General features: G+C 38.0%; 462 protein-coding genes, 6 tRNA genes, 3 rRNA genes, 4 pseudogenes, 1 riboswitch and 4 other annotated features (2 of these 480 running past the window's edge). Of the genes and pseudogenes, 362 read left to right on the forward strand and 113 right to left on the reverse strand.

Annotated elements, in window-relative coordinates; genetic code table 11:
- From dnaB to R6U77_RS05050, 3 genes are all read left to right on the forward strand, one after another.
- Nucleotides 1-718, forward strand: the 3' portion of a protein-coding gene (gene dnaB, locus R6U77_RS05040) for a replicative DNA helicase (protein ID WP_293922518.1). 641 nt of this gene lie to the left of the window's left edge; 718 of the gene's 1,359 nt are visible here — the last part of the coding sequence; the start codon falls outside the window, past its left edge; it ends in the stop codon at nt 716-718.
- A 154-nt stretch (nt 719-872) separates the two neighbouring features.
- On the forward strand, nt 873-2,159 hold the full coding sequence (locus tag R6U77_RS05045) for an adenylosuccinate synthase (protein ID WP_293922519.1): 1,287 nt from the start codon (nt 873-875) through the stop codon (nt 2,157-2,159).
- A 366-nt stretch (nt 2,160-2,525) separates the two neighbouring features.
- Complete coding sequence (locus tag R6U77_RS05050; protein ID WP_319837662.1) at nt 2,526-3,998, forward strand: M23 family metallopeptidase; 1,473 nt, start codon at nt 2,526-2,528, stop codon at nt 3,996-3,998.
- Nucleotides 3,999-4,093: 95 nt separating this feature from the next.
- Here the strand turns inward: R6U77_RS05050 and R6U77_RS05055 are convergent, their stop codons facing one another.
- Together R6U77_RS05055 and R6U77_RS05060 are read right to left on the reverse strand one after the other, a co-directional pair.
- Nucleotides 4,094-4,657: a hypothetical protein gene (locus R6U77_RS05055; protein ID WP_319837663.1), complete on the reverse strand. Its 564-nt coding sequence runs from the start codon at nt 4,655-4,657 to the stop codon at nt 4,094-4,096.
- Between the two features lie 15 nt (nt 4,658-4,672).
- Entirely contained in the window at nt 4,673-5,077 is a 405-nt protein-coding gene (locus R6U77_RS05060; RefSeq protein ID WP_319837664.1) for a hypothetical protein, read from the reverse strand.
- 646 nt (nt 5,078-5,723) lie between these two features.
- On the opposite strand from R6U77_RS05060, the gene yycF reads away from it, so the two are divergent.
- The 11 genes from yycF (at nt 5,724) to R6U77_RS05115 (ending at nt 15,132) form a co-directional block, all read left to right on the forward strand.
- Complete coding sequence (yycF, locus tag R6U77_RS05065) at nt 5,724-6,434, forward strand: response regulator YycF (protein ID WP_293922529.1); 711 nt, start codon at nt 5,724-5,726, stop codon at nt 6,432-6,434.
- A gap of 5 nt (nt 6,435-6,439) precedes the next feature.
- Nucleotides 6,440-8,290 (forward strand): cell wall metabolism sensor histidine kinase WalK, encoded by a 1,851-nt coding sequence (walK, locus tag R6U77_RS05070; RefSeq protein ID WP_319837665.1) that lies wholly within the window; start codon nt 6,440-6,442, stop codon nt 8,288-8,290.
- Entirely contained in the window at nt 8,287-9,618 is a 1,332-nt protein-coding gene (locus R6U77_RS05075) for a YycH family regulatory protein (RefSeq protein ID WP_319837666.1), read from the forward strand. The genes walK and R6U77_RS05075 overlap by 4 nt, the downstream gene beginning before the upstream one ends.
- Complete coding sequence (locus R6U77_RS05080) at nt 9,605-10,417, forward strand: two-component system regulatory protein YycI (RefSeq protein WP_293922537.1); 813 nt, start codon at nt 9,605-9,607, stop codon at nt 10,415-10,417. Before R6U77_RS05075 ends, R6U77_RS05080 begins: the two co-directional genes overlap by 14 nt.
- 12 nt (nt 10,418-10,429) lie before the next feature.
- Nucleotides 10,430-11,218 carry an MBL fold metallo-hydrolase gene (locus R6U77_RS05085; RefSeq protein WP_319837667.1) on the forward strand — a complete coding sequence of 263 codons (789 nt, stop codon included), beginning with the start codon at nt 10,430-10,432 and terminating at the stop codon, nt 11,216-11,218.
- 126 nt (nt 11,219-11,344) lie between these two features.
- Nucleotides 11,345-12,619, forward strand: a complete 1,275-nt coding sequence (locus tag R6U77_RS05090) for a S1C family serine protease (protein ID WP_293922543.1) — start codon at nt 11,345-11,347, stop codon at nt 12,617-12,619.
- Between the two features lie 155 nt (nt 12,620-12,774).
- Nucleotides 12,775-12,939 (forward strand): CxxH/CxxC protein, encoded by a 165-nt coding sequence (locus R6U77_RS05095; protein WP_319837668.1) that lies wholly within the window; start codon nt 12,775-12,777, stop codon nt 12,937-12,939.
- Between the two features lie 90 nt (nt 12,940-13,029).
- Nucleotides 13,030-13,509, forward strand: a complete 480-nt coding sequence (rlmH, locus tag R6U77_RS05100; RefSeq protein WP_319837669.1) for a 23S rRNA (pseudouridine(1915)-N(3))-methyltransferase RlmH — start codon at nt 13,030-13,032, stop codon at nt 13,507-13,509.
- A gap of 280 nt (nt 13,510-13,789) precedes the next feature.
- Nucleotides 13,790-14,476, forward strand: coding sequence for an HNH endonuclease (locus tag R6U77_RS05105; RefSeq protein ID WP_319837670.1), 687 nt, complete (start codon nt 13,790-13,792; stop codon nt 14,474-14,476).
- Nucleotides 14,460-14,864, forward strand: a complete 405-nt coding sequence (locus tag R6U77_RS05110) for a hypothetical protein (RefSeq protein ID WP_319837671.1) — start codon at nt 14,460-14,462, stop codon at nt 14,862-14,864. The genes R6U77_RS05105 and R6U77_RS05110 overlap by 17 nt, the downstream gene beginning before the upstream one ends.
- Complete coding sequence (locus R6U77_RS05115; RefSeq protein WP_319837672.1) at nt 14,857-15,132, forward strand: nucleotidyltransferase domain-containing protein; 276 nt, start codon at nt 14,857-14,859, stop codon at nt 15,130-15,132. Before R6U77_RS05110 ends, R6U77_RS05115 begins: the two co-directional genes overlap by 8 nt.
- Before the next feature lie 262 nt (nt 15,133-15,394).
- Here the strand turns inward: R6U77_RS05115 and R6U77_RS05120 are convergent, their stop codons facing one another.
- Complete coding sequence (locus R6U77_RS05120; protein WP_319837673.1) at nt 15,395-16,216, reverse strand: hypothetical protein; 822 nt, start codon at nt 16,214-16,216, stop codon at nt 15,395-15,397.
- 190 nt (nt 16,217-16,406) lie between these two features.
- Here R6U77_RS05120 and R6U77_RS05125 point away from each other — a divergent pair, with 190 nt between their 5' ends.
- From R6U77_RS05125 to R6U77_RS05210, 18 genes are all read left to right on the forward strand, one after another.
- Nucleotides 16,407-17,777, forward strand: coding sequence for a DNA cytosine methyltransferase (locus R6U77_RS05125; RefSeq protein WP_319837674.1), 1,371 nt, complete (start codon nt 16,407-16,409; stop codon nt 17,775-17,777).
- A gap of 121 nt (nt 17,778-17,898) precedes the next feature.
- Nucleotides 17,899-18,135 (forward strand): hypothetical protein, encoded by a 237-nt coding sequence (locus R6U77_RS05130; RefSeq protein WP_319837675.1) that lies wholly within the window; start codon nt 17,899-17,901, stop codon nt 18,133-18,135.
- Between the two features lie 77 nt (nt 18,136-18,212).
- The gene (locus tag R6U77_RS05135) at nt 18,213-18,734 is read left to right on the forward strand and encodes a DUF1643 domain-containing protein (RefSeq protein WP_319837676.1); all 522 of its coding nucleotides are present in this window, start codon (nt 18,213-18,215) and stop codon (nt 18,732-18,734) included.
- Between the two features lie 62 nt (nt 18,735-18,796).
- Nucleotides 18,797-19,252, forward strand: coding sequence for a JAB domain-containing protein (locus R6U77_RS05140; protein WP_319837677.1), 456 nt, complete (start codon nt 18,797-18,799; stop codon nt 19,250-19,252).
- Between the two features lie 83 nt (nt 19,253-19,335).
- A complete protein-coding gene (locus R6U77_RS05145; protein ID WP_319837678.1) occupies nt 19,336-19,638 on the forward strand; it encodes a hypothetical protein in 303 nt (100 codons plus the stop codon).
- On the forward strand, nt 19,635-19,907 hold the full coding sequence (locus R6U77_RS05150) for a hypothetical protein (RefSeq protein ID WP_319837679.1): 273 nt from the start codon (nt 19,635-19,637) through the stop codon (nt 19,905-19,907). Before R6U77_RS05145 ends, R6U77_RS05150 begins: the two co-directional genes overlap by 4 nt.
- An 807-nt stretch (nt 19,908-20,714) precedes the next feature.
- Entirely contained in the window at nt 20,715-21,158 is a 444-nt protein-coding gene (locus tag R6U77_RS05155) for a hypothetical protein (RefSeq protein WP_319837680.1), read from the forward strand.
- Between the two features lie 12 nt (nt 21,159-21,170).
- The gene (locus tag R6U77_RS05160) at nt 21,171-21,536 is read left to right on the forward strand and encodes a hypothetical protein (protein ID WP_319837681.1); all 366 of its coding nucleotides are present in this window, start codon (nt 21,171-21,173) and stop codon (nt 21,534-21,536) included.
- A 54-nt stretch (nt 21,537-21,590) separates the two neighbouring features.
- A complete protein-coding gene (locus R6U77_RS05165) occupies nt 21,591-23,426 on the forward strand; it encodes a DUF927 domain-containing protein (protein ID WP_319837682.1) in 1,836 nt (611 codons plus the stop codon).
- Nucleotides 23,423-24,289, forward strand: a complete 867-nt coding sequence (locus R6U77_RS05170) for a tyrosine-type recombinase/integrase (protein WP_319837683.1) — start codon at nt 23,423-23,425, stop codon at nt 24,287-24,289. The genes R6U77_RS05165 and R6U77_RS05170 overlap by 4 nt, the downstream gene beginning before the upstream one ends.
- Nucleotides 24,290-24,788: 499 nt before the next feature.
- Complete coding sequence (locus R6U77_RS05175) at nt 24,789-26,420, forward strand: recombinase family protein (RefSeq protein WP_319837684.1); 1,632 nt, start codon at nt 24,789-24,791, stop codon at nt 26,418-26,420.
- A gap of 157 nt (nt 26,421-26,577) precedes the next feature.
- Nucleotides 26,578-27,429: a DUF6612 family protein gene (locus R6U77_RS05180; RefSeq protein WP_319837685.1), complete on the forward strand. Its 852-nt coding sequence runs from the start codon at nt 26,578-26,580 to the stop codon at nt 27,427-27,429.
- Nucleotides 27,430-27,642: 213 nt separating this feature from the next.
- On the forward strand, nt 27,643-27,912 hold the full coding sequence (locus R6U77_RS05185) for a Mor transcription activator family protein (RefSeq protein WP_264989986.1): 270 nt from the start codon (nt 27,643-27,645) through the stop codon (nt 27,910-27,912).
- 33 nt (nt 27,913-27,945) lie between these two features.
- Complete coding sequence (locus tag R6U77_RS05190) at nt 27,946-28,869, forward strand: hypothetical protein (protein ID WP_319837686.1); 924 nt, start codon at nt 27,946-27,948, stop codon at nt 28,867-28,869.
- A gap of 389 nt (nt 28,870-29,258) precedes the next feature.
- Entirely contained in the window at nt 29,259-30,695 is a 1,437-nt protein-coding gene (locus R6U77_RS05195; RefSeq protein ID WP_319837687.1) for a deoxyguanosinetriphosphate triphosphohydrolase, read from the forward strand.
- A 21-nt stretch (nt 30,696-30,716) separates the two neighbouring features.
- Nucleotides 30,717-31,406 (forward strand): hypothetical protein, encoded by a 690-nt coding sequence (locus tag R6U77_RS05200; protein WP_319837688.1) that lies wholly within the window; start codon nt 30,717-30,719, stop codon nt 31,404-31,406.
- A 758-nt stretch (nt 31,407-32,164) separates the two neighbouring features.
- Nucleotides 32,165-32,638, forward strand: coding sequence for an RNA polymerase sigma factor (locus tag R6U77_RS05205; RefSeq protein ID WP_319837689.1), 474 nt, complete (start codon nt 32,165-32,167; stop codon nt 32,636-32,638).
- 5 nt (nt 32,639-32,643) lie between these two features.
- Entirely contained in the window at nt 32,644-33,168 is a 525-nt protein-coding gene (locus R6U77_RS05210; protein ID WP_319837690.1) for a hypothetical protein, read from the forward strand.
- Between the two features lie 590 nt (nt 33,169-33,758).
- Here R6U77_RS05210 and R6U77_RS05215 read toward each other — a convergent pair.
- Nucleotides 33,759-34,511, reverse strand: a complete 753-nt coding sequence (locus R6U77_RS05215) for an SDR family oxidoreductase (RefSeq protein WP_319837691.1) — start codon at nt 34,509-34,511, stop codon at nt 33,759-33,761.
- Nucleotides 34,512-34,674: 163 nt separating this feature from the next.
- On the opposite strand from R6U77_RS05215, the gene R6U77_RS05220 reads away from it, so the two are divergent.
- A complete protein-coding gene (locus R6U77_RS05220) occupies nt 34,675-35,214 on the forward strand; it encodes a TetR/AcrR family transcriptional regulator (protein ID WP_319837692.1) in 540 nt (179 codons plus the stop codon).
- A gap of 216 nt (nt 35,215-35,430) precedes the next feature.
- Here R6U77_RS05220 and R6U77_RS19835 read toward each other — a convergent pair whose 3' ends face one another.
- The 3 genes from R6U77_RS19835 to R6U77_RS05230 all read right to left on the reverse strand — a co-directional run bounded on the left by R6U77_RS19835 (nt 35,431) and on the right by R6U77_RS05230 (nt 36,846).
- Nucleotides 35,431-35,544, reverse strand: a complete 114-nt coding sequence (locus tag R6U77_RS19835) for an IS3 family transposase (RefSeq protein WP_406601096.1) — start codon at nt 35,542-35,544, stop codon at nt 35,431-35,433.
- 25 nt (nt 35,545-35,569) lie between these two features.
- Entirely contained in the window at nt 35,570-36,277 is a 708-nt protein-coding gene (locus R6U77_RS05225) for a class I SAM-dependent methyltransferase (protein ID WP_319837693.1), read from the reverse strand.
- A gap of 161 nt (nt 36,278-36,438) precedes the next feature.
- On the reverse strand, nt 36,439-36,846 hold the full coding sequence (locus R6U77_RS05230) for a GNAT family N-acetyltransferase (protein WP_319837694.1): 408 nt from the start codon (nt 36,844-36,846) through the stop codon (nt 36,439-36,441).
- Between the two features lie 208 nt (nt 36,847-37,054).
- Here R6U77_RS05230 and R6U77_RS05235 point away from each other — a divergent pair, with 208 nt between their 5' ends.
- The 4 genes from R6U77_RS05235 (at nt 37,055) to R6U77_RS05250 (ending at nt 39,838) form a co-directional block, all read left to right on the forward strand.
- Nucleotides 37,055-37,831 carry a helix-turn-helix domain-containing protein gene (locus tag R6U77_RS05235; RefSeq protein WP_319837695.1) on the forward strand — a complete coding sequence of 259 codons (777 nt, stop codon included), beginning with the start codon at nt 37,055-37,057 and terminating at the stop codon, nt 37,829-37,831.
- 3 nt (nt 37,832-37,834) lie between these two features.
- Nucleotides 37,835-38,836, forward strand: coding sequence for a C45 family peptidase (locus tag R6U77_RS05240; protein ID WP_319837696.1), 1,002 nt, complete (start codon nt 37,835-37,837; stop codon nt 38,834-38,836).
- A gap of 159 nt (nt 38,837-38,995) precedes the next feature.
- A complete protein-coding gene (locus tag R6U77_RS05245) occupies nt 38,996-39,289 on the forward strand; it encodes a GNAT family N-acetyltransferase (RefSeq protein ID WP_319837697.1) in 294 nt (97 codons plus the stop codon).
- 60 nt (nt 39,290-39,349) lie between these two features.
- Nucleotides 39,350-39,838: an NUDIX hydrolase gene (locus R6U77_RS05250; protein ID WP_319837698.1), complete on the forward strand. Its 489-nt coding sequence runs from the start codon at nt 39,350-39,352 to the stop codon at nt 39,836-39,838.
- A gap of 205 nt (nt 39,839-40,043) precedes the next feature.
- On the opposite strand, the gene R6U77_RS05255 is transcribed toward R6U77_RS05250, so the two are convergent.
- The 3 genes from R6U77_RS05255 to R6U77_RS05265 form a co-directional block, all read right to left on the reverse strand.
- Nucleotides 40,044-41,312: a leucine-rich repeat domain-containing protein gene (locus R6U77_RS05255; RefSeq protein WP_319837699.1), complete on the reverse strand. Its 1,269-nt coding sequence runs from the start codon at nt 41,310-41,312 to the stop codon at nt 40,044-40,046.
- Complete coding sequence (locus tag R6U77_RS05260) at nt 41,309-41,575, reverse strand: hypothetical protein (protein ID WP_319837700.1); 267 nt, start codon at nt 41,573-41,575, stop codon at nt 41,309-41,311. Before R6U77_RS05260 ends, R6U77_RS05255 begins: the two co-directional genes overlap by 4 nt.
- 169 nt (nt 41,576-41,744) lie before the next feature.
- Nucleotides 41,745-42,359, reverse strand: a complete 615-nt coding sequence (locus R6U77_RS05265; RefSeq protein WP_319837701.1) for a trimeric intracellular cation channel family protein — start codon at nt 42,357-42,359, stop codon at nt 41,745-41,747.
- Between the two features lie 388 nt (nt 42,360-42,747).
- On the opposite strand from R6U77_RS05265, the gene R6U77_RS05270 reads away from it, so the two are divergent.
- Together R6U77_RS05270 and R6U77_RS05275 are read left to right on the forward strand one after the other, a co-directional pair.
- Nucleotides 42,748-43,434, forward strand: a complete 687-nt coding sequence (locus R6U77_RS05270; RefSeq protein WP_319837702.1) for a response regulator transcription factor — start codon at nt 42,748-42,750, stop codon at nt 43,432-43,434.
- Nucleotides 43,421-45,472 (forward strand): HAMP domain-containing sensor histidine kinase, encoded by a 2,052-nt coding sequence (locus R6U77_RS05275; protein WP_319837703.1) that lies wholly within the window; start codon nt 43,421-43,423, stop codon nt 45,470-45,472. Before R6U77_RS05270 ends, R6U77_RS05275 begins: the two co-directional genes overlap by 14 nt.
- 56 nt (nt 45,473-45,528) lie before the next feature.
- On the opposite strand, the gene R6U77_RS05280 is transcribed toward R6U77_RS05275, so the two are convergent.
- Nucleotides 45,529-46,710, reverse strand: a complete 1,182-nt coding sequence (locus R6U77_RS05280; protein ID WP_319837704.1) for a NupC/NupG family nucleoside CNT transporter — start codon at nt 46,708-46,710, stop codon at nt 45,529-45,531.
- Between the two features lie 768 nt (nt 46,711-47,478).
- On the opposite strand from R6U77_RS05280, the gene R6U77_RS05285 reads away from it, so the two are divergent.
- The 6 genes from R6U77_RS05285 to R6U77_RS05310 are packed head-to-tail and all read left to right on the forward strand — an operon-like array spanning nt 47,479 to nt 54,306.
- Nucleotides 47,479-49,290 carry an IucA/IucC family protein gene (locus R6U77_RS05285; RefSeq protein WP_319837705.1) on the forward strand — a complete coding sequence of 604 codons (1,812 nt, stop codon included), beginning with the start codon at nt 47,479-47,481 and terminating at the stop codon, nt 49,288-49,290.
- The gene (locus tag R6U77_RS05290) at nt 49,274-51,031 is read left to right on the forward strand and encodes an IucA/IucC family protein (RefSeq protein ID WP_319837706.1); all 1,758 of its coding nucleotides are present in this window, start codon (nt 49,274-49,276) and stop codon (nt 51,029-51,031) included. The genes R6U77_RS05285 and R6U77_RS05290 overlap by 17 nt, the downstream gene beginning before the upstream one ends.
- On the forward strand, nt 51,018-52,250 hold the full coding sequence (locus R6U77_RS05295) for an AMP-binding protein (RefSeq protein WP_319837707.1): 1,233 nt from the start codon (nt 51,018-51,020) through the stop codon (nt 52,248-52,250). Before R6U77_RS05290 ends, R6U77_RS05295 begins: the two co-directional genes overlap by 14 nt.
- A complete protein-coding gene (gene asbD / locus R6U77_RS05300) occupies nt 52,247-52,504 on the forward strand; it encodes a petrobactin biosynthesis protein AsbD (RefSeq protein WP_293923678.1) in 258 nt (85 codons plus the stop codon). The genes R6U77_RS05295 and asbD overlap by 4 nt, the downstream gene beginning before the upstream one ends.
- A gap of 12 nt (nt 52,505-52,516) precedes the next feature.
- Nucleotides 52,517-53,485, forward strand: coding sequence for a DUF6005 family protein (locus tag R6U77_RS05305; RefSeq protein WP_319837708.1), 969 nt, complete (start codon nt 52,517-52,519; stop codon nt 53,483-53,485).
- Nucleotides 53,482-54,306, forward strand: coding sequence for a sugar phosphate isomerase/epimerase family protein (locus R6U77_RS05310; protein ID WP_319837709.1), 825 nt, complete (start codon nt 53,482-53,484; stop codon nt 54,304-54,306). Before R6U77_RS05305 ends, R6U77_RS05310 begins: the two co-directional genes overlap by 4 nt.
- 294 nt (nt 54,307-54,600) lie before the next feature.
- Here the strand turns inward: R6U77_RS05310 and R6U77_RS19840 are convergent, their stop codons facing one another.
- Nucleotides 54,601-54,738 (reverse strand): ATP-binding protein, encoded by a 138-nt coding sequence (locus R6U77_RS19840; RefSeq protein ID WP_406601077.1) that lies wholly within the window; start codon nt 54,736-54,738, stop codon nt 54,601-54,603.
- 91 nt (nt 54,739-54,829) lie between these two features.
- Between R6U77_RS19840 and R6U77_RS05315 the strand changes: the two genes are divergently transcribed.
- Nucleotides 54,830-56,734 carry an AraC family transcriptional regulator gene (locus tag R6U77_RS05315; RefSeq protein ID WP_319837710.1) on the forward strand — a complete coding sequence of 635 codons (1,905 nt, stop codon included), beginning with the start codon at nt 54,830-54,832 and terminating at the stop codon, nt 56,732-56,734.
- Between the two features lie 66 nt (nt 56,735-56,800).
- On the opposite strand, the gene R6U77_RS05320 is transcribed toward R6U77_RS05315, so the two are convergent.
- Together R6U77_RS05320 and R6U77_RS05325 are read right to left on the reverse strand one after the other, a co-directional pair.
- Nucleotides 56,801-57,838 (reverse strand): saccharopine dehydrogenase family protein, encoded by a 1,038-nt coding sequence (locus R6U77_RS05320; protein WP_319837711.1) that lies wholly within the window; start codon nt 57,836-57,838, stop codon nt 56,801-56,803.
- Between the two features lie 13 nt (nt 57,839-57,851).
- Complete coding sequence (locus tag R6U77_RS05325; RefSeq protein WP_319837712.1) at nt 57,852-58,523, reverse strand: class I SAM-dependent methyltransferase; 672 nt, start codon at nt 58,521-58,523, stop codon at nt 57,852-57,854.
- Nucleotides 58,524-58,680: 157 nt separating this feature from the next.
- Here R6U77_RS05325 and R6U77_RS05330 point away from each other — a divergent pair, with 157 nt between their 5' ends.
- On the forward strand, nt 58,681-59,694 hold the full coding sequence (locus tag R6U77_RS05330) for a helix-turn-helix transcriptional regulator (protein WP_319837713.1): 1,014 nt from the start codon (nt 58,681-58,683) through the stop codon (nt 59,692-59,694).
- A 60-nt stretch (nt 59,695-59,754) separates the two neighbouring features.
- Here R6U77_RS05330 and R6U77_RS05335 read toward each other — a convergent pair whose 3' ends face one another.
- Nucleotides 59,755-60,234, reverse strand: a complete 480-nt coding sequence (locus tag R6U77_RS05335) for a GyrI-like domain-containing protein (RefSeq protein ID WP_319837714.1) — start codon at nt 60,232-60,234, stop codon at nt 59,755-59,757.
- Between the two features lie 96 nt (nt 60,235-60,330).
- Here R6U77_RS05335 and R6U77_RS05340 point away from each other — a divergent pair, with 96 nt between their 5' ends.
- The 11 genes from R6U77_RS05340 to R6U77_RS05390 all read left to right on the forward strand — a co-directional run bounded on the left by R6U77_RS05340 (nt 60,331) and on the right by R6U77_RS05390 (nt 69,692).
- Nucleotides 60,331-61,248, forward strand: coding sequence for a helix-turn-helix transcriptional regulator (locus R6U77_RS05340; RefSeq protein WP_319837715.1), 918 nt, complete (start codon nt 60,331-60,333; stop codon nt 61,246-61,248).
- 135 nt (nt 61,249-61,383) lie between these two features.
- Nucleotides 61,384-62,475, forward strand: a complete 1,092-nt coding sequence (locus R6U77_RS05345) for an ABC transporter ATP-binding protein (RefSeq protein ID WP_319837716.1) — start codon at nt 61,384-61,386, stop codon at nt 62,473-62,475.
- Nucleotides 62,476-62,546: 71 nt separating this feature from the next.
- Complete coding sequence (locus R6U77_RS05350) at nt 62,547-63,392, forward strand: carbohydrate ABC transporter permease (protein ID WP_319838342.1); 846 nt, start codon at nt 62,547-62,549, stop codon at nt 63,390-63,392.
- The gene (locus R6U77_RS05355) at nt 63,389-64,201 is read left to right on the forward strand and encodes a carbohydrate ABC transporter permease (protein ID WP_319837717.1); all 813 of its coding nucleotides are present in this window, start codon (nt 63,389-63,391) and stop codon (nt 64,199-64,201) included. The genes R6U77_RS05350 and R6U77_RS05355 overlap by 4 nt, the downstream gene beginning before the upstream one ends.
- A 17-nt stretch (nt 64,202-64,218) precedes the next feature.
- Nucleotides 64,219-65,553 (forward strand): ABC transporter substrate-binding protein, encoded by a 1,335-nt coding sequence (locus tag R6U77_RS05360; RefSeq protein WP_319837718.1) that lies wholly within the window; start codon nt 64,219-64,221, stop codon nt 65,551-65,553.
- A 14-nt stretch (nt 65,554-65,567) separates the two neighbouring features.
- Entirely contained in the window at nt 65,568-66,287 is a 720-nt protein-coding gene (locus R6U77_RS05365) for a glycerophosphodiester phosphodiesterase (protein WP_319837719.1), read from the forward strand.
- Nucleotides 66,288-66,373: 86 nt separating this feature from the next.
- On the forward strand, nt 66,374-67,102 hold the full coding sequence (locus tag R6U77_RS05370) for a Fic family protein (protein ID WP_319837720.1): 729 nt from the start codon (nt 66,374-66,376) through the stop codon (nt 67,100-67,102).
- Nucleotides 67,103-67,242: 140 nt separating this feature from the next.
- On the forward strand, nt 67,243-67,695 hold the full coding sequence (locus tag R6U77_RS05375; RefSeq protein WP_319837721.1) for a helix-turn-helix domain-containing protein: 453 nt from the start codon (nt 67,243-67,245) through the stop codon (nt 67,693-67,695).
- A 78-nt stretch (nt 67,696-67,773) separates the two neighbouring features.
- A complete protein-coding gene (locus R6U77_RS05380) occupies nt 67,774-68,340 on the forward strand; it encodes a bifunctional transcriptional activator/DNA repair enzyme AdaA (RefSeq protein ID WP_319837722.1) in 567 nt (188 codons plus the stop codon).
- Nucleotides 68,327-69,223 carry a DNA-3-methyladenine glycosylase family protein gene (locus R6U77_RS05385; protein WP_319837723.1) on the forward strand — a complete coding sequence of 299 codons (897 nt, stop codon included), beginning with the start codon at nt 68,327-68,329 and terminating at the stop codon, nt 69,221-69,223. Before R6U77_RS05380 ends, R6U77_RS05385 begins: the two co-directional genes overlap by 14 nt.
- Nucleotides 69,207-69,692: a methylated-DNA--[protein]-cysteine S-methyltransferase gene (locus R6U77_RS05390; protein WP_319837724.1), complete on the forward strand. Its 486-nt coding sequence runs from the start codon at nt 69,207-69,209 to the stop codon at nt 69,690-69,692. The genes R6U77_RS05385 and R6U77_RS05390 overlap by 17 nt, the downstream gene beginning before the upstream one ends.
- Before the next feature lie 149 nt (nt 69,693-69,841).
- On the opposite strand, the gene R6U77_RS05395 is transcribed toward R6U77_RS05390, so the two are convergent.
- Both R6U77_RS05395 and R6U77_RS05400 read right to left on the reverse strand, forming a co-directional pair.
- Entirely contained in the window at nt 69,842-70,819 is a 978-nt protein-coding gene (locus R6U77_RS05395; RefSeq protein WP_319837725.1) for a tRNA dihydrouridine synthase, read from the reverse strand.
- Nucleotides 70,820-70,923: 104 nt separating this feature from the next.
- The gene (locus R6U77_RS05400) at nt 70,924-71,658 is read right to left on the reverse strand and encodes a glucose 1-dehydrogenase (protein WP_319837726.1); all 735 of its coding nucleotides are present in this window, start codon (nt 71,656-71,658) and stop codon (nt 70,924-70,926) included.
- Between the two features lie 177 nt (nt 71,659-71,835).
- Between R6U77_RS05400 and R6U77_RS05405 the strand changes: the two genes are divergently transcribed.
- Nucleotides 71,836-72,420 carry a TetR/AcrR family transcriptional regulator gene (locus R6U77_RS05405; RefSeq protein ID WP_293929877.1) on the forward strand — a complete coding sequence of 195 codons (585 nt, stop codon included), beginning with the start codon at nt 71,836-71,838 and terminating at the stop codon, nt 72,418-72,420.
- Nucleotides 72,421-72,574: 154 nt separating this feature from the next.
- Here R6U77_RS05405 and R6U77_RS05410 read toward each other — a convergent pair whose 3' ends face one another.
- On the reverse strand, nt 72,575-73,051 hold the full coding sequence (locus R6U77_RS05410; protein ID WP_319837727.1) for a DUF4188 domain-containing protein: 477 nt from the start codon (nt 73,049-73,051) through the stop codon (nt 72,575-72,577).
- Between the two features lie 3 nt (nt 73,052-73,054).
- Nucleotides 73,055-73,600, reverse strand: a complete 546-nt coding sequence (locus R6U77_RS05415; RefSeq protein WP_319837728.1) for a PadR family transcriptional regulator — start codon at nt 73,598-73,600, stop codon at nt 73,055-73,057.
- Between the two features lie 193 nt (nt 73,601-73,793).
- Here R6U77_RS05415 and R6U77_RS05420 point away from each other — a divergent pair, with 193 nt between their 5' ends.
- The 9 genes from R6U77_RS05420 to R6U77_RS05460 all read left to right on the forward strand — a co-directional run bounded on the left by R6U77_RS05420 (nt 73,794) and on the right by R6U77_RS05460 (nt 84,163).
- A complete protein-coding gene (locus R6U77_RS05420) occupies nt 73,794-75,656 on the forward strand; it encodes a leucine-rich repeat domain-containing protein (RefSeq protein WP_319837729.1) in 1,863 nt (620 codons plus the stop codon).
- 190 nt (nt 75,657-75,846) lie between these two features.
- Nucleotides 75,847-76,584 (forward strand): class I SAM-dependent methyltransferase, encoded by a 738-nt coding sequence (locus R6U77_RS05425; RefSeq protein WP_319837730.1) that lies wholly within the window; start codon nt 75,847-75,849, stop codon nt 76,582-76,584.
- A gap of 219 nt (nt 76,585-76,803) precedes the next feature.
- Nucleotides 76,804-79,101: an RNA polymerase recycling motor HelD gene (gene helD / locus R6U77_RS05430; RefSeq protein WP_319837731.1), complete on the forward strand. Its 2,298-nt coding sequence runs from the start codon at nt 76,804-76,806 to the stop codon at nt 79,099-79,101.
- Nucleotides 79,102-79,168: 67 nt separating this feature from the next.
- Entirely contained in the window at nt 79,169-79,831 is a 663-nt protein-coding gene (locus R6U77_RS05435; RefSeq protein WP_319837732.1) for a peptidylprolyl isomerase, read from the forward strand.
- 169 nt (nt 79,832-80,000) lie between these two features.
- Nucleotides 80,001-80,897 (forward strand): ferrochelatase, encoded by an 897-nt coding sequence (locus R6U77_RS05440; protein WP_319837733.1) that lies wholly within the window; start codon nt 80,001-80,003, stop codon nt 80,895-80,897.
- A 116-nt stretch (nt 80,898-81,013) separates the two neighbouring features.
- On the forward strand, nt 81,014-81,568 hold the full coding sequence (locus tag R6U77_RS05445) for a sigma-70 family RNA polymerase sigma factor (protein WP_319837734.1): 555 nt from the start codon (nt 81,014-81,016) through the stop codon (nt 81,566-81,568).
- Nucleotides 81,565-82,662 carry a DUF4179 domain-containing protein gene (locus R6U77_RS05450; protein ID WP_319837735.1) on the forward strand — a complete coding sequence of 366 codons (1,098 nt, stop codon included), beginning with the start codon at nt 81,565-81,567 and terminating at the stop codon, nt 82,660-82,662. The genes R6U77_RS05445 and R6U77_RS05450 overlap by 4 nt, the downstream gene beginning before the upstream one ends.
- A 108-nt stretch (nt 82,663-82,770) precedes the next feature.
- Nucleotides 82,771-83,271 carry an RNA polymerase sigma factor gene (locus R6U77_RS05455; RefSeq protein WP_319837736.1) on the forward strand — a complete coding sequence of 167 codons (501 nt, stop codon included), beginning with the start codon at nt 82,771-82,773 and terminating at the stop codon, nt 83,269-83,271.
- On the forward strand, nt 83,264-84,163 hold the full coding sequence (locus R6U77_RS05460) for a hypothetical protein (protein WP_319837737.1): 900 nt from the start codon (nt 83,264-83,266) through the stop codon (nt 84,161-84,163). Before R6U77_RS05455 ends, R6U77_RS05460 begins: the two co-directional genes overlap by 8 nt.
- Nucleotides 84,164-84,221: 58 nt before the next feature.
- Here R6U77_RS05460 and R6U77_RS05465 read toward each other — a convergent pair whose 3' ends face one another.
- Together R6U77_RS05465 and R6U77_RS05470 are read right to left on the reverse strand one after the other, a co-directional pair.
- A complete protein-coding gene (locus tag R6U77_RS05465) occupies nt 84,222-85,490 on the reverse strand; it encodes a DUF4179 domain-containing protein (protein WP_319837738.1) in 1,269 nt (422 codons plus the stop codon).
- On the reverse strand, nt 85,487-85,993 hold the full coding sequence (locus R6U77_RS05470) for a sigma-70 family RNA polymerase sigma factor (protein ID WP_319837739.1): 507 nt from the start codon (nt 85,991-85,993) through the stop codon (nt 85,487-85,489). The genes R6U77_RS05465 and R6U77_RS05470 overlap by 4 nt, the downstream gene beginning before the upstream one ends.
- A 143-nt stretch (nt 85,994-86,136) precedes the next feature.
- On the opposite strand from R6U77_RS05470, the gene R6U77_RS05475 reads away from it, so the two are divergent.
- From R6U77_RS05475 to R6U77_RS05525, 11 genes are all read left to right on the forward strand, one after another.
- On the forward strand, nt 86,137-86,466 hold the full coding sequence (locus R6U77_RS05475) for a hypothetical protein (protein WP_319837740.1): 330 nt from the start codon (nt 86,137-86,139) through the stop codon (nt 86,464-86,466).
- Between the two features lie 29 nt (nt 86,467-86,495).
- Nucleotides 86,496-89,714 (forward strand): S-layer homology domain-containing protein, encoded by a 3,219-nt coding sequence (locus R6U77_RS05480; RefSeq protein WP_319837741.1) that lies wholly within the window; start codon nt 86,496-86,498, stop codon nt 89,712-89,714.
- A 437-nt stretch (nt 89,715-90,151) separates the two neighbouring features.
- Nucleotides 90,152-91,108, forward strand: a complete 957-nt coding sequence (locus R6U77_RS05485; protein ID WP_319837742.1) for a DUF4822 domain-containing protein — start codon at nt 90,152-90,154, stop codon at nt 91,106-91,108.
- A gap of 157 nt (nt 91,109-91,265) precedes the next feature.
- The gene (locus R6U77_RS05490; RefSeq protein ID WP_319837743.1) at nt 91,266-92,726 is read left to right on the forward strand and encodes a sensor histidine kinase; all 1,461 of its coding nucleotides are present in this window, start codon (nt 91,266-91,268) and stop codon (nt 92,724-92,726) included.
- 2 nt (nt 92,727-92,728) lie between these two features.
- Complete coding sequence (locus R6U77_RS05495) at nt 92,729-93,424, forward strand: response regulator transcription factor (RefSeq protein ID WP_319837744.1); 696 nt, start codon at nt 92,729-92,731, stop codon at nt 93,422-93,424.
- A gap of 60 nt (nt 93,425-93,484) precedes the next feature.
- Nucleotides 93,485-94,477, forward strand: a complete 993-nt coding sequence (locus R6U77_RS05500; protein WP_319837745.1) for an MBL fold metallo-hydrolase — start codon at nt 93,485-93,487, stop codon at nt 94,475-94,477.
- A gap of 3 nt (nt 94,478-94,480) precedes the next feature.
- A complete protein-coding gene (locus tag R6U77_RS05505) occupies nt 94,481-95,260 on the forward strand; it encodes an ABC transporter substrate-binding protein (RefSeq protein WP_319837746.1) in 780 nt (259 codons plus the stop codon).
- A gap of 43 nt (nt 95,261-95,303) precedes the next feature.
- The gene (locus R6U77_RS05510) at nt 95,304-96,854 is read left to right on the forward strand and encodes a histidine kinase N-terminal 7TM domain-containing diguanylate cyclase (protein ID WP_319837747.1); all 1,551 of its coding nucleotides are present in this window, start codon (nt 95,304-95,306) and stop codon (nt 96,852-96,854) included.
- Between the two features lie 184 nt (nt 96,855-97,038).
- Nucleotides 97,039-98,520, forward strand: a complete 1,482-nt coding sequence (locus R6U77_RS05515; protein ID WP_293923987.1) for a malate:quinone oxidoreductase — start codon at nt 97,039-97,041, stop codon at nt 98,518-98,520.
- Nucleotides 98,521-98,780: 260 nt separating this feature from the next.
- The gene (locus tag R6U77_RS05520) at nt 98,781-100,100 is read left to right on the forward strand and encodes a Spo0B domain-containing protein (protein WP_319837748.1); all 1,320 of its coding nucleotides are present in this window, start codon (nt 98,781-98,783) and stop codon (nt 100,098-100,100) included.
- A gap of 247 nt (nt 100,101-100,347) precedes the next feature.
- A complete protein-coding gene (locus R6U77_RS05525; RefSeq protein ID WP_319837749.1) occupies nt 100,348-100,560 on the forward strand; it encodes a DUF1540 domain-containing protein in 213 nt (70 codons plus the stop codon).
- A 105-nt stretch (nt 100,561-100,665) separates the two neighbouring features.
- Here the strand turns inward: R6U77_RS05525 and R6U77_RS05530 are convergent, their stop codons facing one another.
- The 3 genes from R6U77_RS05530 to R6U77_RS05540 all read right to left on the reverse strand — a co-directional run bounded on the left by R6U77_RS05530 (nt 100,666) and on the right by R6U77_RS05540 (nt 102,703).
- Nucleotides 100,666-101,145, reverse strand: coding sequence for a hypothetical protein (locus tag R6U77_RS05530; RefSeq protein WP_319837750.1), 480 nt, complete (start codon nt 101,143-101,145; stop codon nt 100,666-100,668).
- 88 nt (nt 101,146-101,233) lie between these two features.
- On the reverse strand, nt 101,234-102,217 hold the full coding sequence (gene guaC, locus R6U77_RS05535; RefSeq protein ID WP_293925891.1) for a GMP reductase: 984 nt from the start codon (nt 102,215-102,217) through the stop codon (nt 101,234-101,236).
- 171 nt (nt 102,218-102,388) lie between these two features.
- Nucleotides 102,389-102,703 (reverse strand): YbjQ family protein, encoded by a 315-nt coding sequence (locus tag R6U77_RS05540; RefSeq protein WP_293923996.1) that lies wholly within the window; start codon nt 102,701-102,703, stop codon nt 102,389-102,391.
- A gap of 127 nt (nt 102,704-102,830) precedes the next feature.
- Between R6U77_RS05540 and R6U77_RS05545 the strand changes: the two genes are divergently transcribed.
- From R6U77_RS05545 to R6U77_RS05575, 7 genes are all read left to right on the forward strand, one after another.
- Nucleotides 102,831-103,268, forward strand: a complete 438-nt coding sequence (locus R6U77_RS05545; protein WP_319837751.1) for an SRPBCC family protein — start codon at nt 102,831-102,833, stop codon at nt 103,266-103,268.
- A gap of 61 nt (nt 103,269-103,329) precedes the next feature.
- The gene (locus R6U77_RS05550; protein ID WP_319837752.1) at nt 103,330-103,932 is read left to right on the forward strand and encodes a class I SAM-dependent methyltransferase; all 603 of its coding nucleotides are present in this window, start codon (nt 103,330-103,332) and stop codon (nt 103,930-103,932) included.
- Nucleotides 103,933-104,163: 231 nt separating this feature from the next.
- Nucleotides 104,164-105,387 carry an ABC transporter substrate-binding protein gene (locus R6U77_RS05555; protein WP_406601078.1) on the forward strand — a complete coding sequence of 408 codons (1,224 nt, stop codon included), beginning with the start codon at nt 104,164-104,166 and terminating at the stop codon, nt 105,385-105,387.
- 138 nt (nt 105,388-105,525) lie between these two features.
- Entirely contained in the window at nt 105,526-106,401 is an 876-nt protein-coding gene (locus R6U77_RS05560) for a branched-chain amino acid ABC transporter permease (protein ID WP_293924005.1), read from the forward strand.
- 10 nt (nt 106,402-106,411) lie between these two features.
- Nucleotides 106,412-107,350: a branched-chain amino acid ABC transporter permease gene (locus tag R6U77_RS05565; RefSeq protein ID WP_319837753.1), complete on the forward strand. Its 939-nt coding sequence runs from the start codon at nt 106,412-106,414 to the stop codon at nt 107,348-107,350.
- The gene (locus R6U77_RS05570; RefSeq protein ID WP_319837754.1) at nt 107,347-108,120 is read left to right on the forward strand and encodes an ABC transporter ATP-binding protein; all 774 of its coding nucleotides are present in this window, start codon (nt 107,347-107,349) and stop codon (nt 108,118-108,120) included. Before R6U77_RS05565 ends, R6U77_RS05570 begins: the two co-directional genes overlap by 4 nt.
- Nucleotides 108,120-108,827 carry an ABC transporter ATP-binding protein gene (locus R6U77_RS05575; protein ID WP_293924011.1) on the forward strand — a complete coding sequence of 236 codons (708 nt, stop codon included), beginning with the start codon at nt 108,120-108,122 and terminating at the stop codon, nt 108,825-108,827. Before R6U77_RS05570 ends, R6U77_RS05575 begins: the two co-directional genes overlap by 1 nt.
- Before the next feature lie 133 nt (nt 108,828-108,960).
- On the opposite strand, the gene R6U77_RS05580 is transcribed toward R6U77_RS05575, so the two are convergent.
- Both R6U77_RS05580 and rluF read right to left on the reverse strand, forming a co-directional pair.
- Entirely contained in the window at nt 108,961-109,680 is a 720-nt protein-coding gene (locus tag R6U77_RS05580) for a DUF6904 family protein (protein WP_319837755.1), read from the reverse strand.
- A 23-nt stretch (nt 109,681-109,703) separates the two neighbouring features.
- Nucleotides 109,704-110,405, reverse strand: coding sequence for a 23S rRNA pseudouridine(2604) synthase RluF (rluF, locus tag R6U77_RS05585; protein WP_293924014.1), 702 nt, complete (start codon nt 110,403-110,405; stop codon nt 109,704-109,706).
- A 251-nt stretch (nt 110,406-110,656) separates the two neighbouring features.
- Here rluF and adh point away from each other — a divergent pair, with 251 nt between their 5' ends.
- From adh to R6U77_RS05600, 3 genes are all read left to right on the forward strand, one after another.
- Nucleotides 110,657-112,177, forward strand: a complete 1,521-nt coding sequence (adh, locus tag R6U77_RS05590; RefSeq protein ID WP_319837756.1) for an aldehyde dehydrogenase — start codon at nt 110,657-110,659, stop codon at nt 112,175-112,177.
- Between the two features lie 15 nt (nt 112,178-112,192).
- The gene (locus tag R6U77_RS05595; RefSeq protein ID WP_293924017.1) at nt 112,193-112,555 is read left to right on the forward strand and encodes a DUF779 domain-containing protein; all 363 of its coding nucleotides are present in this window, start codon (nt 112,193-112,195) and stop codon (nt 112,553-112,555) included.
- 112 nt (nt 112,556-112,667) lie between these two features.
- Nucleotides 112,668-113,144 (forward strand): acyl-CoA thioesterase, encoded by a 477-nt coding sequence (locus R6U77_RS05600; RefSeq protein ID WP_319837757.1) that lies wholly within the window; start codon nt 112,668-112,670, stop codon nt 113,142-113,144.
- 54 nt (nt 113,145-113,198) lie between these two features.
- On the opposite strand, the gene R6U77_RS05605 is transcribed toward R6U77_RS05600, so the two are convergent.
- The gene (locus R6U77_RS05605; RefSeq protein ID WP_319837758.1) at nt 113,199-114,518 is read right to left on the reverse strand and encodes a globin-coupled sensor protein; all 1,320 of its coding nucleotides are present in this window, start codon (nt 114,516-114,518) and stop codon (nt 113,199-113,201) included.
- A 184-nt stretch (nt 114,519-114,702) separates the two neighbouring features.
- Between R6U77_RS05605 and R6U77_RS05610 the strand changes: the two genes are divergently transcribed.
- The 9 genes from R6U77_RS05610 to radA all read left to right on the forward strand — a co-directional run bounded on the left by R6U77_RS05610 (nt 114,703) and on the right by radA (nt 123,133).
- A complete protein-coding gene (locus R6U77_RS05610; RefSeq protein ID WP_319837759.1) occupies nt 114,703-114,915 on the forward strand; it encodes an acyltransferase in 213 nt (70 codons plus the stop codon).
- Between the two features lie 86 nt (nt 114,916-115,001).
- Nucleotides 115,002-115,307, forward strand: coding sequence for a DUF4870 domain-containing protein (locus tag R6U77_RS05615; protein ID WP_293924026.1), 306 nt, complete (start codon nt 115,002-115,004; stop codon nt 115,305-115,307).
- A 200-nt stretch (nt 115,308-115,507) separates the two neighbouring features.
- The gene (locus tag R6U77_RS05620) at nt 115,508-115,975 is read left to right on the forward strand and encodes a CtsR family transcriptional regulator (RefSeq protein WP_293924029.1); all 468 of its coding nucleotides are present in this window, start codon (nt 115,508-115,510) and stop codon (nt 115,973-115,975) included.
- Between the two features lie 14 nt (nt 115,976-115,989).
- Nucleotides 115,990-116,520: a UvrB/UvrC motif-containing protein gene (locus tag R6U77_RS05625; RefSeq protein WP_319837760.1), complete on the forward strand. Its 531-nt coding sequence runs from the start codon at nt 115,990-115,992 to the stop codon at nt 116,518-116,520.
- Nucleotides 116,517-117,611 carry a protein-arginine kinase McsB gene (locus R6U77_RS05630; RefSeq protein WP_319837761.1) on the forward strand — a complete coding sequence of 365 codons (1,095 nt, stop codon included), beginning with the start codon at nt 116,517-116,519 and terminating at the stop codon, nt 117,609-117,611. Before R6U77_RS05625 ends, R6U77_RS05630 begins: the two co-directional genes overlap by 4 nt.
- Nucleotides 117,601-120,045: an ATP-dependent Clp protease ATP-binding subunit gene (locus R6U77_RS05635; protein ID WP_293924034.1), complete on the forward strand. Its 2,445-nt coding sequence runs from the start codon at nt 117,601-117,603 to the stop codon at nt 120,043-120,045. The genes R6U77_RS05630 and R6U77_RS05635 overlap by 11 nt, the downstream gene beginning before the upstream one ends.
- Nucleotides 120,046-120,182: 137 nt before the next feature.
- Complete coding sequence (locus R6U77_RS05640; protein WP_319837762.1) at nt 120,183-121,130, forward strand: methyl-accepting chemotaxis protein; 948 nt, start codon at nt 120,183-120,185, stop codon at nt 121,128-121,130.
- Between the two features lie 17 nt (nt 121,131-121,147).
- Nucleotides 121,148-121,666 (forward strand): hypothetical protein, encoded by a 519-nt coding sequence (locus R6U77_RS05645; protein ID WP_319837763.1) that lies wholly within the window; start codon nt 121,148-121,150, stop codon nt 121,664-121,666.
- A gap of 90 nt (nt 121,667-121,756) precedes the next feature.
- Nucleotides 121,757-123,133 carry a DNA repair protein RadA gene (gene radA / locus R6U77_RS05650; protein WP_319837764.1) on the forward strand — a complete coding sequence of 459 codons (1,377 nt, stop codon included), beginning with the start codon at nt 121,757-121,759 and terminating at the stop codon, nt 123,131-123,133.
- Between the two features lie 51 nt (nt 123,134-123,184).
- On the opposite strand, the gene R6U77_RS05655 is transcribed toward radA, so the two are convergent.
- A complete protein-coding gene (locus R6U77_RS05655; protein ID WP_319837765.1) occupies nt 123,185-123,727 on the reverse strand; it encodes a DUF2812 domain-containing protein in 543 nt (180 codons plus the stop codon).
- Nucleotides 123,724-124,041 (reverse strand): PadR family transcriptional regulator, encoded by a 318-nt coding sequence (locus R6U77_RS05660; protein WP_319837766.1) that lies wholly within the window; start codon nt 124,039-124,041, stop codon nt 123,724-123,726. Before R6U77_RS05660 ends, R6U77_RS05655 begins: the two co-directional genes overlap by 4 nt.
- A 165-nt stretch (nt 124,042-124,206) precedes the next feature.
- Between R6U77_RS05660 and R6U77_RS05665 the strand changes: the two genes are divergently transcribed.
- Entirely contained in the window at nt 124,207-125,277 is a 1,071-nt protein-coding gene (locus R6U77_RS05665) for a PIN/TRAM domain-containing protein (protein ID WP_293924049.1), read from the forward strand.
- An 11-nt stretch (nt 125,278-125,288) separates the two neighbouring features.
- On the forward strand, nt 125,289-125,972 hold the full coding sequence (gene ispD / locus R6U77_RS05670) for a 2-C-methyl-D-erythritol 4-phosphate cytidylyltransferase (RefSeq protein ID WP_319837767.1): 684 nt from the start codon (nt 125,289-125,291) through the stop codon (nt 125,970-125,972).
- 32 nt (nt 125,973-126,004) lie between these two features.
- On the opposite strand, the gene R6U77_RS05675 is transcribed toward ispD, so the two are convergent.
- Nucleotides 126,005-127,057 (reverse strand): NAD(P)/FAD-dependent oxidoreductase, encoded by a 1,053-nt coding sequence (locus R6U77_RS05675; protein ID WP_319837768.1) that lies wholly within the window; start codon nt 127,055-127,057, stop codon nt 126,005-126,007.
- A 288-nt stretch (nt 127,058-127,345) separates the two neighbouring features.
- Here R6U77_RS05675 and epsC point away from each other — a divergent pair, with 288 nt between their 5' ends.
- The 63 genes from epsC (at nt 127,346) to R6U77_RS05995 (ending at nt 176,517) form a co-directional block, all read left to right on the forward strand.
- Nucleotides 127,346-128,287, forward strand: a complete 942-nt coding sequence (gene epsC, locus R6U77_RS05680) for a serine O-acetyltransferase EpsC (RefSeq protein ID WP_293924057.1) — start codon at nt 127,346-127,348, stop codon at nt 128,285-128,287.
- A gap of 108 nt (nt 128,288-128,395) precedes the next feature.
- Nucleotides 128,396-128,872 carry a 2-C-methyl-D-erythritol 2,4-cyclodiphosphate synthase gene (gene ispF, locus R6U77_RS05685; protein ID WP_319837769.1) on the forward strand — a complete coding sequence of 159 codons (477 nt, stop codon included), beginning with the start codon at nt 128,396-128,398 and terminating at the stop codon, nt 128,870-128,872.
- Between the two features lie 180 nt (nt 128,873-129,052).
- The gene (gene gltX / locus R6U77_RS05690) at nt 129,053-130,513 is read left to right on the forward strand and encodes a glutamate--tRNA ligase (protein WP_319837770.1); all 1,461 of its coding nucleotides are present in this window, start codon (nt 129,053-129,055) and stop codon (nt 130,511-130,513) included.
- A 46-nt stretch (nt 130,514-130,559) separates the two neighbouring features.
- Nucleotides 130,560-130,787: a binding site (T-box leader), on the forward strand.
- Between the two features lie 53 nt (nt 130,788-130,840).
- A complete protein-coding gene (cysS, locus tag R6U77_RS05695; protein WP_319837771.1) occupies nt 130,841-132,241 on the forward strand; it encodes a cysteine--tRNA ligase in 1,401 nt (466 codons plus the stop codon).
- Nucleotides 132,242-132,245: 4 nt separating this feature from the next.
- Nucleotides 132,246-132,662: a Mini-ribonuclease 3 gene (locus R6U77_RS05700; protein ID WP_293924065.1), complete on the forward strand. Its 417-nt coding sequence runs from the start codon at nt 132,246-132,248 to the stop codon at nt 132,660-132,662.
- The gene (rlmB, locus tag R6U77_RS05705; RefSeq protein ID WP_319837772.1) at nt 132,663-133,409 is read left to right on the forward strand and encodes a 23S rRNA (guanosine(2251)-2'-O)-methyltransferase RlmB; all 747 of its coding nucleotides are present in this window, start codon (nt 132,663-132,665) and stop codon (nt 133,407-133,409) included.
- 1 nt (nt 133,410) lies between these two features.
- Nucleotides 133,411-133,923 carry an NYN domain-containing protein gene (locus R6U77_RS05710; protein WP_319837773.1) on the forward strand — a complete coding sequence of 171 codons (513 nt, stop codon included), beginning with the start codon at nt 133,411-133,413 and terminating at the stop codon, nt 133,921-133,923.
- A gap of 166 nt (nt 133,924-134,089) precedes the next feature.
- Nucleotides 134,090-134,719 carry an RNA polymerase sporulation sigma factor SigH gene (gene sigH, locus R6U77_RS05715; protein ID WP_293924070.1) on the forward strand — a complete coding sequence of 210 codons (630 nt, stop codon included), beginning with the start codon at nt 134,090-134,092 and terminating at the stop codon, nt 134,717-134,719.
- A 133-nt stretch (nt 134,720-134,852) separates the two neighbouring features.
- Complete coding sequence (gene rpmG, locus R6U77_RS05720) at nt 134,853-135,032, forward strand: 50S ribosomal protein L33 (RefSeq protein ID WP_406601079.1); 180 nt, start codon at nt 134,853-134,855, stop codon at nt 135,030-135,032.
- A 32-nt stretch (nt 135,033-135,064) separates the two neighbouring features.
- Nucleotides 135,065-135,250, forward strand: coding sequence for a preprotein translocase subunit SecE (gene secE / locus R6U77_RS05725; protein WP_293924072.1), 186 nt, complete (start codon nt 135,065-135,067; stop codon nt 135,248-135,250).
- 121 nt (nt 135,251-135,371) lie between these two features.
- Nucleotides 135,372-135,911 (forward strand): transcription termination/antitermination protein NusG, encoded by a 540-nt coding sequence (gene nusG / locus R6U77_RS05730; protein WP_293924075.1) that lies wholly within the window; start codon nt 135,372-135,374, stop codon nt 135,909-135,911.
- 228 nt (nt 135,912-136,139) lie between these two features.
- The gene (gene rplK, locus R6U77_RS05735; RefSeq protein WP_042478596.1) at nt 136,140-136,565 is read left to right on the forward strand and encodes a 50S ribosomal protein L11; all 426 of its coding nucleotides are present in this window, start codon (nt 136,140-136,142) and stop codon (nt 136,563-136,565) included.
- Between the two features lie 117 nt (nt 136,566-136,682).
- On the forward strand, nt 136,683-137,381 hold the full coding sequence (gene rplA / locus R6U77_RS05740; RefSeq protein WP_293924076.1) for a 50S ribosomal protein L1: 699 nt from the start codon (nt 136,683-136,685) through the stop codon (nt 137,379-137,381).
- A gap of 48 nt (nt 137,382-137,429) precedes the next feature.
- Nucleotides 137,430-137,574 (forward strand) — a sequence feature (ribosomal protein L10 leader region).
- Nucleotides 137,575-137,608: 34 nt separating this feature from the next.
- Nucleotides 137,609-138,109, forward strand: coding sequence for a 50S ribosomal protein L10 (gene rplJ / locus R6U77_RS05745; RefSeq protein ID WP_293924078.1), 501 nt, complete (start codon nt 137,609-137,611; stop codon nt 138,107-138,109).
- A gap of 76 nt (nt 138,110-138,185) precedes the next feature.
- A complete protein-coding gene (gene rplL, locus R6U77_RS05750) occupies nt 138,186-138,548 on the forward strand; it encodes a 50S ribosomal protein L7/L12 (protein ID WP_319837774.1) in 363 nt (120 codons plus the stop codon).
- Nucleotides 138,549-138,633: 85 nt separating this feature from the next.
- On the forward strand, nt 138,634-139,236 hold the full coding sequence (locus tag R6U77_RS05755) for a class I SAM-dependent methyltransferase (RefSeq protein WP_319837775.1): 603 nt from the start codon (nt 138,634-138,636) through the stop codon (nt 139,234-139,236).
- A 328-nt stretch (nt 139,237-139,564) separates the two neighbouring features.
- Nucleotides 139,565-143,128, forward strand: a complete 3,564-nt coding sequence (gene rpoB / locus R6U77_RS05760; RefSeq protein ID WP_319837776.1) for a DNA-directed RNA polymerase subunit beta — start codon at nt 139,565-139,567, stop codon at nt 143,126-143,128.
- A gap of 153 nt (nt 143,129-143,281) precedes the next feature.
- Nucleotides 143,282-146,968, forward strand: coding sequence for a DNA-directed RNA polymerase subunit beta' (gene rpoC / locus R6U77_RS05765; protein WP_319837777.1), 3,687 nt, complete (start codon nt 143,282-143,284; stop codon nt 146,966-146,968).
- Nucleotides 146,969-147,143: 175 nt separating this feature from the next.
- Nucleotides 147,144-147,392 carry a ribosomal L7Ae/L30e/S12e/Gadd45 family protein gene (locus R6U77_RS05770; protein WP_042478612.1) on the forward strand — a complete coding sequence of 83 codons (249 nt, stop codon included), beginning with the start codon at nt 147,144-147,146 and terminating at the stop codon, nt 147,390-147,392.
- A gap of 98 nt (nt 147,393-147,490) precedes the next feature.
- Nucleotides 147,491-147,910: a 30S ribosomal protein S12 gene (gene rpsL, locus R6U77_RS05775; RefSeq protein WP_293924094.1), complete on the forward strand. Its 420-nt coding sequence runs from the start codon at nt 147,491-147,493 to the stop codon at nt 147,908-147,910.
- A gap of 38 nt (nt 147,911-147,948) precedes the next feature.
- Complete coding sequence (rpsG, locus tag R6U77_RS05780; RefSeq protein ID WP_066168849.1) at nt 147,949-148,419, forward strand: 30S ribosomal protein S7; 471 nt, start codon at nt 147,949-147,951, stop codon at nt 148,417-148,419.
- A gap of 63 nt (nt 148,420-148,482) precedes the next feature.
- On the forward strand, nt 148,483-150,564 hold the full coding sequence (gene fusA / locus R6U77_RS05785; protein WP_293924099.1) for an elongation factor G: 2,082 nt from the start codon (nt 148,483-148,485) through the stop codon (nt 150,562-150,564).
- A gap of 128 nt (nt 150,565-150,692) precedes the next feature.
- Entirely contained in the window at nt 150,693-151,880 is a 1,188-nt protein-coding gene (tuf, locus tag R6U77_RS05790) for an elongation factor Tu (RefSeq protein WP_293924102.1), read from the forward strand.
- A gap of 85 nt (nt 151,881-151,965) precedes the next feature.
- Nucleotides 151,966-152,643, forward strand: coding sequence for a response regulator transcription factor (locus R6U77_RS05795; protein ID WP_319837778.1), 678 nt, complete (start codon nt 151,966-151,968; stop codon nt 152,641-152,643).
- The gene (locus R6U77_RS05800; RefSeq protein WP_293924107.1) at nt 152,640-153,644 is read left to right on the forward strand and encodes a sensor histidine kinase; all 1,005 of its coding nucleotides are present in this window, start codon (nt 152,640-152,642) and stop codon (nt 153,642-153,644) included. The genes R6U77_RS05795 and R6U77_RS05800 overlap by 4 nt, the downstream gene beginning before the upstream one ends.
- 102 nt (nt 153,645-153,746) lie before the next feature.
- The gene (locus R6U77_RS05805; RefSeq protein WP_319837779.1) at nt 153,747-154,508 is read left to right on the forward strand and encodes an ABC transporter ATP-binding protein; all 762 of its coding nucleotides are present in this window, start codon (nt 153,747-153,749) and stop codon (nt 154,506-154,508) included.
- Nucleotides 154,498-156,492 carry an ABC transporter permease gene (locus R6U77_RS05810; protein ID WP_319837780.1) on the forward strand — a complete coding sequence of 665 codons (1,995 nt, stop codon included), beginning with the start codon at nt 154,498-154,500 and terminating at the stop codon, nt 156,490-156,492. The genes R6U77_RS05805 and R6U77_RS05810 overlap by 11 nt, the downstream gene beginning before the upstream one ends.
- A 427-nt stretch (nt 156,493-156,919) precedes the next feature.
- Nucleotides 156,920-157,228, forward strand: coding sequence for a 30S ribosomal protein S10 (rpsJ, locus tag R6U77_RS05815; RefSeq protein ID WP_042478628.1), 309 nt, complete (start codon nt 156,920-156,922; stop codon nt 157,226-157,228).
- 46 nt (nt 157,229-157,274) lie between these two features.
- Entirely contained in the window at nt 157,275-157,904 is a 630-nt protein-coding gene (gene rplC, locus R6U77_RS05820) for a 50S ribosomal protein L3 (RefSeq protein WP_293924125.1), read from the forward strand.
- 26 nt (nt 157,905-157,930) lie between these two features.
- Nucleotides 157,931-158,554, forward strand: coding sequence for a 50S ribosomal protein L4 (rplD, locus tag R6U77_RS05825; protein WP_293924127.1), 624 nt, complete (start codon nt 157,931-157,933; stop codon nt 158,552-158,554).
- Complete coding sequence (gene rplW / locus R6U77_RS05830) at nt 158,554-158,832, forward strand: 50S ribosomal protein L23 (RefSeq protein WP_042478634.1); 279 nt, start codon at nt 158,554-158,556, stop codon at nt 158,830-158,832. The genes rplD and rplW overlap by 1 nt, the downstream gene beginning before the upstream one ends.
- Before the next feature lie 44 nt (nt 158,833-158,876).
- Complete coding sequence (gene rplB, locus R6U77_RS05835) at nt 158,877-159,707, forward strand: 50S ribosomal protein L2 (protein ID WP_107839051.1); 831 nt, start codon at nt 158,877-158,879, stop codon at nt 159,705-159,707.
- Between the two features lie 60 nt (nt 159,708-159,767).
- Complete coding sequence (gene rpsS / locus R6U77_RS05840) at nt 159,768-160,046, forward strand: 30S ribosomal protein S19 (protein WP_066542807.1); 279 nt, start codon at nt 159,768-159,770, stop codon at nt 160,044-160,046.
- A gap of 22 nt (nt 160,047-160,068) precedes the next feature.
- Nucleotides 160,069-160,413, forward strand: coding sequence for a 50S ribosomal protein L22 (gene rplV / locus R6U77_RS05845; protein ID WP_042478638.1), 345 nt, complete (start codon nt 160,069-160,071; stop codon nt 160,411-160,413).
- Between the two features lie 3 nt (nt 160,414-160,416).
- Entirely contained in the window at nt 160,417-161,073 is a 657-nt protein-coding gene (gene rpsC / locus R6U77_RS05850; RefSeq protein WP_293924141.1) for a 30S ribosomal protein S3, read from the forward strand.
- A 2-nt stretch (nt 161,074-161,075) separates the two neighbouring features.
- The gene (gene rplP / locus R6U77_RS05855) at nt 161,076-161,510 is read left to right on the forward strand and encodes a 50S ribosomal protein L16 (protein WP_042478640.1); all 435 of its coding nucleotides are present in this window, start codon (nt 161,076-161,078) and stop codon (nt 161,508-161,510) included.
- A complete protein-coding gene (gene rpmC, locus R6U77_RS05860; RefSeq protein ID WP_042478642.1) occupies nt 161,500-161,697 on the forward strand; it encodes a 50S ribosomal protein L29 in 198 nt (65 codons plus the stop codon). Before rplP ends, rpmC begins: the two co-directional genes overlap by 11 nt.
- 24 nt (nt 161,698-161,721) lie before the next feature.
- A complete protein-coding gene (rpsQ, locus tag R6U77_RS05865; protein WP_066168887.1) occupies nt 161,722-161,985 on the forward strand; it encodes a 30S ribosomal protein S17 in 264 nt (87 codons plus the stop codon).
- A 44-nt stretch (nt 161,986-162,029) separates the two neighbouring features.
- Nucleotides 162,030-162,398 (forward strand): 50S ribosomal protein L14, encoded by a 369-nt coding sequence (gene rplN, locus R6U77_RS05870; protein ID WP_004233650.1) that lies wholly within the window; start codon nt 162,030-162,032, stop codon nt 162,396-162,398.
- A gap of 38 nt (nt 162,399-162,436) precedes the next feature.
- Entirely contained in the window at nt 162,437-162,745 is a 309-nt protein-coding gene (rplX, locus tag R6U77_RS05875; RefSeq protein ID WP_042478647.1) for a 50S ribosomal protein L24, read from the forward strand.
- 28 nt (nt 162,746-162,773) lie between these two features.
- Nucleotides 162,774-163,313 carry a 50S ribosomal protein L5 gene (gene rplE, locus R6U77_RS05880; RefSeq protein WP_042478649.1) on the forward strand — a complete coding sequence of 180 codons (540 nt, stop codon included), beginning with the start codon at nt 162,774-162,776 and terminating at the stop codon, nt 163,311-163,313.
- 21 nt (nt 163,314-163,334) lie between these two features.
- Nucleotides 163,335-163,520 (forward strand): type Z 30S ribosomal protein S14, encoded by a 186-nt coding sequence (locus R6U77_RS05885; protein ID WP_036183114.1) that lies wholly within the window; start codon nt 163,335-163,337, stop codon nt 163,518-163,520.
- Between the two features lie 31 nt (nt 163,521-163,551).
- A complete protein-coding gene (gene rpsH, locus R6U77_RS05890) occupies nt 163,552-163,950 on the forward strand; it encodes a 30S ribosomal protein S8 (RefSeq protein ID WP_293924216.1) in 399 nt (132 codons plus the stop codon).
- A 30-nt stretch (nt 163,951-163,980) separates the two neighbouring features.
- The gene (gene rplF / locus R6U77_RS05895) at nt 163,981-164,520 is read left to right on the forward strand and encodes a 50S ribosomal protein L6 (RefSeq protein WP_293924219.1); all 540 of its coding nucleotides are present in this window, start codon (nt 163,981-163,983) and stop codon (nt 164,518-164,520) included.
- A 33-nt stretch (nt 164,521-164,553) separates the two neighbouring features.
- The gene (gene rplR, locus R6U77_RS05900) at nt 164,554-164,913 is read left to right on the forward strand and encodes a 50S ribosomal protein L18 (RefSeq protein ID WP_293924221.1); all 360 of its coding nucleotides are present in this window, start codon (nt 164,554-164,556) and stop codon (nt 164,911-164,913) included.
- A gap of 21 nt (nt 164,914-164,934) precedes the next feature.
- Nucleotides 164,935-165,438 (forward strand): 30S ribosomal protein S5, encoded by a 504-nt coding sequence (gene rpsE, locus R6U77_RS05905; protein WP_107839043.1) that lies wholly within the window; start codon nt 164,935-164,937, stop codon nt 165,436-165,438.
- Between the two features lie 10 nt (nt 165,439-165,448).
- Entirely contained in the window at nt 165,449-165,631 is a 183-nt protein-coding gene (gene rpmD / locus R6U77_RS05910) for a 50S ribosomal protein L30 (protein ID WP_193768921.1), read from the forward strand.
- A gap of 34 nt (nt 165,632-165,665) precedes the next feature.
- Nucleotides 165,666-166,106 (forward strand): 50S ribosomal protein L15, encoded by a 441-nt coding sequence (gene rplO / locus R6U77_RS05915; RefSeq protein WP_293924225.1) that lies wholly within the window; start codon nt 165,666-165,668, stop codon nt 166,104-166,106.
- Nucleotides 166,106-167,410: a preprotein translocase subunit SecY gene (gene secY, locus R6U77_RS05920; RefSeq protein WP_293924227.1), complete on the forward strand. Its 1,305-nt coding sequence runs from the start codon at nt 166,106-166,108 to the stop codon at nt 167,408-167,410. Before rplO ends, secY begins: the two co-directional genes overlap by 1 nt.
- 71 nt (nt 167,411-167,481) lie before the next feature.
- A complete protein-coding gene (locus R6U77_RS05925) occupies nt 167,482-168,135 on the forward strand; it encodes an adenylate kinase (protein WP_293924229.1) in 654 nt (217 codons plus the stop codon).
- A gap of 421 nt (nt 168,136-168,556) precedes the next feature.
- Nucleotides 168,557-168,775, forward strand: a complete 219-nt coding sequence (gene infA, locus R6U77_RS05935) for a translation initiation factor IF-1 (RefSeq protein ID WP_042478660.1) — start codon at nt 168,557-168,559, stop codon at nt 168,773-168,775.
- Nucleotides 168,776-168,812: 37 nt separating this feature from the next.
- A complete protein-coding gene (gene rpmJ, locus R6U77_RS05940; protein WP_000868344.1) occupies nt 168,813-168,926 on the forward strand; it encodes a 50S ribosomal protein L36 in 114 nt (37 codons plus the stop codon).
- A gap of 23 nt (nt 168,927-168,949) precedes the next feature.
- Nucleotides 168,950-169,315: a 30S ribosomal protein S13 gene (gene rpsM, locus R6U77_RS05945; RefSeq protein WP_107839038.1), complete on the forward strand. Its 366-nt coding sequence runs from the start codon at nt 168,950-168,952 to the stop codon at nt 169,313-169,315.
- Nucleotides 169,316-169,341: 26 nt separating this feature from the next.
- Nucleotides 169,342-169,731: a 30S ribosomal protein S11 gene (gene rpsK / locus R6U77_RS05950; RefSeq protein ID WP_053482801.1), complete on the forward strand. Its 390-nt coding sequence runs from the start codon at nt 169,342-169,344 to the stop codon at nt 169,729-169,731.
- Nucleotides 169,732-169,876: 145 nt separating this feature from the next.
- Complete coding sequence (locus R6U77_RS05955) at nt 169,877-170,821, forward strand: DNA-directed RNA polymerase subunit alpha (RefSeq protein ID WP_042478667.1); 945 nt, start codon at nt 169,877-169,879, stop codon at nt 170,819-170,821.
- Nucleotides 170,822-170,862: 41 nt separating this feature from the next.
- On the forward strand, nt 170,863-171,243 hold the full coding sequence (rplQ, locus tag R6U77_RS05960; RefSeq protein ID WP_042478668.1) for a 50S ribosomal protein L17: 381 nt from the start codon (nt 170,863-170,865) through the stop codon (nt 171,241-171,243).
- A gap of 459 nt (nt 171,244-171,702) precedes the next feature.
- The gene (locus R6U77_RS05965; RefSeq protein ID WP_319837781.1) at nt 171,703-172,548 is read left to right on the forward strand and encodes an energy-coupling factor ABC transporter ATP-binding protein; all 846 of its coding nucleotides are present in this window, start codon (nt 171,703-171,705) and stop codon (nt 172,546-172,548) included.
- The gene (locus R6U77_RS05970; protein WP_319837782.1) at nt 172,524-173,396 is read left to right on the forward strand and encodes an energy-coupling factor ABC transporter ATP-binding protein; all 873 of its coding nucleotides are present in this window, start codon (nt 172,524-172,526) and stop codon (nt 173,394-173,396) included. The genes R6U77_RS05965 and R6U77_RS05970 overlap by 25 nt, the downstream gene beginning before the upstream one ends.
- Entirely contained in the window at nt 173,393-174,190 is a 798-nt protein-coding gene (locus R6U77_RS05975) for an energy-coupling factor transporter transmembrane component T family protein (protein ID WP_319837783.1), read from the forward strand. The genes R6U77_RS05970 and R6U77_RS05975 overlap by 4 nt, the downstream gene beginning before the upstream one ends.
- 9 nt (nt 174,191-174,199) lie before the next feature.
- The gene (gene truA, locus R6U77_RS05980) at nt 174,200-174,937 is read left to right on the forward strand and encodes a tRNA pseudouridine(38-40) synthase TruA (RefSeq protein WP_319837784.1); all 738 of its coding nucleotides are present in this window, start codon (nt 174,200-174,202) and stop codon (nt 174,935-174,937) included.
- Between the two features lie 242 nt (nt 174,938-175,179).
- The gene (gene rplM / locus R6U77_RS05985) at nt 175,180-175,617 is read left to right on the forward strand and encodes a 50S ribosomal protein L13 (protein WP_319837785.1); all 438 of its coding nucleotides are present in this window, start codon (nt 175,180-175,182) and stop codon (nt 175,615-175,617) included.
- Nucleotides 175,618-175,645: 28 nt separating this feature from the next.
- Nucleotides 175,646-176,038: a 30S ribosomal protein S9 gene (gene rpsI, locus R6U77_RS05990; protein ID WP_319837786.1), complete on the forward strand. Its 393-nt coding sequence runs from the start codon at nt 175,646-175,648 to the stop codon at nt 176,036-176,038.
- A gap of 194 nt (nt 176,039-176,232) precedes the next feature.
- The gene (locus R6U77_RS05995) at nt 176,233-176,517 is read left to right on the forward strand and encodes a hypothetical protein (RefSeq protein ID WP_319837787.1); all 285 of its coding nucleotides are present in this window, start codon (nt 176,233-176,235) and stop codon (nt 176,515-176,517) included.
- 75 nt (nt 176,518-176,592) lie between these two features.
- On the opposite strand, the gene R6U77_RS06000 is transcribed toward R6U77_RS05995, so the two are convergent.
- Nucleotides 176,593-177,297: a dihydropteridine reductase gene (locus R6U77_RS06000; protein WP_319837788.1), complete on the reverse strand. Its 705-nt coding sequence runs from the start codon at nt 177,295-177,297 to the stop codon at nt 176,593-176,595.
- A 144-nt stretch (nt 177,298-177,441) separates the two neighbouring features.
- A riboswitch (TPP riboswitch) is annotated at nt 177,442-177,533 on the forward strand.
- A gap of 83 nt (nt 177,534-177,616) precedes the next feature.
- On the opposite strand from R6U77_RS06000, the gene tenA reads away from it, so the two are divergent.
- The 9 genes from tenA to R6U77_RS06045 all read left to right on the forward strand — a co-directional run bounded on the left by tenA (nt 177,617) and on the right by R6U77_RS06045 (nt 184,762).
- The gene (gene tenA, locus R6U77_RS06005) at nt 177,617-178,303 is read left to right on the forward strand and encodes a thiaminase II (protein WP_319837789.1); all 687 of its coding nucleotides are present in this window, start codon (nt 177,617-177,619) and stop codon (nt 178,301-178,303) included.
- A 15-nt stretch (nt 178,304-178,318) separates the two neighbouring features.
- Nucleotides 178,319-179,302: an ABC transporter substrate-binding protein gene (locus R6U77_RS06010; RefSeq protein WP_319837790.1), complete on the forward strand. Its 984-nt coding sequence runs from the start codon at nt 178,319-178,321 to the stop codon at nt 179,300-179,302.
- A complete protein-coding gene (locus R6U77_RS06015; RefSeq protein WP_293929758.1) occupies nt 179,302-180,060 on the forward strand; it encodes an ABC transporter permease in 759 nt (252 codons plus the stop codon). The genes R6U77_RS06010 and R6U77_RS06015 overlap by 1 nt, the downstream gene beginning before the upstream one ends.
- Nucleotides 180,057-180,785, forward strand: a complete 729-nt coding sequence (locus R6U77_RS06020; RefSeq protein ID WP_319837791.1) for an ABC transporter ATP-binding protein — start codon at nt 180,057-180,059, stop codon at nt 180,783-180,785. Before R6U77_RS06015 ends, R6U77_RS06020 begins: the two co-directional genes overlap by 4 nt.
- A gap of 118 nt (nt 180,786-180,903) precedes the next feature.
- Nucleotides 180,904-181,431, forward strand: a complete 528-nt coding sequence (locus R6U77_RS06025) for a DUF1572 family protein (RefSeq protein ID WP_319837792.1) — start codon at nt 180,904-180,906, stop codon at nt 181,429-181,431.
- 13 nt (nt 181,432-181,444) lie between these two features.
- On the forward strand, nt 181,445-181,981 hold the full coding sequence (locus tag R6U77_RS06030) for a DUF4303 domain-containing protein (protein ID WP_293929751.1): 537 nt from the start codon (nt 181,445-181,447) through the stop codon (nt 181,979-181,981).
- Nucleotides 181,982-182,065: 84 nt separating this feature from the next.
- Nucleotides 182,066-182,824 carry a GTP pyrophosphokinase gene (locus R6U77_RS06035; RefSeq protein ID WP_406601080.1) on the forward strand — a complete coding sequence of 253 codons (759 nt, stop codon included), beginning with the start codon at nt 182,066-182,068 and terminating at the stop codon, nt 182,822-182,824.
- 105 nt (nt 182,825-182,929) lie between these two features.
- The gene (locus R6U77_RS06040) at nt 182,930-183,643 is read left to right on the forward strand and encodes an N-acetylmuramoyl-L-alanine amidase (RefSeq protein ID WP_293929749.1); all 714 of its coding nucleotides are present in this window, start codon (nt 182,930-182,932) and stop codon (nt 183,641-183,643) included.
- Nucleotides 183,644-183,709: 66 nt separating this feature from the next.
- Nucleotides 183,710-184,762, forward strand: coding sequence for an Mrp/NBP35 family ATP-binding protein (locus R6U77_RS06045; protein ID WP_293929748.1), 1,053 nt, complete (start codon nt 183,710-183,712; stop codon nt 184,760-184,762).
- 112 nt (nt 184,763-184,874) lie between these two features.
- Here R6U77_RS06045 and gerD read toward each other — a convergent pair whose 3' ends face one another.
- The gene (gene gerD, locus R6U77_RS06050) at nt 184,875-185,483 is read right to left on the reverse strand and encodes a spore germination lipoprotein GerD (protein ID WP_293929747.1); all 609 of its coding nucleotides are present in this window, start codon (nt 185,481-185,483) and stop codon (nt 184,875-184,877) included.
- 278 nt (nt 185,484-185,761) lie between these two features.
- Between gerD and R6U77_RS06055 the strand changes: the two genes are divergently transcribed.
- The gene (locus R6U77_RS06055; protein WP_293929746.1) at nt 185,762-186,433 is read left to right on the forward strand and encodes a KinB-signaling pathway activation protein; all 672 of its coding nucleotides are present in this window, start codon (nt 185,762-185,764) and stop codon (nt 186,431-186,433) included.
- Between the two features lie 25 nt (nt 186,434-186,458).
- Here the strand turns inward: R6U77_RS06055 and R6U77_RS06060 are convergent, their stop codons facing one another.
- The gene (locus R6U77_RS06060; RefSeq protein WP_319837793.1) at nt 186,459-187,103 is read right to left on the reverse strand and encodes a hypothetical protein; all 645 of its coding nucleotides are present in this window, start codon (nt 187,101-187,103) and stop codon (nt 186,459-186,461) included.
- Between the two features lie 257 nt (nt 187,104-187,360).
- On the opposite strand from R6U77_RS06060, the gene R6U77_RS06065 reads away from it, so the two are divergent.
- The 23 genes from R6U77_RS06065 (at nt 187,361) to glmS (ending at nt 212,817) form a co-directional block, all read left to right on the forward strand.
- Nucleotides 187,361-188,915, forward strand: a 16S ribosomal RNA gene (locus R6U77_RS06065).
- A 465-nt stretch (nt 188,916-189,380) separates the two neighbouring features.
- Nucleotides 189,381-192,308 (forward strand): 23S ribosomal RNA (locus R6U77_RS06070).
- 68 nt (nt 192,309-192,376) lie between these two features.
- Nucleotides 192,377-192,492, forward strand: a 5S ribosomal RNA gene (gene rrf / locus R6U77_RS06075).
- The 16S, 23S and 5S rRNA genes sit together here, the layout of an rRNA operon.
- A 991-nt stretch (nt 192,493-193,483) precedes the next feature.
- Nucleotides 193,484-193,558: transfer RNA gene (locus R6U77_RS06080), tRNA-Asn, on the forward strand.
- 129 nt (nt 193,559-193,687) lie between these two features.
- Nucleotides 193,688-193,762, forward strand: a tRNA-Glu gene (locus tag R6U77_RS06085).
- 32 nt (nt 193,763-193,794) lie between these two features.
- Nucleotides 193,795-193,870: transfer RNA gene (locus R6U77_RS06090), tRNA-Val, on the forward strand.
- Between the two features lie 16 nt (nt 193,871-193,886).
- Nucleotides 193,887-193,970 (forward strand) — tRNA-Tyr (locus R6U77_RS06095).
- A 14-nt stretch (nt 193,971-193,984) separates the two neighbouring features.
- A tRNA-Gln gene (locus R6U77_RS06100) sits at nt 193,985-194,059 on the forward strand.
- Between the two features lie 15 nt (nt 194,060-194,074).
- Nucleotides 194,075-194,147: transfer RNA gene (locus tag R6U77_RS06105), tRNA-Lys, on the forward strand.
- Nucleotides 194,148-194,319: 172 nt separating this feature from the next.
- Nucleotides 194,320-195,297, forward strand: coding sequence for a LacI family DNA-binding transcriptional regulator (locus R6U77_RS06110; protein ID WP_293927144.1), 978 nt, complete (start codon nt 194,320-194,322; stop codon nt 195,295-195,297).
- Nucleotides 195,298-195,385: 88 nt separating this feature from the next.
- A complete protein-coding gene (locus R6U77_RS06115) occupies nt 195,386-196,816 on the forward strand; it encodes an aldehyde dehydrogenase family protein (RefSeq protein WP_319837794.1) in 1,431 nt (476 codons plus the stop codon).
- Entirely contained in the window at nt 196,817-197,989 is a 1,173-nt protein-coding gene (locus tag R6U77_RS06120) for an iron-containing alcohol dehydrogenase (RefSeq protein ID WP_319837795.1), read from the forward strand.
- A 35-nt stretch (nt 197,990-198,024) separates the two neighbouring features.
- Nucleotides 198,025-198,861, forward strand: coding sequence for an AhlS family quorum-quenching N-acyl homoserine lactonase (ahlS, locus tag R6U77_RS06125; RefSeq protein ID WP_319837796.1), 837 nt, complete (start codon nt 198,025-198,027; stop codon nt 198,859-198,861).
- A 92-nt stretch (nt 198,862-198,953) separates the two neighbouring features.
- Nucleotides 198,954-199,553 carry a TetR/AcrR family transcriptional regulator gene (locus tag R6U77_RS06130; RefSeq protein WP_293926967.1) on the forward strand — a complete coding sequence of 200 codons (600 nt, stop codon included), beginning with the start codon at nt 198,954-198,956 and terminating at the stop codon, nt 199,551-199,553.
- Nucleotides 199,554-199,649: 96 nt separating this feature from the next.
- Nucleotides 199,650-203,609, forward strand: coding sequence for an InlB B-repeat-containing protein (locus tag R6U77_RS06135; RefSeq protein WP_319837797.1), 3,960 nt, complete (start codon nt 199,650-199,652; stop codon nt 203,607-203,609).
- A gap of 267 nt (nt 203,610-203,876) precedes the next feature.
- The gene (gene rocF / locus R6U77_RS06140; protein ID WP_319837798.1) at nt 203,877-204,776 is read left to right on the forward strand and encodes an arginase; all 900 of its coding nucleotides are present in this window, start codon (nt 203,877-203,879) and stop codon (nt 204,774-204,776) included.
- A gap of 172 nt (nt 204,777-204,948) precedes the next feature.
- Nucleotides 204,949-205,512 (forward strand): RNA polymerase sigma factor SigW, encoded by a 564-nt coding sequence (sigW, locus tag R6U77_RS06145; RefSeq protein ID WP_293926976.1) that lies wholly within the window; start codon nt 204,949-204,951, stop codon nt 205,510-205,512.
- Nucleotides 205,513-205,525: 13 nt separating this feature from the next.
- Nucleotides 205,526-206,137, forward strand: coding sequence for an anti-sigma factor family protein (locus tag R6U77_RS06150; protein WP_293926978.1), 612 nt, complete (start codon nt 205,526-205,528; stop codon nt 206,135-206,137).
- Between the two features lie 394 nt (nt 206,138-206,531).
- Entirely contained in the window at nt 206,532-207,359 is an 828-nt protein-coding gene (cdaA, locus tag R6U77_RS06155; RefSeq protein WP_293927147.1) for a diadenylate cyclase CdaA, read from the forward strand.
- Nucleotides 207,352-208,362 (forward strand): CdaR family protein, encoded by a 1,011-nt coding sequence (locus R6U77_RS06160; RefSeq protein ID WP_293926981.1) that lies wholly within the window; start codon nt 207,352-207,354, stop codon nt 208,360-208,362. The genes cdaA and R6U77_RS06160 overlap by 8 nt, the downstream gene beginning before the upstream one ends.
- 95 nt (nt 208,363-208,457) lie before the next feature.
- Complete coding sequence (gene glmM / locus R6U77_RS06165; RefSeq protein WP_319837799.1) at nt 208,458-209,810, forward strand: phosphoglucosamine mutase; 1,353 nt, start codon at nt 208,458-208,460, stop codon at nt 209,808-209,810.
- A 107-nt stretch (nt 209,811-209,917) separates the two neighbouring features.
- Nucleotides 209,918-210,442: a type 1 glutamine amidotransferase domain-containing protein gene (locus R6U77_RS06170; protein WP_293926986.1), complete on the forward strand. Its 525-nt coding sequence runs from the start codon at nt 209,918-209,920 to the stop codon at nt 210,440-210,442.
- Nucleotides 210,443-211,014: 572 nt separating this feature from the next.
- Nucleotides 211,015-212,817 carry a glutamine--fructose-6-phosphate transaminase (isomerizing) gene (gene glmS, locus R6U77_RS06175; protein ID WP_293926988.1) on the forward strand — a complete coding sequence of 601 codons (1,803 nt, stop codon included), beginning with the start codon at nt 211,015-211,017 and terminating at the stop codon, nt 212,815-212,817.
- Between the two features lie 186 nt (nt 212,818-213,003).
- On the opposite strand, the gene R6U77_RS06180 is transcribed toward glmS, so the two are convergent.
- Nucleotides 213,004-213,537 (reverse strand): hypothetical protein, encoded by a 534-nt coding sequence (locus R6U77_RS06180; protein WP_319837800.1) that lies wholly within the window; start codon nt 213,535-213,537, stop codon nt 213,004-213,006.
- A gap of 75 nt (nt 213,538-213,612) precedes the next feature.
- Here R6U77_RS06180 and R6U77_RS06185 point away from each other — a divergent pair, with 75 nt between their 5' ends.
- Nucleotides 213,613-214,020, forward strand: a complete 408-nt coding sequence (locus R6U77_RS06185) for a hypothetical protein (RefSeq protein WP_319837801.1) — start codon at nt 213,613-213,615, stop codon at nt 214,018-214,020.
- 865 nt (nt 214,021-214,885) lie between these two features.
- On the opposite strand, the gene R6U77_RS06190 is transcribed toward R6U77_RS06185, so the two are convergent.
- Together R6U77_RS06190 and R6U77_RS06195 are read right to left on the reverse strand one after the other, a co-directional pair.
- The gene (locus R6U77_RS06190) at nt 214,886-215,323 is read right to left on the reverse strand and encodes a DUF3021 domain-containing protein (RefSeq protein WP_319837802.1); all 438 of its coding nucleotides are present in this window, start codon (nt 215,321-215,323) and stop codon (nt 214,886-214,888) included.
- A gap of 4 nt (nt 215,324-215,327) precedes the next feature.
- Nucleotides 215,328-215,768, reverse strand: a complete 441-nt coding sequence (locus R6U77_RS06195) for a LytTR family DNA-binding domain-containing protein (protein WP_319837803.1) — start codon at nt 215,766-215,768, stop codon at nt 215,328-215,330.
- A 189-nt stretch (nt 215,769-215,957) separates the two neighbouring features.
- Here R6U77_RS06195 and R6U77_RS06200 point away from each other — a divergent pair, with 189 nt between their 5' ends.
- A complete protein-coding gene (locus R6U77_RS06200) occupies nt 215,958-216,581 on the forward strand; it encodes a CPBP family intramembrane glutamic endopeptidase (RefSeq protein WP_319837804.1) in 624 nt (207 codons plus the stop codon).
- Between the two features lie 838 nt (nt 216,582-217,419).
- On the opposite strand, the gene R6U77_RS06205 is transcribed toward R6U77_RS06200, so the two are convergent.
- Nucleotides 217,420-218,847: a serine hydrolase domain-containing protein gene (locus tag R6U77_RS06205; protein ID WP_319837805.1), complete on the reverse strand. Its 1,428-nt coding sequence runs from the start codon at nt 218,845-218,847 to the stop codon at nt 217,420-217,422.
- A gap of 649 nt (nt 218,848-219,496) precedes the next feature.
- On the opposite strand from R6U77_RS06205, the gene R6U77_RS06210 reads away from it, so the two are divergent.
- Nucleotides 219,497-221,401: an endonuclease MutS2 gene (locus R6U77_RS06210; protein WP_319837806.1), complete on the forward strand. Its 1,905-nt coding sequence runs from the start codon at nt 219,497-219,499 to the stop codon at nt 221,399-221,401.
- A 657-nt stretch (nt 221,402-222,058) separates the two neighbouring features.
- The gene (locus tag R6U77_RS06215; RefSeq protein ID WP_319837807.1) at nt 222,059-222,868 is read left to right on the forward strand and encodes a nucleotidyltransferase; all 810 of its coding nucleotides are present in this window, start codon (nt 222,059-222,061) and stop codon (nt 222,866-222,868) included.
- A 256-nt stretch (nt 222,869-223,124) separates the two neighbouring features.
- Here the strand turns inward: R6U77_RS06215 and R6U77_RS06220 are convergent, their stop codons facing one another.
- On the reverse strand, nt 223,125-223,979 hold the full coding sequence (locus tag R6U77_RS06220; RefSeq protein ID WP_319837808.1) for a PhzF family phenazine biosynthesis protein: 855 nt from the start codon (nt 223,977-223,979) through the stop codon (nt 223,125-223,127).
- A gap of 422 nt (nt 223,980-224,401) precedes the next feature.
- Between R6U77_RS06220 and R6U77_RS06225 the strand changes: the two genes are divergently transcribed.
- Together R6U77_RS06225 and R6U77_RS06230 are read left to right on the forward strand one after the other, a co-directional pair.
- Nucleotides 224,402-224,752, forward strand: a complete 351-nt coding sequence (locus tag R6U77_RS06225; protein ID WP_319837809.1) for a VOC family protein — start codon at nt 224,402-224,404, stop codon at nt 224,750-224,752.
- A gap of 644 nt (nt 224,753-225,396) precedes the next feature.
- Nucleotides 225,397-225,777 carry a GNAT family N-acetyltransferase gene (locus tag R6U77_RS06230; RefSeq protein ID WP_319837810.1) on the forward strand — a complete coding sequence of 127 codons (381 nt, stop codon included), beginning with the start codon at nt 225,397-225,399 and terminating at the stop codon, nt 225,775-225,777.
- Between the two features lie 211 nt (nt 225,778-225,988).
- Here the strand turns inward: R6U77_RS06230 and R6U77_RS06235 are convergent, their stop codons facing one another.
- Nucleotides 225,989-226,588, reverse strand: a complete 600-nt coding sequence (locus R6U77_RS06235) for a nitroreductase family protein (RefSeq protein WP_319837811.1) — start codon at nt 226,586-226,588, stop codon at nt 225,989-225,991.
- Nucleotides 226,589-226,899: 311 nt separating this feature from the next.
- Here R6U77_RS06235 and R6U77_RS06240 point away from each other — a divergent pair, with 311 nt between their 5' ends.
- The 3 genes from R6U77_RS06240 to R6U77_RS06250 all read left to right on the forward strand — a co-directional run bounded on the left by R6U77_RS06240 (nt 226,900) and on the right by R6U77_RS06250 (nt 228,485).
- Nucleotides 226,900-227,361 (forward strand): GyrI-like domain-containing protein, encoded by a 462-nt coding sequence (locus R6U77_RS06240; protein ID WP_319837812.1) that lies wholly within the window; start codon nt 226,900-226,902, stop codon nt 227,359-227,361.
- Nucleotides 227,362-227,468: 107 nt separating this feature from the next.
- Nucleotides 227,469-227,954, forward strand: a complete 486-nt coding sequence (locus R6U77_RS06245) for a GyrI-like domain-containing protein (protein ID WP_319837813.1) — start codon at nt 227,469-227,471, stop codon at nt 227,952-227,954.
- A gap of 60 nt (nt 227,955-228,014) precedes the next feature.
- The gene (locus R6U77_RS06250; RefSeq protein WP_319837814.1) at nt 228,015-228,485 is read left to right on the forward strand and encodes a peptide-methionine (S)-S-oxide reductase; all 471 of its coding nucleotides are present in this window, start codon (nt 228,015-228,017) and stop codon (nt 228,483-228,485) included.
- 95 nt (nt 228,486-228,580) lie between these two features.
- Here the strand turns inward: R6U77_RS06250 and R6U77_RS06255 are convergent.
- Together R6U77_RS06255 and R6U77_RS06260 are read right to left on the reverse strand one after the other, a co-directional pair.
- A pseudogene (locus R6U77_RS06255) lies at nt 228,581-228,664 on the reverse strand (DUF3267 domain-containing protein); the annotation flags it as partial.
- A 34-nt stretch (nt 228,665-228,698) separates the two neighbouring features.
- Complete coding sequence (locus tag R6U77_RS06260; RefSeq protein WP_319838345.1) at nt 228,699-229,838, reverse strand: hypothetical protein; 1,140 nt, start codon at nt 229,836-229,838, stop codon at nt 228,699-228,701.
- Nucleotides 229,839-230,166: 328 nt separating this feature from the next.
- Here R6U77_RS06260 and R6U77_RS06265 point away from each other — a divergent pair, with 328 nt between their 5' ends.
- Nucleotides 230,167-230,388 carry an acetyltransferase gene (locus R6U77_RS06265; protein ID WP_319837815.1) on the forward strand — a complete coding sequence of 74 codons (222 nt, stop codon included), beginning with the start codon at nt 230,167-230,169 and terminating at the stop codon, nt 230,386-230,388.
- Nucleotides 230,389-230,689: 301 nt separating this feature from the next.
- Nucleotides 230,690-231,259, forward strand: a complete 570-nt coding sequence (locus tag R6U77_RS06270; RefSeq protein WP_319837816.1) for a GNAT family N-acetyltransferase — start codon at nt 230,690-230,692, stop codon at nt 231,257-231,259.
- Nucleotides 231,260-231,360: 101 nt separating this feature from the next.
- On the opposite strand, the gene R6U77_RS06275 is transcribed toward R6U77_RS06270, so the two are convergent.
- Both R6U77_RS06275 and R6U77_RS06280 read right to left on the reverse strand, forming a co-directional pair.
- Nucleotides 231,361-231,843, reverse strand: coding sequence for a hypothetical protein (locus R6U77_RS06275; RefSeq protein WP_319837817.1), 483 nt, complete (start codon nt 231,841-231,843; stop codon nt 231,361-231,363).
- Nucleotides 231,843-232,049 carry a helix-turn-helix transcriptional regulator gene (locus R6U77_RS06280; protein WP_293927150.1) on the reverse strand — a complete coding sequence of 69 codons (207 nt, stop codon included), beginning with the start codon at nt 232,047-232,049 and terminating at the stop codon, nt 231,843-231,845. Before R6U77_RS06280 ends, R6U77_RS06275 begins: the two co-directional genes overlap by 1 nt.
- A 231-nt stretch (nt 232,050-232,280) precedes the next feature.
- Between R6U77_RS06280 and R6U77_RS19845 the strand changes: the two are divergent.
- The 5 genes and pseudogenes from R6U77_RS19845 (at nt 232,281) to R6U77_RS06310 (ending at nt 235,886) form a co-directional block, all read left to right on the forward strand.
- A pseudogene (locus R6U77_RS19845) lies at nt 232,281-233,126 on the forward strand (AraC family transcriptional regulator).
- A 158-nt stretch (nt 233,127-233,284) separates the two neighbouring features.
- Nucleotides 233,285-233,695, forward strand: coding sequence for an SRPBCC family protein (locus R6U77_RS06295; protein ID WP_319837820.1), 411 nt, complete (start codon nt 233,285-233,287; stop codon nt 233,693-233,695).
- 156 nt (nt 233,696-233,851) lie between these two features.
- The gene (locus R6U77_RS06300) at nt 233,852-234,199 is read left to right on the forward strand and encodes a hypothetical protein (RefSeq protein ID WP_293927018.1); all 348 of its coding nucleotides are present in this window, start codon (nt 233,852-233,854) and stop codon (nt 234,197-234,199) included.
- A 78-nt stretch (nt 234,200-234,277) separates the two neighbouring features.
- On the forward strand, nt 234,278-235,264 hold the full coding sequence (locus R6U77_RS06305) for a 3-oxoacyl-ACP synthase III family protein (RefSeq protein ID WP_319837821.1): 987 nt from the start codon (nt 234,278-234,280) through the stop codon (nt 235,262-235,264).
- Between the two features lie 112 nt (nt 235,265-235,376).
- Nucleotides 235,377-235,886, forward strand: coding sequence for a YfiT family bacillithiol transferase (locus R6U77_RS06310; RefSeq protein WP_319837822.1), 510 nt, complete (start codon nt 235,377-235,379; stop codon nt 235,884-235,886).
- A 45-nt stretch (nt 235,887-235,931) separates the two neighbouring features.
- Here R6U77_RS06310 and R6U77_RS06315 read toward each other — a convergent pair whose 3' ends face one another.
- The 3 genes from R6U77_RS06315 to R6U77_RS06325 form a co-directional block, all read right to left on the reverse strand.
- Nucleotides 235,932-238,181, reverse strand: coding sequence for a M28 family peptidase (locus R6U77_RS06315; protein ID WP_319837823.1), 2,250 nt, complete (start codon nt 238,179-238,181; stop codon nt 235,932-235,934).
- A gap of 472 nt (nt 238,182-238,653) precedes the next feature.
- Nucleotides 238,654-241,713 (reverse strand): isoleucine--tRNA ligase, encoded by a 3,060-nt coding sequence (ileS, locus tag R6U77_RS06320; protein ID WP_319837824.1) that lies wholly within the window; start codon nt 241,711-241,713, stop codon nt 238,654-238,656.
- A gap of 55 nt (nt 241,714-241,768) precedes the next feature.
- Nucleotides 241,769-242,005, reverse strand: a binding site (T-box leader).
- A gap of 112 nt (nt 242,006-242,117) precedes the next feature.
- Complete coding sequence (locus R6U77_RS06325) at nt 242,118-242,807, reverse strand: hypothetical protein (protein WP_319837825.1); 690 nt, start codon at nt 242,805-242,807, stop codon at nt 242,118-242,120.
- A 308-nt stretch (nt 242,808-243,115) separates the two neighbouring features.
- On the opposite strand from R6U77_RS06325, the gene R6U77_RS06330 reads away from it, so the two are divergent.
- The 4 genes from R6U77_RS06330 to R6U77_RS06345 all read left to right on the forward strand — a co-directional run bounded on the left by R6U77_RS06330 (nt 243,116) and on the right by R6U77_RS06345 (nt 247,430).
- Nucleotides 243,116-244,303, forward strand: coding sequence for a hypothetical protein (locus tag R6U77_RS06330; protein ID WP_319837826.1), 1,188 nt, complete (start codon nt 243,116-243,118; stop codon nt 244,301-244,303).
- A gap of 17 nt (nt 244,304-244,320) precedes the next feature.
- Nucleotides 244,321-245,547, forward strand: coding sequence for a Zn-dependent hydrolase (locus R6U77_RS06335; RefSeq protein WP_319837827.1), 1,227 nt, complete (start codon nt 244,321-244,323; stop codon nt 245,545-245,547).
- A 70-nt stretch (nt 245,548-245,617) separates the two neighbouring features.
- Nucleotides 245,618-246,793: a M20 family metallopeptidase gene (locus R6U77_RS06340; RefSeq protein WP_319837828.1), complete on the forward strand. Its 1,176-nt coding sequence runs from the start codon at nt 245,618-245,620 to the stop codon at nt 246,791-246,793.
- 289 nt (nt 246,794-247,082) lie between these two features.
- Nucleotides 247,083-247,430 carry a RidA family protein gene (locus tag R6U77_RS06345; RefSeq protein ID WP_319837829.1) on the forward strand — a complete coding sequence of 116 codons (348 nt, stop codon included), beginning with the start codon at nt 247,083-247,085 and terminating at the stop codon, nt 247,428-247,430.
- A gap of 131 nt (nt 247,431-247,561) precedes the next feature.
- Here R6U77_RS06345 and R6U77_RS06350 read toward each other — a convergent pair whose 3' ends face one another.
- Nucleotides 247,562-248,083, reverse strand: coding sequence for an NUDIX hydrolase (locus tag R6U77_RS06350; RefSeq protein WP_319837830.1), 522 nt, complete (start codon nt 248,081-248,083; stop codon nt 247,562-247,564).
- 68 nt (nt 248,084-248,151) lie between these two features.
- Here R6U77_RS06350 and R6U77_RS06355 point away from each other — a divergent pair, with 68 nt between their 5' ends.
- On the forward strand, nt 248,152-248,295 hold the full coding sequence (locus R6U77_RS06355) for an NUDIX hydrolase (RefSeq protein WP_293927056.1): 144 nt from the start codon (nt 248,152-248,154) through the stop codon (nt 248,293-248,295).
- A 139-nt stretch (nt 248,296-248,434) separates the two neighbouring features.
- On the forward strand, nt 248,435-248,755 hold the full coding sequence (locus R6U77_RS06360; protein ID WP_319838346.1) for an NUDIX hydrolase: 321 nt from the start codon (nt 248,435-248,437) through the stop codon (nt 248,753-248,755).
- Between the two features lie 127 nt (nt 248,756-248,882).
- Here R6U77_RS06360 and thrS read toward each other — a convergent pair whose 3' ends face one another.
- Together thrS and R6U77_RS06370 are read right to left on the reverse strand one after the other, a co-directional pair.
- Complete coding sequence (thrS, locus tag R6U77_RS06365; RefSeq protein ID WP_319837831.1) at nt 248,883-250,793, reverse strand: threonine--tRNA ligase; 1,911 nt, start codon at nt 250,791-250,793, stop codon at nt 248,883-248,885.
- A 333-nt stretch (nt 250,794-251,126) separates the two neighbouring features.
- Nucleotides 251,127-251,555 (reverse strand): DUF4279 domain-containing protein, encoded by a 429-nt coding sequence (locus R6U77_RS06370; protein ID WP_319837832.1) that lies wholly within the window; start codon nt 251,553-251,555, stop codon nt 251,127-251,129.
- 83 nt (nt 251,556-251,638) lie between these two features.
- Here R6U77_RS06370 and R6U77_RS06375 point away from each other — a divergent pair, with 83 nt between their 5' ends.
- Together R6U77_RS06375 and R6U77_RS06380 are read left to right on the forward strand one after the other, a co-directional pair.
- Nucleotides 251,639-252,367, forward strand: coding sequence for a DUF2087 domain-containing protein (locus tag R6U77_RS06375; protein WP_319837833.1), 729 nt, complete (start codon nt 251,639-251,641; stop codon nt 252,365-252,367).
- A gap of 316 nt (nt 252,368-252,683) precedes the next feature.
- Nucleotides 252,684-253,571 carry a glycine betaine ABC transporter substrate-binding protein gene (locus R6U77_RS06380; protein WP_319837834.1) on the forward strand — a complete coding sequence of 296 codons (888 nt, stop codon included), beginning with the start codon at nt 252,684-252,686 and terminating at the stop codon, nt 253,569-253,571.
- 110 nt (nt 253,572-253,681) lie between these two features.
- Here the strand turns inward: R6U77_RS06380 and R6U77_RS06385 are convergent, their stop codons facing one another.
- Nucleotides 253,682-254,542 carry an AraC family transcriptional regulator gene (locus R6U77_RS06385; protein ID WP_319837835.1) on the reverse strand — a complete coding sequence of 287 codons (861 nt, stop codon included), beginning with the start codon at nt 254,540-254,542 and terminating at the stop codon, nt 253,682-253,684.
- A 94-nt stretch (nt 254,543-254,636) separates the two neighbouring features.
- Between R6U77_RS06385 and R6U77_RS06390 the strand changes: the two genes are divergently transcribed.
- The 3 genes from R6U77_RS06390 to R6U77_RS06400 are packed head-to-tail and all read left to right on the forward strand — an operon-like array spanning nt 254,637 to nt 256,862.
- The gene (locus R6U77_RS06390) at nt 254,637-255,218 is read left to right on the forward strand and encodes a hypothetical protein (RefSeq protein ID WP_319837836.1); all 582 of its coding nucleotides are present in this window, start codon (nt 254,637-254,639) and stop codon (nt 255,216-255,218) included.
- A gap of 50 nt (nt 255,219-255,268) precedes the next feature.
- A complete protein-coding gene (locus R6U77_RS06395; RefSeq protein WP_319837837.1) occupies nt 255,269-255,973 on the forward strand; it encodes a tubby C-terminal domain-like protein in 705 nt (234 codons plus the stop codon).
- 19 nt (nt 255,974-255,992) lie between these two features.
- The gene (locus R6U77_RS06400) at nt 255,993-256,862 is read left to right on the forward strand and encodes a GNAT family N-acetyltransferase (RefSeq protein ID WP_319837838.1); all 870 of its coding nucleotides are present in this window, start codon (nt 255,993-255,995) and stop codon (nt 256,860-256,862) included.
- A gap of 43 nt (nt 256,863-256,905) precedes the next feature.
- On the opposite strand, the gene R6U77_RS06405 is transcribed toward R6U77_RS06400, so the two are convergent.
- Together R6U77_RS06405 and R6U77_RS06410 are read right to left on the reverse strand one after the other, a co-directional pair.
- A complete protein-coding gene (locus R6U77_RS06405; protein WP_319837839.1) occupies nt 256,906-257,838 on the reverse strand; it encodes a bile acid:sodium symporter family protein in 933 nt (310 codons plus the stop codon).
- A 194-nt stretch (nt 257,839-258,032) separates the two neighbouring features.
- Entirely contained in the window at nt 258,033-258,155 is a 123-nt protein-coding gene (locus R6U77_RS06410) for a hypothetical protein (protein ID WP_319837840.1), read from the reverse strand.
- A 155-nt stretch (nt 258,156-258,310) separates the two neighbouring features.
- Between R6U77_RS06410 and R6U77_RS06415 the strand changes: the two genes are divergently transcribed.
- On the forward strand, nt 258,311-259,168 hold the full coding sequence (locus tag R6U77_RS06415; protein WP_319837841.1) for a helix-turn-helix transcriptional regulator: 858 nt from the start codon (nt 258,311-258,313) through the stop codon (nt 259,166-259,168).
- A 9-nt stretch (nt 259,169-259,177) separates the two neighbouring features.
- Nucleotides 259,178-260,305 (forward strand): DUF418 domain-containing protein, encoded by a 1,128-nt coding sequence (locus R6U77_RS06420; protein ID WP_319837842.1) that lies wholly within the window; start codon nt 259,178-259,180, stop codon nt 260,303-260,305.
- Between the two features lie 226 nt (nt 260,306-260,531).
- Here R6U77_RS06420 and R6U77_RS06425 read toward each other — a convergent pair whose 3' ends face one another.
- Nucleotides 260,532-265,394: a DUF4132 domain-containing protein gene (locus R6U77_RS06425; protein ID WP_319837843.1), complete on the reverse strand. Its 4,863-nt coding sequence runs from the start codon at nt 265,392-265,394 to the stop codon at nt 260,532-260,534.
- A gap of 50 nt (nt 265,395-265,444) precedes the next feature.
- Nucleotides 265,445-265,852 carry a hypothetical protein gene (locus R6U77_RS06430; RefSeq protein WP_319837844.1) on the reverse strand — a complete coding sequence of 136 codons (408 nt, stop codon included), beginning with the start codon at nt 265,850-265,852 and terminating at the stop codon, nt 265,445-265,447.
- Nucleotides 265,853-266,074: 222 nt separating this feature from the next.
- On the opposite strand from R6U77_RS06430, the gene R6U77_RS06435 reads away from it, so the two are divergent.
- Together R6U77_RS06435 and R6U77_RS06440 are read left to right on the forward strand one after the other, a co-directional pair.
- Nucleotides 266,075-266,515 carry an 8-oxo-dGTP diphosphatase gene (locus R6U77_RS06435; RefSeq protein ID WP_319837845.1) on the forward strand — a complete coding sequence of 147 codons (441 nt, stop codon included), beginning with the start codon at nt 266,075-266,077 and terminating at the stop codon, nt 266,513-266,515.
- 114 nt (nt 266,516-266,629) lie between these two features.
- Nucleotides 266,630-267,481, forward strand: a complete 852-nt coding sequence (locus R6U77_RS06440) for an AraC family transcriptional regulator (RefSeq protein WP_319837846.1) — start codon at nt 266,630-266,632, stop codon at nt 267,479-267,481.
- A 49-nt stretch (nt 267,482-267,530) separates the two neighbouring features.
- Here R6U77_RS06440 and nhaC read toward each other — a convergent pair whose 3' ends face one another.
- The gene (gene nhaC / locus R6U77_RS06445) at nt 267,531-268,901 is read right to left on the reverse strand and encodes a Na+/H+ antiporter NhaC (protein WP_319837847.1); all 1,371 of its coding nucleotides are present in this window, start codon (nt 268,899-268,901) and stop codon (nt 267,531-267,533) included.
- Between the two features lie 195 nt (nt 268,902-269,096).
- Between nhaC and R6U77_RS06450 the strand changes: the two genes are divergently transcribed.
- Together R6U77_RS06450 and R6U77_RS06455 are read left to right on the forward strand one after the other, a co-directional pair.
- A complete protein-coding gene (locus R6U77_RS06450) occupies nt 269,097-269,807 on the forward strand; it encodes a DUF5694 domain-containing protein (RefSeq protein WP_319837848.1) in 711 nt (236 codons plus the stop codon).
- Nucleotides 269,808-269,928: 121 nt separating this feature from the next.
- A complete protein-coding gene (locus R6U77_RS06455; protein ID WP_319837849.1) occupies nt 269,929-270,570 on the forward strand; it encodes a DUF1801 domain-containing protein in 642 nt (213 codons plus the stop codon).
- A 21-nt stretch (nt 270,571-270,591) separates the two neighbouring features.
- Here R6U77_RS06455 and R6U77_RS06460 read toward each other — a convergent pair whose 3' ends face one another.
- Entirely contained in the window at nt 270,592-270,906 is a 315-nt protein-coding gene (locus R6U77_RS06460) for a MazG nucleotide pyrophosphohydrolase domain-containing protein (protein WP_293927119.1), read from the reverse strand.
- Nucleotides 270,907-271,186: 280 nt separating this feature from the next.
- On the opposite strand from R6U77_RS06460, the gene R6U77_RS06465 reads away from it, so the two are divergent.
- From R6U77_RS06465 to R6U77_RS06475, 3 genes are read left to right on the forward strand one after another with little or no spacing between them, the layout of a single operon-like run.
- A complete protein-coding gene (locus R6U77_RS06465; protein ID WP_293927122.1) occupies nt 271,187-271,546 on the forward strand; it encodes a response regulator in 360 nt (119 codons plus the stop codon).
- Nucleotides 271,547-271,551: 5 nt separating this feature from the next.
- Nucleotides 271,552-272,184 carry a chemotaxis protein CheC gene (locus R6U77_RS06470; protein WP_293927125.1) on the forward strand — a complete coding sequence of 211 codons (633 nt, stop codon included), beginning with the start codon at nt 271,552-271,554 and terminating at the stop codon, nt 272,182-272,184.
- Complete coding sequence (locus R6U77_RS06475; protein ID WP_319837850.1) at nt 272,177-273,091, forward strand: sensor domain-containing diguanylate cyclase; 915 nt, start codon at nt 272,177-272,179, stop codon at nt 273,089-273,091. Before R6U77_RS06470 ends, R6U77_RS06475 begins: the two co-directional genes overlap by 8 nt.
- 126 nt (nt 273,092-273,217) lie before the next feature.
- Here the strand turns inward: R6U77_RS06475 and R6U77_RS06480 are convergent, their stop codons facing one another.
- The gene (locus R6U77_RS06480) at nt 273,218-273,349 is read right to left on the reverse strand and encodes a hypothetical protein (protein WP_293927132.1); all 132 of its coding nucleotides are present in this window, start codon (nt 273,347-273,349) and stop codon (nt 273,218-273,220) included.
- A 514-nt stretch (nt 273,350-273,863) separates the two neighbouring features.
- Between R6U77_RS06480 and R6U77_RS06485 the strand changes: the two genes are divergently transcribed.
- From R6U77_RS06485 to R6U77_RS06540, 12 genes are all read left to right on the forward strand, one after another.
- Nucleotides 273,864-274,178, forward strand: a complete 315-nt coding sequence (locus tag R6U77_RS06485; RefSeq protein WP_293927133.1) for an RNHCP domain-containing protein — start codon at nt 273,864-273,866, stop codon at nt 274,176-274,178.
- 136 nt (nt 274,179-274,314) lie between these two features.
- A complete protein-coding gene (locus R6U77_RS06490) occupies nt 274,315-274,719 on the forward strand; it encodes a GNAT family N-acetyltransferase (RefSeq protein ID WP_319838347.1) in 405 nt (134 codons plus the stop codon).
- 165 nt (nt 274,720-274,884) lie between these two features.
- Nucleotides 274,885-275,184, forward strand: a complete 300-nt coding sequence (locus R6U77_RS06495) for a cupin domain-containing protein (protein WP_319837851.1) — start codon at nt 274,885-274,887, stop codon at nt 275,182-275,184.
- A 74-nt stretch (nt 275,185-275,258) separates the two neighbouring features.
- Complete coding sequence (locus R6U77_RS06500; RefSeq protein WP_319837852.1) at nt 275,259-275,927, forward strand: response regulator transcription factor; 669 nt, start codon at nt 275,259-275,261, stop codon at nt 275,925-275,927.
- Nucleotides 275,924-277,288 (forward strand): sensor histidine kinase, encoded by a 1,365-nt coding sequence (locus tag R6U77_RS06505; RefSeq protein WP_319837853.1) that lies wholly within the window; start codon nt 275,924-275,926, stop codon nt 277,286-277,288. Before R6U77_RS06500 ends, R6U77_RS06505 begins: the two co-directional genes overlap by 4 nt.
- Nucleotides 277,289-277,378: 90 nt before the next feature.
- Nucleotides 277,379-278,290 (forward strand): ABC transporter ATP-binding protein, encoded by a 912-nt coding sequence (locus R6U77_RS06510; protein WP_319837854.1) that lies wholly within the window; start codon nt 277,379-277,381, stop codon nt 278,288-278,290.
- Nucleotides 278,287-278,997 carry an ABC transporter permease gene (locus R6U77_RS06515; protein ID WP_319837855.1) on the forward strand — a complete coding sequence of 237 codons (711 nt, stop codon included), beginning with the start codon at nt 278,287-278,289 and terminating at the stop codon, nt 278,995-278,997. Before R6U77_RS06510 ends, R6U77_RS06515 begins: the two co-directional genes overlap by 4 nt.
- Nucleotides 278,998-279,726, forward strand: coding sequence for an ABC transporter permease (locus tag R6U77_RS06520; protein ID WP_319837856.1), 729 nt, complete (start codon nt 278,998-279,000; stop codon nt 279,724-279,726).
- A 70-nt stretch (nt 279,727-279,796) separates the two neighbouring features.
- On the forward strand, nt 279,797-280,768 hold the full coding sequence (locus tag R6U77_RS06525) for a quinone oxidoreductase family protein (RefSeq protein ID WP_319837857.1): 972 nt from the start codon (nt 279,797-279,799) through the stop codon (nt 280,766-280,768).
- A 15-nt stretch (nt 280,769-280,783) separates the two neighbouring features.
- Nucleotides 280,784-281,245 carry a hypothetical protein gene (locus tag R6U77_RS06530; RefSeq protein ID WP_319837858.1) on the forward strand — a complete coding sequence of 154 codons (462 nt, stop codon included), beginning with the start codon at nt 280,784-280,786 and terminating at the stop codon, nt 281,243-281,245.
- Nucleotides 281,246-281,264: 19 nt separating this feature from the next.
- Nucleotides 281,265-281,918 (forward strand): HAD hydrolase-like protein, encoded by a 654-nt coding sequence (locus R6U77_RS06535; RefSeq protein WP_319837859.1) that lies wholly within the window; start codon nt 281,265-281,267, stop codon nt 281,916-281,918.
- Between the two features lie 54 nt (nt 281,919-281,972).
- Nucleotides 281,973-283,166 (forward strand): amidohydrolase, encoded by a 1,194-nt coding sequence (locus R6U77_RS06540; protein ID WP_319837860.1) that lies wholly within the window; start codon nt 281,973-281,975, stop codon nt 283,164-283,166.
- A 96-nt stretch (nt 283,167-283,262) separates the two neighbouring features.
- Here the strand turns inward: R6U77_RS06540 and R6U77_RS06545 are convergent, their stop codons facing one another.
- The gene (locus R6U77_RS06545) at nt 283,263-283,805 is read right to left on the reverse strand and encodes an ECF transporter S component (RefSeq protein WP_319837861.1); all 543 of its coding nucleotides are present in this window, start codon (nt 283,803-283,805) and stop codon (nt 283,263-283,265) included.
- A 165-nt stretch (nt 283,806-283,970) separates the two neighbouring features.
- Between R6U77_RS06545 and R6U77_RS06550 the strand changes: the two genes are divergently transcribed.
- The 10 genes from R6U77_RS06550 (at nt 283,971) to R6U77_RS06595 (ending at nt 290,616) form a co-directional block, all read left to right on the forward strand.
- Complete coding sequence (locus tag R6U77_RS06550) at nt 283,971-284,810, forward strand: pyridoxamine kinase (RefSeq protein ID WP_319837862.1); 840 nt, start codon at nt 283,971-283,973, stop codon at nt 284,808-284,810.
- Between the two features lie 15 nt (nt 284,811-284,825).
- Nucleotides 284,826-285,572: a hypothetical protein gene (locus tag R6U77_RS06555; protein ID WP_319837863.1), complete on the forward strand. Its 747-nt coding sequence runs from the start codon at nt 284,826-284,828 to the stop codon at nt 285,570-285,572.
- Nucleotides 285,573-285,582: 10 nt separating this feature from the next.
- Nucleotides 285,583-286,107: a GrpB family protein gene (locus tag R6U77_RS06560; RefSeq protein WP_319837864.1), complete on the forward strand. Its 525-nt coding sequence runs from the start codon at nt 285,583-285,585 to the stop codon at nt 286,105-286,107.
- Nucleotides 286,107-286,799, forward strand: a complete 693-nt coding sequence (locus R6U77_RS06565; RefSeq protein ID WP_319837865.1) for an MBL fold metallo-hydrolase — start codon at nt 286,107-286,109, stop codon at nt 286,797-286,799. Before R6U77_RS06560 ends, R6U77_RS06565 begins: the two co-directional genes overlap by 1 nt.
- 266 nt (nt 286,800-287,065) lie before the next feature.
- A complete protein-coding gene (locus R6U77_RS06570) occupies nt 287,066-287,290 on the forward strand; it encodes a hypothetical protein (protein WP_319837866.1) in 225 nt (74 codons plus the stop codon).
- Nucleotides 287,291-287,383: 93 nt separating this feature from the next.
- Entirely contained in the window at nt 287,384-287,878 is a 495-nt protein-coding gene (locus tag R6U77_RS06575; protein ID WP_319837867.1) for a hypothetical protein, read from the forward strand.
- Nucleotides 287,879-288,403 (forward strand): GNAT family N-acetyltransferase, encoded by a 525-nt coding sequence (locus tag R6U77_RS06580; protein WP_319837868.1) that lies wholly within the window; start codon nt 287,879-287,881, stop codon nt 288,401-288,403.
- A gap of 132 nt (nt 288,404-288,535) precedes the next feature.
- Nucleotides 288,536-289,063 (forward strand): GNAT family N-acetyltransferase, encoded by a 528-nt coding sequence (locus R6U77_RS06585; protein WP_319837869.1) that lies wholly within the window; start codon nt 288,536-288,538, stop codon nt 289,061-289,063.
- A gap of 436 nt (nt 289,064-289,499) precedes the next feature.
- Nucleotides 289,500-290,000, forward strand: a complete 501-nt coding sequence (locus tag R6U77_RS06590; RefSeq protein ID WP_319837870.1) for an RNA polymerase sigma factor — start codon at nt 289,500-289,502, stop codon at nt 289,998-290,000.
- Complete coding sequence (locus R6U77_RS06595) at nt 289,990-290,616, forward strand: anti-sigma factor family protein (RefSeq protein WP_319837871.1); 627 nt, start codon at nt 289,990-289,992, stop codon at nt 290,614-290,616. The genes R6U77_RS06590 and R6U77_RS06595 overlap by 11 nt, the downstream gene beginning before the upstream one ends.
- Before the next feature lie 139 nt (nt 290,617-290,755).
- On the opposite strand, the gene R6U77_RS06600 is transcribed toward R6U77_RS06595, so the two are convergent.
- Nucleotides 290,756-291,979 (reverse strand): DUF6138 family protein, encoded by a 1,224-nt coding sequence (locus R6U77_RS06600; protein WP_319837872.1) that lies wholly within the window; start codon nt 291,977-291,979, stop codon nt 290,756-290,758.
- Between the two features lie 93 nt (nt 291,980-292,072).
- On the opposite strand from R6U77_RS06600, the gene R6U77_RS06605 reads away from it, so the two are divergent.
- Complete coding sequence (locus tag R6U77_RS06605; RefSeq protein WP_319837873.1) at nt 292,073-292,477, forward strand: GNAT family N-acetyltransferase; 405 nt, start codon at nt 292,073-292,075, stop codon at nt 292,475-292,477.
- A gap of 223 nt (nt 292,478-292,700) precedes the next feature.
- Here R6U77_RS06605 and R6U77_RS06610 read toward each other — a convergent pair whose 3' ends face one another.
- Complete coding sequence (locus R6U77_RS06610; RefSeq protein WP_319837874.1) at nt 292,701-293,342, reverse strand: GGDEF domain-containing protein; 642 nt, start codon at nt 293,340-293,342, stop codon at nt 292,701-292,703.
- Between the two features lie 108 nt (nt 293,343-293,450).
- Complete coding sequence (locus R6U77_RS06615) at nt 293,451-294,122, reverse strand: hypothetical protein (RefSeq protein WP_319837875.1); 672 nt, start codon at nt 294,120-294,122, stop codon at nt 293,451-293,453.
- Nucleotides 294,123-294,372: 250 nt separating this feature from the next.
- Between R6U77_RS06615 and R6U77_RS06620 the strand changes: the two genes are divergently transcribed.
- The 4 genes from R6U77_RS06620 to R6U77_RS06635 are packed head-to-tail and all read left to right on the forward strand — an operon-like array spanning nt 294,373 to nt 297,905.
- Nucleotides 294,373-296,109: a methyl-accepting chemotaxis protein gene (locus R6U77_RS06620; protein WP_319837876.1), complete on the forward strand. Its 1,737-nt coding sequence runs from the start codon at nt 294,373-294,375 to the stop codon at nt 296,107-296,109.
- Nucleotides 296,106-296,603: a GNAT family N-acetyltransferase gene (locus tag R6U77_RS06625; RefSeq protein ID WP_319837877.1), complete on the forward strand. Its 498-nt coding sequence runs from the start codon at nt 296,106-296,108 to the stop codon at nt 296,601-296,603. The genes R6U77_RS06620 and R6U77_RS06625 overlap by 4 nt, the downstream gene beginning before the upstream one ends.
- 37 nt (nt 296,604-296,640) lie before the next feature.
- Nucleotides 296,641-297,012, forward strand: coding sequence for an iron chaperone (locus tag R6U77_RS06630; RefSeq protein WP_319837878.1), 372 nt, complete (start codon nt 296,641-296,643; stop codon nt 297,010-297,012).
- Nucleotides 297,013-297,068: 56 nt separating this feature from the next.
- Nucleotides 297,069-297,905: a hypothetical protein gene (locus R6U77_RS06635; RefSeq protein ID WP_319837879.1), complete on the forward strand. Its 837-nt coding sequence runs from the start codon at nt 297,069-297,071 to the stop codon at nt 297,903-297,905.
- Nucleotides 297,906-297,940: 35 nt separating this feature from the next.
- Here the strand turns inward: R6U77_RS06635 and R6U77_RS06640 are convergent, their stop codons facing one another.
- Nucleotides 297,941-298,426 (reverse strand): hypothetical protein, encoded by a 486-nt coding sequence (locus R6U77_RS06640; protein WP_319837880.1) that lies wholly within the window; start codon nt 298,424-298,426, stop codon nt 297,941-297,943.
- Between the two features lie 86 nt (nt 298,427-298,512).
- On the opposite strand from R6U77_RS06640, the gene R6U77_RS06645 reads away from it, so the two are divergent.
- Nucleotides 298,513-298,644 carry a hypothetical protein gene (locus R6U77_RS06645; RefSeq protein ID WP_319837881.1) on the forward strand — a complete coding sequence of 44 codons (132 nt, stop codon included), beginning with the start codon at nt 298,513-298,515 and terminating at the stop codon, nt 298,642-298,644.
- A 48-nt stretch (nt 298,645-298,692) separates the two neighbouring features.
- Here R6U77_RS06645 and R6U77_RS06650 read toward each other — a convergent pair whose 3' ends face one another.
- A complete protein-coding gene (locus R6U77_RS06650) occupies nt 298,693-299,529 on the reverse strand; it encodes a YitT family protein (RefSeq protein ID WP_293921857.1) in 837 nt (278 codons plus the stop codon).
- Nucleotides 299,530-299,719: 190 nt separating this feature from the next.
- On the reverse strand, nt 299,720-300,406 hold the full coding sequence (locus R6U77_RS06655; protein ID WP_319837882.1) for a Dph6-related ATP pyrophosphatase: 687 nt from the start codon (nt 300,404-300,406) through the stop codon (nt 299,720-299,722).
- Between the two features lie 143 nt (nt 300,407-300,549).
- On the opposite strand from R6U77_RS06655, the gene R6U77_RS06660 reads away from it, so the two are divergent.
- Together R6U77_RS06660 and R6U77_RS06665 are read left to right on the forward strand one after the other, a co-directional pair.
- On the forward strand, nt 300,550-300,891 hold the full coding sequence (locus R6U77_RS06660) for a hypothetical protein (protein WP_406601081.1): 342 nt from the start codon (nt 300,550-300,552) through the stop codon (nt 300,889-300,891).
- Entirely contained in the window at nt 300,878-301,513 is a 636-nt protein-coding gene (locus tag R6U77_RS06665; protein ID WP_319838349.1) for an O-methyltransferase, read from the forward strand. Before R6U77_RS06660 ends, R6U77_RS06665 begins: the two co-directional genes overlap by 14 nt.
- 555 nt (nt 301,514-302,068) lie before the next feature.
- Here R6U77_RS06665 and R6U77_RS06670 read toward each other — a convergent pair.
- Together R6U77_RS06670 and R6U77_RS06675 are read right to left on the reverse strand one after the other, a co-directional pair.
- Nucleotides 302,069-303,442: an MATE family efflux transporter gene (locus R6U77_RS06670; protein ID WP_319837883.1), complete on the reverse strand. Its 1,374-nt coding sequence runs from the start codon at nt 303,440-303,442 to the stop codon at nt 302,069-302,071.
- Between the two features lie 19 nt (nt 303,443-303,461).
- Complete coding sequence (locus tag R6U77_RS06675) at nt 303,462-303,941, reverse strand: DUF6530 family protein (protein WP_293921852.1); 480 nt, start codon at nt 303,939-303,941, stop codon at nt 303,462-303,464.
- Nucleotides 303,942-304,124: 183 nt separating this feature from the next.
- Here R6U77_RS06675 and R6U77_RS06680 point away from each other — a divergent pair, with 183 nt between their 5' ends.
- Complete coding sequence (locus tag R6U77_RS06680; protein ID WP_319837884.1) at nt 304,125-305,018, forward strand: tetratricopeptide repeat protein; 894 nt, start codon at nt 304,125-304,127, stop codon at nt 305,016-305,018.
- A gap of 70 nt (nt 305,019-305,088) precedes the next feature.
- On the opposite strand, the gene R6U77_RS06685 is transcribed toward R6U77_RS06680, so the two are convergent.
- Together R6U77_RS06685 and R6U77_RS06690 are read right to left on the reverse strand one after the other, a co-directional pair.
- The gene (locus tag R6U77_RS06685) at nt 305,089-306,834 is read right to left on the reverse strand and encodes a methyl-accepting chemotaxis protein (RefSeq protein WP_319837885.1); all 1,746 of its coding nucleotides are present in this window, start codon (nt 306,832-306,834) and stop codon (nt 305,089-305,091) included.
- A 118-nt stretch (nt 306,835-306,952) separates the two neighbouring features.
- Nucleotides 306,953-307,885 (reverse strand): bile acid:sodium symporter family protein, encoded by a 933-nt coding sequence (locus R6U77_RS06690; protein WP_319837886.1) that lies wholly within the window; start codon nt 307,883-307,885, stop codon nt 306,953-306,955.
- Nucleotides 307,886-308,044: 159 nt separating this feature from the next.
- Between R6U77_RS06690 and R6U77_RS06695 the strand changes: the two genes are divergently transcribed.
- From R6U77_RS06695 to cysC, 8 genes and pseudogenes are all read left to right on the forward strand, one after another.
- A complete protein-coding gene (locus R6U77_RS06695; protein WP_319837887.1) occupies nt 308,045-308,479 on the forward strand; it encodes a GNAT family N-acetyltransferase in 435 nt (144 codons plus the stop codon).
- A 362-nt stretch (nt 308,480-308,841) separates the two neighbouring features.
- Nucleotides 308,842-309,843: a sulfate ABC transporter substrate-binding protein gene (locus R6U77_RS06700; RefSeq protein ID WP_319837888.1), complete on the forward strand. Its 1,002-nt coding sequence runs from the start codon at nt 308,842-308,844 to the stop codon at nt 309,841-309,843.
- 18 nt (nt 309,844-309,861) lie between these two features.
- On the forward strand, nt 309,862-310,692 hold the full coding sequence (gene cysT, locus R6U77_RS06705; RefSeq protein ID WP_293921924.1) for a sulfate ABC transporter permease subunit CysT: 831 nt from the start codon (nt 309,862-309,864) through the stop codon (nt 310,690-310,692).
- Between the two features lie 20 nt (nt 310,693-310,712).
- Nucleotides 310,713-311,501 (forward strand): annotated as a pseudogene (gene cysW, locus R6U77_RS06710) (sulfate ABC transporter permease subunit CysW); the annotation flags it as partial.
- 1 nt (nt 311,502) lies between these two features.
- Nucleotides 311,503-312,576, forward strand: a complete 1,074-nt coding sequence (locus tag R6U77_RS06715) for a sulfate/molybdate ABC transporter ATP-binding protein (protein ID WP_319837890.1) — start codon at nt 311,503-311,505, stop codon at nt 312,574-312,576.
- Between the two features lie 11 nt (nt 312,577-312,587).
- Complete coding sequence (locus R6U77_RS06720) at nt 312,588-313,292, forward strand: phosphoadenylyl-sulfate reductase (RefSeq protein ID WP_293921831.1); 705 nt, start codon at nt 312,588-312,590, stop codon at nt 313,290-313,292.
- A gap of 18 nt (nt 313,293-313,310) precedes the next feature.
- Complete coding sequence (cysD, locus tag R6U77_RS06725) at nt 313,311-314,210, forward strand: sulfate adenylyltransferase subunit CysD (RefSeq protein ID WP_319837891.1); 900 nt, start codon at nt 313,311-313,313, stop codon at nt 314,208-314,210.
- A gap of 1 nt (nt 314,211) precedes the next feature.
- Nucleotides 314,212-316,041 (forward strand): adenylyl-sulfate kinase, encoded by a 1,830-nt coding sequence (cysC, locus tag R6U77_RS06730; protein WP_319837892.1) that lies wholly within the window; start codon nt 314,212-314,214, stop codon nt 316,039-316,041.
- A gap of 97 nt (nt 316,042-316,138) precedes the next feature.
- Here the strand turns inward: cysC and cysQ are convergent, their stop codons facing one another.
- Complete coding sequence (gene cysQ / locus R6U77_RS06735; RefSeq protein WP_319837893.1) at nt 316,139-316,957, reverse strand: 3'(2'),5'-bisphosphate nucleotidase CysQ; 819 nt, start codon at nt 316,955-316,957, stop codon at nt 316,139-316,141.
- Between the two features lie 18 nt (nt 316,958-316,975).
- Entirely contained in the window at nt 316,976-317,857 is an 882-nt protein-coding gene (locus tag R6U77_RS06740; protein ID WP_293921819.1) for a LysR family transcriptional regulator, read from the reverse strand.
- A gap of 154 nt (nt 317,858-318,011) precedes the next feature.
- Here R6U77_RS06740 and cobA point away from each other — a divergent pair, with 154 nt between their 5' ends.
- The 5 genes from cobA to cysI are packed head-to-tail and all read left to right on the forward strand — an operon-like array spanning nt 318,012 to nt 323,243.
- On the forward strand, nt 318,012-318,779 hold the full coding sequence (cobA, locus tag R6U77_RS06745; RefSeq protein ID WP_319837894.1) for a uroporphyrinogen-III C-methyltransferase: 768 nt from the start codon (nt 318,012-318,014) through the stop codon (nt 318,777-318,779).
- 2 nt (nt 318,780-318,781) lie between these two features.
- The gene (locus tag R6U77_RS06750) at nt 318,782-319,546 is read left to right on the forward strand and encodes a sirohydrochlorin chelatase (protein WP_319837895.1); all 765 of its coding nucleotides are present in this window, start codon (nt 318,782-318,784) and stop codon (nt 319,544-319,546) included.
- The gene (locus tag R6U77_RS06755; protein WP_293921813.1) at nt 319,524-319,670 is read left to right on the forward strand and encodes a YezD family protein; all 147 of its coding nucleotides are present in this window, start codon (nt 319,524-319,526) and stop codon (nt 319,668-319,670) included. Before R6U77_RS06750 ends, R6U77_RS06755 begins: the two co-directional genes overlap by 23 nt.
- Nucleotides 319,671-319,698: 28 nt before the next feature.
- Nucleotides 319,699-321,495, forward strand: a complete 1,797-nt coding sequence (locus tag R6U77_RS06760; RefSeq protein ID WP_319837896.1) for an assimilatory sulfite reductase (NADPH) flavoprotein subunit — start codon at nt 319,699-319,701, stop codon at nt 321,493-321,495.
- Between the two features lie 26 nt (nt 321,496-321,521).
- Nucleotides 321,522-323,243, forward strand: a complete 1,722-nt coding sequence (gene cysI, locus R6U77_RS06765; protein WP_293921807.1) for an assimilatory sulfite reductase (NADPH) hemoprotein subunit — start codon at nt 321,522-321,524, stop codon at nt 323,241-323,243.
- A 116-nt stretch (nt 323,244-323,359) separates the two neighbouring features.
- On the opposite strand, the gene R6U77_RS06770 is transcribed toward cysI, so the two are convergent.
- Nucleotides 323,360-323,977: a YIP1 family protein gene (locus tag R6U77_RS06770; protein WP_319837897.1), complete on the reverse strand. Its 618-nt coding sequence runs from the start codon at nt 323,975-323,977 to the stop codon at nt 323,360-323,362.
- 177 nt (nt 323,978-324,154) lie between these two features.
- Between R6U77_RS06770 and R6U77_RS06775 the strand changes: the two genes are divergently transcribed.
- The 3 genes from R6U77_RS06775 (at nt 324,155) to R6U77_RS06785 (ending at nt 328,484) form a co-directional block, all read left to right on the forward strand.
- Nucleotides 324,155-324,973 carry a purine-nucleoside phosphorylase gene (locus R6U77_RS06775; protein ID WP_319837898.1) on the forward strand — a complete coding sequence of 273 codons (819 nt, stop codon included), beginning with the start codon at nt 324,155-324,157 and terminating at the stop codon, nt 324,971-324,973.
- Nucleotides 324,974-325,201: 228 nt separating this feature from the next.
- On the forward strand, nt 325,202-327,151 hold the full coding sequence (locus R6U77_RS06780) for a HAMP domain-containing methyl-accepting chemotaxis protein (RefSeq protein WP_319837899.1): 1,950 nt from the start codon (nt 325,202-325,204) through the stop codon (nt 327,149-327,151).
- A gap of 112 nt (nt 327,152-327,263) precedes the next feature.
- The gene (locus R6U77_RS06785; protein ID WP_319837900.1) at nt 327,264-328,484 is read left to right on the forward strand and encodes an RtcB family protein; all 1,221 of its coding nucleotides are present in this window, start codon (nt 327,264-327,266) and stop codon (nt 328,482-328,484) included.
- 96 nt (nt 328,485-328,580) lie between these two features.
- On the opposite strand, the gene R6U77_RS06790 is transcribed toward R6U77_RS06785, so the two are convergent.
- Nucleotides 328,581-328,949, reverse strand: a complete 369-nt coding sequence (locus tag R6U77_RS06790; RefSeq protein ID WP_319837901.1) for a hypothetical protein — start codon at nt 328,947-328,949, stop codon at nt 328,581-328,583.
- 328 nt (nt 328,950-329,277) lie between these two features.
- On the opposite strand from R6U77_RS06790, the gene R6U77_RS06795 reads away from it, so the two are divergent.
- The 6 genes from R6U77_RS06795 (at nt 329,278) to R6U77_RS06820 (ending at nt 336,195) form a co-directional block, all read left to right on the forward strand.
- Nucleotides 329,278-331,293, forward strand: coding sequence for a sensor histidine kinase (locus tag R6U77_RS06795; RefSeq protein ID WP_319837902.1), 2,016 nt, complete (start codon nt 329,278-329,280; stop codon nt 331,291-331,293).
- Entirely contained in the window at nt 331,294-331,884 is a 591-nt protein-coding gene (locus tag R6U77_RS06800; RefSeq protein WP_319837903.1) for a response regulator transcription factor, read from the forward strand.
- Nucleotides 331,885-332,061: 177 nt separating this feature from the next.
- Nucleotides 332,062-333,036: a LacI family DNA-binding transcriptional regulator gene (locus tag R6U77_RS06805; RefSeq protein WP_319837904.1), complete on the forward strand. Its 975-nt coding sequence runs from the start codon at nt 332,062-332,064 to the stop codon at nt 333,034-333,036.
- Nucleotides 333,037-333,203: 167 nt separating this feature from the next.
- The gene (locus R6U77_RS06810) at nt 333,204-334,931 is read left to right on the forward strand and encodes an amidohydrolase family protein (RefSeq protein WP_319837905.1); all 1,728 of its coding nucleotides are present in this window, start codon (nt 333,204-333,206) and stop codon (nt 334,929-334,931) included.
- A 97-nt stretch (nt 334,932-335,028) separates the two neighbouring features.
- Entirely contained in the window at nt 335,029-335,730 is a 702-nt protein-coding gene (locus R6U77_RS06815; protein ID WP_319837906.1) for a YczE/YyaS/YitT family protein, read from the forward strand.
- Nucleotides 335,731-335,856: 126 nt separating this feature from the next.
- A complete protein-coding gene (locus R6U77_RS06820) occupies nt 335,857-336,195 on the forward strand; it encodes a DUF3139 domain-containing protein (RefSeq protein WP_319837907.1) in 339 nt (112 codons plus the stop codon).
- Between the two features lie 93 nt (nt 336,196-336,288).
- Here the strand turns inward: R6U77_RS06820 and R6U77_RS06825 are convergent, their stop codons facing one another.
- Nucleotides 336,289-337,266, reverse strand: coding sequence for a dimethylarginine dimethylaminohydrolase family protein (locus R6U77_RS06825; RefSeq protein ID WP_319837908.1), 978 nt, complete (start codon nt 337,264-337,266; stop codon nt 336,289-336,291).
- Between the two features lie 131 nt (nt 337,267-337,397).
- Between R6U77_RS06825 and R6U77_RS06830 the strand changes: the two genes are divergently transcribed.
- The 3 genes from R6U77_RS06830 (at nt 337,398) to R6U77_RS06840 (ending at nt 340,089) form a co-directional block, all read left to right on the forward strand.
- Entirely contained in the window at nt 337,398-338,108 is a 711-nt protein-coding gene (locus R6U77_RS06830) for an SDR family NAD(P)-dependent oxidoreductase (protein WP_293921781.1), read from the forward strand.
- Nucleotides 338,075-339,376 carry a class I adenylate-forming enzyme family protein gene (locus R6U77_RS06835; protein ID WP_319837909.1) on the forward strand — a complete coding sequence of 434 codons (1,302 nt, stop codon included), beginning with the start codon at nt 338,075-338,077 and terminating at the stop codon, nt 339,374-339,376. Before R6U77_RS06830 ends, R6U77_RS06835 begins: the two co-directional genes overlap by 34 nt.
- 128 nt (nt 339,377-339,504) lie before the next feature.
- Nucleotides 339,505-340,089 (forward strand): LysE family transporter, encoded by a 585-nt coding sequence (locus tag R6U77_RS06840; RefSeq protein WP_406601097.1) that lies wholly within the window; start codon nt 339,505-339,507, stop codon nt 340,087-340,089.
- Between the two features lie 30 nt (nt 340,090-340,119).
- Here R6U77_RS06840 and R6U77_RS06845 read toward each other — a convergent pair whose 3' ends face one another.
- From R6U77_RS06845 to R6U77_RS06865, 5 genes are all read right to left on the reverse strand, one after another.
- Nucleotides 340,120-340,986 (reverse strand): ABC transporter ATP-binding protein, encoded by an 867-nt coding sequence (locus tag R6U77_RS06845; protein WP_319837911.1) that lies wholly within the window; start codon nt 340,984-340,986, stop codon nt 340,120-340,122.
- Nucleotides 340,986-343,421 (reverse strand): hypothetical protein, encoded by a 2,436-nt coding sequence (locus R6U77_RS06850; protein ID WP_319837912.1) that lies wholly within the window; start codon nt 343,419-343,421, stop codon nt 340,986-340,988. The genes R6U77_RS06845 and R6U77_RS06850 overlap by 1 nt, the downstream gene beginning before the upstream one ends.
- 720 nt (nt 343,422-344,141) lie before the next feature.
- Nucleotides 344,142-345,800 (reverse strand): methyl-accepting chemotaxis protein, encoded by a 1,659-nt coding sequence (locus R6U77_RS06855; protein WP_319837913.1) that lies wholly within the window; start codon nt 345,798-345,800, stop codon nt 344,142-344,144.
- Between the two features lie 286 nt (nt 345,801-346,086).
- On the reverse strand, nt 346,087-346,563 hold the full coding sequence (locus R6U77_RS06860) for a helix-turn-helix domain-containing protein (RefSeq protein ID WP_319837914.1): 477 nt from the start codon (nt 346,561-346,563) through the stop codon (nt 346,087-346,089).
- Between the two features lie 160 nt (nt 346,564-346,723).
- Nucleotides 346,724-348,517, reverse strand: a complete 1,794-nt coding sequence (locus tag R6U77_RS06865) for an alpha/beta fold hydrolase (RefSeq protein ID WP_319837915.1) — start codon at nt 348,515-348,517, stop codon at nt 346,724-346,726.
- Between the two features lie 133 nt (nt 348,518-348,650).
- Here R6U77_RS06865 and R6U77_RS06870 point away from each other — a divergent pair, with 133 nt between their 5' ends.
- Both R6U77_RS06870 and R6U77_RS06875 read left to right on the forward strand, forming a co-directional pair.
- Nucleotides 348,651-349,283 (forward strand): hypothetical protein, encoded by a 633-nt coding sequence (locus R6U77_RS06870; protein ID WP_319837916.1) that lies wholly within the window; start codon nt 348,651-348,653, stop codon nt 349,281-349,283.
- A gap of 144 nt (nt 349,284-349,427) precedes the next feature.
- Nucleotides 349,428-349,757 carry a c-type cytochrome gene (locus R6U77_RS06875; RefSeq protein ID WP_293921763.1) on the forward strand — a complete coding sequence of 110 codons (330 nt, stop codon included), beginning with the start codon at nt 349,428-349,430 and terminating at the stop codon, nt 349,755-349,757.
- Nucleotides 349,758-349,820: 63 nt separating this feature from the next.
- Here R6U77_RS06875 and R6U77_RS06880 read toward each other — a convergent pair whose 3' ends face one another.
- Nucleotides 349,821-350,996, reverse strand: a complete 1,176-nt coding sequence (locus R6U77_RS06880) for a M20 metallopeptidase family protein (RefSeq protein WP_319837917.1) — start codon at nt 350,994-350,996, stop codon at nt 349,821-349,823.
- Between the two features lie 65 nt (nt 350,997-351,061).
- A complete protein-coding gene (locus R6U77_RS06885; protein ID WP_319837918.1) occupies nt 351,062-352,042 on the reverse strand; it encodes a diaminopimelate dehydrogenase in 981 nt (326 codons plus the stop codon).
- 129 nt (nt 352,043-352,171) lie between these two features.
- On the opposite strand from R6U77_RS06885, the pseudogene R6U77_RS06890 reads away from it, so the two are divergent.
- Nucleotides 352,172-352,285, forward strand: a pseudogene (locus R6U77_RS06890) (phosphoribulokinase); the annotation flags it as partial.
- Nucleotides 352,286-352,333: 48 nt separating this feature from the next.
- Here the strand turns inward: R6U77_RS06890 and R6U77_RS06895 are convergent.
- Nucleotides 352,334-354,106 carry a cation:proton antiporter gene (locus R6U77_RS06895; protein ID WP_319837919.1) on the reverse strand — a complete coding sequence of 591 codons (1,773 nt, stop codon included), beginning with the start codon at nt 354,104-354,106 and terminating at the stop codon, nt 352,334-352,336.
- An 82-nt stretch (nt 354,107-354,188) separates the two neighbouring features.
- Nucleotides 354,189-355,235 (reverse strand): DmpA family aminopeptidase, encoded by a 1,047-nt coding sequence (locus R6U77_RS06900; protein ID WP_319837920.1) that lies wholly within the window; start codon nt 355,233-355,235, stop codon nt 354,189-354,191.
- A gap of 271 nt (nt 355,236-355,506) precedes the next feature.
- Here R6U77_RS06900 and R6U77_RS06905 point away from each other — a divergent pair, with 271 nt between their 5' ends.
- Complete coding sequence (locus tag R6U77_RS06905; RefSeq protein ID WP_293921743.1) at nt 355,507-356,532, forward strand: AI-2E family transporter; 1,026 nt, start codon at nt 355,507-355,509, stop codon at nt 356,530-356,532.
- 38 nt (nt 356,533-356,570) lie between these two features.
- Here R6U77_RS06905 and R6U77_RS06910 read toward each other — a convergent pair whose 3' ends face one another.
- A complete protein-coding gene (locus tag R6U77_RS06910) occupies nt 356,571-357,821 on the reverse strand; it encodes a helix-turn-helix domain-containing protein (RefSeq protein WP_293921741.1) in 1,251 nt (416 codons plus the stop codon).
- Between the two features lie 198 nt (nt 357,822-358,019).
- Here R6U77_RS06910 and R6U77_RS06915 point away from each other — a divergent pair, with 198 nt between their 5' ends.
- The 5 genes from R6U77_RS06915 to R6U77_RS06935 all read left to right on the forward strand — a co-directional run bounded on the left by R6U77_RS06915 (nt 358,020) and on the right by R6U77_RS06935 (nt 362,637).
- Complete coding sequence (locus tag R6U77_RS06915; RefSeq protein WP_293921740.1) at nt 358,020-359,315, forward strand: MFS transporter; 1,296 nt, start codon at nt 358,020-358,022, stop codon at nt 359,313-359,315.
- A gap of 89 nt (nt 359,316-359,404) precedes the next feature.
- Complete coding sequence (locus tag R6U77_RS06920; RefSeq protein ID WP_319837921.1) at nt 359,405-360,703, forward strand: YcdB/YcdC domain-containing protein; 1,299 nt, start codon at nt 359,405-359,407, stop codon at nt 360,701-360,703.
- A gap of 12 nt (nt 360,704-360,715) precedes the next feature.
- Nucleotides 360,716-361,285 carry a DNA-3-methyladenine glycosylase I gene (locus R6U77_RS06925; protein ID WP_319837922.1) on the forward strand — a complete coding sequence of 190 codons (570 nt, stop codon included), beginning with the start codon at nt 360,716-360,718 and terminating at the stop codon, nt 361,283-361,285.
- The gene (locus R6U77_RS06930) at nt 361,278-361,652 is read left to right on the forward strand and encodes a YybH family protein (RefSeq protein WP_319837923.1); all 375 of its coding nucleotides are present in this window, start codon (nt 361,278-361,280) and stop codon (nt 361,650-361,652) included. Before R6U77_RS06925 ends, R6U77_RS06930 begins: the two co-directional genes overlap by 8 nt.
- Nucleotides 361,653-361,656: 4 nt before the next feature.
- Nucleotides 361,657-362,637: a S66 family peptidase gene (locus R6U77_RS06935; protein WP_319837924.1), complete on the forward strand. Its 981-nt coding sequence runs from the start codon at nt 361,657-361,659 to the stop codon at nt 362,635-362,637.
- A 59-nt stretch (nt 362,638-362,696) separates the two neighbouring features.
- On the opposite strand, the gene R6U77_RS06940 is transcribed toward R6U77_RS06935, so the two are convergent.
- Both R6U77_RS06940 and R6U77_RS06945 read right to left on the reverse strand, forming a co-directional pair.
- The gene (locus R6U77_RS06940; RefSeq protein ID WP_319837925.1) at nt 362,697-365,276 is read right to left on the reverse strand and encodes a polynucleotide kinase-phosphatase; all 2,580 of its coding nucleotides are present in this window, start codon (nt 365,274-365,276) and stop codon (nt 362,697-362,699) included.
- Nucleotides 365,276-366,559: a methyltransferase domain-containing protein gene (locus R6U77_RS06945; RefSeq protein ID WP_319837926.1), complete on the reverse strand. Its 1,284-nt coding sequence runs from the start codon at nt 366,557-366,559 to the stop codon at nt 365,276-365,278. Before R6U77_RS06945 ends, R6U77_RS06940 begins: the two co-directional genes overlap by 1 nt.
- A 138-nt stretch (nt 366,560-366,697) precedes the next feature.
- On the opposite strand from R6U77_RS06945, the gene R6U77_RS06950 reads away from it, so the two are divergent.
- From R6U77_RS06950 to R6U77_RS07020, 15 genes are all read left to right on the forward strand, one after another.
- Entirely contained in the window at nt 366,698-368,845 is a 2,148-nt protein-coding gene (locus R6U77_RS06950) for an MMPL family transporter (RefSeq protein WP_319837927.1), read from the forward strand.
- A 70-nt stretch (nt 368,846-368,915) separates the two neighbouring features.
- Nucleotides 368,916-370,130 (forward strand): MFS transporter, encoded by a 1,215-nt coding sequence (locus R6U77_RS06955; RefSeq protein ID WP_319837928.1) that lies wholly within the window; start codon nt 368,916-368,918, stop codon nt 370,128-370,130.
- A 187-nt stretch (nt 370,131-370,317) separates the two neighbouring features.
- Nucleotides 370,318-371,022, forward strand: coding sequence for a GntR family transcriptional regulator (locus R6U77_RS06960; RefSeq protein ID WP_293921724.1), 705 nt, complete (start codon nt 370,318-370,320; stop codon nt 371,020-371,022).
- A 144-nt stretch (nt 371,023-371,166) separates the two neighbouring features.
- Nucleotides 371,167-371,589, forward strand: a complete 423-nt coding sequence (gene phnG, locus R6U77_RS06965; protein ID WP_319837929.1) for a phosphonate C-P lyase system protein PhnG — start codon at nt 371,167-371,169, stop codon at nt 371,587-371,589.
- A gap of 12 nt (nt 371,590-371,601) precedes the next feature.
- Nucleotides 371,602-372,174 (forward strand): phosphonate C-P lyase system protein PhnH, encoded by a 573-nt coding sequence (gene phnH, locus R6U77_RS06970; protein WP_293921720.1) that lies wholly within the window; start codon nt 371,602-371,604, stop codon nt 372,172-372,174.
- Nucleotides 372,174-373,262: a carbon-phosphorus lyase complex subunit PhnI gene (locus R6U77_RS06975; protein ID WP_319837930.1), complete on the forward strand. Its 1,089-nt coding sequence runs from the start codon at nt 372,174-372,176 to the stop codon at nt 373,260-373,262. The genes phnH and R6U77_RS06975 overlap by 1 nt, the downstream gene beginning before the upstream one ends.
- The gene (locus R6U77_RS06980) at nt 373,259-374,107 is read left to right on the forward strand and encodes an alpha-D-ribose 1-methylphosphonate 5-phosphate C-P-lyase PhnJ (protein WP_319837931.1); all 849 of its coding nucleotides are present in this window, start codon (nt 373,259-373,261) and stop codon (nt 374,105-374,107) included. Before R6U77_RS06975 ends, R6U77_RS06980 begins: the two co-directional genes overlap by 4 nt.
- Nucleotides 374,104-374,940 carry an ATP-binding cassette domain-containing protein gene (locus R6U77_RS06985; RefSeq protein ID WP_319837932.1) on the forward strand — a complete coding sequence of 279 codons (837 nt, stop codon included), beginning with the start codon at nt 374,104-374,106 and terminating at the stop codon, nt 374,938-374,940. Before R6U77_RS06980 ends, R6U77_RS06985 begins: the two co-directional genes overlap by 4 nt.
- Nucleotides 374,941-374,951: 11 nt before the next feature.
- Nucleotides 374,952-376,124, forward strand: coding sequence for a phosphonate metabolism protein PhnM (gene phnM / locus R6U77_RS06990; RefSeq protein ID WP_319837933.1), 1,173 nt, complete (start codon nt 374,952-374,954; stop codon nt 376,122-376,124).
- A 6-nt stretch (nt 376,125-376,130) separates the two neighbouring features.
- A complete protein-coding gene (phnL, locus tag R6U77_RS06995) occupies nt 376,131-376,832 on the forward strand; it encodes a phosphonate C-P lyase system protein PhnL (protein WP_456319667.1) in 702 nt (233 codons plus the stop codon).
- Nucleotides 376,829-377,650, forward strand: a complete 822-nt coding sequence (locus tag R6U77_RS07000) for a PHP domain-containing protein (protein ID WP_319837935.1) — start codon at nt 376,829-376,831, stop codon at nt 377,648-377,650. The genes phnL and R6U77_RS07000 overlap by 4 nt, the downstream gene beginning before the upstream one ends.
- Nucleotides 377,651-377,760: 110 nt before the next feature.
- On the forward strand, nt 377,761-378,798 hold the full coding sequence (locus R6U77_RS07005) for a PhnD/SsuA/transferrin family substrate-binding protein (protein WP_319837936.1): 1,038 nt from the start codon (nt 377,761-377,763) through the stop codon (nt 378,796-378,798).
- A gap of 112 nt (nt 378,799-378,910) precedes the next feature.
- The gene (gene phnC / locus R6U77_RS07010) at nt 378,911-379,699 is read left to right on the forward strand and encodes a phosphonate ABC transporter ATP-binding protein (RefSeq protein ID WP_319838350.1); all 789 of its coding nucleotides are present in this window, start codon (nt 378,911-378,913) and stop codon (nt 379,697-379,699) included.
- A gap of 18 nt (nt 379,700-379,717) precedes the next feature.
- The gene (locus R6U77_RS07015; protein WP_319837937.1) at nt 379,718-380,506 is read left to right on the forward strand and encodes a PhnE/PtxC family ABC transporter permease; all 789 of its coding nucleotides are present in this window, start codon (nt 379,718-379,720) and stop codon (nt 380,504-380,506) included.
- Entirely contained in the window at nt 380,506-381,348 is an 843-nt protein-coding gene (locus R6U77_RS07020) for a PhnE/PtxC family ABC transporter permease (protein WP_319837938.1), read from the forward strand. Before R6U77_RS07015 ends, R6U77_RS07020 begins: the two co-directional genes overlap by 1 nt.
- 161 nt (nt 381,349-381,509) lie before the next feature.
- On the opposite strand, the gene R6U77_RS07025 is transcribed toward R6U77_RS07020, so the two are convergent.
- From R6U77_RS07025 to R6U77_RS07050, 6 genes are all read right to left on the reverse strand, one after another.
- Nucleotides 381,510-381,764 carry a hypothetical protein gene (locus R6U77_RS07025; RefSeq protein ID WP_293921708.1) on the reverse strand — a complete coding sequence of 85 codons (255 nt, stop codon included), beginning with the start codon at nt 381,762-381,764 and terminating at the stop codon, nt 381,510-381,512.
- A 131-nt stretch (nt 381,765-381,895) separates the two neighbouring features.
- The gene (locus R6U77_RS07030) at nt 381,896-382,057 is read right to left on the reverse strand and encodes a hypothetical protein (protein ID WP_293921706.1); all 162 of its coding nucleotides are present in this window, start codon (nt 382,055-382,057) and stop codon (nt 381,896-381,898) included.
- A gap of 33 nt (nt 382,058-382,090) precedes the next feature.
- Complete coding sequence (locus R6U77_RS07035; protein ID WP_319837939.1) at nt 382,091-382,900, reverse strand: ABC transporter ATP-binding protein; 810 nt, start codon at nt 382,898-382,900, stop codon at nt 382,091-382,093.
- Nucleotides 382,900-383,931, reverse strand: a complete 1,032-nt coding sequence (locus R6U77_RS07040) for a FecCD family ABC transporter permease (protein ID WP_319837940.1) — start codon at nt 383,929-383,931, stop codon at nt 382,900-382,902. Before R6U77_RS07040 ends, R6U77_RS07035 begins: the two co-directional genes overlap by 1 nt.
- Nucleotides 383,928-384,923: a FecCD family ABC transporter permease gene (locus R6U77_RS07045; protein WP_406601098.1), complete on the reverse strand. Its 996-nt coding sequence runs from the start codon at nt 384,921-384,923 to the stop codon at nt 383,928-383,930. Before R6U77_RS07045 ends, R6U77_RS07040 begins: the two co-directional genes overlap by 4 nt.
- Nucleotides 384,924-384,963: 40 nt before the next feature.
- Entirely contained in the window at nt 384,964-386,043 is a 1,080-nt protein-coding gene (locus R6U77_RS07050) for an iron-siderophore ABC transporter substrate-binding protein (RefSeq protein ID WP_319837942.1), read from the reverse strand.
- A 145-nt stretch (nt 386,044-386,188) separates the two neighbouring features.
- Between R6U77_RS07050 and R6U77_RS07055 the strand changes: the two genes are divergently transcribed.
- The 9 genes from R6U77_RS07055 to R6U77_RS07095 all read left to right on the forward strand — a co-directional run bounded on the left by R6U77_RS07055 (nt 386,189) and on the right by R6U77_RS07095 (nt 395,177).
- Nucleotides 386,189-387,013 carry a DUF2268 domain-containing putative Zn-dependent protease gene (locus R6U77_RS07055; RefSeq protein WP_319837943.1) on the forward strand — a complete coding sequence of 275 codons (825 nt, stop codon included), beginning with the start codon at nt 386,189-386,191 and terminating at the stop codon, nt 387,011-387,013.
- Nucleotides 387,010-387,465 carry a GerMN domain-containing protein gene (locus R6U77_RS07060; RefSeq protein ID WP_319837944.1) on the forward strand — a complete coding sequence of 152 codons (456 nt, stop codon included), beginning with the start codon at nt 387,010-387,012 and terminating at the stop codon, nt 387,463-387,465. Before R6U77_RS07055 ends, R6U77_RS07060 begins: the two co-directional genes overlap by 4 nt.
- Nucleotides 387,466-387,514: 49 nt before the next feature.
- Nucleotides 387,515-387,763: a binding site (T-box leader), on the forward strand.
- 110 nt (nt 387,764-387,873) lie between these two features.
- Nucleotides 387,874-389,514, forward strand: a complete 1,641-nt coding sequence (gene metG / locus R6U77_RS07065) for a methionine--tRNA ligase (protein ID WP_319837945.1) — start codon at nt 387,874-387,876, stop codon at nt 389,512-389,514.
- 235 nt (nt 389,515-389,749) lie between these two features.
- Complete coding sequence (gene rsgA / locus R6U77_RS07070) at nt 389,750-390,811, forward strand: ribosome small subunit-dependent GTPase A (protein ID WP_319837946.1); 1,062 nt, start codon at nt 389,750-389,752, stop codon at nt 390,809-390,811.
- 293 nt (nt 390,812-391,104) lie between these two features.
- The gene (locus R6U77_RS07075) at nt 391,105-392,718 is read left to right on the forward strand and encodes a glutathione ABC transporter substrate-binding protein (protein ID WP_319837947.1); all 1,614 of its coding nucleotides are present in this window, start codon (nt 391,105-391,107) and stop codon (nt 392,716-392,718) included.
- Between the two features lie 102 nt (nt 392,719-392,820).
- Nucleotides 392,821-393,321, forward strand: a complete 501-nt coding sequence (locus tag R6U77_RS07080) for a DNA-deoxyinosine glycosylase (RefSeq protein WP_319837948.1) — start codon at nt 392,821-392,823, stop codon at nt 393,319-393,321.
- A gap of 178 nt (nt 393,322-393,499) precedes the next feature.
- On the forward strand, nt 393,500-393,970 hold the full coding sequence (locus R6U77_RS07085; protein WP_319837949.1) for a DinB family protein: 471 nt from the start codon (nt 393,500-393,502) through the stop codon (nt 393,968-393,970).
- Between the two features lie 18 nt (nt 393,971-393,988).
- Complete coding sequence (locus R6U77_RS07090; RefSeq protein ID WP_319837950.1) at nt 393,989-394,501, forward strand: methylated-DNA--[protein]-cysteine S-methyltransferase; 513 nt, start codon at nt 393,989-393,991, stop codon at nt 394,499-394,501.
- A 103-nt stretch (nt 394,502-394,604) separates the two neighbouring features.
- Complete coding sequence (locus R6U77_RS07095; protein WP_319837951.1) at nt 394,605-395,177, forward strand: tetratricopeptide repeat protein; 573 nt, start codon at nt 394,605-394,607, stop codon at nt 395,175-395,177.
- Between the two features lie 123 nt (nt 395,178-395,300).
- Here R6U77_RS07095 and R6U77_RS07100 read toward each other — a convergent pair whose 3' ends face one another.
- The gene (locus R6U77_RS07100; protein WP_319837952.1) at nt 395,301-396,068 is read right to left on the reverse strand and encodes a TSUP family transporter; all 768 of its coding nucleotides are present in this window, start codon (nt 396,066-396,068) and stop codon (nt 395,301-395,303) included.
- A gap of 98 nt (nt 396,069-396,166) precedes the next feature.
- Here R6U77_RS07100 and R6U77_RS07105 point away from each other — a divergent pair, with 98 nt between their 5' ends.
- Nucleotides 396,167-396,853 (forward strand): YjjG family noncanonical pyrimidine nucleotidase, encoded by a 687-nt coding sequence (locus tag R6U77_RS07105; protein ID WP_319837953.1) that lies wholly within the window; start codon nt 396,167-396,169, stop codon nt 396,851-396,853.
- Between the two features lie 355 nt (nt 396,854-397,208).
- On the opposite strand, the gene R6U77_RS07110 is transcribed toward R6U77_RS07105, so the two are convergent.
- The 3 genes from R6U77_RS07110 to R6U77_RS07120 all read right to left on the reverse strand — a co-directional run bounded on the left by R6U77_RS07110 (nt 397,209) and on the right by R6U77_RS07120 (nt 399,822).
- Nucleotides 397,209-397,889: an ABC transporter permease gene (locus R6U77_RS07110; protein WP_293921673.1), complete on the reverse strand. Its 681-nt coding sequence runs from the start codon at nt 397,887-397,889 to the stop codon at nt 397,209-397,211.
- Nucleotides 397,886-398,734 (reverse strand): ABC transporter ATP-binding protein, encoded by an 849-nt coding sequence (locus tag R6U77_RS07115; RefSeq protein ID WP_293921672.1) that lies wholly within the window; start codon nt 398,732-398,734, stop codon nt 397,886-397,888. The genes R6U77_RS07110 and R6U77_RS07115 overlap by 4 nt, the downstream gene beginning before the upstream one ends.
- A 146-nt stretch (nt 398,735-398,880) precedes the next feature.
- Nucleotides 398,881-399,822 carry a LytTR family transcriptional regulator DNA-binding domain-containing protein gene (locus R6U77_RS07120; protein WP_293921671.1) on the reverse strand — a complete coding sequence of 314 codons (942 nt, stop codon included), beginning with the start codon at nt 399,820-399,822 and terminating at the stop codon, nt 398,881-398,883.
- Nucleotides 399,823-399,920: 98 nt separating this feature from the next.
- On the opposite strand from R6U77_RS07120, the gene R6U77_RS07125 reads away from it, so the two are divergent.
- The 21 genes from R6U77_RS07125 (at nt 399,921) to R6U77_RS07225 (ending at nt 421,799) form a co-directional block, all read left to right on the forward strand.
- The gene (locus R6U77_RS07125) at nt 399,921-400,553 is read left to right on the forward strand and encodes a FusB/FusC family EF-G-binding protein (protein ID WP_293921670.1); all 633 of its coding nucleotides are present in this window, start codon (nt 399,921-399,923) and stop codon (nt 400,551-400,553) included.
- A 15-nt stretch (nt 400,554-400,568) separates the two neighbouring features.
- On the forward strand, nt 400,569-401,732 hold the full coding sequence (locus R6U77_RS07130; RefSeq protein ID WP_319837954.1) for an MFS transporter: 1,164 nt from the start codon (nt 400,569-400,571) through the stop codon (nt 401,730-401,732).
- Nucleotides 401,733-401,837: 105 nt separating this feature from the next.
- Nucleotides 401,838-402,152: a PadR family transcriptional regulator gene (locus R6U77_RS07135; RefSeq protein ID WP_293921668.1), complete on the forward strand. Its 315-nt coding sequence runs from the start codon at nt 401,838-401,840 to the stop codon at nt 402,150-402,152.
- A 3-nt stretch (nt 402,153-402,155) separates the two neighbouring features.
- A complete protein-coding gene (locus tag R6U77_RS07140) occupies nt 402,156-403,193 on the forward strand; it encodes a DUF4097 family beta strand repeat-containing protein (protein ID WP_319837955.1) in 1,038 nt (345 codons plus the stop codon).
- An 83-nt stretch (nt 403,194-403,276) separates the two neighbouring features.
- On the forward strand, nt 403,277-403,924 hold the full coding sequence (locus R6U77_RS07145; RefSeq protein ID WP_319837956.1) for a nuclease-related domain-containing protein: 648 nt from the start codon (nt 403,277-403,279) through the stop codon (nt 403,922-403,924).
- Nucleotides 403,925-404,044: 120 nt separating this feature from the next.
- A complete protein-coding gene (locus R6U77_RS07150) occupies nt 404,045-404,881 on the forward strand; it encodes a putative RNA methyltransferase (RefSeq protein WP_319837957.1) in 837 nt (278 codons plus the stop codon).
- Nucleotides 404,882-404,884: 3 nt separating this feature from the next.
- Nucleotides 404,885-405,766, forward strand: coding sequence for an NAD-dependent epimerase/dehydratase family protein (locus R6U77_RS07155; RefSeq protein ID WP_319837958.1), 882 nt, complete (start codon nt 404,885-404,887; stop codon nt 405,764-405,766).
- Nucleotides 405,767-405,827: 61 nt separating this feature from the next.
- The gene (locus R6U77_RS07160) at nt 405,828-406,418 is read left to right on the forward strand and encodes a lysophospholipid acyltransferase family protein (RefSeq protein ID WP_319837959.1); all 591 of its coding nucleotides are present in this window, start codon (nt 405,828-405,830) and stop codon (nt 406,416-406,418) included.
- A 16-nt stretch (nt 406,419-406,434) separates the two neighbouring features.
- Complete coding sequence (locus R6U77_RS07165; protein WP_319837960.1) at nt 406,435-406,896, forward strand: low molecular weight protein-tyrosine-phosphatase; 462 nt, start codon at nt 406,435-406,437, stop codon at nt 406,894-406,896.
- A gap of 123 nt (nt 406,897-407,019) precedes the next feature.
- Nucleotides 407,020-407,877: a KPN_02809 family neutral zinc metallopeptidase gene (gene ypfJ / locus R6U77_RS07170; RefSeq protein ID WP_319837961.1), complete on the forward strand. Its 858-nt coding sequence runs from the start codon at nt 407,020-407,022 to the stop codon at nt 407,875-407,877.
- Between the two features lie 93 nt (nt 407,878-407,970).
- Nucleotides 407,971-408,690 carry a YebC/PmpR family DNA-binding transcriptional regulator gene (locus R6U77_RS07175; protein ID WP_319837962.1) on the forward strand — a complete coding sequence of 240 codons (720 nt, stop codon included), beginning with the start codon at nt 407,971-407,973 and terminating at the stop codon, nt 408,688-408,690.
- A 159-nt stretch (nt 408,691-408,849) separates the two neighbouring features.
- The gene (locus R6U77_RS07180) at nt 408,850-410,604 is read left to right on the forward strand and encodes a methyl-accepting chemotaxis protein (RefSeq protein ID WP_319837963.1); all 1,755 of its coding nucleotides are present in this window, start codon (nt 408,850-408,852) and stop codon (nt 410,602-410,604) included.
- A gap of 362 nt (nt 410,605-410,966) precedes the next feature.
- Nucleotides 410,967-411,089: a hypothetical protein gene (locus tag R6U77_RS07185; protein WP_293921658.1), complete on the forward strand. Its 123-nt coding sequence runs from the start codon at nt 410,967-410,969 to the stop codon at nt 411,087-411,089.
- Nucleotides 411,090-411,196: 107 nt separating this feature from the next.
- The gene (locus tag R6U77_RS07190; RefSeq protein ID WP_319837964.1) at nt 411,197-413,896 is read left to right on the forward strand and encodes a class III lanthionine synthetase LanKC N-terminal domain-containing protein; all 2,700 of its coding nucleotides are present in this window, start codon (nt 411,197-411,199) and stop codon (nt 413,894-413,896) included.
- 45 nt (nt 413,897-413,941) lie between these two features.
- Nucleotides 413,942-415,519, forward strand: a complete 1,578-nt coding sequence (locus tag R6U77_RS07195) for an ABC transporter ATP-binding protein (RefSeq protein WP_319837965.1) — start codon at nt 413,942-413,944, stop codon at nt 415,517-415,519.
- Between the two features lie 170 nt (nt 415,520-415,689).
- Complete coding sequence (locus R6U77_RS07200; protein WP_319837966.1) at nt 415,690-417,450, forward strand: methyl-accepting chemotaxis protein; 1,761 nt, start codon at nt 415,690-415,692, stop codon at nt 417,448-417,450.
- A 147-nt stretch (nt 417,451-417,597) separates the two neighbouring features.
- Entirely contained in the window at nt 417,598-419,298 is a 1,701-nt protein-coding gene (locus R6U77_RS07205; protein WP_319837967.1) for a M3 family oligoendopeptidase, read from the forward strand.
- Nucleotides 419,299-419,419: 121 nt separating this feature from the next.
- Nucleotides 419,420-420,499, forward strand: coding sequence for an AI-2E family transporter (locus R6U77_RS07210; RefSeq protein WP_319837968.1), 1,080 nt, complete (start codon nt 419,420-419,422; stop codon nt 420,497-420,499).
- A gap of 11 nt (nt 420,500-420,510) precedes the next feature.
- Nucleotides 420,511-420,972: a hypothetical protein gene (locus tag R6U77_RS07215; protein ID WP_293921646.1), complete on the forward strand. Its 462-nt coding sequence runs from the start codon at nt 420,511-420,513 to the stop codon at nt 420,970-420,972.
- A 13-nt stretch (nt 420,973-420,985) separates the two neighbouring features.
- Nucleotides 420,986-421,180, forward strand: a complete 195-nt coding sequence (locus R6U77_RS07220) for a hypothetical protein (RefSeq protein ID WP_319837969.1) — start codon at nt 420,986-420,988, stop codon at nt 421,178-421,180.
- A gap of 16 nt (nt 421,181-421,196) precedes the next feature.
- Nucleotides 421,197-421,799 carry an alpha/beta hydrolase gene (locus R6U77_RS07225; protein ID WP_319837970.1) on the forward strand — a complete coding sequence of 201 codons (603 nt, stop codon included), beginning with the start codon at nt 421,197-421,199 and terminating at the stop codon, nt 421,797-421,799.
- 52 nt (nt 421,800-421,851) lie between these two features.
- Here R6U77_RS07225 and R6U77_RS07230 read toward each other — a convergent pair whose 3' ends face one another.
- From R6U77_RS07230 to R6U77_RS07245, 4 genes are all read right to left on the reverse strand, one after another.
- A complete protein-coding gene (locus R6U77_RS07230) occupies nt 421,852-423,951 on the reverse strand; it encodes an MMPL family transporter (protein WP_319837971.1) in 2,100 nt (699 codons plus the stop codon).
- 181 nt (nt 423,952-424,132) lie between these two features.
- Nucleotides 424,133-425,149, reverse strand: coding sequence for an inorganic phosphate transporter (locus tag R6U77_RS07235; protein WP_319837972.1), 1,017 nt, complete (start codon nt 425,147-425,149; stop codon nt 424,133-424,135).
- Nucleotides 425,150-425,167: 18 nt separating this feature from the next.
- Entirely contained in the window at nt 425,168-425,788 is a 621-nt protein-coding gene (locus R6U77_RS07240) for a DUF47 domain-containing protein (RefSeq protein WP_293921640.1), read from the reverse strand.
- Between the two features lie 319 nt (nt 425,789-426,107).
- Complete coding sequence (locus R6U77_RS07245) at nt 426,108-427,268, reverse strand: class I SAM-dependent methyltransferase (protein WP_319837973.1); 1,161 nt, start codon at nt 427,266-427,268, stop codon at nt 426,108-426,110.
- A 209-nt stretch (nt 427,269-427,477) separates the two neighbouring features.
- On the opposite strand from R6U77_RS07245, the gene putP reads away from it, so the two are divergent.
- Both putP and hflX read left to right on the forward strand, forming a co-directional pair.
- Entirely contained in the window at nt 427,478-428,974 is a 1,497-nt protein-coding gene (gene putP / locus R6U77_RS07250; RefSeq protein WP_319837974.1) for a sodium/proline symporter PutP, read from the forward strand.
- A 148-nt stretch (nt 428,975-429,122) separates the two neighbouring features.
- Complete coding sequence (gene hflX, locus R6U77_RS07255) at nt 429,123-430,400, forward strand: GTPase HflX (RefSeq protein WP_319837975.1); 1,278 nt, start codon at nt 429,123-429,125, stop codon at nt 430,398-430,400.
- A gap of 56 nt (nt 430,401-430,456) precedes the next feature.
- On the opposite strand, the gene R6U77_RS07260 is transcribed toward hflX, so the two are convergent.
- Both R6U77_RS07260 and R6U77_RS07265 read right to left on the reverse strand, forming a co-directional pair.
- Nucleotides 430,457-431,791 (reverse strand): MATE family efflux transporter, encoded by a 1,335-nt coding sequence (locus R6U77_RS07260; protein WP_319837976.1) that lies wholly within the window; start codon nt 431,789-431,791, stop codon nt 430,457-430,459.
- Entirely contained in the window at nt 431,778-431,915 is a 138-nt protein-coding gene (locus tag R6U77_RS07265; RefSeq protein WP_319837977.1) for a hypothetical protein, read from the reverse strand. Before R6U77_RS07265 ends, R6U77_RS07260 begins: the two co-directional genes overlap by 14 nt.
- Nucleotides 431,916-431,991: 76 nt before the next feature.
- On the opposite strand from R6U77_RS07265, the gene R6U77_RS07270 reads away from it, so the two are divergent.
- From R6U77_RS07270 to R6U77_RS07280, 3 genes are all read left to right on the forward strand, one after another.
- Nucleotides 431,992-432,825, forward strand: a complete 834-nt coding sequence (locus tag R6U77_RS07270; RefSeq protein ID WP_319837978.1) for a MerR family transcriptional regulator — start codon at nt 431,992-431,994, stop codon at nt 432,823-432,825.
- Nucleotides 432,826-433,020: 195 nt separating this feature from the next.
- Nucleotides 433,021-434,508 (forward strand): peptide MFS transporter, encoded by a 1,488-nt coding sequence (locus tag R6U77_RS07275; RefSeq protein ID WP_319837979.1) that lies wholly within the window; start codon nt 433,021-433,023, stop codon nt 434,506-434,508.
- 163 nt (nt 434,509-434,671) lie between these two features.
- Nucleotides 434,672-435,502 carry a GNAT family N-acetyltransferase gene (locus tag R6U77_RS07280; RefSeq protein ID WP_319837980.1) on the forward strand — a complete coding sequence of 277 codons (831 nt, stop codon included), beginning with the start codon at nt 434,672-434,674 and terminating at the stop codon, nt 435,500-435,502.
- Between the two features lie 92 nt (nt 435,503-435,594).
- Here the strand turns inward: R6U77_RS07280 and R6U77_RS07285 are convergent, their stop codons facing one another.
- The 4 genes from R6U77_RS07285 to R6U77_RS07300 form a co-directional block, all read right to left on the reverse strand.
- On the reverse strand, nt 435,595-436,758 hold the full coding sequence (locus R6U77_RS07285; protein ID WP_319837981.1) for a M20 metallopeptidase family protein: 1,164 nt from the start codon (nt 436,756-436,758) through the stop codon (nt 435,595-435,597).
- A 115-nt stretch (nt 436,759-436,873) separates the two neighbouring features.
- On the reverse strand, nt 436,874-438,277 hold the full coding sequence (locus R6U77_RS07290) for a YfcC family protein (protein ID WP_319837982.1): 1,404 nt from the start codon (nt 438,275-438,277) through the stop codon (nt 436,874-436,876).
- 187 nt (nt 438,278-438,464) lie between these two features.
- A complete protein-coding gene (locus R6U77_RS07295) occupies nt 438,465-439,397 on the reverse strand; it encodes a cation diffusion facilitator family transporter (protein WP_319837983.1) in 933 nt (310 codons plus the stop codon).
- A 12-nt stretch (nt 439,398-439,409) separates the two neighbouring features.
- Entirely contained in the window at nt 439,410-439,724 is a 315-nt protein-coding gene (locus tag R6U77_RS07300) for an ArsR/SmtB family transcription factor (RefSeq protein ID WP_293929360.1), read from the reverse strand.
- 223 nt (nt 439,725-439,947) lie between these two features.
- Here R6U77_RS07300 and R6U77_RS07305 point away from each other — a divergent pair, with 223 nt between their 5' ends.
- The 11 genes from R6U77_RS07305 to R6U77_RS07355 all read left to right on the forward strand — a co-directional run bounded on the left by R6U77_RS07305 (nt 439,948) and on the right by R6U77_RS07355 (nt 450,095).
- Nucleotides 439,948-440,625: a response regulator transcription factor gene (locus R6U77_RS07305; protein ID WP_319837984.1), complete on the forward strand. Its 678-nt coding sequence runs from the start codon at nt 439,948-439,950 to the stop codon at nt 440,623-440,625.
- 366 nt (nt 440,626-440,991) lie between these two features.
- A complete protein-coding gene (locus R6U77_RS07310; RefSeq protein ID WP_319837985.1) occupies nt 440,992-442,050 on the forward strand; it encodes a siderophore ABC transporter substrate-binding protein in 1,059 nt (352 codons plus the stop codon).
- A 19-nt stretch (nt 442,051-442,069) separates the two neighbouring features.
- Nucleotides 442,070-443,086, forward strand: coding sequence for an ABC transporter permease (locus R6U77_RS07315; protein ID WP_319837986.1), 1,017 nt, complete (start codon nt 442,070-442,072; stop codon nt 443,084-443,086).
- The gene (locus tag R6U77_RS07320) at nt 443,083-444,147 is read left to right on the forward strand and encodes an iron chelate uptake ABC transporter family permease subunit (protein ID WP_319837987.1); all 1,065 of its coding nucleotides are present in this window, start codon (nt 443,083-443,085) and stop codon (nt 444,145-444,147) included. Before R6U77_RS07315 ends, R6U77_RS07320 begins: the two co-directional genes overlap by 4 nt.
- Nucleotides 444,144-444,896: an iron ABC transporter ATP-binding protein gene (locus tag R6U77_RS07325; protein ID WP_319837988.1), complete on the forward strand. Its 753-nt coding sequence runs from the start codon at nt 444,144-444,146 to the stop codon at nt 444,894-444,896. The genes R6U77_RS07320 and R6U77_RS07325 overlap by 4 nt, the downstream gene beginning before the upstream one ends.
- A 362-nt stretch (nt 444,897-445,258) precedes the next feature.
- On the forward strand, nt 445,259-446,209 hold the full coding sequence (locus R6U77_RS07330) for an ABC transporter permease (RefSeq protein WP_293929362.1): 951 nt from the start codon (nt 445,259-445,261) through the stop codon (nt 446,207-446,209).
- A complete protein-coding gene (locus tag R6U77_RS07335; RefSeq protein ID WP_319837989.1) occupies nt 446,202-447,155 on the forward strand; it encodes an iron chelate uptake ABC transporter family permease subunit in 954 nt (317 codons plus the stop codon). The genes R6U77_RS07330 and R6U77_RS07335 overlap by 8 nt, the downstream gene beginning before the upstream one ends.
- Nucleotides 447,152-447,913: an iron ABC transporter ATP-binding protein gene (locus R6U77_RS07340; RefSeq protein ID WP_293929366.1), complete on the forward strand. Its 762-nt coding sequence runs from the start codon at nt 447,152-447,154 to the stop codon at nt 447,911-447,913. Before R6U77_RS07335 ends, R6U77_RS07340 begins: the two co-directional genes overlap by 4 nt.
- A gap of 20 nt (nt 447,914-447,933) precedes the next feature.
- Nucleotides 447,934-448,950: a siderophore ABC transporter substrate-binding protein gene (locus tag R6U77_RS07345; protein WP_319837990.1), complete on the forward strand. Its 1,017-nt coding sequence runs from the start codon at nt 447,934-447,936 to the stop codon at nt 448,948-448,950.
- Between the two features lies 1 nt (nt 448,951).
- Nucleotides 448,952-449,266, forward strand: coding sequence for an antibiotic biosynthesis monooxygenase family protein (locus R6U77_RS07350; protein ID WP_319837991.1), 315 nt, complete (start codon nt 448,952-448,954; stop codon nt 449,264-449,266).
- 88 nt (nt 449,267-449,354) lie between these two features.
- A complete protein-coding gene (locus R6U77_RS07355) occupies nt 449,355-450,095 on the forward strand; it encodes an alpha/beta hydrolase (protein ID WP_319837992.1) in 741 nt (246 codons plus the stop codon).
- Between the two features lie 157 nt (nt 450,096-450,252).
- Here R6U77_RS07355 and fumC read toward each other — a convergent pair whose 3' ends face one another.
- The 4 genes from fumC to R6U77_RS07375 are packed head-to-tail and all read right to left on the reverse strand — an operon-like array spanning nt 450,253 to nt 454,482.
- Nucleotides 450,253-451,644, reverse strand: coding sequence for a class II fumarate hydratase (gene fumC, locus R6U77_RS07360; RefSeq protein WP_319837993.1), 1,392 nt, complete (start codon nt 451,642-451,644; stop codon nt 450,253-450,255).
- Nucleotides 451,645-451,696: 52 nt separating this feature from the next.
- A complete protein-coding gene (locus tag R6U77_RS07365; RefSeq protein WP_319837994.1) occupies nt 451,697-452,707 on the reverse strand; it encodes an ABC transporter substrate-binding protein in 1,011 nt (336 codons plus the stop codon).
- On the reverse strand, nt 452,704-453,477 hold the full coding sequence (locus R6U77_RS07370) for an ABC transporter ATP-binding protein (protein WP_319837995.1): 774 nt from the start codon (nt 453,475-453,477) through the stop codon (nt 452,704-452,706). The genes R6U77_RS07365 and R6U77_RS07370 overlap by 4 nt, the downstream gene beginning before the upstream one ends.
- A gap of 3 nt (nt 453,478-453,480) precedes the next feature.
- Nucleotides 453,481-454,482, reverse strand: coding sequence for a FecCD family ABC transporter permease (locus R6U77_RS07375; protein ID WP_293929413.1), 1,002 nt, complete (start codon nt 454,480-454,482; stop codon nt 453,481-453,483).
- 339 nt (nt 454,483-454,821) lie between these two features.
- Here R6U77_RS07375 and R6U77_RS07380 point away from each other — a divergent pair, with 339 nt between their 5' ends.
- From R6U77_RS07380 to zupT, 3 genes are all read left to right on the forward strand, one after another.
- On the forward strand, nt 454,822-455,133 hold the full coding sequence (locus R6U77_RS07380) for an antibiotic biosynthesis monooxygenase family protein (protein ID WP_319837996.1): 312 nt from the start codon (nt 454,822-454,824) through the stop codon (nt 455,131-455,133).
- Nucleotides 455,134-455,742: a phosphatase PAP2 family protein gene (locus R6U77_RS07385; protein ID WP_319837997.1), complete on the forward strand. Its 609-nt coding sequence runs from the start codon at nt 455,134-455,136 to the stop codon at nt 455,740-455,742.
- Between the two features lie 127 nt (nt 455,743-455,869).
- Complete coding sequence (zupT, locus tag R6U77_RS07390) at nt 455,870-456,685, forward strand: zinc transporter ZupT (protein WP_293929384.1); 816 nt, start codon at nt 455,870-455,872, stop codon at nt 456,683-456,685.
- A 50-nt stretch (nt 456,686-456,735) separates the two neighbouring features.
- Here the strand turns inward: zupT and R6U77_RS07395 are convergent, their stop codons facing one another.
- The 4 genes from R6U77_RS07395 to thrC form a co-directional block, all read right to left on the reverse strand.
- On the reverse strand, nt 456,736-458,787 hold the full coding sequence (locus R6U77_RS07395; protein ID WP_319837998.1) for a catalase: 2,052 nt from the start codon (nt 458,785-458,787) through the stop codon (nt 456,736-456,738).
- 147 nt (nt 458,788-458,934) lie between these two features.
- The gene (locus R6U77_RS07400; protein ID WP_319837999.1) at nt 458,935-459,579 is read right to left on the reverse strand and encodes an NAD(P)-dependent oxidoreductase; all 645 of its coding nucleotides are present in this window, start codon (nt 459,577-459,579) and stop codon (nt 458,935-458,937) included.
- A gap of 130 nt (nt 459,580-459,709) precedes the next feature.
- Nucleotides 459,710-460,603 (reverse strand): homoserine kinase, encoded by an 894-nt coding sequence (gene thrB, locus R6U77_RS07405; protein WP_319838000.1) that lies wholly within the window; start codon nt 460,601-460,603, stop codon nt 459,710-459,712.
- A protein-coding gene (gene thrC, locus R6U77_RS07410; RefSeq protein WP_319838001.1) for a threonine synthase crosses the window boundary here: on the reverse strand, nt 460,600-461,373 show its 3' portion. It continues 279 nt past the right edge of the window; the window shows 774 of its 1,053 coding nt (coding positions 280-1,053); its start codon lies beyond the right edge, outside the window — the gene reads right to left on this strand; its stop codon occupies nt 460,600-460,602. Before thrC ends, thrB begins: the two co-directional genes overlap by 4 nt.

Here is a 461,373-nt window from a genome sequence, read left to right on the forward strand (position 1 = left end):
GGGGAAAACAGCCTTTGCTTTAAACGTTGCACAAAGCGTAGCAGTTCAGGCACGTGAAAATGTCGCTATCTTCTCATTAGAGATGGGGGCAGATCAGCTTGTAATGCGTATGCTCTGTGCCGAGGGTAATATTGATGCTCAAGCTTTACGTACAGGTGCATTGTCAGCAGAGGATTGGGGCAAGCTAACGATGGCGATGGGGAGCCTTTCAAGCTCAGGCATTTTTATTGATGATACGCCGGGGGTACGAATTAATGAAATTCGTGCAAAGTGCCGTCGATTAGCGCAGGAGCATGGGCTAGGCATGATTTTAATCGATTATTTACAGCTTATTCAAGGTAGTGGACGTCCTGGAGAAAACCGTCAACAAGAGGTATCGGAAATTTCTCGTTCTTTAAAGGGGCTTGCACGTGAATTAAAGGTGCCAGTTATTGCGTTATCACAGCTATCGCGTGGTGTAGAGCAGCGTCAAGATAAGCGCCCGATGATGAGTGACTTGCGTGAGTCTGGTTCGATTGAGCAAGATGCCGATATCGTTGCATTCTTATATCGTGATGACTACTATGACCGTGAATCTGAAAGCAAAAATATGATTGAAATTATTATTGCAAAGCAACGTAATGGTCCAACAGGAACTGTTACACTTGCCTTTAAAAAGGAATTCAATAAATTCCTTAATGTAGATTGGTCGCAATATGAAGCACCACCAGAATACTAAAAATGGTAAATGATAGCACTAAACACGAACAATCACAGTTTAATATTGTGATAGCGTTCGTGTTTTTGTTTGACATTAACTAGCAAATACTGCTACAATTATTCTGCTTATAATAAGGGACGTAAATAAAACGTCTGTCGGAGGTGCTCGTAGCATGACATCAGTAGTAGTTGTGGGAACACAGTGGGGAGACGAAGGTAAAGGGAAAATTACCGATTTTCTATCGAAGCAGGCGGACATTATCGCACGCTTTGCAGGTGGAGATAACGCGGGACATACAATTAAAATTGCAGGCGAAACATATAAGCTGCATTTGATTCCTTCAGGTATTTTTTATAAGGAAAAAACATCTGTTATCGGCAACGGCTTAGTTGTTAATCCAAAGTCACTAGTAACAGAATTGCAGGGCTTACAGGCACGTGGCATTGACACATCAAATTTGCGTATTTCGAATCGCGCACATGTTATTTTACCGTACCATATCCGCCAAGATATTGTGGAGGAAGAAAGTCGTGGAGACCAAAAAATAGGTACGACAGCTAAAGGAATTGGTCCTTGCTATCAAGATAAAATTGCACGTATCGGCATTCGTATGGCGGATTTATTAGATAAGGAAATTTTTGAGCAAAAGCTACGTGACAATGTAGCGCTAAAAAATCGTTTGTTTGAAAAGTTTTATGAAGTAGATGGCGTAAGCTTTGAAGATATTTTCGAGGAATATTTCGCATACGGTCAACAATTGGCACAATATGTAACAGATACATCAAAAATTTTAAATGATGTGCTTGATGAAGGTGGGAAAGTGCTATTTGAAGGAGCACAGGGCGTTATGCTTGATGTCGATCAAGGCACATATCCATACGTGACATCTTCCAATCCAGTAGCTGGTGGTGTAGCAATTGGTGCTGGTGTAGGTCCTAACTACGTATCACGTGTTGTAGGTGTATGTAAAGCTTATACTTCTCGTGTTGGGGACGGCCCATTCCCAACAGAGCTACATGATGAAATCGGTCAACGAATTCGTGATGTAGGTCGTGAGTATGGTACAACAACAGGCCGCCCACGTCGCGTAGGCTGGTTTGATTCTGTAGTTGTCCGTCACTCTCGTCGCGTTAGTGGAATTACAGACCTAGCATTGAACTCAATTGACGTATTATCTGGCTTAGAAACAGTGAAAATTTGTACGGCCTATGATTACAACGGTGAAATCATTACAGAATACCCTGCAAACCTACATATTATTGAGCAGTGTAAGCCAATTTATGAGGAGCTACCAGGTTGGGCAGAGGATATTACAGCCGTGCGCACATTGGAGGAGCTACCAGAAAACGCTCGTCGCTATATCGAGCGAATTCTTGAATTAACAGGTATCAATTTAATGACATTCTCCGTAGGCCCAGCACGTGAGCAAACAAATATTGTAGCAAATATTTGGGAATAGATGAAATGAAAAAACTATGATTCGCTAGCCTTTTATAGCGAATCATAGTTTTTTTATGTATAGAATAGGAAAATTTTGAGTATAAATGACACTAATAAAGTACTAGTAAATTGTATGATTAAACATGTTCTATGTAGGGGGAAAAGGCAGGTATAGCGGTATTGGCATCTCTCTTAAAGGTGCAATATAATCTTTTTTTCTATATAAAATCAGAATGTAACAAATCTTTTTGAAATAATACAGTTTCATTACAAAATAGCAAAACAGTTCAATTGAACTAAAAAATATGGTACATTGTAAAAGTGTGATTTTACACTGAAAATAGTCCTATATGTCTATAGGACAAATTTTGGAAGGGGCTTTACAATGAGTTCGAAATGGAATATAGCAAAAGATGCTCATCGACAGCTAGATAGCCTATTAAAACAGCCAACAACAAAAATAAAACAAGTAGCAGCTACTGTTTTACTATGTTCTACATTAGTCGTGCCTTTTGCCTTTATTAAAGAAGCTGAGGCCAACGCTACTTTCGGGGAAATTTATCATATATATGCAAACAATAGCTACATAGGTGCTGTTTCAAATCCAGAGGCAGTAGAACAATTACTTGCACAAAAGGAGCAACAGGCGAGTGAAAAATACGCTGGACTAGCAGTAGACGCACATTCAAATGTTGAAATTATTCCAGAGCAAGTTTTTGAAGCAAGTGCAAATGATACTGAAACATTAACAAAGCTAGAGGCTGCCTTAGTTGTTGAAGCTGATGCCCATTCATTAAAGGTGAATGGTGAGACAATAGCTTATGTCGAAAACGAAGAAGCACTAAATGAAGTATTAAAGCAATTAAAGCTACAGTATGTAACCGAAGATGAGCTAGCATCGCTTACTCAACCAGCTACTGCTCAATTACCCGTTTTACAGGATGATGAAACACGCATTGTAGATATTTCATTATCAGCAGAAGTTAATGGTGAGGCAACAAAGGCATTGCCAAATGAAATTTTAAGCGTTGATGAAGCTGTTCAGTTTTTACAAACAGGTATGCTAGAGCAACAAAAATATGCGATTCAATCTGGTGATGTGTTAGGTTCAATTGCACATGCACATGACTTAACAATTGAAGAGTTAATGGAGCTTAATCCAGGAATCGATACATCAACAGTTTTACAAATTGGTCAAGAGTTAAATGTAACAGTAAATAAACCTTTCATTACAGTAAAGGTAGTGGAAGAAAAGTTTAAAGTTGAAGCAATTGACCATGCGAAAATGGTTGAAGAAGATGAAACGATGCTCAAAGGAGAAAAGGTCGTAAAACAAGAAGGGGCAGACGGCAAGAAGGAAGTCACTTACTTAATTACAACTGAAAATGGCAAGCGTACAGAGCGAGCTGTCAAAGAAGAAAATATTATTTCAGAGCCTTCAAGTCGTATTGTTGTTGTCGGTACGAAAGTCATTCCATCACGTGGAACAGGATCATTTGCATGGCCAACGAATGGCGGCTATATTTCAAGCCATATGGGAAGCCGTTGGGGCGAATTCCACCGAGGTATTGATATTGCACGTCCTTCAAACTATACAATTAAAGCAGCAGACAATGGTGTCGTAACATTTACAGGATGGGACGGTACATACGGTAATAAAATTGTCGTTAACCATAACAATGGCTATGAAACAGTTTACGCACATCTTTCACAAATCGATGTAACAGTCGGACAAGTTGTTGCACAAGGCTCAGCACTTGGTATCATGGGTTCAACAGGTAATTCAACAGGGACACATTTACATTTTGAAGTACATGAAAACGGAGCGGTTGTTAATCCATTATCATATTTAAAATAAAAAGAAAAAACGTAATAAGTCGATTTACATCCATATTGCATTGGTGTAAATCGACTCTTTTATTTATTTGAAATGCTCAGAAGGAAGGGCTATTTTTAAAAAGTAGTGGTCCAATCCCAAGTTTGAGTTGTTGCACTATAATTTGTAATAGTAAAGATATATTTACCGGTATTTGGAACAGTTTTTTGACAACCTATAGTAGCTACATTTGATAGGATAGAACTTAAAACTTTTCCCGTGTGATCTTTTATTGTATGTTCTCGACGTTCTGCAGGTCCACTTGATCCTGTGTGTACTGTAGTTCCAGCAGCAGCATACAAATGTCTTTCATGGGTAAAACCATTATAAACAATTACTGTTTCGCGAAGTATTGCATAAGTACTAAAAGAGGGTGTTGAGTTGAAAACCTCAACTAATTTTTCATCAATAATTTTGTACGTATGCTCATTGACATGTATAAGCATATCTTCTTTATTTAGCTCATTTTTGTCAACGAGTACTTCCAAACGGTATGAATCGGGTACAATACTAGTATCTATAACTACTAAGTCATCAGAAATATTGAAGGATTCCGAGGCGTTAGCAACAGACGTATTCGTGAAATTTAGAGAAATTAAAAGTATTGTAAAGGTTACTAAGTAATAGATTCTATTCTTCATGATAAATGCCCCTTTTTAATCGTGTTTAGTTATTTTTCCATTTTTTATAACAACAGAACCAGCCATTGTTCCTAAAATACTAATGGAGTAATCACCATCAGTTGGAGCTGTGTATGTAACTGTTAGTTTATTTTCAATGGATTCTGAGTAAATATTTTCTATGTTATAATTTTCCTTTTCCTTATGATTGTAGTCTTTGATAATTCCTATTGTCATATGATTAAAAGAACTATTAGATTGTAATTGAAATGTTAGTGTTATTTTCTCTGATTTTTTGAGTGGCATGTTTTCAAAAATAATACATTCTCCGTTACCCATTGTTTTATCTGAGAATTGAAATTCGCCGTTTGTGTTAAAGTTTACAGGACCATAAAATATATTGTTAAAATCACTTAATGTAATATAGTCACTCTCATTCAATGAATTATTTGCTTCTGGTGATGCGATGTCTTTATCGGATAGTTTGTTATGAAAATCTTCTGAACAACCTACTAATACGGAAACACTCAATAAATAAATAAAAAATTGCTTTATTTTTTTCTTGATAGTATCACATCCCTTATTTATTCTTATAGTTTTCGTTTATTCGAGGGCAAAAATACTTACAGATTAAGATTTAATTAAACTACATTTCAGTACCGATGAGCAAACTAGAAACTATATTGAAAGGTAATTGCCCTCTTTCCTTGAATTGCATGTTGTGATTAATCTTTCAGTTGTATAGCTATAGTATTATAACAAATATTGTATTTGTAGGTTAATTTTAAGCTAACAGAAAATAATTCCTATGTAAAGCGACAATATCCGCCAATATCCCGCCATTATTTTTGACGGTATCCGTCATTTTCTCACCAAGTCATTTATGACACATAATAGAAGAGTAATTATTTCTCAGGAAATAAAATATGGGTAATATTGAAAATGAAATATCTGTTTAATGCGCGAAAACGCAAAGCATGGTACAGTAAAATGAGGGGGTTTTTTAAAGAGCCTTCTTACTATATGACTTTAAATATTAAAACTGTTATAGATAGATGAATATTTGACAAATGAGAGGAAGATATAGATGGAAAAGACGATTTTAGTTGTGGATGATGAAAAGCCGATTGCAGATATTTTGCAATTTAATTTAATTAAAGAAGGCTATCGTGTAATTTGTGCATATGATGGTGATGAAGCATTGCAAAAGGTTGAAGAAGAGCAGCCTGATTTAATGCTTTTAGATATTATGCTGCCAAAGCGAGATGGCATGGAAGTATGTCGTGAAATACGTAAAAAATATAATTTCCCTATTATTATGTTAACTGCGAAAGGCTCTGAAATTGATAAAGTGCTTGGGCTTGAGATGGGTGCGGATGATTATGTGACGAAGCCATTTAGCACGAGAGAATTAATTGCTCGTGTAAAAGCGAATATGCGTCGTCTCAATGTGGTCGCACAAGTCGAAGAAGTTGTAGAGGAAACGAATGATATCGTTGTTGGTTCCTTGACGATTCAGCCAGATGCTTATTTAGTATTAAAACGTGATGAAGCCATTGAATTGACGCATCGTGAATTTGAATTGCTACATTATTTAGCGAAGCATATCGGACAAGTGATGACACGTGAGCATTTATTACAAACAGTGTGGGGCTACGATTACTTTGGTGATGTTCGAACAGTGGATGTGACGATACGTCGACTGCGTGAAAAAATTGAAGATAATCCAAGCCATCCTACATGGATTGTGACACGACGAGGTGTGGGGTACTATTTACGAAATCCTGAACAGGAGTAATTACTATGCAAAAAGTTGGCTTTTTCAAATCTATTCACGTGAAGCTCGTTCTTATTTATATTTTGCTGATTATTATCGCCCTGCAAATTATCGGGCTATACTTTTCAAGAGAGCTAGAGCAAAATTTAAAAACGAGCTTTCAAGAATCAATTTTCCAACGGATTGATCTTGTGCAGTATAGTATTCGTGAAGAGATTTTACGTGAGCGGAATGATACATCACCACAATTAGAGGAAAGCTTAAGCTCTTTATTAGGTGAATTTTCAAGTGGCGATATTTCATCACGCGATATTAAAGAAATTCGTGTAATTGACCATCGCAGCAGAATTCTTGCAACATCAGAAAGCAACAATCAATCAATTGTTGGCCAGCGCTCAACAGATGAGCTTGTACGCAAAGCGATGGCTGCTGAAGCATTAATTGATACGATTTATTATGATAATAATACGAATAAACGCATGTGGGTGTTGGCTAAGCCAGTATTAGATACAGTAGGACCAGATGGCGAAGTAATCGGTATTATTTATATTGAATCAAATATTGAAAAAGTATTTGAGCAGATGGGTGAAATTAACCGTATTTTCGCTGTTGGAACGGCCATGTCATTAATTATTACAATTATACTTGGAATTTTAATAGCTCGAACGATTACAAGACCAATTTCCGATATGCGTAGACAAGCACAAGCGATGGCAAAGGGCAATTTCTCACGCAAAGTACGTGTTTATGGGACGGACGAAATCGGTCAGCTAGCCATAGCCTTTAACCATTTAACCAATCGTTTGCAGGAGGCGCAGTCTACAACGGAGGCGGAGCGTCGCAAGCTAGCAACGGTGCTTAGTAATATGACGGATGGGGTTATTGCGACAGATCGTAAAGGGAAGGTTATTTTAATTAATGAGCCTGCATTGAACTTGCTACATGTTACTCGTGAGGCAATGATGAATCGACCAATTGCATCAGCGCTTGGCTTAGATCAAAATTATAGCTTTGAGGATTTAATTCATATGAAGGAGCCGCTGAATTTAAATTTCAGCACACAGGAGGCCCCCTATATTTTGCGCGCTAATTTCTCGGTTATTCAAAAGGAAACAGGCTTTGTTAATGGGTTAATTACGGTATTGCATGATATTACTGAACAAGAAAAAATTGATATGGAGCGTCGCGAATTTGTATCGAATGTTTCCCATGAGCTACGTACACCATTAACGACAATGCGCAGCTACTTAGAGGCGCTCGCAGATGGTGCATGGCGTGACGAAAATATTGCACCGTCATTTTTAAATGTGACACAAACAGAAACAGAGCGTATGATTCGCCTAGTTAATGATTTGTTACAGCTCTCCAGAATGGACAGTCAAGACTATGATTTAAATAAGGAGCTTGTAGAGTTTAATAAGTTTTTAAATCGTATTATTGACCGCTTTGAAATGTCGAAATCGCAAAATGTTACGTTTGTGCGTTTATTGCCAAAAACGAGCTATTTTGTAGAAATCGATACAGATAAATTAACACAAGTAATTGATAATATTATTTCGAATGCATTGAAATACTCACCAGATGGTGGCAATATTCGCTTTGGCTTTACAAGTAATGATAATATGCTGACAGTGATGATTTCCGATGATGGAATGGGTATTCCAAAGGAAAATTTAACACGTATTTTTGAACGCTTCTATCGTGTTGATCGCGCACGTGCTCGTTCGATGGGTGGTACAGGCTTAGGGCTTGCCATAGCAAAGGATATGATTGCAGCACATGGAGGGAAAATTTGGGCAGAAAGTGAGGAAGGAAAAGGAACAACAATCTTCTTCACATTGCCATGTGAACTGAATGAAGAGGAGGAGTGGGAATGAAGTATATTGAGCATATAAAATCTATCATCCTATTCCTTCTAGTAGCACTCAGCATGACACTAACTTTTTTAACATGGAACTATAAGCCAAAGTATCAAACGATTGAGGATATACAGGTTGAGCATGTTGCACTTGGAGAACAAAAAGCATTGAATCGAGTTGTGAAGCCCTATCGTCTGCTTTTTAAAGGAGAGGAAAACTTCACAGGCACTATATCAAGTGCAGTGATTGATACATTGATGGATGAGCTTTCCGAGATGGAGGCAAATGACCTAACATTGATCAATCATAATTTATCGGATGATAAGGTTAATGAAATGCTACGTATGCCGAATCGCATGACGCTATTTTTCCAGGCAGATGTCCCAATACCTACATTTGCAGCAATGTTGCCATTCCATAATACTAAAGACATTCCGGAGACGACATTTGATCGCATTGTGATTGATTGGAGTTACTTATCAACAACAAGCCAGCTACAATTTTTATTTATTAACTCGGATAATCGTACATTATATCGTTCCGTTGTGAAGGTAGATAATAAAACAAGCTTTAAGCGCAATTTTATCGATCAAGCAGCGAAATTTGATAATTATATGGAAATCGAACGTCCTGGTACAAAATCGTTGTATGTTTTAATGAATCCAACAGAAGTTGTTCCCTATACGTATTCTGTTGGGACGATTTCCACAGAGCTGTTGAAAAGAATATTATTTACAGATCCTAATATTGTGCAACGCAATATTGAAAGCACACAATCCGAAAGGTATACAGATGGCATGTCATTAATGAGGCTAGATATGCAAAATCAATCCATCCATTACGTTTATCCACCAGCTGAAAGCCTTTCACCGATTGCTCCATCCATTCTTATGAAGGACAGCATGGACTTTTTAAATGAGCATGGTGGTATTACAGAGGATTATCGCTTGGCTGCAATGAATTATCAAAAGCATATTATTGACTATCAGATGTTTTTTGAGGATCTTCCTGTATATAGCGATACGACCTTCACTCGTGTTTCAACAACATGGGGAGATAATCGTATTTTCCGTTATCGCAGACCGTACTATGTATTCGATATGAATCTTCCTGATGATAAGGCTGCAAAAGAGTTAGCATCAGGACCTCGAGTGATTGAGCAAATTCAATCAAACTTAACAACAAATATAAATGATATAAATGATTTAGTCATCGGTTATTATTTGGAGCATGATGCGAATGCAGAATTAATTACGCTAGAGCCCAACTGGTTTATGCTGACGGAAAATGGCTGGGAGCGCCTCACTTCAGAGCAGGTAGGAGGTGTTGAATATGGATTGGAATAAAACAAAATCTATATTCATTTTTGTCTTCTTAGTATTGAATATTTTCCTCTATTCACAGTACGTAAATAGCTATACCGAAAATCAAAACGTAGAGGTTTTAGGGGAAAAAAATATCGAGGCGAAATTGAAAGATGATAATATTACGTACTCTGATTTACCTACTATAGAAAAGGCTCCTTATATATCTGGCAAGGTTAAACTATTTGATTTACCAAATGCATCGCAAGGTATAAATGCAATGTATCGTGTAGAGGATGCTGATACGCTTATCGTGACATTGCAAAAGCCTATAAAGCTACGTAACATGGAAGCAACAGGCTTTCAAGAGTTTATACAGCAGCATGTAAGTGAAGGTGCTTCTTATACATTATGGGAGATTGATGAAGAAGAGCAAGTTGCTATTTATTTTCAACGTGTACAAGACCGCACCTTCTATTACTCATTAAAAGGTCTTGTGAAAGTTTACTTTACAGAGCAGGGTGAAGTTTATCAGTATGAGCAAACGATGCTTGAGCAGTTAGAAGAATTAGAAAAGAAAAAAAATCTATTGCCACCAATTCAAATTATTCAAGTATTGTATGCACGTAATTTAATTAAACCAGATTCGCATGTTATACGCATGGAGCTAGGCTACTCCACGTTGTTCCAATTTACGCAAACGCAAGTATTTGCACCAACATGGGAAGTGCGTGTTCAAACACCTGAAGGCACGATTGAGGAGTATTTCGTCAATGCAGTGGAAGGAAAAGTAGTAGATATGCAGCTTGATGTAAAGGCAGTAGAGGAAGAAGAAGAGTAAGGAGTTTTGGCGATGCGATTTAGTGTTTTAGCTAGTGGAAGTACAGGCAATGCAGTCTATGTCGAAAATGATGAACATGCCTTTTTAATAGACGTAGGTTTAAGCGGAAAAAAGATGGAGCAGCTTTTCGCTAAAATTGATCGAGATATGAAAAAGCTTTCAGGCATTTTAGTGACACATGAGCACAGCGATCATATTAAAGGCTTGGGCGTTGTTGCTCGAAAATATAATGTGCCGATTTATGCAAATGAGAAAACTTGGCTGGCGATGGAAGGGAATATCGGCAATATTCCAACCGATTTACGCTTTCATTTTGAAATGGAGGCAATGAAATCCTTTGGCTCAATAGATATTCAATCCTTTGCGGTGTCTCATGATGCAGCAGACCCGATGTTTTACGTTTTTCATGAAGAAGGACGCAAGCTAGCTGTTATTACAGATACAGGCTATGTGAGCGACCGTATGAAAGGCCATATTCGCGGAGCAGATGCTTTCGTTTTTGAGAGCAATCATGATATTGGTATGCTCCAAATGGGACACTATCCATGGAGTACAAAACGCCGTATTTTAAGTGATGTTGGACATGTATCAAATGAAGACGCTGCCGTTGCAATGAGTGAGGTCATTTTTGATAAGCCTACTCAAATTTATTTATCCCATTTGAGCAAGGATAATAACATGAAAGATTTGGCACGCATGAGTGTTGCACAAACATTGCAATCATGCGGTATTATTACAGGTGAATTCGTGCATCTACATGATACAGATGCGGAGGAGCCAACGCGCTTAGTAACAGTATAAAATAGGCGATATGGAAACCAATTTTCCATATCGCCTATTTTTTATTGCAGATTTAATTAATTTTCATCTAATTTTAATGTTTGATGTGTATGCTAATAATAACAAATGAACGAAAGGACGATTCATATGACAAATTTTGATGAGCATAACACAGAACAACAACAATTAACGCCATTACAAGAGCGTTTACAACGTGAAGAGCTAGAAATGCAAAAAAAGCGAGAGCGCAAAAATAAAGGCGGTAGCAAAGTAGGATACTTTATGAGTGGCCTGTCAGGTATTATTATCGGTGCACTTCTTGTATGGCTATTGCTGCCATCCCTTGTAGGGCAGCTGCCAGGTACAGAACAGTCAGGCTCAGAAACAAACACAAATCATAGTTCAACAATTCAGCAAAGTGTAACAGAGGTGTCCTCAGACACCATATCGGCTGTAGAGCAAGTGTCTGATGCAGTTGTAGGTATTACAAATATCCAAGAGGTATCGAACTTCTGGAATCAATCCGTTTCTTCACAGGAAGCTGGAAGTGGCTCAGGTGTTATTTATAAAATTGACGAAGATAACGCATATATCGTAACGAATCACCATGTAATTGATGGTGCCAAGCAATTAGAAGTCACACTAGCAGATGGCACGAAAGAGGAAGCTCAATTAGTAGGCAGCGACATTTGGACAGATTTAGCAGTCATCGCAATCGACAGCAAAAACGTTAAAACAACAGCCAAATTTGGTGACTCTGATGCATTAAAGCAAGGCGAAACAGTCATCGCAATTGGTAACCCATTAGGCTTAGAATTTTATGGCTCTGTAACAAAAGGTATCGTATCAGGCAAAGATCGATCAGTGCCAGTCGATTTAAACAATGATGGTCAAGAAGATTGGCAAACAGAGGTGCTGCAAACAGATGCAGCTATCAACCCAGGGAATAGCGGTGGTGCTTTAATCAATATTGCTGGTGAATTAGTCGGTATTAACTCCATGAAAATTGCAGAATCACGTGTTGAAGGCTTAGGCTTCTCAATTCCGATTAACTCAGCAATTCCAATTATTGAGGAATTAGAGCAGCATGGCGAAGTAAAAAGACCAACAATGGGCGTATCGCTACTTGATTTAACAGATGTACCAGCCTTCTACCAACAACAAACATTAAAAATCCCACAAGAAATTACAACAGGTGTCGTTGTCACAGATGTGGTGCAGGGCTCAGCAGCAGAAGCGGCAGGTGTGCAGCAATATGATGTGATTGTTGAAATGGATGGCAAAAAAATCGAAAATTCCATCGACCTTCGTAAGCATTTATATAATGAAAAAGAGGTAGGCGATACATTAGCATTAAAAGTATATCGCCAAGGAAAAATTGTCGAATTACAATTAACATTAAACAATAGCGCAACATTATAATTGTGGATAACTAATAACATATTCATTCACAGCAAGTAGGAAAGAAAGAGCGTTCTTTCCTACTTGTTTTTTCTTTGTTACAATAGATTGTGGATAACATTGTGGAGAATGTGTATAAGTTTGTGGAAATTTCAGATTATTGGAGGTTAAGAAAAATGAAAAAATTTAGTTGCGAAATGCATATAGATCACGCATTGGACATGTTTGTAGCAGAGCAAGAAGACTTCCCAATTATGGATAAACTATCGAATGAAGAAAAGTTATCCACAAAGTGTGATTACTGCGAAGAGCAAGCTGCATATATTGTATCAAGTAAATAACTTTACACAATATATTGAATCCTTATGTTGATATGTGGATAACTTCTGTGGATAAGATGTTTGTAAATGAATTGTAAAGGTGGATAAGCTGTGAATATAACAATCATTTCCGTAGGCAAGCTAAAAGAAAAATACTTAAAAATGGGCATCGACGAATACGCCAAACGTCTAGGCAGCTACGCCAAAATCGATTTCATCGAAGTCCCCGACGAAAAAGCCCCCGAGCAGCTATCCGACGCCGAAATGGAGCTCGTCAAAAAAAAGGAAGGCGAACGCATTCTAGCCAAAATTCAAGACAATGCCCATGTCATTGCCCTTGCATTGGATGGCAAAATGAAAACAAGTGAGGAAATGGCCACGGATTTAGATGCATTAATGACATACGGGAAAAGCAAGGTTGCCTTTGTAATTGGCGGCTCACTCGGCTTGCATGCGGATGTGCTGAAACGTGCAGATGAAAAGCTATGCTTTGGCAAAATGACATTACCACATCAGCTGATGAAGCTGGTGTTGGTGGAGCAGATTTATCGGAGTTTTAGGATTATTAAGGGAGAACCGTATCATAAGTAAGTGCGAAAATTGTGAGAATGTTGGTGCATGGGAAAAAATAGAGATATTCCAGAGCCACTAAAATCATATGTGACTGGGGCTTTAATTTTTTAAATAGGAAATTTCCAAATATTTATAATATCGTGGTATGATAGTGAATAGATTATTAGTTCCTTATATAGGGCTGTAACGAGAGTGGTTATGAAGTTTGTGAATAAGAATTATCTAAAAGATACGAGATAAAAAAGTATAAGCATGTACTTAATAGATGTAAATTTGATAATTTCTAGAGGTGTCAAGAATGAGTATTGGGGATAAGGATATTAAGAAATTATGGGGATTAGCTGCTGGAAGATGCTCTTTTCCAAACTGTGGTGTTGATTGTATTCCGTATTTAGATGAAGATAGTCCGACAATCATAGGTGAGATGGCACATATAATTGCTAAGAAACCAGGTGGACCTAGAGGTGTATCTGGTGGGGGTAGTGATAGCTATGAGAATCTAATTCTGTTATGTCCTACACATCATACTATGATTGATAAAGCACCAATGGGAGTATACTCAGTTGAGTTAATTAAAGACTGGAAAAGACAACATGAAGAGAAAGTTAATAAATTCATGTATACTATTAGGTATTCAAGTATAGATGATGTGGCAAGAGCAATAAAAAGAGTATTATTAAAGAATCACAAGGTATGGCAAGAATTTGGTCCTGAGTCAATTAGAGCAAAAGAAAATCCGATTAGCAACATCAGTAAATACTGGGATCTCATAAAACTATCAATAATAGTCCCCAATAACAAAAAAATAATTTCCTTAATTGAGGGGAATGAGGATATTTTTGGAATTGATGAATATGCAGTTTGTATTGATTTTATTGTACATGCTGAGTTGTTTGAAAGGAGTTGTTACACTACTATAGAAAATACCAAAAGATTCCCACAAAAATTTACAGAGGTGATAGATAAGTATGTTTATGAAAAATAATTGGAATGTACCATACAGCTCAATTGTTTGGTTTTTTAATGTACTGAAGTCTCATACAAAGGTTCTCAATGTGGTACGAGAGCAGGACATTTTGTTTACTATTACAGATGATGAAGATAGAACTTATGAGATTCTATTACTTAATGAATATAGGATGGGATCAGCCGCTGTATTGAAGGCAATTGAAGAGTTTGGAAACATAGATTTTATAGTATTTGGTGGTAATTGGAATGCTGCCACCAGTGAAGCATATAAGGTAGCTAGAGAAAATGGTATTGCACTCTTTGATTATTCTGGAATTATGGGTGCACTTAATTTGAAGAATCCTAATGGGTATAAGCAAAATGAGAAGGAAAAAGATTCAGATAAGCCTAAAGAAGGTGCCTGACAAAATAGATATTTTTATATTTGGTTCATACTTAAATTCTGATAATCCTAAAGATGTTGATCTTATAATAATCTACGATTCAAATATTTATACTGGAAGTAGCATTTTTGATAGTTGTTTGAAATTAATTAGTCAGATTAAGGAAAAATGTGGATTGCCAGTTGATGTTACATATTTATCAATTAATGAAGAAATTGAAACTAGATTTTTAAAAATTGTAAACGCAATGCCTATAAACGATGTTTTTAATATTATAAGAGAAGAGTAGTTTATAGTAAGTGTTTTACTAATAAGAAATGCCTCGTCAAATGATAAGGAGTATACACTTAATATATAGGTAACACGTACCATTGCTTATACTCTTTCGTTGGGAGAAATCTTTAGTCAAAGAACTTGAATTAAGTAAAAACCGTACAAAAACTTAGTCAACACTGTTTCATTCCCCCCAATTAACGTCGATCACTTTAACATCATTAAGTAAGTGGGGTTTTAGCAAAAATGGCAAAAAAGAGCTAGTCAATCTAGCTCTTTTATTGTTTTCTAGGAATAGTAATATTAAATTCTCTGCTTAGTTCGTTAAGAATATGATTATGGTTTAATCTAGTTGGTTGAACAGTTACAAAGGAACCAAGTTGGGCTAATTCACTTGTAGTGGTCACTGTAGTCATTGTATCAAGTCGGCGGTGAGGTAAAAAAGCAGTATAAACATTTTTTCCTCTATTTGTTCCCTCAGTCATGGGATTAATTGGTCTGCAAGCAATCATAAATTCTCCAGCGGCTTCTAGGATAGACTGATGATTGATTGGTCTAAGGTTACTTATTAACTCCTCAATTGAATTTGGAGGTGTACTGCTGATATACATACAATTGGCAGTAGCATCTGACTCCTCACCATAGCCTCTTACTATAGAAATGATATCTTCAGGTTCAAAAATATCAAGAAATGGAATTGCTGTATTACCACTTCGTCTTCCAAAACAGATACTAACCCCAACAAATGGTGAGGCATTTGGTTGGGTTATCCAATAGTTTGCCCAGTCAGTAATTGCCTTACTGAGTTGATGGAAAGTTTCCTCTCCAAATTCTTCTAGAAATCGAAGATGCCCATACCAATTTCCAAAATAATCAGCAGAACTTAATTTAATAGAAATTTTTATATTGGCTCCACTTTCTAGTTTAATTAGGACATCCGTTTTATTATTTGAGGAACCTATTCTAGATGCAGATAGAATTTTAGCACCAGGTTTTATCCCTAAATCCTGCATCCAACTAGGTAAGTTAGTTGGAATAGCATGTGAAGAATTAGCACAGTTAGCTATTTCTTGTTCAAATAAATCAGTTTTTGCAGACATAATATCACCCCAAATTAAGACTTAATAGCTCTATTATATACTAAAATTTAGGGTAATCATATTAAAGTGATAGTTTACAATTTATAAACTGGAATTTAATTCATATGGAGAAATTAGTATAGCGTCAATCACTATTAATAATGAAACGTGTTAAAATAGAGAAGCTAAATAAAATTGTGAGAGGTAAAATATGAAGATTAAAAGTGAAGAGGAACTGAAAGTAAATACTGAAAGTCATATAGATGATGTTGAAATAAGAAACAATGATAGTGAAAAAACAGATAAAGCCAAAATAAATAAGAAGGGTAGAGGTAAATTTAAGCCAGCACCTTCTCTTGATAAAGAGCAAGTAAAAGAAATATTATTTGAAAAAATTGCAAAAGAAACCTCACTGATTATTGAAGATAAAAAAGATGAAAAATTGATTGAAAGTATAGACATTAAAGCAGATAAATATAATGTGGTAGGGCTATTTTCAGGTTGTGGAGGGTTAGACTTAGGATTTGAATTGGCAGGTTTAGCTGCTGTAATTGGCGAAGAAGCCGCTATGGAAGCCTTCTCTGATAAAAATCAATATGAAAAGATGAGATTAAAAAGTATATTTCATACAGTGTATACAAATGATTCATTTAAAGAAGCAAATCAAACTTACAAGATTAATTTCCCAAAACATGTAATTCAACATGAAAAGGACATCAGAAAAGTTGCACATTTCCCTTTATGTAATATTATGCTAGGTGGTTTTCCATGCCCAGGATTTTCTGAAGCAGGTCCAAGACTAGTAGATGATGAAAGGAATTTCTTATATATTCATTTTATTAGGGCTCTTTTACAAACGCAACCTGAGTTCTTTGTGGCTGAAAATGTAAAAGGTATGATGACGTTAGGAAAGGGAGAAGTACTTAAACAAATTGTTGAAGACTTTTCTTCAGCAGGTTATGAAGTTACACCGTATCTAGTAAATTCTAGAGATTATGGTGTTCCTCAATTACGAGAGCGAGTATTTTTGATAGGGGTTCATAAGGAGAAAGTGTATGCAAAAACAAAATTCAAGTATTCTACACCCCAACCTACACATGGTGAAGGATTACTTCCCTATAAAACGTTAAAAGATGCAATTGGTGATTTGAGAGATAATCCAGGTCCATATTACACAGGTGCTTACTCTTCAATCTATTTATCTCGTAATAGAAAGAAAAGATGGGATGAACAAAGCTTCACAATTCAAGCGTCTGGTAGACAGGCTCCAATTCATCCAGATGGCGAGCCTATGAGGAAATTAGAAAAAGATAAGTGGGAATTAGTAGGGGAAAATCGACGTTTATCAATAAAAGAAATCGCTAGAATTCAAACTTTCCCTGATTGGTTTCAATTTAGCGATGGAAATAATCAAAAAGTTTCAGAGAATAACCGTTTAGATAAAGTGTATAAACAAATAGGAAATGCTGTACCTGTACTTTTAGCTAAAGCGATTGCACAACCAATAGCAGATTATGCATTCCAACAACTAAATAGAAAAAATCACAAGGGTATTGACTTCGTTCAACCATCTTTATTTTAGCCATAGTGAATATTTAGTAAAAGTTATAAAACTCTAATCTTAATTAGCAGATTAGAGTTTTATTGTTAAATTAAGAATAGTATGAGTGAAGAGTCAAATCAAATTTTTAGGAGGTTAAAAAATGAGAAAGTATGTACAAAAAATGTGGATGATACATGACACGCTATTTTTAAATGAAAATGAGGCACTAAAAGTAGAAGAAAATGAAGTGAGAGAAAAAGTGAAAGCTGTATACGTTGGTCTCGATGAGGGAGTGGATAACGATTTAACTCAAGTAAGCTCAGATTTCTTCGGAAACTGGATTTTTAAAACGGAAAAAGAAGCTCAGGAAGAAGTTGGCGAATTCAACTGTGATTAACAACAAAAGACAAAAATTTTAAGCCTAAGTATTGTTTAAGATACTTAGGCTTTATTCATTTTAAAGGAGTGAAAATAATGAAAATAATCAAAAGCATAATCAAAACAGAAATCACATACGATGACGAAATGAAAAATAAGTACATTGTGAAGAAGGAATGGGACAAAGCCAAAAGGAAAGCCCTCATCTTGATGAAAAATGCAGGTCAGACGGATGAGGTTGTCCAAGACCAAACAACAATGTATGTTTTGAATAATCTTGCCAAATTAGACTATGGGTCAGTGATTATTATGAATTTATTCCCATCTCTTGAAAGCAAAGATACAAATGAATCAGCTACTGAAAATTTGAAATGTATTCAAGAGGAAATGACGAAGGTAGATGATGTCATTATTGCAGTTGGAACAGGTATTGAAACGAGCAAAGAGGCACAAAAGCGATTGAATATGATTGTGGCTATTTTGCTTGATAAGAAAGCAACGATTCTTCAAATCGAATGCCCAAAAGGAAGAATGGGCTTCCATCCGCTTTATCCAGCGGTGAAAAACGGCTGGAAGTTAGCACCGTATGAAGTGCCACCAGTAGAGCAAATAGATTAAGCGTTTCAAATGAAAATATGGACATATATTATCTCCTTGAATACATTTTAGGAGGAAATCACATGCAACCATCAAAACGAGTAGATATTGTATCTGTCAAATTAGTAAAGGAAGCAAGTATGTTGTACAGAAATCGGCGCATTCGTAGCCCACAGGATTGCTATGAGTTGTTTAAGGAATTTTTAGGCGAAGTAGACCGAGAGTATTTTGTTGTCATGTGTTTGGATGTGAAAAATCAGCCAACGAATATTACGATTGCACACATTGGTAGCTTGAATCTCTCCATCGTTCATCCAAGAGAGGTACTGAAAACAGCCATCTTAAGCAATGCGGCTTCCATCATCTGTTGCCATCCACATCCATCAGGTGACCCAACACCGAGTCCAGAGGATGTTGACGTTACCAAACGTTTAATTGAAGCTGGTTTAATTGTTGGTGTGGAAATGCTCGATCATATTGTGTTGGGCGATGATAGCTATGTTTCAATGAAAGAGAGTGGATATTTTGAAAATGAATAAAGTTTTAAGTGACAAATAGGCTCTAACATCTGAAATGGATGTTAGGGCTTTTTATATTCATAAAAATAAGGAGGATATTGAAAATGAAAGCCATTCAACGATTAACAGAGGTATTACAACAAAAGCTAGGGAAGGAGATTCCACTTCAAGAAGTAGGCTACGAAACAATGAGCTTTACTCATGAGGAAATTGATGAGGCACTTGTACCACCCTATATGATTGCCTTTGTAGAAGCACCGATTCTTTGTCATAGTGCTAATTATACAGATACTGAAGGGAATTATTACACCTTGATGTTAGTAGAAACAGGAGATGAAACACCATATGAAGTATGGTTGGTGAATGACAAGCTGATGTCAAACTTCTTAGAAGGGATAGAGCTATGAGTGTATTTAATAAGCGATATGTGGAAGTTAGTATAGATAACAATATCTATTACAGAGAAGTTGGAGTTAATAACGAATTAGGAAAGCCAATTAGCAATGATGTATTTTATGAAATCCTAATGGAGAAAATAGTAAACGAAATCATAGAGAAAGAGTATGTATTTCAAAGTCAACGTATTAAGACTATTATCAATGGCATTCCAAATCACCTCGACCGCCAATTAATGAAGGATTTTTATGATTATGCAATGTATGGTACGAGAGTATAAATGACTGCTAGTGAAGTAGAAAACATAAAACGCATGTGCAGCTATTTTAAATCATCATCATGAAAATATAATATTTCAATGGTGAAGGAGGTGGAAAAATGCTAGGGGAGTTATTGAAAGTAATAATTATTGCAATAGTAACAGCAGTAATTGATTATTTATTAATTGAAAAGCAAAATGAAGTGCTAGGATACTAACAAGTAGAGGGAGTGGTGATTGCCGTTCCCTCTATTTTTTTGAATAGAAATGGTGGGGAAAACACCCTGATTCTGTACTGAAAACAAATGAGTATTTGAAAATCCACCAAGTCCCCCAATGTTTTTTGTGAGAAACAAAAACATCTCTGAATCAATTTTTTTGTAGAAAGTCAGTTTGTTTTCCAATCAAAAACACCGTAAAAAACCTTCTTACTCTTTAATTATTGGGGGATAAGGGGGATTAATTGATTGTGTGCAAAAAATATTCTATTTAAATTTTAAAATTGTTACTTTTCACCTATTGTTATATTTTTCCATATTCATTTTTGTTTTTTTGGAATGAGCGTAGCCTGACACCTAAAATCGCCCCTGCTATAGCAGTAACATTAAAAATGATATAAATTCGCTTATTTGATCATTAATTAATATTTTTCAATCATTTTGCATTATTAATAGTAATTATTACTGTTTAGACAAATGAGAATCTAATTTGTATTATACAATCTATCAAAATAATTGCACTTAGATAATTTGCTTCGTAGCAATGATTTTGAATAGTCATATTCAACAATTGTTTAGATGGATGTGAAAAAGGAAGGGAGTTAGTTCAATGAATCAAGTAGATGTTGAAAAACAAGAGGGACAAGTAAACTTAGCTGGTTTTATTCCCTCAAATTGTAAAGGGCTAAGTAAAGCTACTTCTACAGCAGGTGTACTAACCATTGTAAATTCTAAAAGAAATGGCAAACGTGTCGTTCTCTCCAAAGAATTAATGGCGGAGTTGAATGAACCAGAGGAAGTACAAATTTCATATGGTTCAGATGCAATTGCAATTGGTGCAGACATCCCTAGTAATGACAACTTCTTCACATTGAAAACACAGAAAGCCAAATCTGTTATTTATTCAAGTGAACTTGTAAACGAGATTACTGTGCTTTATGACCTTAAATTTGAGGGCAATGTATCACAAACATTTTACCAAGTGCAGTATCAAGGTGAAGGAACAAGTAGAGTTGCTATTATTTCAATGATTAAAACAAATGAAGAAATGTAGGAGGAATTTACAATGTTACAATACAATCTTGGTCAGCCAACCAATGAATTAAGTATTCCAAACGAAGGGGAATATATTGCTTCAATCCTTAATATTAAAGCAGGAAAAGACCGTGATACAGTTTGGGGAACAACCCCATCCGTTGTAGTATTGTTTGAACTTGAAAATGGTCAAAAGGTGATGCAATCTATGTTGATGTATGTAGGGAAAGGCTCGTTATTAAAAAAATTAGTTGAGCTTACATTAGACACTACAGAAAAAGAAGTAAATTTGCATCAATTGGTGGGGAAATCATGTGTCGTGGAAATTCAACATGTTCATCAACATGAAGCGACCTATGCAAATGTAGTAGATGTTTTCCCATTAAGTGAGCAATAAATATAAGTTGCAAGCAAAGCTATTCATTGCATATTAACTTGAGGAGAATGTTTTATGGAGAAAATGGTACTAAAACCAGCAGATACAAATGAAATCCGATTAGGGCAATTTATTTTAAGAGATAAGGATTTGTATATGATAAAGGACTCTAAAGATGGAAAGGAGGAAGTTTATCTTGCAAATGCTTCAAAAATTAAAAGTGTTACTCGGAATATTGAAACAGGTGTGATAACACTTGAGATTGAATATTACTCATTTGATAGATGGGAGACTTTAAAAATTTCAAAAGGTAAGTTATTGCCCTCAGAATTATCATTTTTACTAGATAAGGGAATGGATATTGCAGGTTATAAAGCAAAACATGTCTTTCAATTTTTAGATTTCCATGAAAAAAGTTTCAAACCAACTTATGTTCATCAAAAGTTAGGGTGGATGAGGTTTCAAGATGAAATTTTATTTCGATTACATGAAGCTATTCAAAATAATAAACGATTCTCTATTTATGAGGGGCAGTATTCTATTCAACCTAAAGGGAGCGAGAAAGAATGGAAAAAAATCATTCAAGCGGAAGTAGTGGGACATGCTTCACTGGAAGCAATAGTAGCTGCGAGTTTTGCGGCTCCAATTACTGCATGGCTTAACATCGAGCAAAAAGGGGATATTGATACTTTACTTTGGAATTGCGTTGGTAATTCATCTGGAGGAAAGACAACAGCAGCAATGTTAGCGGTATCTGCTTTTGGTAATCCTCATATTTCTACAGATGGATTGGTTCAAAGTTTCAATGGTACAGGCAATGCTTTGCAGGCTATTTTAGCAGGAAACTTTGGTGTTCCAATTGCATTCGATGAAGTCTCTATTAGTACATTTGGAAAACAGACATTAACCTCATTTATCTATAAGTTAGCGCAAAATAGGGATAAAGCGCGATTAAACAAGGAATCCAAATTAATCTCTACAGATTCATGGTGTACTGTGGTGTTTTTCACAGGCGAAGTCTCTATTTTAGCGCAAACCAAAAATAACGTAGGTTTAAAAGTTCGTTTATTTGAATTTAAAAATATTCAATGGACAAAGGATGCGGCTCATTCGGAGCGTATTAAGTTAGGTGTATTGAATAATTATGGACATGCAGGGGGAATTTTTGTGGAGCATTTAACGCAGTGTGGAATAGATGAGATTGAAACTAAATGGTCAGAATTTAAATCGGTCATGTTTGAAAAAATGCCTGAAACCAATTATCGCGCACGTATTTCGAATAAATTCGCTAGTATCCTTACTGGTGCTTATTATGCAAATGAAGCGTTGGATTTAGGCTTGTCAATTGATAGGATTGCTGACTTTCTAGTGAAACAAGAGCTAGATTCCATGACTGATCGAGAATTAGCACCTAAATTTTATAAGCTATTTCGTGACTACATTATCCAATTCAGCAAGCATTTTAAAATAAATCAAGAGCATACAAATGAAACGCAAGAGATTTGGGGGAAAATCGAAACAAAAGGTAATAAAACGTATTGCTATATGTTCCCTCATATTTACGACAAATTAGCAAAAGACATGGGATTTGCCGACCCCAATGTCTTGCTTGATGGGCTAAAAGCTAATGGCAATCTTAAACATGATAATCAAAAAAAACAAATTAAAAAAGCTATTTTTACAAAAGAGGAAACCAAGTTACGAGAAAAGGTTTTACCTAATAAACCTTACAGTCCCAGAGGTGATTATAGCGTGTGTATTGTATATGATGGGGACATTTTGGCAGATTATCATAAGGGCTCATTGGATAACTTTAATCCAAACAGTACAAATACACGTACGATAAAACCAAAAAACGAGCTTGAAGCCATGATTGAAAAAAACAAAAGCAAAGGACTTTTTGACGAATGAAAATGGACGAGTGTCTAGCATTCTTCAATCATGAAAATAAGCAATTAAGTGTGGGTACTCTGAAAGAATACAACAAGGATATAACTGCCTTCAAAGCCTTCTTACAGAATAAATACACGGAATATTTTGATATTAGACAGATTAAAGAACAAGATTTGAATGATTATTTGGCTATGCTTACGGCTGTGAAGGGATATAAGCCCTCCAGTCGTAACCGTCAAATGAATACACTGCGCTCCTTTTTTAAGTTTTGTAAGAAGAAAAGCCTTGTTGAAAAAAATCCAGCAGAGTATCTTCAGCGATTAAAAGAACCCCCAAGGCAAGCTGTGTTTCTTACTTCAAAAGAAGTTGGAGAATTGATACCTGCAATCAACCATCCGTTGATTCAATTAGTTGTATTGACCTTATTTTATACAGGGTTAAGGATTACAGAATGTTTAAAGCTTGAACTAACGGATGTGGATTTTCAACAAAACACCATTACGGTTAAGCATGGTAAGGGAGATAAACGTAGAGTCATTCCTCTGCATTCAGAATTAAAAATACATCTTCAAGCGTATATTCAGAACTGGCGAATAAAAGGTAAAACGGAACGGCTATTTTTGACAGAACGCACAAACAGCTTATCAGATGTCTATGTGAACAAGGTTCTTAAAGAAACTGTTGAAAAATTAAAGTGGGATAAGCATGTTACCTGCCATGTTTTAAGACATTCCTTTGCTTCAGCCCTTGTACAAAATAATGTAAATATCGTAGCGGTACAACAATTATTGGGACACGCTAATTTAAAGACAACAAGTTCCTATACACATATTCATCAGCAAACTGTTGATGAGGGCATTGAAACACTTACTATTTTCTAATTGTCCCCCAATTCCCCCGCCAATTTGGGCAAAAGACAAAACAAAAAATACATTCAGATTCATTTTTTGTGGAAAGTCAGGTTGTTTTCCAACCATGCTAAAAAATCTTTTATTTTGAATTGACTGGGGGATATGGGGGATTTAATAAAATTTCAATAATATATCATAGATTTAGATAAATCATTATTAATTTTCACTCAAGAAATTAATCAATAAATATAAAGGAAGGTTACATTTTGCAAGGTGTATTCTATTGGTTTGCTTGAAGAAAAAGCACAATTTGAATAATCGTATTGAAACGGTTTAAGTTTCAATAAAAGTAGGTAGACGCAAATACCAAACTTTCTTGATGTGATTGAGAAACCCTTAAAGTGAAAAGAAATTACTTTCAAAATAAAAGGAGTGGCAATGATGGAAGCTACAAACGAAGTTGTATTAATACTCGCAGAAATGTGTGAAGCCTATATTTTAGATGGAAAAGAAGGGAGTTCAAATGACGATGACTCAAACTAAATATGCCGCGATTTACGCCCGTGTTTCAACAACTGAACAAGCAGATGAGGGATACAGTATTGATGAACAAATTCGGGTGTTACGTGAATATTGTAAGCGAGAAGGCTACATTATTTTTGATGAATATGTAGATAGAGGTATCAGTGGAAAAAGTATTAAAGGTAGACCCGCTATACGACAATTGTTACAGGATGCAGACGAGAAGAAGTTTGACCTTGTTCTTGTATGGAAAATGAATCGCTTGGCACGAAACAGTGTAGACCTCATGAATATGGTTGAGGTGTTTAACCGCAAAAACATCGTCTTTCGTTCATATACAGAGAACTATGAAACAGAAACACCTGCTGGAAAATTACAATTTCAAATGCTGGCTGCCATCGCTGAATATGAACGCAATAACATAGCAGAAAATGTGAAAATGGGTATGTTAGCTCGTGCCAAAGAAGGGAAGTGGAATGGTGGTCATGTGCTTGGTTATGATGTAGTTGAGATCGAAGGGGCGAATAAAAAACGCAAAAATACAGGGCTTGTCATCAATGAACGAGAAGCAAGTATTATACGAAAAATCTTCCATCTTTACACAACAGGGAATGGTTATAAGTCGATTGCCAACCAAATCAATAAAGCTGGCTATCGTACAAAATTAGGTAAAACGTTTTCTTTGAATGCAATTAAAACTATTGTTACGAATCCTATATATGCAGGGTATATACGCTACAATGTTCGTAGGGATTGGAATGAGAAGCGGCGTAATCATATCAACCCAAAGCCTATTATTGTGAAGGGAGAACATCAGTCAATTATTTCAGAAGAAGTTTGGCGCATTGCACAAGAGGTTTACAAAACACGCACCTGTAAGCCCAACCGTGTGCATGATGGTGAGTTTCCTTTAACGGGCATTATGCGTTGCCCTAAATGTAATGCAGGTATGGTAATTGGACGTACGACAAACAAGCTAAAAGATGGTACAAAAAAGGTATTAGAGTATTATGTATGTGGCGCATGGAAGAATAAGGGGACAGTTGCTTGCAATTCTTATGCTGTACGTACTGATTATGCTGACCCTTACGTATTAAATAAAATTGAAGAGTTGATGATAAGTGATAAATTGATTCAGCAGTTAGTTAATAGTATCAATTATAAGCAAGAATCCTTGATTGCTCCGATTCAACGAGAATACAAGCAATATGTTCATGACTTAGCTATCCTAGAAAAAAAGCAATCGAATCTGCTAGATGCTTATATGGAAGAAACGATTTCCAAAAGCGTCTATCAAATGAAGGTTAGAGGTATTGAAGAACAAATTTCCTCATTAAATGAATTACTGACACCATTAAAGGGACAACTAGGTTCAACCGTTTCTAGTAAAGTGACCTTTGAACAGATTAAGAATGTCCTACAAAACTTTCAAAAGGCTTTTCAGCAATCACTTACAAGGGAGCAGAGAAAACGCTTGTTACATTTGCTCATTCATCAAATTACAATTGATGAAGAACGGAAAATCGAGAGCATTCAACTTAAATTAAATAATGAGGTGCTAGAGGCATTACAACTAGGAGTAGGGGAATCATCTTCGGATGAATCTTCTGCTCCTTTTTCTGTTTTAATAGCTATCTAATCGTAAGTATCAAAAGTGGCTTTTTATTAGGATAATTCATTATCAAAGCGAAGTGTTTTTCGTATAGGAAAATGGCATATTTAATCAGATATAAAAAATATCATGTGGGTTAATATGTAACATTTCTTAAGAAATAATCTATTGAGGGGAGAAGCGTATGGGTTGTATTTGGAAAGCTATGAAAATCTGTTTTTGGTTTATGTTGATTATATCAGCTATTGCAATGATATTCGTCTACTTTGAGGAAAAGGGAAATGAAACGTTTAGCCATGTTGAAGAGTTGGATGCCAAGGAGTTGGTAGCGGAAGCTTTTAGTAATTTGAGAGCTTATGAGAGTTATCATATGTATTCTGAATCTAACACAAAGGGGGATATTTCTAAGTTTATTGCTAGCGAATCTGTACAAACAAAAGAAATATTTAATGTAGATTATCATACATTGAATGATTCATATAAAATAACAGGGAATTTGGTTAAAAATGATGAGACAACTACTATTGCGGAAATAAAGGTGGGTTCAGATATTTACCAATCTATAGATGGCGGGAAATTTAATTATGTTAGCTTAGATGAATCTACCATACTGGCAGGTGAAAAAACAGGGGTATTGGCAAGTTCTGAATTTACCAATGAGCCAGAAATAGATGATTTAATTGCTCAAGGTGATATTTCTGTAGGAGCTTATGAATCTAAAAAAGCAGATGAAAAGGACTATTATTTAATAGAAGGAAATATGCCTGAATCGTATGTATTAAATATGGTGAATCAAACCTTTTTTGGAGATGTGGATAAAGAAGCATCATCTTTTAAAATAGAAAATTTAATTGTCTTTGAGGATGAACTTCAAATGACAATTGATAAGGAGCGTAAAAATTTATTATCAACATATATCCATCTGAGATTTAGCTTTGAAGTTGAAGGTCATACAATGGAAATGGATGTGGAAACAATTAAGAGATATTCTAATTTCAATGAAGTAGAAATGATTACTTTACCAAATTTAGAATAGGTGAATCATATATTTTCCTAACGGAATGAATGATATGTTAATTAGGAGTAGGAGAATCTTCTTGCATGATTTCCCTGCTTCTTTTTCGATTTTGATAGCTGCAATTGTAAATTTTAAAATGGATTTTTATTAGGATAATCCATTATTTAAGCGAAGTGTTTTTCACATAGGAAAATGGCATATTTAAAACAATAAAGGCGGAAGGAGATAAAGATGGATTATAGCAAGTTAGATAGTTCCTGTTTTAATGGATCATATAAGGAATTTATTGAATTAATTGGATACAAAAATACTTTGCTAGTGTATAATCATTTTGCTGGTCAATATGTAACATTTCCTAAGAAATTCTTATCAGAACAATATTTATACGAAGCCATTGTCAATGAGTATGATGGGACAAATGCGAAGGCTTTAGCAAAAAAATATGGCTATTCATATAGTTGGGTGATGAAGATATTGAAACGGGAGCATTGTAACAAATAATCTACAAAGGTTTCATTTATAGGAGGAAGATGTATGTGGAAGAAGGTTTTAATGCTAGTTATGGTAATGAGTTTATTCTCAACAGGGGTGCTTGCTGATACTGTAGCTGTTCAGAAAGATAACAAGCAAAGTAGCGCTAAGAATCAAATAGATTATGCCTCAAAAGCCAAGTTAGCAGGTAATGAATATGTTTATAAAAGTAAGTATTACACGCTTCACGCTCCAAAAGATACAAAGAAAGATGATATTAACTTTGCTATCACTAATTTTAATAAGGGGATAGAACTTGCATTTGAAATTTATTCAAGCAAAGTTCCTGATTTAGAAGTAACATTATCAAATCAAAAAGATTTTCCTACCAATATTTATTTAAAGAATAAATCAGATGACCCTTATGAATTTACTTATGTAAATGGAGGTGCTAGTCACAATAAGAAAACAGGAGCATTGGAGACAGAAATTAAGATTTTAGTAGGTTCTCTATATAAAGGACAATGTTGTTCTTATGATGGGAAGTTTAAATATGATACAGCTTATGTTAAAAATTTATATATTGCTTCAGGATTAAATCTTGGAAGTGTTATATTTAATGAAAATATGAATTCTAAACCAAGTTGGTACAGTTCATCTGGTGCAGGTGAATTTGCTACAGGTTTTGTTAATTATAAGTCTCGCTTAGCCTCTAATACCTACAAAGATTATGTTAAGTATTGGAAGAATGAAATGAAAAAGAATAATAAATTGCTAGTATTCAACAATGGAGATTTTGACTTTAACTATAATACGAATGTGGCAACTCTGTTCAATGCGTTTTTAATTGAAACTTACGGTGAAGATACTTACTTTGAATTTGTTTTGTTTGAAAGTGATACAATTTCAAAGAAAGAGGCATTTTTAGCAACCTATGGCGATATTAAAGAAATTGAAAGGAAATGGAAGGTATGGATTAATAAATAACCTTCTATGTATTGATAGAGACAAGTAATATATATTTTTTGAAAAGGTAAGTTTGAGTTTTGGTACTAGGAAGTACCTTGGACATAGCCATGTAATGCAGTATGTAAAAGAGCCATTTAAGATGGTATTGGCAAGGAAAAATATTAATTATTAATTAAGAAGAGCCTTGGATAACATTTGTTATTCAAGGTTTTTTCATAGGAAACAGAGGGTATGATGAAGAAAATGTTTAGAAGCAAGATACCTTTGTGGATTGATACTTTGTAAGATAGCTATGAATTGCTTAATGATCTCAAAGATGATTATACTAGGTAATTAATAAAGGAATCTAACTTATTTTGTCGAATATTGGTAGTAACATGATTAGATTTAAATTAGGAGGTATTTAGATGTTAGAATGGGCAAAATTATTAAATGGGGAAAGACAAAGAAAATCAGAGAGTAAAAGCTACCCACATCGGAATGAGTTTGATAAAGATTATGAACGTATAATTTATTCATCATCTTTAAGAAGATTACAAGATAAGGCACAAGTATTTCCTTTACAAAATAATGATTTTACTAGAACTCGTTTAACACATTCTTTAGAAGTAGCTTCATTAGGTAGATCGTTAGCATGGAACATAGGGGAATGGTTAATTGAAAAAAAGGCATTCGAAGGGTTTGCCGAAGCTAAGCAATTAGCATCATTAGTAGAAGTATCTTGTTTAGTACATGATTTAGGAAATCCACCTTTTGGGCACTATGGTGAAGATATCATTAGGAAATGGTTTAAAGAATGGTTTGCTTCAGATTTGTATAAAGATAAAGTTACAGATACAGATACAGATACAGATACAGATACAGATAAAATTATATTTGATGAACTAAGCACTCAACAAAAAAATGACTTTATTTACTTTGAAGGCAATGCTCAAGCAATTCGAATTTTGAGTAAACTTCAATTTTTAAACGATCAATATGGGGCAAATTTTAGTTATGCAACATTAGCAACTTTAATGAAATATCCATGGGCTTCTGATCATGGAAAAGTTAAAAAGAAAAAGAAATTTGGTTATTTTTATTCTGAAAGAGAATTATTCAAAGAAATTGTGAGTAAGACAGGTACTGAGGAATGTAGACATCCTGCAACATATATTCTTGAAGCAGCAGATGATATTGCATATCTAACTGCAGATATTGAAGATGCTGTGAAAAAAGATGTATTTGACTGGGATAAAATCTATCAGGAAATTAGACATGAATTTGGGGAATTATATCCAAAAGAATTTTATAGATTAGAAGATTTACGTAGAAAAGCATTATTGAATAAAGTACCAAATAAAAATTTAATTAATGTACAAAATTTTAAAGTAACTATTCAAGGAATAATGATAATTGCTGTTGTAAATACTTTCAAAGAAAAATATGATTTAATAATGAATGGAGAATTTGAAGGAGATTTATTATCTAACTCCACAGCGCGTACACTTTCTGATAAACTAAGAGACGTGGCATTTAAATATGTATTTTCAAATAAAGAGGTCCTAACATTGGAATTAGTAGGAGATAGAGTATTAAATGATTTATTGGATTTGTTTGTTAATGCGGTAGTAAATGTTAAAAGTATCAAAAAGACTAAATCAAAACATGAAAAATTAGTCCATCTGATTTCAGAGAATTTTAGGCATATCCAAAGAATTTCTGAGAAAGGGGAGCCTACTGTAGAATTTGAAGATTTACCTTTATACAATAGACTTCAATTAGTAACAGACTTTATTTCAGGTATGACAGATGGCTATGCAGTTAATCTGCATCAAGAATTGTTAGGAGTAAAGCTTCCATAAATTAATTAGGAAGGGATAAAGATGAGTAAATATGAGAAAAGTATTAAGCATCAATTAATTTGCTTTCTTGAAAAAGACTCAAATACTCTGGACTTTATTGACGAATTATCAAGTGTAGGGGATTTGTTGTTTTTTGGTGGATCTGTACGAGATATATGTATATTTCAAGAAAAAGCAGTGATGCCTCGAGATTTTGATATAGCTATCAAATTTGAGCAAAAGGATAGGTTTAATTCTTTAACTGAAAGATATAGTTATAAACAAAATAGGTTTGGAGGATATAAATTTATAGTTTCAAATGTAGAATTTGATATTTGGGATTTAGAAAATACTTGGGCATTTAAACATACTAATTTAACACCAAGTGAAGCAAATTTAGCTAAATCTGTGTTTCTAAATATTGATGGGATAGTCTATAATTTTAATAAAGATATACTATATGATGAGGTCTTTAAATCATCTCTCAAAGATAATAAGTTGGATATTACTTTAGAAGCAAACCCACAGATTGAATTAAATTTGTTGAGGGCGTTAGTGTTTAAAGATAAATACAAATTGGGATTTTCAAATAAATTAAAAAATGTCTTTAAAGACTTTCATTATAAAAATTCAAACCAATTGATAGAGAATTTATATGAGTTGCAATTTTCACATTATAATATGGAGTATTTTTCAAAGGATTGCATAAAGGAAAAACTAGATTATATTTAATTATTATAGAGCATCTACAATGGTATGAATAAATACCTTGTTGATGCTTATTTTTTCGATTTTATCTTAAGAACCTCACTTACCCACATCACGGAGAACCTTATCATAAATAAAATTAAATTTATTGTAAAATGAATAATAGAATTAATAAAAAGTGAGCCGAACCCTGAATAGTGGACCTATTCGGGGTTCAGCTCATTGGTCATCATAGTCACCTTTTTCCATTATAAACAAAAGTACCCTAGAAGATAGCTTTTTTCGAAGTGTCTTATTCACAGGTATCATATTATCGTTTATCGTACTCTTTTATTCCTTCATAACATAATTTATCGCCGATAACATATACTTTGATATTCATGGATAACCTCCTGCTAGAATCTCTTATTTTATAAGAAGATATGAAATTATATAACCATAAGCAATATATTTAGCATAAATTATGGTTAAAAATGGCCTGCTAACTACTACCTATTAAATGTTTGCTCATATGCTTTTCATTGGGGGTACGCTTCTTTGCGTTATGCTTGTGGTTTATTATAACCTTTATAAAAGTTATTTAGTAAGGTGTGGAATATCTATTAAATGTAACATGGAGGGAGGGGATCTATCTAGTATAGATGGGCTTCCTCTCCTTTTTCTATTGGGGTTTATCATTGGATAAACAGTAAATCTATTTTGATAAAATTAATTCTGTGAAAAAATTATCTGTTGCACGAATCAACGAAATTGAATCGTATTTAAAGTGAAGGAGGTTAGGTATGAAAACGTTCGCCGGCTTACGTGTTCATGAGATTGTTCAAACTTATAGCGACACCTTAATACGAATCGCTGTGCAGCAGACAAAAAATATGTCTGAGGCTGAGGATATTGTTCAAGATGTCTATATGACACTTATGAGACAGAAAAAACCATTTGATAACGAAGTACATTTAAAGGCTTGGCTTATCAAAGTGACTTTTAATAAATGCAAGGATTATTTTAAGTCTTCCCGCGTCAAGAAGACGGTACCGATAACAGAAGAGATGTCGTTTACCGCAAAAGAGGAACAGATTGTTCTCCCTGAAATTTTTGAGCTTAATCCGAAAGAGAGGACCATTGTTTATTTGCATTATTACGAAGGCTATACGACTGAAGAAATCGCCAATCTATTAGAGATGAAAGTAAACACAGTAGGCTCAAAGCTGAGAAGGGCTCGAATGAAGTTAAAAAAGATTTTAGAGGAAGGGAGTTAAGCGTGATGAGTGCTTATAAGAAAGTGATGAAGCAGATTCATGCTTCCGAAGAATTTAAGAGCAAAATGCAAAAAGAGATGATGGATTATGAGAAAAAAGAAAAGAGGATCTTTATGAAAAATGTAAGATTAATGGTTGGAAGTTTAGTAGCTTGTGCCGTAATTGCTGTGGTTGGTGTAGTTGTTTTACCAAATATAAATAACAATGCAGCGTTAGATTTAACAGAAAGAATTGTAGTGGATAATTCAGGTCCTGCTGCAAGTGCAGCGGTTAATATCGAAGGAGTTATAACAGAAGTTGGAGAAGATGGGCTGAGCTTTACGTTGGATAATGGAATGGAAGTAGTGGTCACAGATGAAACAGAATTGGGAATAGATGGTCCAACAGCACCACCTAAGGAGGAACAGTTATTTGAACCTACATTTAGAGTGGGCAATCTAATAGGTGGTTTTACGGAAGACACATCGGCAAATCCAGTTACTGCAACAGTAATTTATACGAACTGGAACTTTGAGAATCCTATTCGATAAGAGGCCGTTCAATTATAAATCCTCGAACGCTACTTGTGATGGAATCTTACAATAAGAGCTATTTGGGGTTTGTAGAATTTCTTTACCATTTAGAGGGCAAGAAAAAAATAGTACTAAAAGGTCAAAATACATTTAGTAGGTATAAATAAAAAAATGTCTGCCAAAATTAACGATGAAAACCTCATTTAGATATGTTACGATTAACTATAACATAAGTAGGTAAGGTTTTTAGAAGGTGGGACAGAACTCTAATTCTTTGTGACCTTTAGTCAAAAGGATGATAACAATCTGATGTTGTTGAAAAATGGAAAAGATGATGCTTGATAAAAGATATTGGGAAAATCCCAGAAGAGGGAGGTCTGTGATGTGGACTTCTAGAGGAACAGTACAAGCGAGAGTTTACAGAATCGAGCCGTACCCTAGGGAAGCGTCCACAAAAACAAACCTCTGTATTTTCGCATACCAACATAAATTATATACTTAGCTTTTGTAAGTATTTGGACTGTTGAGACATTGAATCTACTGGAAGCTCTCGTTATAAATATAACTTTGTCTTTGTACCATTCATTATTGGTGCTTCTTGATTGTAATTATGCAAGGCCACCGTTTGAAAAGATAACCTGTCCATTAATCCAACGTCCTGCAGTTGCTAAATATGCTACTGTGTCGGCAATATCTTCTGGTGTACCAAGACGTTCAAGTGGTGTGGCTTTAGAAAGATTATCAATCGTCTGTTCATCTTTTCCATCTAAAAATAATGGTGTTGCAGTTGGACCTGGAGCCACAGCATTAACTGTGATATCTTTACCACGCAATTCACGAGCCAATACCATCGTCATTGATTCAACCGCCGCTTTACTTGCAACATATGCACCATATGTTGGGAATTGCGTACGAGTAACAGAAGTAGAAAAATTGATAATTGCTCCTCCCTTGCGAACACGTCGCGCTGCTTGTTGGGATATTACAAAAGTTCCGCGAATATTTGTGCGGTGCATTTTATCTAAATCGGCCATGTTCAGCTCTGCGATAGGACTTAATAACATGATTCCTGCTGTATTGACTACAACATCAATGCCACCTAATTTTTCTTCCACTACATCGAACGCTTCTTGCATAACTTTTTCATCTGCTACATCTCCACCTATGCTAATTGCTTTTCCATCTTGCTTTATAATCTCCTCTACAGTAGCATCCGCATTCGTCTTATTGCCAGCGTAATGCACAGCAACAGCAAATCCCTTGTCGGCTAACTTTTTAACGATAGCGCGTCCAATACCGACAGACCCTCCTGTAACAAGTGCTACTCGTAAATCATATGTTTCAGTCGATATTTTTGTCATAATAATACTCCTTTGTTATGAAAGAATTAAGTTACATTTTTAAAAAATTGTAACTTATCAATAATGTTATTATACACCAATCAGTTACAAAGTAAAGATTTTGTAACTGATTAGCATGTCCTGTATAATAAAACCTAGAAAAAAATTAGAGGGGAGAGCCACTATGGCAATACTCACAAAAGAGAAAATTTTTACTGTTACAGAAGAAATTATTATGAGAAAGGGTGTACAAAAAACCACCCTTTCTGATATTGCAAAAGAGCTTGGAGTTACGCATGCCGCATTTTATAAACACTACAAAAATAAAGAGGATTTATTGCAGCAACTTGCACTTAGATGGTTAGAAACTACCTCTCATGAATTATTGAAATGGGAAGCCCCAAAAGATGTAAGTACTGATGTTGCACTTCATGATTGGCTCTGGCTTCTAGCTACCACAAAGAAAAAACTTTATCATGATGATAAACGTATGTTTCGCTTATATACGGAGTATTTAGAGCGTACTCAAACGCTCGTGAAAGATCATTTGAACCAATTAGCACAAAAGGTAGAGTCTATTAGTGGATTAGAAAAATCAGGCCATGCGATTATTACAGCCTTTGTATATTTCCATAATCCGTATTTTGCAGATCGTTGGGATCATGAGTTTTATAAAGAAACCTTTGAAGATGTGTGGAATTTAATTGTTAACCAAATATCATAATAAGACTTTAGTAATAATTGAAAATTAAAAGTATAGCTCTCCTTGATTTTAATACGGTGCAATCTTACACATAAGTATGTGCGGTTTTGTCACATTGTTAAATTCTTGACTATATAAGATATTTAAATATTTAAGACGCAACCAATATTTAATGGGGGATGGCAACACTAAACTGGGCATACATTATGTGGGCTATCACTTGAATTCCATTGGCGTTTAATAGCCTAAAGTTCCATGAATTCGGATATTATTGAACCAGTGAATATACTCATCAAGTTCAAGGAAGGTGAAATGGGCTTTATTTTGTAACTGTTTTAATTGCCTTTTAATTAAACATTCTTAAGAAAATCTCCATTTATTTTGTACAGGAATAAATTCTATAGCCCAATTTCTCTTCATATCTGGATAGGATATCAAAATGTTTTTCCATAATCTCGTAAAGCTCAGGCTCCATATCATTTGAATAATGGAGATCAGGCACTGAATGGATGGAAGTGTTTTTTTGTATACGAATATGTTCAAAGCCTGCCTGTTTCAGTAGTGCTACCCAATCTTTTTTCATAGTAAGGGAATCAAATCCATAAAATTGTTTAATTTCATGTTCCTCTTTTTCCTTGAGTCGCTGGTTAATTGTTTGTTCAATTGCAATGAAGCGACCTCTATTTTTTAATAAGCGAAAGATTTCTTTAAGGGCTCTAGGCTTGTTGACAAAAGAAAGAACAGATTCAGAAATAATAAAATCAAAATGATTATCTGGTAGCGGGATTTTTTCTGCTGAGGCTTGGATTATTTTTACTGGTAAGCGATGTTTTTGCATTCTTCTTTCGGCTCTTGCAACCATTGTTGGATGAATATCTATGCCGGTTACTTTTGCGCCATATTTGCGAGCTAAATAGGCAGCAGTTTGGCCAGTACCGCAGCCTATATCTAGAATGTGTGAGTTTCTGCTAATATTCTCCCTCTTGAATATTGCCTTTGTTAGATTAATACCACCAGGATGTGCTCCCTCAATACCGAGCTTAGATAAAGAATCTAGGTACTTAGAATATTGAATTATGACCACCTTCTTTATTTGTTTTCGAATGGTAAGAAGCGGTTAAACGAGTGCAAATATGTCTTCTTATATCATATGAATTGAAAATAATAAGGTTTTCTGAGAGCCTTATAAAAAACCACCTAAAACGTTGAATTATCAGCGTTTTAAGTGGTTTGATTTGGCGAATATTAAATTTTCCCTGACTGCATCGTATAATTTCTTTTTACCATGCCTGTTGCAGTCATCATCCCAAATTTTTTATAGTAGGGAATTAGATTTTCGTCGCAGCATAAATCAATCATATAAATATCATCCAGCTCTTGAAGCATTCTTTGAACTAATTCCTTACCGATACCTTTATTTTTATATGCTGGTAAAACTTCGAGGAGTGGAATATAGGCAGAAATAACTCCATCACTAATTGCCGTAATGAATCCAACAGCTTTATTGGTAGTAGTATCTATTGCAATGACTATTTTATTACTATTATTTAATATGTTTAAATGAGTTTCTGTACTTGGTGGATTGGGCCAGTCTATAAAAAAGCCTTCTAACATCTCGTGAGAAATGCCCTCAAGATTATTTTTATATATCACGATTATCATCCCCTAAATTAAATTGTGAAATTAGGGAGATGAATCAATTGTAAAGTAACATATTTATGCCTCCATATATCAATGCTATAAAGTACTCAATTCGACAAAAATTATATATTTCCTATATAGATAAGTCATTTTATTTTGAAAAGGATTTCTTTACATTCAAGTTACTTTAAGGTTTAACATTAAATTGAGGGGTGATGATATGGCTCAGCTTATGAATATACAGGACTTTTCCGAAAGAACGGGCATTTCTAAAAGTGCACTAAGGTATTATGAGCAGAAAAATTTACTTTTTCCTTGGGGAAGAAGTACAAATGGCTATCGCTTATATTCTGATGACCAAATTGCAACAGTGAAGTTAATTTCAAGCTTACGCTTAGCTGGAATACCTATAAAAGATATTCAAATTTATTTATTGGAAAACGAAGAGACAAGACGACAGGAAATGATGGAAAATTGGATTTACAACGTAAAAAAGACACGAGACCTTTTAATGGTGAGTTTACGCTACCTAGAAAGTGACTCTATAAGTAAGGAAATTTATTTAATAGAAAAAAATGCAGAGCAAATTATTTGGTTTACTGCCGAATCTAAAACGGGGGAATTTAAAGGACATTTTTCGAAAAGAAGAGGTGAATTGCAAAAGTTAAATATTCCATTTAAAAATTGTTACTTGAAATATTTATCTGGTAAAGATTTTATTAAAGCCCAAATTGGCTTTGGCGTTCCGACTGACTTAAAAATAAATGATTTAACAGAATTTGCTTTAATAGAAAACATGCCTAAATGCATCTGTATCGCAATGCCTTTTAATGAGCCACTATCTAAAATCCAAAATAGTTACAATAAACTAATGTCCTATGCACTCGAACATAAGTGGACACCAATAGCGCCCATACTAGAAAGGTACTACGGTGAGAATTTTACCGAGTTGGAGTTGTTAATGCCTGTCACTCAAATTGAAAGAAGAGGAGAATGACAAATGAAAGAATTAACGATAAGAGTAGTCGAGTTACAGGGCAGTTATTTCGAGCAGGGTTTAAAGCAAAGTGAGGAAATTAAATCGACACAGCTTAGTTTGCTTGAGACGTTGAGCTCTAATTCAAATGTGAAGAAGGCGAAGGAGATACTAAAGGCTATTTCGCCGAATCTTTTAGAAGAACTTAGAGGTTTAGCAAATGGATTAAATATGGAACTAGATACAGTAATAAGACTTTATAGCGGTTATGATATATCCTTTCCATCAATGGGATGCACCGCCTTTATAAATGACGACTATTATGTACGGAATTATGATTTTAGCCCAGAGCTGTATGATGCAAGGCTCGTTTTTTCTCAGCCAATCGATGGATATGCAAGTGTTGGGTTTAGCCAGCAAATGATTGGAAGGCTTGATGGTATGAATGAAAAAGGGCTTGTTGTCGGATTGCACTTTGTAAATAATGAGGATAAAGAAGAAGGGTTTATTGCGACGACAATAGTGAGACTGTTGTTGAATCAGTGTGCATGCATAGAAGAGGCAATCGACTTAATTTCTATTATTCCTCATGGGTTTTGCTACAATTATTCGATTACAGACCAAAGTGGAAGAGGCGTGTTGGTGGAAGCTTCTCCTCAGAAGCAATTTGTCAGCTTCGGAAATCCGCTAATCTGTACAAATCATTTTGATTCACAAGCATTACGAGAAAAAAATAGGGAAGAGATACAAGAATCAGTAAAGCGTAAGGCGTATATAAATAGTCTATTAACAAAGAAGCTTTCACCAATAGCTGCATATCATCATTTTAATGATGGAGATTCCCCTTTGTTTTACAAATACTACAAAGAGTATTTCGGAACGCTGCATACAGTTGTTTATTTACCAAAAGATTTAAGCATCATAATTGGTATTGGTGAGAATAGTGAACCAATAATGCTGTCATTAACAGGATATTTGGATGGAACTTGCAGTCTACCTAAAGTTATAAAAGGAACAATTAATTAAATTGGTTAAATTGGATAATAAAGTAATTAATGGTATGGTTAAAGAAGGAGGGGGAAAATGGATTATAAAGTGGAGATTAACATTCCCATAGCCAATAATGAAGTACCAGAATTAAGAGAAATGATTGGCTAGGGAAGACGCGATAAAGATTACCCAGCGTTGTTTGAACGTTGTAATTTTTGGGCTGGTATTAGAAATGGGAATAATGAACTAATTGCCTTTGGTTATGTTTGTGGAATGGGCTTAGAACATGGCTATATGGAAGATATTATGGTTCATCCGGAATACCAAGGAAAAGGAATTGGTGTTAAGTTAGTAAAAGAATTATTGCGAGAATCTGAACGTTTTGGATTAGGAATTGTAACAGTAACATATGAGGAGAAAAATACTAATTTTTATAAAACCTGCGGCTTTACACCAAGCGCAGGTGGGGTATGGCAATTAGATTTGTAATAAAACCAGACTTTTGCAATAGGTTTTACAAGAAATCACTATATAAAGGAATGGGGACAGGTGACAAATCAAACACATGTTAATTGGGGTGGACATAGAATCAAGCTGACGTGGTTACCTAATGAAATTATAGATATTAAAAAAGTTACAAGTGTTCACGGATATTGCTTTTATAAAGGCAATGTCTTATTGGTAAATGTAGAAGGAAGAGAGTTTAATATTCCTGGTGGGCACATTGAAACAGAAGAAAGGCCAGAAGAAACATTTCGAAGAGAGGCATATGAGGAGGGCTATGTAGAGGGGAATATTCAATATCTTGGAGCTATTGAGACTAGTCACGAAGATAATCCTTTGTTTGTGGAGGGTGGAAAGTATCCACTTGTTGGCTATCAACTCTTTTACAGAATGGATATAGAAAAGTGCCATCCATTCCTTCGAGAGAACGAAACTATCACTCGAATATGGGTGGAGCCAGAGGAAGTTCAACATGTTATGAATGACCATGAGCTTTCTTTATTAGTATTAGAAGAAGTGATGAGTGTAAAATAACTTCAGCCTATCATAAATAGACATAGTTTTTTAGAAGAGCGCGGTCCATATTTGAAGATGGTGCTCTTTAACTATGTTATACATTGATAATAGAAATTTAACATTGCAAACAAATTAGACGTTTAGCATTTCTAATGGAACATTGATTTTAAATGAAAAGCTGACTTACAGATTTACGAATACAAAGGTAAGCCAGCTTTTCTGTTTAATATCGCAAATACAACGTCACAGGTTTATTTTGCAAAGTATCCCAAGCAGACCATGCCTGCGTGTAAGCCGCATCCGTATAAATACTCTTAATAATTTGATCAGTATATGCTTTTGTCACAGTTGTTTTACTACCTTTTAGAACAACACTTTGAATGGAATTGCTGTAAACAGAGCTAAAATCAAAGGATATTACACTAGCAGGTATTGTTAAGGTTTTTAGCTTGTTATGAGTAAATGTTTCCGCATCAATAGTTGTTAATTTACTAGGTAATGAGACAGATGTAATTAGATTTTCACTAAATGCGTTTTTGCCGATATGCACAACATTATTTGGCAATACTAGGCGTGGTAATTGGTTAACTGCGAATGCGCTATTACCAATACTTTGTAAGGTTTTAGGTAATGTTAATGTTGTGATTTTATTTCCAAAAAATGCGTAATCATGGATGCTAGTTACCCCATTACCGATAACAACCTTGTTCATGGAATTGGAACTAAAGGCACCTTTACCTAGTGTCGTAACTGAATTAGGTATTGTCACCCCTCGCAGTTGATTATAGAGAAAGGCATTTTTACCAATTGATTTGACTTTGGCAGGGATGATGAGCTGCTTTTTCGCATTGGACATATTGTTATTAGCAAATGCGTAGTCGCTGATTTCTACAAGGCTTGTTGGTAGCTTCACCTCTATATTTTGATTGAAATTTGTACTATCAAAGGCAGAAATACCAATCTTTCGAATCGAATTAGGTAGTGAAAATTGGCTCACAATTTTCTTTGTATAATCATATTGCTCTAAACCAAGTGGTGTTAAATGGGGTGTAAAGGCAAAATGCCCGATTTCAGTGACAGGCAAATTATTAATTTTTGCAGGGATAGTAAATTTCGTTTTTGTTGTTTTTTGATTATAGCTGGTAATTTTAATTTCCTTTTTGCCATTATTATTTATAATTGTATAGTACAAATCTTGATATACTTTATCTTTTTTCATTTGCAAATGGTCAGGTAAAGTATAGCTTTTAATTGGGTTACCGCTAACAATATCACCTAAAATCGATGTGACAGAATTCGGCACTGTAATCGTAGTAAGCTTGTTAGATGAGAATGCGTGACGGCCAATTGATTTTAATTTACTCGGTAACGTGATTTTTGTTAATTGATTGTTTAAAAAAGCACTATGTCCAATGTGCTTAACTGAATTTGGAATCGTCACACTAGTGATTAATTGTGCTAAATAGGCTTCGTTCTCATGTAACGAAATCATTTCATCCCAGTAATCAGCCGCTGGTGTATAAAATGCACCACTAGCAATTTCGGTAACAGGATAACTTTTAATAGTAGCTGGAATGACGATGTTTTTTGATGAGCATTTTTGCCAACGATAATTACTTCTTTTTTCCCGTTTGGCTTCGTCACAATCTCATACAACACATCCCCATACGCTTGTACTCCCGCAGCAGATGCTTTAGCCCCCATAAAAACAAAACATAGTATAACTACAGCGATGGTCATGTATAACTTTTTCATATCCTTCATCCTCCTCAATCGTTTAATGCGCCGTATAGACGGAGGAATTGGAGAAAAGTTTCAAAAATAATTTTAAAATTATTGATAGCTTGCAGTATAAGAACAATCTTCATTAATTTCTCAACTGCAATGTAATAAGTATTACATTCTTATAAGGATAGATAATGTGCTACATCTTTTTATTTCTATCATAATGACAAGGTAGAGGCAGTCTCCAATTGTAGTGAATGGCAGACATACGGATTGCTATGACAATAAGAACAATCAATGTGAGCTCAAGGGGAGAGCTCCAGCCAAACCAAATAGGAATTGCACATAGAATGGTTAGAATAGCATGAATTTCTTCCTTCAATGCAAGTGGTTTTCGACCAGCAATCGTGTCTCGAATCAGCCCGCCACCTACACCAGTAAACAGTGCTGCCAAAATCATTAAGCCTAAATCATTGGAAAAAGCTTCACTGGCTAGCATTGCCCCTTGAAGAGCGAAGGAAGCAAGCCCAATTGAATCAAAAAATAACCCCCAGCGTCGCCAATGATCAATCCACTTTAGTGGAATTAATACGATGATTGTCAATGTGATTAACACCGTAAAAATAGCGGAATGCTCCCAAAGCTCAGTAGCAGGAACACCAATAATTAAATTTCGAATTAATCCGCCCCCAAAGGCTGTAATAAAGCCTAGTGCGTATACTCCGATAAAAGAAAATCTCGCTTCAAGAGCAACAAAAGCCCCGGTAGCAGCATAAGAAATAATGCCAATAAAATGTAGGAAAATCCAAGCCATCTTTTCAAAAGCCTCCTTATTCATCATTTTCACACAAAAAAACTCCACCACAAGAAGTCTTGTAAAAAGACCTTGTAGTGGAGTAATCAATTAGCAATCCTTACTAATGAATCAATCCATCCATTTGAAAAGAACAAATAGCATTTTAACAAAAGACTTTATTAGAATACCATTTAAAAGAGTGTTCATTTCTTTCATTATACTACGCTGCTTAAAAAGAACAAGAGAACCTTTAAATCGGTTTAAAATATTTACTGTGCCTGCAAAACAATAAGAAAACATTAAGAATTACTATGTAAGTTTGTTAAGATTTACTTAGTATTATATCCTTATGCGAATCCTATAAGGGTAATCACGTGGACCTAAATAGCTGGAGGAGTGAATGTAGTTGAACATTTTGATTTGTGATGATGATAAAGAAATCGTTAGGGCGATTAGCATTTATTTAGAAAATGAGGGATATCAAGTATTCAAAGCCTATGATGGTATTGAGGCAATCGATTTAATTCGAAATAACGTTATCCATCTAATTATTATGGATATTATGATGCCAAAAATGGATGGCATTACAGCAACGATGAAAATTCGGCAAGATAATATGATTCCAGTTATTATGCTTTCTGCTAAGTCGGAGGATTATGACAAAATTCTTGGGTTAAATATTGGTGCAGACGATTATATGGCGAAGCCGTTTAATCCATTAGAGCTTGTAGCTCGAGTAAAATCGCAGCTAAGAAGGTATACGACATTCGGTAGTCTTGAGGTGAGCAGTAGTGTGTTTCAAACGGGTGGTCTAACGATTGATGATGAGAAGAAAATTATTACAGTTGATAAAAAAGAGGTACATTTAACACCGGTTCAATATAAAATTCTAAAGCTGCTCACAGCGAATGCTGGTCGAGTTTTCACAATCGAGGAAATTTATGAAAAGGTCTGGAATGAAAGTGCCATTAATCCAGAAAATACGGTTGCGGTTCATATTCGAAAGATTCGCGAAAAAATTGAAATTAATCCGAAAGAGCCGAAGTATTTAAAAGTGGTATGGGGAGTTGGATATAAAGTTGAAAAATATTAGTCATGCGTTAATTACAAAGGTAGTTGTCTTTTTACTTGCCGTGATTTGTGTAATGGGGGCAACAAAAACCATCGTGGATATGGGAACTAATAATATTCACCTTAGCAGTATCAACCAAGAGAATTATTTTGAAAGTCGAACATCTGCCGACGAAAGCCGTCGCCTTATAAATGCTTTAACGCAATTAGTTGGGAAATATAAAAGTGAAAATTACATTTTCAGTGGTAAGACGCTAACAGAAGAAGATATTAGAGAAATCGAGGAAGAGCTATATATTGATTTCCGTCATTCCTACAAATATGATTCAAATTTGAATGAAGCAGAAAATAAGCGCATATACAAAGAGCAATATGCAGCTGACATAGCTAGTAAAAAAGAAGAAAGAATGAGGGAGCAAGTAAGGGAATTTTATCGCTTACTCAGCATGCTAGAAGCATACGGAGATATCGTATTCTATGCGACTGATGGTGAGCATGTATTTTCCAATAGTGAACTCAATAAAGCAGAGCAATTTAAATCATTTGGTGCATACATGCTATTTGAGGATTACCAACAAAAGTTATATCCAAAGGAAATGAAAGAAAGCGACTATCTACATTACTTTACGGGTAGTGTAGAAAATTTGAATCCACAAACAGACGTTATTTATATAGGGTTTAAAGAATCTTATTTACAGCAAAAAATATCGCAATGGGAAAAGGACAAAGAGATTGCTAAAAGCCTTCTGAATGAATTTCTACTATTTTTAGCAGGGTTTATTGTATCGTTTGTTTATTTAATCATTGTTATTGGTAAAACATCATTCAAAGATAAAAATATTCATTTTTATGCTACTGACAAACTATATAATGATGTCAATATTGCGGTAGTTATGTGTTTAGTAGCAATATGGTTAGCAATGATGTTTGAGCTGTTGCAAGGTATATATATGCTTCTTGCACTACCGATTTTAATGATTGCCTTATCGCTAGTTTTGTCACTTGTAAAGCATATTAAAAATAAATCATTAATTCAGCATACGCTTATTTATCAAATACTTAAAACGTTTTTCCTTTGGGGCAAAAATGTATTTGATAGCGGCAGTACAGGTATGAAAATCGTGCTACTTGTTATTGGCTATCCAATTGTAGTTGCAGCAACGTTTTTCATGTTTCCTATTACAATAGGCGTAGCTGCGTGGCTTGCGATGAAAAAAGTGAAGTCGTTTAACCGCATTAAAGAGGGTGTAGAGCAAATTAAAAATGGCAATTTACAGCATCGCATTGAAGTGGATGGGAAAGGTGAATTTAGCCAGCTTGCAGGGAATATTAATAGTATTACAGATGGCTTAAAAAAGTCAGTGGATAGTGAGATCAAGAGTGAGCGTTTAAAAACAGAGCTTATTACGAATGTTTCACACGATATTCGGACACCTTTAACATCCATTATTACGTATGTCGATTTATTAAAAATAGAAAATGACCCTGAGCGCATTGCTGAATATGTAGATGTGTTAGATCAAAAATCAAAAAGGCTTAAGCAGTTAACAGATGATTTATTTGAAGCGGCGAAAGCTTCAAGCGGTAGCATGCCTGTTCAGTTAGAGCGGATTGATATCGTCTCATTACTAACACAAGGAATTGGAGAAATGGCTGAAAAAATTGAAGCATCTGCATTGGATGTTAAGCTAGCCCTCCCAAATGAAAAGGTATATGCCAAGGCTGATGGAAAGCTGTTATGGCGCGCCATCGAAAACCTATTCTCGAATATTTTTAAATATGCACAGCCTGCATCAAGGGTGTATATTGATGTTGAAGATTTAGGGAATGAATTACTTGTAACATTTAAAAATATTTCAGCATATGAACTGAATATTTCAGCTGATGAGCTAATGGAACGCTTTACAAGAGGAGATGAATCTAGATCAAGTCAAGGAAGTGGATTAGGGTTGTCCATTGCTGAAAGTCTTGTTCATCTTCAGCACGGTAAATTCCTAGTGCGAGTAGATGGTGATTTATTTAAAGCGATGATTTATTTACCGAAATTTCCAGCTGAATAGTTTTCACTAAAAAACCATTAAAAACGCCAATTAAAGCGTTTTAATGGTTTTTTTGCTTATAAGATAAGGCTGACAATAATACTTGAAAGAATGCTGACGAGTGTAGCACCGTATAAAAGCTTTAAGCCAAAGCGTGCGACAACATTCCCTTGCTTTTCATTGAGGCTTTTAACAGCTCCAACAATAATACCAATAGAAGAAAAGTTAGCGAAGGAAACGAGGAAGACAGAAAGAATACCTGTTGTTCGTTCGCTAAAGTGAAAATTGCCCCCAGATAAATCTAGCATTGCTACAAACTCATTCGTTAACAGCTTTGTTGCCATAATGGCACCTGCATTAACTGCTTCTGAGAGAGGAATCCCCATAATCAATGCAATTGGAGCAAATAAATAGCCTAATATCGTCTGGAACGAGATATTAAATAATAGCTCAAATACATGGTTGAATCCAGCCATTAATGCTATAAAGCCAATCAGCATAGCCCCTACGATAACAGCGACCTTAAAGCCATCAAGAATATATTCGCCAAGCATTTCAAAAAAGGACTGCTTTTCATTCTCCTGGATTTCTAAAATATCCTCGCTTGGATCAATTGTGTATGGATTAATGATGCTCGCTATAATGAAGCCACCAAATAAATTTAAAACTAAAGCAGTGACAATATATTTTGGTTCTAGCATCGTCATATAAGCTCCAACTATAGACATTGATACTGTGGACATTGCGGAAGCACATAAAGTATATAAGCGTTGATTTGAAAGTAGACCGAGCTGTTTCTTTAATGTGATGAAAACCTCGGATTGTCCAACCATTAATGAAGCAACGGCATTATAAGATTCAAGCTTCCCCATGCCATTTACTTTACTTAGCAGTAATCCAATGCCCTTCATAAGGAATGGCAAGATTTTTAAGTGCTGAAGAATTCCAATTAACGCAGAAATAAATACAATTGGTAGTAATACATTTAAAAAGAATGGGGATTGTCCCTCGTTTGTTAAGCCCCCAAATACAAAGGAAACCCCTTCGTTTGCATACTCAAGCAACGTACCAAAAATAGCGGCTATCCCTCTAATAATGATTAATCCAAACTCTGTATTTAACAGCAACAACGATAAAACAATTTGAATAACAATCATCGTAATAATTGGTTTGAATTTTATTTCTTTTCGATTGGCACTTGCCAACCAAGCCAAAAACAATACAACAAAAATACCTAAAATAGAAATAATGTAGTGCACATGTAACCTCCTGTTTAACTTGACTCAGCAGATACAGAAATCCCCACTGCTATAGGGGGAATAGATGCTGAAAGGCTCCTTTGATTAGAGAGAGGGCCAAACTCCCTGCCGAGAAAGTAGAACTCAGTCTAAGAACGCCACGACTGAGTGACCAATATCTTGTTGTCCTAAGCCTCCAGTGGATGTCGCAGATTTTAAAGAGGTGCATTTTGAGCAAGCTCGAAAAAATTGGACATAATTGATAAACAAACAACTGACTTATTATAAAAACAAAAAAGGAGAATTTCAAATATTAAAACCTCTGCATATACTAGCTATGAAAAACCTCATTATAAATAGGTAACATTTCCTCTCAATTGTTTCCCATTAACAGCGAATATATTCACTACAAAATTGTTTCCTGTTATCTTGATATTTCTAACAACGAATGATTTTCTATTTGAAATTTCAATTTGTAGTTGACCAATTTACCCAATTAATGTAATATGTTATTGATAATGATTATCATTATCAATATATTTATAATTTCAAATAATCTACTAGTACCCTTAATTAAAGTAGGAAGGAGTATGATTGATCAGCAATTTATTTCCTTAATAAAGTTGAAAACATTGTAGATCAGGTCTTTACTTTTAAAATAAGAGGGACTTAGATTTTTCGTTACTTAGGAGTATTTCCTGCTTTCTGGATAGCTCCTTTATTTTTAGTGGAGAATGATAATCATTATCGATTTGTAACAGTAAGCTCTTTGAAAGGGTGGTAAATTACATGCAACAAACTGCTAAACAGATTGCAGAAAACGCAACATTTCAGGCATTTATAAATTGTTATATACGAGAAGTAAATAGTGGACATTTAGTTAGGAGGGAGAAGTGGATAAAAGAGCAGCCATTGACTCCATTGATTACAGAGGCACATATGCTAGAGCTTGAGCTTCCAATGCAAAATAGCCGCTTTGCATTCGGTGTAGAATACAAATCTCTTGTTGGCAGACATAGGTTTGGTATTGCGTTGAAGTATTGTACGCAACAACAAAAATGGTTTGTGGAAGATAGATTAACGATACTAATCATACTTATCCAAGAGCTACACTTAATGGCTAAGGCAAATGGGTGTAGCGGACTTTATTCTCATTTTGACGAACTTATTTTTCGGCTAATGGAAAGCTACCAAACGATGGCAAATTATATTGAAAAGAGCTTGGAGGATAAGAAGGAAGACAGGATGATTGCTACGTTTATTGAAGCAGAGCAATCCCTCGTATTTGGACATTGGCTCCATCCAACACCTAAAAGCAGGCAAGGGATGGCAAATTGGCAACAAACGAATTTTGCTCCAGAGCTACAAGGCTCATTTCAGCTTCACTATTTTCATGTTGACCGTCAAATGGTGAAGGAGTCCTCCATTTTAGAAAAAAGTGCGAGTGAGCTCATTTCCCAGTCCATTACAAAATTACACCCAGACTTTGTGATGTCAAAGAAGGATTATCTTATTCCAATGCATCCGCTCCAAGCACAGTGGCTTTTACAGCAACAATATGTAAAAAAAGCGCTAGCTGAAGGGTTAATAAAATATGAAGGTGCAATGGGATCTTTTTATACAGCTACCTCTTCAATAAGAACGGTATATAGCGCAAATGAAGAAATGATGTATAAGTTTTCAATCCCTGTGAAAATAACGAATTCATTGAGGGTAAACCGAAAACATGAGCTAAAAGCTGGAATTGTAATGGCCCAATTAATGAATAAGATTGATTTCTTACAGAAGTATTCATCTTTTCGAATGATTGATGACCCAGCCTATATAACTGTAGAATTTCCTAACCAGGAGGAATCAGGATTTGAGGTTATTTTTCGTTCAAATGAATTTCCTCAAGGAAAGGATGAAGGAATTTGCATGCTTGCAGCTCTTGTACAAGAGCCTCTACAAAGTGAAAAATCGAAGCTATATCAGCTTATTTTAAAAATTTCTCAATCAGAATGTCGTTCAGTAGAAAGCGTAAGCTTAGATTGGTTTGAAGCTTATTGGAAATGTGCTATTGAGCCAGCGTTAAGGCTATACGATGAGTATGGAATTGCTCTTGAAGCCCATCAACAAAATAGTGTGTTAGACATTTCTTCAGATTATCCAACGACTTATTATTATCGAGATAATCAAGGATATTATTTATCAAAAAAATATAAGAAGCGGCTTCTTGTAATAGAGCCTACTTTATGTGAAACAGAGGAGCTGTTTTACGAGGATACCCTTATTCATGATCGATTTACCTATTATTTGTTTATGAATCAATTGTTCCCTCTTATTGCTCGCTTTGGAGAAGATCAACTTATTAATGAAAAGGTTCTTTTGAAGTGGTCTATGAATCAACTGCAATTGTTGGAAAAGGAATTTGCAGGTCTCGGCAAGGAATTTGTTCGTAATATTCTAAAACAAGAAAAACTCGCATTTAAAGCAAATTTATTAACAAGATTCCATGATGTAGATGAATTAGAGGCCGAGCTTGAACAAGCAGTATATACGAAAATTCCCAATCCATTTATTTTGCATTATGAGGAGGCGGAATATGCAACAACTTTCTAAAAAAACAGAGCTGCGTATAAGGCGACAGCTTGTGGAAGCAATGATTTTTGAAGGGCTGATTGAATATGAAGAAACTCAAATAGATCAATGGACGGCACTTTTTACGCTTATCGGAAAGAATTGCACCTATCGTTGTGAAGGAAGGAGAACGGCATTTGACCGCATCCGCATAAAGGAAGATCGTATTTTTCTAGTAGGAAAAGGTGAAACGTTGTTAGAGGCAACGCTTGAAGATTTAGTAAATGAGCTAGTTGCAGCTCCTCGCGATAAAGCTCGATTACTGAAAGAGCTTCATCTAACAAGGAAGCTGTGCGAATGGAACGAGCAGCATCTTCAAATGCCCATATCAAGAAGAAGTTCAAGCTACGAAGAATTAGAATCTGAAATTATTGAAGGACATCCATACCACCCATGTTTTAAATCACGAACTGGTTTTACAATTGATGATCATAAAAATTATGGACCTGAAGCAAAGCAAAAATTCCCCCTTCAATGGGCTGCGGTGAGAAGAAGCTATATGCGAATCGCTGTACTTGAAGGGGAAGAAAGCTTTTGGCAAAGGGAGCTAGGGCATTTAATGTGGAATACACTACTTGCCAAGCTTGCGCTATCGGATGGAACATATGAGGAATATACGTTTTTACCAATTCATCCTTGGCAATGGCATAACATGAAGGACGAGCTTGCTGAATTAATTGAGCAAAAAGATTTAATTCCTTTAGATGTGGAGGGAGATTACTATCGTGCAACTCAATCGGTACGAGCATTATGGAATTGCTCAAATCCTCAAAAGGCACATTTAAAATGCGCTATGAATATGGTGAATACTTCCTCACTACGAAAATTGCATACACATGCTGTTTGTGCTGCTCCTTATATTTCAGAATGGCTTAAACAGGTGATTCATTCAGATGATTATTTACAAAATGAAGCTTCTCTAATTGTGCTTGGAGAATATGCAGGGGTCATTTTTGAGCCAGATGTAAAAAGGCATAGTGCAAAGCTAGAAGGGCAGCTTGGCTCAATATGGAGAGAAAGCGTGCGCCTATATATGAAGGAAGGAGAGGGAGCTGTACCGTTTAATGCGCTCATGATGTTAGAGAAAGATGGACGTCCATTTATAGCAGACTGGTTACTTCGATATGGAACGGAGGAGTGGCTAGAGCGCTTGATTGAAGTGAGCGTTATTCCTGTTTGGCACTTGCTTGTGGCACACGGTATTGCTGTTGAGGCTCATGCACAAAATGTGATTTTGTTACATGAAAATGGCTGGCCTACTCGTGTTGTGCTAAGGGATTTCCATGACAGCATTGAATATAATGAAGAGTTTATTGTAGACAAAAGCCTTGTTCCAGCCTTTGCAGCGATACATGAACGCTTTCAAGATGCACCTGTCGATCGTTACTATTGGATGTCCTCTGTAGAGGCTTTACGAGAGCTAGCAATGGATACATTATTCGTGTTCCATTTGAGTGAGCTTTCTTATTTATTAGAGGAGCACTATGGCTTTGAAGAAATAAGCTTTTGGCGTCAGGTGAAGAATGGGATAGACAAGCACTTTAAACGATTCCCAGCACTAGGCGCAAGAAATGACCAGCTTCAACATACGTACAAGCATATTCATGTTGAATCTTTGCTAGCAAAGAAGCTTCAAAATCAAGAGGAAGGTAATTTTCGACATATTGTTAGCAATACATTGGCACAAGTGGATACAAGGAGGAACGAGGATGTTTTATGTTAATGATCAATTTTATACGATAGAGGATATTGAGAATCAATATGAAATATATGATAGCTTACCTCAGTTAAAAGAGTGTAATAACCTTAGAATAGCTATTTGTACAGATGATACTTTCCAATATATAACCCTTTGTTTATATATTCGTCAAAAGGGTGGCTCAGTTGTCCCAATCCATGTAGCGACGCCAAAGGAGGGGGCTATACGTTTCGCTTCTTCGGCAGGTAGTCATCTGTTATTATTCCGATCAATCAATTGTTTTATTGAACTATCAAATCACTTTAATAATCAAGAGGGAGTATTAGTTCAAATGAGCTCAGGTACGACAGGAGCTCCTAAATGTATTGAACGAACGTGGAGTTCAGTAGAAGAAGAGATTGAAAGCTATGTGAAGGCATTACCTGTAGATTCCATGACCCATTCGATTGTTGCTTGTCCCGTCACGCATTCTTATGGGCTTATTTGTGGTGTTTTGGCATGTATAAGAAGAGGTGCAATACCAGTTATTATTACGAATAGTAATCCTAAATATGTGTTGAAGAAGCTGAAAGAGCATCCTAAGCATATACTCTATGCAGCACCAGCATTACTTTATACATTAAGCCGGTTATTACCTGTTAATCAACAATTTGATCGTGTGATGACGTCAGGAACTGTCATGCCACAAAATTGGCTGACATCATTAAGAGAGAAATCTAATCAAGTATTACAGCAGTATGGGTGCTCTGAGTCTGGATGTGTTGCGATTCATCCTAATGTGGAAGCTGCGCAAGAAATGGGTTACCCTCTGTCTCATTTGAAGGTGACAGCAGGGGATAAACAAACACCAGGTGAAATCATTATTGAATCGTCTACACAAACAATTTATACAAAGGATCTTGGCTATATAGAAAACAATGTTCTTTCTTTTCTAGCAAGGATGGATGACACAATTAATGTCGCAGGCTTGAATGTCTATCCACAAGAGGTTGAAAACGTCTTAATGGATTACCCAAAGGTGATTGAAGCCGTTGTATATAAGAAGCAAAACAGTCTAGCAGGAGAGCGAGTTTGTGTACAATATGTAGCGATTGAGCCAATTGAGGAAAACGAACTTAGGGAATGGTGTCAGCAATTCCTAGCGCCACATCAAATTCCGATGGAGTTTACATTTGTTCATGAAATCGAAAAGCTACCAAATGGGAAAATAAGTAGGAAACAGCTTGGAGGCATATTAGTATGACAAGACAACAATTAATCGAGGGCATCTATACAATTATGAAAAATTCATTAGAGCTACCGACTCTGAGCTCCTTTCATGAGGATGCTCGATTAAATGAAGATTTGTATATGGATTCAATTATGGTTCTTCAGCTGATTCTTCATATAGAGCTAGACCTTGGGATTTCCATTCCTGATGAGATACTCGTCCCTAAAGATTTCAAAACAGTAGGAACGTTAGTTAGCTTTTTAGAAAAATTACAAAAGGTAGCATAATCGGAGGAAAAAATGATAAAAGTTCATTGTTTTGTAAGCTGTGTCTGTGAAGTGATTAAGAAAACGCAAGGCGTGGACCATAGACCTTACTATTTTGGGGTATGGGACGCAGATTTTGATGTGCTGGAAAATGGAGTGCTAACATATCACTCAGATCGAATTGAGCATCATTTCTTCAAAACCTGGTATGAAATGCTCTATGGAATCAAGCTTTACCAATGGTATGACGAAGAGCAATCAAAAGAGCAAAATGTAAATCGATTACTTGACCTATTAGAGAATAAAACAGCATCTCAGCATGTGATGGTCATGCTAGATTTATCAATGCTTCCAGAGCGAGAAAATAAATTTCATCAACGCCCATTTCCGCATTATGTCATGCTAGAAACGACAGAAAATGATGCGGAGTGGTTTATGTATGACCCTGATTTCCGCTGGGAGGGTGTTTTACCAAAGAATCGAATTATAGCGGCTATTCAAGAGCCGACTGTTAAAGGTGGCTATTACTTTGACGCTGAGAGAGTTATTGCCCCAACTACAGAAACGGTTGAAGCTTATTTTAATACATGTATAAAGCTTCATAGTAATCCAATGACAGAAGCAGTTACTGACATTATTAAAATGCATATTGAGGGGAGGGGAAATATAGTAAAGCTTCCAAATGCATTAAAACAGCTGCCCGTTTTAGCTATTAGAAAATATGCATATGAACATGCATTTGCATTCTTTTGGGAGGCTCTTGGACGTGAGGAGACAGGCTTTGAGGCATGGTGTAATGAAATTGAGCGCCTAGTAAATGGTTATACGACGATTCAGTATCGAGCGATGAAGCTTGCAATGACACAGGATTTAGCAGTGGCAGAAGATATTTTTGCGAAGTTGGAGGAGCAAAATCTCCTTGAATTCAGGATAAAGCAAGGGCTCCAAGAGTGTTTTCACGCATGGTTAACATTACAGAACAAGGAAGAGGTCATCATATGAAACTATCAATCTGTACAATCTCATTTCGACACCATCTCTACTCAATTGATCAATTAGCTCATTTTGCAAAAACTCAAGGCTTTCAAGGAATCGAGCTGTGGGGTGCTCATGCAAAGAATTTAGCAGATGAACCGCATTATGGAGCAGATTGGCTACGTTCTTACGATTTGGAAACGAGCATGCTTAGTGACTACTTGCCATTAGAGGCACCTATTGCTGAGATGATGGCTGAAACAGAAAGGTTATCCTCGCTTGCAACACACTGGGGGACGAAGAAGATTCGTACATTCGTAGGTAAAAAGGGTAGTGCAGACACAAGTAAGGAAGAAAGACACGAGCTTATTTCCAGACTTAGAATACTCTGTGATTACCTTGAATCAAAAGGACAAGATTTACTTGTTGAAACGCATCCTAATACATTGACAGATAATCTACCTTCAACGATGCAGTTACTTGAAGAAACGAATCATCCAAGCCTAAGAGTAAACTTTGATGTTTTGCATATATGGGAGTCAGAGATAAACCCTATTTTCGCTCTGAAGCAACTTCACCCGCATATCTCACATTTTCATTTTAAAAATATCGCTTCACGTGCACAGCTTGATGTTTTTTCTCCAAGCAACGTTTATGCAGCGGCGGGGTCTAGAGAAGGAATGGTTCCATTATTCGAAGGTGCGGTAGATTATGATGAATTTTTAGCAGCGGCACGCTCCATTTCCGAGGTAGATGCATCATTGGAGTGGTTCGGACCGAATGTGAAAAGCGTATTAGTAAAAGATGCTCAGGAGGTTAAAAGGGCGTTGCAATTGGTACGAAATTGAGGTTGGAAGCCGTTTAATTCGATTTAAATAAATATAGAAAGAGTCGCCCTTCTTTTATAGAGCGGCTCTTTCTATGGTTCTAAATTTTTGAAAGTGAAAGGTGTAATAGAAAAAGACTTTAAGAGAGATTCATTAAAGATATCTGGAGTTTAAAGTATTTATTGATATTTGACTGCGAGAAGCAAGTGCCCTATAACAAGTTAAAAAGAACGCTCATTTTTCATGTGTGATATTGTGGAAATTATGCAATAAGAAGTGAGGTTATCTATTAAACAATCTTGGTCAAAGCTCAGGTCAAACTACAGTAAAAGTTATTACAGTACCTAGCTTACTATTAATTTCAATACTGTCACCGTGCATTTCAATGATTTTGTGTACGATAGATAAGCCAAGTCCGCTTTTTTCCACAAGATGGATTTGTTTAAATAACATCTAATCTAAAAGAAGGTTTGGAGTTTTAATTGATAATCATTATCAAGTATAATTAATAATAAAGGGATATTTACATTAGGGGGTGTTATTGTTGGATTTGATAAGTTTTTGGCAGTATGCTGACATTCAAGTTACTGGGATTACTCGTAGTAATTTGCCCCCCTATACTAAAGTTCCTGCTACCTTACTTTCTAATAGCAGTTTCATCTTTATAAGGCGTGGTAGTGCGCAATTATTACTTGATGAACAAATTTTTTCCGTCTATGGTATCCAGTTGCTTCATGCTAGGCCTGACAGTTGGATTGAATGGCATACTGGAAAGGAAGCTGTGGAATATATTATTTTGTCATATGAAGCGCATATCGATGAAAAGGTGAATTCACCTTTTCATTTAGTGTATCGTATTTTTCCCTCTAACCCTGCTATATTGCATAATATTTTGGAAAAGATGCTTGAGCTTGTACAAGAAGAGAGAGCTTTGGCCCAATTTCAGATGAAGGTATTACTTTATCAATGGGTTTCTCAAATACTTGAGCAAAGCCAATCTTCCGCTGAACAGCTCAATATTTCTAGCCCCGTTACATTGGTAACAACAACGATGGAGTATATGCTTGCGCATTATACTGAGCCGCTAACGCTTGATTCATTAGCGACAGCGATGGGGTGTAGTGCTGGTCACCTTTCGAATCGCTTTAAACAAATTTTGGATAGAGGTCCTATAGATTGTTTAATTCATTTACGTATGAACAAGGCTTCGCAGCTTTTGGTTGAAACACAAATGCCTATTCGCTCAATTGCTGTTGCGACTGGCTATCAAGATGTCTATTACTTCAGTAAGGCATTTAAAAAGCATCTGGGTATTTCTCCATCTGCGTTTCGTAAGCAAAAGCATATAAGTGAAGATATTCCATCTAATCCTAAAATATATGACATTGTTGATTCAGAATTAGGGTGCTATATTGAAAATGATAATCGTTATCAATTCAATTTTAGAGAAGGAGAATCGACAATGATGTTGAAAAAGCATTTAGCTGTACCGGCAAGTTTGTTGCTTGCATTTGGGCTGCTATTAGGGGCTTGTAGTAGTGCAGGAAACACGGACACTACAAGTGAAAGTACCAATGATACGAAAGAATCGACAGAAAAAGAGCAAGCGAGTACAGAGGAGTCGAGCACAGGAACGCATATCGTTTCTGCTGCAAATGGCGATATAGAGGTGCCTATCAATGCTGAGCGAATTGTGACAGATTATTATGTTGGGCATTTACTAGCATTGGGCATAAAGCCGATTGGGAGCTACGGGCTATATATGCAAAGCCCTTATTTAGAAGGGAAAGTTGACGGAATAGAAGATATTGGAGAAAGCTTGGAAACCATTGTTTCGTTAAAGCCTGATTTGATTATTACAGGAAACACTAAAAATGTGGAGAGCTATTCTAAAATTGCGCCTACTGTATTAATTACCTTTGGCTCAAATGTTCGAGATGAGGTTCGACAAATTGGTCATGTATTAGGGAAAGAAGATCTTGCTGCTGCTTGGGAAAAACAGTTTGACCAAGAGATTGCTGATGCGCGAACGAAAGCACAAGGGTTAATTCCGGCAGGTGAAACTATTACCGTATTTGCTGGAGGAATTCAGAAAACAATTACGATTTATGGGGCAGGCTACACAGGGAAGGCTATTTATAATGAGCTTGAATTGCCGATGCAAGAAAAAGTAGCAGCGGAAGTTGCCCCTGAGCAGCCCTGGCTCGATATTTCCAACGAGGTATTGCGTGATTATGCAGGTGACTATGTTTTCGTAGCGGTAGATTTGAAAACAGAATCCTATGATTATGCCAGCGATTCTATATGGGGAACGCTACAGGCAGTGAAAGAAAATAAATTGTTTGAAATTGATGGCTATCGCTTTTGGTTCTCAGACCCAATTTCATTGCAAGGACAAGTGCATGACATTGTGGATATGTTGAGCGAACGACAGGCAGAGAATAGCTAGTAGGTGGAAGGAGCCGTCTTAATATAGACGGCTTTCTTTGATATGAGGCAAGTGGGAGGCAACTTTTCAATGGTGAAAAACGGTTGCTACAAATGGCTGGATTTCTTCCCAAGAAAAAAGCTGTTCGATATGATGGACACCAGAGGGGTATTTTGAATCGTACATTTTTTGGGAAACAAAGCATACCATCATGGCTGTTGCATGTGCTTCTTGCTGACCATGGACTTGTATTTCATTTATTTTCCCACCCTGATTTCGTCCAATTACTTTTACAATAAATTTTGGTTTCCCTATATGAATGTGAGAAAACAAGGAAGTTAATATTTGAATAGGGATAAGATGAAGCAGTTTCGTCTTTTTTAAAAAATGGACGCTTTTCGTGATAAACTTCGAGTCAAAGCACAGGTGTGTTTTGACAGTAGGGATAGATAACGTTTGCTGAAGCACATGCTGGTCAGCAAAATTGAAATCATAGGCAGCGTGCCATCCTAACTTCTTACCAAAATAAACTTTGCTCCCTTTCATAAAGCCTTCCACCAATACTCTTTTATTTCCTTCACGGCGATAAAAATTACCTAGTGTTTCTTTTATTGTCCAATCAATGGCAGATTTTCCATGTGAATCTCCTAAACCTAACATGATATAAATTGATAATTCTTCAGTGGACTTTAGTTTTTGCTGCACATGTTTAGCAAGGAGATTGGTTACACCTGGAGCTAAGCCTATGCTTAACGTGGCAGCTGTATTATATTTCTTTGCCATACATGTAAGTTGTTCAATTTTCTGTAAAAATGCATAAGAGGCTGATATATCCATATAATCAATTCCTTGTTGGAAGCAAGCCTCCACAAATTGAGTGTTTTGCTGCTCCACACAAACAATTACTTGCTTAATATGTTTTAAAATTGAAGCATCAAATGGTTTATAAATGTCGAGTGAGATAGCTTGAATAGAGCCATAGCTTTCATTAATTAAATACTGAGCTTTTCGAACATCTCGACCAGCGATGCGTATTTTTCCAGGGTATATACGTTCAAGTTGGCGACAAATGATACTACCAACTTGACCATAACCGCCAACGATGAGTATTTGATCGCGTTCCATAAAAAATTCCTTTCTATTGCTTAATGCAAACATAACTTGTTAGTAAAAATGATTGGAAATAACGGCTAACAGATGTAAAGCCACAGGAAGTTAAGATGGAGATAAGCTCATCTTCTTGTAATAGCTGATAGGTATTATGATAATTTTTTTCAAACTTTGTCGCATGTTCAGTTGATATTTCCTGTTGTTGCATGTAATGTTTCCAAGCGCTTAGTTGCAATTTCATACATTGCTCGGCATCCTTCATCATCATGGAAATAAATAGCACTGCATGAGGCTGTAAGGTATGATAAATTTTATTGATAAACGCTATTTTTTGTTCAAGCCCATCGATAAAATTTAAAACTAATAAGCAGCTTGCTGCATTAAATTGGGCAGTCACCTCATAATCGGCCCAATCAGCTAAAACAAAATCGATGGAGTTGTTTAAATGCCTTGTACGTTCCTTTGCCCTTGCCAGCATCGGTTTAGAGGAATCGAGTGCTAGAAAGTGACAATTTGGTAGGTGTGCTGAGAAGGACACCAATTCTTGTCCTCCGCCAGCGCCAATAATCAGCATTTGTTGAATGGACGGGCTGTGTATAGAAAGCAAATGACTTGTTAAATCATGTAGCAATTCGTATCCTGCAATTTTTCTTGAGATTTGTTGATCGTATGTTTTTACTTGCTTGTCATGCCAATTCAAAAGTAAACAGCTCCTTTATGAAAGTGTGGTAGTCTTTAAGCTGAAAAGATTATGACATCGCCTATCTTTTCTAGCATGTTCATTTATAATAATAAAATTGAAAATAGAAACCTATCCCATAAATGCGGGATTATTAGAATAGGAAGGGGAAGGGTACATGTTTTTACAGCGAATCCATTCAGCTAAAGATTCCTATCATGTTCGAAAAAGGGTTTTAGAGCAAATAAAACGCAGAATTCCTTATGAGGCTTATTGTTTTACAACTGTTGACCCCCAGACGTTATTATCCACAGGGGCAATAACGGATGAACGCATTGAATTATTGCATCCACAATTATTTGAAAATGAATATAAGGAAGCCGATGTAAATCGCTATATGGAATTGTTTGAGCAAAAAATTTATTGCAATACAATTTTTGAAGCAACGAGAGGCGATGCATCACATAGTAAAAGATTTCGAGAAATCTTGTCTCCTCATGGCTTTATTGATGAGCTGCGTGCAGTCATCGTTTATAAAAATCATTGTTATGGCTTTTTGACGTTATATCGAATGGAAGGGCAAGGCGTATTTAGCCAAACAGAAATAAATGACGTGAAACAGTTCCTAACATCTATTGCTCAAATGTTAAAAGAATCTATTTCTTATCAATATCAAACAACAGAGCCATTGGAAGAAGCGGCTATGGAAACAGGGATTATTATTCTAAATCAAACATTAAGTATTATTTCCACTAATCAAGCGGGTTACCACTTTTTAACGTGGTTAAGACAAGAAGAGCAAATAACCGAAAATCATTTGCCAAGACCTATTCGTGCTATTTGTTCGCAGAATAATGGCTCTTTATCTAAAATGATGATGTATGCTTTTAATCATTTTTTTGTGACCTTAACCGTTAGTCCGTTATCTACATCGTCTTCGCAACTAGCTGTATTAATTGAGAGAGTTTCATTGAATGAAATTAAAATAATACTGTTATCCCTTTATCATTTAACAAGCCGAGAATATGACTTAATTAGGTTACTATTAGAGGGCAAATCAACAAAATGTATAGCGAATGAGCTTTCCATATCGACTTACACTGTGCAGGATCATCTAAAATCAATATTTATGAAAGTGGATGTGAATAGCCGAAGGGAACTAATTAGTAAAATTAATGGGATTTGTAGGTAGAGAGAGCAACCTGCAAAAAATAGAGGGAAGGCCACGTTTATGTGCCTTCCCTCTAAATATTTATTTCCTCACAACCGGAATCCACATTTCCCCGAATACTAAGCCATCCTTCTCACCCATTTCAACCGCTGTGTTTGGACCGCCTACATAAGCAACCTCCTGCGCAGCTGGTAAAGCTTGACCGAAGGCGATGCCTGTTAGCAAATTGCTTAATTCTTCAGATGTAGCTGCTTCGCCTTTGACCACTAAATATTCGCCTTTAGGGAATTGAATGATTCTTGTTGCTTCAGGCAATGTTTCATTTGTCATGACGCCAGCATAGTGCATCATTTTGTTATTGACTGCTTCATTGACTGTAAACAGATAATCATTGGTTGCTAAATTCTTTAATGTATCTAGCGTGCCATCCTCTTTGATCCCTTGCCAAAAATCCGCTTTTTCCTTGTTGATGCCAACATAATCGGTATAATCGCTTTTTAGCTCAACCCCTATTCCTAAAACTGTGAAGCCTTCTTTTTCTTCTAAAATATAGTTTCCCATGTGTAAAACCTTCCTTTTCTATAATTTGTGTTTCCTTTGATATACTTATCATAACGTTTAATCGTATCAAAAAATGATACTGTTTAGGAGGACGTCATGAAAAAAGTAGAGCGAATTAATGTCATGATGCGCTATATTAACAATCGCTCCCATTTTACTATTTCTGAAATTATGCGAGAGTTCCATGTTTCGCGCGCGACTGCTATACGCGATATTCAGGAAATTGAGGCGATGGGGATGCCACTTGTTGCAGAGGTTGGGCGAGCTGGCGGTTATTTTGTGATGAACAATTCTATTTTACCCAATGTGCGCTTCACTGATAACGAAATTAAGGCACTTTTTATTGCTTTTATGGCAACAAGAAATCAGCAGCTTCCATATTTAAAAAGTCGCCAATCTTTAGCTGAGAAATTATTAGGCTTACTATCAGAAACACAGCAGGATGACCTTGTACTATTAAATCAGCTGCTGCTTTTTGAAGGGACAAACCCACATAATCCCGATTTACTTGAGCTATCTGATTTGCCACATCCAATGCTAGAGAAGCTAATTCAATTGATTCTTTCAGATAGCTATTTACAGCTCACATTGAATGAGGGGCATTATTCAATTTACCTGTTACATCTTTACCATGAGAAAGGATTATGGTTTATTGAAGGCTTTGATTTAGAAGAAGAACGAAAACGCATTTTTCCTGTTGACCATCTTAAGGATATAGAAGCCCTCATACCGAAAAAGAAAATAAATAAGAAGAAATTGCTTAATCAGCAAGAGGAAATCAACCTTATTCTTGAGTTAGGTCCAAAGGCAATTGCCCAATTCAAAAAATATCATCCATTAAAATTTACATTAGCATTTACAAACGCTTTTCAAACAGAAGCCATTTTGCAAGCCTTTATTGACGTAACCATTGAGGAGGAAGTCGAAGACATTAGCAATTGGCTGCTTTTTTTAGGGAAGGATATGCGAATCAAAGAGATACCACAAATCTTACAGAATAACCTCTTACAATGAAGAGGGCGTCCGAAAAGTCATTTTGGGACGCTCCTTTTTTGTTTACAAAATCCTCATATTCCTTTACACACGCTTTATGTGCCCTTTATATCCATCCTCTATGATAGAGCAGGAATGTCACGAAGGAGGATTTACATGAATGCCATTGAAGTACAGGATTTGAAAAAGGCATACAATGCGGAAGCGACCGTGTTAAAAAATATGGACTTTACGGTGAAGGAAGGCGAATTTTTTGCTATCGTTGGTCCTTCAGGCTGTGGGAAAAGTACGCTGCTACGAATTATTGCTGGTTTAGAGCAGGTAACAGATGGAATGTTAATGATGAATGGGCAGGAAGCGACATATAAAAGGCCGGATGAACGCAATATTTCGATGGTGTTTCAAAATTATGCCCTATTTCCACATATGACGGTTGCACAAAATATTACATTTGGACTGCATGTTAAAAAGATTTCAAAGGAAGAGCAAAAGAAGCGTTGTATGGATGCAGCGCAGCTATTAGGCTTACAGGATTTATTAGAGCGTAAGCCACGCGAGCTATCAGGAGGACAAAGACAGCGTGTGGCACTTGGTCGTGCGATTGCCTCTCAGGCACCGATTTGTTTAATGGATGAGCCATTATCGAATTTAGATGCCAAGCTACGTTCAAAAATGCGCTCAGAGGTGAGACAAATTCAACGCCGATTAGGTATGACGATGATTTATGTTACACATGACCAAATTGAGGCGATGACGATGGCTGACCGTATGATGGTGTTAAATGGCGGGAATATTCAACAAATCGGAAATCCATTACACGTTTATAATCATCCAGAAAATAAATTTGTCGCAACATTTATCGGTTCACCACCAATGAATATGATAGAGGCGACAATTAATCAACAAGTATTGCAAATAACGGATGAATGGCAGCTAGCTACTTTAGCAACAGCAAATAATAAAGTGTATGTTGGCGTTCGACCAGAGCATATTGCACCAGCAGGAAGTGACAAGCCTTCATTTCTTGGCAAAGTGGAGCATGTTGAAATACTTGGTACAGAAACATTAATTATGTTCTCACTAAATGGTGAACAGTGGATTGCTAAATGGGCAGGACAATGGAATTTCCAAGCAGGTGAACAGATTCCATTTAAAGTCGATACAGCGCATTTACATTTGTTTGATTTCGCAACAGAAAAGCGCATTGAAGTGACAGAGCTACTTGCCTCAACGGAGGTTACTGTATGATTGCAGCAAAGGAGCAAGGCGTTGCAAAGAAGGTGAGGGCTAGAAAAGGTATACCAAGCTTTGTTGAAGGCATGTTGTATCTTTTGCCATCTATTTTATTGTTTACTGTGTTTTTGTTTTACCCAATGCTAAAAACAATTTATTTAAGCTTCTTTTTAACAGACGCACAAGGCAATGCAGAGCTATTTGTTGGCTTGGAGCATTATAGCAATTTGCTGCAATCAGAGTCCTTTAGAACGAGCATGAAGGCAACCTTTTTATTCGTTTTATATACAGTACCAGCAGGTATAGTATTGGCGTTATTTCTGGCATTATTAGCGAATCAAAAATTAAAGGGAATCGGCTTTTTCCGCACAATTTTCTCATCAACAATGGGGATGAGTGTTGCTGCCTCCTCTGTGATATGGTTATTTATCTACAACCCAGCAGTAGGTATTGGAAATTTAATTATGAAAACGCTAGGCTTTTCAGAAATGCAATGGCTATTGAATCCTGATACGGCTTTAATGGCGGTAGCAATTTCAACAATTTGGATGAACACAGGCTTTAGCTTCATGATTTTACTTGGAGGCTTGCACAATATTGATACGCACTTATATGAAAGCGGGAAAATTGCAGGGGTTAGTGATTTTTACACATTGCGTAAAATTACGCTACCTTTATTATCACCAACGCTGCTATTTATCGTGACCGTTTCATTAATTAACTCGTTTCAAACATTTGGACAGATCGATATTTTAACAAAGGGTGGACCAATGGAATCTACAAATGTAATTGTTTACTCCATTTATAAGGATGCCTTTGTCAATTTCAATATCGGCTCAGCGAGTGCACAGGCGGTTTTATTATTTGCCTTTATCCTAATTGTCACAATCCTGCAATTTAAATGGGGAGAAAAGAGGGTGCATTATCAATGAGCATTTGGAAAAAGATTGTACTATATGTGCTGCTAATTGCTTCAGCATTCATTATGTTTTTCCCCGTTTTGTATGCCTTCTTTATTAGCTTTATGCAAGGGGGAGAGGTGCTGCAAGGGAAAATCATTCCGAGTAGCTTTGAAATGACCAACTATATCAATGCGGTGCAAAAAGTACCACTCATGCGCTATTTATTGAATAGCCTTGTTGTATCGACGCTAATTATGCTTGGACAAGTGCTGTTCTGTTGCCTAGCAGCTTTCGCCTTTACGTTTATTCAATTTAAAGGCAGAAATTTATTGTTTATGGTGTTCATTTCGACAATGATGATCCCTTGGGAGGCAACGATGGTTCCAAACTTCCAAACGATTCGTGCATTAGGCTGGACAGATACATATTTAGGCTTATCTGTACCATTTTTCGCAATGGCATTCGGCACATTTTTATTGCGTCAGCAGTTTAAAACGATTCCTTTAGAAATGTATGAGGCAACACAAGTAGCGGGTGTTAGTAGATGGCAATTTTTAGTGAAGGTTGTTTTACCTGTTTCTAAAACAAGCCTCGTAACATTAGCAATTTACTGCTTTTTATCTGCATGGAATATGTACTTATGGCCATTGCTTGTGACAAATGACGAAAAAATGCGCACAGTGCAAATTGGCTTAAAGCAAATGCAAACACAGGAAATAGCAACTGAATGGGGCGTCGTGATGGCAGGTGTTGTTATGGTTATTTTGCCAACATTGATTCTTCTATTTTTAGGACAAAAACGATTGCAGGAAGGCCTTATGCGAGGCGCTGTAAAATAAAAGGAGTGTTTATGAAAATGAAAAAGTTATTTTTATTTATGGTATTAACGGTTTTTGCGGTTGTACTAGCAGCATGTGGAGATAAAGAGGAAGCACAGGGTGAGAAAAACGTAGAAGCACCAAAGGTAGATGGCAAAACAGAAGTAGTATTTTGGCATGCAATGAGCGGTGATTTAGAAAAAGTGGTGAATACATTAGTAGATAATTTCAATGCATCACAGGCAGAAATCGTCGTAAAACCAATTTTCCAAGGAACATATGAAGAGGCGATTACGAAATTTAATACAGTTGCAGGCACAAAGGATGCACCAACAGTTATGCAAACATTTGAAGTTGGCACAAAGTATATGATTGATACGGGGAAAATTGAGCCTGTTCAAAAATTTATTGATGCTGAAAACTATGATACAAGCAAATGGGAAAAAAATATTACGAATTACTATGCGGTAGATGGCGTACAATATTCAATGCCATTTAACTCATCTACACCGATTTTAATTTATAATAAAGATGCATTTAAAGCGGCGGGCTTAGATCCAGAAAACCCACCAAAAACATATGAGGAATTAAAAGCAGCAGCAAAAGCATTAACAACAGATGAGCAATACGGCTTCTCAGTGTTAAACTATGGCTGGTTTATTGAAGAGTTAATTGCAGCACAAGGCGGTTTATTTGTAAACAAGGAAAATGGACGTAAAGGCAATGCAACAGAGGCGGTATTTAATAGTCCAGAAGGTCAAAAAGTATTTAATTTAATTAGTGAGATGTATAATGAAGGCACATTCTATAACACAGGACAAAACTGGGATGATATGCGTGCAGCCTTTCAATCAGGTAAAATTGCAATGTATCTGGATTCATCAGCAGGGGTGCGAGGCATGGTTGAGCAATCACCATTCGAAGTAGGCGCAGGCTATTTACCTGTTCCAGAAGGCACTGAATGGGAAGGTGTTATTATCGGTGGTGCTTCATTATGGATGGCAAACGGTATTGCAGAGGAGCAACAAAAAGCAGCTTGGGAGTTTATGAAATACTTAACATCAGCAGAGGTACAAGCACAATGGCATGTAAACACAGGCTATTTTGCGATTAATACGGATGCATATAATGAAGACATTGTAAAAACGGAATGGGAAAAATACCCGCAATTAAAAGTGACTGTAGATCAATTAGCTGCTACAAAACCAACAGCTGCAACACAGGGTGCATTAATTTCTGTATTCCCAGAGGCACGACAAAAAGTAGTAAATGCAATGGAAAGCTTATACCAAGGAGCAAAGCCTGAAGAGGCGTTGAACAAAGCGGTACAGGAAACAAATCAAGCACTTGAATTAGCGAATCGAAAAAAGTAAAAGGGGCGTTCAATATGAGTAAACCCGCAATTTTTGCACATCGAGGTGCAAGCGGTCAATTTCCTGAAAATACGATGTTGGCTTTTGAAGAAGCATTGCGCAGTGGTGTTGATGGCATTGAATTAGATGTTCAATTGACACAGGATGGAGAAGTCGTGATTATTCATGACGAAAAAGTTGATCGCACAACAAATGGCCAAGGCTTTGTAAAGGATTTTACACTAGCTGAGCTAGAGGAATTGGATGCGGGGAGTTGGTTTTCTTCAAAATTTGCAGGACAGCGCTTAATGACACTAGATACAGTGCTCGCTTGGATGCAAGAGGAAGGCAATCATTTACGTTTAAATATTGAGCTAAAAAACGATCAAATTCAGTATGTAGGACTTGAAGAAAAGGTGCTATCTTTAATTGAAGATTACGATTTGCAGGAGCGCATTATTATTTCTTCCTTCAATCCATTTAGCTTACAGCGTGTGCGCATGCAAAATGCAGAGATTGAGATGGGTTACTTAGTTTTAGGTACGCCAGAAAATGCACTTTGGATTGCTAGGGAAATTGGTGCAAATGCTATTCATTGCGAAGCACCATACGCCTTGTCAGCATATGGTGAAGCTGCAAAGAGGGCTGGCTATCCACTGCGCATTTATACAGTAAATGCGGAAGACGAATACAAGCAATTAGTAGAAGCAGGCGTAGAGGTTATTATGACGGACTTCCCAGAGCGTTTTAAATAAATAAGCCGCAGGAGCCTATTTGGTTTCCTGCGGTTTGTTTTTGGTGATATGATGAAATAATAAGTAATGAAGAAGGTGGTGAATGCATGTTTCAACAAATAGATAAAAAGAAGGCTGTTTTAGATGCAAAGCGGCCTTTACCAAAATATACAGTGCAAAGCTTGCGAGAAAAGCTATTTTTAGAATGGACGTATAATTCAAATGCAATTGAGGGCAACACCTTAACAATTAATGAAACAAAAGTAGTGCTTGAAGGTATTACAGTAGGAGGGAGGACATTACGTGAGCATTTAGAGGTTATTAACCATCGAGATGCAATCCGTTATGTAGAAGAAGTTGTACAAAAAGAGGAGCCATTTTCACAATGGCAAATCAAAAATCTACATCATCTTGTATTAAAAGGAATTAATGATGAGTATGCAGGTGTTTATCGTGATCAACAAGTATTTATTTCAGGTGCAACGCATACACCACCAGCGCCGTTTAAAATTCAAGAACAAATGAATGCACTCATAATATGGTATGAAACGGAGGCACAGCAGTTGCATCCTATCACAAGAGGTGCAATGCTACATGTCATTTTTGTAGGGATTCATCCATTTATTGATGGGAATGGTCGCACTTCAAGGCTATTATTAAATTTAGAACTAATGAAAAATGGCTACCCACCAATTGTGATAAAGGTTGAAAATCGTTTGGCATATTATAATGCTCTAGATAAATCTCATGTAATGAAGGATTACCAAGATTTTATTATGCTAGTAGCCTCTGAGGTCGAAGCTTCGTTGGATTTATATTTAAGTGCAATAAACTGATGATAAAACCTGTAAGGACTCGTCCTTGCAGGTTTTTTCGCAAAGCAACTACAGGTTGCACCTTGATGCGCCTAGAACTAGCTTTACTTTTGGTCGTACTTTTTGAATACTGAAAATGTAAGGAAGGGCGATGAGAGAGCATGATTTTTAGTGAACGCTTAAAGCAGGAACGGGAGAAAAAAGGATGGTCACAGGCTGAGCTTGCAGAGAGAATTCATGTGAGTAGACAGTCTGTTTCAAAATGGGAAACAGGCAAAAACTATCCTAGCATCGAAGTGATTATCGAATTAAGTGATTTATTTGGTATTACCATTGATGAATTATTAAGGAGTGACGAGGAATTGAAAGAGAAAGTAATCCAAGATAGCAAACAGCTAGCATATCCAAAGTGGAAAGGCTTTTTTGATAGCATCTTTTTATTAGGAGCGTTTTTATTAGTCGCAAAATTAGCGATTATGGGCTCTAATTATTTCTTTGATACAAATATTTTAATGCTAGAGGGCATCCCGAAATTTATAATGAATTTCCTACCTTTAATTTTAATGGTAGTAGGTGGAGTGGGGAGTGACAACCTAAAAAATAAATATCAATAACGACCATAACCACAAGAATAAGGACGAAAGGATGCATAGTTTTTTGTTAAAATAAATGCTATAAAGGCGGTGGATTGCATGAAGCTTAATCTTACATTTGAAGAGATGTGGGAAAAAATTATCGCTTGTGACTATAAATACGATGGTCTGTTTTTCACAGCAGTTAAAACGACGAAAATTTATTGTCGTCCTTCTTGTAAATCAAGGAAGCCGAAAAAGGTCAATGTAGCATTTTATGATGACAGGAAGGCAGTGGAGGCAGCAGGCTTTCGCCCTTGTAAAAGATGCCAGCCTGAAGTTGAGCATTCGCCACATGATGCGGTTGTAAGGAAAGTTATTGCATTTTTAGTGAACCATTATAAGGAGCCTATAACATTGAGCGATATAGCAGAGCAAATTGGGTTAAGTCCGTATTATTTAGATCGTTTATTTAAACAGGAAACTGAGGAAACACCACGCAGCTATTTGGAGAAAATACGCATTGATAAAGCGGCATATCTTTTGAATAGCACAAAGCTAACAAATTTGGAGATATGTTATGAGGTAGGTTTTCATAGCCCGTCTAATTTCTATAAAGTATTCCGTAACTTAAAAAATTGCTCACCTAGTGAGTACAGAAGAGGGCTTCAATATGCAGTGGAATGACTATCAGGCTTATATCGAAATAGTGCCTCCTAAAGAATTTAGCTTTGATGAATGCTTGATTTATTTAAATCGCTCTGATTTAGAGGTACTACATCGCATAAAAGGTCAGGCGGTATACAAGCTAATACAAGGTGTTTTATGTAAAGTAGAGTGGGTTAATTGCTGTATAAAATCAGAGTTTCTTATGGAAATCCCTCCAGCTACTAAGCGTGAGAAAATCGCAAAGTATATTTGGGAATGGTTTGATTTGGAGCAAAATTTGCAGGAGTTTTATGAAGTGGCTAGGCAGAATCAAATATTACAGCCATTTATTGAAAAATATAAAGGCTTGCGAATTGTTTGCATCCCTGATTTGTTTGAAGCATTTGTTTGGGCGATTAGTGGCCAGCAAATTAATTTAACATTTGCCTACACATTAAAAAAGCGATTAATTGAGCAATTTGGAGAATGTGTTATGTTTGAGGGAGAGTCATTTTGGCAGTTTCCTCAAGTTGAAAAAATTGCGACATTAAATGTAGATGACTTAAAGTCGCTTCAATTTACTACAAGAAAGGCAGAATATATCATTCATATTGCACAGGAAATAATGAATGGTAAGCTTTCGAAGAAGCAGTTACTACAAGAGCAACATATGGAGAAATCTTTAACAGCGATTAGAGGGATTGGTGCATGGACAGCAAATTATGTGATGATGCGCTGCTTACATCAACGCTCCGCCTTTCCAATAACCGATGTCGGCTTGCATAATGCACTAAAGGTTATACTGAATTTGGAGAATAAGCCCACGATCGACGAAATTGAAAGCTATGCAGTGAATTGGCAAGGCTGGCAGGCATACGCAACCTTTTACCTTTGGAGGTCATTATATGGAGAAAAAATATAAATTATACTATAAATCCCCACTTGGCACACTTGAAATCGTAGGAACAGCACAGGCAATCTTTTCAATATTATTTGTGGAAAAGGAAAACATAGTAGAGGATGAAGTGCCACCAGTTTTATCGGAATGCTATAACCAGCTAGATGAATATTTTAAAGGGGAGCGCCAAGAATTCACTGTGCCATATTACTTTGAAGGAACTGATTTTCAAAAAAGAGTGTGGGTCGCTTTAACGGATGTTCCCTATGCACAAACAGTTTCTTATAAAGATATTGCGGTAGCGACTGGCAATGACAAGGCGGTTCGTGCTGTTGGCAGTGCTAATGGAAAAAATAAGCTCAGCATCATTGTGCCATGTCACCGCATTATCGGCTCTAACGGCACATTAACAGGCTATGCTGGTGGTTTATGGAGAAAGGAATGGCTGTTGCAGCATGAGCAGACGATGAAAAAGGGGCCGTCCAGAAAATGAACTTTCTGAACAGCTCCGCTTTTTTACATAGTCAATTTTTGTTTAAAATTATGCTCCTGCGGTGGTCACAATAGAGCTTTTCTGCGACGAGTAATCGCAGGAGCAAATTGTCACCATCCTCGTCGCAAAGGGAGCGCCCCCTTTTGCATTTATTCCTCTACATTGCCACTGTGAAATAGCTTTAACAGCTCACGTGCCTCATCTGTTGAATTAACGTTCATTAGCTCATTTCTTAAGTGGCTTGCACCTTTAAAGCCACGCACATAAATTTTAAAGAAGCGCTGCAATGCTCTAAATGAGCGTGTTTCGAATTCATTTGAATAATGGTCGTATAAATCAAGGTGTAAGCTCAGTAAACTGAGGTATTCTTCCGCATTATGCTCTTGCGGCTCTTTTTCAAAGGCATATGGATTTGTAAAAACACCGCGTCCAATCATTACCCCATCAATGCCATATTGCTCAGCTAGCTTAAGCCCTGTTGTGCGGTCAGGAATATCCCCGTTAATTGTCAGCAATGTGTTAGGAGCTATTTCATCACGCAATTTTTTGATGTCTGCAATGAGCTCCCAGTGTGCGGCAACTTTGCTCATTTCTTTGCGTGTGCGGAGATGGATTGAGAGATTGGCGATATCTTGCTTCAAAATATGGGATAGCCATTCACGCCATTCGTCTATTTCTGTAAAGCCAATCCTCGTTTTGACGCTAACAGGCAACCCACCTGCCTTAGCAGCTTGAATAATTTCAGCGGCTAGCTCAGGGTGCAGAATTAAGCCCGCTCCTTTCCCTCGCTCTGCTACGTTATCAACAGGGCAGCCCATATTAATATCTACCCCTTTAAAGCCACGTTCTTTCATGCCGATACTCATTTGTCGGAAATGCTCAGGATTATCTCCCCAAATATGTGCAACTATCGGTTGCTCGTCCTCTGTAAAAGCTAAGCGGCCGCGTAAGCTCTCGACGCCATCAGGGTGGCAGTAGCTTGCTGAGTTTGTGAACTCTGTAAAAAAGACATCGGGACGTCCTGCTTCAGCAATGACATGACGAAATACAACGTCTGTTACTTCTTCCATCGGTGCTAATATAAAAAATGGCTTTGGTAAATCAAGCCAAAAATTGTCCTGCTTCATAAATAAATAGCCTCTCTTTCAAAACTGTGTCTTGCAAAAAGATAACATATTTATTGGCTAATGAAAATAAAAGAGGGCTGCTGGATTAATCCAGCAGTCATAAATTAACGTGCAGAAATACCACCATCAATGACGAATTCAGAGCCTGTAGAGTAGCTAGATTCATCAGATGCTAAAAATAGCACCATTTTCGATACTTCCTCAGGCTGTGCAACACGCTGTAATGGAATATGCTTTGCAAATTCCTCCACAGCCGCCTTTGTATCCTCTTGTACAACCATTGGTGTGGCAATAACGCCAGGATGTACAGAATTTACACGGATATTGTAGTGAGCACCTTCAATAGCAGCCGCCTTTGTCATGCCACGCACTGCAAATTTTGTATCTGTGTAGCCGATTGCACCAGCCACTAAACCATTTAATGAAGAAATGTTGACGATAGAGCCACCACTCGCTTTTTGCATCGAAGGGATGACCGCCTTCATGCCTAAAAATACAGACACTTGGTTAATTTCTACGATGCGACGGTATTCCTCAGCTGTTGTTTGGAGAATAGATTTTGCCATCGTGATACCGGCGTTATTCACTAACACATTCACTGGACCGAAAGCTTCCTCAGCCTTTGCAATAACTGTAGCCCAATCCTCTTCACTTGCTACATTTTGTTTAACGAAAACGGCATTTTCACCTAACTCTGCAGCTAAAGCTTGCCCGTTTTCTTCATTTAAATCAGTAATAACGACCTTAGCGCCTTCTTCAATGAATAATTTTGCGTGAGCAGCGCCCATACCTTGGGCCGCTCCTGTAATAATTGCTACTTTACCTTCTAAACGAGCCATATTTAAGCTCCTCCTTATGTTAATTATTCTATTTAAAATAAACTACATTTGTAAATTAACAGAACTATCTAGGAAGTGTCAATTTAAAATCCTTATCATCTTGTGATGAAAAGCAACGTTTTAGACAACATGTTATAATTTGTACAAAAGATTGTATGAAATTAGGTGATTTTAGCAATGGCAGCAGAAGATCGACGCATTGTCAGAACGCGCACAAAGCTTAAAGGTGCAATGTTAACTCTATTAAAAGAAAAGAATTTTAAAGATATTTCAATAACAGAAATTGCAAAGGTTGCAGGCTGTAACCGTGTCACATTCTACTCGCATTATGAAGATAGCACAAAGCTATTGGCAGATATTTTTCAAGATTATTTAGATGAGCTTGCACAGTATTATCGCGATAGCTATAAGGGGAAGGAGTCCTTTACACTTGCAGACCCTACGCCAAATATCCCTATCTTCGAATTTGTTTATAACAATCAATTTATTTTTTCGCTTATGCTGATGGGGGAAGTTATTCCAGGCTCACAAAATATTTTTTGTGAAACAATGGGCAGTATTAGCCGTAAAGATTTAAGCTTACAGGATGAGGTATGGTTCGATATAGATGCAGTCAATGCCTATGCCACATACGCATTTTTAGGCTTGTTTATTTATTGGATTAAGCAAGGCTTTCAAAGCTCACCGAAGGAAATGGCGGAAAGGTTAGCATTTTTACATACGACCTCGCTTGGGGAAGTAAAGGTTGTTAGTGATAAATAGAATGACAGTAGTTATAGAATTTGATGCGGTTTTCGATATTCGTTAAAAAGAAGTTGGAGTTAGATAAAAAATTTCGGAAAGACAGCTCAAAAGTGCTTTCCGAAATTCGATATGAAATACGGTAATGAATAGATTGTTAATTCTAAATTGCTACCTAGTGCTTATGAAAGCGTTGTCGAGCAGAGCTTTTTTCAGCGATAACAGGAATATGAGGTAAAACCTTTCCTAAGCCATAAAGTGGCATATTTACATAAATGGATTCGTATGTGCCTTTATTGATTTGATAGGTTTCATGATAAATGCCTACTGTCTCGGTATTGCCTGCTCTTTGATTAAATTGCTTCCATGCAGCTAAGTGCTTTTCGTTTTTCGCATAAGCAAGTAAATCCTCAAGAGAACGCCAATATTGAATCATCGTTGTTGTTTTCAGCCCAAAATAGCTTTCCATCGATAAAAACCCTAATTCCTCTTTGTGTGTGTAAAGCTCCTTAATCATAGCGGGCATCGCTTTAAATACAGGAAACCATTTATGAACAGCAAGACGATTATTCACGCGCATACCAATAATAAAAACGACAATATCCTCTGTATTATCAACTGTATAACGCCCAGTATAAACTTTATCCACCATGTATTACTCCTCCTTTTTAAGTTTTTCCAATGTAAAATTGCACCAATCAATTGCAGCCTGAGTTGTCCTTTTTCCATAATCCAATGTGAACAGCCAATACATAGCATCCTTACTCGTATCTTGTTGAATTGCTTGTTCGATTGCTACATAAGTTTGGTAGCGTCCTGCAAGTGCCTCTTTATAATTTTGTAGCAGCAATTTTTGCTTTTCATAAGATTGATAGTGACCGAAAAATAATTTAAGTAAAACCTCATTACGCTCTGTTGGAAAATGCTCAATTGGCTGCTCTAACCAATTTTTTAATACTTCTATACCTTTTTCCGTTAAATAATATTCATTTTTATCAGGTCGCCCATTGCCTGAGGAAGTACGAATTTCCGCCAATCCTTCCTGTGAAATTAATTTAAGCGTTGGATAAATTTGCCCATAGCTAATTTTCCAAAAATGGTTCAAGCTTCGATCAATGAGCTGCTTAATCGCATAGCCTGATTTGCATTCAGTCGTGAGTATGCCGAGTAGTGCATATGTTGTGTCGTTGTATTTTGTCATATCGCTCCACCTATCTAAAAGATATATATCATTAAGATATATAATAATGGATAGTGATGAAAAATACAAGCTATAATGAAACCCTCTTTCGTTTTTCAACGTAAAGAACAGTAAGTGTAATAGGGTATCTTATCCTATTTTTATCTATGTAAAAATTTGTTTTAATACAAATAAACGAAAAGGGGGGATATTGATGGCGTTTGTGAAATTAAATTGCCCAAATTGCAATGGTAAGCTGAAATATAAGGAGGGGCAAACGATTAAATGCCCTTACTGTGAAACAGAATTGTTGCTGAAAGAAAATAAGGTGTACTATATTAATCAAACAATTAACAATTATTATGGGGAGGCTCGTCCTCAGCAGGCTCCACATGTAAATCCCAATTTCAAGGTGCTGTTATTCATACCAATCATCATCATAGTGGCATTTATGGCATATTTTTTGGCAGTAGATATGAAGGATACAGATAATGTGCAGGTAGCAGCTCGAACAATGCCTGAAAGTGAACCACTTCTCTTTTTCCTAAAAGATGTTTTCAACAAAGGAGAGGCACTGCCTACTGAGGAGGAAATCGCGACGATTCGTTATTTCTTTGCTCGAAAATTGGAGGATCAATGGCATTTTGACTACAGCTTTGATGACCCATTTTCGAATGAGCAGGCGGAAATATTCAGCTATACATTACTGGATAAGCTATTAAATAAAGAGAAGATCGACCAGAAGGATTTTGAAGCTCTTACAGGCTTAACAAAGCTACAGCTAAATGATGAATATGATATTCAACAAAGCGAGCAATTAAGCTTTGGGCATTTGAAAGGTTTAAAAAGCTATTCAGGTGCCTTCAATGAATCATTTTCTAGAATTGCCGAGTTTATAGGGGATAAATCAAAGATTACAGAGCTTTCTATACAAATTCGAAGCAACAATGAGCTTGCATTATTACTCGACTTTCCAAATTTGCAGTCACTTGAAATTACATATATGGATGAATCGGTAACAGATTTCCATGTGCTTAATCAGCTAAAGCTAAAATCCTTTGCCATCCGTTATGTAGACAATTTGACTTGGCTATCCTCATTAACAGATTTGCAAGCCTTAAAAATTGCTTATACAGATACGACAGATTTTAGTGCATTGTATGCATTAAGCCAATTGCGTGAGCTCACTATAGAGCATGCACAAAGCTTAAAAACATTAGATTTTCTACAAAGTATGCCAAATTTACAGATGCTGCACTTGAATTATACGTATGTTACAAGCTTAGAGGCTATTAGAAATAAGCAGTCTTTGACAAAGCTAATTTTAGAAAGCAACTCAGAAATAGATTCGCTTGAAGTTATAGGTAGCCTACCTTCTTTAACGGAATTGAAAATAACAGGCTATTCTAAAGCAGATATGCCAGTAATTGTTACACCAAATCTTCAGAGGGCAGAAGTAAAGGATACGCTTATACCAAAGCTACAGGCACCTGCTTTAAAGGAATTAACCGTTTATCTTAATGATGATTTTGATGTAGCGCAGTTAGTAAAATTCCAAAATCTAGAGCGGCTTTCGACCTTTGAGAGTGAGGAGCTAATTAATATTCGCGCACTTAATCAATTACCTAGCTTGCAAGCACTCGATTTAAATGAGGCGTATTTCTTTAATGAAACGAAGGAATTATTTACTTTGCAGCATGTTAAAGCGCTAAGCTGTACAGAATGCTATTTCCGTTTTACGGATGACAAGCCATTGGAAAATAATACGTTAGAGCATTTAACATTGAATAAATCATCATTTGAGCTAGGTAGCGGTGATTGGTTGAATGATGACAATAAAATGGTGCCATATTTCGCCAATATGACAGCACTGCGTTCTTTTACAATGCAGGAAGGTTCATTGCAATCGCTAAGCTTTATGGAAAAATGGCAGCAAATCGAGGTACTGCATCTGGAAAATAACGCAATTAGCGATATTGAGCCATTGGTGAAGCTAGCTAATTTGAAAAAGCTCTACATTACAGGGAATTCAGTGCAAAATAAATCTGTTTTGGATAAAGGGGTATTGGTTTATTAAGAACTTCCAATACAACAATAAAGGCAGAAATCATCATTGATTTCTGCCTTTTGTTATTTTCTTAAAGAAGACATGCCTCTATCTACATCCTATCAAAAACTGAATTATAAGTCTATTTATTTGTAAGAGGGCATGTGATAATGAATTTGCGCAAATACTTCATAACGTTATGATGAAACGAGAGGCAAGGATGAAGCAAAATATTTATGACAACAATGATTTTTTTGAGCAATATAAAGCATTAAGAGCACAGGAACATAATTATAATAATTTATTGGAAAAGCCTAATTTTTTTACGCTTATGCCAGATGTAAAGGATAAGGTAGTATTAGATATTGGCTGTGGGATGGGGGATTTTGCGGCAATCTGTATGGAGCGAGGCGCAAAGCATGTAACAGGTATTGATATTTCCACTAATATGATTGCTATGGCTAGGAGCCTTTATACTGATGCAAATTTGAATTTTAAACAGGTACCCTTTGAGGATTTTACAGTGCCTGCTGCTTCCATAGATTTGATTAGCAGCTCATTAGCATTTCATTATATTGCTGATTTTTCGCAGCTTATTGAAAAAATTAGTTTGGCATTGCGGATGGATGGCATCTTACTTTTTTCGATTCAGCATCCGATTGTGACAGCGAGCAAGGCGCAAACGGGATGGTGCTTAGATGAGCACAAAAACCTAGTGCATTATGCAGTCGATGATTATCACAGTGAGGGCTTACGCAAATTGGATTGGTTTGTTGAGGGTGTTGAAATGTATCACCATACATTGTCTACGCTTGTAAATACATTGATTGAGCATGGGCTACAAATCGAAAAAATAATTGAGCCTAAGCCAACAGAGGAAGCAATCAAGCAATTGCCTAAAATCCAAAAAGAACTGCGGCGCCCGTCATTTTTAATTGTGAGAGCGAGGAAGGTATAATTAAAACAGCAGCACGAACCTTCATTGTGGTTCGTGCTGCTGTTTTTTGAAAAATAATATAAATGCTAAATATAGTCCATACTAAAAACGCATTGCAAAAACTGCGTCTTTATGATAAATTTATATAGTTATACGCTAATTTTGTAAATAGTATAAAATATCCCTATAATAATTATAGCGTATCGTTTATTGCAAGTCAACCCATAAGGAGTGAATGCTATGAATTTATTATTTCAACAACAACAAAAGCATGTAAATGGTGTGATGAAGACGATTGCATCACAAATGAATCGACTGGAGAAGGAGGCTTCGCAGCGACAAAGTGATGTGATGAATATTCGTAAGCATTTTTGGGATGAAGTGAAAGTGAATACGGACACTTTCGATGATTTTCTTGAAACGATTATTGGATTAAGACAGGAAGCGCAAGCATTGGCAGTCAGTCAAAGCACCCATCAGCATGCTGCAAAAAGGTTGGATGTATTGCAGCGTATGCAGAACATTCCTTATTTTGGGCGAATTGATTTTACAGAGCAAGGACATAGTGCTACAGAACAAATTTATATTGGAATCTCGTCATTGATGGATGAAGGTGGGGAGGATTTCCTTATTTATGATTGGCGAGCACCTATTTCTAGCGTATATTACGATTATCAGCCAGGACCTGCGCAATATAAAACACCAGAAGGCATCATCTATGGTCAGCTGGAGAAGAAATGGCAATATTTAATTCGTGCGGGTGAGCTTCAATCTATGTTTGATACAAGTCTAACGATAGGTGATGAAATTTTACAGCAAGTTTTAGGTAAAGGCACAGATAAATATATGCATAGCATTGTGGCAACAATCCAGCAGGAGCAAAATCGCATTATTCGTCATGACAAAGGTAGATTGCTTGTTGTACACGGTGCGGCTGGTAGTGGGAAAACATCTGCTGCAATGCAGCGTGTTGCCTATTTACTATATAAATACCGCGACAGCTTGAATGCAGAGCAAATTATTTTATTTTCACCGAATGCGATGTTTAATAGCTATGTATCGAATGTACTACCAGAGCTTGGGGAAGAAAATATGCAGCAGGTGACATTTCAAGAATATTTAAATCATCGATTGAGCAAAGAGTTTCAAATTGAAAACCCTTATGACCAACTGGAATATTTATTGACGACAATGGATACAGCTACAAGGGTCGCAGCTATCCAATTTAAAGCATCTGTACGCTTTTTTGAGGTGATTAAATCTTATAAGGAATCGCTGGGGCTGTCGGGTATGCTGTTTCAAGATATTATGTTTAGACAAAAATCTATCGTGACAGCAAAGGAAATCGCTGCACATTTTTATAGCTATGAAACATCATTGAAATTTCATCATCGTCTTGAAAAAACAAAGAATTGGCTGCTAACGCAAGTGAAGGAATTTGAAAAGCGAGAGTGGTCAAGGCCTTGGGTAGAGGATGAAATCGAGCTGTTGAGCAACGAAGAATATCATAAAGCTTATGTTTATTTAGCGAAAAAGAAAGGCTTTAATCGCGATTCAGTAACAGATTATGAAATGGAGCCAAAAATGCTAGCAAGGCTTTTAGTCCATCAAAAATTAAAGCCATTGAAAAAGCGCATTGCTGCATTGCATTTTATTGATATGAAGGGTATTTATCAGCAATTATTTACAGATACAGCACTGATGCAAAAATTGCTAGAGGAGCGCTTGCCACTAATGTGGGAGGCAATTTGTCAGATAACAGTGGACACATTAGAAGAAGATAAACTATTTTATGAGGATGCGACACCATTTTTATTAATGAAAGAGTTGATTCAAGGCTTTCAAACGAACCTGTCCATCAAGCATATTTTTATTGATGAGGCACAGGATTACTCACCGTTTCAATTTGAGTTTATTAAGCGTTTATTCCCTATTGCTAAAATGACGGTGTTAGGGGATTTTAATCAAGCGATTTTTACACATGCGAGTGGTGTAGTCAATTTTGATGTGCTGCAGCATTTATATGGACAAGAGGAAATGGAAGTTATCAATTTGGCGCAAAGTTACCGCTCAACAAAGCCAATTATTGAATTTACACGTCAGCTCATTCCACAAGGTGAGCACATTATTCCTTTTGATCGTGATGGAGAGCAGCCTGTTGTGACACAAGTAGCGAATGAGGAGGAGCTACATCTCGATATCAAGGCGAAGGTTGAAGAGCTGAAAGGCTTAGGCTATCAGAGCATAGCAATTATCTGTCAATCGGCAGCGGAAAGTAAACATGCATATGAAGCATTAACAGCTATTGAAGATATCATCCTGTTAAAAAATAGCTCACCAAAGTATGAGCAAGGTGTTGTCGTTATTCCAGCATATTTAGCGAAGGGCATTGAGTTTGAGGCAGTAATTATTTATAATGCATCAGTGTATCGAGATGAAAGTGTGCGTCGACTTTTTTATACAGCTTGTACGAGAGCGATGCATTGCTTACAGCTATATAGTGTAGGGCAGCCAAGCTCCTTTTTACAGAAGGAGTAGATAGTTCACAATCGGCTCATTCTACGGTAAAGTGAATAGTGCGAAATATAGAAAAGGAGTTGGCAAAATGTTTTTACGTAACAAAAAACTTTATTTGATGTTTGCTTTGTTAACATTGGTTTTTGCGCTTGCAGCATGTGGGACAAAGGATGATAAAGAGGATGGAGCAGCTGAGCCAGAAAGCGAAAAAAATGATATAGCAGATGTGAAGGAAAATCCAATCGTGACAATCACAATGGACAATGATGAGAAAATCGTTATCGAATTAGAGCCTGCTGTAGCGCCAAATACTGTAGCGAATTTTATTTCTTTAGTAGAGCAGGGCTTTTATGATGGACTTATTTTTCACCGAGTAATTCCAGGCTTTATGATTCAAGGCGGTGACCCAGAAGGTACAGGTGTAGGTGGCCCAGATTATGGCATTAAAGGAGAGTTTGCTGCAAACGGCTTTGACAATAACTTAAAGCATGAGCGTGGAGTGATTTCAATGGCTCGTGCACAAGATCCAGATTCTGCAGGCTCGCAATTTTTCATTATGGTAGAGGATGCGCCACATCTTGATGAGCAGTATGCAGCGTTTGGTAAAGTAATTGAAGGTATTGAAGTGGCAGATGCCATTGTTGCAGTTGAGCGAGATGCAGCAGACAAGCCATTGGAAGATCAAAAAATCAAGAAAGTGGAAGTGGATACAAAAGGTGTCGATTATCCAGAGCCAGAAGTAATTAAATAATTAAACGGAGCTGTAGAAAAGGTAGACTTTTTTCTACAGCTTTTTAAATGATAATGGCATTAATTAATGCCATGCTAGTATTTGATATATAAGGATTCCCTCTCTAATTGACAATGATAATCAATATCTATAGAATGGGAGGCGTAAGCCTAAAGAGGGAGTTGTTGAGATGATAGCAGTCATTTATTATGCCTATGGTGCACCAAAATCAATTGATGATGTACAAGCATATTTTAGCCATATTCTAAAGGGGAAGCCAGTACCTGCACAAATGCTTAGTGGTATTGAGGAAGCATTTAAACAGTCAGGATTCCCAGACTTCATTCGTTCTTCCACTGAACGGATTGCCAAAGCGTTACAAACAACATTAAACAGTAGATCAAATGAAGAAATTCGCGTATATAACGTATATAAGCATACAGCTCCATTTGTAGAGGATGTATATAACGAGGCTGTGCAAGCAGGCGCAAAGACAATTGTGACACTTTCGGTTAATCCAATTTTATCTGTGGGCGGTGGTGGAGCTGTACATGCAGAGGTAGCAGAGCTTGCAAGTGGGAGCGATATTCGTCATATAGCGATTGATAACTGGCATTTAGATGAAGGTATTATTAGTGTCTACGCAGAACGTGTTCGCCGCGCTTTTGAATGGCTACCTGCAGAGGCGCAAAAATCTGCTTATATACTGTTTACAGCGCATAGTCAGCCAATTGTACCAGAGCGTAGTGAATTTTATGCAAAGCAATTTGAGGAGCTTGCTGCTGCGATTGCTAAAAAAGCAAATATCGAGAGATTCCAGCCAGTTTATCGTTCAGGTAAATCGGAAGGTTGGCTAGCACCAAATGTAAAGGATGCGATGAGAAGCTTACAAGCTGAAGGTGCGCAAGGCTTTGTTACATGTGAGCTATTAAGTGTTAGCGCCGATGTGGAATCATTTAGTGAAATTAATGAGCAATGCCAGAAGCTAGCGGCAGAGCTAAATGTAAGCTTTGCAACTTCCGAGTTTTTAGGCGATAGCTTTGATACAATCATCGCTTTAACGGCATTGGTTGAAAAACATATTTAAGAAATTTAAGCTTAAAGTCTGAGAGATTTCTCAGGCTTTATTTTTATTTGAGAATAAATTGAATTTCCAACGATGTTATAAGTAAAGGCCTTCATACTTTAAGAAAGGATGATTGTATGAAAATTACAAGTGACAACTTTATTAAGCATTTGAAGAAAAAAAGAGAAGAAGCGCTACAGTATGTAATTGGTGAATATATCGGCATTGTGAAAGCAATTATTTACAATACATTAAAATCTTATAATGATCCCCAGATCATTGAAGAATGTATTAGTGACACATTTTTAGGAGCCTATGAAAATGCAAGGCAATTTGAAGGCAATCAAGAGGATTTTAGAAAGTGGCTTTGTACAATCGCCAAATTTCAAGCAATTAATAAGCAACGAAAGCTAGCTAAATCAGCGTTATTTTATGAAATTAATGAAAACAGTGACACGGTAAAATCAGCAGAAGAGGAGTATCTTCTAAAGGCATCGACAGAGGAATTATTAAACATGATGAGCCAGCTAGAGCAATTGGACCGCGATATTTTTACGATGAAATACTTTTTAAATATGAAAAACGAGGAAATTGCTAAGCATTGTGGTTTGACAAAGGCTGCTATAGATAATCGCTTATATCGAGGGAAAAAGCGTCTACAACAAATTCATTTAGGAGGAAGTGTGACATGAAAAAGCTATATAAGCAATTTAATCATGTAAAGATTGATATGGAATTGGAGCCAATGGAAGTTAGCACACATGAAAAAGAGCGGATTGAAAAAAGGATATTTAAGGTTAAAAAGAAGAAATATTTCACAAAATATATGGCAGCTGCTGCTATATTTTTACTAGCTACAGGCATTACAGTTGGTTACACATTCCCAGCCTTCGCTACTAATATTCCGATTATAGGAAATGTATTTTCTTTATTTGTTGATAATGAAAAATATGTGTTTGATAACTATGGACAGTATTCTACAACTATGGGCATAAGTCAGGAAAGTAACGGCGTTGAAGTAACGATTACGAATGCGGTTTATGATACAGAAAACATTACGATTGCCTACACAATTAAAAGTGACAAAAGCTTGGGAGAGAGACCAGTCATAGAAGAATCAATAGTAGTTGATGAATTTAAGGAAAGATATAAGCACAGTGGTTATGACCGTAATTATATTGTGCAAAAATTAAGTGATACAGAATATGCCGTAGTCTATGTGTATCAGTTAATTGAAGGCACAAAGCCAGAAGAAGTGCATGTGAAATTTCAAGGTGATGAAATTATAGATTTAAATAATGTGAATAATGTAGTAGCGGGAAATTGGTCTTTCGAATTTACATTACAGGCATTAAAGAGTGAATCACAAATATTTCAGAAGGATAGCTTAACAACAGAGGCTGAAGGTGTCAAAGTAGCTGTACTGAAATCCACTAAAACACCGATTGCTACAACATTTTATATGTCAGAGCTAGTCGATGAGGCACTTCTAGCGCAGGAATATGATAAAGTACGTCTTGTATTTGTGGAGTATCGAGTGATGGATGATGTAGGAAATCATTATAACTTTATTCATCATAGAGGGACGGCACATAGCACTGACTTTGGTGAATCCCATATAAATTATCCACGTATTACATTGCCAGCCTTTGATGAAAGAGCAACATCGATTACGATAACGCCGATCATTAGTGTGAATAAAGTAAAAAATGATGCAATAGAGGGTGAAGTAGTGCCAGTAAAAGAGCCATTTGAAATTGCGCCTATTCAAATTCCTGTGAGGTGATATATTCAACAAGTCGATTTTTTCCATGTCGGCTTGTTTTTTATTGTAAAAAATATTGAGTCAAATTCACATATTCGTCGTCTAAGTAGTAAAGAGGGAGGTGGCAGGTTGTTTCAGTTAGAAAAGCATTATGAAATACATAGCGAGCAAATTTATCAGTTTTTATATTTTATAACATTCGATGTACAGCTAGCGGAAGATTTAATGCAGGAGACGTTTATGCGAGCATATGAGGCGAGGCATTCTTATCATGGAGATGCCAATGTTTTAACATGGCTACGCACGATTGCACGCAATATTGCCTACGACTATTTGAAACGTGGGAAAAGACTGCGCTTTTTCACGCTGACAAAGGTGAAGGAAGAAATGGCAATTGAGCTTTCAGCGGAGCAGCTTGTGCATATCGAAGAAGAGAAAAGAGAATTGTATCGAGCGATTGCTGGCTTGAAACTAAATTATCGAATGGCGATTGTATTACGGAAAATCGAAGGCTTATCGATTAAAGAGGCTGCGGAGGCTTTAGGCTGGAATGAAGCGAAGGTTAAAAATAATACAGAGCGAGGCATGCTTGCGCTAAAAAAGGCGATGGGAGGACGTTATGATGGATAAAGAGCTACAGCAATTACAGGCTCCAGTGCGGACGGATGAAGGTCGGCAAAAATCTTTGCGAATCATTCAATCAGGCATTAAGCAGCGCGAGAAATACCGAAAAAAGCAATACTATAGCGTGTTAGCTGCTGCCATTGTGCTCATCAGTATTTTAGCAGCTTCATTTTTCGATGGAGCACCAAATAAATTGGCAACAAATATAGGCACAATTGAAAAAGGTTACGTCGTGCAACATCATAGTACAAATTTATCTCATATGATGAAATGGTATTATTTCCAAAAGAAAAAAATCAGTCAAAAAAATTTAGCAATAATAGAGCCATATATTCAAAGCTTACCTACCTCTACAGAAAAGACTGAAAGCTTGTCGATTTGGCCAGAGAAGCAGCTTTTGTTGAAAATGTCTAATGGGCAAATAAAACAAGTGGCGATATTTCCATATGCAGAGCAACAATTGATGCTTATTGATGCGAAAACAAAGCAGACAATTGTGCTCTCAGTAGAGGAATCGCAAAGTATCACGGGGAAAATTTTAGCGAACAAATCATTAAGTATCTATCTTAAGTTAATTATTGTTATGTTTTTGCTTGTATTATGGCTCAGCCTCATGAAATATTTTAAGCGTCCAACGGGTAGCCCGATGAAAGAAAGAGGTACGCTATTTTATGGAGGCTTAGGGGTTGCTGCATATTTCTTATGGTCAGTGATTAGTGGCTTTAGTTACTATATCTTTGATACGCTTAATGGTTTATTCATTGCTATTGTAGGGGCATTATTGCTACTAGGTAAAATTTGTGTTGATTATTATAATGGCAAAGCGAGCTACCCTGTTGTCATTGTGATTCCATTTTTCTTCGTTATGCTGCTAGTGACATTTATATATTGTATGTAGCTCTAAAGTTCCGATTCGCTCATAACAGGGTGCCTGTACTTTCAGGCACCCTCTTTAATTATTTTAATTCCACATGAATCTCTTCTACGCCATTTAAATATTGCTCAAAGCTCGAAATCACAATAGTAGCGGGGCTTAAGGGCTCACCTTCAAAGGATTGCATAAATTGTTGTGGGCCTAACCAGCTGGAAGAGGAGTAGTAAATATCGCCTTTTGCATCAACTAAATAATAGGAAATTTCTTCATAATCCTCTTGAGCTGTTGCAAAGCTATATTCAATTGCATAGTGATCTCTAATTGTGACCTCCATAGGCAGGGAGCTTGGTGGGCTGACAATTTGCTTTTTATCAAAATCGGCGATAATTGTTGTATCTTTTCTATCGATTGCCTCAATTTTAGTAAATTTTATTATTAAGCTTTTCGGTATGCGGAAATAATTGCTTTCGAGCATAATGCTAAATTGCTCCTCTATGTTACCATGCATTGTGAAACCATTGTGGATTTTCCCCCACTCTTCTCCATTCTCATCATAGAGACGAATATCTTCAAATGATAGGATTTTCTTCGTGTTTGACGGGTCAACTGACATTTTTAGCCGTGATTGAATGGGTGAAATAATAAGCTCATGTATTGTGAAATGTTGTCCATCTACTGTGACTTGCTGATTAATAGGATAGTGCTTTGATTTTTTAATTTCATTTTTTAAGGTAAAGGGTATTTTAAATGTTGAGTCATCTACAACGAACATTAGCTCAAAATCTTTTGAGGAATAGTCCAAACCGCCATATGTAGAGATTTGTATACTATTTTCAACCTCGTACGTATGCTTAGACTGCATCCACCAATCAGCAATGATACTCCCCTGTATTCTCTCATTATCATGTGTTACCTCTGATTGAACTCCTTGCACATCAAATAAATCAGTAGCTGATTGCAATTTATAGGAAATCAGCATGCCATATTCATCTGCAACAACATTTGTAATGGTTAATGTTTTATCATGAACGGTTTGGCTAAGATTAATTTTCTCCAAATAGTCATGTAAAACAATATCCTTCATCCCCTTATCTAATACAATCATTTTGACAAGCGGCTGCATGCTAGGGATTTGTGCGACCGCATGAGCAAATGAAGGAAAGATGCGAATGGAGCCGATAAATAGCAGCATGAAACATGCGGTGATAAGCATTACTTGGCCAAAGCGCTTTTTGCGTTGTTTTTGCTTTTTATAGCGCCTGAAAGCTTGAAGCTGTGCATCTTGCTGCAATGTATCAATGGGCACTTTCTGTAACAAGTTCTCATACTTTTGCTGATTAAATTCTGTCATGATGTTCCCTCCTCATCTAATAGCTGACGAAGTCTTTTCAATGTTTTATGTAAGCGTGATTTCACTGTACCTTCAGGAATATTTTGTACAGCCGCAATATCGCTATTTTTTAAGTCTTGAAAGTATTTCAAATGGATAAGCTCCTGTTGTTCGATAGGTAGCTTAGTAATTGCCTCATTCAATTCAAAAAGCTGTGACATTTGCTGCGGTTGATCCATCGGTATATCGGTTAATAGAACGCGCTTTTGCTGGCGTTGCATCATAAGGCAGGTGTTAATGACAACTCGCACCAGCCATGTCTTGAAATGCTGAGGCTCCCGCACTTTATGAATATTTTTTAAGCATTGAAAGGTCATTTCCTGTAGTGCATCGTTGGCATCATGCGCATTGCGCATATAGCTGTAAGCAATGCGGTACATAGGCTCCTTATATAGCTGAAGAAGCTGTAACTGTGAGGGGATATCGCCACGAATCGCTCGTCTGGCAAGCTCAATTTCGTCCATTTTTAAGCCTCCTTTACTGATTAGATGCACAAGCGGTGTCGTTCGTTCATTCATTTCTCAGAAAGTTTTTTCATTTTTTAACTAAATTTTAACCTTCATAGCTTACAGTGTAAAAAAACAGATTTTTAGAGGAGGATATGGAAATGAAGAAGGCGATTATTGGTAGTGCGTTAGCGGTAGGTTTACTATTTAGTGGGGCTGGGCAATCTTCTGCGAATGTAACCCAGCCAATTGATTTGCGGAATATGGATCTCGAGACAGCTTTAATGGCTGTTCAACAGCAACGAGTGCAGCTATTGGACAATCAACTAAAAGCCCAACTAGAAGCTGCACAGCAAGGCAATGCACAGCAAATAGATATGTTACGTCTACAAAGTATGGCAAATAAGCGCAATGAAGCTTTTGATGTTATGACGAATTTTATTAAGAAAATGCAGGATAGCCGTTCATCGATCATTGGAAATATACGCTAGAGGGTACTCGATAAATTGGAGGGAAAATAATGAACAAAAATAAGCTATTTATCGTAGCGACAGCAGGCTTAGTAGCAGCAAGCACAGTTGCAGGCATTACCACACAGGCTGCACCAGCGTCATTTTCAGATGTAAAGGAGAAGAGCAGTCATTACCCAGCGATTATGGATTTAGCGCAGCGCGGTATAATTCAAGGCTATCCGGATGGTACGTTTAAGCCAAATGAAGTAGTGACATATGCACAGGTAGCAAAAATTGTTGCGGGTGTTGTTGGTATAGAGGGAACAAGTGAGGAGCTTTTACAGCTGATAGGTATTACAGAAAGCCCCAATCAGCCTGTAACACGTTATAGTATGGCAACCATTATTGCACAAGCATTGCAATTACCTACTGCTGAGAAGGCAGTTCCATTTACAGATGTAGCATCACAGTATCAAGCAGCCGTAGCAGCCTTATTTACAAACGGTATTACAGCAGGAACGTCGGCTACTACCTTTAGTGGAGAGCGGTATGTAACGCGCGGTCAGCTTGCTACATTTATTGTTAGAGCAGAGCGCGTAATGCAGGCAGCACCTACGATTATAGGGGCTACTTTGATGGTAAAAGATATTCAAAATAATCAGCTCATCACAGATGAGCAGCAATGGTCAATTGATACAAAGGCAAAGGCAATTTTAAATGCAAAAAATGCTCCAGCTTTAGCAGGTGCGCAGCTTGATGTCATTATTGAGGATGGCAAAATTATAGAGGTGCTAGCCATTGACTTAAATACACCTGGGCAGTCTGAGGCGTATGCTGTATTAGATGGTGGTGGTACATCTGTAGGGAATATTGTTGTCAACGCGGATTTTATTGAATTAAAAAATATGAAAATCGTTGCAGACCTTCGTGTTGTGGGGAAAACATCGAATGTTGCCTTAGATAAGGTCAATGTTGTGGGACAGATATTTTTACAGGAAGCTGAAGTACCTAAAACAGCCTCACTCACAAAAGTGGCAACTAATTTTTATACGGATGGTGTAAGGCTCTATGTGCGTAATGGTCAAGTTTCTTCAATTACAACGCAAGGGCAAGCACAAATTAATTCAGATGTAGTTATCCCATATATTCAGGTACTTGGGCCAGCATTAGAGGTGAATGCACCAAATGTTGGACTTGTAGAGATGCATTCGTGGATGCATCCACAACAAATATTAAGCGGTATGTCAACAATTGATATTTTATCTGCTGCTTCTCCAGATGTTGTGAGCGGTATGTTAGATAATTTAAGAAAAATACAAAAGGAAAATGAGGAGTTTATTAAAAAGTTGGCGGGAACAAATGCCTTTGCGCCAACAGAGCAAGAATTACGTATCCAATTAGAAAGCGTAATAGCCGCTATTGTGCGAGAGGCGGAGCAAAAAAATCATTTAACACAAGAGCAAATCAAGGTTCTTCTTGAACAAAGTGCAGCAAAATCCCTTGATTTTTCCAAAAATCTATCAGAAGAGTTAAATAAAATATACGGTCCACAACTAGGTAGTATGCTACAAAGGCAGCTAGTGCAAGAGCACCAACAACAGCAGCGTTTACAGGAGCTAGAAAGACAAAAGAAAATACAAGAACAACAGCGATTGGTAGAGCAAATACAAGAACAGGCACGCCTATTGCAGCAATCAGCACAACAGCAAATCTCACAAATTAATTTACAAGGCTCATTGCAAATAAATAATGCCCTGCTACCATTTGCTGCAAATACAGGTTTAACACTTGATGAAGGTGTAAATATAAGGAATGTGACAACAAACTTGACAGCAGAGCAACAGCGCCAACGTTTAATTGCTCGCCAAGGGCAAATTAAAGCGATAAATGGACAACAAAGCCCATCCAGCTCTCCTTCAACAAATAGCAGCAGTGGTAGCACAGGAAGTGGAGATAGCACTACACCTCCGCCACCAAAGCTTGAAACAGCTAACCTTGAAACAATGATTCAAAAAGCGCAAGAACGCCGGACAGCTATTGACGCAGCGGCTGCGACTGAACCAATAGCTGCAAACGGCGATGCGATTCCATATACACAAAAATGGATGCCGCAAAGTGTAGTGGCTGCACTGGATACAGCTATTGCAGACGCAGAAAAAATGCTAGCAAATGCAAAAGGCAACCAGCGCATAGCTTCTTTAGCAAATGTAAAATTACAATTGGCTGTAACACAACCAGAGATTACACAAATGGTCGAGAAATTAGAAAATCTAATGCGTATACAGGCAATTGAAGGCTTGAAGGAGAAGAAATGGATTTATGAGGCATTGCATGGTAAGGAGATTAGTGCGGAGCGTATTCCGCCAGCAGATATTCTGGATGGAATATTGCCGCCACCCGGAACTGACATTTTCCCTAACATAGGTGTCGATGTCAGTATCGTGATGCCAGAGGGCATTTCGGAAGAAGAATTTAGAGTGTTGATAACAGTGCTATCATTTCTAGATGAGCATTCAGAAATAGATCCACAAGAGTCCATACTTATTATAAAAGTCTTGCTCAACGAGATGAGTAAAACAGAAGATACTATTCGTATAACAGACACACAAATTCTCGTCCCATTATTCGAGGGATTGTCTTACACAGATCCTACGACACAGCAATCTGTAACGTTAGTGGAGGCGCTCAAGGCTGAAATGGCGATTAAGGTAGCGCAAATAGAAATTACAGGGATGACCTATACAACAACCGGTATGACGCTTACGTATACATCAAGTGATATAAATCCTTACCTGTTATTAGGTCAAACGGTAGACTTGGAATTTGGCAATGGGCAGGAACGCAAAAATGTTGAGATTATTAGTGTAAGCGATAGTGAAATTCATCTTGGTTTTGAAATGAACATGGATGACCGCGCATCTTTGGAATCTATCACATTGGCAGGTTATCAATTTAATGGGCTGCCAATGGACATTGCACCAGCACCAGAGGAAATGTTAATTCCTGTGACAGAAGCAATCTATACAGCAATGGCAGCTGGTTTTCCATATGAAATAACTCTCACACACGAGGGTAACATAGAGTCAGAGAGGTTACTGGATAAGGATTTGACTTTAGTTTTGGATGGTCAGAGCATACTAGGAACGATTTCTAATGCTACGGATACCAAGATTCTTATTAGTTTTGAATTACCAAGTGATTTACCAATGCCGCAATTGTTACAAACTATTACATTATCAGGTTATAAATTTGACATACCATCAGGAGGCCTACTTCTTGTCCGATAGCCATGGATACTTCCTGCTACACTATCATCAACCACATCTGTTGATTAACTAATTTTTACTATAAAAACTAATAAAAATAAGAGATTCCATGTAAATTAGTAGTCACTACAGCAACCTTTATATGGAATCTCACATGTTATAAGAATAGCATAATCCCTCTAACACCCAACTATAGAATTCTTTATCATTTGTTAAATAGAAAACCTCTCCTATATTGTATTTTCAGGCTATGTCAAAGTAATTCCTCATTCCATCTCGAGAAAAAATAAATGAATTTGACTAATTAAGCAGAAATGAAACAGAGAACCCATCTACTATTTATGCGACACTAGTAATCGTAAGCACACAATTTATAATTTGTTTATTTTTTCGATATAAGCAGTTTAGAAATGGGAGGTATGCTTAAAGTAAGTTAAAAAGAAATGGAGATGTATAGAATGAATCATAAATTTAAAAAGATGACAATAGCAGTAGCGAGTTCAATCGCATTATTAACAGCAGGTTATGGTGCAACAGATGTATATGCTGCAAAGGATTCAGCGGCTGTTCAGCAGAACGCTAAACAGAAGCAACGTGTAACATTTGGACAAATTGAAGCGAGAATTTTAGCAAGTACAAATTGGCAAGGAACGTGTGTCTATGATGCGAAAGGCAATGATTTAACGAAGGAAAATACAAACTTTATTGGTCTTGCGAAATATGACAACCGCACAGGGCACTATGAATTTTTCGATGCGAAAACAGGCGAAACACGCGGTGACCGAGGGACTTTCTTTATTACAAATGATGGTAAAAAGCGCATTCTCATTTCAGAGACAATGAATTACCAAGCTGTAGTTGATTTAACAGAGCTATCAAAGGATATTTTCACATATAAACGTATGGGGAAAGATAAAGAGGGCAAGGATGTTGAAGTTTTTGTAGAGCACAAGCCATATAAGGAAGACTTGGAGTTTACAACAGATGCGGCTATATCAACGGCAACTACAGGAATTATTGTACGTTCAATAGATGGGGATGCCATATTAGGTTCGACATTGTGGAACGGGACAAAAGTTTTTGATGAGCAAGGTAATGATGTGACAGAATATAATAAAAATTTCCTAAGCATCGCGAAATTTGACCAGGAAACAAGTAAGTATGAGTTCTTCAATATAGAAACGGGTGAAAGCCGTGGCGACTATGGTTATTTTGATATACTAAATAGAAATAAAATTCGAGCACATGTGTCAATTGGTACAAATAAATATGGAGCAACATTAGAATTAACAGAAGTAAATACGAATCGCTTCACCTATAAGCGCATAGGGAAAAACATGAATGGTCAAGATGTTGTTATTTTTGTAGAACATGAACCATACACAGGTGACTATAAACCAAATTTTAGCTTCTAATAAAAATTTCTTAACGCTGTAGAGAGAGTTAGGCATTAGCCTACTTTCTCTACAGCTATATGTGTTTTATATAAAGGATTTAGCTAGCTTTTAAAGAAAAGTATGAATAAAGAGTTTTTTATTGACTCCGAAAGCCTATTTCACAAGGAGAAACCATATGACAATTAAACGTCGATTTTTAATTTCATACATAGGGGGCATTTTAATTGCAAGTGTATCGTTGTTAGCAATCATTAGTATTTTATTTTATGTCACAACGGGTGCTGTTCCCACACCTAATACGCTATATCAAGAAATGACAAAGCAACGTTCCTTAAGCGCAGATGAGGAGCTTGCCTATGTGGAATTGCGCAATGTTGCGAAAACAGACCCTGATAAAATTATTCATGTTGAGCAGGATTTAGCACATAATATTCAGCATTTTGAGTCGAAGTCATTAGGTGTTGTGATTCGTAAGAATGAGGATATTGTCTATTATTCTGAAGGGTTAGTAGAAAAATCGCTTATTGCTCATTTTCCCCAGTTTGATGCCAATAATATAGAAACGAAGGGAACAATCCAAAATGTTGGTCGGCTTTATCGCTATATTAAATTTGATTTTTATTTTAGCGACCAAACGAAAGGTAGTATTCTCATTTTAAAAAAGGAAAATAACTTATTGGAATTCATGACAAGATGGGGGATTGTCATTATTTTAGCTATCGTATGTATTTCAGTGGCAGGCGTTGTCTTTATGAACTATCTGCTCAAAAAATCTATTATTTTCCCGCTGGAAAACTTAGGGGAGGTAATGGAGGAATTGAAAGAGGGGGAGCTTGTTGCTAAGCCTATTGAAAGAGCTGAGCATACTGCTAAAGAGATACAGCAGCTAACGGAGAATTTTGAAAATATGCGTGATGCTTTAATTGAATCTATTAAAGAACAGCGTAATTTAGAAAATAACCGCAAGGAACTTATCGCAAGTATTTCACATGATTTAAAAACGCCCATTACATCCATTCTTGGTTATGTGGAAGGGTTACAAGAAGGTGTAGCAGATACCCAACAGAAGCAAGAAAAGTATTTGCAAACGATTCATACGAAATCACTTGCTTTAAATCATTTGATAGAAGAGCTATTTCTATATTCCAAACTTGATGCAGAGGCAATTTCCTTCCATTATGAGCGTATTAATCTTGTGCAGTTTTTGCAACATATTGTGGAGGAGCTACAATTAATGGACAGGCAACTATCGATTCGTATGCAGACAACCGAAGATTGTTTGTACGTTGCAATTGATCGAATGCAAATGAACAGAGCTATTATGAACTTAATTGAAAATAGTATGAAGTTTAAAAAAGACGATGAGCCATTAACCATTTTATTAGATGTATATAGGGATGGGTCCTCTATCATTTTACGTGTAGTTGATAATGGACAAGGTATTCCAAAGAAGCAGCTTCCATATGTTTTCGATCGCTTCTATCGTGGAGAAGAAGCACGTACGACAGACACAGGGGGTAGTGGCTTAGGTTTAGCCATTGTGCAGCAAATTATTGAGAAGCATGGTGGCAATGTACAGATTCAGAGTAAGCAAATGACAGGTACGATTGTTAGCATTACGTTAGAGGAGGTATAGGGATGAGGAGGTCGCGCGTATTATTAATTGAAGATGACCGCAGTATTGCAGAGCTACAAAAGGATTATTTAGAAATTAATCAAATTGAAGCAGAAATTGCACGAGATGGCTTGGAAGGTGTTCATCGTGCACTAAATGAACCTTTTGATTTAATTGTTATTGACATTATGTTGCCTTCATTAGATGGATTTGAGGTTTGTCGGCGAATTCGAGAGAAGAAAAATATTCCGCTAATGATTGTGTCTGCTAGAAAAGAGGATATTGATAAAATACGAGGCCTTGGATTAGGGGCAGATGATTATATGACAAAGCCGTTTAGCCCTAGTGAATTAGTAGCGAGGGTGCAGGCGCATATTAAACGTTATCATATGCTGACAGGTATGGATCAGAAGCAGGATGTACTTGAGATTAACGGTGTTGTCGTTGATAAGGCAGCTCGCAAAGCATTTATACTAGGAAAAGAAATGACTTTTCCAACGAAGGAGTTAGATTTGCTTATCTTTTTTATGGAGCATCCGAACCGTGTTTGGACAAAGGAGCAACTGTTCAGGCAAGTGTGGGAGATGGATGATTTAGAAGGAGATGTCTTTACAGTCGTTGTCCATGTAGGACGCATTCGAGAAAAATTAAAAAAAGGAAAGTTATCCGAGCTTCCAATTGAAACAATTTGGGGTAGCGGCTATCGCTTTAATACATGAATAGGCTTAGGCGTGTTAGAATCAATCTAACATGTCTTTTTGATAGCTAAGGAGCATTATATGGAACCGATTATTAATACAGGTAATAAAAAAGTGTATCCAATGATTTATAAGCCATCTCCCAATTCACCCGACAGCATCAATTGCTTTTTGCTAGAGGATGCATACAGTTTAACGCTAATTGATGCAGGTATAGGGCACCCTCATTACAAGCAATTTTTTAAGGAACAGCTCGCAGCATATGGCTTTCAAATAAATGATATTTCACAAATATTATTAACGCATCATCATAATGACCATACAGGCATGGTCAATGATATTTTGGCGTGTAAAAATATACCTGTTTATGCAAGTGATAAGGCTGTGCCAAGACTATCTTTTGAGAAAGATTTTTTATACCAGAAAATCGCCTTTTTTGAGCATTTGTACACAGCATACGGTGTGCGACATATGGAGGCAGCGGTAAAACGTATGGCAAAGCTACAATCTACATATGAGCAGTATGAGCATTTAAAAATACAAACGATTATACAGCCTTTGACGCAAGATAGCATACTTGGTGATTTTCATATTCATTATTTCCCAGGACATTCACCAGATTCCATCGCTTTTTATGATAAAGCAACAAAATGGCTATTTGCTGGGGATATTATTTTTTCTCAAGGCATACCAAATGCGTTAGTTGATTTTGATGAGCAAGGGGCAATGCTGCCAACTGTACAGCAGCAACAGAGTTCTTTCCATACATTGCAGAGCTTTGAGCTGTCGCATGTCTTCGCAGGGCATCAGCCGAGCTTTACGAATGCAAAAGAAGTGATTGAGCAAAGTTTACGACGGATGGAATTGAAGTGGCAACGGATTGAGCAGGTCTTGCAGCAAGGCATGCAAACAGGTTATCAATTAGCGCAAGCTGTATACGGAGCAAAGCTAGAACAAGCCTTTATTTTTGTTATGTCAGATATTATTGGTTACACGCATTATGGAGAGATGCAAAATAAAGTATCAATAAATAAAGAAAATGAAGCTTGGTTATTCAGCGAGAGGGAGAGATAAAAGATGAGAACAATAACAGATCATATCGGACGACAAGTGACATGCCCAACTGAACCTAAACGAATTATTTCCATTTGCCCTGCTATTACAGAAACATTATTTGCGTTAGAGGCAGAGGAGCAGCTTGTTGGGCGTACAAAATACTGCATTTTTCCAAAGGGACAGGTGGAGAAATTAACGGCTGTTGGTGGTACGAAGGAAGTTAATATTGATATTATCCAGCAGCTACAGCCAGATTTAATACTTGCTGAAAAAGAGGAAAACACAGAGGAAATCGTGAAGCAATTAGAGCAAATTGCGCCCGTTTTTGTGGCAGAGGTACAGTCCATTGCAGATGGCTATCGCCTAATTACTACGTTAGGAATGTTAACAAATCGAAAAGAAAAAGCAACGGAGCTTGCAGCAGCGAGTGAAGCAGGCTTTCATGCGTTAACAAAGCAGGAGCGTGGTCGAGCAGCCTATGTTATTTGGCGCAAGCCGTATATGGTCGTAGGAGCGACAACGTATATCAATGATGTACTAGGCTGGCTTGGCTTTGATAATCCGTTTGCACAAAGAGAAGGGCGTTATCCAAGCGTATCAAAGGAGCAATTTCAGGAGGCACAGCTCGATGTTTTATTTCTCGCATCAGAGCCGTTTCCATATAGCGAGAAATATATTGCTGAATTTCAGGCATTTTTACCAAATACAAAAATCATTTTAGTAGATGGTGAAATGTTTTGGTATGGTGCAAAAATGGTTGAAGCGACAGTCTATTTCACAGAGCTTGCGAAGCAGCTATAGATGCTAGTTAAGAAAATCAAATATCAAAACGAGGTAGATTATTGTGCATTCACAAATTACAACAATTGTTACGATTTTCATTACAGCAGGTGTGCTGAATCTGTATTTGAGCCTACATGTATTAATTAAGCGTCATCATTATACAAAAATTATTTACTTGTTCATGGTTTATACAGCATTGATTGCAGTTTATTGCTTTGCAGCAGGCTTTGGTTTACTAGCTACCTCTTTAGAGGAGGTTAAGATTTGGACCTTTTTCCAATACATTGGTATAGCGACAACGCCACCATTAGGCTTGCTTCTCATTGCACAATATTTAGGATTCCATATAACTAAAAAAACCTTTCTAGTAATGTTAGCAATTCCGATGATTACGCTAGTTATGGTGGCAACAAATGATTTGCATCACTTTCATTACAAAATATTTGAGTTTGATGCTGTTTTAGGTAAGCCGTATATTTATCAGGAAATAGGATTATGGTATTCCATTCATGGTGCTTTTACCTTTGGCAGTATGTTAGTTGCCTTTTTTCTGCTACTTTTTCATTGGAAAGAAACAGATAAAATATATCGTCCACAGCTAATAGCATTAATGGGCAGTCAGTTTATACCAATGACAATGGCATTAATTTACTCACTTGGTTTAACCCCTAGAGGATTTGACCCAGTGCCAGCCGTCTTAGTTATATCATCCGCTCTTTTTTTATGGGCAATTCGTTCCTCCAGCTTATTCCGCAATATGCCTGTTGCAAAAGATAGGATTTTTAACAGCATTAATGATGGTGTTATCGTGTTGGACAGCCAGCATCGGCTAATTGAGTTTAATCAAGCGTGTAGCCAAATGTTTCCTAAATTAAAAAGATCCATGTTGGGAATGCGTTATCAGGATGCTTGGGATTTATTAATGGAAACGCCGATGCCTTATACATTGACTGCAACGGCTACAAGCCAGGAGGTATGGCTAGCAGAAACGGGGCGCACTTATCAAGTTCGTTTATCCGCATTGCAGCAGTCAAATCACCAAGATGGTTTAGTCCTAATTTTTAACGATATTACAGAGTTGAAGGATTTACAGCTAAAGCTAGAGCGTTTAGCTTATTATGACGAGCTAACACAAATCTATAATCGTAGAGCCTTTTTTGATCAATGTATGCACTTATATATAGAGGCAAAGGAACAAAATAGCCACTTAACGGTGATGTTAATGGACATCGATTACTTTAAAAAGGTAAATGATACATACGGCCATGCGGTCGGTGACTTAGTGTTGACACATGTTGCGCAAGTTTGTAAATCTCAGCTAACAGACAAAGCCTTATTTGCACGTTATGGTGGAGAGGAATTTGTGTTAGCTTTACCTAATACTTCTATAGTAGAGGCGGAGACGCTAGCAAATCAAATATGCCAAGCTGTGGCAGGTACACCATTAGTCGCAGATGGCCTAGTAGTCGCTACGACAATTAGTGTAGGATTAGCGGAGATAACGATAGAGGAAGAGGGAACGTTGTATCAATTATTAAATGCGGCAGATAAAGCATTGTATAATGCGAAGCGCAATGGGCGAAATTGTGTCTACCGTGCCATATTGAAATGAACAGTTCCGTTATTTGCTTTATTAATGAGCAACTAGGCTCGAAAAGTAAGGATAACTCTCGTATTGCTAGTATATATTTTAATATTGTCGAAATTGTGATACACTGCTATAAGGTAATAATTGATACAGGGAAATAGTGCGTCTATTTTCCTGCAAATCTTAATATATAATGAGGAAGGTCGAAATGAGTAACAGACATACACAATCAGATGTTATCTTAATTGGTGCCGGAATAATGAGTGCTACTTTAGGAGCAATCCTAAAAGAATTAGCGCCAGATTGGAAAATTACAGTATTTGAGCAGCTTGAAAAAGCGGGTGAGGAAAGCTCTCATGAATTAAATAATGCAGGAACAGGACATGCTGCATTATGTGAGCTAAACTACACTTCTGAAAAATCGGATGGCTCAATTGACATTAGCAAAGCAATTAATGTAAACGAGCAATTCCAAGTATCAATGCAGTTCTGGTCATATTTAGTAGAAAATAAACTAATTGAAAATCCACAAGATTTCATTATGCCACTACCACATATGAGTATGGTACAAGGTGCAGATAACGTAAAGTTTTTGAAAAAGCGCTTTGAAACGATGATTCAAAACCCATTGTTTAAAGGTATGGAGTTTTCTGATGATCCAGAAACACTAAAACAGTGGATTCCGCTTATTATGAATGATCGCAAATCAGATGAGCCGATTGCCGCTACAAAAATTGATACTGGTACGGACGTAAACTTCGGTGCTTTAACGCGTATGCTTGTGAAAAACCTAGAAAACCAAGGTGTAGAAGTAAATTATAAGCATAGTGTTCACAGCATGAATCGTATGAAGGATGGTTCATGGGAAGTAAAAGTACACGATAAAGATGGATGCCGTATGGAGTACCATAAGGCAAAATTTGTTTTCCTTGGTGCTGGTGGTGGTAGCTTAGAGCTATTGCAAAAATCAGGTATTCCTGAAGGGAAGCATATTGGCGGATTCCCAATTAGCGGGCTATTTTTACAATGTAAAAACGAAGAAATTATTAATCAGCATCATGCGAAAGTATATGGTAAGGCAGCAGTTGGTGCGCCACCAATGTCTGTTCCTCACTTAGATACACGCTATATTGATGGTAAAAAGTCATTATTGTTTGGACCGTTCGCAGGCTTCTCGCCGAAGTTCTTAAAAACAGGTTCAAATATGGATTTATTCGCATCGATTAAGCCACATAATATTTTAACGCTACTAGCTTGTGGTGCGAAGGAAATGTCTTTAACAAAGTATTTAATTCAACAGCTACTATTGTCAAAAGAGCAACGTATGGAAGAGTTGCGTGATTTCATTCCAAATGCAAAATCAGAGGATTGGGAAGTAACAGTTGCCGGTCAACGTGTACAAGTTATTAAAGATACAGAGAGCGGTAAAGGAACACTACAATTCGGTACGGAAGTTGTCAGTGCAGGAGATGGCTCTATCGCTGCATTACTAGGTGCATCTCCAGGTGCTTCAACAGCAGTTCCTGTTATGTTAGAGGTAATTAAACGTTGTTTCCCACAAGAGTTGAAAAAATGGGAGCCAAAAATTACAGAAATGATTCCATCATATGGTCAAAAATTAATGGATAATCCAGCGCTTTTAGAGGAAATCCACGCTTCAACAGCAGAAACATTACAATTCAATAAATAATATAAAACGAGAGTTGTTTGAGAGGTAGGCTAGTATGCTACTTTTCAAGCAACTTTTGCTGTTTTTAGCTAAAAATTAGTTGAATTATAATTGTTGGCAAAATATATTTGAGTTATGGTAAATTATGCAAGGAATTTACTGTGTAATTGTAGTAGTATGAAGAAATAGGACTTTCATAGCGCAATAATTATTTTTGATATAGTTGTTTCGGCTGGGTTTTCTATCGAATAAAAATAATTTTAGAGGGTTTATTATTTTATATGAAGAATAAAAAAATAAAAATTATAATGGCCATCTCCATTATTCTCTTGCTCTTTTCTACAACAGCAAATGTTGCAACTTCCTATATGAAGGTCAAGAAAACAGTAGAAGAATCCATTATTAATCAAAGCCTTTCAATTGGTACATCCATCGCAGCATCTATTGATATGAAGGTATATAAAAGGTTTTTAAAAAATCCAGAAAAAAATAAAGACTACTGGGAAATAAGAAATTACTTAAGTGATGCGAAGGATAAAACAGGTGCCTTATATATTTATACAATTAAAATTGATAATCCAACTGTCGCAAGGGCGATGGTAGTAGGTCATCCAGTTGTAGCAGAACGAAAAGATGACTTTCCAATAGGAGAGATTTGTTTAATACCACAAAAATTCGTGAGAGAGGCCTACTATCATAGCCAATCCTTTGTGACGGATTTTGTAGAGGATTCCAAGTATGGTACATATCTAACTGTAGGTGTTCCGATTAAAGATGAAGGTGGGCACGTTATTGGCTATTTAGGTATTGATTTAAGTGCAAGCTTTTTAGATAAAATTAAGAAGGATGTTATAGAAAATAATATTTTGCTGTTTATTTTTAATGGTGCTCTGATTATTATTACAATCACGTCCTTTTTCCTGATTCAGCGTTGGTATCAAAAGGAGCTAGCAAAGGAAGTTGATGATACTGAGGATACCTATCAAACCGAGATTAAAGCATTGATTACATCTGTTTCTTCTTTAAGACATGATTTTACAAATCATATTCAAGTGCTACATGGTCTTTTACAGCTAGGAGAACCTGAGCAAGCTAAGCAATATGTTGAAGCGTTAAGTAAAGAGGTGCAGACGCTAGAATCGCTAAATTTAAATATTGACCATCCAGGGTTGGCAATTTTACTACAAACGAAGAAGCTAGCTGCCCAAAATAATCAAATTGATATGGATTTTACAGTTTCACAAAATACTTTCGAATATATAAAAACGACGGATTTAATTAAAATATTATCAAATCTTATTGACAATGCAATTGATGCAACGATCCATTTACCAGAAGAGCAACGAAAAATAGTTGTTACTTGTACAGCAGAATTTAAAAAGTATATTTTCCAAATCACCAATACAGGACCAGCTCTTTCGCCAGATGCTCCAGTTTTTGAGCAAGGCTATTCCACGAAGTGTGAAGAAAAGGGAGAAGTACATGGACAAGGGTTATTTATTGTCAAAAACATTGTTGAAAAATATGGCGGGCAAATTTCGCTATATTCTATAAATGAATTAGAAACAGTTGCATATGTAGAAATTCCATTAAAGCTATAGAAGGTGGAAGGCTGCTTGAAATACTTTTTCGAGCAGCCATTTTTATTATAATTCAGTAGAAAACGTGCCATTTATAAGGTGATATGATGAATACTGAGATTACCCTGAGTGTCCAAACACTCGCTGAATCCTAATAAAGCCTCCGACGCAATTACTATTATGAAAATTGCTTCAAATGGGCATAATACCTCATAAGAAATAGAGCTTGCTTACACTATTTCTTAATAAAAGGACAAGGAGGAGAACGATGCCACAGGTAGAAGTAAATTGTACAGTTGCCAATTGTGTTTTCCATGCGAAGGATGATTTATGCGGTGCAGAGCGAATTTTGGTTGATATGAATTATCGAGAAAATACGGAGGAGTTTGCGGGAGATTTTGATGCTTTCGCTAGCCGAGAAAAAGCGCGCAATTCCTTTGAAACATGCTGCAAAACCTTTAAGCCTAAAGAGATAAAGTAGTGTTTGCTTGCCAATCTTAATAGGAGCTGGAGCTGTTCGAAAAGGTCATACCTTTTCAGGCAGCTCCTTTATTGAAATATATAGAATTTGGAATTTTCATTCTGTCTAAATATATTTGAGGAAATCTGTGTATGGAACGACCTTTAAATGGTGTTGAGGAATTTCCTTGCAATATTTAGCAGGGAAAGCATCGAAAACAACAACAATATGTGTGCAGTTAGTGCCTACAATTGCTTCGATTTGTTCAGGTAATAAACTTGCACATGTTCTTTCCATTAAACTACCAAAACCGAACTGAGGTAAATGATACCAAAAATTCTCGAAATGCTTAATAAATTTGTGTGCAATTTCTTTATTACGAATTAGTTTTTGTGTGCATTCTTTTACGGCATGATCATTTAATATATATTTACCATTCATCATTAAGGAATTGACGCTGTGATTCCATAATAGATGTAACCCCTCTTCAAAATTTTCACAAAAATCTTCAGATGAAATATGGTCAAAATACCATGATTGATGATAAACCTTTCGTATAAACAAAAGAAAATTTAAATCAATTGGTGATATTACATTAACTGTCATGATTTGTGTAATACCTCCTTTGCATGTTATTATACACAGCGTAACAGGGGAGGAGAAATTAAATTTCTCTTCCCCTGTTCTATTTTTATTAATATACTTTATCCCCATTGAAAATAGAGTTTTTCACGACAACATAATCAACTGTGCGGATTGCATCAAGCTTTGAGCCACCTGCATAAGAAATAGAGGATTGTAAATCCTGCTCCATTTCGATTAATGTATCTTTTAAAGGACCTTTATGGTCAACGTACATTTTTTTACCTTCAACGTTTTTCTTTTCGCCTTTTTGGAATTCAGAGGCTGAACCGAAGTATTCCTTTACTACTTTGCCATCGACTTCGATTGTTTCACCTGGAGATTCCTCATGGCCTGCGAATAATGAGCCAATCATCACCATTGTTGCGCCGAAGCGTACGGATTTTGCGATATCACCATGTGTGCGAATACCGCCATCTGCGATAATTGGCTTTGATGCAGCCTTTGCACACCAGCGTAGAGCTGCTAATTGCCAGCCACCTGTACCGAAGCCTGTTTTAATTTTTGTAATACATACTTTACCTGGTCCGATACCAACCTTTGTTGCATCCGCACCAGCGTTTTCAAGCTCACGTACCGCCTCTGGTGTCCCGACATTACCAGCGATAACGAAGCTAGCTGGTAAATGCTTTTTCAAATGCTGAATCATGCGAATAACGGCATTGGAATGACCGTGTGCGATATCGATTGTTACGAATTCAGGCACTAGGTTTTCAGCTGCTAATTGCTCTACAAAAGCGTATTCCTCTTCCTTTACGCCAACGCTAATTGAAGCGATTAAGCCACGAGATTGCATATCTTTAATAAAGTTGATACGCGTTTCAGGGTTGAAGCGGTGCATAATATAGAAATAGCCCTCTTCTGCTAACATTAAAGCAATTTTTTCATCAATGATTGTTTGCATATTTGCTGGGACAACAGGTAATTTAAATTTATGTCCACCAAGCATAACAGACGTATCACATTGTGAACGGCTGTCTACGATACATTTATTTGGGATTAATTGAATATCTTCATAATCGAATACGTTATCCATCATAGTAAGCACCTCTAAAAACGAATATTTTTTTTATTGAGAGCGAAAATGTTCGCCATTTGGTAATTTACATGATTTCTCAACAAATGTCAAAGGAAACATTTTAAAAATAAAATAATGGCTGAAAAGAAAGTAGAGATATGCCCCTAATTCCTCTCAGCCATCTGCATTTTAGCGGTATGTGATGGCTGTGCCTGTAGCAACGACCATCATCATACCATCGCGAATTGTTTCAAAATCTAAATCGACACCGACAATGGCATTTGCCCCTAATTGCTGTGCACGTGAAATCATCTCATCAATAGCGATTTGTCTACCTTCTGATAATTTCTCCTCATACGCACCGCTACGTCCACCAATAATATCTGTAACAGAAGCAAAAATATCACGTACAACGTTTGCCCCCATAATCGCTTCACCTGTTACGATACCATGATATGTTTCAATTGTTTTACCTTCTAAGCTATTTGTTGTTGTGACTAACACTTAAAACGCCTCCATTTCATTTATTATTACATACGGTTTAATATCGAAAAGGTTTCGCCTTGCATTGTTGAAGCCTACGTTATTTGTTACTATATAAAGTATATTTTGGGATTTGGGGGATTGGAATATGACAACGAGTGTTCATCAAGAAACGGTTCAAGTGACGAAGGAAATCTTATGGAATTTTATTCAAGATAAAGAGCGCTGGGCGACATTAATTCCTGGCTATTTACATCATGAGCTTCCCTCTGCACAGCAAATGATTTGGGTGTTTCAAGGGGATTTTGGCATTATTCAAAAGGCTGTTAAATTACAATTAGATGAAACTGCAAGCGTAGCTGAAGAGAGATTAGCGTTTAATTTAGTTGGGCTATCTGATAACATTAATGGTAGCGGCTATTTTGAGATGAAACCAGCAAGTGATGGACAATATACATTGATAGGCAGCTTAACGATGACGGCAGGAGGCTTTTTAGCTGCGATGATTAACCCTGTGCTTGAAAATTTTGTACCGAAAACGGTAGAAGCGCTTGTGCAATCAATGGCACGAGAAGTAAGTCAATAAGCAATGAAGCAAGCTGTCTGGAGATATTTCATTCTAGGCAGCTATTGATTTGGAGGTAGTTATGAAAGAACAGGATTTTGAAAAATTATTGCGCATTGATACGGCGGGCTTTCAATACGGCTTTCCTAAACTTGCACAATACCATCGCTATGAGCCTACTCCGTACAAAGGGCTGGAACAGCTTTTTGAAGAATATACACTGCCTGAGTGTGCAGTATTTGTAGATATTGGCTGTGGGAAGGGACGCGTGCCAATTTATATGCATTATCGTTTCCACATTCCTGTTGTTGGCATTGAGATGGATGACAAGTTTTTTATCGAGGCACAGCATAATAAAGCAACATATTTAGAGAAAGCAAAGAAAAAACAAGTATCTATTACGTTTTTACATATGCTAGCAGAGCAATACGATGTAAAAAAAGAGGATAATGTTTTTTTCTTTTTCAACCCTTTTTCAATTGATGTTTTCCGTAAAGTTATAGCGAAAATATTATACTCTTTTGAATATAACCCAAGAAATATACATATTATTTTATACTATCCAGCAATTGATTATTTATTTTACCTTGAGCAGGAAACACCATTTACTTTACTGAAAGAAGTGCGCTTAAAAGGTGAGTCAAATGCGAATGAACGCATATGTGTATATACTCTGTTATTTTAATTTACTTCTATGATGGTAATTGCTATCATAGAAGCTATTTTTCTAACCGAAAAGGTATAGACAGAATAATAAAAATCAAGTAGAATAGTGAGCTTTAAAGTGTCTGAATAATCAATTTAACTAGATATTTCGAAATATTTAAAAAGATATTGTACAGGAGAAAAGTTTTATGTATAATTATCTGAAAATACTAAAACATTAGAAAATTTATTGAGAGGGTGTTTTATCATTATGAAACATTACAAACTAAAGAAATTCGCTTCTATATTTTTAGCTACATCGGTGTTAGCTGGAGCACTTGCAGGGTGTGGGGCTGATTCAGGTGGAGGCTCATCAAATGGGGGCTCATCAGGTGGTAGTGGTAACTCCGCTGATGGCGATACAATTAAAATTGGTGCAAACCTTGAATTATCAGGTGGTGTAGCGTCGTATGGTCTATCGATTGCTGATGGTGCAACATTAGCGATTGATGAAATTAATGCGGCAGGCGGCATCAATGGTAAAAAAATTGAGTTAATCAAAGTAGATAATAAATCTGAAAATGCTGAGGCAGCTTCTGCGGCAATTCGTTTAGCTGAGCAGGAAAAAGTTGTGGCGATGATTGGACCAGCAACTTCAGGAAATACAGTAGCGACAGTGCAAATAGCAAATCAGCATAAGGTTCCTGTTGTAACTGCTTCTGGTACAGCGCCAAATATTACTGAGAACGATGATGGCTCAATTAATGAATATGCATTCCGTACATGCTTTATTGACCCATTCCAAGGAACTGTAGCGGCAAACTTCGCAACAAATGAGCTTGGTGCAAAAAATGTAGCGATTTATGCTGATAATGCATCTGACTATGCAAAGGGCTTAGCAGCTTCGTTTAAAGAAACGATTGAAGCCAACGGAGGTAACGTTGTAATTGAACAAGCCTATGTAGCGAAGGATGTAGATTTCAAATCGACATTAACAAACATTAAAGGGAAAAACCCAGATTTCATTTTCATTCCAGGCTACTATGAAGAGGTAGGGCTAATTGTTAAGCAAGCTCGTGAGTTAGGTATTACAGTACCATTGATGGGGGCAGATGGTTGGGATTCGCCAACATTAGTGGAGCTAGCAGGAAATGAAGCATTAAATGATACGTATATTACAAATCACTATTCATCTGAAGATCCAGATCCAACGATTCAAAAATTTGTAGAGGCGTTCAAAGGGAAGTATAACCAATCACCAAATGCTTTCCACGCTTTAGGCTATGATACAGTGTATTACTTAAAAGACGCCATTGAACGTGCAGGTGATAATGTTACAGGCGAAGCAATTAAAAATGCATTAGCTGAAACAAAGGATTTAAGCTTAGTGACAGGTAAATTTACAGTAGATGAAAAACACAACCCAGTTAAATCAGCAACAGTTCTTGAATTCAAAGACGGCAACCAAGTGTTCAACTCTAAAGTGAATCCTTAAATCTAAGTGACATGAGGGGGGCGACTGATGCCTCCCTTTTTTTCCGGTTAAGTGTCAATTGGCTAATGGGGCAATTATTTCGCCATCTACATAAGGTGGGAAACATTCTACTGAATTCAGACAGAAGGAGTGAGAAAAATGGAATGGATACAGCAAATCGTCAATGGGATTTCACTTGGTAGTATTTATGCGCTCATTGCGCTTGGCTATACGATGGTTTATGGCATTATTAAGCTGATTAACTTTGCGCATGGTGATGTTTTCATGCTTGGTGCATTTATTGGCTTCTTTGCGATTGCTAGATGGGATATGCATTTTATTCCAGCATTGTTAATGGCAATGATTTTATGTGCAGTAATAGGAGTTATTATCGAAAGGGTAGCCTATAAGCGCCTTCGTAACGCAACGCGAATTGCAGCATTAATTACAGCGATAGGGGTTTCGCTATTAATTGAGTATACGGTTATTTTCTTCCGTGGTGCATCACCAGAGGCATATCCAACAATTTTTGAAAGGTCAACATTAAATATTTTCGGTGTACAAATTGACACAAAATCTATTTTTATTTTAGGTGTATCTATCGTTTTAATGCTATTATTACAATTTATCGTGCATCGAACAAAAATCGGGAAGGCAATGCGTGCGGTATCTCATGATGCTGATGCAGCACGTTTAATGGGAATTAATGTAGATAATACGATTTCGGCGACATTTGCTATCGGTTCAGCATTAGCGGGGGCAGCGGGTGTTATTTTCGGTATTTACTATACGCGAATTGAGCCATTAATGGGTGTATTACCAGGCTTAAAGGCCTTTGTGGCAGCCGTGTTAGGCGGTATTGGTATTATTCCAGGTGCAATGGCTGGTGGTCTTGTGCTTGGCGTCGTTGAAACAATTGTTAGTGCATTAGGCTTCTCAATGTGGCGCGATGCAGCAGCATTCATTATTTTAATCTTAATTTTAATTTTAAGACCAGCGGGTATTTTCGGGAAAAATGCTCGTGAGAAAGTGTAGGTGAGCGAGGATGAAAAAGTCTAAAGTCTTTTGGGGCTATGCGATTATCGCACTAGTGATTTATATAGTCGTGCAAGCACTCATTTCTTTCGGTATGGTCAATATGCATTATCAAAATATGCTTATTACGATGTGTATTAACGTTATGTTAGCAGTTAGCTTACATCTTGTCATTGGTGTAACAGGACAGTTCTCGATTGGACACGCAGGGTTTTTAGCAATCGGTGCCTATATATCTGCTATTTTTACGATGAAGCTAGGCATGCCGTTTCCGGTTGCAATTTTAGCAGGGGCACTTGCTGCTATGCTAGCAGGATTAGTCGTTGGGATTCCGTCTTTACGTTTAAGAGGTGATTATTTAGCAATTGCGACACTAGGGTTTGCGGAAATTATTCGTATTATTTTTGTCAATGTGGATTATGTCGGTGGAGCAGCAGGTATGCAAGTAACACACTTATCTACATGGACTTACGCCTTTATAGGTGTTGCTATTACAATTATCATCATTTCAAACTTTACAAATTCTCGTCATGGTCGAGCGTGTATTTCGATTCGCGAAGACGAAATTGCGGCAGATGCGATGGGTATTAATACAACTTACTACAAAGTGGCAGCGTTTGCCATCGGCTCATTTTTTGCAGGAATCGCAGGTGCAATTTATGCACATAACTTTTATATTATTCAACCGACAGCGTTTGGCTTTTTAAAGTCATTTGATATTTTAATTTTAGTTGTACTTGGTGGGTTAGGTAGTCTATCAGGTGCGGTGATAGCAGCCATTTTCTTAACATTCATTTCAACATATTTACAGGCTTTCCCTGAAACACGGATGATTATTTATTCACTTGTTTTAATTTTAGTGATGCTTTACCGACCAACAGGGTTATTAGGAACGAAGGAAATTACAGATTTATTTAAGTTCGGTAAAAGAGGAGGTACGAAAATATGAGTACACTTCTTAAAGTAGACGGTTTAGGTATTCAATTTGGTGGTTTAAAGGCTGTACAGAACGTTAATATGTATATGGATCAGGGTGAGCTTATTGGTTTAATTGGACCGAATGGAGCGGGGAAAACAACGACATTTAATATGTTAACAGGTGTGTATGCGCCGACAGAAGGTACAATTACGTTTGGCGGTAAGCAAATTCAAGGGCTAGACCCATATAAAGTAACGCGCGGTGGGATTAGTCGTACATTCCAAAATATTCGTTTATTTAAAGAGCTCTCAGTATTAGACAATGTAAAAGTAGCGAACCATTCTTTAGCAAATCACAATATTTTATCCTCTATTTTCCGTCTACCAAAGCATTTTTCAGGTGAGGCAAAAATGGAGCAGGAGTCGCTAGCCTTTTTAAAGATTTTCGGCTTAGACGTATATAAGGATGAGCTATCGAAAAACTTGCCATATGGGATGCAGCGTCGCTTAGAAATTGCACGTGCATTAGCGGCGGGTCCGAAGCTTTTGCTACTAGATGAGCCAGCAGCAGGGATGAACCCGCAAGAAACGAAGGAATTAATGGATCTCATTGCCTTTATCCGAAAAGAATTTAATTTAACGATTTTATTAATTGAACACGATATGAGCTTAGTTATGGGCATTTGCGAACGCATTTATGTGCTAGACCATGGTCAGCTTATTGCGGAAGGGTCACCAGCAGAAATTCGTTCAAATCCAAAGGTAATAGAGGCGTATTTAGGAGAGGAGGTAACGGAATAATGCTGAAAATCAATGATATCGACGTATACTATGGTAATATTCAAGCATTAAAGGGCATCTCCTTAGAAGTAAATGAAGGTGAGATTGTAACGTTAATTGGAGCAAACGGTGCAGGCAAAAGCACGCTATTAAAAACAATATCCGGCTTGCTTAAGCCGAAAAAAGGCTCCATTGAATACTTAGGGTCAGCAATTGATGGAAAAGCAGCACAATCAATTGTAAAGGCGGGTATTTCGCATGTTCCAGAGGGACGACGCGTATTCGCAAATATGACAGTAGAGGAAAACTTAGAGCTAGGCGCTTATTTACGTAAAGATCGAGATGGTATTAAAAAAGACATGGAGCACGTATATGAGCTGTTCCCACGCCTTTTCGAGCGTCATAAGCAGCTATCGGGCACGCTGTCAGGCGGTGAACAGCAAATGCTCGCGATGGGACGCGCCTTAATGGCAAAGCCAAAGCTTATTTTAATGGATGAGCCATCGATGGGGCTCGCACCTTTAATGGTAAAAAATATTTTCAATATTATTGAGATGGTAAATAAAGAAGGTGTGACGGTGTTATTAGTTGAGCAAAACGCACATATGGCATTGTCTGTAGCACATCGAGCATATGTATTAGAAACAGGAAAAATCGTATTATCTGGCTCGGCAAAAGAGTTGCAGGAGAGCGAAGAGGTAAAAGCAGCTTATCTCGGTGGATTGTAATGAGTGGAGGGCTATCCGAAAAGTTGATGTCAATCGACTTTCGGTTCAGCCCTTTTCATTTTCCTTATATTGATTAAATATTTATAAATGGATGGAGAAAACAAATCATTTTCTGCCATCCATTTTTATTTAGCTACCAATCAATAAATTCTGGATATTTCAACGAGATTTGTAGCTCATGTAGCGCAAGCTTTGTTTCCTTTGCGGCTTGCATAAGCTGAGCTAACAATATTTGATAGTCCTCACCCTCTACGACTAAACGAATCGCAAAGGCAGAAAGATGGGCTGCCCGTTCCTCCTGTGACAAAGCTAAATATTCAAGGTTGAGCACATCTACATACTGTGTAGCATAGCGGAAATAGCATGCTGTCTTTTCATTTAACACATGTAGAAAAATTGCGTAATGCTCCTCACCAATCAATTCAGGCAAATTATCTGCAACGAGCGCTTGGAAATGGCGTACTGCTGCAATATGCTGATTCCACTGAGCATCATCAATTAGCTCCTGGTGTAAACGGATAAAGTCATTTAAGGCGATTGCTGTGAAAAGTAGCTCTGGCCATAAAATATCGACACTGAAATAAATATTTTTTTCAGGAATCATCTTTTTTTGCTTTATTTGTATGCCGCGATTAATACCGTTTGCAATATATTCAATATGGTGCTCACCTTTTGTCGCTTGCCGAAGTTTATAGCAGACGTTTAAAATGCGACCTCGAGCGCCTTGATAGTCGTAATAGCGCTTGGCATCGCCTGTAATGTGGTAAATAGCATTTATGAGCTGGTCAATATCCCAGTAATCGCCGCTAATACGAGCGCCTGTTAGTAATGGTGTTGGTTGAATTGTGAGCATATTCTCACCCTCCTAGACTTGTGCTACGACTTTTTGTAATTTAGATGCTTGAATAATTCCTTTCGCTCCTGCTCTGTTAAATCACGCCACTGTCCAACCTTTAAGTTGCCTAAGTGAATATTCATAATGCGAATACGCTGTAGTCGCTTAACAGAATAGCCAAGCGCTGAGCACATGCGGCGAATTTGGCGATTTAAGCCTTGCTCTAAAATAATTTTGAATACATTGCTTGATATTTTTTCAACACGACAAGGTAAAGTTGTCGTATCTAAAATATCGACACCTGCTGCCATCTGCTGCAAAAATTTATCTGTAATTGGTTTATCTACTTGCACAACGTATTCCTTTTCGTGGTGGTGTTCAGCACGCAAAATCTCGTTGACGATATCGCCATCATTTGTTAATAATAACAAACCTTCTGAATCTTTATCTAAACGGCCGATATGGAAAATGCGCAATGGGTGATTAACAAAATCGACAACATTGCCTTTAATATGCTTTTCGGTTGTGCTTGTAATGCCAACGGGCTTGTTGAGCGCAATGTAAACAAGCTGCTCTTCCTTGGCAACGGGCTTGCCATCTACGCAAACAATATCACCATCCTGTACTTGGCTACCAATCGTAGCAAGCTCTCCATTAATTGTAATTCGTCCTTCTTCAATCCATTTATCTGCACCGCGTCGCGATACTGTACCTGTTTCTGCTAAAAATTTATTAATACGCATCGTTTCTCATCCTTTAATTTGAATAATGTAAGTATACAATATCCGAATGAAAATAAGGAATAGAGTAGCTTAATATAAACATTTTCTATTGGAAATATAGGGAATGAAATCAAATTTATTTAAGGGATAAAAATTGAAATATTCTAGTTTTTCTGACAAAATAAAATATAAGACTACCTTTCTACTAGCGCTCGCTACAGCATAACATTTAGGGTATGTTCTAATATTCATAACGAAGGAGAGATAATGTAATGGTATATGCATTTCCGAACACAGAAGGGGCATTAATTCATTTTAAAGAACGTTATGACAACTATATTGGAGGCAAATGGACACCACCTACGAAAGGGCAATATTTCGATAATCCAACACCTGTAACAGGCAAGGTATTCACACAGGTGGCACGCTCTACAGAAGAGGATATTGAGCTAGCGCTTGATGCAGCACATGCGGCAAAAGATGCATGGGGAAGCACATCGCCAACAGAGCGCAGCAATATTTTATTGAAAATAGCTGACCGTATGGAAGCAAATCTTGAAATGCTGGCAGTAGCTGAGACTTGGGAGAATGGGAAAGCCGTACGTGAAACGTTAAATGCAGATATTCCGTTAGCAATTGACCATTTCCGTTATTTTGCAGGCGTTATTCGGGCACAGGAAGGCTCATTAAGCCAAATTGATAACAATACAGTCGCTTATCATTTCCATGAGCCAATTGGTGTAGTAGGACAAATTATCCCTTGGAACTTCCCAATTTTAATGGCGACATGGAAGCTTGCGCCTGCACTTGCAGCTGGGAACTGTGTTGTATTAAAGCCAGCGGAGCAAACGCCAGTATCCATTTTAGTAGTGATGGAATTGATTGAAGACTTATTACCACCAGGCGTAGTGAATATTGTAAACGGTTTCGGCTTAGAAGCAGGGAAGCCACTTGCATCAAGCACACGCATTGGCAAAATTGCCTTTACAGGTGAAACGACAACGGGACGTTTAATTATGCAATATGCATCGCAAAATATTATTCCTGTAACGCTTGAATTGGGTGGAAAATCACCGAATATTTTCTTCGAGGATATTATGGCGCAGGATGATGAATTTTTAGATAAGGCAGTTGAAGGCTTTGTTATGTTCGCATTAAACCAAGGCGAAGTATGTACATGTCCATCACGTGCCTTAATTCAGGAGTCGATTTATGAGCCATTTATGGAGCGTGTATTGAAGCGTGTAGAGGCGATTAAAACAGGTAATCCGCTCGACCCGAATACGATGATGGGCGCACAAGCCTCTACAGAGCAGATGGAAAAAATCCTTTCTTACTTAGATATTGGGAAGCAAGAAGGTGCGGAATGTCTAATTGGTGGCGCACGTAATGAGTTAGACACTGACTTTACAGATGGCTATTATATTCAGCCAACTGTGTTTAAAGGCGATAACAAAATGCGCATTTTCCAAGAGGAGATTTTCGGACCTGTTGTAGCTGTTACGACATTTAAAACGAAGGAAGAGGCGCTAGAAATAGCGAATGACACATTATATGGTTTAGGCTCAGGTATTTGGACACGTGATATGAATACGGCATATCGTTTCGGTCGTGGCATCCAAGCGGGACGTGTTTGGACGAACTGCTATCACCAATATCCAGCACATGCGGCATTTGGTGGTTATAAAATGTCAGGTATTGGACGAGAAAACCATAAAATGATGTTAAGTCACTACCAGCAAACGAAAAACTTATTAGTGAGCTATGACCCGAATCGAGCAGGCTTCTTCTAAGGAGGTGCTGATGAAATGGTTGAACGTGTAACAGCGACAGAGTTAGCACTTGAGCTAATCCACTTATTAACGGAGCGTCATGGCCCTATTATGTTCCATCAATCAGGAGGATGCTGTGATGGCTCTTCCCCGATGTGTTATCCGCAAGGCGATTTATTTTTAGGTGACCAAGATATATTGCTTGGTGAGATTGGCGGCGCACCGTTTTATATACACAAAAATCAATTTGAGTATTGGAAGCATACACAGCTCATTATTGATGTGGTAGAAGGACGTGGGGGGATGTTTTCGTTAGAAGGTGTGGAAGGTAAACGCTTTTTGACAAGGTCGCGTGTATTTACACAGGAGGAACAGCAGCAATTGAATATGGAGCAATAATGGAGGGACCGATTCACGAACGTGAATCGGTCTTATTCATCGCAAAACATTTGAATTTCCACGTACAGGCATGTAACATAAAAGGAAGATTGCTCTTGAAGGAGAGATAAATATGGGAAATGCCGTACCGATGAGTTATTCACGTACAATTCAAACACGACTTGTGCTACCACCCGATACAAACCATCATGGCTCCATTTTTGGTGGTCGTGTGTTAGCTTATATTGATGAAATTGCTGCTATTGCATCAATGAAGCATGCAAAGGGAGATGTTGTTACAGCTTCGATTGATTCAGTTGATTTTGTTTCCCCAGCTTATGTAGGAGATGTTTTAGAGCTAGAAGGCATTGTCACATCAACAGGACGTACATCAATGGAAATTTATGTGCGCGTTGTGACACACAATTTAAAAACACGTGAGGAGCGTTTAACAACGGAATCCTTCGTTACGATGGTAGCGGTAGATGCAGAAGGGAAGCCGAGAGAGGTTGTAGGTGTGTACCCAGAAACGGAGGCGGAGAAACGCCTATTCGAAACTGCACCGAAGCGTAGAGAATATCGTAAAGCAAAGCGTGCATTGCAATATTAAAAAGCTTAAAGAGCTATATAGGAGCAGTGAACCTGCTTCCTACATAGCTCTTTTTTAGTCTTCTAACACGTTAATTTTCGTTACAATTTGCAATAATTCATCGGAGGAAGCAGCAACAGTTGCTGATGCCTCTGTTAACTCTGCGATTAAATTTGAAATTGTGCGGATATCATTGTTTGTGTTCATATATTGCTGTTTAATGCCTGATACCGCCTCAGTAATAGAAGTAAATGATGCGGCAAGATTTTGCTGTGTTTCAACCGTTTGCTGTACTTGCGAGTCGACGCCTTGTACTGAGCTAGCCATTGTTAAAATATTGTTTTCTGTTTCTTTTATTAGGTGTGCTACATTTTGAACGGCTGTTTTTGTTTCTTCTGCCAATTTTCTTACTTCATCTGCTACAACAGCAAAGCCTTTACCATGCTCACCTGCACGTGCTGCCTCGATGGATGCGTTCAATGCTAGTAAATTCGTTTGATCTGCAATGCCTGTTACAAGTCCAACGATTTCTGAAATTTTTTGAGAAGATGTACGTAAAGCTGCCATTGATGCCTCTAATGTTTCCACACCTGTTAAGATGGTATTCATTAAACGAGTTTGCGTTTCAAGATGACTTTTTCCTAAATTTGATTTCTCCTCAGTTTCTGCTACGAAGGCTAAGCCTTGCTCAGTAGCGGAGCTAATTCCTTCTGCTTGATGAGAAATAGTTTGTAATGATGCTGATGTTTCATCACTTGTCGCACTAAGCTCTTCGGAAGTCCCTTGTAGCGTGTTGATTAAAGCGTGCTTTGATGCTTCCAGCTCTAGGCGGATGCGCTCTTCCTCATTTTCATAAGCTTCGATAACAAGCTGCTGTTCAAAATTAATTATTTTTGAGAATGCATTGATAGCTCGAATGCAGTCATTTTTAGACATGTTTAAGTCATTAATAAATGCGATAAATGTCGACATTAATGACTGGAATGAAGCGATATACCATTTTGACTTCAAGCCAATTCGTACATGAACATGTGCGATAACTTTGCGCTCCTCTATATAGGCAGTGTTAATTTGACTGTCAAAAATATCATTTAAATGCTTTGTTAAAGTTTTCTTTAAACGGTCGATTTGTGAATTTGCTTGTATAATCGATACTAAATTCGATTGTAAGCTAATTGCACTATAAAATTGCTCAACCATTGTAGGAACTAAATCTTTAGCAAGTGGCTGCAATTGCTTCAAAATAGCCAAGTCCTCTGTTGTCAAATTAAGCAATTGTAGTTGTTTCACTAAATCAGGGTAATTATGAACATCTAGTTGAACTTGTTGTACATATTTTGATGTTTCAAAAAAAGTTGTTTGTTCAGTAGTCTTTTTTGTAAACCAATTCGCCATTATTTTCTCCATCTCATTATATAGTAGGTATAGTCTATCTATCCTTAAAGAATAGAAAGTATAACATTCCTATTCTACTATTTAAGATAATAGTTTTGCAATATTTTGTTTAAAGCCTAAGTTTGTCTTTTTGGAGATGAAAAGGTAGAATGAAAGTGATTAAATGATGAAGGAGTAGCGACTAATGAAATTTTATAAAGGGCGTTTAAAATATGTTATTCCACTCTCGGCAGTTGTAGGTGTTTCATCAACAATGATGGTGTTTAATAGATATGAAGATGTACCCTCATTACATAAGTTTTTAATTATTGTAGGGGCTGTTGTTTTTTCGGCAATTATTTCTTATTTTCTATTCCCGCAAGCTGGTGATAATCCAGACGATAGAGGTCCATACTAATTATTAATTTTTTATGTGAAAAGTGAATCTTTCAAGAACCTACTACCGTATATAAAGTACACATATAAAAGAGAGGTTGATTTATAATGGAAGATAAATGGTCAAAAGTAATTATTCATGCAAGCGCATTTTTTGCGCCAGTATTAGTGCCAATTTTGTTTTTCTTAATTAGTTCAGATGAGGTCGTAAAACGTTTATCGATACAAGCACTATTGTTCCAAGGCGTGATGTGGGTGCTAGTTACAATTTCCGGATTTTTATCGTTCATTTTAATCGGTATTCCATTTGTAATTATTTTCTCCATTATGCTAATTGTTGTGCCGATAATCGGTATTGTGAAAGCAATTAATGAAACACCCTGGAGCTATCCGATTGTTGGTAACTGGGTATAGTTTGAAAAAGAAGAAAAAAGGCAAAACTTCAATTATGAGGTTTTGCTTTTTTTTGTAATTGTATGAGTGCCAGGCACACACACAATTCTCACACAATTTCGATTTACGTGAGAGCTTTTAATTGCATTTCGATTTCGCTGTTTTTATAATTAAGTCAAAGATAGTCAAAGTCAGTTGTGGAATTGAGGTGAGAGACAATCGTGCGGAATATATCTGATATTATAGAAGGTTATTTGAAACAAGTTCTCGAATTAAGTGAGCAGGAGCATATTGAAATTAAACGTAGCGAGCTTGCAGATAAATTTCAATGCGTTCCGTCTCAAATCAATTACGTTATTAATACAAGGTTTACAGCAGAAAGAGGTTATTTAGTAGAAAGTAAGCGTGGTGGCGGTGGCTATATTCGCATTTTGCGTGTTGAAATTCATTCGAAGGCAGCGCTGATCGACGATATGATGGCACAGGTTGGTGATGCCGTGACACAGCAGGCTGTTGAGCATATGGTATATCGTTTAATAGATGAGGAAATCATTACAAAGCGAGAGGCAAAGCTTATATTAGCTGCGATTGATCGTTCAACATTAGCATTACCGTTACCACTACGTGACCAAGTTCGTGCATATATAGTAAAGGCGATGTTTATTACGTTGAAATACGACAATAAATAAGGTAGGTGATTAGCATGATTTGTGAGCATTGTAAACAGAGACACGCCTCTGTCACAGTGACAACAGTACAAAATGGGCAAACAGTCGAAAAGCATTATTGCGACCATTGTGCCTCGAAATTCCATCCATTTCAAACAGAAATACAGGAAGAGCCTGTAGCGTTACACCAGCTTATTTCAAACTGGTTTGGTGTACCGATGTGGAAAAATGCACAGACGGAAGAAAAAAAGACGACACAAAACGCATGCCCATCATGCGGCTTCACATACCGCCAATTTTTAAAGCAAGGGAAATTCGGCTGTGCAGAGTGCTACAGTACATTCCGAGAGCAATTGCCACCAGTGCTTAGTCGCTTACAGGCAGGGACTAAGCATACAGGTAAATCTGTAGCGGTTAGCGTGGAGCAGCTAAAACAAAAAATAGAGGAAATACGTCAGCAAATGCAGTATGCCATTGAAGAAGAACGCTTTGAGGACGCCGCAAAAATGAGAGATGAAATAAAATCAATTCAGCATAAGCTTGATGCTGGAGGTGTAGATGTATGAATATCGAGCATTTTTTAAAGCAAGCGCCTAAATGCATGATGGGAAATGGCGAAGATTCCGATATCGTCATGACAACACGCATTCGGCTTGCTAGAAACATGGCGAATACACGCTTTCCGCTCAGCTTCTCACAGCAAGAAGCAAACGAAGTACAAGAGAAGCTTATGAAAGCGCTCTTGATGCCGCAGGAGCAATTAAATTTTTCTTATTTCCGAATGGCTGATTTATCACCATTGGAGCGCCAATTGTTAGTAGAGAAACATTTGATTAGCCCCTATTTAGCAAAGCATAAAGAGGTAGCCGCCGTCTTTTTATCGGGGGACGAATCGACAAGTGTCATGGTCAACGAAGAGGATCATGTACGTATCCAAGTATTAAGCGCAGGCTTACAGCTAATGGAAACATATGAGCGAGCAAGTGAGCTAGATGATCGCTTAGGGAAGCAAGTAAGCTATGCATATGATGAGCAATTCGGCTATTTAACGAGCTGCCCGACAAATGTCGGTACAGGGTTGCGAGCATCCATTATGATGCATTTACCAGCGCTGACAATGTCGAAGCAAATGAATGTCCTTATCCAAATGATGACACGTTTAGGTATGGTCGTGCGTGGTATATATGGAGAGGGCAGTGAAAATTTAGGCAATATTTATCAAATCTCAAATCAAGTAACGTTAGGGAAATCTGAGCGTGAAATTTTAGATGAACTGCAAAAGGTTGTTGAACAAATTATTGAGAAGGAACGCAATGCACGCAAAAAATTGCTAGAGCGTGCACATGTCACATTGGATGACCGTGTCAATCGAGCACTTGGAACATTGCGCTATGCGCGTGTATTAACGAGTGAGGAAGCTGCGACATGTTTATCAAATGTTCGATTAGGTGTCGATTTGAAGCTTATTCAAGGAATCTCGCCGAGCAGTTTAAATGAATGCGTCATGTTTATTCAGCCAGGCTTTGTTCAGCAATATGCAGGTACTGTGCTCGATGCGGTAGACCGCGATATATATCGGGCAAAATATGTCCAAGAAAAATTGGGTGAAGATCGTTTAACTACAGGTGAAAAAGGAGAGGAAACATATGATGTTTAATCGTTTTACACAACGCGCACAAAAGGTTTTACAACTAGCACAGGAAGAAGCCATCCGTTTAAATCATGATGCCATTGGGACGGAGCATATTTTACTAGGTCTTGTTCGTGAAGGTGGCGGCATCGCTGCAAAAGCATTAGAGGCAATCGGTGTCAGCCCACAAACGATTGAGGCAGGTATTGAGGAGCTAGTTGGCAAAGGCACTGAAAAAGTGGGCCTAACAGTAAGCTATACACCACGTGCCAAAAAAGTAATTGAATTATCCGTTGATGAATCACGTAAATTAGGTCATTCCTACATTGGAACAGAGCATATTTTATTAGCATTAATTCGTGAGGGTGAAGGAGTAGCAGCGCGCGTTTTAGCCAATGCAGATGTAAGCTTAAATAAGGCGCGTCAGCAAGTCCTGTTATTGTTAGGTAATAACGACACAGCACAACCAGGTGGTGGTGCGGCAAGCCCAACAGCAAGCACACCAACATTAGACGGCTTAGCACGCGATTTAACTGCTATCGCGCGTGAAGGCTCGCTAGACCCAGTAATTGGTCGCTCGAAAGAAATTACACGTGTGGTGGAAGTATTATCACGTCGTACAAAAAACAATCCTGTGTTAATTGGTGAGCCGGGTGTAGGTAAAACAGCGATTGCGGAAGGCTTAGCACAGCAAATCGTCAACAATGAGGTGCCGGAAATTTTACGTGATAAGCGCGTTATGACACTTGATATGGGAACGGTTGTGGCTGGTACGAAATACCGTGGTGAATTCGAAGACCGTTTGAAAAAAGTAATGGATGAAATTCGCCAAGCGGGCAATATCATTTTATTCATCGATGAATTGCATACATTAATCGGTGCTGGTGGAGCAGAAGGAGCAATTGATGCTTCAAATATTTTGAAACCGTCCTTAGCACGCGGTGAATTACAATGTATCGGTGCAACAACGTTAGATGAGTACCGCAAATATATTGAAAAGGATGCCGCTTTAGAGCGACGCTTCCAACCCATTCAAGTTGATGAGCCATCTGTTGAAGAAACAGTGCAAATTATTTATGGCTTACGTGACCGTTATGAGGCGCATCACCGTGTGAAAATTACGGATGAGGCAGTAGAGGCAGCAGCAAAATTATCAGACCGTTATATTTCAGATCGTTTCTTACCAGATAAAGCGATTGATTTAATTGACGAAGCTGGATCGAAAGTGCGCTTACGCTCATTTATTGTTCCACCAAATTTAAAAGAGCTTGAGGAGCGCTTAGAAAGTGTCCGCTCTGAGAAAAATGCGGCTGTATCAAGTCAAGAGTTTGAAAAGGCAGCAGCTTTACGTGATTCGGAGCAAAAGCTAAAAGAAGAAGTGGAGCAAACGACGAAAGAGTGGAAAGAATCACAAGGCAAAGCAGAATCGCAAGTAACAGTCGATGATATTGCGGCAGTTGTGTCAATGTGGACTGGAATTCCAGTTAATAAAATTGCACAGGAAGAATCTGCGAAGCTGTTAAATTTAGAGGAGGAGCTGCATAAGCGAGTAGTTGGGCAAGGTGAGGCAGTTGAAGCTATTTCTCGTGCAATCCGTCGAGCGCGTGCTGGCTTAAAAGACCCAAAACGTCCAATCGGCTCATTTATTTTCTTAGGTCCTACAGGTGTAGGTAAAACAGAGCTAGCGCGCGCATTAGCAGAGGTGATGTTTGGTGACGAGGATGCGATGATTCGCGTTGATATGTCCGAATATATGGAAAAACACTCAACTTCTCGTTTAGTAGGCGCACCTCCAGGTTATGTAGGCTTTGATGAAGGTGGTCAGTTGACGGAGAAGGTACGACGCAAACCATATTCAGTAGTATTACTTGATGAAATTGAAAAGGCGCATCCAGACGTATTCAATATTTTATTACAAGTATTAGAGGATGGTCGTTTAACAGACTCGAAAGGTCGTTTAGTTGATTTCCGTAACACAGTTGTCATTATGACATCCAACGTAGGTGCGGATGCATTGAAATATCAAAAGAACTTAGGCTTCAACATGGGCAATTCAGAATCGAAGCATAAAGATATGAAGAACACAATGTTAGAAGAGCTGAAAAAAGCATTCCGCCCAGAGTTTTTAAACCGTATTGATGAAATGATTGTGTTCCATTCATTAGAAAAAGAACACTTAAAAGAAATCATTTCCTTAATGGCTGCTTCTTTAACGAAGCGTCTACAAGAACAAAACATCGAGCTAGAGCTAACGGAGGCAGCACTTGCGAAAATTGCAGAGGAAGGCTACGATCCACAATATGGCGCCCGTCCATTGCGTCGTGCACTGCAAAAGCATGTGGAGGATCGTTTATCCGAGGAGCTATTAAAGGGCACAGTATTAACAGGTGGCACAATTATTTTCGACTATGTTGATAATGAGTTTGTTGTACGTGCAAAGGAAAATGCTGTAGAGGCTTAATTCAAAACAAATAAAGCTATAAGCGTATCTTGAACTATTTTTTCAAGATACGCTTATTTTGGTTTATAAAAATCCCAAAAGTCAGTAAAATAAAAAAGAAGGAAAATTTTACTTGGGGTGATAGGACGATGTTCACAATGTTTCAATCAAAAAAAGAAGATATTGAGCAATTTAAAGCAAAGATTGACGAATTAAATGCGCAGCTCGATAAAAAGGATCACGAGTTTCAAATTTTTTTAAATGAATTACATAAAGAAATGATTTCAACAATTGAGCAGCATGATAAAGTAAATAACCAGCATGCTGTGTTAGGTCAAATGGTTGGCCGAATTTTAGAGGAATTTAATAAAGTAGAAAATAGCACGATTCAATCTAATCATATTGCTGAGGATGCTTTAAGCAAGGGCAATACATTAATTTCTTCCTCCAATCAAATGGTTACATTATCAGCTGAAAGCAAGCAGGCTGTCCATGAAGTTGAGCAAGTAATTGATTCTTTAGGCGAGCAATCGCAAAAAACATCTGCAAGCATGAGTGATTTAAGCGAACGCTCTAAGCAAATTGCAGAAATCGTTAACGTGATTGGTGAAATCTCTAACCAGACCAATTTACTTGCTTTGAACGCATCCATTGAGGCAGCAAGAGCAGGTGAGCATGGTAAAGGCTTCTCGGTCGTTGCTGAGGAAGTGCGCAACTTAGCAGAAAGTACAAAAACAAGCACTGAGGACATTGCAAAATTAACTAAGCAAATTGAAGAGCAAATTGCACAAGCTTATGAGAATAACAAAAATAATATGCAATTAGTAACAGCAGGCATCGAAAAAAGTGCAGCTACATCGACCCAAATTGATCAGCTATTACAAATTATTACGAATGTACAAAAGGGAATTAATGAACTATTAGGCTATATTAAAGATCAAAAAGTATCGAATGAAGATGTGATGAATAAGTTTAAAATGACAACAACTTTATTTGATGACACGAATCGTGTACTAACAAATCATATCGATGAATCTGAAATCGTAACAAGAAAATTACTTGAGGCAGTAGAGCAAGTGAAGCATTATCATACATCAAAACATTGATAGTGAGGAGAGATATGATGAAGCAACAAAAAATTGCGCATTTTTTAACACATCAAGTAGTTGAAGATATATATGATGAAGAGAATGTGCTGATTTGGATAGATTGGCGAGAGGCGGAAGAGGATTTAATTGATTACTTTAACGAGCAGCTGCCTATGTCAGATCGAATTGATTGTGAAATCATAGAAATAGACAAGCCTAGAGGGGTAGATATTACCTTATCTCTCAAAGAAAAAAAGCTCACGATTCCTTTCGCTGATGATGTGACAGATCGAGATAGTGCTATTCGAGCAATGCAGGAAATGATTGCTCCTCACTATCAGATTCGTTGGTTTATAGAATCGTTAGGTGGAGATACTCTAGCCTTTGTACTTCTTCCAACAGCACAATGGAATGAGCTAGAACGGCAGTTTGGTGAACGCAAAGTTCACTATTATTTCCATGTGATTGCAAAGGATAGTACAATGTTTCAAATGGATTTTGATGAAGTATCAGCATTGCTTGAAGCTAGGGAGAAAGAATTGCCAAATATATAAAATAAACAGCACTTAATGCGTTAGGCATTAGGTGTTTTTCATGTAGCGATTAAACTTTGCTATAATAAAATAAAAAACATCGGAGGCATCATGGCAAAAAAGAAAACAAAATTTACATGTAATTCCTGTGGATATGAATCAGCAAAATGGATGGGGCGTTGTCCAGGATGTGGACAGTGGAATACGATGATGGAAGAGGTAGAGGTCATTGTGAAGGGACCTCGTGGCGCTTTCCAGCATTCTAATGCGACATTGCAAAAGGCCGTACCGATTATGTCAGTAGAAACAGAGGAAGAGTCTCGTATCATAACGGAAATGACAGAGTTAAATCGCGTGCTTGGTGGCGGTATTGTGGCGGGTTCACTTGTGTTAATCGGTGGCGATCCAGGTATAGGGAAATCAACTTTACTGCTACAAGTGTCTGCACTGTTATCTAATCGTGGGCAGCGTGTGCTATACATTTCTGGAGAGGAATCGATTCGTCAAACAAAGCTGCGCGCAGAGCGTTTGGGTGTTAAATCACAGGAGCTGTATATTTATTCAGAGACAAATTTAGAGTTTTTAAATCAAACAATTGATGAAGTTCAGCCGAAATTTGTAGTGGTCGATTCGATTCAAACGGTGCATCATCCAGAGGTGACAAGTGCGCCTGGTAGCGTGTCGCAAGTTAGAGAATGTACTGCGGAGCTTATGCGCATTGCGAAAACGAAAAATATCGCCATTTTCCTTGTAGGGCATGTGACGAAGGAAGGGCAAATTGCAGGACCGCGCCTTTTAGAGCATATGGTGGATACGGTGCTGTATTTTGAAGGAGAGCGTCATCACAACCATCGCATTTTACGTAGCCAAAAAAACCGTTTTGGTTCAACAAATGAAATTGCGATTTTTGAAATGCTGCAGGCTGGCTTAAAGGAAGTGCTAAACCCATCTGAGCTATTTTTACAGGAGCGCTCACAAGGGGTAGCTGGTTCAACAATTGTCGCTTCGATGGAAGGTACGCGCCCAATTTTAGTTGAAATTCAATCGCTTATAACACCAACTAGCTTTAATTATCCGAAGCGTATGGCAACAGGAGTGGATCAAAACCGTGTCCAGTTATTAATGGCGGTTCTGGAAAAACGCATGGGTATGATGCTACAGGCACAGGACGCGTATATTAAGGTAGCGGGCGGAGTGAAACTGGATGAGCCTGCAATTGATTTAGCCGTTTTGACGTCCATTGTATCAAGCTTTAAAGATCAAGCTGTAAGAGCAACGGATTGCTTTATCGGAGAGGTCGGCTTAACAGGAGAGGTACGCCGTGTTTCTCGCATCGAGCAGCGTGTCCAGGAGGCGGCAAAGCTAGGCTTTCAGCGGGCCTTTATTCCAGCATCAAACATAGGTGGATGGGATTTCCCATCTGGTATTCAAGTTGTTGGTGTGGAAACAATTGGAGATAGCTTACGCCTCTGTTTTAACGAGCTCTAGTCAGGGTGTCAGGCACACAAACAATTCTGAATTGTTTGTGTGCCTGACACTTTATTCAAATAGCTGCTGCTGTTTTTCTAAGGCTTTTTTTCGTTGATATAATCGATAGATAGCAAGAGTGGTCAAGGCGGATACAATCATACAAAGGATGGCAGCAAAAAGGGATACATAGCTAAAGGCATCGTCTCTGTTTGCAGCATTGATAAAATTAACAATGCTGAAAATTACCATTGGAAGCAGGGTTAAAATGGAAAGCTTCAACCCTCTTTTCGTATAGGTTATTTTTGATGCATAATCCGAAAATAATTCATATGAACCGGCCGTTGCGTTCTTTCTTGTATAAATCCAACCACCGAACTGTTGAACAATAGTAATCCCACTCTCCTCTAAAAAGGTTATATATTCTTTCTGCGCCTTAACAGGCTGTCCATTGATTAATTCTAATCGGTAAATATATTGTTGGCTCTCATCTTTGATAAATGTGTAAAAGCGTAACTGCATCTTTTGAAAATGCCAGCCCTGTGCGCTCATTTCGTTTAGCCAAGCTTCTTCTTTGGCATCATCCACAAAAAATCGATATATTGTCTTCTTCATTTCTCGTTTTCCCCCTTCGTTATGAGTAATCCGTTTTCATATAGCTCATGTAATCGTTGTACTTCCTGCTCAACAATTGCCTTGCCTTCATCTGTAATGACATATTCCTTTTTACGTCCATCTTCTTCAAGTGGCATAATCCAGCTTTTCTTAACTAATGTTTGGATTGCACCATAGATGGTACCAGCACCAAGCTCTACTCGCCCCTTGCTCAGCTCTGAAACGAATTGCATAATTCCGTAGCCATGTCTCGGTTCGTAGAGAGCTAAAAGAATATAGTAAACCCCTTCTGTTAATGGGGAATGTTTCTCCATTGTAGTCACTCCTATCGTATGTCGTTATATCAGTTGTCGATATAAATAATATATCGTGTGTCGATATATCTGTCAACGATATATTTTTGAAAAATATTATAGGCTGTTCATCGCATTAAAACGCAGAACATTGTATAATTATTGTCAAGGAAAGGATGTGAAGGGATGTTAAAGAAAATTATTCAAATTGCCTTTTTATTAATCGGAGGAACGTTAGGCTTTATTTTTTTACCGCCATTATATGAGTTTATGCATTTATCTTCTAATCCGTGGCTTGACAATCCGATTGTGTCGATTATTCTAGGGGCGAGTTTGTTATTTGTCTTGTCATTTTTATTATCTGACTATTTTGTTAGGTTAATTGTTTGGATGGAGGAAGTGCTATTTAAGCTGCCAGTGGCTGATTTATTATTCGGTTCACTCGGCTTAATTGTCGGCTTGATTGTCGCATATTTTATCGGCTTTGCAGTGGAGCGTATTCCTGTTCCTGGTGTGGCAGAGGTGCTACCCGTAGTCTTTTCAATTATGCTCGGTTATTTAGGGTTCCGTATTGGCTTTAAGCAGAGGGAAGAGCTGTTGCAGCTATTTACCTCAAAAAATAGTGCGCAGAAAAAGAAATCAGCAATGCAGGAGGATGCAGCATTATCAAAGCTCTTGGATACGAGTGTTATTATTGATGGACGTATTGCGGATATTTCAGCAACAGGCTTTGTGGAAGGTGCACTAGTTGTTCCGCAGTTTGTGTTAACTGAGCTGCAGCATATTGCAGATTCATCTGATACATTAAAGCGTACGCGTGGTCGCCGAGGCTTAGATATTTTAAAGAGACTACAGGATGAACGCGCATCGCAAGTATTGATTGTAGATGATGATTTTGATGATGTGCAGGAGGTTGACCTAAAGCTTGTTCGCTTAGCAAAACAGCGCAATGCACAAATTTTAACGAATGATTTTAATTTAAATAAAGTATGTGATTTACACAATGTGCAAGTATTAAATATTAATGATTTAGCAAATGCAGTGAAGCCTGTTGTCATTCCAGGTGAAGATATGCAGGTTGTCGTTATTAAGGATGGCAAGGAACATAACCAAGGTGTTGCCTATTTAGATGATGGCACGATGATTGTTGTAGAGGGTGGTCGTAGCTATATCGGGCAGGCGCTTACAGTGACGGTAACGAGCGTGCTACAAACATCAGCAGGGCGGATGATTTTTGCTAAGCCAAAAGAAAGTTAGGAAGTGAGCGAATGCAATATGAAGTAGTGTTACCTGCTGCAGGCAGTGGAAAGCGAATGGGGGCAGGGCAAAATAAATTGTTTTTGCCACTTTTAGAAAAACCTATTTTAGTACACACACTAGAAATATTTGAGCAGGATAATAATTGCACAGGTATTTGGCTAGCAGTAAAGCCTGAAGAAAAGGCTTTTATTGAAGGATTGCTTGAACGCTATAGTATTACGAAAGTAAAAGGTTTACCTGCTGGTGGCGAGGAGCGACAGCATTCTGTTCATTCATGCTTGAAGGCGATGAAGCAGGTGGAAATCGTTCTAGTACATGATGCAGCTAGACCCTTTATTACCGAGGAAATTATTGCACAATTAGCGACAGTTGCTTATGAAAAAGGTGCAGCGATTGCTGGAGTTCGTGCGAAGGATACGATGAAAAAGGTACGTGGCACAGTAATTGCAGAAACGGTTGAGCGTGATAATTTATGGTCAATTCAGACACCACAGGCATTTCGCTTTGATTTATTAGCGGAGGCTGCGGATGTGGCAGAAAAAGTTGGCTTTTTAGGTACAGATGAGGCTATGCTTGTGGAACGACTTGGACATGAGGTGCATATTGTTGAAAGCAGCTACGAGAATTTGAAAATGACGACACAAGAGGATTTATTATTCGGTGAAGCGATTTTACGTAAGCGTGCGCATTAAAAATGAGGACTGGCAATTGCCAGTCCTCATTTTTAATTTTCTACTGGTGCAAAGCGTTCTTCAATAATTGCACGGTTCTTCTCTTTAAATAAATCGTTGTGTGAGGATACCATGCCGTAGCGATAAGCATCAGGCTCTAAGTATGTTTTAATTGAATTAACTGCATTCGCGGCATCTTGGAAAGTGCCAATAAGCAAGTTGACCTTGCCTTCAAATGATAAAATATCACCTGCTGCGAAAATGCCAGGCTGTGCTGTTTCACCTGTCGCCTTGCCTTCAAAGTAATAGTCATCCTTTTTAGGAATAGCGATCGCTTGGTCAAATTCTAATGAGGCTTCATAATTGTAGCCGTGGCTGACAATGACCTCATCAATTGGGCGGACAATGCTTTCCTTTGTGATGGCATTTTCACATGTAACGAATTGAATAGCGGTTTTATCTGCATTAGATATGAGCTTTGTAATGGTTGTATTGCATTCAATTTTAACACCAGCATTGATTGCCTCTTGAATTGTTGCCTCATGAGCAGATAGTTTTTCCTTACGATAGATGACTGTAATGCTTTTAGCAAGTGGGCTAAGCTCTACTGCCCAATCAATAGCAGCGTTACCACCACCAGAGATAATAATATCCTTGTTAACAAAGCGTTGGTATGATTGCACAGTATAATGTAGGTTGGCCATTTCATATTTTTCTGCGCCTTCTAAAGTAAGTTTCTGTGGATTAATAATGCCCCCACCTACAGCTAGCAGTATTGTTTTTGAATAATGAAGGCTACCATCAGCTGTGTGTATGATGAATAAATCATCTTGGCGCTCTACGAAGTCAACCTTTGTTCCTGTTAAAATAGTTGGGTCAAACACCTTTGCTTGCTCAACTAATTGCTTCACAAATTGTCCTCCAAGTACGGGAGGGTGGCCGCCAACATCCCAAATTAGCTTTTCAGGATAAAGTAGCACTTTCCCACCAAGCTCTTGCTGACTTTCAATCAGCTTCGTTTTTAGCCCACGCAACCCGCTGTAAAAAGCGCTGTACAATCCAGCTGGACCACCACCGATAATTGTTACATCATATATATTTTGCATTTATGTCGCTCCATCCTTAATAAAATGGTAATTTTTAATTGATAACGATTATCATTATTGATTATTTTTTATCATAGCATGAAATTTTAGAAAAGAAAAGAGCAGTAGTAACAATAAGAGCCTACTTTACGATAAAGCTCTGTAACTCATAATGGCTTGTTGAAAAGATTTAACAAACAGATGAAAATAAAACGAATTGTTGCAAACAGTCGTAATCTTTTGTAACCTTATAAAAACACAAGTATTATTATATGATTAATTAGAAAATTGAAGGGATGTTTTGTTGTTATGAATTTAAATGAATGGCTGAATGAAAAAGTACCAGCAATTACGAGCTCTTTAGATGATATAAATAAACAATATGTGGACATTGAAAATTCAATTGGCTTTGTTGGTCGTGACCAAATTTATAAAATTTTAGATAAATTTCATGAAGTGTTGTTCCCAGGTATTTACACGACGCCACCGATTGATGAGGTACGTATTAATATCATAAGCAGCAATAAATTGCGTGAGGCTGCACTTGATTTACGCGATATTATTGAAAAAGTGCTTATTTATAATATGGAAGATAGCGACCCAACGAAATGCGGTACTTATTGCCGTGACCATGCAGATAAAATTGTGATGAATTTAGTAGCGCGCTTCCCAATCATTCGCAAGGTGTTGCAAACGGATATTCAAGCTGCTTACAACGGAGATCCAGCGGCGCTATCAACAGAAGAGATTTTGCTAAGCTATCCATCAATTGTGGCAATGTTTATTCATCGTATTGCACATGAATTGTATGAAATGGGTGTGCAAATTGTACCGCGTATTATGTCAGAGCATGCACATCGTTTAACGGGGATTGATATTCATCCTGGAGCATCGATTGGCGAATCCTTCTTTATCGACCACGGTACAGGGGTAGTAATTGGGGAGACGTGTACGATTGGTAAAAATGTTAAGGTCTATCAAGGCGTAACGCTAGGGGCATTAAGCTTCCCGCTTGATGCGAATGGCAATCCGATTAAAGGCATTAAACGTCATCCGAATATTGAGGACAATGTAGTTATTTATGCGGGTGCAACGATTTTAGGTGGAGAAACGACAATCGGTCATGATTCCGTATTAGGAAGTAACATTTGGTTGACGCATTCTGTGCCGCCATATTCTCGCGTTTATAATTCACAGCCATCACCGAATATTAGCAATAGCCAGATGAAAAATATTGAATACCATATTTAAAGGTTTGTAGAGCGTATCTCAAAATGATATTTTTGGGCACGCTCTTTCCTATTTCAACGGAAATTTTGGTATGATAGAAAGTAAATACGTAATTAAAGGAAGATGAATATGTTTCGAGTAGGACAAGGCTATGATGTACATGCATTTGCGGAAGGGCGCAAATTAATTTTAGGCGGTATTGAAATTCCGCATGAGCGAGGGCTTTTAGGACATTCAGATGCGGATGTTTTATTACACACAATTACGGATGCGGCGCTTGGCGCAATTGGTGAAGGTGATATCGGGCGTCATTTCCCTGATACAGACCCAGAGTGGAAGGATGCAGATTCAGCAAAATTACTGCAATATATTTGGAAAATCGTTGAAGAGAAAGGATATGTGCTAGGAAATGTAGATGCGACAATTATGGCACAGCGTCCTAAAATGGCACCATATATTGAGCCGATGCGTAACCGAATTGCAGAGCTATTAAATGCGGATGCATCTCAGGTAAATGTCAAGGCTACAACGACAGAGAAGCTAGGCTTTGTTGGTCGTGAGGAAGGGATTGCGGCATTAGCAACAATTTTATTAATCAAAAAATAAGCGATGGCTGCGAGGGAATGGTGTATTAGGCTTTTTCTCGCAGTTTTTTCGATTGATATTTTACACACATTGAATTGTGGTATCCCTACTTTTATTTGTATAGGGACAATGGTAAAATGGACAAAGTTAAGTAGGTCGGGAAATTTTTTTTCAGGACTTAAAATATAGGAGGCTTTTACAATGACGAAAGAAGTTCGTGTTCGTTATGCGCCATCGCCAACAGGTTTTTTACATATTGGTGGAGCGCGTACAGCATTATTTAACTATTTATATGCCAAGCATCATAACGGCAAATTTATCGTGCGTATCGAGGATACAGATATCGAGCGTAATGTAGAGGGTGGAGAAGCATCGCAGCTTGATAATTTACGCTGGTTAGGTATCACTCCTGACGAATCTATCGACATCGGTGGTCCTTATGCACCATATCGCCAAATGGAGCGTCTTGATATTTACAAGGAGCATGCAGAGCGTCTACTTGCAGAAGGGAGAGCATATAAGTGCTTCTGTACGTCAGAGGAGCTTGAGGCATCCCGTGAAGCACAAAAAGCAAACGGTGTTGCTGCACCAACTTATGACGGTAAATGCCGCAATTTAACAGCGGATGAAGTCGCAGCGAAGGAAGCGGCAGGTGAAGCGTACACAATTCGTATGCGCGTACCAGCAGATACAACGTATAAATTCACGGATTTAGTACGTGGTGAGGTTGTTTTTGAATCGAAGGATATCGGTGACTGGGTGCTAGTAAAAGCAAACGGTATTCCAACATATAACTATGCGGTAGTGTTAGATGATCACTTTATGGAGATTTCACACGTATTCCGTGGTGAGGAGCATTTATCGAATACGCCGAAGCAAATGATGATTTTTGATGCGTTTGGTTGGGAGTATCCGCAATATGGTCATATGACATTAATCGTGAATGAAGACCGTAAAAAGTTATCGAAGCGTGACGAAACGATTATTCAATTCGTTGCACAATATAAAGATTTAGGCTATTTACCAGAGGCAATGTTCAATTTCTTCGCACTGCTTGGCTGGTCGCCAGAAGGAGAAGAGGAAATTTTCTCGAAGGAGCAATTTATCGAATTATTTGATGAAAAGCGCTTATCAAAATCGCCTTCAATGTTCGATAAAACAAAGCTTACTTGGATGAACAACCAATACATTAAAAAACTATCACGTGAAGAGGTTGTTGCATTAGCATTACCACATTTACAAAAAGCGGGTCTTTTACCTGCTGAGCTAAACGGAGAGCAAGCGGCATGGGCTTCTGAATTAATTGGCTTATATCACGACCAAATGAGCTTTGGTGCTGAAATTGTGGAGCTTTCAGAGCTGTTCTTTAAAGAGGAAATTGAGTACGACACAGCGGCTACAGAAGTGTTAGCTGGTGAACAAGTGCCAGAGGTTATGACAGCATTAAAAGCGCAGCTAGAAGCGTTAGAAACATTTGATGCTGAATCAATTAAAGCGGCGATTAAAGCTGTGCAAAAAGAAACAGGACATAAAGGCAAAAACTTATTTATGCCAATTCGTGTTGTAACAACAGGGCAAACACATGGCCCAGAGCTACCAAATGCAATTGCATTAATTGGTAAAGAAAAGGTGCTTGCTCGCGTAGAAAAATATGCGAACTAAATGATTGCTTTTTTTGCACATTTTTGTACAATGAAGCTACTATATGATAAAAGCATTGATAAGGAGAAGTACGTCACGCATGCTCAACAAGAGAGGACTACCACTGGCTGAAAGTAGTCTGAGCCTAGGCAACACGGAAATGCACCTTTGAGCGCTTCGCTGAAACGAGAGTAGGCAAGCCGAAGTCGTCCCCCGTTAAAAGGACTTAGAGCGGAGAGTGGCGGATTTGTCGCTTTCAAGCAGAGTGGAACCACGCTAATTACGCGTCTCTGTCACAAGTTTTTGTGACGGAGGCGCTTTTTATTATTATTAAAAGGAGCGAAAAAAATGAGCATTCAAATTTTTAACTCATTAACACGACAAAAGGAAACGTTTGTGCCGTTAGAAGAAGGCAAGGTCAAAATGTATGTGTGCGGACCGACTGTTTATAACTATATTCATATTGGCAACTCGCGTCCTGTTATCGTTTATGATACGGTGCGTCGCTATTTACAATATGCAGGCTATGAAGTGAAGTTTGTATCTAATTTTACAGATGTAGATGACAAAATTATTAAAGCAGCAAATGAGCTAGGTGAGGAAGTATTTGAGTTGACTGAGCGCTTTATCGATGCGTATTTTGATGATATTACAGCACTAGGCTGCCACAAAGCAGATGCGCACCCGCGTGTAACAGAGCATATGGACCACATTATTGAATTTATTAAAGTATTAATTGATAAAGGTTATGCATATGAATCAGCAGGGGATGTTTATTACCGTACACGCAAATTCAATGGCTATGGCAAATTATCGCATCAATCCATTGATGATTTGAAGGTTGGTGCACGTATCGAAGCTGGAGAGAAGAAGGAAGATCCGCTTGATTTTGCCTTATGGAAGGCAGCAAAGCCAAATGAAATTTTTTGGGCTAGTCCTTGGGGCGATGGTCGACCAGGCTGGCATATTGAGTGCTCAGTGATGGCACGCGAGCATTTAGGTGATACAATTGATATCCACGCAGGTGGTCAAGATTTAACATTCCCACACCATGAGAATGAAATTGCGCAATCTGAGGCGCACAATGACAAAACATTTGCGCGCTATTGGATGCACAATGGTTACATTAATATCGATAATGAAAAAATGTCGAAGTCATTAGGGAATTTTGTATTAGTGCATGATATTCGTCAGCAAATTGATCCACAAGTACTGCGCTTCTTTATGCTATCTGTACATTACCGTCAGCCAATTAACTTTGCACAGGATTTAGTGGAGGCAGCTCGCACAGGCTTAGAGCGAATTCGCACAGCATATAGCAACGTGGAGCATCGTCTTGCAACGTCAGCTGATTTAGTAGATAACGCGGATGAATGGCTAACGCAAATTGCGGCAATCCAGCAGCAATTTGAAGAGGCGATGAATGACGACTTCAATACAGCAAATGCGATTACAGCATTATTTGAATTAGCTCGTTTAGCAAATATTTATACGACAGAAAGCAATACAGAGCAAAAAGTTTTACAGGCATTTTTAACGACATTTGATGCACTTAGCGCTGTTTTAGGTATTGTGTTAAAAGTGGAAGAAGAACTGTTAGATGAGGAAATCGAAGCATTAATCGAAGAGCGAAATGCGGCTCGTAAAAATCGAGACTTTGCACGCTCAGATGAAATTCGTGACCAATTATTGAGCCTAAATATCGTATTGGAAGATACGCGTCAAGGTACACGCTGGAAACGAGGGTAATAGTATGTCAGAGCTTCGAAAAGAAGATGTTAAACAATTAAATGCGCTCGCGCTTGCTTATATGGGCGATGCGGTACTAGAGCAGAAGGTGCGTGAACACCTTCTGCGTATAGGACGTGTAAAGCCAAATACGCTACACCGAGAGGCAACGAAATATGTATCGGCAAGGGCGCAATCGATGATTGTCTATCGTTTAATAGAGGAGAACTATTTAACAGAGGACGAGCTTGCGGTATTTAAGCGAGGTCGTAATGCAAAATCAGGCTCCGTACCGAAAAATACAGATGTGCAAACATATCGTAATAGCTCAGGCTTTGAAGCGGTGCTCGGTAGTTTATATTTATTAGGGGAACTAGATCGCGTATATGAAATCATTGATTATGCAATAACAATCATAGAACAGTCGAAGGGAGTGTCGTAGATGACGGAGCAAACGAATGAAATGATTGCAGGGAAAAACCCTGTATTAGAAGCGCTACGTTCAGGTCGTGAAATCAATAAGCTATGGATTGCTGAAGGTGTGAAAAAAACAGGCGTTCAAGAGCTATTAGATTTAGCCCGCGAGAGAGGCGTACTTGTGCAATTTGTACCAAAGAAGAAGGTAGATCAGTTAACTGATGCGAACCATCAAGGAATTGTCGCAGCAGTCGCAGCGTATACTTATGCGGAGCTTGATGATTTATTTGCAGCAGCAGCACAGAAGCAGGAAGATCCATTTTTCTTAATTTTAGATGAGTTGGAGGACCCGCATAATTTAGGTTCTATTATGCGTACAGCTGATGCGGCTGGTGCACATGGAATTATTATTCCGAAGCGCCGTGCTGTAGGGTTAACGGCTGTTGTGGCGAAAGCCTCGACTGGGGCGATTGAGCATGTACCTGTTGTGCGGGTGACTAATTTAGCGCAAACGGTCGATGAGTTGAAGGATCGCGGCGTATGGATTGCTGGTACCGATGCTAAAGGCTCTGTCGATTATCGAAAAATGGATGCTACATTGCCATTAGCTATTATTATTGGCAGTGAAGGTAAGGGGATGAGCCGTCTACTGAAAGAGAAATGTGATTTCCTTTACCATTTACCGATGGTTGGGCATGTTACTTCGTTAAATGCTTCCGTTGCGGCGGCATTGCTTATGTACGAAGTATATCGTAATCGTCAAAGGCTATAAGATGCAAAATATTTTGCTAGTAGATGGCTATAATATGATTGGGGCATGGGCGGAATTACGACCTTTGCGCGATAAAAGCTTAGAAGATGCCCGTGATCGTTTAGTAGAATTGCTTGCTGAATATAAAGCATCAACAGGCTGGCGTGTTATTATTGTGTTTGACGCTTATCTTGTCCCAGGTACTGAACGATTATATGTGAAGCATGATGTTGAAGTGCTATTCACAAGGAAAAATGAAACAGCTGATGAGCGTATAGAAAAATTAACGAATGAGCTAAAGGCTAGAAAAGTACAAATTCATGTTGCAACTTCCGATATGACAGAGCAAAATGTAGTGTTTGGACAAGGGGCATTGCGTAAATCTGCTCGTGAATTGGAAATTGAAATGCAAATTATAAAAAATAACATTTCATCAAAAGTGAAAAAAACGCAAGTAGATAAGCCTGTTTCACGTATCCCTCTATCAAAAGATGTGGAGCTTGCCTTTGAAAAATGGCGGCGAGGCTTGAAGTAGAATGATCTATTTTGATAATATTTATGTTTTACGTAAGTAGGAAATAGTAAGCTAGTTGGCGTTCTACATAGCAGCCTTTTGCATTTTATTTTCCTTCTAGTTCAACTATACTATTGCTAACGATTCTTAAGTGACTGAGGTGAAGCGATTGCTTAAAAGTAGTAAGATGCCAACCAAACAGCAATTTGAAGAGCTTTCTGATAATGAGCTTGTAGAGCAAGTTCGTCTAGGTAATACAGATGCGCTAGACTTTTTAATAACAAAATACCGTTTATTTGTGAAGGCGAAGGCAAGATCCTATTTTCTTGTTGGTGCTGACAAGGAAGATATCGTACAAGAGGGCATGATTGGCTTATATAAGGCGATACGTGACTTCAATGGGGACAAGCTTGCTTCGTTTCGAGCGTTCGCTGAACTATGTGTAACGAGACAAATTATTACAGCAATTAAAACAGCAACAAGGCAAAAACATATACCACTTAATTCGTATGTGTCACTTGATAAGCCGATTTATGATGAAGAATCTGAACGGACTTTAATGGACATTATTACAAGCCCGATATCAGATGATCCTATGCATGCAATGATTAGTCAGGAAGAATTCAGCTATTTAGAAGAAAAAATGAGTGAAGTACTAAGCGAGTTAGAGCAACAAGTGCTAGCTTTATATTTAGAAGGTCGATCGTATTATGAGATTTCCGAATTGTTAAATCGCCATGTGAAATCAATTGATAATGCATTGCAGCGGGTGAAGCGAAAATTAGAGCGACATTTAGAGGTTGAGGGTATTCGCTAACTTGATTTAATAAGACCGATATAGAGGCCTTAATTGTTAGGGTGAATGCTAAAAAGTAATGGAATCCCTGCGTCTCTGCTGAATCAGTTCAAAATAAGAAGCTTGTTGACAGCATCATTGTTAGGTGTTAGTCTTGAAAAGACAAAATGCCGAAAAGGTGATGCGGGTGGCACAAAAAGTCATTATAAGCTGTGAAAAATGCGGCTCAAGAAATTATGCGATGCCTGTTAAACAAGGCGCAACAAAGCGATTAGAGCTCAAGAAATTTTGCGCACATTGCAATGAACATACGATGCATAAACAAACGATATAGAAGATATCATTGATTTTGGAGGTTAAGCTGGAATGAGTAAAGTAACAACTTTTCTGCAAGAAGTAGGCTCAGAAATGCGAAAAACAAGCTGGCCAAAAAGTAAAGAGTTAACAAAATATACAGTTGTAGTTATTGTGACAGTTGTAGTGATGGCTTTATATTTTTCGGTAGTGGATTTAGGTATTTCTGAATTATTCCGCTGGTTCTTAAGTTTGTAAAATAATATTGATATTTATGAAATAGCCCGTCCGTAGTTATAGCGGGTTTTTTCATTTGGTGAAAAACCTAATGCGAGTATTAAAATAAAAAAGGAGGGACGGACGACAAGTCCTTGTAGCTATGGAGAAAAATTGGTATGTAGTTCACACATATTCAGGTTATGAAAATCGCGTAAAAGCAAATTTAGAAAAGCGCGTTGAAACGATGGGGATGCAAGATAAAATTTTCCGTGTTATCGTTCCAGAGCAAGAAGAAGTGGATGTAAAAGAGGATGGTAAAAAGCGTACAGTCATGCGCAAAGTTTTCCCAGGCTACGTGCTAGTGGAAATTATTATGACGGATGATTCTTGGTATGTTGTCCGCAATACACCAGGTGTGACAGGCTTTATCGGCTCATCAGGTGGCGGCGCTAAACCAACACCATTATTGCCTGAGGAGGCTGAGCGCTTACTTGCACAAATGGGCATGAAAGATACAGCGCTTGGTGACATCGCAATTGAAGTTGGAGAAGTTGTTGAAGTATTAGAAGGACCATTTGCTCACTTCCAAGGTAAAGTGGAAGAGGTAGATGTCGAAAAATCAAAAGTCAAAGTTAGCGTTGATATGTTTGGACGCGAAACGATGATGGAGTTAAGCTTCGAACAAATTCGCAAAATCTAATCGGAATTTCAAAAGAATACTCTCGAAAATTATAAATTTGAATTTGATTATTATTTGTACTTGCGTATATACTATAAAAGTGATATCATTTCATAGGTCATACTGTAAATTGTTTTCAGTTGGCAAATGATAGATTTTTAATGTTATCGGCAAACTAGCTGACAGACAGATATTTGAGTGGGAGGGGCAACCCAATTACCACATCACGGACTTAAGGAGGTGTGTCTCGTGGCTAAAAAAGTTATTAAAGTTGTAAAACTTCAAATCCCTGCTGGTAAAGCTAATCCAGCTCCACCGGTTGGTCCTGCACTAGGTCAAGCAGGTGTAAACATCATGGGATTCTGTAAGGAGTTCAATGCTCGCACTGCTGATCAAGCAGGTTTAATCATTCCTGTTGAGATTTCAGTATTCGAAGATCGTTCATTCACTTTTATTACGAAAACTCCGCCAGCAGCAGTTCTACTTAAAGTAGCAGCTGGTATCCAATCTGGATCTGGTGAACCAAACCGTAAAAAAGTAGCAACGGTTAAACGTGATAAAGTTCGCGAAATCGCTGAACAAAAAATGCCAGACCTTAACGCTGCATCAGTTGAAGCGGCTATGTTAATGGTTGAAGGTACTGCACGTAGCATGGGTATTGTGATCGAAGACTAATTCCCATTTACTTGATGATGCATTTGTTTTTGGAAGGTTGCGGCACTTAAGTAGTGCGCAACCTTTATTCGTGGGAGGTAAAATTCCGCTATAACCACAATCAAGGAGGAAATTATAATGGCTAAAAAAGGTAAAAAACTGCAAGAAGCAGCTAAATTAATTGACCGTACTCAATTATATTCTGTAGAAGAAGCAATCGCGCTAGCACAAAAAACTAGCACAGTGAACTTCGATGCAACTGTAGAAGTAGCATTCAAATTAGGGATCGACACTCGTAAAAACGACCAACAAATCCGTGGTGCAGTAGTACTTCCACACGGTACTGGTAAAACTCAACGCGTATTAGTTTTCGCTAAAGGTGAAAAACTTAAAGAAGCAGAAGCAGCTGGTGCAGACTATGTAGGCGATGCTGAGTACATCCAAAAAATCCAACAAGGCTGGTTTGACTTCGATGTAATCGTAGCTACTCCAGACATGATGGGTGAAGTTGGTAAACTTGGTCGTGTATTAGGTCCGAAAGGCTTGATGCCAAACCCTAAAACAGGTACAGTTACTTTCGATGTAACTAAAGCAATCGAAGAAATCAAAGCTGGTAAAGTAGAGTACCGTGCAGCTAAAGATGGTATCATCCACGCTCCTATCGGTAAAGCTTCTTTCGAAACAGGTAAATTAGTAGAAAACTTCTTAGCTGTATTTGATGTAGTTCAAAAAGCAAAACCTGCTGCAGCTAAAGGTACTTACATGAAATCTGTAAACGTAACTACTACAATGGGCCCAGCTGTTAAAGTTGACGCTGCTAACGTAGTAATTAAATAATAAATATAGTTGACAACAGCTGAACTATTTGTTATAGTAGTTCCTGTTGTGAATTATCCATTTGTACCGTAGACAGTAGGTGTGCGTTAGGCACTTAATCATCCTACCGAGGACAACGGAATTCGGAATCTTTTTAAGATGATGACTTTCTGCCTCTATGTCTGCTTAGATATAGAGGCTTTCTTTTGTCGGTATAAATGACTCATTCTAATAGGAGGTGTCATCAAATGAGCAAAGCTGTTGAAACAAAAAAAGTTCAAGTACAAGAAATCGCTGAAAAGTTCCAAGCTGCTGCATCTGTAGTAGTTGTTGACTACCGCGGTCTTACTGTTGCTCAAGTAACAGAGCTTCGTAAACAACTTCGTGAAGCTGGTGTAGAGTTCAAAGTATACAAAAACACTTTAACTCGCCGTGCTGCTGAAATTGCAAACGTTGAAGGTATTAATGAACATTTAACAGGTCCAAACGCTATCGCATTCTCAAATGAAGATGTTGTAGCTCCAGCTAAAATTATTAACGAATTCGCTAAAAAGAACGAAGCGTTAGAAATTAAAGCAGGTATTATCGAAGGCACTATTGCATCACTTGAAGATGTTAAAGCTCTTGCAGAACTTCCATCACGCGAAGGTCTACTTTCTATGCTTTTATCTGTACTTCAAGCACCAGTGCGCAACTTCGCACTTGCAACGAAAGCAGTTGCAGAACAAAAAGAAGAACAAGGCGCTTAATCGCTACTGGACTTCACAAACTATTGGCGTAACCGCCTAAAATCTAAAATATAACCTAATGTAGGAGGAAATTAAAATGAACAAAGAGCAAATCTTAGAAGCTATCAAAGCTATGACAGTTCTTGAATTAAACGATTTAGTAAAAGCAATCGAAGAAGAATTCGGTGTAACAGCGGCTGCTCCTGTAGCTGTAGTTGCTGGTGGTGCTGCAGGCGCTGCTGAAGAAAAAACTGAATTTGATGTAGTACTAGCTAGCGCTGGTGGCGAAAAAATCAAAGTAATCAAAGTGGTTCGTGAAATCACTGGCTTAGGCTTAAAAGAAGCTAAAGAGGTTGTTGACAACGCTCCTAAAGCTCTTAAAGAAGGCATTTCTAAAGAAGAAGCAGAAGAAATCAAAGGCAAACTTGAAGAAGTTGGCGCTACTGTAGAAGTTAAATAATTTCTGCTTAAACAAATAAAAGACAAGCTCGTCGTATGACGGGCTTGTTTTTTTACCTAATTCTTTTGTGGGGAGGTGCTACGATATGTCAGAGCACTATTATTCTAATAAGCCGCAAGTAGAGAGCAAGCCACGTAAATGGAAATTTACATTGCTCGGATCGGAATTTGTATTTGAAACGGATGCGGGCGTTTTTAGTAAAAGTGAAGTAGATTTTGGCTCCCGTGTACTAATTGACACGTTTGAAATGCCTGTGATTGAAGGGGCGGTTATGGATATAGGTTGTGGCTATGGACCAATTGGGTTGGCGTTAGCGAAGGCTCATCCAGATCGTTTTATTTACATGATGGATATTAATTCTCGTGCCATTGCATTAGCACAAAAAAATGCAGAAATAAACGGGATTCAAAATGTACGAATAATCGAAAGTGATGGATTGGCAAATGTAATGCCCCAAACAGAAGTTGCAGCTATTTTAACTAACCCTCCTATTCGTGCGGGGAAAGAAACGATTTTTAAGTTTTATGATGAAGCGTATGAAATGCTAGTCGCTAGTGGTGAGCTGTGGGTTGTTATTCAAAAAAAGCAAGGTGCACCATCGACGGTTAGTCATTTGGAAGAGCTTTTTGCAGAAGTAGAAGTTGTTGAGAAGAAAAAAGGCTATTGGATCGTACGCGCGAAAAAATAAAAGCCTTAATTAAATTGCATGCTCAAAGAAATCGGGACAGAATTACATTGAGGTGTAATTAATTAAACAAAGTACTTTTTGTCAAGTCAATTCACTCTAAATTATTGACTTGACAAATTGACTGTGATAATATAATAAAATGCAAAATTATTATTTTGAGGAAGTATGCCCTTTTATATTAGAATTCTGATTTAATGGGCGTATGGATGAAGAATTAAGTTTAGTTAACCGAAAATGAGATCTTTTTGAGACTCGTTTTCTTTTTGTCTTTCGAAATCATACATCATTTGTGTGGTTTTGCAAAGACCTATTATCGCTTTATTGAGGGGTGAATAAGTTGACAGGTCAACTAGTTCAGTACGGACGACACCGCCAGCGTAGAAGTTTTGCGCGTATTAAAGAGGTGCTTGAGCTTCCGAATTTAATCGAGATCCAAACAGCATCTTATGAGTGGTTCTTTGCAGAAGGGTTGCGTGAAATGTTCCACGATATTTCACCAATCGAAGATTTTACAGGTAATCTTGCGCTTGAATTCGTTGATTATGCTTTAGGGGAACCTAAGTATGAAGTAGATGAATGTAAAGAGCGTGACGTAACGTACGCTGCACCATTGCGTGTAAAAGTACGTTTACACAACAAGGAAACAGGTGAAGTAAAAGAGCAAGATGTTTTCATGGGGGACTTCCCATTGATGACTGAAACAGGCACATTCATTATTAATGGTGCTGAGCGCGTTATCGTTTCGCAGTTAGTTCGTTCGCCAAGTGTTTACTTCCATGATAAAACGGACAAAAACGGTAAAAAAGGCTTTGGTGCAACAGTTATTCCAAACCGTGGTGCATGGCTTGAATATGAAACAGACGCGAAAGATGTTGTCTATGTTCGTATCGACCGTACGCGTAAACTTCCGGTTACAGTTTTACTACGCGCATTAGGCTTTGGTTCAGATCAAGAAATCATCGATATTATTGGTGATAATGAATATTTACGCAATACACTTGAAAAAGATAATACAGAAAGCACAGAAAAAGCGCTGCTTGAAATTTATGAGCGCCTACGTCCAGGTGAGCCACCTACAGTAGAAAGTGCGAAAAGCTTATTATACTCTCGCTTCTTTGATGCGAAACGCTATGATTTAGCGAATGTTGGTCGCTATAAAATGAATAAAAAGCTGCATATTAAAAATCGTTTGTTTAACCAAACGATTGCAGAAACATTAGCAGACCCAGAAACAGGCGAAATTTTAGTTGAAAAAGGAACTGTTCTTGATCGTCGTACGCTAGATAAGCTAATTCCTTATTTAGAAAATGGCATTGGCTTCCGAAAGCTATCACAGGTTGGTGGTGTATTAGAGGACGATGTGACAATTCAAACAATTAAAATTTATGCACCAAATGATGAATCGCAAAAAGAAATTAATGTAATTTCAAATGCGTATGTTGAAGAAGAAGTGAAAAATATTGTTCCAGCTGACATTTTAGCTTCAGTTTCTTATTTCTTCAATTTACTTTATGGTGTTGGGAATACAGACGATATCGATCATTTAGGAAACCGTCGTATTCGCTCTGTTGGTGAGCTATTACAAAACCAATTCCGTATCGGTTTATCTCGTATGGAGCGTGTTGTACGTGAACGTATGTCGATTAATGACACAGCGGCAATCGTGCCACAGCAATTAATCAATATCCGCCCTGTAATTGCGTCTATTAAAGAATTCTTTGGTAGCTCTCAATTATCGCAATTCATGGACCAAACAAACCCGCTTGCAGAATTAACGAACAAGCGTCGTTTATCAGCATTAGGGCCTGGTGGTTTAACGCGTGAGCGCGCAGGTATGGAAGTGCGTGACGTTCACTACTCCCACTATGGTCGTATGTGTCCGATTGAAACGCCAGAGGGTCCAAACATTGGATTAATTAACTCGCTTTCATCATTTGCGAAGATTAATAAATTTGGCTTTATTGAAACACCGTACCGTCGTGTTGATCCTGATACTGGTCAAGTAACAGAGCAAATCGATTATTTAACGGCTGACGAAGAAGATAACTACGTTGTAGCACAAGCAAACTCTATCTTAAATGAAGATGGAACATTTACGATGGAAGAGGTTGTAGGACGCTTCCGAGGCGATAACACGGTATTCAAAAGAGAAAAAATCGACTATATGGACGTATCACCAAGACAGGTAGTATCTGTTGCCACGGCGTGTATACCGTTCTTAGAAAACGATGACTCGAACCGTGCGTTAATGGGTGCGAACATGCAACGTCAAGCTGTTCCATTATTAAATCCTGAAGCACCTTTCGTAGGTACAGGTATGGAGCATGTAGATGCGCGTGACTCAGGTGCCGCAGTTGTAGCAAAATTCGAAGGAATTGTTGAGCATGTAGAAGCACGTTCAATTCACGTTCGTCGTATTGAAACAATTGATGGCAAAGAGGTTAAAGGCGATTTAACGAAATATAAAGTACAAAAATTCGTTCGTTCAAACCAAGGTACATCATATAACCAACGCCCGATTGTTAAAGTTGGTGACCGCGTGAAGCCGAAAGATATTTTGGCAGATGGTCCATCAATGGAAAGAGGCGAGTTAGCGCTTGGACGCAACGTATTAGTAGCCTTCATGACATGGGACGGCTTCAACTATGAAGATGCTGTTATTATGAGTGAACGCCTTGTAAAAGACGATGTATACACATCTGTTCATATTGAAGAATATGAATCAGAGTCTCGCGATACGAAGCTTGGACCTGAAGAAATTACACGTGATATTCCGAACGTTGGGGAAGATGCACTACGCAATTTAGATGAGCGTGGTATTATCCGTATCGGTGCGGAAGTACGCGATGGTGATATTCTTGTAGGGAAAGTAACGCCTAAAGGGGTTACTGAGTTAACTGCAGAAGAACGCTTATTACATGCAATCTTCGGTGAAAAAGCTCGTGAAGTACGTGATACGTCTCTACGTGTACCACACGGAGCCGGCGGTATCGTACTTGATGTAAAAGTGTTCAATCGAGAAGATGGCGATGAGCTACCACCAGGTGTTAACCAATTAGTTCGTGCTTATATCGTTCAAAAGCGTAAAATTCGAGTTGGGGATAAAATGGCTGGACGTCATGGTAACAAAGGGGTAATTTCGCGTATTTTACCAGAAGAAGATATGCCGTTTATGCCAGATGGTACACCTGTTGATATCATGTTAAACCCACTTGGCGTACCTTCACGTATGAATATCGGACAAGTGCTAGAGCTACACTTAGGTATGGCTTCACGTTATTTAGGTATTCATATGGCAACACCAGTATTTGATGGTGCCAACGAAGAAGACGTTTGGGAAACGATGGAAGAAGCGGGTATGGACCGTGATGGTAAAACAATCCTGTATGATGGACGCTCAGGTGAGCCATTTGATAACCGTGTATCAGTAGGGATCATGTATATGATTAAACTTGCGCATATGGTTGATGATAAGCTACACGCACGTTCAACAGGACCATACTCATTAGTAACGCAACAGCCGCTTGGTGGTAAAGCACAATTCGGTGGTCAGCGCTTCGGTGAGATGGAGGTTTGGGCACTTGAAGCATACGGTGCTGCATACACATTACAAGAGATTTTAACTGTAAAATCAGATGATGTTGTAGGACGTGTGAAAACATACGAAGCAATCGTTAAAGGTGAAAGTGTACCAGAGCCAGGCGTTCCTGAATCGTTTAAAGTTCTAATTAAAGAGCTTCAATCACTAGGTATGGATGTAAAAATGCTAACAATCAACGATGAAGAAGTAGAACTTCGTGATCTTGACGAGGAAGAAGATCTTCAACCGGCTGATGCATTAAATATTATACCAGCTGATGAGGAAGACGACGCAGTAGAAACTGTTGAATAATAAGATTAACATTTCAATAAAATAGTAATGAACTGTCTGAGAAGTGTCGCATTCAATCGCTTTTCAGACAGTCATATTCTTTTGCAAGATTAGATAAATGTCGAGCTACGGAAAAGTCTTTATAAAGACTCAGACTAAAGGGAGGTAGGCTCCTTGATAGACGTTAATGAATTTGAATATATGAAAATTGGCTTAGCTTCTCCAGATAAGATTCGTTCTTGGTCATACGGCGAAGTGAAGAAGCCAGAAACAATCAACTACCGTACATTAAAACCAGAAAAGGATGGTCTTTTCTGTGAGCGCATTTTCGGACCTACAAAGGACTGGGAGTGTCATTGCGGTAAATATAAACGCGTACGCTATAAAGGTGTAGTTTGTGATCGCTGTGGCGTAGAAGTAACACGTGCGAAAGTACGTCGTGAACGTATGGGACATATTGAGCTAGCAGCTCCTGTATCTCATATTTGGTATTTTAAAGGTATTCCTAGCCGTATGGGTCTTATTTTAGATATGTCTCCACGCGCGCTTGAAGAAGTTATTTATTTTGCGTCTTATGTCGTAATTGATCCAGCAGATACAAACTTAGAAAGCAAGCAATTGCTTTCTGAAAAAGAATATCGTGCTTACCGCGAAAAATTTGGTGCAACGTTTGATGCAGCGATGGGTGCGGAAGCAATCAAAAAATTGCTTGAGAAAATCGACCTTGAGAGCGAAACAGTAACATTAAAAGAAGAATTAAAAACAGCGCAAGGTCAACGTCGCACACGTGCGATTAAGCGCCTTGAAGTAGTGGAATCTTTCCGTAACTCTGGCAACAAACCAGAATGGATGATTTTAGATGTACTACCTGTTATTCCACCAGAGCTTCGTCCGATGGTGCAATTAGATGGTGGACGCTTTGCTACTTCAGACTTAAATGACCTTTACCGTCGTGTTATCAACCGTAACAACCGTTTAAAACGTTTATTAGACCTTGGTGCACCAAGCATCATCGTACAAAACGAAAAACGTATGTTACAAGAAGCTGTAGATGCTTTAATTGACAACGGTCGTCGTGGTCGTCCAGTAACAGGTCCGGGTAACCGTCCTTTAAAATCACTTTCTCATATGTTGAAAGGGAAGCAAGGGCGTTTCCGTCAAAACTTACTAGGTAAACGTGTTGACTATTCTGGTCGTTCCGTTATCGTAGTAGGACCAAACTTAAAAATGTACCAATGTGGTCTTCCAAAAGAGATGGCTATCGAGCTATTTAAGCCTTTCGTTATGAAAGAATTAGTAGAGCGTGGTCTAGCTCATAACATTAAGAGTGCAAAGCGTAAAATTGAACGTTTGCACAATGAGGTTTGGGACGTATTAGAAGATGTTATTCGTGAGCATCCAGTACTTCTAAACCGTGCACCGACGCTTCACCGTCTTGGTATTCAAGCGTTCGAGCCGACATTAGTAGAAGGTCGTGCAATTCGTCTACACCCATTAGTATGTACAGCGTATAACGCTGACTTCGATGGTGACCAAATGGCGGTTCACGTTCCATTATCAGCAGAAGCACAAGCCGAAGCTCGTTTATTAATGTTAGCAGCACAAAACATCCTGAACCCAAAAGACGGTAAACCAGTAGTTACACCGTCTCAAGATATGGTATTAGGTAACTATTACTTAACGCTTGAGCGTGAAAATGCTCGTGGTGAAGGTTCTATTTTCTACGGTCCAGACGAAGTGTTAATCGCATACCAAACGGGTCATGTACATTTACACACACGTATTGCGATTCGTGCAAACTCTGTGAATAACCAAACATTCACAGAAGAGCAAAACCAAATGTTCTTATTAACAACTGTTGGTAAAGTTATTTTCAACGAAATTTTACCGGAGACATTCCCGTATATTAACGAGCCAACAGATATCAACTTAGAGCAAAAAACGCCTGAAAAATACTTTGCAAAATTAACAATTGACGCAGAGCAATTAGCTGAATTAGAGGCAACAGAAGGCTATGCTGAGTTATCAGAAGCCGAAAAAATTGAAGCGCAACGTAAAGCTGTTTTACAAAAACACTTTGCATCTGTGCCAGTTGTGCCACCATTCCGCAAAAAGTTCTTAGGTAATGTTATTGCTGAAGTATTTAAACGATTCCATATTACGGAAACATCAAAAATGTTAGACCGTATGAAGGATTTAGGCTTTAAATATTCTACTCGTGCAGGTATTACGGTTGGTGTATCTGATATCGTCGTATTACCAGACAAAGGCGTTATTTTAGATGAAGCGCAAGCAAAAGTAGATAAAGTAATGATTCAATTCCGTCGTGGTTTAATTACGGAAGAAGAGCGTTATGACCGTGTAATTTCTAGCTGGTCAGCAGCGAAAGATGAAATTCAATCGAAGCTGATGAAATCGTTAGAAAAAACAAACCCAATATTTATGATGTCTGACTCAGGAGCTCGTGGTAACGCATCAAACTTTACACAGTTAGCAGGTATGCGTGGTCTGATGGCCAACCCGGCTGGTCGAATCATCGAGTTACCAATCAAATCTTCATTCCGTGAAGGTTTAACGGTATTAGAGTACTTCATCTCTACACACGGTGCGCGTAAAGGTCTTGCCGATACAGCATTAAAAACAGCCGATTCAGGTTACTTAACTCGTCGTTTAGTAGACGTTGCACAAGACGTTATTGTACGTGAAGATGACTGTGGCACAGACCGCGGTTTATTGATCGGTGCATTAATGGAAGGTAACGAGCTAATTGAAGCGTTAGATGAGCGTGTAATTGGTCGATATACGAAGAAAACAATTTATCACCCAGAAACAGGTGCGGTTATTTTAGAGCGTGATGGTTTAATTACGCAAGATGTAGCGCGTGCAATTGATGATGCGGGTATCGAGCAAGTAACAATCCGTTCAGCATTCACATGTAATACGAAGCACGGTGTATGTAAAAAATGTTACGGCATGAACTTAGCAACAGGCGAAGAGGTTGAAGTAGGTGAGGCGGTAGGTATTATCGCAGCGCAATCAATCGGTGAGCCTGGTACACAGTTAACGATGCGTACATTCCATACAGGTGGGGTAGCCGGAAACGATATTACGATGGGTCTTCCACGTATCCAAGAAATTTTCGAATCACGTAATCCGAAAGGGCAAGCGGTTATTTCGGAAGTTGGTGGTGTAATATCTGATATCGAAGAAATTCGAGAAGGCTTAAAAGAAATTACTGTTCAAGGTGAAGTGGAAACACGTAAATATCAAGCACCTTACAATGCACGTTTGAAAGTACAATTAAACGATACAGTTGAACCAGGTCAATTATTAACTGAAGGTTCAATCGATCCAAAACAATTGTTAAAAGTAAAAGACGTATCTACAGTACAAGAATATTTACTAAAAGAAGTACAAAAAGTATACCGTATGCAAGGGGTAGAAATTGGAGACAAACACATTGAAGTAATGGTTCGCCAAATGCTACGCAAAGTACGTGTAATTGAAGCTGGTGACACAGATTTACTACCAGGCTCATTATTAGATGTACACCAATTTGCCGAAGCGAACGCTGATATTATTTTAAATGGTAAAAATCCAGCAACATGCCGCCCTGTAATTCTTGGTATTACAAAGGCTTCTCTGGAAACAGAATCATTCTTATCAGCAGCATCGTTCCAAGAAACAACTCGTGTGTTGACAGATGCAGCAATTAAAGGTAAGCGTGATGAGCTTCTTGGTCTGAAGGAAAACGTAATTATCGGTAAACTTGTTCCAGCAGGTACTGGTATGCAACGTTACCGTCAAATCCGTATTGAGCAAGATGCTGAAACGGAAGAAGAATTAACTTCAGCTGAGTAATCTGAATTCCGGTAGAGAGCAATTCTCTGCCGGAATTTTCAAATCTATTACAAAAGTTAACTAACTGACTTCAAGAAGGCCTCTTTTTCAAAATAAATAGTTGACAGGTGTAAGTAGAGGATGATAATATATTTAAGGTTGATAGTTAACTGTCTATGCTTTGGAGGATATGCAAATGTCTTATAATAAAGTAAAGGCTAGTCAAACAATCATAGGTACAAAGCAAGCAGTGAAAGCAATGCGTGCTGGTCAAGTTACAGAGCTTTTTGTCGCACTCGATGCTGACAGTTGGGTAACCGATCCGGCCATTCTTCTCGCGAAAGAAATCGGTATACCAATTACTTTGGTCGAGTCTAAAAAAGAACTTGGAAAAGCTTGCGGCATTCATGTTGGAGCTGCGGTTATTGCGATTACTGCGATGTAGTTTTTGTGTAATATACACAAAGACTTTGTTTTTACCCTAAAAATGAACCACCTGGATGTGTGGTATTAACAAGGAATGAACGAAGGGAGGAAAAATCGATGCCTACAATTAACCAATTGGTACGTAAGCCTCGTAAATCTAAAATCACGAAATCAAATTCACCAGCGTTAAACAAAGGTTATAACTCATTTAAAAAATCTTTAACTGACGTTAAATCTCCACAAAAACGCGGTGTTTGTACTCGTGTAGGTACTATGACGCCTAAAAAACCTAACTCAGCGTTACGTAAATACGCTCGTGTACGTTTAAGCAACCTAATCGAGGTTACTGCGTACATCCCAGGTGAAGGCCACAACTTACAAGAGCACAGTGTTGTTCTTATCCGTGGCGGTCGTGTAAAAGACTTACCGGGTGTTCGTTACCATATCGTACGTGGTGCTCTTGATACTGCTGGTGTAAACGGCCGTATGCAATCACGTTCTCTATACGGTGCAAAACGCCCTAAAGAAAAGAAATAATTAACTAATTTATTTATCACTTGAAAGGAGGAAAACACATGCCTCGTAAAGGTCCTGTTTCCAAACGTGACGTGTTACCAGATCCACTTTATAATTCAAAGCTAGTAACTCGTTTAATCAATAAAATGATGATTGATGGTAAAAGAGGTACTTCTCAAAAGATTTTATACGGTGCGTTCGAATTAGTAAAAGAGCGTTCTGGTAATGATCCGATTGAAGTATTCGAAGCTGCATTAAACAACGTAATGCCAGTTTTAGAAGTACGCGCTCGTCGTGTAGGTGGTTCTAACTACCAAGTACCAGTAGAAGTACGTCCAGAGCGTCGTACAACTTTAGGTCTTCGTTATTTAGTAAACTACGCTCGTCTTCGTGGTGAAAAAACAATGGAAGAGCGTTTAGCGAACGAAATCTTAGATGCATCAAACAACACTGGTGCTTCAGTTAAGAAACGTGAAGATATGCACAAAATGGCAGAAGCGAACAAAGCATTTGCTCACTACCGTTGGTAATATTTTACACGCTAATTAATTAACTAATATAGCCTTAACCGAATATGGAAGGAGAAATTTCCTATGAAACGCGAATTCTCACTAGAGAATACACGTAATATCGGAATCATGGCTCACATTGACGCTGGTAAAACAACGACAACTGAGCGTATCCTTTATTACACTGGTAAAATCCACAAAATCGGTGAAACTCACGAAGGTGCTTCTCAAATGGACTGGATGGAGCAAGAGCAAGAGCGTGGTATTACAATCACGTCTGCTGCGACAACAGCTCAATGGAAAGGCAACCGCGTAAATATTATCGATACACCAGGACACGTAGACTTCACTGTAGAAGTAGAACGTTCTTTACGTGTACTTGACGGTGCGGTAACAGTACTTGATGCTCAATCAGGTGTTGAACCACAAACTGAAACAGTATGGCGTCAAGCAACTACTTATGGTGTACCACGTATTGTATTCATTAACAAAATGGATAAAATGGGTGCAGACTTCTTATACTCTGTAGGCACTTTACATGACCGCTTACAAGCAAATGCACATCCAATCCAATTACCAATTGGTGCGGAAGATGAGTTCAAAGGAATTATTGACTTAATCGAAATGACTGTAACTTACTACGATAACGAAGAAGGTACAGCGGTTCGTGAAGGTGAAGCGATTCCTGAAGAATATCAAGCACAAGCTGAAGAATACCGTGAGAAATTAATCGATGCTGTTGCAAGTGTTGATGAAGACCTTATGGAGAAGTATTTAGAAGGTGAAGAAATCACTGTTGCTGAATTAAAGGCAGCTATCCGTAAAGCGACAATCGCGGTAGAATTCTACCCAGTAATTTGTGGTACAGCATTCAAACACAAAGGTGTTCGTAAAATGCTAGACGCAGTTATTGATTACTTACCATCACCAGTTGATGTACCAGCAATTAAAGGTACTTCAGTTGATGGAGATGAAGAGTTAGAGCGTAAATCTTCTGACGATGAGCCATTCTCAGCTTTAGCATTTAAAGTTATGACGGATCCATTCGTTGGTAAATTAACATTCTTCCGTGTGTACTCAGGTATCTTAGATTCTGGTTCATACGTACAAAACTCTACAAAAGGTAAACGTGAGCGTGTAGGTCGTATTCTACAAATGCACGCGAACAGCCGTGAAGAAATTTCGAAAGTATTCGCTGGTGACATCGCTGCTGCTGTAGGTCTTAAAGATACGACTACTGGTGACACTTTATGTGACGAGAAAAACCTTGTTATTTTAGAGTCAATGGAATTCCCAGAGCCAGTAATCTCTTTATCTGTAGAGCCTAAATCAAAAGCTGACCAAGATAAAATGGGTCAAGCACTTTCTAAGTTACAAGAAGAAGATCCAACATTCCGTGCCCACACTGACCAAGAAACTGGTCAAACAATCATCTCTGGTATGGGTGAGTTACACTTAGACATCTTAGTTGACCGTATGAAACGTGAATTCAAAGTTGAATGTAACGTTGGTGCGCCAATGGTATCTTACCGTGAAACGTTCCGTGGTTCAGCTCAAGTTCAAGGTAAATTCACACGCCAATCAGGTGGTCGTGGTCAATACGGTGACGTTTGGATCGAGTTCTCACCAAACGAAGAAGGTAAAGGCTTCGAGTTTGAAAATGCTATCGTTGGTGGTGTAGTACCACGTGAATATATTCCAGCAGTTGAAGCAGGTCTTCGTGACTCGCTTGACCGTGGGGTTGTCGCTGGTTACCCATTAATCGACATCAAAGCGAAATTATTCGATGGTTCTTACCATGATGTTGACTCAAACGAAATGGCGTTCAAAATTGCTGCTTCTATGGCTTTAAAAGCTGCTGCTTCTAAATGTAGCCCAGTTATTTTAGAGCCAATGATGAAAGTTGAAGTTGTAATTCCAGAAGAGTATCTTGGTGATATCATGGGTAACGTAACTGCTCGTCGTGGACGTGTAGAAGGTATGGAAGCTCGTGGTAACTCTCAAGTAGTACGCGCAATGGTGCCACTATCTGAAATGTTCGGATATGCAACAACTTTACGTTCTGCAACACAAGGTCGCGGTGTATTCTCAATGGTGTTTGACCACTATGAAGAAGTACCAAAATCAATTGCAGAAGATATCATCAAAAAAAATAAAGGTGAATAATTGAAATTTCATCTTGCATAAAGTATAACTAATTTGTAAGCTATGATTGACTGGCTTAGCTGGGCCCGGTTTAAGCCAGCACTCATAACATAAAAAACTAAAACATAGATTATAGGAGGCTTTCTCTAATGGCTAAAGAAAAATTTGACCGTTCGAAAACGCATGCTAACATTGGTACAATTGGTCACGTTGACCATGGTAAAACTACTTTAACTGCTGCTATTGCAACAGTTCTTGCTAAAAAAATGGGTGGAGAAGCTAAATCATATGCTGATATCGATAACGCTCCAGAAGAAAAAGAGCGTGGTATCACAATCAACACTTCTCACATCGAGTATGAAACTGATTCTCGTCACTATGCACACGTTGACTGCCCAGGACACGCTGACTATGTTAAAAACATGATCACTGGTGCTGCGCAAATGGACGGCGGTATCTTAGTAGTATCTGCTGCTGATGGTCCAATGCCACAAACTCGTGAGCACATCCTTTTATCTCGTCAAGTAGGTGTTCCTTACTTAGTAGTATTCATGAACAAATGTGATATGGTAGACGACGAAGAATTATTAGAATTAGTAGAAATGGAAATCCGTGACCTACTTTCTGAATATGACTTCCCAGGTGATGATCTACCAGTTATCAAAGGTTCTGCTCTTAAAGCTCTTGAAGGTGAGCCAGAGTGGGAAGAAAAAATCGTTGAATTAATGAACGCTGTTGATGAGTACATCCCAACTCCAGAGCGCCAAACTGACAAACCATTCATGATGCCAGTAGAGGACGTATTCTCTATCACTGGTCGTGGTACAGTAGCAACTGGCCGTGTTGAACGTGGTCAAGTTAAAGTTGGTGACGTAGTTGAGATCGTTGGTATCGCTGAAGAAGCTAAATCAACAACTGTAACAGGCGTTGAAATGTTCCGTAAATTATTAGACTATGCTGAAGCTGGTGACAACATCGGTGCATTACTTCGTGGTGTAGCTCGTGAAGAAATCCAACGTGGTCAAGTATTAGCTAAACCAGGCTCAATCACTCCACACACTAACTTCAAAGCAGAAGTTTACGTTTTATCAAAAGAAGAGGGTGGCCGTCATACTCCATTCTTCTCTAACTACCGTCCTCAGTTCTACTTCCGTACAACTGACGTAACAGGTATCTGTAACTTACCAGAAGGCGTAGAAATGGTTATGCCTGGCGATAACATCGAAATGACAGTAGAACTTATCGCTCCAATCGCTCTTGAAGAAGGTACTAAATTCTCTATCCGTGAGGGTGGCCGTACTGTAGGCGCTGGCGTAGTTGCTTCTATCCAAAAATAATTTCATCTTTTCTTAAAACCTCAAGGGGACGCTCTTGAGGTTTTTTTTGTATTTACTGTAAACTTAAAGAAAGGGGAGGGTTAGTATGAAAGTTTTTCTAATTGAAGATGATATATCAATTTTTCGCTTAATAGAAGAACGATTGCAGCAATGGTCGTTAAATGTTATAGGGCCAAAGAATTTTCAAAAAGTGATGGATGTTTTCACAAAGGAAACCCCACAGCTTGTTATTATAGATATTCAATTACCCGCTTACGATGGCTTTCATTGGTGCCGAGAAATTAGAGCGATATCCAATGTGCCAATTTTGTTTTTATCATCAAGAGACCATCCAATGGATATGGTTATGGCGATGCAACTAGGAGCGGATGATTTTGTACAAAAGCCGTTTCATATGGAGGTGCTTGTAGCTAAAATCCAAGCATTGTTAAGACGCACATATGATTATCAACAACAGGCGCAGTCGATGATTAGCTGGCAGGACGCCATCATTGATTATGAACGAGGCATTCTTACATATAACAATCAGCAAATCGATTTTACGAAAAATGAGCTATTTATTTTGAAGCTACTAGTAGCGCGAGTAGATAAAATTGTATCACGGGATGAATTAATGCGTAAATTATGGGATGATGAACGCTTCGTCAATGACAATACGTTAACGGTAAATATTAACCGTCTCCGTCAAAAGCTTGAAGAAGTAGGGTTAATCGATGTCATTGTGACGAAAAAAGGACTTGGTTATATGGCGGTGTCACAATGATTCAACTTTTTTTAAGGCAACATATGCTGTGGATTAGTTTTTTTATGGGAATGCTTTTCATATGGAATGTCATTTGTATGCTTGATATCGGATTTGCCTCTATATCTGTTAGTTATTTAAATAGTATAGCTATCCTAGTGCTCATCATATTTTTAACAGCTCGTTATTATTGGGAAAGACCTAGCTTGAAGCAACTCCTTCATCAAAATTTACTACAGAATGTTGAAGGTGCTCGTTGGGATTTTTATACGCGACAAGTAATTGAACTGTATGAAGAACAAAAGCAAAGACAAGTACAACTTGTCCAAAAAATTAAATTTGACAAAGAGGAAGAACAGGATGAGCTGTTAGCATGGGTGCATGAAATTAAAGCACCACTCACCGCGATGAAATTAATGATTGAACAGCTAGAGGATTATAAAGCGCGTAATCGACTGGAGCAAGAATGGCTACGCCTACATTTATTAGTTGATCAACAATTGCATCAAACGCGATTGCAAACATTAGCAGAGGATAACCGGCTTGAACAGGTGCAATTACGGTCAATCGTTTTTAAAGAAATACGTGAATTCCAAACGTGGTGTATGGAAAAGGGAATTGGATTCCAAATAGATGAGCTAGAGGAAGTCGTTTTGACAGATGCCAAGTGGCTGGGGTTTATTTTACGACAGATACTATCGAATGCCATCAAGTATAGTCCGCACCATAGTGAGATTGTCGTGAGCGTTGCATATGATGCACAAGGACATGCCTTGCTCAAAATCAAGGATGTAGGACAAGGAATTCGTGCAGAAGACTTGCCACGCATTTTCAAAAAATCCTATACGGGTACAATTGGTAGAGAAACGAATGTGGCTACAGGGATGGGGCTTTATTTAGCGAAGCGTGCTGCGACAGCTTTAGGAATTCAATTATATGTTGATTCGATATATGGGAAAGGAACAACGGTTGTATTACAATTTCCTATAGAAAACGAATATGTACAAACATTCGGTATGTGACGACATTGTCACATACCGTTTATTATTGTCACGTAAAACGAACGATTTCTACTTGCATCCACTGTACAATAAAAATACATAAAGAAGCAGGGGGCAAAAAGAATGAACATTTTAACGGCTCGTAAAGTCCGTAAAACATATGGTAAGCGTTTAACAACAGTCGAAGTATTGAAAGGCATCGATTTAGAAGTGAGCAAAGGGGAGTTTGTTGGCATTATGGGGCCTTCTGGTTCAGGGAAAACAACTTTACTCAATGTGCTGTGCTCAATTGACCGGGTAACAGAAGGGATGGTTGAAATTAATGGGCAGGCTTTGCAGCAAATGAAGGAGCGTGAGCTAGCGGCCTTTAGGCGAGATGCGCTTGGTTTTATTTTTCAAGATTATAATTTGCTCGATACGTTGACGGTGAAGGAAAATATTTTATTGCCATTGGCGATAAAAAAACTACCACAAAAAGCGGCAGAGCAACGCTTTCGGGAGCTTGTTGAAATTTTGGACATTGAAGATATTATCGCAAAATATCCAAATGAAATTTCAGGAGGACAAAAGCAACGTACTTCTGCGGCGCGTGCGTTAATTACAAACCCGTCAATTGTTTTTGCAGATGAACCAACGGGAGCACTTGACTCGAAATCAGCAACGGCACTTTTGAAAAACTTGGAGCAAATTAACATAGAACGCCATGTAACAATTATGATGGTGACACATGATGCGGTGGCAGCGAGCTTTTGCTCACGTGTACTTTTTTTAAAGGATGGGGCGCTCTATACAGAGCTTTATAAAGGCGATAAGACGCGTCAGGAATTTTTTCAGCAAATTTTAAGTACGCAAAGTGTTTTAGGTGGTGATGGCTATGACGATTAGTCGTTTACTTACACGCTCCATGCTAAAAAATATGCGTCATTATTTTTTATATTTCTTCTCGCTCATTTTCAGTGTGACACTTTATTTTTCCTTTGTTACGCTCCAATTTAATGAAGAAGTACTAAAACAGGTGTCCAGCAGCCCAACGGCATCAGCTGGTTTCAAGGCAGCATCGTATTTACTTTATTTTATCGTTTTGTTTTTTGTGCTTTATGCGAATCATTTATTTATCAAAAGACGCAGCAAGGAAATCGGTATGTATCAGCTGATTGGAATGACAAAGGGGCTTATTTTTCGCTTAATTGCGATTGAAAACATCATATTGTTTAGTGGTGCGGTCTTCATCGGTATTGTAGCAGGGCTTTTAAGCTCACGATTTTTTACAATGATTTTAATGAAGGTAATTGGGCAAGAGATATTAATTAAGCTAACATTTAATTCGCAAGCAATTATACAAACGCTCATGCTATTTAGTGTGATGCTTTTGATTATTTTAGTGCAGCTTAGCTGGATGATTCGACGTGTCTCACTATTATCACTTTTTACAGCTTCTAAACAAACAGAGGAGCGTGTGAAACGCTTTAGTATGTGGCAAATGTTTGTTGGAGCGCTTGGGATTATCTTCATTGGTTACGGTTACTATGAGTCCACACACTTATTTACGACTAATGATGTAAATATATTATTAAAACGCATGATAGTTATTTTAGCATTAACTATTGGAGGAGCATTTTTAGTTTTCCGCTATTCTGTTGCCTTTGTCTTCAATTTACGTCGGTTAATGAAGAATGGTCATTTAACTACGACGGATGTGTTAGCGGTAACGCCGATTATGCATCGGATGAAAGGCAATGCGAAATCACTAACGCTAATTACTGTATTAACGGCAGTTTCGCTTGCTATTTCAACGCTTGCCTATATTTCCTATTATTCAGCAGAGCAAGGAGTAAGGAATGCCGTACCAGCTGATTATGTGCTTCTAACGGAGAAAGGACCTGCATTTTTAGCGTTGTTAGATAAGCAAAACATTGACTATCGTGCCATAACATATGAGGATATGAATGCAGAATTTGATGTGTCTCGCTTATTAAAAAATCCTAATGACGCCAATCAGATTTTTTATGCAGAATCTGGCATGAAACAGGTGGTTTCACAATCTTTTTATGAGCAAATACATGGAAAAGTTGAGTTAGCAGAGGATGAGGCAATTTTAACGAATATGACAGATGGAGTCACTTCGATGTATGCAATGAATAAACAAGGGGAAATCGAAGTAACGATTGAAACATTAGGAAATCGCTTAAAAGATAGATTAAAGATTGTTGATGTGCGCCAAGAAAGCACCCTTGTACAAAATGGGAGCAACCTAGTGATTTACGCAGTGCTTGTAGTGTCAGATACAAAGTATGCGGAGTATAAAAAATTTTACGGTGAGCGCAAGTATATGCCACAAACGCTAGTCTTTTTAGAGAACAAAAGCGATGTAGCGTTGGCTGAAGAGCTATATGTGCAATCAGGAGCTGATATACGAGCTGTTTATGGTGAGGGTGAAGATCAAATTATCTTAAAGCAAAATTCATATAAGCAGGAGCGGCAAGTGTATATGAGCATTTTCGGAATGACGATTTTTATTGCAGCATTTTTAGGACTAGCCTTTTTATTAACAACAGGTAGTATTTTATATTTCAAGCAGATTGCTGAAGCAGATGAGGAGCAGGCGAGTTACACGATTTTAAGAAAAATTGGCTTTTCTGAGCAGGATGTTTTAAAGGGCATTGTTTGGAAGCAAGCATTTAATTTCGGTGTGCCCCTATTGATTGGTTTATTGCATAGCTATTTTGCGGTAAAGTCTGGGTGGTTTTTATTTGGCACAGAGCTAGTAGCGCCGATGCTTATTATGATAGGGCTGTATGTGTTAATGTATGCGGTGTTTATGCTGCTATCGATTCAATACTATCGAAAGACGATCAAAGGTTGCCTATGAGTAACTATTAAATAGGAAGAGAGTAGTGGCACTATATATGCCACTACTTATTTTTTCGAATGAATATGCAGTGTTAACTGTTAATAATGCGCCTTTATCATACGAGAAGTGTTTGTTTATAAAATACTTTACATAAAAGCATTAATTCAGGGGCAACAAGCTATAATTATCGCTTGCAATGACAAGAAATATTTTATATACTAGACAACGGCTTATAAATATAGCGAAATGTATGTAACTGAAGGCATTCAATTTTTTTTCTAAAACTACTTGCTTATTGCGATAGTATTGTATATAATATTGAATGTTGGTCTTTGACTGCGATGAAGCGAGAGGTTGCCGACACACCCGGCCGCTTTGCCATGGCGGTGTGTAGGAGAATTTTCGTGGAGAATGTCTAGAAAATAGGCGAGAAGGAGGGAAAGTAATGGCAAAACAAAAAATTCGTATTCGTTTAAAAGCGTATGATCACCGTATTCTTGATCAGTCTGCTGAGAAAATTGTTGAAACTGCTAAACGTTCAGGTGCAAGCGTATCGGGTCCAATTCCGTTACCGACAGAACGTTCTGTGTATACAATTCTTCGTGCGGTTCACAAGTACAAAGATTCTCGTGAGCAATTCGAAATGCGTACGCATAAACGTCTAATCGATATCGTTAACCCAACACCACAAACTGTTGATGCGTTAATGAAGCTTGATTTACCATCTGGCGTTGATATTGAAATCAAACTTTAATGGTAAAACGAAATAGAACTTTTAAAATTTACAGGAGGTGTGACAAATGGCTAAAGGAATCTTAGGTAGAAAAATCGGTATGACTCAAGTTTTCGCTGAGAACGGTGATTTAATCCCGGTAACAGTAATCGAAGCTGCTCCAAACGTAGTTCTTCAAAAGAAAACTGCTGAAACTGATGGCTACGAAGCAATCCAAGTTGGTTTCGAGGACAAGCGCGTTAAGCTTTCAAACAAACCAGAACAAGGTCACGTAGCAAAAGCAAATACGGCTCCTAAGCGCTTCATTCGTGAGTTCCGCAACGTAAACGTAGCAGAATACGAAGTTGGTCAAGAAGTCAAAGTAGAAATTTTCGCAGAAGGCGATGTAATTGATGTAACAGGTGTTTCAAAAGGTAAAGGTTTCCAAGGTGTAATTAAACGCCACGGACAATCTCGTGGTCCTATGGCCCACGGCTCTCGTTACCACCGTCGTCCTGGTTCAATGGGTCCAGTTGCTCCGAACCGCGTATTCAAACAAAAGAAATTACCTGGTCAAATGGGTGGGAACGTTGTAACAATTCAAAACCTTGAAATCGTTAAGGTTGATGCTGAACGTAATCTACTATTAGTAAAAGGTAATGTTCCTGGTTCTAAAAAATCATTAGTAACAGTTAAAACAGCTGTTAAATCTAAATAATTTCTCGAAGAAAGGAGGAAACAGGAATGGCAAAGGTATCTGTACTTAGTCAAACAGGCGCTTCAGTTGGCGAAATCGAATTGAACGATGCGATTTTCGGAATCGAGCCAAACGAAGCTGTATTATTCGACGCAGTAATCGCACAACGTGCTTCTCTTCGTCAAGGTAATCACAAAGTAAAAAACCGTTCTGAAGTTGCTGGTGGTGGTCGTAAGCCATGGCGTCAAAAAGGAACTGGTCGTGCTCGTCAAGGTTCGATCCGCTCTCCACAATGGCGCGGCGGTGGTGTCGTATTCGGTCCAACTCCACGTAGCTATTCATATAAACTACCGAAGAAAGTTCGCCGCTTAGCTCTTAAATCAGCTTTATCAGCTAAAGTTGTAGAACAAAACTTCTTAGTACTTGATGCATTAACTTTAAATGCACCAAAAACAAAAGATTTCGCTGCTATTTTAAAAGCGTTAGAAATCAATTCAAAAGCATTATTCGTTACTGCTGAGTTAGATGAAAACGTAGCATTATCTGCTCGTAACATCCCAGGCGTGACTGTTTTAACAGCTAGCGGAATCAACGTTCTTGATCTTTTAGGTCATGACAAAGTTGTATTCACAAAAGCTGCAGTAGAAAAGGTTGAGGAGGTGCTTGGATAATGGAAGCACGTGATATCATTAAACGTCCGGTCATTACTGAGCGTTCTTCTGAATTAATGGCAGAGAAAAAGTATACTTTCGAAGTAGACACTCGCGCTAACAAAACACAAGTTAAAGACGCAGTAGAAGAAATCTTTGGTGTTGAAGTTGATAAAGTAAACATCATGAACTACAAAGGTAAATTCAAACGCGTTGGTAAATACAGTGGCTACACTAACAAACGTCGTAAGGCAATCGTTAAATTAACTGCTGATTCAAAAGAAATCGAATTATTCTAATAGACAGGTGAATACCTGAGCAATTATAGAAGGAGGGAATACAAATGGCGATTAAAAAGTACAAACCAACCTCAAATGGTCGTCGTAACATGACGTCATCTGACTTTGCTGAAATCACTACTAATAAGCCTGAAAAGTCTTTATTAGCTCCGAAAAAACGCAAAGCTGGTCGTAACAACCAAGGTAAAATTACTGTTCGTCATCACGGTGGTGGTCATAAGAAGCAATACCGCGTAATCGACTTTAAACGTATTAAAGACGGCATTCCAGGACGCGTTGCTACAATCGAGTATGATCCAAACCGCTCTGCGAATATCGCATTAATTAACTATGCTGACGGTGAAAAACGTTATATCTTAGCTCCGAAAGGTCTTGAAGTAGGTCAAACGATCGTTTCAGGTCCAGACGCAGATATTAAAGTAGGTAACGCATTACCATTAGCAAACATTCCAATGGGTACAACAATCCATAACATCGAGTTAAAACCTGGTAAAGGTGGACAATTAGTACGTTCTGCTGGTACTTCAGCACAAGTACTTGGACGTGAAGATAAATACGTAATTATCCGTCTTCAATCTGGTGAGGTTCGTTTAGTATTAGCTACTTGCCGTGCAACAGTAGGTCAAGTTGGTAATGAACAACATGAACTTATCCACATTGGTAAAGCTGGTCGTTCTCGTTGGTTAGGTAAACGCCCAACTGTACGTGGTTCTGTAATGAACCCTAACGATCACCCACACGGTGGTGGTGAAGGACGTTCTCCAATCGGACGTAAATCTCCAATGACACCATGGGGTAAACCAGCTCTTGGTTATAAAACACGTAAGAAGAAAAACAAATCTTCTAAATTCATCATTCGTGGACGTAAAAAATAATGTGATTAGGCTACGGTTCGCTAGAAGAACCGTGGTGGGATCACGGAGGGAGGTTCCTAAATGGGTCGCAGCTTGAAAAAAGGACCTTTTGTTGACACTCACCTTATGAAAAAGGTGGAAGTACAAGAGGCTTCTGAGAAAAAACAAGTAATTAAAACTTGGTCTCGCCGTTCTACTATCTTCCCGAACTTCATCGGTTTAACAATCGCTGTATATGATGGACGTAAACACGTTCCTGTATATGTGACAGAAGATATGGTAGGTCATAAATTAGGCGAGTTCGCACCTACACGTACTTACAAAGGTCACGGTGCAGATGATAAGAAAACAAGACGCTAATTTTGAGAGGAGGTAAATCCTAATGACACAAGCTAAAGCTATCGCTCGTACAGTTCGTATCGCTCCTCGTAAAGTTCGTCTAGTAGTAGACTTAATCCGAGGCAAGCAAATCGGTGAAGCAGTTGCAATTTTACGTCATACTCCAAAAGCGGCGTCTCCAGTCGTTGAGAAAGTATTAAAATCTGCAGTTGCTAACGCTGAACACAACTATGAGTTAGATGTAAATAACTTAGTTGTATCTGAAATCTTTGTAGATGAAGGTCCAACATTAAAACGTTTCCGTCCACGTGCTCAAGGACGTGCAAGCGCAATTAACAAACGCACAAGCCACATTACAGTTGTGGTATCAGAGAAGAAGGAGGGTTAATCCGTGGGTCAAAAAGTACATCCAATAGGACTACGAGTTGGTATTATTCGTGACTGGGAATCAAAATGGTTCGCTGAGAAAGACTATGCTACTCTTTTACACGAAGATATCAAAGTTCGTAAACATATCGAATCTACATTAAAAGATGCATCTGTATCTAAAGTAGAAATCGAGCGCGCTGCAAATCGCGTAAACATTACAATTCACACTGCGAAGCCAGGTATGGTAATCGGTAAAGGCGGTACGGAAGTTGAAAACTTACGTAAATACTTAAGCGATGTAACTGGTAAACGCGTTCACATTAATATCGTAGAAATTAAACGTGCTGATCTTGATGCTCGCTTAGTAGCAGAAAACATCGCTCGTCAACTTGAGAACCGCGTATCATTCCGTCGTGCTCAAAAACAAGCAATCCAACGCACAATTCGCGCTGGTGCAAAAGGTATTAAAACACAAGTATCTGGTCGTTTGGGTGGCGCTGATATCGCGCGTGCTGAACACTATAGCGAAGGAACTGTTCCACTTCACACATTACGTGCTGACATCGATTATGCACACGCTGAAGCTGATACAACTTACGGTAAATTAGGCGTTAAAGTTTGGATCTACCGTGGTGAAGTCCTTCCTACTAAAAAGAACTCTGTGGAAGGAGGCAAATAATAATGTTATTACCAAAACGCGTAAAATATCGTCGTGAACACCGTGGTAACATGCGTGGCGAAGCGAAAGGCGGTAAAGAAGTAACATTTGGTGAGTGGGGCTTACAAGCTACTACAGCATCATGGATTACAAACCGTCAAATCGAATCTGCCCGTATTGCAATGACACGTTACATGAAACGTGGCGGTAAAGTTTGGATTAAAATCTTCCCGCACAAACCTTATACGAAAAAGCCTCTAGAAGTCCGCATGGGTTCTGGTAAAGGTTCTCCTGAAGGTTGGGTAGCAGTAGTAAAACCAGGAAAAATTATGTTTGAAATTGCTGGTGTATCTGAAGAGATCGCACGTGAAGCACTTCGTTTAGCATCACATAAGCTTCCTGTTAAATGTAAGATCGTAAAACGTCAAGAAACTGGTGGTGAATCTAATGAAAGCTAATGAAATCCGTGACCTTGCCACTTCTGAAATCGAATTAAAAGTGAAATCACTGAAAGAAGAGCTTTTCAACCTTCGCTTCCAATTGGCGACTGGTCAATTAGAAAACACAGCTCGCATCCGCGAAGTTCGTAAAGCGATTGCGCGCATGAAAACTGTGATTCGTGAAAGAGAAATCAGTGCACAATAATACGAATAAAGGAGGTTTTCTGGCATGACTGAGCGTAACCAACGCAAAGTTTACACAGGCCGTGTTGTTTCTGACAAAATGGACAAAACTGTTACTGTTTTAGTTGAAACATACAAAAAGCACAAGCTTTACGGTAAACGTGTAAAGTATTCTAAAAAGTTTAAGGCTCATGATGAGCAAAACACTGCGAAAATCGGTGATATCGTACGTATCATGGAAACTCGCCCGCTATCAGCTACTAAACATTTCCGTCTAGTGGAAGTTGTAGAAAAAGCGGTTATTATCTAATAACTATTTCGGAAAATATAAAGTTCCGAAGGGAGGTAACCTAAGTGATCCAACAAGAAAGTCGTATGAAAGTTGCTGACAACTCAGGTGCACGTGAAGTTTTAACTATTAAAGTACTTGGTGGTTCTGGACGTAAAACTGCTAACATCGGCGATATCGTCGTATGTACAGTTAAGAAAGCAACACCAGGTGGCGTTGTCAAGAAAGGTGACGTTGTTAAGGCTGTTATCGTTCGCACAAAATCTGGCGTTCGTCGTAAAGATGGTACTTACATTAAATTTGATGAAAATGCTTGCGTTATTATCAGAGATGATAAGTCACCACGCGGAACTCGTATTTTCGGACCTGTTGCACGTGAATTACGTGACAGCAACTTCATGAAAATCGTTTCTCTAGCTCCAGAAGTTCTTTAATTTTCATGACAGTACCAATCAAGGAGGTGCGACACACAATGCATGTAAAAAAGGGCGACAAAGTAAAAGTTATTACTGGTAAAGATAAAGGCAAAGAAGGCGTTATCTTAGCTGCTTTCCCAAAACAAGACCGCGTTCTTGTTGAAGGCGTTAATATCGTTAAAAAGCATATCAAACCTAACCAGTTAAACCCACAAGGTGGTATTGTATCTCAAGAAGCTGCAATCCACGTATCGAACGTAATGCTAATCGATCCTAAATCTGGCGAGCCGACTCGTGTAGGTTATAAAATCGAAAACGGTAAAAAAGTTCGTGTTGCAAAAAAATCAGGTGTAGTAATCGACTAATAAGTAAAACGAGAAAGGAGGTACGAACATGAGCCGCCTAAAAGAAAAATTTGTAAATGAAGTTTCACCTGCTCTAGTGAGCAAGTTTGAATATAAATCAGTAATGCAAGTGCCGAAAGTGGAGAAAATCGTTATTAACATGGGTGTTGGTGACGCTGTACAAAACTCTAAAGCATTAGACGCTGCTGTAGAAGAATTAGCAACTATCACTGGTCAAAAACCAGTTGTAACAAAAGCGAAAAAATCGATTGCAGGTTTCCGTTTACGTGAAGGTATGCCTATCGGTGCTAAAGTTACATTACGCGGTGAGCGTATGTATGAATTCTTGGATAAATTAATCTCTATCGCATTACCACGTGTACGTGACTTCCGCGGTGTTTCTAAAAAAGCATTTGACGGACGCGGTAACTACACTTTAGGTGTGAAAGAACAATTAATTTTCCCAGAAATCGATTACGATAAAGTTTCGAAAGTACGCGGTATGGACATCGTGATCGTAACGACTGCGAATTCTGATGAAGAAGCTCGCGAGTTATTGACACAATTCGGTATGCCGTTCCAGAAGTAATCAAATAAGGAGGGCGAAAACGTGGCTAAAAAATCAATGATCATTAAACAACAACGTAAGCAAAAGTTTAAAGTACAAGAATATACACGTTGTGAACGCTGTGGCCGTCCACACTCTGTATATCGTAAATTTAAGCTTTGCCGTATTTGTTTCCGTGAACTTGCATATAAGGGACAAATTCCTGGCGTTAAAAAAGCCAGCTGGTAATCCCCTAATTTTGGGAAGGAGGTAAATTTTCATGACAATGACTGATCCGATTGCAGATATGCTTACTCGTATTCGTAACGCGAACATGGTTCGTCACGAGAAATTAGAAGTTCCTGCTTCTAACTTAAAGAAAGACATCGCTGAAATTTTAAAGCGTGAAGGTTTCGTACGTGACGTAGAGTATGTCGAAGACAACAAGCAAGGAATCATCCGTATCTTCTTAAAATACGGTAAAGATAACGAACGTGTAATCACTGGTTTAAAACGTATTTCTAAACCTGGTCTACGCGTATACGCTAAAACTAACGAAGTGCCTAAAGTATTAAACGGTCTTGGTATCGCTTTAGTATCAACTTCACAAGGTTTATTAACTGATAAAGAAGCTCGCGCTAAACAAGTTGGCGGAGAAATCTTAGCATACGTTTGGTAATTAGTAACAAAAGAATGGAGGTGCAACTTAATGTCTCGCGTAGGTAAAAAACTTATCGAGGTACCTGCTGGTGTAACAGTTGAAGTCGCTGCTGACAACACTGTTACAGTAAAAGGACCAAAAGGCGAACTAGTTCGTCAATTCAATCAAGATATGAAAATCGAGCAAGAAGGCAACATCATTACTGTTGTTCGCCCTTCTGAATCAAAAGAACACCGCACAATTCACGGTACAACTCGTGCTTTGTTAGCTAACATGGTAACTGGTGTTTCTGAAGGTTTCTCTCGCTCTCTAGAACTTATCGGGGTAGGTTACCGTGCTCAATTGCAAGGTAGCAAACTTGTACTTAACGTAGGTTACTCTCATCCAGTAGAGTTTACACCTGAACAAGGTTTAGAAATTGAAGTTCCTTCAAACACGAAAATCATCGTTAAAGGTATTAATAAAGAGCGTGTTGGTGCATTAGCATCTAACATCCGTGATGTTCGTCCTCCAGAGCCATATAAAGGCAAAGGAATTCGTTATGAAGGCGAATACGTTCGTCGTAAAGAAGGTAAAACAGGTAAATAATGCGAAATAAAGCATTAGAAAGGAGTGACCTCTGTGATTACGAAACAAGATAAAAATCAAGTTCGTAAAAAACGTCATGCACGTGTACGTTCAAAAATTACGGGTACTGCTGAGCGTCCACGCTTAAACGTATTCCGTTCGAACAAGAACATTTACGCACAATTAATTGATGACGTAGCTGGTGTAACTTTAGTATCTGCTAATACACAAGAAAAAGCTTTCGAGGGTAGCGGATCTAACGTTGAAGCAGCTGCTAAAATCGGTGAAACAATCGCAAAACGCGCTGCGGAAAAAAATATTACTACAATTGTATTTGACCGTGGTGGTTACTTATATCATGGACGTGTAAAAGCTTTAGCTGAAGCTGCACGTGAAAACGGCTTAGAATTTTAATAAGAAGGAGGGACATACTTCATGAGTCGCATTGACGCAAACAAATTAGAACAACTTGAAGAACGCGTAGTTACAATTAACCGCGTAGCGAAAGTTGTTAAAGGTGGACGTCGCTTCCGCTTCACAGCATTAGTTGTTGTTGGAGACAAGAACGGCCATGTAGGATTCGGTACTGGTAAAGCTCAAGAGGTGCCAGACGCTATCCGTAAAGCTGTTGAAGACGCGAAGAAAAACTTAATCGAAGTACCACGCGTAGGTGGAACTACTCCACACTTAGTGCAAGGTCGCTTCGGTGCAGGTAAAGTGTTAATTAAACCTGCTGCTCCAGGTACAGGGGTTATCGCTGGTGGTCCAGTACGTGCTGTATTAGAGTTAGCTGGTATTACTGATATTCTTTCAAAATCTCTAGGTTCAAACACACCAATTAACATGGTGCGTGCAACTATTGCAGGTTTAACTGAATTAAAACAAGCTGAGGACGTTGCAAAACTTCGCGGTAAATCAGTGGAAGAATTATTAGGATAAGGGGGGAATTATAATGGCTAAATTACAAATTACCCTTTCTAAATCTGTGATTGGTACAAAACCAGCACAACGTAAAACTATTGAGGCTCTTGGCTTACGTAAAACTAACCAAACTGTTGAACACGCTGATAACGCTGCTGTTCGCGGTATGCTTACAAAAGTAGCTCACTTAGTTACTGTAAAAGAAATTTAATTTCATATCATTGAACAAGGAGGTGCCACTCATAATGAAACTTCATGAGTTGAAACCAGCAGAAGGATCACGTAAAGTACGTAACCGAGTTGGTCGTGGTATCGGTTCTGGTAACGGTAAAACTGCAGGTAAAGGTCATAAAGGTCAAAACGCACGTTCTGGCGGCGGCGTTCGCCCAGGCTTTGAGGGTGGTCAAAACCCACTATTCCGTCGTTTACCTAAACGAGGCTTTACAAATATTAACCGTAAAGAATACGCTATCGTTAACCTTGATGCATTAAACCGTTTCGAAGACGGCGCAGAAGTAACTGCTGCATTGTTATTAGAAACTGGTATTGTGAGTAATGAAAAAGCTGGTATTAAAGTTTTAGGCAATGGAACTTTAACGAAAAAGCTTACAGTAAAAGCTCATAAATTCTCTGCTTCTGCGAAAGCAGCAATCGAGAATGCTGGCGGAACAACTGAGGTGATTTAATGTTTCAGACGATCTCTAACTTTATGCGCGTTCGAGATATACGAAATAAAATCATCTTCACATTATTAATGCTAATCGTCTTTCGTATTGGTACATTTATTCCTGTACCAAACGTGGACGCTCAAGTATTGAAAGCTGCTGATGAGTTTAATATTATCGGCTTCTTAAATACTTTCGGTGGTGGTGCATTGGCAAACTTCTCTATCTTTGCGATGGGGATTATGCCATACATTACTGCTTCAATCATTGTGCAGTTATTGCAAATGGACGTTGTTCCTAAATTTGCAGAATGGGCAAAACAAGGTGAAGTTGGTCGACGTAAGTTAGCACAATTTACAAGATATTTTACAATCGTTTTAGCACTTATCCAATCATTTGCTATGTCATTTGGTTTTAATCAGATGTACGGTGGCTCATTGATTACGGATACGAGTATCGGTTCGTATTTAACAATTGCAATTGTGTTAACAACAGGTACTGCTTTCCTACTTTGGTTGTCTGAGCAAATTACAGCAAACGGTGTAGGTAATGGTATTTCCATTATTATCTTTGCTGGTATCGTAGCAGCAATTCCAACTGCAGTTAACCAAGTTTATGCACAGCAAATCCAAGGTGCAGGTGACCAACTATTCATTCGAATTGTAATCCTTGCATTACTAGTATTAGTATTACTTGCTGTTATTGTTGGAGTAATTTATGTCAACCAAGCGTTGCGTAAAATTCCAATTCAATACGCAAAACGAGTAACTGGTCGAGCACAGCAAACAGGTGGTCAACAAACGCACTTACCGTTAAAAGTAAATGCGGCAGGGGTTATTCCGGTAATCTTTGCGATGGCATTCATCGTTACACCACAAACGTTGGCGACGTTCTTCGGTGAAAATAGCGTAACAACATTTATTACTAATATGTTCGATTATAAGCAGGCAACTGGTTTAATCGGATTAACACTTTATATCGCTTTAATTGTTGCCTTCACATACTTCTATGCATTCGTTCAAGTGAATCCAGAAAATGTGGCAGACAACTTAAAGAAACAAGGTGCATACATTCCGGGTATTCGTCCAGGTAATGATACACAGGCTTATTTAACAAAAGTTCTTTATCGTTTAACTTTCGTTGGCGCTATCTTCTTATGTGTTATCTCTGTTATGCCGATTTTATTTACTACATTTATGAACTTACCTGCTTCTGCTCAAATTGGCGGAACAAGTATGATTATCGTAGTTGGTGTAGCACTTGAAACAATGAAGCAATTAGAAGCTCAACTAGTAAAACGTCATTATAAAGGCTTTATGAAATAACGTTGGTTTTAGGGAACGATTTCGTTTCCTTAACCAGCTAGACACAGTAGCTTTATAGGGGGAAACTTCGTATGAATATCGTTTTAATGGGCCTGCCAGGTGCTGGTAAAGGTACACAGGCAGACAAAATTGTTGAGAAGTACGCAATCCCTCATATTTCTACAGGCGATATGTTCCGTGCAGCGATAAAAGACGGTACTGAGCTTGGCTTACAAGCTAAATCGTTTATGGATCAAGGTGCATTAGTACCTGATGAAGTAACAATTGGTATCGTTCGTGAAAGATTATCACAAGCTGACTGTGAAAAAGGTTTTTTATTAGATGGATTCCCACGTACAGTTCCTCAAGCAGAGGCGCTAGATGGCATTCTTGAAAATCTAGGTCGAGCTATCGAACATACGATTAATATCCAAGTTGATAAAGACGAATTAGTAGCACGTTTAAGCGGACGTCGCATTTGTAAAGTTTGTGGCGCTTCTTATCACTTAATTTTCAATCCTCCTAAGGAAGAAGGGAAATGTGATAAAGACGGTGGCGAGCTTTATACACGTGCTGACGATAATCCAGAAACGGTTACAAATCGTTTGGAAGTAAATATGAATCAAGCGCAGCCTTTACTTGACTTTTACCAAGCTAAAGGTGTTTTAACGAATATTGATGGACAGCAAGATATTGCTAAAGTATTTGCTGATCTTGATGCTCTATTACAGAGCGGCCGCAGCTGATACCCGACCCAGGCGCAAGTGAACTGCTTTCGCGGGAGGCATGCGGAGGCAACAACGAAACATAATTTTTGAGAGTTGCAAAAGCATATTGTACCCAATTAATACGGAAGAGGGGAGCACGGTTTGTGTAATGATCCACTTATTGTATAAAGGGTTTCGTGGAAGCATCTGTGTAACGGGTATGAATCTCTCATCCAAGACATTCCGGCTATCGTGTTAACATAAGGGATACAGCTTTCTTACCGGAATCTGTTTATTCCATGGATTGTGTGAAGCGAAACCAGACGAGCGTCTTTCGAACATCTCTCATACAATCCAAGCATATGTTGAGACGAGTTGCTTCTAAATAACGGAAGAAAACAGTTATAATGGTTATCTGTATGATAATCAGAAATTGCATATAGAAGGGAGACGAGAGTGAATGGCGAAAGATGATGTAATTGAAGTCGAAGGGACAGTTGTTGAGACTTTGCCAAACGCGATGTTTAAGGTAGAATTAGAAAATGGGCATGTAGTGCTTGCACATGTTTCTGGAAAGATTCGTATGCACTTTATCCGCATTCTACCGGGAGATAAGGTTACTATTGAGTTATCTCCATATGATTTAACTCGCGGTCGTATCACATACCGTTTTAAATAATCTTTTGCACTCCGGACTATTAAGGAGGTTAGGTTAGATGAAAGTGAGACCATCTGTGAAACCGATCTGCGAAAAGTGTAAAGTAATTCGCCGACGCGGTAAAGTAATGGTAATCTGTGAAAATCCTAAACACAAACAAAAACAAGGATAATTAATAAGGAGGTGCACACGTAAATGGCACGTATTGCTGGTGTTGATATTCCTCGCGACAAACGCGTTGTAATTTCATTAACTTACATTTTCGGTATTGGTAAAACAACTTCACAAAAAGTATTAGCAGCTGCAGGTATTGATGAAAATATCCGCGTTCGCGACTTAACTGAAGATCAATTAAACCAAATCCGTGAACAATTAGACACTTATAAAGTGGAAGGTGACTTACGTCGCGAAGTTTCACTTAATATTAAACGTCTGATGGAAATCGGTTGTAACCGTGGTATCCGTCACCGTCGTGGTTTACCTGTTCGTGGTCAAAATACGAAGAACAACGCACGTACGCGTAAAGGTCCTCGTAAAACTGTAGCGAATAAGAAAAAATAATTAAGTAAAGGAGGTTCCTTCTTAACATGGCTCGTAAACAACAAACTCGTAAACGTCGTGTGAAAAAGAATATTGAATCTGGTATTGCACACATTCGTTCTACATTTAACAATACAATCGTAACGATTACAGATATGCAAGGTAACGCTGTATCTTGGTCAAGCGCTGGTGCTCTTGGTTTCCGTGGTTCACGTAAATCTACACCATTTGCTGCTCAAATGGCTGCTGAAACAGCTGCAAAAGCATCCCTTGAACATGGTCTAAAAACGTTGGAAGTAACTGTTAAAGGTCCTGGTGCTGGTCGTGAAGCTGCTATTCGTGCACTTCAAGCTGCTGGTTTAGATGTAACTGCTATTAAAGACGTTACTCCAGTTCCACATAACGGTTGCCGTCCGCCAAAACGTCGTCGCGTGTAGTGGGTGCAGCTTAAAGATTTTATATCTTTAAGTACATCATTTCTTTGTGCAAATGTCTTGTGCAACTTATTAGTAAAGTCAATCAAGAATAACAACTATGATGGTATGAACCTATACATTGATGTTTTGAAGGAGGGTAAATTGAATGATCGAAATTGAAAAACCAAAGATTGAGACAGTGGAGATCAGCGAAGATGCCAAATATGGCAAGTTTGTTGTAGAACCGCTAGAGCGCGGATATGGAAACACTTTGGGAAATTCTTTACGTCGTATCCTTCTGTCTTCATTACCAGGAGCTGCTGTAACGTCAATTCAAATTGACGGCGTATTACACGAATTCTCTACTGTAGAAGGCGTTGTAGAAGATGTTGCTTCAATTATCTTAAACGTGAAAAAGTTAGCTTTAAAAATCTACTCTGACGAAGAAAAAGTCATTGAGATTGATGTAAAAGGTGATGGAACGGTTACTGCTGCTGACATTACACATGACAGCGACGTTGAAATTTTAAATCCAGATCTATATATTGCAACAATCGCGAAAAACGGTCATTTACGTATGCGTATGTATGCGCAACGTGGTCGTGGCTATACTCCTGCTGATCAAAACAAACGTGAGGATCTTCCTATCGGCGTGATCCCGATCGACTCTATTTACACTCCAGTTTCACGCGTCAATTTCCAAGTGGAAAACACTCGTGTTGGACAAAACTCTGATTACGATAAGTTATCACTTGATGTATGGACAGATGGAAGTATCGGTCCGAAAGAGGCGATTTCGCTTGGAGCGAAAATTTTAACAGAGCATTTAAACATTTTCGTAGGCATGACAAATGAAGCGCAAACTGCTGAAATCATGGTAGAAAAAGAAGAAGACCAAAAAGAAAAGGTTTTAGAGATGACTATCGAAGAGCTAGATCTTTCTGTTCGTTCTTACAACTGTTTAAAACGCGCAGGTATCAATACGGTGCTTGAATTAGCGAATAAATCAGAAGATGACATGATGAAAGTGCGTAACCTTGGTCGCAAGTCTTTAGAAGAAGTTAAAGCGAAGTTAGAAGAGCTTGGTTTAGGATTACGTAAAGAAGACTAAGCGAATTTGAAATAGATATTTTTTAAAGGAGGGAAACATCCATGGGTTACAGAAAACTTGGTCGTACAAGTTCTCAACGTAAAGCGATGTTACGTGACTTAGCTACTGACTTAATCATCAACGAGCGCATCGAAACAACTGAAGCTCGCGCGAAGGAAGTTCGTAAAGCTGTTGAAAAAATGATTACTTTAGGTAAACGCGGTGATTTACATGCTCGTCGTCAAGCGGCTGCATTTATCCGTCGTGAGTTAGTAACAAAAACTGACGAAGAAGGTAACGAAACAACTTCATTCGCACTACAAAAATTGTTCGATGATGTTGCACCACGTTACGCAGAGCGTCAAGGTGGTTACACTCGTATCCTTAAAGTAGGTCCTCGTCGTGGAGACGGCGCACCTGTAGTTGTGATTGAACTAGTTTAATCCATTAACGACAGTTGATTTTGAGGGGGTGCCTAGTTCACCTATGAACAATGGCACTCCCTTTCTTTAAATAGTAAAGATTTATACGACAAATAATTAAGCAGAGCGTTACGATGAGCGAAACTTCATGTTGGCGTCTCGTCTAGCTCTCCGCACCTCATTCAATCAGAGTACGGAAATGAGCAGCCGTATTCTCCTTAATGTAGTGATAAGCGCATTTCTCTGAATGAGGTGCGCGCTTTTTTATTTTGAAATAGCTTGATATTCCTATATTACTAGAGAATGAGCTAAACGATTACCCAGGAAATAAACTTGCAAGTTACATACATAAACATAAAGTACGTTTAGGCAATTATTGCTTTACAACGTGCTTTATTTTTATATATGTATATGTGGAAATTGTTTAGAAAACAGTGTAATTTTAATAGTGGAGCAGAGAAAGGAAGGGGCAGCTGAGTTATGACAGAAATTTTATCTTTTCACAATGTGACATTTTCTTATACACCCGAAGATGAAGCAGCACGTAAAGCAGTGCAAAATGTTTCATTTAGCGTGCAACAAGGAGAATGGATTGCAATCGTTGGCCATAATGGTTCAGGTAAATCAACAATGGCAAAGCTCATGAACGGTTTATTATTCCCAGCTGAAGGTGAAGTACGTGTATTGCGTGATCCTTTAACAGAGGAAAACCTGTGGGATATACGGTCACAAGTTGGGATGGTGTTCCAAAACCCTGACAATCAATTTGTTGGTGCAACAGTGCAGGACGATGTTGCATTTTCATTAGAAAACAATGGTGTAGCATATGAAGAAATGGTTACACGTGTAAAGGATGCATTAAAGCAAGTAAAAATGGATCAGTTTTTAAACCATGAACCACATCATTTATCTGGAGGGCAGAAGCAACGTGTAGCCATTGCAGGCGCATTAGCGATATACCCGAAAGTTTTAATATTAGATGAAGCTACATCCATGTTAGACCCACAAGGGCGCGATGAAGTGTTAGGTACAGTACAAGCGTTACGTGAAAAAATTGGATTAACAGTTATTTCGATTACACATGATTTAGAAGAAGCAATGCTAGCAGACCGTATTATTTTTATGAATGATGGCAAAAAATATGCAGAAGGTACACCGAATGAGATTTTTGCGCTAGGTGAAGAATTAATTGCATTTGGCTTAGATTTACCTTTTGCAATGAAAATGACAAAGCTCTTACAGCAGCAAGGTGTTAAGCTAGTAGGGCAACATATGACAGAAGAAGAGCTGGTGAATGATTTATGGACATCAAACTTCAACAAGTAAGCTATGCTTATGGGAAAGATACGCCATTTGAAAAATATGCGCTATATGATGTGGATTTAGTGATTCCTCATCAATCGTATCAAGCAATTATCGGACATACGGGCTCGGGGAAATCAACTATCTTACAGCACTTTAATGGGCTATTAAAGCCTTCTACAGGTGAAGTCCATATCGGCGATCGCATAATTGAAGCAGGAAAGAAAGCTAAGGAGCTAAAGCCTGTACGTCAAAAAGTAGGTATCGTTTTTCAATTTCCAGAGCATCAATTATTTGAAGAAACAGTATTAAAGGATATTATGTTTGGACCAATGAATTTTGGGGTTTCTGCGGAAGAGGCAGAGCGTCGAGCACGTGAACTGATTGCACTTGTAGGTTTACCAGAGGAAGTGCTAGAAAAATCACCCTTTGATTTATCAGGAGGGCAAATGCGCAGGGTAGCAATTGCGGGTGTTTTGGCAATGCAGCCAGAGGTCATCGTATTAGATGAACCAACAGCAGGCTTAGACCCACGTGGTCAAAAGGAAATTATGGACATGTTCTATCAATTGCATCAAACACAAGGGCTAACAACGATTCTTGTGACACATAGCATGGAGGATGCAGCACGCTACGCTGATCGCATTGCGATTATGCATGAAGGTCGCTGTGTAGTGATAGGAGAGCCTAGAGCTATTTTTGCAGATGTGGAAACGTTAACGAAATATCGACTCGAACCACCACGAATTGTTCGCTTCCAGCAGCGCGTGGAGAAATTGATAGGTGAGACATTGCCGAAAGTGTGTTTAACAGAGGAAGAGCTAGCGATTGAATTAGCACAGGCTGTCAAGAAGGGGCGTGACCAAAAATGATGGAGAAAATGATTTTTGGTCGCTACATTCCAGGCAATTCATTTGTACATAAGCTAGACCCACGAGCGAAGCTTATTTTTGTTTTTGCTTTTATCGTTGTTGTCTTCTTAGCAAATAATGTTGTCACGTATGCGGCACTTCTTACATTCACACTGTTTATTATATTAATATCTCGCATTCGCCTATATTTTTTGATTAATGGTTTAAAGCCAATTATCTTTTTAATGATCTTTACATTTTTATTGCATACGTTGTTTACGCGTGAAGGTGCAGTCGTTTTAGATTTAGGCTTCTTAAAAATTTATGAACAGGGCTTGAGACAAGGTATTTTTATTTCGATTCGCTTTTTAGTGCTCGTATTTATGACATCGATTTTAACATTAACAACATCGCCAATTTCGATTACAGATGGTCTTGAAGTATTGCTTAATCCATTAAAGAAAATTAAAGTGCCTGTGCATGAATTAGCATTAATGATGTCAATTTCACTGCGCTTTATTCCAACATTAATGGATGAAACGGATAAAATTATGAAAGCACAAATGGCACGTGGCTCTGATTTAAGCGCAGGGCCAATCAAGGATCGCTTAAAGGCAGTTGTTCCATTATTAGTGCCACTTTTCGTCAGTGCCTTTAAACGTGCTGAAGATTTAGCGACAGCGATGGAAGTGCGTGGCTATCGTGGTGGAGAAGGTAGAACGCGCTATCGTCAATTAAAGTGGGATTATCGTGATACGATTTGTGTTATCTCACTCATCATGTTGACAGCTGTGCTCGTATTTTATCGAAACTAGAGGTGACGCATGAGATTAAAAGCAACAATTAGCTATGATGGTACACAATTTTCTGGCTATCAAGTACAGCCTGGTGAGCGAACAGTGCAACTAGAGCTAGAAAAGGTATTAATGAAAATGCACAAAGGTGAGCGTGTGCATGTCACTGCGAGTGGTCGTACAGATGCACGTGTGCATGCAACTGGGCAAGTAATTCATTTTGATACATCGTTAGCAATTCCCACTGATAGTTATCAAAAGGCGTTAAATGTCCAGCTACCAAGCGATATTCGCGTTTTAGCTGTAGAGCAAGTAGCACAGGATTTCCATGCTCGCTATAGCGTAACAGGTAAACGTTATCGCTATATTTGGGATTGTAGTAAAGTACAAAGTCCATTTCGACGCTTTTATACAGTAGAAACGAGAGGCATCAAACCGAATATTGAAGCGATGTATGAAGCGGCACAACTGATTGTTGGCACACATGATTTCACGTGTTTTTGTGCAGCTAATACGAGTGTTGTTGATAAAGTGCGTACAGTTCATTCATTAGAATTAGAATGGATTGGTGATGAGCTACATATGACAATTGCAGGCAATGGCTTTTTATATAATATGGTGCGTATTATTGCAGGTACGCTATGGGAGGTTGGCATTGGTCGTCGTGAAGCTCGAACAGTAGCGGAGGCAATTGAAGCGCAGGATCGCAGTAAGGCAGGAAAAACTGCACCTGCCCATGGACTTTATTTGGAGGAAGTGTTTTATTAGATTACAAATATTATTGGTAAGGCAATAAACTAGTCCGCCAAAACGGCATTATTTCAAGCTTTTCCTGCAATATTCATGCTTTAACAACATCTCCAGGTGTTCAATAAAAATTCTTGACTTATAGTGCAATTCGTTATATGATGATGTATGGTATTTTCATTACCACCACAAATAAGCCCCGAAACTTATAGTGTATAATAATGAAAAATAACGGTAATCGAATTAATTAGGAGGATATATACATGCGTACAACATTCATGGCTAAAGGTCACGAAGTAGAACGTAAATGGTTAGTAGTTGACGCAGAAGGCCAAACTCTTGGACGTTTAGCTTCTGAAGTAGCTGCCATTTTACGTGGTAAACATAAACCAACTTTCACACCAAACGTTGACACAGGTGATCACGTAATCATCATCAACGCTGACAAAATCGAATTAACAGGTAACAAATTAGAGGGTAAAATCTATTACCGTCACACTCAATTCGCTGGTGGTTTAAAACAACGCACAGCTGGCGAAATGAAAGAAAAATACCCAACTCAAATGATCGAGTTAGCGGTTAAAGGGATGCTTCCTAAAAACTCTTTAGGTCGTAAAATGTTCGGCAAACTTAATGTTTATGCTGGCGCAGAGCACCCACATGCAGCACAAAAACCAGAAGCATACGAGCTTCGTGGATAATATACTACATTAATAGGAGGATACAATCTTGGCACAAGTTCAATACATCGGCACAGGTCGCCGTAAAAGCTCAGTAGCTCGCGTACGTTTAGTACCAGGCGAAGGCACAATCGTAATCAACAACCGTGATGTTGCTGATTACCTACCATACGAAACTTTACTTTTAATCATCAACCAACCACTTGAAGCAACTGAAACAAAAGGTAGCTACGACGTTCACGTAAATGTAAACGGTGGTGGTTTCACAGGTCAAGCTGGTGCAATCCGTCACGGTATCGCACGCGCTTTATTACAAGTTGACCCAGATTTCCGTCCAGCACTTAAATCTGCAGGTTTATTAACTCGTGATGCACGTATGAAAGAGCGTAAAAAACCAGGTTTACGCGGCGCTCGTCGTTCACCACAGTTCTCGAAGCGTTAATATCGTTGTTATATCAGCGTTTTCAAAACCTCTCTCGGTTGTCGAGAGAGGTTTTTTATTATCATTTCTATTGATAAAGTAGAGTTGTATTTATTTTTTAATAAATGTCGTTTTTGGTAGTATGCTTTTCAGTGTCAAGGTATTATTGGAATGTGAAACTATATTTGTTACTAAAAAAAGATTGGGGGATTTAAATGGAAAAGTATTATTGGGATACACAACTGGAATACCTCAAATATTCTGATATGAATCAACAAAATAAACAAAAATTCTTTCACTCACTCAAGGAAGATGGAGTAGGTGGAGAGCCTGTTAATAAAGAGCTATTTATTGAAAGCTTGCAAAAACGAGGAATCACAATTAAGGAAGCGCATGAACAATTTGAGGCTGAGCTACTGTTTTCACAGGTCTTTAACATCGACTCCTCTTTCATATATGCACCTAGTATGAAAATTACTTTTGGAGAGATTAAAAAATAGATATCCTCTATAGCCTTAAAAAGCCTTTAGAAATCTGCTTTCCAAAGGCTTTTTCTAGAAGAAATTTAATATAACCTATTTAGATAAAAATTCAGGCTTTTGTTGCTCATGCTTATCAAGAATAATTTGCTCTGGCTGGATGCCTTGCTCACGCAGCACTTCAATGTTCTGCACAAGGAATTCATCGCTACCAACAACATAAAATAGTCCATCTTTGTCCGAAGCAAGATTTTTCACAGCTTCATAGTAGTCTTTACGATTATCGACAAATTGTGCTGTGAAATTTTTATCGGGTGCAGATTCAAAAATAGTAGTGAATAAGAAATCCTTTGATGAATCAATGTTTAAAGAATGCATTTGCTTAACGTTGTCAGCGCGTTTGAAATAATCAAGCACAAGCGGTCTGAAAGTTGCTAGACCGACACCTGATGATAACAAGTAAATATTTTTATCTTCTCTTTTCAGTGGTACATTTGAATGTGTTTTAAAGATGGCTACCTCATTGCCAATTTCAAGATTTCTTAAAATTGTTTTAAACTCAGAGCACTTCTCTCGGATACGTGTTGTAATACCGATTGAATTTTCATGCGGTAAAGTAGAAATAGACATATGGCGGATTAAGCTACGATTCGGTTTATCTCCCTCATTAAAGCCCTTTAGTGCAAAATGAGTGTGAGAGCCTTCTTCCCATGTAAAGCCTTCTGGAAGGTCAAGCATGTATGTTTTAACCTCAGGTGTTTCCTCAACAATTTTATTTATTTTAGTCCAATAGATTTGCATTTTATCTTCTCCCTACTCCGTTGTATGTAATTCATTATACTATAAGTGATAATGTTTCTCAATTAACTAGAGTGATTATTTTAAAAAAACATTTGACAATTAATTTCTATACGGTATGATGAATTTGAAATTAAAATATAATTCTTTTTCTACTAGGGGTGCCAAATGATGGCTGAGAATTACTCTTAGAACCTGATCTCGTTAGGACGAGCGGAGGGAAGTAGATGGGAAATGAACTTGTTGTATATAACATTTCATTTAAAAAACACACCCCTTCTATGCGTTCCTTTTAGAAAAAGAACAATTAGGAGGGTTTTTTATGAAATTTACTGATGAATTACGTTTAGCAACAAAGGATAGCTGGGAAAAAAGCTTGCATCACCCATTTGTCCAAGGAATTGTGAAAGGGGATTTACCTTTTGACATCTTTAAAAATTACATTTTGCAAGATATTTATTATTTAAACCATTATGCAAAAGTACATGCATTGGCAGCAGCACAGGCGGATGACTTTGCCATTACTTCATTGCTTGCCGAAACAGCGAGCAGGACGGCACAGGCTGAGCTAGGGGTGCATGAACAGCATGCAAAAATTTTAAATATTACAGATGAGGATATGGACAACTTTAAACCAGCACCGACTGCTTATGGCTATACATCGCATTTATATCGTTCAACAATGCACGGCAATTTAGCATACGTGATTTCCGCGATGCTACCGTGCTACTGGCTATATGCGGATATTGGAAAGACGTATGAGCATGCAAATCCAGAGCCTGAAATTTATCGCAACTGGCTTGCGACATATGCAAGTGATTGGTTCCAAGAGGCAACGCAAGGACAAATTGATTTATTAAACTCACTTGTTGAGGATATGAGCGAAAAGGAAAAAGAGAAAGTGAAAGAGCAATTTATTATCGCGAAGGAATATGAGCTAGCATTTTGGGAAATGTCTTATACATTTGAAAAATGGTTATCACAACGTGATGAGAAAGTGAAGCTATAACAGGAGGATATATTGATGAAAGCAATGATAAGATGTTTTTCATTTTTGGCGCTGCTCCTTCTTTTAGTCGGATGTCAGTCACAGGAAAGTGAAGGGAAGGAAAAGGTTCAGCTCTTCTTAGATTGGACACCAAATACGAATCATACAGGAATTTATGTAGCGAAGGAAAAAGGCTTCTTTGAGGAAGAGGGGCTAGATGTTGAAATCATGCTGCCAGGTGAGGTAAGCACAGAACAAATAATTGGCTCTGGAAAAGGGCAATTCGGAATTAGCTTCCAAAGTCAGGTGACACAAGCACGCTCAGAAAATCTCCCTATAGTTTCAATTGCAGCGATTATACAGAAAGATACGAGCGGCTACTATACGCCAAAATCGAAGGGGATTGAAACACCAAAAGATTTTGAAGGGCGTGTTTATGGTGCATATGGCTCTGAGCTAGAAAAGGCTTCTCTCCAAGCTGTGATGAATAAAGAAGGTGGAGATGCTTCAAAAATAAATATGGTGCAAGTCGGCAATACAGATTATTTTATTGCGATGGAGCGAGATATTGATTTTGTCAGTATTTTTTATGCATGGACAGGTATCGAAGGGGAGCTTCGTGGAGCGGATATGAATTTTATTCAGCCAGCTGATTTTGCGCCAGAGCTAGACACATATTCACCGCTTATCATTACAAGCGATGATATGATTGAAAACGATCCTGAAACAGTGCAAGCATTCATTAATGCAGTGTATAAAGGCTATGAATTTGCGATTAACAATCCAGAAGAGGCTGCAGATATTTTAATTGAAGCAGAGCCTGACTTAAATCCTGAGCTTGTGCAACGCAGTCAGGAATGGCTATCTCCACGCTATAAAGAAGGAGCAGAGGCTTGGGGTGTACAAGAGGCAAGCCGCTGGGAACGCTATGCGAACTTCATGATAGAAAACAAAATAATTGAGAGTGTAGACATTCAAAAAGCATTTAATAATGAATTTATTGAGAAGGCTATGAAGTGATGAAAATTAAAAGTATATGGAAGCCAGCTCTTGCACTTTTAATTGCAATTGCGCTGTGGGAAGCGGCAACAAAAGTATGGCAAATTGAAGTATGGCTATTGCCATCACCTTCTACGATTGCGAAGGAAATGATTATCGTTTTCCCAGCCTTTTTACCACATATGCTGGCGACAATTAAGCTTGTTTTAGTTGGTTTCTCATCAGCTATTGTGATAGGGATTATCGTTGCAACATTGCTACATATTTTCCCGACAGCACGGGAAATTGTCATGCCATTTCTCGTTATTTCTCAAAATATCCCAACAATCGTACTAGCGCCGCTTTTTATGATTTGGTTTGGTTTAGGGGATTTTCCAAAATACTTAATTATTGCAATGACAGCCTTTTTCCCAATTGCGATTGCTACGCTTGATGGATTTAATCAAACAAATCGTGAGTGCCTGCACTATATGCAAATGATGGGGGCAACGAAAAAGCAAACATTTTTTAAATTGCAATTGCCTGATGCGATACCGAGTATTTTTTCAGGTATCAAAATTGCTGCAACTTATAGTGTAATGACGGCAGTTGTCGCAGAATGGTTAGGGGCACAAAAGGGAATCGGTGTTTTTATGACATTATCCGCATCGTCGTACAGAACGTCTCGTGTTTTCGTTGCGATTGTCATTACCATTATTTTAAGCTTAGCCTTTTTCGGTCTATTTTTAGCGCTTGAAAAATGGTTTACACGCTGGAAACGAAATGAGGGAGCACAATGACTTTACACATCCAACAGCTGCACCATTCATTTGGTGAGAAAAAGGTACTTTCCGATATTTCCTTTACAGTAGAGGATGGACAATTTGTTTCGATATTAGGACCTTCTGGTAGCGGGAAAAGCACGTTATTTCATTTAATTGGTGGTATTTTAAAGCCTGAGAGCGGAAAAATATTGTTAAATAACCGAGAAATTACGAATGAAAGCGGGCATATGAGTTATATGCCGCAAAGCCCCTCGCTTTTTCCTTGGCGGACAGTTTTACAAAATGCAATGCTTGGCAGTGAGTTAGCAGGGGTGGCTGATGAAGCAAAGACGATTGAATTATTGCAAAAAGCAAATTTAGGCGAGATGATGGAGGCTTATCCAAGCCAATTGTCAGGAGGGATGAAGCAACGAGTAGCATTTGTGCGAGCATTGCTCAGCCCACAGCCACTCCTCTGTTTAGACGAGCCATTTTCTGCACTTGATTCTTTTACTAAAAAAGAAATGCAGCAATGGCTGTTGAAAACATGGGAAGATTATGACAAATCCATTTTATTCATTACACATGATATTGAAGAAGCGCTCTTCTTATCAGACCAAGTGATTATATTATCAACAAATCCGGCGACGGTAAAGGCTTCTATAAAAATACCTTTCCAACGTCCACGTGATGAACAGTTATTTTTAAGTGAAGAGTTTTTACATTGGAAGCGAAAAATAGTTGAAGCACTTCAAGAATAAAGAATGGCTATCGAGGGAACTCGGTAGCTTTTTTTAGTATATTTAGTAAAAGTATTTCTTTCTCTTACACAATTATTAGTTTATTCTGAATATAAATCCAGTCAAAGGGGTAGTGATGATGGAATTAGGAAAAGTCTATTTAACGGTTGTGTATGAACGTTTTAAAGCTTTGAAGGGTTTAGGAGATAAGGCGATGGCTAGATTATCCGTGGAGGAGCTTCATTGGACAATCCATGAGTCCTCCAATAGTGTCGCAATATTAATTCGCCACATGAGTGGAAATATGATTTCAAGGTGGACTGATTTTTTGACAAGTGATGGAGAAAAGCCTAACCGAAATCGGGATGCAGAATTTATAGATTCGATAGCTACGAAGGAAGAATTATTGGCTATATGGGAAAACGGGTGGGACACATTATTTCATACCCTCGAACAGCTTTCCGCTGAACAATTGCTATCAACAGTATATATTCGCGGAGAAGCACATACGGTAATGGAAGCAATTGAACGGCAGGTGGCTCATTACGCAATGCATGTAGGACAAATTCTTTTTATTGGCAAGCAAATTAAACAAGACGAATGGGAAAGTTTAAGCATTCCAAAAGGACAATCAAGCACATATAACGAAACGATGTTTAATAAATAGAGGAGCGAGTGCGATGAATGAGCTCACATTAGAGATTGCCAATGCAGCAAGAAAAGCCTTTCAAAGTCTTTTTGCCAATGGCGAATCCTACTATTATTGTACACTGTTCACAACAGGGGAAGGTCATGAACCTTATATATCGGCTTGGTCGTGGGAAGCATTAGAGCGTGAAGCTGAAAACCCAACAACTTGGTCATTTCAGCAAGGGCAATCTAATAGGAGCACAGCTGAAAGGAAAGCATTAATTAAATGGTCTTATGCCGATTCACCATATTATTGTGTAGGTGAGGAGCATTTTCAGCATCTGAAGGCACTTTTCCAAGCACGTCCATTTGATGAAGAGGAGTGGCACTTGCGTATTGAGGCCATGGTATTAGCGATGGAAATGCTTGATCAAGAAGGATTATTTACACTAAATCAAGCAAGGGAATCTGTTTGTATTGTAGTAGAGGTCATGCCACCAGACGAAATGAATACGCAAATTGCTAAACGTTTGAACAAAGCAGATTCTTCAGCATTGCAAGCTTGGCTAATAGAAGCTGCTGAATAATTGTCTATAGTTTTCATTCGCTTATTTCACGATATGTCCAGTAAAATAAATAGTAAGTGAAATTATGAAGCAGAAGGTGAAACGATGAATACAAATATCCAAATCAACAAACTAAAAGCGATGGCAGATGAACTGAAAAGATTTATGCTTATTTATAAATTTGCATTGGATGAAATGAACACAAAAATTAGCATTTTAAAAGAAGAGTTTCAAATGATTCATGACTACAATCCAATTGAGCATACCTCTTCACGCTTAAAATCACCTGAAAGTATTTTAGGCAAAATAATGAGGAAAAATATGAAGCCATCCTTGACGGCAATTAAAGAGAATATGCGAGATATCGCTGGTATTCGTATTACATGCTCCTTTAGATCGGATATTTATCGCATTAAAGAGCTGCTGTGTAATCAACAGGATATTGAGCTAGTGGAATGTAAAGATTATATAGAAAGCCCTAAGAACAATGGCTATCAAAGCCTGCATCTAATTGTGAAAGTACCTGTCTTTATGTCAGATCGAGTAGAGAAGGTATATGTTGAAATTCAAATTCGAACAATTGCTATGGATTTTTGGGCTAGCTTAGAGCATAAAATTTATTATAAATATGATAATGCAGTGCCGGAAAGGCTGACAGCAGAATTAAAAGAGGCGGCCTTAGCTGCTACTGAATTAGATCGGAAAATGGAAGCACTCCATCAAGAGGTGAGAGAGTTAAAATCTGATGATGCAACAAAATTAACGAAGCTTCATTTGGAAAAAGAACAATTTACGATTCCGATGCAGCTAATTGAAATGATTGGTGAGGGAGCTCATACAGAAGAAGAGCCTGAAACTAAATAATAATTGTAAGGAGCTAACTGACAAGGGATTATCTTTTCAGCCAGCTCCTTTTCAACGCATATGCACGTCCACTTTTGCGTATAGTAAGACAAAGGTGGTGTGCATATGAAGCGTTGGTTAGCGCTAATTGTTATTATGTTTAGCTGTATGATGATTGTCGTTTATGAAACAAGTGCCTCCGATAAACGCTTTTTTTTACCTGAGCCACTAGGTGGGGTGAAAATCGTGCTTGATGCGGGGCATGGTGGAATTGATGGCGGTGCTTCTAAAGGAGAAGTAATTGAAAAAGATATTACGCTCGCTATTACAGAAAAAGTTGCTCGTCAATTGAAGCGATTAGGTGCTGAAGTCGTTATGACGCGTACTACAGACGAGGATGTGTTGGCAGAGCATGCACCGAATGAGAAATTTTCGACATTGCGAGAACGTAAAAAACAAGATATTTTTTTACGTGAATCAATTGTTCAAAAGCAGCAGCCTGATTTATTTATTACCATTCATGCGAACGCGATTCCAAACAGCAAATGGCGCGGTGCACAAGTTTTTTATCATAAGGAGGGCGATGCACGAAGCGAGCTTTTAGCAAAAACAATTCAAGATTCGATTCGTGAGCATTTGCAAAATACAGACCGTGAAGCATTGTCAATTAAGGAAGTATACTTATTAAAAAAGACACAGGTACCAGCAGTTTTAGTAGAAACGGGCTTCTTAAGTAATGATGAGGAAAGAGCGTTATTAGCGGATGCAGGCTATCAAGAAAAGATGGCTTTAGCAATTGCGCGCGGTATTGAGAACTATTACTTCATGGAACTCCAATAGCTATACTACAACGATAGGTATGTTATACTACTAAATGGATATAAAAATAGAGGAGTGTTTTACGAAATGAACGAACAACAAGTCAAAGAATTGTTGGGACAACTACAAGATCCTTTTTTACATAAAACATTAGCGGAAACGAACGGTATTGTAAACGTAAGTATTAAAGAAGAAAAAGGGCACGTAAGTGTAAAAATCGCCATTGCGAAAACAAATACACCTGAACAAATGACACTTCAAATGAAAATTGTTGAAGTATTGAAGGAAAATGGTGCGCAATCTGTAGGCATTCGCTTTGAGGAGTTATCTGCAGAAGCTTTAGAAGCATTTCGTGGGCAAGCAACAGAGTCAGAAGCACAAGATATTTTATCACCTTTATCATCTGTGCAATTTATTTCAATTGCCTCTGGTAAAGGGGGCGTAGGTAAATCAACAGTATCCGTTAACATGGCTGTTGCATTATCACGTCTTGGCAAAAAGGTTGGCTTAATTGATGCTGATATTTATGGCTTTAGTGTACCCGATATGATGGGCATAAGCGAAATGCCTGTTGTGAAGGACAACCGCATTTACCCTGTAGAGCGCTTAGGTGTAAAGGTGATTTCAATGGGCTTCTTTGTTGAAAATAATGCACCAATTGTGTGGCGTGGGCCAATGCTTGGTAAAGTATTAGATCAATTTTTCCGTGATGTAGAATGGGGAGATATTGATTATTTATTATTAGATTTACCACCAGGTACAGGGGATGTAGCTTTAGACATTCATCAAATGCTTCCATCTTCAAAAGAGATCGTTGTCACAACACCACATCCAACAGCAGCATTTGTAGCAGCAAGAGCGGGTGCGATGGCACTTCAAACAAACCACGATATTTTAGGTGTTATTGAAAATATGGCATGGTATGAATCGAAATCAGGTGAGAAGGAGTATGTCTTCGGTCGTGGCGGGGGTCCGAAATTAGCGGATGAGCTACGTACACAGTTACTAGGTCAGATTCCATTAGGACAGCCTGACTGGACAGGGGATGATTTCGCTCCATCCATCTATGCAGAAGACCATGCGACAGGGCAAATTTATTTAGCAATTGCTCGTCAAATTGTCGAGAAATTACAAAAGTAATAATAACTAAACATTGTCTACAAAGCGGTGTAACACCCCATTTGTAGACAATGTTTTTTATCATGATTCCGAAAAGAATATGGACACAATGGATATGCTAGAAAAAATACATTTATTGCTGTCCTTGACTATCTTGCTGCTTACTATCTTCTTGCTGTTTGTCAGATCCAGATCCAGAGTCACTTGAGCTTGTACCTTCCCCACTTTGCATAATCAATTGCTGCCATTTTGCTTGTAGTAAAGGATTATCGATTGTTTCCATCACAATTTGCTCCATCTGTTTGCGTAGTGGTGCGCTTTTTAAAATAGACTCAAGCTGCTTTTGCATATCAGCCTGGCCAAAGAAAGATTGTAAATCCTCTTGATAGGAAGCATCTTTCATTAGCCCTTTTAAAATTGCCTCTTGCTGCTCCTGCATACTCTTTGCTAAAGCCTCTTTAAATTTTGGATCTTGAAATGTCTTTTTCCAAAAATCCTCGGCTTCCTTCGATAATAAAGTTTGCTCTGTCGCTTGCTTTATTTCATCGCTATCAAGTATAAGAAGCTCTCGGAATTTTGGGTCCTCTAACACTTGCCGAATTGCTTTTTTTCCATCCTCCGTTTGAATGGAGTCAACCATAATTTTTTTCACTTCATCATAGGACATCGTTGCTGTTTTTGATTCTGTGCATCCAACAAGTAATAGTAAAGAGGAGAAAATAATAAATCCAATTCGATACATAATTTATCAGTCCTTTCATCATTGTAGGTGTGAAAAAAGCGGTATAGCAAGGCTAAATAATACATAATGAATTGCAAAGCTCTTTCATTTATTGTTCACATTTTTACGAATAATATGTATCGTATTTATTTGTCCATTAGCTTTTTTATGTTGTCATTGCTAAAATGGGAATGGAGAGTATCGGTTAACATAACTGAATTCAAAATATAAGTGAAGCGTTCATCTCATTAGAGATGTACATTTTTTATGAATCAAAATAAATTGGGGGACATTATGTCGTGACAATACGAAATTGGATTAAATTTTTCTTTATGTCGCTGTTAATAGGTGGAGCCGTAACAGCTGTTGCAAGTCTTGTTATACGTTGGGACTTCTTCAAGCCATACTTAGTAAATGGAGAATTCGGTGAGTTTATCGCAGCCTTTGCTTGGATGATTTTACTAGGCTTTACGATGAGCGTGATTGCTCAAGCAGGGTATTTTGGTTATTTAACATTACATCAAGTTGGTGTTAATATTTTCCGTACATTAACATTATGGAATTGGGTACAAGTATTATTAATCATAGTTGTGTTAGTTGACTTAGTTATTTTCCGCTTTGCACCAGGAGCAGAAACGGCAAAGGATTGGTTGTTTTACATTGGCTTGCTAGTCGTTTTAGTATTTGGCGCTATTGCAACAGCTATTCAAAAAGTAAAAATGACAGGCAAAAAACATGTATTGATTTCATCCATCTTTTTCATGATTGTTATTACATCATTAGAGTGGATTATTGCATTGATGGGACGTCAAGATAATATCAACACATACGTGGCTTTATTATTATTCCCATTAATTGCAGTTAATGCATATCAATTATTAATGCTGCCTAAATATAACGCTAAGTCTGAAGAAGATCGCAAAAAATTAGAAAAGCGCCGCAAAGCACGTAAGCAAGCAGCGCAAAATTAAAAACGATGGGAAGCCATCGTTTTTTTTATTGGGGAAATCGTTTTGTCTTGATTTGATAACCAAATAAGTTTTCTTCTATAGAAGTGATGCGATGCTGTTGCATGAATAACGTAAGTTGTTCAAAATCAATTGTAGAATCAGCATGTGCAGGAACCGACAAAATCATCCCTTCTTCAAGTGCCAATTCAGCATGCCAAAGGACAGACGGAGTAAGCATATTGATGCGATGATTAAATATTAATTGCTGCAACTCTTTAGGGAATACGTAATCTCTTGTCATAAACCAGAGTGGATCTTTCTCAAAGTACTTTTTATAAGTAGCAATTTCGTCTTTTAATAATTGGTTATTTGTATAATCTGTACTATAATGACCAAGGAGCGCAGTCGGTATACGTTTTTCTTTGATTATTTCAATCATTGACGGTGAACGTTCAATCCAAGCACTATCGACCATTAGTAAAGGATATGGTGCCTGTAAGTTGCTAAGCCAAGTTTCAAAACCTTCATGAGAAAAAGTTACTTCAAGCATTAAAGTTTGTCCATAATGCCCTTTTGAAATAACTGTTGGCTCATTTGTCGCATTAAATGTCGGCAAAACCGTAGAAATCCCTTTCTGATAAAATAGTAAAATTAGAAATAGAAAAGCTAGTAATAGCAGTATTCGTCGCACTTTTTACTCCCCTTTATTTACAGTGATTTTTTATAAAAAATAGTTTTCTATAAAAAAGTTATGAAAAAGCGTTGACTTTAATGAATAAATGATGATATTATAAGTAAGTCGCCAAGAGGTGACGCAGTAATGAACGAAAATGAACCTTGAAAACTGAACAAGCAAGACGTGAATGAATAAAATGTTTCATTTAATAGATGAAACACAATTTTGGACATCATTAAGATGCCAGCAATTTGAGCTTAACTCAAATTCTTTTTATGGAGAGTTTGATCCTGGCTCAGGACGAACGCTGGCGGCGTGCCTAATACATGCAAGTCGAGCGGGTGTTACTTTGGTGCTTGCACCGAAGTAACGCTAGCGGCGGACGGGTGAGTAACACGTGGGCAACCTACCTTGTAGATGGGGATAACTCCGGGAAACCGGTGCTAATACCGAATGATACTTTTGAACACATGTTTGAAAGTTGAAAGATGGTTCTGCTATCGCTACAGGATGGGCCCGCGGCGCATTAGCTAGTTGGTGAGGTAATGGCTCACCAAGGCGACGATGCGTAGCCGACCTGAGAGGGTGATCGGCCACACTGGGACTGAGACACGGCCCAGACTCCTACGGGAGGCAGCAGTAGGGAATCTTCCACAATGGGCGAAAGCCTGATGGAGCAACGCCGCGTGAGTGAAGAAGGTTTTCGGATCGTAAAACTCTGTTGTAAGGGAAGAACAAGTACAGTAGTAACTGGCTGTACCTTGACGGTACCTTATTAGAAAGCCACGGCTAACTACGTGCCAGCAGCCGCGGTAATACGTAGGTGGCAAGCGTTGTCCGGAATTATTGGGCGTAAAGCGCGCGCAGGCGGTTCTTTAAGTCTGATGTGAAAGCCCCCGGCTCAACCGGGGAGGGTCATTGGAAACTGGGGAACTTGAGTGCAGAAGAGGAAAGTGGAATTCCAAGTGTAGCGGTGAAATGCGTAGAGATTTGGAGGAACACCAGTGGCGAAGGCGACTTTCTGGTCTGTAACTGACGCTGAGGCGCGAAAGCGTGGGGAGCAAACAGGATTAGATACCCTGGTAGTCCACGCCGTAAACGATGAGTGCTAAGTGTTAGGGGGTTTCCGCCCCTTAGTGCTGCAGCTAACGCATTAAGCACTCCGCCTGGGGAGTACGGTCGCAAGACTGAAACTCAAAGGAATTGACGGGGGCCCGCACAAGCGGTGGAGCATGTGGTTTAATTCGAAGCAACGCGAAGAACCTTACCAGGTCTTGACATCCCGTTGACCACTATGGAGACATAGTTTTCCCTTCGGGGACAATGGTGACAGGTGGTGCATGGTTGTCGTCAGCTCGTGTCGTGAGATGTTGGGTTAAGTCCCGCAACGAGCGCAACCCTTGATCTTAGTTGCCATCATTTAGTTGGGCACTCTAAGGTGACTGCCGGTGATAAACCGGAGGAAGGTGGGGATGACGTCAAATCATCATGCCCCTTATGACCTGGGCTACACACGTGCTACAATGGACGGTACAAACGGTTGCCAACCCGCGAGGGGGAGCTAATCCGATAAAACCGTTCTCAGTTCGGATTGTAGGCTGCAACTCGCCTACATGAAGCCGGAATCGCTAGTAATCGCGGATCAGCATGCCGCGGTGAATACGTTCCCGGGCCTTGTACACACCGCCCGTCACACCACGAGAGTTTGTAACACCCGAAGTCGGTGAGGTAACCTTTTGGAGCCAGCCGCCGAAGGTGGGATAGATGATTGGGGTGAAGTCGTAACAAGGTAGCCGTATCGGAAGGTGCGGCTGGATCACCTCCTTTCTAAGGATATTTTCGGAATATCTCCTACAGGAGATACCATTCACGGCTTGCTGTTCAGTTTTGAAGGTTCATCTACTGATGAATACTTCAAACCATTGTTCTTTGAAAACTGGATAAAACGACATTGAAAGCAACAAGTTTAAAATAGATCAAGTAATTGATCGTGTAAGTTCTGAAATCTTATTTCTTTACTGAAATAAGTTGTAACTAACAACAATGAGGGTTTCAAGACACGAGTAGGACAAGGAAGCGATTGAACGATGGAAGGAGCGTACTTCAGTACGTGACTGACGGAGTGAATGAAGCTGACGCCGTCATACGATGTGTATTGGAAGCCGAATAGAAGGTTTCGAGATACGAGCAAGACAAGGAAACTGCTTGAGAGAATGAAGGAGCGTACCTTTGTACGTGACTGAATGAGCGAAAGTAGTTGACGCCGTATTGCGATGTAGATCGAAAGCTGTAGGTTAAGTTATTAAGGGCGCACGGTGGATGCCTTGGCACTAGGAGTCGATGAAGGACGGCACTAACACCGATATGCCTCGGGGAGCTGTAAGTAAGCTTTGATCCGGGGATTTCCGAATGGGGAAACCCACTATGTTTAATGGCATAGTATCCTTACGTGAATTCATAGCGTATGGAAGACAGACGCAGGGAACTGAAACATCTAAGTACCTGCAGGAAGAGAAAGAAAATTCGATTCCCTGAGTAGCGGCGAGCGAAACGGGAAAAGCCCAAACCAAAGAGCTTGCTCTTTGGGGTTGTAGGACACTCTATACGGAGTTACAAAGGAATGAAGTAGATGAAGCGACTTGGAAAGGTCCGCCAGAGCAGGTAAAAGCCCTGTAATCGAAAGTTCATTCCCTCCAGAGTGGATCCTGAGTACGGCGGAACACGTGAAATTCCGTCGGAATCCGGGAGGACCATCTCCCAAGGCTAAATACTCCCTAGTGACCGATAGTGAACCAGTACCGTGAGGGAAAGGTGAAAAGCACCCCGGAAGGGGAGTGAAAGAGATCCTGAAACCGTGTGCCTACAAGTAGTTAGAGCCCGTTAATGGGTGATAGCGTGCCTTTTGTAGAATGAACCGGCGAGTTACGATAACGTGCAAGGTTAAGCTGAGAAAGCGGAGCCGCAGCGAAAGCGAGTCTGAATAGGGCGAGTGAGTACGTTGTCGTAGACCCGAAACCAGGTGATCTACCCATGGCCAGGGTGAAGGTAAGGTAACACTTACTGGAGGCCCGAACCCACGCACGTTGAAAAGTGCGGGGATGAGCTGTGGGTAGCGGAGAAATTCCAATCGAACCTGGAGATAGCTGGTTCTCTCCGAAATAGCTTTAGGGCTAGCCTCGTGATAGAGAATACCGGAGGTAGAGCACTGTTTGGACTAGGGGGGCATCTCGCTTTACCGAATTCAGACAAACTCCGAATGCCGGATATTTATGCACGGGAGTCAGACTGCGAGTGATAAGATCCGTAGTCAAGAGGGAAACAGCCCAGACCACCAGCTAAGGTCCCAAAGTAATCGTTAAGTGGAAAAGGATGTGGCGTTGCTTAGACAACCAGGATGTTGGCTTAGAAGCAGCCATCATTTAAAGAGTGCGTAATAGCTCACTGGTCGAGTGACACTGCGCCGAAAATGTATCGGGGCTAAACGATTCACCGAAGCTGTGGATTGACATCTACGATGTCAGTGGTAGGAGAGCGTTCTAAGTGCGTTGAAGTCAGACCGGAAGGACTGGTGGAGCGCTTAGAAGTGAGAATGCCGGTATGAGTAGCGAAAGACGGGTGAGAATCCCGTCCACCGTATGACTAAGGTTTCCTGAGGAAGGCTCGTCCGCTCAGGGTTAGTCGGGACCTAAGCCGAGGCCGACAGGCGTAGGCGATGGACAACAGGTTGATATTCCTGTACTACCTCCCCACCGTTTGAGTAATGGGGGGACGCAGGAGGGTAGGGTAAGCAGAGCGTTGGTTGTCTCTGTTCAAGCAGTAAGGCGTGTGTGTAGGCAAATCCGCACACTGATACGTTGAGCTGTGATGACGAGTCCGTATGGACGAAGTTCCTGATCTCACACTGCCAAGAAAAGCCTCTAACGAGGTGGGAGGTACCCGTACCGCAAACCGACACAGGTAGTCGAGGAGAGAATCCTAAGGTGTGCGAGAGAACTCTCGTTAAGGAACTCGGCAAAATGACCCCGTAACTTCGGGAGAAGGGGTGCTCTTGAGCGTGCAAGCGCATGAGAGCCGCAGTGAATAGGCCCAGGCGACTGTTTAGCAAAAACACAGGTCTCTGCAAAACCGTAAGGTGACGTATAGGGGCTGACGCCTGCCCGGTGCTGGAAGGTTAAGAGGAGTGGTTAGCGCAAGCGAAGCTATGAATTGAAGCCCCAGTAAACGGCGGCCGTAACTATAACGGTCCTAAGGTAGCGAAATTCCTTGTCGGGTAAGTTCCGACCCGCACGAAAGGCGTAACGATCTGGGCACTGTCTCAACGAGAGACTCGGTGAAATTATAGTACCTGTGAAGATGCAGGTTACCCGCGACAGGACGGAAAGACCCCGTGGAGCTTTACTGTAGCTTGATATTGAATTTTGGTACAACTTGTACAGGATAGGTAGGAGCCAGAGATCTCGGAGCGCCAGCTTCGAAGGAGGCGTCGGTGGGATACTACCCTGGTTGTATTGAAATTCTAACCCATGCCCCTTAGCGGGGCAGGAGACAGTGTCAGGCGGACAGTTTGACTGGGGCGGTCGCCTCCTAAAAGGTAACGGAGGCGCCCAAAGGTTCCCTCAGAATGGTTGGAAATCATTCGTAGAGTGTAAAGGCACAAGGGAGCTTGACTGCGAGACCTACAAGTCGAGCAGGGTCGAAAGACGGGCTTAGTGATCCGGTGGTTCCGCATGGAAGGGCCATCGCTCAACGGATAAAAGCTACCCCGGGGATAACAGGCTTATCTCCCCCAAGAGTCCACATCGACGGGGAGGTTTGGCACCTCGATGTCGGCTCATCGCATCCTGGGGCTGTAGTCGGTCCCAAGGGTTGGGCTGTTCGCCCATTAAAGCGGTACGCGAGCTGGGTTCAGAACGTCGTGAGACAGTTCGGTCCCTATCCGTCGTGGGCGTAGGAAATTTGAGAGGAGCTGTCCTTAGTACGAGAGGACCGGGATGGACATACCGCTGGTGTACCAGTTGTCGTGCCAACGGCATCGCTGGGTAGCTATGTATGGACGGGATAAGTGCTGAAAGCATCTAAGCATGAAGCCCCCCTCAAGATGAGATTTCCCATTACGCAAGTAAGTAAGATCCCTCAAAGACGATGAGGTAGATAGGTTCGAGGTGGAAGTGTGGCGACACATGGAGCTGACGAATACTAATCGATCGAGGACTTAACCACATTCTAAACTTGTTTCAATGACCGTTTATCCAGTTTTGAAAGAATAATTTCTTTCCAATTTAATACGGTGAAGTGATGATGGCAAAGAGGTCACACCCGTTCCCATACCGAACACGGAAGTTAAGCTCTTTAGCGCCGATGGTAGTTGGGGGTTTCCCCCTGTGAGAGTAGGACATCGCTTCGCAACAATGAGACCACTGAATATTCAGTGGTTTTTTTGTGTATAGAGTAGGAAATCCCCAACTATCAAAAGGTCAGGTCGGCGCGGTATCGGTAGCAAACAATTGCACTTTCCTTGAAGCGAAGCAAACATGAAGCAGTGCAGTGGAGCGGTGGAGTTCAAGACGCCAAGGCGTGCGGAGCGGAATGTACATGGTACATGAGCACCGTAAGCGCCGCGGGCAACGAAGGAATCCGTCACTCCACTGTGCTGCGTTGAGAGTGCCGATGGTAGTTGGGGCTGCCTCCTGTGAGAGTAGGACATCACTTCGCAACAACAAGACTACTGAGCATTCAGTGATTTTGTTGTGCATATAAAAATCCCCGCTAATAAAATTGGGCGAAATAAGTTGTTTTACGGGCGAGTTCAATATATAATCGGGCGAATTTCTACCCAAAATGGGCGAATTATTTTTGATAGCTCTCATTTAAAGTCTCCTATAATACAAAATATAGTTGAAAAATCTTGTGAGAGTAGAACGAAGCTTCGCAGTTTGCCGCTAGAAGTATCAAAGTTACTGATAGAACAGATAAAGCTGCTGATAGAATACAAAAACTTGCCGATAGACTTTGCCATAAACACTAAATGTTCAAGCATTCTATATGGTAAATTATGAAGAATGATCTTAGCGATTATTTTTTAAAGGTAAAATAATTTTCTTCACCCTGCTGTGCTGTGTTGAGGACGCTGATGGTAGTTGAGCATAGCTTCATAACAGGATGCACCGCTGGTTAAAATGGGCGAATCATGTCCTTTAAGCTGCTCTCATATGTAATAATAAGAACACTCTTTTGATTAAATTTTATTTAAATAGCCACACTTAAGAAGAGCGTTAAATGAGATAATAGATAAAGTTTTGTTTCTTTAAAAAAGTGCTTGTAATAATTAAAATGCTTGATATAATAATTAATGTACTTAGTAGCAGATGACGAAGTGCATAAGTAAATAGTAACGTTCCGAAGTAGCTCAGTGGTAGAGCAACCGGCTGTTAACCGGTTGGTCGCAGGTTCGAGTCCTGCCTTCGGAGCCATTTTTTTGCTTATTAATGGAAATGACAACATTATATTAGTATTATTTAAATAAAAAATTATTTTTTCAAAAAAGGCTTGTACAAATTAAAAAAACATGCTATTATAATACTTGTCTTGTTTGAGGTAATGGCCCGTTGGTCAAGTGGTTAAGACACCGCCCTTTCACGGCGGTAACACGGGTTCGAATCCCGTACGGGTCACCATTTTAAATTTATATTGTATAGCACTCAATTATGGAGGATTAGCTCAGCTGGGAGAGCACCTGCCTTACAAGCAGGGGGTCGGCGGTTCGAACCCGTCATCCTCCACCATTTAAAGTGTTATGCCGGAGGGGTAGCGAAGTGGCTAAACGCGGCGGACTGTAAATCCGCTCCTTAGGGTTCGGCGGTTCGAATCCGTCCCCCTCCACCATCTTTTAAAATGATTGGGGTATAGCCAAGCGGTAAGGCAACGGATTTTGATTCCGTCATGCCTAGGTTCGAATCCTAGTACCCCAGCCATTTTTTTATTTTTTTGAGCCATTAGCTCAGTCGGTAGAGCATCTGACTTTTAATCAGAGGGTCGAAGGTTCGAGTCCTTCATGGCTCATCATTATGTAAGGAGTATCTAAAAGATAAAACTTTTAGGTACTCCTTTTTTGTGAAATAGGATATTAAAGTATCCTTCTTCAGTGTTTATAAACACAGCAGTATTTGTTGAAAAATATGTTAAACTAATTATAGATTTTTTTGTTATTTTAGTTTGTAGAGGTGAATGAGCTATCGTATCATCAAAAGATGTTGCAAAATTGGCTGGTGTATCACAGACGACGGTTTCACGTGTTTTGAATACTCCAGACCTAGTAAAAGCATCAACAGTTAATAAAGTGTTGAAAGCTATTGAGCAATTAAATTACATTCCAAATGAGCAGGCGAGACTGCTTGTAACAAGTCGAACAAATACAATTGCCTTATTATCTGGGCCATTACATAATCCTTTTTTCTCGGATACGACGGCTGCTATTGTCAAATATGCTAACAGTAAAGGGTATAAAGTAGACGTGCAATTTGTTCAGGATGAGGAATTGGAGCATGCCTATTCGAAAATTTTAGAACGAAAAGTGGACGGAATTATTTTATCTTGTATTTTGTATGAGGATCCTTTTTTTGAAAAACTCAAGAGATTGGATATCCCTTTTATTACATTTAATCGTAAGCATCAATCGAATGAAAACTTTGTTGAAATCGATAATGAACAGGCAGGCTATATCGCAGCACAAACATTACAAACGGTAGGGCATAAACATATTGCCTATGTAGGCGGTCATTTAACTGTTAGCACATACGCAAATCGTTTTAAAGGGGCGCTACGTGTGTTAGGGGAAACGATACCAGAGGAATATATATATCATTCGAATACAACGCGTACAAGTATTAGCCAAGGAATTGATTATTTATTACAGCAACCGACTGTACCAACGGCTATTATTGGTGCTTCTGACTCGATTGCATTAAATGTCATTGATGAATTGCTAAAACGAAATATTCGTGTGCCGGAAGATATAAGTGTTATCGGTATCGATAATGTGGAACTAGCCGCATATGAACAAATTCAATTGACGACAGTAGGGCATGCAACAGAAAAAAATTTAGGGTTAATCGCCATAACTAAGCTTACAGAAATGATTGAAAATAAAAAAAATTCTTGCGTGCGTATTACGGAATCTGTTAAACTCTTTAATAGAAAGACTGTAAAATAAAATACGTATTAATCAATGCGTGTTTTTTTATAATAAAATGGTTACGTATTCATAACTGAAAATTCGAAATAATGAAAGGGTGCTGAAGTTGCAAAAGAAAATGTATATCAATGGCGAGTGGGTTTCTACTGCAAGTTATACTGAACTAAAATCGCCATATACAAAGGAAACGATTGCGCAAATACCGCAAGCAGCAAAGGAGGATATCGCAGCTGCTGTTGATGCTGCTGAAAATGCACAACAAGCAATGGCGAATTTAACAGCACTAGAAAGAGCCAACATTCTTTATTCAATTGCTGAGGCTTTCGTAGTAAAGCGGTTAGAGGCAGCAACAATTATTTCCCAGGAAAGCTCCAAGCCATTAAAGTATGCGCTAGGTGAAATTGATCGCACGATTGAAACATATCGCTTTGCAGGTGATGAGGCAAAGCGTTTAGTTGGTGAGATGATTCCAATGGATGCGGCAAAAACAGGACAAAACCGCTTTGCTTATACGCTAGAACAACCACTAGGCATTATAGCAGCTATTACGCCATTCAACTTTCCACAAAATTTAGTGGCACATAAAGTTGGACCAGCTATTGCAGCTGGTAATACGATTGTTTTAAAGCCTGCGTCACAAACACCATTGTCAGCGTTGTTTTTAGCAGAAATTATTGAGCAAACAGTGTTGCCTAAAGGGGCATTTAATGTAGTGCTAGGAAGCGGTGGCGTCGTTGGTGATACGCTGGTGGAAAATGAAAAGGTAAAAATGATAACGTTTACAGGAAGTCCAGCAGTCGGCATTCGAATTAAAGCAAAGGCAGGGTTAAAACGTGTAGCGCTTGAGCTAGGCTCGAATTCAGGCTTGGTTGTAGATCAAGGTGTTAACATTCCGCATGTTGTCAATAAATGTGTGACAGGTGCATTTTCAAATCAAGGTCAAGTGTGCATTTCGCTACAGCGTATTTATGTTGTAGAGGATGTATTTGAGACATTTGTTGCAGAGATGGTAGAGAAAACGAAAGACTTGTATATAGGCTCTCCATTGGAAGAAACAACCGATATTTCAGCGATGATTCATGAAAAAGAGCAGCAGCGAGCATTGCATTGGATTAATGAAGCAGTAGCAGAAGGTGCAACTCTTCTATACGGTGGGACAGTTAAAGATGGCGTATTGTTACCTACAATTTTAGCGAATGTCAATCCGAGCTCTAAAGTAAGCTGTGAGGAAGTGTTTGCACCGATTGTTAGCATCAATAAAATTTCATCCATAGAGGAGGGGATTGAGGCAATCAACGATTCAGATTATGGCTTGCAGGCAGGTATTTTTACGAAGGATATTGCAACGGCATTTGCTGCCTCTAAACAGCTTGAAGTCGGTGGTGTAGTCATTAATGATATTCCAACATATCGCGTTGACCAAATGCCATATGGTGGCGTTAAACAAAGCGGAACAGGAAAAGAAGGCGTCAAATATGCCATTCATGAAATGACCGAAACAAAGCTTGTGATTTGGAATCAAGAAGGAGGGCTATAAATGGCTGAAAAAATCACATTTGCCCCTTTAAGCTATACAGGCTGGGGCTCTCTAAATTATTTATCAGAAGAAGTACAGCGTTTACGAGGACAAAACATATTGCTTGTGACAGATCCCTTTTTACATGAAATGGGCTTAACACAAAAAATTATAGCCCCATTAGAAGCGCTCAATTTAACGATTAATGTCTATACAAAGGTTGTGCCAGAGCCACCATTAGCGGTAGCAGAGGAGCTTGTAGCCTATGCGCGGGAGCATCAAAGCGATATGGTCATTGGCTTAGGTGGAGGAAGCGCACTTGATTTAGCTAAATTAGCCGGGATTATTACTGTACATGAAGGCGATGTCAAAGATTATTTAAATTTAACTGCAACACGCAAGCTTCTGCATAAAGGGCTACCGACAATATTAATTCCTACAACATCAGGTACCGGCTCTGAAGTGACGAATATTGCTGTTTTATCATTAGAGACGACAAAGGATGTAGTGACACACGACTACTTACTTGCAGATGTAGCCATCGTTGATCCAGAGCTGACGATGTCATTGCCACCAAAAGTGACGGCTGCTACAGGTGTAGATGCTCTCACACATGCTGTCGAGGCATATATTTCACGCAATGCCAGCCCTGTTTCAGATGCATTAGCGCTACAAGCAATCCAACTAATTAGTGGCTCGCTACGAACAGCTGTGAAGGATGGGCAAAATAAAGAGGCGCGCATCGCAATGAGCTATGGCAGTTATTTAGCGGGATTAGCATTTTTCAATGCAGGGGTTGCCGGAGTACATGCACTTGCCTATCCATTAGGTGGACAGTTCCATATTGCGCATGGTGATTCTAATGCTGTGCTGCTGCCTTATGTGATGGGTTATATTCGTTCATCCTGTGAAAAGCGCATGAAGGATATTTATAATGCAATGGGCTTTAATAGCAGCTATTTGTCACAGGAGGAGGCATCACATAAATGTGTGGAGGAATTGCAGCGCCTCGTTGAAGATGTTGGTATTCCTTCTAGCTTGAAAGGTTTTGGGGTTGGAGAAGATGCGCTGACGAGCTTAACAGAGGATGCAACAAAGCAAACGCGCATACTTGCACGCAGTCCGATGCCATTAGAAAAAGAAGATATTTTTGCTATTTATAAGGCAGCATATGATGCTGTGACTTTCAAATAAATAGAAATTAATCAAACAGCAAAGGGGATAGAAAAATGTGTAATAACAAAAAGTTATATGTATTAGACACAGGAACGATGAAGATGGACAAAAATTATATGATTGCCATGCATAACCCAGCAACAATTGATAATCCAAATCCGCCAGCAGAGTTTGTAGAATTTCCGATTTATGCTGTATTAATTGACCATCCAGAAGGGAAAATTTTGTTTGATACAGGCTGTAACCCGGATGGGATGGGAGAGGATGGACGCTGGCCTGAAGGGGTGCAAAAAGCCTTCCCAACATTTGCGAGTGAAGAATGTTATTTGATTAATCGTTTAGAACAATTGAAAGTACGACCAGCAGATATTAAATATGTAATCGCCTCACATTTACATTTAGATCATGCAGGTTGTCTAGAGCTATTTACGAATGCTGAAATTATCGTCCATGATTCAGAGCTATCGAATGTCATGAAGCAATTTGCAATGACACGTAATATGGGTGCATATATTTGGGGCGATGTGATGGCATGGATTCAAAACGAGTTGCGCTGGCGCACGATTAAGCCACATGAAAAAGAAGTGCAGCTTGTAGAAGGCATTAAAATTATCAACTTTGGTCCAGGACATGCCTATGGAATGCTAGGCTTGCATATTGAGCTACCAGGACATGGCAATGTTTTATTAGCCTCTGATGCGGTGTATACGGCTGAAAGCTATGGTCCACCGGTCAAGCCTCCAGGCATTATTTATGATTCTGTAGGCTATAATTCGACAGTGGAGCGCATTCGCAAATTTGCGACAGAAAACAATTCAGAAGTATGGTTTGGGCATGACTCCAATCAATTTAAAAACTTTATAAAATCAACAGAGGGCTATTACGAATAGATTTTTACAATTTTAAGGAGCTTATCAAGTAACCATGACTACTTGAAAGCTCTTTTTTTCGTTCTATAATAGGTATATAAGGAGGCATTGCTATGGGAGAAAGAGGAAGACCTAAAGGAGCGAGCGGTGAAGAAAGCCGTGCGCTATTACTGGAAGTAGCTGCAAGGGAGTTTGCACAAAATGGCTATCATGAAACAAAGGTAAGTGCCATAGTGAAAGGGGCCTCATTAAGCCAGCCTACATTTTATTTATACTTTAAAAATAAGGAAGCAATTTTTGAGGAGTTAGAAAGCTTATTCCATACGCGATTAATGGCATTTATAAAGCAAAGTCGTTTGCAACCCGAATTGGAATTTATAACAGTTAAAGCACGGGTTACGCATAATTTAAAGGAAATCCTAGCCTTTTTAGATAAAAACCCATATTTAACGCGAATTGGCTTTTATTTATCGGCAAAAGCAGATGCAATTAAGGCACAAATTGTCGAGCAAATTCGAGACAATCTTGATTATGAGGTTAGGGCAGGTTATTTCCGTAAAGACATCGATACTTCTATGGTAGCAGAAAGCTTAGTTGGTATTATTGAGCGACTAACATTTACGAAAATATTAACAAAACAAAAAAGGCCAGAGGAAATAGCGAATGATATCGCCGATTTATTGTTGGAGGGTATCCGAAATAGAGAAGGCTAATCATTTTCAAAAAAAGAAAATATGTATTTTCTTTTTTTATAGTTGAATATTACTTTTAAGTAATATAATATTTATTGTTAAAAGAGGAGGGTATTTATGAAAAAGATAAGGAAACAGACAATTGCATTATTAGTCATTTTATTGCTTAGTTTATATACGGTATTTGGCAGTATCCCTGTAGTAGCAGAAACGAACCTAACTTTGAATGTACTATTAACTGTGGATGGGCAGCCTTATCAGGAAGGGAATATTGCAACAAGCCCAGTCACAATTCACCTCACAACGACTTCAGCTGACAGTGCTAGTATACAAGTGGAATGGTCCAAGGATGAAGGTATATCATGGGAAGCGATTAGTATAACAACACCTCAAGTCATCGCAGAGCAAGGAGAGCATGCTATCTGGTTCCGAGTAAAAGAACAAGCGACGATTAGCAAGCATTTGATTCGTATTGCACCTTTGCATACTCATATATTACTTGAAAATAATATAATTTTTGTCGATGCTAATAACGGTGACGACAATCATAACGGCACAAGCTGGGACGATGCTGTAAAAGACTTACAAAAGGCTTTAGAAAAGGCGGTAGTAGGTGACCAAATTTGGGTTGCTGCGGGAACGTATACACCGACCAAACGAGATAATGACAGTGATCCTCGCACTGCACATTTTAAAATGAAAAATGGTGTAGCGATTTATGGAGGATTTGCGGGGGATGAAAAAACATTAACACAGCGGGATTTTCAAAAAAATAAAACGATATTAAGTGGTGTACTTCCAAGTGGAGGAAATGCTTATCATGTATTTTATCATCCAGATAACTTACATTTGAACGAAACAGCTATACTTGATGGCGTCATCATTACAGCAGGGAATCCTAATCATGCTACACAAAACCAGCATATGCACGGAGGAGGCATGTACAATAGTGGAAATAGCCCAACTCTCAGAAATGTAGTATTTACTGCAAATATTGCCTATCAATATGGCGGAGGAATATACAATTATGAAAGTAATCCAACCTTAATGAATGTGACGTTTATTGAAAATAGAGCATATTCTGGTGGCGGAATGTACAATGACTCAAGTAATCCACAATTAACAGATGTAATGTTTGATAACAATAGAGTTTCCATGAACGGTGGTGGCCTCTATAACAATAACAGTAATCCAATCCTACTAAGTACGGCATTTACAGCCAACAATGCACCAAACAAAGGAGGTGGGGTCTACAATACTGGGAAAAGTGATGCTATTTTGACGGATGCCTTATTTAAACAAAATAAAGCAGCTGTGGAAGGTGGCGGAATGTATAATAGTAACAGTAACCCAAAGCTAACTGATGTAGTGTTTGAGCAAAATACTACAGATTGGTCAGGTGGAGGGATGAATAATAGTAATAGTAGCCCAGTCTTAACAAATGTAACGTTTAGTGGAAATCAGACAAAATATGGAGGCGGAATTTATAATATTGGCAGTAGCCCAACGCTAATAGATGTAAAATTTAATGAAAATACAGCATCCCAACAAGGAGGAGGAATCTATAATAAGGAAGCAAGTAATCCAACTTTAACAGATGTAGTATTTGAGGAAAATAAAGCAACTTGGTATGGAGGCGGGATGTCTAATCATGGCAGTAGCCCAGTCTTAACAGATGTAATATTTAATATGAATCAAACGACGTTAGGTGGTGGAATGTATAATGACAATAGTAACCCAACCTTAATAGGCGTTAAGTTTAAGGGAAATAGAGCAACAGTGAGATCTAATTCAGGTGGTATTGGAGCGGGTATGTACAACTCTGTAAGTAGTCCGACCTTAACAGATGTCATCTTTTCTGAAAACATAGCAGATAATGGAGGTGGTGGCATATACAATGGTGGTGGTAGCGAGCCAACCATCACAAATGTTTCTTTTACTGCAAATGAAGCGAGTACAGGAGGCGGCATGTATAATGCGGCAAATACACGCCCAATATTAATAAATGCACTATTTACTTTCAATCAAGCGAAGAATAGTGCAGCAGGAAGTGCACTATATAACTCTGATACTACAGATATTAGTTTAATGAATGCGACCATATATGCAAATGGGCCAACAGCCATTCGCGGAGGCACTGTAAATAGCAAAATTGTTAATAGCATCATTATTGGAAATGCAAATACAGCATCCTATGCAGATTATTTAGGAAAGATGACAAACAGTTTAGTTGATGTATTAGTAGGTAAAGGGCAATCGTTTGATGCTGATGGGAATCCTATAGGTTCAGAAACTTATACACCTGATGATATATTTGTCAATCCAACAGAGGCGAACTTACATTTGAAAACAGGCTCACCAGCAATTGATATGGGGAATTCTAATGCTCATAGTATAATGACAGACCTTGCAGGAAAAAAGCGTATTCAAGGTGCGGCCATTGATTTAGGCGCATACGAGATGCAGTCACGCTATACAGTGACATATCATCCAAATGGTGCGACAGGAGGAACAGTTCCAATTGATAATGGAACATATGAGGAAGAAATGCCTGTCACAGTGCAAAGTAATAGCGGAAATCTAGTGATAACAGGATATACATTTGCAGGCTGGAATACACAGCCTGATGGGAGTGGGACAGCCTACGTGGCAAATTCCACATTCCAAATGGGAATAGAAAATATAACCTTGTACGCCCAATGGACAAAAAACCCAACGTATACGGTTATTTATGAGGCAAATGGTGCAACAACAGGAAATGTACCGCAAGACCCACAACAGTATGAAGTGAACGCCATGGTAACGGTGCAAGGAAATAGTGGGAATTTAATGAAGTTAGGGTATACCTTCGTAGGTTGGAATACAAAAGTAGATGGAAGTGGAATAACGTATACACCAAATTCCACATTCCAAATGGGCACAAAAAATGTAACGTTGTATGCCCAATGGACAAAAAATCCAACCTATACAATTACCTATAAGGCAAATGGGGCAACAGCAGGAAACGTACCACAAGACCCACAACAGTATGAAGTGAACGCTATAGTAATGGTGAAGGGGAATATTGGAAATTTAACGAGGACAGGACATACCTTCACTGGTTGGAACACACAGGCGGATGGAAGTGGTGTAGCCTACGCACCAAATACGTCATTGCAAATGGGAGCAGAGAATATAACGCTGTATGCACAATGGAAAGCAAATGAAACAAATGAGGGAAATACGCCAATTACTCCGCCAGCACCTGGTGGTAGCACTCCTTCAGTTCCACCTGAGAGTAATGATTCTACAAATGCGCCATTGACTGAAGAGAAGACCATTCCATCACCAATAAAAATTTCATTTGAGACAAATGGTGGAGAGATGTTAAAGTCGATAGAAATTTTAACGAATACAAAAATCTACAATTTACCTAAACCTGTAAAGGAAAATTATAGATTTGAAGGCTGGTATAAAGATCCACTTTTCACAATCAAATGGACGGAGGATACATTGGTCACTGAAAATATGATGTTATATGCGAAATGGAGCGAGGTATCAAAAGAAATTCAGCGTGAGCTGCTACTTACAGATATTGAGTCACATTGGGCACGAGGAATGATTGAGGAATTGGTAGCGCAAGGTATTATAAAAGGGTATGAGGATAGCACATTCCGCCCGAACGAATCGATTAGTCGTCAGCATGTAGCGTTGCTATTGTCACGTGCTTTTACACTTGACCCGATTCGTTCAGCAGTTGCTTTTTCTGATGTATCACCTAAGCATACTTACTATGAGGCGATATTGACATTGCAGCAAGCGGGTATCATTGATGGGAAAGACGGCGCCTTTTTGCCGAGTGAGCACATGACGCGTGCCCAACTTGCAAAAGTGCTTGTTGGTGTTATGGGACTAAAACCTGAGGGAACTGCATCATTTATTGATGTAAGCAACGATCATTGGAGCACAGGCTATATAGCCGTACTTGAACGAGAAGGCATTGCACTTGGTGATAATGGTGCATTTCACCCAAAGGAATCTGTAACACGCGCTCAATTTGTAGCGTTTTTATATCGTATAATACAACTTCAAAGGTGATAGTGAACCTTTTAATAAAATATTTCCCTATAACATTTATTTGTTGTAGGGAAGTATTTTTTGTAGAGAAATTGAAATGCATATGTGCTTGGGTTTCTATGTAAATGTTTAAATGCTTATATAATAACGTTTATAAGCTATTTAATGTGTTTTGAGTCAATGATTTTTATAAATTTATTGAATGATTATACATAAAATTGTCGAGTTGAGCCAACTGCCTATTTCGTTTTACAATAGAACTATTACAGAAGGGAGTTTTAACAAAATATGAATAAATCAGTTGCTATTATTGGGGTTCCATCAGATTATGGACAAAGACGTCGCGGTGTAGATATGGGACCAAGTGCCATTCGTTATGCTGGGGTGGTAGAGCGTTTAGAGGCATTAGGATATGCAGTGAAGGATGAAGGCGATATTCGTGTAGAAAAAGCGCCTATTAAAAAAGACCAAAATGAAAAATTACTGAATTTAGATGAAGTAGTAGAAGTATGCTCAAAGCTAGCACAAAAAGTGGAGGACGCGGTAAATGAAAACCATATTCCACTTGTACTTGGTGGTGACCATAGTATCGCAATTGGGACGTTAGCTGGGCTCGAAAAATATAAAAACTTAGGTGTTATTTGGTTTGATGCACATGCAGATATTAATACACCAGAATCCACACCGTCTGGCAATATTCATGGAATGCCATTAGCGGTAAGCTTAGGGCTTGGGCATGAGCGTTTAACATCGATTCATCATGCAGGACCAAAAGTGAAGGCAGAAAATATTATTATTATTGGTGCACGCTCTGTCGATGAAGGGGAACGTGAGCTTATTAAAGAAAAAAATATTAAAGTTTACACAATGCATGAAGTTGACCGTCTAGGTATGACAGCGGTTATGGAAGATGCGATTCGCTATTTACAAGAACGCGGTGTCGATGGTGTCCATTTATCATTAGATTTAGATGGACTAGACCCATTGTATACGCCAGGTGTTGGAACGCCTGTAGCAGGAGGTATTACGTATCGTGAAAGCCATCTTGCAATGGAAATGCTGCAAGAGGCAAGCATTCTTACCTCTGTAGAGTTTGTTGAAGTAAATCCAATTCTAGATGAAAAAAATAAAACAGCAAACGTTGCTGTCGCATTAATTGGTTCATTATTTGGTGAAACATTAGTGTAAGACAATGTCATTAAAGGTGTTGAGAGTGGATTTTTTCTCTCTCAGCACCTTTTGCGCATTTTACTACAATTTCCTAATGAAATTTTGTTATAATAAAAAGAAAAACTGAAACCTTTCTTGAAGGTGTACGTATATGTATTAACAGCTGAGAAGGTAGAGAGGGATTGGCACGATGGATGCGTTAGTGAACAAGAGAATAAAGCAAGTGCTTAAAGGTGATCAAAACGCATACGCCGATATTGTGAACCTCTATCAGCACAAGCTGTATCAAGTTTGTTATCGAATGCTTGGCAACAAGCAAGAGGCAGAGGATATTGCACAAGAAGCATTTGTTCGTGCATATATTAATCTGCACTCATACGATCAAAAAAGGAAATTTTCAACGTGGATATATCGTATAGCCACGAATCTTTGCATTGACCGCATTCGTAAAAAGAAGCCAGATTATTATTTGGATGCGGAAGTTGCAGGGACAGATGGCCTAGATATGTATTCACAAATTGCAGCAGATGAACAACTGCCAGAAGAAGCTGTTGAACAGATGGAGCTACAGGACCGCATTCAATACGAGATTAGCCGATTGCCAGACAAATATCGCTCTGTCATTGTACTGAAGTACATTGAAGAGCTATCGCTACAAGAAATTAGTGAAATTCTTGATATGCCCCTTGGCACAGTAAAGACACGTATTCATCGTGGTCGGGAAGCACTTCGCAAGCAGTTAAACAATTTGTAGGAGGAGAATTCGCATGAGAACGTGTCCTGAACATTACATTGACTACATGCACGATTATTTAGATGGCGATATTACACGTGAGCATGAACAAGAGCTGAAAAAGCATATTCAAAGCTGTGTAAGCTGCCAAAAGCATATGCATGAGCTCAGCGATACAGTGGCATTTGTCAAAAGCGCGACACATATTACAGCGCCTCCACATTTTGAGGCGAATGTAATGAATCGTTTACCGAAACGTAAAAATACGCTAGGTATTCAAAAATGGTTACGCAGACATCCGATTATTGTGGCAGCCGCCGTATTCTTTCTATTGATGGGGGCAACTTTAATGGCAAGCTATCCGAACGATAATCAATTTTCTGTAACGACACAATCGAATTTAGTCGTTGATGGGCAAACAGTTATCGTACCCAAGGGTGAAGTTGTTAAAGGTGATGTTGTTGTAAAAAATGGCAACTTAATCATCGAAGGAGAAGTGGACGGGAATGTTACAGTAATTAATGGCAGTTATATGGCTTCTACTGCTGTCGTATCAGGGCAAATCGAAGAAATAAATGAAACATTCGATTGGCTATGGTATAAAATAAAGAAAATGGCAAATGACGTCGCAGCATTGTTTGAATAGTTGATGCAACTTTTTTCAAAATCAGACGTTTGATAGAGGGTGTAGATGAAATGAGGAAAGCATTTCATCTACACCCATTTTTTTCGTAATAATACCTTAGAAAAAGCGACAATAAGCGGAAGTATGTTATACTATTTTTAGCATGATTCAGTAGCTCTTTTGTGTGACAAATAACCGCAGGAGTGCATATTTTTAACAAATATTTAAAATATCATCTTTTTATAAAATAAAGCCTCTGGAGATATCATAGATTTTGAAGAGAAGCCTGCATGAGAGGGGCATGTGGCGGTGCAAATTAACTTCCACTCGCTCAAAGAAATCTGAACGAAGGTTGGCTAAAGTACAATTGATATGCAACAGTTAGAAAAGTGGGGGATGCCACGTGCAGTTAATAATGAATCAATTTGCAGATTTTACCGCTGTGAATTATATATTTGGCTTTATTGATATCGTCGTTGTCTGGTACGTACTGTATAAGCTGCTTGGTCTCATTCAAGGAACAAAAGCAGTCCAGCTATTAAAAGGGATATTCGTTATTGTGATTGCTAAAATCGCAACATCCCTCTTCGGTTTAAGCACGCTCGATTACTTGTTAAAGCAAGTAATTGAGTGGGGGTTTGTAGGGATTGTTATTATATTCCAACCTGAAATACGGCGAGCGCTTGAGCAATTAGGGCGAGGAAAGATATTCCAACGCTCTGGCAATCATCAAGAGGAAGAACAAACACGCCTAATTGAAGCGATGAAAAAATCAGTTAGCTACATGGCCAAACGACGCATCGGTGCATTAATATCGATTGAAAAAGAAACGGGTTTGACAGAATATATTGAAACAGGTATAGCAATGGATGCAACAGTATCCTCAGAGCTATTAATTAATATTTTCATACCGAATACACCACTACATGATGGTGCAGTTATTATGCAAAAGGATAAAATTGCAGCAGCAGCATGTTATTTACCATTATCTGAAAGTCCATTTATTTCAAAGGAGCTAGGCACCCGACATCGTGCGGCACTTGGCTTAAGTGAAGTAACGGATGCAATTACCATCGTCGTTTCAGAGGAAACAGGCGCAATTAGCCTTACGGTCAATGGCAACTTGCATCGTGATTTGAAGATTGAGGAATTTGAAGCGTTGCTACGCAAAGCATGGTTTGGATCTGAGCAGGAAGCGACACAGGCCTCTAAGTGGACTTGGAGGGGGAAGAAGAATGGATAGATTATTTAATAGTAATTGGTTAATTCGTCTTACAGCATTATTACTTGCGATTGCACTGTTCTTTTACGTGCAATCAGAAAATGATTCCACTCGTAATACACCTAGCTCACAGCAGGCGGATATTATTGAGGATGTGAAGCTTGAGGTATATTATGATGACGAAAATTTAATCGTCACAGGCTTACCAGAAACGGTCGATTTGGGGATCGAAGGACCTATGCAAATCGTCATGCGTGAGAAGCTAGCGAAAGATTATAAAGTATTTGTCGATTTAAATTCATTGTTAATTGGCCAACATAGAGTTACAATACAGACTGAAAACTTTTCTGAAAAGTTAAGCGTGTCAGTTTATCCGCCATTTGCAAATGTTGTTATTGAGGAGAAGGTAACGAAGGAGTTTCGTGTAGAGCCGGAAATCAATAATAGACAAATTAAAGAAGGCTATGTATTGAAAAACATGACTGTTGAGCCTAAATACGTTTTCGTCACAGGTGCAAAAAGTGTTATGGACAAAATTAATTATGTAAAAGCATCGATTAAAGCAGAGGATGGATTGACACAATCATTTAGCCAACAGGCGAATGTGAAGGTATTGGATCGTGATTTAAACAAGCTTGATGTGACGATACAGCCAGAAACAGTAGATATCAATGTGGAAATTGAAGAATATAATCGGGAAATTCCCCTTACACTGAAGCAAACAGGTCAATTGCCAGAAGGTGTAACGATTAATGAGCTATCTTTAAAACAGGAAAGTGTTCGAGTGACAGGTCCACAATCTATTGTGGATTCATTAAACGAAATTGTTGTGGAGTTTGACTTATCTAAACTAACTGAATCTGGCGACTATGAGGCCAAAATTCCGAAGCTAGAAAGCTCTGTGAAGCTAGCGAATGAAACGGTTAAGATTCAAGCTAATCTCACAATAGTAGAGCAAAGTGAAGAAGTTGTATCTACTGAGGCTGACATTCCCTTACCTAGTGAGGATGCAGACGAAGAATAGCTATAGTATAGGCAACGAGGCATACACAATAAAGAAATTCGGGTGTAAGCAAGTCGATTGGATTAACAATGTAGTGTTGAAGGAGAGAAAAAGTAATGGGTAAATATTTCGGAACAGATGGCGTCCGTGGGGTGGCGAATAGCGAATTAACACCAGAGCTTGCATTTAAGCTAGGACGAGCTGGCGGTCATGTATTAACGAAGGATACGGAAAGTAGACCGAAAGTTCTTATTGGGCGAGATACGCGCATCTCAGGCGAAATGCTTGAAGGTGCATTAGTGGCAGGTCTATTGTCAATTGGTGTGGAAGTAATGCGTTTAGGTGTTATTAGTACACCGGGTGTAGCGTATTTAACACGTATTATGAATGCTAATGCGGGTGTTATGATTTCTGCATCACATAATCCAGTAGCTGATAATGGCATTAAGTTTTTCGGTTCAGATGGCTTTAAACTATCTGATGCTCAGGAAGCAGAAATTGAAAGCTTACTGGATGCGCCAGAGGATACTTTACCACGTCCAGTTGGTGGAGACATCGGTTCTGTAAATGATTATTTCGAAGGCGGTCAAAAATATATCTCTTATTTAAAACAGACTGTGGAAGAAGAATTCGTTAATATTCATGTAGCATTAGATTGTGCACATGGTGCAACATCATCACTTGCAACACATTTATTTGCTGATTTAGAAGCGGATATTTCAACGATGGGCTCTTCTCCAAACGGTTTAAATATCAACGACGGTGTAGGTTCTACACATCCAGAAAAATTGGCTGAATTCGTTGTAGAACGAGGTGCTGATATCGGTCTTGCTTTCGATGGTGATGGTGACCGTTTAATCGCAGTCGATGAAAAGGGACAAATCGTTGATGGCGACCAAATTATGTTTATTATTGGAAAATATTTAAATGCAAAAGGTCGTTTAAAGAAAAGCACAATTGTGTCAACGGTGATGAGCAATATGGGCTTTTACAAAGCATTACGTGAGCATATGATGGAAAGCGTGCAAACAGCTGTAGGCGACCGCTATGTTGTTGAGGAAATGCGTGCAAACGATTATAATTTCGGTGGTGAGCAATCAGGTCATATTGTTTTCCTAGACTTTAATACAACAGGTGATGGCTTATTAACAGCAATCCAGCTTGTTAACATTATGAAAGTAACAGGGAAACGCTTATCAGAGCTAGCATCTGAAATGACTGTTTTCCCACAGCGCTTAGTGAACATTCGTGTAACGGACAAACATGCGGTGACAATAAACGAAAAAGTAGCTGCAGTGATTGCTGAAGTGGAAGCGGATATGCAAGGCAATGGTCGTGTATTAGTTCGCCCTTCAGGCACGGAGCCGTTAGTTCGCGTAATGGTTGAGGCTGCAACAGAAGAGGACTGTACAACATATGTAGAGAAAATTGCAGAAGTTGTACGTGCAGAAATGGGCTTAGCTGAATAATAGAGTATAGCTGCTGGAAACACTTTTCAGCAGCTATTTTTTTATGTTTACATATTGCAATAAAGGGGAAATATACAACTGTACCAAATTCAAAGGAGTGTAATGAAATGGCAAAAATAGCAACATTAATTACGGACAAGTTTGAAGACAGCGAGTACACGAGCCCGAAAGAAGCGTTAGAAAATGCAGGGCATACAGTCATTAACATTGATAAAGAAGGCAATAAAACAGTGACAGGGAAGCAAGGAGAGGCTACTGTTAAAATTGACTACGGTGTAGCTGAAGTGAATCCAGCCGATTTTGATGCCTTATTAATTCCTGGCGGCTTCTCCCCAGATTTGCTGCGAGATGATGATCGCGTTGTAGCGTTTGCGAAGCATTTTATGGATGAAATGAAGCCTGTATTCGCTATTTGTCACGGCCCCCAGCTATTAATTACTGCAAAATCGTTAGAGGGACGCGATACGACAGGCTATAAATCCATCAAGGTAGACCTAGAATATGCAGGCGCAAAATTCCATGATGAGGAAGTATTTGTTTGTCAAAAGCAACTTGTAACAAGTAGAACACCGAAAGATTTACCAGCATTTAATCGAGAAATTGTGAACCTTTTACAGGAAAAGGGACTATAATAAAGTATCTGTAGGCGATGCATCGTCTACAGATTTTTTTAACCAACTTCGTCAATTATGATTGGGCAAAAGTTCAAAATCCTGACACAACCACACTTTAGTATATTTGAGATAAGTGTGCAGACGATTGACGAACTGTGATATTTTTTGTATGATAAAAAAGCTTATTGCATGCGCCATAAAGGAGGAAAGATAGTGCGCACTATAAATTTAAAGGAAAACAATTATAGCGCCTGAGCTAAGGAAATAGAGCGGATATCATCCTTAGTTGACGAGGTGGAGGTTTATCGAAAATTCGGCGGATACCTCCCGATTGACAATGCCCAGTCGTCATATTCGTTTTAAAGCAGGAAAGCGATTTTCTGTACAGAGGAACGAATCGGCATCAAATAACGAGTACAAAACTACAAAGCCTTACCGCCAATGCGTCTGTTAAACAGAGCAGCCATAGGCAAAAAAGGCATTGATTTGTAGTCTATTTCGTATTGCCTTTTACCTCGATAAAAAATAAATATTGATTTTAGATTGCAAATCGTAGTGTTGTCCTCGAAACGACTTGGAGGAAATATACGATGTGTGGAATTGTTGGATATAATGGATTTTTAGATGCAAAGGAAATTTTATTAAAAGGGTTAGAGAAATTAGAATACCGTGGCTATGATTCAGCTGGTATTGCAGTTCACAATGAAGAGGGTATCACAGTATTTAAAGAAAAAGGTCGCATTGCTGATTTACGCAAGGCAGTGGATGAAGACGTTGTATCGACGGTTGGTATCGGTCATACACGTTGGGCAACACATGGTGTTCCAAATCGCCGCAATGCGCACCCGCACCAAAGTGCAAACGGTCGCTTCACACTAGTGCACAATGGTGTTATTGAAAACTATCATTTATTGCAAAAAGCTTATTTAAAAGGCATTCAAATGCAATCTGATACAGATACAGAGGTGCTTGTACAGTTAATCGAGCTATTCGTAAAGGAAGAGGGCCTATCAACAGTAGAGGCTTTCCGTAAAACATTATCTTTAGTGCACGGCTCATATGCATTAGCTCTATTAGATAATGAAGATGCAGGCACTATTTATGTAGCAAAAAATAAATCACCATTGCTTGTTGGCGTTGGGGAAGACTTCAATGTCGTAGCATCTGATGCGATGGCAATGCTACAAGTAACAGACCAATTCATTGAATTACATGATAAAGAAATTGTTGTTGTACGTCGTGATAGCGTAGAAATCTCAAAGCTAGATGGTCGTATCGTAGAGCGCGCACCATACACAGCAGAGCTAGATATGAGCGACATTGAAAAAGGCACGTACCCACACTATATGCTAAAGGAAATGGATGAACAGCCAAATGTCGTGCGTAAAATTATCCAAGCATATGAGGTAGACGGCGAGCTAGCAATCGATGAGGAAATTTTAACTGCACTAAATGCGGCAGATCGCCTTTACATTATTGCAGCAGGCACAAGCTATCACTCAGGTCTTGTTGGTAAATCCTATTTCGAAAAAATGGCTCAAATTCCTGTCGAAGTGCATATTTCAAGTGAATTTGGCTACAATATGCCATTGCTTTCAGAAAAGCCTTTATTCATCTTCCTTTCACAATCTGGCGAAACAGCAGATAGCCGTCAAGTATTAGTGAAAGTAAAGGAAATGGGCTACCCAGCACTTACAATTACAAACGTACAAGGCTCAACACTATCGCGTGAAGCAGATTACACGCTACTGTTACACGCAGGTCCAGAAATCGCTGTAGCTTCAACAAAAGCATATGTAGCGCAGCTAGCTGTATTAGCAGTAGCCGCATACGTAGCAGGCAAAGCACGCGGCAATGCCGTTGACTTCGACCTAAAGCAAGAGCTAGCAATCGCAGCAACAGCAATTGCAGCAATTATCGACTCAAAAGAAGCAATGGAGCAAATTGCAGAAGACTACTTAAAAATCGCTCGCAACGCCTTCTTCATTGGACGCAACCTAGACTTCTGCGTCAGCCTAGAAGGAGCTTTAAAGCTAAAAGAAATCTCTTACATCCAAGCAGAAGGCTTCGCTGGTGGCGAATTAAAGCACGGTACAATCGCTTTAATCGAAGAAGGCACACCTGTCTTTGCATTAGTAACACAGGAGCAAGTAGCCCTTAATATCCGCGGTAACGTAAAGGAAGTTGTAGCACGCGGAGCTCACGCCTGCATCATCGCAAGCGAAGGCTTAGAGGAAGAAGGCGACCGCCTTGTCCTGCCACGCGTACACCCATTACTAACACCACTGGTAAGCGTTGTGCCACTACAGTTAATCAGCTACTACGCAGCACTACACCGCCGCTGTGACGTGGATAAACCACGTAACTTAGCTAAGAGTGTTACGGTGGAGTAGGGTTTTGGATTTGGAATAAAGTCATTGTAGATTTGAAATAAAGTCACGATGTTTATAAAAAAGATGCGATGAAACACCCCTTAGATTATAGTTTTCTAAAGGGGTGTTTTTATGTCTAAAAGAGCAAGAACATCTAAAGTTGAAAAATGGATTAAGAAAGGTCTAGATTCTAGTATTGGAGGATATTTATTCTACTGAATTAGCAATCTTTAAAAGCAATTCAGCAGCTTGTTGAGAAACTCTTTGGTCAAGTGATAGAATGTATTGCCATTCATTTTTTTCGAAAATAAGGATATTGAACCCTTGAATTTTTGTGCTATAAATTACATCGCTTCCATCATGTAATTTTAGCAGTTGAGTAATGTGGGTATCATTTATAGGAATCTTATGTTTTATTGGTCGTATTTCAATTTTATAATGCTTTTCTGGTGAATCTTGGTTTATATATTTAATTTCAAGATAGGTGTTTGGGGTTGCATCTAAACTAATAAATCTACCAAAAATATGTGTAAACTCTAATCCTGGAACTTTTTTGGGGAGCTTAATAGTTCGTTGAAAGTATGTTTCAGCTTCAGCAATAGCTTTGTCAATTTCCTTGTAACCTATATCGAGCAAGTTTTTCTCGAATTTGTATTCATTCGCAAACGAAGAATTAATTAAAAAGATAAATAAGAGGCAAATGGAAAATAAAAATAACCCAATTTTTTTTATTTTAAACATCTCCTTTAAAATTAGAGGATTTTTGAAAAAAATACAGAATCTATATTAAAACTATTAAATATTTGGAGGGGTACGATGAAAAAAATATTAAAATTTTTAACTTTATCTCTATTAGTTATTTGTAGTTTCACTGCTAATTTACCAGAAGCTGAAGCATATTTCGCATGCGCTGGTACACCTCGATGTGCTGATGCTAAATTACAATATGGTCAAGCTATGTATGCTTCCTCTAGTTCTGTGTATTTCACACAAGGAGAAACAATATATTATTCATGGGAGAATGATAAACCTGGAATAATGCATGTAGCCTTTTATATTTCTAAAGGTGGTGTACAGGTTGGTGAGATGAAATTTGCTGCTAGAGAAGGAATGGACTATGGTTTCTATACGGTAAAAGAAAGTGGTTATTATTATTTAACAGGCGCGTGTGAAGGTGGAAATGATACAAGGTGCCAAGGTGGGGGGACCATTCAACTTTGGTGATTGTGTAAAAGTTTAAAAAAGCTGTTATTTTAAAGCCCCTAAAATTTCCTTTAAGGGCTTTTTTATATTTATATACATTTTATCCCGGTCTAATGCCTAAAAGTGAAAGGAATATTTTAAATAAAGTTACACTGTTCACCTCTTGATACAAGATTATCTAAATGATTATTTTTATGTCGAAAAAAATATATGACTATCTAAAGATACAAGGGCAAAATTACTGCTGGTTTTTTTATAATAACAGAAATAGTGTTTTGAATTAGGAGATTTATCATGCGTTTGAAGAGAAATATCAAATAGCATCAGCTAGTTAAGGAGGGGTTAGAGAAAACTACCGCTGATTACAAAAAAATTGCGATGAAAAGCAATAGTACAAAACATTATCTTCATTCATTTTTCTAGCGATTTTGATTAATCTTTTTTACAAAAACCCACTCGACTCCAAAAACAAAGTGATATCTTTTGAGCAATCTTTTTTTTAAACACATTGGATGCTCAGACGATACAATCAGCAACTAGGTTGCACTTTTAATCAAACTTTATTCCAAACCAACAAATAATGTAGCTTTATAAAAAAGATTGATCATTTATAACAAAGTTCGATTATTTAAAATTAAGATTGATTAAAGATCCTGTATTGATATGCAGGATCTTTTTCTATTCCACATTCGGGCCATTTAATTGAATAACACTTCTAAATTAAATATGAGATTTTATGTTAATCTTGATGTGAGTTTGTGAAACAATGTGCTTAAGCTAACGGGGCAGTTTAGTTGAAGAATGTTTGGTTCATACAGTGATAATTGTAAAAGAGGCTTATTTTGTTAACTAGCCTCTTGAATTATTGAATTTCTATGAAAGAATACTATTGATTATTACTACTGTCTTTATGCTCAATAATTTTCTTCTTCATTTTATTTACTTCCGTTTGACTATAAAAATAAAATAACAGCCAAACAAATGCAAAAATTAATACATTAAATAGCAACAATAGGATAGTTAGTTTTATCGAAAAGGTAGGGATCCATTTTAAAGAAAAGGCAACAACTATAAAGGTACCTATAGCTAAAGAAAAATGACAAGCACTTTGTTGTAAGAATGTTAAACGTTCTATTCTATAGATGTATGAAGGGAGTATACAAGCAATTCCAACAATAATTGATCCTAATACTTGTTGAGGAAAAGTAGCCATAACAGCATATAAAAACAAATCTCCTTTAATCCAATAACCAATAAGATTAACAATAACAAAAACTGTACATCCCATACTTAGACCGAACCCTAAACTCTTGAAAATGTTCATGTAACTATACCCCCAAACGCTCTTTAAATGTTTTTTTATAATTACGAGAAATCACTTCTTTTATCCCTAAAGTAAGTTCAATTTCCATTGTTCCATTAAAGGAAGCTTCAATATTTCTGATTTTTCTAAGATTAATTATTGCTGATTTAGAAATCCGGATAAAATCATCACCTAGCTGCTGTTCTAACTCATATAAAGGTTTACTCATAATAACACGTTTACCATCGTCACTATATAGTACTAATTCTTTTCCTTCTGTTCTAATAACAATTACAGTATGAGGTTCGATAATATGTACTTTATTGTTTGCAGTCCCTGTTAAAATTTGTTCATGTTCTTGTTGTAAGAGTGAGATTGCAGCCTGAATAGCTGGTGTCAATTTGGACACGCAGATTGTTATATAGGGTTCATTTATTTGTGTATCAATTTTTATTTCTATCTTCATCTCTATCACCTCTCCCTAAAAATATAGCATAGATTACGATTCGAATAATGCAGGTTATATGTAATAAAAAGCATTTCACCTAACAATAAAGACATGTTACTCGTAAAGTATTGTTGCTAAACTTTTATGTCGTTATATTTGGCTTTAACAAAAGTAATTTAAAAAATATAACTCAAGGAGGCAGTTAGTATGAACGAGGTAACAACGCTAAAAGACCAAATTAAGACGGGATGGATATTAGTAAGCATATCAAGTATGTTTACAATAAGTATTATATATTGGTATATAAATAATCCTAAGAGGTTTATTGAGAATGGATTAGGATATTCCCCAGAAATGTTACTTAATTTACCTATGTGGTTTTTCACCTTATTAATTGTTATAGGGTATATTTCCTATACAATGTTTGCCATACCTTATGTGAAAAGAAATTTATTAACATTTTCTTGGCTTAAATTAATTGGTATATGGGCTGCTATTGTAAGTGGAATAGTAGAGGAAGTTGTATTTAGACATTTGCTCATGGATTATTTATTATCTATTGGATTGCCATATCTTTCACAAGTATTAATCTCGGGAATTACGTTTGGGATTGTACATGGTGCATGGGTATTATTGCGAGGAGAGATAAAAATTGCACTTCCAGCCATTCTTTCAACTACGATCTTAGGTTGTCTTCTTGCTATGCTCTACATTTATACTGGAAGGAGCACCCTTGCACCTATTATAGCCCATGTTTTAATCAATATGATAATAGAGCCATGGTTAATGCTTTCTGCCATTTCAAGGAAATGGCAAATAAAAAAAGTATAAAGTAATAATTGAGGGGGATGTTGAATAATTTCTCCTTAAAAATAAATAACTTTATGGGAAAAAGGTAAGTTAATATACTACTGTTAGCAAATTTGATGGTTTTTTAGAACCTATGAGAGTGAGGTTCATAGTCTTTCATCTATGAGGCTCAGTTGTATAATCTAAGTCCTTCAACTATGGGATGCTTTAGTCGGATAAGGATTTTCAACAATCGGGCGCTATAATGGAATAAGGATTACAAAAATGATCAAACTTTTTTATAAAAACTAAATCTATGCCATAATAAAACCCACTTATTTTGATCAAACTTTGTTCAACGTAAGTGGGTTACTTTTGATATGAAATCAATGTTCGCAGCATGTTTTTGATCAATCTTTATTCCAAACCTACAATACAGTCGTACCATTTTGCCCCTCTGGATTATAGTAATTCAAAGGAGGGCTTTTATGTCTAAAAGAGCAAGACCATCTTCCTTTTGTATCTTTAAAACAAAGCTGTATCGTTTATAAAAAGATGAGCTGTTTTTTAAAATCTTAGAATGATAATTTATAAAAATTTGATAAAAAAATCTTGTTATATATAGAATTTCCCCTTATTCAACAATCGGGCTAGATTGTTGAGTGACAGCCTTTTAAGAAATGTTACCTAACGACGCTTGTGTAAAAAATATTGTTGTTTAAAAATCCTTATTTCACGAACGGAGTAGGTTAGTGGAAGCAATAGTAATTAGGTTTGACTGGGAAAATTGCCGATGATATTAAAAAGGACACTGAAGTGTCTTATGCTTTTCAAATTAAGCATACCTATAAATTGAAATAACATTAAGGAGCGAGATATTTTATCGATGAGTGTATACAAACCATGTAATGCTTGCTGTTAGTAATACTGACGAAATCAATGCGGTAAGAACACTATATGTTTGCCAAATAAGTATCGTTGACCAATCGAAAGCACAGCACAGGGTACCTAAGGCAATCGTTGCAATCAGGAAAATAGCTGTTATGATTATTCTCTTTTTTGTCATTGGCTGCCGCTCATTCGTTTTCCTTCTGCGTAATCCTATGAGAAATAGTAGAACGGCCAATAGGCAAAGAATAATAGTAATAGATGACAAAATGATATCCAAACGCTGTGTGCCGCTTATTTCATATGACTGAGTTAGGTTGCCATCTAATATATCTTTAACCTTTAGTACCAGGTTTATATTGGTATTTGTGCCGTTGCTCAGCAAGCAGATGGCTGTTTGTTCATTTAGCAGTATAGCTACTTGGGTTCTGAAATTTGGATTGCTCCCAGTGTGCTCTATAATTGTTTGGTTGGCGTTTACTGACCAGCCTGCCGCATAATACATATCGTTGACAGCTGAAACAGACATATCACCCTTATGTGATTTTTCAATAACTGTGTGAAATATTTCAGGTATGTTCTGCACAATACCCATCTGTATGCCCATCCAACGCGCCATATCTTTTGTATTAGAAATGATGTAGCCTGCGGGTTTATTCCCAGCATAATCTGGAGCTTCAAATGGAGTTGTCATAAAAAAGGAAGAACGGTAGCCCTGTGCCAACTGTCCAGTGGCTTGAGCATCTTCTTTATAAACATACGTCTGGTGAAGACCTAACGGCTGAAATACCTGTTCCCTCATAAAGTCTTCATAGCTTTGTCGCGACACAATTTCAATAACCAAACCCAATACATCATAATTAACGGTTCCATAGTTATACTGTTGACCGGGAGGGAACTCCAATTCGGCATCTACAAGCATTTCCACAGTCTTTTGCAACATATCTGGTGTATTGCCTTGTGGAATATTTTGAAGATGCCTAATATTTGTTAGACCACTGGTATGGTGAAGAAAGTTATTTAGTGTAAGGCTTTGCATATCAACAGGGTTCCCTTGATACTTTAACGTAAACCAAGGTAAATATTTTTGGACAGGGTCAGTCATTGAGAGCAGCCCTTGCTCTTCCAATAGCAAAATACCTATACCGGTAAAAGCTTTACTGACCGAGGCTAACTCATAGAGTGTATTTTCACTTGCAGACAACTCCTTTTCACGGTCAGCATACCCTGAAGAAAAGTAGAATACTTCATCATCAGCAAGTATTGAGATTGACATTCCTGGCACACCTGATATGCGAGAGGCATCATCTAGCAACGCTTGTATTGCCGCAGATTTCGAATCTGACAACGCATAACTTTGTGTTGTGAATCCTGAGAATAATATAAATATCGTTAATACAAAAACAATAATTTTTTTCATAAACTCTCCTTTTTAAAAAATTATAAGAGAATAATATAAACAACTTACTTTTACAACTCCTGAATTATAATTTATCTTTCTATTCACCTATATAATATCAGGTAATTGTGAAGAGTTACACTTAACGAACAGATGCGTTAGTTCAATAAGAAAAACGATTGTGGAGCAACACAGGTAGAAAATAATCAATTTTTTATAAAAACCAAACTTAAATATGCTGTTTGACGAAACTGTTTTTCCATGCTATATTTGTTCTCATATTATAAAAAGGTGTGGTGAAGTATGTCCGTAGTAGGTATCAACTAATTGTTATTAGTTGAATAAGGTGTTTATTTTCTGGTCGATGCCAGTTTATTAAGGATGCCTTTTTTCAAATATGTTACTTGAACATTTTTGAATACCTACTATCAGACTGCTTCCATTTCCATATATTCGTTTAGCGTAGAATGTAAGACATTAGGCTTTGAAGGTGGATTCTATCCATCCATGCTTAATTTATTTAGGTCTTGTTTATTCATGCTTGTTCGAGATGTGGCCTTGTTTTTGACAAGGTGATGCCCGCGGAAGCTTTCTGTCCAATTTGGTTGTCCAAATTGGAAGGCAGGGAAGGCTTTAGCGGGCTTATTTTATTTGGAATGAGGAAGATAAAATGAATAATATGACCTTTGAAAAATTACAATATCATGAATTAAAAAATCAAGTTAAAAATCACTGTGTTAGCAGCTTAGGTAAAGAATTAATAGAAAGACTACAGCCAAGCTCGAATTTAAAAGTTGTTCTTAATCGTTTAAATGAAACAAGTGAGGCCCGAAAGTTGTTGGATGCTGAAAAGCACTTGCCATTAATCGGCATTTCCAATATAACAAGCCATATTAGAAAATTAGAAAAAGGTATGATATTAACACCAACAGAATTACTTGCAATTTCTGATTTTTTAAGAGGTTGTAGAAAAATCAAAAAATTTATGGCAGATAAAGAATTTTTTGCGCCTGTACTTTACACCTATGCACTTTCTATGACTGAATTTCGAAATATTGAAGAGAACATCTTATTTGCAATTAGAGGAAATCGAGTTGATTCAGAGGCTAGTAAAGAGTTAAGGCGAATAAGGAATCAGATTGCTAAAACAGAAGAGAAAATTGAAGAACGTTTGAATAAGTTTTTGAAAAATGGAGCCAATAAAGAATATATCCAAGAATCTTATATTAGTAAGAAAGATGATCGTTTTACGATTCCAATTAAAGCCTCCTTTAAGAATCATGTAGCCGGAACGATTATTGAAACATCCTCTAAAGGGTCTACAGTATTCATTGAACCTGAGGTTGTCACGAAACTGAATGTGGAATTATTAAGTTTGAAATCAGAAGAAGCAGTTGAGGAGTATCAAATATTAGCAACGTTGACTGGAGCAATTCATGAATCACTTCATGAAATAGGGATTAATATTGAATGCATCAGTCAGTACGACATGATTTTTGCGAAAGCTAAGTATAGTAAAAGTACTGATGCTATTGAACCGAAGATTAATAATTATGGATATATAAAATTAGTTAATAGTAGACATCCATTATTAGAGGGTAGCATTGTTCCATTGGATTTTGAAATCGGTAAAGATTATAGAAGCTTGGTTATTACAGGGCCTAATGCGGGTGGGAAAACCGTCGTATTAAAGACCATTGGTATTTTAACTTTAGCCGTTATGTCAGGGTTTCATATTATGGCGAAACAAGGAACCGAAATTGCCATCTTTGATCACCTGTTTGTTGATATTGGGGATAATCAAAGTATAGAGAATGCCCTAAGTACTTTCTCTTCCCATATGAAGAATATTTCAGAAATCATGAGTGTTGCTACTAATAATACGCTGCTTTTATTTGATGAAATTGGAAGTGGAACGGAGCCAAATGAAGGTGCTGCTTTAGCAATCGCCATTTTGGAAGAGTTTTATCATATGGGATGTATTACAATTGCAACAACTCATTATGGGGAAATTAAACGGTATTCTGAAATGCACGCTGACTTTATGAATGCGGCCATGTTATTTAATAGTGCTGAATTGAAGCCGATGTATAAGCTATTAATAGGAAAATCAGGTGAGAGTAATGCACTTTGGATTTCAAGTAAGATGAATATTCGTGAAAGTGTATTGAATCGGGCTCAATTGTATATAGAAAATAAAAATTATAATCTGGAAACAATAAGAGAAAACAAAATAAAAAAACCGGTTCATGAAGTGGAGCAACTATTAGAGGTATATCATTATGAAATAGGTGATCGGGTAAAGTTAATCAGCCAGGATGATTATGCAATTGTCTTTGAGCCAAAAGATAAATTTAATAACATTAAACTGTTCTATAAAGATGAAATATTGGAAGTAAATATTAGGCGGATTGAATTGGACATTAAAGCAACGCAATTATATCCTGAAGGGTATGATGTAAACACCTTATTTACCAGCTACCAAGATAGAAAGCTAGAGCATGATTTGAAGAGGGGCTCGAAAAAGGCACTGCGAAAGGTTCAAAAGGAAATAAGAAACAGAAAACAAGAATAGTTGTCTGAAGTGGAGCTTCTACTAGCAGATGTCGAACAAAGCATATGATATTGGGAAAAGAAAGGGTACTGTGCATTCGGTTAAATGTAATTAAGAACGGCTGCATTGGCACACTTCTTATATCGATTATATTCAAATTCTTAATAGATTAACTTGAATGAATCCAAAGGACGCAAGCTTCAAGTGATTCAAGAGTTAATGGCATTAAATCAAAAAGTAAAGGAACAAAAGGCGAAACCAATTTTGTCTACGCAAGTATTGCCATTGTTAGAACTAAGGAAAAGAGCTTTAAATCAGAAAAAACACTCGTACGAATTATTATTAAGTCATGGGGATATAAAAATTACTTTGAAAGAGTTCTATTAAGCCGTGGTGGATACTTGTCTTATTAGCATTATTAGTGCTGGAATTGGTTGCTACTATAACAGCCTTTTTCTATTGGATCAAAGGAGCCTATGTTTCGATAAGTAAATATAGTTCTCCTTATTTAAGCAAGGAAAGTAATCTAAGATAAGTATAATTGTCGTATGTTAATAAATTTGATATGATTATTTCGTTGTAAAGGAAAGGAGCATTAGATATGTGTTGCTCATGTTGTCCAGTGGTGGATATGCAAAACTCTCTATAATTTTAAAAATATAGGAGGTTATTTTGTATATGCTATTACAGGAAAAATTAATAAATATAATTAAAGAGAAGTGTGAAAAGGATCCTCGTATTTCTGCGTGTATGATGTATGGATCGTTTACAAAAGGTGAAGGGGATCAATATTCGGATGTTGAGTTCTACATCTTTTTAAAGACTACAGAAATTGAACAATTTGAGTCTTCTGACTGGATGAGAGATATTGCTCCATATGATTTACACTTCATGAATGAGTTTGGGTCAGAAGTTGTCGTGTTTTCCAATTTAATTAGAGGAGAGTTTCATTTTCTGTCTGAATCTGAGATTGAAGTTATTAAGACATTTAAAGAGACAGGTGTTTTCCCTGACACAGAATCCATGTTTATTTATGATATAACAGGTAAATTAAAAGTATGTTTAGATTATCTAAAGGGTGAAGGGCCAGAAAGAATGACAAATGATAATGTCAATTCTGCCTTTAATAACTTTATTAACGCATGGATAATGGGTATAAATGTTTTAAAAAGAGGGGAAATGGCACGTTCGTTGGAATGTCTAACATATGTTCAAAAATACGTTTTACAATTGATTAGAATTCGTGAAAAAAACGTAGAACGTTGGCTAAACGCTACAAAAAACTTGGAAGAGGATCTTTCAAAAAAGGCATACAGTGAATATACTTCAATTACGTCAAAGTTGGATAAAGAAGAATTATATCATGCTTATTCAAATGCACTGCATGTAGTTGAGGGATTAGCTTGTTTACTTGTTGATGATTACAAATTTGATATTAATTTAGCATTCCTAAAGAAATTACATTCTTATTTAACGAATCGTCCTTAAATTGTAAAGGGATAGTTAATGCATATAAATAGGAGAGGGTATCCGAAATTTGGATAACCTCTCTATTTTTTGATTAGGTATATGAAAAGCATTGATAGATAGTTTAGCTATAGAAGAAGGGCTGACATATTATAAAGTTGATAAAATAGCAATAATGCCAATATTATAATTAAGGGTTTCTTGGCTTTTAATCAAGCTGTTTTATAAAAGCTAAATTCAATGTTTTCGATGAAATAATCAGTGTTTTTTATTTTCACTAAAGACTTTCTACATTTAAACACTTCGTTTCACAATAATAGCCTTTGCCGCCAACATAAACTTTTTCTATTTTATTCTTGCAATTGGCTTCTAATTTAACTAATATTTCGGAAGGTGAGTGTAAGGAATAACCTTGTTCAAATACATATACTTCTTTTTGCAAATAGTGCTGTTCATAAAGGTAGCAAGCTAATGCACCATTTGAAGTGCCAGTCGCTGCTTCTTCATTGATGTCGTATAGTGGAGCAAAATTTCTGCATATAATTCGATTGTCATTAAAAGTATACAGATGCATCCCGACAACATTATAATACTTGCTGATTTCTTTAATTTTTTCAAAATTAGGTTGTAATGCATGTAATTGTGTTTCGCTTTTTATAGGAGTTAAAATATCTTTTAAGCCTGTGGAGACAATTTGAATTGGGTATTTATTATCTATAGCTTTAATGTCAAAACAGTCGATGAACTCATTTGGAGATACAACAGCATAGAATTTCGGCTTGTTTTGTTCCATGAATATGATGTCATCTTTTATGGTAATAGTAAGAACACCGCTGTTCGTTTCAATCGTATAGCGATTCTTGAAAAGTTTATTTAAATGCATCAATATCGCGAAAGCGCCAATTGTTGCATGACCACATAAATCAACTTCTTCTTTTGGTGTAAAGTACTCAAATTTATAATCAGCAATTTCAGATTCTGATATAAATGCAGTTTCCGCATAGCCGAGTTGTTTGGCTATTGCCATTTTTTGAGTAGTGGTCAATGTATTCTCAATAAATACCACTCCGGCTTTATTTCCACCTTTATGATCCTTGCTAAATGCGCTTGCAACATAAACGGATATTTTCATAAGACACCTTCCTCACTTATAGTAAATTGTAGCATAGAAAGCACTACGTATAAATGTTATTGGATAAAGTGAACCTTCAATCAATGGGAGTTTTCCTCATCCTGCGAAAACGCTTATGTGACCAACATCGTGTTGGCCTCAACCTTAGTTTTTATACCCTACTTAAACATCTCGATGTCCTCGAATATTTTGAATTGGAGTGATCCTGCTGTTACTCGTCGCAAACGAATTTATTAATACAGGATACATTTTCTATCAAGTAAGAGACAAACTATTTTTTGGCAAAAGAAGATTATATTAAATCACCTACAGACTTAGAAAAAGTGATTTTATACCACAAATTTACTCAGTATAGTTCAACAAAAAGGGAATAATTAATACATGACGAATTGAACCTATATAGCTAAATTTGGAGGTAATCTATGAATCCTATTTTAAATCAAGTTGGTACTGTGTTTATTCCTGTAAGCAACATTGAAGAAGCTCGTAAATGGTATTGTGACATATTAGGTTTATCAGCAGATGGTGAAATATTATTTGGTCATTTGTATATAGTACCTACGAACGGAACGGGAATTGTATTGGATAGCAAGATTTATTCAGAGGATAATATTTTCAAAACGCCACCTTTTCATTTGAATACAAATAATATAGAACAAGCATATGAGTATATGAAGAGGAAGAATGTCGAATTAACAACAGAAATTGAGCATAATCATTGGTTTAATTTCAAAGATCCTGATGGGAACCATTTAATGGTTTGCAAATGTTAAAGCTGTTGCACTAGCGGAATAAAGCACATTGAAATGATCAATCTTTTTTCAAAATGGAGTTTTGTGTTGGTTGTTAAATACAGGTTTGTACCTTTATTTTATCAAACTTTATTCCATCCCAACAGTTGCTGTTATACTAACATTAGCTTGTGGAGGTGGATAATATGTCGAAATATGTAAGTATATTTTTTCTAACTTTTTTCGCTAGTGCAATTCTGTGTGTTATGTTTTTTAATGTGTTTGATGGTGGTAATTATATTGAAACGGCGATTTATGCATTTGGTACAGTAATGCTTATCCTTCTATCATTTTTGATTTCACTTATGTATTACTTAATCAATTTAGTGAATTTAAAACAGAGAAAGTTTTAATGGCATAGAGTAGCTTATAAACCTCTTTTTTATCATTAAATTTGTATTCCAATCCAAACATCTCACCTCTAAAATTTCTAATATGAGATATTTTAAATTGGATATTTATGTTATTATATACAAGTAATGTACTCAAAGGGGAGAGATAGAAAAATGATTGAATTATGAAAGATAACGGGAGATAACATAGCTGAGGTAATCGCACTTGAAATTGGAAAGAATCAGGAAGACTTTATAGAAACGACTAACCTTAGAAGCTTTGCAGATGCTCATATGTTGAACGCAGATGGGATACCAGCGACGCCACTTGCCATTTATGCTGATGAAGTTATGGTTGGATTTTTGATGTATATTTATGATACGTTGGATCATGAATCATTTGAAAATGAAGTTTTTTATGGGAAGCAGAGCTATTTTATTTGGCATATGATGATTGACAAAAATTATCAGGGAAAAGGATATGGCAAACTAGCTTTTGAAAAAATGTTGATGGATATTGAAACTATGCCATATGGAGCAGCACAATATGTAACCCTCTTTTATCATAAAAATAATGTTGTAGCTAAAGAATTATACGCTTCATTTGGCTTTATAGATACAGGCATTATTCAGGATAATTCGATGCTGTCCATTAAAAATTTGTCAGGGGAATAATGGAATTTAGCATTACTATGTAGAAAGTGTTTAAGCGTGATTCGTCATACCATTTGTAAAAATTGCACCGTAGATTATAGTTGTCTAAAGGGTGGGGATTTATGCCTAAAAGAACGTAGCGCATCATAAAAAATAAAGTCAATATAGGAAATTTCAGCATAAAAATAGAACTTCTATTTTTTACTTGATATCAAAGTCTAAACTAGGTTAATTACTTGTGAAATTTCACACGCTCTTCAAGTGGTTGGAATTGTTTTTCGTCTGGTGTAGCTGTTGGATGACCAAATGGCATTTGTGCAATAAGCTTCCAATTATCAGGGATATTCCATTCTTTTTTCACTTCATCATCGATTAGTGGATTGTAGTGTTGTAAGGATGCTCCCAAGCCCTCTGCTTCTAATGCTGCCCAAACGACTAATTGGTGCATACCCGATGATTGGTTTGACCAGATTGGGAAGTTTTCAGCATATAGAGCAAATTGTTCTTGCAATGATTTAACTATTGCCTCGTCTTCAAAGAATAATACAGTTCCATAGCCTGCTTTGAAGGAATCCATTTTTTGTTGTGTACCTGAAAAATCGCCATTACCCACAGCTTTTCTTAATGTTTCAGTAGTAATGTCCCATAATTTATTATGTGCCTCGCCTGTTAATACAACTAAACGTGCAGTTTGAGAGTTGAAAGCTGATGGAGTGTACTTCACCGCAAACTCTACAATTTCTTTAATTCTTTGTTCTGATACTTTTACCTCTTTATTAATTGAATAGTAAGAACGTCTTTCTTTAAGTACAGTGTAGAAATCCTTTGTCATAATTGTGCTTCCTCCTAATCATCTTTAAGGAATTTTATTTTAAATTGTTAGATAACCAATATCTCTTGTTTAATGAGCTGTTTACTACAATTTAATCGCTCCTGTATTAATATAACCAACGTTTGCCTTGGCAATTCAATGAAAATTAAATTTCTATAGCCAACAACTAAGCTCAAATACTATTAAAAAACTGTAGTTAGATAAAATTACCGCCTTGTTTAAATCAAGGATTGGTAATTTACCATAAAGGCGGAAAGGTATTTGTTAGTGTTTTGTAGAAATTATAACGATATTTAAAGGGGGAATGAAAAATGAAGGAAATAATGATTCAAGAACTTGATGAATTAAAACTAGTTGGTTTTCGTGTTTTGTGTTCAGGTGACCAATACTTAGTTGAAATACCTAAAGCATCGCTCATATTAGACAAGCGTATAGGTGAAATTAAACAGGTAATTAATCCAGATATACAAATTGGCGCATTTGTTGTAGAAAATCAAACTCCCGATGAAGATGGTTACTGGGTTAGTGTTGAAGTAAAGGAATATGAGGACGTCCCAGTTGATATGGTGACGCTAACTATACCTCCACAAAGATATGCCGCTCTAAGACATACTGGTTCTAACAGTGAAATAAGGGAAACGTATAACGGCTTACATAAGTGGGTTGAAGACAATAAATATGTAAGACTGAAAAATAAATGGCATTTAGAAAGGTTTTACGAATGGAAGGATACTGAAAAGGTAGATGTAGATTTGTTAGATACTATTGAATAACGTGTGCCCGTATACATGATGATTGATAGATTAAGGAGAGCCATTGAACCGATAGCGAAAGCTGTTAAAAGGAATTTACAAATTTTAAAAGCTAGGGAGGAAATAAAGTGAGCTACGAAATTAAAACGTTACCAGCCTATAGGGCAATAGGATTAAAATGGGAAGGGACATTCTCAGAAATTGTACCAAGTTTAAAAAACGTTATTCAACAAATTAGAGACCGTGTCGATGAGCTAGAGAATGTGGTAAATCCAACTATTCAATTAGGTCTATCTTATCATGTAATTGAAAATGGATTCGCACATTACGCAGTGTATGAAGTGAGTGAGAATCAAAAAATTCCTGATGGGATGATTGAAATACGAGTGCCTGAATTAATCTATGTAAAGACGACACATAACAAAGGAGAAGATATACAAACGACATATACGAATTTGCATCAATGGTTATTTACTAGTGACTACACTGTGTTTAGAGAGGCTGATGTAAATTACTACGACCCTTATATGCCGATAAAACATGAGTACTGCTATGTTGATAGTGATCCGAATGATCCACATTTTGATATTTATATACCGATTGTAAAAAAGTAATATATATTTAATTAAATATGCGAGAAAGGATACTAATAAGTAAAGAGGGCATTAATTAATATGGAGATTGTATATTTTGCGGGTGGCTGTTTATGGGGAGTTCAAGCTTTTATTAAAACATTACCTGGTGTTGATTTTACAGAGGCAGGAAGAGCGAATGGTACAAGCCAAACACTTGAGGGAGAGTATGATGGCTATGCCGAATGTGTAAAAACAGGCTTTGATCCAACTATTGTTACAATTAAAGAGCTAATGGGTTATTTTTTTGAAATCATTGATCCATATAGCTTGAACAAGCAAGGACAAGATGTTGGCGAGAAATATAGAACAGGCGTGTATAGCGAAAAAACTGAGCATTTAGAAGAGGCGAGGAATTTTCTTAGTGAGAGAGAGGATTATGACCGCATAGCTGTTGAGATATTGCCACTTACCAACTATATAAGAAGTGCAGAGGAACATCAGGATAGGCTAGCTAGATGTCCAAATGATTATTGTCATATTCCAGAAGAACTATTGAATAAGTACAAATAAGCGCGAATGATTCATAAAAATAACATAGTAGATTAGCTGAAAAAAATCTCAAACTTACTATTAGATATATAGATAGGTTTGAGATTTTTAAACGTTTATTTAACTCGATAATATCCTTTGCAAAAAATAGAGTTTTTCGGCCTAATTGCAATTAACAATGAATTGATTATATCTGAGCTACGCTATCTTGTTTACACTGATATATCAAGCAAATTATAAATCATCTAACGCTATAACTTCCCCACTTGATGCATTCACACCGTACTGACAATCTAATTTTCCGCATAAAACGTATTTATTTTGTTTAAAGTCATAAACATAGTAAGGCTTTAGTTCAAATAAGCTTGTAAGTTTTTCATATGCTTCTTCTTTTGTAATTGTTATTTGAGCAGGTATTTGAAAGTGATCAAAAGTTTCCAGCATTGGTTTGTTGTCCATATAATTGGCAACTTGCAAACTTTCTGGATCAATCATCACTTTAATTTTTCTCTGAAATACGCGATAGCTCTGCGTATTGGCTACCAATGTAGCTTGAATATACTCTTTATCACGATAAAAGTGCTTTAGTATCCAATTGCCTGATTCGTTTGGATACTCTTGCCGTAAAAAATTTGTAACTGCCATAATACATTTCTCTTGTTCTATAGCTGCAATTGGGAAGGAATCAGAAGAAGGCTTGCATGAAAATGCTTGTTCTGCTGTAAAATCTTTAATCCAATTAATCTCTTTTCTTTCAAAAGGTATATTTATTGGTTCATTCCAATAAATTGCTTGATCAATTTCTAAAAAATAACTTTCAGCTGCAAAAACTTCAAATGGAATCGTAGTTATGCTGTCATTTGTGACAAAAATCTCTTCAATTGCATATATAGAATGTAATTTTTTATGCTCATAGGAAGGGAATTCAATCAATTTTAATTGCTCTTTTTGCAAATGTTCTAATTTAGTAAGAGAAAGGGCATATTTTTCCTCTTTAATCAGTTCTTTTAAAGGAAATTGGCCATTGATTGAAAACAAGGTAAGCTTCCCCTCTGGATTAAATTTAATGTCAATATATCCTTGTGGTGAAACGGCAATACCATCAATGTTTGCCATAAAAAGAAGCTCGCTGGTCTCTTCTCTTTCCAACCGAAATTGTTCCCCGTACGTTAATTCTGTTTCTTTCTCAATCCATTTTATAATGTCTTCCGTATTAGGGGTATTAAACACCAACCCATTTTCTGCATAGTTCTTTCCTGCTACAAAAATAACACGCTCAAATTTGCGGTTTTCCAAATTTATCTCAATAATTGCTGTGCCATCTGGATTTAGACCATCATCATCTTGAACAGTATGATTGGGAAACCATTCCATACACAATGTATAGATTGTCTTATTGAAGATATTTACATTCCGATAGAAATGATATTGTTGTAAATAATAATTGTTTAATCCGAATTTACTTTTTGTAAAGTCAATTAATTGTTGTACTCGTTTGTCTATTTGTTCGCCTCCAAGGTTTATTTATCATTTTCAAATCAATAATAATGATACTGGAATTGATGCTTATTTTCCTTTTTATGATGGGAATATTTGCATAATTTATAATTGTTCAATTATAATAAGTCCACATTATAAGAGGAAAATCCATACTTAATATCGAATTGGTAATTGTTTGAGTGAATTATATGGAGGGGTTAGTATGGAATGTAAAGTATGTCCGCAATGTAATAGCAACAATATTTATAAGGGCGTTATGCAAGCTGCCCATGCTCCATTACATATGTTTCCTGAAGAAGCATTCAACAAAAATGCACCGCTTAATTCTCATCTAAGAAAGAATTCTAAAATCAGTTCCTATTATTGTCAAGGCTGTGGTTATATTTTAGGCATGTTTGTAGATGAGCCAGATAAACTGATGTAATTAAAGGGGGGCAAGCTATGAAAACTCTGCAAATTAAATTTCTACCGCTGATCATAATCCTTGCTGGCGTAGCCATTGGTGCTCTAAGCTACTACCTTTTTGTGGAAGTGTTTATTCCGAATATGATGTAAGCTGAACTAATCGGGTTCGCAGTAGGTTTCTACTGTGGATTATTTTAGAATGATTCATATTTAGGTCAATTTCTACGATATCGTCGCAGAAAAAATTGCTGGACTAAAATAAATGCTCTAATATTGAATGATACGTTAACAAGGCACTTTAATGGAACAAGGAGGTTACTATGACGAGCAATACAGAAGTGTTTCCTGTACTAGAAACTAAAAGATTAGTATTAAGAGAAATTACAAAAAAGGATGCCAACAGTATTTTGGATTATTTGTCTGATGCAGAGGTAATGAAATATTATGGATTAGACCCCTTTAACTCATTAGATAATGCTTTGGATGAAATTGCATGGTATCAATCGATATACAGTAATAAAACAGGTATTAGATGGGGAATTACGTTAAAAGAGCAAGGAGTTGTTATTGGTAGTTGTGGTTTTCATAATACTGTTTCACAGCATTCTCGTACGGAAATAGGATTTGAGTTGAGTAAAGGGCAGTGGGGGAAGGGGATAGCTGCTGAGGCTGTTGAAGCAATAATAAATTATGGATTTAAGCATATGCATTTGCAACGAATAGAAGCATTAATCGAGCCACCTAACTTATCATCACAAAGGCTAGTAGAAAAAATAGGCTTTGTCAGAGAGGGATTGCTAAGGAATTATGAGTTTACACGTGGCAAATTTGATGATTTGTATATGTATTCTTTATTAAAGCAAGACCTCGATAAAATCAATTCAATGTAAAAGTAGACTTTCTTACATTTAAAAAATACCTGTGGGCTCTCTGCCATCTCACAGGTATTTTGTATATTTTACTAGTGAAAATTATTAAAGCATATTTAAGTTTAATTCTCTTTGTTCTTGTCAGGAGTTAATGCACTAATTAGCCCTATGATATTTGGTGGAATGCTAGCAATTAAAAACCACCAATTGCCCGTAACAATAGATATAATAGAAAATGTAATCAGTGATACAACTACAACAGAAATGCCGAATTTAACTCTAGAAGGTTTTAAAGGCTCTGTCATATTCATATTGATAGACAAAATCATACCTGTAATCCCCCAGCTTGCCAGATGAACAGTCAAAATGATTGCTAGCGTCATTGCGGCTCCAATTTCTATTCCAAATATGACTAAAGAAAATAAGATATAGATTGAAGTCAGAGTGAAAAACCAAGAAATAGAGCGGGATTTTTGCCAAATATGTTCATATAGTTCATCCAAGCCACGCTGCTTTTTAACTATACGTCGTCCAAGCCACCAGCTTAATATGCCAAGAGCTGCTCCTCCATATAATCCAATCAAGCCACCTATTTGTACAGCCATTATTCCTCTCCCCTTTCTTCTAATATAAAGACTTCTTCGATGATACAATTGAAGACCTTTGAAATGTTGTATGCCAATTCGAGTGAGGGATTATATTTTCCAGATTCGATGGCAATGATGGATTGTCTCGAAACACCTACCTGTACAGCTAGTTCCTCTTGTGTCATTTTTGCAGCTTTGCGTAAATCCTTAATTCGATTTCTAATGGTTTCCTCACCTCAATTTTGTAAAGCTGGCTTTACAATTAGTTGTAAGTAAAGTTTACTTTACATTCGGTTTGATGTCAAGGGTGCTTTACATTTATTTGTTTTTGTTGATTTTCTACTTATGCTTTGAGAAAGTTCTGTTTATCGATAATTAAACCGACTAGTATAAGCATAAAAAGACGGGTAGAAGATACTATTACTTGATATGTTATAGATGAAAGGAAGGTGGGGTTGGATATGCTAAAAGAAATGAATGAGGCGTTAAACTACATCGAAGAAAATTTGGAGAGTCCTATTGAGTTAGTAGAAGTAGCGAAAAAGGCTTATTGCTCTGAGTATCATTTTAAGCGCTTATTTTCATTGCTGTCAGGAATAACGATAGCGGAGTATATTCGAAGACGGCGCTTAACATTAGCGGCGCTAGACTTGAAGGAGCAGCATGTAAAGGTGATTGATATTGCCATAAAATATGGTTATCAATCGCCAGATGCATTTTCAAGAGCATTTCAAAATTTTCATGGTATTACCCCAACTTTGGCTAAACAACCAGAGCAGAACTTGAAAGCATATCCACGAATGTCCTTTCAATTAACTATTCGAGGAGGCTTTGAAATGAACTATCGCATTGTTAAGAAAGAGTCGTTTCAAGTTGTCTGAGTGAAGTATGCGGTGGAGATGGTCAATGAGATTCTTTCACCTACTTATGAAGATATGATAGCGGGTGTTGGTGAGAGTAGATTGAAGGAATTGGCGACTATTTCTAATGGTGAACCTCATGGCATTGTGCATATATCAGTCAATTATTCAGAAAGTGTAGAAGGAAAGGCGACTTTTGAACAGTATATTGGAGCAGTCACAACGGAAAAAACAGAGACATACGAAACATTAGCAATTCCCTCTTTATTGTGGGCAATATTTGAAATAGATGGAGATTGGATACAGGTTGAAGAGCATTGGCAGCGAATTTATTCAGAGTGGTTGCCGTTGTCCTCTTATGAGCTAGCAGAAGGTCCTGAAATATTGGCTAGCAAAGAGCAGAAAAGTGAGATTTGGATAGCTATTAAGAAAAAAGGCTAGATAAACTGTTAGCAACATAATTAGGAGCAGAAGAAATTCTTTTGCTCTTTTTAATCAGTTACCCTATCAAAAAATAACGAAATATTTGCGCAATTATTATCTATCCGTTTATAATTGAATCGAACGTATATTCTGAAAAATTTAAGCGAGGTGGAAAAATGGAGAAGGAACGTATTATTGGTCAAACGAAGGGTGTTGGTTTTCAAATAGGGGTTAGAAGAACTTTCCCTATTTCACAGGAGAAAGCTTGGGAGTTCATTACCTCTGAGGAAGGTGTGAATTTGTGGTTGGGGGAAAGTAGCGATGTAATATTTCAACCAGGTGAACACTATACAACGAAAATGGGCACTGGAGAAATACGGATTGTTAAACAACTTGAACAGCTTCGCCTAACTTGGCAAAAAGAAGGCTGGGAAAGACCATCTACAATTCAAGTTCGCATTATAGCAAAGGCAAGTGACAAAACAACAATTAGCTTTCATCAAGAGCATCTCTCTGACGAAAATGTGAGAGAAGAGATGAAAATGCATTGGGAGATAGTTTTAAATGAAATCGGTGCTAGGCTTTAATAATTTGTAAAAATGTACTATATAAATTACTCATTTAGGTATTTTGTCCTTTTAAAATCATGTTGAATTGCATCTTTGTGCTTCAAAAATAAATATATGTATTGTATACTAATCATGCAACATAGTTAATTCATTAGGATAATAGGAGTGTTGAAGATGTCACAAGGACAGTACAGTATTCAAGTAAATTCGGCTGGTAAAGTTGTAAATATGAAAGTGAGTGGTACGTTTACACCTGAAAAGGCACAGGAATTTATTAATGATTATAACCGACAAATTGGGAAAATCTCTGCAAATGAGTATGACTTACGTTTTGATTGTCGAGGATTAAATGTTGTTACACAAGAAATGACTCCACATTTAGAAGGCTGCTTTAAACTTTACAATGAATCAGGCTTTAAAAATATTATAATCGAAATTGATCGTAGTGCCGTTTTAAAAATGCAACTAGCACGATTAGGGCGCAATGTAGGCCTTACAAACCTTAAAATTGAAGAAGTATAATTTTTAATATAAGGCTGCAACCGTGTATGTAGCCTTATTTTTTTGCCTAGTTTTTTAAAAAATGAAAGGAGCTTGACGATGCAGCATATAAAAATGAAAGCAATAGACGTATACCATCCAAAGAATCAATTAAATAAAGCGCAATATATTGAAGAATTTCAGGAAAAGGGGCGCGATATTTCTAATTTCCTAAATATTATGGGACGAGAAAATTATTATCGTATCAACAATGCAGATGAAAACAGTGTAACAATGGCGATTGAGGCTTCTAAAAAGGTGTTGAAAAAGGCCGAATTGACTGGTGATGAAATTGATATGGTCATTTTCTCTTCACAAGTGCCAGAGTACACATTCCCATCAAATGCAATTTTTGTGCATCAAGCAATTCAAGGGAAAAAGGACTGTATTGTTTATGATAATAACGCAAACTGTGCCGGCATGACGATTGCTGTTGAGCAGGCCTCTCGTTATATGATGTCAAGCCCTCACGTAGTACGAGCATTAATTGTAGGGTCAGACTATTTAAGCCTAGTAGCTAATCCAGAGCAGGAAATAACAACAGCCAATTTCGGTGATGCGGCATGTGCAGTAATTTTAGAAAAAACAGATGAAGAGACAGGCTTTATTGATGCAATATATGAAACAGATTCAAGCTTCAAAGATAATATTTTATATCCAGCAAACGGATTTTCTCAATACATGAATAAGGGAGAGTTTTTAGGATATGTAGATTGGAAGCCTTTTGATGGCACAGTCTCGCTTCCTTATACATTTGAAAAGATTCAAAGATTACTGGAGCGTAATCACTATTCAATGAAGGATGTTGCCATGTGCTGCTTCTCTCAATTTGCATTAGTGAATATTCAACGCATTCAAGAGCATTTTGCAATTGCCGATGAAAAAATTGTGTATGTAGGTGATGAGTATGGTTATACAGGTACAAATTCGCCGTTTATTACAATGTATGAGGGCATTGAAAGTGGCAAAATTAAGCGCGGTGATTTAGTGCTGTTTTGGACAATTGGTGGCGGTCACGAATTTATTTGTATGCTGTTCCGCTATTAATTAGATAGTAGAAAGATTTTATAATATTTGAAAAACTAATAATCATTCACTTATAATTAAAATAAGTGAATGGTTATTTTTTTAATAAAAACCGAAGAAAAGAGGTCTGGAAATGGATGTAAAATTCCCGATTGGACAATTGCGAGTTCCTGAGAAAGTAACAGCTGAAAATATTGAAGAATGGTTAAACCAAATTGAAACATATGCAGCTCGACTAAAGGAAACTGTCGGTACATTAAATGATGAGGAATTAGCGAAAACATATCGTGAAGGTGCATGGACAGTGCGTCAGCTTGTTCATCATATTGCAGATTCCCAATTAAACATGTATCAACGCTTGAAGCTGGCTTTAACAGATGACAATCCAACAATCCCAGGCTTTGATGAGGAAAAGTGGGCTGTTCAACCAGATACAGAGCTACCTGTAGAATGCTCACTGAAAATGTTGGAAGGCATTAATGAACGCATCGTTTGTTTAGGTAAAACTCTAACGGAAGAGCAATTAAATCGAGTGTTTACACATCAAGTGAATGGAGAGATTCGACTTACTGCGAAATTAGCCAAATTAGCTTGGCATGAGGAGCATCATTTAGCACATATAAAAATCGCATTAGCTGAATAAAAAATCGCTGCCTGAAAAGATACGCTCTTTTCAGGCAGCTTTATTTTACTTTTTCTCATATAAATTTAATAACGTGATGATAGCTTGCTCCAACGTATAATTGTTATGAGGTAAAAATAAGTTATTTTCCATACCGTTCATAATTTGAGTGAGCTGCATACGGTAGACGCTGTCCCTTGCCCAAGCGGATATCTCGCTGTCATCATTATAAAGTATCGGCTGACCATCTATAACAGCATCTGTTATATTCATATATTGATAGACTTTATGAAGAATGAAGGCCGCCTCTTCACGGGTAATTGTATCATTAGGAGCAAACATTGTTTCGCTATCGCCTTCTAGAATGCCAAGCTCATACAATGTACTAGATGTATCCTCAAGCAATGATGGCTGTGTCATATCGGGTGCCCAATCTGCTTTCTGTACAAGTAATGCAACGACAAGCTTAGAAAAGTCACTCCATTTGATATCCGCATCGTAATTTTGACGAAGCTCATAAGGGAAAATTTCAGCTTTCATCGCTCTAGCCATCGTGACATTTGTTGACATATCCTTTTCGCTATAGCTATTACCTGACGGATTTGTTAAATCGATATGATCCAAATAAAGGTGTACGCCGTTTAGATAATTGAATATAGTATACCCATGTCCCTCTGGTAAATCTTCAGTTGGCTCATATACTTGCTCTGTAGGGTCAGATAAGTAATTTGCCATATTAATCAGCATATTGCCACCTATACCATCAGAACCAATCGTAATAAAGTTGATTTCTGCTAGCTCCTCTGTAGAAAGTAGGGGCTTTACTTTTTCCCACGATTGCTTTGCATGCTCTGTGACAGGCAATGTGTTAGAAGGTTTATTTATGACCTCTTCCTTTATTAATTCCCCGTCCTTTTTGTAAAAATGAATTTCGTTTGCTGCGTTTGCGGATTCCATACGAACGAGCTCACCATCAACAAGTGAATAGCCCTCCGCTGTAGCTTCATATGAATCAATATACATTGTAAAAATATTTTCTTGCTCGTCATATTCGATATAATAAGAATTTCCATAAATGTTGTTCCATCTATTTTCCTGCTCTGATTTTACGAATGTTTCATCCAGCATGGCAGTTAATGCTTCAAATGAAACATCTGTATTATGAAAATCTACCTTAAGAGGGCCAAACCATCCCCAATTACTAGTAGCAGTTAATGTAAGTGGTTGTTCTATATCAAATAATTGAATATTAGCTTGGTACTTTGCCACATTATCGTCAGATGGTACTTGACTAAAGTGGATGCCAGTTGCTTCCTCTACTTCTTTTTTAGACCCGAACGGTATTCTTATTGTATTTGCCAATGGGTAGACTGTATTATCAATAATAGGTCGTGCTACCGCTTGATAGGATGGGGTTTCATCACTCATGATTTCTCGAGCGATCACTTGACCCGCATCTGCGGCATATGCAAGCATATCAGAGCTGATATGCTCAATTGTGTCATTTTCATTATGATATTCACCATGAACAGCTGGGTGTGAGAAAAATAAGTTAGGGATTGCCTTTGGATGAAAAGAGGCATGGTCGCTTGTTCCACCACTGTTATATTCACGCACTTGAATATCTTTATAGTTTTCCTTGCTTTTTAGTAGGTCGGACAAAAAGCTTTCTTGTCCATCAGCAGAATAAATTTTCACGGTTTTTTCCTTTTTTGCTGCCAGCATATCAAAATTTAGCATACCGATAACCCTCTCGCTATCAGCTCCTAGCTGCTCAACATAATGCCTTGATCCAATTAAGCCATCCTCCTCCACATCAAAGGCAATAAAGCGTATTTCTGTGTCAGTAGGTACGTTGTGTAATAAACGTGCAAGCTCTAACATGACAGCAACACCTGAGGCATTATCATTAGCTGCTTGGATATCTTTTATGCCATCATAATGCGCACCGATGATTAAAATATCCTTTGTTTTCTCTGTTGTATTTGGTGAAAGTGTCCCAACAATATTAACAGCAGAATATGTGTTGAAAGGATTATTATCACCTTTGTCAGCCTTTTCCCAATCAAAAATTTCTGTGTCAAATGTTTGGGTTGTTACAGTAAGACCATATTTTTTAAATGTATCTGTAATAAATTTTCTTGCAAGCTCCTTTTCTTCATTGTGATGTCCTCTTGGATACTTGGATAGCACTTCGATAGTTGCCATCATTTCATTTGTATTTACCGTATTTTCAGCTGCACTTGCTGTTGAAATAGTTGATGAAGCTGAAAAAATAATGAATACAGTCAATAATAAATTGAATATCCTTTTCATTTCCCCATGTCCTCCTTGTTGTAGATGAGTGCTATAGAGCACGCTACTAATTTTTAACTCTCCTTGTTGAATGATTATAACAAAACCAAAATAAGGAATATTAATATATATAATTTTACATAAAAAGAACTATTTGAACAATGCCTTCAGGAAACTATTTCCTAATATATCCGTATATTATAATAATAGCTATATTTTAAAGGGGGATTAAGTATGAATCCTTTTTTTCTGCTTGGTTACAGCCTAAGCAAACAGCTCGTTATATGATTGAGCACAAATCTAAAGGTTATGCGATGTTCATTTTGACTATATTTGTTGTTTGATGGTTGGAAGGGTAGCTATGAAGTAATTAAATTACCTAGAATGATTACTTTCTATAAATTAAAGGGAGAGTAGTAGCCATTTTGACAACCTTGATAAAAATAAATTATATTTGAGGAGCTGTGTAAGAATCCCCTACACAGCTCTACTTTTAATTTAACGACAGACTCACTTGTAGCTCTTCTTGTGCAAACGTATAACAAAATGCATTATTTAAAGATGCTACAAATTGCATGTCTTGCACTAATATATTTGCTCGTAATAATGCTTCGAATTGTTGTAGAATCATTTGCTGTTGTGGTGAGCAAGCAATTTGCATATCGATATATTTTTCAATCGGATAGTTTAACTGCTTGCGCTGGTCTTGAACGAAGCGGATGAAATCACGAACATGACCTTCTGCAATTAAAGCATCCGTTAAATGCGTATAAAGCAATACTTGCAATTTGCCATCCTCTGCTAGCTCATAGCCATCTTTTACAGTGGATTCTGTTAATAGATGGGCTTGCTCCAACGTCAAGCTTTGTTCGTCAAGCTGCACTGTTAATTGTCCTTCACACAGTAGCGTATTTTTATCCTCAGTTGCCATAGTTTCTACATAGGATTTTACTGCATTCACATGCTTGCCAAATGCCGCGCCAGCTGTTTTAAAGTTCAGCTTGAAGTGGGTTTCTACAAATGCCTCTGTAGAGGGTAGCCACTGTATTTGTTTAACGTTCAATTCCTCTTGAATAATGCGATTATAGTTGCTTAAGCTTTGCGTTGAAGCAATGATAAGCTCAGCTAATGGCTGCTTCACCTTTAAGTTTTTCGCATTGCGAATGCTGCGTCCGAGTTCAACAATTTTAACGATAACCGCCATTTCTTCTTCTAGCTCTGGGTTGAGGTAGGCTGCGTTTGCTGTTGGATAATCCTGTAAATGTACGCTTTCATTGTGCAGCTGCATATAAATATGCTCTGCGATAAACGGTGTAAATGGTGCAAGTAGCTTACATACCTCGCTTAATACGGTGTGTAAAGTGTTGAACGCCGCTCTTTTATCCTCTGAAAAGCCTGATGCCCAAAAGCGTTGACGCGATCTACGTACATACCAGTTACTTACATCATCCATGAGCTTTGCGATTTCGCGACAGCCTTGGGTAAATTGATAATCGTCCATATGTGTTGTCACTTTAGCAATCGTTGTATGCAGCTGTGCCAGCACCCATTTGTCTAATAATGTTGGTGTGCCTTGCTGTGCTGCATCAAATGTAAATTGGTCAATGCCTGCATAAAGCTGATAAAAGCTGAACGTGTTTTCTAACGTATCTAATAGCTTAGATTTCGCCTCCTGTACGATCTTGGTAGAAAAGCGCTTTGGATTCCAAGGTGAGCTATCCACTAACAATGCCCAGCGTAATGCATCGGCACCATAGCTATTGATTAAATCGATCGGGTCTAAAGCATTGCCTTTACTTTTTGACATCTTTTGTCCATGTTCATCTAATACATGCCCCAAAGATAGGACATTTTTATATGGTGCTTGCCCTTTATACAGCGTTGATACAGCGAGCAAGCTGTAGAAGAACCCACGCGTTTGGTCAATCCCTTCAATGACGACATCTGCAGGGAACTGCTTTTGGAAAGCTTCCTGCTCAAACGGATAATGATGCTGAGCGAAAGGCATTGAGCCACTATCAAACCAAACATCGATAACCTCTGGTGTACGTCGCATTGTTGCATGACATTGTGGGCATGTGCAAACGACTTCATCAATATATGGCTTATGCAAATCATCTGGCAAAGGCTGCTGAGCTAGTAAGCTTAATGCTGCAATGCTTTCAGGTGCTTCCTCATGCCCACAATCGGTACAAACCCAAACATTTAAAGGCGTACCCCAATAGCGGTTGCGGCTAATATTCCAATCTACGACATTTTCAAGGAATTTACCGAAGCGACCTTCTTTAATATGGTCGGGGTACCAAGTGACAGTGTTGTTATTAGCAAGTAACTGCTCCTTTAATACCGACATTTGGATGAACCAGCTATCTGTTGCATAGTACAGCAAAGGTGAATCACAGCGCCAGCAATGCGGATAGCTATGCTCATATTTTTCTTTATGGAATAATAAATGGGAAGCTGCTAATAGCTTGATGACATCGACATCACAGTCCTTGACAAAGCGACCGGCTAAATCTGTTATTTCATTTGTATAACAACCTCGCAAATCTACTACATTAACAAAGGATAGTCCATGCTCTTTAACCGTCTGATAATCGTCCTCACCATGTGCGGGTGCAATATGCACAGTCCCTGTACCGCTCGTTTCTGTTACATAATCCGCCATAACGACAACATGCCCATGTTCAACAGTCATGTAATCAAACGGTGGCTTGTAAGCGGCTTGCGCAAATTCAGCGCCCTGATGCTCGCTTAAAATTGTGGCATTTTCGCCTAATACAGTGAATACGAGCGGTTTTGCTACAATGAAAACCTCGCCATCAAGCTGTGCCTTCACATAAGTTAAATCTGGATTCATCGCAAGCGCTACATTGGCTGGGAGTGTCCAAGGCGTTGTCGTCCAGCCTAAAAAGATTTCATTCGAATCGACACGACGAAACTTAACTGTTGCGGATAAATCCTTTACATCTTTATAGCCTTGTGCCACCTCATGCGAGCTCAACGATGTTTGACAGCTAGGGCAATAGGGGGAGACACGATGTCCTTTATAAAGCAACCGGTCTTTGTGAACTTTGCTGAGTATGTGCCAAACACTTTCGATATAGCTGTTATCCAGTGTCACATAAGGGTGATCCATATCGACCCAGTAGCCTAATTGCTCTGTAAAGGAGCGCCAAATTTTTTCATACGTAAAAACGCTCTCTTTACATTTTCGGATAAATGGCTCAATGCCGTATTTCTCGATTTCCTGCTTGCCTGAAATACCGAGCTGCTTCTCCACACCTAGCTCGACAGGTAAACCATGTGTATCCCAGCCAGCTTTGCGCTCCACTAAAAAGCCTTGCATTGTTTTATAACGTGCAACAACATCTTTCACTGTGCGACCTAGCGCATGCCCTACATGTGGTAGCCCATTAGCTGTAGGGGGGCCTTCGTAAAAAACGAAGGATTCACGATTTTTGCGATTTTCAATAGATTTTTCAAAAACATTCTCTGTTTGCCAATACGAGAGAATTCTTTTCTCTCTTTGCTGCAATGTTTCTTTTCCCATCTTTTTTCCTCCTATACGATTTGTATAAAAGGCATACAAAAAACTCGTCCCTAAGTAAAGGGACGAGTTAGCTCGCGATACCACCCTAATTCTATTGAACGATCCAATAGCACTTAGCAACGTACAATCATACGTGTTCCTTTTAACGGTAGACACCCGGGGTTGCTTACTTAAATTCAGCGCGCCTTCTCAGAGAGGATTTTCATGTAACAATTGAACACTGACTTTCATCACAGCGTCAGCTTTCTGTAGAACAATACGAAACATTACTCTTTCTCATCAACGAATTTGTATGCTTTTATTACGTATTACCTTAATGGATTTTCAACATATTGTCAAATTCCTGTTTGAAAATATAGCAATATAAAAGATAAGGAGGAAGTACAGTGAATATATAAAGTGGACTATTCATTTAAAATTTTTCGGATATAAAATTCATTTGTCTCGTCTACACCAAGTATAATACTAGCGTCTAAACGGATATCTAAAGGAAAAACGACTGATTTTTTATTAGAAAATAACCATCTTCGCCCTGGGTTTGTCAGCAATAAATATACTTTTGTTTTTTGATCCCCCATAAAAGATAAAGAATTAGCTGTGACTTCAGCATTATCACGACTAATAATGTGAAAATCCTTTAAGCTTTCAGCGATGGCTATCTTATTGCTTACAACTAAGCTCATTTCAGATAGCTTTTGTATATTATTTAAAGAAAATGGTTGACTGCTAGTTGGATTATCATTCATTCTAGCTATCCATTCAAATATGTTGCCAGCAGGGTCTTCGAAATATAAGGATTTTGCATGTAAATTAGTAAAATAAATTTCATCCTCTCCATCCTCAGTTAAAAGATTTATACGTCGTTGAATCCATTCCTTTGCTTCATGAAATTGATTTGAAGGAATGTCACAAGCGAAGTGATAGTATGGATTTCCTTTCACATTTTTATTAGTGAATTCAATCGTGCTAATACCTAATTGAATTTTAAAGCTATTTGCTGTTTCATCCTGTAATGTGAAGCTCAATGTTTTTTTATAAAAATCGTTTAATTCCTTTAGTTTACTTGTTTTCAATACCGCATTTGTAATATTCATTTTCTTGCTCCTTTTTTTAAAATACTACTCTATCGCATTGGAGTAGCATATTGGACAAAAGGTTGAAATGGTAATTTATTATTTTGAAATAATAAATTACCCGTATTTTTTGTTCCAACAAACATATATATAGGGCAATGAATTTATGCTTAACAATTTATAAAATAAACATTATGTAAGTGTAATCAATTGTAAAGTTTCTATTTTATAGAAAACTGAATTTACTAAATAATTAGAATTGACATAAAAATTAGATTGTATTATTATTTTAAGAATATTAATCTACTAGAAAGTGAAGGGAATTTATTATGTCTCAGATGTTAGCGTTAGTTATTTTGTTAGGAATTTTATTTATAGGAGATTTAATTGCTGTTCGAACAAAGGCATGGGTACCTTCTATTTTTATTTGTGCCGTTTTGTTTTTAATAGGATATTGGACATTTTTCCCACAAGATATTGTAGCAATTGCAGGTGTTCCATCTGTTGTTGCAACGATGTTGATGTATTTATTGATTACAAACATGGGTACGTTGCTATCGCTTAAAGAGCTAAAAAATCAATGGAAAACAATTTTAATTGCTCTTGCAGGGATTTTAGGGATTATCGCTATTTTATTTAGCATTGGTACATTGTTATTTGGTTATGAAACAATGATTGTTGGGATTCCACCATTAGTAGGTGGCGTTGTATCAGCTTTAATTATGTCGGAGGGGGCGAAAGAGGCCGGCTTAATTTCACTTTCAGTTTTTGCGATTGTTATTTATGTAATGCAAGGCTTTGCAGGCTATCCAATTACATCCATTATGTTGAAGAAAGAAGGGAAGCGACTATTAACAAAGTATCGTAGTGGGGAGCTACAAGCGAAAGAAGATGACAAGGACGAGTCAGGTGCTCCGAGACCAGAGCTGAAAATGTTTAAAAATATGCCTGAGAAATACAATACAGAATTCTTCAAATTCTTTAGATTAGCGCTTGTTGCTTATTTAGCTTATCTTGTATCAACACTGCTTGCACCAATTGTATCAATTAGCCCATTCGTTCTTTGCTTATTATTTGGGGTTATCGCTTCAAGTGCAGGCTTCTTAGAGAAGCAAGTGTTACAAAAAGCAAATGGCTTTGGTTTTGCAGTTCTTGGTTTAATGCTCTTTATTTTTGATGGTTTAAAGCAAGCAACACCAAGTATGATGCTTGAAATTATTTACCCGCTTGTTGGTACAATTGTTTTAGGTGTTATCGGGATGTATATTTTCTCACTTATCGCAGGGAAGCTGTTAAAAGTAAGTACACCAATGGCATTTGCGATTTCATTAACAGCTTTATATGGATTCCCAGCAGATTATATTATTACAAACGAAGTAATTAAATCGTTGACAGAGGATGAAAAGGAAAGAGAAGTACTGACAAGTCATATGCTGCCGCCGATGCTTGTAGGGGGATTTGTCACAGTGACGATTGTATCGGTTGTGTTAGCAGGTATTTTTGTCGGATTCTTATAAGAAGGGAATAGTGGGAAATGGGTCAAGTGCAACAACAAATTGAGAAGCATATTGAGGCATTAGGTCAATTTACAGCAACACCTGGTAAAGGGACAACACGTCTTACTTATAGTAAAGAAGATTTACAGGCACGAAATTATATTAAAGAGAGAATGCAGGAATATGGCTTGCAAGTGCGTGAGGACGGTTTAGGTAATATTTTTGGTAAGCTAGAGGGAACATTGCAAGATGCACCAAGTGTTTTGATTGGCTCGCATTTTGATTCTGTACCAAATGGTGGGTCATATGATGGACCAGCAGGTGTGGTCGTGGCATTGGAAGTAGCACGCCTTTTTTCAGAAAATAAACTTACACCTCACTATCCTTTAGAAGTGATTGCACTTGTGGAGGAAGAGGGTGCACGATTTGCAGGTGGCTTGATGGGCTCAAGAGGAATGATGGGCTTATTAAGTGCAGAAGATTTTAAAAGCTTAAAGGATCGAGATGGCATTTCCACAGTTGAAGCGATGGAAAAAATCGGATTAGATACGACATTGCCTACATATCGAGATCCAAAAACGATAAAAGCATTTTTAGAAATGCATATTGAGCAAGGACCAATGCTTGAAGAAAAAAATATCCCAATTGGTGTAGTAGAAGCGATTGTCGGCTTAACACAATTAAATATTACGATTAGCGGTCAGGCAGGGCATGCCGGCACAACACCAATGGTAGGTCGTGCGGATGCATTAGTAGCAGCGGCGAGCATCATTGCGCAATTCCCACAGCTCGCGCTTGATGAAGGCGCTGGAGCAGTGATTACAACAGGACGTCTTAATGTATTTCCAAACGGAGCAAATGTTATACCAGATAAAGTGATATTTACGGTCGATATGCGAGCTGGCAAAGAGGAAAATGTCTTAAATATGGTAGAAAAGGTGAAAAGCTTAGCGATGTCTTATAGCAAAGATGGTATTGACGTAGCGATTGAGCAGCCTTTATATATGAAGCCAAAAGTGATGAATCAAGAGATTATAGGTCTTTTGAAAGAAGCATGTGATGCAAAGGATATTCCTTACTGCTCTATTAATAGTGGCGCAGGTCACGATGCAATGGTGTTTTCTGATTACATTGATACAGCAATGCTATTTATTCCAAGTAAAGATGGTTTAAGTCACTGTCCAGAGGAATGGTCAGATTCAGCGCATATTGCAAATGCTGTATATCTTTTCTATGAGGCAGCCAAGAAGCTAACAGAAAGTTAAAAAGAAGGAGGTTGTGAGAAATGCATAGGCTTTTCTTACAGCCTTTTTGTCATGAATGAGGAGGAGAAAAATGATTCATCCAAAATTAAAAGAAGCAATCCAAAAATATAGTGAGGAATTAACAAGCTTGCGTAGGCAGCTACACAGTGAGCCAGAAGTAGCATGGGAAGAATTTAAAACAACTACTTTTGTGTGTCAGTACCTTGAAAATTTAGGTATACCTTATCGTAGGACGGTGCCTACTGGTGTCATTGCAGAAATAAAAGGCGGACATGCAGGGAAAACAGTCGCATTAAGAGCAGATATGGACGCGTTACCTGTCGAGGAGTTAAACAAAGATTTAGTTTATGCTTCTAAAGAAGAAGGGAAGATGCATGCTTGTGGGCATGATGCGCATACAGCAATGCTCTTAATTGCAGCGAAAGCGCTTAATGATATTAAGGAAGAGCTAACAGGTACAGTACGCTTGCTATTCCAACCAGCTGAGGAAGTGGCACAAGGGGCAAAGGAAATGGTCAAACAAGGTGCGATGCAGGGTGTAGATAATATATTTGGCATTCATATATGGTCACAAATGCCAACAAATAAAATTTCCTGTCAGCCAGGCCCTTCTTTTGCGGCTGGCGATTGGTTTAAAATCACATTCAAAGGCAAGGGGGGACATGGCGCGATGCCACATACATGTATTGATGCCGCTGTTGTTGCCTCCGCCTTTGTAATGAATGTTCAAACGATTGTTTCTCGCACAATTGATGCACAAAGCCCTGCTGTTGTTACGGTTGGCAAAATGGATGTTGGTACACGCTTCAATGTTATTGCCGAAACAGCTGTAATTGAAGGGACGATTCGCTGCTTTTATCCAGAAACGAGGGAGCATATTGAAACACAGCTTCATCACTATGTGGAAAGTATTGCCCAAATGTATGGAGCGACAGCAACAATTGAATATACACATGGCTCACAGGCAGTTATCAATGATGAATGGAGTGCAAAGCTTGTACAGCAAGTAGCAGCAGAGGCATTTGGAGAGGAAGCTTTATACGCAGAAAAGCCAACAATGGGCGGTGAGGATTTCAGCTTCTATTTAAGTGAAGCATCTGGCAGCTTTGCCCTTGTTGGTAGTGGTAATCCTGAAAAGGATACGGAATGGGCACACCATCATGGCAAATTCAATATTGATGAAGATGCGTTGGTGACAGGAGCGGAGCTATATGCACAATATGCATGGGCTTACTTGAAGCATTAAAAAAGACCAGAAAACCTGGTCTTTTTAGTTCAAAAGTAGTGATTCGCTCATCGAACATGAGAAATCGCTCAACAAACAACAAAATTCGCTCAACCAAGTAAAAGCAGAAGCGTGTTTTCCAATGCTTATATAAGCATAATTGCCAGCGCTATAAAAATAGCTGCAAGGAGAAGTGATATACCGAACCAATCAGCCTTTACATTCCCCACTTTTCATAAATTTAAAGAAAAAGTGTGTTTGCGGTTTGTGAAAGGTTTTATGCTATACTGATTTCACAGGAGGGATTATCATGCCAATTTACACTAATTCTTTAGTTTCAAATGCTCCATTTTTATTTATTTCTGGACAAACCCCTGAGGAGAACGAAAATATTCCGGATAGCGCTAAAGAGCAAACATATGTCGTGTTAAAGAAAATTAGTTCAGTTATTGCAGAAAACGACCTCGACTTATCTAATTTAGTAAAAATGAATGTTTACATCACGGATTCTTCTTATTTAGTTGATGTACGCGCCGCGTTTACAGAAATTCTTGGTGAAATAAAGCCGACAATGACATTAGTTGTTGTATCAGAATTAATCAACAGCAAGTTTAAAGTAGAGATTGATGCAATTGCAAGCTTCAATAAAGCCGAATAATTTTCTTAAGTTATCTCGTAATGAGGTAGTTTGAAATTCAATTGATAGCTATAAACAGAAGAAGCGATACAGAGAAATAATACACTTGCGATGTGTTTTGTACGCTATGTACAGAGCACATCTTCCATGCATCAAGGCTGACGAATCGACCCGTAATGATATCTACCTTCAAAAAGAAAGCCAATAATACTTTTATAATACGGAATAAATTCGCCACTCTCTATCATATCGAAAATTTCCTCTTGAGAGGCCCATTTCACAGCTTGTACTTCCTCTGGCTGTAGCGTTAATTCACTTAAATCAACATCCAACTCAATCAAATAATAATCATCAAAGCCACGCTTAAAATTAATGGTGAATTGTGGGCGCATATTGTCAAAATTGTAGTGAATACCAAGCTCCTCAAGCAGCTCTCTTGAAGCGGCTTGTTGACTAGTATCTCCTGCAACAGCGCTACCTCCACATGTAATATCCCAAAGGTTCGACCAGCCTTGTTTAAAAGGCTGACGTTGCTGAATTAACATCTCACCCTTTGAGTTGAAAATGCAAACATGGATGACATTATGAAATTCACCTTTCTCAAACTCCTCACCACGTGTAGCTTGCTTGCCGATTTTTTGCCGATACTGATCGTATAAATCCCACTTTTCCATTGAATGCTCCCCTTATATAAAGAATGTTATTATAAAATTGAAGTATAACATGAGAGGGGTGGGATAACATGCATTTTCATATGAGAGTACGTGTAGGAGCAATTATTATAGAAGATAATCAACTATTATTGACAGAATATAATCATCCAGTGAGAGGTATTGTTTATGATTTACCTGCTGGAGGAACAGAGCCAAACGAATCTCTAACTTGAATCAGCATAAGTTTGGAGACTTATGCTGATTCAAGTTAAGCCTCCGGCGGATGTCACAGATTTTGAAGAGGAATTTTTCGAGTAAACTCGAAAAAATCTGGACGCAATTACGCCAAGGCGTAATTGATTTGAAGCAGTTATAAGAGAAGCAAAAGAGGAGGCCTGTGTGGATGTAGAGGTTGGTCCATTAGCCTTTGTCTATGAATATGCACCACATCTTAATTTGAAAAAGTTTGGTGATACGCATACATTAGTAATGATGTTTGAATGTAAACGAAAAGAGGGCTCTATACCAAAGCTTCCTCCAACACCAGATCCACATCAAATAGGAGTGAAATGGCTACCGATAGAAGAGCTACAAAATGTCCAGCTTTATGCGAATATGGGGAATCATATTCAAGAGTACATTATTAATAGAAGGAATATTGATTTGTTGGAAGAGCACAAGCTAGGACAATGAATTGGAAGCGAATGTTTTCAAATTTCCTAGTTCAAAAGTAATGATTCGCACGCAAGATGGGTGAATTTGCTCAACCATCTTAAAAACAGGGGCTGTCTGTGCATTTTCAGACAGCCCTTTATTCTAATCAAGGCAATTGCTTCTCCACAATCTCCCGCTGAACTTGCTCAATAAACTGTTGCAGAGGTAGTGTTTGTAATGTATTATGCGCTCGTACGCTCACTGTTTGCTGTTGCTGTTCTTCATCTCCCAATACAAGAATATACGGGATTTTTTGTAGCTGGGCATCACGCACCTTGCGACCTAGCTTTTCATTGCGGCTATCTAGCGAAACACGGATATTTGCCTCTTGCAACGCTTTTTGCACTTCCATTACATATGGCTGGTATGTTTCTGATACCCCAATCAATTGAACCTGCTTTGGTGCAAGCCATAATGGGAACGCACCACCGAAATGTTCAATTAAAATACCAAGGAAGCGGTCAATTGAACCGAATACAGCGCGGTGGATAATGACAGGGCGCACCTTTTCGTTGTCCGCATTAATATATGTTAAATCAAACTTCTCAGGCATTTGAAAATCGAGCTGCACTGTTGCACATTGATGGCTACGTTTAATAGCATCACGAATATGAATATCAATTTTCGGTCCGTAAAATGCACCATCTCCTGCATTGATTTTAAATGTAAAGTCTAAACGTTTTAGCACATTTTCTAGTGCTTGCTCTGCCTGCTCCCACAATGCGAGCTCACCCATGTAGTCGTCTGGACGTGTTGATAGCTCGATTTCATATTCGAAGCCAAACACCTTATAGACATGGTCGATGATTTTTAAAGCAAGTGCAATTTCGTCTTCGATTTGTTCGGGTGTTGCAAAAATATGTGCATCATCCTGGCAAAATGTGCGAACACGTAGCAAGCCATTAAGTGCGCCGCTAAACTCATGGCGATGCACTTGCCCAAATTCAGCCATGCGAATCGGTAAATCGCGGTAAGAGTGTAAATCATTTTTGTAAATCAGCATATGTCCTGGACAATTCATCGGCTTTAGCGCAAATTTCTGCCCATCCACCTGTGTAAAATACATATTTTCTTTGTAGTGCTGCCAATGCCCTGATTGCTCCCATAAGCGTTGATTCATCATTAACGGTGTACGAACTTCTTGATAATCATATTTTGACTGTAGCTGGCGTAAAAAGCTTTCTAGCTCATTGCGAATAATTTGACCATTTGCTAAATAAAACGGCATGCCTGGTGCTTCCTCAGAAAACATAAATAGCTCTAGCTCTTTTCCGAGCTTGCGATGGTTGCGTTTTTCCGCTTCCTCTACAAAGATGAAATAATCCTGCATTTGTTCCTTTGTTGCAAAGGCAACGCCATAAATACGCTGTAGCATTTGATTGTTACTATCACCACGCCAATACGCACCAGAAATATTCATCAATTTAAAATACTGAATTTTATTTGTGGATGGCACATGTGGCCCTCTACATAAATCATAAAATTCTCCTTGCTCATAAACTGTTACGAGTTCATCTTCAGGGATTGCTTCTAGCAGCTCTAACTTTAAGGCATCATGTGCGAATAGCTGCTGTGCCTCAGCACGCGAGACTTCCTTGCGAATGACTGTGAAGTTTTCACTCGCAATTTTCTTCATTTCACGTTCGATTATAGTTAAATCCTCAGGCACTAATGTATGAGCCATTTCAATATCATAATAAAAGCCATTTTCAATGACAGGGCCAACTCCGAATTTGGCATCTGGATACAAGCGTTTCACTGCCTGTGCTAATAAATGTGCGGCAGAATGACGAATAGCTTGCAAGCCTTGCTCTGACAGCGCATCATAAAGCGAAATTTCGGCATCCACTAGAATTGGTCGTGTCAAATCAGTTGTCATCGTGTTTACACTGCCTACTATTGATTTTTTCGCTAAGCTTGGGCTGATTGCCTTTGCAATATCGGTTAGCGTAACACCTTTGGCAAAGCGTTTTTGCTCGCCATTTGGAAATTGAATTGTTACTTGTTGATTTGACATATTACCTCTCCTTTTTTGTATTTTGGTAAACAAAAAGCACATATTCGTCCTCAAAAGGGACGAATATGTGCTGTATACCCGTGGTTCCACCCAAATTCCTACTTATGCTTGCACATTAGTAGCTCATTGATACAGATAACGCCTGTAAACGTCGCTAGTTTCCTAGCGCAGCTCTAAGGGAGTAAATCATTTTGTCCAATCAGGAAACTTTCAGTCGGTGATTTCCCTCTCTGTTGATTTTCTCAAAAATGGCTCATATCCTTTTCATTGCCTTTTCTTTAGAAATTAGTTCTCAATTTATCGCAAAATTTAAACGTTGTCAATAAGGAATTTTCATTTTTTAGTGTCATCGGGACATGAGCAATACATATCAATATCTAAAAAAGCATGAATTGAAGCAGCAAATGCACTGAACTCAGGGTAAATGACTAAGCCTGGTGTAAAGCCATCTTCCATCATAATGACAAGCTCTAAATGAACATCTAAATTGAGCTTAGCTTTTAAATTGTTAATGATATCAGTCTTTGCTTGAAAGATATTTAACAGAGGACGCAATACATCTTCAGAATCGAGTGTTTCGATGTGTTCTGTTTCATATTTCCAGCAAGTATATGTACGTTTATGAGGGTGATTTGGAAGAATTGCATCACCTATTTTCCATGTAGCTGTAGGCTGAATATTCAATTGCTCAGTGACTGTAGCAATTGGGAAATCATCATTACCACTAAATTTAATATAAGCATACAGTGATGTTTTTTTCATAAATAGCTCCTTTTAATAAACTTTATTTTATTTTGTTTACAAATAAATAAACTTAATATAAAATATTTTGTGAGGTGAGAGTTGTGGATTTTCAAAATATAACGGTTGATGCATTAATGAAAGGTTATCAATTAACGGATGGGCACTATCAATGCCTTCATTGTGTGCAAGCATTTGCCATACATGAAGTATACCCGATTCATGATAAATTTTTAACAGCTGAAGGAATGGTGCAGGCACATATTCAGCAGGTACATGGCTCAGCTTTTCACGCACTTTTACAAATGGATAAGAAAACGAGCGGTTTATCTGAGGTGCAGGAGGAAATGTTACAGCATTTTTATGAGGGCTTATCAGACAAAGAGATTGCAGTAGAGAGCAGTGTCAACAATATTTCGACAGTGCGCCAGCATCGCTTTAAACTGCGTGAAAAAGAGAAACAGGCAAAGGTGTTTCTTGCTTTAATGCAGCTACTGGCAGAGCCACATCACTATAAGATTCATAAGGGGGCAACACAGGTGGATGAGCGTTACGGTATTGAGGAGCAGGAGCGCGAAAAAGTGCTACAAAACTATTTTAAACAAGGGTTAGATGGAAGCATCGAAACCATTCCAAGCAAGGAGAAGCGAAAGCTCATTATTTTACAGCATATTTTGCAGCGCTTTACAGCAGGACAAGTGTATACGGAGAAAGAAGTAAATGAAATTTTAAAAACAGTACATGCTGACTTTGTGACATTAAGACGCTATTTAATTGAATATGGCTTTATGGAGCGAAATACAGATGGCTCGTCTTATTGGATGAAAGAGTAGAGAATAGGTAATTCTCTGCTTTTTTCTTTAGAAAAAGGCAGTAATATATTTCATTATGTAAATCAATATAGCGATAAGCACAATATATTTCAAAATAGTAAATGACACTTTTAAAATGCCACTAATAATGAACAGTATAATTAAAAGAGTCATAAAAGAAATGACAAAGCTCAAAATACAACCTCCTTATATGTATAATATGCAATTGCTGAGATAAATGATTCACTGCGTAAGTAACAACTTATATTTATTTATGAGTTGTTACTTTGTTTTATATATGTTATCCTTGAAAACAAGTTATTCAAGGAGGGTTTTTATGCGTTTTAAAAAAGCGAGTATTTTTTCAGTATTGTCACTTTCACTATTATTAGTCGGTTGTGGGGATAATGGCGACACACAAGAGGCTAGCAGTGTAAGTGAAGCAGTAAACTATACAATTACGGGAATTGAACCAGGTGCCGGTATTATGGAATCGACACGTAATGTATTAGAGGAGTATGAAAATTTAGCAGGCTGGAATATGGAAGAAAGCTCAACGGCAGGGATGCTTGCTGTTTTAGACGATGCTATTAAAAATGAAAAACCAGTTGTGATTACAGGTTGGACACCACATTGGATGTTTGAGGACTATGATTTGAAGTTTTTAGATGATCCGAAAAATGTTTATGGTGGCGTTGAACGCATTCATACATTAGCAAGACTTGGCTTTGAGGAAGATATGCCAAATGCCTATAAAATTTTAGATGCTTTCCATTGGGAGTTAGATGATATGCAAGCTGTTATAGCTGAAGGAGAAGAGACTTCCTTTGAGGAAGCTGCTGAAAATTGGGTAGCGAATAATGAAGATAAAGTAAATTCATGGTTAGAAGGGGCTGAACAAGGCAATGGTGAAGAAATTCGACTTGTTTCTGTACCGTGGGAGTCTGAAATGGCTTCATCGAATGTTATCAAAACGGTGTTAACTCAGCAGGGCTACAATGTTACATTAACAGAAGTTGATCCAGCTGTTATGTTCCAAGCAGTTGCGACAGATGCAGCAGACGTCACAGTAGCACCATGGTTACCAACAACACATCAAGCCTTTTATGAAAGCTATGAAGGAAATTTTATTGATTTAGGTGAAAATATGACAGGGGCACGTTCAGGTTTAGTCGTTCCAGCATATGTAGACATTGATTCAATTGAAGACCTTGAGCCGAAATAATGAAAAGCTGACGGGCGTAATCCCGTCAGCTTTTTAGTATACTTCATTATCTAAAGTGTCAGGCACAAACACAATTTATAAAAATTCGAAAACATGTATACCTTGTTTGATTATTTTTCCTTCACCGCAACCCACACCTCACTATAAACATTGTCAGCAGGGTCATCATAGCGCGTGAAGGAAATCACTGGCTCGCTTAATAGCTCATAATTTGATGATGGCAGCCACACAGCATAAATATTGGCATACGTTTGTTGTAACGTAGCAGGAAATGGTCCGCTATTTGGGAAGATTGCCCATGTATTTTCTTTTATTGTGAGTTGTTCCAAGTCATCATATGAATTTTCCTTCGTCGTTGCAAAGCCAATCATATGTGTTAAATTTCCTTTTTCCTCTAAGTGACCTTCATCAAAATGATAAGAGGCATTTAACACTTGCTGCGGATATAAATCGCCTAATTCATGCATCTCTGCTCTTTGTTGCTCCGTAATTGTTTTTGCTAATTCGATAATGACATTATTTTCGCCTTCAAATTGAATGGGTACTCTTTTTGTGACACCGACTAAGTTAAATTTTGCTTTCTTTTCAATTTTGAATTCCATTGAAATACCTCCTTTAATATCAATAAAAAATAAAAATTTTGGAAATGTTTTTTGGATTTTATTTTTCACTACTTCAGAGGGCAAAAAGCCACTCCATTCACGAAATGCTCTTGAAAAGCCATCAATGGATTGATAGCCATATTTAAAGGCAATATCCGTCACCTTTGCACCATTGACGAGTTCTACATTCGCGCAGGATAATCGTCTGTTTCTGATATATTCTGCTAAGGACATGCCTGCCATATAAGAAAACATTCTGCGAAAATGATAGTCGGATAATCCAACAATTTGCGAAATTGTCTCACTCGAAATGCTCTCAGTTAAATGCTCCTCGATATAATCCATTAACTCATTAAATTGCTGTAGCATTGCTTTCCCTCCCTTGTATAGTTATCATAACGAATAACGACCATCACTACTCGATATTTTTGCAACGGAAATAATCGAAGAGAGGAGCTCAAAAATGTTTACAAATGAACAATTAAAACAGCTGATTCAAGGTGAGGTAATTGGAGAGATCTTTCCTTACAATACAACGGATGAGCAATCCATTTTTAGTTATTTAAAGAGAATTAAAGCAGAGTTAGAGAAGTCTCGAAAAATAGTATGTGAACAAGAGCCACTGCATTTTGGGAGTGGCTATGCATCGTATATGCGATGGTTTGTATACGAAAAGAGTACAGTTATACAAACACAGCTTGGAAACGGTGTAGTGCAAGAAGATAAAGAGGGCCTTATTGTACAAATTAGTATGCTTGCGCCTGTTGTTTTAATTGGCACTGGGAACAAATCGGATAACTATTTAGAAGGAAAATGGTTGAGTAGTGGAGGGACTTTTTTAGCTACTCCACAGGAGCTGCTAATTCCACCACATTTAAACGAGCTATATGAAGGCTTGCAGCGTCTTTTTATGAAATATAATTATACAATTTTGCATAAGGAAGATGTGGAAAAGCCGCTCCCTTTTAAAGCAAATATCGCCACTATTTTTAGAGAGCCGAGAGAATATTTAATATGGGATGCGATTTTTTATTGGGAGGATTAGGGGCGAAACCTCTTATCAAAAATGTATGTAAATAAACAGAGGTGAAAAACATGTACCATTTAATTTTGCTTTTTGTATTAGTGCAATTGGCAATTCTCGCTAGATATTTAGTTTATGGATTATTTAGCATGACTGCATTTGCCACCACTTTTCTTTTGCTAATTGCAGCAGCGTTCATTTGGTTTTTGAGCAAAAGACTTGTACAGAAGGAACAAAATTATCAACCTAATAATATAGCAGGCTGGTCATTTTATGAGCGACAGACCACCATTTTGACTAACAAGCCTTTATTTAAAGGGAATGTTAAACGGGGATATATAAGGCGTTATTTTGAAAAGAAGTGGCAGCGAATTGTCGCTGATATTGTAGGCTCAAACTGGTATTTAACATTGGAGCTACAACTAGATAAGGACAATTATATTGTACGCTGGAAATCTAAAAACCGCTCGTTGACACAAGAGCATTGGGAAATATACAAAAATGGTGTGGTCATTGGTCAGGCATATGCACGCATAAATATAAAGAATACTGTAAAATTAAAGGAGATGATGGAATTGACATTTGCTGATAAAACATTCACTACTTCAGCAGCAACTGTTTCCTCAGCTATTGCATTACAGGATACGCAAGGTACAGTAGGAACAATGAAGCGCAATCACCTAGTTAGCAATGTCCATGTATTGGATGTGCAAGAGGACTGTCCCACACATATCGTTGCACTTATGCTGCACGCATATTATTTTAAAAGCAAGTAATACATAGGAGGAACTGTACTTGGCAAACTATGAATTTATCAAGGATTACCGTCATAATGAAAGCTTAAGAGGGAGCTTTAATGAGCTAGCGATGAAAACATTTGAACTTGATTTTAGAGCTTGGTATGAACGAGGCTACTGGAATGAGCAATATGTGCCATATTCATTTATTGACAATGGACGAGTGATTGCAAATGCTTCTATTAATAAAATGACAGTTGTAATTGATGGAGAAAAATATAGTGCTATTCAAATTGGCACAGTCATGACAGACGAAAGCTATCGCAACCAAGGCTTATCGCGAAAACTGATGCAGCATGTTATGGATGAATATGAAGCGCAATGCGATTTGATGTTTCTATTTGCAAATGAAACGGTACTGGATTTTTATCCGAAATTTGGCTTTACACGCATTGATGAAAGTGAGTTTAGCTTAGATTTAGAGAAGAATCCTATTGAAGTGAGAGATACGAAACTCAAGCAATTAACGATTGAAAATGATAGTGCCTTGCTCGAAAAATTTGCACAAAACCGTTTTATTAATTCAAATATGTTAGATGTGGAAAACAATGCGAACCTGTTAATGTTTTATTTCACAATTCCATTTAAGGAGGTAATCTTTTATATAGAGGATTTAGAAACGATTGTACTAATGGAGGAGGAAGAGGGGACGCTCCATATTTTCGATATTATTGCATTAGATGCACCGAATATGGAAGCGATACTGGCAAGTGTTGTGAAGGCAACGACGAAAAAGGTTATATGCTATTTTACAATGGAAAACATGTCAGCAACAACTAAGCCAAATGATGATGATGCTTTATTTGTTTTCTCAAAAAAGCCGTTGTTGATGGGAAACTTTATGTTTCCATTGACAGGGCATTGCTAGTAAAGCTGTTGGGAAGGTTGAGCACTTCCCAACAGTAGATGGCTTACTTGCGTTCAGCTTTTCTTGCCCAATATGTAGCGAGAAGAGCACCTGAAACGTTGTGCCAAAAGCTGAAAATAGCGCTAGGTACAGCAGCTAGTGGGCTGAAATGAGCCGTTGCTAAAGCAGCACCTAATCCTGAGTTTTGCATACCAACTTCAATGGCCATTGCTTTTTGGTCAGCATATGTAAATTTACACAACTTGCCAACTAAAAAACCTAATAAATAACCAAGACCATTATGTAAAATAACAACACCAAAAATAATGAGCCCAGATTCTACAATTTTATCTTTGCTTGTCGAAACGACAGCAGCAACGATAAGTACGATTGCTATAACAGAAATAAGTGGTAATACATCTGCCCCTTTTTGCACTTGCTGCTTAAAGAATGCTTGTACAATAAGACCTAATATAATAGGAATAAGTACAATTTTAATGACAGACATAAACATGTCAGCAGCAGATACTTCCATCCATTCACTTGCAAGTAAATAAATAAGTGCTGGTGTGACAACAGGTGCTAACAATGTAGAGACAGAAGTGATAGCTACCGAAAGAGCTAAGTTCCCTTTTGCTAAAAAGGTCATAACATTTGATGCTGTACCACCAGGACAACAGCCAACTAAAATAACACCAATCGCAATTTCTGGCTCTAGCTGCAATCCTTTCGCTAAAATGAAAGCAAGTGAAGGCATGACAATAAATTGTGCCAATACCCCGACTATTACTTTCACAGGCTGTTTCCCAACTTCCTTAAAATCGTTTGCTGAAATGGTCATCCCCATTCCAAACATAATCACTCCAAGTAAAATTGAAATATATGGAGCAATCCATGTAAATTGGTCAGGAAGGAAAAAAGCAAATGCTGCAAACACTAATACCCAAATCGCAAATGTTTTTCCAGCAAATTGACTGATTTTCGCTAATATGTTCAAATTAAATACACCTCCGTTAAGAAATAATACCACAAAATGTGTTCAATTTTCTGATTTTTTTGTGAATTATTTCTGCGATAAGGCAATATGCTTTTAATTAATTTTTATTTTTTCGCTGATAGGCTGTTCATTAGCAAGCACCTGTAAATATAAGTCACGATTAACGAAAGAAGCACCTTGATAATGTTTAATGTTTATACCATTTCCATCACTGTATTATACATAATCGATTTCATCAAGCCACCGTATTGCCCAAGCAATAAAGAAATACCCTGCTCATGTTGTTGTTTGATATAGGCAATAATTTTGTCGTCCATAACGCACCTCACTTCAATCGAACATTTTCCACGAAAAGCTGTTCACTGTTATATTCGTTTGTTATTGATAAATCTATCATTTTTTTATTTAGCAAATAAAATCAAAAAAGCGATTGTTGATTTTGCTATGCTATTTATGAAGGGAGGGAGCTGCTTTGCATAAAGTGATTAATTATATAGAAGAGCATTTGCATGAGCCATTGGAAATTGAGCGTATCGCCAAGCATGCAGGGTTTTCTAAGTTTCATCTTCATCGGGTTTTTAAAAAATATGTTGGCATGTCCATTGCAGAATATATAAGAATGCGTCGCTTAGCAAGTGCCTCAGCAATGCTGCTATATACGAAGGAAAAAATTATTGATATAGCCTTTCACAATTATTTTGAATCACAGGAGGCTTTTACAAGGGCGTTTAAAAAATATTATCATTTACCCCCAGGGCAATATCGCAAACTGATGTCAATTATGTGGAAAAATAAGGAGGAATCATTTATGGATAAATCAGTAAAAGGTTGGATTTTAAGTGGCTCAGACCCATATAATTATGAAATGGGAGTGGACCATGCAGTTGTACATCAAGGTAAAGCATCAGGTTATTTAAAATCGAAAACGGTTTTAGAAGGGGATAGCTTTGCAACGATGATGCAGCAATTTAAAGCAGACAATTATGTGAACAAGCGCATCCGACTTTCTGGCTTTTTGAAAACAAAGGATGTCGGGCTGTTTTCAAGTATGTGGATGCGAGTGGACAATGCTAATGGGGATACTATACAGTTCGATAATATGAGTAATCGTTCGATAACGGGAACAACGAATTGGAGTTTATATTCCATTGTATTGGAGGTGCCTAAAGAAAGCACTGTTATTTCATTTGGCATCATCTTATCAGGACGTGGTCAAGTATGGGTAGATCAATTGACATTTGAAGAAGTAGATGAGAGTGTATTATCTACAAATTTGGAAATTCAATCCGATATATTGGATGAGCCAGTAAATTTATCATTTGAAGAATAGAGGTTTTTAATGAAGAAAAGAATTGAAGTAATTGATGCATTAAGAGGGTTTTCGTTACTTGGTATTTTGATTGCCAATATGCTGCATTTTCAATATGCCAATGTGACATTAGCGGCGATTCAGCCGACAGCATGGTTAGATAAAATTGCGTTTTATTTTACGAAGGTTTTTGTGGAAGCTTCGTTTTATCCGATTTTTGGCTTTTTATTTGGCTATGGTGTTATTTTATTTGTTCATTCACTAGAGAAAAGGGAGTTAAAAACGCGAGGTCCTTTATGGAGACGCGCAATTGGCTTAATTTTATTAGGCCTTTTACATATTACATTCGTATGGGATGGCGATATTTTACTCATGTATGGCTCGGGTTTACTTATTTTTATGTTATTTATCAAACGTAAAATCAAAACGCTTTTAATATGGGCAGCCCTTTTAGCACTTTGTATGCTACCACTTACGATAGTCAAAACAGACATGATGACACTTATGGCAGCAGATATGGCAACAACACTCGATATTTTAAAAAATGGCTCATATGTAGAGGTTGTTCAAAACCGTATTGCTTCAACGGATGACGTGCCATTGATTTTCTATATGATAGGTTTAATAGCGACCTTCGTGATGATGGTTGTCCTATCCTTTTTCGCTGTTGGACCATTTCTTTTACTCGGAATGGCTGCAGCAAAGGTTGACTTCTTTAAGCATATTGCTGACAAGAAGGCATTGCTCAAGCGTTTAACAGTGTTTATTCCGATAGGTTTATTATGTAAATCTTTGCTATTCTTTGACCACTTTGTCGCAAAATTAATGCATGGTGTAGGAGCGTACATGCTCGCAATTGGTTATATGGCACTGTTTGTAATTATTTTTATGTCGGCACAGGAAAGCAAGTATGCACAAAGCTTCGTTAATTTAGGTCGTCTGTCATTAACAAATTATTTAATGCAATCGCTTATTTGTACGACAATTTTCTATGGTTACGGCTTAGGCTTTTTTGGTGAGCTAGGTGTAGCACTTGGTCTGTTAATTGCGTTAGTGATTTATTCGCTGCAATTGTACTTAGCGAATTTATATAGTAAACGCTTTTCAATAGGACCAGTGGAATGGGTGCTGCGGAAGTTTGTTTATTTAGGGAAGTAGCACAAAACATTAAAAGAGGGCATTTCATTTGGAACGGAGTGTAAAATGGAGTTGCACTGTAGGCACATGAAAATCAAAGAAGTGCTAGAAACTATAAAATCCATTCACCCATATGAGGAATCGATTATCAATATTATTTTTTACTAAATGAATAAAGAAAAGGTCATTAGAAAAACAGATACCTATCTGTATTTCCTAATGACCTTTTTATTAAGAGAAGGATATGTTATTTAATCCACTGTAAAATCGAAGGGTCTTTAATTTTGCTGTCTTCGCTTAACAGCACGATTTTCGACATAATTTCTGCTGTGCGTGGGTCTTCGTCAGCAAACGGCAGGAAAATGCGTCCACGATGCTGTGATTGAACAGCTAAAATTGGCATCATTGCGCCACCAACCTTATGCACAGTACCACTGCCTAAATGGATGCTATAACGTGCAAGTGAGCCTTCGATTAATGCATATTGCTTTTCAACAGTTACTTGTTTTAGCTTCAGCATTTGTGTTAATTCACGTACAATTGCGGCACGTGTTTCAATTGTCGAGAAGCTCGCCTCTGGGTCTACACCACCAACATGCGCTACGCTCACGACTAAATCAACATCGCGCATTGCCTCAGAGAAAATAAGAGGTGGTACGTCCTGTAATAATATGGGCTTACCTGTGCGACGGTTATAAAATGCGACGTATTCAAGCGTTGGTGCTTCGATATCTGCTGGTGAGAACCAATCTGCCATGGCATACATTGTTACAACGATATCTTGGTCATAATAAATTTTGCGCAGTCCTTCATCATAGCTAGCTAACCAGCCACGTGTTTTTAATAGAGCAAGCGTTTTCTGTGGTTGAATTTGATGTCCTGCATAGCGTGAGGAAACATTTTTTTCACTTTCATCTGCATTGACAACATATAACTCACGAAATACTTGCTTGAATGGCTGTACAATCTTTTCTGTGAAAACTTCATGCTGGATTTCAGTCCATCTTTTTGACTCATATAAATCATATGGATGTGCAATGCGCACTTCTGCATCATCATCAAGCTCCACATCTTTAATTAAGCCAATTGTTGCACCGCTAACGATATATAGCTTTTCTAGCATCGGTGCTAAAACAGGATGTGCAAGTAAGTTCTTCATTTCACTAAATGTAAAGATAATTCCCTTTTCCATCGCATCTTCAAATGCTTTGCGTGATCTGCTTTGTTGCTCACGTAATTGCTTACGTACTTCTGTTATTTCCTCGACAATTTTGTTCTTTTTCAGGCGAGCTGGTACAGATTTTAACGGCTTGCCAGCTTTCTCCACAACAAAATTAACAAGACCTTTGTCATCGGCCTGTAAATGTAGCGTAATATCATCGACAGCAATAGGCTCGAAATACTTTTGAATTGTATCTAATTCGAAAATTTCCATACGCCATATAAAGCGTGTTACATCATCACCTAAGTTACGTGCTAAGTTTTCAGTGGCGATGCGACAAGCTAAGCTCTCACTTGCTTTTCGCTGTGCGCCAAATTGCTTGCTTTCCTGTAAAAATGTTTGAATAAATTGATAGCGCTGATACGCATCCTTCAGTGGATTACGCTTGTTGAGTGGTATAAGACCGATACAGCGTAGCTTATCTTTATTACGCTTATCAGCAACTTCCTCCATTAATGGTTTAAGCTTTAAATGACCAAGTGCAGCATCTGCGAACATTTGAGAGCGCCGATGAGTCGCACCCTCTGACATATATTTGGCACTTTCATATAGTTTGTCAAAGCGACTTTTGCCAAGCTCTTTATAGCATTCTAGTAGCCATTCCTTTGCGAAAGCACCATCATGGAATTCAGTTGCTGTAATATTCGTATAAAGTTGAATATGGCTCATGCTTTCATCGCTTAACGTGTCTGTTGTATGTGCACGGAAATACCATGCAGCACTTTCAAGCCCAGCCCAGCCTAAATATTCATTTACAAGCGAAGTATAGGCAGGTGTATACATCATCGCATTTAATAGCTCTTCTTCTGTAATATCATATGCTTTTAATGCTCCTGCTAAATTCTCTACTGTATCTTCAAGTGCTGGTTGACAATGTCTTAGCATACTTGAAAAAACTTCGCGCTTTGTATAGTCACCTGCCCATGCATAGCCACGCACTAATGTGAGACCCTTTAAAGCATGCAAAATACGTGTAAAATCATTTACTCCAACAATCGGCATTAATGAATGATTGGCTAAATGGCTTACTTCAGTACGTAAATCACCTCGACTCAATTCAATATCGATAATACGATTGGCTGATTTATCATATACTTCAGCTAAAAATGGATAGCTAACAACCAATTTTTCACGTTTTTTTGAATTGAATAAATCTGCTGCATGGTATCGATCTTCAAGTGGGTTAAACATTTTTAAATAACAAGCGTCAATCGGTACAAGTCCTAAACTATGTGCACGTGCAATTGCTTCATCATTCGAATATAAAATCGGTAAGTACGCAGCACCTTGCTTTGTTTCTCGGTTATGCTGTTCATGTAATGTAGTAATTGCTGCACGAAGAGAGAAGAGCTGTATGAATTGTTGCTCTGTATCAAGGTAACGCTCACAAAACCACATTAAACTTCGGTAAAGCGAGTATGTTTCATAAGTATCTTTAGACCATTCAGACTCTATATTAATACGTTTAAACCATTCTGCTGAGAGTTTTTGGAACATCTCGACAAGTGCGCTATGTGCGTAGTTGAAAATTTCTGTATGGTCGTATTCTGTATTGCAGAGCAAGCCGATAATATCGCATATTTTTTTGCTATGTGCTAATGTATTGATCCAATAATTGAAGTCATTGATATTATCGAAATTAATCCATTGTGATAATGTCTCTCTTGTCTCCTCAGTTAAGCCTTGATCCCATGGCTCTTTGCCATAATAACCTTGTTTTGCGAAAAGGATAACCGATAAGCAATCGAGGTTTGTAAATTGTACATCCTCTTTCCACTGTAGCCAAACATCTGCTAAAGGATAGGCGTGTATATGCTCGCCTTCAGTGCCGAAAAGTGGGCTGAAATAGTTACCAAGGATTGCATCATAACTGCTACCATTCCACCCACGTGCCTGATACTCATAGGCAGCGTTTTCCTCAAATAAATCCGATAGACGTTGCAGTTTTGGCTTGAGTTTTTCTATATCAAAGGATGTTATTGCTTGTGTCGCATTGTTAATTGTTATTTTTAGCGGTGGGATAGCTTCTTTAGAGTAATTTGGATTAAAAATACCATAACCACCTGCAAGTGTTTTTTGACTAGTATCTTCCACTAAAACATCAATCAATTCTTGTTCTTTGACAGTAGGCTTAGCGATAAACCCTGTAATTGTGGAGATTTCCTGACTGCTAATATTACTCGCTTTTTTTAATTCTACTAATAGCTCTAATCCACCTAAGCGTAAGTCTTGCTTCGAATTTTTTACTAAACGCTCGGCACTCTCTATTATTTTTGTCGGTGGCTGTGATATAAGCACTTTAACAAGCGCTTGCTTTGTTGCACCAGATTTTAAATAAAAGAGCTGCTCGACAGCTTCAATTTGCGCATCGTCTAATGGCTCTTTTTGCTCTTTAATCAACTTTAAAGCGAGCTCACGGGTGCCACGCTCCTGTAAACATTCCACTAAAAATGACTTGGCTATAGGCATTTTTAATTTTTCTACTATAAAGCCAAGCAAATTTTCACGTTGATTTGGTGTTAATGCTTCGCGCTTTTCATAAATTTTCATGACATAATTAAGGTCTTTCCAGTAAACAGCTAGCAGCATTGTTCCGTTGATTACATATTCCTTTGTTAATGTGTAATTTACCCATGGAAGCGGCTTACCTTGTAATGTGTGCTCCTGCTTTTTCATCAGCTCAGCTACTTGCTCAAGACGTGTAATGAATGCTTTTGGATAATGCTCAAAGTAATCAGGGTGTATATTGTTATCGTAAAAATGATATTTTGAATACATAGAGATTGGTAAAACATCCTGCATAGCAAGTGTTAAAATATCTAAATCATCATGCTCCATAATTACATCTATAATTGGGAAGCGTAAGTAAAATTCGAGATTTGTTGCATGAGCAAAGTATAAAGCTGACAGTATTTGATGTTTTTTACCTTGGAACAGGTGTTGTAAAGCAGGCTTAATATTTTGCACATCAAGTGTAGCAATTGCCCAGAGTGCCGCATAGTTTTCAATAGCATCTTCTGATTGTAAAAGTGGTTCAATATCCCTTTTCTTCGTTAAAAGGTCATAGGAAATATCAAGCAATTTCTGTATGATTTTTTTATCATCTACAGTGTAGGCTAGACCAACCCATGTTTCTACGGCGCGTTGCACAGAGGAAAAGCGTAATAAATCGTTTTCTTTTACGAGCTTCATAAAGTAAATAAGCACTTGAGGTGTGCCTTTATCTGCATTTTCTAAAATAGCTTGACGTGTACCTTCTTGACGTTGGGCAGCAAGCAATAGCTGTCCTAGCCATTCAACGAGCTTCATATTATTGCTGCCAACAATGCTTCGAATTAATTGATGGGATAACATCGCTACATTGTTTTCACCGAAAATAGCTTCATGTACATATTGCACAGCTGCTGTATCATCTTCCGCTAATAATTGAGCAAACTTTGCCTCAACAAAATCCTGTGAAGCGACTGGCTTTTCTTTTTGATCAACATAAAAATTAACAATACCTCGATAATACCTTGCTTGACAGTGGCTTAGCGTATCAACAACGTTGACATCTTTATTTAGTGTGCCAGCTAGAATAATAGACAAAATGTTACTAGCATGCTGATCAATGGAATCACTATGTGCTGAGCGGCGGTACATACCTTGTTGAAAGGCTTGAGTTACTTGTTTGATGCAATAAACTTTTAGCTCTTCGGCAAAATCCCGATCATAAAGTGTCGTTAAAGCCTCTAAAAGCCCTACATCAAATAATTGCTCAACAGTCGTTAGCTTATGCTCTTTAATTAGTATCTCGAATTTCTCCACATGGTCATATGGATATTCATAGCCTTCCTTTTTTGCTTTTTGCTCGATTGATTGTAAAAACTCCAATAATTGCTCTTTCAAAGGATTTTCCGCCTCTCTTTTCAAAAGTTTTGTGAACCACTTCCATATTTTCACCATAAGCGTCCGGATAGCATTGTTAGCTTAATGAATGTAAAAATATCATCTTCATTTATATGTAAAGACTCATCTAATGTAGTAAGCTCTTTCTCGCCATGAAGCACTTTATAGATACCATCTTCAAATGCTAACAGCGCCTCCTCAATTGCAGGTTGTTCAGATTGCTTTTGGTCATTGTACTTATGATTAAACCCTACTTTGCCCTGTTCATAAGCAGTTTCGATATCGTTTTCTAATAAATAGCGTGTGAATGGTTTCTCTTCATTAAAAGATTGGACGTTTTGCTGAACGATTTGTGTAACAAGCTCACGCAACGTTGCAGCGGGCGCTATCTCAAAAGGCTGTAGCTCTAGTACTGGCTTTCGTTTACCTATAGATTTTACTTTGGCATAAATTCGCAATATTCCCACCTCTTTATTTTCAATTATACAAATGAGCTTTCTTGATTAATAATCATTTATCGTCAAATATATTAAAATGATGCTAAAGGTGTAGATATTTTTTTATTAAGCTTAATATAGTACGTATGTTCTTATTTGTAAAGATGTCTTTTGAATCATTAAAATATTTTCATGTGAAGTTTGAACAATGCTATTCTAATAAAAGAGGGAGGTAAGTAAACGATGGCTAATGTTACATTAACGAATATGTGTATGATTTATGATAAAGAAAATAATAAGGTGCTCGTACAAAATCGGGTTAAATCGTGGAAGGGCATTACATTTCCAGGAGGGCATGTGGAAAAGGGTGAAAGCATTGTTGAATCTACTATTAGAGAGATAAAAGAGGAGACAGGTTTAACGATTTCAAATTTAGAGCCATGCGGCATTATTCAATGGTATAACAAGGACAAAGATGAAAGCTATTTTGTTTTTAATTATAGAACGAGTGTATACAGTGGGGAACTATTACATAAAACGGATGAGGGCGATGTATTTTGGGTACATAAGAATGAGTTAGCGCAGCTCCAGTTTGCGGAAGGTATGGAGGAGCGACTACCGATGTTTTTTGAAAAAGCATTTGTAGAAGGGTTTTATGATGAAGGACAATTGAAGCGCTATTAAGTAAAAAAGAGTGGCTAGCCCAGAGAAAATACCTGACACCCGACATTTATTGAGCATCAAATGTCGGATAGAACAACAGGCCCTCACCTATAGTAGGTATTGAAAGGAGAACTTATGGATTGGTTAGAGAGAGTAAATAGAGCGATGGATTATATTGAAGAAAACTTAGTAGATGAAATAGAATTTAAAGAAGTAGCGAGATTGGCTTGCTGTCCTGAGTATCATTTTCCAAGAATGTTTTCATCTATGACAGGAATGACTTTGTCTGAGTACATTCGACGAAGACGCCTATCACTTGCAGCATTTGAGCTTCAAAATAATAGTGATGTTCGAATTATTGACCTTGCCCTTAAATATGGCTATGATTCTCCAGATGCCTTCAGTCGCGCATTTAAGAGCCTCCATGGAGTGAATCCAACAGCAGCTCGTAATAAAGGGATTGAATTAAAAGCCATTCCGAGACTTTCCTTTCAAATTTCAATTAAAGGGGCTGTAGAAATGGATTACAGAATTGAAGTGTTGGATTTTGAAATTGAGATTGTAGGTATTAAACAAAAGGTGACAACGAAGGATGCTTTTCAAGTTATTCCAAAGCTATGGGGAGAGGCAACAGAAAGCGGGTTGCTACACAGATTAATTGATATGTCATGGGAGCATCCACAATGCAAAATGGAGGGCATCTTAGGAGTAGTAGGTAAACAAGCGGCGATTACAGATGAAGATTTTGACTATTTGATGGGGTGTCGCTATACAGGCGAGCTACCAACGGATATGGAGAAAATCGTATTGCCAAAAAGTACATGGGCTGTTTTCCCAAATATTTCAGAGGCATGGCAACGCTTATATACAGAGTGGCTGCCAACCTCAGGCTATGAATTAGCGAATCTACCATGTATCGAAAATCAATTAGCACCAGACCGAGTGCCTAGTAGTGAATTATGGGTTCCAGTAATCGCAAGTAAATAAAGAAAAGCTATCTAATTCAAGCAAATCACAATTGAATTAGATAGCTGTTTTAAATTTTCGACAGTGTTTTTCCACTCCATGCGAAAAACACTGTTAAAACAGGCCCAAGTAGGCAGAAGAACGCGAATGGGAAATAGTTGATTGTAGAGACACCCAGTATATCTGTAATAAAAATACCGCAGACACTCCATGGGACAAGAGGGTTAACAACTGTTCCAGAGTCTTCTATTGCACGTGCTAAGTTTTTAGGGGCAAGCCCAACTTTTTTATATTGCTCTTTAAAAGCTTCCCCTGTTAATAAAATAGCTAAATATTGCTCACCAATTAACGTATTTACGCCAATGCCTGTAATCGCAGTGCCTGTAATAACAGAGCGTACTGTTGTTAAGGAAGCTTCAAGCTTAGCAAAGATACTTTGAATAATGCCTAAGGTAAATAATAGGCCACCCATGCTCAAAGCAAGCAATACTAATGTAATCGTGAAAAACATGCTCGCAATTCCTCCACGATGTAGTAGTGCATTAACGGCCTCATTCGTTGTATTTGGCACATAACCATTAAATAAAATGTCTAAAATAGCTGTTAGGGAAAGTGGGTCATGCAAAAAGGATAACGCAATACCAAATATCGAACCGATTGCTAGTGTCACTAATGCAGGCACTTTTTTTATTGATAGAATAACTAATAATACGAGAGGTAATAAAGCGTACCAATGTACTAAATTTGTTTCAAGTAATGCGGCTTGGAAAGTTTCGACATTTGTAAGAGATACAGTTGTATGCTTCGGCGACAAAATGGCATAAGCAATAATTGAAAGAATGAAAGCAGGCACAGTTGTCCAAGCCATATTTTTAATATGCTCAAATAGGTCGATACCAACAATGCTTGATGCTAAATTTGTCGTATCAGAAAGTGGTGACATTTTATCACCAAAAAATGCTCCTGATACGATGGCACCTGCTGTTAATGCGAGCGATAAATCAAGCGCACTCGCAATGCTAATAAAGGCTACACCTGCTGTTGCGACGGTCGTTAATGAACTACCAATAGTAATGCCAATAATACATGTAATAATAAAAACAATCGCAAAGAAGAAGCTAGCACTAACTATGGAAAAACCGTAATAAATTAATGTTGGAATCGTTCCGCTAATAAGCCAACTGCTAATAAGTATGCCGATTAAGAAAAAAATAAAAACAGCAGCGAGTCCAGGTTGTGCTCCGTCCACCATTCCTTGCTGGAGCTGTTGGAACGGTACTTTTTTTAGTAAACCATAAGCAATGAGCAATATGACGATAATAAGAATAGGTATATGTGGTGGCGCGCTAAATTTAATAATACTAGCACTCATAACGCCAATGATTACGAAAACAATTATAAGTGCTTCCCAAAATATAGGGGTTGTTTTTGCTTTTAACATAAGGAGCCTCCTCTTAATTATGCACTTTTTCGATTCAATGCGTTGAAGTGACGAAGTGTATTATAGCATAATGTGTACTAGAAGGGAAGGCTCAGTAAAGCAGTATAACAGTTATCAGAAGAGCTTTAGTCACTATTTTTACTTTCTTTTAGGTTTTTGTTATTTTAATAATAGATGTGGAATGGAGATGTTAATATGTCGAATAGTAAACCGAAAGTATTGATTTTGGGAACTTTTCATATGGCTGAGGAAGGTGGAGAGGCACTTTTTGAAGTGAAAAGACAAGCAGAAATTCAAGGGGTAGTAGAAAAGTTAACTCGCTTTCAACCAACAAAAATAGCGTTAGAATGGGTTGTTGAGCAGTCTGCAAGCTTGAATGAGGAATATGAACAATATAAGGTAGGCAATTTTCCATTGAAAATGAATGAAATTTATCAAATTGGCTTTCGCTTAGGAGAGGGTTTGCAGCATACGAAAGTGTTTCCCATTGATTGGATGGGAGAGGCAGATAAAGACTATAGCGAAATAGATGCATGGATGCGAGCCAATCAGCCGCAACTAGCAAATGAGCTATTTGAGGGATTGAAATTCCCAGTGCTGACAGAAGACAAAACGATAATAGATTACTATAAAGAGCTTAACGAACCTAATTTGTATAATCAATTACACACAATGTATATTAATTTAGCAAGAGTTGGTCATTTCAACAAGTACATTGGCATTGATTGGTTGAGCTGGTGGTATAAAAGAAATCTGATTCTCTTTTCGAATTTAACTCGATTAATGGAAACAGACAAGGAGCGAATTATTTTTATCGTTGGAGTTTCACATGTTTCTATTGTCGCAAAATTCCTTGAGGAAAGCGGACTTTGTGAAGTAGTAGATACACTATCTTATTTACAATAAACAGGGGTATTTAAAATGGCACAATACGAAGCATTAGTAGAGGAAATGAGAGCGAATTTATTGGAAAATGTGTATGCAGGTGTTATTTGTGGCGTCAATGATAAGAATGAGGAGGTAAAAAATGACGAATCCTAAAGTAGATGAGTTTTTAAGTAATGCTACGGCATGGAAGGAAGAGTTTAAAGTATTAAGAGAAATTGCATTGGATAGCGGGCTAACAGAGGATTTCAAGTGGATGCATCCTTGTTATACGCTAAAAAATAAAAATATTGTACTCATCCATGGTTTTAAAGATTACTGTGCATTGCTATTTCATAAAGGAGCGTTGTTGAAGGATCCAGCAGGAGTTTTAGTGCAACAAACGGAAAAGGTACAAGCAGCTCGCCAAATTCGTTTTAAAAATTGGCAGGAAATACAGCAACTTGAGCCAGTTATTAAGGAATATATTAATGAAGCAATCGAAGTAGAAGCAGCAGGTCTGAAAGTGGAAACAAAGAAGGACCCAGAAATTGAAATCCCAGAGGAGTTACAAAGTAAGTTCGATGAGGATACTACATTTAAAGAGGCCTTTGAGTCATTGACACCAGGCAGACAGCGTGAATATATTTATCATTTTGCACAAGCAAAGCAATCAAAAACGAAAACGGCACGCATCGAAAAAAACATGGAACGTATTTTCAATGGTAAAGGTTTACGCGATTGCATTTGTGGGCACTCAAAGCGGATGCCTAACTGTGATGGCTCACATAAATATGTAAATTAAGAAGGGGGGAGATTTCCCCTTCTATTTATATCGACTTGTTAGCTTCTCTTTATGACTAAGCATTATTTCTGTTAAATCGATATCGTATTTATCAGCTAGAACGAAAAGGTTATCAAGTACATCGCCGAGTTCTTCCTTTAAATTATCGATTTGCTCAGCTTTTGTTAGAGCTGTTTCATCTGGACGGTCACGCCCAATCTCAATTGTGCGAATGGCTCGAGAAACTTCGCCAACCTCTTCTGTTAAAAAATTTACACGAATAAATGGGCTTAATTCATACCAATTACGCTTTTTATAAAACTCTGTAACCCATTGCTGGTATTCGAATATATTCATAAAACCCCTCCTTTTATGCTTTTCATATTATAGCATGATAGAAATTATTGTAGTGATGGGGCATATAATGATATATATTTTGCGTTGAGTCAATATATATAGATTATTTACAAAATTTATATTAATTAATAGCCTTAAGAACTATTTCCGTTTTCTCCTTTCGGTTTTATTTTCCTATAAAACAGTGATATTTTTGCTAATATTGTGATTGAATGATTTAAAATAACTAATCGATGTGCTATTATTAATTAATACGTTTATTTAAGGAAAGGGGAATTTTATGAAGATACTTGTTGTTGATGATTCTGCATTTTCTCAAAAAATAACTATAAAAACGTTAAAATCGATATATCCTGATGCTGTATATGAAACTGCTGACGATGGTGTTGAATGTATAGAAAAATATGAGTCTTTCTTACCTAATTTAGTTTTTTTAGATTTATTAATGCCAAATATGACGGGGCAGGAGGCAATTGTTAAATTGCTTGAAAAATTCCCAGAGGCTAAAGTTATTGTACTTTCAGCAGATGTCCAAGCAACAGTACGTGAAGAAGTTTTGGCGGCTGGAGCATTAAAGTTTATTAATAAACCAATAAATGTTGACAAGCTTGGTGAAATCCAGTCATTGATAGAAAGGTGAAATCTGTGCTTACGACTACACAAGAAGACATATTAAAAGAATTGTATAACGTATTTGTTGGTGAGGCGGCTAGCTTGCTGTCAGAAATTCTTCAAAAAAGAATTTACTTATCTGTTCCAGAGGTAGAGTTGTTAACAATTAGTGATTTAAGTGCTGAAGATAGAGAAAATTTAATTCCTATTTTGAATGGAACGATTTTGTCTACTTCGTTAAAATTTGGAAACGTTTTCTCGGGAAGAGCAGAATTTATTTTTCCAACTGAGCAAATTAAGTATGTGACTGCACTTTGTTTAGGTGAAGAATATACGATGGAAGCTGAGGAATCCTCTTTTAGTGATGAGGATTTTGATGTTGTGAAAGAAATCGGCAATATTATATTGAATGCAATAATGGGAGGTATGGGTAGCCTGCTTAACATGAAGCTAGACTACGATGTGCCGCAAGTTGTTTTGCATGAGCAAGGGGAGTTTAGCAAAACATTTTTTAACACAAAAGAAAGCAATATACTGTTGTTGTATGTGAATTTTGGTGTAGATGAGTCTGAAGTAATGGGCCTTATTTTAATAAAATTCTCATTGGAATCTATTGAATTTTTAATACAAAAAGTGGACGAGATTAGTAGGGACGCAGATGAATAATTTATATTTAACGATTATTAACCAGTTAGACAATGGTATTATTTTGCTTGATGAGCATTTAAATATCCAATTATGGAATGACTGGTTGAAAAAGTTTACAGGTCAAGATGAAGGCGATGTTAAAGGCCAGCAAGTAACGCAGGTTATTCCGCGATTGAATAAAGAAATATACATTCAAATGTTTGAAAAAGCTCTGTGGAATAAGCAAAAGAACTTTTGCTCTGCTGCTATGCATGAATATTTTATAGATTGTGAACGCAAGAGTGAATGCACAAAGAAAATGCGCCAAAATATGTTAATACGGCATATTGAATTGGATAATAAAATATATATTATGCTAGAAATTCATGATGTGACCAATCATTATGAGCGAATTCGTAAGTTGAATAAATCCTTACAAAATTCAATAGGATTTACAAAAAGTCTAAAGCGTTTTGCATTTTATGATAGTTTAACGAATTTACCAAATAGAAAATTTATTATTGATCGAATTGAAAGTCTGACTGAACAGGAAGATGCTGTATTCACGTTATTTTTCTTAGACTTAAATGGATTTAAGTCTGTCAATGATAGCATGGGACATACACAAGGAGATCAGTTATTGCAAATGATTGCAGAGCGATGTCACCAGTTGACAGATGAACAATCTGTTTTTGCCCGCTTAGGTGGAGATGAATTTGTGCTATTAGTTGAAAATATTTCTTCTGTTGAGCAGCATAATGAGCAAATTGCAAAAATTCATGAACTATTAGTGGAGCCGTTTATTATTGAAGACAAGGCCGTTTCTATTTCTACAAGCATTGGTTATGCCTGTTTCCCACAAGATGGCGTAACAGTTAAACAACTAATAAATATAGCGGATCGCCAAATGTATTTGCATAAGCAAAAAGTGAATAATAAAGCATAAAAATACAATTCTACTTTATATGAATTGTATTTTTTGTGTGGGATGATTTATCAGAAAACTTAAACTATAATTAAAGAAAGTGCCCAACAATCGTCATGTAGATGATTGTTGGGCTTTATCAATGTATTATTTTTGTTCTTTCGATTTTTTCTGCGCAAAGTAAAACACAATGGATAACGTAATACCGAGTATAATAAATGTCCAATCATTATTAGCGATGCCTAGAACGAAAAAAGGAATGCCGAATATCCACAACATAGTATCACCCCTTATTTTAATTTCAATGAATGTTTTCACAAGTTAATGAATCCTCTTAAGAGCTTGGAAAAAAGCTGGACACAATTATGAAATGTTAATTACTATTTTATACGACTGTAAGCTAAGAAAGATTCGATTTTTTGTTATAGCTATTTGTGGCATAATAAACAATGAGAATAATCTACAATCGTGGAGTGATTTTTTGATTCAATTTATTTTTTACTCAAGCGTTGTTTTCTAGGGGACGACTGCCGATGTCAGTGATTAAGGATGAACACATACTAGTGGAAGGTGGAGAAGTCCGTCTTACAGTGGTTGGTACAAAAGCATAAAACCAATCGAGGTTCGGAGCGAGAGATGAAAGAAGTTCTCGTGAAGCAGGAACTAGAAGTAATCGCTTTGTAGAGCAAGGCGGTGAATTGGCTCATTCACCTTAAAAGCCTGAAACACTATTAGGAAAACGAACGGAACCCTTTTTCTTCAGATGAAAATTCATCTTGGAGGAAGATAACGTTTGAGTAGATTAAAAGAAAATACCGCTTTTCAATGTGAAAATTGTCAAGCATATGTGCAGCCATTAACAAATGGCAGCTTTCGCAATCATTGCCCATTTTGCTTGTATTCAAAGCATTTGGATGTAAAGCCAGGCGATCGTTTAAGTGAGTGTCGAGGTTTAATGAAGCCAATTGACTTGGATTATACAAGTAAAAAAGGTTATCAACTTATACATGAGTGTATAAAATGTGGGAAAAAGCAACGCAATAAAATAGCAATTGATACAATACAAGAAGACGATATTGTGAGTTTGATGTTAAAGAATTCTTATTAATAGGTTATTCTCAAAGGGGCTGTCCGGAAAGATACTATCTTTTCAGATGGTTCCTTTTTAGTATTTTTATACAATATATAGTATTAATATGCGTTGAGGGATAGTATGCCTATTCAACAATGTAATAATCCGAATTATACTTGCAGCATTCAAGCGTTATGAAGGTGACTCCGTTCCATCAAGTGCTTTAAAGGAAACTGCTGCGACCGTTAAAAGAGAGCTTGATGAAGGTACTATTATTTTTAGTTTGACAGAGCAAAATGAAATTGTTGCTGTTGTAAAATGCAAGTTAGAAGCAGATATATTGTATTTTTCACGACTATCTGTGCTCCCCTCTGCACAAAGAAAAGGGCTTGCCACACAGCTGGTTCATTATATAGAGCAGTATGCCACAAATCGACATTTGAAATATGTTACATGTAAAGTGCGCAAAAGCGAGAATGGTAATGTCCGTCTCTATACAGGGCTTGGCTATCAAATTGTTGAGGAGGATATTAACAGAGGTGTGCCAACTGTAACGATAGAAAAAAGCATGATATGATGGAAGTGATAGTTTATGGTGATGAGGACGAAGAAGCAAATATTATTGATGAGAAATATAGTAGGGTTTCGAAATACTGCTGTACATGATGTTCAAGCAATTGAGTTAACTATTTCACAGCTTATATGCAAGGGATTTTAGCTATTAAATAAGGAGGTACATGATATGCAACATATTCAAATAGAGCAGTTGTTACAGGACAAGGTGAAGCATGCAGGAAAAGTCGCGGCAGGAGCAGGCTACGATGTAATGAATATACAATTGAAAGCAGGCGAATCGATTGCAGAGCATACAGCACCTGGTGAGGTATTAATTATTTGTCGTAAAGGGCGTGTGAAATTTGATGTGGAAGGGCAAATAACAGAGCTTGACGCCGATGCGCTGTTAATGCTTGAGCCAAACGAAAAGCATAGTCTTGAAGCAGTAGAAGATTGTGAAGTTGTCGTGGTACGATTGAAAAAATAATAAATGGAAAAGTTCTGGTTGTTGCAAATCGGAGCTTTTTTTGTTATTTTCTGTGAAGCAGAGGGAGGAACGATATGGCACATATATTATACATAGAAGATGAAGTAGAAATTGGTGAATGGGTAGCGAAGGAGCTGACAGAGCGCGGCTATGAGGTGACGTGGTTGACATCTGGTGAAGGTGCTGAGCAATATGTGGAGCGAGTAGATGTTGTTGTATTAGATGTGATGCTGCCGGGCTTGGATGGCTTTTCAGTAGGCAAGCGCTTGAAAAATCGAAATGGCGAGCTGCCAATTTTAATGCTTTCTGCACGTACGGCAGTTGAGGACAAGTTAGAAGGATTGAGCTTTGCAGACGATTATTTAACAAAGCCCTTTCATCCAGATGAATTAATGGCACGTGTCGAAGTGCTGTTAAGGCGCTTCCAAAAAAATGAGGCACAATTAACCATTGGGCATTTAACTGTATATACAAAGGATATGCGTATCATCAATCAGCAAACACAGGAGGAAATTCAGCTAACAGGTAAACAATACTATTTATTCCAATATTTTATTCGCCATTTAAATCAAATTTTAACGAAGGAACAGCTTTATGAAAATGTGTGGGGCGAGGCGTATATAGAAGGAGATAAAACATTGATGGTTCACATCCGCTATTTACGTGAAAAAATCGAAATGCACCCTGCACAGCCAACTATTATCGAGACGATCCGTGGCATTGGCTATCGGGTGAAAGAATGAAAAAACTATTTAATTCACTACAGGCGAAATATATGTTGATTATCTTTACCGCAATTGGCTTGCTTTGGGGAATTCAAATCACCTATTCTGCCGTTGGAATCTATTGGATGAATAAAAATTATGACGATGAAACAGTTGATTACACCGAAGTTGAAAAGGAATGGCATGAAGGAGCAAATGCATTAGAGCAAGCCTCTCGAGAGCAAATTCAGCAATATTTTGCACAATGGCAAGCCTACCTTCCACAAGCAACGATGTTTTGGGTGGATGCGAATGGACAATTAGTGGAGCAAATGAATGTTATAGAGCAGATCCCTGCCAAATGGGATGCTGTAACAACGGCACAATATATAAAGTCGCATTATGGGGAGGACCCATTTACAGTGCTCGCCTTTCTAGGGCAGGATGCAGCAAATGGCTTCGTCGTCATTGAGATACCGAGAGAGGTATTCAAAGTGCCTATGCAAAAATTACACGATCGTTATGGAACTTTACTAATGGTTAGTGTACTGGTAGGACTATTACTGTTTATCGTTGTATCATTTTTATTTTTCAAGGGTATTCGTAAGCGTTTAATGCAGCTACAGGAAGGGATGGCATTGCGCGATATGGACGGGCTGCCGTTACAAATTGAAGTGAAAAAGAAGGATGAAATTGGACAGCTTGAGCAAAGCTTTAATCAAATGGTAGTAGAGCTAAAGGAGAGCAAACAGCGTGAGCAGCAGGAGGAGCAGCTTCGCCGAGAATTAATTTCGAATTTATCCCATGATTTGCGCACACCTTTAACGAAAGTGCGAGCACAGGCCTATTCAATCAGTAAGGAGAATTTATCGGTGGAGGGCAAACAGGCAGTAAAAGCGTTGGAAAACTCCTTTGTTCATATTGACCATTTAATGGAAAATTTAATGTCCTACACATTGTTGATGGCAAGCCGTTTTAATTATCAGCCACAGGAAATCGATGTTGTGCGATTTACACGCGAGCATTTAGCTACATGGTATCCTGCCTTTGAAAAGGAAGGTTTTACGATTGATATTGAGTTAAGGGCTTTCACTGAGAGTAAATGGTTAGTGGACAAAATATGGTTGGGACGAATACTTGATAATTTACTACAAAATGTGCTACGTCATGCAAAGGATGGTCGCTATATTCAGGTGAAAACAGTGGAAACGGAGCAATATCAAGCGATCGTTTTAACAGACCGAGGCAAAGGAATGCAGCATCTATCCGATGAAAAAGGTGCAGGTATTGGTTTATCTATTGTTGATATGATGGTTAAAGGTATGAGCTTGGAATGGACAATTGATACAAATGAAGATGGGACGATGATTCAAATTAAAGCATTGAAAGGGTATAAATAGCCCTTTCAATGCTTTTTTAAACAAAATTTAAACTTAGCCCTCCCTTGTTTTTAAACTTCACGCTTTATGATAAATAAAGAGGTGATGGAAATGGAATATATCGTAGAAACGCAAAAATTAACAAAGAAATTTAGCAAGGATACAGCAGTCAGTGATTTGGAGTTGCGTATTCCAAAAGGTGAGATATACGGCTTCTTAGGACCGAATGGAGCAGGCAAAACGACAACGATTCGTATGCTGCTAGGGTTAATGAAGCCAAGTGCAGGGAATATCCGCATTTTCCAAAAGGATTTAACGAAGGAGCGTATCCAAATTTTAAAAAAGGTTGGCTCATTAGTTGAAAATCCATCGTATTATCCGCACTTAACAGCGTATGAAAATTTAGAGGCAGTACGGAAAATTTTACAAGTGCCAAAATCCCGTATTGATGAGGTGTTAGAAATTGTTCGCTTATCGGATGTTGCGAATAAAAAAGTAAAAGGCTTTTCGCTAGGCATGAAGCAACGTCTAGGAATTGCTACAGCACTTCTTAGCAATCCAGAATTATTAATTTTGGATGAACCGACGAACGGATTAGACCCTTCAGGTATTATCGAAATTCGCAATTTAATTAAGCGTTTGCCGAGCGAATATGGCATGACAGTGTTAATTTCAAGTCATTTGCTATCGGAAATTGATCAAATTGCAACGAGAGTTGGCATCGTTGCAAAAGGTAAATTAATTTTTCAAGATTCGATTGAAGCAATGCGTAAACATGCACAACAAAAAATATCGATAAAGGTAAATGATACAGAGCAAGCATGGCGCACATTGCTAGGAAAAGGGATACAAGCAGATTATAAAAATGGCTTACTAGCTCTTGCGAATACGGACGATACTTATGTGGCAGAAGCGATTCGTCTGCTTGTACAAGAGGGCTTTTCAATTTACCGCGTTGAAGAGGAAAAGCAATCGCTTGAGGATATTTTCTTGCAAATGACGGGAGGTAATGAAAGCATATGATCAATTATTTGATTCGTTCCGATTTGTTGAAAATCAAGCGTAAAGGCTTTTGGTTATTAACATTTTTAGGTCCTTTCGGTGTCGTTGTAATGCAAATGGTCAATTATGGTGTACGCAAAGATTATTTATTGCAGCAAAGCGATGATGACTGGTTATATTATCTAATGAATGTCCATGCATTTACACCTTTGGCACTTGTATTAGGTATTGCAATTCTTACTTCCTTTATGGCGAGTGTCGAAAATGAAACGAATGCATGGAAGCAGCTGATTGCATTACCAGTTTCAAAAATGACGGTTTATTTATCAAAGTTCACGGTGATGGCTTTATTACTAGGTGTGTCATCAATACTGTTAATGCTGTTTAGCACAGCATATGGAGTTTTTTTAAATTTAGGCGATGCTATTCCTTATGAACAGCTACTGCAATATAGCTTCTATCCGTATTTTGCAGCATTGCCTGTACTAGCGTTGCAGCTATGGGTGGCAACGGTTAGCCAAAATCAAGGTGTGCCAATTACAACAGGGATTGTAGGTGTCATTTTGACTTATATGGCTTATTCATTGCCGGACTGGGTCATTTGGAAATGGCCATCGCTTATGAATGCATGGAATGAGCCGTTAATGAACGTTTGGTTAGGTATCGGGGTAGGCGCTTTATTATATATTGCAGGTATGCTGGATTTTTTCAGAAGGGATGTGAAGTAAATGCTAGCAATTTTACAATCCGAATGGTTTAAGCTACGCAAATCAAAAATTACAGCACTTTTGCTAGTTGGTCCACTAGTTGCATTGCTAGTCGGGGTGAGCCTTAATTTACAAATGGAGGATGGTGTAAATGAGTGGTTCTTAGCGATGATGTTTATGAATTTCACCTATGCTCTATTGTTCTTACCATTGATTACTGGTGTATTAGCAGGCACTATTTGTCGCTATGAGCATCAAGCAGGGGGCTGGAAGCAGCTACTAGCACTGCCTGTTTCGAGAGGGCGAGTATTTAGTGCAAAATATGTATTGTTAATACTATTAGTGCTTGTGATTCAATTGTTATATCTTGCGGCAATTTATGCAGTAGGTACAGTGAGAGGCTTTACAGCGCCTTTCCCAATTGAAATTGTTTGGAAAAGCATTATAGGGGGCTGGGTGGCAACACTTCCGTTAGTAGCATTGCAACTATGGTTATCGGCAGCATTTAAAAGCTTTGCAGCGCCATTTGCGATTAATGTCATTTTTACATTGCCTACGATATTCGCCATCAATTCTGAGAAAATTGCTCCATATTATCCTTGGGCACAGCCATTTTCGATGATGTATATTGGCGGCGATACGGAGGATATTTTCTTTATTCCGTGGGAGCAATTACTGACAGTTGTAGGTGGCAGCTTTTTATTATTTTTCCTTTGCGGCTATATTTATTTTCAACGAAAGACTGTTTAAATAATAGGAAAAGCCCCCTTAACCTACTTTGGTGGAGTATAATAATGGAAAAGTAGAGGTGGGATGCTTTATGAAAAAAATCGTTATTCGTGAATTCGGTGAGCCTAACGTATTACAGTATGTCGAAACAGATAAGCCTACTATTGATGATTCGGAAGTTTTAATTCAAGTGAAAAATTTTAGCATTAATTATGCAGATATTAAAAATCGTAAAGGTGGTAAAGCGACGGCAAATTTCCCAATGAGCTTGGGCTTAGATTTAGCTGGTGTTGTTGTAGCGGTTGGTAAATCTGTGACACATCTTGAAATTGGTGATCGAGTAGCCGCCTTTGCGAAAGATGGGACATATGCTGAATATGCGGTAGCAAATGAAAAATTAGCATTTAAGCTGCCAGAGGAAGTGTCATTTGAGCAAGGGGCAGCGGGGCTTACTGTAACATTTCTAAGCTACATTTTAACAAATGAACTAGTAAACATTTCAAGGGATGCCTCTGTTATTGTCCATGCGGCAAGCGGTGGTGTTGGCACGACATTATTGCAATTGCTCAAGCTAAAAGGAGTCGAAAATATTATTGCTGTGACATCCTCGACAAGTAAGTTTGAGCTTTTAAAAAGCTATGGAGCAAAGTATACATTTACCTATAGTGATTTTTCGCAAGGGGCGTTAGCTGTAACGAACCATGAAGGTGTAGATATCGTCTTTGATTCAGTCGCAGGAGATGTGACGAAACAAAGTCTTGTTTGTTTAAGGGAGTATGGTACATTGTTGCAATTTGGCAATGCCAGTGGCCAAATAGCCACCTTTACAAATTTAGATGTACATGCGAGCTGTCGCAATATAATGGGCTTCAGCTTAGGCACTACTCGTCAACTGCGGCCTAAATATATTCAAGAGCTGTCAACTGCGGTATTCGAATTGATTCGTCATCAACAGATTAAGACGCATATTGAACGTATATTTAACTTTGATTCTATTATAGAAGCTCATAAATTAATGGAGAGCACAGCACATAGTGGAAAGATATTAGTAGCTGTGGAATAGAGAAGGGAGTTTACTATGTCACAATATCGCGTCTTAGTATCAGATTATCCACTACCAGAGGCGAACTATAGAGGAACGCTAAAATTGACAGTAAGAGAGCTAAAAGCAATGTATCCAGTATCTCGTTCATGGGATGAATTAGATGACAGCGTGCAAGTTTTATACGCTGAAGATGAAGCAGCTTTTCAAAAGCTGAATATTTTTGAGTGGGGAGGTTATCCCTATGATTTGGATTTCTATGCTGAAAAAAGCTATGTTTATGGAATTGAAGGTAGATGGAATCAAGAGCTTGTAGAGCAGCTTACAGAATACATAAAATCCAATGTGCGCCCAGAATATTGTGCAGATATTATTACTTTTTGGGCTGGTGATGGGGAGCAACGCATGGATGAAACAAGTGTCCAAATTAACGAAATAACACCAGAAGACTTAGCGATTTTGGAACGTGCACATTGTCATTGTGTACGATTAATCTAGCTGTTAAAGGAGTGCTTACATGACAACCGCAATTATTTTTGATATGGATGGTACATTGTTTCAAACGAACTTGATTTTAGAGCCTGCGCTGGAAGCTACCTTTGACATCCTTCGTGCCAATGATGAATGGTCAGGCAACACGCCAATTGAAAAATACCGTGAAATTATGGGAGTGCCGCTGCCTGTCGTATGGGAAACTTTATGCCCAAAGCATAGTACAACACAGCATTTGCAAAGTAATAAGCTATTTCAACAAGCATTAATTGCACAAATACAGAGAGGTCAAGGTGCTTTATACAAAGGGGTGGAGGAAACATTAGCTGCCTTATCAACGCACTATCCTTTGTACATTGCAAGCAATGGACAAACAGCTTATTTACAGGCAATTGTCGCACAATACCAGCTAGATTGTTTTATTTCTGGTACATATAGTATTGATTTAATAGCTTCAGGAAATAAATCGGAGTTGGTTCAGCTTGTTAAAGAACAGCATCATATTGAGTCAGGCTATGTTGTGGGGGACCGATCTTCAGATATTAATGCAGCTCAGCATAATCAATTAAAATCGATAGGCGTTCGCTTTGATTTTGCGCAGGACAGTGAGCTAGCACAAGCGGATTATATTGTTGAGGATTTTATCGATATTTTAAAAATTGACAGAATAATAGATTAATTATGTTATAATAGTTACGTTTACTAAGGTCGACTTAATTAAGGAGTGTTATAAATGACAGTTTTACAACAAGACCAACTAACGGATTTATTAAAGCAATATGAGGAGGAAATGATTCAACTTCGCCGTCATTTCCATGAAAGTCCTGAGCTTTCATTTGAAGAAGTAGAAACACCAAAAACAATTGCAGCATTTCATCGTGCGTTGGGGCATGAGGTACGTGAAGGTGTTGGTGGCAATGGTGTTGTGGCGAAGCTAGTAGGTGGTAAGCCAGGGAAGACAGTAGCATTGCGAGCGGATTTTGATGCCTTGGCGATAACTGAGGAAACTGGTTTGCCATTCCAATCAAAGGTGAAAGGGCGTATGCATGCTTGTGGGCATGATGGACATACAGCCTCACTATTAATTTTAGCGAAGGCGTTTAATCAAATGAAGGATGAATTAGCAGGAACGATTGTCTTTATTCATCAACATGCGGAGGAGCTTGCACCAGGTGGAGCGATTGCCATGATTCAAGATGGCTGCTTGGAAGGTGTAGACGTTATTTTCGGTACGCATTTATGGGCGCCAACTGAGCTTGGTAAAATTCAAACAGCAAAAGGCCCGTTAATGGCTGCAGCAGATGCAATTTATATTACGATTAAAGGGAAAGGCGGGCACGGTTCGAACCCTAGTGATACGAAGGATTCCATTGTTCTTGCAGCACAGTTTATTACGAATTTACAACAGCTTGTCGCTCGTCGTGTGAACCCACTTCGTCCAGCTGTTGTATCAATTGGTCATATTGAGGCGCTAAATCCGTTCAATGTTATTGCTGACCAAGTGTATATGAAGGGCACTGTACGTACTTTCCATGAGGAGGAGCGCGGTTTATTAGAGCGTGAAATTGAGGAAATGCTAAAGGCAACATGCTATTTAACGAAGGCTGATTATCAATATGAATATGTTCGAGGCTATCCACCAGTAGTGAACCATGAAGCAGAAACAGAGCATGTGATGGCATCCGCAGAAAAAGTAGCTGGTGTAGAGGCTGTTGAGCTTGTTGATCCAAATATGGGAGGAGAGGATTTTGCTTACTTTTTAGAGGAAATTCCAGGGTCATTCTTCTTTACTGGAGCAAAAAATCCAGCGTGGGAGGAAGTGTATCCACATCACCATCCAAAATTCGATATCGATGAGCGTGCATTGCGTATTGCGGCAAATGTGTTAGGGCAAGCAACGTTAGATTATTTAGAAAAAAATAATTAACAATATTGATTCGCTCGATTAACTTAAAAAATAAAGGCATGTTTGAAAAGATATTACCTTTTCAAACATGCCCTTTTTTCGTTTGGTAGCCAATCATTATATATTTCTAAAATAAGGCGTTTTTTTCAGTACGGCACAAAGTGGGATAGCAATAGCAAGCCCGATTGCATTTTGTAGCAAGTCACCAGGTATAGATGCTAAAGGCTGTATCCAGTTGCCATATAAAATAACCTCACCAATATAGTAAACTGCAAGCATAACAGGCACAGAAACAACTGTAGCAACAATATTAATAATCATGCTCGTTCCTTTTTTACCGTTCATAAAGGCAATCTTACCAACGATAAATCCTTGTAAGAAGCGCGCGACAATCGTAATAGGTGCCCAAATTGCCCAGCCACCCATAATGTCGAACAATCCCATACCGGCAGCTCCAGCAATTGCCCCTTTTTTAGGTCCGAATAAAATGGCAATTGTGAAGAGCATTGCTGTTCCTAAATGAACAAGCCCCCCCTTTGCTGCGATAGGTAGCTTAATATTAATAAATGTTGCAATGACAACAAGTGCAATCAAAATAGCTGTCAGCACTAAATCAAATGTTTTATTTTGTGATTTTTGGGCACTTTGAATTTGTTGCATCGTAATCCTCCTTAAGTTGATATGAATTATTCATAACTTTAGCAGATAGCTGGTTGCTGTAAAAGTATCAATTTCTTTAAAAATATAGTGGTCAGTTTTGTTGTGAAAACAATTGTCTCCCATGTTAAGATGAACATATTAGAATTTGATTGGTGGATGATAAAGATGAAAAAAGTAGCTGTAATCCAAGATATGTCCTCCTTTGGGAAATGCTCATTAACAGCAGCATTACCTGTTTTATCAGTGATGGGGGTACAAGCATGCCCATTGCCAACTGCTATTTTGACAGCGCAAACAGAATTTCCAAGCTTTTTTTGTGAGGATTTGACATCAAAAATGGGGCATTTTACCGAGGAATGGCACAAAATGAATGCAAGCTTTGACGGCATTTTGACAGGCTTTGTAATGGGAGAGGAGCAAATTCAGCATATTTTTGATTTTTTGGATGTATTTCATGAGGAGCAAACGACTTTGCTTGTTGATCCTGTCATGGGCGATCAAGGTGAGGGCTATCCACTGTTTACAGGTCGCTTGCTAGAGCAAATGAAGGAGCTAGTAAAGCGTGCGGATATTATTACACCAAATTTAACGGAATGCTGTATGCTGACAGGGCTATCATATGAAAAATTGCACAGCTATACAGATGCAGGCGATTATTTACAGGCATTGGAGGAAGTGGCACAGTTACTAGCAGAAGAAACAAAAGCGAAAGTAATTTTAACAGGTATTGTGCCACCAACAGTAGAGCCAACAATTGGCAATTTACTCGTAGCAGATGGCACAACCATTTTCAGTCAACAGCCTTTCAATGGTGCAGGCTATTCAGGAACGGGTGATTTATTTGCCGCAACGATAATGGGGAGCGTTTTACGTGGACAGAGTATTGGGGAAGCAATCCAGTTAGCGGCACAATTTTTAACAGCTGCTATTAATGAAACACATGCACAGCAAATTCCACGCAATATGGGTGTGCACTTTGAGAAGTATTTGAAAATGTTGATTTAAAGGAGAAAACGAAGGATGAAAAACATTTATGCGTTTGAAAGTGTTGAGGAGCTACAAGCTTATTCAAAGGATATTGAGCAGCTAAATAAAAAGCTAGTTGCTTATCAGGCACTTTTAGAAAAGGAGTTTGGCTTAGACGATTTACCAAAGGCCATTGTGTGGACATCAAAGGAAAATGCAACAACAATTTTTTCTAATACACCTGTTCCAGCATATACGAATGACGTAAGAATTTGCATGTCGCCAATTGTGCAGGATTGGCGCGAATTTCATCTTGCACAGCTAGAAGGACAACGTAATGAACGCATTGAGAAATATTATAGCGAAATTACATTAGATCATGTGTTTTGCATACTAGCACATGAATTAACGCATCACCTTCAGTTATTTATTGATGATTTTGACGATGGGCGTAAAAATAGCATTTGGTTTGAGGAAGGTATGTGTGAATATTTGTCACAAAAGCTTACATTATCAGCTGAGCAATATGAGGAGCTTGTAGCAGTTGAGGGGAAATTGATTGAGTTATTTACAGAAAAATATGGGCAACATTCCTTGGACGAGTTTGGTAAGGGGAGCTATGAGGCAACGAGTTTGACAGCTATAATGATTTATTATTGGCGTAGCTCTAAGGCAATTAAATATATTGTTGAAGACTGTTATGGCGGAGATATTCATAAAGTTTTTGCACTATACTATGAGTGGGATAAAGCGGGAAGAACAGTGCCGTTGACGGAGTATTTTGGTGTAACGGCATTATAGGGGGATAGGGATGAGAAATGATGAGGTTGTACTTGTAACGTATGATAAAGCATGGGCAAAAGAGTTTGAACAAGCGAAGGAAGCGTTATTGTGTGTGACTAACTTGCTAAGCGAACAAATTGAGCATATCGGTAGCACATCAATTCAAGGAATGCGGGCAAAGCCAATTATTGATTTGCTAATTGGAGTTAAGGATTTAGCTTGTCTTGAAAAAGCCTTTTTCAAGAATTTATCAAAGGTAGGCTTTCATAGACTGCGAGTTGAGCGACCTGATGAAATTGTATGTGCAAAATTTACGGATGATACATTTCAAACAAAGACGCATTTTATTCATCTTGTGCAATATAAAGGGCAAAAGTGGCAGGAATTATTGTTTTTTAGAGATTTCTTAAGGGCAAATGCTGAAGCAAAAAAACAGTATGAGCAGCTAAAGCTATCGTTTTTTGAAACAGGCTTGCACGGTATTGCGGCATATACAGATTATAAAGAAGGCTTTGTAAAGTCGATTTTAGCAAAGCGAAGGGTGGATACATAATGGAAATTGTAGAATTAGCAATTGAATTTGAGTTTAATGGACAGAAAAATTGTATATATCCTAGCTTAATTGTGCTAAATAATGAATTAACTTTAGTAGATACAGGCTATGTACAGTTTTTACCTTTAATTGAAGAAGCGATAGTGGAGCATGGCTATGATTTAGCAAGCTTAAAAAATATTATTATTACCCACTATGATGATGATCATATTGGTTCACTATATGACTTTAAGGAAAAGTATCCATCGATTCATTTAATCGCTAGTAAAAAGGAGTCTAGCTCTATTAGTGGAGCGAAGAAGTCTGAAAGATTAACTCAGGCTGAGGCAATGCTTGAAAATATGGTAGGTGAGGAGCGAGAGTTTGGTGAGTGGTTCATTGGGCAGCTTAAAAGTGTAAAGCATGTTGCGATTGATGAAACTGTACAAGATGGCGATGTGATTTTAAATGGTGGGTGTAGAGTAATTGCTACACCGGGGCATACAGCTGGACATATTTCCTTGTATTTTCCTAGTCTCCAAAGTGTGATTACAGGTGATGCGGCTGTTAATGAAGAGCACAAATTGGTGATTGCTAACCCACAATTTTGTCTGGATATTGATGCAGCAAAACAATCTTTACAGAAGGTGATTGATTTACAGGCGAACACTTATTATTGCTATCACGGTGGGAAATTTGTTAACAGTGATTAGGAGAATTAAGCATGAAAATTAAACCAACAACAGATATAGTAGCATCTTGGATTAAGAGCTACGTGCCGCAAAAAGATTGATCAGAATTCAGCAGAAAACGCCTACTTCTACAGATGAGGGATGAATGCTGAGATAGGCTTTCATTCAGTAGGTGTCCAAACGCCCACTGAATTCTAATAAAGCCTCCGGCGGATGTCAGGGATTTTGAAAGGAGTCAATTGCGCAAGCACAATTCAAAATCCCGACGCAATTATGCCAAGGCATAATTGATTTTTTTATCAGTGGAGGATTTAGAAAGAAAGCTAGATTTATCGAATGTACTTGTTATGCCAAAAGATGAATTCTATGAGCATTCGGTCTATCAGCAGCCTGATTATGTTAATAGCTATGAATATTGGAATATAAAAAACGCTCAGTATGTCATTGTTGCGGAAAGTGATTGGATTGAGCTACTTGATGCAGAACAAAGGCAATTCATTTTAGCAGCATAACAAAAATATGAGCGAGGACTTGTAGTACCAGCCTCCTTTATTTAGAATATGGAACGAATTCCTAAAGACTATGTCCAGAATGAGCATGTAATTTTGCAGCATCAAATGTGGGAGCGGCTAGATTGGGTATGTAAGGAACAATTGCTTACGACGATGGTCCATGAATGGTGGGATAACGGAGAGTGTGAGGAAGCTCCAAGTGAGTTGCCTCTATTTTTAAAGCCCTATACCAATAAATTTTGCACACAGCAAGGGGCTAATTGTTTAGCGACAGTAGTGTATGCAATGAGTGAAGGAAAGCAGCGATGGTTTATAGACGAATGGATACATCAAAAAACATTTGTGGAAAAGCTGAAGCAGTATAACTATCGACCAACAAATGCTGATAACCTGCAAATAGGTGATGTTGTTGTATGGCATGATGACAATGGAATTATTCAACATGCAGCTTATTTTATTGGGCGAAATCTATTCTTTAATAAGCATGGGCAAACTATTTTTAACCCGTGGAAGTTACTCTCAAAAGAGCAATTATACAAAGAATGGAATCATTTAAAAGCGATTGTATATAGGCAGGAGGAGAATTAAGTGGAAGTAGTTTTATTTAATGGGGAAATCGATGATTTAGTGCGCTTGTTAACGGAAAATGAATGGCCTTATCATGCTGATATGAGTGTTGAGGAGAATACTGTGAGAAAAGCCGTGGAAAAGGGCTATTATGCAGATGGTCGCGAAACATTTTGGATTATTGAAAATGAAGAAAAAGTTGGCCTACTCATTATCAATGATATCGATGATACGATTCCGCTGTTTGACCTTCGTTTAGCTGTATCAACACGTGGAAAAGGGCTTGGTGTGAGGGCATTAAAATGGATGCAAGATTATTTATTTGGAGAGAAAAATAAAGTTCGGATTGAAGGCTACACACGTGCTGATAATACTGCAATGCGCAAATGCTTTACGAAAGCAGCCTTTGTCAAGGAAGGCTATTTGCGTAATGCCTGGGAAAATAGCGACGGCACTGTTTCGGATACGGTATTGTATGGTGCGATTTATGAGGATTGGAAAAATGCAACCGTGACACCAAATAGAATGAATGAAGTGCCATACTGATATGTTATAATGATTGACAATAAAAGCAAAGGAGTTGATTCGAATGAAAAACGTACATAAGGTGATTGGCGAGTAAAATCTACTTACTCTTTTCAATCACAGAGGCTTACTATTATTGAAAAGAGGTCTATTATGTATCAAGATAATGAATTAATCATCCGAGCTGTGGAGGAGAAGGATTTAACGCGTCTATGGGAGCTTATCTATAAGGATGAACAACCAGAATGGAAAAAATGGGATGCACCTTACTATCCACATCAATCTAAAACATTAGAGGAGTTTTTACCAATCGGGCAAGGTTGGATTGGTGATGATGATTTTTGGGTGATTGAAGTAGCTGGTGTTGTGCGTGGTATTGTGTCGTATTATTGGGAGCATGAGCCTTCACAGTGGCTGGAAGTAGGTATCGTTTTCCATGAAGGTGGCTCGTGGGGCAAAGGCTTAGGCACACGTGCATTAAAGCTATGGATTGATCATTTATTTAATACAATGCCATTAGTGCGTGTTGGTTTCACAACATGGTCAGGCAATAAACGCATGATTCGAGTTGGTGAAAAGCTCAATATGCAAATGGAAGCGAGAATTCGCAAAGTGCGCTATTACGAAGGGCATTATTATGACTCTATTCGCATGGGCATTTTGCGTGAAGAATGGGAATAAACAAGAAAGGTGGCGCAGAGAAGCGCCGCCTTTTTAAAATCGCCGATATATTTGAAATTTCGCCGATAAATTGGCGAAAGTCGCTGATATATCCTCAAAAGTCGCTGATATATAGTTGGCTTGCATGACGTATGATAAATCGCTCTTTGGTACATTGTAGTGTAGCCTGTGTTGCTAAAAGCTGCCAGTAAAACGGTGCTTGCGCTATAAAATAATAAAATAGCTTCCCATCGCCCACCAATGATTGCACCACCCCCCGCTGCGCTCACCATTATCCCATAAGTTGAAGGACATCCTTTAAAAAAGTCATTTCCTGTGAATCAAGTGAAAAAGCAATCATTAATGTGCAAGTATACAAACTGAAGGAACTTTCACAAAAGCTGTAACGAAACTCCTTCAAAATCTATATATAAGTATGGCGAAGGGAGGGAAATGAGTGGAGGACTTAGATGAAATATATAGGGCGCATGCGGATGGGGTGAAGGCATTTTTGATTTCACTGACAGCCAATGTTGATTTAGCAGAGGAGCTAACACAGGAAACCTTTTATCAGGCGACAAAATCGATTCATCGCTACAATGGTCAATGTAAAATATCGGTATGGCTATGTCAAATTGCCAAGCATCTGTATTATGATTTTTTGAAAAAGGAAAAGCGAAGGAAACATATTACAATCGATCCTATTCAGGAAATAGAGAGTGGCAATACACCACATAGCGAAATCATAAATCGCTCAACGTTAATTTCGATACATAAAGAAATTCATTTATTGCAAGAGCCATATAAGGAAGTATTTTTGCTAAGAACATCCATTGATTTAAGCTTCAAGGAAATTGGAGAGATATTTAACAAAAGCGAAAATTGGGCGAGGGTTACCTATTATCGTGCGAAATTAAAATTAGCAGAAAGGTTAGAGGGTGAGCGAGATGAACTGTAATATTATAAAAGATTTGCTACCGTCATATGCTGATGGTGTTTGTAGTGACGAGACGCGTAAAGTAGTGGAGGAGCACATTCAAGAGTGTGCAAAATGCCGATCACTTTTAACGATGCTGCAACAAGAAATAACATATGTGCAGCCATTGCCTGAGGAAGTTAAAAAGGCAATTTCTCCGTTTAAGAAAATTAACCGAAGACGTTATTTTAATATTATAGCAGCAGTAGCTATTACCTTTATGGTAATGGTTATTGGGATGTCAATCTACCAAAATGTCGGCGTTGTACACAACTTCTTTTCACCAAGTCAGTGGGGGAATGTTGTTATTGCTTCAGAGGAAGATGAATGGCAGCAAGTAGATTTTTCTATCTTTGTAGATGAGCCACAGGATTATGTGATGTTCGATAGCGTTTTTTGGAAAAAAGCGGTTGTTAATGTAGCAGGGAGTGATGGCGATATTCGACTAAGAATAAAAGATGACAGCGGTCAAATCATTATAGATGATGTAACAATAAAAGAGGGGGCACGCTTGGAGTTAAAAGAGTTAAAAAGAAATAAAAAATACTATTTTGAAATACAGGCACCACCAGGAAGATATTCAATCAATGCGATATAAGTAAGAAAGGGAGCGTCCGAAAAGTCATTTTGGGACGCTCCCTTTGCGACGAGGATGGTGACAATTGATTGTGACCACCGCAGGAGCACTGTAAAAAAGCGGAGCTGTTCAGAAAGTTCACTTTCTGGACGGCTTCTTTTTAAATCAGCTCTTTAATAATTGCTTCAAAGCGTGTACGATATGGCTCTGAAATACGCATAAAGGCTGAGCTTGTGAAATCATTCAAGTGGATAATGCCAAAGCATGTGTAGAATAGTGCTGCTACAATATAATCCTTCAGTTCTTCAATAGATGCACTTTGCTCAGAGGAAATCAAAGGACAAAGCTCGATAAATGGCATTGTCATAAATTTTTCAAGCCATTGCAGGTTTTCCTCAGTATTCATTGCTTGCTCAAAGAAAGAATCATATGGAATTTCTTGTACAGCTATTACTGTGCAGACAAAGACAGGCAATGTTTCAGGTGTTAGCCCGAATTTTTCAACATATGCCTTGGCAAAATATTCAGGCATCGGTGAATGGTCACCATCACATTCATACATATAATCGATAATGAGCTTGTTATAGCTTTTATCGTATAAGCCAAGACCAAAAACGGCGAATGTACTTGGCATAGCAGCCTGCTCATCATCAACATCGTGATAAAAATGGTATTCAGCCATCGCTTTATAGCTATATTCGACAAGGCTAGGATGCAAGCTCGGGAAGCTTAATACTTTGGCAAAAAAATGGTGTGATGATGTAATTGGTAAAGATTCCACAGGCAATAGTAAGCTGCTTTCACCTTCATAGAAAATGCTGTAGCTTTTTGGGAAGTCTGTCTCTAATACTGTATTTAAATAGGTCATAGCCTCGCGATAGGCTTCCTCTGTTTCTTGTTTCATATGAATGGTAATCGTTGCAAGTACATCATTTGCTGTTCCTGTAAAAAGCGCTGATTCAGTTGTTGGTAAAGTGCCAGAGCCCACTGTAGTTAATCGGTTATATGTGTCGATATCTAGATATTTAATCGTTGTAAGCAATTCTTCAACAGTTAAATATTCAAAGCTGGCACCATATTTTCGTAAATTGATAACATAGTAGCTTAATAAAGGTAAGTACTGAGCAGATTGTTGCTCGCTAGTGAATCGAGAAAGGCAATAGCGTTGCTCCTCAAAGCCAAGCTCTTGGCGAAATGTATTTAATAATGCAAGCTGTTGATAGTAACAAAGCACCTCATACATTGTGAACAAATCAAGTGAAAACGAAGGAGTAATAATTTTAGCAGGGTAGTCATTTGTTTCAACTTGATATTTTTTAGAAAGAAGCTCTTGCTCTAGCTGTAGCCATAATGAGTTATCATTGGTAAATTGTTCTGTTTTCATTGTATTGCCTCCTTTATAGTAAGTGTAAAGGCAATTATTCGAATTTTCTATATGCCTTTTGCCGCAATGTTATAATGAAAAAGGGGTGAGAGAATGGAAATTTTACATGAGATACCGACTGTTGAGGAATTTTTAATGCTACGCAAGCTAGCTGGAATGGGGCCTCGTGATTCGCAGCATGTGCAAACAGGCTTAAATAATAGCTGTTTTTCTGTAATTCTTCGGAAAGAGGATGGTCAGTTAATTGGGATGGGACGTGTTATTGGTGATGGAGGCACAGCTTATGTTGTGGTCGATATCGCAGTTCATCCAGATGAACAAGGGAAAGGGCTTGGGAAAATGATTATGAAAGAAATTAAGCACTATTTAGATACTGAAATCAGCCCACAAGCCTTTGTTTCTTTAATCGCAGATGGACCGGCAGCCAAGCTTTATGAGAAATTTGGCTTTGTAGCAACAGCGCCTAAATCGATTGGGATGGCTTATGTGCGTAAATAGTAGAAAAGTGGGCGTCCAAAAAGTCATTTTGGGACACCCCTTTGCGACGAGGATGGTGACAATTTGCTCCTGCGATTACTCGTCGCAGTTAAAACCATTTGCTCCTGCGGTTACTCGTCGCAGAAAAGCTCTATTGTGACCACCGTAGGAGCACAATTTTAATCAAAAATTTATTATGTAAAAAGCGGAGCTGTTCAGAAAGTTCACTTTCTGGACAGCTCCTTTAATCTTTATGGTGACGATAAAAAGTAAAATGGCCTCGACCGTTTTTCTTTACATCGTATAATGCTGTATCTGCTTGCTGTAATAGAGCTGATAAAGGCTCTGCCGCGTTTACAATGGTTAAGCCAATGCTGAAGCTTAAATGAACAATTGTATTGTCATTTTCCACTGTTAGAGCACTCAAGCCTCGGTGCAGCGTTTCTGCAAAGTCTTCAAGCCGCTCACGCTCTTTACTAGAGCAAATTAGTAAAAATTCATCTCCACCGTAACGTGCAACGATGGCCTTTTTTTGTAAAGCAAAGGTTTTTAGCCTCGCGCCTACTGTTTTTAAAGCCTCGTCCCCAATTAAATGCCCATATGTATCATTAATTTGCTTGAAATAATCTAAATCGATAATTGCGAGCAATGTATAGATCGATGCATCCAATTGCTGCAAAATTTTATTCGCCGCTGTCTCGAAATATTTTCGGTTATAAACATCTGTTAAAGGATCGATAGAGGTTTCATGCAAAATTTGATTGCGCTGAATATTCATTTCAGCCTCTAAAGCATGTGCTGTTTCTTGCTCATCAAGTAAATCATTTAAAACCTTTACTTGCATTTTAAACATTTCGATTAAGTCAGGGTGATTGATTTTTTCCATACATTCACACATATATTGATAAGCGATAGCTTTCAATGAAGTATCCTTAAATGTATCTGTATAGAGCGCTAGAAGCTGAAATTCCTCAATGGCTCGTGCATAATCCCCCTACTTCATCAATAAATAGCCACAGTTTTGCAGAATAACTCCTTTTTGATAGCTGGACATCGCATCCATATGCTGATAAACAACAGCATTAATGCTGTTAGTGATGGAAAAGCGCTTTAGTACGGTGTTTAAATAAACTAAATCAACCATCATGCTATAAACAACGGATTCCTCTGCCTGTCCCTGCTCCACAGTCAGCTGCGCATAGAAAAAGGCTAGTTCTAAATAATCACAGGCGCGTTCATACTCGCCGACATTCATTAAATAGCTTGACATCGTGCCATACACACGGCGCTTTAAATTTGGGTCCGTTGTTTGTGCCCCATAGTTTAATGCTTTTTTTACATGGCGATGGACAATGCTATCAATTGAAGAGGAACCACTTTCCCATAAATTGACCGCACATAAATGAAACCAAATAGCACTTTCCACATTTTTATATTGCTCGATAAATGAATGAAATTCAGTTAGTGTTTCATGCGCACGTGCTGGTAAATCAATCAATCGATAGCTTTTTACTTTCATATCGTATAGCTTAGCTACAATAAAGCGCTCGTTATGTGATTTTGCTAAATCAATAGCCGTATCGACTTGTTCTACTACTTCTTTATATTTTTTATCATTAAATGCTCGTTGTATATTTGAGAAAATAGCACTGATTTTGGAGGGCATCTTATCACCTGCGTAAGTTGTATTTCCTATATTATACTGTAAAATTAATGGAGAGATTGTATTTTATATAAATTTAATTAAATAATTAACGTTTAAAATGATTCAGTGGGTATCCTAAATTTTATAAGGCTTGTATGCTAAAAGCCTTATAAAAAAGCTAGGCATAAAAAAGGATAAGTGATAGGCTAAGTGATATAGGATTGTCCCTTTTTGAATTTACATAATATTTTGATTTATAGGAGGGTGATTTATGAAAGATAGTATTCAAAAAAAGATGACACTTTACTTTTCGATTATCGTATTGATTTTAGCTGTGCTTATTGCATGGACAACTTATCGCTCATCAATTCAGCTAGTTGAGCAATCATTGAATGAAATTGCGAAAACAATTGCAGAGCAATCTGTGATGCAAATCGATATAGAGGAGTATATAAAAGAGATTGAGCTGGGAGTAACTGAACCAGACTCATCCTATTATCTTGCATTGCGAGAGCAAATGAATAAGCATCGCCAAGCTACAGGATTGCGCTATTTATATACGATGGGGCGTGAGCAAACAGAGAATGGCTATGATTATTTTTATATGGTTGATGGGCTACCAATAGGAGATGAAAATGAATCCTTGTTAGGAGAGTTAGAGGATAATGCAGATATTTTGCCAGATGTAGAAAAGGCATTTTCGACAGGTGCTACACAAATTTCTATGACAAGTGAAGGGAAGTATGGCTCACTTATTTCTTCCTATGTGCCAATGATATCACAATCAGGCGAGGTAATTGGAGTGATGGGAGCCGATTTAGATGCGACAGCGATTTATATGAACATGGCGCAGCAAAAGAGGAATTTATACCTTATTATAGCAGGTGCTTTACTAATTAGTATTATCATTGTTTATGCTTTAAGTCGCTATTTTGTATCACCTTTACGAAGCCTTGCACATCAGGTACATAAGGTTGGAGAAGGGGATTTATCAGCAGACTTTTCAACGAAGCGCACAGATGAGGTTGGGACGGTAGCGAATGCTTTTCAAAAGATGACAGATAGCTTAAAGCCCGTGATTTCAGGTATTTCTCAGCATTCTACAACACTCGTTCAAATGTCCAAGGAGCAATTGAGCAATGCAGAGGAAATTAAGCAGGGTAATGAGACGGTTGCTCAAACGATGGTTAATTTGGCAGCTGGTGCGGAAGGACAGGCAGCGGCTACAGTAAAAATTGTTGAAACGGTTGAGGATTTCGCTAAGCAAATCGATTACACAAGTGATAAGGGAGATGCCTTAAATAAAGAGGCTGAGAGTGTTCTTGCTTTAACTGATGAAGGATTTAAGCAAATTACTGAAACAGAGCAGTATGTATCTATTTTGTATAAAGGTGTAGAGAAATCGGTAGAACAGGTCAAGGCATTGGATGATGATGCCAAAAACATTTCAAGCTTAGTACAAGTTATAGAAGGCATAGCAGAGCAAACAAACTTGCTAGCTTTAAATGCAGCGATTGAAGCAGCGCGCGCTGGAGAGCATGGCAAGGGCTTTGCGGTTGTGGCAGATGAGGTTCGTAAGTTGGCTGAAGAGGTGAAGAAGTCAGTCGGTAATATTGTCAGTATCGTTGGAGGAATTCAAGAGCAGTCAAGTGAGGTAGCTAAAGTATTAGAGTCAGGCTACGAGCAAGCGAGTAAAGGCACCGTCACATTGAAGGAGACCGGTTTTGTTTTTACTAATATTCATTCTGCAGTTAAGCAAATGCAGCAGCAAATTCAAGGGATTGCACAGGATTTACAGCATATTTCCGAACGAGGTAATAGTATTCATAGCTCCATCGGTAATGTTGCTACAGCGACAGAGGATGCACAGGCTGGTATTGAAGGTACATCAAGCCTTGTACAAAAATCAACGGTTTCGATGGCAGAGATTGTGCATAATTCAGAGGAGCTAACGAAAATTGCCTCTGAATTAAATCAGTTAATAGAAAGGTTTAAGGTTGAACAATGATAGAGATTAGAAAAGCAACTACGCAAGATGCAGCACAAATAGTGCAAGTAATGGCAGATGCTGAACAATCAGGCTTTATGCTATTTTCACCTGGTGAACGTCAAATAACGGCAGAGGGGCTTGCGAAAATGATTGCCAACCTTAATAATGAGGTAAAATCTGGACTATTTATAGCACAAGAAGGAGAAGTGATTTTAGGCTATATGATTGTTCGCAATGACAATCCAGAGCGTATTGCACATAGAGCTTACTTAGTCATCGGCGTGCACAGTAATAGTCGAGGAAAAGGTGTTGGCAAGTCTTTGTTTAGTTTTGTCCTCAATTGGGCAAAGGAAGTTGGTCTACATCGGCTTGAATTAACGGTATTAGTGAAAAATGAGGCAGCTGTTCATTTGTATAAAAGGATGGGCTTTGAAATCGAAGGGATTAAAAAGCATTCTTTATATATTAATGGACAATATGAGGATGAATATTATATGGTAAAATTGCTTTAAAATATATTGGCTAGCCTGTTAAAAGGAGAGAGAAGCAATGGAAGCTTTTGCAGAGTATTTAGAGAAGATAGACAATGCGCAGCAACGCGAACGAGTGGAAGAGGTGCTAACATGGATAGCAACAACATTTCCGAATTTAGGCACGAAAATTGCTTGGAATCAGCCGATGTTCACAGATCATGATACATTTATTATCGGCTTTAGTATTGCTAAGCAGCATATGGCAATAAGCCCAGAAAAAGAGGGAATTGTTCAATTTGCAGAGGCGATTAAAGAAGCTGGCTACACACATACGGATAACTTATGGCGCATTAAGTGGGAGCAGCCTGTAGATTATGCGCTGTTAGAGAAAATTATTGATTACAATATTGCTGATAAGGCTGATTGCGCTACGTTTTGGCGTAAATAGTTAGGAAAGAGGGATGGCTGAGGTACGGCCATTCTTTTTTGTACGGAGGATAAATAATGTATAAAGTGAGAAAAATTCAAGAGCTTATGGATGATACTATCCATCCAGAGCTTTTAGTACAATTAACTGAAGTGAAATGGCGACTAGATAGCAAAAAATATGAGGAATTATTTATTGCAACAAAAGATTCAGTAGTAACAGGAATAGCAATGAGCTGGTTCAATGATTTTCACCCAATGGCAAAATATATACAATTTTTTGCGTTAGAGCCAATGCCAGCATTGCTTGAATCACTATTGCAGTCGCAAAAGAAAGTAGTATTTTCATGCTGGGAAGATGAACAGAGCAAAATCAAAATGGCGGAGCAAGCTGGCTTTCAGCTTTTTCGTCAAACATATATGGCAACGTTTTCGATTGCTGCGTTACTAGCGAAGCTAGAAAATATACAGGCTATACCTCAAATAACTGCATTAGCACAAATTTTACAGCATCAACGAGAGCCTTTTTTCTCAGCATTAAAAAGAAATTATGAGGAAACACATATACATAATCCAGCACAAAATTTCTCATGGCAGGAATGGGAGGAATTTTTGTTTGATGATGAGGTCGATACAGAGTTAAGTGGCGTGTTGGTAGAGGATGAGCAAATAACAGGATATATTATGCTGCACGCTGTAACTGAGAAGCATTATGAAATAGGCTGGGTCGGACAAAGTGGAGAAGTACATATACAAGCATTACTCAAGCGACAACTATTGGAGCTACAGAAGAAGGGAATTCAAACTGTAGAAATTGAAGTGGACACGACCGATTGGCATGCGAGGGCGTTGTTTCGTTTTATTGATTTGCAGCAGGTTAGGAGTTGGAATTCTTATATATTGGAAGCTATTTAGAAAAAGATGTCCCTGAAATATCTAGGGACATCTTTTCATTCTGATTGAATCGGCTTTTCAAGCATAGATAACGGGATTTTTTTATCCAGTAATTTTAAATCATGCTCGGTTAAAAGTAGCAGTAAATTATCTCCAAAATCTTGTGAGCTATACATGTCATTTCCGAAATGATCAACAATATTGATATGGAAAAAAGGCGTGATTTTCTCAGGCATGTCAGCTGTATTTTCCAATACTTTTCTTTGAATACTTGGTGTAATAGAGGTAGTTAAAATCATCAAGCCATGTGAATCCATACTTAATGCTTCATAGGATTGAAGAAAAAAATTTACCCCATGACTAGAATATCCTTTATCGCTATGGCTATTATCTGCCTCCCAATATTTAAGAGAAATTTTATGCCCCTTTTTTAAAAAGAATTCTGTTAAAGTATACCAAGCTTTCTTGATTTCCCGTTGTCGCTGGATGTACTGATCTTGTTCCATTTGCCTATTACTAGTATCTAAGCGAAAGTTGTACATTTTTTTACCTCCATTAAAGAGAAAGTAGTTCATTCATCTGAATAAAGTATAACAAAATGGAAACTCTAGTAGTGGAGGTGAGCCATATGGAAAAGAAGCAAAATCCACAAAATGAGGAGTTTGCGCAAGATTTGAGTCCAGATGATTTAGATACGCGCAACGATAAAGAAATGACAGAAGAGCAAAAAAATAATACCCCTCAAAATCCGCCTCGCTAAAAATATAAGTAGCTATCTGAACGCCTTCAGATAGCTACTTTGAATTGATTAAGATTTCGATAACTCAATGAAGCCTTCTCCAAATACATCACGCACATCATGAATTGCGATAAAGGCACTTGGGTCAACTTTTTTGACGATATTTTTGAGTTTAATAACCTCTTGTCGGCTAATAATAATATAAAGAACTTCCTTTTGTTCCTTCGTATAATAACCGTGACCTGCCAGAACAGTTACACCGCGATTCATTTTAGTGCTCACTTGGTCTGCAATTTCATTTGGCTTTTTCGAAATGATTGTGACAGCCTTTTGTGTATTAATCCCTTCAATAACAAACTCCATTACTTTCGTTCCGATATAGAGCATCATAATTGTTAGCATCAATGCTTCTGCACCAATAATGAAGTAGGAAGAAAAGACAACGATTAAATCAAAAAATAGTAGACCATAGCTCATGTTCCAGCCAAGGAATTTGTTTGTCATACGTGCTAAAATCGTTGTACCTGCTGTTGTACCGCCAACTCGGATAATTAAACCGATACCAATACCTACAAAAACGCCACCAAAAATAGCATTAATAATGATTTCATCTGACTGCACAGACCAAGTTTCTGTTAAATGTAAGAACAAGGAGATGAATATCGTTGCAATGATTGTGTAAATAGTCGTTCGTTTACTCAGGAAACGGTACCCTAAAATAATGAGTATACCGTTAATAATAAAGCTGACAATACTAGGTGACCAGCCTAATGTATAGTAAAGAATAATTGTGACCCCTGTGACTCCACCTTCGCCCAAATCATTTGGGATAACGAATAAGTTAATTGCGAGCGCAAAAAGGAATGCACCAAATAACATAATTAAAATATCTCTTGCAAATTTCATCAATTTTATCACACCACCATTTATCATAAGATTTTCTAGTAAATACTATAACAAGTTTGTGCTCTTTTTAATACCCTTGCCATGATAGTTGATGAATTTGAAGTATTGCGACATTTTATCTTGGTTCAGCAGAAGCCCCTAAGAGCAAGCTTGAAAAAATCTGGACGAGAGTTAGCCGAGGTGTAATTGATTATTTTAATATTAATGGCAAAAAGGCATAGTCTCCATCTCGAATAATATCGCCTTGTTGAATGTCAATGGGATGTTTAAAAATAGGTCCATCAATGACTGTTGTATGGAACTCACCGCTCTCTCCGCAAGGATCGATTCCACGTTCTTTTAATTCTTGTACATAGTCATATGTTAAAACTTTCCCTAAATCACTCTCTAACATACCAAATTTTAAGTTAACTGTTGTAATAAGTGTTTTAAAGCCTAGGCTAATAAAGCGGTCAACCACTTCTGAATGATCCACTTCCCATAAAGGCATACCGAGCTTTAATTCAGCGATATTTGCGACTTTCTCATGCCAGCAGCCATGCTCAGGCATATCAAGATCACCCGTTACAAGAGCCTGTGCACCAAGCTCCTTCATTTTCTTTAATGTGTTAATAAACGTTGCTTCATAATCCTCCCAGCTTGTTGCAGCTGGATAAAGCGGTAATCCAATTGCATCGGCTTGTGCTTTCACCAAGTCGATTGTCATTCCATGAGAGCGAGAGCGTGCGCCATCTTCTTCAAGCACGCTAATTAAACCAATCGCTTCTCCAGTTTTCATTGCCTCATATAAGGCGAGTGTGCTGTCTTTACCTCCGCTGTATGAGGCAACGAATTTTTGACCTTCTGCGCCAGTTTTCCATTGTTTTGCGTTTGTCATATTTATTGCTCCTTTAATTTCGTCATGAGGCTATTTTAGCATGGTGACAACTTTCTTTAAATATAATTTGACAAATTGTATACATATGTATACAATTTAAAATATTATAACGTATACAAATGTATACAAAAGGAGCGATAAATATGAGACATGAACATTTTCATAGAGGAGAATTTCAACGAGGTGGTAGAGGAGGCATGCATCGAGGGGAGCATCGACGTGGTGCAAGAGAGGAGATATCACGTGGTCCTAAAACATTTCGACGAGGGCGAGCTGTGACATTTTTAGAGCAGCTGACAATTAAACGCACGACGATTGCACAGCAATTAGAGCAACCAGAATTTCAATCGATTCAGCAAATATTAATTGGCGAGCTAAAAGCACTTGATATGGTCATTAACGAATTTACACAGCTATTTGAAATACATGCTGATGAAATTCAAGGGGATGAAGCTAAGGAGCAGCAAAATGATGAAGCAAATTAATCAATACATTGATGCCACCTTTTCAACAGAGGACGCACTTTTAGCAGACGTTGCAGCAGCTATCGAAGAAAACGGCATGCCTGCTATTTCGGTATCACCATCATCAGGTAAATTGCTAACATTGCTTGTTTCAATAACTGGTGCAAAAAGGGTGCTTGAAATTGGGGCGCTTGATGGCTATAGCGGTATTTATATTGCGAGAGGCTTCAAGGAGAGCGGAACATTAACCTCCTTAGAGCTAGAGGAGCATTATGCCGAGCTAGCTCATAAACATTTGATAAAGGCAGGCTTCGAGAAGCAAGTGACCTATCATACAGGTGCAGCATTACAAAGTCTTGAAAAGCTTGCGCTAAATAATGAGAAGTTCGATTTTTTCTTTATTGATGCTGATAAAGAAAATTATGAGCATTACTTACAATATTGCATTCAATTAGCAGAGCCAGGTACGTTAATTGTTACGGATAATGTGCTAGCTGGGGGGAGTGTAGCGAGTGCTGAGGCAAAGCAAAAGCGCTACACAGAAGTAATGAAAAGGTTTAATAAAAAAGTAGCGCAGCATCCACGACTAGAATCGGTGCTCGTTCCACTCGGTGATGGAATGACATTATCAAGAGTAAAATAAGATAGTAAGGGAGGGCGTCCGAAAAGTCATTTTGGGACGCCCCCCTTTGCGACGAGGATGATGACAATTTGCTCCTGCGGTTACTCGTCGCAGTTAAAACCATTTGCTCCTGCGATTACTCGTCGCAGAAAAGCTCTATTGTGACCACCGCAGGAGTACAATTTTAATCAAAAATTTATTATGTAAAAAAGCGGAGCTGTTCAGAAAGTTCACTTTCTGGACGGCCCCTAAGTTATTTTTGGACGATATATTTAGTTGCTCGCCCGTTTCCAATACGAGCAATTTGATGATGTTGCAATAGCTCATCAATAATTTCAGTTACAGCGGAAGGAGATTCAGATGTTTGTTTAGGTAATGTGACAACAAAGGCATTGGGAGCAACTTTCCCAAATGGTTGTTTTTGAGACGATAAAGGATATTCGCTAATTTGCTGTTGAATTGCTGCCGTATATTGTCGCTTAAATTCTACTGTAGAAGATTCTCTAAGCGTCCTTCAAACACCCTTTTTGATTAATAGCTTTTGTATTTGAAAATAAAGAATATTAATTCGCCCGATTACTTCAGCATTGCCTGCAATGTGCGTTTTTGCCAGCCTAATTTAAAGTAAGCATATTGCATAATGAAGTGAACACAGAATGTCACTGGATATGCCATCCACACGCCATTTAGTTCAAAGGTAGTGTAATTAGATAAAATGAAGGCGGTTGGTACTTGCACAAGCCAAATTGTTAACACAAGGAAAACGGTTGGCCAAAGTACGACACCTGTTGCACGCATTGTTGCTGAAACGGTTTGTGTATGTCCGAATATTAAATAGCTCCAAAACGTAATCATTAAATAATTTCTTGCGATATCAACTGTATCGGTTGAAGTAATAAAGAGCGATAAAATTGGCTCTGCAAATATATATGTGACTAAAATGACAGCGCCACCTAATAAATAGTTTACTTTCACGCCCATACTACGGATTTTTTTAATCATTTCCGTTGAGTTTGCGCCTAATGCTTGCGCAACGAATACAGATGTCGCAATGGAAATACTCATTGCAGGTACTTGTGCATAGCTTGCTACTTGGTTTACAACACCGTAAGCTGCTGTTGCACTTGAGCCATAAACATTAACGAAGCCAATAACGGCAATTTCAGCGACAGATATTGCCACCATGCTAATACTTGCTGGAATAGCTAGCTTGAATAAGGAAATTAAAATATCCTTTTTCAGTTTAAAATGCTGTAAAACAGATTTGTCTAAACGTAAAATATGGTTTGTTTTGTGCAAATAGGCAAGTAGTAAAATCATCGTGACTAAATTCGATAATACTGCAGCATACGCGGCACCGTTTAAGCCAAATGCAGGTAGCCCAAACCAGCCAAAAATAAGCGGTGGTAAAAAGGCGATATTTAATGCAACGCTTGTTACTAAAAAGATAAAGGGCGTTTTTGAATCACCAACACCACGAATAAATGTCGTATATGTCATGTACCAAAACATAATTGGTAGTGTGAAAAATAAAATCTTCGCATAGCTGACACTCATATCTAAAATATTAGCAGGTGTTTTCATAAAACGTAAAATCCATTCGATTCCGAAGGCGCCAAATATAGCTACTGCAAGTGATAAAATTGTAGTAAAGGCTAAAGTAACACCAACGACTTCCTTCATTTTCTCGTGATTGCCAGCACCGTATGTTTGCCCAACTAAAATCGAGCTACCAGAACCAATACCGATAGCAAATGCCATTAAAAAGAAGAAAAATGGAAAGAATGCTGCAATGGCTGCGAGTGCATCATCGCCTAAATTGCGCCCAACAATAAGCATTGCGGCTACTTGCCCTAATGATTGCAGCACATTTGCTAGCATGACAGGAATTAAAAATTTAAAAAAAGCTTTTCTTAGCTGTTGATCATCTTGTAGTAATTGTCCGCTCATCTTGTTTCCTCACAGAGTTTTAATAACCCATTTCTTTTAAAATACGTGATAATGTGCGCAGGCGTTCACCAATTAGCTCGCCATCCTCGCTTAATGCTTGATTAAAAAGCTGAATATCTTCATTGATTTGCTCATTTTCCGTGCATACTTCCACCGTCATCGCATCACCTTGTAGTCCAACGCGTTTAATAACGGGATTCGCTTCATCGTATAAATTTTCGTAGCGATAAGCATCTTTAAAATGTAGCTGTGCCTCACATACTAAAATAGCTAAATCGAGTACGCGGTGTAGAGGCAATTCCTCAGATTGGCGTGACCATTTGCCCCCTGTATGACGCCATACTTTTGCAGAAATATCGACTTTGCCACGATCGTTCCATTGTGCTAAGCCAAGTGACAGCCCCTGTGCATCTGTTTTATAGGCAGTGCGACCATCGATATTTGCATAGTTTTCCGCAACAATAACTGGTTTATGCTTTAAATGTGTAGGTATTTTCATTGTTAATCATCCTTTCTAATTTAGTAATTTACTAAATTACTACTTTAGTAAATTTATCACTATCCTCTAAAGAAGTCAAACATAAATTGTGTGAGAATTGTATGTGTGCCTGGCACCCAAACAATCTGTTACAATTATTTTAAATATATGTGCATGGCTTGTGCATCGGAGAAGGAGGACTTTATGAAAAAGGCGTTGCAATACTTCGTTGATAACGAATACGATAAGGCATTTGCAAGGGTTAAACAATTAGTTGCAAATGAGCGAACGATTGAGAATTTACATAATTTAGCTTGGTTTTATATGCATGAGGAGGAGAAGCCTATCTGTGCAAAGCCTTTAGCGGAGGAAGTAGTTGTACAGCAGCCAAATCATGTTTTTCCATATGCATTATATGGTCAAATATTGGCGCATTTAGGTGAGTATAAGCTGGCTGAGCAAATGTTAGAAAAGGCATTACAAATGGAGCGATTGCCTGTTATTTTGCATAATTTAGCATATGTCTATGCGGAAAATCGAAAATGGCAGCAGGCAGCGCAATGCCTTGTAGAAATTGCAGAGCCATCGAGCTATGAAAAGCTATATGAGCTATATTATCGATTACAAGCTGGTGAAGATATTTTACCGTATATTCGGCAATGGTCAGATGAAGATGACCATTTTATTGGCTGGAGTGAGCTAGCAGAATTATTGATTGAGATGGGTGAGTTTACAATGGCGGTGGACTATTTTGAAAGGGAATGGGGAGAAGTCATTTTTTCATCCTATGCAATTGAACGATATAGCTATAGCTTGTGGAAGCTAGGGAAGGTAGAGCGAATGGACGCTATCCTCGCTACGGCATTGCAGCATATAAGAGAAATGATAGTAGAGGTTGAAAATGAATCTGTGGAACCTAATTGGACAGCTGAGGATAAGGCAGAGCGTCTGCAAGAATTACAGGCAGAATTTCAGCAAATTCAGTGCTTACCAAGGGGTCTACAGCAAGGCTATATCCCACCGCTAGAAATGAACTTTTATGTGCATGGGGGTTGTCTGTTATTTGGTTGTCCGCAGCACCAACATCCATATTATTAAATAAATCAATTACGCCTCGGCGTAATTGATTTATTGTTAAAACATTGAAGAAATGGTGATAGTCAAAGTTCTATAGCTCATATTTCTCTACAATGCTACTCAATGTTTGGCTTAAGTCTGTTAATTGCTCCGCTGATACGGCTACTTGAGCGATTGCACCAATTTGTTCATCAATAGAGGCGGTTATTTGCTCAACCGCTGCCGCTGTTTGATTAGAAATACCCGATGCATTTTGAATAGCGTCAGTAATTGCTTGGTTTTGTAGTGTGATTGCTGATAACTCCTGATTTAGTACTGTAATTGCCTGTGTTGTCGCAGTAATAGCTGTGACAATTTGGCTAAACTCCTGCTCAGTCTCATTAACAGCCATATCGAGCTGTTGTGAGCGGTCAATTGTTTCAGCAACAGCCTGTACCGTTTTTTCTGTTTCGATTTCAATCGTTGAAATCATGCTTTGAATTTGTTTCGTTGCTTCATTGGACTGCTCAGCTAGTTTGCGTACTTCTTCGGCAACTACAGCAAAGCCTTTTCCGTGCTCGCCCGCACGTGCCGCCTCGATACTTGCGTTTAATGCTAGTAAGTTTGTTTCAGATGAGATGCTTTCGATTGCTGTTGTAATTCTTGAAATTTCGCTAATTTTACTATGTAAGCTTGCAATATTTTCGCTTACCTCATTCGATGAAATCAAGGATTGTTCATTGGATTGTTTAAGGTGTTGAACCTTTTCTTGCCCTTGATATGCCGCCGTTTCAGACTGTGCCATCATTTTCTGAATCGTATCGTTTTGTTGATTCATTGCCGCGATGGATGTATTAAGTCGTTCAATTTGCTGTGTCGTTTGCTCTAAATCTGTAGACTGGCTTGCAGTCCCACTAGCGATATCATTCATGGCACGTCCCACTTCCTCGCTGCTTGAGGCCGTTTCCTCAGAAATAGCGGATAAGGAGAGAGAGGTTTCTGCTGCTTGGCTACTCGTTTCCTGCAATCGACCAATCAGATCACGTAGCTGCATTAACATATGGTTAAAGGATTGTCCGAGATGTCCAATTTCATCTTTTGACTCAGGTAATGATTTTGCATGGATTTTGCGGTTGGCAATATCTAAAAAGGCATTCGAAATAGCTTCTAATAGCTTGAATTTTTTGCGTGAAGCCATATAAAATAGTGTAATGCCAATTAATGTAATGATGATAGTCATTGCGATAATATACCATTTTATTTTATTGAGCTCGCCATAAAAAGTGGCATCAAATACGCTCATCCCTACATACCAGCCCCATGGCTCGAATTGTTCCATATATGCTGTCTTTGTTACCTGCTTACCTGCATCATCAATATCGTTAAAATGATGAAAATGGCTGTGAGCGTCTGTTGCCTTTGCAGCAAGTACCATGTTTTCACGATTTGTCGTATCCTCAGGTATATGACCGATTGGATTTGATGGATGGAGAACTGCTGCATAATTGTCATCATAAGCAACTAAATAGCCATCCTTTTTATAAAGGAATGAAGAATTTTTAAAATCGTAGCCTTCTGCGAGCTGAGGTCCACTAAGCAGCACGCGAGCCTGTGCTTGTGCCTCCTCCAATGTCATATTGCCGGCCTTTACTTGGTCATCTAAGACACTCAATGTCACGATGGCTGTGTTGACAAGGTGTTTAATATCGTTTTCTCCTGCCTGAACAAGCTCTTTTTTCGTTAAGTAGTAGCTTGACCCACCGATTACTCCAGCTGTTAATGTAATAACGGCAATAATTAGCAAAGTCAATTTCGTGAAAATACTGTTAACAAAAGAAACTTTAGATTGTTCCTTCATATGCTCACATCCTATTTATAATTTTAACTAAATACCTATCGTTATTGTACAGTTTATATGTTGAAAGTGGTATCCAATTTTAAATTATAAATCTTTATACCTATATATTAAGAAAACATTAAGTAGAAGCCTTTGTCACAACTTTACTGACAACAGATGCTAAAACTTGCTGGAACAGCATACCGAATACAACAGGCATAGCAACCTTCGCTGGGAAATATGTTGTTGCGATGACAACACCTAATGCGATATTGCGCATACCTCCTGTAAAGATGAAAGCTGTGATATGGCTGTCATCAGATAATAAATAACGTCCAATTAGCATTGTGAAAATATAGCCACATATGGCGATAACAAGTATTAAGCTGATAACAGTAACTAACTCCATATTGATATTTTTTAAATAAGGTGCAATTGTGCTGCTATTAATCATAATGACGGCAAACAAAGCAAGCTTTGAAAAGGGTGCAAGTTTACTCGAAATTTTTTGTGGAATTTGCCCCTTTGATAATTCATTGACGGCAATACCTAGCAATGTCGGTAGTACAATCATAAAGGTTAAACTAATCATTAATGAAGATAGCTGAAGCTCAATTCTTTCCCCAGAAACGAGGAGTAAAAGAAAAGGCATAATGATTGGAGCAAGTAATGTATCAATTAATATAATAGATAAACCTAAAGGTATATTTCCTTTACAAATCGTAATCCAAATCATGCTCGTTACACCAGTAGGTACAGCAACAGATAACACAAAGCCAACAATTAATAAATGATCATCAAATATGATAGTGGATAGCAAGTACGCCCATAAAGGCATAACAATATGTAAAAAGGCAATCGATATTAAAATAACGATAGGATGCTTAATAAAAATGGTTAAGTCTTTGAATTTCATGCGTAAACTGCCAGCAAATGTCATGAAGGCAAATATCCATGCAACAAGAAAAAGCAAGTGATGTAAAATATTTTCAAACAAAACACCAATAATAAGACTAAGTGGTGTTAAAATCGCAATATAGCGTTGAAGAAAGATGTTTAATTTTTCGAGCATAGGCAAGACCTTCTTTAAATTTGTTAATTACAATTGTGTTCAGATTTTTTCAAGCTTGTTCAAGGAGTCCTCCTCTCTGATTGAGGCACTTTTATCCCATCAGTATTGGACTTTTGCTGTGAAAAGTTAAGCTTATTTTAGCATAGGAGGTGAAATAATATGCAAATTGAGATTGTAAAAGGTGTGCCACATCAATATATGGCACAGCTACAAGCACTTCATGCACATGTTTTTGAGGGGGCGGAGCTGAGATTGGAGAAGCTTGAAAATAAAGATGGGTTGCTTTGTTTATTTGCTATAGAGGATGGGCAGTTGATTGGCTTTAAGCTAGGCTACATACACCCTGACCAAGTATTTTACAGCTGGCTAGGTGGTGTGCATGAAAGCCAGCGTGGACGGGGAATTGCTAGCAATCTAATGGTGCAACAGCATAAAGAGGTTCAAAAGCTAGGCTTCCAACAAATCCGTACATATGGACGCAATCAGCGTAAGGCAATGCTCATCACAAATTTAAAGCATGGCTTTGACATTATTTCAACATTTATTGATGAAAAAGGCAGACATAAAATTATTTTTGAGAAATCATTGGATTAGGAGAGAAACAAGATGAAGGCGTATTTAGCAAATGGATTATTTTCTTAATGCATTTTTGAAAATAGTGTTGACATTTTGTAATTTCATGTTAAATTATTTCTATAAGATTAGTCGGTTTTAATAAAGCATGATTATATTGTAGTAGCTCACTAGAAAAACTAGAGGCCACTCTTTTAGAAAAGAAGCGATTCTTTTCTATGGAGTGGTCTTTTTTGTTCATAGCTGTCACAGGTTTTGAAAAGGAGGGCTGCTTGGAAAAGTTCGAAAAAATCCGGACGCAATTACGCCTCGGCATAATTCATAAAAGAATGCAGCTTTAAAACATACTTTGCGAATAAGAATAATTATATAAGGGGGATTTTATGAAAAAGGTAATGGTAATTTTATTTGCTGTGTTTTTATTAGCAGGCTGTGCTAATAGCGATGCTTCTGAGGGGAAAGTGCAAATTTTAAATTCCTCATACGACCCGACACGTGAATTATATGATGAATTTAATAAGGAGTTTGCGGCCTATTGGCAAGCTGAGAAAGGGCAGGAGGTTGTTATTAAACAGTCACATGGTGGCTCAGGCAGTCAGGCACGCTCAGTTATTGATGGTTTAGATGCTGATGTTGTGACATTAGCTTTAGCGTACGACATTGATGCTATTGCAGACCAAAAATTAATTGATGAAAACTGGATGAGCCGTTTGGACAATAATTCGGCTCCGTATACATCAACAATCGTCTTTTTAGTCCGTAAAGGCAATCCAAAGGGCATTAAAGATTGGGATGATTTAGCCAAGGAAGATATTTCAGTTATCACACCAAATCCAAAGGCATCTGGAGGAGCTCGTTGGAATTATTTAGCGGCGTGGGGCTTTGCATTGGAGCAATATGGAAACGATCAAGAGAAGGCTAGAGAATTTGTTGCAAGTATTTATAAAAATGTAGAGGTGCTAGATTCAGGCGCGCGTGGCTCGACAACAACATTTGTTGAAAAAGGGATTGGCGATGTTTTAATTACTTGGGAAAATGAAGCGCTATTAGCTTTGAAGGAAATGAAAAACAATGAATTTGAAATTGTTGCACCGTCCATCAGTATTTTAGCGGAGCCATCAGTAGCAGTAGTAGATAAAAATGTGGATCGCAAAGGCACGAGAGAAGTGGCAGAAGCCTATTTACAGTTTTTATATTCTGATATTGGGCAAGAAATAGCCGCTAAAAATTATTATCGCCCACGTAATGAAGAGATTGCTGAGAAGTATCGTAGCGAATTCCCTGAAATTAAATTGTTTACGATTGATGAGAAATTTGGTAGCTGGCGAGAGGCACAGCAAACACATTTTAGTGACGATGGTGTGTTTGATTCGATTTACCAGTAATAGATGGTGGTGTAAATGATGAAAAAAAAGAAAAATGTATTGCCAGGCTTTGGCTTGTCAATGGGGATTACAATGCTGTATTTAAGCTTATTTATTTTAATTCCGCTATCCATGATATTTATTGAGTCCTCTAAATTAGGCTGGGTAGATTTTTGGAAGGCTGTGACGAATGAACGCGTCATGCATGCTTATAAAATATCTTTTGCTACAGCATTTGCAGCAGCTCTTTTTAATGGCATTTTTGGGCTATTAATTGCATGGGTGCTTGTTCGCTATAGCTTCCCAGGCAAAAGATTAATCGATGGGCTAATTGACTTACCTTTTGCCTTACCGACAGCAGTAGCAGGTATTGCATTGACGACTTTATATACGAAGGATGGCTGGCTCGGTCAATGGTTTAGCCTGCTAGGAATCAAAGTTTCGTTTACACCACTCGGTATTACTCTTGCCCTGATGTTTATTGGCTTACCGTTCGTTGTACGTATGGTGCAGCCTGTGCTAGAAGGGTTAGAGCGTGAGGTTGAGGAGGCTGCATCAAGCTTAGGGGCGACGCGCGGGCAAATTTTCCGCAAAATCATTTTCCCTGAGGTATTACCAGCTTTATTAGCAGGGTTTTCTCTCGCATTTGCAAGGGGGCTTGGTGAATATGGCTCCGTTGTCTTTATCGCAGGCAATATGCCGATGAAAACGGAAATAGCCCCGTTAATGATTATGACAAAGCTAGAGCAGTTTGACTATGCTGGAGCAACAGCTATTGCGGTTGTGATGCTCGTTGTTTCATTTATTTGTTTAATTTTTATTAATTTCCTACAAAAATGGAGCCAAAAGCATGTATTGCAAGAGGATTAGGAGGGGGAACAATGAAGCGGGTTTTAATTACATGTATGCTCCTATATTTAGCATTGTTTTTAATTGTACCGTTAGTTTTTATTTTTGTGAAGGCGTTTGAGCAAGGAGCAGCTGTTTATTTTGCAGCGATTACAGAGAGTGATGCTTTATCTGCGATTAAATTAACGCTACTTGTTGTTGTCATCACAGTACCACTGAATACGATATTTGGTATAGCAGCAGCATGGTGTATTACGAAATTCCACTTTAGAGGAAAGCAGTTATTGCTGTCTTTAATCGAATTGCCATTCGCTATTTCTCCTGTCATTGCAGGGTTAATCTTTATTTTACTGTTTAGCCCAAGAAGTGCTGTAGGCTCGCTTTTAATGGATTGGGGAATCAAAATTATTTTTTCAACACCAGGTATTATTATTGTCACGATGTTTGTGACGTTGCCATTTATTGCACGCGAGCTTATTCCGGTGATGCAAACACAGGGGAAGGCAGAGGAGGAAGCTGCCATTTCACTTGGGGCGAGTGGCTGGCAAATGTTTATTCGTGTGACATTGCCAACGATTAAATGGGGTTTACTATACGGCATGATTTTATGTAGTGCGCGTGCAATCGGTGAGTTTGGAGCTGTATCAGTAGTATCTGGCAGAATTCGAGGCATGACAAATACAATGCCTTTACATGTAGAAATTTTATATAACGAATATCAGTTTTCGGCAGCCTTTGCGGTAGCATCACTGATGTCGTTACTGGCACTCGCTACATTGATTATTAAATCATTTATTGAATACAAGACAGAAAAACAAGTAGGTGAATAGCATGTCGATTGAAATACGTGAGGTAACAAAGCATTATGGCTCATTTCAAGCATTGAAAAATATTAATTTAACGATTGGTAAAGGGGAGTTAGTAGCACTGCTAGGTCCATCTGGCTCAGGAAAGACGACACTCTTGCGCATGATTGCAGGGCTAGAATCGATTGAGGAAGGCAGCATCGCATTTGATGGGAAAGATTTAAGCACAGTGCATGTCAATCAACGAGATGTTGGCTTCGTTTTTCAACACTATGCGCTATTCAAGCATATGACGGTGTTTGATAATGTAGCATTCGGTTTAAATGTACGCAAAAAAAGCTTGCGACCATCGAAAAAGGATATCGAGCAAAAGGTGCATGAGCTTTTAGAGCTAGTAAAGCTAAGTGGCTTTGCACATCGCTATCCATCACAGCTATCAGGTGGGCAACGTCAACGTGTTGCACTAGCACGAGCATTAGCAGTGGAACCAAAAATGCTGCTATTAGATGAGCCATTTGGGGCGCTTGATGCAAAGGTTCGAAAGGAATTACGCCGCTGGCTACGCAAATTGCATAATGAAATGCATATAACGAGTGTCTTTGTCACACATGATCAAGAGGAAGCGCTCGATGTAGCAGACCGCATCGTTATTATGAATAAAGGGAAAATTGAGCAAATTGGAACGCCTTCAGAAGTTTATGATAAGCCTGTTAGCCCCTTTGTTTATGACTTCTTAGGCAATGTGAATTTATTCCACGGTCGATTGCAGCAAGGAAAGTTAAATTTAGGTAGCGCCCAGTTGGATGCACCTGATTACCTTGATAAAGATGGGGCGGATGCAGTGGGCTACGTACGACCACATCATTTAAAGGTTGAGCGCATACGACAAAATAAGGATGAAATTGCAGCGAAAATTACCTTTATGCATTCGGTTGGACCTACTTGGCATATTGAAATGCGACGTGAGGATATTGAGGCATATGTCGAAGTGGAGCTGAGCAAAGAGGAGTTTGGACAATTAGATTTAAAAGTTGGAGAAATCGTTTATGTTAGTCCAAAAGAAATGAAAGTGTTTATCCCAGAGGATTTTATCATATAGGGGGGAGTAGCTTGTTAACGTATAATACGTGGGAAAATCCTGAAATATCATTTGAAATTGATGAACAATATAAAGGGGCTTTAGAGGTTATTAAATGGAGCTATGAGCAGTATGGCAAAGATATTGTTTATGCATGCAGCTTTGGTATTGAAGGCATTGTGCTCATTGATTTAATTGCTAAAGTGCAGCCAGATGCACAAATTGTCTTTTTAGATACGGATGTGCATTTTAAAGAAACGTATGAAACGATTGAGCGTGTACGTGAAAAATATCCGACGTTGAATATTGTGCTAAAAAAGCCTGCATTAACACTAGAGCAGCAGGCACAGCAATTTGGCGATAAATTATGGGAAACAAATCCGAATCAATGCTGCAATATTCGCAAATTAGAGCCGTTAAATGAAGTGCTATCAGGAGCAAAAGCCTGGATTTCTGGTTTGCGCCGTGAGCAATCGGAAACACGTCAAAATGTAGAGTTTATCAATAAGGATAATCGATTTAAATCAATTAAAATTTGCCCGCTCATTCATTGGACATGGAAAGATGTATGGCGCTATGTATCAAAGCATGAGCTTACGTATAATGTGCTGCACGACCAAGGCTATCCAAGTATCGGCTGCTCACATTGCACAAAGCCTGCTTTTACATTAGAGGATTTGCGTGCGGGTAGATGGCAGGGGCAAGGGAAAACGGAATGTGGACTTCATACAGAGTAATGAAAAGGAGAATCGCAAATGACTGAACTTACACATCTTGATCAGCTTGAGGCAGAAGCAATTTATATTATTAGGGAAGTAGCTGCAGAGTGTGAAAACCCTGTTATGCTCTATTCGATTGGTAAGGATAGCTCTGTAATGCTACATTTAGCAATGAAAGCATTCTACCCTGAAAAGCCACCATTTCCATTTATGCATATCGATACGACATGGAAATTTAAAGAGATGATAGAGTTTCGCGACCGTCGTGCGAAGGAGCTAGGTATTGACATGATTGTGCATGCGAATGAGGAAGGGCTTGCGCAAAATATAAATCCATTTGACCACGGCTCAGCTTATACGGATATCATGAAAACACAGGCATTGAAGGATGGTTTAAATAAATATGGTTTTACAGCCGCCTTTGGTGGTGGTAGACGTGATGAGGAGAAGTCTCGTGCAAAGGAGCGCATTTTCTCATTCCGCAATAAAAACCACGCATGGGACCCAAAAAGCCAGCGTCCTGAAATGTGGAAGCACTTTAATACGAAGATTCATAAAGGTGAAAGTATACGTGTTTTCCCGATTTCTAATTGGACAGAAAAGGATATTTGGCAATATATTCGCCGAGAAAATATCGATATTGTGCCTCTTTATTTTGCAAAGGAAAGACCTGTCGTTTATCGTGAGGGCAATTATGTTATGGTCGATGATGAGCGCATGCGTCTACAGCCAGATGAGGAAGTGCTATTGAAAAAGGTTCGCTTCCGTACATTAGGCTGCTATCCATTAACAGGTGGTGTCGAATCAAATGCGGTGACATTGGATGAGATTATTGAAGAAACATTAGGCGCAGTGACATCCGAGCGTACAACGCGCGTAATCGACCAAGAGGCTGTTGGCAGCATGGAAAGACGTAAGCGAGAGGGGTATTTCTAAAATGAAAAGTTTATTGAAGTTCATTACATGCGGCAGTGTCGATGATGGTAAATCAACATTAATTGGCCATATGCTGTATGATGCAAAGCTATTATTTGCTGACCAAGAAAAAGCTTTGGAGCTAGATAGCAAGCTAGGAAGCCGCGGTGGGGAAATTGATTATTCACTGCTTTTAGATGGTTTGCTGGCAGAGCGTGAGCAAGGAATAACAATTGATGTTGCTTATCGTTATTTTACAACAGACCATCGTTCATTTATTGTGGCGGATACTCCAGGGCATGAGGAATATACACGTAACATGGCTGTGGGGGCTTCCTTTGCAGACCTTGCGATTATTTTAGTAGATGCAACAAAGGGCGTTATTACACAAACGAAGCGTCATGCACGTATTTGTGCGCTAATGGGTGTAAAAAATCTTGTGCTTGCTATCAATAAGATGGATTTAGTGAATTTTAATGAAGTACGCTTTACGAAAATTAAAAATGACTTCTTGCAGTTGATTGAGGAGTTTCGTTTAGAGAGTGTGCAAGTAATTCCAGTTTCTGCGACGAACGGAGACAATATTACGAAAAAATCTGCAAATACGCCATGGTACGATGGTTTAGCATTGCTGCCTTATTTAGAGTCAGTGGACATTCATCAAGAGCAAGAGCAAGATTTTTTCTTAATGCCTGTTCAACGTGTGAGTAGACCGAACCATACATTCCGAGGCTTCCAAGGACAAATTGAGGCAGGGAAAATCGCAGTCGGTGATGAAATTACGACATTGCCAAGCAATGAAAAGGCGAAGGTAAAAAGCATTTTCGTCACAGATCGTGAAGTGCAAATTGCTAGTGCGGGGCAGCCTGTGACAATCCAATTACACAGAGAGGTAGATGTTTCGCGCGGCTGTGTATTAACAACAGACAGGGAAATTGCAGTAGCAGATTTGTTGACGGCTCAAATTTTATGGATGGATGATACAGAGCTTGAGGTGGGAAAAAACTATTTCATTAAAGTAGGAACGAAAACGATTCCTAGCACAATTGTTGCAATTCATCATAAGGTAGACATTAATACAGGCCAGCATTTAAAGGCGGATAAAATTACTAAAAATGAGTTGGCGACATGTGATATTGCATTATCTGAAAAGGTTGTTTTTGATGCCTTTGAACGAAATGAGGCATTAGGCAATTTTATTTTAATTGATCGCATTACGAATATGACTGCGGCATGCGGTGTCGTGCAAGAGGCTGTTGAAGATAATAAAAATATTTTTTGGCAGCAAACAGATGTGACGCGCGAGGTGCGTGCTGAGCAAAAAGGACAAAAGCCATTAACATTATGGTTCACAGGGCTTTCTGGCTCAGGGAAATCGACACTAGCAAACGAAGTAGAAAAGCGCCTTGTATCATTAGGCTACCATACGATGCTGCTTGATGGTGATAATGTGCGATTAGGATTAAATAAAGATTTGGGCTTTGAAGAGGCTGGACGTATCGAAAATATTCGCCGCATCGCAGAGGTGGCGAAGCTGATGAACGATGCGGGATTAATTACATTAACATCGTTTATTTCACCTTTTGAGCAGGAACGCCGCAAAGCACAGCAAATCGTCGGAGATGCTTATATTGAAATATATGTGAGCACACCGCTTGAAGTATGTGAAAAACGTGATGTTAAAGGGCTTTACCAAAAAGCTCGTGCACAGGAAATAGCAGATTTTACAGGAATCTCGAGCCCATATGAGGAGCCAGAAAAACCGCATATTACAATTGACACAAGCGATATTTCCTTAGAGGATGCTGCGGATTATATTGTCAAAGAAGTATTGAAGATAGGTGGAAAATAGTAATTCGCACGCAAGCAATTTGTTAGTCAGAGAAATTAAAAAGTGTAAGAATTCATTGTGAAAAATGGCTTTCTTACACTTTAGATAATAGGATTTTCTATGCTCTTGTCACAATATGGAATGGATTTTTTAATTGCACTTTATTATAGAGCAAAGGCTGATTTGTTGTCGTATCAAGTACTTGGCCGCCACTATATTTTACGATGGCTTCACCAGCAGCAGTATCCCATTCCATTGAGTAGCTGAAGCGGGGGTAGACATCAACCTTACCTTCTGCGACGAGGCACATTTTAATGGAGCTACCAGATGTTACAAGCTCGATTTGTTGATGCTGCTCCCGCATTTTTTGAATATATGCCTCTGTCTCGTTGGAAAAATGTGAGCGACTTACAGCAATAGCAAAGGATTCTCTAGCTGTTTCGATAGGCAACTTTTGAGCAATTGTTAACAATGCACCTTCGCTATCAATTTTTTCGAGACGTTGAGTGCAATTGATTAATTGATATGAGCCGAGTTCGCTAGAGGCAAAATACATTGTATCAAGTACAGGGCAATAAATAACGCCAAGCACAGGTGTGCCATCTTCAACGAGGGCGATATTGACGGTGAATTCCCCGTTGCGTTTAATAAATTCCTTTGTGCCATCTAGCGGGTCAACTAGCCATAAAGCATGCCATTTGCTGCGCTCTGTATAATCTGCAAGCTCGCCCTCCTCACTAATGACAGGAATATGTGGATAGCTGCTGATAAGCTGTGAATAAATAATTTGATGTGCCCTTTTGTCTGCAATTGTGACAGGAGATTCATCATTTTTTAATTCGATGTTCATCTCGTTTGTATGATAAACAGTTAAAATTTCTTGGCCGGCTTTAAAGGCGATACGAATCGGCTCTAAAATTTGTATAAGGTTTTTCATTTATATAAGCTCCATTTCTTAAAATAGTTGACGCAATGCTTCAATGAATATGTTGACATTCCTTTTTTCTTTCATTGAAGGTGCGTAAATGTACGATAGTGTCCGTAAAAGAGGAGGGGCATCGAGCTGTATTACATGCATTTCACCCGTCTTTAAATCTCGTTCGATAACACTTTTTGATAGCATGGAAAGACCTAAATTATTCATAACAGTTTCCTTTATTCCTTGGATGCTGCTAATGGACATTAATGTTTTTACTTTCAGCTCATTTGCTTGTAAAAACTGCTTTAAATATTCGCCTGTTCCTGAGCCAATTTCACGCGTAATCCAATCTTCATTTTGCAAATCAGCAATTGACACATTTTTTTTAGCTGCTAACGGATGGCAGGCGGCGGAAACAATTACTAGCTCATCATCTTTAAACGGCTCTACGATAATTTCTTTTTCGTTTGTTTTGCCTTCAACTAAGCCGATATCAACTTGAAAAAGCTTAGCACATTGAACAATTTCCTCAGTATTACCAATAATAATTTGAAAGGAAAGCTCAGGGTATTGTTCTTTTAATTTAACAAGTAATGGAGGAAGGATGTATTCACCAATTGTAAAGCTTGCACCGATTTTTAGATGACCTTGCACTGTATGGTGATAATCTAATAGCTCCTGACTTGTTTGTTCATAGAGCTGTACCATTTGCCTCGCTCGCTCTAGCAATATTTCCCCAGTAGGTGTAATGCAAAGTAGCTTAGGGGAACGTTGGAAAAGCTGTGTTTGAAATTCCCTTTCTAAGTTTTTAATATGTAAGCTTACCGTTGGCTGTGACATACATAGTGCATCAGCGGTTTTTGTGAAATTTTTTATTTCGCATAACTTAATAAACGTATGAAGCTCCTCAATATTCATCTAGTAATCCCCTTTCTTCCACACGATTATATTTGCTGATAGCCTCGATTATTAATTGTTATTTTACCAATCAATGAGCATATAGTAAAGTAAACTTATTGGAATTATTCGTTTTTAAAACATAGTTTACCTATAAGTATTGGAGGGGTAGTTCATGGGTAAAGTTTATATTGTTGGTGCTGGGCCTGGAGATGTAGAGCTTATCACGGTAAAAGGACTTCGTTGTATTAAAGAAGCGGATGTTATTTTATATGATCGTTTAATTAATCATGAGTTATTAAGCTATGCAAAGCCAAATGCACAATTGATTTTTTGTGGAAAACTGCCAAATCGCCATGCGATGATTCAAGAGCATATTAACCATTCACTTGTACAGTATGCAAAGCAAGGTAAGGTGGTAACGCGTTTAAAGGGTGGAGACCCATTTGTCTTTGGACGTGGTGCCGAGGAGGCAGAAGTATTAGCAAGCCACCATATTCCATATGAAATCGTTCCAGGAATTACATCTGGTATTGCAGCGCCAGCCTATGCAGGCATCCCTGTGACGCATCGTGATCTTGGCTCAAGTTTTGCTATTGTGACAGGGCATATGAGAGAAGGGAAGGATGATTCAATTAAATGGGAAAGCCTTGCTAATGGCGTCGATACATTAGCGATTTATATGGGTGTTGGCAATTTACCTTATATTTGTAATCAACTATTAAAATATGGGCGTGCTGCGACAACGCCTGTTGCCCTTGTTCATATGGGGACATTTGAAGAACAGCAAACCGTTACAGGGACGCTTGAGACAATTGTTGACATTGCATTGGAGAGCAATGTGAAAAATCCTAGCATTATTATTGTTGGAGAAGTGGTTTCATTGCGAGAAAAAATTCAATGGTTTGAGGTGCAAAATCAATTAAGTGAAAGTGTTGTGTAGAAATGCAGGCTATTTTATATATCGGTCATGGCACAAGACTAAAGCAAGGAGTGGGGGAGGCCCTTCAATTTATTGAAGCGGTTAAACAGCAAATTCCTATTGAAATTCAGGAGATTGCGTTTTTAGAGCTAGTAGAGCCAGATATAGTGCAGGGTGTTGGGCGTTGTGTAGCACAAGGAGCAACAACAATAGCGATTGTGCCATTGCTGCTATTAACAGCGCAGCATGCCAAGGAGGATATTCCGTTAGAAATAGAAAAAGCGCAGCTTTATCCACATGTGCAATTTACACTTGGGCGACCATTTGGAATTCACGACAAATTAATTGCTACCATTTATAAGCGCATTCAGGAGCAACAAATTGAAATTTCACATGAAGCAGAGGTGCTATTAATAGGGCGAGGCAGCAGCGATACAGCTGTTGTGCGAGATATGCAGGAAATTAGTGAGCTCGTGCGTAGCAAATTTGGTTTTTCATCTGTAAAGGCATGCTTTTTATATGGAGCAGGTCCAGCCTTTCAAGATGCGCTAGAAGCGATTAAAGAACGCGATGTGAAGCAATTATTTATCGTGCCATATTTATTATTTTCTGGGCTGTTAAGCAAAGGGATTGAAAAAGATATAAAAGCATCGGAATTTGACCGTTCACGTGTCATTTTATGCTCCAGTTTAGGTTATGACGACAATGTTCAGCAAGTATTAATAGAGCGAGTGCAAGAGGCTTTGCAAATAAGGGGGGACATGAATGACAAAGCAAAAGAGCAATAGTGAGCTTACACTTGAAAGCATTAAAGAAATGTTAGGGTCGATTAAATTTGGAACGATTACACTCGTTATACAAGATGGGCATGTCGTTCAAATTGAAAAGAACGAAAAAATTCGTTTGAAATAATTAGCTAATGATTCGAGAGGTGGAAAACTTGACTTTACAAGTATTGAACAGCCCTTTTAGTGAGGAGCAAGTAAAACAATTAAACACGCTATTACCTACATTAAATGACTATCAAAAAATTTGGTTAACAGGTTATTTAAGCGTTGTACCAGCGACAGCAGTAGTGCCGGTTATTGACACAGCAGAAGAGGTAAAGGTGATTGCTACAGAGCCGCAATCAGCAACGATTTTATATGGCTCGCAAACAGGTAATGCTCAAAGCTTAGCGGAAAAGCTTGGGAAAGAACTGAAGGACGCTGGTGTAGAGGCAACCGTCTTAGCAATGTCAGCATTTAAAACAAATCAGCTAAAGAAGTTAACAAATTTATTTATTATTACGAGTACACATGGCGAGGGGACACCGCCAGATAATGCGATTCAATTCCATGAATTTTTATATAGCAAACGGGCGCCGAAGCTAGAGAGTATACAGTATTCTGTGTTAGCGCTTGGCGATAGCTCTTACGAGTTTTTCTGCAAAACAGGTGCTGACTTTGATGAGCAATTAGCAAAGCTTGGTGCACAGCGCATCGTGCCACGTGTTGACTGTGATTTAGATTATGATGACTTAGCAGCAGGTTGGTTTGAAAATGTGAAAAATGCATTAGTCACAGCGGCTCCAGCTACTGCCTCGCAAACAAGTGCGATAACGAAAGAAGCTAGTAGTACACAATATTCGAAAAAGAATCCATTTTATGCAGAGGTGCTTGAAAAAATTAATTTAAATGGACGCGGCTCTAATAAAGTGACATACCATGTTGAACTTTCATTAGAGGAATCAGGATTAACATACGCGCCAGGTGATAGCATTGGCATTTTACCTGAAAACGATGAGCAGCTAGTTCACTTATTAATTGAAGCATTAGGCTTCCAGCAAGAGGAAATCGTTCAAGTGGATGAGCAAGCTGTACCATTAGGTAAAGTGCTACAAAGAAAGCTTGAAATTACGGTATTATCAAAGCCGTTGCTACAAAAAATTCAAAACTTTACAGTCAATTCGGATTTAGCGGAGCTTTTACAAGATGATCAGAAGTGGAAGGACTATGTATACGGTCGAGATTTATTAGATGTGGTACGAAGCTTTGGTCCATTTTCGTGGAATGCGCAGCAATTTGTTGAGCTATTGCGCAAAATTCCAGCACGCTTATACTCGATTGCCTCAAGTCAGGAAGCAAATGAGGAAGAGGCGCATTTAACAATCGGCAAAGTGAGCTACGAGACAGATGGGCGCGATCGGCTTGGTGTTTGCTCAGGTCAAATTGCAGAGCGCATTGAGATTGGGCAAAAGCTGCCTATTTATATTCATGCGAATCCGAATTTTAAATTACCACAGGATGACAATATACCAATTATTATGATTGGTGCTGGTACAGGGATTGCACCATTCCGCTCATTCGTGGAGGAGCGTGCAGCACGCGGAGCGGAAGGCAAGTCATGGCTATTTTTTGGTGACCAGCATTTCGTGACTGACTTCCTCTATCAAACAGATTGGCAGGGCTGGGTAAAGGATGGCGCATTAACAAATTTGACAACAGCATTTTCACGTGATGGTGAGGAGAAAGTATACGTCCAGCATCGCTTACAGGAGCATGCAAAGGAGCTATATGAGTGGATTGAGCAAGGTGCTGTCATTTATGTATGTGGCGATGAGAAGACAATGGCGGCTGATGTTGATAAAACGCTTCATGCCATTATTGCAGAGCAAGGGGCAAAAGCAGCTGAGCAGGCAGCAGAATATATCAACAATTTAAAGCAGCAACAACGTTATCAAAGAGATGTTTATTAGATGGAAAATGAAATGAGGCGAATAGAATGACGGAGAAAGTTGTATTACCACCACAGCCTGGTAAGCCAAGTGATGTGGAACGAATAAAAAGTGAAAGCAATTACTTGCGTGGTACGCTTGAAGAAACGATGAACAACCCATTAAGCTCAGGCATTCCTGATGATGATAATCGCTTAATGAAGTTTCATGGCAGCTATTTGCAGGATGATCGTGATTTGCGCAATGAACGCCAAAAGCAAAAGCTTGAACCAGCTTATCAATTTATGGCACGTGTGCGTACACCAGGTGGGGCAGCGACACCAGCACAATGGCTTGTAATGGATGAGATGGGGAGAAAGTATGGCAATGGCTCGCTCAAGCTAACAACACGTCAAGCATTCCAAGTACATGGAATTTTAAAATGGAATATGAAAAAGTATATGCAGGAAATTCATGAGGCACTGTTAGACTGTATCGCAGCATGCGGAGATGTCAATCGTAACGTAATGTGTAATGTCAATCCGAATCAATCGAAGCTGCATGAAGAGGTGTATACATGGTCTGCAAAGCTAAGTGAGCATCTACTGCCAAAAACGCAGGCTTATCACGAGCTATGGCTGGATGGCGAAAAGGTTTACGATGGGCAGGAAAAAGAGGTTGAGCCAATGTATGGTGCCTTGTATTTGCCACGTAAATTTAAAATCGGCATCGCTATACCACCAAGTAACGATATTGATGTTTTTTCACAGGATATCGGTTTGATTGCAATTGAAGAAAACAATCAGCTTATTGGCTTTAACGTTGCTGTTGGTGGCGGTATGGGGATGACACATGGCGATACGGCTACTTATCCGCAGCTTGGTCGTTTAGTCGGCTATATTCCAAAGGAACGTTTACTTGAGACGGCAGAGAAAATTTTAACGATTCAGCGTGATTATGGCAACCGTTCTGTACGTAAAAATGCGCGTTTTAAATATACGATTGATGCACGTGGTCTTGATTGGTTTAAAGAGGAGCTTCACCAACGTTTAGGCTGGCAGCTTGAAGAGGCTCGTCCATATTCCTTTAAACGTACAGGTGATGAGTTTGGCTGGATTAAAGGTGAAGATGGCAAATGGCATTTCACGCTCTTTATTCAAAATGGTCGTGTGCGTGATTTTGAGGACTATCAGCTAATGACGGGACTTCGTGAAATTGCAAAGGTGCATACAGGCTTATTCCGTCTAACGCCAAACCAAAACTTGCTAATTGCAGATGTGACACCACAGAAAAAGCGTACAATTGATGCGCTGTTGAAAAAATATAAAATTACAGATGGTGCACATTATTCTGCATTACGTCGCAATTCAATTGCTTGCGTATCACTGCCAACATGCGGCTTAGCAATGGCTGAAGCAGAGCGTTATTTGCCATCATTAATTACGAAAATTGATAGCATACTGGAGGAGTTTGGGCTACTCGAAACAGAAATCGGCATAAGAATGTCAGGCTGTCCAAATGGCTGTTCAAGAGCAGCGATGGGGGAGATTGGCTTTATTGGCAAAGGGCCAGGTAAATACAATCTATACTTAGGTGGAGATTTTAAAGGACAACGCTTGAATAAAATTTACCGTGAAAATATTGGCGAGGAAGAAATTTTATCAACATTGCGCCCAATACTTGAGCATTATGCAAAAGAGCGCGAGGAGCAGGAGCATTTCGGTGATTTTGTTATCCGTCAAGGCTATGTCGAGGCAGTAACAGATGGGCGTCAATTCCATTTATCATAATAAGTCGCATAAAGGTTGTATGGAAAGTAGGTGCTTGCCTCCTTCCATACAACTTTTTTAGCCAATATATCGAATTGTAGGGGAACATCAAGAATATTATTTGTTTCTTCAATTTTTTACATATTACTGAAGAACAAGAAGGCAATTAAAGCTCCAAGTGACAGTATAAAAATTAAAATAATAACAGCTGGAATAATTAGCGTGAAAAATGCTTTCCAATTAGAGAATTGGTGCGCTTCTGCTACAACAGCAACAGACACAACAAATGACCAAATACCGAGTGCAAATGAGAGTAGCATAACAACTAAAAAAATAGCAATACCTGTTCCTGAGAAGGCTAACTCTGTATTTAAAAGAGTGTCAGGTGATACGACGAACCAAATTAAATAAATGGGTCCCATCGCTGCAGCTGGAATCGATGCTAAGCTCATCACTTTATACATATCTGTATACGTGGATGTACCTTTAAAAAGTTTTCCGATTGCCCATGGAAAGAATGCTGTAATAAACAACCCTAATATTGCTAAAAAGGGAGATACAAGAACTACTCCAATAAGGAACGGCCAAGTCAAGATTTCTCCAGTGTCTAAAAAGTTCACAGGTAAACTGATAATCGTACAAATTGTAATAATCATCATAGCGAAACCAAGTGTTTTGTGGTCAATCAAATAGCGAGCTGCTTGCTTTGGGTGTAGCCACACAGCAAGAAAAGGATTTAACGTTTTGTTATCCATCATATACCTCCAAAATAAAATATGTATTTCATTACCTATTATACCGAAAAAACAGATGAAAAGTTTCAAAAATTTACTATAATACTAAAATTGAGGTTTGGTTCCTATCCTTAGTGACAACCGTATTTTACAATCTGTCAGTGACGCATTAAACTAAATGAAAGAGGAGGGATTCTTTTGCATAAAACAGAAGATATTTTAGCAGCTAAACAATTTATTATGGAGCGAATTACAGAGCAACCAACAATCGGTATGATTTTAGGTTCTGGTTTAGGTCCGCTTGCAGATGAAATTGAAAACGCAGTAACGATTCCATATAATGAAATTCCACATTTCGCCAAATCGAGTGCGATTGGGCATGCTAATGAGCTAGTCATTGGACAACTAAAGGGGAAAACAGTCGTTGCCATGAAGGGACGCTTCCACTATTATGAAGGCTTCACATTAGATGAGGTGACATTCCCTGTACGTGTAATGAAAGCATTAGGGGTCGAAAGCTTATTAATTACGAATGCTTGTGGTGCTGTAAATACAAGCTTCAAGCCTGGTGATTTAATGTTAATTACAGACCATATTAATTTAGTTGGCACAAATCCATTAATTGGACCAAATAACGATGAGCTAGGAACGCGCTTCCCAGATGTATCGCAAGTGTACAACCGTGAGTTACGCAGTATTGCACAGGAAGTAGCGGCAGCGCAAGGCTTAACATTACAGCAAGGCGTTTATGCTTGGTGGAGCGGTCCTGCTTATGAAACACCAGCAGAAATTCGTATGATTCGTACATTAGGTGCTGATGCTGTCGGCATGTCTACAGTGCCTGAGGCGATAGTTGCAGTACATGGTAATATGAAAGTATTAGGTATTTCATGCTTAACAAATATGGCTTGTGGTATTTTAGATCAGCCTCTAGGGCATGATGAAGTAATCGAAGTAGCGGCCCAAGTGAAAGAGAAGTTCATCCAATTAGTAAAAGAAACAGTAGAGAAAATATAAGATTTTAGCTGTGTAGAAAGTAATATACGCTTTCTACACAGCTTTTTTTATACAATAAAATTTAGAAAATTCCAAAATTTTATATTGCTAATAAATTTTTGTGAAACTATAATAGGGTATATTCAAGTGCTATTTTCGGGTCCTTTTTCATGGTTTTAGGACTTAAGTAGTTATACATATTGCAAAAGTAGTGAAATGGCACATAAAAATAAATAGGGGGACCATGCTATGAAGCGGGTTAGTCTTAGAAAAAAACTTATTTTTTCATTTTTATTAATTCTTTTAATTCCATCAATTGTGATTGGTTATGTATCTTATCAAAGTGCCAAGCAGCAAATTTTGAATGAGCAGCAAGCGAGTGCAATGGAAAGTGTTCGTGAGCTAAATACAAATATTACGAGTATGATTGCACCTAAAGTTAAGGATATTGAATATTTCTCAACTAAGTTTAATGCAATCTCTTTACAGCCAGAGCAGCGTAATGAACTGAAGGCATTATTTAAAGAATATATTAATATGCATCCAGAAGTTGAGTTGCTTTATATTGGTGTAGCTGATGGACAAATGATTGATGAGCCTGTGAGCGACTATGCAAGCGATTATGATCCTCGTAAACGTCCATGGTATCAACAAGCGATGGAAAATAAAGGGGTAGTATCTATTTCCTCACCATATGTGTCGATGTCAACAAATAATATTGTGGTCTCTGTTATGAAGCCTTTAGCTGATAATTCTGGGGTGGTCGCACTGGATGTAAACATATCTGTTTTAAGTGAAATCACTGATAATATTAAAATTGGACAAACTGGCTATATGGCATTATTGGATAATCAAGGACTGTACATTGCACAGCAGGATAAAGAAAGCGGTTCAGAAGCGACAGAGAATTATATTGAAGAGGTTTATGCGAAAGATAAGGATACTATTATCAATAACAATCGCCATGTTTTATTTGATACAAATGAACTGACGGGTTGGAAAATCCTTGGTACGATGTTTACGGCAGAGGCAACGAAAGCTGCATCGAAAACATTAACAGCGATTATTGTCATTGTGGCGATTGCTGTTATTGTGGGTGGCGGTTTTGTACTGTTGATGATTCGTTCTATTGTTTCACCAATTAAAGAGCTACAAGAAAATGCCTTGAAAATTAGCGAGGGTGATTTAACAACACATATTGATATTCATACAAAGGATGAAATTGGGCAATTGGCAGAAGCCTTTGTGTCGATGAAGCTTAGCTTAAAGGAATTGTTGCAGCAGCTAGAGCAAAGTGTCCAACAAGTACAAAGCTCCGCACAAAACTTAGCTACTAATACAGCGGAAAATATAGCAGCTTCTGAGCAAGTAACAGATGCGATGCAGGAAGTAGCAAGCAGTACTGAAAGACAAACGACAGGTATTGAGCAAAATGCCATTTCAATTGAGGAAGTAGCAAAGGGAATTGTAGAAGTAACAGATAGTACGATGCAAGTGTCTGATTTATCAGGACATGCGATGCAATTGGCAGATGAAGGTGGTCAATCTGTACAACAAACAGTACAGCAAATGAAGTCTATTCATACATCTGTCGTGCAATCAGATGAAACGATTAATTCGCTTTATGCACGCACAAAGGAAATTGGCTCAATTTTAGAAATCATTACAGCTATTTCAGATCAAACGAATTTACTTGCATTAAATGCAGCTATTGAAGCAGCAAGAGCAGGTGAGCATGGCAAAGGCTTTGCAGTTGTTGCGGATGAAGTACGTAAGCTAGCTGAGCAATCATTGCAATCAACAAATCAAATTTCTGAGCTAATTGCTGCTATTCAGCAAGATACAGCACAATCTGTACAATCAATGAGTAGGGCAACGTCAGATGTGGAGCATGGTTTGCAGTTAACCGCACAGGCGAGTGACAAGTTTGCAAGCATTGTAGAAAGCTTACAAGAGATTGCTCCTAAAATCGAAGGCATTTCGGCTGCTTCTGAGGAAATTTCAGCAGTAGTCGAGGAAGTATCAGCAACTGCATTAGAGCTATCAGACCATGCAAAATCAAATGCTGCAGCCTCAGAGGAAGTTGCTGCATCGACAGAGCAAACATTGGCATCGATGCATGAAATGGCAGCAGCTGCTAATAAACTGCAAGAGATGGCGGATGAACTGCGCAGTTATATGGAGAAATTTAAATATTGATGCAAGCATAGGCTGTTGGAGAGGTTAATACTTATCCAACAGCCTTGTTTTTTCGCAAAATTTCTAAAATAATTGTAATATAGAACAAAATATACCATAGGGAGTGAGAACGGTGATTGAAGTAAATGGCCGCTTTACAAAGGCAAAAATCTATACGAATACAGCGCAGCCTGCTGCTATTGAGCAAATTCGTGAGCTAACAGACCAAGCTTTTATGGAAGGGACAAAAATTCGTATTATGCCAGATTATCATGCTGGTAAAGGCTGTGTGATTGGCACAACGATTCAGCTGAGGGAGCGTGTCGTACCGAATCTTGTTGGTGTTGATGTAGGCTGTGGTGTTTTCGTAGCGGAGGTGGATGCCACTGTTATTGATTATGCTAAGCTAGATGCAACGATTCGGGCGTATGTACCAAGCGGACAGGATTTGCATACAGAGCTATCTCCTGCACGTCAGTTTGAGGAATTTACATGTCAAAACTTTATTGCCACAGGGATGAGAGATGATTATACGAATTTATCGCTTGGCACATTAGGTGGTGGCAATCATTTTATCGAGCTTGCCAAAGATGAGGAAGGGAAATATTATTTATTAATTCATACAGGCTCTCGCTATGTCGGTGCAAAGGTAGCAAATTGGCATCAAAAAAGAGCTTTTGAGATGTTACGTCATCAAGATGTAGCAGCGATTATTGAAAGGTTAAAAGTGGATGGGCGTGAGCAGGAGATTCAAAGTGCAATTGAAGCGTACAAGGCACAAAACCCTGTTATTCCAAAGGACTTAGCTTATTTAGAAGGGCAGTATTTTGATGATTATATTCATGACATGAAAATTGCGCAGCGCTATGCGGTTATTAATCGTTGGACGATTGCTGAAACGATTGCACAGCATATGGAATGGACATATACAGATACCTTCGATACAATTCATAACTATATTGATACAGATACGATGACATTACGCAAAGGGGCTGTACGTGCGAATGAAGGAGAAAAGCTTGTCATTCCGATGAATATGCGTGATGGCTCATTAATTTGTATTGGGAAAGGCAATGCAGAATGGAATTATTCAGCACCGCATGGGGCAGGTCGAGTTTATTCACGTCGCATGGCAAAAAAAGAGCTGACGATGGATGCCTTCAAAGAAACGATGCAAGGTATTTGGACGACATCCGTTACAGAGGATACGCTTGATGAAGCACCAATGGCTTATAAGCCGATGAAGGAAATTACATCGGTAATTGGTGAGACGGTCGATATTATAAAAGCGATTAAGCCTGTTTATAATTTTAAAGCGAGTGAGGAGCATAAGCCTTATATGAGAAAGAAATAGCAATGTACTTTTTTAAAAAGACATTCAGTATAAAAAAATCCAAGCTGTCTAAGTAGTGTCTACTTTTGGCAGCTTGAAGTTTATTTGAAGAAATAGTTAATGAATATTTTGAGGAAGCTGTTTAGGAAATTCCACCACTTTAATTGGATAGCGGGCGTTCTCCTCTTGTAGAACTTCTCCAGTAAGCATTACGCGCATGCTATCTATTTCATTTATTTCTGTTAAATCTAACGGTAAAATAATTTGAGCATTTGCAGGAATGAATATATTTTCAATGTTTTTCGTTTTATGGTTAGTCAATAGCTTTATATGAGTTTTTAATTGATAAGCACTTGTGTTATGCACAGATAAAACATATTTTTTCTTTTCAACATACAAAATTTCATTTATTTGGAATGCTGCCTGGCTTTGATTAATCATATACTGTTCTTCGAATTGAATCTCTACCATTCTTGTTTCATACATAGCAAAAGCTCCTTTCTTAGTCTTATTAAATACATTTATGGTAAAATTTTATACTCTATAAAATGAGTACAGGTGCCGAGAAAAGCAGGTATTAGCCAGCTTTTCCGACACCTATCTAGAGGTTGGTTTCCATACTTCAATATCATATATTTACAGCATAGCAAAGCAATTTATGAAAATATATAGGTATATCACGCATATTAATTTGAATTCAAGAGATGTCAAAATGTCAGCCGAAGCGCCATGGATTGTGTAATATACCTATTGACAATTATTCATTTAATCTATATTTTACTAACTAATACAGATGTTAGATTAGAGGTTATTCATGTTATATCAACGTATTATTTTATTAGCATTGATATTTAGCTTATGGCTCTTTGCTTTAGTGAAAGGTGTCGCATTTAATGAATGGGCTATACAATTTCACAGCTTACCAATTATTAATAACGTAGCTTTATTCTTATATAATCATGCGACAGATATTGTAGGATTTTTATTTTTAATTACAGGTTTTTATGCCTATATGAAAAAGCCTCAGGCGGTAGTGATTCAACGATTTTTCTACTTAATGTGCGTAGCGGGGTTAGCAGTTAGCTGTGCCAAGCCATCTGGCTATGGGGTATTCATACTGACAAAAGCCGAAGCTGTTACTTTAGGGCTTGTACCATATTTTTTAGTTCGATTAATCGAATATTTTCCAGTACCTAATTCAACGAAGTTTTTGCGAGGACATCAATATATCGCGTTATTTGTGGCGGCATTTATTATAGTAGTAGACACATTTCCAGAGGAGCTTTCTTGGAATTTATACGTTGTGCGCTTTGGGTTAATTATTAATGTGTTAATGGCTGTCATTATATGTGGTTATTACATTGGAAAACAGTGGTTTTCACAATTAAAGTGGCTTCAAAATCAGTTGCTCGTTTTATTCGTTAGCCTATTGCTATCTTTTGGACCTATTTTATTTAATTTAGTTCAATCAGCTATGCTTAGTGAGCCTGCGATGCCCTTTGCCTTTTTTGTTATACCGATGGCGATTTTCCCACTTGCTTTAGCCTATTTGCTTACGAAACAGGAAGTAGTCGATTTTAAGCTCGTATTAAAGCAAGCAATACCTATGTTAACAGCATTTGTATTAACTTTATTTATTATTATGAAGGCTTTTTCGCTTCCTTCTGTTTATATTGTAGGGTTTTTAATTGGTGGCGGCGTATTTATTTTACTCTATCAGGCAATGAAATATATAGAAAGACGCTATATAGAAAGAAAGCTACGTGTCATTCAACAAGAAAAGCAGCATATTTTAAAGCAGTTAGATACAGGTGCTTTTTTAACGATTTATGCAGAGCGTATTGTACAGCTTATTCATAAAATGTTTGAAATAGAAGGAGCTGCTGTTATTTGGTCACAGCCTTCTTTAACAGTTCTTCATGATTCAGGCTTATTTCAGCATTCACAGGTAGTACAGCAAAATATTCGTGATTTATTAAAGCAGCAGCAAAGTAGACATGATATGTTAAAGCAAGCGCCTTATTACACATTACCTTTAACTGATGGTGTAAATATTGTAGGTATGATTGTCGTTGGGCAAAAGCTGAATTTCACAAAATGGGAGCAGGAGGAGCTCATTTTATTAAATAAAATACATATGGAGGCAAAGGAATTATTTTTACACGCACAAATGATACGAAAAATTGATAAAGCTACATATGATGTACAGCAAACAGGCTACCAGTATCAGCTATTGCAGGCTTTAGAAGATGAGCGTAGACATCTATCGATTTTTCTGCACGATGAGGTTTTACAAGACTTATTATTTTCCTTACGCAATGTAAGAGCAGAGCGCTATGATTACACAGAAAAAACATTGCAGCAAATGATTAGTGTCGTACGTGCGATGTGCAATGATTTGTATCCGATTATGGTAGAAGAAATCGGTCTTGCATTAAGCTTGCAGTCTTTACAAGCGAAAACGGAAGGGCAGCACGATATTCATATTCATATTGATTATCAAATCAAGGACGAGCAAATCTCTTTATTGCTGGCAATGCAAGTGTTTCGCATATTGAAGGAGCTATTAACGAATAGTATTAAGCATGCAAAGGCTGAAGATGTAAAGATAACTATTTGTGAGCAGAATGGCAAATTACACATAGCAGTTGAGGATAATGGCTGTGGCTTTGAAGTACCGAAAAATATGATGCTTTATGTGGAGCAGCATTTTGGATTAGTAACCATTCAAAAGAAAGTCGAACAGTTACAAGGAACTTTTATGATTACTTCACAGCTTGGAGAAGGTACAAAAATTATCATTGAATTCCCATTAAAGGAAGTGAGCTAGATGAAGGTATTATTAGTGGATGACCATGTGCTTTTATTAGAAAGCTTGAAAACGATTGTAGAAACAGATCCAAATATTCAAGTTGTCGCAGCGATTGCGGACCCTTCTTCACTTTTAGAGGACGTACAACGTTTAAAACCTGACATTATTTTAATGGATATTCGTTTAAAATCACATAACGGGCTTTCATTAACGAAGGAAATTTTGCAGCAGCTACCCGATATGAAAATTATTATATTATCAGGCTATGATGACGATGCATACATTCATGCAGCACAAAATGCTGGAGCGCGGGGATTTGTGAAAAAGGAGCAGTCGAATGAGGAGCTAATCGCTATTGTAAAAACGGTTTATGAAGGCTCAACACATTTTCCATATTTTGAAGAAAGCTTGTTAACACTTAAGGAGCGAGAGGTGCTACAGCTTGTTGCGTGGGATCAAACAAATGAGATGATTAGCAGAGAGCTTGCAATGAGTAAACGAACAGTGGAGAATCACATTTCCTCCATTTTGCGCAAGCTTGGTGTAGACACACGTTTAGGTGCGGCAGTTACGGGCATTGAGCAAGGATTAGTGAGTGCGAAGCGATGAAGAAAAAGGAGCATCTTGTCATGACAAGATGCTCCTTAAAGTTATTCTATAAAAGTAATAAAAAATAAATTTCAGAATGTTCTTGTAATTGTTTTTGTGTCATGCTATATTTTTCAACAAGATAGTTAAACGATTAACTTAAACGTTTAACATCTTGCTAGTAAGGAGATGTTGTTGATGGTTACATTAAAGGATATTGCGAAGCATGCAAATGTTAGCATTTGTACAGTGTCTAAATATTTAAGCTCAAGCATGGTTGTGAAGAAAGAAACCGAGCAAAGAATCCAGCTAGCGATTAAGGAACTTGGTTATGTACCAAATGTAGTGGCAAAAGCATTGAAGCGAATGGAGACATCCAATATAGCTGTTATTTTACCGAAAATTAATAATCTTTATTACTCAGAGATTACTTCTGGTATTAGTCAAACCTTAGGTAAATATCATTACAACCTGTATATATACGAGGTTGATAATTTACAGCTAAGCGAAGAGGAAATTTTGCAGCTAATGCGAGAAAATATGATTGCAGGCATTATTTTTATCGGCTTATTTGCAGATCAAACTTTCCAAGAAAGCATTAATAATATTGCAGGCTGGGATATTCCAGTTGTTTATGCCAATCGCTATATTTCTAATACGAGCTATCCACTTGTTTATCCAGATTTAGTGCAGGCTGGTGAAATAGGCACGAAGCATTTATTAGAGAAAGGAAAAGAGCGACTAGCTGTTGTGCATAAAGGTCTACGGGAAGAAATATTACATTCTTTCTTAGAGGGCTGCCAAAAAGCAGGTGGAAAGCACTTACCGATTGTGATGGAAATAAACGATGATATGGATTTAGTAAATGACTTCGTACCACAGCTATTAGCGCAAAAAATTGAAGGGCTATTTACGCTAAATGAATTAAGTGCTGTTTATTTAGCAAAGGCGTTACAAAAAGCAGATATAAAAATTCCACAAGATATAGCAGTTTTGAGCTTAGGGAATTCAGTTATGTCAGAAATTTCAACGCCGGAGCTAACATGTGTCGATTTACAAAACAGAGAGTTAGGCATGAAAAGCGCTGAGCTTATTTTAAGCCAAATTCGCAAAGAAGCATATGAGCCTGTAACAGTTTTAGAGCCATTTATTGTGAAGCGTCATTCTACTTAAATTACTTTCCATTTTCTATGATGGAGAATGGAAAGCTTTAATTAATCTTTAGTTAAACGTTTAACTAAATAGCTTTGCAATAAAGTTAAACGTTTAACCTATAACTTTGTTAAGTATGGAGTTCTACTCTACTTATTATAAAAATAAAGCACAAAGGGGAAATATGTATGACAGAAACACAGGTAACTCAATTAGAGAAAGTTCGTGCTATTTTTGATGTGTTGCATGGACAAAGAGAAGCAGATTTACTATTGAAAAATGTGAATATTTTAGATGTACATGGGGAAACCGTTTATCATGGCTCCTTATTAGTATATGATAAGCGAATTGTTGCATTGAACCCTGATGAAGCAAGTATTAAAGTGAAAGAGGTATTTGATGGACAAGGCTTATATGCGATTCCAGGCTTAATTGATGCACATATCCATTTCGAGTCACAGCTAGCACATCCGACGGCGTTAGCTGAGGCGATGGTTCCTTGTGGGACAACAACCATTTTTGCGGAATGCTTAGATTTATTAAGTGCTGCTGGAGATGATGGGGTGCGAGCAGCCCAAAATTTATTCCGTGATTATGATAAGCTTCCATATCGCTTATATGCCTTTGCACCAGGGAAAAAGGTGGCGGCGGCAGTAACAAAGGAAGTATTAGAAATGGAGCCTGTTATTGGGCTAGGGGAGTTTGAGCATTTTACCTATAGCAAAGGTGATGAGGACGATTTCCATAAAGCTGCATGGGTGCGAGAAAAAGGCGGCTTTATGAATGGACATTGGGGATTAACCGCATTATCAGATATGACATTAAACTATTTACCAGCGATTGGGGTATCCAACAATCATGATGTTTGGAACGGAGATGATATTGAAAAAAGCATTCGCTATGGCTTCCCAACACATATTAAATTCGGTGTTGGTAGCAATGAGGTTATTAAAACATTGCTGCGTTCTATCGTAGACCGCAAATTCCCAACGGAAAACTTTATGCTGTGTACTGACAATATTTCAGTAGAGCGATTATTAAAGATGGGGCATATGGATTGGATTATTTCGCTTTGTGCAGAGATGGGTATCAATCCGATTAAAGCTATTAAAATGGCCTCATATAATACAGCAAAATCCTTTAATATGGATGATCAAATTGGCTCGCTAACACCAGGGCGCTTTGCAGATATTGTTTTAACAGACAGCTTATCAAATATTAATCCGCTCTATGTTTTTAAAGATGGTGAGCTCATCGCACAAAACAAACAAATGCTGAAGCATGTAGAAATCGATTATTCTGAAATGTGCACAGAGGCAGTAGAAGGTTTAGGTGATTTAACACCTGAGCAGTTAGACCTTGAGCTGCTGGAAGTATCGGAGGATGGCAGCAAAGCGAAAGTATATTTATTTGATGTTTATGGTCGAGGGCATGCCAAGTTTTATCAGGAAATATGGCTACCATTAAAGGATGGCAAAGTTGTACAGCAGTACGAAGGAGAAAAGCTCAGTCGTTTAGCCGTTGTGCAACGCTATGCAGATGGTAAGCGCCATATTGTCACAGGCTTGTTTAAAGGGGTATATGTTGAAAGTGGAGCAGTTGCAACATTCTGGCCAGCACCATATCCATACTTTGTAGCGGTAGGACAAGATAGCGAGGAAATGTGCTATTGTTTAAAGGAAGTGGATAAGTATTCTGGTGCATGTATCGTAACAGAGAATCAAGAGAAGAAGAGCGTTATGCCACTTGAAATTTATGGAGTCATGGCAAATATGACAGTGGATGAATTAACAGCAAGCGCTAGCAGCATTGATCAGGCATTGGAGCAGCTTGGTAATCATAATGAAGGTGAGCCAGTTGTTAACAAGCTATTAAGCTTATTTATTTCATTACATCGCTTCCGCTTCATGAAGTAGGGTTTTTCTCGACAATTAATGCCTATTGATTGTAAGCGTTATCAAATGTAAATCTATCATTGCAATTTTAAATTATATTCGAAAGAGGGATGGGAATATGAAGGGTAATTTTGATATTACACAGCTGCAAAAAGATAGTTCTTTAACAAAACGTTGGTTTATTTATATCGCGGGTATTTATATTTTAACATTGGGAATTAGTTTAGCGATTCGAGCGGGTATTGGGATATCTCCACAGAGCAGTTTAACAAGAACGATGACGCTTATTTTCCCGCAGTTATCACAAGGCACGTATTCTTTTTTACTAGAGCTGATTATGCTGCTTTTAGCGTATTTAGTTTTACCAAAAGATTTTAAGTTTAAATATTTTGCAGGGTTAATTCCAGCGTTAGCATTAAGTATTTTTTTAGATTTAAATTTACTTTTAACAGGCTTTATTCAGCTAGATGCATATGCTGCAAAGGTTGTATTATTAATCATTGCAGATGCTGCGTTGGCATACGGTTTATTTTTAATGATTCAAGTAAATTTAGTATTGATTCCAGTCGATTTATTCGTAAATCAGGTTGTAAAGAGAACGAATTTCAAGTGGGGGAATGTGAAAACCGCATTCGACTGTACACTATTATTAACATCTGTATTAGTAGGCTTAAGCTTCTTAGGTGAAGTGCCATTTATCCGTGAAGGTACAATTATTAATGCGATTTTAGTAGGACAATATATTAAGCTCTATTCGTATATCGCAAGAAAAAATATGGAAAGAAAAGCTGGCTTAGTTACACAGGCTGTTAAAAATTAAAAGATGTGGTGTCTTAAATTTGTTTCTGATTTTAGCATATAAAGTACCTCTTTTTATTCATATATTATTCATTACATTAGAAATATCCAATAGTGTAAAATATATTTATAGTAAAGGAGGGATATTATGCGGAAAATATGGTTTTTTAGCATTTTATCGCTAACTATTGCTGTAATCATTGTTTGTATTTATATTTACAATATTCCTGGTAGCATGGAAGAAGCTGAGAAAGCATTTGATGAATATTTAATTGCGCAAGAGGTAAAAAAAGAGAATATTGCTACTAAAGAGATAAAAAAAGATTATAAAATCGGTGGTTATTATTTTGATGTGACGTATAAAGACGAGCCGCCTAACTATCGGTATAATTATTTTTATCAGGCTAGCTCTAAACGTATAGTTTTGCTTGTTTTTGATGGTAATAGAGGAATTGATGAAGGGATGAAATATCCCCCAATTAAATAAGTGAAATTAAGAAAAAACGGATGGGAAAATGCATTTTATTCCATCCGTTTTGATTTGAGTTTTTCGAATAGTTGATGCTATCAAAGAGATTAATTATTTTTCATTACGCAACAGTGGCTGTGTGCTGCAACGGAACGAGCCACCGAAGCTTCTTGAAATTTGAAAATCGATGTATTCCACCTTTATGCCACGCTTTTCAAGCTCAGCACCAATAAAATCAAATTCATAGTCAGTTATATAGACATGGTCATTAATTGGTAAACCATTTGTCGCAAGGCGAGATGCTTGCTCAAGTGTCACATGAATTTGATCCCAATTTTTAAACTGCTCTGGAATACCGTTTAAAAAGGCTTCCTCGCAAATGATGATTAAGCCCTCACGTACAATGCTTAATGCACAATCGAGATGCAAAATCGTATGGTGCAAAGGCACTTCAATGACTTGATAACCAAAATTGCTCGTTAAATTACTTAACCATTGGACACCGTTACTATTTGAAGCAAGACCAGAATTACCAACATAAATCGTTTGATCTAATACTAATACGTCACCGCCCTCTAAAAACGGTCCTTGCTCGGAATCACTGCCTAATGAAATATCAGGCTTTGGAATTGCGATGTACAGACAGCTGTTTTGATTAGCCTCTTCTACTAATATATTGCGTGCTGGTAGCACCTCATTTCGACGATGCGGGAAACGCAATGAGCCTTCAATGAGCATATTGCCGACTGTGAAGAAAGGGTCACGAATAAAGAAATTGCTGTAGCCATCCTCATAGCCTATTTCCTTTTCATAATCTGTTAGCATACGTGGTAAAAGCACCTCTACACCATGCTTTTCTAAAATCTTTTTTAAATTTGCTCGTTCCTCCTCCCATGCCTTTTGTCTGTCAGGGAAAACCTCTTTATAGTTTTTTCCTTCGACATCTACAGTTTTATATAATGCAATGCTTTCCTCTGTTAAAAATTCCTCGTCTATGCGATTACTAACTGCTGGAAAGGCAAACTCCGATTGTGCTAGCACTACTCTTTGTAATGGTGCAAATTCACTTTTTACAAAAATAGAAGTCATGTATTACTTCCCCCTTAAGTTATATTCGCTAGCTATCGTAAAGTATATAGTAACAATATAGTCAACAGTAAATTTGCGCTATCATACATTAAATAGAAATTATGTTAAAGTTGAAGAAGGGGGGATTGCTTATGCGTTTACAGGAGCAGCGACTTCAGCAGGCAGTACAAGGGAAAACGATATTAATTACAGGAGCGAGCTCAGGCATTGGGCGAGATACCGCCCTGTTATTAGCTCGTTATGGAGCGAAGCTAATAGTTGTCGGTCGCAATGAAGAGCGTTTACGTGATGTGGCTATGCAGACAGGTGCACAGATGTATGTAATGGATTTGCGTGAAGAGCAAAATCGCCAGCAGCTCTGTCGCGAAATCCAGCAATTAGATATTTTCATTAATAATGCAGGCATATCAATTCACCGTTCGATTTATGATGCATTAGAGCGTCCGCATGATTTTAGGCGCACAATGGCTATTAACTATTTTGCTCCTGTTGAGCTAATGCTCCATTTTATTCCATTGCTAGATGCAGCACAAGGACAAATTGTTAATGTTTCAACGATTAATACAAAGTTTCGTCCAATGGCAAAATGGTCTGCTTATCAAGCATCAAAGGCGGCATTTGATACATGGCTACGCGCTGTTGCACCAGAAGTGAAGCACACTGTTTCCACTATTTATTTGCCACTCGTTCGGACACCAATGATTGCACCAACAAAACAATATGAGCGTATGCCAGCGATGTCTAGTGAAGCTGCAGCAAAGCGTATTGCTCGTTTACTATATACGAAAAAGAGGGAGGATCAACCTTGGTGGCTACTATTTCTACGTTACGTGAGACCTTAAAAATTAAAGCTTATTTGCGTATGCCTTTAAGACAGCTATTAATAGCAGTTGTTAAAGAGGGGGTATCAATAAATGCATTGCTCTCTTTTTATGCAAAAAAGCAGCCACATACACCGCTTTTTATTGAAAATCATGTAGTGATAACATACGGACAGTTTTATGATGAAGTTATTTATATGAGCTATGCTTTGTATGAGAAGGGGCTTCGAGCAGGGCAGCGTGTAGGCTTTCAATGTGCTAATAGTGTTAATTTATTACGTGCACTTTTCGCAGTAGAGCGAATTGGAGCAACTGCTATATTGTTACATACGGGTCGCTCTGTGAAGGGGCATTTTGATTTTTTATTTACGGAAGAGACGTTGAAGGATTTACCAACAAGGGCGGCAGCATGCTATTTTCCACGAAGGCAGGGCAAAATTATTGTTCAAACAAGCGGTACGACTGGTGAGCCTAAAGGTGTGCATAGCACGGTGCAAAATGTGTTAGCACCATTTCGTGCATTGCTGGAGCGCATGCATTTTCATACATATCGCTATGTGTATGTCGCAACGCCATTTTTTCATGGCTATGGTCTGGCTTTTTTAACCGCAACGATGGCAGCAGGACACACCATTATAGTAAGCAAGCGCTTTGATGCAGCATTGCTTGAGATATATCCAATTGAAGCACTGACAGTTGTGCCAACACTATTAGCCCGTTTTCGTCCGACTCCAACATTGCGCTGTGTAGCGAGTGGAAGCGCACCGTTGCACAATAGTAAAGGCTTTGATGAGATTTTATATAATTTATATGGCACATCGGAAGCTGGCTTAATTAGTATAGCAACACCAAAGGAGAGAGCGTTGCAGCACGCTACAATAGGCAAGCCGATTGAGGGGTTAAAATTAAGCTATCAGCAAGGCGAATTAATTGTCAATGGCAGACGGACAGGCGATTTAGTAGAGGAAGTAGATGGCTTGCTGTTTATGAAAGGACGCTTACATGACATGATTATTTCAGGTGGAGAAAATGTTTTTCCACAGCAGGTTGAGCAAATTATGCGCAGGCATCCGAAAATTATAGATGCAGCAATTATAGGGGAGGCAGATTCGCAATTTGGGGAGCTTGTTGTGGCATATGTCATTGCAGTAGACATAGATGAACAAAATATTATTAACTTTTGTAAAGAGAACCTAGCGAATTATGAATGTCCTAAAAAAATTTACTTTGTTGACAAACTACCATACAACGAGCTAGGAAAATTAAATCGTAAAGCTTTATATAGCTGATTGTATAAATATTTGTATGTGTGTATAATTAATAGAAACGGATGAAACGTAGTGTAATATACTTGAGTAAGGAAGTTGAGCATTTGGAGCAGTATTTGAAGTTTTTACTTGTTGGACTAGCAATTGCAATGCCTGTTGGTGCAATCACGGTTGAAATGACGAAGCAGGGCTTAAAAAATGGCTTTTTTCATGGTTGGGCAGTTGGCTTAGGTGGAATGACGATTGATTTACTATTAATCGTTGCGCTTTATTTAGGGTTTGCACAGGTGTTGGCATTACCTTACGTGCAAATGCCTTTATGGATTATTGGTGCAGTTTTTTTATTTTTACTTGCCTATGACTCAATTAAAAATGCGGATCAGGATATTACGTTGGCTGGAGAAAAGGTCAATAAGTCGCTATGGACAACTTATCGCAACGGTTTTCTTGTTGCGTTATCGCCTGGTAATTTAGTATTTTGGGTGTCTGTTTTTGGAGTCGTATTAGCAGATTCCTATACAGCGCAATCGAGTAGTTTTTTACTAGCGGCTCTGGGGATTCTGACAGGGATATTAGTGCATGATATTGGGCTGCTATCGATTGTTTCGGTCACGCGTAGAGTGATGAATCGTAAAATGATTCAATGGACCTCGATTGTAGCAGGACTATTATTATTTGGCTTCGCATGTTATTTTTTATACCGCTTTTATATGGATATCAGTAATTATATTTGAGGAGAAGGAGGGAGATTCCCTCCTTTTATTTTACACATCGTAAAAATGTCTGTATGCATCCTCTAAGTTTCGCTTACTGCGGTTGACTGATTGAATTTGTACGCCGTTTTTTATTAGCCATTCAAGATATTTTTCTATACTATGTGCAGAATTTGTCATTAAAAGGCTGTCATTCATTTTAAACGGAAGGTAACTATCTTTCATTAGTTCCTCTATATTACCCTGATAAAAAAATGCAATTTCATAAGATGTGCTCATCGTGTCGACAGGGCTATTTGTGAATAGCTCACCATCTTTAATAAACCAAATTGTCTGCGTCAAATCCTCCAAAATATCTAAGTTATGTGTTGAGATAAAAATGCTAATTCCTTGTGAATGAAGAGTGCGAATTAGCTGCTTCAGCTCGATTATGCTCGTTGGATCTAATCCATTAAAGGGCTCATCCATTAAAATAATAATCGGCTTTGTTAATATACTTAAAGCAATGAGTAAATGCTGTCTCATTCCATAAGAATAGGATTTAATCGGCTGATTGACATAGGAACGAATACCAATTAAATCAATCGTCTCTTCGATTTCGGTCTTTTCTAAGTTATAAATATTAGCTACAAAGGATAAGTGATCATAGCCAGTTAAGGACATATATAAGTAATTATCACTTGGTAAAAAAGAAATATATTTATAAAAGTCGGGCTGATTGTTAGCAATGTCATTCACAGTAATTGTGCCATTTTCAATAGCCTCTAATGCCAGTATGGAGCGCATTAGGGTAGACTTTCCAGCTCCGTTTGGTCCTACAAGGCCAATAATTTCTCCTGCATTAACAGAAAAAGAGATATCTTTTAGAACTGTTTTATTTTTATATTTTTTCGTAAGCTGTTTGACTCGTAGTACCATTATGATGACACCTTCCTTTTACTTAAAAGTCCGATGCAGAACAGTAAGCTTCCGCTAATAAATAAAATTGCACTACCATTTAAGAAATTCACTTTTGTATCATTTGCTGCTATAGACTTCCAACCGTCTACAACATTCCATGTATCAAAATAAATGAATGGATTGATATACATGCCATTCATTGCAATATAGTGATCCGCAATAAAATAACCTACAGCTACTACAATGATTGTCATAATAATTGTAGTGTAATGATTTTTCATCCATTTACCAATTAAGCTAAACAAGCTGTTTAAAAAGAATATTTGAGTAAAAATCAACAAGCTGCTTTTTAAAATCAGTGTAGATAAATTTTCAAAGTAAAAATAAGCATCATCAATGACTGAATAGAAATAACCATCATGGAGCTTAGCTGCTGCATAAACTAAAATTGGATAATCAGATTCACCTAAACCTCCAATGATTGTGCTAATAAAGAATACAAATACACTACTAATCAGCAGTAGACTATAAGCAATGAGAAGATTATATACCCATTTCGTTATATAAATAGATGTCATGCGAATTGGCTTTGTAGTCAAAAAGTCAATGGATGGATTTGGTTGTCGCTCATCAGACATTGATGTCCATAACAGTAGCACGAAAATGACTAATACGGATAGCATGATGTTCCAATTTAAATATTTATAAACGGTAAACAAACTATTATTTCCATATTTCGTGTTTCTTTCTTGCATAAGCTGTAAGGCGGTAGAACGTTTATCATCAAATGTGTCGCTATGTTTATCAAAGTTTGAAATCCATTGATGTCCAAGTGGCCATGCAGTTATTTTTTTTTCATCTAAAATATTTTGCTGTTCTTCAGATGCCATTACAGATACAGTCCATAGGGCGCCGTCTATTTCTTTATATGTTGGAGGGTCTAATGATCTCAATGCTTCTCGGAATTTTTCATAAAAGTTAGGTGAACCAATTTTGCTTTTTAAGTTTTCTAGCATAGAATAGCTCTCGTTCAAACTTTCTACCATAGCGGTATAAGGATTTTCCTCAGGGTTATCTATCTCAAAATCCTCTTCTGAAGCTTTCCAATTTGTACGAATTTCGATTATAAAGCTTTGGAAATCTTCAATTGTTTTCAATGCTTTTATAGGTATTGCTTGGAATTGCTGATTCACTACAGCAACAGTACCGCCCATAATACCAAATAGCAGGACAAGTGTTAGTAGGACATGCCCTTTACGTTTCTTTTTCAAATGCTCAAATTGTAAAAGCTTCCATTTGTTTTGAGGGTGATATTGTTTTTTGCTAATATGAAAATCAGCTACTCTAAATGTAATCCATTGTGACTTGATGATTGGATAAGAAATAATAAAGCATAAAATTAGTAAGATGAACATCCATACTAAATAAATAATAGAGCAATCTGTAGCTAATAAATGTGTTTCATATGAGATAAACAAATGTATAGGGTTAGCCATATAAAAGCCATAATGTAGTGAAATGATATAGCCAACCATAAACGGTATAGTTATTAATGCTAAAGTCATGCCTAAAGAAATACGTTGTTTTAGTAAACAAATTGCTAAAATTAATAATAACGCAACGAAAATACCCCAGCTAATCGGAAGAAAAACGAACCACTTCCATACAGGCACCATAATTATGGTAGACCCAACTGCTACTTCAATTGGATAATGAACGGTATTTAGATGCCCCATGATAAGTGGTGGCAATAATGATAATAGGCTTGCTAGTGCTATGTACATAAGGATGCTTAGTAAAAAAGAAATTAAATAACCATAATATGTTGCTATAGGAGACAAAGAATTTATTTTAAAAAAGTCAAATAGCCGATTTTCTCTATCAAATAAATATTTATAGCAAAAAATGAGCAAAAATAGCAAAGCTGTCGCAGGACTAAATAATAGCTGGAATAGCTGTTTTGTAAATAATGCAGTATTGTATGGTGTTGCTTGCTCTGTATAGGATAAGTCATGTTCAATTAACTGTTCAACCTTACGTTGTTCAATTTCCAATAAACTTTTACTATTGTAAGGGATAGAAACAAGTTGCATATATTTCTCATATTCATTGATATATGCTAAATGTGTTGAAGCAATTTCTAAATCATTTACTTTTAGTTTGTTTGAAATCTCCTGTAAGTACTGTTCTTGCACTAGGAGGCTATCTAGCGATTGACGCTGCTCTTCTGTTAGTCCGACAGCTCTTTCTTTACTAAGTGCTCTGCCAATTAAGAAATTCACTGTAGCTTTTCGATTTTTAAAGGTTTCTTCTAGCTCATGCTGAGTCGCTCCTGATTGATGGTGATTAATGATAGACAAAGATACAATCAGTAAAATGATTGCGAGTGGTAGTAATAAAGTATATTTGCTTTTAGCGATTTCCTTTATTATAAAATGAACCACATTTTTCATGTATCCACCTCTAGATTTTCAATAATTTATCGTTGTTATTTACAAAATATCCTCTTTAAGCTATATTGTGAGCTTCACAATAATATGATACTTAAAGAGGATATTGAAATTGCATAATTTGTAAATTAATCTAATTCAACAACATAGGGATCTGCATAAGGACCTGCCGAGATATGACCCTCAAGAATATATCGTCCATATATATCTATTTTGCCGTTGTAATAAATATAGCCTGAATATGTTTTGCCGTTTCTATTTTCAGTTACCCACATAGCTGTTGTGTATGTTGTTACTGTTCTTGAGACGAAAATTGTATCCGCTGCCGGCGTTATTACTGGCTCTAAATTATTAGAGGCTTGAACGCTTGAAAAGTTGCTGGTATGCTTAATGTGAAGGCTGTAATTAAAACTAACATATTAAGTTTTTTCATCATTTCCCTCCATACATTGATAATTTTATAAGCTGTATAAAGCTTGTAGTGCAGTGATGAATAATGGCCAAAATTCTCACAATTTTATTTTTCCATATAAAACCTTTTATGTCAAATGTGAAATGGGCTGTTGATGTAAAATAGTATAAAAAACCCATATCCATTATTGGTTATTACTGGAAAATTATAATTTGAAGTATGAATAGGCTAAAATGATAAAACCCGAACAATCGCAAAACACTGTATGAAGTGTTCTGCAAAATTGTTCGGGCTTTATTCAAGTTACTACTTTACAAGGCAAATTTATCTACTTCTTTTCTTAGTTGCTCAGCAATTATATTTAAATCACGAGCTTTTTCTGACACGATACCAATGCTCTTTAATTGCTCCTGAGCAGAGGCAGAAACTTGCTCGGCACCAGCAGATGTTTCAACTGCGGAAGCAGATATATTATGAATAGCACTAATAATTTGCTCCTTGCTTTGATTCATTTCTGATGAAAGCTGCTGAACCTCACGAGCAACTTCAATTGTTTGATCTAACGCTTCTTTAATCGTATTGAAAATATCGCTAGTATTTGTTGCTGCTTGTGCATTTTGCTCAACAATTTCAATGCTCGATTCTATTTCTGTCACAGCGCTTTTTGAAATGGCTTGAATCGCTGTAATTTTATTTTTAATATCCTCTGTTGCATTAGATGTTTGCTCAGAAAGCTTTCGAATTTCGTCAGCAACAACGGCGAAGCCTTTACCAGCCTCTCCAACTCGAGCGGATTCGATAGAAGCGTTCAGTGCAAGTAAATTTGTTTGTGAAGCGATTTCGGTAATTGTATTAACGATACTCGAAATATCTGAGGATGTTTTATCCACCTCTTGAACGATTGCGCTAACCTGCTGTGATGAGTTGCGGTTCTTTTCTGACCACATTGAAAGCTGTTGCACCGTCCCAACACCTTGGTTGCTTAGATCATCAATTTGCGCTGTCATTGCGGCAATTTTTTCGGTATGCTCAATGACGCGGTCAATATTGCCTGAAAGATGGTCTAATTGCTCAACGCCTTTTTCTGTATCATGTGCTTGCTCTTCTGTTGAATGAGCAATGTCGTTAATTGCTAAGCTAATTTCATCCGTCGTTTGTGCTGTGTCATCAGCGATTTGTAAAAGTGTTGTGGAAGATTCAACTAGCTCATTACTTGTGCTGTGAATATTCGTTGTTACATCACGTAGTGCAGAGCGCATTGTTGAAATCCCTTTTGCCATTTGTCCAATTTCGTCTTTATGCTTTGAAAGATGCTCTAATTCATCGCTTTCGTTAAAGTTTAAATTAGCTGTTTGCTGTAGAGTGCCTTCAAGACCTTTCAGTGCTCGAACGATGCGGCTAATGCTCCACCACATAAGTCCACCGATAATTAAAAAGCTTGCAATACCAATAATTATTTGGAAAGTTAAAACAGAGTCAATAATTGATTTAATACCACTTTCAGGAACACCAATGTCGATTACACCGTAAAGCTCGCCATTGTGATAAATAGGCTCCATAATGTCGTATGTCCACATACCTTGGACGTCTGCATAAAATCGAGAAAATTGTTTAACACCTTTTGTCGCTCCGTCAATTGTGTAGTCATCATCATATATTTTTCCTAATTTTTCTACATCGCTATGTGCAACTGCTTGCACATTTTTGTCGATAATAATTGCATATGCAACATTGTCCTGTTGCGCCTTTGCATCTACAAAGGCTTGCAGTGCAGAGATTGCATCTGTTTCAGAATTTAAAATCATCTCAGCTTGTTGCGCCATTTCTAAAACTTGCTCTTGTGCTTTTTCAATGAGAACTTCCTGGCTCTTTGTATTCACAATCCAGACTGCTAAGCCTGCATTAAGTGTTGAGGCAAGTAGTAGTAGTCCTAGTATGAAAAAAAGTAATCGATGTTTAATGCTTTTCATATTGATGGCCTCCTTCTATCAAAATAAAGCCTCGAATGCTAAAGTATATCTTTCGGTGAGAAAGGCTTCTATTTTGTATCGAAAATACAGAAAAGTATGATTAATTTACTAAACTTAAAATTAGTATCATGTAATGAAATGATAAAGTCAATATAAGGAATGTAGAAAAAGCGAATATTATGTCTAAAAGATAGCATATTAGTAGTAAGTGCATATTAAACTTTTGTTGAAGTATTGTAAATTTAAAAAGCTGATTGGGATTTTCAGTTTCCCAACCAGCTTTTAATTAGCTTTCCTTATATGCATTGTTAGAGTAAAAATAAACACTTGTTGTTAAATAAAGTGCGATGGAGAATCCAACAATTAAATAAAATGCTTTCATGTTAAGGGAATTAATGTAGAGAAGGTAGCCTACTATCAATATTGGAATGACAATAAATCTAACAAGTGGATTTGACCATCCCTTTTTGATAAATACACCACCCATTCTAAATGGTAAAAACAAAATACCAAAAAGCAATACACCTAAAATATTTTGTAGCAACCTCATATTTTGTACTCCTTTCGTTTGTGAGACGTCAACAGCATGTAGCTTTGAATTCAAAGCATTTTCCAATAATGTTAAGGTGAGGGGATCTGGAATGCTTTTATCCAACTCCCATTTAAAAATTGTTTGTCTTGTAACAAAGACTTTGTCAGCTAATTGCTGCTGTGTTAGTTGTAGCTCTATCCGTTTGGAGCGAATTTTTTCTCCTAGCTTCATATTGTACCTCCTTGTGCTTTCAGCATAAGCTGCTCTCCCCTTAAAATATAGCAATTGTCAGCATTGCGCACGCAACGATATAAAAAAAGCAACTGAAAGGTTTTTTCAGTCGCTCTTTTAAATGAAAAAATATTTCCTCGGAAATTGTAGATAAATGGTGTTACTTCAAAATGAATGTGGAAATCTTTTCTACAAGTCCCTCTGTTAATGGTAAAGTAGGATTGGCATAAGTTGCTAAGTTTCCTTCACGATCTGCAGGAGCATCCTTTAATACATGATTCATTGTGTCAAAATAGAGAATGTCTGCATCAGGCTTTGCTGTGTGTAAACGTTCGGCATCTGTTTTTGTTATTTGCAAATCATTGCTTCCTTGAATAATCAATACAGGTACATCCAGCTCTGCAATTTTTTTAGCTGGGTCATAACTTAACCATGATATTAAATATGGTTGTACAGATGGGCGGAATAATGCATATAAATCCTCTGGTACGTCTGCTACTATCTCACCTTTTTTCAGTTGTGTAAGAATCGCTGCGCTTTTTTCGAGTAATGGCTTTGGCAATTGTGCACTTAGCTGCTCTAATAAAATTTCATCGATTGGGCGACCCGCTCCTGCGATAGAAATAATGGAGGAAGCCTTTGTTGTTTGAGCAGCAACAATGCCAACTAATGAGCCTTCACTATGTCCAATTAAGTGAACGCTTGAGAAGCGTGGATCTTGCTCAACAAGCTTTATAATTTGTTCAACATCTTGAGAATAGCTTGTAAAGCGTAAATCACCCTCATCTTTTAATAGTCCAGTATTGTCACCAACACCTCGCTTATCAAAGCGAATCGATGCAATGCCTTGCTGTGCTAAGCCTTCCGCCAGCATTTTTAAGCTATTGTTTTCGCCAGCTATAGAATTACCATCCTTCGTTGTTGGACCAGAGCCAGCAATAATAATAGCAACAGGCACTTTTGTAGTTACATCTTTAGGCATTTCTAATGCTACTTTTAATTGCCCATTTTCAACAGGTACAACTAATTCCTCATATGTGACAACAGGTGGCTCATATGGTGTCAAAATAAGAGGGAATGTCATACCATTTTGTGAAAAGCTTGCTGTAATACGATCTTCCTCAATTTTCCCTTCAATTGTCATCACAGTTCCAGTAAGATCAATAGTGATTTGTAATTGGTTATTATTTGCTGTGATAGCACGAATAGGGTAATTTGTTAAACCCTGCGCTGGTACAGAGAAATAGGCTTCGCCATTCTCCTCAATTTGTAAAATGACAGATAAAGGGCTTTGTGGAATATCAATTTTTCCAGCCCATTGACCGGTTGGCAATGTATCTTCCTCCAATTCACTTTGTAATAGCAACCTTTCTAAAAACAAAGCAAATTGACCGCGTGTTAGTGGCTCATTTAAAGAAAATCGCTCTGTAGCTGTTGTAATGTGGTGACTGCTCAATGCTTGGACATATGGATAGCTCCAATGTGACTCTGGTACATCTGAAAAAGAGGTTGTAGCTGTTGCTTGTAAATGGAATGCCTGTGCTAAAATTTTGGCTATTTGGGCACGCGTAACAGGCGCGTTTGGGTTAAAGCTACCATCAGGCTGTCCATCGATTAAGCCGGCTTTATAAGCATTTTGAATTGTTTCATAATAGGAATGCTGTTCTGTAACATCAGTAAAAGTTGTTCCTTCTCGAATAGTAGGGAATTTGATTAAACGTTCTAATATTACGAGTACATGCTGGCGTGTAATAGTATCTTGGGGTCGAAACGTGTTGTCGGAAAATCCTGTAATTGCGCCTTTCTCATACAATAATTGGATAGCGCTTACATAAGGACTTGCAGAGTTAATGTCGTTAAAAATGGCTTTCTCTGCATGCATCGTTGTTGGTGTAACAATAGCAGGGGCAATAGCTGCTGCCGCAAGCACCGCAGCAAAATATTTTTTCTTCATAACTCATACTCCTCTCAATGTTTCTATTTTTATGATAAATGGTTTTTTCATATGTTGGAAGTAAAAGCTATTGATGATTAAAGAATAAAGTCGATATTAATGGAAAGAAAAATTTGCTGAAGGGATGATTAGCGTGAGAATTACGCAAAATAATTTAAATTTAAGCTTTCCAACCAGCATTGTAACGACGAATAATACAGGAGCAGATGAAGCAAAAAAAAGCTCTAAAACGCCAAATGAGCTGACGAAGGAAATAGTGCAGCAAGAAATCTCGAAAATACAGGAAAGTAAAACAAATACAGGGCAAGATAATCCAAAGGCAAAAAGTATTTTAACGAAATTCCACTCAGGTAAAAAATTAACTAAAGAAGAGATGGAATATATTCGACGACATGCACCAGCGATGGTTGAACATGTGGAACGTGTTTCGCAGGAGCGCGAAGTCGTTGAACAAAGCATGAGGATGGCACCTTCTAAATCTGATGTTCAAATGGTGGCACTAAGTGCAGCAAATCAGATACAAAAGCAGGCAAAAGGCGATGATGCGATAACGAGAGCAAATCATTTAGCAGATGCTAAGCATGAGTATGAGAAAACAGATGAATATAAAGAAAAGCCGAATACCTTATTTGAAAGAGATGTCCACAAGCATAGAAAATATAAGCAAACAAAGAAATCTACTTACACATATGTCGCTGCAACAAATCTTTATGATAAGTTTACACATTCATGGAAAAGGGAAGAGCTCAGTATAAAGAAAAAGTAAGTGCCTGCTCATTGTTTCTATAATGTATGAAAGTCAAGGGTGAGGTTATACTTACAGTAATCTTGTTAGCTTAATTCAGCGATTTTTATGGAGGAGCTATGGGTTGCTGAGATGTAGGGTGAAAAATACAAAATGAGGTGTAGGATGATGACAAAACGTTTTATGCATGTAGTATTAGCTGGCGGTCTAGCGGTGTTTGGACTGGCTGCATGTGGTGGCGGAGATAAAGCGAAGGAAGAAAAACCAGATTCATCAACAGATACGGTAGCTACTGGAGAAAGTGTTGCAAAGGCGCAATGCATTGGCTGTCATGGCGGCGATTTAACTGGCGGTATGGGACCTAACTTACATGGCTTAACATTATCTAAAGAGGAAATCGTTGATATTTTAAAGAATGGTAAAGGTGCAATGCCTGCGGGAGCCGCTAAAGGAAATGAGGAAGCAGTGGCAGATTATATTTTAACATTGAAATAATAAAAGGAGGGCTATATGAAAGTAAGCGAACAGCTGCTTTTCATATAGCCCTTGATTATTTTGCTATACTTCCCCATATGTCAGCGCGAAATTTACCATTGCTGCAATCCCATATTGAATTGCTTCATCTTCAAATTCCACTTTATGATTATGCAAGGCACGACGGGTGTTTTCATTGTCGCTACCAGTCCCCATTCTAAACATAAAGCCGGGCACTTGCTCTAAAAAGTAGGCAAAGTCTTCACCGCCCATTGATGGTACAGGCATATGTACGACATGTTCTTCCCCGAGTAGTTCACTCGTTACCTGTTCAAACAATTGCAATAATGGCATATCTGATATAAGAGCAGGACAACCATGTTCATAATGCAACGTTGCAGCACCACGCATACTTTGTGCGGTATGGTGAATGATGCGCTCAATGATGGTAGGCATTTGCTCACGAATTGCAGGATTTGTCGTGCGTACAGTGCCTTTCATAATAACTGTTTCAGGGATAATATTATGTGCCTCACCACCATGAATTTGTCCAATTGTTACAACCGCCTGTTCTGTAGGTGGAAGCTCTCTTGATATAATTGTTTGTAGGGAAGTGAGCACATGCCCTGCAATCATAATTGGATCAACCGATTTATGTGGATGTGCGGCATGACCGCCTGCTCCTTTAATTGTAATGGTGATATTATCACATGCGGCAAGCATTGCTCCTTGGCGGATGCCTATTTCACCGACGGATAAGTCTGGTGAAGTGTGGAGGGCAACTGCCGCATCTACCTTTGGATTTTTCAATACGCCCGCTTGTAGCATCTCCTTTGCACCACTCATAATTTCCTCAGCAGGCTGGAAAATTAATTTCACATTCGCCTTCAATAAATGCTGATTATCAATGAGCATTTTTGCTGTGCCAAGCAGTACTGCGGTATGCAAATCATGTCCACATGCATGCATCACACCTGTATATATGGACTTATACGGAACAGCGGTTTCCTCAGCGATAGGCAATGCGTCCATATCTGCTCGAAGCGCTAGTGTTTTTGTAGCATTCGGTGTTTGAATGAGGGCGACAATACCTGTACCGCTTTCTGCTATTGTATAAGGAATGTCCCATTTTGATAAATAGCTTGCGACAAGCTTTGTTGTTTCGAATTCTTGATTGCTGAGCTCGGGGTGCTGATGAAGATGACGACGAATAGCAATCATTTCTGCTGCAATTGCTTGTGCTTTAGATAATAAAGACATATGAATCGCTCCTTATAATAAAATGAAGGGCTGTATGGAAATTAGTTTTCCATACAGCCTCTTTGTTATAGTAATTCTTTACGTAATTCAGCTGCTGATTTTGCTGATAGTAAGCCGAATGGAATGTCAAAAACAGTTTTTGCTCCGTGATCGCCTGCTTGCTGTAAACGATGAGCTGCACGCGCATATGCTACAAGAACGCTTGAAGTGAAGTTTGGATTGCTTTCAAGCTTCAAGGAAAACTCTAGAATTTGCTTGTCATTTGCGCCACTTTCCCCACTTCGGATGACGAATCCGCCATGCGGCATACCAGTGTGGTTTGCTGTAAACTCTTCCTCTGTAATAAAGTTTACTGTTGTATTGTATTCGTCAAAATAATTAGGCATTGTTACGATTTCTTGCTCAATTTTCGCTGCATCTGCGCCATCTTGTAATACAACCCAGCATTCGCGAGCATGTTTTTCACGTGTAGATAGCTCAGGACTTTCTCCATTGCGAACACGTTCAACAGCTTCTTTAATTGGCAATGTGTACTGAACAGCATGTTTCACGCCTTCAATGCGGCGCACTGCATCAGAATGCCCCTGACTCAAGCCATCTCCCCAAAAAGTATATGTCGTACCTACAGGTAAAACAGCTTCGCCAATTACACGGTTTAATGAGAATAAACCTGGGTCCCAACCACTAGAAATAACAGCTACCTTTTCAGATTTTTGTGCAGCTGCATCTACAGCCTCGAAGTGCTGTGGAATTTTTGCGTGTGTGTCAAAGCTATCAACGATATTAAACCATTGTGCAAAATGAGGGCTTTGCTCTGGTAAGTCTGTTGCGGAGCCACCACATAAAATCATAACGTCAATGTCATTCTTAAACTTTTCCGCATCATCTATTAAATATACCTTTGCATCGCTAGCAATTTTCACTGTTGCTGGGTCACGACGTGTAAAAACCGCCACTAGCTCCATATCAGGATTTTGAGAGATTGCATGTTCTACACCACGACCTAAATTGCCGTAGCCTACGATACCAACTCGAATATTCGTCATCTGATTACCTCCCAGTACTTGTAATAATGAAGTAAATATATATGTTTTATTTACTTTTACTTCATTATCATACTTTCTGTTTAAAACATTCACAATAGTTTGATTATATATTTTTTGTGACAATTAAATGAAAGAAGAATTCAGTATAAAGTGTTGATGCACCCATATAGTCAACATTTTGATATTGTTGTGAAGTCCACACAGGAAGGACAAGTACTCGAAAAAATGATGAATTTCACATAATGATAAATAGCCAAACGTATCCAAAACGGACAACGTTTGGCTAAAAAATTATACTAAGCTAATAATTGTATGTGGGCTGTGCTTAATTTTATCGTATTCCTCCACCATATTGAGAATAAGCTCGCCTTCAGCTGTTAATGCGTAAATCATTACGGCATTTGGGTTTTGTTGACTGTAGTCATCAATCGTGTAGACATCTGTAATCTTTGTTTGCTTCAAGCTCGCTCCATGTTCAATAAGATAGTTTAATTCATGAATATCGATATGATTTTGCACGAGTACTTGCCCACCATATTTACGTGAATAGTTAGCAGGGTCAGCAGAATGTAATGCTGTTTGATAAATATTTTTACGCCCTAAGCTTGGTACAAAATCTGCACAAATTAGTACATTATAAGCATCCTGCATTGTAGCAGCTATCAATTGATTGTAGGGTGTTAAATCTACATGAAATTCGGTGTGCTCACTTAAAATATCGCCAACCTCTGTTTTAACACCACTTTTTCGTGCGGTAGATAAATCCTCCCATGAACGATCCATTAATAATACATCAATATTGTTTTGCTGTAGAGATATAGCAAGCTCATTTGTAAATGCTGAAGCACCAACAATAATAATACCTTCACTATTTCCAGCCTGTAATCCAAGCTTTTTCGCTAACCAACCGATGCTAAAGCCATGTGCTATAACGGTTGCAAAAACAAGTGCTAATGTTAACGCAGTTAATAATTCTGCACTCTCAAAGCCAGCTTCTTGTAATGCTGTTGCGAAATAACCGGAAACGGTCAATGCGACAATACCACGTGGTGCAATCCAACCGATTAAAGCCCGTTCCTGTAAGGAGAGTCCAGCATTAATGGTTGATAGCCATATGGATAATGGTCGCACAACAAACATCATTACTAATACAAAAAGCAACATGCGCCAATCAAAAATTTGTACAAGCGTATCTAGTGTAAGAGAAGCAGTTAACATAATAAAGACAGTTGAAATTAAAATGACAGAAATATTTTCTTTGAAATGTAAAAGATCATGGTGGCTTGTTAAGTGCATATTCCCCATAACTAAGCCCATTACTGTAACAGCTAATAGTCCTGTTTCATGCATAATGGCATCACTTAATGAAAAAACGATTAACACAGTGGCAAGAAGCATAGGGGATTTTAAAAATTCAGGAATAATCCCTCGTTCCAAGGCTTGTCCTGTTGAAAATCCTACGACACCACCAAGTAATGCAGCTAATAGAGCTGAAATAAAGAACGTACCGAGTGATGTACCACCTTCCAACTGATAAAGTGCTAAGACAACTTGATAAGCAAATAGTGCAAGTAATGCCCCAAATGGGTCAACAATAATTCCTTCCCATTTTAAAATAGCGGCAGGTCGTTCTTTTAATTTTGCCTGACGTAGCAATGGAAGGATAACTGTTGGTCCCGTTACAATGAATAATCCACCGATGACAAAGGCAACAGCCCACGGCAAACCAGCGACGTAATGTGCAGCAGCTGATCCAGCAAGCCATGCGATGGCTGCACCGATTGTTGAAATGCGTGTAATTGACTTTCGAAAGCCACGAATTTCGCGGAAATCAAGACTTAAACTACCTTCAAACAGAATAACAGCAACAGCTAATGACACGACTGTTTGGAAAATAGGACCAAATGTTTCTTGCGGTACAACAAGTCCTGTAAATGGCCCAATAATCAAGCCAGCTATACTCATCACAACGATAGCTGGCATGCGGAAACGCCACGCTAACCATTGAGAAAATAATCCAATAAAGACAACAAAGGCTAGTTGAAATAGCAATGTCTCAAACATATGTATCACCTGCTTTACTAAGAATCTATGATTAAGAAGTTTAAATTACCCTTTTCTCTAAATAGTTAAACATGACTCCTGTTTAAAATTGAAATGCATGCACAGTATGGCCATTGCGACCTATTGTCGTTTTCGCTTGTGCTAAAGAATTTAAAATTGCCTCCTCGGTCGCCTCTGCAGCTGCGGCAAATAATTGATTCATTACAGGGTGATCCTCGCGTAGCTGTTTCCGTGCTTCGAATAATTCCTCAGTTTTGTGTGGAATTGTGCGAGCCGTTGTAAATCCAATGACAATATCGCCACTACCGTGTGAAAAATGACTGCCTGTACGACCAAGACCGATGCCACAGCGTTTAATGACACGTTGCAGCTGTCTGCTACTAAGTGGTGCATCTGTTGCTAAAACGATAATGATGGAGCCATCTGTAGGAGCTACTGTATCTTGATGTTGCTCAGTTTTGGCTGAATAACGCTCAGCTAAAAAATCCTCTTTGCGTCCGAAATTACTCAATACTAAGCAACCAATTGTATAGCTGATTTCTTCATTAGCTACCACGATGCGTGAGGATGAGCCGATACCGCCTTTATAACCAAAGCAAACCATACCTTTACCTGCACCAATTGCTCCTTCAGCTATCGTATCATTCGTTGCACTGTGAATGGCTTTCATTGCGTGCGCAGGTGTAATTGCACAGTGTCGAATCGAATTCAAATTGCTGTCATTGCATTCACCAACGACAATATTAATTGTTCCTGTTGTTTGACCTATTGCTTCATTTGTCTCAAGCATATACTGTAATGTTCCTTGTGTGACAGCGGGTACGCTAAATGTATTTGTCAGCATAATAGGGGCTTCTAGTACGCCAAGCTCATTCACTTGCACAAGCCCTGTTGTTTTACCAAAGCCATTTAATACATAGCTAGCAGCTGTTACTTTTTGCTCAAATAAATTGCCAGTGTGAGGAAGTATTGCTGTGACGCCTGTACAAGCGTAATCACCTTGGTCATTTAAAGGCTCATCTAGCGTAACATGTCCGATTTGAACGCCTTCAACATCTGTAATGCAATTTTTAGTGCCTGTTAGTAGTTGTCCAATAATAATTCCGTATTCGCGTAGTTTTTTGCTCATTTTTAAACCTCCTAAAATATCTAAATAATTGAATGAATGATTTATGAGAAAAATTTTATCATTAAATTTCAAATTCGAATAATAATTCTTTGGTTCTATTCGCTATCAACGGTATAATAATGAATAGATTATGGATAGGCTAAATGATATTAAAGTCACATTTTTAAAGCTTTCGAGAAAATACGGAGGCTAAAAAATTTGAAAAACAAAAGGAGGTCGCTGCTACTAGACAGGCCGACAATAAGGCTTTGTCCATATTTTGAGTAGTAGAATGCTTGTGTGGGATTTTTTTAGAAGTCATGGCTTTAAACGGTTTATGATTTTGCTTGGTATCGGGGTTGCATTATATTTAATGCGCAGTATGCTCGATCTCATCCTGTTTACATTTATTATTACATATTTAATGAATCGCTTAAGCACAAAGCTAACAAGCACCATTAGAAAATATGTGCCTATAAAAGAAGCGGTCATTACAGTTATTATTTACTTATTGTTTGTCGCAGGAGTTGTTGGAACGGTTTATAAATATTTACCACTCGTCTCACAGCAAATTACACAGCTCTTTAATTTGATGATGAATTTTAATATTAATCCAAATGAAAATGAAATTACGAAGTATTTAGCACCAACAATTGAGAAAATTGAGCTGGAGCAATATTTGCAGCAAGGTGTTAATTTTATCGTAGAAAATATTACGAATATTGGGAAGTTGCTTTTACAAATTTTAATTGCAGCGATTTTAAGCTTATTTATAATGCTTGATAAGCATCGCATTGTTGAATTTACGATGAAGTTTAAAAAGAGTAAGATTGCTCCTTTATATGATGAGCTAGAATACTTCTCGAAAGTATTTATTCGTTCTTTCGGCAAAGTAATTGAGGCACAATTTATTATTGCAACAGTGAACTGTGCATTATCTATTATTGTTTTATCATTTATGGGCTTCCCACATCTAATCGCATTAGGGGTAATGATTTTCGTGCTTGGTTTAATTCCAGTAGCAGGTGTTATTATTTCATTAATCCCGTTATCGATTATTGCCTATAGCATCGGTGGTTTTATGTATATCGTCTATATTTTAGTTATAGTCGTTGTTTTACACGGTATTGAGGCATATTTCCTAAATCCGAAGCTAATGTCAGCGAAAACAGATTTGCCGATTTTTTATACGTTTATGGTAATCTTATTCTCTGAGCATTTTTTAGGCGTTTGGGGACTAATTATTGGTATTCCATTGTTTATGTTCCTGTTAGATGTGCTCGATGTTACGTCATCGAAGCAGAAAAAGCTAGAATAAATAAAAGTGAGGCTGTTGAGAGCATAATCTCAACAGCCTCATTGCATAATGCGCTCATACGCTTGCAGTATGAATTGCTTATCTAATGTATCTTTAAACTCCTTCACGCCATCCATTGCGTACAATATATCGCGTTTTGCATTTTCTATATCGCCTTCTTCATAGTAACAAAGTGCTCGAACGGCATAAGAGCGATAAATAATGGCTAAATCAATAGGGTGGATTGTAGCTTCGGGTACGAATAATGTAGCTAAACATTTTTTTGCTTCACCATATTGTTTTAACTGCCAATGCGCATAAGCGTGTTCTCCATTAATAAATACCATCGCATGATTTAATGCATCTTCAGGTAGACGATGATTATCAATAGTTACTGCTAATGCTTTAAGATAATCATGCTCAATTCGATTAATATAAAACAATGTAGTTAAAGAATACAGTATCTCGTCAAAAGGATTTTCGAAAAGCTCCATAAATAACCTTAATTTGTTCAAGTAATATTTACTTTTTTCAGCATCTCCCTTTGAGCAATTGATGAAAAATAATAAACGATAAAAATCATTAAAGCGATATAAAACTCCTTTTTCCTTCGTTATATTTAAAGCTAAATTTAAATACTCCTCCATTTTGATGTCGTCATTTAATGCCGCATAGATAACAGTTAAATTGTAGTAATAGTCAAGTTTTTCAAAGTCACCAATTAAATAATTATAACGTTCAATATATTTTTTAGCGTCTAATAAATAGTGGAGTGCTTGTTCAAGTTGATGTTGTCCAAATTTAATGCCGCCTAAACGAGTAAAGCATTCTAATACTTTAGAATAAGCATGAATGTTTTCATACATTTTAGCTAAAGGTAAAAATGGCTCGATAGAACGATCAATTTTTAGTAAATAACGCACTAATAAATAAAGTTCCAGTAGTCGTACTTCTTCGTAATTACTTCCTTTTAAGCTTCCTGACTGCATTAAAGGCTGAATCAACTGTAACAACTCTTGTCCCTTTATTTCACGCTGTTCTTTATTAAACTCTTTTTTAAATTGTGAATATAACTGTTCTACTTGCATGAAAGTTTCACGCACTTGCTTGTTATCCTCTGATTGTATTAATTCAGCAACATCTATTTCAAGCTGACTTGCAATATATTGTAAGCTCTCCATCGAAGGCTGGGCTTTGCCATTTTCGATTAAACTAAGCATGCCCTTTGTTAGACGATCTCCTGCTACTTGTGCCAACGTCATCTTGCGCTCTTTGCGTAGCTCTTTTATTTTTGCCCCTATATTTAACATAAGGCCTCACCTCGCTATATGCAATTATAGCAAATAAATAAATTATAGGGTATTAATTTTAATTAAATTAAACAAATTAATACTTCTTCTGAGGGATTTTAAATATTTATTTAAATTTAATTAAACTTTTTGTTGCATTCTGAAAATTCGTGTTTTACAATAAGTTTAATTAAATTAAACAAAAGGGTGTGGAACGAGATGGATGAAAAATTAAAATATAAAAAATCAACGTATCATTTATACACGTTTTTAGTAAGTAAAATGATTGGTGCGCTTGGTTCAAGTGTGTATACATTCGGCATTAGTATGTACATTCTGTCGATGACAGGATCATCTTTAAGCTTTGCTGCAAATCTTTTATTCAGCATTGTGCCAAGAACGATTATTTCTCCAATTGCAGGGCTAATAGGGGATAAAGTACCAAGGAAATGGCTTGTACTTGGTGGGCAGGCAGGTGTAATTTTAACAGTTAGTACGTTACTTCTTTATACATGGACTGTGGGGCTATCTTTAACAGCGATTTACTTAGCAACATTGTTTAATAGTATCTTTAGCTCGTTTTCTAGTGTAGCATTTTCAGCTTCAATCTCGAATTTAGTGGATGGGGAGCGCATTCAAAAGGCGATGAGCTTTAATCAACTATCGCTTTCAGTATCAGGCATTGGTGGACCGATTGTAGGTGGGATGTTGTTTGGCTTTGCTTCAATGGAAGTATTTTTAGCTATTTTTATTATCGCAGCAATTATTACACTATTGCTAGAATCAACGATGAACTTTACATTATATAAAAAGCCAGTAGTAGCATCTGCACAAAAAGAAACGATGCTGCAAAGCTTTAAAGCAGGGTTTGTCTATTTAAAAACAAAGCCCGTTGTACGTGCCATTTTATGGACAGCGTTATGGTTAAATTTATTTTTCACTTGCTTGAGTGTAGGTATCGGCTTTGTGCTGTTAACAAATTTAAAATTCCAGCCACAATTAATTGGCTTCATCGAAGCGGCAGCGGCGATTGGTATGTTAATAACAGCGATTTATTTAGCTACTCGCAGCAATTTAAAATTTCCATTGGTTGTTGTTAAACGTTCAACGTTGTTGATGGCAATATCCGTTATTCTAGTAGCTGTACCATTATTATTTAGCTGGTCAAATACGGTCAACTTTATTTATTATTTAGTGCTAATGTTTGTTGCTGGCGGGTTTGGTGTTACAACAAATACACCAATAGGGGTTATTATGCAAACATCAGTAGATGAGGAGTACAAAGGGCGTGTATTTGGTATTGTAGAAATGATGGCAATGAGCATGATGCCCTTAGGAACGTTAATATATGGTGTTTTATACGATATGATGCCAGCACAATATGTTTTAATAGTCAGTGGTACGATTTTAATAGCAATCGTTTTAATATTATTGCGCGGCTCTGTTATTAGAATGGCACATCCAGAGTTAGAGGATAAAAGGAAATTGAATATGTTAGAGGAAGTAGAAGGGTGAATGCCCTTCTTTTTTCTTTGGAAATAGTTGTATAAAATGAGAAATTGAATTATAATGAAGGGAACGTATATTCTGTTTGGGGGTTGGTTATGAATCATCAGCAGTTAAAGGAACGAGCATTATGTATTGCAAAGCCAGCGCAGCATTTTCAGTTAATTATTGAGGAGTCAGGTATGGAGTCTTTATTTATTTGGGGAGACGAGCGGGAAAGTATCAAGGTGCAGTTAAATCAAGATGGTCATATAACAAGTTATTTTGTTTCGAAGGATAGCTATGAAGTGCCAGCAAATGAAGAAATATCACAAGAGGAAAGACGGAGGTTGGCGGATCAATTTTTGTTAGCACATTATCCAAATGCCTTGGCTGATTTTACTTTTTATAAATCGGGGATGCTTGAGGACATTGAGGAGTTTCGTTACGGGCAGCTTGTGATGGATTTGCCTTTAGCTAATGCTGGTATCGTTGTAGGTCTTGATAAAGCAGGTAATCTAGTGGAGTTAATGGATATGGGCAAACTGCCTATACCTGAAATTCCTACCAAACTAGTCGATAAAGATATTTTACACGAAAATGCTAAGGCACATATTTGCATGCGTTTAGTAGTCGCAAAAATCGCAGAGCAGCCACGCCTTGTTTATGAGTTAGATGATATATATCCTATTTATCAAGCCGACATGTTAGAGCCTACCATAGACCAGCCAATATGTAATATTCGCTATGAAACGTTGCCACTATTCGCATCTAAGCCTAATTTGTCATTAGAGGAAGTGCTAGGGCTAGGTAACATGCAGGTTGTTGATGAAAAAGTATATAACAATGTTAAAAGGATTGTTTGGGGCGAGAACAAGGCAGGGGATTTGTATGAGAGGACAGTTCATGCAAGGGTTGATATGCATACAGGTCAGCTAATAGGTATGACATGGTTTAAAGAACGTCAGGGTAATTTGCAGCTTAGTTATGAGGAAGCATTGCAAAGGGCGATTGATTTTTTACAGCTTGTTGTACCTGAGCTATACCCCTATTTACAATTAGAAATAGATGAGAGAGATTCGTATCTCACTTTTAGGTTTCGTTTAATGAAAACGCAAAATATTAAAACTCATTATTGGGTAACTGTTAAGATTAATTGTTCGACAGGAGATGTGGAATCTTATCACGGTCAGCATGTTGATATGGAAAAATTGCGTCAAGTTCCAGATATGCCAGCAATTTCAGCACAGCAGGCAAAGGAAATATTTTTGGCACATTTAGCATTTCGTTTAGAGTGGGATATGGGCAATGAAATAGGCAGCTCTAAATTGATGTACTACGGCTATGATAAGGAAACAGGCAAGAGATTAGGCTATGTTGATGCGTTAAGTGGCGCAGTTATTACTTACAGAGATTAAGGGGGATAAAGTATGCAACGTTGCGGATGGGTAAAATTAGATGAACCATTATACGTAGAGTATCATGATAAAGAATGGGGCAAGCCTGTTTATGATGATCAAAAGCTTTTTGAAATGATTTGCTTAGAGGGGGCACAGGCGGGATTGAGCTGGTGGACGATTTTACAAAAGCGCGAAGGCTATCGTGAGGCCTTTGATGACTTTAATGCGGAGAAGATCGTGCACTATACAGAGGAGAAACTAGCTGAGCTAAGAGAAGATACACGTATTGTACGCAACCGTCTAAAAATTGCAAGTGTCGTTACGAATGCACAAGCTTATTTACGCATGCAAGAACAGCATGGTTCTTTTTCAAACTATATTTGGCAATTTGTTGACCATCAACCGATTGTTAATCATTGGAAGACATTAGCTGAAGTGCCTGTTACAACAGTAATTAGCGATAAAATGAGCAAGCAACTGAAGAAGGACGGCTTTAAATTCGTTGGTAGCACAATTTGCTATTCTTTTATGCAGGCAGTTGGTATGGTGAATGATCATGTGCAAAACTGCTTTTGCTATGAGGCGAAGACCGATGAATAATTCATATGAGCAAGCATTAACGAGCTATATAGAAGCTACAAATTCACATGATTTTGCGAATGTTCAACGAATGCTTCATCCAAATGTTGTTTATTGGTTTACAGATAAAAAGTGTGGAACAATGACAGACATCCAGCATTATTTTGAAAATGCTTGGAATCTCATTAAAGAGGAAGTATATGAAGCAAGAGATGTTGGATGGCTTGTCACAAATCGAGATACTGCAACCTGTCTATATACTTACCACTACTCAGGCTATTATGAGGGGGAGTATGTTTCGGGACATGGTAGGGCGACAAATATTTTTGTGAAGAATGAATATGATGATTGGAAGTTAATACATGAGCATTTGAGTAAAGGGGAGTAGAGGAATGAAAAAAGGAGATACAATCGGTATTTTTACACCATCTTCTCCTGCTACAGTAACAGCACAAGCACGCTATGTGCGAGCAAAGAACTTTTTGATGGCAAAGGGCTTTCAAATTATAGAAGGAAAACTAACGGGTAAATCGGATGTCTATCGTTCAGGAACACCGAAAGAGCGCGCAGAGGAGCTCAATGAATTAATTCGTAACCCAGATGTGAAGATGATTATGTCAACAATCGGCGGGACAAATTCCAATAGCATGCTGCCATATATTGACTATGAGGCATTTAAGGCAAACCCTAAATATGTTGTTGGTTATTCAGATGCAACGGCTGTTTTGCTCGCACTTTATGCAAAAACGGGCATTGCTACATATTATGGTCCAGCCCTTATTCCTTCATTTGGTGAATTCGAGCCACTTGTCAACGATACATATGACTATTTTGAAAAGTATTTTACGGAACAACTAAGTGTTCCGTATGAAGTGCCAATGCCTATCTTTTGGTCAGATGAGCCTGTCAATTGGCTTGAAAAAACAGCTGAGAAAACGCTTTTTACGAATGAATGGCTAACAGGGCAGCCTGGAGTAGCAGAGGGACGCTTGATTGGTGGTAATAATAATGCGATGTACGGCTTTATCGGAACAGAATATTTCCCTGAAATTCAGCAAGGTGATATTTTATTGATTGAAGATTGTATGAAGGATGCCTCAGTAGTTGAAAAAAACTTTGCGATGCTCAAGCTGCACGGAATTTTTGAGCGTGTTGGCGGCATTATTTTAGGCAAGCATGAGCGCTTTGATGATTTAGGTACTGGTAAAACGCCGCTTTCTCTTTTGTTAGAGCAGTTGAATGGAAAGGACATGCCTATACTCGCTGAATTTGATTGCTGTCATACACATCCGATGCATCCGTTAGCAATAGGCAAAAGAGTTCGCATGGATGCGACGGCTAAGAAAGTGTATTGCGTGGAGCCTTGGTTATAAGGAACGTGGAATACGTTCATTAAAAAGAACTGTCGGGAATTTTTATTTCCCGACAGTTTTTATAATCTTGGATCAACAGCATCGCTTTCCAATGCTAATGTGGCTAAGACACATTCATGGATGCGAGCAATGTTTTCTTTTTGCACAAAGCGTTCAATTCCTTCTAAGCCGAGCGCGAATTCCTGTAAGGCGTGCTTCATTTTTTTACTTGGATTGCGCTTTTTCAACTGTGTGAGCTGCTTCGGATCTGTATAATCCATGCCGTAAATAATGCGCAAATATTCACGTCCACGCACTTTAATAGCGGGTTGAATAAGCTTGTCTTTACTTTTCGGAATAAAGGTTAGCGGTTTAATAACGATGCCCTCATGTCCAACAGCTGTCATTTCCTCCCACCAGGCAATAGCTTTTTGTTCATCTTGTTCATTTTCAATGACTTGATACTCTGTTGTAATAAAAATATCCGAATGCAGTGCGAGCCAGTGATTCATTTCCATATGCCATGTATGTGGCTTGTGGAAGCATGTTTCAGTGCTATGAGCTAATATATGAAACGGCGCGATTTGAATTGCGGATAAATCGTCTACAGACCAGCAGTAATTTTGATAAACAGCATCAAAGCGTACCGCATTGCGCAAAAGCTCCTTGTATTGCTGTTGCCACTCTGCTACATCAACAAGCGTTGTTTGGAGCTTTGTGGCAAGCTTTTGACGATCCATTAAAGCATGCTCAGAGACATGGGCATATTGTTCATCAATGAGTGACTGCGCTTTTAAATTCCACGGTAAAATTTCTGCATCAAGCAAGACGAAATCTGTTTCCATTCTTTCGAAATAGTTTTTTGCAGCTAATTCTGTGTGTAGCTTTTGGACGATGGTTTCATGTGCAGCTGTATCAAAAAATGCTCGTCCGCTACGTGTTGTGATGACACCCAGCGTTTCTGTATCAATCCACTCTTTTGCAATTTGCTTATTTTTAAAAAGTAAAAGGACAGCGCGGCTACCCATATGTTTTTTTTCTGCAATAAGTTCAGTAAATCCATGCTTTTTATAGTAGGCAAAGGCTTCAGCTGGGTGCTCTAAATAATCATCAAGCTGTGATGTTTGCGGTGTTGGGCTCATCGTTGGTGGAATATAAATGAGCTGCTCCAATGGTACAGTATAGTGAGATACTGTGTCGATTGCAGCTTTCGCATAACCATTACCAACCCAAACCGTTCCCACATGTGTTGTTGCTACTTCAAAACCATCAATAAATGCATGGATATTTGGTGGATCAAAATGCTTGGCAGCAGCTTCTAATAAAGGATTCTGCTGTTCACCTGCATAATTTTCATAGGCTGTGACCGCTTCAAAAGTATTTTCAGGATAGCGGAAAGCTGTAAGCTGTCCTCCGAAAACAACACCTTGGTCAATGTTAACTGTGTTATTCATTTTTAATGGTTTAAGCTTTGGCTCATGACCCCAAATAATAAGCTCTGAAGTTTGATGGTCTGCGTACCAATCAGCACGGATTGGACGACCGTTGTCCTCTGTGCCAACAACATCACCATAGCGACAAAAATCGCGAATGCGTGGTGAATTTTTGCCAATATAGCGATCACGAATACCTGCATGTGTGATGACTGCTTTACCAATACCATTTTCCTTGATGAGATAGTGAGAAGGTGCGCGCAGCAGCATTTTAGCAAGGCGTTCTTTTAAAGCTTTTGTTTCTTCTATGCCGTGTATAATCTCAAATTGCTGTATTTCTTGTTCCACTAATTCATCGCCATGTGATAGCTGAACAGCGCGTCCTTCTAGCCAACGTGCGATTTTCCAGCCATGATTGCTGTCTGTCATAAAACTTAGTCCTGCTTCGATTTGCTTTAACCAAAACTGCATTGTTGCAAGAGACTTTGGACCACGACTCATAATATCACCGACTGAAATGAGCTTGCGTCCCTCAGGATGTATATAAAGTCCATTGTCCTCACGATAGCCTAATTTTTTGATTAATGCCATCATTTCATCATAGCAGCCATGTATATCACCGATCACATCAATGCCTGTGCCAAGCTCAATGGCAAGTGATGAAGGTTCACGAACAATCGAATAAGCATCATCTGGATTGAGTGTATACAATCTTGTAAAGGCTTCCTTTTTTAAGAGGCGCTTTTCATCCTTTAGCTTGCGTGCCTGCTGTTTAATACGGGCAGCACCTCGTGGATTTTCGCGCATGTTGTCACGTGCTAATAACTGCTCTAATGGTGCATCGAAAATAATTCCATAAATCGGCACATGCTGTCTCTTGGCAATCGCAAAGTATTTTTCTCGTTCTCTTGCATTCAAATGCGTTGCATCGACAAAGGTTAAACGATTTAACTTTGCTCGCGCTGTCACAACCTGTTCCATGAGCTGAAAAGCTTCTGTTGAAATCGCACTGTATTGCTCGTATAGTAGATCTGCTTCTTGCTTTGTTGTTCCTTGAAAATCAATAAAATCTATATCAGCCACTGTTATTCGATAATCATCAGAGCTAACGATTTCACTTGGTTTAATAATGTTACTTGCTATTAGTTGCTGTAAAAATGTAGATTTGCCACTATTTGATGGACCGATACAAAGGACGATAGCTGCATCTGGTAAATGAAGCTGCATTATAGCCCCTCCGTTCGTTTAAAAATACACATTTGTGTTGGTGTACCGTATGTTGGGTGTTGCTCTCCAATACCGTAAAAGGCTGTTGTGTAAGACGTATTGGATATCATCTCTGCACACCAGCTTTCAAATTGCTGGCGTGTCCATTCAAAGCGATGATCGTCATGGCGCTTTTCTTCAAGCTCATATACTTTGTTATAATCTGCATTTGGCGTGGTTACGATTAATGCTTTCGGAGCATATTGCTGTAGCAGCATTGCCATGATTTTTGGTAATCGCTCTTCATTAATATGTTCAATTACCTCGCATAAAATAAGAACATCTTTATTCACTAAAGTATGGTCATAGTAAAACAGTGAGCCCCACTGAATTTGTGGTATTGTTGCTGTATCCAGCTCCTCGAAGCGCCTTGTTGCTTTTCGGATGGCTGCTTCACTTGGCTCGACAGCGATTAGCTCTTGAATCGTTGGCAGCTCGCTTAATAAAGCGGATAATTTGCCTTCACCAGCCCCTAAGTCCACGACGGATTGATGCGGGAGCTCCTTTACATGCGCTACAATTGTCTCATAGCGCTGGGTGTTAAGTGTTACCTTCCCCTTAACGTTTGGCTCAGAGCCGATTAAATGGCGGAAGCGCAGAGCCTTTTTATAAATAAAGTCCTTCTGTGGATGCTGCTTTAGCCAGCCTTCCCCGTAGCGTTCAATGCGTTCACGCTCCGTTTCATCGATAAAGTAATGCTTATAATCATCCATTACAGGAATTAACACAAAAATTTGCTGTAGTGCTTGCTTTAATGTTGTTAGTGCGTTAATTTTAATAAAACGTGCGCGCTGTGCTTCAGAGATAGTCTCAATCTCGACTTGAAAGCCCAATGGAGCGAATAGCTCTGTAATTTCTGTATTTGATAGCGCTGTAGCAATTGGACCAAATTCGAAGGTAAGGGGGAAGACTTGTTCAGCGAATTCGGCATACTGCTCTTGTGGTTTACCATTTAAAGCTGTACCGAGCATTTTGCGAATAAGCGATAAAAAAATGCTACTCGCTGCAAAGCCGCGGTCATTTATATAATGAGTAATATCGTATGCTCGTTCATTTTGCGTGAGCGCAAGCGGGTCAGCTGTAACGAAAATGGTTGCCTCGACTTCATTATCCGTTAACTTATGATAGACGAAACGTACAGCATGACCTTTTTCATGGCGTTCATGTACATTATTTGGATTTTTAGCGAATAAATAAGAAATTTCCTTCGCATATGGAGTTTTGCAATAAATAGATAGCTGCATTTTGCCACATCCTTTCTAGTTTCAACTATAATGGAAGAACAAGGATTTTGCTACAATGTTTCATGGTATGTAACGGGAGAGCAAATTGTGTGAGAATTGTGTGTGTGCCTGGCACTCAAATTAAAGGAGGGGGATTGGATGGAGTCAAATCCATTACAACGTTTTGGGCAGTTTGTTGGCGGGAAAAAAGGAAGATGGGCCTTTTTAGCAATATGGCTCGTTTTGTTAATCGTGTTAACACTTGCTTTGCCGCAAATAAACAGTATTGAAAATTATGCAGGGGATGAGCTTCCAGCAGAAATGATGTCAATGGAAGCAAATCAATTGATGAAGGAGCAGTTCTCATCAGATGCAGGTGTGCCATTATTAATCGTCTGGTATAAGGAGGCAGGCTTGGACATTGCTGATATCGCGACAATTCAAGCAATGTATGCAAAGCTAGAGGACACACCACTGGAAGGGCAGGCTACATTACCGCCCTTTGCAACATTGCCACCACAAGCATTGCTAGGAGCTGTATCAGAAAATGGTCGTTCCCTTGTTACACCTATCTTTTTTACAACAGATACGAATACAAAAAGCTTTAAGCAGAGCTTGGAGAAAATTTCCTCTTATACTGAGGGCAATCCGTATGAAAAAAGTTTAGATGATGCTAGTTTAATCGCTCGTTTTTCAGGACCTGTAGCAATATCAGTAGATGCTGCCTCGCTCTTTGCGTCAGCAGATATCAAGCTGATGATAGCGACGGTGATTTTAATTTTAGCTATTTTATTAGTCATTTATCGCTCGCCAATTTTAGCATTAGTGCCAATTATCGTTGTTGGCATTGCCTTTTTGGTCATTAGCCCATTGCTAGGCTATATGGCGGATAATGGCTGGATTCATAAGGATGCACAGGCAGTTTCGATTATGATTGTACTACTGTTTGGTGCAGGAACGGATTATTGCTTGTTTTTAATTACGAAATACCGCGATAAATTATTGGTAGAAGATAATAAGTTTAGTGCAATTGCAGAGGCTGTGCGTGACTCAGCTGGTGCTATTTTTATGAGTGGCTTTACGGTAGTCATCGGGTTAGCCACACTTGCATTAGCGGATTTCGGTGCATTCCAACGCTTTGCTGTGCCATTTAGCTTTGGTGTACTTGTGACGATGGTTGCTGTTTTAACATTATTACCACCATTGCTTTCTTTATTGGGGAGATATGCATTTTGGCCATTTATTCCACGTCCAGTAAAGGAAGGGGAGGCTCGTCGAGAAAGTCATGTGAAAATGCGCAAGGTTGGTGCATTTGTTACAAATAAACCTTGGCTAGTTGTTGTCATAACAAGTGTTTTATTGCTAGTGCTAGCCTTTACTTCAACAAAAATTCAATATAATTATGATTTGCTCTCATCGTTCCCAAAGGATATCCAATCACGTGAAGGCTTTGCTTTGATTGAGGATAACTTTACAGCAGGCGAATTAGCACCTGTAAAGGTGATTGTGGATACAAAAGGGAAAGCACTTGATATAGAGGAACAGCTTAGCAATTTACCATATGTAGCTGCTGTAAAAGAGCCGCGCGTTGGTGCTCAAAATAGTGATATCGTATTGTATGAGGTCGATTTGAATAAAAATCCGTATTCTAATGAAGCGATGGCGGATGTTGAGCAAATGAAAAAGGATGTTGCCACATTTGTAGATAGCGAGTTTTGGCTCGGTGGCGAAACGAGTGAGCAACTGGATACGAAGGCAGTTCAATGGCATGATGAAAAGCTTATTCAGCCTGTAATGATTGCGATTATCTTTGTAGTTCTACTATTATATTTACGTGCAATTGTAACAGCAGTTCAGTTAATGGCAACGGTGTTAGTCTCGTTTTTTGCTGCGCTTGGTTTAGGTTGGCTCATTATTCATTATGGCTTAGGACATGAAGCAATGGCGAGCGCAATTCCACTTTATTCATTTGTATTTATTATTGCTTTAGGCAATGATTATAATATTTTTATGATTTCTGATATTTGGAAAAATCGCCATCGTGGGCTGGGCTATAGGCAAGCAGTGACGGAGGGTGTTGCTTCTACGGGAGCAGTCATAACATCGGCAGGCTTAATTTTAGCAGGTACCTTTGCAGTGCTTGCTTCGTTGCCAATTCAGCTATTAGTACAATTTGGCATTGTTACAGCGGTTGGTGTGCTATTAGATACGTTTATTGTGCGCCCGCTATTAGTGCCCGCTCTTATTACATTATTCGGTAAATGGTCTTATTGGCCAGGTCGCTTGTGGAAAAAAGAAATCAATTAAAAATTGTGCATGAACCTTCTTTCATTTATAATAAAGCGAACAAACGTTTTTGTTGAGGGAGGGTTATTAAATGGAAAATTGGAAACGGGATATTACACTTTTTTTAACGAGCCAAACGATTTCCTTGTTTGGCTCAGCGCTTGTGCAGTACGCAATTATGTGGCATGTGACGCTGACAACACAGTCAGGTATGATGATGACTATTTTTATTTTATGTGGCTTTGTACCAACCTTCATATTGTCACCGTTTGCGGGGGTATGGGCGGATCGTTATAATCGCAAATGGTTGATTGCAATTGCTGATGGCATGATTGCATTTTCTACATTAATTTTAGCGATTGTCTTTTTAATGGGCTATGAGGCAATGTGGTTATTATTTGCAATTGCGGCGATTCGTTCATTTGGCGCAGGTATACAAACACCAGCTGTCGGTGCAATTTTGCCACAAATTGTGCCTGAAGAACAGCTAACGAAGGTAAATGGCATTAATGGTAGCATTCAAGCAGGAATTATGTTTATTGCACCAATGGTCAGTGCTGCGCTGTTAAGCTTGGCGACATTGGAGGTTATTTTCTTTATTGATGTCATTACAGCAGCCATTGCGATTTTTACGTTACTATTCTTCTTGAAAATTGCCGTTCACGAAAAGGCGATGGGCGAGCAAGTTGGCTATATGGAGGACTTTAAGCAAGGCTTGCGTTATATTCGAGGACATGCATTTTTAAAATCATTCTTTATCTTTTTTGCAATGCTGTTTTTCTTAATCGCACCGATGGCTTTCCTAACACCACTTCAAGTAGCACGCTCCTTTGGTGATGATGTATGGAGATTAACGGTAATTGAGCTTACCTTCTCCGTAGGGATGATGGTGGGAGGAAGCGTAATTGCGATGTGGGGTGGCTTTAATAATCGGATTTATACGATGTTATTTGCAGGGATTATTATGGCTGTATGTACGATAAGCTTTGGCTTTGTACCGAATTTTTGGCTCTATTCTATTTTAATGTTAGTTTGTGGTGTAGCAATGCCGATTTTCAATACACCTTCAACCGTATTGCTACAGGAAAAAGTCGAAGGCAATTATTTAGGACGCATTTTCGGGATTTTCGGTATGATTTCCTCCTCCATGATGCCGATTGGGATGCTTGTGTTTGGCCCATTAGCAGATGTTGTGTCGATTGAGTTGCTGTTAATTGTAACAGGGGCTTTAATGCTAGTATTATTAATGCTTTTAGGACGTAATCAAACATTGATAAAGGCTGGTATAAAGGAAACGACGGAATAAATATCTTTAATGCTGTTTCTATACAATTTCTTAATATAACTTTTACATATTGTAAAAAAGTGACCGCAATGTATGTGGCACTAAGGTTAGCTATGAAATTGTGAGCTTCTAGCCATCTTGTACATCTCCAAAAAATTTTTTACGATGAATTGTAAAGAAATTATCTAACCTACTAGAGGTGAACGATATGGATCAAGAGGAGCTGCGGGTTAAAGATTATTTATTGCAAGGTATTTTTAATGGCTCATTTGCATTAGATAATAAAATGCCTAGTGAGCTAGCATTAGTTGAACAATTTAAAGTGCCAAGAATAAAAATTCGCAATGTTTATCAATTTATTGAGAAAATGGGCTATATTTATTCAAGGCAAGGGGTTGGGCGTTTTTTAAAGCATCAACGCAAGACGTTGGATGTGGTGATGACAGGTGATGTGAGTTTTAGTGACAAGATGCGTAAACAAACGGCGAATTATAAATCCGTTGTGACGAAATTAGAGCGAGTGCCAACAGACCATGAGATTTATCATAGACCACAAATAATGTCAGCCTATACGATTTATTTAGTGGAGCGCCTACGTTATCTCGATAATGAGCCTGCTGCTTTGCACCGTTCTTATGTGATCGCAGAGCATTTCCCACAAATAAAGCAAGCCGATAATCGGCTCACATCAATGTATAACTTTTATAAAAGTAACGGTATTAACGCATTTCATAGTACATTTTCCAATTTATCAGTTTCCTTTCCGAATGAGCTAGAGCGTGCATTACTTAGCTGTGAGGTACTCGTTCCATTAGTAAAGGTGGAATCAGATAACTGGGATAAGGAACGAAATCAATTGCTTGAGTATACAGAGATTATTTATCGCACAGACCGTTTCTCCTTTCAATTATAAAAAGATTGCCTAGAGCAAATTTTGCTCTAGGCAATCTTTTTATTTGGCGCCATTTTTGTAAAGCTTCTTTACATATTCTTCACGAAACCTTTTCACTATGCTACTTGGCAACAAGTTAGGATGATGTTGAAAGGAGCTGGCATGATGAAAAGAGCTGAGCGAACAAAGTTGTTAATCGAGGTAGGAAGTGAGCTTGCGTTACAACTAGCAGCTACGATTTGTGAACAGTATCAGGTAGAGGAAATTAGCCCACCAAAAGAGGGGCTCGTCATGATTAAAATGCGTGAAACAGCGCAGAAATCATTGTTTTATCTAGGAGAAGTGTTAGTAACAGAAACAAAAGTGAAGATTGGCAACTATTATGGAATTGGGTTAGTGAGGGAATCTGCGCCAGAATTATCGAAAGCCTTAGCGGTTATTGATGCAGCTTATGCGGCACAGCTACCAGAAACATATGCATGGGCTCCACATTTTGAGTTGCTAGCACAGCAGCTTGCTATAAATGAACAGCACATGAAACGTTCCATAGAGCGTACAAAAGTTAATTTCGATACGATGGCAACTTAAGGAGGGGTCAGGGTGGAAACAGTACACTTTACACAACGCGCATTTCGAACATTGTTAAATTGCTTTGCAAGACCAGGGACAGCTGGTGAATTGGAACGTGATTATTCAGTGGAAGGCTTATATGCAGAAACAATTACTGTTTGTATGACATTGCTTGATGGTGAAGTAAGCTTCCAAACAGCGGCTGAATGTCAGGAAATTAACCAAGCAGTACGAGTATTGACAGGTGGACAAATCAAACCATTGGAACAGGCTGATTTCATTATCATTCCACATGGGACTAAAAAGGAGCAGCTATTAGAGGCAATTGAAGCGGCAAAAGTAGGGGACCTCATTGATCCGCAAAAATCTGCGACAGTTATTATCGAATTGGATGAAATGACACCAACAATGACCGCACAGCTTATGGGGCCAGGTATTGAAACAGTTGAAGTTGTAGAGCTAGCTATATGTGAAGAGCTTATTGCTTTACGTGCAAGTAAAAATAAGGAATTTCCACTTGGCATCGATTGTATTTTGATTGAACAAAGCGGGCGAGTGATGGCACTGCCTCGTACAACAAGCGTAAAAGAGGTGACGAATTAATGGCATATGTAGCAGTTCGTGGTGGCGCAGAGGCAATTGAAGCATCATTAGAGCATTTACAGTATGAGCGCGTTAAGCAAGGAGCATATATAGCAGTTGATACATTGCAAGCAACGATGCGTGGCTTTTTAGATCAAGTGATGTCGGAAAGTAGCTTATATAGTGAGCAACTAGCAGCACTGGCGATGAAGCAAAGTGAAGGCAATGTAGAGGAAGCTGTTTTCTTATTGCGTGCACATCGGTCAACATTGCCGAGATTGTATTATTCAACAGTGACAGATGCGCGCGAAATGTTTGTGTTACGTCGCATTTCCGCAAGTTTTAAAGATATTCCAGGTGGTCAAATTTTAGGGGCATCGCATGACTATTTACATCGCTTGCTTGATTTTGATTTATTGCAGGAAACAGCAGCAGACGTAATGGTGAAAAAAGCAAAATTTGAAGCGATTGAAGTGCCAGAGGAAAGCACATTACGCTTAGAAAATTTGCCGAAAGTAATGGATTATTTACGTGCAGAAGGCTTAATCAGAGAGTTTCCAGAAAACGATGCAGAGCCGAGTGATATTACGAAGGAAAGCATGACATTCCCAACGAATCGCTCACAGCGCCTGCAAACATTAACGCGAGGGCAAACAGGTACAGTTACATCGCTCGGCTATGCGGGCTTACGTGGCTATGGTGCATCACATCCGACAGTAGGCGAAGTGCGAGTAGGCTGGCAATCGCTTCATGTTGCCTTAGATGATGATGAAGATCCGTATTATATTGGTGCAATTAAACTAACGGAAGTTGAGTCATTTATTCCTGTCAATATTGATAAGGAAGATAAGCAGGTGTTGGAGTTTGATATCGGCTATGGGGCTTGCTTTGGACAAAATGAAACGAAGGCAATTGCCATGTCAATCGTTGACCATGCGCTAGAGGCAGGTGGAGATACACCAATTCATGATGAGGAATTTGTACTGCTACATGTAGATACGATTGAATCGACAGGCTTTATATCACATTTGAAAATGCCGCATTATGTGACATTCCAATCGAAGCTTGAGCAAATGAGAACGATTAAAAAGGAGGGCAAAGCACTATGAGAGAAGTGCCGTTCGCATTATTAGATGAACAGTCGAAAAAGGAAATTCGTCGAGCGATGTTAAAAGGTGTTGCCATTCCAGGCTATCAAGTGCCATTTGCTTCGCGTGAAATGCCGATTGGGTGTGGCTGGGGAACAGGTGGCCTACAGTTAACATTAGCGCTTGTTGGGAAGGAAGATATATTGAAAGTCATCGACCAAGGTGCAGATGATTCAGTGAATGCGGTCAATATTAAAAAGCTTGTACAAAAAACAACAGGTATCGAAACGACTACGCGTACCCAAGATGCATCGATTGTACAGTCACGTCACCGTATTCCAGAAGTGTCACTGACTAAGGAGCAAATTCTTGTGCTGCAAGTACCAGAGCCGGAGCCACTACGCCATATTGAGCGCAGTGAATATAAAACGAAGCGTTACCATGCGGAAAAAGAATATAGCGGCGCATATTTAATGTTATTTGAGCAAATTATGCGCTATAACCAAACGTCGCAAGGTGCAGATTATCCAGTTTTGGTTAATGATCGTTATGTCATGAATCCTAGCCCAATTCCGCGCTTTGACAATCCGAAAATTCATCAAAGTGAGACGCTGATGTTATTTGGAGCAGGTCGTGAGAAGAAGATTTATGCAGTTCCTCCCTATACAAATGTGCAATCACTAGCCTTTGAGGACTATCCATTTGTTGTGGAGCAATTCGCAGGAAAGGCTTGTCGTGAAACAGGCTTATCCGATGTGTTCCTTGATGAACTAACAGATGAGACAACAGGTGAAACATACTATTTATGTAATGATACGAGCTATATGGAAGAGGTACTAGCGCGAAAGGTGGCTGTGCAGCAATGAAGGAACAACCGATTTTACAAGTTCAGAAGCTATCAAAGCAATACGGAAAAGGCTGTAGTCATTGCCAAGAAGGGACAGCACAGCTAGAAAAAAACTTCTGCCCTATTTGTAAAACTGTCTATGCATGTCGTGATATTTCCTTTGAGTTGTATCGGGGTGAAATATTAGGTATCGTTGGCGAAAGTGGTAGTGGTAAATCAACGTTAATGAAGAGCTTATATTTTGATGAGCCTATTACGAGAGGTGTTGGTTTACTTGCAGATTTTGAGAATGGCACGGCGAATATTTTTGAGCAATCGCGCCAGCAGCAACGCCTTATTCGCAATACCATTCTTGGCATGGTATATCAAAACCCGATGCTCGGCTTAAATATGGAGTTTTCCTCAATGAGCAATATTGCGGAGAAGCAAATTGCAGCAGGTAATCGCCATGTGCACAATATGGAGCAACGAAGCTTAGAGCTATTAGAGCATGTTAATATTCCGCTTTTTCGCAGTAAGGAAGCGCCAAAAAATTTCTCAGGTGGTATGCAGCAACGCGTGCAAATAGCGAAGGCATTATCGAATAATCCACCTGTGTTATTGCTAGATGAGGTAACGACAGGCTTAGATTTATCAGTACAGGCGGATGTATTGGATTTAATTAAATCAATTCAACGTGAATTAAATATTTCGATGATTGTCGTGTCACACGATTTAGCGGTGATTCGCATGTTAGCAGACCGCACAATTGTGATGCTAAATGGTCAAATTATTGAGCATGGCTTAACGGATCAAGTGCTAGAAGACCCGCAGCATGCTTATACACAACAATTAGTGTACTCATTATTATAAGGGGGCTTTCCATGTTTGCCATTGTGAACGGAGTAATTGTAACAGAGCAGCAATTTTTATATGACTATGTTGTCTTCATTGAGGGGACAACAATTCAGCAAATTGTCCATCAATCAGAGGCACAATTGGATGGGGTAGAGACGATTGATGCAAATGGTGGTTATGTGTCGCCAGGCTTTGTCGATATTCATTCGGACTATATTGAAACAATTGTGAGTCCGCGTCCGAATTCAGTAATGAATATGAATATCGGCTTGCGTGAGAGTGAGCGCATTTTAATGACACATGGCATTACAACAATTTTCCATTCATTGTCATACTACGGCGATGATAAATATTCACATAAAGCGATTCGCAATCCAGAAAATGTACAGAAGTGTGTTGATGCAATTAGTGCATCACATGACGAGCCACATTTAATTCGCCATCGTCTACATGCACGCTTTGAAATTGATTCAGTGGATCAATTGCAGCAGCTAGAGGAAAATATTTTAGATGGTAAAGTGCATTTGCTGTCATTTATGGATCATACGCCAGGGCAAGGGCAGTATCGCAACTTAGAAATTTATAAAGACATTATGCGCGGCTATCGCACAATGACAGATTACGAGGCAGATACGTTAATTAAAGAACAAATTGATAAGGAAAAAATTACGCTAGAAGATATTGAGCGTCTAAGCCGTCTAGCAATTTCACGCAATATTGCTGTTGCCTCACATGATGATGACGATGTACAAAAGCTCGCACTTGTGCAGTCCTACGGTACGACAATTAGCGAGTTTCCGATTACATTAGATGTGGCGAAGGAAGCGAAAAGATTAGGGCTACAAACAATTGCAGGTGCACCGAATATTTTATTAGGCGGCTCCCATACAGGTAATTTAAGTGCAGCAGAGGCAGTTCAAGCGCATGTCATTGATATTATTTGCAGCGATTATTATCCACCAGCTATGCTACACGGTATTTTCGAGCTAGCCAATAAATATGAAGAGGATTTGCATGCTTTATTCCAGCTTGTCACAATCAATCCAGCGAGGGCAGTAAATATGGCACATGAAATTGGCTCCATCACAGTAGGGAAAAAGGCAGACATAATTATTATTGAACAAATGGCAGATGGTTACCCTGTTGTAACTTCAACGATTGTTGACGGTAAAGTCATTTTACAAACAAATTATCGATAAGGAGGTGTGGGGATGATTAGCGTAGAAAATTTGCAAAAAAGCTTCACGATTCATCATTTAAATAAAACATTGCCTGCATTGCAAGGCATTTCATTTGATGTATCTGAAGGCAGATTTTTAGGGATTGTTGGTAAGAGTGGTAGTGGTAAATCAACGATTTTAAAGAGTATTTATCGCACATATGAGCCACAAATGGGCAAGATTTTATTTCAATCTGAGGTGTTTGGTACGATTGATTTAGTACGAGCGACACCGCGCGAAGTTGTTTATTTACGCAAGCATGAAATCGGCTACGTATCGCAATTTTTAAATGTTATGCCACGTACAACGGCATTGGAGCTAGTAGAGCAATCATTGCTTGATTTAGGCGTATCAAAGTCAGAGGCAACGGTGAAGGCACAGGAAGCGCTGCGCCATTTTGATATCGATGAGGCGCTGTGGAATAGTTATCCTAATATGTTTTCAGGCGGTGAAAAGCTGCGCTTAAATATCGCCTGCGCAGTGGTTAAGGAACCGCGTTTATTGCTGTTGGATGAGCCGACAGCGAGCCTTGATCAATCGTCCAAATTAAAGGTACGTGAGGCGATAGAAAAGCTGAAGATGAATGGCACAACGTTAATCGGTATTTTTCATGATTTAGAGTTTATGGAAGGCTTATGTGATAACGTTTTTGAAATGGCGAAAGTACAGGAGAGGGAGTTAGTATGATGAAGGTTGATTTGCATATGCATAGCACATATTCAGATGGCTCCACTACATTAGAAGAGCTATTTCAGCAAGCAAAGGCAGCTGGCTTAACGCATATTAGTGTTGTTGATCATGATACGCTTGACCATGTTGAAGAAGGGCAGCAGCTTGCGCAAAAATACGCACTTCATTTTATTCCTGGCATTGAAATTTCCGCATATGATTTTGAGCGTGGACGCAAGGTGCATATGCTTGGCTATCAATTGCATGGGGAATGTGCGCATATTCGTCAGCTATGTCAACCATTGTTGACACGTCGCCATGAGCATACACTCTGGCAATTGCGCCAAATACAGGAGGCTGGCTTTGCGGTTACAGAGGAGCAAGCATGCGAGCGTATTTCTAAAGCTGGTGTGCTTTACAAGCAGCATATTATGGCTGCTTTAACGACAACTGCTTTTGATTCGAAGGATTATCAAACATTATATAAGTCATTGTTTAAAAATAACGGTGTAGCAGCAAGTGATATTCGTTATGTCGATGCCTTTGATGCGTTGCATGCGATTAAGGCAGATGGAGGAATTGCAGTTTTAGCACATCCAGGACAGCTCGATTCCTATGATATTGCTGAGCAACTAATTGCGGAAGGGCTGGATGGCATTGAGCTTGTACATCCAGACCATAACGAACATGATTATGAACGTATTGTAATGATGGCTAACAAGCATGGATTATTGATGACAGGTGGCTCTGATTTCCATGGTCGATATGGGATAGAAGTGACGCTTGGTAAGCATATTATGCAGCATTTACACATCCCAAGCTTTGTAAATGCTTAGTTAATGATTATTAAGAAATAGCATAACTACTTTTATTATTGGTGAATTATGATTAAATGTTGCATGTAGAGCAAGTCTACTAAATTTTGAGCAGAAAAAAGGAGAGTAACATGAGCAAAAAATTGGTTTTACTAATGACAATGATTTTATGTGCAATTTTTCTAGCTGCTTGTAATTCAGAGGAAGGTGCAGCAAATGCTAAAATGAATGATCCATTAGTGATGGTTTGGTATCCAAATGAATCTGGCTCTGAAATGGCAGGCGCACGCGATGCATTTGGCAAAATCTTTGAGGAAGCAACAGGTCGCAAAGTCGAGCAAAAATTAACGACAGATTATGCGATTGCTATTGAATCGATTGCAAGTGGCAATGCACAAGTCGCATTCATGGGCCCGCAAGGCTATATTGAAGCGAACAATAAAAGCGCAGATGTGCAACCAATTGTTGTGCCTTCTGGTAGTTCAGGAACATTAGAAGACGCAGTTTATTATAGCTGGTTAGCAGTACCAAAGGATAAAGCGGATGAATATAAAGTAAATGGCGAATTTGCAATTGATACAATTGCAGGCAAAAAATTCTCATTCGTATCTGCATCGTCGACATCAGGCTTTAAAGTACCATCTAGCTCTATTATTGCTCATTTTACAAAACAAGATGCTTATAAAGCATTAACACAAGACGATTTAATCGAGGCAAATGCGTTATTCCCCGAAGTATTGTTTGGTGATTCTCATCAAGGGTCAGCGGTGAATATGATTATGGAGCGCGCAGATGTGGCGGCTTTCTGTGACACATGTGTTTCAGCATATGTTGACCTAGTAGAAGGAGAAGCGAATACAGCAGGAGCGGTTTACCGTGTCAAAGATGATGCAGCAGCGCCATTTAATAATTTGCCAGGTGAAGAATTTGTATTGATTTCTGCAACGCCTGTATTAAACTCACCATTCGTAGTAAATACGTCTGCGTTGACAGAGGAAGAAATTACGAAATTAACAGAGCTGCTAATTTCTGATGAAACTACAAATGACCCGACAATTTTCGTACCAAAAGATTCAGGAGAGATTGGGCTATTTTATAAATCAGGAGACGAGCGTTTTGTCAAAGTAGAGGATGCTTGGTTTGATCCGATTCGGAAATTATCTGAATAAAGTGAATGAACAGGGTGTCTGAAAAGCTTTTTAGACGCCCTTTTATTGAAAATAGAAAGGGAGAGCATTGATGTCAACAATTACGTTAGAGCGTCCAACAAAGCAAGTGATGATGAAAGAAGCACCTATTGCTACCGAGACAGTATTAGAATTACGCAATATAGCGAAAAGCTATGATATGAAAACACTGATTATTCAAGATATTGATTTGCAGTTAAAGCAAGGTGAATTTGTATCGATTATTGGTCCATCAGGCGCAGGGAAATCAACATTGCTACGTTGCATTAATCGCATGATTGAGCCAACGAGTGGGGACATCCTTTTTGATGGAATGAACATTACGCAATTAAATAAAGCATCATTACGCAAACAGCGTACCAAAATTGGCATGGTGTTTCAGCATTATAATTTAGTTTCGCGTCTAACTGTATTTGAAAATGTATTGCATGGTCGCTTTGGCTATAAATCGACATTGCAAGGTATTTTAGGCCTGTATACAGAGGAAGAAAAAATGCTTGCATTGTCCATTTTAGAAAAGCTTGGTATGAAGGAGCATGTTTATAAGCGCTGCGACCAGTTAAGCGGTGGACAAAAACAGCGTGTTGGTATTGCGCGAGCGCTAGTACAGCAACCGAAATTGCTATTATGTGATGAGCCGATTGCATCGCTTGATCCAAACTCCTCAAAGGTCATTATGGATCATTTAAAGGAAATTTCTCAATCGATGGGCATTACAGTGCTTGTAAATTTACACCAAGTAGATGTAGCGTTGAAATATTCGGATCGTATCATTGGTTTAAATCGCGGCTCGAAATTGTTTGACGATATACCAAAACGCTTAAGCCAAATGGATATTCACGCAATTTACGGCGCAGAAGTCGATGAACTTATTTTTGAATAGGGTTAGGCGGAGGAAACAATGACAACACGCAATTTTTTAAGAATGAAAAAATGGAAGATGACAGGCATTATTATGTTGTTATTAGTAATCACATATGGCTCTTCGATGGTAACAAATTTTAATATATGGCAAGGTGTAAAATCTGTGCCAGGAACGATTACATGGATTATGACTAATTTAATACCGGATGCAGAGGCAATGGCAAATTTACCGAAAGTGTTATCCCGCTTATGGGAAACGATTGTTTTATCGGTCATCGCATCGACAACTGCTGCGGTTTTTGCTTTCTTTTTTGCTATCTTCGGCTCTAAAACGACACAACTGAATCGTCCTTTAGCCTTTTGTACGCGTTTAATTGCTTCGATTTTTCGTAATATTCCTGTTGTAGCATGGGCGCTAGTGCTTGTTATTTCATTTGGTCATAATGTCGTGACAGGCTATTTCGCTCTTTTTATTTCAACATTTGGGACGTTAGTGCGGATGTTTGTAGAAACGATTGATGAAGCAAGCGCAGATGGGGTTGAGGCTTTGAATGCGACAGGTGCTACGTATTTTCAAATGGTTTTTAAAGGTGTTTTACCAGATACAATGCCTCAAATGCTCAGCTGGCTCTTTTATATGATTGAAACGAATATACGCAGTGCCACATTGATTGGTTTATTAACAGGAACGGGCATAGGTTATTTATTCGACCTACACTATAAGCGATTAGACTATGGCACGCTTGGATTAATTACATTATCCATTATTGTTATTGTCATCGCAATTGAGTTTACATCGAATAAAGTAAGGAGGATGATTTTATAATGACACAAGTATCTTTGCTGCAAGGCATTCATATGAAAAATGGCAAAATTAAAACACGCACATTGACAAAGGCGACTGTTACTGTGCGAGCTGTCATTATATTTTTATCGATCTTTACATTCGTCGGCCCTTTTTTATTAAAGTATGCGGCGATTGACTGGCCAACAGCGATTGTCTATACATTAGATAATTTAAAGATGATGTTTTTACAGCCTGCCTTTAATCAAATTACATTTAGTACAGCAATAACGCAAATTTTAATTACCCTCTCCTTAGCTTTTTTGGCAACGATACTGGGGGCAGTTCTGTCCTTTTTCTTAGCGATTAGCACAGCAAAAAATTTAGCACCCGCAAGTCTATCCAATGCAATCATTGCATTTAATTCGGTCATTCGTGCAGTACCGACAGTGCTTTGGGTATTAATTTTTGCTATTGTCGCAGGACTTGGTGCTGTAGCGGCAGTACTTGGGATGATGTTGCATACAATGGCTTATTTAACGAAGGCTTATGCGGAGTCCTTTGAGGAAATTGAGGAGGGTACAATTGAGGCATTGCGCGCAGCTGGTGCCAATTGGTGGCATATTATTTTCCATTGCGTTGTGCCACAATCAGCTTCTTATCTCGTATCATGGACGTTTTTACGCTTTGAAACGAACTATGGTGTTGCGATTGCGATGGGAGCAGCGGCAGCAGCAGGGGGAATCGGCTTTGAGCTCTTTATGTCCTCAAGCTTCTATTATGACTTACATGAGGTCGGTATGATTACGTATTGTGCGCTAATTGTAGCGATTGTGCTAGAAGTAATGGCATTGCAAATAAAAAAGCATTTGACGACACATTAATACGAAAAAAGTGAAACCAGATCGATACGGTTTCACTTTTTTGGCCCTAAAATAATGATTCGCACATAAACGGAGAAGTTTCGCACGTAAGGAATCAAAATTCGAACATTATACGATACTTTTTGCACGTGAGTAGCTAAATTTCGCACATAAAGTGTGTTTTACCAAAAGAACAGTGATGCTAAAGCAATACCTGCGATGGCACCAATTGCGATACCGTAACCAAAGCCAGGGCGTGGTCCCCAGCCCCAATAGCCTAGGCGATAGCCACCGAATCCTCGGTCAGGCTCCAGCCAAACCATTTTGCGATCGACATTTGTAATGCGTCCTACGTGTACACGCCCGTCTGTGTCTGTAATGCGAACTCTTTTCCCTTGATACTGACAGCATAAATCATACATTTCTGCTCTACCCATATTTGTCCCTCCTTTTCCCATGTCATACACCTTAATATATGTAGGAAAAATTGATAGACATAAGTTAGTTGACTATGTAAAATCCCAATATAAAAGCTTTGGCTACCCAATAATTTGGCTAGCCAAAGCTTTTAATTACTACTCGTATATTTATTATCACCGACTAAATAATTTGCATCCTCACTAGCTTTATGAGAAGAAGGGTGGTTTTTTAATCGTTGATTGCGCTTCTCCACATAAATGCCTAGCCCTATGATGAAAGACAATAAAGAAAAGACAAATGCATAAAACATAGTAGTCCTCCTTTAGTTTCCTATTTTCATTTATTATATGGCATTTTCAGAATGATAGCGACCAATAGGAACGATTAAAGGTGTTTTGGAAACTGGATCTTCGATAACTGTGCTTTCTAAATCGAAGGTTTCTTTAATCAATTGGCTAGTCACAATCTCCTTTGGTGCACCCTCTGCAAGCAAGCGCCCATTTTTTAAAGCAAATAGGTAGTCTGCATAGCGGGCGGATAAGTTAATATCATGTAGCACCATAACAATTGTCGTTCCATATTTTAAGTTTAACTCTGTTAATAAATCTAAAATTTCCACTTGGTACGTAATATCTAAAAATGTTGTTGGTTCGTCTAAAAATAAAATATCGGTTTGCTGTGCTAAAGCCATCGCAATCCATACGCGTTGACGCTGACCACCTGATAATTCATCAATATTGCGGTCAGCGAATTCTGTAATTTTCATCATTTCTAAAGCCTCAGCAACAGCCTCATAATCTTGCTTTGACCAGCCTTTAAACAATGTTTGATGAGGAAAGCGTCCACGCCCCACTAAATCAGCCACTGTAATCCCTTCTGGTACGACAGGGGATTGTGGTAAAAGCCCTAATACGCGTGCTAATTGCTTTGGCGGCATTTGATGAATTGACTTACCATCAAGTACAGCTTGCCCGTCTGTTGGCTTAATCAAGCGCGCCATTGTTTTTAACAATGTGGATTTACCACAGCCATTTGCCCCAATAATAATGCTTATTTTATTGCTAGGAATCGCGATGCTAACATCTTCTAAAATGGTTTTATGCTCATAGCCTGATGTGATATGTTCAGCTAGAAGTGTATGTGTTGCTTTCATTATATATCTCCCTTTCGATTGATTCGAATTAACAAGTAAATCAAGTAAGGTGCACCGATGATGCCAGTAATAACACCTACAGGATATCTAGCTGTAAATGCGAATTGACCTATTAAGTCTGCCGCTAATACTAAAATAACACCAATTAAACCAGCTGGCAGTATATTTGAAAAACCAACACCTGCAATTCTTTTCGCAATTGGTCCTGCAAGGAACGAAACAAAGGCAATTGGCCCTGTCGTAGCTGTAGCAAGTGCAATCACTAATACGGAGCAAACAATTAAAATAATGCGTGTTTTATTCGTGTTCACACCAAGCGAAGTAGCTGCATGTTCACCAAGCTCTAGCATTTCTAAACGGTTACTGTAAACGAACAAAATCGGTGTAAACACAATCACAACAAATATTAATGGATAGAGCGTTTCCATTTTTGCGCCGTTTAAGCTCCCACTTAGCCATCTCATAGCAGATGGGATATCATGTGTATTACCAATAATCATTAAATAGGAGATAAAGGCGTTTAGCATCGCTTGAATACCAATACCGATTAAAATTAATCGACCAATGGCAAAAGAAGAGCTTTTAGATAAGACATAAATAATAAGTACTGTAGATAGCCCACCAACAATGGAAGCAAAGGATACAATAATATTACTTGCCTGTAAAACAATGATACAAAATACTGCAGCAGCACTAGAGCCTGCTGTAATACCAATGACATTGGGATTCGCTAAAGGATTGCGCAACATCGTTTGGAAAATATAGCCCCCAACGCCAAATGCAAAGCCTGTAAATACGGCGGCTAGCATTCGTGGTAATCGAATTGTGCTGACAGCAAAGGAGGCCCCTTGTACATCTTCACCTAAAAGAACACGCACTACATCACGAACAGGATAAATCGTATTCCCAAGCATTAGCATCGCACCACAAAGCAGTAGTGAAATAGCAATGAGCACAGAAGTGGTAATGACAAAGCGTCTTTTTCTTTGCTGTCGGCCTTTCATTATGGATTTCAATGTTTCATTCATCATAACGCACGCATTTTCGCTTTCATCGTAATTATAATTAAGATAGGAGCGCCAATAAAGGCTGTTAAAATACCTACCTCCAGCTCACCAGGGCTGCCAAGAAGTCGACCACAAACATCTGAAAATGTCAGAATAATGGCTCCTGTTAAGGCGGACATTGGGATAATTAAGCGTATATCTGGTCCAATCATCAGGCGGACAACATGAGTAGCTAATAGGCCGATAAAACCAATAGGTCCCGCTAATGCTGTAGCAGCACCACATAAAAGAACGCCGCCTAGTGCGGCAAACATCCGCAATGTACCAGTGCGGACGCCTAAGCCTGTTGCAACCTCATCTCCCAGCGCTAAAGCATTTAAGGCAGGGGCCGTGAAGAGGGCAATTAATCCACCAACAATGAGAAATGGAATGAATAACTGAATAGCATCCCAAGTGCTTGCACCAACACTTCCTACTTGCCAAAAGCGGAATTGATCCATGACATTGGAGCGTGGAATCATTACTGCGACAACTAATGAAGATAAAATGGCACTTGTCGCAGCGCCTGCAAGGACAAGCTTTAATGGCGTAGCCCCACTTGCTCCCATTGAGCCTATACCAAAAACAAAAACAGCAGTAAGCATTGAACCTGCTATTGCTAACCATATGTATTGGTTTGCTGAACTAATATTTAAAAAAGCAATACCACAAACGACAAAAAGGGATGCCCCCATGTTGACCCCTAAAATACTTGGGTCTGCAATTGGGTTGCGTGTAACGGATTGCATCAGCGCTCCTGAAACCCCTAGTGCTGCCCCACACATTAAACTGAAAATTGTTCGTACGATTCGTTGTCGCACAACATTGGCTTCGTGGGACTCGACATCAGGATGGAATAATCCATCCATCAGTCCAGTCAAGCCAATTGTACGAGAACCGAAGAGAAGTGAAGCGACAATACAAATTGCAAGTAAAATAATCAGGATGATTAAAATTTTACCTAAATGCTTCGGCATAAATAACTTCTTATTTTCGGTAGCTTGTAACTTATTCATATTATTTTACATTTTTTGCTGCAGCTGAAATTAATGATACGTATTCATCAATTGTATAAGCAATTGATAATGGGCTAGGCGTACCAGCAGCAGCAAGTGGTGTGCCATCGCCAACAACGACAACATTACCTTGTTGAATTGCTGGCACTTTTCCTAAGATTGGGTCAGCCTGTAATGTAGCTAATGTTGAGTCATCGCCATACACAACGAAAATTTCTGTATCAACCAAAGCGTCTGCGTTTTCAGAGCTTAATTCAAGGTAGAAGCTACTCGCATCTGTTACTAAGCTTTGAAGACCTGCTGGGAATTCCATACCTAATTCTTCTAAGAATCCACCGCGTGGATCACCAGGTGTGTAAACATAGAATTTTGATAAATCATTCATCATAAACATAGCAAATGCTGCTTTTTTTCCTTTAAATTCAGGGTGTTCATTCACTTTATCTTGAATTAATTTTTCAGTATCAGCAAGTAATTGCTTTCCTTCTTCTTCCATTCCCATACCTTTAGAGTTTAGGAGAATTTGGTCTTGCCAAGAAGTTACCCAAGGAATGTCCTTATATGCAACTACAGGTGCAATTTGGCTTAATGTGTCGTAGTCCTCTTGGGTGATACCAGAGTATGCAGCAAGAATTACGTCTGGATTAGAGTCAGCAATTGCTTCAAAATCTAAACCATCTGTATCTTGATAAATATTTGGATTTTCTTCACCAAGCTCTTTTACTTTTTCAGCAGTCCAAGGAAGCATTAGTTCTCCATCTTGCACGCCATAATTTGCTGCTGAGAAACCTACAGGTACAACACCAAGTGCTAATGCTACATCATGGTTAGCCCATGCAATTGTTGCCACACGCTCAGGTTTTTTGTCAATTACTGTTTCCCCAAAGGCATGTTGAATTGTAATTGGGTATTGTTGCTCATCTGCTGAAGTCTCTTTATTTGTGTCTTCAGTTTTATCATTTGTAGCTTGTTCTTCTTTTTTTGGCTCTTCCTCTTTTGATGAATCAGAGCATGCTGCTAAAGCAAAAACAGCTAATGCCATAAGCATTAAGAAAAACAAGGAATTTTTTACTTTTTTCATTTGAATAACCTCACTAAAGTTTGATTGATTGATAATGAGAATCTTTATCACTCGATAAAATCATACTATGATTTTATCGAAAGTCAATCTTTTTTTAGTGAAAAAGTATATGAATTATATGGAAAGCATATATTAATGAAAAAGGATGAAAGCGATAGGCGTTATTGAAACAGCACCGATACTTGCAAATATAGTTAAGCTATGCAGCAATCAAAATGTAGTAAAGATGGCAGACATTCATTGTGATGTGCTATGTACACCATTGCAAAAAGTGTTTCCATGGGCATCTAAAGAAGCAATTCAATATGAATTATTATGTAATGGTTTATTTCAGCCATTTGAGTGGCAATGTGCAGGGCGATTATTGCAACACGAGGAAATATGGTCAATTGTTGAGCAAGAGTATGAACGTTTGCGTGCTTTATGGCAGGGACCTGATGTAGAAATTTATATTTTGCCGATTACAGCAGGTACACCAAAGAAAAATGGCGTTGCCTATCCAAACGGACTTTTTTTATTTGTATCAGAGATGCTACATGTAGAAGAATTAAGAGCATTGCTAGCGCATGAATACAACCATATTTGTCGCTTGCATTATGTAAAGCGTGAGCCTAGTCAATTAGCATTGCAGGATTCGTTGGTGATGGAGGGGCTTGCAGAATGTGCTGTAGAGGAATTATATGGAATGCAGTGGCTGTCTCCATGGACAAGGCGCTATACAGTGGAGCAAATTCAGCCAATTTGGACAGAGCATTTTCTTCCTTCATTACAGTTAATCGATGTAGAAAAGCATCAGCCTTTTTTATTCGGAAATTATGAGAAATTACCTAGTTGGATTGGCTACTGTATTGGGTATAGAATAGTAAAGTCTTTTCAACAAGCAAATAGCTTCACATCGATGCAGCTATTGCACATGCCAACGGAAGTAATCGTTGAAGGCTCAATCTTACAAAAGGAGGGCTCATCATGAAAAAATGGCTATGGATTAGCGTTTTCGCTTTCGCTTTTTTAATAGGATGTTCACCAGAAAGCTCAGCAAAAGGGAAGCAAACCATTACAGTTTATGAATCAGACGCAAATGCGGAGTATGTGATTCCACGTGAGGTAAGCTATAAAAAAGGCACGGAGGAAGCCTTAATTCATTTTATTTTTAATGAAGTGGTTGCTGAAAAAGTTAAATTAATTGATTATCAAATAGAGGACGGTACGCTTGTATTAAATTTAGATGATGGTGTGCGACTTGTACAAGGGTCAGCTGGAGGTCAAATGTTTATGGGATCACTTGCAGAATCCTATTTTAAAAATTTCCCTGATGTTCAAGAAATCATGCTGTTGCATAATGGTTCATCAAAGGAACAGCTAGACCACGTTTTTATTGGACAACCGATTACACGTGAGCAGTCATTTCAAAAACCAAAATAGACGCTTGTATTCCATTTCATTTAGATGTATGATATGTAACAACTTGAAATGAAAAGCGTTGAAGAGGAAAGTACAGTAGGGGATTGTTTGATAGAGAGCTTCTGATGGTGGAAATGAAGCAAGCAAACCTAGTGGAAAATGGCCTCGGAGCTGCGTACCGAACAATAAAGTAGGCTACGACGAGAAAGGCACTCGTTATAACAGCAGCAGTATCTCGCATGCGACGTACTGATGGAGGCAAATAGTGTGAGCTATTTGTAAATATAGGTGGTACCACGTTAATTTAGGCGTCCTAATCTTTTTAGATTAGGGCGCTTTTTTATTTTGAAATGGATTTTTTCGAGCTAGCTTGAAAAAATCTGGACACAATTATGCAAAGCACAATTGATTTTAAAGGAGGATTTCAGCATGGCAATTGTTATTGGGGGAGCTTGGCCATATGCCAATGGTTCATTGCATTTAGGACATGTTGTAGCATTATTACCAGGAGATATTTTAGCGCGTTATTACCGTCAAAAGGGTGAGCATGTATTATATGTGTCAGGGAGTGATTGTAACGGTACGCCGATTTCCATTCGCGCAAGTCAAGAAAATACAACTGTCGCAGCCATTGCAGACCATTATCACAGGGAGTTTGAAGAAAGCTTTACGAAGTTAGGCTTTTCGTATGATTTATACACAAGAACAGATGCACGACACCATCATCAAGCAGTGCAGCAGCTATTTTTACAGCTACTTGAAAAGGGCCATTTATATAGCAAAAAAGTGGAGCAGGCATATTGTGAAACAGACAAGCAATTTTTACCTGACCGCTTTGTAGAAGGTATTTGCCCGAATTGCGGTGCAAAGGCGAGGGGAGATCAATGTGACAACTGTTCAGCCATTTTAGACCCACTTGATTTATTGGAAAAGCGCTGTAAAATTTGTAGCAATGAGCCTGTCATTAAAGAAACAGAGCATTTATATTTTGCCTTTAGTAAATTTCAAAAAGAGTTAGAGCAATTTGTTGCACAGGCGAAGCAGGAGAAGCGCTGGCGCGATAATGCGATTGCTTTAACGACCCGCTATTTAGCAGAAGGTGTGCCAGATCGTGCAGTGACCCGCGATTTACCAAATGGTATTGCAGTACCGATTGATGGCTTTCGTGATAAAAAGATTTATGTATGGATTGAAGCTGTCGCAGGCTATTTAACGGCAAGCATAGAGTGGGCACAGCAGCATGGAGAAGAACTAAAGGATTGGTGGAATGAGGAAACGATATCCTATTATATTCACGGCAAAGACAACATTCCGTTTCATAGTGTTATTTGGCCCGCTATTTTGATGGGGTTGAATAATCCATCATTGCCAACACATATCATTTCAAATGAATATTTGACATTGGAGAAAAGAAAGCTATCGACAAGTCAAAATTGGGCAGTATGGGTTCCTTATATGATTGAAAAATATGATGCAGATTCAATCCGTTACTTTTTAACAGTTAATGCACCTGAAAATCGCGATGCAGACTTTTCATGGCGAGAATTTATTTACAGTCATAATGGGGAATTGCTTGGTGCATATGGCAATTTCGTTAACCGAACATTAAAATTTATCGAAAAATCATTTGAAGGCATTGTGCCAAATAGGAAAATAGATGAAGCAATTCGTCAGCAAACTGTTAGGCTTTATGAAAGTGTGGGCACGCTTATTGAAAAAGGTCATTTCAAGGAGGCGTTAGAGCAAGTTTTCTATTATATACGCGGGGCAAATCGTTATTTTGATGAGCAGCAGCCGTGGCTACAAGTGAAAGAAAATGTGGAGGCAGGGAAACAAACATTAGCAACATGCACATATATCATTGCGAACTTAGCGCAGCTATTGCAGCCGTTTTTGCCATTTTCTACAGAGAAAATTCGCACAATGCTGCAACTCGAAACGATTGAATGGCAGGAGCAAATTGTCCAGCCAACGCATTTACAAGCGATTACACCTTTATTTGATCGCATTGATATAGCACAAATTGAAGAGGAATATAATACATTAATTTCAAATAAAGTTGACTTGTAGAAAATATTCAGTTATAGTTGATTTACAAATTATCGGAAGTAGGTGATGTGACATGATGAATACGATTGCGATTGACAAACTGCCATTCAGCTTGTTCACTTTCACACGCCTACAGTGTACGTTTTGACGTATGCTTGTTTAGCTTTGTAAAAAAGCTCCTATGTGTGTAAAAGTCTTGAACTGCTGAAATGGCAGCTCAGGACTTTTTTTATATACACTTTAGGAGGAATTTACATTGAATTTAGGATTAACAGCATTTTTTAGTGAGCAAATCGAACAGTTAGAGGATAAATATAAAAAATACGTGCCAGCACGTGTGGTGTTGGAGCATAAGCATTCATATCGCGTTATAAGTGAGCATGGAGAGTGGCTAGCGACGATAGCGGGGAATTTTGCATATAACGCTTTTGCGCGCGAGGATTATCCAGCAGTAGGGGACTGGGTGTTAGTTGAGCAAATGCCTGGAGAGGAAAAGGCGATTATTCATAAGCTATTACAGCGTAAGTCAGTATTTTCACGCAAAGTGGCAGGTTTAGAAATTGAAGAGCAAATTGTTGCAGCAAATGTTGATATTGTACTCTTAGTAATGAGCTTAAATGAGGATTTTAATATTCGCAGACTAGAGCGTTATTTAGTGGCAGCATGGGATTCTGGTGCAACGCCTGTTATTGTTTTAACAAAGGCGGATTTGTGCGATGATGTGGCACATTATGTGTCAGAGGTGGAAAGTATCGCATTTGGTGTAGAAGTAATTGTAACGAGCGTAGTAACGGGTATTGGCTTTGAGCGATTAAGCGAGCTGTTCCCAGCGGGTGTGACAGGAGCGTTACTAGGATCTTCTGGTGCGGGGAAATCTACTTTAACGAATGCCCTTTTAGGAACAGCACATATGAAAGTTTCTAGCATTCGAGAAGACGATGCCAAAGGGCGTCATACGACAACACATCGCGAGCTAGTAGCACTTGATTCAGGTGGCTGTTTAATTGACACACCAGGTATGCGCGAGCTACAGCTTTGGAATCAATCAGATAGCCTTGCTGCAAGCTTCCAAGATATTGAACAGTTAATGGAGCAATGCCGCTTTAGAGATTGTACGCATAAAGGAGAGCCGCATTGCGCTGTACAAAAAGCGATTGATGAGGGAGTACTGGAATCAGCACGTCTCCAAAGCTATTTCAAGCTACAACGTGAGCTAGCCTATATTGAGCGCAAAACAGATGCGCAGGCAAAGCAGGCTGAACAGCGCAAATGGAAGCAAATTTCTAAAGGGATGAAATCGAACAAAAAATATAAGTAATATTTTTTTATCTGCCAGAATTGTTGATTGAAAGAATTGAATTTTTACAAACAATTAGCCTTCACCTCATATTTTGAGGTGGAGGTCTTATGTTATTTATGGATATATATGTATAATCATGAGTATTTATAAAAGTTGTGAAAATATATAGAATCTAATTTACTGCTTTAATAGTGGCAATCATTTAATTCAATTTATATATTATGAATAAGGGTTGATTTTTAAAGAAAATTCAGATAATATTTAAAAAAGATAATTCTCTGAAAAAGAGATGATAAAGGGAGGATTTGCGAATGAAGAGTAATAAACTATGGCTAGTGCTTTTAATATCGGCACTTATCGTTGTTCTTGCCGCATGCGGTAGCGATGATAAAGGGAAAGAGACAGATAAAGAAGGCGATACAGCAAGCAATGACAATGAAAATACAGAAACAGTAACTGGTGGTAATCTAGTTTTAGAAGTATTATCAGAGGCTGTTGAGCTTGACCCACACGGTTCAAATGACGTGCCGTCTAACAACGTACAAGCAAATATTTATGAAACTTTAGTAGTACGTAATTTTGACACAGGTGAAATCGAGCCATTGTTAGCAGAATCATGGGAACAAATTGATGATTTAACATTACAATTAAAATTACGTCAAGACGTTAAATTCCATGACGGAACACCTTTCAATGCAGAAGCTGTAAAAATTAACTTAGACCGTTTATTAGACCCAGTAGTAGCATCACCACGTGCTTCAAACTTTGAGCCTATCGAATCGGTTACAGTTGTAGATGAATATACAGTAGATATTAAGACAAAAGCACCTTATGGGCCGCTATTAGCGGTATTAACACATGCTGGTGGCTACATGATTAGTCCAGCGGTTATTGCAAAAGATTATGAAGAAGCAGGTGACGATGCTTCAAAGCTTCGCGCTTATGTAAATGCCAACCCAGTTGGTACAGGCTTCTTAAAATATGATGCATGGGTTCCAGGACAAGAAATTCGTTTAGTGAAAAATGAAGAGTATTGGGGCGAGAAAGTAGCTTATGATTCAGCAGTATTTAAAACAGTACCTGAAAGCGCAACACGTGCAGCTGACTTAGAAGTAGGTAACGCACATATTATTGATCCAGTACAACCAACAGAAGTAGCAATGGTAGAAAACTTTGCAACAGTAAATGAGCAACCATCGATGTCTATCGCGTACATCGGCTTTAACGCACAAAAAGCTCCATTCGATAACGAAAAAGTGCGCCTAGCAATTTCTAAAGCAATCGATCGCGAAGAAATTTTACAAGGTGTTTATGATGGCTTTGGTGTAGCTGCTAAAGGTCCATTATCACCAATGATTTGGGGCCAAAGCGACGATATTGTACCACAGGACTACAATATTGAAGAAGCAAAAGCATTACTTGCAGAAGCTGGATATCCAGATGGCTTCAAAACAGCAATTTGGACAAATGACAATCCACAACGTCAACAAATTGCGATTGTTTTACAAGAAAAATTAAAGCAGTTAAATATTGATGTTAGCATTGAGGTAATGGAGTGGGGCGCATATTTAGAGAAAACGGGCGCTGGCGACCATGAGATGTTCATCCTAGGCTGGTCTGCATCAACAGGTGATGCGGATGGTGCATTATATCCACTATTCCACACATCTGATATTGGTAACAACAACCGTACTCGTTTCTCAAATGCTGAAGTAGACAAATTATTGGATGCAGCACGTGTTGAAACAGATAGTGATACACGTTTAGGCTACTATAAAGAAATTCAAACGCTTCTTAACGAGAAAGCACCAGCGGCGTTTTTACACCACCAAGCTTATTTAACAGGTGTAAGCAAAAAAGTAACGGACTTTACAGTTGATCCAACAGGTATTTACAAAATTCAACATGTGAAATTAACCGAATAATCCTGTTATAGACAAAGCCGATTTCGGCTTTGTCTATAAATATTTTCTGCATTATATAAATGATTGGTATACTAAATGTACAAACAAAAGTAGGTGAGAATTGTGCGACAAAATAGTTTACCACCCATTATTGATGAAAATACGAAAGTGCTGATTGTTGGGTCAATGCCAAGTGTACAATCATTAGAGAAACAACAATACTATGGCAATGCTCGTAATCATTTTTGGCCAATTATTGCTGTACTTGTAGATGAGGAAATGCCCGACGATTATGCACAGCGTGTTGCTCTGTTGAAAAAGAACGGAATTGGCTTGTGGGATTCGATTCAATCATGTGAACGGCAAGGGAGCTTAGATACCAATATTCGCAACGAGGTAGCAAATGATTTCACATGGTTATTTCGAGAATATCCTCACATAAAAGCAGTGCTATTTAATGGAGCGAAAGCATTTGATGTATTTAAAAAGCATGTAGGGTTAGATATATTAGCTGGATATGATTATCAAAAAATGCCATCGACAAGCCCGATACCAGGAAAAAATATTAAGACATTTGAGCAAAAAATAGAAGCTTGGCGTGTTATAGAACAATATATTGTATAGTTTAGCAAACTGTTTGAAATTTGCTGTTTTTTTGATTATGCTGTAATAAAGTGAAGCTTTTAATAGGGACTTGTCTCTATTGCTTGTTAGTGGAAAGAATCGAGTAGCTTACATCGTAAAATGGCTTTTTGGTGCAAATGTTTTATTGGATAAGGTGACGATTGAAAGGGGATTTTTTATGTATCGTACAATAGAGGATTTTTCAAAAGATTGGCATGTCTCTTCAAAAGGAACGCTGAATGTATTCAAAGCGATTACAGATGAAAAAATGGGCCAACCCATTGTAGAAGGTCACAATACACTAGGTTGGTTAGCGTGGCATTTAGTTGGAGTAGCCGGCGCATTTGGACACTTTGCGGGCTTACAAATACCTGCTCCTGGACCAGATATGGAGATGCCTAATAATATGGCAGATATTGTTGAAGCATATGAGGCAGTTATTGACGCATACCAAAAGGAAATCGCTACATTGTCTGATGAACAGCTGACAGAGGAGGTAGCTGCATTTGGCGGCTCCATGCAACGTGGTGCTCTGTTTAGAGTACTAATCGACCACCAAACACATCACCGTGGTCAAATGACAGTATTATTACGTCAAGCAGGCTTAGCTGTGCCACCAGTAATGGGACCAACTGCTGAAATGAGTTAACATAATGGGGGTATTCAAATGTCTAAAAAAATCTATTGGACAAATTTCTGCTATGAAAATATACAATTCGTGATTGCGGCAACAGAACAGGGCTTATGTTACACAGGCTCATTAAATGAAAATGAAGAAGAATTGCTTGTATGGGCAAAAAAGCGTTATAAAGATAGCGAAGTAAAAGAAGATGAGCGTAAATTAAAGCCTTACACAGAGCAATTTATCGAATATTTTCAAGGGCAAAGACAGCAGTTTGATTTTGCAATAGATTATAAAGGTACCCCTTTCCAAGAAAGTGTATGGAAGGAATTGCAGAAAATTCCTTATGGAGAAGTCTGTACATATTCAGACATTGCAAGTCGTATTGGAAACCCGAAGGCAGTACGAGCTGTAGGTGGAGCAATTGGAGCAAATCCAGTAATTATCGTGATACCATGTCATCGAGTTATTGGGAAAGACGGCTCTTTAACAGGATTTAGCTCAGGTATGGAGCTGAAAAAAGCTTTATTGGTAGTTGAGGGAAAACTATACGTATAGCAAAATAATGTTAATTAAGATGGCGCTTTTCACAAATATTTAGATAAAAGTAATGGATTATTCAACAATTGTAGCATTATAGAAAGCTAAGGAGAGGGTTTTCGTGCTAATAAACGACTTTGATCAAAGGCTCCAAGAGGTTAGGCAGTTAATTTTTATTGATGAGAATGATTTTTTACGTGAAAAATGTCCAGACACAGACAAGTTATACGCTGCTCTCCGTTTAGGTGATGCTCTTTTACTGCAACCAACGATAGAAAATGATTTAAAGTATAAAACATATCGTAAAGTTGGTTATTTAAATAGACTAGTAGGATGTATCGCAACATCGTTATATTACTTAAAGGAAGCGTTAGATTATTTTGAGCCAAGGGGCGGAGAAGAGTATGTGCTAACGCTTATTAATTATGGAGAAACAATCAAGCATACGAAAGAATATGAAAAATCACTACATATATTTGAACAAGTATTAACATATTGCAATGAACATAATTTACCACAGTTTGAGGATAGCGTATGGCAGTTTAAAGGGAAATGTTATTTAGAGCAGGGCGATGTAGCAAGTGCAGAGCGCTGTTTTTATAAAGCATATACAATCCGTAAAAAGCGCAATGATAAAAAAATGCTTATTCCATCTGAAAATGCCTTGAAATATATCGGTAAAATTAAGCGTTAAAAGGCAGCCTGACAAGTAGTCAAATGAGCTATTTGCTAGGCTGTCTTTTTTTATAATTCAGCCCCTGAAGAATGAGGCATGTTCGCAAAAATCTGGACGCAATTATACGAAGAGTCAATTGAATTATTTAAAGAAATCATAAGTATTTTTAGCTAATAATGTAATCGTTACAATGATAAATAATATGCGTACATAGCCGCTTCCACGTTTAATAGCATATTTTGAACCACATATAGCTCCTGCAATTTGTGCTGCTCCCATAATAAGACCATATGCATAATTCATTTGTCCAAGTGACATAAACATCAACAATCCGCCAATGTTGCTCCCAAAGTTTAAAAACTTTGCATTGCCTGCTGCTTTTAAAAAATCAAAGCCAATGATAAGAAAGGCAAAAATTAAAAATGAGCCTGTTCCAGGGCCTAAAAAGCCATCGTAAAAGCCGATAGCAAATAATACAAACAAAAAGGCAATAAGCTTTTTAGTCGATAAGCTTTTATAGGTAGATAGCTGTCCCCAATCCTTTTTGAAAATTGTATAAATTGCTACAGCAGCTAGCATGACCAGCATTAATGGCTTTAAAACTTCTGGGTTGATTAAATGAACAACCCATGCTCCAAGCATTGAGCCGAAAAATGATAAAGGAAACCATTTATAAACAGATTTCATATCGAGCTTTCCAGAACGATAAAAGGTAATCGTACTAGTCAGAGAACCTAAGGAACCTGCAAGCTTATTAGTTGCAACAGCAGAAGCAGGGCTCATTCCTGTAAAAAGCAATGCAGGCAGTGTAATAAGGCCACCCCCACCAACAACAGAGTCAACGAATGCGGCTAAAAAGCCGAAGAAAATTAAAATAATAATTAGTGAAATATCTAAATCAAAGGGCATTGTTCAACCTTCTTTCTATTGTACAATTGAATCGTACCTGAAAATAGCTCATCATCACAACAATATTTTGCTATAGTAAAAAGGTGAGGTGAAAGTGATTGAAAAAATATCAACATTTATTATTTGATTTAGATGACACATTACTCGATTTTGGAGCGGCAGAGGATTTGGCACTGCATCGTTTATTTGAGGAGCAAAAAATTCCTTTAACTGAAGAGGTAGAAGAAAAATACCGTCAAATTAATAGCAGCTTATGGACACAATTTGAGCATGGCGAAATTACACGTGATGAAGTGATTACGACGCGCTTTGCTAAATTATTTGCAGCATACGATCAAGGAGTTGATGGGGTACTATTTGATACGAAATATCGCAATTATTTAGCGGAAAGCAAAGTGTTTGTGAAGGGAGCATGGGAGATTGTCAATGAGCTAGCGCGTCAATTTGATTTATATTTAGTGACCAATGGTGTATCTGTAACTCAATATAAACGTTTGCAAGTAACGGGATTAGCTCCATTTTTTAAAAATGTCTTCGTATCTGAGGATACAGGCTATCAAAAGCCAATGAAAGGCTATTTTGATTATGTATTTGAACGTATTCCCAATTTCCGCATAGAAGAGGCATTGATTATTGGTGACTCTTTTTCGGCAGATATAGTAGGCGGTATTCAGGCAGGTATCGACACTTGCTGGTTCAACCAGCATGGCAAAGCGCCAGTTGAAAATTACAAACCTACATATGAAATAGCAGAGTTACAGCAGCTAGCGAAAATTTTATTATAAAAAAGTCGATGTACACCAAAAGCTTTGGTATGTACATCGATTTTTTAGTTTCGATTACAATATAAAACACTGTAATGTTTTTGATTTTCTTTGTAGTTCGTAGTTTATTATTTTCATCTTTGTCACCGCATATGAGCAAGCTGTGCCGCAAATTGAGCAGATGCCTGTACAGTTTGATGCTGCGGTGGTGATTTTGATTCAAGTAGCCATAAAGAAGAGTAGTAGGCATCTGAAATCGCAATTAGATACATGATAAATAATAAATATTTGGTTCAATGATTCAACAAAAATTTCTCCTTATATTTGAAAATTGGTGCCCTAATTATTGTACGGCTATCGTAACAAAAGGTTTCAATTAATCTACCATGCGTTTTTTACAAAGGATAATTGCCACAACCCAAGCGAGGATTGTCCATAGTGCAATACCAATTAACGGTATAACCATTTCACCTTGAGCTAAGTCGGCTAATTGTGTACTTGGCAGCCATTTAGCGATTTTTAGGAATTCAAAACGTTCGGATAACATCATAACAAATGGACCGAATGGGAAAATAATAGCAACTGGTAATATCGTAAATGTTGTTTCCAATGTTGACTTAGCAAATAAGCCACAAATTGTGCCTAAAGCTGCATAAAATAATATGGAAAGAAACATCGCAACGATAGAGGCAATGCTTGGCATATAGTCAACAACATAGCAACAAACAGCAATAACGATAGCAGATATAGCTGAAACTAACGCACTTTTACCAATTAAAATATCTGCAAGTGAGGCAGGGGAAAGCAATAAGCTACGCAGTGTATTGCGTTCCTTTTCCTCGGCAATCAGAGCAGCTTGCACAAAGGCTGTTACCATACCGAAAGTGAAGGCAAGCGGGAACAATAGTTGTTGTGCTGGTTCTACCCCATCCATTCTATATAAAAATGCCATAATGATTGGGAAAAATACCATGATTGAAATCGCATAGTTGCGAGAAAACTCCTTGTAATCCTTCATAAAAATGGCTTGAATACGTGTAATTGAAATGTTCATCATTGTAAGTCACTCCCTGTTATTTTCATAAAAATATCGCCTAAAGTCGGTTCGTTTGAAAAGATGCGAGCAATTTGATTATTTGCCATCCAATTGTGTACAATTTGAGCATTTTGCGCTTCGTTTTTAATCACATGAGATGAGCCATCGACCAGTTCAACCGTGATTGTTTGCTCGCTATATTGCTCCTTTAATTGCTTTGGTGTGCCGATTGCTTGAATCGCACCTTTATTTAAAAAAGCAACACGATGGCACAGTGTTTCAGCTTCTTGCATATCATGCGTTGTTAAAAAGATGGTTGTACCTAGCTCATTTAAAGCGCGCAACCCTTTGTAAATATGGGCTGTGTTGACAGGGTCTAATGCAGAAGTTGGCTCATCTAAAAATAGAAGCTCTGGTTTATGCAAAATGGCTCTTGCTAATAAAACCCGCTGTGTCATTCCCTTTGATAACATATTTACTTTTTTCTTGTGCTCGCCATATAAATTGACAAATTCAAGCGCTTCTTTAATAGCTGTTGTTGGGACATCATATAGCTTGCAATAGAGCGCTAAATTTTCCTCGATTGATAAACGTGTATAAAGACCACTGTTATCCGTTAAAATTCCAAATTTTTTCCTATTTTCGCTGTTTTGCATTGCACTAACAGGCATATTGAACACATTTGCTTCACCACCATCTTTATGGAGCTGTGCTGTTAAAACTTTAATTGTAGTTGTTTTGCCAGAACCACTTGGACCTAAGAAGCCAAAAATTTCCCCTTTTTGAATAGAAAATGTTACATCTGCTAAAGCGTTTGATTGTTGGAATGCCTTTTTTAAATGATGAACATCAATAATTGTTGTCATATCGTATTTCCCCTCCGTATTCGTTATGCCTTAAATATAATGCAAGATTAGAAGCATCGCATTCATTTCGTGACGAAAAGAGGGGAAATAAAGGTGATTGGAGCTATATGAGGATAAATGGAGCAAATTATTTCCCCGGAAATTCGCTAAATTCCGATAAGCTCTTTTAATGTGGCGAGTTTATTTTTAGATAAAGGGACTGTTGTTTTTGTTGTTGTATGAATGGATAAGCTATAGCTATTTTTTGTCCAAGTAATAATTTCACGTACCTTTTGTAAATTGACAATATATGAACGATGACAGCGAAAGAAGCCTAAAGGTAAAAGACGCTGTTCAAGCTCTGTTAAAGTTAATGAACAAGGATATGCTTCACCTGCTACATAAATAGAAACATCGCCCTCCACACTTTCTATATAGTCAATTTCAGGTGGATTAAATAAAATAATTTTGTCATTTTTCTTTGTTGGGATTTTCTCGATTTTGATCGGAGAAAATGAAGCAATGTCGTTTGGTGTTGTATCTTGTCCCACAACATCTAATAAACATAAGCCCTGCGCATCTAAACGATTCGTTTCGTGACACGAAATAAATAAATCCTCTAAATTATTAGATAGCAATAAAAGCATTTTTTGTGTCATTTTTTCAAATAATTGTACTGTTAATTGTTTTGAAAAATCCTCCATATTTTGTAGAGGTTCTTCCACAACAATAATTGAGGCAGGTGTTAAATAAAGCTTTAAATAATGAAGTAATTGACGATTACTATTGGATAATTGATGGACTTTCATTTTTTGGAAATCAGTTAAATGAATAAGCTGCAATAATGCTTCCGTCGTTTCAGCGGAATTAAATAGCTTTTTGAAAAAGGCAACATGCTCCTTTACTGTTAAACGATCATACAAATTATCATCTTTTAAATGGATATAGCTATTTGGTAGTTTCATCAACATCTTTAATACATATTGTATTTTTGCTTGGTCTGTATAAATACCCATAATAAACTCTGGATGGTATGGAATTGCTAACGAAGGGCAAATAATATTGCCAGCTTCAACATAAGCAGGAATATCGATTGTTGTTGTGTGCATGGAAAAACCTCACTTTTAGTAAGCTAATCTTATTATATAATAGAGAAGAGCATGTTAAAATAAATAGTTAATGCTGAAAGTAAAGGAAGTGCTATATAATGACACCATTTTTAACAGTTGCAGAAGTTCGTTTAATTGAGCAGCAGCTAATGAAAATTGTAAATGCCAAGGCCTCGTCAAAGGATGCCAATATATTGGCGACAGTAAGAGAGCTTGCAATGGCTACATTGAATGAAAAATTGCCACTTGGAGAAGACAAGGAGACGCTATTAAAAGCTGCTGAGGCTGTAGAGGATCGACTAGATGTCACATTATTTCTAGAAAATTTGCATGTTTATACGATTCCATTTAAAGCAATTTCAGAAAAAGGGATTGAAAAACTATTTAAAAAAGAGAAAAAGCTAAAAATGCCTAAGTTAGATGAAGTGAACTGGAAGGGCATTAGCTATTTATCATGGCAAGATATCGGCACACATCGTCAATATATGATTATTGAGAGAGAAGGGCAGTTTACAGGCTTGAAGGGAACAGTAAGTGGCACGAATGCGAAAGGTATTTGTGCGATTTGTAATGAGCATTCAGATGTCCACCTGTTTACAGCGAAAGTAAAGGGACAGGCTGATGCCTATAAATCATATAGCCAATATATTTGTGATGATGTGGAGAAATGTAATCATCGCATTAAAGATTATGAACGACTTGTTCAATTTGTTGAAAATAACTTGGTTTAAATAAGGAGATACGTGATGAATAAAGCTATTCTTTTACTCGTATCCGTGCAATTCTTTGTTTATGTAGGATTCGGTTTAATTATTCCTGTTTTACCAGAGGTCATTGTCCAGCAAGGCTTTCATCCAATGCATGTCGGGGGCTTACTGACAATTTATTCACTTGCAAGCTTTTTTACAGCCCCTTTATGGGGACGTTTATCTGATAAAGTAGGGCGTAAAAAATTAATTTTAGTAGGCTTGCTTGGTTTTAGCTTAAGCTTTATGCTAGTTTCCATATTTATTGATTCATTGCCAATGCTTTATGCTTCACGTGTTGTGGGGGGCTTGTTTTCAGGTGCATTGTATACAGCCGTAACAGGCTTTATTGGCGATATTTCAAATGAGGACAACCGCAATAAATATATGGGCTTTATGGGAATGTCGATTGGGTTAGGCTTTATTTTTGGTCCAGCAATCGGTGGTTTACTTGGAGAAATTAGCGTACGGATGCCATTTACTGTATCGGCGATTTTAATTTTTGCGCTATTCTTTTATGCTTTAGCTATATTGAAGGAGCCGGAAACATATCGCAAGACAGAGGGGCGCGTCATTATTCCGCTGGCTGCTGGCAAGCTATTTAGCTATCGCATCCGCTATTTATTTATCTTTTCGTTTTCAGTGACATTTTTATTAGCGGGTGTTGAATCGACATTGCAGCTATTCCAAATGGATGCGATTCAAATTACCTCTGCGCAAATTGGCTCGCTATTTTTATTTAGTGGCTTTGTCGACTTTTTCATTCAAGGAATGGTCGTGCGCAAAGTAAAGGATGGACAAGAACCAAAGTGGTTAATGCTGGCACAAATTATTACAGCAATCGGCTTATTGATGCTACCATTTACGAATAGCTTAGCCTTTGCTGGTGTCGCATTATGTGTATTTACAGCAGGCAATGCACTTGCCAGAACGTTAAATACATCGCTTGCCTCGAAGGAGTCTGGCGGAATGTATGGCACTGCTGCGGGAGTTATTTATTCAATGGATAGCTTAGGGCGCATTATCGGGCCATTATTTTTCACATGGCTGCTGACAATGGAAGGTGGAAAAACATATTATTTATCAGCAAGTATTGCGGTTGCCAGCATCATGCTGTTGTGGGTTTTTACAAAAAGTGTGAAGTCTTTAAGGCAAGCAAAATAGGGCTACTAAAAAAGTAGTCCTATTGTTTTTGGATTAGTACCTTGCATTGAACAATAGTAGATGCTATACTACTAATTAATAAATAGTAGTGAAGGGGGGAGCCAAATGAATCCACAATTTAAAAAAGGTGTATTGAATTTATGTGTGCTTGCATTGCTTGAACAGCGTGATATGTATGGTTATGAGCTGGTGCAAGCTATTTCCAGTAAAATCAATATTTCAGAAGGTGCAGTTTATCCATTGCTACGTCGTCTAACAGCAGAAGGCTATTTTACAACCTATATGGTGGAATCGACAGAAGGACCTGCTAGAAAGTATTATCAAATTACGGAAGATGGCAAGGCGCAATTGCGTATACAAAAGATGGAATGGGAACATTTTTATCAAGCAGTAAACAGTTTAATAAATGAGGGGGAGTAATTAATGATGGAACAACAATTTTTAAATAAGCTAGAGCAAGCGTTAGTAAAATTAAATGATGGTGAACGTCAAGATATATTGCGTGATTTTAAGGAATATTTTGCAAGCGGTCAGGCTGAAGGAAAATCGATTGAAGAAATGATTGCTTCCTTAGGTGATGTGAATGAATTAGCAGCAGAGCTATTAAAGGCATATTCAGAGCAAGAATTTGTGCAAACATCAAAAGCTGTTAAGGAAGAGGAATTCAGCTATATTAAAATTGACAGTGAGCTTGCTGCTGTTGAATTGCTACCATCGCCTACTGGGAAATTTTATACAGAATTAAAAAGCAAAGGTGAGCAATATACGATGGATGTGGAAATTGCTAATAACACACTAACAATAGATATTCAGCGTGAGGAAGGCAACTTTAAGATTTTTGGTGTAAATATTAATTTTAATTTCAATATAAATAACGGGGCAACTGCATTCGTTTATGTACCAGAAAAGCTTTATGAGAGCATTGTTATTAAAAATGAAATTGGCGGCACAGTGATTGAAAGGCTACAAGCGAAAGATATTAAATGCCGCACATCTGTTGGGAAGGCTAAGCTAAAAAATATTTTAGCAAGTGATTTAAATATCAAATCAAGCGTTGGGAAAGCGGAGCTTCAATCTGTTCATGCCACAACAGCTACCGTTAAAAGTGATGCTGGAAAAGTCGTAATTGAGGACTCTATTGCTGAGGTTTGGCATGTTAAATCAGAGGCGGGGCGTGTCGATTTAGTCAATGTACAAGGAGAAATTGATGCCCGTACAGAGGCAGGTAAGGTGACATTAAATGTTGAAAGCATTACAAAGCCACTCAGCTTGAAAACAAGTGTAGGGAAGATTGAAGTGTTAACAGATAAAAAGATTGATAATGCGACGATTGAGGCGAAATCAGAGCTAGGGAAAATTTCGATTTATGGCGAGCGTAGTAAGCGTCTGGTCTATGGTGCAGGAGAGAATTTGATTAAGCTAAAAACGGAGCTAGGCAGCATCACGATTGATCAAAAATGATAGTTCGAAACGTACGTAGTCAAGTAGCTGTTAGTTTGTTACAATAGCAGTAAGAAACAATTGTCTACGAGGTGACGCACAAAATGGTATGGATACTGCTAGGTATTTTTCTATTAATAGTAATAGTGATGTTAGTTATTTATAAATATGATGATTCTTTGTTTAGTAAGGCTACATCGTATTCAATTTTTGATGTGCTAAGCAGTAGTAGAATTCGAACATTATATACGTTAACAAATGAATTAAAAGCTACAAAAGAAAAGTATGATATTTTATTTGATGTGCAACTTCAATCGGACGAAGCGCCTGTTGATGCGCTGATTATGCATACTTCAGGTATTTATATTATAAGAGTAGAACAGAAAAAGGGCTGGATTGCAGGGCGTGAGCAAGATCTTGAATGGTCACAGCTTTTATATAAAGACCGAAAAGAAGCTTTTCCAAATCCAATTCACCAAGTGCAGCGTAGCATTTATGCATTGCGTGATTTATTGCCTAATATTGATGTTGAAGCTTATAAAACAATTGTTGTTTTTACAAATGAATGCTCCTTCCAAAAAATTGAGCTACATTCCGATAAAATTGATGTATTGAAGGCAAAGGATTTGAAAAGCTGGATTACCGATTTACGTGGACAGAAAGATCAATTATCGCCTGAAAATGTGCAGGCGATTTATGACACATTGAAGGACCGAAAAGATGCGGTACATTTAACAACAAAAACAGCTTAATTATGAAAATGCCAGAAAAGTAGATAGCTGCTTTTTTGGCATTTTTTATTTGAATGAGCATCTATTTTTGTTAAGGGCTATTTTCCTGTACAATAAAGAAAACAGTTGTAGGAGAGCACGATGAAACAATTATCAAAAAGAGCAGCAAGCATTCATTGTATAAAGCAGCATATCAGCTTATTTGCCTGTCCATTTTGTCATACGCAAATGCAGCTAAATGACTCAGGAACAATGAGCTGTAGTCAAAAGCATTCATTCGATATGGCGAAGCAGGGCTATATGAATTTTATGACAAGGCCTGTCGCTTCGATGTATAGCAAGGAGTTATTTGAGGCACGTCAAGAAGTGATTGCGAGCGGTCTTTATGACCCGCTGCAAAGGAGAATTGCCGAGCTACTTAAGAATGAGCAAATGATTTTAGACACAGGCTGTGGTGAAGGGTCACATTTAGCTCGTATTTGCGCACAGCTACCGCAAGCAGTCGGTGTTGGAATTGATATTTCAAAAGAGGGGATTATTGCTGCCGCTAAGTTTTATAGTGATAAAATTTGGTGTGTTGGTGACTTAGCGAATAGCCCATTCCAATCAAAGAGTTTTACAACGATTTTAAATATTTTATCGCCTGCTAATTATGAGGAATTTAAGCGCCTGCTTCAGCCCGATGGCAAGGTAATTAAAGTTGTGCCACAGGAAGGCTATTTGCAGGAGCTACGACGCCAAGCATTTGCGGATTCTGAGAAGGAAAGCTATTCTAATGCGCAGACGGTGGAGCGTTTTAAAGATAGCTTTGCGAAAGTGGATGTGCAACGGCTTACTTATACTGTGCAATTATCAACAGAGCTTGTGCCAAAATTGCTGCAAATGACGCCAATGGGTTGGCATATTGAAAATAGCACAGCAGTCGAGCTGCCACAAATTACGATTGATGTTGATATTTTAGTTGGGGAAGGGGAATAAACAATGGGAACAGTTTTAGTATTAGGTGGTACGCGATTTTTCGGACGTAAATTAGTAGAACTACTATTAGGAGAAGGGCATCAGGTGACAATTGCAACGAGAGGGCAGTCAGGTAATCCATTTGGAGATAAGGTGGAGCATGTTGTTATTGACCGAACAAACGCAAGTGATTTACAGGCATTGATGGCAAATCGCACATTCGATATTGTGTACGATAATATTTGCTACTCACCAAATGAAGCGAAGGCATTTTGCGATGTATTTAATGGCAAGATAGGCAAGCTTGTGTTCACTTCTACATTATCCACATATGAAATCGATGGTGCTGTAAAAGTAGAGGAAGATTTTGACCCGTATAATTATGAAATTCGCATGGGTGATACAGCTGATTTCACGTATGGGGAAGGGAAGCGTCAGGCGGAGGCAGTGTTTTTCAAATACGCGAAGTTTCCTGTTGTAGCAGTAAGATTCCCAATCGTCATGGGTGTAGATGATTATACAGAGCGATTACATTTTCATGTAAAGCGTGTAGCGCAGGGAGAACCGATTGGCTTTGTCAATATGGATGCGGAAATGTCATTTATTCAAGCAGAGGAAGCCGCACGCTTTTTGTTATGGGCGGGGCAAACGTCAGTGGAAGGTCCATTTAATGCAACGGCAACGGGTGCAATAACATTGCAAGCATTAATGAATTTAGTGGAAAAGGCGACAGGCAAACGAGCAAAAATTGCTCTTTTAGGGGATGATAAAATTCGCTCACCATATGCGATTCCTGCATCATGGTATATGAAAAATGATAAAGCGACAATGGCAGGATTTGAATTTTCACAGCTTGATAGCTGGCTAGAAAACTTGGTGCAACATATTGCACAGCAGTATGCTTAATTGAAAAAGTGCCTCTTTTTGATTAAAATAAAAGTATTAAAATATAAGGTAGGGCAATGATGTGTATAAATTAGCAGCAAATATCTGTAAAGTAATTTTAAAAATGAATGGTTCGAAGGCAAAGGTTTACGGTGCAGAAAATGTGCCTGAGGGAGGTGGCTTTGTCATCGCATGTACACATACAGGCTATATTGACATTATTAATTTAGGCTTATCCATTTACCCACGTGAAATTCATTTCATGGCGAAAAAGCAGCTATTTGAAATGAAAGGTCTTGGTTGGCTTATCAATAATTTAAATGCTTTTCCTGTTGACCGTGATAATCCAGGACCAAGCGTGATTAAAATTCCACGTCAGCTTATTAAAGAGGATAAAATCGTTGGTATTTTCCCAAGCGGTACTCGCTCAACCGAAAGCAATGATTTGAAGCAGGGGGCTGTCACAATCGCACAGCTAGCAAAGACGCAAATTGTTCCTGCTGCTTATATCGGCCCACGTAGTGCAGGAGAAGTATTTAAACGCCAAAAAGGTTATTTAATTTATGGTAAGCCATTTACAGTGGAAAGTGGCAAGGAAGCACGCGATGAGGCAACGAAGTTTTTAGAGCAGGAATTTCAGCGTTTAACAGCCGAGCTACAAGCAAAAATATAGGATGGTGTCGAATGAGATGCGTATATTATTTGTATGCTTAGGTAATATTTGCAGGTCGCCTATGGCAGAGGCTGTTATGCGTAATTTACTGGAGCAGCGTGGGTTAAGCGAGCAAATTACAGTCGATTCGGCAGGCACAAGCAGCTGGCATGTTGGTGAAGCGCCACATAAAGGGACGCAGGCGAAGCTAGGAGAGTATGGAATTACAACAACAGGTATGCAATGCCGTCAGCTAACGAGCAGCGATTTTACGGAATTTGATTATATTGTTGGAATGGATGCGAGCAATGTGGACAATATTCGCACAATGCTTAGGCAGCCAGATGACGCAAAAATCTTCCGCTTTTTAGATTTGACATCGCATCAAAAGGATGTACCAGACCCTTGGTATACAGATGATTTTCAAGAAACATATGATCTTTGCTTAGAGGGCTGTGAGGCTTTGCTGAAGAAGGCTTTAAAAGCGCGTTCACGATAATTGTCGTGAACGCGTTTTTTATCAAGCTTAAAATAAAGTTCCTTATAATTTGCACGATAAAAGGAGTAGCACACTTGTAAAACGGGTACGAATATAGAAAAAGATTAATCGGAGGGACATTGTATGGATGTGAAGGGAAGACGTAAAAGTAGCAATGTGGAAGACCGCCGTGGCATGAGTGCCGGAAAAGTTGGGGGTGGCTTAGGCGGTATCGGGATTATTATTGTTATTATTTATACATTGCTAAGTGGTGGCGATGCGGGCGATGTGTTAAATACAGTGACGAAAAGCATTACACAAAATGGACAAGTAGCTGAGGAATATACACCGACACCTGAAGAGGAGGAGTTAGCGGAATTTGTATCAGTCGTGTTAGCAGATACAGAGGATGTATGGGCGAAAGTTTTTGAAGAAAATGATATGACCTATACAAATCCAACGCTTGTGCTGTTTACGGAAAGTGTTAGCTCAGGTTGCGGGATGCAAAGCGCGGCGGTTGGACCATTTTATTGTCCAGCAGACCATAAGCTATATATTGATTTAAGTTTTTACGGTGAATTGAAAAATCGCTTTAAAGCACCTGGCGATTTTGCGATGGCATACGTTGTGGCACACGAGGTTGGGCATCATGTCCAAACATTATTAGGCACTTCGCAAAAGGTGCATGCATTAAATGGAAAAGTGACAGATGTAGAATATAATGAGCAAGTGAAGCGCCTTGAATTGCAGGCAGATTATTTAGCTGGTGTGTGGGCACATCATGTGAAAAATCAAGGTTATTTAGAGGAAGGCGATTTTGAAGAAGCATTGACTGCTGCCAATGCGATTGGTGATGATACATTGCAAATGGAGGCGCGCGGCTATGTTGTGCCAGAAAGCTTCACACATGGTACGAGTGAGCAACGCATGCGCTGGTTTAAGAAAGGCTACCAAAATGGCACATTGCAAGGTAGCGATACGTTTAATGCAAAGGACTTGTAATTACCATTTTCATTTCCTGACTTTTTATGTATAATTAATAGGTTAAAATTTCATTACTACAATTTTTATATAAATGAAAGAGAGTGAATCCTAATGGGGCGTAAATGGAATAACATTAAGGACAAAAAAGCAGGGAAAGATGCAGCAAATAGCCGAGTTTATGCAAAGTTTGGTCGTGAGATTTATGTAGCTGCAAAATCTGGGGAGCCAAATCCAGAATCAAATCGCGCATTAAAAACAGTTTTAGAGCGCGCAAAAACATACTCTGTACCGAAGCATATTATTGAAAAAGCAATCGACAAAGCAAAAGGTGGCGGCGATGAGCAATTTGACGAGCTACGCTACGAGGGCTTTGGTGTAGGTGGCACAATGGTCATCGTTGATGCTTTAACAAATAACGTTAACCGTACTGCTTCAGAAGTGCGTGCTGCATTTGGTAAAAACGGAGGAAACATGGGCGTAAGTGGTTCAGCTGCACATATGTTCCAAAGCACAGCAGTATTCGGCATTGAAGGCAAAACAGAGGATGAAGTGCTAGAAATTTTAATGGAAGCGGATTTAGATGCACGTGACATTATCGATGAAGATGGTACAATCATTATTTATGCAGAGCCAGACCAATTCCATGCAACACAGGAAGTATTCAAAGAAGCAGGCATTGAAGAATTCGCAGTAGCCGAATTATCAATGCTACCAATGACAGAAGTTGCTTTAACAGATGATGATTTAGCAAAATTCGAAAAAATGATTGATGCGTTAGAAGACTTAGAGGATGTACAACGTGTTTACCATAATGCAGATTTAGGAGAATAAATAGCAATATATAAGACATTGTGAATTAAAAATTTCACAGTGTCTTTTTTATATGACAATATTGTGAAATATTTAGCTAAAAAAATTTGACTATTGTGAATTTTGTCGAAGTAAGTCACAATATTTAGTAACGTTTAAGAAAAGGAAGGGAGATTATTTATGCGACGCAAGGATAGATTAGCAAGCCGCATTGTAGCAATTACTATTGCCGTTTTTATTGTCCTAATAGCAATGAATGTTTTTATGACAATTTATAGCACAGAAAAATCTGTGAAAGCCACTTTAGGAGAGCATAGTGTAACGGTAGCTCAAAATATAGCTGAGTATTTAGATATTGAGGGCTATAAGCAGTTAGTAAATGCACCAGAAGAGAGTACATTATATTGGGAATTACGCGAGCAATTAAATGATTTACGTGAAAAAAATGGTGTGTTGTATGCTTATACATTTGCTCCACCTACAAACGGTAAAGAAGGAAAGGCTGTTTTTTTAGTTGATGGCATGCCAGCGGATGATCATGAAAATGCAGCCACTATTGGTGATGAATCTAGCGCGACATCAAATGCTGACCTTGTACAAGCACTAAAGGATGATTATTACTATACAAATATAATTGAAAGTGAATATGGACAATTTATTTCAGGAACAATTCCCGTAAAGGATGCAAATGGTGAGGTTGTCTTTTATTTAGGAATCGATATGGATGCTGGCTATGTTGACGTCATTAGCGGTTTAATTGCAAAGGAAGTTATTCCTACTATAGTTATTATATTTAGCGTTATTGCTATTTTAGGTCTAGTGATTCTTTACTATTATATTAATAAATCACTCCGTCCTTTAAAATCATTGAAGGAGTCCGCAACATACTTAGCTGAGGGCAATATTAAAGAGGCTAATCATGTGGTTTCTAACATCGATATGGCAAATGGCAATGAAATTTCTTTATTTGCAAAGGATTTTACAAATGCATTAAAACAGCTTACAAAGACATTTGACACGATTCATGTAAAGGTAAACAGCTTGGAGCAGGCAGTTGAAGATATTAATTCGACGGCACACCATGTAAATAATTCGAATAATGCCATCGCTGCAAGTGTCACGCAAATTGCAGAGGGTAGTGGTAAGCAGCAAGTTAGCAATGATGAAGTTATGCAAGCAATGAGCGAAATGACAATTGGCATTCAAAGATTAGCTGATTCAACAAGCGATATTGCCGAATCCTCGAATGATATGACAGAGTTAGTTGAGAAAAGCACGTCGAACTCAAAGCAAGTGGTTCAGCAAATTCAAAGTGTGGAAACATCGGTTATTCGCACATCCGAGCAAGTGCGTGAGATGGGTGAACGGTTCCATTCGATTGAAGAAATGATTAATGTCATTACAAGCATCGCAGATCAAACAAATTTATTAGCATTAAATGCTGCAATTGAAGCAGCAAGAGCAGGTGAAGCTGGTAAAGGCTTTGCTGTAGTAGCGGATGAGGTGCGCAAGCTAGCAGAAATGTCACGCACATCGGCGGATGATATTCACAGTCATTTACAAAGCTTCTTAGAAATTGCAGAGCGCGCATTAAGCGAAATGGCTGTTAGCACACAGGATGTTAAAGAAGGAAGTTTAGCTGTAACTGCAATCGGTGAAAACTTAGAAAATATTTTACAGGCTGTTTTGCGAGTAAATAATAATATTCAAGAAAACTCGGCAGTGATTGAGCAAATGTCAGCAAGCTCTGAGGAAATATTAGCGTCTGCTGAAGACATGAGCCAGCTCGTTAACAATACGACAGCGCAAACACAGGAAGTCGCAAAATCAATCGATGTTCAAGTTGATATGGTAGAAAAATTAAATGAAGTAGTAGAAAAGCTTGATACTACTTCAAAAGATGTTGTAAATGAGATTGAGAAATTTAAATTATAATTAGGATGGCTGGAAATAGGCTAGTGTATTTTGAAACATAGTTACTTTATAATACTAGATTTAAGTTTTTAAATAAATAAACCGTCCCCTCTGTGATTGTATATCGCAGAGGGGGCGGTTTTGTTAATTTACCATTTAGAAAATAATTTTTTTCTCTGAAAACCAAAACTAAAATGATTTAAGTATATGCTTTAGAAAAGATATCGTAAAAAGTGAAGGGAATTTGCCTATTTGCAAAATATATACCATTTTATATATGCTTAAACCCATAATTATCTATTTATTCAAAAATTACAGAAATGTTTGAATTTATAGGTTTTATGATATATAATGGAAATATATTCAGGTAGGAGGTGAATCATATGAAGTTACGTGAACAATTAGAGCGTTTAGAAGTTTCAGATACTAAACAAAAAGTTGCAGCTAACTCAGGTGTTAGCAATAGCTGCACAAGCGGTGGCTGTCACACTATCGTAATCAGTTAAATATTCATGTGTTAATCACTTTGTTACATCCATAAATGAACGATTTTTATTATTTTTAATAAAAATCGTTCATTTATTTACTTTTTAAGACGAGGAGGTAAGTTCTTATGAAAGAATTTATGCATGAATTCGAAACAAAATACCTAAAAGTAGATATAAATAACTTCTATTTCAAAGCTAATTTAAAAAATGAGAAACATATGACCATTAGTGATGCGTTTCCTTTTAGATATACTATATTTGATAATGCACAGCATCTTCAGGGGTGGAAAATACATCTTTCTCCCACATTGGATCAATACCCTTTAGTATTAAGCCAAGTAACTAAAATTCTTCAAAATAAAAGAATTTCTTTTAAATATGTTGCGGATATGAGGGCATTCACATTTTTATCAAGTAAAAACACAAGCATTAGCCAATTCGGTAAATACATAACTATTTACCCTTCGGATAAAGCAGAATTTATAGAAATAATTGAGAGAATATATTCAGAAATTAGCTGTGAAACTGGGGTGCAGGTTCCTTCAGATCAAAGATATAAAAATAGTAGCTTTATTTATTATAGATACGGAGCTGCTTTTCCTAAATATGAAATTTCTAATGAAAATGAGAGAAACTATAATATAATGAATGGGTTTGCGGAACTAAAGGAAGATGTTAGAAAAGGGTATTTCACTCTTCCTTCAGGCATTGAAGATCCTTTTGAGAATAGCACATGGAGCGATGAAATTATTCAAGAAGTTCCAGTAAAAGGACACCTAACTAATAACACTTTTTCAGTCAATAAAATATTGAGACACTGTGCTACTGGAAATGTTTATGAAGGATATAATGATGTAAATAATGAAGCGGTTATTATAAAGGAAGGGCGATTGGGAGGAATTCCTTCTATGGAAGAGCCTTTGTATAGAGCTCAAAAAGCTCGAATGAACGAATTTCAATTCTTCAACGAAAATAGCGATAAATATAATATGTTATTTCCTAAAGCGATAGATTATTTTTACGATGAAGATTCTGTATTTATCATAATGGAGAAACTTGAAGGTAAATCTCTAAAAGAATTTATTACTGAAAGTCCCATTTTAAAACCTGAAAAATCGGAAGAGGAAAAGGCGGATTTCATAAAATCCCTTAAGGATATTTTTAATCAGATTTTTGATTTCATATTACAGTTACATTCAAATGATCTTGTTTTCAATGACATTTCTGATGACAATTTTTTTATAACAGCTGAAAATAAAGTTGCTTTAATTGATGCAGAAGGAATTTCTAATATTCAAGATAACAAATGGTATGGTATGGGCACAGATAGATTTATGTATAGAATGCCAAAGGGTATTAAAAGTGAGGCTAAAGATTTATACATGTTTTCACAGCTCATTTTATACTCTGTAATAGGGAGAAATAAAGGTTATTCCTTTGATGAAAAGTATTACGAAAAAGAATATAGTGCAATCTTGTACAAACTTCCTATAGGCACACGAGGTTTATTTAATGCTGGCATGATGTTAATGAATCATGTATTAAAAGGGAATTTAACTAGTGATGTTAGTGCAGAATTTAAAGAACTTTTATTCACTGATGAAGAAACATCCCCTTTAAATGAAAATAGCTTACAGCCAAAAGATCTTATTGCACGTATTGGCAATATTGAAAAAATTTTATTAAGATATTACTCTAATTTATTTGCAGATAATCCAAACAACATATTTAAGTTTGCTACTTCTGACTATCATCACAATAGATTATCTTTAGTATATGGATTGCCAGGTGTTTCTTTATGCTTGCGGGATTTCAACATCATTGATGATCAGCAGTTGCTAGACGTAGCCCATATACTACAAGAGTATGCTTTAAAAAACGAAAATATAAGTAGACTAAATGATGGTTTAGTTTTTGGTAAAGCTGGGTTTACACTGTATCTCTCACAGGCTGGAGTGCCTATGGAAAATAATCATTTCTTTTTTAATTTGATAAAAGCTTTAAGTAAATACAATTTTGTGAATTTAGATTTTGCTAATGGCTTATCTGGCATTTATGTGAGCCTAAAGCTAATTAATCAATCTGGCAATTATCCAGATCTAAGTAAATGGATTACTATAGTCAAACAACACTTAGGAAGTACAACGTGGCCGATTAGTAAATATCAAGGATTAGAGTATGGCAACACAGGTTTAGCATTTTCGTTAATATTTGCAGAGGAAAATATTGATAATTGGGATATTGCATACAAAAATATTGGGGAAGATTTACAGACAGTTAAAGATGACTCAATTTTCTCAGGCTTGTCGTATAGTGTTCAGGAGTGGCCAAATATTAGATCTCCGTATCTTTTTTCAGGTAGTGCAGGATCAATTTTAGTTTTACTTCACTATTATCACAATACAGGAGAGCCAGATTGGGCTTTTTTAAAGGAATTAGTTTTATCTTTAAAATCACCATTCTTCTACAATTATGGAGTGACATATGGAACTACTGGATTAGCACTAGTTATTATGGGAATTTTATTACTTCCTAATATCCCTCAGGACTTTAAAGAAGAATTAGAGGATATGCTTACTCACAAAATAAACTATGTAGCAACACATTTTCAAAGTAATAATGGCGCAATAGGGTTTTTAGGAGATAAGCAATCATTTTATGCAGATGATTTTGGAAATGGGGGCTTAGGCATTCTTAAAGTCTTCAAATTATACAAAGAATATGTAGCAGATAAATTGACATGGGATAATTTAAGTTTCAGCTCATTACCGATACTTCCATGTAAACAAGAAAATCTCGTAAATAACAAGGAGTACGTTTTATAAAATTAGTACTCGCTATGGAGGCAAATATTTACGAGGAGGAAAGAAATGATTAAATTGGTTATCAACTTATTTCAAGGAAAGTGGAAACTCACATTTATCAGCTTTCTCATGTTAATCGTACTCTCTTTAGATGGGATTGTTCTTCCATATTTTTTAGGTAAATTTACAGATGTGATGACCAATCAAGAATATAGTCAAATACCCTTATTACTGTTTATATGGTTTATATTGTGGCTGCTAATTATAGCAGCCCAATTATCGAATGCCTATTTCTTTGGTAAAGTGAGAAGCAAGATAAATATTGATCTAAAAGATAAAATGTTTAAAAAGTCATATGATGCTGGCAATAGCAAAGTTCCAGCTAGCCAGTACATATCGACTATTACTTCGGATATAAAGCAGATTGAACAAGATTTTATCAATAACACAATGAATTTTGTCTATAGTATATTACAAGGTGGTATTACGTTAGTATTTTTATTGTTTATCAACTGGAAAGTTGGCATTATCTTTGTGTTACTTGGAACCCTGCCTACCTTTATTCCTAAGCTGACATCACGTTGGCTTCAAAAAGGAACAGAGAATTGGCAGGAAGCAAATCAACAGTATATAGGGCAACTTGAAGATGGCTTGAATGCAAGGAATTTAGTGAAACGTTATGGTGCTCAAAATTTCATATTTAAACAATTGCTAGTGGGAGTAACAACAGAACAAAATAAATACTTTTCTATGAACTTTAAAAGGTCCACATCTGCATTCTATGTTGGTGCACTATATGTCGTCTCGGCAATGGGGTCATTATCATATGGTGCATGGTCCGTTATCAATGGGGAAATATCTGCTGGTATGCTCATCACCATTTATATGGCTGCTGATCGAGTAGTAACACCACTTATTTCCTTGGCGAATATTTATAATGCGATGACAGCTTCGGAACCTTTACTTAGAAAAGTGCTAAATGAAGAACCAAGTCATACACAACCAACAGAGCCAGTGTTTACTAAAAACAATGATTATTTAATATCTTTGGAAAATGTGAATATTGGATTTAAAGAGAACAAGCCAATTTTAGAAAGTATTAATCTTCAAGTCGAACAAGGTGATCGTATTTTAATAGAAGGGGCTTCGGGATCTGGTAAATCAACATTGTTAAAAACGATGATGAATGAGCAGGATGTATTGTCAGGGGAAATTCAATATAGTAGCAACTTACAAGGAAATTTAACAGAAGCATTTGCAGTTGTTGAGCAACAGCCGTTTGTTTTCCGTAATACATTAAAATACAATTTAATAATTGGCCAAGAAATAGCTGATGAAAAATTGTATGAGGTTTTGCACCAAGTAGGTTTGAATCGCCTAGCGAATGAAGAAGGTTTACAAATCCAACTAGGTAGTGATGCTCACCAGCTATCTGGCGGGGAGTTGAAGCGATTAGAGGTAGCACGTGCAATGCTATCTAATAAGGAGATTCTTGTTGTAGATGAGGCACTTTCAGGGTTGGACGGGGAGAGTGCGGACCGTTTGAATCAGCTAATTACAAGCTATCCTGGAACTATTATCAATATTGAACATAGAATAGATGAAGAAATACGAGAGCGATTTAACAAAAAACTGAAGCTTTAGAGAATAGATTTAAAATTAACTAGCGCCTACCACTTAGATGGTATGTGCTAGTTGTTTTTTACTTACGAGAGCATTTTGTAATAATTATTAGGTTTTCTTCCTCGCAGTCCCTATTTATGTAATAATATTAGTTATATGTTATTGGAATAGAAATATAGGAGATGGTGAAAATGACACGTTTTTTAAAATCTATACAAGGTAAGTTGCTTGTCTTCTCATTTTTAATTTTTTTTATACCAAGTCTTATTATTAGTGTTATCAGTTATATGACGGCAAAGCAAGGAATGGACGAGCTAGGAGAAACGGTTATTAAAAATAGCGTAGAAACAGCTTTGCAATTAATTGAATCGACCAATTACGAAGTGGAACAAGGGGTATTAACGCTTGAGGAAGCGAAGGAACGTGTGAAAACACAGCTGATTGGTGCAATGGATGCAGAAGGAAAGCGTTTACTTACATATCCAGCAAACCTAGGAGAAAACGGCTACATTTATATTTTAGGCCATGACGGAACATTGCTGGGGCACCCTACACGCGAAGGGGAAAGCTTATGGGAAAGTAAGGATAGCTCAGGAAATTATTTTATTAGGGAAGTAAAAGATAAAGCATTAGCAGGTGGGGGATTTACCCATTATGATTTTGAGCTGCCAGGACAAACGGTTGTCGCACCAAAATTGATTTATTCAAAGTTAGACCCGCATTGGGATTGGATTGTAGCCTCAGGCACATATATGCAAGATTTCAATGAACCGGTTAACGACTTAGTTAAAGTTATTATAGTAACTCTTATTATTTCAGCTATAGCAGGTGGTATTGTAGCAGTGATCTTCTCTCGCTATTTAGCCATTCCATTAGTACGCTTGTCGAGACGAGTGAGTCAAGTAGCAAAAGGAAATTTGATGGTAACGATTGACCAGCTTAATCGACAGGATGAGGTTGGGACTTTGAACGAGGGCTTTAATAATATGGTTATTCAATTAAAGGAGCTTATTTCAAATGTGGAGCATTCAATCTCCGAAATTCAAACGACCTCTAGCAATTTATCTGCGGTTGCAGAAGAAACGACGGCATTAGGAGAAACGATTGTTCAGTCAGTAGGAGAGGTTACAACAGGTGCTGCACAACAGGCAATAGACACTGAGCAAGCAAGTCGTTCGACAACTGAGTTTGCTACTCAAATTGAAGTATTACATGCGAAAAACGAAACGATGCTAACAGCATCTGGTGAGATGCGTAGTTCCAATGAGCGAGGGGTAGCGAATTTAGAACAACTACAGCAAAGCTCTGAGGAATCAAATGAGTTAATGATACAAATGCAAAAAGTATTTCATAATTTAATGCAAAAGTTAGATGAAATTGAAGGAATCGTTAGTACAATTAATGAAATTTCTGACCAAACAAATTTATTAGCATTGAATGCCTCAATTGAAGCGGCGAGAGCCGGGGAGCATGGAAAAGGTTTTGCGGTTGTAGCAGAGGAAGTGCGCAAATTAGCTGATCAAACACAGCAAGCAACAGGAGAAGTAAGAGGTACGCTACGTGGAATTGAAGAAGAAACAAGCCGAGTAACAAATGAAATGGAAAAAGCAGCAGTAATTGTCCAAAAGCAACGACAGTCTGTGATGACAACGCAAGGCTCATTTGAAGCAATTGAAAAATCAGTCGAGCACATTACAGCGATTATTTATGATATATCGAAGAGCGTCAATCAATTGAATGCCTCGAAAAATGAAATGTTAGTGTCGATGGAGAGCATCGCCAATATTAGTGAGAAAAACGCAACTGTAACGAAGGAAGTCACTGCATCGGTAGAAGAGCAGCAACATGCAGTGGAGGTTGTTACAAATTCCGCAAATGAGTTGACGAATGAAATTACGAGATTACAAGAGGCGATTATAAGTGCCTGGCACACAAACAATTCTGACAATTGACGACAATTCAAGATATTATTCTTCGGAATAGTTGCAAAATAGCGAATAGTAGTAAATAATTAAAAGCGAATTGAATGTTCTTGATTTAAGAACATAGCTTTAGTTAAGGCGTCATTGATTCAAACACAATTTGAAGGTGGGGACATCATGGGAGTAACATTTAAAGATTACGAGTATAAGCGTCCAAATTTAGATGAAATGAAAGTGGCTGTACGTGCGTTGATTGAGGAGTTCAAAAATGCACAAAGCGTGGAGGAACAAAGCGCAGTTATTGAAAAAATTAATGAACATCGCAATAATTTCTCAACGCAAGCGAATTTAGTTTATATTCGCGCATCAATTGATACGAACGATACTTTTTATCAAGCAGAGCGTGATTATTTAGATGAGGCAACACCACAGGCGGAAGAAATCGTATTTGAATATTATCAAGAGCTTGTGAAATCACCCTTCCGTGCACAGCTTGAAGAAAAATGGGGAACACAGCTTTTTGCATTAGCTGAAAATCAAATTAAAGGCTTTTCACCAGAAGTGATTGGACTAATGCAACAGCAAAATAAGCTAGTTTCAGAATATAGTAAGCTTGTAGCATCTGCACAAATTGAATTTGATGGTAAAACATTAACCTTGGCACAGTTAGGACCATACGGTGAATCATTAGATCGCAATGTTCGTAAAGAGGCACGTGAGGCAAGTGTTAATTTCTATGCACAGAACGGTGAAAAATTCGATGAAATTTACGATAAACTAGTAAAGCTACGTCATGAAATTGCGACAAAGCTAGGCTTTAAAAATTATGTAGAATTAGGCTATGTGAATATGAATCGCATTGATTACAATGCCGAGATGGTGGAAAAGTTCCGTAACCAAGTGCGCGACTTTATCGTGCCGGTCGCAACAGAGCTTTATAAACGTCAAGCGAAGCGTATTGGCGTTGAAGACTTTAAATATTATGATGAGGGCTTGAATTTCTTAACAGGTAATGCAAAGCCACAAGGTACTCCTGAATGGATTATTGAAAATGGTAAGAAAATGTATGAGGAGCTGTCAAAGGAAACAGGCGAGTTCTTCAACTTTATGATTGACCATGAGCTAATGGATTTAGTAGCGAAAACTGGAAAAGAAAGTGGCGGCTATTGTACGTTTATCGATGACTACAATTCACCATTTATTTTCTCGAACTTCAATGGTACATCAGGCGATATCGATGTATTAACACATGAGGCTGGTCATGCATTCCAAGTATACTCTAGCCGCAATATCGGTATTCCAGAGTATCTATGGCCAACATATGAATCAGCAGAAATTCATTCAATGAGTATGGAATTCTTTACATGGCCATGGATGGAGCTATTCTTTAAAGAGCAAACAGATAAATATAAATTCTCTCATCTAAGCAGCTCATTATTATTTTTACCATATGGTGTTGCAGTAGATGAATTCCAGCATGTCGTTTATGCAAACCCAGAGATGACACCTGCTGAGCGTAAAGCTGCTTGGAAGGAAATCGAAGCGAAATACTTACCACATCGTGATTTTGACGGCAATGCCTATTTAGAGGCTGGTGGCTTCTGGCAACGTCAAGGGCATATTTATGCAAGCCCATTCTATTATATCGATTACACATTAGCGCAAATTTGTGCATTCCAATTCTGGAAACGTTCACGTGAGGACTTTGCCAGTGCGTGGAAGGATTATGTACATTTATGTGGCTTAGGTGGCTCGCAATCATTTACAAATTTAGTACGTGAAGCAGGCTTAATCTCGCCATTTGAAAGTGGCTGTGTGGAATCGGTAATCGGCACAATTCAAGACTACTTAAACTCAATTGACGATACACAATTATAATCAAAAGGATTGCTAGGGCATAATCTTATGCATTAGCAATCCTTTTTCGCCTTCAAAGATTGTATTTTTTAAGCCTATATGCGATTATTGCTAGTAGATAGATGATGATCGAGGTGGAAATATGATAAAGAAATTATGGTTTCAAGTAGCGATTGGCATGCTATTATCGCTATTAATTGTGAAGTACTTCATGGAAATTCGCACCATCTTTAAGCCGTTTGTCATTATTTTGAAAACGGTATTCATCCCATTATTATTAGGTGGGGTACTTTACTATGTTACGGAGCCGATACAGCGTTTTCTCGAAAAGCGTAAAGTCCCGAGGTGGGGAAGTATCATTATTATTATTGTCCTGCTAGCAAGTGCGCTTACAGGCTTTTTATTCTCAATAGGTAATCCGATTGCGAAAGAGGTTAATAAATTAGTCGATAATGCCCCTTACATTGGTGAGAAAATGCAGGAAGCAACAGAGTTCATAAAGGATCATCAAGACCATTTGCCACCGCAAGTGGATAAGTTTATTGATTCTGTTTCAAACTCTGTTCAAGAAATAGCCGTAACAGGTAGCAAAATGATTGTAACCTTTGTTAGTGGTGCAGTATCTGCCACATTTACATTAATTTTAGTGCCATTCTTCTTTATCTTTATGTTGAAGGATCACGAAAAATTTGCTCCACGCATTTATGGCTTATTTACAGGGGAGCGCCGCTCATGGATTAAGAAAACATTAAAGGATATCGATGATGCACTAAGCAGCTATGTACAGGGACAAGTATTGATTAGCTTTTTACTTGCGTTGATGATGTTTATCGGTTATTTAATTATTGATTTAGAATATGCGTTATTATTATCGATATTGGCATTCTTTATGAATATGATACCATTTATTGGTCCATGGGTATCATTGATTCCAGCATTGATTGTAGCGCTTATTCAAGACCCAATTTTAGTGATTTGGGTAGCGGTAATTACGCTTGCAGCCCAGCAAATTGAAAGTAATTTTATTACACCAAACATTATGGGGAAATCGCTGGATATTCATCCATTAACGGTTATTACAATTGTTTTGGCTGCAGGAAATATTGCAGGATTTATCGGAATTTTAATTGCAATTCCAACATATGCGGTCATTAAAGCGATTGTTAAAAATATTTACGAAGAGCGCAAAAAAATTAAAGAAGCAGCGACGAAAACATTATAAAGGAGCATTTTATGCTAACATTTGAACAAAAACAGGCGATTATTGAAACATTCCCCGAATTAACGAAAAAGGAAGTTTCATTAAAACGCTTAAATTATCACTACGAAAATAGTCTATATGAAAAAACGATTGTTGTGGAAAAATTACATCCTAATGGCAATGGCTTCGTCTTCGTTGGCGATTTATTGCAATATGAGGCAGAGGCAAATGACAAAGGTCTCGTCAATATTCGCGATTATGATGAATCAGCATTGCGTGCCATTATTGCAGCAGCTATTAGCTATTTATCCGAAGATGTGGAGGAAGAGCCAATTATAGAAATTTGGCGCTCACGTGAAGGGGCTATGCTAGAGCTAATTTATGAAAATCGCTCGTGGGCAATTTACCATCAAGATAATTTAGAGGAAGCCTTTGGCACGCGAGAGGCAGCTATAGAATATTTACGAGAAGAAGGATTTAGACCTTCGAAATAAGGAGAGACCAGAAATGGATGGAAAGAAATTTGCATTAACCATCGTTAGCATTGTTGTTGGTGTATCGCTATTAATCGTTATCGCGATGTTATTATTTTTTAAATATTATGAGCCAAAAACGCCAGAGGGCGAGACAGTAGAGCTACATGAATCAAGTTTATTGACACCTGAGCAAGCACCGATTATAATTGTCTTGAATTCGAGATAATGAGAGGGTGGAGAACATGCAGCATATTTTTGAGCATGGCACAAATGGGCGTACACTATTATTGCTACACGGTACAGGTGGCACAGAGCGAGATTTAATTGGGTTAGCGAAGGAAATTGATGCCGATGCGAATATTTTAAGCGTTCGTGGCAATGTGTTAGAAAACGGTATGCCACGCTTTTTCCGTCGAGTTGCAGAGGGCATATTTGATATGGAGGATTTACTTTTCCGTACAAAGGAATTAGATGATTTTGTGCAGCAAGCATCAGTGGATTATCAGTTTGACCGTAACCAAGTCATTGCAATTGGCTATTCTAACGGAGCGAATATTGCTGGTAGCCTATTGTTCCATCATGAAAATGCATTACGTGCCGCAATTTTACATCACCCAATGGTACCGAATCGCGATGCCAAAATTCCCAATTTGGCAAATGTAGACGTATGGATTGGTGCTGGAACGAATGACTTCATGTGTCCACCGCAAGAATCAGAGCAGCTAGAGCAAATGCTACAGGCGCATGGTGCAAAGGTAGAAACTGCATGGTTCAACCAAGGTCACCAATTAGCGATGCCAGAAGTACAAGCTTCAAAAGCTTGGTACACAGGGATTTTTAAATAAAGGAAAGCGCATGAATTCAAATTGATTTCATGCGCTTTTTCTTGGGAGTGAGTCATTTATCCTTTTTCATAAACGGCAGCCACCAGTTCCAGTCGCCGAACAGCTTCATTAAACTTGGCACAAGCATTAAGCGAATAACCGTTGCATCAATTGCAATCGCAATTGCAATGCCAACCCCAATTTGTTTAACAGGCATTACATCTGTAAAAGCAAATGCCCCAGTAATAACGATCATAATTAAGGCAGCAGATGTAATAATTTTGCTTGTTGAAACAAGTCCATCGACTGTAGCCTTTGTATTATCCGCGCCTTTTAAATATTCCTCTTGAATGCGGGAAATTAAAAACACTTCATAGTCCATGCTAAGTCCAAATACTAAGCAAAAGACGATAACAGGCATGATCAAGACAACGGTTCCTGCTTCAATACCAAAATGCCCATATTGGAATATATAAACGATAAGCCCGAATGTTGAAGCAAGCCCAATAATATTCATAATAATCGCCTTCACAGGAATTAAAATGGAGCGGAAGGCAATCATTAAAATAATAAATGTCGTAATCATAATAATCATTAAAGCAAGTCCAATTTTATTGGCAATTTCATCGAAAATTTCTTGATTAAATTTCGGTGCACCTGCTAATGTAAAGGAGACATCTAAATCTTTGTCTTTCCATTCACGTACAAAATCTTGAGCTTCAGTCGATGAGCCGCTTGTATTTAAATGAACAGCCATATACATTTTATCTTCCTGCATAAAATGCGATTGCACTGCTTGTAGCTGCGGGTTACTGCTAGCAGCTTGCCATATCTCAACAGAATCAATTTGCGCTGTCGTAAAGAGTGAATCAACCTTTTTCACGAGTGCGTTTTGCTCAAGCGCTTGTTGAATATCGAGCATTTTTGTTAAGCCATCCTCATCATCCCAGCCTTTAGAGCGTTCTGCCAACAAATAAACAACCGCATCTGCACCGAAATCAAAAGCTTTTTCCATTTTATCAAATGTTGCCCGTGATTCATAAGAGGTAGGCAACGATTCCTTTGAGGGGATAGTTAAGTCCATGTCCTTCACTGGAATCATCGCAGCCCCTAGTAAAATCAATGCTACTACAATAATCATTAATGGTCTGCGCATAACAAAGGCAGCAAATGCTTGCCATTTCGTCGCTTTTTGTGACACGCGTAATATGCGCCATTTATTTAAGCGGTCGCCTAACAGCATAATTGTCGCTGGCAGCAATGTTAACCCTGAAATAATTGCTAAAAAGACAACGATTGAGCCACCTAATGCGATGTTTTGGAAGATCTCTACTTTAATTACGACCATCGCTCCAAGCCCAATCATGACACATAACGCTGAGAAAATGATAGAGCGACCAGCTGTTTGAATCGCAATTTGCACAGCCTGTTCGATACTTTTTGTTTGACGCTCCTCGCGATAACGATTAATAAATAGCAAGGCAAAATCAATGCTCAAAGCGAGCCCAAGCATCGGTACAATATTTAAAATGAAAATGGATAAATTGAATGTGCCACTAAATAAAGTTAATACTCCAAATGATACGATAACTGTTGCTGCACCGATAATAACAGGCAAGAGCGATGCAACAACTGTACCAAATGCTAGTAAAAGGACGATTAATGCAATAGGTAAGCCAATTGCCTCAGCCTGCATTAAGTCTTTCTGGCTTGCCACATTAATATCCTTTGAAATGGCTGGCTCACCTGTAATAGAAATATCATTGTCATAAGATAAAATTTCGCGAATCTCATCGACTATAGGGAAATAGTCGGTTACATCATTGCCGAAATGCAGCATGGCATAAGAGAAATTGCCATTTTGCAATTGCTCAATGCCGATAGGGGAGACAATTTCCTGAATAGCCTCAACTTGCTCAAGTTTATTAAGCGCTATTGTAATTTCATCATCTGTTTTATTTTCAAATAGAACAAAGATTGTTTTCGCTGGTAAATCAAATGTCTCACTTAATTCCTGCATCGTTCGACTATGGTCATCTTTCACAAAAAAGCCATCACCTTGTAATTTGCTTGGTAATTGTAGTGCGAAATAACCCATAATAAGAAAAAAGATAATCCAAATGCGCACAATTGCTTTAGCATGTTTTGTAACAAAAATAGAAAATTTCTGCATGATTGAAGCCCCTTTCCTTAGTAAAGAGTTTACAAGGTTTCTATGTATAAAGAAAGAGATATTGAGGCAATTAAGTAGAATGTATAATAAAAATTTGAAAACATAGAATAAACCCCCAAAAACGTAGAATAAAGCTCCTCTAAAAAAATAGGAGTTGCCGTTTTTCGGCAACCCCCAATGTTTAAAAGAAAATATTTAATAAGAAATAGAAGCCTGCTGCCATGATTGCTGAAATAGGCATTGTAATAATCCATGTAACGACGATTTTACGGGCTGTTCCCCATTTTACGTCTTTTACACGCTGTGCAGTACCTACCCCCATAATCGCAGAGGAAATAACATGCGTTGTTGAAACTGGTAAATGCAATAGTGTTGCACCAAAAATCACTGTTGCAGATGATAAATCAGCTGCCGCTCCGTTAATTGGGCGGATTTTCATGATTTTACCACCAACAGTTTTGATGATTTTATAACCACCAATAGATGTACCTAGCCCCATTGCGACAGCACAGGCTAAACGTACCCAGCCTTGTACTTCATCATGTGTTTGCAGACCGCCAGCGATTAAAGCCATCGTAATGATACCCATTGCTTTTTGCGCGTCGTTCGTACCATGTGTGAATGCTTGTAATGCTGCCGTACCGATTTGCATTGTACGGAAGCCTTTATTTGTTTTATAAAGGTTCATGTTTTTAAAGACTACTTTAAACAATGACATCATTAAGAAACCAACTGCTAATGCAATAAATGGTGAGAAAACAAGTGCCTGAATAATTTTAATGAAGCCAGAGTAATTTAAAATATTAAAACCAGCAGCGGCAATTGCTGCACCTGCGATTGAGCCGATTAATGTATGTGATGAGCTTGATGGAATACCGTAGTACCAAGTTAATAAATTCCATGTAATAGCTGCACATAATGCTGCTAAAATCACGACAGAGCCAATCATTGGTGTTTCAGGTGTTGATAACGAGAATGGGTCAACGATATCTTTAGCAATTGCTTTAGCTACACCGACGAATGTAATCGCCCCAACAAAGTTCATAATGGCTGCCATTAATACTGCTGTACGTGGTGGTAATGCACGTGTAGATACGGAAGTTGCAATGGCGTTTGCTGTATCATGGAAGCCGTTAATAAAGTCGAATGCTAGCGCAAAAATAACGACTAAAATTGTAAGGATTAATATTGTTTCCATTAGTTATTTCTCCTACTTTTATGCGTTGCGCATAATGATTGTTTCAATTGTATTCGCTACGTTTTGACAGTAGTCAGCAATTTCTTCTAATTGCTCGTAAATATCTTTGAACTTGATTAAACGAATTGGGTCTTTTTCATTTAAGAATAATTTTTTAATCGATGAGCGCAATACTTCATCACATTGACGCTCATAATCCTTTACTAAAATGGCGTGTTGGCGCATGCCAACTAAATCTTTTTTATTCAAAAGCTCCATTGCCTTTACAAGCTCATCGGCACTTTTTACGATATAGCCTAAGAAGTTGCGCATTGAATCATCGATTTCATTTAATGAGAACATTTCAAAGTGGGCGATACAACCTTCTGTACCATCTAAAATATCGTCCATACGGATGGCTAATGCTAAAATATCTTCACGCTCGATTGGTGTCATAAACGATTTATTTAACATAACGATTAATTCATGAATTAATTTATCGCCAGCCGTTTCATATTCCTTCATACGAATGCTGATTTCTTTTAAATCTGCTACTGTTTCGATGCGGTAGTCGTTAGCGTAATGCACAGCTTCTCTCATATTTTCTGCAATTTTATGAAGGGCTGTGAAAAATGGATCTGATTTTCTTGAACTAAACATGGAATGCCTCCTAAGCATATATGAAAATTTTCTCTTTTAATAAAATAATAACAAAAGCTTAACGAAATCAATATATTTTTATGTTAGCATTAACAACTTTTACATTGCTGTAATATTTATTTTGTTCATATTGTATATATATACATAAAAATATAGGGATAATATGCTGCGACTTTTGAAATAATAAGATTTTCGGCTATATTGTATGCAATGTTGATATAGTATATACAATTGCATATTTTGGATTGTAAAGATAATGTAAATTCAATGAAATGGAAGGAAAGGTAGATAAATTCCGATTTCCCCTATCGCTTCTTTTTTACAAAAGATTTTCTAGTTCCTTTTGCAAAAATGGTTTAGCATTTAAAAATTGAATAAAGCTATCATATTGTGCTCGTTCTTCAGCGGCGGGTTTTTTGCCTGTGTAGTATGCACGAATTAAAATATTTTTTGGTGTGTTTTCCATATCGATAAATTCAAGTAGCTGTGCCTCGTAGCCTACGAGCGATAGCAATTGAGCTCGAATGGAGTCAGTTGCCAATGCGGCAAAGCGTTCACGAATTAAGCCATGCTGTGTCATAATTTCTAATGCAGGTGATTGCAATTGGCGATTTAGCTCATGCTGGCAGCAAGGGACGCTTAAAATAACGCTTGCTCCCCATTTAACAGCGCGTGCAAGTGCCATATCTGTTGCTACATCGCAGGCATGTAATGTTACGACCATATCGACAGTCGTTTCATCATTAAAATCTTGAATGTCACCAACTAAAAATTGTAAATCTTCATAACCTAAATCTTGTGCGATTTCATTACATTCCTCAATAACTTCCTTTTTTAAATCCAGTCCTGTTACGTGAATATCTAATTTCTTAATAATTTTTAAATAATGGTAAAGGGCAAAGGTTAAATAAGACTTGCCAGAGCCAAAGTCTAAAATGCGAATTTGACGGTTCTTTGGTAAGTAATCTAAGGCATCATCAATAAATTCTACAAAGCGGTTGATTTGCTTAAATTTATCGTACTTTTGCTTTTTGATTGTGCCATTTTCAGCTTGAACACCGAGGCGAACGAGAAAAGGGTGGATGATGGTATCATCTAATAAATATTGCTTTTTACGATTATGTGCTAAATCCACTTTTTTATTAGTCCGTACTTTTTCAGACTTCCATAACACTTTATTCTTCTTGGACAGTTGAATGTGAATCGTTTGCTCAGTAAATTGAGCATGAATTTGGCGGAATTGCTCAAGCAGTAAATCAAAATGCTCTGCAAATGCCTCTAAAGGAACGTTTTCATGCTTCAAAATGCGCTCGTATTGATATTCAACTTGAATTGTGTAAATGCCTTTTAGCTCGACAGGTTTGAGCTTCACTCGTTTTATTTCATTAGATTTTAAACGGGGCTGACTAATGGTTGCAGCGATTAATGCTTTCTCATTTAACAGTGCTAAAAACTGTTCTTTCATCTGTTGGAATTCCATAGTAATATACCTTCTTTATTATAAAATTGACATTAGTTTAACATAAATATTTGTGTGAAAGCTAAAGATAATGGGTATAACAAATAAACAGAGGACAATTGGTTGAATTACGGCTTGTTTTACAATGAAATAAATTATATGTTTATTATAAGACTTTTCGATAGATAGCCTCTATACGAAAAGTGAATTTTTTTAAGGAGGGAAACAGTATGTCAGATCACGGATTTCAATTATTAGCAATTATTATTTACATGGTGGCGATGGTCGTAATCGGCTGGTATGCGTATAAGAGAACTTCTAACTTAAACGATTATATGCTTGGCGGACGTGGGCTAGGTCCTGCTGTAACAGCATTAAGTGCAGGGGCAGCTGATATGTCAGGCTGGCTACTAATGGGGCTACCAGGAGCGATTTATCTGTCAGGTTTAGTGGAGGCATGGATTGCCATTGGTTTAACGGTTGGTGCTTATTTAAACTGGTTGATTGTAGCACCTCGCTTACGTGTTTACACACAAGTATCAAATGACTCGATTACGATTCCAAGTTATTTGGATAACCGTCTTCGAGACAATACAAAATTAATTCGTATCGCATCTGGTATTATTATTTTAGTATTTTTCACGTTTTATGTATCATCAGGTATGGTAGCAGGTGGAAAGTTTTTCGATAGCTCTTTCGGCTATGATTATCATGTTGGATTACTGGTTGTTGTTGCAGTAACAGTAGGTTACACACTATTTGGTGGATTTTTAGCTGTAAGCTATACAGATTTTTTACAAGGCTTAATTATGTTTTTAGCGTTAGTTTCAGTGCCATTGGTAGGCGTGTTTTACACAGGTGGTATCGGTGAAACGATTGATGCCATTAAATCCGTTAACCCTGAAAACTTAAGTTTATTTGCTTCAACAGCTACAGCAGCAGGTGTCATATCTTCACTTGCATGGGGCTTCGGCTATTTCGGGCAGCCGCATATTATTGTTCGTTTTATGGCGATTAATTCGGTAAAAGAAACGAAGGAAGCACGTCGAATCGGTATTGGTTGGATGATTTTAAGCTTAGCGGGTGCGATTGGTACTGCTTTAGTAGGTGTGGCTTACTATCAGCAAAATGCAGCAACTTTAGGTGAGTTAAAGGATGCAGAGACGATATTTATCGTAATGGGGCAATTATTATTCCATCCATTTATTGCAGGAATTATGCTTGCAGCAATTTTAGCAGCGGTAATGAGTACAATTTCTTCGCAGCTGATTGTAACATCTTCAGCGCTTGTAGAGGATATTTACAAAGCTTTATTTAATAAATCAGCAACGGATAAGCACTATGTATTTATGGGACGCTTAGCGGTATTAGTTGTTTCAATTATCGCTGTTGTGCTAGCGTGGAACCCAGAAAACTCAATTTTAAAATTAGTGTCGTTCGCATGGGCAGGCTTCGGTGCGGCGTTTGGACCTGTTATTTTATTATCACTTTATTGGCGCAAGCTAACGAATATCGGCGCATTAGCGGGGATGGTGACAGGTGCTGTAATAGCATTTGTATGGGGAAGAATCCCTGCATTATCAGAGGCGCTTTATGAAATTGTACCAGGTTTCTTCGGTGCTTTAATCGTTGCGGTAGTCGTATCTCTTGCAACATATAAGAAGAACCCTCAAATCGAGGCGGAGTTTGATGAAACATTGCGCCTGATGAAAGAAGAAAGAAAATAAAAAATTGTGTTAATGATGTAAATAGTAGGTAACGGCTGTTTGAAAAGAGAAAATCTTTTCAAACAGCCACTTTTTCTTTTTGTATAACATAATAGCCGTGCATCCCTTTGTTATGTTAGGATTATGACAACTAGGAGGACGATAATTAATGAAAGAAATTGAAAGCATACAAGAGCGTGGCGTATTAGTTGGTGTGAATTTAAAAAATGATGAGCATTTTGATTACTCAATGGAGGAACTGGCGAATTTAGCAGAGGCACTCGATGTAGAAGTAATCGGGAGCGTGACGCAAAATTTAGAGCGCGTGACCCCGTCTCATTATGTAGGCACAGGGAAGATTGAAGAAATTAAAGCATTTTATGAGGAAGCAGATGCGAATATTATTATTTTTAATGATGAGCTGACACCCTCACAAATTCGCAACTTGGAGCGCGATTTAGAATGTAAAGTAATTGATCGCACAATGCTTATCCTTGATATTTTTAGCCGTCGTGCAAAGACAAAAGAAGCTCAAATGCAAGTAGAGCTAGCGCAATTACAATATATGCTACCGCGCTTAGTTGGCTTGCATGCTTCTTTATCACGTCAAGGTGGTGGTACAGGCGGCGGCTTTAAAAACCGTGGTGCAGGGGAAACAAAGCTAGAGCTTGACCGTCGAAAAATCGAGGATCAAATTGCGAAATTGCGTCGAGATTTAGAGCATGTAAAGGCACAGCGTGATACACAGCGCAAGCAACGACGAAAAAATGCAGTGCCTATTGTCTCGATTGTCGGCTATACGAATGCTGGAAAATCTACGATTATGAATCAGCTCTTAGCAAAAGTAGGGCAGCAAGAGGAGAAGCAAGTATTTGAAAAGGATATGCTGTTTGCCACGTTAGACACTTCTGTTCGTCACATTGAGCTAGAGGATCGCAAAGCATTTTTATTAACAGATACAGTTGGCTTTGTTAGTAAGCTACCTCACCATTTAGTAAAAGCATTCCGTTCAACGCTAGAAGAGGCTCGTGAAGCAGATTTGCTATTGCATGTTGTGGACGTTTCAAATGAGGAATATCGCTTTATGATGGATGTCACAAACGCTACATTAAAAGCGGTCGGTGTAGAGGATATTCCGACAATTTATGTTTATAATAAGTCAGATTTAGCGAGTGTCGAGTACCCACTTATGAGCGGAGATAATTTGTGGATTGCCGCTAAAGAAGGTGTTGGCTTAGATGAGCTTTTAACAATGATTCGCCAGCATATTTTTGCGGACTATGTGACATGTAAAATGCTCGTTCCGTATGAGGCAGGTTCAGTTGTTTCTTATTTAAATGAGCATGCATCCATTTTTAGCACAGAATATGAGGAGCAAGGAACATTGCTACAACTTGAATTGAAGGCAGCAGATTATCACAAATATGAGCAATATGTAGTAGAATAAAGAGCTTGTCTGGAAAGTATCTTTCCAGACAGCTCTTTATCCACGTTTTTAAAAGTTTATTCCTTTATTCCATATTTAGATTTCCAAATAAAGAGGGCAATCAATAAAGCAGTTAAGCCTTCTACAACAGGGAATGTCCACCAAATCGCTTGCGCACCGAAAATTTTAGGGAGCACTATAAGAACAGGAATAAACAAAACCGCACTTCGCAATAGCATAATCGTTGTAGCGAGGCGAATTTTTTCAATGGATTGGAAAAACTCTGCAAATACCATGTTAACACCAAGGAATATATAGCCTATCGCAAAATAAGCAAAGCCTTGAATAGCCATTGATTGGACTTCTGCACTTCCTTTATCACCAAAGACACCGATGAGCTGGGAAGGAAAGAGCATCGCAATAATGGCTGTAGACAAGCCAAGAATAATAGCTGTTTTCACACCAATTTTCAATAAGGCAATTAAGCGTTTCTTTAGCCCTGCACCGTGGTGATAACTAACTAAAGGCTGTAATGCCATACCGATGCCGAAAAATACTGTTAATAAGACAGCATGAATATAGTTGACCATTGCGTAGGCAGTGACACCGTCTGAGCCTAAATAACGTAAAAATGTAACATTATAAAGGATAATAATAAACGCCATAGAGGCTTCAACGATAAAGCTAGGGAAGCCGATTGTCATGATTTTTTTCATATCAATGACAGCAAAAAAATGACGGACGAATTTTAGCTCGCATTGCTTATTAAAAAAATGGAGGAACAATACAAGCATACCAAAAATCGTTGATAGTGCTGTTGCTAAAGCACAACCCTTTACCCCGTAGTCCAGTATGAAAATAAAAATATAGTTAAAAATAATATTTAATACGGACGTAGTAATAAGCCCCAGCATTGCAAGCTTTGGACTACCGTCATTGCGAATAAAAATACTCAATAAATTTTCAATCGTATAAAACAGGCCAAATAATAAAATAATATACAAGTACTGTTGCACATAAGGGTATGTTGTGTGATCAGCCCCGAAAATATAGGCAATATCCCTTAAATTGAATAGCAGCACAGCAATGATTGCCGTAACAATCCCAATCATCATCACAAAAGATAATGTAAATATTTGATGTGCACGCTTTTTATTACCTTCGCCAAGAGAGATGGAAAAGAGCGTAGCGCCACCCATTCCAATCCACAGAGAAATAGATAGTAAAACAGAAAAAATAGGAACCGCAATATTGACCCCTGCTAAAGCAGTTGCACCGACACCTCGACTGACGAAAATACCATCGACTAAAATGTTGACGGACATGAGTAGCATCCCAACCATTGCTGGGTATAGGTACGAGAAAAATAGCGGTCTTACAGGTCTTGTTTCGATTGCATTAACGGTAGTCATCAAGAATGACCTCCTTTACAATCGTTTTTTCTCCTTTAATATTTAGCTCTCCAATACGCCATTCACCATACAATTGAGCAATTGTATGGAAGTTGATGGTGGGTGAAAATAATTTTGTAAACATGTTATCAAAACCTTTCTCTATATAATCACGTATAATATATGGTATATAGTAACTATATAGTCAAGGGGGATACAGCATGTTTAATAAAAATATAAAATATTTTACAACTGGCGAGTTCGCAAAAATATGTAAGGTGAATAAGCAAACACTCATTTATTATGATCAAATTGGATTATTATCTCCTATTGTTAAAGATGATAACGGCTATCGCTATTATTCGATTGCGCAATACGATCTTTTCAGTGTAATCGAGCTCTTAAAAACACTTGGGATGTCCTTAAAAGGCATTCAAAATTATTTAGCAGAGCAGTCACCTAATGCATTTCTCACATTAATGCGTCAACAGCAGCAAATTGTTGCACAAAAAAGGAAAGAGCTCGAACTGATTGAGGGCATGATAAAAGTAAAAATCGGTTCACTTGAGGAGGCAGCGAATATTGATTTTAACGAGATAACAATTGAACGCTATCCAGAGGCTACATTTTATTTAAGTAGAAATATCGAAAATGTAACAGAGGAGCAATTTGTACAGGCAGTTGCTGATTTTATTGATGAGCTCGATCGCTCACAATTAGATACAGGACATCCAATTGGAGGAATGACGAGACGAGAGCAGGTGCTAGCTGGCAATTATACGAATTATAGCCATTTATATATGGAGCAGCCATTACCAAGGGCAGGACATCCATATTTTAAGGCAATTGCTGGAGATTGCCTCGTTGGTTATCATATTGGGACGACAGAAACATTGCCAAAAACTTATGCGCGTTTGTTTAAGGTGATGGAGGAGCAAGGGTATAAGCTAGGGCAATATGTCTATGAAGAATATATTTATGATGCAATTGTTAAAAAGCGTGAAGAGGATTATGTTACAAAAATTATGTTAGAAATTGAAAATGCAAGCGAATAAATTATTTATTTAAGTAGCATTAATAATAATTTGTTTTCAGAAAATACCGAAAATAAATTATATAATCAAATTTCTAACAAATAATATTATACTTGAAAAATAAATTCATATGCTTTAATGTAATGAAATATAGTTATTTGGCGATCACTTTATTGTCAGAAACTTTAGAAACATTAAACGGAAGAAGGCATTTGTATGTATAGTAAGGAAGAAATAGTCAAATCCGTTCCGCAAAAAGGTTTCTTTGGACATCCTAAAGGTCTGTTTACATTGTTCTTTACAGAATTTTGGGAGCGCTTTTCTTATTATGGAATGCGCGCCATTTTAATCTTTTACATGTACTATGAGTTACATGAAGGTGGACTTGGCTTAGATCGTGTAACAGCGAACTCGATTATGGCGATTTATGGATCGTTAGTTTATATGTCAGGTGTAATTGGTGGTTGGCTAGCTGACCGCGTTTGGGGAACACGTAAAGCTGTATTTTATGGTGGTATTTTAATTATGCTTGGGCATATTGTTTTATCGTTCCCAGGTGCTTTAACTTCATTATTCATTTCGATGTTCTTTATCGTTATGGGGACAGGATTATTAAAGCCAAACGTATCAGCGGTTGTTGGTGATATGTATGCACCAAACGATAGCCGTCGCGATGCAGGCTTCAGCATTTTCGTTATGGGTATCAACATGGGTGCCTTTATTGCACCATTAATTGTTGGTGCTGTCTCTAAAAAATTGAATTTCCATTATGGCTTTGCGATTGCAGCTATTGGGATGCTGCTTGGCTTAATCATCTTCTGGTTTACTGCTAAGAAAAATTTAGGCTTAGCTGGTAGTGCACCAACAAACCCAATGGACAAAAATGATAAGAAAAAAGCAGCACGCAACTTTGTTATTGGAATTATCGCAATTATTGCACTTGGATATGTTGCCTATGCAACAGATAATTTAACTGTAAAAGCATTTAGTTTATTAATTACAACATTAGGTATTTTATTACCAACTATATTCTTTATTGTCATGTATCGCAGTCCAAAAACAACAGCGGATGAAAAGTCACGTCTGTTAGCATATATTCCATTATTTATTGCAGCAGTTATGTTCTGGGCAATTCAAGAGCAAGGTGCAACAATATTAGCAACATATGCGGATACACGTACAAACCTAATGGTCGGTAGCTTTGAAATTCCAGCAGCATGGTTCCAATCATTAAACCCATTATTTATCATTGCACTAGCACCACTGTTTGCATTGTTATGGGTGAAATGGGGAGATAAAGGACCATCAACACCAGTGAAATTTGTGTTTGCATTATTTTTCGCAGGTCTTTCGTTCATCGTTATGGTCATTCCATCACTTTTATCTGGTGGCGAAGCATTAATTAGCCCTTGGTGGTTAGTATTATCATTCTTCCTAGTAGTAATAGGGGAGTTGTTATTATCACCTGTTGGACTATCTGCAACAACGAAGCTAGCACCAGCGGCATTTGCAGCGCAAACAATGTCACTATGGTTTTTAGCAAGTGCTGCGGCACAAGCGGTAAATGCACAGCTTGTTCAAGTCTATGAGGTTGTGAACGACATTACTTACTTCGGTATGATTGGCGGCGCATCCATCGTTTTAGGTTTAATTTTATTAGTATGTACACCACTTATTTCGAAGGCGATGCGTGGTGTAAAATAATTTGATAAAGCTACCATATAAATGTTTCGATTTATATGGTAGCTTTTTGTTATCTAACCCTAAAGTAAAATCTTTTTATTTTTATTGTTCTGTATATTCTGTTAAAAGATGATTTTCTACTATATAATAGAAGCAGAGCTATATCAAAGGAGGCTGTAAAGGTATGTTAGAATCTGTACAAATTAAGCAAGTAGAGGCCTTAGAGGAATTGGAGCAAATTCGTCAATTAGAGCAGGCTATTTGTGGAGAAGCGACACCGATTTATCAGCTTACTGCATATATGCAAAATGGAGGGTTTATCCTAGGGGCATATATAGAAGAACAGCTAATAGGCTTTAATTATAGCTATGCAGGCTTTGCGGATGAGGAGTATTACTTATATTCGCATTTAACAGCTGTAGCACGAGACTACAGAGAGCAAGGCGTGGCAGAGCTGTTAAAGCTTTATCAAAAGGATATAGCTAGAGCATATGGCTATAAAAAGTGCAAATGGATTATTGATCCGCTCGAAGCAGTTCATGGGCAAGGTAGCTTTACAAAATTGCGTGGCTACACATCGACTTATAAAAAAGACGTTCATGGTCCATTGCAGGAAAGCTATAATAGCAAAATTCCATCGGACCGCTTAGTTGTTGAGCGTCTATTAAATGATGATGATATTGCACGCTGGGATGCACAAATTGAGGAGTTATTGGAGGGAGCGCAGGAGCTTGTCGAGTGGTCTTATACAGTGGATGGCTTACCGATGTTAAATAAGCAAGCACCGTTTGATGCAACGCTAAATTATTATAGCGATGCTTATTTAGTGCCAATTCCTCAATATTTTTCAAAAATAAAAATAGAAAACCTAGCATTGGCAGAGGATTGGCGCTATAAAACGCGCACGATTTTCGAGACGCTGTTCAAGCAAGGCTATGCGATTGTACATTTAGTAAAAGGGCAGGAGCCGATGCATTTTTATTTATTTGTGAAAAAGAGCTTGTTTGCTTTATAAAATAAGAAAGAGGGCTGGAGTAGCACGATAGATGGTTATCTTCTTAAAATAAAGAAATGTTAGGCCGATAAAATCGACCTAACATTTTTTCTTTATGGACATAAGGTACGTGCAATATTTTCGAAGTAGCGGGCTCCGTAAATCAGCGCTTCTTCATCTAGCTTAAAGCGAGGGTGATGGAGTGGGAATACTTCACCAAAGCTTGGGTTATGCACCCCGATAAATTGCATAGAAGATGGAACAGCTTCAGAGAAGTCCGCAAAGTCTTCTGTGCCAAACATCGGGGCAGGTAGCTCGATGACACCTTTTTCGCCAACAATATCACCTGCAATTTGACGAGATAATTCAGTTAGCTTTGCATCATTTGTAACAGATGGGCAGCCTAACTCCCATGAAATTTCTGCACGTGCACCGTGCATTGTTGCAATACTTGTAACAATTGTTTCTAAATGTTGACGAGCGTCCACACGCACTTTAGCATCTAATGAGCGAATCGTGCCACCTAGCTCTGCTGTATCTGCGATAATATTTAATGCTGTTCCGCAATGGAATTTAGCAACTGTTAAAACAGGGGCTGAAAGGATTGGCATTTTGCGCGATACGATGGTTTGTAAAGCCATCACGATTTCTGATCCAATCACTAAAGGGTCGACAGCCACTTCTGGCATGGATGCGTGGCTACCTCTGCCGAAAATTTTAATTTCAAAATCATCTGCTGCCGATGTTAATTTTCCATCCTTCATTGCAAATTGACCTGCTTCATAGTCTGGATTTACATGCAAAGCGAAGGCATAATCAACACCTTCTGTAATCCCTAATGCAACTAGCTCGGCTGCACCGCCAGGCGTTACCTCCTCTGCATGCTGGAAAACAAAACGAATCTCTCCATTAAAGTCTGTACCACGTTCAGCTAAAGCCTTTGCTGCCCCTAATAGCATAGCTGGATGTGCGTCATGCCCACAAGCGTGCATAACACCTGGATTTTGCGATTTAAACGGTACATCCGCTTCCTCTTGAATTGGTAATGCATCAATGTCTGCACGTAGCAAAATCGTATGCCCAGTGCCTTCTGTTTTTGTTCCTTTTAAAAAAGCACAAACGCTCGTTTTTGTCATACGCTTCACTTCTAAATTAGGGAATGTTATCAATTGATCGTATATATACTGCGATGTTTGGTACTCTTGATGTGATAGCTCTGGATGGCTATGTAAATGCCTTCTCCATGCAATGACTTGCTGTTTTAAATCCGCTGACAAAATAATTCCTCCTTTTATTATCAATTATGCCGAGGTTTTAACTTCTTGCCACAAGCGTTTGTACACCTACTGAAAAGCAACCTAAATTGAGGTGGGCTACTTCTACTGAAAGAAGTTAAAATGGGCCATAGTTCATCGCATGAGCGATAATTAATAAAACAATCGCTAAAGCTGTTTGGATAAGGAAATAAGGGAATACCCATTTTACCCATTTAGCAAACGGAATACCTGCAATTGCAAGCCCGGCTAATAATACACCGCTTGTTGGGATGACCATGTTTGAAATCCCATCACCAAATTGGAAGGCTAACACTGCTGTTTGTCGTGATACCCCAATTAAATCGGCTAAAGGTGTCATAATTGGCATTGTTAAAGCAGCTTGTCCACTACCAGATGGTACTAAGAAGTTCAAGCATAGCTGCAATAGGAACATCCCAATTGCATTAATTGAAGCTGGTAGCGAGCTAACGATACCTGCTACATAATAAAGAATTGTATCAATTAAACCACCTGTTGTTGTGATCACTAATATTGCTTGAGCGAAACCAATAATTAATGCGCCTTCAACCATTTCACGAGCACCGCCAATGAAGCCATCTGCCATATCATTAAGGCGCATACCACAAATAAGGCTCATAATAATACTGCTTAAAAGGAAGATTCCTCCTATTTCACTAATATACCATTGGAATTTAATAACCCCTACAACTAAAGCAATGAAATTCAGTAATAAGACAATCAATGCTAATAAATGGCGCGTGCTCATTTTGAAGCTAAGGTCGATTTTTACTGTCTCTTCTCGCTTGAATTTTCCGTAGATACCTAACTCAGGATTCTTTTTCACCTTTTTCGCATGACGATAAATATAAGCGACCGTTAAAATGTAAAATACGATAAATACAATGATGCGGTAGCCCATACCTGAATACATAGGTAATTCAGCAATTGTTTGCGCCACCCCAATATTGAAGGGGTTAGTAATTCCGGATGTAAAGCCTGTTGCTAATGTGCCAAGCATCACAATCGCAAAACCTGTCAGTGCATCCATGCCGAGCGCCATTGTTAAGGGAATGATAATCGCAATGTAAACAAGCGTATCCTCCGCAGAACCAATTAGCGAGCCTAAACAAGCAAAGATAAAAACAAAAATAGGAATGAGTATGTATTCCTGTTTACCGAATTTAGCGGCAGTGACTTTAATAAACGAATCAATCGCCCCTGTTTTTTGCATAATGCCTAACGCACCGCCAAATAAAAATACGAATAAAATAATGGAAGCCCCTTCAAGCATACCTAAATGTACGCTATTGAACATTTCCAAAAAGCCAACAGGGCTTGATTCAACAAACTGGAATGACTCAGGGTCTACGACTGTACGTCCGTTATTGTCGACCCTTTCATATTTACCAGCAGGAACAATATACGTTAAAATCGTCATAATGATAATAATAATGAACATTAATACAAACGCATTGAGCCCCTTAGGCTTTTGGTCTTCTGTAGATTGTGGATGATTCATATTATCGCCTCCCTATATTTTCCGATAAGCGGAAATGATTTTCGTACAACAGAAATTATAGTTTTAAGTATAGAAAGTTCTTTTGCTTTAGTCAATTAAATTTTCAGATTATTCTATGAACTGTTGTTGGAGAGAAAGAAAAAGTAGATGTACGCTAAAAAATTAACGATACATCTACTTAATTGAATTAATGATGATGCTCAGGAGCTGCTTCTAGTGTGCAAAGAATTGCCTCATCGTGATGATGATTTGCTGGCTCCATTTGCAATGCAATATGATGAATCCCTTTATGCTGTAGCAAATGCTCAATCGAATGTGTGATTTTATTGCTTTCAGCAACTGTTAGCTGTTCATCAACTACGATATGACAGGAGAAGGCATGAAAGCCACTTGTGATTGTCCAAGCATGGACATCGTGAATGCCTTTAACACCTTCTACTTTTGCTATTGCTTGAACGACTTGATTAATATCAACATCTGCTGGTGTGCCCTCCATTAAAATATGAATCGCCTTTTTGGCTACGAAATAGCCGCTACGTAACACAAGAATAGCTACAATAACACTTGCTAACGGGTCAGCCCAGCCCCAACCAAAAAACATGATGAACAATGCAGCAATAATTGCACCAACTGAGCCGAGCATATCGCTTATTACATGTAAAAAAGCGCCTCGCATATTTAAATTTTCCTCTGTATCAGCACCTCTCATCATAATCCATGCGACTAAAATATTTACAGCAAGTCCAATGGAGCTAATAATAAGCATACCTACTGTGGCTACCTCTGGTGGATTAACAAAACGCTCAATTGCTTCATAAAAAATAATTAAGGCAATCGCAACTAATGTAACACCGTTAAATAATGCTGCTAAAACTTCAAAGCGTTTATAGCCGAATGTTTTATTATACGTAACGGCTTTTTCACCCAATTTAAAAGCAATCAAGGCAATAGCTAATGAAATTGAGTCACTGAACATATGTCCAGCATCAGACAGTAAGGCGAGACTTTTTGTCAGGACGCCCCCAACTGCTTCAACGAGCATATATGTCGTAATAATTAAAAAGGAAATGAGCAATATTTTTTTGTTATTTGTGTGTGCATGGCTGTGTTCATGTCCCATCTGTCATTCCTCCTAATGTGCAGCATGCTCAATTGCTTGCTGTAGTAAGTTCATAATATGGTCATCGTCCTTTGTGTAGTAAAGTGTTGTGCCTTCACGTCGGAACTTTACTAATCGCAGGTTTTTTAAAAAGCGTAGCTGATGAGATACTGTCGATTGGCTTAAATCCAACGTTTCAGCGATATGGTTGACAGAATGTTCACCGCAGCAAAGTAAATTTAAAATGCGTATCCTTGTTGGATCACTTAATGCTTTAAATGTTTGAGATACAACGAATAAAGTTTCCTCGTCTAAATGATTTATTTGTTGATGATCGTTATTTTGCATGTATGTGCGCCCCCTATATTAATATATGAACATTTGCTCATATATTAATATACATATTTTACGTATTTGTGTCAATTTAAATAATTGACCTTTTCATAGGATTTTCATATATATTAGAATTATATTTACTTAGTAGGCTGATTATCTAAATCGATTTAACATGATAATAGTCTATTAGCAATTTAAACTTTATAAATCCAATATTTTTAGAGGTGAATCATAGTTGAAGCAAGTGTTGGTAATTAAAAATGAACGGTCTTTAACAAAGAAAATCGTAAGTGGTCTAAAGCAAGAAGGCCATTTCAATTTAACGCTTCATAATGAAAATAAAGGTTTAAATATAGTATATGAGCAAGATTGGGATATTATAGTACTGGATTGGGATTTATTAAGTATATCTGGAATAGAAATTTGCAGACAAATAAGGGCTGTTAAAACGACGCCAATTATTATTGTGACAAACAATATATCTAGCCAAGATTGCATAGCAGGATTACAAGCAGGAGCAGATGATTATATAAGAAAACCATTTGTGAAAGAAGAATTGGTAGCAAGAATAAAAGTTGTTTTAAGAAGATGGGAAGGGAGCCAGTCAGGCGAGCCTGATTTTTTCCGTTTTAAAGAGCTACTGGTTGATACATCGCGCAATATTGTAACAAAAGATGGCGAAACCCTCCCACTTACTAGGCGGGAGTATGACCTACTTGTATTTTTAATTAAGAATAAAAATAAAATATTGAGCCGTGAAATGCTATTGAACCAGGTTTGGGGATATGATGTTGCAGTAAATCCTAATGTAGTAGATTTATATATTGGTTATTTAAGAAAAAAGCTAAAGGGCGAGAAGAAAGACCAATATATTCAAACAATACATGGCAGAGGCTATTCAATGATTGAGTAGTAAAATCAGATAATAGACAAAGGCCACATTAAACATAATCGAAAAACATGAGTAAAACAGTTTTAACTTGTTTTGCTCATGTTTTTTTATTAAATGTGACAATCAAACTAAGGGTATTGAAGAATAAAAAATTGTAAGTTATGTGTTATTTTTTGCGTTTTATCTACAAGATGATAAAAAAAGTAAATTTAATTAATTAATTCACATCTTTCACAAGATTTTCACAGAATTAATGTCTATACTAATCAACAGAACGTTCAAATGAAAATGATTATCAATATCGAATAGATGGATAACAACAACTATCCAATGTAATCGATGGGCTACATCATTTTCGAAATAAACTAAATTTTAAGGAGTATATGTATGAAAAAATCAATGTTATTAAAGCTAGTTAGTATTCTAGCAGTTTTGACTTTGCTATTAGTCGCTTGCTCAGATTCAAGTAAGGACAGTAATGGAGCTAAGGAGACTGAAGAAACAAATCAAGAATCAAATTCTACTGGAGCAGATGAGACTGAAGAGGCTACTGAACCTACGACAGTAGAAATTACTGATATTCATGGAACTGTTACTGTTCCTGTAAATCCAAAGAATGTAGTTGCTTTAGATAATAGAACTTTTGAAACTTTACAAGATTGGGGAATTGAATTAGTAGCTGTGCCAAAGGATGTAATGCCTGCGGATTTATCATATGTAAAAGATGAGTCAGTTCAAAATATCGGGAACCACCGTGAACCAAATCTTGAAATTTTAGCAGCGGCAAATCCTGAGCTTGTAATTGTAGGTCAACGATTTGCAGACTACTATGAAGATATCAAAAAATTAGTACCAAATGCTACAGTGATTGACCTTAGCTTTGATGTTTCTGGTGAAACTGGCGCACCTGGAGAAAGCTTTGTAAATGGATTTAAGGATACTACAATTGCTTTAGGTCAAGTTTTTGATAAAAATGACGAAGCTAAACAATTAGTAGCTGATTTTGATAAAGCTATCGAAGATGCTAAGTCTGCATATAACGGAACGGATACAGTGATGAGTGTCATCGTTTCTGGTGGAAATATCGGTTTTGCAGCTCCTCATTCTGGACGTGTTTGGGGACCAATGTATGAAATTTTTGGATGGACTCCAGCATTAGAAGTTACTGAGTCTACATCAGATCACCAAGGTGATGAAGTTTCTGTTGAAGCGATTGCACAAAGCAATCCTGATTGGCTGTTCGTTTTAGATCGTGATGCTGCAATAGCTGGCGAAGAGGAATTAGTACCTGCTCAGGATGTTATTAGTAACTCACCAGCTCTTCAAAACACAACAGCTGTTTCTAAAGAACAAATTGTTTATGCACCAGCGGATACTTACACAAATGAATCTATTCAAACTTATATAGAGCTATTTGAAAACCTTGCAAATACTTTAGCTAAGTAATGTAAAGGAGTATACAATAGTGCCAAAAAATATAACTTCTAGGGTTGAGAATCTTTCTCAACCCCAGTTTTATAACCACAATAAGATATGGACCAAGTCTTTTATAGTAACGATTATAGTTGTTGTAATTTTAGGCATTATTTCACTGTTCACTGGGGTTTACGATATACGTGGACAAGAGGATGGCACGGAGATGTTTTTCATTACTCGTGTTCCAAGAACGGTGGCATTAATGCTTACTGGGGCAGCAATGGCAATGGCAGGACTCGTCATGCAATTGCTTACACAAAATCGCTTTGTGGAACCTACCACAACAGGAACAATTGAATGGGCAGGTTTAGGGCTTCTTCTTGTTTATTTATTAGTTCCAGCTCCAACTTTAGTTATGAGAATGACAGGGGCAATCATTTTTTCTTTTATAGGAACAATGATTTTCTTTTTATTTTTAAGAAGAGTGAAGCTACGTTCTTCTTTAATTGTCCCGATTATTGGATTGATGCTTGGTGCAGTCATTTCAGCAGTCTCCACCTTTATTGGACTTCTTTTTCAAATGACACAAAGCATTGAAAATTGGTTCGTCGGTTCTTTTGCGGCCGTACAAGTTGGGCGATATGAATATTTATGGATAATTGTTATTGTTACTTTGTTTATTTTTATTTATGCGAATCGATTGACATTAGCAGGACTAGGTGAAGATGTTGCGACAAGCCTTGGCGCTAATTATAATAGAATCGTTTTTGTAGGTACAGGTCTTATTTCTTTAGCAGTTGGAATTGTTGCAGCAGTTATTGGAAACCTACCTTTTTTAGGTTTAATTGTCCCAAATATTGTTTCCATGTTTAGAGGAGATGACCTTAGAAGTAATTTGCCTTGGGTATGTCTGATAGGAATGGGTACTATCACTACTTGTGATATCATTTCTCGAACAATTATTATGCCTTTTGAAGTGCCTGTTTCTTTAATACTTGGAACAGTAGGGGCAGTTGTATTTATTACTATTTTATTGAGACAAAGAAAACCAAGGAGGCTAAGATGAGCACATTGGAATATAGAAATAAAGAAAATGTCGAAATTGATTCTAGCCTCCATCATAAAAGTAGGTCAGCGAGGGCTTTTCGTTCTAAGAAAGAAGAAAGACGTTATTGGATTTTACTGATAACATTTATTGCTTGCGGTCTACTTGCTTCATATGGGCTTTTAGTTTATAACAATCCAGTTCCAATCGATTCACCTTCTTTTATCCCAGTTGTGATAAGAAGGATTGTAGCGATTGTTGCAATGATTATTGCTGCGATTTGTCATAGCTTGTCAACTGTTGCTTTCCAATCGATTACAAATAACAAAATTATTACGCCTTCACTTTTAGGCTTTGAATCACTTTACTCAACAATACATACGAGTACCATATTTTTCTTTGGTGCTAGTGCATTAATCAATTTTAGTGGGATTAGTTCATTTATTTTTCAAGTTATCCTAATGGTCTTGATGAGTTTAATCCTTTACGGATGGCTTCTTTCCGGGAAATATGGTAATTTACAACTTATGCTTTTGGTCGGCATTATTATTGGAACTGGGCTGAATTCTGTGTCAACTTTTATGAGAAGATTGCTTGCTCCTTCTGAGTTTGATATTTTACAGGCAAAATTGTTTGGTTCTGTCAATCATGCAGATGCGGCATATTTCCCGATTGTCATTCCGATGGTAATCATTATTGGGTTATTACTGATTGCTCATTCTAAAAACTTAAATGTATTGTCACTTGGGAAGGATGTTTCTACTTCTTTTGGCGTTAGACATCAATCTAGTGTAATTTATACGCTAATATTAGTTGCAATTTTGATGTCCATTTCAACCGCTTTGATTGGACCACTTACCTTCTACGGATTTTTAGTAGCAACTTTGAGTTATCAAGCAGCACCAACGTATGATCATCGATATATTTTTCCAATGGCTTTTGCTATAGGATTTTTGATTATAACAAGCGCATACTTTTTGATGTATCATGTATTTAATGCACAAGGTGTGGTTTCAGTTATTATTGAACTATTTGGTGGCGTCATCTTTTTAATTGTGATTTTAAGGAAGAGGGCTTTATGATAAAAATTGATAATGTGAAAAAGTCATATACGGATAAAGTAGAAATAGGACCTTTGAATATTGAAATACCAAAAGCAGGTTTTACTTCTTTAATTGGGCCAAATGGTGCCGGAAAGTCTACGACACTATTGATGATTGGCAGACTCTTGGATATGGAAGAAGGACAAATTCAGGTAGCGAATATGAATGTGTCAGATTCCAAATCAAAAGACTTAGCAAAAATCTTGACGATATTGCGACAAGAAAATCATTTCGTCACTCGATTGACGATTAGACAGCTCGTTGGGTTTGGGCGTTTTCCCTATTCGAAGGGAAGGTTAACGAAAGAGGATGAGATGATTATCTCTAAATATATCGATTTTTTAGACTTGACGGATTTAGAAAATAGATATTTAGATGAGCTTTCTGGTGGTCAAAGGCAACGGGCATATGTGGCAATGGTTTTATGTCAAGAAACAGAATATGTACTTTTGGATGAACCACTAAACAATCTGGATGTTGCTCGTTCTGTTCAAATGATGGAACACTTGAGACGAGCAGCGAATGAATTTGGACGAACGATTCTGACTGTTATGCATGATATAAATTTTGCAGCCAAATACTCTGATAGAATTTGTGCGATGAAGGATGGACAAATTGCTGCCTTCGGAACAGTTGAAGAAGTGATGAAGCCAGATATTTTAACAGATATTTTTGAAACGAAAATTGAAATTATTGAAGGGCCTTATGGGCCAATCGCTGTTTATTAGCTTAAAATATGACAAAATTTAGACAGATATACTCTTTCGGTAAATGGCTGTGTTCACACTTTCATTTGCGCTGAAAAGAGGGTTTCTGTCTTTTTGCTTTCTGTCAAAAATCTTGTTAGTTATATAATAGATCTAATTAATTTAAGAATAATTCTCAATTAGCTGTTGACTGCTGAGAAAAAGGTGCTTATAATGGGGACTGTTGATAGTGATAATTGTTCTCAACATACTGTTGTCACTAGTTTAAATGTAATGGTGTTAGATTTCTTCTTGTAAAATGAGAGATTTGCATTTGTTACGACGAGCTTTGTCTTGATTCAGAGGAATTGAGATAAACAATAATAAATCTACCGGGGATTGTTATGAAAATAAGATATCTTTTAACTGCAACAATTGTTTTATCAATTCTGTCACTTTTTATTGGGGTTATCAATATTAAGCCGACTGATTTGCTTGATTTCCAATCTGAGGAAACAAGGTTATTCCTTATAAGCCGTGTACCTAGACTTGTCGCTATTTTGCTAGCAGGCGCAGGGATGAGTATTGCTGGTTTAATTATGCAAAGCTTAAGTCGCAATAAATTCGTGTCACCAACAACAGCAGGTACACTTGATGCGACAAAATTAGGCGTGCTAGTTTCGATGATGATATTTACAAGCGCAAGCTATTTACAAAAAATATCGCTTGCTTTCATATTTGCATTAGCTGGAACGCTGCTATTTATGCAAATACTAAACCGCATTAAATTCAAAGATGCGATTTTCATTCCATTGATCGGCTTAATGTTTGGTAATATTTTATCTTCTATTACGACATTCTTTGCGTACAAAGCAAATATTATACAAAATATGTCAGCTTGGCTACAGGGGAATTTTGCATTAATTATGAAAGGTCGTTATGAGCTTTTATACATAAGTGTACCAGTGCTTATATTAGCATACATTTATGCTAACCGCTTTACTGTTGCGGGTATGGGAGAGGACTTTGCAAAAAATTTAGGTCTATCCTATAAATTTGTTGTGAATTTAGGCTTAGTGCTAGTAGCTCTTATTTCAACAACAGTAGTGCTAACTGTCGGCATGATTCCATTCCTTGGATTAATTATTCCGAACATGGTCTCTTTATTTAAAGGAGATAATTTAGCGAAAACATTACCGCATACGGCATTGCTTGGGATGTCATTCTTATTAATATGCGATATTTTAGGACGCGTTATTATTTATCCTTATGAAATACCGATTAGCATGACAGTCGGTGTGATTGGCAGTGCCATCTTCCTAATCATGTTGTTTAGGGGGAGAGCATATGCGTAATCGTACGAAAATGTTGGTGTTATTGGGCTTAGCGATTATAAGTGTGGCACTTTACGTTTTTTATCAACTAAATGGAAATTATCATTATGCATTTCCACGCCGCCTTGTGAAAGTATCTGCTATGGCATTAACAGGTGTTGCCATTGCCTATTCGACTGTTGTCTTCCAAACAATTACACATAATCGTATTTTAACACCGAGTGTAATGGGGCTTGATGCACTTTATATGATGGTGCAAACAATCATTTTTTTCCTTTTTGGCTCTGTTTCAATTTTTGTGTTAAATGCGTATGTTAACTTTTTGACAGCAACAGCAGCAATGATTTTATTTGCAATGATTTTCTATCGCTTGCTATTTAAAGAAGGTAAGCGCCCAATTTATTTTTTATTATTAGTAGGGATGATTGTTGGTACATTTTTAGGTAGTGTCACAACATTCATGCAAGTATTGATTGACCCTAATGAGTTTTTAAACTTACAAAGCAAAATGTTTGCTAGCTTTAATAATGTCAATACGAATTTAGTTTGGCTAGCAGGTATTGTTATTTTGTTAACATTTATTTATGGCTGGCGTCATATGAGACAGCTTGATGTTATGTCTCTTGGACGCGATACAGCGATTAACTTAGGTGTGCCGTATGATAAGCTTGTCCAACGTATGTTGATTATTTCTTCTATATTAATTGCTGTTTCAACTGCGCTTGTTGGACCTATCACTTTCTTCGGTTTAATCGTAGCGAATTTGTCTTATCAATACTTTAAAACGTATAAACATTCTATATTAATTGTAGGCTCTTGTTTAATGAGCGTTGTTGCTTTAGTTGGTGGACAGTTTGTCGTAGAGCGAATTTTTAGCTTTACAACAACATTGAGTGTGATTATAAACTTTATAGGTGGCGTATACTTTATCTACCTATTATTAAAGGAAAGTAGGTCTGCAGCATGATTCAAGTAAAGGAAATTACGAAATACTTTGGGAAGAAGCCAGTTGTGCAAGATGTCAGCATCGATATCGCACCACGTAAGATTACATCATTTATCGGTCCTAATGGTGCAGGTAAATCAACCCTTTTATCAATGGTAAGCCGTTTAATGAATGCTGATACTGGCGAAGTATTACTTGATAAATCAGATGTACGTCGTTGGAAATCAGAGGAATTTGCAAAGCGTGTATCCATTTTAAAGCAGTCTAATTTTATGAATGTTCGCTTAACGATTCGTGAACTAGTAGGCTTTGGCCGTTTTCCATATTCAAAAGGGCATTTAAAGCCTGAGGATGAAGTGAAAATTGATGAAGCGATTGAATACATGAATTTAGCTGATATTCAGCATAATTATTTAGATGAATTATCTGGCGGTCAACGCCAACGTGCCTTCATCGCAATGGTTATTGCACAGGACACAGAGTACATTTTATTAGACGAACCTTTAAACAATTTGGATATGAAACACTCTGTACAAATAATGAAAATTTTGCGTAAGCTTGTAGATGAATTAGGGAAAACGGTTATTATTGTTCTACATGATATTAACTTTGCTTCAGTTTACTCAGACTATATCGTCGCATTAAAAGATGGGCGAGTTGTCAAAAATGGTCCAACACAGGACATTATTAATTCAATTGCATTAAAAGAAATTTATGATATGGACATCCCCGTTCAAGAACAGAATGGTTGTCGCATTTGCGTATATTTTAATTCATAAAAATGGAGGAATATTTCAAAATGAAAAACTGGAAATTACTTACTTTGTTAATGGCTATGATGCTGTTAGTATTAGCAGCTTGTGGTTCAAAGGATAAAGAAGAAGGAACAACTTCAACAGAAGGCGAAGGTCAACAAGAGGAAAATAAAACTGAAGAAGCAGCATATTCAGTAACAATCCCAGGTAGCACAATCGAAGGTCGTGATGGTAACACAGTATTTGAAGAAGTAACACTTGATAAAAAACCAGAAAAAGTAGTTGTATTTGACAATGGTTTCCTTGATACTTTAGATGCTTTAGGTGTAGAAGTAACAGCAGTAGTTCAAGGTTCTATGCCAGCATATTTAAGCAAATTTGAAGACTCTAAATATGAAAATGCAGGTACTTTATTCGAGCCAGATTATGAAAAATTATCTTCAATTCAACCAGATATCATTTTCATCTCTGGTCGTGCAGCAGCAGCATACGCAGAGCTTTCTAAAATTGCACCAACTGTTTATGTAGGTGTTGATAACAAAAACTTCTTAGAGTCATTTAAAGCGAATGTTGAATTAGCAGGTAAAATTTTTGACAAAGAACAAGAAGCAGCAGATGCATTTGCTGCATATCAAGCAAAAGTAGATGAAGTAAAAGCTGCAACAGGTGCTTCTGAAGAAAAAGCATTAGTTGTTTTAGGTAGCGAAGGTGCGTTATCTGCATATGGTAGCGGTTCACGTTTTGGCGTAGTACATGATGTATTTGGTGCAAAACAAGCTGATGACAAGATCGAAGCTTCAACACATGGTATGGAAGCATCATTTGAATATGTACTTGATGTAAACCCAGATATTTTATTTGTAGTTGACCGTGATGCAGTTGTAAATGAAAACGGCGAATCAGGTACAAAAGGTGCAATCGAAAATGAAATCGTTAGTGGTACTAATGCTGTGAAAAACGGCAAAGTATTCTACTTAAATCCAGAAACTTGGTACTTATCAGGTGGCGGTTTACAATCAGAAACTTCAAAAGCTGAAGATGTGTTAAAGGCATATAAATAATATGTTTGTACAAATCAAACGTATCGTAGTCACTGAAGGAAATTCAGAAAAGATTGTAGAACGCTTTGGTTCAAAGCCAGGAGAGCCTTCTCTATTAGAGAGACAGCCAGGCTTTTTGGATAAACAAGTATTAGTAAAAAAGGTTCGCCGTGGTGATGAAGAAGTGCTAGTCATGGTTCGTTGGGAATCAGAGGAAGCATGGAAAAACTGGGAGAAAAGCCCTGAGCACATCGCTGGTCATAAAGCGAGTGCTGGTCAGCCTAAACCAGAGTTCGTTATTGAAAGTGGACAAGAAGTATATTATGTAAAAGGTTAAAAATGTGCGTTCGAAAGGAATTTCGAGCGCCTTTTTTGTAGGCGAAAATCATGCTTCGTCCATAATCATAAGGAAAAGGGGAGTTCAGATGAATTTTGATATAACATCAGCACATACAAATTATACGTATCATATTAATGTTTATGTACCAGAGGTGGATATGCCAGAGGAAGGATTTTCGGTTGTTTACGTATTGGATGGCTCTTCATATTTTCATTTTGTAAAAGAAATTGTTCGTTTACAAAGTATCAATGCAGCAAAAACGGAAGTGTTTCCTTCGATTATCGTTGGAGTTGGTCATGGTGAGGATATGCGAATGCGTCGGTTTTATGATTTTACTGCACCAGCAGAAACCTATGTTTATCCAGAGAAATTTAGAGGAGCATTTGATGGGCAGCATGGTGGTGCAGCGGACTTCAGCCGTTTTTTAGAGGAAGAATTGAAGCCAATTATTCAAGCGGATTATCCAGTAAATAAAAGCAAAGAAATATTGTTTGGACATTCATTAGGAGGCTATTTCACACTTTGGCAATTGTTTAATGCACCAGCTAGCTATTATAAATACATTGCGATTAGCCCATCTATTTGGTGGAATGAGCATGAATTATTCCGATATGCAGATGCATTTTTAGCAAAATATAGCGAGCTACCAGCTAAATTATTTACAGGTGCTGGTGGTCTGGAAGAGTTTATGGTCGATGATGCACAGAAGATGGCACAGCAATTAAGCGCAGTAATGGATACGGCATTTTATGTTGCTCCGGATGAAAATCACGGATCGGTTGTGCCAACGATTATGAGTCGTGCCTTACGCTTTGTGAATAATTAAAAAAACGCTTGAAATCAAAGTAGCAAACTTGATTTCAAGCGTTTTTGTTTTTGCATGCGAAATGGAGCTTTTAATGTGCGAAAAGCGCATTTGAATGTGCGGATTTAGACTCTTTGCGCGAAATACTACTTCTTACGTACGATTCGTTACCTTTAGCCTATTTCACATTCGGATAGATCATCGTTTTCGGGTCGACATATTGCTCAAATTGTTCCTCTGTTAATAAGCCGGTTGCAATCGCAGCCGCCTTTAATGTCGTGCCTTCCTTATGAGCTTTTTTCGCAATTTTCGCAGCGTTTTCATAGCCGATATAAGGATTTAATGCTGTTACGAGCATTAGTGAGTTTTCTAAATTATGTTGCAGTACCTCTAAGTTTGGATCAATGCCTTCTGCGCAATGATTGTTAAAGGATTTCATTGCATCTGCTAGTAGCTGCGTAGATTGCAGGAAGTTATATAAAATAACTGGTTTAAAGACGTTTAACTCAAAATTCCCTTGTGAGGCAGCAAAGGCGATTGTTGCGTCATTGCCAACAACTTGTGTGACAACCATTGTTAATGCCTCACTTTGTGTTGGATTGACTTTACCAGGCATAATCGATGAGCCAGGCTCGTTTTCTGGAATCGTAATTTCTCCAATACCTGAGCGAGGTCCACTTGCTAGCCAGCGTACATCGTTGGCGATTTTCATTAAATCGACAGCTAGTGCCTTTAATGCGCCATGTGCAACAACAGCCTCGTCATGGCTTGTTAATGCATGAAATTTATTCGGTGCTGATATGAACGCTTTATTCGTTAATTGGCTAATTTCTGCTGCTACACGTTCGCCGAATTCAGGGTGTGCATTAATTCCTGTACCAACAGCTGTACCGCCAATTGCTAGCTCTTTCATATATTCAATATTGTGCTGAATCATGCGTTCAGATTTCTCAAGCATGGCAACCCAGCCGCTGATTTCTTGACCTAGTGTTAAAGGTGTAGCATCTTGTAAATGTGTACGTCCAATTTTAATGATGTCTTTAAATTGCTCTGCTTTATTTGCAAATGTCTCCTTTAAAAGACGTAAGCGAGGTAATAAATAATCCTCTACCTTCAAGACAGCTGCGATATGCAATGCTGTAGGAAACGTGTCATTCGAGCTTTGCGATTTATTGACATCGTCATTTGGATGGATAATAGCTCCTTCGCCAACTTCTTGCAAAATCTGGTTTGCTCGGTTAGCAATCACTTCATTGACATTCATATTTGTTTGTGTACCACTACCTGTTTGCCATACAACAAGAGGGAATTGGTCATCCCATTGCCCATATAAAATTTCGTCAGCTACTTGTCGAATCATTTGAGCTTTTACAGGAGAGAGCTTACCTAGCTGCTCGTTGACAATCGCCGCGCTTTTTTTCAAAATCGTCATAGCCTGAATAAGCTCAATCGGCATTTGCTCTGAGCCAATTTGGAAGTTCTCCTTGCTGCGCTGTGTTTGTGCACCCCATAATTTATTAGCAGGTACTTTAATTTCACCCATTGTATCCTTTTCAATACGGTATTCCATTTGAAAACCACTCCTTTATCATTAGTTTTCCCTATTATTTTAGGGGGAAACATTATTTAAATAATTCAGGGTACATTTCTTTCGCTAATATTTCCATCCCGTCGATTGTGTTGTAGCCATAGCCGAATAAATAGTTATAATCAACGATATAAATTTCCTTGTTTTTAATTGCTTTCATACTTGATAGCTTAGGGTTTTCATAAATTGCATCGCGTACATGGGATAAGTCTGAGCCATCAAAGTTCGGTAAAATTAATACATCTGGGTCTGTAGAAATGAGCGTTTCAAGACTTACGTCACCAGTTACATCTTTAAATACATTATCTAGCTTTACCATATTAAAAGCGTCATGGAAAAATGATTCCCCATGTGCTGACCAAACATATAAGTCCTTAGGGTCATTTGTATGCAAGTAGGCAAATGTTTTATTTTCTGTAATGCTCTCTAAACCTCTTGCAATGGCCTCTTCTTTTGCTTTTAATTCATCAATAAAACTTTGTGCTTTATCTTGTACGCTGAAAATATGGCCAAGATTTTCAATGTCCTTATAAACAGAGTCGTATGTACCACCTGTGACAGACGATTCTAATACATATGTTTTCACGCCCATTTCATTTAATGAGTCAACTGTACCAACGCCCCAATCGGCATTGTCAAACAGTCCACCTCGACCATATACTAAATCAGGGTTTGTACCAAGGGTTACCTCTTTACCAACATATTCAGAGCTTAAAATTGGCAGTTTTGCATAGTCTTCAGCAACTGTAGGATCTGGTGCTCCGAAATCTGCGCCAACCCCAACGATTTTATCGCCAAGTCCTAAATGTAGCAATAGCTCCGCAGCAGGGCGTGTATTCGCCATAATACGTTCTGGTGCTTTATCAAATACTTGCTCCTTCTTTGTCCACTCACTTCCACCTTCAGCCTTTGCGAAGTTTTCGATTGTTAGAGGATAATGTGCTTCACTTGCTTTTTCCTCTGTTTTCTTATCTGATGAATTGCCGCAAGCTGCTAGCAATAGCATTGTCGCTAAACCGATACCAAGTAATGTTTTCTTTTTCATAATGATCCTCCTAAACCATAAGCAAATCCTAATCCGTTTGTCACAGGATTGATGTACGTTTGGCATTTTATTTGATATAAAGCTTCAATTGTAGCTGGTGTTAATACTTCAGTTGGTGTACCATGTGCATAGATTTCACCATCTTTGACTGCATATATGTAATCGCAGTAATGTGCAGCCATTTCTAAATCGTGAAGGGCAGCAAGCACGCCGATATTTAATTCCTTTACACAGGATAGTATTTCGATTTGATAACGAATATCTAGGTGATTCGTCGGTTCGTCTAAAATCATAAATTTAGGCTGTTGGGCAATTGTTCGTGCTAAAATGACACGCTGCTTTTCACCACCTGATAAGGACAGGAAGCTGCGCTCTTTATAGGATTGCAAATTTGTACGTGCCAATGCCTCTTCTACAATTTCATAATCTTTCCCCGTATCCGATTCGAGCATTTTTTTATGTGGTGTTCTACCTAACATAACCATTTGGTGGACAGATAAATCGAAGTGCATTTCATTAAATTGTCCAACGACACCCAGCTGCTGTGAAACCTTTTTTTCAGGTGATTTCAACACATTTAAATCATCTAAAAAAACAGATCCTTGCTTTGGCATCAAGCTTTTATAAATGCTTTTTAGCAAGGTAGACTTCCCGCAGCCATTTGGACCAATTAAGCCGACAAATTGCTTCTTTTTCACGATGACAGAGACGTTTTTGACAATGTCCTTTTTTCCAAATGTAACGGCAATGTTTTGTGCTGTTAGTTCCATCGTTTACCCTCCAAAGTTGTAGCCTTTTTTAATAATCATATAAATGAACAGTGGCGAACCAATAACAGATGTAATAATACCGATTGGCAATTCTACATTGGCAATAAGCGTTCTTGATAGGATGTCTGCCCAAATCATAAACAGACCACCTAATAGCAATGTGCCAAGCATGAGTCGCTTATGGTCAGCACCGAAAATACCACGTGCGATATGTGGAATAATTAAACCGACAAAGCCAATCATTCCTGCATAAGCAACCATTGTTCCTGTAACAAGCGCTGTTAGCACCATATACAGCTTGCGGAAAATACTTAAATTAATGCCTAGCGTAATTGCTGATTCATCGCCTAGCAGCATCGTATTTAAAATGCGATGTTGGAACAGGAAGAAAATTGCGCCAAGCACAACGACGATAATTAAAATCGGCGTTTTCTCCCAGCTAGCAGAAGCTAAGCTGCCCATAGACCAAAAGGTAACAGTTTTAATTCCTTCTGCATTATTGGCAAAAAAGATAATCAAGCTAGAGAAGGAGCCACAAAGAGCGCCGATCACTACCCCTGATAAGACCAGTTTGACAGATGTTGCTTTGCCACCAATGCTTGATAATAGCAAAACAGCCATCGAGGTCAGCATAGCCCCTGTAAATGCACCAAATGCTACACCAAATTGAGCGAGTAGTGCATTGCTACCAAATCCAACAAGTATCGCAAAGGTAGCTCCTAAAGAAGCGCCTGAAGAAATTCCAAGTATGTATGGGTCAGCAAGTGGATTTTGCACAACTGCTTGCATAACAACGCCACATAAGGCAAGACCAATACCGATAAGTAAAGCAAAAATAATACGTGGCATTCTCACTTGCAAAATGATATTTAAATAGGATTCATTTTCTATATGCTCAAGTGAGCCGAGCTTGCCGTTAGTGATGGTATGCAAAAGTATGTCCATCGATTGCCTAAATGGGATACTCACTTGCCCGATAGATACAGAATACACAGCGGATAGCATAATGGCGCAAATTAATAGCAAAATAATTAAATAGTAGAGTTTGTTCGTTCTTGACGATTTTATAGCTTGTGTATCCAAAGGAAAATTCACCTCATTTTTTATTGATAATGATTATCATTATCGACTAATCCATTCTAATCTATATTTTTTGAAAAAACAATGCTGATTTTTCATATCCGATAAAAAATATTTCTCACGACATTGAAAAACGTTGAAACATCTTATATTTCTTATCATAATAAGTGAGGGGAGTGACAGAAGACAGCTTAACAGTATATGTTAATGTATATAGTGCGATTTCTATGCAATATACAATGGCTTTGAAAGGGAGATATGCACATGTTTGTTCAAATGAAATACTTTATTGTCAAGGTAGGTCATTCATATAAAGTAATCGATTGCTTTGTGCGCAAGTATGGCGAAGGACCATCGATTATGGAACAACAGCAAGGTTTTTTAAATAAAGAATTGTATGTGAAAAAAGTGGATACAAATAGTGAAGAGGTTGTTGTACTAATTTATTGGGAATCTGAGGCACATTGGAAAAATTATGATAATTGTATCTCATCAAATGAACAACTACAATTTGCACAATTGGACTATATTCTTGAATGTTGTTATACAAACTTTCAAGTTAAAGGAGAAGTATAGATGAAAAAATGGATTTATAGCTTGGCTGTTATTACATTAGGTTTATTTATAATGCTACGTTTCAGCTATGAAACGCCGACATTCATGTCTTTTGATGAAAATTTAGCAAAATTACTTGGTGGTAATGAACTCATTATTTTTTTCCATTATATCGGTGAGCCTATTTTCGTTGTAATCGTAGCGCTAATCCTTGTTTTTTGGCAATGGAGAAAGGGGAATTATCGTGCGATTGTCTTTGTATTATTGACGATTGCAGCAGGCAATGTACTTAATCAATTATTAAAAAAATGGATTGAGCGTCCCCGCCCAGATATTGCAGATCAATTATTATCTTTTAGTTTTCCATCAGGGCATTCAATGACAGGGGCATTGTATTTATTAACAATCGCTTATTTGTTATCAGAGGGGCTAGGACGTAGCAAAAAAGCATTGCTTGTTTGGCTTGTTGCTATCATTTTAATATGCTTTATCGGCTTATCGCGCATTGCGGAAAGTCGCCATTTTGCTACAGATGTCTTGGCAGGATGGAGCGTTGGCTATACTTGGTTTGTTGTATGTATGATGTGGTATGAGCGTGGTAAGAAGAGAGCTGTTGAGAAAATAGGTTAAGCCTATTTTCTCAACGGCTTTTTGAATGTTGGGCTATTACATAAAATATTTCCTAATAAAATAAAGTTGTCTAAAGGAAACTTGTTGCGTATAATACGATTAAGCTAGTTAAAGAGAGGAAATAATTATGGATGATAATGTATTATTAGCACTCGGTTTAACACTTTTTGCAGGTTTGGCAACGGGTGTAGGTAGTTTAATAGCATTCTTTACCTCAAGAACCAATACAAAATTTTTATCTGGTGCACTTGGTTTTTCAGCAGGTGTTATGATTTATGTATCGCTTGTTGAAATTTTTGTAAAGGCAAAAGATTCATTAACGCATGCGCTCGGTGAAACGAACGGTTATTGGATGACGCTTGCAGGCTTTTTCGGAGGAATGATTTTTATCGCATTAATTGATAAATTTATTCCGAATAAAAATAATCCACATGAAGTGCGTACTGTTGAAGATGTAAATGCAGTGGAAGGAAAGCCATTAGCGGATGCAGATAAACTCATGAAAATGGGGACATTTACAGCATTAGCAATAGCGATTCATAACTTTCCAGAAGGTATCGCCACATTTATGTCTGCATTGCAAGATCCGAATTTAGGGATTGCGATTGCCATAGCAGTTGCAATTCATAATATTCCAGAAGGAATTGCTGTTGCTGTACCAATTTTCTTCGCAACAGGTATTCGTATGAAAGCTTTTCGCTTATCGCTGCTATCTGGTTTAGCAGAGCCTGTTGGGGCATTTGTTGCTTATTTAATTTTAATGCCATTTTTAAATGATGTAATGTTCGGTGTCGTATTTGCCGGTGTAGCAGGTATTATGGTATTTATTTCACTAGATGAGCTATTGCCAGCAGCAAAAAAATATGATGAAACACATATATCTATTTATGGTTTAGTGGCCGGTATGGCTGTGATGGCGATTAGCTTAGTAATGTTAGCATGATAAAAAGTCGATTTGCACCAAATATTTTGGTAGCAATCGACTTTTTGTATTCAAATATAAATATCTCGATCCCAAAAGCGTTGCTTTGCGATATTTTGGATAAATTGCTGTGAGAAATTTGGATTTGCTGTAGCAAAAAGAATACCGTCACTTGCTTTTGCCCGCGTTGCATTGAAAAATGGCACTCCTGTTGTGGCAATCCCGATCGGCTTATAGTTTTGATAAACTTGGCGAATGAAGGCAGTCATATCGCTATTAAATTTTGCCTGATTTGCTGACGTGCCACCAACGACATATAATGCATCATATAAAACAGGAGAAGTCGTTAAAAACGTAGCATCTACTTCAAACGTTTGCCCATTTACAGCTTTTACAGACTCAAATGTTTCTGCAATCATTTGATAGCGCACACCATAACGTTTAAATTCCTTAGTAACCTGCTCTAGCTCTTGGGCATTAAATTGATTACCAATAATAATCGCTACACTTAAAGTTTGCGGAACGAATACGGTATTTTGCTGGCTTAGTGCAGGAGAGGATGCTGTGACATCAACTTGTTGATTTGTTGGTTTATTTACTGCAAGACGTTCAGCGAGCGTTGTGGCTAGTGAATAATCGATATGTGCAAGCATATCAACGACTTGCTGCCGAACACTATGGCTCTCGACTTTCCCTACCTCAAAGGAAAAGGCATCTAAAATATGCTGTTTTTCTACAGGTGACATACTATTCCAAAAAAGTCGTGCTTGTGAGAAGAAATCATCAAACGACTTGCTGCGTCCTTGAATAACACGTCCTTCTACCTTTTCAGGATAATGCACATAGCCACCTTCTGCTGCAGTGCTTGTAGCAGGTGTATTGTTCGCTAAAGAATTTTTATGATAGCTTACTTTACCAGTATTAATCATTTGGCGGCTGAAGCCATTGCGTTGGTTATTGTGAAAAGGGCAAAGTGGACGGTTAATCGGTATTTCCGTAAAGTTAGGACCACCTAAACGCAATAGCTGGGTATCTAAATAAGAAAATAGCCGTCCTTGCAGCAATGGGTCATTTGAAAAATCAATGCCCGTTACGACATTACCTGGATGAAAGGCTACTTGTTCAGTTTCTGCAAAAACATTATCGACATTGCGATTTAAAGTGAGCTTGCCGATTGTTTTGACAGGAATGAGCTCCTCAGGCCAAACCTTTGTAGCATCTAATAGATCGAAATCATATTTAAATTCATCTGCTGGATCAATCATTTGCACACCAAATTCATATTCAGGATAAAAGCCTGCTTCAATGGCCTCCCATAAATCACGACGCTGAAAATCAGGGTCTGCACCACCGATTTTTTGCGCCTCATCCCATATGAGTGAGTGTACACCAAGCACAGGCTTCCAATGGAATTTAACGAATTTACTTTGCCCCGACGCATTTACGAAGCGAAAGGTATTCACACCGAAGCCTTCCATCATACGGTAATTTTTAGGAATAGCTCTATCAGACATCAGCCACATAATCATATGGGCTGTTTCTTGATTATTCGCAACGAAATCCCAAAACGTATCATGGGCAGAGGAAGCTTGTGGTATTTCGTTGTGTGGCTCCGGCTTGACTGCATGGATAATATCAGGGAATTTAATAGCATCTTGAATAAAGAAAACGGGAATATTATTGCCAACTAAATCGAAAATTCCTTCTTCCGTATAAAATTTCACCGCAAAGCCACGGACATCACGTGCTGTATCGTTAGAGCCTGAGCTCCCAACAACATTCGAAAAACGCACAAAAACAGGCGTTTTTGTGCCCGCCTTTTGTAAGAAATGAGCTCTTGTAAACTCGGACATTGATTCGTATAGCTCAAATTCACCATGGGCAGCATAGCCGCGTGCATGTACGACCCTTTCAGGGATACGCTCATGGTCAAAATGTGTAATTTTTTCACGAAAATGAAAATCCTCCATCAAAGTAGGTCCACGCAAGCCCGCCTTTAAAGATTCCTCATCATTGGATATTCGCACTCGCTGATTCGTTGTCATCTTCGTGCCATCATTATTTACTTTGTATTCATTCAATTGCTGTAGTTTTTTATTTTCGTTATCATGATTATCCTTCATAAAACCCCTCCTTCATAATGCTTTGTACAGCTTATGAGTTTCCTAGGGGAGTTATGAGGGTGCCTGGCACACAAACAATTCTGAAAATTAGATACAATTTACATAGAAAAACCTAAGTCATGTTGGAGCATAACTTAGGTTAGTATATTAGCTAGCAGATGTGGTATTTTCAGAAGCTACAGTAAAAGCTTCGTTAATATGCTTGGCATTTTCAATTTCATCAATTACGGCTACCGCAAAGTCAGCTTGGCTAATGTAGCTATTAAGCTGTGAATTTGTTAGTAAATAATCATGTCCAGTAATGTAGTGACCTGTGCGTGGACCTTCTGCATCAAACATCAGCGCAGGACAAATAAAAGTCCATGCGATAGAGGATTGCTGTAGGTGTTGTAGATTTTGTAGCTGATATTTAGCCGCAGCCGTTAATTGCGCAGGGTAATCCTCGCTATCGAGTAAACGTATAATTTTATCTTTATTTGTAAATAAGCAGCCTGAGCTACCGATATCGATTAAGCGTGTTTGTATTGGTTGTAAAATAGATATTAAATGCTTGCCTGCGTCTACATATAAGTGCTCCTCACCACTTTTTGGAGCAAAGGCATTGACGATACAATCGAATTTTTCTATATCTGATGTTGTTAAATGAAATAAATCCTTTTCAAGAGTTTGGACATCATCTTTTAATGTCGCTTGATTACGCACAATCGCGGTTGTATCATACTCTCTCATTGTAGATTCTCTTAATATATTACTACCTGCTTGTCCAGCAGCTCCAATAACTGCGATTTTCATGAACATTTCCCCTTTCGTCAATCGAGTGTTAGTACTATACCCGCTTTGCTGAAAAAGTATGCACAACATAAAATAAATCTCAAAAAGCGTGAAATAAAAAAGGAGCGTATCCGAAGATCGCTCCTGTTGCTTATAGTGGTGTTACAACAATTCCATGACAATCAGCATTCGTTAATACAATGCGATGTGAAGGAAATTGTTTTTGCATACTAACAACGAATTCATCAGCACTTGACTTGGGGATAATCGAAATCAATGTTGGACCAGCACCGCTTAATGCGGTCCCATATGCACCAGCCTGCTTGGCAGCTTGGCGAATTTCGGCATAGCTAGGAATTAACTGTGCGCGGAAAGGCTCATGAAATAAATCAGATTCCATATAGCGACCGATACGCTCATAATCTTTCGCAATTAAAGCAGCGGCAAGCATATTAGCTGTAGCGCTCGCTTTAACTGCATATGGCCGCTCTAGCTGTGCAGGGAGAACGCCACGCGCCTCGGCAGTTTTCAGCTCTACATCAGGAATGAAAAGCACAAAGGCCGCATCTACATCTTGTACATGAATTGTATCGACAATGCCATTCTCTGTCATAGAAGAAATCGTCAGGCCACCTAAAACAGATGCTGTTGCATTGTCAGGATGTCCCTCTATTTGTGATGAAATATTGAGCTTGTCTTGTACAGATAGCTGTAAATCACATAATAAATTTGCTAGCTCGATGCCTGCCACAATAGCGGCAGCACTGCTCCCAACACCACGTGCCAAAGGAAGCTCGCTTGTCATAACGACATGACAGCCTGGCAGTGCTTGTTGATAACGCTCTGCAACTTGTTTCGCAATTTGATAAATTAAGTGATTTTCGACTGTTGTGTCTGCTGGGACATGTTCACCTTGATGAACAAATTCCCATTCAGTTTGAGGTGTTGCCTCTAATGTTAAATAAAGTGACAAACCGAGCCCAATTGAATCAAAGCCGGGCCCGAGGTTTGCTGTACTGCCAGGAACTTTTATTTGCCAGCTCATAGAACGCCCTCAATATATTTACGAATTTCTTCTTCATCGTTTTTCAACGACACTAAATCCACCGTTGACACGCCCATTGCCGTATCTGGATCTTTTAAGCCATTACCAGTGAACACCGTTACGACTTGGCTACCTTGTGGAATAAGCCCGGCTTTCACGGATTTAATGACACCTGCAAGTGAAGCGGCTGAACCTGGCTCAACGAAGACGCCTTCCTTGCCTGCGATTAATTTATAAGCAGCTAAAATTTCCTCATCTGTTACAGAATCAATGATGCCACCTGATTCATCACGTGCAGCTTCTGCTAATTTCCAGCTAGCGGGGTTACCGATACGGATTGCTGTCGCCACTGTTTCAGGGTTTGCGATTGGCTCGCCCTTGACGATTGCGGCAGCACCTTCTGCCTCAAAGCCAAACATTTTTGGTAAGCCGGATTGTTTTGCTTCATTATAATCTTTAAAGCCTTTCCAATAAGCAGAAATATTGCCTGCGTTACCGACAGGAATACATAAGAAGTCTGGTGCTTTACCTAGTGAGTCAACAATTTCAAAAGAAGCTGTTTTTTGCCCTTCGATACGGTATGGATTGACGGAGTTTACAAGTGCAACAGGCGTTGTTTCGCTAATGCGACGAACGATATTTAAGGCATCGTCAAAGTTGCCATCAATTTCAATAATTTTTGCACCATACATTGTTGCTTGCGCTAATTTCCCTAATGCTACTTTTCCTTTTGGGATGACAACAATCGATTGAATACCTGCACGTGTTGC

The organism is Lysinibacillus louembei (genome assembly GCF_033880585.1).
Taxonomy (GTDB): Bacteria; Bacillota; Bacilli; order Bacillales_A; family Planococcaceae; genus Metasolibacillus; species Metasolibacillus louembei.

Excerpts from the sequence above, each read along its gene's own strand:
- R6U77_RS05045 (WP_293922519.1), top strand. The coding sequence starts at position 873 with ATGACATCAGTAGTAGTTGTGGGAACACAGTGGGGAGACGAAGGTAAA.
- R6U77_RS05050 (WP_319837662.1), top strand. The coding sequence starts at position 2,526 with ATGAGTTCGAAATGGAATATAGCAAAAGATGCTCATCGACAGCTAGAT.
- R6U77_RS05055 (WP_319837663.1), bottom strand. The coding sequence starts at position 4,657 with ATGAAGAATAGAATCTATTACTTAGTAACCTTTACAATACTTTTAATT.
- yycF (WP_293922529.1), top strand. The coding sequence starts at position 5,724 with ATGGAAAAGACGATTTTAGTTGTGGATGATGAAAAGCCGATTGCAGAT.
- walK (WP_319837665.1), top strand. The coding sequence starts at position 6,440 with ATGCAAAAAGTTGGCTTTTTCAAATCTATTCACGTGAAGCTCGTTCTT.
- R6U77_RS05075 (WP_319837666.1), top strand. The coding sequence starts at position 8,287 with ATGAAGTATATTGAGCATATAAAATCTATCATCCTATTCCTTCTAGTA.
- R6U77_RS05080 (WP_293922537.1), top strand. The coding sequence starts at position 9,605 with ATGGATTGGAATAAAACAAAATCTATATTCATTTTTGTCTTCTTAGTA.
- R6U77_RS05085 (WP_319837667.1), top strand. The coding sequence starts at position 10,430 with ATGCGATTTAGTGTTTTAGCTAGTGGAAGTACAGGCAATGCAGTCTAT.
- R6U77_RS05090 (WP_293922543.1), top strand. The coding sequence starts at position 11,345 with ATGACAAATTTTGATGAGCATAACACAGAACAACAACAATTAACGCCA.
- R6U77_RS05095 (WP_319837668.1), top strand. The coding sequence starts at position 12,775 with ATGAAAAAATTTAGTTGCGAAATGCATATAGATCACGCATTGGACATG.
- R6U77_RS05105 (WP_319837670.1), top strand. The coding sequence starts at position 13,790 with ATGAGTATTGGGGATAAGGATATTAAGAAATTATGGGGATTAGCTGCT.
- R6U77_RS05110 (WP_319837671.1), top strand. The coding sequence starts at position 14,460 with ATGTTTATGAAAAATAATTGGAATGTACCATACAGCTCAATTGTTTGG.
- R6U77_RS05120 (WP_319837673.1), bottom strand. The coding sequence starts at position 16,216 with ATGTCTGCAAAAACTGATTTATTTGAACAAGAAATAGCTAACTGTGCT.
- R6U77_RS05125 (WP_319837674.1), top strand. The coding sequence starts at position 16,407 with ATGAAGATTAAAAGTGAAGAGGAACTGAAAGTAAATACTGAAAGTCAT.
- R6U77_RS05130 (WP_319837675.1), top strand. The coding sequence starts at position 17,899 with ATGAGAAAGTATGTACAAAAAATGTGGATGATACATGACACGCTATTT.
- R6U77_RS05135 (WP_319837676.1), top strand. The coding sequence starts at position 18,213 with ATGAAAATAATCAAAAGCATAATCAAAACAGAAATCACATACGATGAC.
- R6U77_RS05140 (WP_319837677.1), top strand. The coding sequence starts at position 18,797 with ATGCAACCATCAAAACGAGTAGATATTGTATCTGTCAAATTAGTAAAG.
- R6U77_RS05145 (WP_319837678.1), top strand. The coding sequence starts at position 19,336 with ATGAAAGCCATTCAACGATTAACAGAGGTATTACAACAAAAGCTAGGG.
- R6U77_RS05150 (WP_319837679.1), top strand. The coding sequence starts at position 19,635 with ATGAGTGTATTTAATAAGCGATATGTGGAAGTTAGTATAGATAACAAT.
- R6U77_RS05155 (WP_319837680.1), top strand. The coding sequence starts at position 20,715 with ATGAATCAAGTAGATGTTGAAAAACAAGAGGGACAAGTAAACTTAGCT.
- R6U77_RS05160 (WP_319837681.1), top strand. The coding sequence starts at position 21,171 with ATGTTACAATACAATCTTGGTCAGCCAACCAATGAATTAAGTATTCCA.
- R6U77_RS05165 (WP_319837682.1), top strand. The coding sequence starts at position 21,591 with ATGGAGAAAATGGTACTAAAACCAGCAGATACAAATGAAATCCGATTA.
- R6U77_RS05170 (WP_319837683.1), top strand. The coding sequence starts at position 23,423 with ATGAAAATGGACGAGTGTCTAGCATTCTTCAATCATGAAAATAAGCAA.
- R6U77_RS05175 (WP_319837684.1), top strand. The coding sequence starts at position 24,789 with ATGACTCAAACTAAATATGCCGCGATTTACGCCCGTGTTTCAACAACT.
- R6U77_RS05180 (WP_319837685.1), top strand. The coding sequence starts at position 26,578 with ATGGGTTGTATTTGGAAAGCTATGAAAATCTGTTTTTGGTTTATGTTG.
- R6U77_RS05185 (WP_264989986.1), top strand. The coding sequence starts at position 27,643 with ATGGATTATAGCAAGTTAGATAGTTCCTGTTTTAATGGATCATATAAG.
- R6U77_RS05190 (WP_319837686.1), top strand. The coding sequence starts at position 27,946 with ATGTGGAAGAAGGTTTTAATGCTAGTTATGGTAATGAGTTTATTCTCA.
- R6U77_RS05195 (WP_319837687.1), top strand. The coding sequence starts at position 29,259 with ATGTTAGAATGGGCAAAATTATTAAATGGGGAAAGACAAAGAAAATCA.
- R6U77_RS05200 (WP_319837688.1), top strand. The coding sequence starts at position 30,717 with ATGAGTAAATATGAGAAAAGTATTAAGCATCAATTAATTTGCTTTCTT.
- R6U77_RS05205 (WP_319837689.1), top strand. The coding sequence starts at position 32,165 with ATGAAAACGTTCGCCGGCTTACGTGTTCATGAGATTGTTCAAACTTAT.
- R6U77_RS05210 (WP_319837690.1), top strand. The coding sequence starts at position 32,644 with ATGAGTGCTTATAAGAAAGTGATGAAGCAGATTCATGCTTCCGAAGAA.
- R6U77_RS05215 (WP_319837691.1), bottom strand. The coding sequence starts at position 34,511 with ATGACAAAAATATCGACTGAAACATATGATTTACGAGTAGCACTTGTT.
- R6U77_RS05220 (WP_319837692.1), top strand. The coding sequence starts at position 34,675 with ATGGCAATACTCACAAAAGAGAAAATTTTTACTGTTACAGAAGAAATT.
- R6U77_RS05235 (WP_319837695.1), top strand. The coding sequence starts at position 37,055 with ATGGCTCAGCTTATGAATATACAGGACTTTTCCGAAAGAACGGGCATT.
- R6U77_RS05240 (WP_319837696.1), top strand. The coding sequence starts at position 37,835 with ATGAAAGAATTAACGATAAGAGTAGTCGAGTTACAGGGCAGTTATTTC.
- R6U77_RS05255 (WP_319837699.1), bottom strand. The coding sequence starts at position 41,312 with ATGATTTCGTTACATGAGAACGAAGCCTATTTAGCACAATTAATCACT.
- R6U77_RS05260 (WP_319837700.1), bottom strand. The coding sequence starts at position 41,575 with ATGAAAAAGTTATACATGACCATCGCTGTAGTTATACTATGTTTTGTT.
- R6U77_RS05265 (WP_319837701.1), bottom strand. The coding sequence starts at position 42,359 with ATGGCTTGGATTTTCCTACATTTTATTGGCATTATTTCTTATGCTGCT.
- R6U77_RS05285 (WP_319837705.1), top strand. The coding sequence starts at position 47,479 with ATGCAACAAACTGCTAAACAGATTGCAGAAAACGCAACATTTCAGGCA.
- R6U77_RS05290 (WP_319837706.1), top strand. The coding sequence starts at position 49,274 with ATGCAACAACTTTCTAAAAAAACAGAGCTGCGTATAAGGCGACAGCTT.
- R6U77_RS05295 (WP_319837707.1), top strand. The coding sequence starts at position 51,018 with ATGTTTTATGTTAATGATCAATTTTATACGATAGAGGATATTGAGAAT.
- asbD (WP_293923678.1), top strand. The coding sequence starts at position 52,247 with ATGACAAGACAACAATTAATCGAGGGCATCTATACAATTATGAAAAAT.
- R6U77_RS05305 (WP_319837708.1), top strand. The coding sequence starts at position 52,517 with ATGATAAAAGTTCATTGTTTTGTAAGCTGTGTCTGTGAAGTGATTAAG.
- R6U77_RS05310 (WP_319837709.1), top strand. The coding sequence starts at position 53,482 with ATGAAACTATCAATCTGTACAATCTCATTTCGACACCATCTCTACTCA.
- R6U77_RS19840 (WP_406601077.1), bottom strand. The coding sequence starts at position 54,738 with ATGTTATTTAAACAAATCCATCTTGTGGAAAAAAGCGGACTTGGCTTA.
- R6U77_RS05320 (WP_319837711.1), bottom strand. The coding sequence starts at position 57,838 with ATGGAACGCGATCAAATACTCATCGTTGGCGGTTATGGTCAAGTTGGT.
- R6U77_RS05330 (WP_319837713.1), top strand. The coding sequence starts at position 58,681 with ATGTTTTTACAGCGAATCCATTCAGCTAAAGATTCCTATCATGTTCGA.
- R6U77_RS05335 (WP_319837714.1), bottom strand. The coding sequence starts at position 60,234 with ATGGGAAACTATATTTTAGAAGAAAAAGAAGGCTTCACAGTTTTAGGA.
- R6U77_RS05340 (WP_319837715.1), top strand. The coding sequence starts at position 60,331 with ATGAAAAAAGTAGAGCGAATTAATGTCATGATGCGCTATATTAACAAT.
- R6U77_RS05345 (WP_319837716.1), top strand. The coding sequence starts at position 61,384 with ATGAATGCCATTGAAGTACAGGATTTGAAAAAGGCATACAATGCGGAA.
- R6U77_RS05350 (WP_319838342.1), top strand. The coding sequence starts at position 62,547 with ATGTTGTATCTTTTGCCATCTATTTTATTGTTTACTGTGTTTTTGTTT.
- R6U77_RS05355 (WP_319837717.1), top strand. The coding sequence starts at position 63,389 with ATGAGCATTTGGAAAAAGATTGTACTATATGTGCTGCTAATTGCTTCA.
- R6U77_RS05360 (WP_319837718.1), top strand. The coding sequence starts at position 64,219 with ATGAAAAAGTTATTTTTATTTATGGTATTAACGGTTTTTGCGGTTGTA.
- R6U77_RS05365 (WP_319837719.1), top strand. The coding sequence starts at position 65,568 with ATGAGTAAACCCGCAATTTTTGCACATCGAGGTGCAAGCGGTCAATTT.
- R6U77_RS05370 (WP_319837720.1), top strand. The coding sequence starts at position 66,374 with ATGTTTCAACAAATAGATAAAAAGAAGGCTGTTTTAGATGCAAAGCGG.
- R6U77_RS05375 (WP_319837721.1), top strand. The coding sequence starts at position 67,243 with ATGATTTTTAGTGAACGCTTAAAGCAGGAACGGGAGAAAAAAGGATGG.
- R6U77_RS05380 (WP_319837722.1), top strand. The coding sequence starts at position 67,774 with ATGAAGCTTAATCTTACATTTGAAGAGATGTGGGAAAAAATTATCGCT.
- R6U77_RS05385 (WP_319837723.1), top strand. The coding sequence starts at position 68,327 with ATGCAGTGGAATGACTATCAGGCTTATATCGAAATAGTGCCTCCTAAA.
- R6U77_RS05390 (WP_319837724.1), top strand. The coding sequence starts at position 69,207 with ATGGAGAAAAAATATAAATTATACTATAAATCCCCACTTGGCACACTT.
- R6U77_RS05395 (WP_319837725.1), bottom strand. The coding sequence starts at position 70,819 with ATGAAGCAGGACAATTTTTGGCTTGATTTACCAAAGCCATTTTTTATA.
- R6U77_RS05400 (WP_319837726.1), bottom strand. The coding sequence starts at position 71,658 with ATGGCTCGTTTAGAAGGTAAAGTAGCAATTATTACAGGAGCGGCCCAA.
- R6U77_RS05405 (WP_293929877.1), top strand. The coding sequence starts at position 71,836 with ATGGCAGCAGAAGATCGACGCATTGTCAGAACGCGCACAAAGCTTAAA.
- R6U77_RS05410 (WP_319837727.1), bottom strand. The coding sequence starts at position 73,051 with ATGGTGGATAAAGTTTATACTGGGCGTTATACAGTTGATAATACAGAG.
- R6U77_RS05415 (WP_319837728.1), bottom strand. The coding sequence starts at position 73,600 with ATGACAAAATACAACGACACAACATATGCACTACTCGGCATACTCACG.
- R6U77_RS05420 (WP_319837729.1), top strand. The coding sequence starts at position 73,794 with ATGGCGTTTGTGAAATTAAATTGCCCAAATTGCAATGGTAAGCTGAAA.
- R6U77_RS05425 (WP_319837730.1), top strand. The coding sequence starts at position 75,847 with ATGAAGCAAAATATTTATGACAACAATGATTTTTTTGAGCAATATAAA.
- helD (WP_319837731.1), top strand. The coding sequence starts at position 76,804 with ATGAATTTATTATTTCAACAACAACAAAAGCATGTAAATGGTGTGATG.
- R6U77_RS05435 (WP_319837732.1), top strand. The coding sequence starts at position 79,169 with ATGTTTTTACGTAACAAAAAACTTTATTTGATGTTTGCTTTGTTAACA.
- R6U77_RS05440 (WP_319837733.1), top strand. The coding sequence starts at position 80,001 with ATGATAGCAGTCATTTATTATGCCTATGGTGCACCAAAATCAATTGAT.
- R6U77_RS05445 (WP_319837734.1), top strand. The coding sequence starts at position 81,014 with ATGAAAATTACAAGTGACAACTTTATTAAGCATTTGAAGAAAAAAAGA.
- R6U77_RS05450 (WP_319837735.1), top strand. The coding sequence starts at position 81,565 with ATGAAAAAGCTATATAAGCAATTTAATCATGTAAAGATTGATATGGAA.
- R6U77_RS05460 (WP_319837737.1), top strand. The coding sequence starts at position 83,264 with ATGGATAAAGAGCTACAGCAATTACAGGCTCCAGTGCGGACGGATGAA.
- R6U77_RS05465 (WP_319837738.1), bottom strand. The coding sequence starts at position 85,490 with ATGACAGAATTTAATCAGCAAAAGTATGAGAACTTGTTACAGAAAGTG.
- R6U77_RS05470 (WP_319837739.1), bottom strand. The coding sequence starts at position 85,993 with ATGGACGAAATTGAGCTTGCCAGACGAGCGATTCGTGGCGATATCCCC.
- R6U77_RS05475 (WP_319837740.1), top strand. The coding sequence starts at position 86,137 with ATGAAGAAGGCGATTATTGGTAGTGCGTTAGCGGTAGGTTTACTATTT.
- R6U77_RS05480 (WP_319837741.1), top strand. The coding sequence starts at position 86,496 with ATGAACAAAAATAAGCTATTTATCGTAGCGACAGCAGGCTTAGTAGCA.
- R6U77_RS05485 (WP_319837742.1), top strand. The coding sequence starts at position 90,152 with ATGAATCATAAATTTAAAAAGATGACAATAGCAGTAGCGAGTTCAATC.
- R6U77_RS05490 (WP_319837743.1), top strand. The coding sequence starts at position 91,266 with ATGACAATTAAACGTCGATTTTTAATTTCATACATAGGGGGCATTTTA.
- R6U77_RS05495 (WP_319837744.1), top strand. The coding sequence starts at position 92,729 with ATGAGGAGGTCGCGCGTATTATTAATTGAAGATGACCGCAGTATTGCA.
- R6U77_RS05500 (WP_319837745.1), top strand. The coding sequence starts at position 93,485 with ATGGAACCGATTATTAATACAGGTAATAAAAAAGTGTATCCAATGATT.
- R6U77_RS05505 (WP_319837746.1), top strand. The coding sequence starts at position 94,481 with ATGAGAACAATAACAGATCATATCGGACGACAAGTGACATGCCCAACT.
- R6U77_RS05515 (WP_293923987.1), top strand. The coding sequence starts at position 97,039 with ATGAGTAACAGACATACACAATCAGATGTTATCTTAATTGGTGCCGGA.
- R6U77_RS05520 (WP_319837748.1), top strand. The coding sequence starts at position 98,781 with ATGAAGAATAAAAAAATAAAAATTATAATGGCCATCTCCATTATTCTC.
- R6U77_RS05525 (WP_319837749.1), top strand. The coding sequence starts at position 100,348 with ATGCCACAGGTAGAAGTAAATTGTACAGTTGCCAATTGTGTTTTCCAT.
- R6U77_RS05530 (WP_319837750.1), bottom strand. The coding sequence starts at position 101,145 with ATGACAGTTAATGTAATATCACCAATTGATTTAAATTTTCTTTTGTTT.
- guaC (WP_293925891.1), bottom strand. The coding sequence starts at position 102,217 with ATGGATAACGTATTCGATTATGAAGATATTCAATTAATCCCAAATAAA.
- R6U77_RS05545 (WP_319837751.1), top strand. The coding sequence starts at position 102,831 with ATGACAACGAGTGTTCATCAAGAAACGGTTCAAGTGACGAAGGAAATC.
- R6U77_RS05550 (WP_319837752.1), top strand. The coding sequence starts at position 103,330 with ATGAAAGAACAGGATTTTGAAAAATTATTGCGCATTGATACGGCGGGC.
- R6U77_RS05555 (WP_406601078.1), top strand. The coding sequence starts at position 104,164 with ATGAAACATTACAAACTAAAGAAATTCGCTTCTATATTTTTAGCTACA.
- R6U77_RS05560 (WP_293924005.1), top strand. The coding sequence starts at position 105,526 with ATGGAATGGATACAGCAAATCGTCAATGGGATTTCACTTGGTAGTATT.
- R6U77_RS05565 (WP_319837753.1), top strand. The coding sequence starts at position 106,412 with ATGAAAAAGTCTAAAGTCTTTTGGGGCTATGCGATTATCGCACTAGTG.
- R6U77_RS05570 (WP_319837754.1), top strand. The coding sequence starts at position 107,347 with ATGAGTACACTTCTTAAAGTAGACGGTTTAGGTATTCAATTTGGTGGT.
- R6U77_RS05575 (WP_293924011.1), top strand. The coding sequence starts at position 108,120 with ATGCTGAAAATCAATGATATCGACGTATACTATGGTAATATTCAAGCA.
- R6U77_RS05580 (WP_319837755.1), bottom strand. The coding sequence starts at position 109,680 with ATGCTCACAATTCAACCAACACCATTACTAACAGGCGCTCGTATTAGC.
- rluF (WP_293924014.1), bottom strand. The coding sequence starts at position 110,405 with ATGCGTATTAATAAATTTTTAGCAGAAACAGGTACAGTATCGCGACGC.
- adh (WP_319837756.1), top strand. The coding sequence starts at position 110,657 with ATGGTATATGCATTTCCGAACACAGAAGGGGCATTAATTCATTTTAAA.
- R6U77_RS05595 (WP_293924017.1), top strand. The coding sequence starts at position 112,193 with ATGGTTGAACGTGTAACAGCGACAGAGTTAGCACTTGAGCTAATCCAC.
- R6U77_RS05600 (WP_319837757.1), top strand. The coding sequence starts at position 112,668 with ATGGGAAATGCCGTACCGATGAGTTATTCACGTACAATTCAAACACGA.
- R6U77_RS05605 (WP_319837758.1), bottom strand. The coding sequence starts at position 114,518 with ATGGCGAATTGGTTTACAAAAAAGACTACTGAACAAACAACTTTTTTT.
- R6U77_RS05610 (WP_319837759.1), top strand. The coding sequence starts at position 114,703 with ATGAAATTTTATAAAGGGCGTTTAAAATATGTTATTCCACTCTCGGCA.
- R6U77_RS05615 (WP_293924026.1), top strand. The coding sequence starts at position 115,002 with ATGGAAGATAAATGGTCAAAAGTAATTATTCATGCAAGCGCATTTTTT.
- R6U77_RS05625 (WP_319837760.1), top strand. The coding sequence starts at position 115,990 with ATGATTTGTGAGCATTGTAAACAGAGACACGCCTCTGTCACAGTGACA.
- R6U77_RS05630 (WP_319837761.1), top strand. The coding sequence starts at position 116,517 with ATGAATATCGAGCATTTTTTAAAGCAAGCGCCTAAATGCATGATGGGA.
- R6U77_RS05635 (WP_293924034.1), top strand. The coding sequence starts at position 117,601 with ATGATGTTTAATCGTTTTACACAACGCGCACAAAAGGTTTTACAACTA.
- R6U77_RS05640 (WP_319837762.1), top strand. The coding sequence starts at position 120,183 with ATGTTTCAATCAAAAAAAGAAGATATTGAGCAATTTAAAGCAAAGATT.
- R6U77_RS05645 (WP_319837763.1), top strand. The coding sequence starts at position 121,148 with ATGAAGCAACAAAAAATTGCGCATTTTTTAACACATCAAGTAGTTGAA.
- radA (WP_319837764.1), top strand. The coding sequence starts at position 121,757 with ATGGCAAAAAAGAAAACAAAATTTACATGTAATTCCTGTGGATATGAA.
- R6U77_RS05655 (WP_319837765.1), bottom strand. The coding sequence starts at position 123,727 with ATGAAGAAGACAATATATCGATTTTTTGTGGATGATGCCAAAGAAGAA.
- R6U77_RS05660 (WP_319837766.1), bottom strand. The coding sequence starts at position 124,041 with ATGGAGAAACATTCCCCATTAACAGAAGGGGTTTACTATATTCTTTTA.
- R6U77_RS05665 (WP_293924049.1), top strand. The coding sequence starts at position 124,207 with ATGTTAAAGAAAATTATTCAAATTGCCTTTTTATTAATCGGAGGAACG.
- ispD (WP_319837767.1), top strand. The coding sequence starts at position 125,289 with ATGCAATATGAAGTAGTGTTACCTGCTGCAGGCAGTGGAAAGCGAATG.
- R6U77_RS05675 (WP_319837768.1), bottom strand. The coding sequence starts at position 127,057 with ATGCAAAATATATATGATGTAACAATTATCGGTGGTGGTCCAGCTGGA.
- epsC (WP_293924057.1), top strand. The coding sequence starts at position 127,346 with ATGAATTTAAATGAATGGCTGAATGAAAAAGTACCAGCAATTACGAGC.
- ispF (WP_319837769.1), top strand. The coding sequence starts at position 128,396 with ATGTTTCGAGTAGGACAAGGCTATGATGTACATGCATTTGCGGAAGGG.
- gltX (WP_319837770.1), top strand. The coding sequence starts at position 129,053 with ATGACGAAAGAAGTTCGTGTTCGTTATGCGCCATCGCCAACAGGTTTT.
- cysS (WP_319837771.1), top strand. The coding sequence starts at position 130,841 with ATGAGCATTCAAATTTTTAACTCATTAACACGACAAAAGGAAACGTTT.
- R6U77_RS05700 (WP_293924065.1), top strand. The coding sequence starts at position 132,246 with ATGTCAGAGCTTCGAAAAGAAGATGTTAAACAATTAAATGCGCTCGCG.
- rlmB (WP_319837772.1), top strand. The coding sequence starts at position 132,663 with ATGACGGAGCAAACGAATGAAATGATTGCAGGGAAAAACCCTGTATTA.
- R6U77_RS05710 (WP_319837773.1), top strand. The coding sequence starts at position 133,411 with ATGCAAAATATTTTGCTAGTAGATGGCTATAATATGATTGGGGCATGG.
- sigH (WP_293924070.1), top strand. The coding sequence starts at position 134,090 with ATGCCAACCAAACAGCAATTTGAAGAGCTTTCTGATAATGAGCTTGTA.
- secE (WP_293924072.1), top strand. The coding sequence starts at position 135,065 with ATGAGTAAAGTAACAACTTTTCTGCAAGAAGTAGGCTCAGAAATGCGA.
- nusG (WP_293924075.1), top strand. The coding sequence starts at position 135,372 with ATGGAGAAAAATTGGTATGTAGTTCACACATATTCAGGTTATGAAAAT.
- rplA (WP_293924076.1), top strand. The coding sequence starts at position 136,683 with ATGGCTAAAAAAGGTAAAAAACTGCAAGAAGCAGCTAAATTAATTGAC.
- rplJ (WP_293924078.1), top strand. The coding sequence starts at position 137,609 with ATGAGCAAAGCTGTTGAAACAAAAAAAGTTCAAGTACAAGAAATCGCT.
- rplL (WP_319837774.1), top strand. The coding sequence starts at position 138,186 with ATGAACAAAGAGCAAATCTTAGAAGCTATCAAAGCTATGACAGTTCTT.
- R6U77_RS05755 (WP_319837775.1), top strand. The coding sequence starts at position 138,634 with ATGTCAGAGCACTATTATTCTAATAAGCCGCAAGTAGAGAGCAAGCCA.
- R6U77_RS05770 (WP_042478612.1), top strand. The coding sequence starts at position 147,144 with ATGTCTTATAATAAAGTAAAGGCTAGTCAAACAATCATAGGTACAAAG.
- rpsL (WP_293924094.1), top strand. The coding sequence starts at position 147,491 with ATGCCTACAATTAACCAATTGGTACGTAAGCCTCGTAAATCTAAAATC.
- rpsG (WP_066168849.1), top strand. The coding sequence starts at position 147,949 with ATGCCTCGTAAAGGTCCTGTTTCCAAACGTGACGTGTTACCAGATCCA.
- fusA (WP_293924099.1), top strand. The coding sequence starts at position 148,483 with ATGAAACGCGAATTCTCACTAGAGAATACACGTAATATCGGAATCATG.
- tuf (WP_293924102.1), top strand. The coding sequence starts at position 150,693 with ATGGCTAAAGAAAAATTTGACCGTTCGAAAACGCATGCTAACATTGGT.
- R6U77_RS05795 (WP_319837778.1), top strand. The coding sequence starts at position 151,966 with ATGAAAGTTTTTCTAATTGAAGATGATATATCAATTTTTCGCTTAATA.
- R6U77_RS05800 (WP_293924107.1), top strand. The coding sequence starts at position 152,640 with ATGATTCAACTTTTTTTAAGGCAACATATGCTGTGGATTAGTTTTTTT.
- R6U77_RS05805 (WP_319837779.1), top strand. The coding sequence starts at position 153,747 with ATGAACATTTTAACGGCTCGTAAAGTCCGTAAAACATATGGTAAGCGT.
- R6U77_RS05810 (WP_319837780.1), top strand. The coding sequence starts at position 154,498 with ATGACGATTAGTCGTTTACTTACACGCTCCATGCTAAAAAATATGCGT.
- rpsJ (WP_042478628.1), top strand. The coding sequence starts at position 156,920 with ATGGCAAAACAAAAAATTCGTATTCGTTTAAAAGCGTATGATCACCGT.
- rplC (WP_293924125.1), top strand. The coding sequence starts at position 157,275 with ATGGCTAAAGGAATCTTAGGTAGAAAAATCGGTATGACTCAAGTTTTC.
- rplD (WP_293924127.1), top strand. The coding sequence starts at position 157,931 with ATGGCAAAGGTATCTGTACTTAGTCAAACAGGCGCTTCAGTTGGCGAA.
- rplW (WP_042478634.1), top strand. The coding sequence starts at position 158,554 with ATGGAAGCACGTGATATCATTAAACGTCCGGTCATTACTGAGCGTTCT.
- rplB (WP_107839051.1), top strand. The coding sequence starts at position 158,877 with ATGGCGATTAAAAAGTACAAACCAACCTCAAATGGTCGTCGTAACATG.
- rpsS (WP_066542807.1), top strand. The coding sequence starts at position 159,768 with ATGGGTCGCAGCTTGAAAAAAGGACCTTTTGTTGACACTCACCTTATG.
- rplV (WP_042478638.1), top strand. The coding sequence starts at position 160,069 with ATGACACAAGCTAAAGCTATCGCTCGTACAGTTCGTATCGCTCCTCGT.
- rplP (WP_042478640.1), top strand. The coding sequence starts at position 161,076 with ATGTTATTACCAAAACGCGTAAAATATCGTCGTGAACACCGTGGTAAC.
- rpmC (WP_042478642.1), top strand. The coding sequence starts at position 161,500 with ATGAAAGCTAATGAAATCCGTGACCTTGCCACTTCTGAAATCGAATTA.
- rpsQ (WP_066168887.1), top strand. The coding sequence starts at position 161,722 with ATGACTGAGCGTAACCAACGCAAAGTTTACACAGGCCGTGTTGTTTCT.
- rplX (WP_042478647.1), top strand. The coding sequence starts at position 162,437 with ATGCATGTAAAAAAGGGCGACAAAGTAAAAGTTATTACTGGTAAAGAT.
- rplE (WP_042478649.1), top strand. The coding sequence starts at position 162,774 with ATGAGCCGCCTAAAAGAAAAATTTGTAAATGAAGTTTCACCTGCTCTA.
- rpsH (WP_293924216.1), top strand. The coding sequence starts at position 163,552 with ATGACAATGACTGATCCGATTGCAGATATGCTTACTCGTATTCGTAAC.
- rplF (WP_293924219.1), top strand. The coding sequence starts at position 163,981 with ATGTCTCGCGTAGGTAAAAAACTTATCGAGGTACCTGCTGGTGTAACA.
- rpsE (WP_107839043.1), top strand. The coding sequence starts at position 164,935 with ATGAGTCGCATTGACGCAAACAAATTAGAACAACTTGAAGAACGCGTA.
- rplO (WP_293924225.1), top strand. The coding sequence starts at position 165,666 with ATGAAACTTCATGAGTTGAAACCAGCAGAAGGATCACGTAAAGTACGT.
- secY (WP_293924227.1), top strand. The coding sequence starts at position 166,106 with ATGTTTCAGACGATCTCTAACTTTATGCGCGTTCGAGATATACGAAAT.
- R6U77_RS05925 (WP_293924229.1), top strand. The coding sequence starts at position 167,482 with ATGAATATCGTTTTAATGGGCCTGCCAGGTGCTGGTAAAGGTACACAG.
- infA (WP_042478660.1), top strand. The coding sequence starts at position 168,557 with ATGGCGAAAGATGATGTAATTGAAGTCGAAGGGACAGTTGTTGAGACT.
- rpmJ (WP_000868344.1), top strand. The coding sequence starts at position 168,813 with ATGAAAGTGAGACCATCTGTGAAACCGATCTGCGAAAAGTGTAAAGTA.
- rpsM (WP_107839038.1), top strand. The coding sequence starts at position 168,950 with ATGGCACGTATTGCTGGTGTTGATATTCCTCGCGACAAACGCGTTGTA.
- rpsK (WP_053482801.1), top strand. The coding sequence starts at position 169,342 with ATGGCTCGTAAACAACAAACTCGTAAACGTCGTGTGAAAAAGAATATT.
- R6U77_RS05955 (WP_042478667.1), top strand. The coding sequence starts at position 169,877 with ATGATCGAAATTGAAAAACCAAAGATTGAGACAGTGGAGATCAGCGAA.
- rplQ (WP_042478668.1), top strand. The coding sequence starts at position 170,863 with ATGGGTTACAGAAAACTTGGTCGTACAAGTTCTCAACGTAAAGCGATG.
- R6U77_RS05965 (WP_319837781.1), top strand. The coding sequence starts at position 171,703 with ATGACAGAAATTTTATCTTTTCACAATGTGACATTTTCTTATACACCC.
- R6U77_RS05970 (WP_319837782.1), top strand. The coding sequence starts at position 172,524 with ATGGACATCAAACTTCAACAAGTAAGCTATGCTTATGGGAAAGATACG.
- R6U77_RS05975 (WP_319837783.1), top strand. The coding sequence starts at position 173,393 with ATGATGGAGAAAATGATTTTTGGTCGCTACATTCCAGGCAATTCATTT.
- truA (WP_319837784.1), top strand. The coding sequence starts at position 174,200 with ATGAGATTAAAAGCAACAATTAGCTATGATGGTACACAATTTTCTGGC.
- rplM (WP_319837785.1), top strand. The coding sequence starts at position 175,180 with ATGCGTACAACATTCATGGCTAAAGGTCACGAAGTAGAACGTAAATGG.
- R6U77_RS05995 (WP_319837787.1), top strand. The coding sequence starts at position 176,233 with ATGGAAAAGTATTATTGGGATACACAACTGGAATACCTCAAATATTCT.
- R6U77_RS06000 (WP_319837788.1), bottom strand. The coding sequence starts at position 177,297 with ATGCAAATCTATTGGACTAAAATAAATAAAATTGTTGAGGAAACACCT.
- tenA (WP_319837789.1), top strand. The coding sequence starts at position 177,617 with ATGAAATTTACTGATGAATTACGTTTAGCAACAAAGGATAGCTGGGAA.
- R6U77_RS06010 (WP_319837790.1), top strand. The coding sequence starts at position 178,319 with ATGAAAGCAATGATAAGATGTTTTTCATTTTTGGCGCTGCTCCTTCTT.
- R6U77_RS06015 (WP_293929758.1), top strand. The coding sequence starts at position 179,302 with ATGAAAATTAAAAGTATATGGAAGCCAGCTCTTGCACTTTTAATTGCA.
- R6U77_RS06020 (WP_319837791.1), top strand. The coding sequence starts at position 180,057 with ATGACTTTACACATCCAACAGCTGCACCATTCATTTGGTGAGAAAAAG.
- R6U77_RS06025 (WP_319837792.1), top strand. The coding sequence starts at position 180,904 with ATGGAATTAGGAAAAGTCTATTTAACGGTTGTGTATGAACGTTTTAAA.
- R6U77_RS06030 (WP_293929751.1), top strand. The coding sequence starts at position 181,445 with ATGAATGAGCTCACATTAGAGATTGCCAATGCAGCAAGAAAAGCCTTT.
- R6U77_RS06035 (WP_406601080.1), top strand. The coding sequence starts at position 182,066 with ATGAATACAAATATCCAAATCAACAAACTAAAAGCGATGGCAGATGAA.
- R6U77_RS06040 (WP_293929749.1), top strand. The coding sequence starts at position 182,930 with ATGAAGCGTTGGTTAGCGCTAATTGTTATTATGTTTAGCTGTATGATG.
- R6U77_RS06045 (WP_293929748.1), top strand. The coding sequence starts at position 183,710 with ATGAACGAACAACAAGTCAAAGAATTGTTGGGACAACTACAAGATCCT.
- gerD (WP_293929747.1), bottom strand. The coding sequence starts at position 185,483 with ATGTATCGAATTGGATTTATTATTTTCTCCTCTTTACTATTACTTGTT.
- R6U77_RS06120 (WP_319837795.1), top strand. The coding sequence starts at position 196,817 with ATGGCTGAAAAAATCACATTTGCCCCTTTAAGCTATACAGGCTGGGGC.
- ahlS (WP_319837796.1), top strand. The coding sequence starts at position 198,025 with ATGTGTAATAACAAAAAGTTATATGTATTAGACACAGGAACGATGAAG.
- R6U77_RS06130 (WP_293926967.1), top strand. The coding sequence starts at position 198,954 with ATGGGAGAAAGAGGAAGACCTAAAGGAGCGAGCGGTGAAGAAAGCCGT.
- R6U77_RS06135 (WP_319837797.1), top strand. The coding sequence starts at position 199,650 with ATGAAAAAGATAAGGAAACAGACAATTGCATTATTAGTCATTTTATTG.
- rocF (WP_319837798.1), top strand. The coding sequence starts at position 203,877 with ATGAATAAATCAGTTGCTATTATTGGGGTTCCATCAGATTATGGACAA.
- sigW (WP_293926976.1), top strand. The coding sequence starts at position 204,949 with ATGGATGCGTTAGTGAACAAGAGAATAAAGCAAGTGCTTAAAGGTGAT.
- R6U77_RS06150 (WP_293926978.1), top strand. The coding sequence starts at position 205,526 with ATGAGAACGTGTCCTGAACATTACATTGACTACATGCACGATTATTTA.
- cdaA (WP_293927147.1), top strand. The coding sequence starts at position 206,532 with ATGAATCAATTTGCAGATTTTACCGCTGTGAATTATATATTTGGCTTT.
- R6U77_RS06160 (WP_293926981.1), top strand. The coding sequence starts at position 207,352 with ATGGATAGATTATTTAATAGTAATTGGTTAATTCGTCTTACAGCATTA.
- glmM (WP_319837799.1), top strand. The coding sequence starts at position 208,458 with ATGGGTAAATATTTCGGAACAGATGGCGTCCGTGGGGTGGCGAATAGC.
- R6U77_RS06170 (WP_293926986.1), top strand. The coding sequence starts at position 209,918 with ATGGCAAAAATAGCAACATTAATTACGGACAAGTTTGAAGACAGCGAG.
- glmS (WP_293926988.1), top strand. The coding sequence starts at position 211,015 with ATGTGTGGAATTGTTGGATATAATGGATTTTTAGATGCAAAGGAAATT.
- R6U77_RS06180 (WP_319837800.1), bottom strand. The coding sequence starts at position 213,537 with ATGTTTAAAATAAAAAAAATTGGGTTATTTTTATTTTCCATTTGCCTC.
- R6U77_RS06185 (WP_319837801.1), top strand. The coding sequence starts at position 213,613 with ATGAAAAAAATATTAAAATTTTTAACTTTATCTCTATTAGTTATTTGT.
- R6U77_RS06190 (WP_319837802.1), bottom strand. The coding sequence starts at position 215,323 with ATGAACATTTTCAAGAGTTTAGGGTTCGGTCTAAGTATGGGATGTACA.
- R6U77_RS06195 (WP_319837803.1), bottom strand. The coding sequence starts at position 215,768 with ATGAAGATAGAAATAAAAATTGATACACAAATAAATGAACCCTATATA.
- R6U77_RS06200 (WP_319837804.1), top strand. The coding sequence starts at position 215,958 with ATGAACGAGGTAACAACGCTAAAAGACCAAATTAAGACGGGATGGATA.
- R6U77_RS06205 (WP_319837805.1), bottom strand. The coding sequence starts at position 218,847 with ATGAAAAAAATTATTGTTTTTGTATTAACGATATTTATATTATTCTCA.
- R6U77_RS06210 (WP_319837806.1), top strand. The coding sequence starts at position 219,497 with ATGAATAATATGACCTTTGAAAAATTACAATATCATGAATTAAAAAAT.
- R6U77_RS06215 (WP_319837807.1), top strand. The coding sequence starts at position 222,059 with ATGCTATTACAGGAAAAATTAATAAATATAATTAAAGAGAAGTGTGAA.
- R6U77_RS06220 (WP_319837808.1), bottom strand. The coding sequence starts at position 223,979 with ATGAAAATATCCGTTTATGTTGCAAGCGCATTTAGCAAGGATCATAAA.
- R6U77_RS06225 (WP_319837809.1), top strand. The coding sequence starts at position 224,402 with ATGAATCCTATTTTAAATCAAGTTGGTACTGTGTTTATTCCTGTAAGC.
- R6U77_RS06230 (WP_319837810.1), top strand. The coding sequence starts at position 225,397 with ATGTTGAACGCAGATGGGATACCAGCGACGCCACTTGCCATTTATGCT.
- R6U77_RS06235 (WP_319837811.1), bottom strand. The coding sequence starts at position 226,588 with ATGACAAAGGATTTCTACACTGTACTTAAAGAAAGACGTTCTTACTAT.
- R6U77_RS06240 (WP_319837812.1), top strand. The coding sequence starts at position 226,900 with ATGAAGGAAATAATGATTCAAGAACTTGATGAATTAAAACTAGTTGGT.
- R6U77_RS06250 (WP_319837814.1), top strand. The coding sequence starts at position 228,015 with ATGGAGATTGTATATTTTGCGGGTGGCTGTTTATGGGGAGTTCAAGCT.
- R6U77_RS06260 (WP_319838345.1), bottom strand. The coding sequence starts at position 229,838 with ATGGAATGGTTTCCCAATCATACTGTTCAAGATGATGATGGTCTAAAT.
- R6U77_RS06265 (WP_319837815.1), top strand. The coding sequence starts at position 230,167 with ATGGAATGTAAAGTATGTCCGCAATGTAATAGCAACAATATTTATAAG.
- R6U77_RS06270 (WP_319837816.1), top strand. The coding sequence starts at position 230,690 with ATGACGAGCAATACAGAAGTGTTTCCTGTACTAGAAACTAAAAGATTA.
- R6U77_RS06275 (WP_319837817.1), bottom strand. The coding sequence starts at position 231,843 with ATGGCTGTACAAATAGGTGGCTTGATTGGATTATATGGAGGAGCAGCT.
- R6U77_RS06295 (WP_319837820.1), top strand. The coding sequence starts at position 233,285 with ATGGAGAAGGAACGTATTATTGGTCAAACGAAGGGTGTTGGTTTTCAA.
- R6U77_RS06300 (WP_293927018.1), top strand. The coding sequence starts at position 233,852 with ATGTCACAAGGACAGTACAGTATTCAAGTAAATTCGGCTGGTAAAGTT.
- R6U77_RS06305 (WP_319837821.1), top strand. The coding sequence starts at position 234,278 with ATGCAGCATATAAAAATGAAAGCAATAGACGTATACCATCCAAAGAAT.
- R6U77_RS06310 (WP_319837822.1), top strand. The coding sequence starts at position 235,377 with ATGGATGTAAAATTCCCGATTGGACAATTGCGAGTTCCTGAGAAAGTA.
- R6U77_RS06315 (WP_319837823.1), bottom strand. The coding sequence starts at position 238,181 with ATGAAAAGGATATTCAATTTATTATTGACTGTATTCATTATTTTTTCA.
- ileS (WP_319837824.1), bottom strand. The coding sequence starts at position 241,713 with ATGGGAAAAGAAACATTGCAGCAAAGAGAGAAAAGAATTCTCTCGTAT.
- R6U77_RS06325 (WP_319837825.1), bottom strand. The coding sequence starts at position 242,807 with ATGAATATTACAAATGCGGTATTGAAAACAAGTAAACTAAAGGAATTA.
- R6U77_RS06330 (WP_319837826.1), top strand. The coding sequence starts at position 243,116 with ATGTCTCAGATGTTAGCGTTAGTTATTTTGTTAGGAATTTTATTTATA.
- R6U77_RS06335 (WP_319837827.1), top strand. The coding sequence starts at position 244,321 with ATGGGTCAAGTGCAACAACAAATTGAGAAGCATATTGAGGCATTAGGT.
- R6U77_RS06340 (WP_319837828.1), top strand. The coding sequence starts at position 245,618 with ATGATTCATCCAAAATTAAAAGAAGCAATCCAAAAATATAGTGAGGAA.
- R6U77_RS06345 (WP_319837829.1), top strand. The coding sequence starts at position 247,083 with ATGCCAATTTACACTAATTCTTTAGTTTCAAATGCTCCATTTTTATTT.
- R6U77_RS06350 (WP_319837830.1), bottom strand. The coding sequence starts at position 248,083 with ATGGAAAAGTGGGATTTATACGATCAGTATCGGCAAAAAATCGGCAAG.
- R6U77_RS06355 (WP_293927056.1), top strand. The coding sequence starts at position 248,152 with ATGCATTTTCATATGAGAGTACGTGTAGGAGCAATTATTATAGAAGAT.
- thrS (WP_319837831.1), bottom strand. The coding sequence starts at position 250,793 with ATGTCAAATCAACAAGTAACAATTCAATTTCCAAATGGCGAGCAAAAA.
- R6U77_RS06370 (WP_319837832.1), bottom strand. The coding sequence starts at position 251,555 with ATGAAAAAAACATCACTGTATGCTTATATTAAATTTAGTGGTAATGAT.
- R6U77_RS06380 (WP_319837834.1), top strand. The coding sequence starts at position 252,684 with ATGCGTTTTAAAAAAGCGAGTATTTTTTCAGTATTGTCACTTTCACTA.
- R6U77_RS06385 (WP_319837835.1), bottom strand. The coding sequence starts at position 254,542 with ATGCTACAGCAATTTAATGAGTTAATGGATTATATCGAGGAGCATTTA.
- R6U77_RS06390 (WP_319837836.1), top strand. The coding sequence starts at position 254,637 with ATGTTTACAAATGAACAATTAAAACAGCTGATTCAAGGTGAGGTAATT.
- R6U77_RS06395 (WP_319837837.1), top strand. The coding sequence starts at position 255,269 with ATGTACCATTTAATTTTGCTTTTTGTATTAGTGCAATTGGCAATTCTC.
- R6U77_RS06410 (WP_319837840.1), bottom strand. The coding sequence starts at position 258,155 with ATGGACGACAAAATTATTGCCTATATCAAACAACAACATGAGCAGGGT.
- R6U77_RS06420 (WP_319837842.1), top strand. The coding sequence starts at position 259,178 with ATGAAGAAAAGAATTGAAGTAATTGATGCATTAAGAGGGTTTTCGTTA.
- R6U77_RS06435 (WP_319837845.1), top strand. The coding sequence starts at position 266,075 with ATGGCTAATGTTACATTAACGAATATGTGTATGATTTATGATAAAGAA.
- R6U77_RS06440 (WP_319837846.1), top strand. The coding sequence starts at position 266,630 with ATGGATTGGTTAGAGAGAGTAAATAGAGCGATGGATTATATTGAAGAA.
- nhaC (WP_319837847.1), bottom strand. The coding sequence starts at position 268,901 with ATGTTAAAAGCAAAAACAACCCCTATATTTTGGGAAGCACTTATAATT.
- R6U77_RS06450 (WP_319837848.1), top strand. The coding sequence starts at position 269,097 with ATGTCGAATAGTAAACCGAAAGTATTGATTTTGGGAACTTTTCATATG.
- R6U77_RS06455 (WP_319837849.1), top strand. The coding sequence starts at position 269,929 with ATGACGAATCCTAAAGTAGATGAGTTTTTAAGTAATGCTACGGCATGG.
- R6U77_RS06460 (WP_293927119.1), bottom strand. The coding sequence starts at position 270,906 with ATGAATATATTCGAATACCAGCAATGGGTTACAGAGTTTTATAAAAAG.
- R6U77_RS06465 (WP_293927122.1), top strand. The coding sequence starts at position 271,187 with ATGAAGATACTTGTTGTTGATGATTCTGCATTTTCTCAAAAAATAACT.
- R6U77_RS06475 (WP_319837850.1), top strand. The coding sequence starts at position 272,177 with ATGAATAATTTATATTTAACGATTATTAACCAGTTAGACAATGGTATT.
- R6U77_RS06480 (WP_293927132.1), bottom strand. The coding sequence starts at position 273,349 with ATGTTGTGGATATTCGGCATTCCTTTTTTCGTTCTAGGCATCGCTAAT.
- R6U77_RS06495 (WP_319837851.1), top strand. The coding sequence starts at position 274,885 with ATGCAACATATTCAAATAGAGCAGTTGTTACAGGACAAGGTGAAGCAT.
- R6U77_RS06500 (WP_319837852.1), top strand. The coding sequence starts at position 275,259 with ATGGCACATATATTATACATAGAAGATGAAGTAGAAATTGGTGAATGG.
- R6U77_RS06505 (WP_319837853.1), top strand. The coding sequence starts at position 275,924 with ATGAAAAAACTATTTAATTCACTACAGGCGAAATATATGTTGATTATC.
- R6U77_RS06510 (WP_319837854.1), top strand. The coding sequence starts at position 277,379 with ATGGAATATATCGTAGAAACGCAAAAATTAACAAAGAAATTTAGCAAG.
- R6U77_RS06515 (WP_319837855.1), top strand. The coding sequence starts at position 278,287 with ATGATCAATTATTTGATTCGTTCCGATTTGTTGAAAATCAAGCGTAAA.
- R6U77_RS06520 (WP_319837856.1), top strand. The coding sequence starts at position 278,998 with ATGCTAGCAATTTTACAATCCGAATGGTTTAAGCTACGCAAATCAAAA.
- R6U77_RS06525 (WP_319837857.1), top strand. The coding sequence starts at position 279,797 with ATGAAAAAAATCGTTATTCGTGAATTCGGTGAGCCTAACGTATTACAG.
- R6U77_RS06530 (WP_319837858.1), top strand. The coding sequence starts at position 280,784 with ATGTCACAATATCGCGTCTTAGTATCAGATTATCCACTACCAGAGGCG.
- R6U77_RS06535 (WP_319837859.1), top strand. The coding sequence starts at position 281,265 with ATGACAACCGCAATTATTTTTGATATGGATGGTACATTGTTTCAAACG.
- R6U77_RS06540 (WP_319837860.1), top strand. The coding sequence starts at position 281,973 with ATGACAGTTTTACAACAAGACCAACTAACGGATTTATTAAAGCAATAT.
- R6U77_RS06545 (WP_319837861.1), bottom strand. The coding sequence starts at position 283,805 with ATGCAACAAATTCAAAGTGCCCAAAAATCACAAAATAAAACATTTGAT.
- R6U77_RS06550 (WP_319837862.1), top strand. The coding sequence starts at position 283,971 with ATGAAAAAAGTAGCTGTAATCCAAGATATGTCCTCCTTTGGGAAATGC.
- R6U77_RS06555 (WP_319837863.1), top strand. The coding sequence starts at position 284,826 with ATGAAAAACATTTATGCGTTTGAAAGTGTTGAGGAGCTACAAGCTTAT.
- R6U77_RS06560 (WP_319837864.1), top strand. The coding sequence starts at position 285,583 with ATGAGAAATGATGAGGTTGTACTTGTAACGTATGATAAAGCATGGGCA.
- R6U77_RS06565 (WP_319837865.1), top strand. The coding sequence starts at position 286,107 with ATGGAAATTGTAGAATTAGCAATTGAATTTGAGTTTAATGGACAGAAA.
- R6U77_RS06585 (WP_319837869.1), top strand. The coding sequence starts at position 288,536 with ATGTATCAAGATAATGAATTAATCATCCGAGCTGTGGAGGAGAAGGAT.
- R6U77_RS06595 (WP_319837871.1), top strand. The coding sequence starts at position 289,990 with ATGAACTGTAATATTATAAAAGATTTGCTACCGTCATATGCTGATGGT.
- R6U77_RS06600 (WP_319837872.1), bottom strand. The coding sequence starts at position 291,979 with ATGAAAACAGAACAATTTACCAATGATAACTCATTATGGCTACAGCTA.
- R6U77_RS06605 (WP_319837873.1), top strand. The coding sequence starts at position 292,073 with ATGGAAATTTTACATGAGATACCGACTGTTGAGGAATTTTTAATGCTA.
- R6U77_RS06610 (WP_319837874.1), bottom strand. The coding sequence starts at position 293,342 with ATGGAAAAAATCAATCACCCTGACTTAATCGAAATGTTTAAAATGCAA.
- R6U77_RS06615 (WP_319837875.1), bottom strand. The coding sequence starts at position 294,122 with ATGCCCTCCAAAATCAGTGCTATTTTCTCAAATATACAACGAGCATTT.
- R6U77_RS06620 (WP_319837876.1), top strand. The coding sequence starts at position 294,373 with ATGAAAGATAGTATTCAAAAAAAGATGACACTTTACTTTTCGATTATC.
- R6U77_RS06625 (WP_319837877.1), top strand. The coding sequence starts at position 296,106 with ATGATAGAGATTAGAAAAGCAACTACGCAAGATGCAGCACAAATAGTG.
- R6U77_RS06630 (WP_319837878.1), top strand. The coding sequence starts at position 296,641 with ATGGAAGCTTTTGCAGAGTATTTAGAGAAGATAGACAATGCGCAGCAA.
- R6U77_RS06635 (WP_319837879.1), top strand. The coding sequence starts at position 297,069 with ATGTATAAAGTGAGAAAAATTCAAGAGCTTATGGATGATACTATCCAT.
- R6U77_RS06640 (WP_319837880.1), bottom strand. The coding sequence starts at position 298,426 with ATGTACAACTTTCGCTTAGATACTAGTAATAGGCAAATGGAACAAGAT.
- R6U77_RS06645 (WP_319837881.1), top strand. The coding sequence starts at position 298,513 with ATGGAAAAGAAGCAAAATCCACAAAATGAGGAGTTTGCGCAAGATTTG.
- R6U77_RS06650 (WP_293921857.1), bottom strand. The coding sequence starts at position 299,529 with ATGAAATTTGCAAGAGATATTTTAATTATGTTATTTGGTGCATTCCTT.
- R6U77_RS06655 (WP_319837882.1), bottom strand. The coding sequence starts at position 300,406 with ATGACAAACGCAAAACAATGGAAAACTGGCGCAGAAGGTCAAAAATTC.
- R6U77_RS06660 (WP_406601081.1), top strand. The coding sequence starts at position 300,550 with ATGAGACATGAACATTTTCATAGAGGAGAATTTCAACGAGGTGGTAGA.
- R6U77_RS06665 (WP_319838349.1), top strand. The coding sequence starts at position 300,878 with ATGAAGCAAATTAATCAATACATTGATGCCACCTTTTCAACAGAGGAC.
- R6U77_RS06670 (WP_319837883.1), bottom strand. The coding sequence starts at position 303,442 with ATGAGCGGACAATTACTACAAGATGATCAACAGCTAAGAAAAGCTTTT.
- R6U77_RS06675 (WP_293921852.1), bottom strand. The coding sequence starts at position 303,941 with ATGAAAATACCTACACATTTAAAGCATAAACCAGTTATTGTTGCGGAA.
- R6U77_RS06680 (WP_319837884.1), top strand. The coding sequence starts at position 304,125 with ATGAAAAAGGCGTTGCAATACTTCGTTGATAACGAATACGATAAGGCA.
- R6U77_RS06685 (WP_319837885.1), bottom strand. The coding sequence starts at position 306,834 with ATGAAGGAACAATCTAAAGTTTCTTTTGTTAACAGTATTTTCACGAAA.
- R6U77_RS06690 (WP_319837886.1), bottom strand. The coding sequence starts at position 307,885 with ATGCTCGAAAAATTAAACATCTTTCTTCAACGCTATATTGCGATTTTA.
- R6U77_RS06695 (WP_319837887.1), top strand. The coding sequence starts at position 308,045 with ATGCAAATTGAGATTGTAAAAGGTGTGCCACATCAATATATGGCACAG.
- R6U77_RS06700 (WP_319837888.1), top strand. The coding sequence starts at position 308,842 with ATGAAAAAGGTAATGGTAATTTTATTTGCTGTGTTTTTATTAGCAGGC.
- cysT (WP_293921924.1), top strand. The coding sequence starts at position 309,862 with ATGAAAAAAAAGAAAAATGTATTGCCAGGCTTTGGCTTGTCAATGGGG.
- R6U77_RS06715 (WP_319837890.1), top strand. The coding sequence starts at position 311,503 with ATGTCGATTGAAATACGTGAGGTAACAAAGCATTATGGCTCATTTCAA.
- cysD (WP_319837891.1), top strand. The coding sequence starts at position 313,311 with ATGACTGAACTTACACATCTTGATCAGCTTGAGGCAGAAGCAATTTAT.
- cysC (WP_319837892.1), top strand. The coding sequence starts at position 314,212 with ATGAAAAGTTTATTGAAGTTCATTACATGCGGCAGTGTCGATGATGGT.
- cysQ (WP_319837893.1), bottom strand. The coding sequence starts at position 316,957 with ATGAAAAACCTTATACAAATTTTAGAGCCGATTCGTATCGCCTTTAAA.
- R6U77_RS06740 (WP_293921819.1), bottom strand. The coding sequence starts at position 317,857 with ATGAATATTGAGGAGCTTCATACGTTTATTAAGTTATGCGAAATAAAA.
- cobA (WP_319837894.1), top strand. The coding sequence starts at position 318,012 with ATGGGTAAAGTTTATATTGTTGGTGCTGGGCCTGGAGATGTAGAGCTT.
- R6U77_RS06750 (WP_319837895.1), top strand. The coding sequence starts at position 318,782 with ATGCAGGCTATTTTATATATCGGTCATGGCACAAGACTAAAGCAAGGA.
- R6U77_RS06755 (WP_293921813.1), top strand. The coding sequence starts at position 319,524 with ATGACAAAGCAAAAGAGCAATAGTGAGCTTACACTTGAAAGCATTAAA.
- cysI (WP_293921807.1), top strand. The coding sequence starts at position 321,522 with ATGACGGAGAAAGTTGTATTACCACCACAGCCTGGTAAGCCAAGTGAT.
- R6U77_RS06770 (WP_319837897.1), bottom strand. The coding sequence starts at position 323,977 with ATGGATAACAAAACGTTAAATCCTTTTCTTGCTGTGTGGCTACACCCA.
- R6U77_RS06780 (WP_319837899.1), top strand. The coding sequence starts at position 325,202 with ATGAAGCGGGTTAGTCTTAGAAAAAAACTTATTTTTTCATTTTTATTA.
- R6U77_RS06790 (WP_319837901.1), bottom strand. The coding sequence starts at position 328,949 with ATGTATGAAACAAGAATGGTAGAGATTCAATTCGAAGAACAGTATATG.
- R6U77_RS06795 (WP_319837902.1), top strand. The coding sequence starts at position 329,278 with ATGTTATATCAACGTATTATTTTATTAGCATTGATATTTAGCTTATGG.
- R6U77_RS06800 (WP_319837903.1), top strand. The coding sequence starts at position 331,294 with ATGAAGGTATTATTAGTGGATGACCATGTGCTTTTATTAGAAAGCTTG.
- R6U77_RS06805 (WP_319837904.1), top strand. The coding sequence starts at position 332,062 with ATGGTTACATTAAAGGATATTGCGAAGCATGCAAATGTTAGCATTTGT.
- R6U77_RS06810 (WP_319837905.1), top strand. The coding sequence starts at position 333,204 with ATGACAGAAACACAGGTAACTCAATTAGAGAAAGTTCGTGCTATTTTT.
- R6U77_RS06815 (WP_319837906.1), top strand. The coding sequence starts at position 335,029 with ATGAAGGGTAATTTTGATATTACACAGCTGCAAAAAGATAGTTCTTTA.
- R6U77_RS06820 (WP_319837907.1), top strand. The coding sequence starts at position 335,857 with ATGCGGAAAATATGGTTTTTTAGCATTTTATCGCTAACTATTGCTGTA.
- R6U77_RS06825 (WP_319837908.1), bottom strand. The coding sequence starts at position 337,266 with ATGACTTCTATTTTTGTAAAAAGTGAATTTGCACCATTACAAAGAGTA.
- R6U77_RS06830 (WP_293921781.1), top strand. The coding sequence starts at position 337,398 with ATGCGTTTACAGGAGCAGCGACTTCAGCAGGCAGTACAAGGGAAAACG.
- R6U77_RS06840 (WP_406601097.1), top strand. The coding sequence starts at position 339,505 with ATGCCTGTTGGTGCAATCACGGTTGAAATGACGAAGCAGGGCTTAAAA.
- R6U77_RS06845 (WP_319837911.1), bottom strand. The coding sequence starts at position 340,986 with ATGGTACTACGAGTCAAACAGCTTACGAAAAAATATAAAAATAAAACA.
- R6U77_RS06850 (WP_319837912.1), bottom strand. The coding sequence starts at position 343,421 with ATGAAAAATGTGGTTCATTTTATAATAAAGGAAATCGCTAAAAGCAAA.
- R6U77_RS06855 (WP_319837913.1), bottom strand. The coding sequence starts at position 345,800 with ATGAAAAGCATTAAACATCGATTACTTTTTTTCATACTAGGACTACTA.
- R6U77_RS06860 (WP_319837914.1), bottom strand. The coding sequence starts at position 346,563 with ATGAAGCTAGGAGAAAAAATTCGCTCCAAACGGATAGAGCTACAACTA.
- R6U77_RS06865 (WP_319837915.1), bottom strand. The coding sequence starts at position 348,517 with ATGAAGAAAAAATATTTTGCTGCGGTGCTTGCGGCAGCAGCTATTGCC.
- R6U77_RS06875 (WP_293921763.1), top strand. The coding sequence starts at position 349,428 with ATGATGACAAAACGTTTTATGCATGTAGTATTAGCTGGCGGTCTAGCG.
- R6U77_RS06880 (WP_319837917.1), bottom strand. The coding sequence starts at position 350,996 with ATGTCTTTATTATCTAAAGCACAAGCAATTGCAGCAGAAATGATTGCT.
- R6U77_RS06885 (WP_319837918.1), bottom strand. The coding sequence starts at position 352,042 with ATGACGAATATTCGAGTTGGTATCGTAGGCTACGGCAATTTAGGTCGT.
- R6U77_RS06895 (WP_319837919.1), bottom strand. The coding sequence starts at position 354,106 with ATGTTTGAGACATTGCTATTTCAACTAGCCTTTGTTGTCTTTATTGGA.
- R6U77_RS06900 (WP_319837920.1), bottom strand. The coding sequence starts at position 355,235 with ATGAGCAAAAAACTACGCGAATACGGAATTATTATTGGACAACTACTA.
- R6U77_RS06905 (WP_293921743.1), top strand. The coding sequence starts at position 355,507 with ATGCTTGTGTGGGATTTTTTTAGAAGTCATGGCTTTAAACGGTTTATG.
- R6U77_RS06910 (WP_293921741.1), bottom strand. The coding sequence starts at position 357,821 with ATGTTAAATATAGGGGCAAAAATAAAAGAGCTACGCAAAGAGCGCAAG.
- R6U77_RS06915 (WP_293921740.1), top strand. The coding sequence starts at position 358,020 with ATGGATGAAAAATTAAAATATAAAAAATCAACGTATCATTTATACACG.
- R6U77_RS06920 (WP_319837921.1), top strand. The coding sequence starts at position 359,405 with ATGAATCATCAGCAGTTAAAGGAACGAGCATTATGTATTGCAAAGCCA.
- R6U77_RS06925 (WP_319837922.1), top strand. The coding sequence starts at position 360,716 with ATGCAACGTTGCGGATGGGTAAAATTAGATGAACCATTATACGTAGAG.
- R6U77_RS06930 (WP_319837923.1), top strand. The coding sequence starts at position 361,278 with ATGAATAATTCATATGAGCAAGCATTAACGAGCTATATAGAAGCTACA.
- R6U77_RS06935 (WP_319837924.1), top strand. The coding sequence starts at position 361,657 with ATGAAAAAAGGAGATACAATCGGTATTTTTACACCATCTTCTCCTGCT.
- R6U77_RS06940 (WP_319837925.1), bottom strand. The coding sequence starts at position 365,276 with ATGCAGCTTCATTTACCAGATGCAGCTATCGTCCTTTGTATCGGTCCA.
- R6U77_RS06945 (WP_319837926.1), bottom strand. The coding sequence starts at position 366,559 with ATGCAGCTATCTATTTATTGCAAAACTCCATATGCGAAGGAAATTTCT.
- R6U77_RS06950 (WP_319837927.1), top strand. The coding sequence starts at position 366,698 with ATGGAGTCAAATCCATTACAACGTTTTGGGCAGTTTGTTGGCGGGAAA.
- R6U77_RS06955 (WP_319837928.1), top strand. The coding sequence starts at position 368,916 with ATGGAAAATTGGAAACGGGATATTACACTTTTTTTAACGAGCCAAACG.
- R6U77_RS06960 (WP_293921724.1), top strand. The coding sequence starts at position 370,318 with ATGGATCAAGAGGAGCTGCGGGTTAAAGATTATTTATTGCAAGGTATT.
- phnG (WP_319837929.1), top strand. The coding sequence starts at position 371,167 with ATGAAAAGAGCTGAGCGAACAAAGTTGTTAATCGAGGTAGGAAGTGAG.
- R6U77_RS06975 (WP_319837930.1), top strand. The coding sequence starts at position 372,174 with ATGGCATATGTAGCAGTTCGTGGTGGCGCAGAGGCAATTGAAGCATCA.
- R6U77_RS06980 (WP_319837931.1), top strand. The coding sequence starts at position 373,259 with ATGAGAGAAGTGCCGTTCGCATTATTAGATGAACAGTCGAAAAAGGAA.
- R6U77_RS06985 (WP_319837932.1), top strand. The coding sequence starts at position 374,104 with ATGAAGGAACAACCGATTTTACAAGTTCAGAAGCTATCAAAGCAATAC.
- phnM (WP_319837933.1), top strand. The coding sequence starts at position 374,952 with ATGTTTGCCATTGTGAACGGAGTAATTGTAACAGAGCAGCAATTTTTA.
- R6U77_RS07000 (WP_319837935.1), top strand. The coding sequence starts at position 376,829 with ATGATGAAGGTTGATTTGCATATGCATAGCACATATTCAGATGGCTCC.
- R6U77_RS07005 (WP_319837936.1), top strand. The coding sequence starts at position 377,761 with ATGAGCAAAAAATTGGTTTTACTAATGACAATGATTTTATGTGCAATT.
- phnC (WP_319838350.1), top strand. The coding sequence starts at position 378,911 with ATGAAAGAAGCACCTATTGCTACCGAGACAGTATTAGAATTACGCAAT.
- R6U77_RS07015 (WP_319837937.1), top strand. The coding sequence starts at position 379,718 with ATGACAACACGCAATTTTTTAAGAATGAAAAAATGGAAGATGACAGGC.
- R6U77_RS07020 (WP_319837938.1), top strand. The coding sequence starts at position 380,506 with ATGACACAAGTATCTTTGCTGCAAGGCATTCATATGAAAAATGGCAAA.
- R6U77_RS07025 (WP_293921708.1), bottom strand. The coding sequence starts at position 381,764 with ATGGGTAGAGCAGAAATGTATGATTTATGCTGTCAGTATCAAGGGAAA.
- R6U77_RS07030 (WP_293921706.1), bottom strand. The coding sequence starts at position 382,057 with ATGTTTTATGCATTTGTCTTTTCTTTATTGTCTTTCATCATAGGGCTA.
- R6U77_RS07035 (WP_319837939.1), bottom strand. The coding sequence starts at position 382,900 with ATGAAAGCAACACATACACTTCTAGCTGAACATATCACATCAGGCTAT.
- R6U77_RS07040 (WP_319837940.1), bottom strand. The coding sequence starts at position 383,931 with ATGATGAATGAAACATTGAAATCCATAATGAAAGGCCGACAGCAAAGA.
- R6U77_RS07045 (WP_406601098.1), bottom strand. The coding sequence starts at position 384,923 with ATGCCGAAGCATTTAGGTAAAATTTTAATCATCCTGATTATTTTACTT.
- R6U77_RS07050 (WP_319837942.1), bottom strand. The coding sequence starts at position 386,043 with ATGAAAAAAGTAAAAAATTCCTTGTTTTTCTTAATGCTTATGGCATTA.
- R6U77_RS07055 (WP_319837943.1), top strand. The coding sequence starts at position 386,189 with ATGAAAGCGATAGGCGTTATTGAAACAGCACCGATACTTGCAAATATA.
- R6U77_RS07060 (WP_319837944.1), top strand. The coding sequence starts at position 387,010 with ATGAAAAAATGGCTATGGATTAGCGTTTTCGCTTTCGCTTTTTTAATA.
- metG (WP_319837945.1), top strand. The coding sequence starts at position 387,874 with ATGGCAATTGTTATTGGGGGAGCTTGGCCATATGCCAATGGTTCATTG.
- R6U77_RS07075 (WP_319837947.1), top strand. The coding sequence starts at position 391,105 with ATGAAGAGTAATAAACTATGGCTAGTGCTTTTAATATCGGCACTTATC.
- R6U77_RS07085 (WP_319837949.1), top strand. The coding sequence starts at position 393,500 with ATGTATCGTACAATAGAGGATTTTTCAAAAGATTGGCATGTCTCTTCA.
- R6U77_RS07090 (WP_319837950.1), top strand. The coding sequence starts at position 393,989 with ATGTCTAAAAAAATCTATTGGACAAATTTCTGCTATGAAAATATACAA.
- R6U77_RS07100 (WP_319837952.1), bottom strand. The coding sequence starts at position 396,068 with ATGCCCTTTGATTTAGATATTTCACTAATTATTATTTTAATTTTCTTC.
- R6U77_RS07110 (WP_293921673.1), bottom strand. The coding sequence starts at position 397,889 with ATGATGAACATTTCAATTACACGTATTCAAGCCATTTTTATGAAGGAT.
- R6U77_RS07115 (WP_293921672.1), bottom strand. The coding sequence starts at position 398,734 with ATGACAACAATTATTGATGTTCATCATTTAAAAAAGGCATTCCAACAA.
- R6U77_RS07120 (WP_293921671.1), bottom strand. The coding sequence starts at position 399,822 with ATGCACACAACAACAATCGATATTCCTGCTTATGTTGAAGCTGGCAAT.
- R6U77_RS07125 (WP_293921670.1), top strand. The coding sequence starts at position 399,921 with ATGACACCATTTTTAACAGTTGCAGAAGTTCGTTTAATTGAGCAGCAG.
- R6U77_RS07130 (WP_319837954.1), top strand. The coding sequence starts at position 400,569 with ATGAATAAAGCTATTCTTTTACTCGTATCCGTGCAATTCTTTGTTTAT.
- R6U77_RS07135 (WP_293921668.1), top strand. The coding sequence starts at position 401,838 with ATGAATCCACAATTTAAAAAAGGTGTATTGAATTTATGTGTGCTTGCA.
- R6U77_RS07140 (WP_319837955.1), top strand. The coding sequence starts at position 402,156 with ATGATGGAACAACAATTTTTAAATAAGCTAGAGCAAGCGTTAGTAAAA.
- R6U77_RS07145 (WP_319837956.1), top strand. The coding sequence starts at position 403,277 with ATGGTATGGATACTGCTAGGTATTTTTCTATTAATAGTAATAGTGATG.
- R6U77_RS07150 (WP_319837957.1), top strand. The coding sequence starts at position 404,045 with ATGAAACAATTATCAAAAAGAGCAGCAAGCATTCATTGTATAAAGCAG.
- R6U77_RS07155 (WP_319837958.1), top strand. The coding sequence starts at position 404,885 with ATGGGAACAGTTTTAGTATTAGGTGGTACGCGATTTTTCGGACGTAAA.
- R6U77_RS07165 (WP_319837960.1), top strand. The coding sequence starts at position 406,435 with ATGCGTATATTATTTGTATGCTTAGGTAATATTTGCAGGTCGCCTATG.
- ypfJ (WP_319837961.1), top strand. The coding sequence starts at position 407,020 with ATGGATGTGAAGGGAAGACGTAAAAGTAGCAATGTGGAAGACCGCCGT.
- R6U77_RS07175 (WP_319837962.1), top strand. The coding sequence starts at position 407,971 with ATGGGGCGTAAATGGAATAACATTAAGGACAAAAAAGCAGGGAAAGAT.
- R6U77_RS07180 (WP_319837963.1), top strand. The coding sequence starts at position 408,850 with ATGCGACGCAAGGATAGATTAGCAAGCCGCATTGTAGCAATTACTATT.
- R6U77_RS07185 (WP_293921658.1), top strand. The coding sequence starts at position 410,967 with ATGAAGTTACGTGAACAATTAGAGCGTTTAGAAGTTTCAGATACTAAA.
- R6U77_RS07190 (WP_319837964.1), top strand. The coding sequence starts at position 411,197 with ATGAAAGAATTTATGCATGAATTCGAAACAAAATACCTAAAAGTAGAT.
- R6U77_RS07195 (WP_319837965.1), top strand. The coding sequence starts at position 413,942 with ATGATTAAATTGGTTATCAACTTATTTCAAGGAAAGTGGAAACTCACA.
- R6U77_RS07200 (WP_319837966.1), top strand. The coding sequence starts at position 415,690 with ATGACACGTTTTTTAAAATCTATACAAGGTAAGTTGCTTGTCTTCTCA.
- R6U77_RS07205 (WP_319837967.1), top strand. The coding sequence starts at position 417,598 with ATGGGAGTAACATTTAAAGATTACGAGTATAAGCGTCCAAATTTAGAT.
- R6U77_RS07210 (WP_319837968.1), top strand. The coding sequence starts at position 419,420 with ATGATAAAGAAATTATGGTTTCAAGTAGCGATTGGCATGCTATTATCG.
- R6U77_RS07215 (WP_293921646.1), top strand. The coding sequence starts at position 420,511 with ATGCTAACATTTGAACAAAAACAGGCGATTATTGAAACATTCCCCGAA.
- R6U77_RS07220 (WP_319837969.1), top strand. The coding sequence starts at position 420,986 with ATGGATGGAAAGAAATTTGCATTAACCATCGTTAGCATTGTTGTTGGT.
- R6U77_RS07225 (WP_319837970.1), top strand. The coding sequence starts at position 421,197 with ATGCAGCATATTTTTGAGCATGGCACAAATGGGCGTACACTATTATTG.
- R6U77_RS07230 (WP_319837971.1), bottom strand. The coding sequence starts at position 423,951 with ATGCAGAAATTTTCTATTTTTGTTACAAAACATGCTAAAGCAATTGTG.
- R6U77_RS07235 (WP_319837972.1), bottom strand. The coding sequence starts at position 425,149 with ATGGAAACAATATTAATCCTTACAATTTTAGTCGTTATTTTTGCGCTA.
- R6U77_RS07240 (WP_293921640.1), bottom strand. The coding sequence starts at position 425,788 with ATGTTTAGTTCAAGAAAATCAGATCCATTTTTCACAGCCCTTCATAAA.
- R6U77_RS07245 (WP_319837973.1), bottom strand. The coding sequence starts at position 427,268 with ATGGAATTCCAACAGATGAAAGAACAGTTTTTAGCACTGTTAAATGAG.
- putP (WP_319837974.1), top strand. The coding sequence starts at position 427,478 with ATGTCAGATCACGGATTTCAATTATTAGCAATTATTATTTACATGGTG.
- hflX (WP_319837975.1), top strand. The coding sequence starts at position 429,123 with ATGAAAGAAATTGAAAGCATACAAGAGCGTGGCGTATTAGTTGGTGTG.
- R6U77_RS07260 (WP_319837976.1), bottom strand. The coding sequence starts at position 431,791 with ATGACTACCGTTAATGCAATCGAAACAAGACCTGTAAGACCGCTATTT.
- R6U77_RS07265 (WP_319837977.1), bottom strand. The coding sequence starts at position 431,915 with ATGTTTACAAAATTATTTTCACCCACCATCAACTTCCATACAATTGCT.
- R6U77_RS07270 (WP_319837978.1), top strand. The coding sequence starts at position 431,992 with ATGTTTAATAAAAATATAAAATATTTTACAACTGGCGAGTTCGCAAAA.
- R6U77_RS07275 (WP_319837979.1), top strand. The coding sequence starts at position 433,021 with ATGTATAGTAAGGAAGAAATAGTCAAATCCGTTCCGCAAAAAGGTTTC.
- R6U77_RS07280 (WP_319837980.1), top strand. The coding sequence starts at position 434,672 with ATGTTAGAATCTGTACAAATTAAGCAAGTAGAGGCCTTAGAGGAATTG.
- R6U77_RS07290 (WP_319837982.1), bottom strand. The coding sequence starts at position 438,277 with ATGAATCATCCACAATCTACAGAAGACCAAAAGCCTAAGGGGCTCAAT.
- R6U77_RS07295 (WP_319837983.1), bottom strand. The coding sequence starts at position 439,397 with ATGGGACATGAACACAGCCATGCACACACAAATAACAAAAAAATATTG.
- R6U77_RS07300 (WP_293929360.1), bottom strand. The coding sequence starts at position 439,724 with ATGCAAAATAACGATCATCAACAAATAAATCATTTAGACGAGGAAACT.
- R6U77_RS07310 (WP_319837985.1), top strand. The coding sequence starts at position 440,992 with ATGAAAAAATCAATGTTATTAAAGCTAGTTAGTATTCTAGCAGTTTTG.
- R6U77_RS07320 (WP_319837987.1), top strand. The coding sequence starts at position 443,083 with ATGAGCACATTGGAATATAGAAATAAAGAAAATGTCGAAATTGATTCT.
- R6U77_RS07325 (WP_319837988.1), top strand. The coding sequence starts at position 444,144 with ATGATAAAAATTGATAATGTGAAAAAGTCATATACGGATAAAGTAGAA.
- R6U77_RS07330 (WP_293929362.1), top strand. The coding sequence starts at position 445,259 with ATGAAAATAAGATATCTTTTAACTGCAACAATTGTTTTATCAATTCTG.
- R6U77_RS07335 (WP_319837989.1), top strand. The coding sequence starts at position 446,202 with ATGCGTAATCGTACGAAAATGTTGGTGTTATTGGGCTTAGCGATTATA.
- R6U77_RS07340 (WP_293929366.1), top strand. The coding sequence starts at position 447,152 with ATGATTCAAGTAAAGGAAATTACGAAATACTTTGGGAAGAAGCCAGTT.
- R6U77_RS07345 (WP_319837990.1), top strand. The coding sequence starts at position 447,934 with ATGAAAAACTGGAAATTACTTACTTTGTTAATGGCTATGATGCTGTTA.
- R6U77_RS07350 (WP_319837991.1), top strand. The coding sequence starts at position 448,952 with ATGTTTGTACAAATCAAACGTATCGTAGTCACTGAAGGAAATTCAGAA.
- R6U77_RS07355 (WP_319837992.1), top strand. The coding sequence starts at position 449,355 with ATGAATTTTGATATAACATCAGCACATACAAATTATACGTATCATATT.
- fumC (WP_319837993.1), bottom strand. The coding sequence starts at position 451,644 with ATGGAATACCGTATTGAAAAGGATACAATGGGTGAAATTAAAGTACCT.
- R6U77_RS07365 (WP_319837994.1), bottom strand. The coding sequence starts at position 452,707 with ATGAAAAAGAAAACATTACTTGGTATCGGTTTAGCGACAATGCTATTG.
- R6U77_RS07370 (WP_319837995.1), bottom strand. The coding sequence starts at position 453,477 with ATGGAACTAACAGCACAAAACATTGCCGTTACATTTGGAAAAAAGGAC.
- R6U77_RS07375 (WP_293929413.1), bottom strand. The coding sequence starts at position 454,482 with ATGCTATCCGCTGTGTATTCTGTATCTATCGGGCAAGTGAGTATCCCA.
- R6U77_RS07380 (WP_319837996.1), top strand. The coding sequence starts at position 454,822 with ATGTTTGTTCAAATGAAATACTTTATTGTCAAGGTAGGTCATTCATAT.
- R6U77_RS07385 (WP_319837997.1), top strand. The coding sequence starts at position 455,134 with ATGAAAAAATGGATTTATAGCTTGGCTGTTATTACATTAGGTTTATTT.
- zupT (WP_293929384.1), top strand. The coding sequence starts at position 455,870 with ATGGATGATAATGTATTATTAGCACTCGGTTTAACACTTTTTGCAGGT.
- R6U77_RS07395 (WP_319837998.1), bottom strand. The coding sequence starts at position 458,787 with ATGAAGGATAATCATGATAACGAAAATAAAAAACTACAGCAATTGAAT.
- R6U77_RS07400 (WP_319837999.1), bottom strand. The coding sequence starts at position 459,579 with ATGAAAATCGCAGTTATTGGAGCTGCTGGACAAGCAGGTAGTAATATA.
- thrB (WP_319838000.1), bottom strand. The coding sequence starts at position 460,603 with ATGAGCTGGCAAATAAAAGTTCCTGGCAGTACAGCAAACCTCGGGCCC.